This window comes from Cellvibrio sp. UBA7661 (genome assembly GCA_002483365.1).
GTDB lineage: Bacteria > Pseudomonadota > Gammaproteobacteria > Pseudomonadales > Cellvibrionaceae > Cellvibrio.
Genome location: DLHT01000011.1, coordinates 1 through 397,771 on the forward strand (window position 1 = coordinate 1; position 397,771 = coordinate 397,771).

General features: G+C 46.3%; 352 protein-coding genes, 5 tRNA genes and 2 pseudogenes. 240 read left to right on the forward strand and 119 right to left on the reverse strand.

Translation table 11 applies throughout. The features are described from left to right. Window positions 1-84 precede the first annotated feature (84 nt). Window positions 85-1,122, reverse strand: a complete 1,038-nt coding sequence (locus B2739_RS08790; RefSeq protein ID WP_331345493.1) for a TerC family protein — start codon at window positions 1,120-1,122, stop codon at window positions 85-87. A 450-nt stretch (window positions 1,123-1,572) separates the two neighbouring features. Between B2739_RS08790 and B2739_RS08795 the strand changes: the two genes are divergently transcribed. Beyond that, complete coding sequence (locus B2739_RS08795) at window positions 1,573-1,764, forward strand: hypothetical protein (RefSeq protein ID WP_331345494.1); 192 nt, start codon at window positions 1,573-1,575, stop codon at window positions 1,762-1,764. On the opposite strand, the gene B2739_RS08800 is transcribed toward B2739_RS08795, so the two are convergent. Continuing rightward, on the reverse strand, window positions 1,757-3,964 hold the full coding sequence (locus B2739_RS08800; protein ID WP_331345495.1) for an FdhF/YdeP family oxidoreductase: 2,208 nt from the start codon (window positions 3,962-3,964) through the stop codon (window positions 1,757-1,759). The genes B2739_RS08795 and B2739_RS08800 overlap by 8 nt on opposite strands. A gap of 320 nt (window positions 3,965-4,284) precedes the next feature. Between B2739_RS08800 and B2739_RS08805 the strand changes: the two genes are divergently transcribed. Then, window positions 4,285-4,758: a hypothetical protein gene (locus B2739_RS08805; protein WP_331345496.1), complete on the forward strand. Its 474-nt coding sequence runs from the start codon at window positions 4,285-4,287 to the stop codon at window positions 4,756-4,758. Between the two features lie 84 nt (window positions 4,759-4,842). On the opposite strand, the gene mgrA is transcribed toward B2739_RS08805, so the two are convergent. From mgrA to B2739_RS08820, 3 genes are all read right to left on the reverse strand, one after another. Beyond that, window positions 4,843-5,856, reverse strand: a complete 1,014-nt coding sequence (mgrA, locus tag B2739_RS08810) for an L-glyceraldehyde 3-phosphate reductase (protein WP_049629138.1) — start codon at window positions 5,854-5,856, stop codon at window positions 4,843-4,845. A gap of 209 nt (window positions 5,857-6,065) precedes the next feature. Further along, window positions 6,066-6,488, reverse strand: coding sequence for a hypothetical protein (locus B2739_RS08815; protein WP_331345497.1), 423 nt, complete (start codon window positions 6,486-6,488; stop codon window positions 6,066-6,068). Window positions 6,489-6,588: 100 nt separating this feature from the next. After that, window positions 6,589-6,993: an MAPEG family protein gene (locus tag B2739_RS08820; protein WP_331345498.1), complete on the reverse strand. Its 405-nt coding sequence runs from the start codon at window positions 6,991-6,993 to the stop codon at window positions 6,589-6,591. Window positions 6,994-7,172: 179 nt separating this feature from the next. On the opposite strand from B2739_RS08820, the gene fabV reads away from it, so the two are divergent. Together fabV and B2739_RS08830 are read left to right on the forward strand one after the other, a co-directional pair. Beyond that, complete coding sequence (fabV, locus tag B2739_RS08825; protein ID WP_331345499.1) at window positions 7,173-8,348, forward strand: enoyl-ACP reductase FabV; 1,176 nt, start codon at window positions 7,173-7,175, stop codon at window positions 8,346-8,348. 93 nt (window positions 8,349-8,441) lie between these two features. Next, window positions 8,442-8,972 carry a 5' nucleotidase, NT5C type gene (locus B2739_RS08830; RefSeq protein ID WP_331345500.1) on the forward strand — a complete coding sequence of 177 codons (531 nt, stop codon included), beginning with the start codon at window positions 8,442-8,444 and terminating at the stop codon, window positions 8,970-8,972. A gap of 21 nt (window positions 8,973-8,993) precedes the next feature. Here B2739_RS08830 and lepB read toward each other — a convergent pair whose 3' ends face one another. Further along, window positions 8,994-9,623 carry a signal peptidase I gene (gene lepB / locus B2739_RS08835; protein WP_331345501.1) on the reverse strand — a complete coding sequence of 210 codons (630 nt, stop codon included), beginning with the start codon at window positions 9,621-9,623 and terminating at the stop codon, window positions 8,994-8,996. 145 nt (window positions 9,624-9,768) lie between these two features. On the opposite strand from lepB, the gene B2739_RS08840 reads away from it, so the two are divergent. The 4 genes from B2739_RS08840 (at window position 9,769) to lpxL (ending at window position 12,897) form a co-directional block, all read left to right on the forward strand. After that, window positions 9,769-10,677 carry an acyltransferase gene (locus B2739_RS08840; RefSeq protein ID WP_331345502.1) on the forward strand — a complete coding sequence of 303 codons (909 nt, stop codon included), beginning with the start codon at window positions 9,769-9,771 and terminating at the stop codon, window positions 10,675-10,677. 87 nt (window positions 10,678-10,764) lie between these two features. Then, complete coding sequence (locus B2739_RS08845; RefSeq protein WP_331345503.1) at window positions 10,765-10,989, forward strand: DUF2789 domain-containing protein; 225 nt, start codon at window positions 10,765-10,767, stop codon at window positions 10,987-10,989. A 114-nt stretch (window positions 10,990-11,103) separates the two neighbouring features. Next, window positions 11,104-11,871 carry a DUF481 domain-containing protein gene (locus B2739_RS08850; RefSeq protein ID WP_331345504.1) on the forward strand — a complete coding sequence of 256 codons (768 nt, stop codon included), beginning with the start codon at window positions 11,104-11,106 and terminating at the stop codon, window positions 11,869-11,871. 108 nt (window positions 11,872-11,979) lie between these two features. Continuing rightward, a complete protein-coding gene (gene lpxL / locus B2739_RS08855) occupies window positions 11,980-12,897 on the forward strand; it encodes an LpxL/LpxP family Kdo(2)-lipid IV(A) lauroyl/palmitoleoyl acyltransferase (protein WP_331345505.1) in 918 nt (305 codons plus the stop codon). Window position 12,898: 1 nt separating this feature from the next. Here the strand turns inward: lpxL and B2739_RS08860 are convergent, their stop codons facing one another. Beyond that, window positions 12,899-14,080 carry a CvpA family protein gene (locus B2739_RS08860; protein WP_331345506.1) on the reverse strand — a complete coding sequence of 394 codons (1,182 nt, stop codon included), beginning with the start codon at window positions 14,078-14,080 and terminating at the stop codon, window positions 12,899-12,901. Window positions 14,081-14,614: 534 nt separating this feature from the next. On the opposite strand from B2739_RS08860, the gene B2739_RS08865 reads away from it, so the two are divergent. The 9 genes from B2739_RS08865 (at window position 14,615) to B2739_RS08905 (ending at window position 24,257) form a co-directional block, all read left to right on the forward strand. Further along, the gene (locus B2739_RS08865) at window positions 14,615-15,730 is read left to right on the forward strand and encodes a phosphoserine transaminase (RefSeq protein WP_331345507.1); all 1,116 of its coding nucleotides are present in this window, start codon (window positions 14,615-14,617) and stop codon (window positions 15,728-15,730) included. Between the two features lie 71 nt (window positions 15,731-15,801). After that, a complete protein-coding gene (locus B2739_RS08870) occupies window positions 15,802-16,977 on the forward strand; it encodes a phosphoglycerate dehydrogenase (protein ID WP_331345508.1) in 1,176 nt (391 codons plus the stop codon). 31 nt (window positions 16,978-17,008) lie between these two features. Beyond that, window positions 17,009-17,320, forward strand: a complete 312-nt coding sequence (locus tag B2739_RS08875) for a YqfO family protein (protein ID WP_331345509.1) — start codon at window positions 17,009-17,011, stop codon at window positions 17,318-17,320. 53 nt (window positions 17,321-17,373) lie between these two features. Then, entirely contained in the window at window positions 17,374-17,928 is a 555-nt protein-coding gene (locus B2739_RS08880) for a CoA pyrophosphatase (RefSeq protein ID WP_331345510.1), read from the forward strand. Between the two features lie 187 nt (window positions 17,929-18,115). Then, window positions 18,116-19,906 carry an acyl-CoA dehydrogenase C-terminal domain-containing protein gene (locus B2739_RS08885; protein WP_331345511.1) on the forward strand — a complete coding sequence of 597 codons (1,791 nt, stop codon included), beginning with the start codon at window positions 18,116-18,118 and terminating at the stop codon, window positions 19,904-19,906. A 32-nt stretch (window positions 19,907-19,938) separates the two neighbouring features. Then, window positions 19,939-21,567, forward strand: coding sequence for an AMP-binding protein (locus B2739_RS08890; protein ID WP_331345512.1), 1,629 nt, complete (start codon window positions 19,939-19,941; stop codon window positions 21,565-21,567). A gap of 39 nt (window positions 21,568-21,606) precedes the next feature. Beyond that, window positions 21,607-22,593 (forward strand): SPFH domain-containing protein, encoded by a 987-nt coding sequence (locus B2739_RS08895; protein ID WP_331345513.1) that lies wholly within the window; start codon window positions 21,607-21,609, stop codon window positions 22,591-22,593. Between the two features lie 16 nt (window positions 22,594-22,609). Then, window positions 22,610-23,077, forward strand: coding sequence for an NfeD family protein (locus tag B2739_RS08900; protein ID WP_331345514.1), 468 nt, complete (start codon window positions 22,610-22,612; stop codon window positions 23,075-23,077). Between the two features lie 34 nt (window positions 23,078-23,111). Next, on the forward strand, window positions 23,112-24,257 hold the full coding sequence (locus B2739_RS08905) for a patatin-like phospholipase family protein (protein ID WP_331345515.1): 1,146 nt from the start codon (window positions 23,112-23,114) through the stop codon (window positions 24,255-24,257). 80 nt (window positions 24,258-24,337) lie between these two features. Here the strand turns inward: B2739_RS08905 and B2739_RS08910 are convergent, their stop codons facing one another. Both B2739_RS08910 and B2739_RS08915 read right to left on the reverse strand, forming a co-directional pair. Further along, on the reverse strand, window positions 24,338-24,841 hold the full coding sequence (locus B2739_RS08910; protein ID WP_331345516.1) for a DUF934 domain-containing protein: 504 nt from the start codon (window positions 24,839-24,841) through the stop codon (window positions 24,338-24,340). Further along, window positions 24,825-26,489 carry a nitrite/sulfite reductase gene (locus B2739_RS08915; protein WP_331345517.1) on the reverse strand — a complete coding sequence of 555 codons (1,665 nt, stop codon included), beginning with the start codon at window positions 26,487-26,489 and terminating at the stop codon, window positions 24,825-24,827. The genes B2739_RS08910 and B2739_RS08915 overlap by 17 nt, the downstream gene beginning before the upstream one ends. Before the next feature lie 278 nt (window positions 26,490-26,767). Between B2739_RS08915 and B2739_RS08920 the strand changes: the two genes are divergently transcribed. After that, entirely contained in the window at window positions 26,768-27,433 is a 666-nt protein-coding gene (locus B2739_RS08920; RefSeq protein ID WP_331345518.1) for a pseudouridine synthase, read from the forward strand. A 441-nt stretch (window positions 27,434-27,874) separates the two neighbouring features. Further along, on the forward strand, window positions 27,875-28,948 hold the full coding sequence (locus tag B2739_RS08925; RefSeq protein WP_331345519.1) for a GGDEF domain-containing protein: 1,074 nt from the start codon (window positions 27,875-27,877) through the stop codon (window positions 28,946-28,948). Window positions 28,949-28,989: 41 nt separating this feature from the next. Here the strand turns inward: B2739_RS08925 and B2739_RS08930 are convergent, their stop codons facing one another. The 10 genes from B2739_RS08930 to B2739_RS08975 all read right to left on the reverse strand — a co-directional run bounded on the left by B2739_RS08930 (window position 28,990) and on the right by B2739_RS08975 (window position 36,021). Continuing rightward, a complete protein-coding gene (locus B2739_RS08930; protein WP_331345520.1) occupies window positions 28,990-30,630 on the reverse strand; it encodes a cation acetate symporter in 1,641 nt (546 codons plus the stop codon). Next, the gene (locus B2739_RS08935) at window positions 30,627-30,935 is read right to left on the reverse strand and encodes a DUF485 domain-containing protein (protein ID WP_331345521.1); all 309 of its coding nucleotides are present in this window, start codon (window positions 30,933-30,935) and stop codon (window positions 30,627-30,629) included. Before B2739_RS08935 ends, B2739_RS08930 begins: the two co-directional genes overlap by 4 nt. 162 nt (window positions 30,936-31,097) lie before the next feature. Further along, on the reverse strand, window positions 31,098-31,694 hold the full coding sequence (locus tag B2739_RS08940) for a response regulator transcription factor (protein WP_331345522.1): 597 nt from the start codon (window positions 31,692-31,694) through the stop codon (window positions 31,098-31,100). A gap of 4 nt (window positions 31,695-31,698) precedes the next feature. Next, a complete protein-coding gene (locus B2739_RS08945; protein ID WP_331345523.1) occupies window positions 31,699-32,799 on the reverse strand; it encodes a sensor histidine kinase in 1,101 nt (366 codons plus the stop codon). A 165-nt stretch (window positions 32,800-32,964) separates the two neighbouring features. After that, the gene (locus B2739_RS08950; RefSeq protein WP_331345524.1) at window positions 32,965-33,585 is read right to left on the reverse strand and encodes a DUF2238 domain-containing protein; all 621 of its coding nucleotides are present in this window, start codon (window positions 33,583-33,585) and stop codon (window positions 32,965-32,967) included. 46 nt (window positions 33,586-33,631) lie between these two features. Continuing rightward, complete coding sequence (locus tag B2739_RS08955; RefSeq protein WP_331345525.1) at window positions 33,632-34,306, reverse strand: hypothetical protein; 675 nt, start codon at window positions 34,304-34,306, stop codon at window positions 33,632-33,634. A 48-nt stretch (window positions 34,307-34,354) separates the two neighbouring features. Beyond that, window positions 34,355-34,885, reverse strand: a complete 531-nt coding sequence (locus B2739_RS08960; RefSeq protein ID WP_331345526.1) for a DUF6942 family protein — start codon at window positions 34,883-34,885, stop codon at window positions 34,355-34,357. Continuing rightward, entirely contained in the window at window positions 34,882-35,355 is a 474-nt protein-coding gene (locus B2739_RS08965; RefSeq protein ID WP_331345527.1) for a heme-degrading domain-containing protein, read from the reverse strand. Before B2739_RS08965 ends, B2739_RS08960 begins: the two co-directional genes overlap by 4 nt. A gap of 92 nt (window positions 35,356-35,447) precedes the next feature. Continuing rightward, entirely contained in the window at window positions 35,448-35,669 is a 222-nt protein-coding gene (locus tag B2739_RS08970; protein ID WP_331345528.1) for a penicillin-binding protein, read from the reverse strand. Between the two features lie 70 nt (window positions 35,670-35,739). Next, the gene (locus B2739_RS08975) at window positions 35,740-36,021 is read right to left on the reverse strand and encodes a hypothetical protein (protein ID WP_331345529.1); all 282 of its coding nucleotides are present in this window, start codon (window positions 36,019-36,021) and stop codon (window positions 35,740-35,742) included. A 332-nt stretch (window positions 36,022-36,353) separates the two neighbouring features. Between B2739_RS08975 and B2739_RS08980 the strand changes: the two genes are divergently transcribed. Then, a complete protein-coding gene (locus B2739_RS08980; protein WP_331345530.1) occupies window positions 36,354-37,187 on the forward strand; it encodes a hypothetical protein in 834 nt (277 codons plus the stop codon). Window positions 37,188-37,311: 124 nt separating this feature from the next. On the opposite strand, the gene metH is transcribed toward B2739_RS08980, so the two are convergent. Further along, window positions 37,312-41,034, reverse strand: a complete 3,723-nt coding sequence (gene metH / locus B2739_RS08985; RefSeq protein ID WP_331345531.1) for a methionine synthase — start codon at window positions 41,032-41,034, stop codon at window positions 37,312-37,314. Between the two features lie 188 nt (window positions 41,035-41,222). After that, window positions 41,223-41,663 carry a DUF4399 domain-containing protein gene (locus tag B2739_RS08990; protein ID WP_331345532.1) on the reverse strand — a complete coding sequence of 147 codons (441 nt, stop codon included), beginning with the start codon at window positions 41,661-41,663 and terminating at the stop codon, window positions 41,223-41,225. Window positions 41,664-41,849: 186 nt separating this feature from the next. Here B2739_RS08990 and nfuA point away from each other — a divergent pair, with 186 nt between their 5' ends. After that, window positions 41,850-42,437 (forward strand): Fe-S biogenesis protein NfuA, encoded by a 588-nt coding sequence (nfuA, locus tag B2739_RS08995; RefSeq protein ID WP_331345533.1) that lies wholly within the window; start codon window positions 41,850-41,852, stop codon window positions 42,435-42,437. 80 nt (window positions 42,438-42,517) lie between these two features. Here the strand turns inward: nfuA and B2739_RS09000 are convergent, their stop codons facing one another. Both B2739_RS09000 and B2739_RS09005 read right to left on the reverse strand, forming a co-directional pair. Beyond that, on the reverse strand, window positions 42,518-43,918 hold the full coding sequence (locus B2739_RS09000; RefSeq protein WP_331345534.1) for a TonB family protein: 1,401 nt from the start codon (window positions 43,916-43,918) through the stop codon (window positions 42,518-42,520). Between the two features lie 13 nt (window positions 43,919-43,931). Next, the gene (locus tag B2739_RS09005; protein ID WP_331345535.1) at window positions 43,932-44,654 is read right to left on the reverse strand and encodes a hypothetical protein; all 723 of its coding nucleotides are present in this window, start codon (window positions 44,652-44,654) and stop codon (window positions 43,932-43,934) included. On the opposite strand from B2739_RS09005, the gene B2739_RS09010 reads away from it, so the two are divergent. From B2739_RS09010 to B2739_RS09110, 21 genes and pseudogenes are all read left to right on the forward strand, one after another. Then, window positions 44,647-46,989 (forward strand): catecholate siderophore receptor Fiu, encoded by a 2,343-nt coding sequence (locus tag B2739_RS09010; RefSeq protein WP_331345536.1) that lies wholly within the window; start codon window positions 44,647-44,649, stop codon window positions 46,987-46,989. The genes B2739_RS09005 and B2739_RS09010 overlap by 8 nt on opposite strands. 118 nt (window positions 46,990-47,107) lie before the next feature. After that, window positions 47,108-47,788 carry a Fe2+-dependent dioxygenase gene (locus B2739_RS09015; protein ID WP_331345537.1) on the forward strand — a complete coding sequence of 227 codons (681 nt, stop codon included), beginning with the start codon at window positions 47,108-47,110 and terminating at the stop codon, window positions 47,786-47,788. A gap of 231 nt (window positions 47,789-48,019) precedes the next feature. After that, on the forward strand, window positions 48,020-49,156 hold the full coding sequence (locus tag B2739_RS09020; RefSeq protein WP_331345538.1) for an efflux RND transporter periplasmic adaptor subunit: 1,137 nt from the start codon (window positions 48,020-48,022) through the stop codon (window positions 49,154-49,156). Then, window positions 49,156-51,099 (forward strand): MacB family efflux pump subunit, encoded by a 1,944-nt coding sequence (locus B2739_RS09025; RefSeq protein WP_331345539.1) that lies wholly within the window; start codon window positions 49,156-49,158, stop codon window positions 51,097-51,099. Before B2739_RS09020 ends, B2739_RS09025 begins: the two co-directional genes overlap by 1 nt. Window positions 51,100-51,101: 2 nt before the next feature. Continuing rightward, entirely contained in the window at window positions 51,102-52,517 is a 1,416-nt protein-coding gene (locus tag B2739_RS09030; protein ID WP_331345540.1) for an efflux transporter outer membrane subunit, read from the forward strand. An 85-nt stretch (window positions 52,518-52,602) separates the two neighbouring features. Then, window positions 52,603-55,044, forward strand: coding sequence for a sulfite reductase flavoprotein subunit alpha (locus tag B2739_RS09035; RefSeq protein ID WP_331345541.1), 2,442 nt, complete (start codon window positions 52,603-52,605; stop codon window positions 55,042-55,044). Window positions 55,045-55,212: 168 nt separating this feature from the next. Further along, window positions 55,213-57,162, forward strand: a complete 1,950-nt coding sequence (thrS, locus tag B2739_RS09040) for a threonine--tRNA ligase (RefSeq protein ID WP_331345542.1) — start codon at window positions 55,213-55,215, stop codon at window positions 57,160-57,162. 68 nt (window positions 57,163-57,230) lie between these two features. Beyond that, complete coding sequence (gene infC / locus B2739_RS09045) at window positions 57,231-57,779, forward strand: translation initiation factor IF-3 (RefSeq protein WP_331345826.1); 549 nt, start codon at window positions 57,231-57,233, stop codon at window positions 57,777-57,779. Between the two features lie 61 nt (window positions 57,780-57,840). Next, window positions 57,841-58,038 carry a 50S ribosomal protein L35 gene (gene rpmI, locus B2739_RS09050; protein ID WP_331345543.1) on the forward strand — a complete coding sequence of 66 codons (198 nt, stop codon included), beginning with the start codon at window positions 57,841-57,843 and terminating at the stop codon, window positions 58,036-58,038. A gap of 35 nt (window positions 58,039-58,073) precedes the next feature. Continuing rightward, a complete protein-coding gene (rplT, locus tag B2739_RS09055; protein ID WP_012488123.1) occupies window positions 58,074-58,433 on the forward strand; it encodes a 50S ribosomal protein L20 in 360 nt (119 codons plus the stop codon). Between the two features lie 145 nt (window positions 58,434-58,578). Next, the gene (pheS, locus tag B2739_RS09060) at window positions 58,579-59,592 is read left to right on the forward strand and encodes a phenylalanine--tRNA ligase subunit alpha (protein WP_331345544.1); all 1,014 of its coding nucleotides are present in this window, start codon (window positions 58,579-58,581) and stop codon (window positions 59,590-59,592) included. Between the two features lie 116 nt (window positions 59,593-59,708). Further along, window positions 59,709-62,078 (forward strand): phenylalanine--tRNA ligase subunit beta, encoded by a 2,370-nt coding sequence (gene pheT, locus B2739_RS09065; protein ID WP_331345545.1) that lies wholly within the window; start codon window positions 59,709-59,711, stop codon window positions 62,076-62,078. Window positions 62,079-62,090: 12 nt separating this feature from the next. Beyond that, window positions 62,091-62,399 (forward strand): integration host factor subunit alpha, encoded by a 309-nt coding sequence (gene ihfA, locus B2739_RS09070; protein ID WP_049629182.1) that lies wholly within the window; start codon window positions 62,091-62,093, stop codon window positions 62,397-62,399. After that, window positions 62,380-62,739 (forward strand): MerR family transcriptional regulator, encoded by a 360-nt coding sequence (locus tag B2739_RS09075; protein WP_331345546.1) that lies wholly within the window; start codon window positions 62,380-62,382, stop codon window positions 62,737-62,739. Before ihfA ends, B2739_RS09075 begins: the two co-directional genes overlap by 20 nt. Before the next feature lie 150 nt (window positions 62,740-62,889). Further along, a tRNA-Pro gene (locus B2739_RS09080) sits at window positions 62,890-62,966 on the forward strand. Window positions 62,967-63,601: 635 nt separating this feature from the next. Next, window positions 63,602-66,424: a TonB-dependent receptor gene (locus B2739_RS09085; RefSeq protein ID WP_331345547.1), complete on the forward strand. Its 2,823-nt coding sequence runs from the start codon at window positions 63,602-63,604 to the stop codon at window positions 66,422-66,424. A gap of 162 nt (window positions 66,425-66,586) precedes the next feature. Continuing rightward, window positions 66,587-67,051, forward strand: coding sequence for a discoidin domain-containing protein (locus tag B2739_RS09090; protein WP_331345548.1), 465 nt, complete (start codon window positions 66,587-66,589; stop codon window positions 67,049-67,051). Between the two features lie 12 nt (window positions 67,052-67,063). Next, window positions 67,064-67,285: pseudogene (locus B2739_RS09095) on the forward strand (discoidin domain-containing protein); the annotation flags it as partial. 79 nt (window positions 67,286-67,364) lie between these two features. Next, the gene (locus tag B2739_RS09100) at window positions 67,365-69,947 is read left to right on the forward strand and encodes a family 20 glycosylhydrolase (RefSeq protein WP_331345549.1); all 2,583 of its coding nucleotides are present in this window, start codon (window positions 67,365-67,367) and stop codon (window positions 69,945-69,947) included. A gap of 35 nt (window positions 69,948-69,982) precedes the next feature. After that, window positions 69,983-70,978, forward strand: a complete 996-nt coding sequence (locus B2739_RS09105; protein WP_331345550.1) for a hypothetical protein — start codon at window positions 69,983-69,985, stop codon at window positions 70,976-70,978. Window positions 70,979-71,072: 94 nt separating this feature from the next. Next, window positions 71,073-72,668, forward strand: coding sequence for a tetratricopeptide repeat-containing sulfotransferase family protein (locus B2739_RS09110; RefSeq protein WP_331345551.1), 1,596 nt, complete (start codon window positions 71,073-71,075; stop codon window positions 72,666-72,668). A gap of 57 nt (window positions 72,669-72,725) precedes the next feature. On the opposite strand, the gene B2739_RS09115 is transcribed toward B2739_RS09110, so the two are convergent. The 7 genes from B2739_RS09115 to B2739_RS09145 all read right to left on the reverse strand — a co-directional run bounded on the left by B2739_RS09115 (window position 72,726) and on the right by B2739_RS09145 (window position 81,252). Continuing rightward, window positions 72,726-73,910: an AraC family transcriptional regulator gene (locus tag B2739_RS09115; RefSeq protein WP_331345552.1), complete on the reverse strand. Its 1,185-nt coding sequence runs from the start codon at window positions 73,908-73,910 to the stop codon at window positions 72,726-72,728. A gap of 148 nt (window positions 73,911-74,058) precedes the next feature. Beyond that, window positions 74,059-75,015: a galactofuranose ABC transporter, permease protein YjfF gene (gene yjfF, locus B2739_RS09120; protein ID WP_049629189.1), complete on the reverse strand. Its 957-nt coding sequence runs from the start codon at window positions 75,013-75,015 to the stop codon at window positions 74,059-74,061. After that, complete coding sequence (locus B2739_RS09125) at window positions 75,008-76,045, reverse strand: ABC transporter permease (RefSeq protein WP_331345553.1); 1,038 nt, start codon at window positions 76,043-76,045, stop codon at window positions 75,008-75,010. Before B2739_RS09125 ends, yjfF begins: the two co-directional genes overlap by 8 nt. A 13-nt stretch (window positions 76,046-76,058) precedes the next feature. Continuing rightward, complete coding sequence (locus tag B2739_RS09130; protein ID WP_331345554.1) at window positions 76,059-77,582, reverse strand: sugar ABC transporter ATP-binding protein; 1,524 nt, start codon at window positions 77,580-77,582, stop codon at window positions 76,059-76,061. A gap of 111 nt (window positions 77,583-77,693) precedes the next feature. Next, complete coding sequence (locus tag B2739_RS09135) at window positions 77,694-78,638, reverse strand: ABC transporter substrate-binding protein (RefSeq protein WP_331345555.1); 945 nt, start codon at window positions 78,636-78,638, stop codon at window positions 77,694-77,696. 77 nt (window positions 78,639-78,715) lie between these two features. Next, a complete protein-coding gene (locus tag B2739_RS09140) occupies window positions 78,716-79,486 on the reverse strand; it encodes an SDR family oxidoreductase (protein ID WP_331345556.1) in 771 nt (256 codons plus the stop codon). An 11-nt stretch (window positions 79,487-79,497) separates the two neighbouring features. Beyond that, the gene (locus B2739_RS09145; protein WP_331345557.1) at window positions 79,498-81,252 is read right to left on the reverse strand and encodes an IlvD/Edd family dehydratase; all 1,755 of its coding nucleotides are present in this window, start codon (window positions 81,250-81,252) and stop codon (window positions 79,498-79,500) included. Window positions 81,253-81,529: 277 nt separating this feature from the next. Here B2739_RS09145 and B2739_RS09150 point away from each other — a divergent pair, with 277 nt between their 5' ends. The 10 genes from B2739_RS09150 (at window position 81,530) to B2739_RS09195 (ending at window position 94,295) form a co-directional block, all read left to right on the forward strand. Beyond that, window positions 81,530-82,486, forward strand: coding sequence for a glycoside hydrolase family 43 protein (locus B2739_RS09150; protein ID WP_331345558.1), 957 nt, complete (start codon window positions 81,530-81,532; stop codon window positions 82,484-82,486). Window positions 82,487-82,640: 154 nt separating this feature from the next. Continuing rightward, on the forward strand, window positions 82,641-84,332 hold the full coding sequence (locus B2739_RS09155; protein ID WP_331345559.1) for a ribulokinase: 1,692 nt from the start codon (window positions 82,641-82,643) through the stop codon (window positions 84,330-84,332). 4 nt (window positions 84,333-84,336) lie between these two features. Next, window positions 84,337-85,029, forward strand: coding sequence for an L-ribulose-5-phosphate 4-epimerase (locus B2739_RS09160; protein WP_331345560.1), 693 nt, complete (start codon window positions 84,337-84,339; stop codon window positions 85,027-85,029). A 51-nt stretch (window positions 85,030-85,080) separates the two neighbouring features. Further along, window positions 85,081-86,598 carry an L-arabinose isomerase gene (araA, locus tag B2739_RS09165; protein ID WP_331345561.1) on the forward strand — a complete coding sequence of 506 codons (1,518 nt, stop codon included), beginning with the start codon at window positions 85,081-85,083 and terminating at the stop codon, window positions 86,596-86,598. A gap of 164 nt (window positions 86,599-86,762) precedes the next feature. Next, the gene (locus B2739_RS09170; protein ID WP_331345562.1) at window positions 86,763-88,340 is read left to right on the forward strand and encodes a DUF6351 family protein; all 1,578 of its coding nucleotides are present in this window, start codon (window positions 86,763-86,765) and stop codon (window positions 88,338-88,340) included. Window positions 88,341-88,444: 104 nt separating this feature from the next. Continuing rightward, complete coding sequence (locus tag B2739_RS09175) at window positions 88,445-89,044, forward strand: beta-phosphoglucomutase family hydrolase (protein ID WP_331345563.1); 600 nt, start codon at window positions 88,445-88,447, stop codon at window positions 89,042-89,044. 183 nt (window positions 89,045-89,227) lie between these two features. Next, a complete protein-coding gene (locus B2739_RS09180) occupies window positions 89,228-90,619 on the forward strand; it encodes an MFS transporter (RefSeq protein ID WP_331345564.1) in 1,392 nt (463 codons plus the stop codon). Between the two features lie 102 nt (window positions 90,620-90,721). After that, a complete protein-coding gene (locus tag B2739_RS09185; protein ID WP_331345565.1) occupies window positions 90,722-91,690 on the forward strand; it encodes a glycoside hydrolase family 43 protein in 969 nt (322 codons plus the stop codon). A gap of 731 nt (window positions 91,691-92,421) precedes the next feature. Then, a complete protein-coding gene (locus B2739_RS09190; protein WP_331345566.1) occupies window positions 92,422-93,960 on the forward strand; it encodes a methyl-accepting chemotaxis protein in 1,539 nt (512 codons plus the stop codon). 38 nt (window positions 93,961-93,998) lie between these two features. Next, the gene (locus tag B2739_RS09195; protein WP_331345567.1) at window positions 93,999-94,295 is read left to right on the forward strand and encodes a hypothetical protein; all 297 of its coding nucleotides are present in this window, start codon (window positions 93,999-94,001) and stop codon (window positions 94,293-94,295) included. A 124-nt stretch (window positions 94,296-94,419) separates the two neighbouring features. On the opposite strand, the gene B2739_RS09200 is transcribed toward B2739_RS09195, so the two are convergent. Next, on the reverse strand, window positions 94,420-95,313 hold the full coding sequence (locus tag B2739_RS09200) for a TIM barrel protein (RefSeq protein ID WP_331345568.1): 894 nt from the start codon (window positions 95,311-95,313) through the stop codon (window positions 94,420-94,422). 388 nt (window positions 95,314-95,701) lie between these two features. Between B2739_RS09200 and B2739_RS09205 the strand changes: the two genes are divergently transcribed. Both B2739_RS09205 and B2739_RS09210 read left to right on the forward strand, forming a co-directional pair. Next, on the forward strand, window positions 95,702-99,097 hold the full coding sequence (locus B2739_RS09205) for a LamG-like jellyroll fold domain-containing protein (RefSeq protein WP_331345569.1): 3,396 nt from the start codon (window positions 95,702-95,704) through the stop codon (window positions 99,095-99,097). A gap of 104 nt (window positions 99,098-99,201) precedes the next feature. Continuing rightward, window positions 99,202-102,024 (forward strand): TonB-dependent receptor, encoded by a 2,823-nt coding sequence (locus tag B2739_RS09210; protein WP_331345570.1) that lies wholly within the window; start codon window positions 99,202-99,204, stop codon window positions 102,022-102,024. A 407-nt stretch (window positions 102,025-102,431) separates the two neighbouring features. Here the strand turns inward: B2739_RS09210 and B2739_RS09215 are convergent, their stop codons facing one another. Further along, on the reverse strand, window positions 102,432-104,063 hold the full coding sequence (locus tag B2739_RS09215) for a sodium:solute symporter (RefSeq protein ID WP_331345571.1): 1,632 nt from the start codon (window positions 104,061-104,063) through the stop codon (window positions 102,432-102,434). A 477-nt stretch (window positions 104,064-104,540) separates the two neighbouring features. Between B2739_RS09215 and B2739_RS09220 the strand changes: the two genes are divergently transcribed. The 4 genes from B2739_RS09220 (at window position 104,541) to B2739_RS09235 (ending at window position 113,598) form a co-directional block, all read left to right on the forward strand. Beyond that, window positions 104,541-107,333, forward strand: a complete 2,793-nt coding sequence (locus B2739_RS09220) for a TonB-dependent receptor (protein WP_331345572.1) — start codon at window positions 104,541-104,543, stop codon at window positions 107,331-107,333. Window positions 107,334-107,427: 94 nt separating this feature from the next. Then, window positions 107,428-109,848, forward strand: a complete 2,421-nt coding sequence (locus B2739_RS09225; protein ID WP_331345573.1) for a glycoside hydrolase family 127 protein — start codon at window positions 107,428-107,430, stop codon at window positions 109,846-109,848. 678 nt (window positions 109,849-110,526) lie between these two features. Beyond that, window positions 110,527-112,884 (forward strand): LamG-like jellyroll fold domain-containing protein, encoded by a 2,358-nt coding sequence (locus tag B2739_RS09230; RefSeq protein WP_331345574.1) that lies wholly within the window; start codon window positions 110,527-110,529, stop codon window positions 112,882-112,884. A 114-nt stretch (window positions 112,885-112,998) separates the two neighbouring features. Continuing rightward, window positions 112,999-113,598, forward strand: a complete 600-nt coding sequence (locus B2739_RS09235; protein ID WP_331345575.1) for a PEP-CTERM sorting domain-containing protein — start codon at window positions 112,999-113,001, stop codon at window positions 113,596-113,598. Window positions 113,599-113,738: 140 nt separating this feature from the next. Here B2739_RS09235 and B2739_RS09240 read toward each other — a convergent pair whose 3' ends face one another. Both B2739_RS09240 and B2739_RS09245 read right to left on the reverse strand, forming a co-directional pair. Continuing rightward, the gene (locus B2739_RS09240; RefSeq protein ID WP_331345576.1) at window positions 113,739-114,005 is read right to left on the reverse strand and encodes a hypothetical protein; all 267 of its coding nucleotides are present in this window, start codon (window positions 114,003-114,005) and stop codon (window positions 113,739-113,741) included. Between the two features lie 206 nt (window positions 114,006-114,211). Further along, window positions 114,212-115,261 (reverse strand): arabinan endo-1,5-alpha-L-arabinosidase, encoded by a 1,050-nt coding sequence (locus B2739_RS09245; RefSeq protein WP_331345577.1) that lies wholly within the window; start codon window positions 115,259-115,261, stop codon window positions 114,212-114,214. Between the two features lie 125 nt (window positions 115,262-115,386). Here B2739_RS09245 and B2739_RS09250 point away from each other — a divergent pair, with 125 nt between their 5' ends. Continuing rightward, complete coding sequence (locus B2739_RS09250; RefSeq protein WP_331345578.1) at window positions 115,387-116,448, forward strand: glycoside hydrolase family 43 protein; 1,062 nt, start codon at window positions 115,387-115,389, stop codon at window positions 116,446-116,448. Window positions 116,449-116,491: 43 nt separating this feature from the next. Further along, window positions 116,492-117,556, forward strand: coding sequence for an aldose epimerase family protein (locus B2739_RS09255; RefSeq protein ID WP_331345579.1), 1,065 nt, complete (start codon window positions 116,492-116,494; stop codon window positions 117,554-117,556). 108 nt (window positions 117,557-117,664) lie between these two features. On the opposite strand, the gene B2739_RS09260 is transcribed toward B2739_RS09255, so the two are convergent. Together B2739_RS09260 and B2739_RS09265 are read right to left on the reverse strand one after the other, a co-directional pair. Beyond that, entirely contained in the window at window positions 117,665-117,958 is a 294-nt protein-coding gene (locus tag B2739_RS09260) for a type II toxin-antitoxin system RelE/ParE family toxin (protein ID WP_331345580.1), read from the reverse strand. Continuing rightward, window positions 117,959-118,198: a type II toxin-antitoxin system ParD family antitoxin gene (locus B2739_RS09265; RefSeq protein ID WP_331345581.1), complete on the reverse strand. Its 240-nt coding sequence runs from the start codon at window positions 118,196-118,198 to the stop codon at window positions 117,959-117,961. Window positions 118,199-118,421: 223 nt separating this feature from the next. On the opposite strand from B2739_RS09265, the gene B2739_RS09270 reads away from it, so the two are divergent. The 3 genes from B2739_RS09270 to B2739_RS09280 all read left to right on the forward strand — a co-directional run bounded on the left by B2739_RS09270 (window position 118,422) and on the right by B2739_RS09280 (window position 123,907). Beyond that, window positions 118,422-119,786, forward strand: a complete 1,365-nt coding sequence (locus B2739_RS09270) for a family 43 glycosylhydrolase (protein WP_331345582.1) — start codon at window positions 118,422-118,424, stop codon at window positions 119,784-119,786. Window positions 119,787-119,906: 120 nt separating this feature from the next. After that, the gene (locus B2739_RS09275) at window positions 119,907-121,853 is read left to right on the forward strand and encodes a glycoside hydrolase family 97 protein (protein ID WP_331345583.1); all 1,947 of its coding nucleotides are present in this window, start codon (window positions 119,907-119,909) and stop codon (window positions 121,851-121,853) included. Between the two features lie 143 nt (window positions 121,854-121,996). Further along, a complete protein-coding gene (locus tag B2739_RS09280) occupies window positions 121,997-123,907 on the forward strand; it encodes a family 43 glycosylhydrolase (protein WP_331345584.1) in 1,911 nt (636 codons plus the stop codon). Window positions 123,908-124,038: 131 nt separating this feature from the next. On the opposite strand, the gene B2739_RS09285 is transcribed toward B2739_RS09280, so the two are convergent. Next, entirely contained in the window at window positions 124,039-124,749 is a 711-nt protein-coding gene (locus tag B2739_RS09285) for a FadR/GntR family transcriptional regulator (protein WP_049629219.1), read from the reverse strand. A gap of 306 nt (window positions 124,750-125,055) precedes the next feature. Between B2739_RS09285 and B2739_RS09290 the strand changes: the two genes are divergently transcribed. Next, window positions 125,056-125,805, forward strand: coding sequence for a SapC family protein (locus tag B2739_RS09290; protein ID WP_331345585.1), 750 nt, complete (start codon window positions 125,056-125,058; stop codon window positions 125,803-125,805). A 126-nt stretch (window positions 125,806-125,931) separates the two neighbouring features. Here the strand turns inward: B2739_RS09290 and B2739_RS09295 are convergent, their stop codons facing one another. Further along, complete coding sequence (locus B2739_RS09295; RefSeq protein WP_414633223.1) at window positions 125,932-126,249, reverse strand: HPF/RaiA family ribosome-associated protein; 318 nt, start codon at window positions 126,247-126,249, stop codon at window positions 125,932-125,934. 310 nt (window positions 126,250-126,559) lie between these two features. Here B2739_RS09295 and B2739_RS09300 point away from each other — a divergent pair, with 310 nt between their 5' ends. Both B2739_RS09300 and B2739_RS09305 read left to right on the forward strand, forming a co-directional pair. Next, on the forward strand, window positions 126,560-127,471 hold the full coding sequence (locus tag B2739_RS09300; RefSeq protein WP_331345586.1) for a TIGR01777 family oxidoreductase: 912 nt from the start codon (window positions 126,560-126,562) through the stop codon (window positions 127,469-127,471). Window positions 127,472-127,623: 152 nt separating this feature from the next. Continuing rightward, window positions 127,624-128,106 carry an Hsp20 family protein gene (locus tag B2739_RS09305; protein ID WP_331345587.1) on the forward strand — a complete coding sequence of 161 codons (483 nt, stop codon included), beginning with the start codon at window positions 127,624-127,626 and terminating at the stop codon, window positions 128,104-128,106. A gap of 66 nt (window positions 128,107-128,172) precedes the next feature. On the opposite strand, the gene B2739_RS09310 is transcribed toward B2739_RS09305, so the two are convergent. Continuing rightward, entirely contained in the window at window positions 128,173-129,177 is a 1,005-nt protein-coding gene (locus tag B2739_RS09310; protein WP_331345588.1) for a GlxA family transcriptional regulator, read from the reverse strand. 131 nt (window positions 129,178-129,308) lie between these two features. Between B2739_RS09310 and B2739_RS09315 the strand changes: the two genes are divergently transcribed. The 10 genes from B2739_RS09315 (at window position 129,309) to recJ (ending at window position 140,171) form a co-directional block, all read left to right on the forward strand. After that, window positions 129,309-131,216 (forward strand): beta-ketoacyl synthase, encoded by a 1,908-nt coding sequence (locus tag B2739_RS09315; RefSeq protein WP_331345589.1) that lies wholly within the window; start codon window positions 129,309-129,311, stop codon window positions 131,214-131,216. A 223-nt stretch (window positions 131,217-131,439) separates the two neighbouring features. Next, window positions 131,440-131,688 (forward strand): 30S ribosomal protein S16, encoded by a 249-nt coding sequence (rpsP, locus tag B2739_RS09320; RefSeq protein WP_133685243.1) that lies wholly within the window; start codon window positions 131,440-131,442, stop codon window positions 131,686-131,688. A 28-nt stretch (window positions 131,689-131,716) separates the two neighbouring features. Further along, the gene (gene rimM / locus B2739_RS09325) at window positions 131,717-132,256 is read left to right on the forward strand and encodes a ribosome maturation factor RimM (protein WP_331345590.1); all 540 of its coding nucleotides are present in this window, start codon (window positions 131,717-131,719) and stop codon (window positions 132,254-132,256) included. A gap of 72 nt (window positions 132,257-132,328) precedes the next feature. Then, the gene (gene trmD, locus B2739_RS09330; protein ID WP_331345591.1) at window positions 132,329-133,102 is read left to right on the forward strand and encodes a tRNA (guanosine(37)-N1)-methyltransferase TrmD; all 774 of its coding nucleotides are present in this window, start codon (window positions 132,329-132,331) and stop codon (window positions 133,100-133,102) included. Between the two features lie 9 nt (window positions 133,103-133,111). Beyond that, window positions 133,112-133,462 (forward strand): 50S ribosomal protein L19, encoded by a 351-nt coding sequence (rplS, locus tag B2739_RS09335; RefSeq protein ID WP_331345592.1) that lies wholly within the window; start codon window positions 133,112-133,114, stop codon window positions 133,460-133,462. Between the two features lie 171 nt (window positions 133,463-133,633). Then, window positions 133,634-134,566: a site-specific tyrosine recombinase XerD gene (gene xerD / locus B2739_RS09340; protein WP_331345593.1), complete on the forward strand. Its 933-nt coding sequence runs from the start codon at window positions 133,634-133,636 to the stop codon at window positions 134,564-134,566. Window positions 134,567-134,607: 41 nt separating this feature from the next. Further along, window positions 134,608-135,408 carry a DsbC family protein gene (locus B2739_RS09345; RefSeq protein WP_331345594.1) on the forward strand — a complete coding sequence of 267 codons (801 nt, stop codon included), beginning with the start codon at window positions 134,608-134,610 and terminating at the stop codon, window positions 135,406-135,408. Between the two features lie 143 nt (window positions 135,409-135,551). Further along, window positions 135,552-136,856, forward strand: a complete 1,305-nt coding sequence (locus tag B2739_RS09350) for a homoserine dehydrogenase (RefSeq protein ID WP_331345595.1) — start codon at window positions 135,552-135,554, stop codon at window positions 136,854-136,856. Window positions 136,857-136,906: 50 nt separating this feature from the next. Next, window positions 136,907-138,304 carry a threonine synthase gene (gene thrC, locus B2739_RS09355; protein WP_331345596.1) on the forward strand — a complete coding sequence of 466 codons (1,398 nt, stop codon included), beginning with the start codon at window positions 136,907-136,909 and terminating at the stop codon, window positions 138,302-138,304. Between the two features lie 133 nt (window positions 138,305-138,437). Further along, the gene (recJ, locus tag B2739_RS09360) at window positions 138,438-140,171 is read left to right on the forward strand and encodes a single-stranded-DNA-specific exonuclease RecJ (RefSeq protein ID WP_331345597.1); all 1,734 of its coding nucleotides are present in this window, start codon (window positions 138,438-138,440) and stop codon (window positions 140,169-140,171) included. 22 nt (window positions 140,172-140,193) lie between these two features. Here recJ and B2739_RS09365 read toward each other — a convergent pair whose 3' ends face one another. Beyond that, window positions 140,194-140,814 carry an arylesterase gene (locus B2739_RS09365; RefSeq protein ID WP_331345598.1) on the reverse strand — a complete coding sequence of 207 codons (621 nt, stop codon included), beginning with the start codon at window positions 140,812-140,814 and terminating at the stop codon, window positions 140,194-140,196. Window positions 140,815-140,950: 136 nt separating this feature from the next. Between B2739_RS09365 and B2739_RS09370 the strand changes: the two genes are divergently transcribed. The 3 genes from B2739_RS09370 to B2739_RS09380 all read left to right on the forward strand — a co-directional run bounded on the left by B2739_RS09370 (window position 140,951) and on the right by B2739_RS09380 (window position 145,587). Then, window positions 140,951-141,619: an ABC transporter ATP-binding protein gene (locus B2739_RS09370; RefSeq protein ID WP_331345827.1), complete on the forward strand. Its 669-nt coding sequence runs from the start codon at window positions 140,951-140,953 to the stop codon at window positions 141,617-141,619. Window positions 141,620-141,622: 3 nt separating this feature from the next. Further along, a complete protein-coding gene (locus tag B2739_RS09375) occupies window positions 141,623-144,118 on the forward strand; it encodes an ABC transporter permease (RefSeq protein ID WP_331345599.1) in 2,496 nt (831 codons plus the stop codon). Between the two features lie 80 nt (window positions 144,119-144,198). Continuing rightward, the gene (locus B2739_RS09380; protein WP_331345600.1) at window positions 144,199-145,587 is read left to right on the forward strand and encodes an MATE family efflux transporter; all 1,389 of its coding nucleotides are present in this window, start codon (window positions 144,199-144,201) and stop codon (window positions 145,585-145,587) included. A 23-nt stretch (window positions 145,588-145,610) separates the two neighbouring features. On the opposite strand, the gene B2739_RS09385 is transcribed toward B2739_RS09380, so the two are convergent. The 7 genes from B2739_RS09385 to B2739_RS09415 all read right to left on the reverse strand — a co-directional run bounded on the left by B2739_RS09385 (window position 145,611) and on the right by B2739_RS09415 (window position 152,489). Beyond that, window positions 145,611-147,419, reverse strand: coding sequence for a hypothetical protein (locus tag B2739_RS09385; protein WP_331345601.1), 1,809 nt, complete (start codon window positions 147,417-147,419; stop codon window positions 145,611-145,613). Between the two features lie 166 nt (window positions 147,420-147,585). Next, the gene (locus B2739_RS09390; protein WP_331345602.1) at window positions 147,586-147,978 is read right to left on the reverse strand and encodes a DUF2304 domain-containing protein; all 393 of its coding nucleotides are present in this window, start codon (window positions 147,976-147,978) and stop codon (window positions 147,586-147,588) included. Beyond that, window positions 147,975-148,697 (reverse strand): glycosyltransferase family 2 protein, encoded by a 723-nt coding sequence (locus B2739_RS09395; RefSeq protein ID WP_331345603.1) that lies wholly within the window; start codon window positions 148,695-148,697, stop codon window positions 147,975-147,977. Before B2739_RS09395 ends, B2739_RS09390 begins: the two co-directional genes overlap by 4 nt. A gap of 12 nt (window positions 148,698-148,709) precedes the next feature. Further along, the gene (locus B2739_RS09400; RefSeq protein WP_331345604.1) at window positions 148,710-150,647 is read right to left on the reverse strand and encodes an NPCBM/NEW2 domain-containing protein; all 1,938 of its coding nucleotides are present in this window, start codon (window positions 150,645-150,647) and stop codon (window positions 148,710-148,712) included. A gap of 39 nt (window positions 150,648-150,686) precedes the next feature. After that, window positions 150,687-151,649 carry a glycosyltransferase family 2 protein gene (locus B2739_RS09405; protein WP_331345605.1) on the reverse strand — a complete coding sequence of 321 codons (963 nt, stop codon included), beginning with the start codon at window positions 151,647-151,649 and terminating at the stop codon, window positions 150,687-150,689. Between the two features lies 1 nt (window position 151,650). After that, window positions 151,651-152,046 (reverse strand): GtrA family protein, encoded by a 396-nt coding sequence (locus tag B2739_RS09410; protein WP_331345606.1) that lies wholly within the window; start codon window positions 152,044-152,046, stop codon window positions 151,651-151,653. Window positions 152,047-152,261: 215 nt separating this feature from the next. Further along, window positions 152,262-152,489, reverse strand: coding sequence for a 4-diphosphocytidyl-2C-methyl-D-erythritol kinase (locus B2739_RS09415; RefSeq protein ID WP_331345607.1), 228 nt, complete (start codon window positions 152,487-152,489; stop codon window positions 152,262-152,264). Window positions 152,490-152,781: 292 nt separating this feature from the next. On the opposite strand from B2739_RS09415, the gene B2739_RS09420 reads away from it, so the two are divergent. The 3 genes from B2739_RS09420 to B2739_RS09430 all read left to right on the forward strand — a co-directional run bounded on the left by B2739_RS09420 (window position 152,782) and on the right by B2739_RS09430 (window position 154,070). Beyond that, complete coding sequence (locus B2739_RS09420) at window positions 152,782-153,231, forward strand: MerR family transcriptional regulator (protein ID WP_331345608.1); 450 nt, start codon at window positions 152,782-152,784, stop codon at window positions 153,229-153,231. 77 nt (window positions 153,232-153,308) lie between these two features. Next, window positions 153,309-153,878: a dCTP deaminase gene (gene dcd, locus B2739_RS09425; protein ID WP_049629242.1), complete on the forward strand. Its 570-nt coding sequence runs from the start codon at window positions 153,309-153,311 to the stop codon at window positions 153,876-153,878. Window positions 153,879-153,884: 6 nt separating this feature from the next. Continuing rightward, the gene (locus B2739_RS09430) at window positions 153,885-154,070 is read left to right on the forward strand and encodes a hypothetical protein (RefSeq protein WP_331345609.1); all 186 of its coding nucleotides are present in this window, start codon (window positions 153,885-153,887) and stop codon (window positions 154,068-154,070) included. Between the two features lie 91 nt (window positions 154,071-154,161). Here the strand turns inward: B2739_RS09430 and slyD are convergent, their stop codons facing one another. The 4 genes from slyD to purM are packed head-to-tail and all read right to left on the reverse strand — an operon-like array spanning window position 154,162 to window position 157,165. Continuing rightward, window positions 154,162-154,644: a peptidylprolyl isomerase gene (gene slyD / locus B2739_RS09435; RefSeq protein WP_331345610.1), complete on the reverse strand. Its 483-nt coding sequence runs from the start codon at window positions 154,642-154,644 to the stop codon at window positions 154,162-154,164. 56 nt (window positions 154,645-154,700) lie between these two features. Beyond that, window positions 154,701-155,417 carry a DUF3108 domain-containing protein gene (locus tag B2739_RS09440; RefSeq protein ID WP_331345611.1) on the reverse strand — a complete coding sequence of 239 codons (717 nt, stop codon included), beginning with the start codon at window positions 155,415-155,417 and terminating at the stop codon, window positions 154,701-154,703. Between the two features lie 13 nt (window positions 155,418-155,430). After that, entirely contained in the window at window positions 155,431-156,102 is a 672-nt protein-coding gene (gene purN / locus B2739_RS09445; protein ID WP_331345612.1) for a phosphoribosylglycinamide formyltransferase, read from the reverse strand. Between the two features lie 7 nt (window positions 156,103-156,109). Next, window positions 156,110-157,165: a phosphoribosylformylglycinamidine cyclo-ligase gene (gene purM / locus B2739_RS09450; protein ID WP_331345613.1), complete on the reverse strand. Its 1,056-nt coding sequence runs from the start codon at window positions 157,163-157,165 to the stop codon at window positions 156,110-156,112. 250 nt (window positions 157,166-157,415) lie between these two features. Between purM and B2739_RS09455 the strand changes: the two genes are divergently transcribed. The 9 genes from B2739_RS09455 (at window position 157,416) to B2739_RS09495 (ending at window position 168,891) form a co-directional block, all read left to right on the forward strand. After that, window positions 157,416-158,864: a DUF2066 domain-containing protein gene (locus tag B2739_RS09455; RefSeq protein WP_331345614.1), complete on the forward strand. Its 1,449-nt coding sequence runs from the start codon at window positions 157,416-157,418 to the stop codon at window positions 158,862-158,864. 3 nt (window positions 158,865-158,867) lie between these two features. After that, complete coding sequence (gene hda / locus B2739_RS09460) at window positions 158,868-159,581, forward strand: DnaA regulatory inactivator Hda (protein WP_331345615.1); 714 nt, start codon at window positions 158,868-158,870, stop codon at window positions 159,579-159,581. Window positions 159,582-159,641: 60 nt separating this feature from the next. Continuing rightward, the gene (locus B2739_RS09465) at window positions 159,642-161,447 is read left to right on the forward strand and encodes a glycoside hydrolase family 9 protein (RefSeq protein WP_331345616.1); all 1,806 of its coding nucleotides are present in this window, start codon (window positions 159,642-159,644) and stop codon (window positions 161,445-161,447) included. 319 nt (window positions 161,448-161,766) lie between these two features. Next, a complete protein-coding gene (locus tag B2739_RS09470) occupies window positions 161,767-162,459 on the forward strand; it encodes a PDC sensor domain-containing protein (RefSeq protein WP_331345617.1) in 693 nt (230 codons plus the stop codon). Window positions 162,460-162,705: 246 nt separating this feature from the next. Beyond that, complete coding sequence (locus B2739_RS09475; protein WP_331345618.1) at window positions 162,706-162,948, forward strand: hypothetical protein; 243 nt, start codon at window positions 162,706-162,708, stop codon at window positions 162,946-162,948. A gap of 226 nt (window positions 162,949-163,174) precedes the next feature. Continuing rightward, window positions 163,175-164,131: a hydroxypyruvate isomerase family protein gene (locus tag B2739_RS09480; RefSeq protein ID WP_331345619.1), complete on the forward strand. Its 957-nt coding sequence runs from the start codon at window positions 163,175-163,177 to the stop codon at window positions 164,129-164,131. A gap of 37 nt (window positions 164,132-164,168) precedes the next feature. Further along, complete coding sequence (locus B2739_RS09485; protein WP_331345620.1) at window positions 164,169-165,860, forward strand: GMC family oxidoreductase; 1,692 nt, start codon at window positions 164,169-164,171, stop codon at window positions 165,858-165,860. Next, window positions 165,857-166,417 (forward strand): gluconate 2-dehydrogenase subunit 3 family protein, encoded by a 561-nt coding sequence (locus B2739_RS09490; protein ID WP_331345621.1) that lies wholly within the window; start codon window positions 165,857-165,859, stop codon window positions 166,415-166,417. The genes B2739_RS09485 and B2739_RS09490 overlap by 4 nt, the downstream gene beginning before the upstream one ends. A gap of 212 nt (window positions 166,418-166,629) precedes the next feature. Continuing rightward, window positions 166,630-168,891, forward strand: coding sequence for a PQQ-dependent sugar dehydrogenase (locus tag B2739_RS09495; protein ID WP_331345622.1), 2,262 nt, complete (start codon window positions 166,630-166,632; stop codon window positions 168,889-168,891). 7 nt (window positions 168,892-168,898) lie between these two features. On the opposite strand, the gene B2739_RS09500 is transcribed toward B2739_RS09495, so the two are convergent. The 6 genes from B2739_RS09500 to arsC all read right to left on the reverse strand — a co-directional run bounded on the left by B2739_RS09500 (window position 168,899) and on the right by arsC (window position 175,160). Then, window positions 168,899-170,341, reverse strand: coding sequence for an amidohydrolase family protein (locus B2739_RS09500; protein WP_331345623.1), 1,443 nt, complete (start codon window positions 170,339-170,341; stop codon window positions 168,899-168,901). A 57-nt stretch (window positions 170,342-170,398) separates the two neighbouring features. After that, entirely contained in the window at window positions 170,399-171,442 is a 1,044-nt protein-coding gene (locus tag B2739_RS09505) for a helix-turn-helix transcriptional regulator (protein WP_331345624.1), read from the reverse strand. A 96-nt stretch (window positions 171,443-171,538) separates the two neighbouring features. Next, window positions 171,539-173,476: a signal peptide peptidase SppA gene (gene sppA, locus B2739_RS09510; protein WP_331345625.1), complete on the reverse strand. Its 1,938-nt coding sequence runs from the start codon at window positions 173,474-173,476 to the stop codon at window positions 171,539-171,541. 125 nt (window positions 173,477-173,601) lie between these two features. Then, the gene (locus B2739_RS09515; protein WP_331345626.1) at window positions 173,602-174,048 is read right to left on the reverse strand and encodes a DUF2069 domain-containing protein; all 447 of its coding nucleotides are present in this window, start codon (window positions 174,046-174,048) and stop codon (window positions 173,602-173,604) included. A 20-nt stretch (window positions 174,049-174,068) separates the two neighbouring features. After that, a complete protein-coding gene (gene wrbA / locus B2739_RS09520; RefSeq protein ID WP_331345627.1) occupies window positions 174,069-174,665 on the reverse strand; it encodes an NAD(P)H:quinone oxidoreductase in 597 nt (198 codons plus the stop codon). 138 nt (window positions 174,666-174,803) lie between these two features. Continuing rightward, entirely contained in the window at window positions 174,804-175,160 is a 357-nt protein-coding gene (gene arsC / locus B2739_RS09525; RefSeq protein ID WP_331345628.1) for an arsenate reductase (glutaredoxin), read from the reverse strand. A 79-nt stretch (window positions 175,161-175,239) separates the two neighbouring features. On the opposite strand from arsC, the gene B2739_RS09530 reads away from it, so the two are divergent. The 5 genes from B2739_RS09530 (at window position 175,240) to B2739_RS09550 (ending at window position 179,907) form a co-directional block, all read left to right on the forward strand. Next, entirely contained in the window at window positions 175,240-176,532 is a 1,293-nt protein-coding gene (locus tag B2739_RS09530) for a YihY family inner membrane protein (protein WP_331345629.1), read from the forward strand. A gap of 148 nt (window positions 176,533-176,680) precedes the next feature. Then, window positions 176,681-177,046 carry a response regulator gene (locus B2739_RS09535; RefSeq protein WP_331345630.1) on the forward strand — a complete coding sequence of 122 codons (366 nt, stop codon included), beginning with the start codon at window positions 176,681-176,683 and terminating at the stop codon, window positions 177,044-177,046. Between the two features lie 77 nt (window positions 177,047-177,123). Beyond that, entirely contained in the window at window positions 177,124-178,419 is a 1,296-nt protein-coding gene (locus tag B2739_RS09540) for a valine--pyruvate transaminase (protein WP_331345631.1), read from the forward strand. A 96-nt stretch (window positions 178,420-178,515) separates the two neighbouring features. Further along, window positions 178,516-178,761, forward strand: coding sequence for a TIGR02647 family protein (locus tag B2739_RS09545; protein ID WP_331345632.1), 246 nt, complete (start codon window positions 178,516-178,518; stop codon window positions 178,759-178,761). An 81-nt stretch (window positions 178,762-178,842) separates the two neighbouring features. After that, entirely contained in the window at window positions 178,843-179,907 is a 1,065-nt protein-coding gene (locus B2739_RS09550; protein WP_331345633.1) for a DUF4380 domain-containing protein, read from the forward strand. Window positions 179,908-179,925: 18 nt separating this feature from the next. Here B2739_RS09550 and B2739_RS09555 read toward each other — a convergent pair whose 3' ends face one another. Together B2739_RS09555 and B2739_RS09560 are read right to left on the reverse strand one after the other, a co-directional pair. After that, complete coding sequence (locus B2739_RS09555; protein WP_331345634.1) at window positions 179,926-181,317, reverse strand: GAF domain-containing protein; 1,392 nt, start codon at window positions 181,315-181,317, stop codon at window positions 179,926-179,928. Then, the gene (locus B2739_RS09560; RefSeq protein ID WP_331345635.1) at window positions 181,314-181,745 is read right to left on the reverse strand and encodes a hypothetical protein; all 432 of its coding nucleotides are present in this window, start codon (window positions 181,743-181,745) and stop codon (window positions 181,314-181,316) included. The genes B2739_RS09555 and B2739_RS09560 overlap by 4 nt, the downstream gene beginning before the upstream one ends. Before the next feature lie 461 nt (window positions 181,746-182,206). Here B2739_RS09560 and B2739_RS09565 point away from each other — a divergent pair, with 461 nt between their 5' ends. Together B2739_RS09565 and B2739_RS09570 are read left to right on the forward strand one after the other, a co-directional pair. Continuing rightward, window positions 182,207-182,896, forward strand: a complete 690-nt coding sequence (locus B2739_RS09565) for a hypothetical protein (RefSeq protein ID WP_331345636.1) — start codon at window positions 182,207-182,209, stop codon at window positions 182,894-182,896. A 29-nt stretch (window positions 182,897-182,925) separates the two neighbouring features. Then, a complete protein-coding gene (locus tag B2739_RS09570) occupies window positions 182,926-183,306 on the forward strand; it encodes a TonB-dependent receptor (protein ID WP_331345637.1) in 381 nt (126 codons plus the stop codon). Window positions 183,307-183,433: 127 nt separating this feature from the next. On the opposite strand, the gene B2739_RS09575 is transcribed toward B2739_RS09570, so the two are convergent. Both B2739_RS09575 and B2739_RS09580 read right to left on the reverse strand, forming a co-directional pair. After that, on the reverse strand, window positions 183,434-184,270 hold the full coding sequence (locus B2739_RS09575) for an HDOD domain-containing protein (RefSeq protein ID WP_331345638.1): 837 nt from the start codon (window positions 184,268-184,270) through the stop codon (window positions 183,434-183,436). A gap of 18 nt (window positions 184,271-184,288) precedes the next feature. Continuing rightward, window positions 184,289-185,245 carry a hypothetical protein gene (locus B2739_RS09580; RefSeq protein ID WP_331345639.1) on the reverse strand — a complete coding sequence of 319 codons (957 nt, stop codon included), beginning with the start codon at window positions 185,243-185,245 and terminating at the stop codon, window positions 184,289-184,291. Window positions 185,246-185,445: 200 nt separating this feature from the next. Here B2739_RS09580 and B2739_RS09585 point away from each other — a divergent pair, with 200 nt between their 5' ends. Then, window positions 185,446-185,700: a succinate dehydrogenase assembly factor 2 gene (locus tag B2739_RS09585; RefSeq protein WP_331345640.1), complete on the forward strand. Its 255-nt coding sequence runs from the start codon at window positions 185,446-185,448 to the stop codon at window positions 185,698-185,700. Beyond that, window positions 185,666-186,193, forward strand: a complete 528-nt coding sequence (locus B2739_RS09590) for a protein YgfX (protein WP_331345641.1) — start codon at window positions 185,666-185,668, stop codon at window positions 186,191-186,193. The genes B2739_RS09585 and B2739_RS09590 overlap by 35 nt, the downstream gene beginning before the upstream one ends. Before the next feature lie 8 nt (window positions 186,194-186,201). On the opposite strand, the gene nadB is transcribed toward B2739_RS09590, so the two are convergent. Further along, complete coding sequence (gene nadB, locus B2739_RS09595) at window positions 186,202-187,827, reverse strand: L-aspartate oxidase (RefSeq protein ID WP_331345642.1); 1,626 nt, start codon at window positions 187,825-187,827, stop codon at window positions 186,202-186,204. A 365-nt stretch (window positions 187,828-188,192) separates the two neighbouring features. On the opposite strand from nadB, the gene rpoE reads away from it, so the two are divergent. The 5 genes from rpoE to arfB all read left to right on the forward strand — a co-directional run bounded on the left by rpoE (window position 188,193) and on the right by arfB (window position 191,830). Continuing rightward, entirely contained in the window at window positions 188,193-188,783 is a 591-nt protein-coding gene (rpoE, locus tag B2739_RS09600; RefSeq protein ID WP_331345643.1) for an RNA polymerase sigma factor RpoE, read from the forward strand. A gap of 213 nt (window positions 188,784-188,996) precedes the next feature. After that, window positions 188,997-189,728 (forward strand): sigma-E factor negative regulatory protein, encoded by a 732-nt coding sequence (locus tag B2739_RS09605; RefSeq protein ID WP_331345644.1) that lies wholly within the window; start codon window positions 188,997-188,999, stop codon window positions 189,726-189,728. 76 nt (window positions 189,729-189,804) lie between these two features. After that, complete coding sequence (locus B2739_RS09610) at window positions 189,805-190,854, forward strand: MucB/RseB C-terminal domain-containing protein (RefSeq protein WP_331345645.1); 1,050 nt, start codon at window positions 189,805-189,807, stop codon at window positions 190,852-190,854. Window positions 190,855-190,938: 84 nt separating this feature from the next. Then, window positions 190,939-191,412, forward strand: coding sequence for a SoxR reducing system RseC family protein (locus tag B2739_RS09615; RefSeq protein ID WP_331345646.1), 474 nt, complete (start codon window positions 190,939-190,941; stop codon window positions 191,410-191,412). A gap of 1 nt (window position 191,413) precedes the next feature. Continuing rightward, window positions 191,414-191,830, forward strand: a complete 417-nt coding sequence (gene arfB, locus B2739_RS09620) for an alternative ribosome rescue aminoacyl-tRNA hydrolase ArfB (protein ID WP_331345647.1) — start codon at window positions 191,414-191,416, stop codon at window positions 191,828-191,830. Window positions 191,831-191,832: 2 nt separating this feature from the next. On the opposite strand, the gene B2739_RS09625 is transcribed toward arfB, so the two are convergent. After that, on the reverse strand, window positions 191,833-192,897 hold the full coding sequence (locus B2739_RS09625; protein ID WP_331345648.1) for an MJ1255/VC2487 family glycosyltransferase: 1,065 nt from the start codon (window positions 192,895-192,897) through the stop codon (window positions 191,833-191,835). 63 nt (window positions 192,898-192,960) lie between these two features. Then, window positions 192,961-193,503, reverse strand: coding sequence for a phosphatase PAP2 family protein (locus tag B2739_RS09630; RefSeq protein ID WP_331345649.1), 543 nt, complete (start codon window positions 193,501-193,503; stop codon window positions 192,961-192,963). Between the two features lie 142 nt (window positions 193,504-193,645). Between B2739_RS09630 and B2739_RS09635 the strand changes: the two genes are divergently transcribed. The 3 genes from B2739_RS09635 to galK all read left to right on the forward strand — a co-directional run bounded on the left by B2739_RS09635 (window position 193,646) and on the right by galK (window position 196,406). Then, window positions 193,646-194,017: a diacylglycerol kinase gene (locus tag B2739_RS09635; protein WP_331345650.1), complete on the forward strand. Its 372-nt coding sequence runs from the start codon at window positions 193,646-193,648 to the stop codon at window positions 194,015-194,017. Window positions 194,018-194,188: 171 nt separating this feature from the next. Next, window positions 194,189-195,247, forward strand: coding sequence for a UDP-glucose--hexose-1-phosphate uridylyltransferase (locus B2739_RS09640; protein ID WP_331345651.1), 1,059 nt, complete (start codon window positions 194,189-194,191; stop codon window positions 195,245-195,247). Between the two features lie 7 nt (window positions 195,248-195,254). Continuing rightward, on the forward strand, window positions 195,255-196,406 hold the full coding sequence (gene galK / locus B2739_RS09645) for a galactokinase (RefSeq protein WP_331345652.1): 1,152 nt from the start codon (window positions 195,255-195,257) through the stop codon (window positions 196,404-196,406). Between the two features lie 25 nt (window positions 196,407-196,431). Here galK and B2739_RS09650 read toward each other — a convergent pair whose 3' ends face one another. Beyond that, a complete protein-coding gene (locus B2739_RS09650; protein ID WP_331345653.1) occupies window positions 196,432-196,629 on the reverse strand; it encodes a hypothetical protein in 198 nt (65 codons plus the stop codon). 214 nt (window positions 196,630-196,843) lie between these two features. On the opposite strand from B2739_RS09650, the gene B2739_RS09655 reads away from it, so the two are divergent. From B2739_RS09655 to B2739_RS09665, 3 genes are all read left to right on the forward strand, one after another. Continuing rightward, the gene (locus tag B2739_RS09655) at window positions 196,844-197,164 is read left to right on the forward strand and encodes a BolA family protein (RefSeq protein WP_331345654.1); all 321 of its coding nucleotides are present in this window, start codon (window positions 196,844-196,846) and stop codon (window positions 197,162-197,164) included. 139 nt (window positions 197,165-197,303) lie between these two features. Further along, entirely contained in the window at window positions 197,304-198,317 is a 1,014-nt protein-coding gene (locus B2739_RS09660; RefSeq protein ID WP_331345655.1) for a rhodanese-related sulfurtransferase, read from the forward strand. 65 nt (window positions 198,318-198,382) lie between these two features. After that, the gene (locus B2739_RS09665; protein WP_331345656.1) at window positions 198,383-198,721 is read left to right on the forward strand and encodes a hypothetical protein; all 339 of its coding nucleotides are present in this window, start codon (window positions 198,383-198,385) and stop codon (window positions 198,719-198,721) included. A gap of 111 nt (window positions 198,722-198,832) precedes the next feature. Here the strand turns inward: B2739_RS09665 and B2739_RS09670 are convergent, their stop codons facing one another. The 4 genes from B2739_RS09670 to fnr all read right to left on the reverse strand — a co-directional run bounded on the left by B2739_RS09670 (window position 198,833) and on the right by fnr (window position 201,490). Further along, window positions 198,833-199,351 carry a hypothetical protein gene (locus tag B2739_RS09670; RefSeq protein WP_331345657.1) on the reverse strand — a complete coding sequence of 173 codons (519 nt, stop codon included), beginning with the start codon at window positions 199,349-199,351 and terminating at the stop codon, window positions 198,833-198,835. 324 nt (window positions 199,352-199,675) lie between these two features. After that, window positions 199,676-200,053: a SirB2 family protein gene (locus tag B2739_RS09675; protein WP_331345658.1), complete on the reverse strand. Its 378-nt coding sequence runs from the start codon at window positions 200,051-200,053 to the stop codon at window positions 199,676-199,678. Window positions 200,054-200,111: 58 nt separating this feature from the next. Continuing rightward, window positions 200,112-200,702 (reverse strand): DUF4202 domain-containing protein, encoded by a 591-nt coding sequence (locus B2739_RS09680; protein WP_331345659.1) that lies wholly within the window; start codon window positions 200,700-200,702, stop codon window positions 200,112-200,114. A 29-nt stretch (window positions 200,703-200,731) separates the two neighbouring features. After that, window positions 200,732-201,490 (reverse strand): fumarate/nitrate reduction transcriptional regulator Fnr, encoded by a 759-nt coding sequence (gene fnr, locus B2739_RS09685; protein WP_331345660.1) that lies wholly within the window; start codon window positions 201,488-201,490, stop codon window positions 200,732-200,734. A 379-nt stretch (window positions 201,491-201,869) separates the two neighbouring features. On the opposite strand from fnr, the gene B2739_RS09690 reads away from it, so the two are divergent. From B2739_RS09690 to B2739_RS09720, 7 genes are all read left to right on the forward strand, one after another. Further along, on the forward strand, window positions 201,870-202,076 hold the full coding sequence (locus tag B2739_RS09690) for a cold-shock protein (protein ID WP_049630189.1): 207 nt from the start codon (window positions 201,870-201,872) through the stop codon (window positions 202,074-202,076). A 254-nt stretch (window positions 202,077-202,330) separates the two neighbouring features. Continuing rightward, entirely contained in the window at window positions 202,331-202,558 is a 228-nt protein-coding gene (locus tag B2739_RS09695) for a hypothetical protein (RefSeq protein WP_331345661.1), read from the forward strand. After that, window positions 202,558-203,079: a DUF1349 domain-containing protein gene (locus B2739_RS09700; protein WP_331345662.1), complete on the forward strand. Its 522-nt coding sequence runs from the start codon at window positions 202,558-202,560 to the stop codon at window positions 203,077-203,079. The genes B2739_RS09695 and B2739_RS09700 overlap by 1 nt, the downstream gene beginning before the upstream one ends. A 13-nt stretch (window positions 203,080-203,092) precedes the next feature. Next, window positions 203,093-203,653 carry a peroxiredoxin gene (locus tag B2739_RS09705; RefSeq protein ID WP_331345663.1) on the forward strand — a complete coding sequence of 187 codons (561 nt, stop codon included), beginning with the start codon at window positions 203,093-203,095 and terminating at the stop codon, window positions 203,651-203,653. Window positions 203,654-203,720: 67 nt separating this feature from the next. Beyond that, window positions 203,721-204,554 carry a hypothetical protein gene (locus B2739_RS09710; protein WP_331345664.1) on the forward strand — a complete coding sequence of 278 codons (834 nt, stop codon included), beginning with the start codon at window positions 203,721-203,723 and terminating at the stop codon, window positions 204,552-204,554. A gap of 115 nt (window positions 204,555-204,669) precedes the next feature. After that, window positions 204,670-205,017 carry a hypothetical protein gene (locus B2739_RS09715; protein ID WP_331345665.1) on the forward strand — a complete coding sequence of 116 codons (348 nt, stop codon included), beginning with the start codon at window positions 204,670-204,672 and terminating at the stop codon, window positions 205,015-205,017. A 99-nt stretch (window positions 205,018-205,116) separates the two neighbouring features. Next, the gene (locus B2739_RS09720; RefSeq protein WP_331345666.1) at window positions 205,117-206,184 is read left to right on the forward strand and encodes an NAD(P)/FAD-dependent oxidoreductase; all 1,068 of its coding nucleotides are present in this window, start codon (window positions 205,117-205,119) and stop codon (window positions 206,182-206,184) included. Here the strand turns inward: B2739_RS09720 and B2739_RS09725 are convergent. Together B2739_RS09725 and B2739_RS09730 are read right to left on the reverse strand one after the other, a co-directional pair. Next, window positions 206,132-209,779 (reverse strand): UvrD-helicase domain-containing protein, encoded by a 3,648-nt coding sequence (locus tag B2739_RS09725; protein WP_331345667.1) that lies wholly within the window; start codon window positions 209,777-209,779, stop codon window positions 206,132-206,134. The genes B2739_RS09720 and B2739_RS09725 overlap by 53 nt on opposite strands. Then, window positions 209,779-212,508: a PD-(D/E)XK nuclease family protein gene (locus B2739_RS09730; protein ID WP_331345668.1), complete on the reverse strand. Its 2,730-nt coding sequence runs from the start codon at window positions 212,506-212,508 to the stop codon at window positions 209,779-209,781. The genes B2739_RS09725 and B2739_RS09730 overlap by 1 nt, the downstream gene beginning before the upstream one ends. 339 nt (window positions 212,509-212,847) lie before the next feature. Here B2739_RS09730 and B2739_RS09735 point away from each other — a divergent pair, with 339 nt between their 5' ends. The 5 genes from B2739_RS09735 (at window position 212,848) to B2739_RS09755 (ending at window position 216,836) form a co-directional block, all read left to right on the forward strand. Then, entirely contained in the window at window positions 212,848-214,263 is a 1,416-nt protein-coding gene (locus tag B2739_RS09735; protein ID WP_331345669.1) for an MFS transporter, read from the forward strand. A 232-nt stretch (window positions 214,264-214,495) separates the two neighbouring features. Further along, window positions 214,496-215,008, forward strand: coding sequence for an HPP family protein (locus B2739_RS09740; protein WP_331345670.1), 513 nt, complete (start codon window positions 214,496-214,498; stop codon window positions 215,006-215,008). Between the two features lie 302 nt (window positions 215,009-215,310). Continuing rightward, window positions 215,311-215,712, forward strand: coding sequence for a DUF4398 domain-containing protein (locus B2739_RS09745; RefSeq protein WP_331345671.1), 402 nt, complete (start codon window positions 215,311-215,313; stop codon window positions 215,710-215,712). Then, window positions 215,709-216,467: an OmpA family protein gene (locus tag B2739_RS09750; protein ID WP_331345672.1), complete on the forward strand. Its 759-nt coding sequence runs from the start codon at window positions 215,709-215,711 to the stop codon at window positions 216,465-216,467. The genes B2739_RS09745 and B2739_RS09750 overlap by 4 nt, the downstream gene beginning before the upstream one ends. 57 nt (window positions 216,468-216,524) lie before the next feature. Next, complete coding sequence (locus B2739_RS09755; RefSeq protein WP_331345673.1) at window positions 216,525-216,836, forward strand: BON domain-containing protein; 312 nt, start codon at window positions 216,525-216,527, stop codon at window positions 216,834-216,836. 175 nt (window positions 216,837-217,011) lie between these two features. Here the strand turns inward: B2739_RS09755 and murI are convergent, their stop codons facing one another. Further along, window positions 217,012-217,839 carry a glutamate racemase gene (gene murI / locus B2739_RS09760; protein ID WP_331345674.1) on the reverse strand — a complete coding sequence of 276 codons (828 nt, stop codon included), beginning with the start codon at window positions 217,837-217,839 and terminating at the stop codon, window positions 217,012-217,014. Window positions 217,840-217,969: 130 nt separating this feature from the next. Here murI and rmuC point away from each other — a divergent pair, with 130 nt between their 5' ends. The 3 genes from rmuC to B2739_RS09775 are packed head-to-tail and all read left to right on the forward strand — an operon-like array spanning window position 217,970 to window position 220,531. Then, window positions 217,970-219,502 carry a DNA recombination protein RmuC gene (gene rmuC / locus B2739_RS09765; RefSeq protein WP_331345675.1) on the forward strand — a complete coding sequence of 511 codons (1,533 nt, stop codon included), beginning with the start codon at window positions 217,970-217,972 and terminating at the stop codon, window positions 219,500-219,502. A 36-nt stretch (window positions 219,503-219,538) separates the two neighbouring features. Beyond that, complete coding sequence (locus B2739_RS09770; RefSeq protein ID WP_331345676.1) at window positions 219,539-220,012, forward strand: DUF2489 domain-containing protein; 474 nt, start codon at window positions 219,539-219,541, stop codon at window positions 220,010-220,012. Further along, on the forward strand, window positions 220,013-220,531 hold the full coding sequence (locus B2739_RS09775) for a GNAT family N-acetyltransferase (RefSeq protein ID WP_331345677.1): 519 nt from the start codon (window positions 220,013-220,015) through the stop codon (window positions 220,529-220,531). Window positions 220,532-220,567: 36 nt separating this feature from the next. Here B2739_RS09775 and trmA read toward each other — a convergent pair whose 3' ends face one another. The 3 genes from trmA to B2739_RS09790 form a co-directional block, all read right to left on the reverse strand. Continuing rightward, the gene (trmA, locus tag B2739_RS09780; protein WP_331345678.1) at window positions 220,568-221,653 is read right to left on the reverse strand and encodes a tRNA (uridine(54)-C5)-methyltransferase TrmA; all 1,086 of its coding nucleotides are present in this window, start codon (window positions 221,651-221,653) and stop codon (window positions 220,568-220,570) included. A gap of 67 nt (window positions 221,654-221,720) precedes the next feature. Next, on the reverse strand, window positions 221,721-222,452 hold the full coding sequence (locus tag B2739_RS09785) for a hypothetical protein (protein ID WP_331345679.1): 732 nt from the start codon (window positions 222,450-222,452) through the stop codon (window positions 221,721-221,723). Window positions 222,453-222,474: 22 nt separating this feature from the next. Further along, complete coding sequence (locus B2739_RS09790) at window positions 222,475-223,914, reverse strand: two-component system sensor histidine kinase NtrB (protein ID WP_331345680.1); 1,440 nt, start codon at window positions 223,912-223,914, stop codon at window positions 222,475-222,477. Window positions 223,915-224,091: 177 nt separating this feature from the next. Between B2739_RS09790 and B2739_RS09795 the strand changes: the two genes are divergently transcribed. The 5 genes from B2739_RS09795 (at window position 224,092) to B2739_RS09815 (ending at window position 228,642) form a co-directional block, all read left to right on the forward strand. Then, window positions 224,092-224,167, forward strand: a tRNA-Val gene (locus B2739_RS09795). Window positions 224,168-224,230: 63 nt separating this feature from the next. Beyond that, a tRNA-Asp gene (locus B2739_RS09800) sits at window positions 224,231-224,307 on the forward strand. 670 nt (window positions 224,308-224,977) lie between these two features. Continuing rightward, entirely contained in the window at window positions 224,978-226,345 is a 1,368-nt protein-coding gene (locus B2739_RS09805; protein WP_331345681.1) for a hypothetical protein, read from the forward strand. Between the two features lie 92 nt (window positions 226,346-226,437). Next, window positions 226,438-227,406, forward strand: coding sequence for a 1-aminocyclopropane-1-carboxylate deaminase/D-cysteine desulfhydrase (locus tag B2739_RS09810; RefSeq protein WP_331345682.1), 969 nt, complete (start codon window positions 226,438-226,440; stop codon window positions 227,404-227,406). Window positions 227,407-227,490: 84 nt separating this feature from the next. Further along, entirely contained in the window at window positions 227,491-228,642 is a 1,152-nt protein-coding gene (locus B2739_RS09815; RefSeq protein WP_331345683.1) for a cyclic nucleotide-binding domain-containing protein, read from the forward strand. Here B2739_RS09815 and B2739_RS09820 read toward each other — a convergent pair. Beyond that, entirely contained in the window at window positions 228,639-229,631 is a 993-nt protein-coding gene (locus tag B2739_RS09820) for a DUF1853 family protein (protein WP_331345684.1), read from the reverse strand. The two genes, B2739_RS09815 and B2739_RS09820, sit on opposite strands and share 4 nt — an antisense overlap. Window positions 229,632-229,723: 92 nt before the next feature. Between B2739_RS09820 and B2739_RS09825 the strand changes: the two genes are divergently transcribed. The 6 genes from B2739_RS09825 (at window position 229,724) to B2739_RS09850 (ending at window position 236,722) form a co-directional block, all read left to right on the forward strand. Continuing rightward, window positions 229,724-230,623: an NAD(+) kinase gene (locus B2739_RS09825; RefSeq protein ID WP_331345685.1), complete on the forward strand. Its 900-nt coding sequence runs from the start codon at window positions 229,724-229,726 to the stop codon at window positions 230,621-230,623. 18 nt (window positions 230,624-230,641) lie between these two features. Further along, entirely contained in the window at window positions 230,642-231,646 is a 1,005-nt protein-coding gene (locus B2739_RS09830) for a metallophosphoesterase (RefSeq protein ID WP_331345686.1), read from the forward strand. A 36-nt stretch (window positions 231,647-231,682) separates the two neighbouring features. Beyond that, window positions 231,683-232,531: a rhomboid family intramembrane serine protease gene (locus B2739_RS09835; RefSeq protein ID WP_331345687.1), complete on the forward strand. Its 849-nt coding sequence runs from the start codon at window positions 231,683-231,685 to the stop codon at window positions 232,529-232,531. Between the two features lie 22 nt (window positions 232,532-232,553). Beyond that, window positions 232,554-232,826 carry a YeaC family protein gene (locus B2739_RS09840; protein WP_331345688.1) on the forward strand — a complete coding sequence of 91 codons (273 nt, stop codon included), beginning with the start codon at window positions 232,554-232,556 and terminating at the stop codon, window positions 232,824-232,826. A 31-nt stretch (window positions 232,827-232,857) separates the two neighbouring features. Then, window positions 232,858-235,554: an aminopeptidase N gene (pepN, locus tag B2739_RS09845; protein WP_331345689.1), complete on the forward strand. Its 2,697-nt coding sequence runs from the start codon at window positions 232,858-232,860 to the stop codon at window positions 235,552-235,554. Between the two features lie 364 nt (window positions 235,555-235,918). Next, window positions 235,919-236,722 carry a nitrate- and nitrite sensing domain-containing protein gene (locus tag B2739_RS09850; protein ID WP_331345690.1) on the forward strand — a complete coding sequence of 268 codons (804 nt, stop codon included), beginning with the start codon at window positions 235,919-235,921 and terminating at the stop codon, window positions 236,720-236,722. 3 nt (window positions 236,723-236,725) lie between these two features. Here the strand turns inward: B2739_RS09850 and B2739_RS09855 are convergent, their stop codons facing one another. From B2739_RS09855 to B2739_RS09880, 6 genes are read right to left on the reverse strand one after another with little or no spacing between them, the layout of a single operon-like run. Further along, a complete protein-coding gene (locus B2739_RS09855) occupies window positions 236,726-238,486 on the reverse strand; it encodes a BatD family protein (RefSeq protein WP_331345691.1) in 1,761 nt (586 codons plus the stop codon). A 60-nt stretch (window positions 238,487-238,546) separates the two neighbouring features. Next, window positions 238,547-240,550, reverse strand: a complete 2,004-nt coding sequence (locus B2739_RS09860) for a vWA domain-containing protein (RefSeq protein ID WP_331345692.1) — start codon at window positions 240,548-240,550, stop codon at window positions 238,547-238,549. 1 nt (window position 240,551) lies between these two features. Next, window positions 240,552-241,571 carry a VWA domain-containing protein gene (locus B2739_RS09865; RefSeq protein ID WP_331345693.1) on the reverse strand — a complete coding sequence of 340 codons (1,020 nt, stop codon included), beginning with the start codon at window positions 241,569-241,571 and terminating at the stop codon, window positions 240,552-240,554. After that, window positions 241,564-242,118: a DUF4381 domain-containing protein gene (locus B2739_RS09870; protein ID WP_331345694.1), complete on the reverse strand. Its 555-nt coding sequence runs from the start codon at window positions 242,116-242,118 to the stop codon at window positions 241,564-241,566. The genes B2739_RS09865 and B2739_RS09870 overlap by 8 nt, the downstream gene beginning before the upstream one ends. 45 nt (window positions 242,119-242,163) lie before the next feature. Then, window positions 242,164-243,135, reverse strand: a complete 972-nt coding sequence (locus B2739_RS09875; protein ID WP_331345695.1) for a DUF58 domain-containing protein — start codon at window positions 243,133-243,135, stop codon at window positions 242,164-242,166. A gap of 30 nt (window positions 243,136-243,165) precedes the next feature. Next, a complete protein-coding gene (locus tag B2739_RS09880; RefSeq protein WP_331345696.1) occupies window positions 243,166-244,125 on the reverse strand; it encodes a MoxR family ATPase in 960 nt (319 codons plus the stop codon). 194 nt (window positions 244,126-244,319) lie between these two features. Between B2739_RS09880 and B2739_RS09885 the strand changes: the two genes are divergently transcribed. From B2739_RS09885 to B2739_RS09895, 3 genes are all read left to right on the forward strand, one after another. Continuing rightward, on the forward strand, window positions 244,320-249,260 hold the full coding sequence (locus tag B2739_RS09885; RefSeq protein ID WP_331345697.1) for an NAD-glutamate dehydrogenase: 4,941 nt from the start codon (window positions 244,320-244,322) through the stop codon (window positions 249,258-249,260). Between the two features lie 56 nt (window positions 249,261-249,316). Beyond that, window positions 249,317-249,538, forward strand: coding sequence for a DUF2835 domain-containing protein (locus B2739_RS09890; RefSeq protein WP_331345698.1), 222 nt, complete (start codon window positions 249,317-249,319; stop codon window positions 249,536-249,538). A gap of 92 nt (window positions 249,539-249,630) precedes the next feature. Next, complete coding sequence (locus tag B2739_RS09895; RefSeq protein WP_331345699.1) at window positions 249,631-250,659, forward strand: quinone-dependent dihydroorotate dehydrogenase; 1,029 nt, start codon at window positions 249,631-249,633, stop codon at window positions 250,657-250,659. A gap of 122 nt (window positions 250,660-250,781) precedes the next feature. Here the strand turns inward: B2739_RS09895 and rmf are convergent, their stop codons facing one another. Beyond that, the gene (gene rmf, locus B2739_RS09900) at window positions 250,782-251,006 is read right to left on the reverse strand and encodes a ribosome modulation factor (protein ID WP_331345700.1); all 225 of its coding nucleotides are present in this window, start codon (window positions 251,004-251,006) and stop codon (window positions 250,782-250,784) included. Window positions 251,007-251,319: 313 nt separating this feature from the next. Here rmf and rlmKL point away from each other — a divergent pair, with 313 nt between their 5' ends. Genes rlmKL through B2739_RS09920 form a run of 4 tightly spaced genes read left to right on the forward strand, consistent with a single transcriptional unit; the run spans window position 251,320 to window position 256,089 of the window. Beyond that, window positions 251,320-253,575 (forward strand): bifunctional 23S rRNA (guanine(2069)-N(7))-methyltransferase RlmK/23S rRNA (guanine(2445)-N(2))-methyltransferase RlmL, encoded by a 2,256-nt coding sequence (gene rlmKL / locus B2739_RS09905; RefSeq protein WP_331345701.1) that lies wholly within the window; start codon window positions 251,320-251,322, stop codon window positions 253,573-253,575. Between the two features lie 19 nt (window positions 253,576-253,594). Continuing rightward, the gene (locus B2739_RS09910; protein WP_331345702.1) at window positions 253,595-254,428 is read left to right on the forward strand and encodes a hypothetical protein; all 834 of its coding nucleotides are present in this window, start codon (window positions 253,595-253,597) and stop codon (window positions 254,426-254,428) included. Window positions 254,429-254,482: 54 nt separating this feature from the next. Then, window positions 254,483-255,487 carry a protein-methionine-sulfoxide reductase catalytic subunit MsrP gene (gene msrP, locus B2739_RS09915; protein WP_331345703.1) on the forward strand — a complete coding sequence of 335 codons (1,005 nt, stop codon included), beginning with the start codon at window positions 254,483-254,485 and terminating at the stop codon, window positions 255,485-255,487. A gap of 11 nt (window positions 255,488-255,498) precedes the next feature. After that, entirely contained in the window at window positions 255,499-256,089 is a 591-nt protein-coding gene (locus B2739_RS09920; protein WP_331345704.1) for a protein-methionine-sulfoxide reductase heme-binding subunit MsrQ, read from the forward strand. Between the two features lie 85 nt (window positions 256,090-256,174). On the opposite strand, the gene efp is transcribed toward B2739_RS09920, so the two are convergent. Both efp and earP read right to left on the reverse strand, forming a co-directional pair. Further along, the gene (gene efp, locus B2739_RS09925; protein WP_331345705.1) at window positions 256,175-256,735 is read right to left on the reverse strand and encodes an elongation factor P; all 561 of its coding nucleotides are present in this window, start codon (window positions 256,733-256,735) and stop codon (window positions 256,175-256,177) included. A gap of 110 nt (window positions 256,736-256,845) precedes the next feature. Then, window positions 256,846-258,039, reverse strand: coding sequence for an elongation factor P maturation arginine rhamnosyltransferase EarP (earP, locus tag B2739_RS09930; protein ID WP_331345706.1), 1,194 nt, complete (start codon window positions 258,037-258,039; stop codon window positions 256,846-256,848). A gap of 112 nt (window positions 258,040-258,151) precedes the next feature. Here earP and B2739_RS09935 point away from each other — a divergent pair, with 112 nt between their 5' ends. The 4 genes from B2739_RS09935 to B2739_RS09950 are packed head-to-tail and all read left to right on the forward strand — an operon-like array spanning window position 258,152 to window position 260,675. Then, window positions 258,152-258,301 (forward strand): DUF2256 domain-containing protein, encoded by a 150-nt coding sequence (locus B2739_RS09935; protein WP_331345707.1) that lies wholly within the window; start codon window positions 258,152-258,154, stop codon window positions 258,299-258,301. Next, window positions 258,298-259,848: a cryptochrome/photolyase family protein gene (locus tag B2739_RS09940; RefSeq protein ID WP_331345708.1), complete on the forward strand. Its 1,551-nt coding sequence runs from the start codon at window positions 258,298-258,300 to the stop codon at window positions 259,846-259,848. The genes B2739_RS09935 and B2739_RS09940 overlap by 4 nt, the downstream gene beginning before the upstream one ends. A 30-nt stretch (window positions 259,849-259,878) precedes the next feature. Then, window positions 259,879-260,424: a DUF2058 domain-containing protein gene (locus B2739_RS09945; RefSeq protein ID WP_331345709.1), complete on the forward strand. Its 546-nt coding sequence runs from the start codon at window positions 259,879-259,881 to the stop codon at window positions 260,422-260,424. Window positions 260,425-260,429: 5 nt separating this feature from the next. Further along, window positions 260,430-260,675 carry a hypothetical protein gene (locus B2739_RS09950; RefSeq protein ID WP_331345710.1) on the forward strand — a complete coding sequence of 82 codons (246 nt, stop codon included), beginning with the start codon at window positions 260,430-260,432 and terminating at the stop codon, window positions 260,673-260,675. An 86-nt stretch (window positions 260,676-260,761) separates the two neighbouring features. Here B2739_RS09950 and B2739_RS09955 read toward each other — a convergent pair whose 3' ends face one another. Then, window positions 260,762-262,591: an ABC transporter ATP-binding protein gene (locus B2739_RS09955; protein ID WP_331345711.1), complete on the reverse strand. Its 1,830-nt coding sequence runs from the start codon at window positions 262,589-262,591 to the stop codon at window positions 260,762-260,764. 175 nt (window positions 262,592-262,766) lie between these two features. Between B2739_RS09955 and B2739_RS09960 the strand changes: the two genes are divergently transcribed. The 4 genes and pseudogenes from B2739_RS09960 (at window position 262,767) to B2739_RS09975 (ending at window position 265,241) form a co-directional block, all read left to right on the forward strand. Further along, window positions 262,767-263,156, forward strand: a complete 390-nt coding sequence (locus tag B2739_RS09960; RefSeq protein ID WP_331345712.1) for a hypothetical protein — start codon at window positions 262,767-262,769, stop codon at window positions 263,154-263,156. A gap of 19 nt (window positions 263,157-263,175) precedes the next feature. After that, window positions 263,176-263,697, forward strand: coding sequence for a hypothetical protein (locus B2739_RS09965; protein WP_331345713.1), 522 nt, complete (start codon window positions 263,176-263,178; stop codon window positions 263,695-263,697). 747 nt (window positions 263,698-264,444) lie between these two features. Continuing rightward, window positions 264,445-264,852 (forward strand): hypothetical protein, encoded by a 408-nt coding sequence (locus B2739_RS09970; protein WP_331345714.1) that lies wholly within the window; start codon window positions 264,445-264,447, stop codon window positions 264,850-264,852. Then, a pseudogene (locus B2739_RS09975) lies at window positions 264,816-265,241 on the forward strand (hypothetical protein). Before B2739_RS09970 ends, B2739_RS09975 begins: the two are co-directional and overlap by 37 nt. A 132-nt stretch (window positions 265,242-265,373) precedes the next feature. On the opposite strand, the gene B2739_RS09980 reads toward B2739_RS09975, so the two are convergent. Continuing rightward, a tRNA-Leu gene (locus B2739_RS09980) sits at window positions 265,374-265,460 on the reverse strand. 247 nt (window positions 265,461-265,707) lie between these two features. Here B2739_RS09980 and queA point away from each other — a divergent pair. The 8 genes from queA to B2739_RS10020 all read left to right on the forward strand — a co-directional run bounded on the left by queA (window position 265,708) and on the right by B2739_RS10020 (window position 278,439). After that, entirely contained in the window at window positions 265,708-266,790 is a 1,083-nt protein-coding gene (gene queA / locus B2739_RS09985) for a tRNA preQ1(34) S-adenosylmethionine ribosyltransferase-isomerase QueA (RefSeq protein ID WP_331345715.1), read from the forward strand. 48 nt (window positions 266,791-266,838) lie between these two features. Then, a complete protein-coding gene (gene tgt / locus B2739_RS09990; RefSeq protein ID WP_331345828.1) occupies window positions 266,839-267,975 on the forward strand; it encodes a tRNA guanosine(34) transglycosylase Tgt in 1,137 nt (378 codons plus the stop codon). A 164-nt stretch (window positions 267,976-268,139) separates the two neighbouring features. Further along, window positions 268,140-270,020, forward strand: a complete 1,881-nt coding sequence (gene secD / locus B2739_RS09995; protein ID WP_331345716.1) for a protein translocase subunit SecD — start codon at window positions 268,140-268,142, stop codon at window positions 270,018-270,020. A gap of 12 nt (window positions 270,021-270,032) precedes the next feature. Then, window positions 270,033-271,193: a protein translocase subunit SecF gene (secF, locus tag B2739_RS10000; protein ID WP_331345717.1), complete on the forward strand. Its 1,161-nt coding sequence runs from the start codon at window positions 270,033-270,035 to the stop codon at window positions 271,191-271,193. Window positions 271,194-271,349: 156 nt separating this feature from the next. Further along, window positions 271,350-273,356 carry a PAS domain-containing hybrid sensor histidine kinase/response regulator gene (locus tag B2739_RS10005; RefSeq protein ID WP_331345718.1) on the forward strand — a complete coding sequence of 669 codons (2,007 nt, stop codon included), beginning with the start codon at window positions 271,350-271,352 and terminating at the stop codon, window positions 273,354-273,356. A 222-nt stretch (window positions 273,357-273,578) separates the two neighbouring features. Beyond that, the gene (locus tag B2739_RS10010) at window positions 273,579-274,727 is read left to right on the forward strand and encodes an efflux RND transporter periplasmic adaptor subunit (protein WP_331345719.1); all 1,149 of its coding nucleotides are present in this window, start codon (window positions 273,579-273,581) and stop codon (window positions 274,725-274,727) included. Between the two features lie 5 nt (window positions 274,728-274,732). Then, the gene (locus B2739_RS10015) at window positions 274,733-277,867 is read left to right on the forward strand and encodes an efflux RND transporter permease subunit (RefSeq protein WP_331345720.1); all 3,135 of its coding nucleotides are present in this window, start codon (window positions 274,733-274,735) and stop codon (window positions 277,865-277,867) included. After that, window positions 277,864-278,439, forward strand: coding sequence for a helix-turn-helix domain-containing protein (locus B2739_RS10020; protein WP_331345721.1), 576 nt, complete (start codon window positions 277,864-277,866; stop codon window positions 278,437-278,439). The genes B2739_RS10015 and B2739_RS10020 overlap by 4 nt, the downstream gene beginning before the upstream one ends. Window positions 278,440-278,510: 71 nt before the next feature. On the opposite strand, the gene B2739_RS10025 is transcribed toward B2739_RS10020, so the two are convergent. Next, window positions 278,511-279,314, reverse strand: coding sequence for an inositol monophosphatase family protein (locus B2739_RS10025; protein ID WP_331345722.1), 804 nt, complete (start codon window positions 279,312-279,314; stop codon window positions 278,511-278,513). Window positions 279,315-279,580: 266 nt separating this feature from the next. Between B2739_RS10025 and trmJ the strand changes: the two genes are divergently transcribed. From trmJ to B2739_RS10130, 21 genes are all read left to right on the forward strand, one after another. Beyond that, window positions 279,581-280,435: a tRNA (cytosine(32)/uridine(32)-2'-O)-methyltransferase TrmJ gene (gene trmJ / locus B2739_RS10030; protein ID WP_331345723.1), complete on the forward strand. Its 855-nt coding sequence runs from the start codon at window positions 279,581-279,583 to the stop codon at window positions 280,433-280,435. Between the two features lie 163 nt (window positions 280,436-280,598). Further along, entirely contained in the window at window positions 280,599-281,087 is a 489-nt protein-coding gene (iscR, locus tag B2739_RS10035) for a Fe-S cluster assembly transcriptional regulator IscR (RefSeq protein ID WP_331345724.1), read from the forward strand. Window positions 281,088-281,126: 39 nt separating this feature from the next. Continuing rightward, window positions 281,127-282,287: an aminotransferase class V-fold PLP-dependent enzyme gene (locus B2739_RS10040; RefSeq protein WP_331345725.1), complete on the forward strand. Its 1,161-nt coding sequence runs from the start codon at window positions 281,127-281,129 to the stop codon at window positions 282,285-282,287. Window positions 282,288-282,327: 40 nt separating this feature from the next. After that, window positions 282,328-283,764 carry a Fe-S cluster assembly protein SufB gene (gene sufB, locus B2739_RS10045; RefSeq protein WP_331345726.1) on the forward strand — a complete coding sequence of 479 codons (1,437 nt, stop codon included), beginning with the start codon at window positions 282,328-282,330 and terminating at the stop codon, window positions 283,762-283,764. A 73-nt stretch (window positions 283,765-283,837) separates the two neighbouring features. Further along, window positions 283,838-284,578, forward strand: a complete 741-nt coding sequence (gene sufC, locus B2739_RS10050; RefSeq protein ID WP_414633224.1) for a Fe-S cluster assembly ATPase SufC — start codon at window positions 283,838-283,840, stop codon at window positions 284,576-284,578. A 2-nt stretch (window positions 284,579-284,580) separates the two neighbouring features. Continuing rightward, the gene (gene sufD / locus B2739_RS10055; protein WP_331345728.1) at window positions 284,581-285,903 is read left to right on the forward strand and encodes a Fe-S cluster assembly protein SufD; all 1,323 of its coding nucleotides are present in this window, start codon (window positions 284,581-284,583) and stop codon (window positions 285,901-285,903) included. Next, on the forward strand, window positions 285,896-287,170 hold the full coding sequence (locus B2739_RS10060) for a cysteine desulfurase (protein ID WP_331345729.1): 1,275 nt from the start codon (window positions 285,896-285,898) through the stop codon (window positions 287,168-287,170). The genes sufD and B2739_RS10060 overlap by 8 nt, the downstream gene beginning before the upstream one ends. Before the next feature lie 33 nt (window positions 287,171-287,203). Continuing rightward, window positions 287,204-287,563 (forward strand): iron-sulfur cluster assembly accessory protein, encoded by a 360-nt coding sequence (locus B2739_RS10065; RefSeq protein WP_331345730.1) that lies wholly within the window; start codon window positions 287,204-287,206, stop codon window positions 287,561-287,563. Window positions 287,564-287,619: 56 nt separating this feature from the next. Continuing rightward, window positions 287,620-288,156: a putative Fe-S cluster assembly protein SufT gene (gene sufT, locus B2739_RS10070; protein ID WP_331345731.1), complete on the forward strand. Its 537-nt coding sequence runs from the start codon at window positions 287,620-287,622 to the stop codon at window positions 288,154-288,156. Between the two features lie 36 nt (window positions 288,157-288,192). Continuing rightward, window positions 288,193-288,615 carry a SufE family protein gene (locus B2739_RS10075; protein WP_049630118.1) on the forward strand — a complete coding sequence of 141 codons (423 nt, stop codon included), beginning with the start codon at window positions 288,193-288,195 and terminating at the stop codon, window positions 288,613-288,615. Window positions 288,616-288,779: 164 nt separating this feature from the next. After that, the gene (gene ndk, locus B2739_RS10080; RefSeq protein ID WP_331345732.1) at window positions 288,780-289,205 is read left to right on the forward strand and encodes a nucleoside-diphosphate kinase; all 426 of its coding nucleotides are present in this window, start codon (window positions 288,780-288,782) and stop codon (window positions 289,203-289,205) included. A 57-nt stretch (window positions 289,206-289,262) separates the two neighbouring features. Further along, entirely contained in the window at window positions 289,263-290,441 is a 1,179-nt protein-coding gene (gene rlmN / locus B2739_RS10085; RefSeq protein WP_331345733.1) for a 23S rRNA (adenine(2503)-C(2))-methyltransferase RlmN, read from the forward strand. A gap of 23 nt (window positions 290,442-290,464) precedes the next feature. Beyond that, window positions 290,465-291,256 carry a type IV pilus biogenesis/stability protein PilW gene (pilW, locus tag B2739_RS10090; protein WP_331345734.1) on the forward strand — a complete coding sequence of 264 codons (792 nt, stop codon included), beginning with the start codon at window positions 290,465-290,467 and terminating at the stop codon, window positions 291,254-291,256. Between the two features lie 28 nt (window positions 291,257-291,284). After that, window positions 291,285-292,232: a RodZ domain-containing protein gene (locus tag B2739_RS10095; protein ID WP_331345735.1), complete on the forward strand. Its 948-nt coding sequence runs from the start codon at window positions 291,285-291,287 to the stop codon at window positions 292,230-292,232. Between the two features lie 23 nt (window positions 292,233-292,255). Next, the gene (gene ispG / locus B2739_RS10100; RefSeq protein WP_331345736.1) at window positions 292,256-293,380 is read left to right on the forward strand and encodes a flavodoxin-dependent (E)-4-hydroxy-3-methylbut-2-enyl-diphosphate synthase; all 1,125 of its coding nucleotides are present in this window, start codon (window positions 292,256-292,258) and stop codon (window positions 293,378-293,380) included. A gap of 32 nt (window positions 293,381-293,412) precedes the next feature. Continuing rightward, window positions 293,413-294,684: a histidine--tRNA ligase gene (hisS, locus tag B2739_RS10105; protein ID WP_331345737.1), complete on the forward strand. Its 1,272-nt coding sequence runs from the start codon at window positions 293,413-293,415 to the stop codon at window positions 294,682-294,684. Window positions 294,685-294,764: 80 nt separating this feature from the next. Continuing rightward, entirely contained in the window at window positions 294,765-295,469 is a 705-nt protein-coding gene (locus B2739_RS10110) for a tetratricopeptide repeat protein (RefSeq protein WP_331345738.1), read from the forward strand. Next, complete coding sequence (gene bamB, locus B2739_RS10115; protein ID WP_331345829.1) at window positions 295,469-296,692, forward strand: outer membrane protein assembly factor BamB; 1,224 nt, start codon at window positions 295,469-295,471, stop codon at window positions 296,690-296,692. The genes B2739_RS10110 and bamB overlap by 1 nt, the downstream gene beginning before the upstream one ends. 158 nt (window positions 296,693-296,850) lie before the next feature. Beyond that, window positions 296,851-298,254, forward strand: coding sequence for a ribosome biogenesis GTPase Der (der, locus tag B2739_RS10120; RefSeq protein ID WP_331345830.1), 1,404 nt, complete (start codon window positions 296,851-296,853; stop codon window positions 298,252-298,254). Window positions 298,255-298,357: 103 nt separating this feature from the next. After that, on the forward strand, window positions 298,358-299,554 hold the full coding sequence (locus tag B2739_RS10125) for a PP2C family protein-serine/threonine phosphatase (RefSeq protein ID WP_331345739.1): 1,197 nt from the start codon (window positions 298,358-298,360) through the stop codon (window positions 299,552-299,554). After that, on the forward strand, window positions 299,554-300,036 hold the full coding sequence (locus tag B2739_RS10130) for an STAS domain-containing protein (RefSeq protein ID WP_331345740.1): 483 nt from the start codon (window positions 299,554-299,556) through the stop codon (window positions 300,034-300,036). The genes B2739_RS10125 and B2739_RS10130 overlap by 1 nt, the downstream gene beginning before the upstream one ends. A 37-nt stretch (window positions 300,037-300,073) precedes the next feature. Here the strand turns inward: B2739_RS10130 and B2739_RS10135 are convergent, their stop codons facing one another. The 3 genes from B2739_RS10135 to dusA form a co-directional block, all read right to left on the reverse strand. Further along, the gene (locus tag B2739_RS10135) at window positions 300,074-300,538 is read right to left on the reverse strand and encodes a TerB family tellurite resistance protein (RefSeq protein ID WP_331345741.1); all 465 of its coding nucleotides are present in this window, start codon (window positions 300,536-300,538) and stop codon (window positions 300,074-300,076) included. Beyond that, entirely contained in the window at window positions 300,531-301,484 is a 954-nt protein-coding gene (gene tal / locus B2739_RS10140; RefSeq protein ID WP_331345742.1) for a transaldolase, read from the reverse strand. Before tal ends, B2739_RS10135 begins: the two co-directional genes overlap by 8 nt. Window positions 301,485-301,624: 140 nt before the next feature. Next, window positions 301,625-302,635, reverse strand: coding sequence for a tRNA dihydrouridine(20/20a) synthase DusA (gene dusA / locus B2739_RS10145; protein WP_331345743.1), 1,011 nt, complete (start codon window positions 302,633-302,635; stop codon window positions 301,625-301,627). Window positions 302,636-302,764: 129 nt separating this feature from the next. Between dusA and moaC the strand changes: the two genes are divergently transcribed. From moaC to moaE, 3 genes are read left to right on the forward strand one after another with little or no spacing between them, the layout of a single operon-like run. Next, complete coding sequence (gene moaC, locus B2739_RS10150; RefSeq protein ID WP_331345744.1) at window positions 302,765-303,250, forward strand: cyclic pyranopterin monophosphate synthase MoaC; 486 nt, start codon at window positions 302,765-302,767, stop codon at window positions 303,248-303,250. Continuing rightward, complete coding sequence (gene moaD / locus B2739_RS10155) at window positions 303,247-303,495, forward strand: molybdopterin converting factor subunit 1 (RefSeq protein WP_331345745.1); 249 nt, start codon at window positions 303,247-303,249, stop codon at window positions 303,493-303,495. The genes moaC and moaD overlap by 4 nt, the downstream gene beginning before the upstream one ends. A gap of 1 nt (window position 303,496) precedes the next feature. Further along, window positions 303,497-303,958 carry a molybdopterin synthase catalytic subunit MoaE gene (moaE, locus tag B2739_RS10160; RefSeq protein ID WP_331345746.1) on the forward strand — a complete coding sequence of 154 codons (462 nt, stop codon included), beginning with the start codon at window positions 303,497-303,499 and terminating at the stop codon, window positions 303,956-303,958. Between the two features lie 59 nt (window positions 303,959-304,017). Here the strand turns inward: moaE and fucP are convergent, their stop codons facing one another. Then, window positions 304,018-305,340: an L-fucose:H+ symporter permease gene (fucP, locus tag B2739_RS10165; protein ID WP_331345747.1), complete on the reverse strand. Its 1,323-nt coding sequence runs from the start codon at window positions 305,338-305,340 to the stop codon at window positions 304,018-304,020. Between the two features lie 263 nt (window positions 305,341-305,603). On the opposite strand from fucP, the gene B2739_RS10170 reads away from it, so the two are divergent. Next, window positions 305,604-306,632, forward strand: coding sequence for a LacI family DNA-binding transcriptional regulator (locus B2739_RS10170; protein ID WP_331345748.1), 1,029 nt, complete (start codon window positions 305,604-305,606; stop codon window positions 306,630-306,632). 84 nt (window positions 306,633-306,716) lie between these two features. On the opposite strand, the gene glk is transcribed toward B2739_RS10170, so the two are convergent. Further along, window positions 306,717-307,721 carry a glucokinase gene (gene glk, locus B2739_RS10175; RefSeq protein ID WP_331345749.1) on the reverse strand — a complete coding sequence of 335 codons (1,005 nt, stop codon included), beginning with the start codon at window positions 307,719-307,721 and terminating at the stop codon, window positions 306,717-306,719. 341 nt (window positions 307,722-308,062) lie between these two features. On the opposite strand from glk, the gene B2739_RS10180 reads away from it, so the two are divergent. Together B2739_RS10180 and B2739_RS10185 are read left to right on the forward strand one after the other, a co-directional pair. Further along, the gene (locus tag B2739_RS10180; RefSeq protein WP_331345750.1) at window positions 308,063-310,495 is read left to right on the forward strand and encodes a glycoside hydrolase family 3 protein; all 2,433 of its coding nucleotides are present in this window, start codon (window positions 308,063-308,065) and stop codon (window positions 310,493-310,495) included. A 492-nt stretch (window positions 310,496-310,987) separates the two neighbouring features. Further along, a complete protein-coding gene (locus B2739_RS10185; protein WP_331345751.1) occupies window positions 310,988-312,199 on the forward strand; it encodes an alginate export family protein in 1,212 nt (403 codons plus the stop codon). A gap of 80 nt (window positions 312,200-312,279) precedes the next feature. Here B2739_RS10185 and B2739_RS10190 read toward each other — a convergent pair whose 3' ends face one another. Further along, window positions 312,280-313,560, reverse strand: a complete 1,281-nt coding sequence (locus B2739_RS10190) for a citrate synthase (RefSeq protein WP_331345752.1) — start codon at window positions 313,558-313,560, stop codon at window positions 312,280-312,282. Window positions 313,561-314,204: 644 nt separating this feature from the next. Between B2739_RS10190 and sdhC the strand changes: the two genes are divergently transcribed. The 16 genes from sdhC to B2739_RS10270 all read left to right on the forward strand — a co-directional run bounded on the left by sdhC (window position 314,205) and on the right by B2739_RS10270 (window position 334,869). Beyond that, complete coding sequence (sdhC, locus tag B2739_RS10195; RefSeq protein ID WP_331345753.1) at window positions 314,205-314,579, forward strand: succinate dehydrogenase, cytochrome b556 subunit; 375 nt, start codon at window positions 314,205-314,207, stop codon at window positions 314,577-314,579. Further along, window positions 314,573-314,944 (forward strand): succinate dehydrogenase, hydrophobic membrane anchor protein, encoded by a 372-nt coding sequence (gene sdhD, locus B2739_RS10200; RefSeq protein WP_331345754.1) that lies wholly within the window; start codon window positions 314,573-314,575, stop codon window positions 314,942-314,944. The genes sdhC and sdhD overlap by 7 nt, the downstream gene beginning before the upstream one ends. Then, the gene (sdhA, locus tag B2739_RS10205) at window positions 314,944-316,716 is read left to right on the forward strand and encodes a succinate dehydrogenase flavoprotein subunit (RefSeq protein WP_331345755.1); all 1,773 of its coding nucleotides are present in this window, start codon (window positions 314,944-314,946) and stop codon (window positions 316,714-316,716) included. Before sdhD ends, sdhA begins: the two co-directional genes overlap by 1 nt. Window positions 316,717-316,746: 30 nt before the next feature. After that, the gene (locus tag B2739_RS10210; protein ID WP_331345756.1) at window positions 316,747-317,451 is read left to right on the forward strand and encodes a succinate dehydrogenase iron-sulfur subunit; all 705 of its coding nucleotides are present in this window, start codon (window positions 316,747-316,749) and stop codon (window positions 317,449-317,451) included. Window positions 317,452-317,651: 200 nt separating this feature from the next. Continuing rightward, window positions 317,652-320,480 (forward strand): 2-oxoglutarate dehydrogenase E1 component, encoded by a 2,829-nt coding sequence (locus tag B2739_RS10215; protein WP_331345757.1) that lies wholly within the window; start codon window positions 317,652-317,654, stop codon window positions 320,478-320,480. 59 nt (window positions 320,481-320,539) lie between these two features. Beyond that, window positions 320,540-321,763 carry a 2-oxoglutarate dehydrogenase complex dihydrolipoyllysine-residue succinyltransferase gene (gene odhB / locus B2739_RS10220; RefSeq protein WP_331345758.1) on the forward strand — a complete coding sequence of 408 codons (1,224 nt, stop codon included), beginning with the start codon at window positions 320,540-320,542 and terminating at the stop codon, window positions 321,761-321,763. Window positions 321,764-321,866: 103 nt separating this feature from the next. After that, complete coding sequence (gene lpdA / locus B2739_RS10225; protein ID WP_331345759.1) at window positions 321,867-323,306, forward strand: dihydrolipoyl dehydrogenase; 1,440 nt, start codon at window positions 321,867-321,869, stop codon at window positions 323,304-323,306. Between the two features lie 122 nt (window positions 323,307-323,428). Beyond that, window positions 323,429-324,595: an ADP-forming succinate--CoA ligase subunit beta gene (gene sucC, locus B2739_RS10230; protein ID WP_331345760.1), complete on the forward strand. Its 1,167-nt coding sequence runs from the start codon at window positions 323,429-323,431 to the stop codon at window positions 324,593-324,595. 11 nt (window positions 324,596-324,606) lie between these two features. Then, window positions 324,607-325,479 (forward strand): succinate--CoA ligase subunit alpha, encoded by an 873-nt coding sequence (sucD, locus tag B2739_RS10235; RefSeq protein ID WP_331345761.1) that lies wholly within the window; start codon window positions 324,607-324,609, stop codon window positions 325,477-325,479. A 130-nt stretch (window positions 325,480-325,609) separates the two neighbouring features. Next, window positions 325,610-327,172, forward strand: a complete 1,563-nt coding sequence (locus tag B2739_RS10240) for an FAD-binding domain-containing protein (protein ID WP_331345762.1) — start codon at window positions 325,610-325,612, stop codon at window positions 327,170-327,172. 81 nt (window positions 327,173-327,253) lie between these two features. Next, complete coding sequence (locus B2739_RS10245; protein WP_331345763.1) at window positions 327,254-327,877, forward strand: MarC family protein; 624 nt, start codon at window positions 327,254-327,256, stop codon at window positions 327,875-327,877. A gap of 169 nt (window positions 327,878-328,046) precedes the next feature. Continuing rightward, window positions 328,047-329,666 carry a pectate lyase gene (locus B2739_RS10250; RefSeq protein ID WP_331345764.1) on the forward strand — a complete coding sequence of 540 codons (1,620 nt, stop codon included), beginning with the start codon at window positions 328,047-328,049 and terminating at the stop codon, window positions 329,664-329,666. Window positions 329,667-329,878: 212 nt separating this feature from the next. Beyond that, the gene (speA, locus tag B2739_RS10255; protein ID WP_331345765.1) at window positions 329,879-331,798 is read left to right on the forward strand and encodes a biosynthetic arginine decarboxylase; all 1,920 of its coding nucleotides are present in this window, start codon (window positions 329,879-329,881) and stop codon (window positions 331,796-331,798) included. A 26-nt stretch (window positions 331,799-331,824) separates the two neighbouring features. Next, window positions 331,825-333,024 (forward strand): saccharopine dehydrogenase family protein, encoded by a 1,200-nt coding sequence (locus tag B2739_RS10260; RefSeq protein ID WP_331345766.1) that lies wholly within the window; start codon window positions 331,825-331,827, stop codon window positions 333,022-333,024. A gap of 105 nt (window positions 333,025-333,129) precedes the next feature. Next, complete coding sequence (nspC, locus tag B2739_RS10265) at window positions 333,130-334,317, forward strand: carboxynorspermidine decarboxylase (protein ID WP_331345767.1); 1,188 nt, start codon at window positions 333,130-333,132, stop codon at window positions 334,315-334,317. A gap of 18 nt (window positions 334,318-334,335) precedes the next feature. After that, on the forward strand, window positions 334,336-334,869 hold the full coding sequence (locus tag B2739_RS10270; protein ID WP_331345768.1) for an RNA methyltransferase: 534 nt from the start codon (window positions 334,336-334,338) through the stop codon (window positions 334,867-334,869). 76 nt (window positions 334,870-334,945) lie between these two features. Here the strand turns inward: B2739_RS10270 and B2739_RS10275 are convergent, their stop codons facing one another. Further along, window positions 334,946-335,704 (reverse strand): TSUP family transporter, encoded by a 759-nt coding sequence (locus B2739_RS10275; RefSeq protein WP_331345769.1) that lies wholly within the window; start codon window positions 335,702-335,704, stop codon window positions 334,946-334,948. Window positions 335,705-335,739: 35 nt separating this feature from the next. Then, the gene (locus tag B2739_RS10280) at window positions 335,740-337,116 is read right to left on the reverse strand and encodes a class II fumarate hydratase (protein ID WP_331345770.1); all 1,377 of its coding nucleotides are present in this window, start codon (window positions 337,114-337,116) and stop codon (window positions 335,740-335,742) included. Window positions 337,117-337,243: 127 nt separating this feature from the next. Here B2739_RS10280 and uvrB point away from each other — a divergent pair, with 127 nt between their 5' ends. Next, complete coding sequence (gene uvrB, locus B2739_RS10285; RefSeq protein ID WP_331345771.1) at window positions 337,244-339,256, forward strand: excinuclease ABC subunit UvrB; 2,013 nt, start codon at window positions 337,244-337,246, stop codon at window positions 339,254-339,256. Window positions 339,257-339,353: 97 nt separating this feature from the next. On the opposite strand, the gene B2739_RS10290 is transcribed toward uvrB, so the two are convergent. Continuing rightward, complete coding sequence (locus B2739_RS10290) at window positions 339,354-340,601, reverse strand: acyltransferase family protein (protein WP_331345772.1); 1,248 nt, start codon at window positions 340,599-340,601, stop codon at window positions 339,354-339,356. Between the two features lie 196 nt (window positions 340,602-340,797). On the opposite strand from B2739_RS10290, the gene B2739_RS10295 reads away from it, so the two are divergent. Next, entirely contained in the window at window positions 340,798-341,667 is an 870-nt protein-coding gene (locus B2739_RS10295) for a LytTR family DNA-binding domain-containing protein (protein WP_331345773.1), read from the forward strand. Window positions 341,668-341,715: 48 nt separating this feature from the next. On the opposite strand, the gene B2739_RS10300 is transcribed toward B2739_RS10295, so the two are convergent. Continuing rightward, the gene (locus B2739_RS10300; protein WP_331345774.1) at window positions 341,716-342,996 is read right to left on the reverse strand and encodes a DUF4124 domain-containing protein; all 1,281 of its coding nucleotides are present in this window, start codon (window positions 342,994-342,996) and stop codon (window positions 341,716-341,718) included. Window positions 342,997-343,206: 210 nt separating this feature from the next. Here B2739_RS10300 and B2739_RS10305 point away from each other — a divergent pair, with 210 nt between their 5' ends. Continuing rightward, entirely contained in the window at window positions 343,207-343,605 is a 399-nt protein-coding gene (locus B2739_RS10305; RefSeq protein WP_331345775.1) for a hypothetical protein, read from the forward strand. Beyond that, window positions 343,602-344,291, forward strand: coding sequence for an HTTM domain-containing protein (locus B2739_RS10310; RefSeq protein ID WP_331345776.1), 690 nt, complete (start codon window positions 343,602-343,604; stop codon window positions 344,289-344,291). Before B2739_RS10305 ends, B2739_RS10310 begins: the two co-directional genes overlap by 4 nt. Here B2739_RS10310 and B2739_RS10315 read toward each other — a convergent pair. Beyond that, the gene (locus B2739_RS10315) at window positions 344,286-345,383 is read right to left on the reverse strand and encodes a Gfo/Idh/MocA family oxidoreductase (protein WP_331345777.1); all 1,098 of its coding nucleotides are present in this window, start codon (window positions 345,381-345,383) and stop codon (window positions 344,286-344,288) included. The two genes, B2739_RS10310 and B2739_RS10315, sit on opposite strands and share 6 nt — an antisense overlap. A gap of 299 nt (window positions 345,384-345,682) precedes the next feature. Here B2739_RS10315 and B2739_RS10320 point away from each other — a divergent pair, with 299 nt between their 5' ends. Beyond that, a complete protein-coding gene (locus B2739_RS10320) occupies window positions 345,683-347,062 on the forward strand; it encodes an RsmB/NOP family class I SAM-dependent RNA methyltransferase (RefSeq protein WP_331345778.1) in 1,380 nt (459 codons plus the stop codon). Between the two features lie 31 nt (window positions 347,063-347,093). Here the strand turns inward: B2739_RS10320 and B2739_RS10325 are convergent, their stop codons facing one another. The 5 genes from B2739_RS10325 to B2739_RS10345 form a co-directional block, all read right to left on the reverse strand. Beyond that, complete coding sequence (locus B2739_RS10325) at window positions 347,094-349,502, reverse strand: bifunctional serine/threonine-protein kinase/formylglycine-generating enzyme family protein (protein WP_331345779.1); 2,409 nt, start codon at window positions 349,500-349,502, stop codon at window positions 347,094-347,096. A gap of 91 nt (window positions 349,503-349,593) precedes the next feature. Next, entirely contained in the window at window positions 349,594-350,460 is an 867-nt protein-coding gene (locus B2739_RS10330) for a PP2C family protein-serine/threonine phosphatase (RefSeq protein WP_331345780.1), read from the reverse strand. Between the two features lie 168 nt (window positions 350,461-350,628). Further along, entirely contained in the window at window positions 350,629-353,547 is a 2,919-nt protein-coding gene (locus B2739_RS10335; protein WP_331345781.1) for an insulinase family protein, read from the reverse strand. Window positions 353,548-353,572: 25 nt separating this feature from the next. Then, window positions 353,573-354,172 (reverse strand): tRNA-uridine aminocarboxypropyltransferase, encoded by a 600-nt coding sequence (locus B2739_RS10340; protein WP_331345831.1) that lies wholly within the window; start codon window positions 354,170-354,172, stop codon window positions 353,573-353,575. A 41-nt stretch (window positions 354,173-354,213) separates the two neighbouring features. Then, entirely contained in the window at window positions 354,214-354,528 is a 315-nt protein-coding gene (locus B2739_RS10345) for a GIY-YIG nuclease family protein (RefSeq protein WP_331345782.1), read from the reverse strand. A gap of 33 nt (window positions 354,529-354,561) precedes the next feature. On the opposite strand from B2739_RS10345, the gene B2739_RS10350 reads away from it, so the two are divergent. Further along, window positions 354,562-355,371, forward strand: coding sequence for a methyltransferase domain-containing protein (locus tag B2739_RS10350; protein WP_331345783.1), 810 nt, complete (start codon window positions 354,562-354,564; stop codon window positions 355,369-355,371). On the opposite strand, the gene B2739_RS10355 is transcribed toward B2739_RS10350, so the two are convergent. Beyond that, window positions 355,368-355,886, reverse strand: a complete 519-nt coding sequence (locus B2739_RS10355) for a molecular chaperone DnaJ (RefSeq protein ID WP_331345784.1) — start codon at window positions 355,884-355,886, stop codon at window positions 355,368-355,370. The two genes, B2739_RS10350 and B2739_RS10355, sit on opposite strands and share 4 nt — an antisense overlap. Before the next feature lie 192 nt (window positions 355,887-356,078). Between B2739_RS10355 and B2739_RS10360 the strand changes: the two genes are divergently transcribed. The 9 genes from B2739_RS10360 to B2739_RS10400 all read left to right on the forward strand — a co-directional run bounded on the left by B2739_RS10360 (window position 356,079) and on the right by B2739_RS10400 (window position 364,295). Further along, on the forward strand, window positions 356,079-357,827 hold the full coding sequence (locus B2739_RS10360) for a hypothetical protein (RefSeq protein ID WP_331345785.1): 1,749 nt from the start codon (window positions 356,079-356,081) through the stop codon (window positions 357,825-357,827). A gap of 13 nt (window positions 357,828-357,840) precedes the next feature. Beyond that, window positions 357,841-358,392, forward strand: coding sequence for a hypothetical protein (locus B2739_RS10365; RefSeq protein ID WP_331345786.1), 552 nt, complete (start codon window positions 357,841-357,843; stop codon window positions 358,390-358,392). Window positions 358,393-358,464: 72 nt separating this feature from the next. Then, on the forward strand, window positions 358,465-359,532 hold the full coding sequence (locus tag B2739_RS10370; RefSeq protein ID WP_331345787.1) for an agmatine deiminase family protein: 1,068 nt from the start codon (window positions 358,465-358,467) through the stop codon (window positions 359,530-359,532). Continuing rightward, window positions 359,532-360,443 (forward strand): carbon-nitrogen hydrolase, encoded by a 912-nt coding sequence (locus B2739_RS10375; RefSeq protein WP_331345788.1) that lies wholly within the window; start codon window positions 359,532-359,534, stop codon window positions 360,441-360,443. Before B2739_RS10370 ends, B2739_RS10375 begins: the two co-directional genes overlap by 1 nt. Before the next feature lie 141 nt (window positions 360,444-360,584). Beyond that, entirely contained in the window at window positions 360,585-361,286 is a 702-nt protein-coding gene (locus B2739_RS10380) for a GGDEF domain-containing protein (RefSeq protein WP_331345789.1), read from the forward strand. Window positions 361,287-361,302: 16 nt separating this feature from the next. Beyond that, entirely contained in the window at window positions 361,303-361,776 is a 474-nt protein-coding gene (bcp, locus tag B2739_RS10385; protein ID WP_331345790.1) for a thioredoxin-dependent thiol peroxidase, read from the forward strand. Window positions 361,777-361,999: 223 nt separating this feature from the next. After that, the gene (locus tag B2739_RS10390) at window positions 362,000-362,443 is read left to right on the forward strand and encodes an AraC family transcriptional regulator (protein WP_331345791.1); all 444 of its coding nucleotides are present in this window, start codon (window positions 362,000-362,002) and stop codon (window positions 362,441-362,443) included. 90 nt (window positions 362,444-362,533) lie between these two features. Beyond that, window positions 362,534-362,878, forward strand: coding sequence for a preprotein translocase subunit YajC (gene yajC / locus B2739_RS10395; RefSeq protein WP_331345792.1), 345 nt, complete (start codon window positions 362,534-362,536; stop codon window positions 362,876-362,878). A gap of 73 nt (window positions 362,879-362,951) precedes the next feature. After that, window positions 362,952-364,295: a sodium:alanine symporter family protein gene (locus B2739_RS10400; protein ID WP_331345793.1), complete on the forward strand. Its 1,344-nt coding sequence runs from the start codon at window positions 362,952-362,954 to the stop codon at window positions 364,293-364,295. A gap of 33 nt (window positions 364,296-364,328) precedes the next feature. On the opposite strand, the gene B2739_RS10405 is transcribed toward B2739_RS10400, so the two are convergent. The 7 genes from B2739_RS10405 to rne form a co-directional block, all read right to left on the reverse strand. Then, window positions 364,329-364,655, reverse strand: a complete 327-nt coding sequence (locus tag B2739_RS10405; RefSeq protein WP_331345794.1) for a TusE/DsrC/DsvC family sulfur relay protein — start codon at window positions 364,653-364,655, stop codon at window positions 364,329-364,331. Window position 364,656: 1 nt separating this feature from the next. Next, window positions 364,657-364,965, reverse strand: a complete 309-nt coding sequence (tusB, locus tag B2739_RS10410) for a sulfurtransferase complex subunit TusB (RefSeq protein ID WP_331345795.1) — start codon at window positions 364,963-364,965, stop codon at window positions 364,657-364,659. A 2-nt stretch (window positions 364,966-364,967) separates the two neighbouring features. Further along, entirely contained in the window at window positions 364,968-365,330 is a 363-nt protein-coding gene (gene tusC / locus B2739_RS10415) for a sulfurtransferase complex subunit TusC (RefSeq protein ID WP_331345796.1), read from the reverse strand. Between the two features lie 4 nt (window positions 365,331-365,334). Beyond that, the gene (gene tusD / locus B2739_RS10420) at window positions 365,335-365,724 is read right to left on the reverse strand and encodes a sulfurtransferase complex subunit TusD (RefSeq protein ID WP_331345797.1); all 390 of its coding nucleotides are present in this window, start codon (window positions 365,722-365,724) and stop codon (window positions 365,335-365,337) included. Between the two features lie 63 nt (window positions 365,725-365,787). Then, window positions 365,788-366,468 (reverse strand): Bax inhibitor-1/YccA family protein, encoded by a 681-nt coding sequence (locus B2739_RS10425; RefSeq protein WP_331345798.1) that lies wholly within the window; start codon window positions 366,466-366,468, stop codon window positions 365,788-365,790. Between the two features lie 198 nt (window positions 366,469-366,666). Next, window positions 366,667-366,756, reverse strand: a tRNA-Ser gene (locus B2739_RS10430). A 169-nt stretch (window positions 366,757-366,925) separates the two neighbouring features. After that, a complete protein-coding gene (rne, locus tag B2739_RS10435; protein ID WP_331345799.1) occupies window positions 366,926-369,730 on the reverse strand; it encodes a ribonuclease E in 2,805 nt (934 codons plus the stop codon). An 809-nt stretch (window positions 369,731-370,539) separates the two neighbouring features. On the opposite strand from rne, the gene rluC reads away from it, so the two are divergent. Both rluC and B2739_RS10445 read left to right on the forward strand, forming a co-directional pair. Next, a complete protein-coding gene (rluC, locus tag B2739_RS10440) occupies window positions 370,540-371,559 on the forward strand; it encodes a 23S rRNA pseudouridine(955/2504/2580) synthase RluC (RefSeq protein ID WP_331345800.1) in 1,020 nt (339 codons plus the stop codon). 19 nt (window positions 371,560-371,578) lie between these two features. After that, complete coding sequence (locus B2739_RS10445; RefSeq protein WP_331345801.1) at window positions 371,579-372,223, forward strand: HAD-IA family hydrolase; 645 nt, start codon at window positions 371,579-371,581, stop codon at window positions 372,221-372,223. On the opposite strand, the gene B2739_RS10450 is transcribed toward B2739_RS10445, so the two are convergent. Next, window positions 372,220-372,810, reverse strand: a complete 591-nt coding sequence (locus B2739_RS10450) for a Maf family protein (RefSeq protein WP_331345802.1) — start codon at window positions 372,808-372,810, stop codon at window positions 372,220-372,222. The genes B2739_RS10445 and B2739_RS10450 overlap by 4 nt on opposite strands. A gap of 127 nt (window positions 372,811-372,937) precedes the next feature. Here B2739_RS10450 and B2739_RS10455 point away from each other — a divergent pair, with 127 nt between their 5' ends. From B2739_RS10455 to B2739_RS10510, 12 genes are all read left to right on the forward strand, one after another. Continuing rightward, on the forward strand, window positions 372,938-373,471 hold the full coding sequence (locus tag B2739_RS10455) for a YceD family protein (RefSeq protein ID WP_331345803.1): 534 nt from the start codon (window positions 372,938-372,940) through the stop codon (window positions 373,469-373,471). Window positions 373,472-373,511: 40 nt separating this feature from the next. After that, entirely contained in the window at window positions 373,512-373,694 is a 183-nt protein-coding gene (rpmF, locus tag B2739_RS10460; RefSeq protein ID WP_331345804.1) for a 50S ribosomal protein L32, read from the forward strand. A gap of 24 nt (window positions 373,695-373,718) precedes the next feature. Then, on the forward strand, window positions 373,719-374,726 hold the full coding sequence (gene plsX, locus B2739_RS10465) for a phosphate acyltransferase PlsX (RefSeq protein WP_331345805.1): 1,008 nt from the start codon (window positions 373,719-373,721) through the stop codon (window positions 374,724-374,726). 30 nt (window positions 374,727-374,756) lie between these two features. Further along, window positions 374,757-375,698, forward strand: a complete 942-nt coding sequence (gene fabD, locus B2739_RS10470) for an ACP S-malonyltransferase (protein ID WP_331345806.1) — start codon at window positions 374,757-374,759, stop codon at window positions 375,696-375,698. A gap of 29 nt (window positions 375,699-375,727) precedes the next feature. After that, window positions 375,728-376,471 carry a 3-oxoacyl-ACP reductase FabG gene (gene fabG / locus B2739_RS10475; RefSeq protein ID WP_331345807.1) on the forward strand — a complete coding sequence of 248 codons (744 nt, stop codon included), beginning with the start codon at window positions 375,728-375,730 and terminating at the stop codon, window positions 376,469-376,471. 193 nt (window positions 376,472-376,664) lie between these two features. After that, window positions 376,665-376,901 (forward strand): acyl carrier protein, encoded by a 237-nt coding sequence (gene acpP, locus B2739_RS10480; RefSeq protein WP_012487300.1) that lies wholly within the window; start codon window positions 376,665-376,667, stop codon window positions 376,899-376,901. A 110-nt stretch (window positions 376,902-377,011) separates the two neighbouring features. After that, window positions 377,012-378,250 carry a beta-ketoacyl-ACP synthase II gene (gene fabF, locus B2739_RS10485; RefSeq protein WP_331345808.1) on the forward strand — a complete coding sequence of 413 codons (1,239 nt, stop codon included), beginning with the start codon at window positions 377,012-377,014 and terminating at the stop codon, window positions 378,248-378,250. 69 nt (window positions 378,251-378,319) lie between these two features. Further along, complete coding sequence (gene pabC, locus B2739_RS10490; protein WP_331345809.1) at window positions 378,320-379,189, forward strand: aminodeoxychorismate lyase; 870 nt, start codon at window positions 378,320-378,322, stop codon at window positions 379,187-379,189. Window positions 379,190-379,208: 19 nt separating this feature from the next. Next, entirely contained in the window at window positions 379,209-380,273 is a 1,065-nt protein-coding gene (gene mltG, locus B2739_RS10495; RefSeq protein WP_331345810.1) for an endolytic transglycosylase MltG, read from the forward strand. Between the two features lie 162 nt (window positions 380,274-380,435). Next, window positions 380,436-382,148, forward strand: a complete 1,713-nt coding sequence (locus tag B2739_RS10500) for a glutamine--tRNA ligase/YqeY domain fusion protein (RefSeq protein ID WP_331345811.1) — start codon at window positions 380,436-380,438, stop codon at window positions 382,146-382,148. Between the two features lies 1 nt (window position 382,149). After that, window positions 382,150-383,544 (forward strand): cysteine--tRNA ligase, encoded by a 1,395-nt coding sequence (gene cysS, locus B2739_RS10505; protein ID WP_331345812.1) that lies wholly within the window; start codon window positions 382,150-382,152, stop codon window positions 383,542-383,544. Window positions 383,545-383,813: 269 nt separating this feature from the next. Then, the gene (locus B2739_RS10510) at window positions 383,814-384,098 is read left to right on the forward strand and encodes a hypothetical protein (protein WP_331345813.1); all 285 of its coding nucleotides are present in this window, start codon (window positions 383,814-383,816) and stop codon (window positions 384,096-384,098) included. Between the two features lie 19 nt (window positions 384,099-384,117). On the opposite strand, the gene B2739_RS10515 is transcribed toward B2739_RS10510, so the two are convergent. Next, window positions 384,118-384,918 (reverse strand): cytochrome C assembly family protein, encoded by an 801-nt coding sequence (locus B2739_RS10515; protein ID WP_331345814.1) that lies wholly within the window; start codon window positions 384,916-384,918, stop codon window positions 384,118-384,120. Window positions 384,919-385,176: 258 nt separating this feature from the next. Here B2739_RS10515 and ffh point away from each other — a divergent pair, with 258 nt between their 5' ends. Then, a complete protein-coding gene (gene ffh, locus B2739_RS10520; RefSeq protein ID WP_331345815.1) occupies window positions 385,177-386,565 on the forward strand; it encodes a signal recognition particle protein in 1,389 nt (462 codons plus the stop codon). Between the two features lie 58 nt (window positions 386,566-386,623). Here ffh and B2739_RS10525 read toward each other — a convergent pair whose 3' ends face one another. Both B2739_RS10525 and B2739_RS10530 read right to left on the reverse strand, forming a co-directional pair. Then, window positions 386,624-387,049, reverse strand: coding sequence for a secondary thiamine-phosphate synthase enzyme YjbQ (locus B2739_RS10525; protein ID WP_331345816.1), 426 nt, complete (start codon window positions 387,047-387,049; stop codon window positions 386,624-386,626). A gap of 9 nt (window positions 387,050-387,058) precedes the next feature. Continuing rightward, on the reverse strand, window positions 387,059-387,415 hold the full coding sequence (locus B2739_RS10530; RefSeq protein ID WP_331345817.1) for a HopJ type III effector protein: 357 nt from the start codon (window positions 387,413-387,415) through the stop codon (window positions 387,059-387,061). Between the two features lie 136 nt (window positions 387,416-387,551). Between B2739_RS10530 and B2739_RS10535 the strand changes: the two genes are divergently transcribed. From B2739_RS10535 to B2739_RS10565, 7 genes are all read left to right on the forward strand, one after another. Beyond that, window positions 387,552-389,243 (forward strand): NAD-dependent malic enzyme, encoded by a 1,692-nt coding sequence (locus B2739_RS10535; RefSeq protein ID WP_331345818.1) that lies wholly within the window; start codon window positions 387,552-387,554, stop codon window positions 389,241-389,243. 457 nt (window positions 389,244-389,700) lie between these two features. Then, on the forward strand, window positions 389,701-390,063 hold the full coding sequence (locus B2739_RS10540) for an MmcQ/YjbR family DNA-binding protein (RefSeq protein ID WP_049630032.1): 363 nt from the start codon (window positions 389,701-389,703) through the stop codon (window positions 390,061-390,063). Between the two features lie 91 nt (window positions 390,064-390,154). Beyond that, window positions 390,155-390,700, forward strand: coding sequence for a helix-turn-helix domain-containing protein (locus B2739_RS10545; protein ID WP_331345819.1), 546 nt, complete (start codon window positions 390,155-390,157; stop codon window positions 390,698-390,700). A 119-nt stretch (window positions 390,701-390,819) separates the two neighbouring features. Further along, window positions 390,820-392,970, forward strand: a complete 2,151-nt coding sequence (fadB, locus tag B2739_RS10550) for a fatty acid oxidation complex subunit alpha FadB (RefSeq protein ID WP_331345832.1) — start codon at window positions 390,820-390,822, stop codon at window positions 392,968-392,970. A gap of 12 nt (window positions 392,971-392,982) precedes the next feature. Continuing rightward, window positions 392,983-394,161, forward strand: coding sequence for an acetyl-CoA C-acyltransferase FadA (gene fadA, locus B2739_RS10555; protein ID WP_331345820.1), 1,179 nt, complete (start codon window positions 392,983-392,985; stop codon window positions 394,159-394,161). Between the two features lie 162 nt (window positions 394,162-394,323). Continuing rightward, complete coding sequence (locus B2739_RS10560) at window positions 394,324-395,742, forward strand: hypothetical protein (protein ID WP_331345821.1); 1,419 nt, start codon at window positions 394,324-394,326, stop codon at window positions 395,740-395,742. A gap of 75 nt (window positions 395,743-395,817) precedes the next feature. Next, entirely contained in the window at window positions 395,818-396,084 is a 267-nt protein-coding gene (locus B2739_RS10565; protein ID WP_331345822.1) for a hypothetical protein, read from the forward strand. 104 nt (window positions 396,085-396,188) lie between these two features. Here B2739_RS10565 and B2739_RS10570 read toward each other — a convergent pair whose 3' ends face one another. The 3 genes from B2739_RS10570 to B2739_RS10580 form a co-directional block, all read right to left on the reverse strand. After that, window positions 396,189-396,617: a cell division inhibitor SulA gene (locus B2739_RS10570; RefSeq protein WP_331345823.1), complete on the reverse strand. Its 429-nt coding sequence runs from the start codon at window positions 396,615-396,617 to the stop codon at window positions 396,189-396,191. Beyond that, entirely contained in the window at window positions 396,610-397,212 is a 603-nt protein-coding gene (gene lexA / locus B2739_RS10575) for a transcriptional repressor LexA (protein WP_331345824.1), read from the reverse strand. Before lexA ends, B2739_RS10570 begins: the two co-directional genes overlap by 8 nt. Window positions 397,213-397,298: 86 nt before the next feature. Beyond that, window positions 397,299-397,586 carry a DUF2845 domain-containing protein gene (locus B2739_RS10580; RefSeq protein WP_331345825.1) on the reverse strand — a complete coding sequence of 96 codons (288 nt, stop codon included), beginning with the start codon at window positions 397,584-397,586 and terminating at the stop codon, window positions 397,299-397,301. Between the last annotated feature and the right edge of the window lie 185 nt (window positions 397,587-397,771).

Here is a 397,771-nt window from a genome sequence, read left to right on the forward strand (position 1 = left end):
TGCACTTATTATCCGAAACCGCCAAACATTAAACATTAAACATTAAACATTAAACATTAAACATTAAACATTAAACATTAAAAATTAAGCGTTCGATTTCTCTTTGGTTTTTGCCAATGAGATGAGTACCGAACTACCTATTAATGTAGCCACTACCGCCAATGAAATTCCAACAGGAATTTTATAAATATCAATCATCATCATTTTAATACCGATAAATACCAGCACCAGCGCTAAACCATATTTCAGGTAGCTGAATCTATCCGCCATATCCGCTAATAAAAAGTACATGGCACGCAGCCCCAAAATAGCGAATATATTTGACGTTAAAATAATAAACGGGTCAGAAGTAATCGCAAAAATAGCCGGGATTGAGTCTACGGCAAAAATCAAATCCGATATTTCTACCATCACCAAGGCTAGAAACAGTGGGGTCATCATGCGTATGCCATTTTCCGTAACAAAGAAACGCTCGCCCCTGAGTTCGGTAGTGACGGGGTAGTGGTTTTTAATCCATTTGATGAGCGGATTATTTTCCAAGTGAACTTCTTTGTCGGCCATCCACCACATTTTGATACCGGTGAATAACAAAAAAGCACCGAACAAATACAGCATCCAATGGAATTGTTCAATCAGCCAGACGCCGGCAAAAATCATGATGGTACGCATCACAATCGCACCTAATACACCGTAGGTGAGTACACGTTTTTGCAGCTCAAATGGGATGGCAAAAAAGTTAAACAGCATCAGCCAGACAAAAACGTTATCCACGGCGAGTGATTTTTCTACCAAATAGCCCGTCAGGTATTCCAGTACTTTGGTGTTAGCCAATTCGCGGGTGTAGTGATGATCTAGGTACCACCAAAGTCCGGCACCAAATAACATGGCCAGCGTTATCCAAATCAACGACCAGGTGCCGGCTTCTTTGAGTGAAACCCGGTGTTGTTTGCCGCCGCCCACAAACACCAGATCAATTAACAAAACGACAATCACCAGCCCGAAAAAAATCGCCCAGAGCAATGGAGTTCCAACGCTGATGTTTTGGCTGACAGGGGTGATGGTTTCTGCAGAGGCAATTGCCGGAAGTAGCAAAAGCAAGAGAGGGGTGACTAGTTTACGCATGATAGCTCCGTCATTAATGGATTGAAAACGCAATGACGGAAGGAAAACGAACATAAAAGGAAGTCTTTGTCATTGCGACAAAGGTCTCGTTCACAAGGTGTTACTGCTTACCTTGCCCGCGCGGCCGGAGCTAAACGACTCGTATTGACGACATGCGCGGCGGGAACTACTCCCCTTCGTTCGGCCAGTATAAAAGTTGTTATCTTAGGGTCAAGTGCGCAATGATTTTTTAGGCAGGGTAGGGAGAAAACTATCGATACGGGCTGTCTAAAATGTGATCAAGATGCCAATTTACCGATGCTATATGAATTAGGCTTCAAGTAAATTTACATAAAGCCGATAAATTGACTGTAACGTGCTAATTCAGGTGCAACTATGGTTTATCTAGGCCCAATAAATCCCAGACCGCAGCCAGTCAAGACGCCCTTGAGGCCGTCCAGTGTTACCGCTGTGCGCGCTTATGCAAGTGATGCTCATGGTGCCGGGGTGGATGCAGCTCCTGTAGTCGGAGTTGGGCCTCCTGGTGGCATTGAACGGCGCAAGCAGGATCGACGTAGCAAATCGGGCGAGCATTTGGTGGAAACCCGTGCAGGCAAAGATCGTCGTAAAGCCTCACAGGCAAGCGTGAATATCTCTATCTAGTTTTTTCTATCTGCACTGGCACAGATTTAAATGCAGGTGTTTTGCTGCGTGGATCATGTGTGGTGCCAATCAAGACATTGGCTTCGGGGTAATAGGCCATCACATTACCGCGCGGTACATCAAACGCAAACACTTTTACCGCGTGCATTTCACCTTGTGGCGATCTGATATTCACGGCGTCGCCAATGTGTATATCCAGATCTTCAATATCCTCTTTGTTCATCAGTATCGACCAGCGCGTATCAGTTCCCCGATATGAATCATTTTCTTCGTAGATAATCGAATTGAATTGCCCTTCGCTTCGAATACTGGCCAACAGAAACGGATACTCATTGTTAATTAGTGCGGCAGGTAAAGTGTTGATTTGAAACTGTGCCTTGCCGTTGTGGGTGTTGAACGCCGGTTGATCGAGTAGTCGGTTGGCGATGGTAAATTCTTGTTTGGTATGCGCAATGTCTTTTAATTCAGATAGCCCGGGAATTGTTGCAGCAATCGCGGCGCGGATCGAATCATGCTGTTTGAATTTTTGGAAATCCAGGGCGCTATTGGGCAATAAGTGTTTGCCAAATTCACAAAGTATTTCTACCTCGGGTTTGACATTGTGTAAGCGGTCAATGCCGCCATCGCTTAGTCGCACATAATTAAACATGGATTCTTGCGTGGTGGGTTGCCATTCTTCATCGCGCGCGGTGACAGGTAAAATTAATGCTTCGCTTGTCTCCATGCCTGTGACATGTCCCTGGTTTAAGGTCGTTGTTAAATAGACTTTAAACGGAATTTTATCCAATGCGGCTTGTGCCCATTGGCTATTTGGCGTTGCAGAAAATAAATTGCCGCCCATGATTAACGCGGCATCGATTTTTCCTTCATATGCTGCGCTTAAGCAGGCAAGTGTATCCATGCCCGGTGTGCGCGGCAGTTGTGCCCCGGTGTGTTGTTCCAGTTGCAATAAAACATCGTCCGCCAATACCGGTTTTACACCCATGGTTCCTATTCCTTGCACATTGCTGTGGCCGCGCAAGGGTAATAAACCTGCCGCTGGTTTGCCCAGCATGCCGCGTAATAGCGCAAGATTGGCAATCGCTTCTACATTTTCTACACCGTGATGGTGATGGGTAATACCCATTCCCCATGCAAAAATAGCGCGTTCAGACTTTGCGTAGGCATCGGCAAGCGAAAGTATTTTTTCTTTGCTGATATCACACAATGTAGTGATGATTTTCCATTCTGTTGTTTCTATATCTTGTTTGAATTGCTGGAAATTCTCTGTGTGCTGTGAAATAAAATACGTATCAATTTGCTGTGTTTCCAGCAGTGCTTTGGCAATTCCTTTGAACAGCGCAAGATCGCTGCCGATTTTCGGTTGCACATATTCCGATGCAATCCAGGTTCCGCCGCTCAGCATAGACTTGGCACTTTTAGGTACAGCAAAGCGCACCAAGCCGGGTTCTTTGGCAGGGTTGATGATAATCACCTGCCCGCCGCGTTCACGACAATTTTTTAACTGATGTACAAACCGCGGATGATTGGAAGATGGGTTGGCTCCAATCACAAAAATGCAATCGCAATTGCCGACGTCTTCCAATGATACTGTTGCAGTGCCAGTGCCGATCACATTGTATAAACCAACACCGGTTGCTTGATGACAATAGTAAGAACAATTGTTGACGTTGTTGGTGCCGTATAAGCGAGCCAATAATTGCAAAACAAAACCCGCTTCATTGGATGAGCGGCCAGACGAATAAAAAAAACTGCGCGATGGATCGGTTGCTGCGAACGCGCGGGTCATTTTATCCAGTGCAAATTCCCAGCTGACGGGAGCATATTTATTGCCGTCAGCTGATTTGAACAAAGGTGTATTTAATCTGCCTAAATGCTCAATCTCATAGGCACTAAGCTGTTTAAAATCATCCAGTGTGTGAGTAAACAAATCCTCCGGAATCGGCAATTGGATATCGGTTGATTGTGCCTGGATACTTTTATTGCAGACAGAGGGAAATTCATCTTTCTCGTTGGTCATGCCGCCGCGCTGGCCGCCCATCCCCAAGCCACAAGCTTTACAAGTATTTTTACTGTTGAGCGCTTTGGCTGAATTCAGTAAACCAATACGCGCTACGGTTTTTAAGGTGTAGAGAACCTTTTTTGGGCCGCCACCAACAATGTTGATGGGCTCTGCAGGAGTGGAGATTTTATCGGGCATGGCATGATCAACCATTGAACAGTGAGTGGCAAAAGGTTAGGGGGGAATGTCTGTGAATGCAATACGTTAAATGCCCCTGTTATGGATTGTGGCTACAAATAATTACATCCATAAAAGAAGTAACAAAATAAAATGCGCCGCCAACGGTTATGGCTATCGTTTTTTGATCCTGTTTTTGTTGAGTTTATGTGATGTTTAATTTACTGAAGATGTTGTGCCTTACGGCACTGTTGTCATTGATGGGGTGCAAGGATGTACTGAATAAGCCTTTATCGACTGTGGACAGACCAACTGATCCGGATTCTTTGGGTGGGCGCTGGATGACGGAGTCCAAAGAAGAGCAATTGGATATTATCAAAACCAATCAGGAGGACTGGTATCAATTTAAATGGCAGCAAAAAAATAAAGTAACGGAAGGGCGGTTTGTTGTTTCTTACTTTAAGCTCAAACGTGTACTGAATATTGATCTGGCCAGTATCAAAATCAACGATAAGCCTGTGGTTGAATCATCCCAATCGGCTTTCTTGTTGGCAGCCGCTTTCTTGGATGATGAGGAATTGACCTTGATTCCTGCGGACATGGAAAAATTTGAAAAGCATTTTTCTAAATATTTTTATGCCTCTCCGATTATGGTTGGCAGCTTGTGTGTAGAAAAGCATTCTGAATGCACAAAAACCTTTACAGCAGGCAATGTCTTGATGTCAAAAAGAATGAAAAAGTTTAACGATGAATTTGTCAAAAAATATCGTTCTATATTTCCAGGTAAAAATAAAGTACGTTATTACCGCTCGTAGTGGTTATGTGGCTGAAAAATAAAAAGGGTTAGCGTATAAACGCTAACCCTTTTTATTTTTAGCATGTTTTACTAGTGGATCTTCTTATTTAAGAATAGCTTCAATCTGCGCTAATTCGCTGCTGCTGAAGGCAAGATTATTCAATGCTGCAACAGAATCATCAATTTGCGCTGGGCGGCTTGCACCAATCAGGCAGGTAGTAACGGCATCATTGTGCAATGTCCAGGCGATGGCCATTTGTGCAAGCGATTGTCCGCGCGCTTCTGCCAGCGCATTCAACGCTTTCACTTTTTCCAGTTTTTCGGGTGTGATGTCTTTGTTGTTTAAATAAATCAATTCCGGGCGCGCAGCGCGCGAATCAGCAGGGATTCCATTGAGATATTTGTTAGTGAGCACACCTTGCGCAAGCGGTGAGAACACAATCGAACCTACACCTTCTTCTTTCAATACATCGGTCAAACCATTTTCAATCCAGCGATCAAACATATTGTAGCGCGGTTGATGGATTAACAGTGGTGTGCCCAGTTCACGCAGAATACGCGCCGCTTCTTTGGTTTGTGCGGGTTGGTAATTGGAAATTCCCACGTAAAGCGCGCGGCCGGAACGCACAATAAAATCCAGCGCCTGCATGGTTTCTTCCAGCGGTGTTTCCGGATCCATGCAGTGGTGATAAAAAATATCGAAATAATCAAGGCCGGTACGTTTCAAACTTTGGTCGCAACTGCTCACCAAATATTTGCGTGAACCACCAAGACCGTAAGGGCCTGGCCACATGTCGTAACCTGCTTTGCTAGAGATAATTAACTCATCGCGGTAGGGCGCAAAATCCTGTTTAAAAATCGCGCCGAAGGTGGATTCAGCAGAGCCATAATTGGGGCCGTAATTGTTTGCCAAATCAAAATGCGTGATTCCCAAATCAAATGCACGGTGCAACATGGCGCGCGCGTTGGCTTGTGAATCGACTGCGCCGAAGTTTTGCCATAAACCCAATGACAAGCGCGACAAACGCAGCCCGCTTTTGCCGCAGCGTTGGTATTTCATGGTTTTATAGCGGTCAGGGTGTGCAACGTAAATCGGGTTGGGTTCGTGGGTAATCATTTTTTATCCTGATAGTAAAAATCTGATATTTAAATGGGATGTTAAATCGGGAGTTGCTGAAAAACGCAACATTTTACCTGAAAAGGAGGATTGTCTAACTTGGGGGAATGTAAAGAAAAGTAGCTTCGGGAAAAGGTATCCGGAGGTGATAATTAAACGGATTAACGCATCAAAAAATCCCTGCCCGATACAGGGCAGGGATTGTGAAATTAATGTCTGTCGTGTTTTTTACCGTTTCCTTTCTCTTTACCTTTGTGATTCGATTTTTTGTGTTCGTGATCATGCTGGTGTTCACGGTGGTAGCTCTCTTCATATTCCATGGATTTAATGAAATACACGGGGCGCTCGCATGCATGGTATTTGTGACAGTGCTTCCCCCAGTTTTTGGCATGCCCAGGAGGTACGTGCAAATAAACAGGCTTATAAGTTGCGTAGCGTGAATTTTTGACAACCACAACCGGTTGGGGGTAGTAGATATCCGGATGGGAGTCATTCCCCAGTTCCACTCTTCCGTAAACGCCTGGAGCAACTTCACCTTCCAGCATTACCTTGATGCCCATGTCATCTGCCCAAGATGGCAGGCTGGCCATTGCCGTGACGGATAGAAGTAAACTTGCGATTCGGTTGTTCATATAGACACCTCGTTTGATAAACACCCGGATAGCATAGCCTTCGATATTTTCCTATTCAGTGCGGCAGTGCATATAGTGCGAATTTGGGCGTCAATTACGATTAGCGGGCTGCGTAACCAAGCACTATCAGAATCCACATAAGTACAACGCAAATATTACCCAGCATATAAGCGCGCAGGCGATGGATAACATTATTGCCATGCAAGTGGATCCAGCTATGAATGATCCGCGCAACAACGAAAAGCCATGCAGTGATCATCAAGGCCAAGGTTTGCAAATCCAGGGTAATCGCCAGAAGACCTGCAGCGTAAAACAGCACAGGCACTTCAAACAGATTGGTGTAATTGCGCGATGCCTGCACAATCGCATCAGGTGTTTCGCCTGTGTTCAGCCTGAATTGACTCAGCCGCAGCTCTCCGCTTTTGACTGCTTTTACACGCAAACGGAACAGATGTATGGCAACTGCGAACGTTAGCAAGACCATTGCAAACATTGGATAAAGCATAGGTTCAGTCCTTAAATCAGGGGTTTTGGGGAGTACGGACTATAGCGCATCAAGTCTGCGACCGCAGGGGACATTCCCTGATTCAGGCACTATAATGGCCGCCTTTGCGCGCCGGGAGCCGGTGCGCATCACTTTTAATCAATCATTACAAGCCATCAAGCCACTAACAAGGTAGCCCCATGATTATCAAACCAAAAGTCCGCGGTTTCATTTGTACTAATGCGCACCCACAAGGCTGTGCTGCCAATGTTCAGGAGCAAATCGCTTTTACCAAAGCCAAAGGCCCGGTTGCAGGTGCACCGAAAAAAGTACTGGTTTTGGGGTGCTCTACCGGTTTTGGTTTGTCATCGCGTATTACCGCTGCATTTGGCGGCGGTGCAGATACTTTGGGTGTGTGCTTTGAGAAAGAGCCAAGTGAAGCCAAAACTGCAACGGCCGGTTATTACAATACTTCAGCTTTTCACGATGCAGCCAAAGCGGCAGGCCTCTACGCTGAAACTATCAATGGCGATGCATTTTCTGATGCCTGCAAAGATAAGGTGATCGAAACCCTGAAAAATGGCATCGGCAAAGTGGATCTGGTGATTTACAGCTTGGCATCACCACGCCGCACCGATCCTAAAACCGGTGAAGTCTACAACTCGGTATTGAAGCCAATTGGCAAGTCGTACACCTCAAAAAATCTGAATACCGACACCTTGAAAATCTCTGATGTCACCATCGAGCCAGCATCGGATGAAGAAATTGCCAATACCGTAAAAGTGATGGGCGGCGAAGATTGGGAAATGTGGATCGATGCACTTAAGGGTGCAGATTTACTGTCTGATAATTTCCAAACCGTTGCCTACACCTATCTTGGCGATAAATTGACCTGGCCAATCTACGGCAAAGCGACCATCGGTAAAGCAAAAGAAGATTTGGACCGCGCCGCCAAAACCCTGAGCGCCAAACACGGCGGCAATGCGCGTGTTGCGGTGTTGAAAGCGGTGGTGACCCAGGCAAGTTCTGCAATTCCGGTAATGCCATTGTATTTGGCGATTTTGTTTAAAGTGATGAAAGCACAGGGTACCCATGAAGGTTGTATTGAACAGATCCAACGTTTGTTCAAAGAATGTTTGTATTCCGATAATCCACGTCTGGATGATGCCAACCGCTACCGTGTAGACGAGCTGGAACTTGACCCATCTGTGCAGCGCAACGTGGAAGAAATCTGGGATAAAGTCACCGAGGAAAACCTATTTGAATTGACCGATTTTGAAGGCTACAAAACCGAATTTTTGCGTTTGTTCGGTTTCGGTTTAAAGTCTGTTGATTACGATGCAGAAACAACACCTCTGGTGCAAACGAATTTTTAATGCGTCACTGAATCCCCGCCCTGAGCGGGGATTTTTTTAGCATGGGTTTCTGCTGTTTTTGATCTGTGTAGTTAAATTGATTAAGGGGGAGTAATGCGTAAACGAATTGCGATTGATATGGACGAGACTATCTGCGATACCATGGCTCGTCATCTTGACTGGTACAACACCGAGTTTCAGCAAAATCTCACCAAAGCTGATTTGCGTGGAAAAAAGATTTATCACATTGTGCCCGAAGAGCATCAGGCTCGTGTGCGCGCTTACCCTGACATTCCTGCATTTTTTGAAGAAATACCGCCTTATCCCCATGCTATCGAGGTCATCGCTGAATTACATGAGCGTTATGATATTTTGATTGCCACGGCCGCGATGGAGCATCCAACTTCGTTTACGCCCAAGTACGAATGGCTGCGCAAGTACTTACCTTTTTTATCGCCGATGAATTTTATTTTTTGTGGCAAGAAAAATGTGGTGCAAGCGGATTTTCTGATCGATGACAGCTCACGTCACTTTGATGGATTTGTAGGGCAGGGAGTTTTGTTTTCGGCTCCGCACAATCTGCTCGAACCAGCTGATGTGCGCGTAAACAATTGGCAGGAAGTGCGCGATTATTTCAGGGAATAATCGCGCCGGGTACAAGGTACGTTATTTTAAGTCTTTTAAAAAACGGTCACTGCGGGGTAAAAAGTAATTGTCGTAGTCCAATGACAATACTACCCCGCGCGAACGGCCTACGAATTCACTGCGCGGTACAAAACCGATAACGCGCGAATCCGCACTGTGGTCGCGATTATCGCCAAGCATTAAATAGTGATCAGCAGGGACGGTAACCGCATCAAAACTGGCGAAAGATGATGCCGGTGATTCAATCCGCAGTAAATGAGTTTTGCCCGGCAGTTGCTCCAACTGGTCGCCCAGCATTAGCGGTTGATAGTTGACGGCCTCGCCGTTGATAAAAAGACGGTTGTTTTTCATGGCGATGGTATCGCCGGGTACACCAATCACACGTTTTACCAACCGCTTGCCTGCTGCTTTGGATTCAAAAACAGCAATATCGCCGCGCGCAGGATCGGCAATTTTATACAATGAAACGGTAGTGAATGGGATGCGCAGGTCATAAGCCATCTTGTTGACACTGATCCTGTCGCCCTCAATCAAGGTGGGTTTCATAGAGCCGCTGGGCACATCATTCCAATCGGCAATCGCACTACGAAAGCAAAACATCAATAATAAAAAAACGAAAAATGTACGATTTTCTTTCCAGAAATATTTCATCGCGCTGTTCCTTGAAATGGGACCTGAAGTTGCGGCCTTGAGTTGTAGTTGGGTTGAACTAGGCTTGGGAATACACAAAAATGCGCAATTGTTATGGCGCATCTTTATGACATTGGGGTCATGTGCGAGTTCACAGGTTAAGTCGATGGGTTTACTGAATAATTTGCGTGGCATTTTGCTCACTGCCATTTTTTCGATCACTATCAGCATGGTTGCCGTGCCGGCAGTGTTTTTTGCACTGGTCAAGCTATTACTTCCTGTGCCAGCGCTGAGGCGTGCTATTGACCGGCTGTTGGATGCCATCTCCAACCTTTGGATTATCTTCAATACCTGGCAACAGACCTATACCTTACCGACGCAGGTAGACGTGGACGGGCTAGGCGATTTGAGCCGGGATGAGTGGTATATGCTGGTTGCTAACCATCAATCCTGGACGGATATATTGGTGCTGGTGCGCGCGTTTAATGCCCGTATTCCGGGGGTGAAGTTTTTCTTCAAGCAGAGTTTGCTCTGGGTACCGGTCTTGGGTTTGGCGCTCTGGGGGCTGGATTTTCCTTATATGCGCCGTTACTCCAAAGCCAAACTGGCGCGGCATCCGGAACTGAAAGGGAAGGATGTTGAACAGACCCGTAAGGCCTGTGAACGTTTTCGCCATCATCCGGTAACGATTATTAACTTCATGGAAGGCACGCGGTTTACGCCTGGAAAACATCAACAGCAGCAATCCCCCTATCGCCATTTATTGATGCCCAGAGCGGGTGGTTTGGCGTTTACCCTGGCGGCGATGGATGGACAATTGCATCGCTTACTGGATGTCACCATCCTCTATCCGGAAGGTATTCCCACCTACTGGGATTATGCCTGCGGGCGGGTCAAGCAGATCAAGGTGCATATCCACCAACGTTCTATCCCTGCGGAGTTAATCGGTGATTACACTGAAGATGCGCAATTCCGCGCACAATTCCAGCAATGGGTAAATGAGCTGTGGCGGCAAAAAGATGAGCAGATTGAACTGATGAAACAGGAGTACATGAAAAAAGCGCCTAAAAATTAAACTAGGAAAGACCTCGCTGTTGACGTTATTCTAAGTGTTGGGCCATGTGTAATCGCATTTGGTTACCTAACATCATAGGAGGGCTGCATGTTTTACACACTGAGTGATCTCTTTGCCAAGCTAGGCCTGCCTAATTCTCCTGCTGCGATAGAGGCTTTTATTGAAAAGCATCGCCCGTTACTTCAAGCCGAGCCTTTGGCCGGTGCCTCTTTTTGGACTGCCGAACAAGCGGCATTCCTGCGTGAAGCCCGTCAGGAATACTCTGACTGGGCAGAAGTTGTGGATGAGTTGAACTGCTTGTTGCGCGACTAGGATCTTCCTGTCTTGATACTGAAGACCGGCCTGTGCGCCGGTCGTTTTCATTTGGTCGTCAGCTTTTCTATGTTATGGTTCGGCTCTCCAAATGAAGACGTAACAGGAAATATTATGCATAAATTGACACTACTACTAACGATGACTGCTCTGGCGACTGCCAGCTATGCCGATGAAAAAAAGCGGCCCTGGGATGTTGAAGTGGATGTGGGGGCAATCGCAACCTCGGGCAACACGGAAACGACCAGTCTGCAATTTAAAGTAGATGCCAAACAAAATCTGGAAAAGTGGGAAAATCAATACGTATTCAACTCGCTGTTCAAAGAGGATGAAGTCTCCCAGGATGATGGCACAAGCAGTACAGAAAAAACGGCTGAAAAATATTTTGGTTCAGCAAAATTTGCTTATTTATTGGGCGTAGAAAAATCCTATCTCTTTGGTTTTGGCTCTTACACCGATGACAAGTTTGGTGCCTATCGCACCTATACAACCCTGGCGCTGGGTTATGGTGATTGGTTGTATTCAAGCCCTACATTTAATTGGTTTGTGGAAGCGGGTCCCGGTTATTTTGAAGGCGAAAAAGTGATCGAAAGTGCGGATGAAAACCTGCCCGATACGATTAGCAACGAGAGCGGCGCAATCCTGCGTGCGGCAACTGCACTGGAATGGAAAATTACCGACAATGCAGAGTTTAAACAAACGGTCAGTGTTGAATCCGGTGCGGACAATACCCGTACCGTCAGTGAGACTTCACTGGCGACATCTATTAACGGCAGCATGAAAATGAAAGTCGGCTTTACGGTTGCTAACGATACTGACGTAGCGCCAGGCAAAGAAAAAACAGATACAACGACCTTTATCAATCTGGTTTATTCGTTTTAACGTTTGTCCACTCTCATTGCTCGTGTTTGCGCCTGATGGTCTTTCCGTTAGGCGCGCATTGTCCGGATCGTTATAATCACATCTACATTCAAATTTTTTGTAATTACTATGTCATCAGCTCATTTTCCCACAGCACTGCTTTCACCGCGCCATTGGCTGACATGGATCGGGATAGGTATTTGGTTTTTCATTGCGCAATTGCCTTATTCCTGGCAGATGTCTATGGCGCGCAGCTTGGCACCTTTGTTAAATCTGAATAAAAAGCGTGTGAATATGGCACGCATTAATTTGCAGTTATGTTTTCCGGAAAAATCTACAGAAGAAATTGAAATCCTGTTGAAAAAAAATATCGAATCAACCGCAATCGCTATGTTTGAAACCGGTATAGGGTTTTTCTGGGCCAAGTCCCGGTTGCGCAAATTATTTACCATCACCGGTGTTGAACATGTAGAGAAAGCAAATGCGGAAGGGCAGGGAGCCATGTTGCTCAGTTTACATTTCACGACGCTGGATATTGGCAGTGCAATGTTGGGGATTTATGTAAATTACGATGGTATGTATACCCCGCACAAAAATCCCGTCTTTGACTATGTACAAAAGGTGCGACGCGAAGCTTATGCGCCAGGTGGGATTGCGTTTGCACGTGACAATGTGCGCGCGATGATCTCGCAGTTGCGCAAAGGGCGCATGATTTGGTATGCACCCGATCGTGATCTGGGGGCAAAGGTGTCTGTTTTTGTTCCTTTTTTTGGTGTGCCTGCAGCCACTGTCACGGCGACGGCCCAATTTGCGCGCATGGGGCGCGCAAAAATTATTCCTTTCTCACAGTATCGCCTGGACGATAACAAAGGTTATCAAGTGGTGATCCATCCCCCGTTTGAAAATTATCCAACCGGTGATGAACTGGCAGATACTCGTCGCATTAATGAATATTTTGAGCAGGAAATTTTAAAGCACCCGGAGCAATATCTTTGGGCGCAGCCGCGTTTTAAAACGCGGCCAGAAGGTGAACCTAAAGTGTATTGAGTTATTTGGGCTTGTCTGAATAGTGGACTTGCCCTTTATCGTCAGTCCATCGATAGATTGTTGTTGCCGGTTTTTTCTCTTCTTCTACGCGGGGTGTTAGCGGATTATTTTCGTTTGCATCCTGTACTTCATAGTTGCCCATACCGTTTGCGGCAGGGGTATTGTTATCGAAAATAATAGCCGCTAATTGATTGAGTTTCGGATTCGCCAATAAAGGCAATTTGTTGGTTGAATTCAGTTGTTGTTGAAACTCAGGGTCGTTGATGATTGCGATAACACGCGGGTCATGTTTAATTGTCTGCGCACGCCTCCATGCCGTCACCATTTTTTCTGCAGCCACTTGTGAGCCTTCGTCACTGGTTACATCAGATTGTGATAAGAGCGCTTGTACACTGGGATTGTTCATCATTTCCTTGAAGGCCGGATCGCGCATAAGTGCGTGAGTATCGCCAGTGGTAAGAATGGATTGGATTTTCTCATCGGCAATGAGATTTTTCATTTGTCCATTATTGGCCACTTGTTGGACGTGCGAGAGCATGGACTGTGGGTCTTGTACAAAGGCTTTGGTAATTTGTGTAGCGGTTTGGTCATGTAGAGCCAAATCTACGGCTGTTGCTGCTGCGGAGCCTATTAATTTCTTGGCACTGGCTTCAATGAATGAATCATTATGTTGGGCAAGATCCTGAATGCGCGGGACATTTGTAGCCGTTTGACTATTCACTTGCGCCGTTGAATCCACAGCAGATAAATAATCACCGCCACCACTTGAGTGCTGATCGGGAAGTATTGGTGTTTTGGGCGTGAATATCAGGCCAAGGATATACACCGCTAACAATCCGACCAATGCGCCCATCAACACACCGACACCGGCACCGCCGATTTTAGAACCGACGTTGATGGCGTCGCTTTCGGGAATCAAACGGGCAATACCACTCAACAATAAGCTCACCAACAGACTGACCAGTAAAAAGATACCTGTCCCAGCGATGAAATACACAATCAGTCCGTCCAACGCAGTGTGCTGCATCAATAATCCCGCAACAGGCTTGGTAAAAATAATTGCCGCCGGGTAGGCCACTATCCAGCCCAAAATGCGGGTGATGGAGCTAATAAATCCTTTCTGATAGCCGCGCCAGGTAAAAAAGGCGAGCAGCCCAAAGAAGACGATAGTGGTAATAGACATGTCCGGTTCCTTATCGAGGGCGCGAAGATCAAAAATGAGTTGCGCAGATTATTGTGCATTCTCGCACTGACACGATAGCGGAGACTGACGAATTCGTTAACCACGTTTGTGGATCGCGCTTTCACTATGTTTAGCTGCAGATCATTAAATAGACATAATGTTTATGAAAATTATTTGACAGCGCTGTCATCAAGGATTACATTATTAACCATTGATCAAGTGTCCTTACTCGGAGTGCAGTCCGGGGGAGCGCAAATGGTTAATGGTCTCTCACCGTCGATGTCTGGTTGATGCATCGACGTCTCCCTGCGCCTTCTGGATTCCAGAAGGCTTTTTTTTGTCTGCTAATTCCGTGCGATGCGCTTTTTACGGGCGATTAACTTGTTGCTGGCTAGGTTATTTGATGCGTAGCTGGCATAATCGGCACCCCCGATTTTTCCGGGTTTGCCTTTGTGAGCATTCAAGGCGAGCCCTGTGTGGCGGGCACTGTCAGTCAACTGGCGGCCCGCTTTTCCTGTCAGCTAGAGGATTACCATGAAGCCAGCAGTAAAACCCCGCAATCCCAATTTCTCGTCTGGTCCTTGCAGCAAGCGTCCGGGTTACAGTTTGGATCAATTAGATGTCTCTACCTTGGGGCGCTCGCACCGTTCCACTATCGGTAAAGCGGCATTGCAGCGCGCATGTGAGGATACGGCTGAATTGCTTGGTTTACCGGAAGGCTACCGCGTCGGTGTGGTTCCCGGCTCGGATACCGGTGCAGTGGAGATGGCCATGTGGTCGCTGCTCGGCCAACGCGGAGTAGATATTCTGCAATGGGAATCCTTCGGTAAAGGCTGGCTGAGCGATGCCACCAAAGAATTGAAGTTAACAGTAAATGCGCATGAAGCGGATTACGGTCTGCTGCCTGATTTGTCCAAAGTGAATTTCGATAACGACGTTATCTTCACCTGGAACGGTACTACCTCGGGTGTGAAAGTGCCTAATGGCGACTGGATTCCTGCCGATCGCAAAGGTTTAACCATTTGTGATGCAACATCTGCTGTGTTTGCGATGGAAATGCCATGGGATAAGCTCGACGTTATTACCTACAGCTGGCAGAAAGTGTTAGGCGGTGAAGGTGCGCACGGCATGTTGATTTTGAGCCCGCGTGCCGTTGAGCGTTTGGAAACCTACAAGCCAAGCTGGCCAATGCCAAAATTATTCCGTATGACCAGCGGTGGTAAGTTGCAAGAAGGCATTTTCAAAGGCGATACCATTAATACACCTTCTATGCTGGCAGTGGCCGATTATTTGGATGCACTGGATTGGGTCCGTGCAATCGGCGGCGTTAAAGAAACTATCGCCCGTTCCAACGCTAACCTTGAGGTATTGAAAAAGTTTGTTGCAGCGAATGATTGGATTGATTTTCTGGCACAAACGCCGGAAACCCTGTCAAACACCTCTGTATGTTTCACCTTGAAAGCAACACCGGATCAGGTAAAAGCTATGATCAAGCTGCTCGATAAAGAAGGTGTTGCTTACGACATCGGCGCTTACCGCGATGCGCCACCAGGGTTGCGTATCTGGTGTGGTGCTACTGTAGATGCTGCCGATCTTGAAGCGGTACTGCCTTGGCTGACATGGGCTTATAACGAAGCCACCGCTGCTTGATGAATTGATATTGATCGAATCAGGCCGTGTTTTTACACGGCCTTTTTGTTCGCCGACTTGAGGAAGAGACCATGTTTAAAATAAAAACCTACAACGCTATTTCAGTAAAAGGCTTAAACCGTTTTCCGCGCGACAAATATGAAGTTGCCAGCGATATTGGCGCACCGGATGCCTACATCCTGCGCAGCCACAAATTACACGGCGAGCCGCTGCCTGAATCCGTAAAAGCCGTTGCACGTGCAGGTGCGGGTACCAACAATGTGCCTGTCGAGGAATACACCAAAAAAGGCGTAGTGGTATTCAATTCTCCTGGTGCCAATGCGAACGCGGTAAAAGAATTGGTGCTTGCAGGTATGTTGCTCGGTTCGCGTGGAATTGTGTCGGGCATGCAGTATGTGAATGGTTTAACACACATGACTGATGCGGACGAAATGTCAAAATTGCTGGAAAAAGAAAAATCCAATTTTGCCGGTATGGAAATTCAAGGTAAAACGCTGGGTATTGTCGGATTGGGAGCAATCGGCTCCTTGATTGCCGATGCTGCACTTGCGTTAGGCATGAATGTCGTTGGTTTTGATCCTGCATTATCCGTTGAAGCTGCATGGCGTTTGCCAAATCAGGTTGGCCGTATGGAAAACCTGCAATCGTTACTGGCTCGTTCTGATTTCATCACTTTACACGTCCCGGCCATTCCACAAACCAAACACCTTATTAATGCTGATACGTTAAAAGTGTGCAAGAAGGGCGCAGTGTTGTTGAATTTCGCACGTGAAGCCATTGTGGATGCGCACGCAGTTGTCGAAAGTCTGAATGCAGGTCACTTGGGCAAATATATTTGCGATTTCCCTGAGCCGATTTTATTGAATCGCCCCGATGTATTGGCGATGCCGCACATCGGCGCGAGCACGGAAGAAGCGGAAGAAAACTGCGCGATCATGGCAGCAGACCAGTTGGTGGATTATCTTGAAAATGGCAACATCAAAAATTCAGTAAATTTCCCGGCAGTGGCTATGGATCGCAACCAAGGCATTGGCTCGCGCATTACTTTCTCGAATGAGAATGTGTCAGGTGTACTGGGGCACGTGCTGTCTGTGTTGGCCGACCATAAAGTCAACGTGGTCGACATGGTTAACAAAAGCCGCGGTGATGTTGCCTACAACATTATCGATGTAGAGCAAGTAGCATCAGCAGCCGTTGTTGATGCGCTGAGCAAAGTCGAACATGTGATCGCGGTGCGGGTCATTTAATCTTTATTATCAACATGGCGGGGCAAAGTAGATGTACAAATTGGTCTTCTTTGTCCCCGAAGCTTATCTTGAACCAGTAAAAGCGGCGGTGTTTGCCGCTGGTGCTGGCCGTATCGGCAATTACGACCAGTGTTGCTGGCAAATGTGTGGGCAAGGGCAATTTCGCCCCTTGGTTGGTTCATCTCCACACATAGGGCAACCTGACAGGTTGGAAGCCTTACCTGAATATCGGGTTGAAATGGTTTGTGCTGACGACTACATTCAACAAGTAATACTTGCATTGCGCGCGGCGCATCCTTATGAAGAACCTGCATTTGATGCGTGGCGTTTAGCTGATTTTTAATCCAGTGGTGCAACGATAACTCCAGCGCTACAACGATAAGCCCGGTAGGTGCAATGATGTTTGATGTTCTTGCACAGAAGTTACATCCCACTCCCCAAACTGCCATAAGTACTCCCCAAGCGGCAGTGTTGATTCTGATTAGCCAGGGCGAAAGTCCATCTATCCTGTACACCAAAAGAGCCATGCATTTGCGTAATCACCCGGGAGAAGTCTGCTTTCCCGGTGGTATGTGGGAGCCTGGTGACCGGGATTTATCCGTAACAGCCTTGCGTGAGACATGTGAGGAGATTGGCTTGCCGGCATCTGAAGCTCGTTTGTTGGGCAGTCTTCCGCAATTTCATACTCGCGCCGGTACACCGGTAACCCCTTTTATCGCCAGTTTTGATCACTCATTTCCGCTGCGCCCATCTGATGCAGAATTAGACAGTATTTTCATGGTTCCGCTGGCAGATTTCCGTCGTGGTATCCAGGTCAGGGTGGATAGGTTTGAGCGGCATGGCCGGGTGTTCGAAGCACCGGCTTATCATTATCAAGGGTATGAAATTTGGGGCTTTACTGCCGTGGTCACTGCGCAATTGCTGCATTTGCTGGCAAGTATTGATAGTTAAGCACGATGGGAATTCTTGTCGCACCAAACTTTCTGTTCTTGAATTGCTGAAAAATGCAACTATTTGACATAACGGTTTTATCTGCCAAGATGGCAAACATAACAAGATAACCAGCTAAGGCGACAAACTGCACGATTTGTTGCTTTTTATTATTCACATCTCAATGGCTGTTGCCGGGTGATTAAGGATGAATACTTACAAAACCCCGTTGCGCGATATTGACTTCACCCTGTTTGAATTATTCGATTACTCCCATCATTGCCGGGCTATAGGTCAGGGTTCTCTTGATCAGGGGTTGGTCAATGCCCTGTTTGATGAGGCGGCCAGGTTCGCTGAAGAAGTTATCGCCCCCTTGGGCGCTGTCGGCGATCAGGTAGGCTGCGAATTAAAAGAAGGAAGTGTGATTACTCCGCCGGGATTCAAAAAAGCCTACACGGATTATTGCTCAGCAGGCTGGCCAAGTTTATCGCGGGCATTGGCCTATGGTGGTCAGGGTTTACCGCAATCATTGGGAGTGATCCTGAGCGAGATTATGGGCACGCCTAACTGGGCGTGGGGAATGTATGCCGGTCTTTCCCAAGGTGCCATGCATACCATCGAAACCCATGGTACTGACGAACAAAAACAGCGCTACTTGCCTTCATTAATTTCCGGTCGCTGGACGGGAACTATGTGTTTGACAGAGGCTCATGCGGGCAGTGATTTAGGCTTGTTGCGCACGCGCGCAGTACTTCAGCAGGATGGGAGCTACCGGATTACAGGTACCAAGATTTTTATTTCATCCGGCGATCATGATCTTACCGATAATATTATCCATATTGTTCTCGCACGGCTTCCCGATGCTCCGGCAGGCACCAAAGGTATTTCATTATTTATTGTGCCCAAAATGCTGACAGCAGCGGATGGTTCGATTATTCAGGCGAACTCGGTCAGTTGTGGTGCACTCGAAACCAAAATGGGCATACATGGCAATGCAACCTGTATGTTGAATTTTGATGGTGCGCAAGGCTGGTTGTTGGGAGAGGTAAATAAAGGCCTCAACCATATGTTCACTTTTATGAATTTGGCGCGGATTGGCTCAGGTTTACAGGGGCTTGCCCATGCAGAGCTTGGCTATCAAGTCGCTCGCCGCTATGCCCATGAACGCTTGCAAATGCGCTCCCTGAGTGGCGTCAAGAAGCCTGATGCGGAGGCAGATCCAATCATTGTTCATCCTGATGTACGCCGTATGCTGCTCACTCAAAAAGCCTTGTCGGAAGGGCTGCGTATGCTGGGATATTTCGCCAGCATCACCATGGATCTCAGCCAGCATGCTGCAAGTGGAGATGAACAGCAAAAAGCAGCGGATTTATTAGGGCTGTTAACTCCCATCGTTAAAGCATTCAGCACCGAAGCCGGTTTCGAATCAGCTAACCTTGCCCTGCAATGTTTGGGTGGGCATGGCTATATCCGTGAGTGGGGGCTGGAGCAAAACCTGCGTGACTGCCGTATTGCAACAATTTATGAGGGGACAACAGGTATTCAGGCGTTGGATTTATTGGGGCGCAAGATTTTGGCAGGAGGCGGGCACTGTCTTGAGCCTTTGGTCGGTGAGATTAACCAGCTTTGTCTCTTGTGTAAGGGCGATGTGCAATTAGCTGCACATGCGGAACAATTGGCTACACTCAGTTCAGAGTGGCAAGCATTGACTCGGATGATTGGCGAACGGGCACAGATGAATCCGGATGAGATAGGCGCTGCTGCGGTAGATTATCTACTGTATTCGGGCTATCTTGTGTTGGCATTTTTGTGGCTTAAGGCGCAGCGTTTAGCTGTAGAGCAATTAACCGGGTCTACCGTCAACCCCGGGTTTTATCACGCAAAAATAGCAACGGCCAACTTTTATTTTGCACGCATTTTGCCGCGCACATTTGGCTTGAAGAAAGCGATAGAGTCGGGCGCGGATAATTTGATGACCCTTGCTGGCGATCATTTTTAATATTGCACAATAACGATAGTGGAGACTTTTCAATGTCACTGGATTACAACAGAACTCTCACAGATGTTTTTTCGGAATCCTGTAAAAAATTCGCTGACAAAAATGCATTTACTTGCATGGATCACACGTTGACTTACGCCGAGTTAGATCGTTTATCTGCGCGTTTTGCGGCGTATCTGCAGCAGTTCACCCAATTGAAGCCTGGCGATCGGATCGCAGTTCAATTGCCGAATATTTTGCAATATCCCGTTGTTGTTTTTGGTGCGTTGCGTGCAGGTATGGTTGTAGTAAATACCAACCCACTTTATACCCCTCACGAAATCAAACATCAGCTCAATGATTCGGGTGCGAAAGCGTTAGTGGTATTGGCAAATATTGCCAAAAATGCGGCGGCCATTATCGCTGAAACGGGGGTTGAGCAGGTCATAGTGACAGAGCTTGCAGATTTACATAAACCGTTCAAACGCATGCTGATTAATTTTGTCGTCAAGCACGTTAAAAAAATGGTTCCACCTTTTTATTTTCCGCAACAAATTACGCTCAACAAAGCGCTGGCATTAGCCTCTGCCCCTGCACAAACGGTTAGTCAATCACCCGATGATGTTGCTGTTTTGCAGTACACAGGCGGTACTACCGGCGTCGCGAAAGGTGCAATGCTTACCCATCGCAATCTTGTTGCAAATATGACTCAATTAAATGAGCGGATGAAAGACGTATTTCGTCCAGCGCAAGAATTTTATGTGGCTCCATTACCTCTCTATCACATTTATTCATTCACGATTCACTGCACATCAGCTGTCGCACTGGGCAATCACAATTTATTGATCCCCAATCCGCGCGATATTCCCGCTTTTGTCAAAGCGTTGAAAGGAAAGCCGTTCACATTTTTTGTGGGCTTAAATACATTGTTTAACGCGCTGTTGCGCAATGGTGACTTTCGACAATTGGATTTCAGTCATTTGCGACTCACCTGTTCCGGAGGTATGGCGTTAACTGCAGAAACAACCAAAAACTGGACTGAGTTGACCAAAGCGCCTATCAGTGAAGGATATGGTCTGACGGAAACATCGCCTGTGGTTTCCAATAATCCACTTGAGAACGTGCAATACGGAACGGTGGGTTTACCGCTGATCGATACTGAATGCAAAGTGATTGATGATGCAGGCAATAGTTTGCCAACAGGTGAATCGGGTGAGCTGTGTGTACGTGGCCCGCAAGTGATGAAAGGCTATTGGCAGCGCCCTGATGCAACTGCAGAAGTAATGGATGCAGAAGGCTGGTTTAAAACCGGTGATATCGCACAGTTACAACCTGACGGTTACATAAAAATTGTTGATCGCAAAAAAGACATGATTAATGTCAGTGGGTTTAAAGTGTTTCCTAATGAAGTTGAAGATGAATTAAGTACTCATCCGGATATTATAGAGGTTGCTGTTGTTGGCGTTCCTGATGGTGAAGGCAGTGAAATAGTTAAAGCCTTTATCGTTACAGCGAATGAAAACTTGACTGTCGATGATGTGCGTAAATTTGCCAAGGAAACATTGACGGCCTACAAAGTCCCTCACCTCATCGAATTCCGCAAGGAGCTACCCAAAACAAACGTCGGTAAAATTTTGCGTCGAGAGTTGCGCGATCACGAAATAGAAAAAGCAAAAAAATAATCGCCCACAAAATCTGCTGTAAAAAAATAGGAAAAACGTATGGAAATTCTTTTGGGAATTATTACCAGCCCGGCTTTCTGGGTTGCAGTGGTACTGCTTTATACTTTAAAAAAAGGGATTCATTTTGTTCCTCAAAATAGAGGCTATGTTATTTATCGTTTTGGGAAGTACACAAAAACCTTAAGTTCAGGGTTGAATTTTATTGTGCCGTTTGTTGAGTCGGTCGAGGCGGATCGCAACTTAAAAGAGCAGACATTATTAATTCCCCAGCAATCAGCCATTACCAAAGATAACATCGCCATTATGATTGATGGTGTATTGTTTATTAAGGTTATCGATGCCGCTGCTGCGACGAACAATATTACCGATTACAAACTCGCTTGCACACAATTAGCAATGACCTCTATGCGTAATGCTATTGGTTCTATGGAGCTTGATGACTGTTTCCAAAATCGTTCAGCGATCAATGCAAAAATTCAGGATGCAATGCAATCAGCAACCCAGCCGTGGGGATTGATCGTGTTGCGTTTTGAATTGTTGGAAATTGCTATCCCTCCTTCAATTAAAGAAGACATGGAAAAACAAATGACTGCAGAACGTCAAAAACGCTCTGCAATTCTAACGGCAGAAGGCGAAAAAATTGCAGCCATTACCACTGCAGAAGGTCAAAAGCAGGCTCGTGTCTTGGATGCGGAAGCTGCAAAGGCAGAGCAGGTTCTTGCTGCAGAGGCGAGCAAAGAAGCACAAATTCTTGAAGCTGCAGGTAAAGCAGAAGCTATTCGCTTGGTGGCTATTGCTGAAGCAGAAGCCTTAACCACAATTGGTAAATCTGCATCGACAGAAGAGGGGCAAAAAGCGGTCATATTAAATTTGGCGCAAGGTGCTATTGCAGCGCACAAAGCGATTGCGCATGAAAGCACTGTGGTGCTATCCGATGGAAAAACCAGCGACAACATTGTAAATACTGTGGCACAGGCGATGGCGGTTTCTTCTGCGGTTAATCTCACACACGCACCGCGCGCGTGAAGGTGAGGGGATTAACATGAGTGGGTTGGTTGATTACTTTATTCAAAATCAGGATTTTCTTCTTTATTCGATTGCCGGTGTCTGTCTTGTGCTGGAGTTAGGTGTGCTCGGTATGAGTGGACCTTTATTGTTTCTCGCACTTGGTTGCTTTTTAACGGGTGTGTTGGTTTCGCTGGGGGCTATCACCGGTTGGGAGTTGCAAGTGCTCAGCGTGGGGCTGCTCTCTGCAATAGTGGCTGCGCTTCTGTGGAGACCATTAAAAAAATTTCAGAATGCAGGTTCCGGTCGTGATACAAGCAGTGACATGATTGGAAAAGTTCTACCTGTAACCCAATCTATTACGCGTGATCAAGGAAGCGTCAGTTATTCAGGGATTGATTGGGCTGCGCGGCTGGATACTGGATGCACTCAAATCATCGATCCCGGTCAACGCGCGCGTGTTGTTGCTGTTGACGGCTCGTTATTATTGGTCAAACCAGAATAATGTTTATTCGCTGTTTGGAACGCTCGTCGCATTTATGAAAACAGCTCTTATTTTATCCGGTGGCGGTGCGCGTGCTGCTTATCAGGTAGGTGTACTCCAGGCGCTTGCAGAAATATTACCTGACGATTGTGAAAATCCATTTCCAATTATTTGTGGCACCTCTGCTGGTGCAATTAATGCGCTGGCGATTGCTGCACACAAGGGTAATTTCAAATCAGCTGCGAATGCGCTGGCACACATGTGGAAAAATCTCGACATAGGTCAGGTGTATCAATACGGATGGGGCGATATTCTTAAAGGCGTAGGTTATGTCGGATTATCGTTGTTCAACCACGGTATTGGCCATAGCCGCCCTTTGTCCCTTTTGGATAATGGTCCACTATGGAATTTATTAGGGTCAAAAATTCACTTCGAAAATCTGGGAGCTGCAATTAACAGCGGGAAGCTGCACGCGGTTAGTATCTCAGCAATGGGATACACATCAGGACATTCGGTTAGTTTTTTTCAAGGGCATCCAGATTTACAAGGTTGGTCCCGTTATAGGCGCAGTGGTGTTGCTACCCAGTTGCGTCTTGAACACTTGCTTGCTTCATCCGCAATACCCACAATTTTTCCTGCTGTGCGCATTAATCGTGAATATTTTGGTGATGGCGCATTACGTCAATTAGCACCCTTGAGTTCTGCTTTGCATCTGGGAGCCGAGGCTTTGTTTGTCGTTGGGGTGAGTGGTAACCTCAGCTCAGCAAAAGCGAATCGCCGTGTGCCTTTGCGTCATTCGCCTTCGATGGGCCAAATAATAGGGCATCTTTTCAATAGCGCGTTTGTGGATGCATTGGAAGGTGATTTGGAGCATTTGCAGCGAATGAATGAGTTGCTGAAATTAATTCCAAATGAAACGTTGAAAGCAAACAATATTTATTTGCGCCCTGTCGATAATATGGTCATTTCGCCTAGTTTACCGATTGATGGTATTGCAGGGCGCAATGTGCGCTATTTACCGAAAAGCTTGCGTTTCTTTTTACGTACGATTGGTGCGACCGCAAAAGGTGGCGGTGCAACCGCAGCAAGTTATTTGTTATTTTCTAATGAATTTATTACTGAAATGATTGAATTAGGGCGAGAAGATACCTTGGCGGAAGCAGAAAATATCCGCACCTTCTTTGCAAAAGACCCAGCATAACGTGCAATAAAAAAACGCCGCTGTTGTTATTGCAGCGGCGTTCGTTTTTAAGTGACAATGATTTTTCTGCGCACTAATTGTTAAGCTCTACGGCGGAACAACGGTAGTGGTTGATCAACAGAGGCCTGATAATACTCCTGAAAATCAGTAAGCGATTTCACTGCTTCTTCCAGATTCGCATCCGGATTCGCAAACGCAAATGCGTTCACCCCACAGCGGCGCAAATAGCATAATTGGTCGCGAATAAAATTACCCACTGCACGCAATTCGCCGCTAAAGCCATAACGCTCACGCAACAAGCGTGCTGTAGAAAACGCGCGTCCATCCATAAACAGCGGAAAGTTAACCCCGATTACCGCAAAACGGTTGGCATCACTACCAATTAATTCTGCGCCTTCATCACTATCGAGCCACACGCCAATATCAGTGCGATTTTGCAGCTGTTCTTTTTGTGCGATCCAGACAGACGCTGGAACAATCACTTGCCCGGCAGGTACTTCTACCGCGGCGGCATCACCTTCTGCTTTGGTAAGCAGTGCCCAGGTGTTTTCGACGATAGCGCCGTCTTTAATTAGCTTTGGCATAAACTTTCTCCTTGAAGGGAGCTGCGCCTATACGGCGATAGGTATCAATAAATAATTCTTCATCGGTGCGGTTGGCAACGTACACATCGACAATTTTCTGGATCACAGTGGGCATGTCATCTGCACCAAATGATGGGCCGAGTACATCACCGAGCGAGGCATCGTTGCTCGCATTACCGCCTAATTGCACTTGATAGAATTCTTTACCGGATTTATCCACGCCTAAAATACCGATGTGGCCTACATGGTGATGGCCGCAGGCGTTCATACAACCGGAAATATTCAGATCGATATCGCCCAGATCATAGACATAATCCAGATCGTCAAATTGACGTTGGATGGCTTCTGCAATCGGGATGGATTTTGCGTTTGCCAGCGAACAGAAATCGCCACCGGGGCAGCAAATGATATCGGTAATGGTGCCGATATTGGGTGTGGCAAAACCTGCAGCCTTACACGCCTGCCAGAGTGCAAACAGCTCGGTTTTTTTCACGTCAGCCAATACAATATTTTGTTCGTGTGTGGTGCGTGCTTCACCAAAACTGAATCGGTCTGCAAGGTCGGCAATGACTTCCAATTGGCTATCGGTGATGTCACCTGGCGCAACGCCGGTTGGCTTGAGCGATAAGGTTACTGCGGCGTAGCCAGGAATTTTGTGCTCACGCACATTGCGTTGTAGCCATTTGCTAAAGGCAATGCTATCGGCTGCCTGGGCATCCACAGTCGCTTGCGCAGCGGCGTTATCGATGGTTTCGTAAGCGGGGGCAGTGAAGAAACTTTTTGCGCGCTCAATTTCTGCTTGCGTTAGTTTGTTATTGCCGTCTTTCACATGTTGCCATTCGTTTTCGACTTTTTGAGCGAACACTTCAGGGGTCAGGGCGCGGACTAAAATTTTGATACGCGCTTTGTATTTGTTATCGCGACGACCGTACAGGTTGTACACGCGCAAAATCGCTTCCAGATAAGAAAGCAAATCGGCTTCCGGCAAATAATCACGGATCGCAACACCGATTACAGGTGTCCGGCCCAAACCGCCACCCACGTACACCTTAAAGCCGACTTCGCCCTTGTCGTTCAATACCAGTTGTAAACCAATATCGTGTACCTGTACGGCAGCGCGATCTTGTTTGGAGCCGCTTACTGCAATTTTGAATTTGCGTGGCAGGAAAGCGAATTCGGGGTGGAAGCTTGACCATTGGCGAATAATTTCGCAGTAGGGGCGCGGGTCGATGATTTCATCGGGTGCGACACCGGCAAACTGGTCTGAGGTGGTATTGCGGATGCAGTTACCACTGGACTGGGTGCCGTGCATACCGACATCTGCCAGCTCTGACAAAATATCGGGTACTTCGGTTAAGTCTGGCCAGTTGTATTGGATATTCTGACGGGTACTGACATGGCAGTAGCCTTTGTCGTAATGACGGGCGATGTGGGCCAACTTACGCAGTTGCTTTGAGTTAACCATGCCGTAAGGCACGTTGATCCGCAGCATCGGCGCCAAGCGTTGGATATAAAGACCATTCTGCAAACGCAAAGGGAGGAATTGTTCCGGCGGCAGCTCTCCTGCAAGAAAGCGCTCCGTTTGACCACGGAATTGGGCGATGCGCTGGCGCAATATGCTGTTGTCGTACTCGTCGTAGATATACATTAAGTCAGATACCTATCATTTAAGAAAAACATGTAATAAAAACATTTAGTAAAAGCCACCACGGAATGGCGCTGTAGGCTAAAAATAAGGCGCGCAGGATACAGGAAAAGCCCCGTTCCGGCGAGTTTTGCGGCGGCAAAATAGCAGTAGGTGGTGCTGATGTGAACAATCCTTTCAGACTAAGATTGTTCCTTTAGGTTATGACGCGCAAGGATATTGTCGTTCTACTGGTATCATGCTGCTATTCATTTTTTGTCTATCCATTATCGATTTCATTTATGCAAGCAGACATTGACCAGCTATTTATCCTTCCTCCCTGCGAAGGGCAGATTGCAGTATTGCAAGAAGAGCAGGATTTTCTGCTGATTAATAAACCCACGCGCTTGCTCAGCGTACCGGGGCGGCACCCGCAAAATCGCGATTCAGTCATCAGCCGGTTGGAGGTTGATTACCCGGGGGTGAGCATTGTCCATCGTCTGGATTTTGATACCTCGGGCGTGATGGTGATTCCGCGCAACAAGCGAGCGTTGTCTGATATCAGCAAGCAATTCCAGGCGCGCAGTGTCAGCAAGCATTACACCGCGGTAGTGGCAGGGTTTATAGCGCAAGATGAAGGCGTGATCGATCTGCCAATCGCCGCAGGTGAGGGGCCAAAATATAAAATTTGCCAGCAAACCGGCAAGCCATCGCTCACCGAATACCAAGTGCTTGCGCGCGATGAAAAAGCCCATACGACACGCGTACTCCTGCACCCCATCACTGGTCGCTCACACCAATTGCGCTTGCACTTGCAAGCGATAGGGCACCCGATTCTCGGCTGTGAGTTTTATGCTGGGGAATTTGCTCAGGCGGCGAGTCGTTTATTGCTGCACGCGACAGATTTATCGTTCACTCATCCTGTTACTGGTGAGCCAGTATTTATATCCAGCCAGCCGGAATTTTAATCCACCATTGAGTGCTTTCAGCGTTACGGCACTGGCGAAAAAACCCGTCACACGCAATTCTGTCATGCGCGTAAATATCGCGAAGGCACCTATGCGGCGCGGGTATTTTTCCGCGATGAGCCAAGCTATGGCCCCGATGGTGATGAAGTTATCCAAACTTTCTACACCATCAGTCCGTTAAAGGCACCAATGGATAAACATTACAGCGAAGCTGATTTTGAATACTTACCCAACGGCGGCTGGGGTGAAAATGTGAATTTTGCCTTCACCCTGCGGGCTCTAATAACTGCTGTGGAATCGGACAGGGACTTGTCCGATTAGCGGTAGACAAGCGCTTGTCATTTTGCCTTGAAGCTTTAAGATACGGCACTTCACTCAACATGTGCCCGGTACTTTGCAATCATGCATCTGCCGCAGGGTAACGGCTTACACAGGGAATAAATGCAACAGCTACCGATTGATGAGCGCGCGTTTTATCGTGGAGTGCTCACGCTGCTTTTGCTGACTGCGTTTATCGCGTCAGCGACAAGTGTTTTACATTATCTCGAGCCAGAACCGGAACTGATGGATCTAGTGGTGCCGCCTATAGCGGCACTTATCAATATAGGGCTTGTAATTTGGTTGCGCTATCGCCCCAAAAGTATTTTGTCTGTCATATATTCAGCTATAAGCGTCGGGATTGTCGCGCTTTCATTGCCTGCATGGTATTACAGCTTACGGGCGTTCTATTCGCCTGATGTTTTGCTTGTCGATATATTCCCTCCTATCTCTTCCTTGATCATTGTTTTGATTGTGCTGGTAATGATCATGCTGCCGCCGCGTAGGGCATTTCTACTTATGCTGCTAGCGTGGGGATTAAATGCCGTTCCGATATTAAGTTACTTAATTGTTCATCAAGACGAACTCTGGACGCCGCGCGGTCAGGAAATGTTTATGAGCTACGGTCTGGTGATTTTGTTGCTATTGGTTTTATTGCCATTTCAGCAGCGGGCTCGTTTGCAAATAGAACGGTTACAAAACGATAACTCGCACATGCATAGTTTGGCTGAGCGCGATGCATTGACACAGCAATACAATCGCTGGGGCGGGCAGCAACTGCTCGATGATTTTATGCGCAGCGAAAGCCGCGGTAGCATCATTATGTTAGATATAGACCACTTCAAGTTGATCAACGACACGCATGGACATTTGATTGGTGATAGCGTGTTGAAACAATTTGCTGCGCGCGTCAATGGCGCATTGCGTAGCGATGGTCATTTGATTCGATGGGGAGGGGAGGAATTTCTGGTGTTGATTCGCGGTATTGATGACAGGGATGCCTGCATAGTTGCCGAGCGTGTGCGTTCAGCCATCAATGGCGATGCTTTTCCGCCTGTAGGCAAAATCACCGCATCCGCAGGTGTGGCCTCGCGCAGAGACAAAGACAATGACACATTAGAGAAGTTACTTGCGCGTGCTGATAAAGCACTGTACGAAGCAAAATTAAATGGCCGCGATCAGGTGGCCTATCAATAAATAGATGAATGCATCCTGTTGGATGCATTCATAAGTTGACATCAATGTTGCGAAGCTTCAGCAGCCCCAATGCCGGTTTGCGAGCGAACAAATTGCGCATCAAATGCGGCTTGTTCACTTGCAGCAGTTGCTGATTTATCGGTGATAGAGAAAAACCAAATACCGATAAACGCAATGCTCACCGAAAAAATTGCGGGATATTTGTAAGGGAATATCGCCTCGGTAAATCCGAATGCATCCACCCAGACGGTTGGGCCGAGTACCACCAACACGACGGCGGTGAACAATCCCAAACCACCGCCGATCACGGCACCGCGTGTGGTGAGTTTGCGCCAATACATGCTGAGCAACAAAATAGGAAAGTTGGCACTGGCGGCAACGCAGAACGCAAGGCCAACCATGAAGGCGACATTTTGTTTTTCAAACACAATGCCGAGTAATACCGCAATCACACCCAAACAAATGGTCGCGATACGCGATGCACGGATTTCTTTTTTCTCATCGCGCTCGCCTTTTAATACCAGCGTTGCATAAAGGTCATGGGAGATTGCGCTTGAACCTGCCAGCGTTAAACCCGATACCACCGCAAGAATAGTCGCAAACGCCACGGCGGAAATGAAGCCGAGCAATACATCGCCCCCCAGTGCTTGCGATAAATGGATAGCGGCCATGTTGGCACCACCGATCAAAGCGCCGTCAGTAAAATAGGCGGGGTTTTTGAGCAGCAAAATAATCGCACCGAAACCGATAATAAACGTGAGAATGTAGAAGTAGCCGATAAATCCGGTTGCGTAGAACACCGAGCGACGCGCTTGCACTGCATCTTTCACGGTGAAGAAACGCATCAAAATGTGCGGCAAACCAGCGGTGCCGAACATCAGGGCGATGCCGAGAGAAATAGCAGAAATAGGATCACTGACCAGTGTGCCGGGAGCCATGATGGCGTTGGCCTTTGAGTGAACTTTTACGGCCTCGGCAAATAAATTTTCAAAACTGAAACCGAATTGATACATCACCAAAAACGCCATGAGTGATGCACCTGACAATAATAAAACTGCTTTGATCAATTGTACCCAAGTGGTTGCGAGCATGCCGCCGAAGGTAACGTACAGTGTCATCAGTACACCGACGATAATAACGGCAACCTCGTAAGGCAAACCAAATAATAATTCAATGAGTTTTCCTGCACCCACCATTTGCGCGATCAAATAAAAAATCACGGTGACGAGCGAGCCACTTGCCGCGAGTATGCGAATGGGTTTTTGTTGCAAACGAAAAGAGGCAACATCGGCAAAGGTATATTTGCCTAAATTGCGCAAGGGTTCGGCGATCAATACCAACACAATCGGCCAACCGACTAAAAATCCGATCGCGTAAATCAAACCATCAAAACCGGATGTATACACCAAACCGGCAATCCCGAGAAAAGACGCCGCAGACATATAATCGCCTGCAATCGCCAACCCATTTTGAAAGCCGGTAATCCCGCCGCCAGCGGCATAAAAATCACTGGCGGTTTTTGTGCGGCGTGCAGCCCAGTAAGTAATGCCGAGTGTCACGGCGACAAACGCCAAAAACATCAGAATTGCTGTGACATTCATGCTGCTTGAGCCAGTTGCTTGTGCCCATGCGCAAGTTGCCATGGCGGAAAGGATAAGTGCGACAGGGGCATTGTATTTCACGATGCATCTCCTGCTTTTTTCACGATTGATTGCGTAAGGGGTTCAAGCACACGGTTTGCGTAGTACACATAAATCCCTGTGATCACCATACAAAATACAATCACGCCCAAGCCAAGCGCCATGCCGATTGAGGTCACGCCATCGCCAATGGGTTCACCAAGGGTGGATGGGTGAAATGCAATAGTGAGGATTAGTGCGAAATAAACAGCAATGGTTGCCAGTGATAATGGCCACATGATTTTTTTGCGGGCACGGGTCAGGGCAGCGTATTCCGGCAATTGCCGGATCGAGTCAGGATTGCTCATGGGTTTCCCTTTTTGTCGGTTATTGTTGCTATTGTCAGTAAGATAATTGGAGCGGATAGATCGATCAGGTGCTATCTGTGCCCGATTCTAGCAGTCAATCCAAGGTTTCAGGAATAGCAAAAAAGGAAACTTAACATTTCTGGTATACAAGTGTTGCCGGTGTTAAATCCAACCCTTTTGGCGGGCGATACGCGCGGCATCTACACGGTTCACCGCATGGAGTTTTGCAATCGCTTCAGAGAGGTAGTTGCGCACGGTGCCTTCTGACAAGCACAAGACAGTGGCAATTTCAGCAGTGGTTTTTCCTTCGGCTGCCAAACGCAGGGCGCGCCGTTCTTTATCGTTGAGTGGATCGCTTTCACCTAATGCCATCATGGCCAGTTCACCATCGATCACACGCTTGCCGTCCATCACTTTATAAATCGCCTGGATCAATTGTTCGGATGGAGCATCCTTCAATAAAAAACCTGCCACACCCATATCGATAGCGCGGCGGATATAACCTGCACGGCCAAAAGTAGTAATGATGATGGTTTTCGTCTGCAACTTTTGTTGCAACACCCATTGCGCCAATTCAAGGCCGGAGCGGCCGGGCATTTCAATGTCGGTGAGCAAAATATCGTAGCTGTTTTGTTTCATCAGCAGCCAGGCGCGGTCACCATCTTCTGCCTGGGTAATTTCAAAACCATTTTCCATGCTGAGCAATGCGGCCAATGCACCGCGCACCATGGATTGATCTTCGGCTAATAATATTTTCATGGTGTTATGACCCTTGCTGGTGCAGCTCATTGCGCGGTAACGAAATGATAAATTCACAACCTTTGTTAACAGATGATTGCAAGTCACCCATTAGCGCATTCAAACGCTCTTGTATGCCTTGTAATCCATTGCCGGGAACCAGTGATTTCACATCGCCGTTGTCGCGCATGCAGACCAAAATTTTATCGTCGTTTTGACGAAATTCGATCTGGCAATGGTTGCCTTTGCTATGGCGCAGTACATTCGTTGTTAATTCTGTAAGCGCTAAAATAATGGCGGTTTCTGCACGCGGGGTCAGATGGGGAATATCGCCCTGTAGCTCCACTAAAAACCCTTTTTGCCGCAGTTTGTCACACAGCTCCATGACTTCACCGGAAAGCCCGCGATGTTTGTAACCCGATACGGTTTGACGCACCAGGCTTAAGCTGTTGCGCGCAATTTGGTGCAATTCCGACAAATGTTGTTTCGCTTGCTCTTGTTTGTCCTGGGTTAATAATTTCTCAGCCAATTCTGCTTTCAGTGCGATGCTGGATAAGGTGTGGCCAAGAATATCGTGCAGGTCTCGTGCAATACGTTCGCGTTCGGCAATCACCGCAAGCTGTTCAATTTCCTGATAGCTTTTTTGTTGGCTGATGCGTGCTTCCAAACGTAATTTTTCAACATATCCGATAATGCCGATAGTGATGAGGCCTGACAGCGCCGGAAATGCGAAATAGGGCAGCGGGTATTTAAAATAAAAGTGCATTCCGATAATCATGAATGTGAGAAACGCAGTAACTGCTAACCAAATTTTGGTGCGATAAGAAAACCCGACCAGAAATCCGACATAAGAAAAAAATGTGCCTGAACCCGGGGTGTAAGGTGTGATCGCCAGAGCGAGCAATGAAATGCCCAGAATGGGTTTCCATACCTGTTGGGGGCTAAGTGTAATTGCCCATAAATACAATGAAACAAATAAAAAATACGCACCGACCAATAGCGTTTTGCCGAATGGTGTCAGTGGCATGTAATACACGGGGAAAAAATACCAAAGACTAAAGACCAGCCAAACCCAAGATTTGGCTGAATAAATTGAGCCTGCGCAATGTTCAGGATGGTTGTTCATAGAGGAACCGTACAGATTATGCGTAACAGAAAACGGAATATTACCAGTTTGGTTTGCGAATGGAGCTTCTGCCAGCAGGAAAGTCACCAGTGTGCGGTGACAATTGTCAGCGCAATGCCGTCACGCCGGCAGTGCGCTGTTTGGTATGCAGTTAGCGATGCGATATCAAGCGAGCTTGCGCAATTGGGCGTCGTGCAAGCGGGTAAAAAAGGCGAGGGCACACAGGCTGCCGATCAATGCCATAAACATATCCGATTGGGTATCCCATTGGTCGCCCTGGGTGCCCAGGAACTCATCCGCTCCTTGCCCCATTGCTACCGCCGCCGCCCATTCAATCAACTCATAGGTCGCGCTAATTGCCAATACGATACACACAATAATAAACGCGAGCATTTTGGCACCTTTAACAATCTGGTGGCGGATTAAAATTTCCCGCGCAATAAGTGCAGGTGCAAAGCCTTGAAAAAAATGCCCGAGCTTGTCATAGGGATTGCGTGCTAAATCAAACCACTCCTGAACTGCAAAACCTAATGGCACGCGCGCATAGGTATAAGTGCCACCCATAATTAGAATTAGTCCGTGTAAAAAAATACACCAGTAGATCAAGGTGGTTAGTGGAAATTTTTTATAGGTTAACCAAAGAATGGGAACCGCAATCAACACTGGCAAGACCTCCATTAACCAGGTGAGACGGTCATAAGGTTGCCATCCGGATAACGCTAGCGCAGTCGCGGTTGCTGCCAACATAAAAACAAGTAATGGTGTTTGGCTGTGTGTCAGTGTCATTGCGTGTTCCCAGTGTCAAAAATGCAATATAAGTGTTTGATGAATATTAATCGGTAAAACTTTTCAGGTTATTGATTTGCACGGATAGGATATTCCCCTGCGGGTCTATTGTATAAGTCGTCGTCTCATCAATAATGTTAGCTTCCGGATCGAGTGTTTGGGTGCGCACAATAAAATTCAGGTTGCCTTTGTCGGCTTTTTCCGTTCGCCAACTTCCTGCAGAAAATGCAATATTGTTATCGCAACTAAAGCCAGGCATGGAATCTTTATCGCCTAACTTTACCTGGTTGGGTAAATGATAGGGTGACAGCGACGTACATATAATTCGCGGCCCCATACCGCTGCGCGTGACCGATAACTGGAATGAAATTACATTTTTAGTTGCGGTGTCAAAATAGCTGGTGGATTCCCATGTCGGTGCAGCCATAGTGCTGCTACCAAAACGCGATTCTTTTACGACAAAGTGACGGTACTGAGGAGTTACCAGAACGCCATTAACGACGGTCTCTTGCTGGTTTTTGATGTAAAGATCCGCAAATCCGGTCTTGTCGGATTCCATGAGCTCTGTTGCGTATACTTTGCCAGCCGTCAGGCTGGTCACGTTCTCCAGACTAAAAGAGGTATTGGTGTAACCATCATCTTTTGGAGGATCATTTTTCTTGTCTCCCCCGTCACCGCAACCTATTAATAAGAGTGGGATTAAAAAAACACTTTTATTCATTTCCTTTCTCCATGTGATGGATAAACCGATTGCCAATATAGGCTTTGGTTAGGTGCTTTGCAATTCGCTCCAGCCCGATTCTGAATGCATAATGGCTATGAGTTTTTCTATTCGTTCATTAGAGAGTTGGCGGTAATCCGGATAGGGCGCAACAATGAGACGCAGCTCTTTGTTGATAGCAAAATAGTTATCAAGCCACACCAAGGGCGGTAAATTTAAGTAAGCGGCGTAGGTTTTTCCGGCGATGATGTGAATGGTTTTTGTGTTGCGATTTAAATCAGGCGCACTAAATAAAAGCGCCTCCTGTGAATGTGACTGAAATAATTCAAGATCACGATAAGCTTGCCATGTGTTAGGCAAATCTTTGCGGCCTTGCCTTTTATGCCAATCAAACAATAACTTTGCATACACATTAAATGCTTTGCGCCAGTGATTGCTGGTGTGTTTCACAATATGCGCCAGCTCGCCTGCAGCTAAACCACGCAGCTCGTTCATCACCGGATAATCGTCTAGCGGCGGGCGGTTGGCGATGTAGAAATTGATGTTGCTGCTGGTTGAGTCGAGCCCGATTGGTTTCATTTTGTTTGTTGGCGAACAATGTCGCGCATGGCATCAACCGCTAATTGATGATCGGTTTCCTGTGGTAAACCGGATACTGTCACTGCGCCAATAATTCCACCGTTTTTAATACGGATGGGAAACGAACCGCCGTGCGCACAATATTCTTTGGGGTCTACATAAGGGATGGTTTCAAATTCGCGGTTTTTGGATGCGTTGTATTGCCCCAGATAATAAGAGCTGTTGCCAAAACGTATGACTGCTTGCCGTTTGCGGCGTATCCAATCTTGCTGATCTTTCGATGTTCCCGGCATGGCATAACTAAAAACCACTTGTTCAAATGCGTAGACTTCAATCGATACCGATGCAGAAATCTTTTCCGCACCCAGCCTGATTAAATTACCCAACTCCCACGCCGTGGCATTATTAAAGTGGTGAAGTTGCAGTTCGTCTTCCTGGGCTAAAAGTTCTTTTAGAATTTCATTGTTCATAATCTGTTTGTTCCGGATCGTTTTACAGGCTGTGCCGTGCTGGCCATTATTCCCAATGCCTGCATTTAATAATCAATTAGAAGAGACTGGCATTAATAAGAAGAGTTCGGTGTGATGTCGGGATTAATTTCACCATACACTTCTTCCGGATCTATCCCGCTCATCAGCAATGTTTCGCGCACGGTTTGAATATGGTCAAGCACGGTTTGGTATCTATCACCGTATTCGTATTTGTTTACCTCAATCGCTTTAGGCATATAACAAAACGCAATTTTTAAGGCTTCAATCAGCTCGTCATGTGTTGCTTCACTCATAGCGTGCTCCAAGTAGGTTGGTGGTGAGGAACGAACCCCAACAGAGGTTTTTCAGGGTGGTAATAATTAATTATTGATCCCAATTTTTAAAAGCAGCATACATGACTCCAATCCCGAATAGGGATATGGCTAGCGCAATAAAAAAAGCTGCTGCCCCATTTGCTTCCCAGCCAACTCGCCAATCACTACCATGGGCAATAACTTCACCGATTAATAGGCTTTTTAAGCCATATATGAAAATCATCAAGCCCAATAGACCAACAAAAATAGTTTCCAACTTTTTATTCTTCGTTGATTTTATTTTGTTTTGATTGGTCTTGTTGGACGGTTTTTTGGATTTCGGTGTTCTCATTCATTTCCCTATGTGTTTTGTTAAGGATAATTTTATTGTTTCTTTCATCGCGGAGTGATTGAAAGCCTTCGCTTAACTCGTCGAACAGGTTGCGTTTCATTGGGCACCTCTGGCGCATCTTGAATATTTTAAAATATACGCGCGGTGCGTATACATGGCAAGAGTAGGTTGCGGCGGGCTGCGCAGGCTGAGGAGCAAACCCCAACAGCGATTTGTCGGGTTTGATAAATAATGATTTGTTTCTCGTTGGAGGGTTTGATGGTATGGTCATTGTTTTAACGCGTCAACAGTTATGAGTCATTTCAAATCCATAATTAAAGAAGGAAATTAGAATGGGTGAATATGCATCTATGCTAAATAAGCGGGTTAATACATGGGGGGCAACAACAGGATACTGTGCAATTTGCAGATCGTTTGGTCAATTGACACAGGACCATGTTCCTCCAAAAGGATGTGGAAATGTAAAGGATGTGACTTTGCAAACTCTGCTTCAGCATATGGTGCGTTCAAAAATAAAGCGGCACTCGCAGCATGGCGTGCAATTCAGAACCTTATGTTCAAACTGTAACAATAATTTGCTTGGTGCTCGTTATGATCCTGAGCTTATACGTTTATATAATTCTGTATCTGAGCTGGGGGATAAGGTAAGGCAAAACAAAACTTATTTACCTCGGAATTTCTTCTGTGAAATAAAACCTCAACGGTTAGTGAGAGCTGTTGTTGGTCACCTTTTGGCGGCACATTCCATTAACTTTCTGTCAAATGGCGATAAGTTACCCCCATTTTATGATTCTTTGTCTAAGTATTTTCTTGGTGAGTCAGAACATTTTCCCGAGAATATAGAAATTTATTATTGGTTTTATCCATATAGGTCATATAAGGTTGCTAAGTCTACTGCAGTGGCATCCTTGTCATGGAGTGGTTATCTATTTGGAGATGTTATTAAATTTTTTCCTGTTGCGTTTTGGCTGGTTATGGATAAGCCAGCGCATATTAATATCCCTCATAATCTACTTTTAGTGGATAAAACTATGGATATCGATTCAAAGGTCGAGTTTCAACTAAATCTCAAAAATACACCTAATGTAAATTATCCTGAGATGCCTGATAAAGACGGAATTATTTTGATGTCGGAGGATGCTTCTAGCGTTGGTTTTCAAAAGTAATTCTATTTTATGGAAAATAGATCACATCGCTTAAAGCAATTAGCCCGCATGGAGCCTAGCGAAATGCGGGGATTAATCTCTCGGAAATATCCCCGCAATCCGTTTCACTCCTTGCGGGCTACATTTACTCCGTAGCGCCGGGTTCGTAGGCTAGTACCGGACTCAACCATCTCTCAATTTCCTGCACACTCACCCCCTTACGCTGCGCCAAACTCTCCACCTGATCTTTCTCAATTTTATCCGTGTTGAAATATTTTGCTTCAGGGTGCGCAAAATACCAGCCGGACACTGCCGCTGTCGGCAACATCGCGAAGTGTTCGGTTAGGGTGATGCCGGTATTTTTCTCTGCATCCAGCAATTTAAACAGCGCTGCTTTTTCGGTGTGATCCGGACAGGCAGGGTAGCCGGGGGCGGGGCGGATGCCTTTGTATTGTTCTTTGATTAAATCTTCGTTCGTCAGATTTTCATCGCGGTCGTAGCCCCAGAATTCTTTGCGCACACGTTGATGCAAGTGTTCAGCAAAGGCTTCGGCCAAACGGTCAGCGAGGGCTTTGACCATAATGCTGTTGTAGTCGTCGCCCGCGTTTTGATATTCCTTGGCGAGTTCTTCTGCACCTATACCGGTGGTCACCGCAAAGCCGCCGATGTAATCCTGTTTGCCGCTTGCTTTGGGGGCGACAAAATCTGCGAGTGACATGTGCGGTTTGCTTTCCATGCCTTGTTTTAAATGTTGCTGGCGAATGTGATGCAGCGTAGAAATTTGTTTGCCGTTTGCATCAAACACGGCGATGTCATCGCTATCCACGGAATTGGCTGGCCAGAAGCCGATGACGCCGTTGGCGCGGATCAGTTTTTCGTCGATGAGTTTACGCAGCATTTGTTGTGCGTCTGCCCACAAGGCGCGCGCGGCTTCGCCGACAATTTCATCTTCCAGAATACGCGGGAATTTTCCGGCCAAGTCCCAGCTGATAAAAAACGGTGTCCAGTCGATAAAATCTACCAGCGTATTTAAATCGTAATCTTCAAATACTTTGATGCCGGTGAAGGCGGGCGCTGGCGGTGTGTAGTTGTCCCAATCCAGTTTCAAACCCTTGGCGATAGCTTCGGGGTAGGAGCGCACGGTGCCGCGTGGTTTGCGGTTGGCGTTGCGCTCGCGCACTTCTACATATTCCTGCTGTAAATCTGCTACAAATTTGGGGCGCAGTTCATCTGACAAGAGCGTGCTTGCAACACCTACGGCGCGTGAGGCGTCTGCCACGTACACCACTTGGTTGAGTTTAAATGCTGGATCAATTTTTACTGCGGTGTGCGCTTTGGATGTTGTAGCACCGCCAATCATTAATGGCTTGTTAATGCCACGGCGTTCCATTTCGCGCGCGACAAAGACCATTTCATCCAGCGAGGGGGTAATCAAACCGGACAGGCCGATAATGTCGCAGTTTTGTTCGATGGCGGTATCCAGGATTTTATCGCAGGGCACCATTACGCCCAGATCAACTACTTCAAAGTTGTTGCACTGCAACACCACGCCGACAATGTTTTTACCAATGTCGTGTACGTCGCCTTTTACCGTGGCCATTAAAATTTTGCCGTTGGGTTTGGAGGCTTCGGTTTTTTCCGCTTCAATAAACGGTTGCAAATAAGCCACGGATTGCTTCATAACGCGCGCGGATTTCACCACCTGTGGCAAAAACATTTTACCGGCGCCGAACAAATCACCCACCACGTTCATGCCGTCCATGAGCGGGCCTTCAATCACATCGAGCGGGCGAGGGTAGTGTTGGCGTGCTTCTTCGGTGTCTTCCACAATGTGGGTGGAAATACCTTTTACCAGCGCATGTTCAATACGTTTTGCGATGGGCAGTGAGCGCCACTCTGCATCTTCTTTTGCTTCACCGCCACCACCTTCACCGCGATATTTTTCGGCGATATCCAGCAATGCTTCGGTGCCGCCTGCGTGACGGTTGAGGATGACATCTTCCACTTTGTCTTTTAATTCTTGCGGCAGATCGTCATACACCGCCAACTGGCTGGCGTTCACGATACCCATGTTCATACCGGCTTTAATGGCGTGATACAAAAATACCGAGTGAATGGCTTCACGCACCGGATTGTTGCCACGGAATGAGAAGGACACGTTAGACACACCACCGCTTACGCCTGCATGCAGCAGGTTTTGGCGAATCCAGCGGGTGGCTTCAATAAAATCCACCGCGTAATTGTTGTGTTCTTCAATACCGGTGGCGACCGCAAAAATATTCGGGTCGAAAATAATATCTTGCGGTGGGAAATTAATTTTATCGACCAGTGTGCGGTAAGAGCGCTCGCAAATTTCTTTTTTGCGCGCCATGGTGTCGGCTTGGCCTTTTTCGTCAAAGGCCATAATCACCACTGCCGCGCCGTAGCGCATGCAGAGTTTAGCTTTTTGTAAAAATTCTTCTTCGCCTTCTTTAAGCGAAATAGAGTTCACAATCGGCTTGCCTTGAATACATTTCAGACCGGCTTCAATCACCTCCCATTTGGAGGAGTCCACCATAATCGGCACGCGCGCAATTTCCGGTTCGCCGGCGATCAGGTTTAAAAATTTCACCATGGCTTTTTCGGCATCGAGCATGCCTTCGTCCATGTTGAGGTCGATAATCTGCGCGCCGTTTTCCACCTGCTCCAGCGCTACTTCCAGCGCCGTGGTGTAGTCCTCTTCCACAATTAGTTTTTTAAAGCGCGCCGAGCCGGTTACGTTGCAGCGCTCGCCTACGTTTACGAATAACGAATCTTTGGTGATGTTAAATGGCTCAAGGCCAGACAAGCGGCAAGCGGGTTCGATGACGGGAATTTGGCGCGGTGGGTATTTTGCCATTACATCGGCCAGCGCTTTGATGTGTGCCGGTGTAGTACCGCAGCAGCCGCCGATAATATTTAAAAATCCACTCGCGGCAAATTCTTCAACAATCGCTACCATTTCTTGCGCGGTTTGGTCGTACTCGCCAAATTCATTGGGCAAACCGGCGTTGGGGTGCGCGCTCACAAAACAATTGGCTACGCGCGACATTTCCTGAACGTACTGACGCAATTCTTTTGCGCCCAGTGCGCAGTTCAAACCCATGCTCAGTGGGCGCGCGTGGGCGAGGGAATTGTAAAACGCCTCGGTGGTTTGGCCGGAGAGGGTGCGGCCAGAGGCATCGGTAATGGTGCCGGAAATCATAATCGGCAATTCAAAACCAACCTGATCAAAATACTGTTGCACCGCAAACACGGCGGCTTTGGCGTTGAGCGTATCGAAAATGGTTTCGATCAAAATAATATCGGCGCCGCCTTTGACCAGCGCGTCGGTGGCTTCAACGTAATTTTCAACCAACTGATCAAAGGTCACATTGCGCGCACTGGGGTCGTTTACATCCGGCGAAATAGAACAGGTGCGGCTGGTTGGCCCGAGTACACCGGCAACAAAGCGCGGTTTGGTGGGGTTGGCGGCGGTGAGCTCATCGCACAGCTCGCGCGCGAGTTTGGCAGCGGCGAAATTTAATTCCGGCACCAGATCTTCCATGTCGTAATCGGCCATGGAAATTCGCGTGGAGTTAAAGGTATTGGTTTCGAGTATGTCTGCACCGGCTTCCAGATATGCGCGCTGAATTTCGCGGATCACTTCCGGTTTGGTGATACACAGCAGGTCATTATTGCCCGCGATATCCATGTGGTAGCTGGCAAAACGCGCGCCGCGATAGTCGGCCTCTTGCAGCTTATAGCTTTGGATCATGGTGCCCATGCCGCCATCCAGAATCAGGATGCGCTCTTTAATGGCGTGGTGGAGTGAGTCAATACGGGCTTGCAGGGCGGCGGGTGCAGTCATGGAAAACCTATCAGTGGGTATCTTGGAAAGAAAAAATACGCTAGCGGGTTAAAAAATGGCATGAATTCTAGCAGAAAAGCCTTTCCTGAGGGCGTGTTATCGCCCCATCAGGAAGATGCACCTGAGCTGCGGGCAATAAAAAAGGGGATCTGCTGATCCCCTTTTCTGGTTGGCATTTGAACAGTAGCTTACTGCTTATCGGCTTCTTTGACGGTGATGGTAATCACCTCTGAATACACTGGAGTGCTATGTGGGCGGTGCAGGTGATCGCCCACTAACAGCTGCAATGTATGCTTGCCGGGTGCCAGTTCCAGCGAGGTCTCGGTCTGGCCTTTACCGAAATGCACATGTTGCGCGTCAGCCGGAATGGGCAGGCTCAGGTTGGTTGGCAGAGGGGTGTCAATCAGCAGGTGGTGATGGCCGCCGTTAGGGTGTTCTGTGCCAGCAGGGCTTACTTCCATATTCTCCAACCCGAATTTGACGGTCACCGGGCTGGTGACAACGGCATTGTTGGCTGGCTCGATAATAAAGGCACGCGGTGCCGCCTTGTTGTGATCATCGGCAAACGCCAATGGGCTGGTGAAGGCGCTAGTCAAGGTAAGCGCTGCCACTAATAATGATGCTCTCATATGTTACTTCTCCTGTTCTAATGTGGTGTAGTGGTTATAGCTGTGGGTCTTGCAGGGCGCGCAACAGGCCGCACTGGAATAATATGCTATCAAATTGATTGTAAATTACTGGTGTCTTGGAACCCAGCTCTACAGTAGAATACCCGAGTGTTTTAATCAGGTATTGGGATCAATAGAAAGGTCATTATGGTCAACGTCGATATTACTGAGTCCGCCCAGACATATTTGAAAGAGCTGCTCGACAAGCAAAAAGACAATGAGGGGATCGGCATTCGCATGTTTGTTGCCAACCCCGGCACCCCAAACGCGGAGACCTGCATTGCTTACTGTCGCCCGGGTGAAGAGAAAGAGGGCGATGTGATTGTGCCGCTTAATGGGTTCAAGGCTTATTTTGAAGAGCGCAGCCTGCCGTTTTTGGAAGATGCCAAAGTAGATTACTCGCCCGACCGCATGGGTGGCCAGCTCACCATTCGCGCGCCCAACTCCAAAATGCCGCGCGTTACCGACGATAGCCCGCTGGAAGACCGCATCAATTACGTGCTCTATAACGATGTGAATCCAAGCCTGGCATCTCACGGTGGCAACGTGAGTTTGGTGGAAGTGACTGAGGATATGATCGCTGTGCTCAAGTTTGGCGGCGGTTGTCAGGGTTGCGGTTCAGTCGCCATCACCCTCAAGCAGGGCATTGAAGTCCAGTTGCTGGATAAACTGCCGGAGCTGAAGGGTATCCGCGATGTGACTGACCATACGGATCGCTCTAACGCTTATATGTAATTGAACGTTCCTGATACATAAAAAATCCCGCTGCGGTTAACCGGAGCGGGATTTTTTTATGAGTCGATTTCCACTGCGTATTAAATTTCTTCGCGCCAGGGTTGTTTATTCGTGTAGCGGGTGAGTTGTTGCTCCAGTAAGGTTAACGGCAATTCCAATTCTGCTGCGTCTTGCAGTGCCTTTTTTTGCCATAGAATCGCTTTTTTGAAATCGCCATTTTCGGCGGCGACCGCAGCTTGGGTTTTGAGATAAGACTGTTGATCAAGATAATGTTCATCAATATCTGCAAGTTGTTTGCTGGCCAATTCTGCGTTTCTGCGCGATGCATCGGGGTGGGTGGCGAGAATCCAGGCATATCGTAATTGTGCAATCTGACTACTGTTTGCCGCACGGGCTAACCAGTAAAAACCTTTGTCCTGATTTTTTTCAAACCGAACACCACTGAAAGATTCAATGGCTAACATATATTGCGCGTCTGCGATTCCCGCTCTGGCTGCTTTGAGTAACCAGCCCATGCTTTGGTTGTTGTCTTGTGCACACATATTTCCATACAAAATATTGCGACCAAGAAAATAACTTGCTGCACCACTACCTTGAGTAGCTGCCTTTTCATACCACTCATTCGGGTTATCTTTCAGTTCATAGTCTTTAACAAACGAGGGAATTGATTCCAAAAAATAAGCAAAGCCGAGCTTATCGCTACCTGTACCTTGCTCTGCTGTCATTCGTCTTTTTTCTACAATCTTTTCCAGTTTTTTGGTGTTGTATGTTGATGTGCTCATTTCAAAAGTAAACCGACGTTTAAAGCCGTTCACATCAACAGCAACCTGATTGACGGTGGTGGGCTCAAACTGAAACCGGCGCAGCACTTTCATGGTTTCTTGCGTAAATTCCGGAGACGATGAATGGGTAACTACGTGATCGCGGGTAAGGCCATATTTGTCGATGGTATAAATAACATCGACAAAACCAATTTTGCCCTGACGTAACATTGATGAAGGATATTTGGGTGGAGTCATTTTAAGCGGACGTTGGTGCTGTGTGCCCATATTCGTTCCGGTATAAATGGGCGTGAGTTTTTGATTTATAGCGGCATCGCTGTATTGCGAGAGCAATTCTTTATAGGCGGCATCGGCGAGTTTTTTATCGGCATCGCTCATGCGTGAATACACTTTTTGATAAGGCGCAGGAGTGCTGTCAGATTCCGTCGTGTTGGCAGTGGCCTGTGCAGCAAGTGCCATCCATGCATAAGCAGTTGGAATATTTTGGGTTACATGTTCACCGCGATAATACATAACCCCCACATTATTTTGAGCATCGTGATCACCATATTGCGCAGCCTCATAAAACGCCTTGAAGGCTTTTTCAAAATCCTTTTTTTCGTAGTAGTTCATGCCCAAGCCAAAGTCTGCCAGCGCAGGTAGGGACAGTAATCCGGTAATGATGGTTGCTACGAGTGATGATGTAAAAAAATTACGCATAACAGCTCCCTGTTTATTGTTGTGGTGTGTATTCAAAATGTTCGATAGTCATCGCGTCAAAGAAACTGACGATCTTTAAGTGGCGAAGTGTTGTAGGGGTATCAATGTGGATGGTTTCACCATTGAGGGTGATTGTCATTTTTCGATCCGTGGTCCAGTTAATCGTCAATTTATTACTGTGATTCCACCGCGCCTCTTGTGAAAAATACTTAAACAGACGATCTGATCCCTGCAGATGGTTTACTGATACCAAATGCCCGAACGTGCAATTTTCGTTATTCAGTGCGATACGAACGGGAGCCCCATACTTTATCCGTATGGGTTGGTCAGACAACAACAGTTCTGCAGCGGCCTGCTGCGGTAAGTTGAACGTGATATTCAACGTGCCTGAGTTGCCGGAAAGACGTGTTTCCCACTCAGATACTTGTGTCGTTGGGGGCGTGCTTTTGGGCGAGGCACAGCCAAGTTGTAACAGGCAAATGCAGCTGAGAAGGAAGAGGGTGGGCAGGCTGGTGTTCATCGTATGTCCTTGTTTGAGTGATGAATGAATATCCAAAGGTGGCGCATCATACCCCCGGCTTTTCTTACCAATCAATCCGCCCGTAAAAACAGCGATAAAAAAGTGTTTCATATAGCTATGAGAATTATTCTCATTGCAAATGATAATAATTCTCTTTAGTATGCCCTTCGCATTTTGAACCACAGCATCATCATTACAAGGGCTAGTTATGACCATACTGAAATCTTCCAAACACATTGTTTCCAAAAAGCGCGCAAGCACACTTGCGCTGACGGCCACCGCGTTATCGTCAGCGGTTTTGCTGGCGTCAACCGGCGTTATGGCGGCAGATGAGCCCCAGAGCACCAGAAAACTGAATACCGTTAAAGTCGAAGCTGATGCACTACCAGATTACAAAGCGGAAACAGTCAGCTCGCCCAAATTTACCCAGCCACTGCGTGATACTCCGCAGACTATTCAAGTTATCACTACCCAAGTGTTCACCCAGCAAGGCGCAACTACCCTGACTGAAGCGCTGCGTAACAGTGCCGGTGTCGGTACTTTCTATGCGGGCGAAAACGGCAACACTGCAACTGGCGATGCCATTTATATGCGGGGTTTTGATACGTCCAGCAGCTTGTTTGTGGACGGCATTCGCGATCTGGGTTCTATCTCGCGCGATCTATTCAATATCGAACAAGTAGAAGTTGTTAAAGGCCCGGCGGGCACGGATAACGGCCGCAGCGCGCCTACCGGTGCGATCAATCTTTCGAGCAAACAAGCGTATTTGGAGGATTCGATTTCAGGAACCGCAACGACCGGTACCGACAACCAAAATCGTGTAACGGCTGATGTGAATCAAACCATCGGTGAAGGCAGTGCTGTGCGCGTTAACCTCCTGTGGCAAGACAGTGATGTCGCTGGCCGCGATCACGTCAACAACAAGCGTATTGGTATAGCGCCTTCACTGGCGTTTGGTTTGGATGGCAATACTCGCTCATTCATCAACTTGTTGTATGTGAAGCAAGACAATGTGCCTGATGGTTTTGTACCGACTGTTGGTATCGCGCATTGGGAACCGCAACCCGGTTTGGAGCAATTGATTGGCAATCCGGTCGATTCGGAAAATTTCTACGGCCTGCGCGGTGATCACGATGATGTGACTGCAAAAATGGCGACCTATCGTATAGAACATGATTTTGCCGATAACGTGACTCTGACCAACAGCTTGCGCTGGGGCAAAACCGAGCAAGATTATTTACTCAGTGCATTTATGAGCACAGGTGGTGTGAATGGAAGTGGCGCGCCAACGGGAAATATCAAATGGACCAATGCTGACGATTTGTCTTCCTATACCTTGGCGCGCGGCACCAACACATTCAAAGATATTGAAAATGAAATTGTGACCGACCAACTCAACTTGCGCGTTGATTTTGTCACCGGCGGCATCGAACACAATTTGAGTACTGGTGTGGAATTTACTCGTGAAGAGCAGACCAGCTACGGTATTACCAGCAGTGGCAGCCGCGCGGCGGCGAATCTGTATAACCCTGACTGGAATGATTCAGACACTTTAACGTCAGAGCGCAACGGCGCTAATGCCGATGGCCAAACTGATACCGTGTCTTACTATATTTTTGACACCTTGAAATTTAGCGAGAAATTCCTGGTGACGGGTGGCCTGCGTGCAGATCGCTACGAGACAGATTATTCCAGCAACTCAATTTGTAACGATGGTACTGGCCGCGGCGCTGTTCCTTGTAATGGTGCTCCGGTGGGAACGATTGTCTCGACAGTAGACACCTCAGCGAAAGACACGCTGGTTAACGGCAAGCTGGGTGCCGTGTTCAAGCCCGTCGAGGCCGCAAGCATTTACGCGAACTTTGCCATTTCACAACAACCACCGGGTGGTTCCAACTTCCAGTTAAGCACGGCAGCCAATAGTGCTGCTAACCCGAATATGGACCCGCAAAAAGCAGAGACTGCAGAGCTGGGTACCAAGTGGGATGTTCTCGCGGAAAAACTGTCGGTAAATGCAGCAGTGTTCCAAACCAAAGTGACCAATGAAATCAATACGCTGGATCTGGATGATCAAGGTAATCCAACTCAATCCGGTGAGAAAAGTGTTGAGGGTATTGAATTGTCGGCTGTCGGTAACATCACCGAAAACTGGGCGGTCACTGTTGGTTATACCGATATGAGCACCGATGTAGACAACGGTCCACTTATCACCGCCGATGGGACTTCTAACCTGACTTACAGCCCGGAAGAAGCATTTACCAGCTGGACGACTTACCGTTTTGAATCTGGATTAATGATTGGTGGTGGTGTGCGTTACACCGCAGGTATGCACAGAGGAACTGATGGTGCTGTAGGTACACCGGCGTATACGGATTCCTACACGGTGGTTGATGCGGTTGTATCATACGATCTTTCTGCAAATGTAAGCTTACGTTTAAATGCCTACAATCTGGCAGACGAAGAATACGTAGCTTCTATTAACAAGAGTGGTTATCGCTACACCCCGGGTACTCCGCGTACCTTTATGCTGAGTGCAGATGTTCGTTTCTAATCAAATGCGCAAACAGCAAGTTGGTTAATACAATGCGATAAATCCGCGCCTGCACTTTTGTGCGGGCGCATTTTTTTGCAGTTATTTTTTAGATAATTGTTTTTATTGGGTGGCGGTAATGTTGATTCATATTTCCGAGGTACTGAGTAAAACCGAAGTGGCCGAGTTTCGCGCGCACTTGGCGGCGGCCGACTGGGTGGATGGTCGCGCAACAGTGGGTTACCAGGGCGCGCAGGTGAAAAAAAATCGCCAGTTGCCGGTCGATGGCATTGTTGCGCGTGAGTTGGGTGAAATTATTTTGCAGCGCCTGTACAGCAATCCGGTATTTATGTCGGCCGCCTTGCCTTTGCGAATTGTTCCGCCGCTGTTCAATGCTTACGCCGGGGGCGAGCATTACGGCTTTCATATCGATGGTGCGATCCGTTTGATTCCCGGTAGCAATTTGAGTTTGCGCACCGATGTGTCATCCACCTTATTTTTATCGGAACCGGAAGAATACGACGGTGGTGAATTAATCGTGCAAGACACCTACGGCAGCCACGAAGTGAAATTGCCCGCAGGTGATTTGATTTTATATCCCTCTACCAGTTTGCATCAGGTTCAACCCGTTACACGTGGCGAACGCGCGTGCAGTTTTTTCTGGACGCAAAGCATGGTGCGTGACGATTGGCAGCGAAACCTGTTGTATGAATTGGATTGCAATATTCAATCACTGCGCCAAAAAGTAGGCGATACCGAAGAGCTTGTTGGGCTTACTGGTCACTACCACAATTTATTGCGGCAGTGGGCGCAGGTATAACCGTAAAAATAAAATGCCAGAATAAAAAGTCTGGTGAGTAACTGTGTTGGCGGTGTGTATTTAAAAAAGAGCAGAGCGGTGAATTGTGAAAACATTATGTATTCACCATTGCTTAACTCATCCAAAAAATACGCTGGGATATACTTGCGCCCATAAAATCGTGGGCGAGAAAATATTATGCAATCAGGAAAAATCCGTTTCTTTTCATTAGCAAGACCACAGCGTCTTTTAATGAGTGTTTTTATATTTTTGGGCATTGCTGTACTCACTTGGTTGTTTGTATTTCGCGAGGATGATGATCGCGTAACCTACACAACAGAAACCGTCACTCGCGGTGATATTGAAAATCTGGTGACGGCAATGGGTACCTTGCAACCGCAAGATTATGTCGATGTGGGTGCGCAGGTATCGGGGCAGTTAAAAAAATTACACGTAGATGTTGGCAGTGAAGTGAAAGCAGGTGACCTGCTCGCTGAAATTGATGCAACCGTGTATGCCGCACGTGTGGATGCAACGCGTGCATCCCTGCGCACCCAGCAGGCGCAATTGTTGGATCGCGAAGCACAGCTTACATTGGCAAATATCCAATACGAACGGGAAAAAAATCTGTTTAAAGAGGAAGCAACCACGCGGGAATCTTTGCAAACTGCCGAGGCCAGTTTGAAATCGGCACAGGCGCAGCTTAAAGCCTTGCAAGCACAGATCGAACAAACGGAATCTACGCTGCGTGTGGAATCTGCCAATTTGAATTACGCAAAAATTTATGCACCTATTGATGGCACTGTGGTGTCCATTACCTCGCGTCAAGGACAAACGCTTAATACAAACCAGATGGCACCGACCATCATGCGCATTGCCGATTTGTCTACCATGACGGTGCAAACGCAAGTATCGGAAGCGGATATTGGAAAATTGCGCACGGGAATGGATGTGTATTTCACCACATTAGGCAGTCAAGGTCGTCGCTGGTACAGCAAATTGAATCGCATCCAACCCACACCGGAAATTCTCAATAATGTGGTGTTGTATAACGCCTTGTTTGATGTGCCCAATGAAAATCGTTTGCTCATGACGCAAATGAGTACGCAGGTATTTTTTATCGAATCCCAAGCAAAAGATGTGTTGCTAGTGCCAATGTCTGCGCTCACGTTTGCTGCCCGCACACGCTCTGCGGTAGTAAAAGTCATGAATGGTGATGGCGATATTGAAGAGCGAAAAGTACTGATAGGTGTTACCAATCGCGTACAAGCGCAAATTGTAGAAGGCTTGACTGAAGGTGAAAAAGTAGTAAGCGGAAGTTCGCGCCCAGGCCAGCAAAAACCGGTAGCCGGAATGGGCGGCCCCGGTATGGGCATGGGTAGACGTTAATGAGCGCTGTTAATGCTATTCAGCCGCTGATCAAACTGGCGGGCGTTACCAAAACCTTCCGCAATGGTGAAATTGCCACACAAGTGTTGCACGGAATTGATCTTGAAATTTACCCCGGTGAATTTGTAGCGATCATGGGGCAGTCAGGATCGGGCAAATCCACGTTAATGAATATCCTCGGTTGTCTTGATCGTGCCACAACGGGTGATTATTTTTTTAATGGAAAAAATGTAGCGCATTTGGATGCCGATGGCCTTGCGCAATTGCGCCGTGAAGCATTTGGTTTTGTGTTTCAAAGTTATAACTTGTTGGTGGGTGCGACTGCCTGCGAAAACGTAGAAATGCCCGCAACCTATTCAGGCATGACATCAGAGGCGCGCCGCGAGCGCTCTATTGAATTGTTGAGTTCGTTAGGCTTGCAGGAGCGATTGCATCATCGCCCTAATCAATTATCGGGCGGGCAACAGCAGCGCGTTTCTATTGCACGGGCGTTGATGAATGGCGGTCACATTATTTTGGCAGATGAGCCAACTGGTGCGCTGGATAGTCACAGCGGCAAAGAAGTGATGCGCTTGCTCAAACAATTATCGGAGCAAGGCCATACCATTATTCTGATTACCCATGATGTAGAAGTCGCGCAGCATACCCATCGCTTAATTGAAATTCGCGATGGCAATATCATCGCTGACCCCGGTGCCATTATTGCGGAAAAACGTTCACCGGAAAAACACGTATTACAGGGTGAATCCCCGTTTAAAACGGAAATAGTTGAGGCGACCAAAACGGCATTTCGCTCGCTGCGCAGCAATGTGTTCCGCACTATTTTAACCTTGCTCGGCATTGTGATTGGTGTTGCATCGGTAATTGCGTTGATGGCAATTGGTGATGGTGCAAAAAAATCCGTTGTCGATAGCATCAGTGCGATGGGCAGTAATTTATTGGTGGTGCGGCCGGGCGGCCCCAACCAGCGTTGGCGTTGGGATTCGGTCACGCTAGTGCCTGAAGATGTCGATGCGATTGCAAGCTTGCCACATGTTGCCGCTGCGCTGCCTGAACTCAACGGCAGTTTTACGCTGCGCTACGGGAATGTGGATCACACGACTGAAATCAATGCCACCGCCGCACAATTTCCTATGGCTCGCAAATGGGATGTCGCACAAGGCACATTTTTTACCAGCGATGACAACAAAAATTATGCAACGGTAGTCGTGCTTGGAAAAACGGTCGCCACTAAATTATTTGCCGATAAAAATCCAGTAGGTGAATTTATCATTATCAACAATGTGCTTTTTCAGGTGATTGGGGTGATGAGTGAGCGCGGTGCCGATCCGGGTGGGCAAGATCAGGACGATAAAGTGTTTGTGCCTTTTAATACCGGCAGTTTGCGCGTCATCGGCCAGCGCTTTTTGCGCAATATCACTATCTCTGTTGACGATGAAAAAAATATGGAGGAGGTGCAAACCCGCGTGCACGCCTTGTTGATGGAGCGTCACGGCACTGAAGATTTTCAAATCAGAAGCATGTCATCGTTAATCGATATGGTGTCTGAAACACAAAACACCATGACATTCTTGCTGGCTTCTATCGCTGCGATTTCATTATTGGTGGGCGGTATAGGGGTAATGAATATTATGTTGGTGAGTGTGACCGAACGAACTCGTGAAATTGGTGTGCGTATGGCGACGGGCGCACGCACGCGAAACATCATGCAACAATTTTTAATTGAGGCGTTGGTAGTGTCGGCGTTTGGTGGTGTTATCGGCGTGGTTATGGGTCTTGGTACCGCGATGTTAATTGCGAATATTGGTACGCCCATCGCCTATTCATTTAGTCCGGTGCTAATGGCATTTAGCTGTGCATTTATGACGGGTTTGTTGTTTGGTTATTTGCCAGCGCGCAAAGCGGCTCAGCTTGATCCCGTTACCGCTTTGGCGACGGAGTAGCGATGATGAAAATACAAACATGTGTGTCAGCAATGGGATTGGTTTTCGTGATTACCGCCTGCTCATCAGTGCCCGTGCAACAACCGGATATCCATTATGCAGAACATTATTCGGTTGGGATTGTGCAGTCTGGTAGTGATAAAAATGTCGATGTAAAAAGTGTTGATGTAAATTGGTGGCAAGCATTTCAGTCGCCCGTATTAAATGAGTTGATGCTCGCTGCCCAGACGCAAAGCCCCGATTTATTAATGTCGGCCGAACGCGTCAAACAGGCTGAGTTACAAATGCAGATCGCGAATGCGAGTTTGTTTCCTTCACTAAGCGCCAATGCATCCATCGGAGAGTCCCGCTCAAAACCGGATGGTGCCAATACTACGCGCAGTGAATCAACACGCGTGGGTGCGAGTATCAATTATGAGGTGGATTTTTGGGGCGGTATTGCGGCAGGGCGTGCAGCTGCAAGAGCAGGTTACGACGCTACCCAATTTAATCAGGATGCTGCGCGCTTAAGCATCAAAGCGGCTATTGCCAATGGTTGGTTCCAATGGCTGGCGCTGCAAGAGCGTATTGCCACCGCGCAAAAAAATATCGCTATTGCCGAGCGTGTGCAGAATATTGTCGATGCCCGTTATCAAAACGGCGTTGCAACAGCGGCCGATGTTGCACAGCAAAAAACCAATTTACTGAATCAACAAGCATCCCTTTTTCCTCTGCAATTGCAAGCGCGCCAAACACAATCAGCATTGGCAATTTTAGTGGGCAAAACACCACAGGAATTTTCGCTGGTGGTTGAGCAATTGCTTGCACTACAAGTTCCGCAAGTTTCGGCGGGTGTACCGGCTGATGTGATCACGCGTAGGCCAGATCTGGCAGCGAGTGAGGCTGATTTACGTGCAGCCAGCGCGAACATTCAGGCTGCGCGCGCAGCGCTATTGCCGGGTATTAGTCTGGGTGCTAACGCAGGAAAATCAGCGAGCGAATTATTGAGTATGAACCCGGTTACCCAGACCTCCGGTTGGACATTATCACTTGCGCAATCGCTGTTTAATGGTGGGCGTTTAATCAATCAAAAAAAATTGAGCGAGGCGCGCCGCAGCGAGTTGTTATTGCAGTATCACAAATCGATATTAATGGCGCTGCAAGAAGTGGATAACGCATTGGTTGCAGCCGATGTAAGCCAGCGCCAGGAAGTAAGCCAACAAAATATCGTTGCTAATGCCGAGCGCAGTTTGCGTCTGACGGAGGCGCGCTATCGTGCAGGCAGTGAAGATTTGCTGTCGCTGCTGGATGCCCAACGCAGTTTTTTTCAAGCGCAGGATACGTTGGTGCAACAGCGCCTCTCGCGTTTGAATGCTGCAGTGGATTTATATAAATCCCTGGGCGGCGGCTGGCAATTTGCGCAGCAAAGTAACCAATAAATTTTTTATAACAATAAAACGGCCGTGTTGGATGTAAACACCTATTCAATATTCACTTATTTTTTAACAGGCTTGGGGATATAAAGTGCGAAACGTGTTATTCCAGATTCACTGGTTTTTAGGTATTACTGCCGGTGTGGTATTGGCAGTTGTTGGTTTGACAGGCGCATTGATGAGTTTTGAGCGGCCAATAATGGATGCTATTAGCCCGGATATTGTTTCAGTACAGGTGGTAGGTGAACGGCTGACACCCGATGCCATTGCCGAACGTTTTCGCGCGCAGCGCGCAAATGCCCGCGTCGAACAAATCACACTGTGGCCAGAAGCAGGGCGCAGTGCATTGGTTCGTATTGCACCGCCACCGGGCGAGCGCCGTGGCGATGTGGTGTACATCAATCCTTACACCGGCGAGCTGCTGGGGAAAATCCGCGGCGAACAATTTTTTCGCACTGTGCGCTCGCTGCATCGCTGGTTATTAATTCCATCTGAACCCGATGGAATTAATATTGGTCGCCAAATTACCGGCTTCAGTGCACTCGCATTGGTTTTTTTTGCGTTGTCTGGATTGTATTTACGCTGGCCGCGCCGCGCGTTGAATTGGCGCAATTGGTTTCGCATCGATTTTAGTTTAAAAGGGCGCAATTTTTATTGGGCATTGCACTCTGTAATTGGCACCTGGGTGTTAGCCGTTTATTTGTTGTTGGCATTGACGGGTCTGACATGGTCGTACAGTTGGTTTAAAAATGGTGCATCGGTTTTATTAACCGGTGAGCCCGTGCAAGAACGCCGTGGCTTTGGTGGGCCCGGTGGCGGTATGGCGGGGCGAGAAGGGCGCGGTGGCATGGGTGATTTGCATCAAGAGCATTCAACTTCGGTTGCTGTTGATACTGTGTGGAAAAATTTTACAAGTAGAACCAGCAGTAATTTTAAATTTGCGAGTATCAGTTTCCCCCGTTCGGAAAAAGAGCCAGTCACCATTAACTATGTCACGCCCGATGCAACTAATGACCGGCAGCGCAGTGTAATGAGTTTCAACGCGCTAACAGGCGAGTTGGTGAGCGATCAACCCTATACACCTCTTGAACCGCTCGGCAAGCGTATCATGCAGGGTATCTATGAGCTGCATACAGGAGAATGGTTTGGTACTACCGGAATAATCATTAATATGATTGCATCGTTGTTGATGCCACTGTTCACCATCACCGGATTCTTGTTGTATTTAGATCGTCGCAAAAAAAAGCGAAACAGTAAAAATGCCGCTGCAGGTGTTGGTGTTGTGCATACAGATGCTGACTACTGGATTGTGTATGCAAGCCAAACTGGCACTGCGGAACAGCTTGCATGGAATACGGCAACGATTTTGCAATCGGGTGGTATCAAAGCCAGTGTAAAAAATATTGCTGCGCTGGATAAAGCCACGCTTGAATCAGCGAAGAAAATATTGTTTCTGGTTTCCACTTTTGGTGAGGGCGAAGCGCCGGATGCTGCGCGTGCCTTTGTGCGAAAATTTTTGAAATCATCGTCACGATCGTCATTGGCGTTATCGCAATTACAATTCGCAATTTTGGGGCTGGGAGACAAACGCTACAGGGATTATTGCGCGTTCGCTGCACAAATCGAATCCTGGTTGTTATCAAATGGTGCAAGCCCGATTTTTGCGCGTATTGATGTTGATAACGGTAATGAACAGAGCATCCACCAATGGCAACAACAGGTTGCTGAGTTGAGCGGAGCGAAAAACGTTACTGCTTGGGCAGCGCCTGAATATGAATGCTGGCGATTGCAGTCGCGCGAATTATTAAATGCAGGCAGTGTGGGCGCGAGCGTTTATCGCGTGAGTTTACAGCCATCCAACCCGGGTAATACTCACTGGCAAGCGGGCGATATTTTGGAAATCAAACCGTACAACAATTGTGAATTGCCGCACCGCGAGTATTCCATTGCATCGCTTCCAACGGATGGTGTTGTTGATTTGGTTGTGCGTCAGGCGTTTAACGAGAAGGGTGAATTGGGTTTGGGTTCCGGCTGGTTAACAGCGCAGGCAGAAGAGGGCAGTGAGATTCTGGCGCGCATCCGTGTGAATCCATCGTTCCATGCCCCACAATCCGATAGCCCTGTGAGTGATATCCCTATGATTTGTATCGGTGCGGGCACGGGTATCGCTGGATTGCGTGCACATCTGCATGAGCGCTACTTAAAAGACCAGCAGCACAATTGGCTTATCTTTGGTGAGCGCCAACGCAACAACGACCGCCTTTTTGCGAATGAGTTGGATGTCTGGAAGGCATCAGGTTTCCTCACCGAATTTGACGAGGTTTATTCGCGTGATGGTGAAGGTTATGTCCAGGATGTGCTGCGCACCAAGCAACAACAATTGAGCGAATGGTTGGATCGCGGTGCTGTTATTTATGTCTGCGGGAGCATGGCGATGGGTGCAGGTGTGCAGCAAGTATTGCTCGACATATTAGGTGAAACCGGATTGCAACAATTGATCGATAGCCGGCGTTACTGTCGTGATATTTATTAATTGCTTTGGGTGATCGCGCGCGCAAGGTTGCCTCGGCTTCCCCAAGTCCCCTATACTCGCCAGCCGTTACAAGCCCCGCACACTCGTAAGTGCGGGCTTTTTTTGTTTGCGACTCCCGCTTTTTATCACGTGACCTTTGGTAGGGGTCACCACTGACTGAGGTTTATCATGCCTGTAATTACGCTTCCCGACGGTTCCAAACGTCCTTTCGAAAACCCCGTTAGTGTCTATGAAGTTGCTGCTTCTATCGGCGCTGGTTTGGCCAAGGCTACTTTAGGTGGTCGCGTCTATTTAAGTGGTGATACCACAGGCCAACGTGTCGATGCGCATGACTTGATCGCTGAAGATGCGAGCCTGGTTATTTTCACCCCGAAAGACGAAGATGGTTTGGAAATCATCCGCCACTCCTGTGCACACTTGCTAGGTCATGCAATTAAACAGCTGTTCCCCGATGTGAAAATGGCTATCGGTCCAACCATCGATAACGGCTTTTATTACGACATCGACCTTGAGCATAAGCTGACCGACGAGGATATTGCCCGTTTGGAAGCGCGCATGTTGGAATTGGCAAAAACCGAATACGACGTCGTGAAAAAGAAAGTCAGCTGGCAAGAAGCCTATGACGTTTTCACCGCGCGCGGAGAGACGTACAAGCTGGAGATCCTGGATCGCGACGTGCCGAAAGACGCAACGCCGGGTCTTTATCACCACGAAGAATATGTGGATATGTGCCGTGGCCCACACGTGCCCAATATGCGTTTCTGCCTGAACTTTAAATTGATGCGTACCTCCGGTGCCTACTGGCGCGGTGACTCCAATAATAAAATGTTACAGCGCATCTACGGCACTGCATTTGCCGATGCCAAGCAACTAAAAGCCTATTTGAATTTGCTCGAAGAAGCGGCCAAGCGCGACCATCGCAAACTGGCGAAGAAATTTGATCTATTCCATCTGCAAGATGAAGCACCGGGCATGGTGTTCTGGCACCCGAAAGGCTGGACTTTATGGCAGCAAATCGAGCAGTACATGCGTACCAAACAAAATGAGTGGGGTTACCAAGAGGTAAAAACCCCATTAATTATGGATCGCACCTTGTGGGAGAAATCGGGCCACTGGGAAAACTATCGCGACAACATGTTTACCACTGAGTCGGAAAAACGCGATTTTGCGGTCAAGCCGATGAACTGCCCCGGCCATATCCAGATTTTTAATCATGGTTTGCGCTCGCACAAAGATTTGCCACTGCGTTTGGCAGAGTTTGGTTCTTGCCATCGCAATGAGGCATCTGGTGCGCTGCACGGCATTATGCGCGTGCGCGGTTTTGTGCAGGACGACGCTCACATTTTCTGTACTGACGATATGGTGGTTGAAGAGGTTTCTTCCTTTAATCAGATGTTGAAATCGGTATATGACGATTTTGGTTTTACCGATATCGCCGTAAAGCTCTCCCTGCGCCCCGAAAAATATGCTGGAACCTTGGAAACCTGGAATAAAGCGGAAGAGGGATTGCGTGCTGCGTTGCGTGCAGCGGGACTGGAATGGGAAGAGTTGCCGGGTGAAGGTGCTTTCTATGGTCCGAAAATTGAATATCAAATCAAAGACGCTTTAGGTCGTTCCTGGCAGTGCGGCACTATCCAGCTTGATTACGTATTGCCTGAGCGCCTGGATGCTGAATATGTTGCTGAAGACAACGTACGTAAGCGCCCGGTTATGCTGCATCGCGCGATCCTTGGTTCCTTCGAGCGCTTCCTGGGAATCCTGATTGAACACTATGAGGGTTCCTTCCCGGTATGGCTTGCGCCTGCGCAAGTGGCGATCATGAATATTACGGATAGTCAGGCCGATTACGTCAAATTAGTCGAAAAAACCTTGCGCGATAAGGGCATTCGCGTCATTCCGGACTTGAGAAACGAGAAGATCGGCTTTAAAATCCGCGAGCACACAATTCAGCGGGTACCCTACCTGCTCGTCGTTGGCGACAAAGAGGTTGAAAATCAATCACTTGCAGTTCGCACAAGGGATGGACAAGATTTGGGTGTAATGACTCTGGAAGCTTTCATCGAGCACTTGACCGCCGATATAGCGCGTCGAGGCAGAAATATTTCTGCTGAAAAGTGAGTATTTTTACTCAGATGTAGAGAAAAGTGAGAAAGATTCGTTCCTATTAATTATTTGGAGATACAACTATCAAACGAGATAACGCTCCCGCGGCCAAAGGTAATTCTAAAAAAGCGCGGATCAACGATCAGATCGAAGCCAAACAAGTTCGCTTGATCAATGCAGAAGGTGAACAGGTCGGTATTGTTAACCTGAGTGATGCACTTGCCCAAGCGCAGGCAGCAACGCTGGATTTGGTGGAGATCGTTGCTGATAGCGATCCAATAGTCTGTAAGATTATGGATTACGGCAAGCATCTGTTTGAGATCAAAAAGACCAAAGCGGCTGCCAAGAAGAAGCAAAAGCAGCAGCAAATCAAAGAAATGAAATTTCGCCCAGGGACGGAGGAAGCAGATTATCAGGTGAAATTGAAAGCCGTAATCCGCTTCCTTGAGCATGGGGACAAGGCCAAGATAACGTTAAAGTTTCGTGGCCGCGAGCTTGCCCATCAAGAGTTGGGGATGGAAATGATGCAACGCATCGAGACCGACCTTGCTGAGATGGGCACCGTAGAGCAAGCTGCCAAAATGGAAGGTAAGCAGCTCACCATGGTACTCGCTCCCAAAAAGAGAAAATAGTCGGGCTTTTAGCTGCCTTGATTATTTATATTATTTACCTAAATGTGTGGAGTTTTATCACATGGCAACCAAAGCTAAAGTACACAGTGGCGCTTCAAAGCGCTTCAAAAAGACTGGCGCGGGCTTCAAGTTCAAGCACGCTAACAAAAGCCACATCCTGACCAAAATGACCACCAAGCGTAAGCGTCAATTGCGCGGCACTAGCATCGTTGATGCAGCCGATGTACCTCGCATTAAACGTTTGTTCCGTGCTAACTAATAGCGCTTTTTGAGAATTTTGTAGAGGATTGAATTATGGCCCGTGTTAAGCGTGGTGTAGAGGCGCGTCGTCGTCACAAGAAAGTTTTAAAAGCTGCTAAAGGTTACTACGGTGCACGTTCACGTGTATTCCGTGTTGCTAAACAAGCGGTTATCAAAGCCGGTCAATATGCTTATCGTGACCGTCGCGTTAAAAAGCGTAATTTCCGCGCTCTGTGGATCACTCGTATCAATGCCCAATCTCGTGCTGAAGGTTTGACTTACAGCCAATTGATTGCTGGCTTGAAAAAAGCGAGCATCGTTCTCGATCGTCGTGTACTGGCCGATCTGGCTGTATATGACAAGGCAGCATTTGCTGCTGTTGTTGCGAAGGCTAAATCAGCTCTGGCTGCTTAATCGTCCAACAACCGGAAACCCGAAAGGGTTTTTTGTGAACGCGATGAAAGGGGAAGAGCTTTGTTCTTCCCCTTTTTTCATGGGCACAATTTTATATTTACACATCAATTTTTTTAATTCATACCAAATTTAATTGGAAAAGCAGATGGAAAATCTCGCTGCGCTTACACAAGAAGCGCTCAAATTGGTTAACGATGCTCAAGATCTCGCGGTACTTGATTCCGTGCGGGTGGATTATCTTGGTAAAAATGGCAGCATTACCGCCTTGATGAAAACGCTGGGTAAATTGTCACCCGAAGAAAGACCGGCAGCGGGTGCAGAAATTAATAAAGCAAAAGATGCTGTGCAAGATGCACTGAATCTACGCAAACAATCGCTCGAGCAAGCGGCGATTGACGCAAAACTTGCAAATGAAGTGATTGATGTCACTTTACCGGGGCGTGGTCAGCACTCAGGCGGTTTGCATCCCGTTACGCGTACTTTGCAACGAATTGAAGAAATTTTTGCCGCTGTTGGTTACAGCGTTGAAGTTGGCCCGGAGATTGAGGACGACTATCATAATTTTGAAGCGCTCAATATTCCTTCACATCATCCTGCACGTGCGATGCACGATACCTTTTACGTGGACGATACCCATGTGCTGCGGACTCATACATCGCCAGTGCAAGTACGTACCATGGAAAATAAACAGCCACCGATCCGAGTGATTTGTCCCGGTCGTGTGTATCGCTGTGATTCTGACGTAACTCATTCACCGATGTTTCATCAGGTTGAAGGTTTGGTAGTTGATAAAAATATTAGCTTTGCCGATTTAAAAGGCACTATGGATCAGTTTCTCAAAGCATTTTTCGAGGCTGATGTTCCTGTGCGTTTTCGCCCATCTTATTTTCCATTCACAGAACCTTCTGCTGAGATGGACATTCAATGTACCCAGTGTCGAGGTAAAGGCTGCCGCATGTGTAAAAACACCGGCTGGCTTGAAGTGGGTGGTTGTGGCATGGTGCATCCTGAAGTCTTTAAATCAAGCGGCGTTGATCCGGAAACTTACACTGGTTTCGCATTTGGTATGGGCGTAGAGCGTCTTGCAATGTTGCGTTATGGTGTTAACGATTTGCGCTTGTTTTTTGAAAACGACTTGCGTTTTTTAAAACAATTTTAAATTCAGATTTAATCGTAGCCCGACATTTAGCGAAGCGAGAAATGCGGGAATAAAAGTTTAAAGTAGATCCAGTCCCGTATTGCGTTGCACTCCATGCGGGCTACAGAGACAAGAATATGAAAATCAGTGAATCCTGGTTACGTGAATGGGTAAATCCGGAGATTGGTACCGACGAATTGGTTGCCCAGTTAACAATGGCTGGTTTAGAAGTGGATGCTGTCGAATCTGTCGCTGGCGATTTTAGCGGTGTCATCGTAGGCGAGATTGTTGGCTGTGAACAGCATCCCGATGCTGACAAATTGCGTGTATGTCAGGTTGCTGGCCTTGAGGGATTATCACAAGTCGTTTGCGGTGCCCCTAATGCGCGCGTAGGTATAAAAATTCCATTCGCAACAATCGGTGCAAAACTGCCTGAATTTGATATTAAAAAAGCAAAATTACGTGGCGTTGAATCATTCGGCATGTTGTGTGGGCAAACTGAGCTGAAAGCTGGTGATGATGACTCCGGTGTATGGGAATTGCCTGCTGATGCACCTGTAGGTTCAAATTTACGCGAGTACCTTAATCTAGATGACAAGCTTATCGAAGTTGATTTAACGCCTAACCGCAGCGACTGTTTGAGTGTGAAAGGGATTGCACGAGAAGTCGGAGTTTTGAATCGTGCGGTTGTGACTTCCCCATCAATCTCTGCTGTGCCCGCATCAATTGGTGATGTTTTTCCAGTTTATTTAGACGCAGGTTCCGCATGTAGCCGTTACGTTGGCCGTGTGATTCGCAACATCGATATTACTCGTCCAAGTCCTGCATGGTTGCAGGATAAATTGGTTCGTTCGGGTTTACGCAGTATCGATGCTGTTGTTGATGTGACCAATTATGTATTGATCGAATTGGGTCAGCCAATGCACGCATTCGATTTGTCCACTTTAAATGGCGCGATTCATGTGCGACTGGCTCGTCAGGGCGAATCTTTGGTGTTGCTCGATGAACAGGAAGTTAAGCTTAACGCCGATACCATGGTTATCGCAGATGAGAAAGAAGCGCTTGCCATCGCCGGTGTTATGGGCGGTAAAGCAAGTGCAGTTTCTGCAAACACACGCGATATTTTCCTCGAAAGTGCCTTTTTTAACCCGCTGGCAATCGCTGGGCGCGCACGCTCTTATGGCTTGCACACGGATTCTTCACACCGTTTTGAGCGCGGTGTTGACTACAACCTGCAAGTAGAGGCTATTGAGCGCGCAACACAATTGTTGGTAGAAATTGTCGGTGGTGAAGTTGGTCCTCTTGTTCATGTCAATAATGAGCATTTACCGCAAGAGCGCGAAGTGACTTTGCGCAAGGCGCGTATTGTGAGTGGCTTGAGTTTGGAAATGGCTGATGACGAGGTTGTTGATATTCTGTCTCGTCTCGGGCTGAAGCTGGTGTCCCAATCTGTCGCCGGTTGGACATTCGCTGTGCCCAGCTACCGTTTCGATATTTCGATCGAAGCAGATTTATTGGAAGAGCTTGCGCGCGTTTATGGTTACAACCGTTTACCTACGCGCAGCCTTGCAGCGCCTTTAGATATTGAGCCTCATCCAGAAGCAAAAATGGGATTGCCTGCATTACGCAAACACCTTATTGCGCGCGGCTATCAAGAGGCGATTACTTATAGTTTTATCGAGCCAAAGCTCTCGGCGTTATTTGATCCAAAGGTTGAGCCTGTCATCTTACGCAATCCAATCAGTGCAGATATGGCCGCTATGCGCACTAGTCTTATCCCTGGACTAGTCAGTGTGTTGCGTCATAACCTTAATCGCCAGCAGAACCGTGTCCGCTTGTTTGAATCTGGCCTGCGTTTTGTACCCCAAGTAGAGGGATTGAAGCAGGAGCCTATGCTGGCTGGTCTAATTTACGGCAGCCGTGCACCTGAATCCTGGGCTAACGTTGCTGATGTTGTGGATTTCTTCGATCTGAAAGGTGATTTGGAGTCTTTGTTGGCGCTGTCGGGCGACGAAGCTGCTTTCAGCTTTGCTGCTGATGCCAATTCTGCGCTCCATCCGGGGCAAACGGCGGGAATTTATCGCAATGGCGAATGGCAGGGTGTAATAGGGGCGTTGCACCCCAGTTTACAACAGCAGTTGGATATTCCCCAGTCGGTATATGTATTTGAAGTACGCTTGTCTGCGCTTCTGGAGGCGGAAGTTCCAGCGTTTAGCCCACTCTCCAAATTCCCTGAAGTCCGCCGTGATCTGGCGTTGTTGGTTGACCGTAATCTAGCATCTGACAAGCTTTTGGCTGCGGTTAAAGAGCAGGCAGGAGAACACCTGCAAAACTTAAAGATCTTTGACGTTTATATGGGCAAAGGTATTGATCCACATAGAAAAAGTGTTGCTATGGGGTTGACCTTTCAGCATCCTTCACGCACTCTTAATGAAGATGAGATCAACGCCTCCATAGACTTGATTGTTCAGTATCTGGGGGCTAATTTTTCAGCCACCCTCAGATAGGGAATAATAATTATGTCGGACGGTGCTCTGACCAAAGCAGACTTGGCCGAGAAACTCTATGAAGATCTAGGCCTCAATAAACGTGAAGCCAAAGAGTTGGTGGAGCTCTTTTTTGAAGAGATCCGCCATGCTTTGGAAAACAACGAACAAGTTAAATTGTCTGGCTTCGGTAACTTTGAGTTGCGCGACAAAAGCCAGCGGCCAGGCCGGAACCCCAAGACAGGTGAGGAAATTCCTATTAGCGCCCGTCGCGTGGTGACTTTCCGTCCAGGACAAAAACTTAAGGCACGAGTAGAAACTTATGTTGGAACCGAGTCATAACGACGAACTTCCCGTAATACCCGGAAAACGTTATTTCACTATTGGTGAAGTGAGTGAGCTTTGTGCTGTCAAACCGCACGTGTTGCGTTATTGGGAGCAGGAGTTTCCACAGCTCAATCCTGTGAAACGTCGTGGAAACCGCCGTTATTATCAACGTCAGGATGTGCTGACCATCCGTCAGATACGCAGCTTGTTGTACGATCAGGGTTTTACGATTGGTGGCGCTCGTTTGCAGATGTCTAATGAGGCAAACACTTCGGGTTCCGGTCAACTTAATCAGCTGGTTGTTAGAATGATTGATGACTTGGAACATCTACTCGATTTATTAAAAATCAAATAAATCATCTGGCGCGGTTAACCCGAATTTATCGGCATTAACCCTGGCTTCCCAAGTTCATTAGATCTTAATTCTTTGATTGCATTAGAAATAAATTAAGGTATTATGCCGAGCCTTCGCGATGCAGGGCTCCTGCATCAGTAAAGCAAATATCGGAGCGTAGCGCAGCCAGGTAGCGCACCATACTGGGGGTGTGGGGGTCGTGGGTTCAAATCCCGCCGTTCCGACCAAAACGAATACAAAAAAGCCCGCATAAATGCGGGCTTTTTTGTTTGCATTGTCTAATTCTTAAATCAACCTTTCGTTTGCAAATCGTTGTCCATCTTCAATAAAACCGATGCTTGCTGATAAATGGCTTGGTTATCCTTGTGGCATGTTCGTTCGTGTCGTTAATCTTGCTTCTTCTTTTAGATTTCAGCCCCTTCTCTTTTGCTGCTCAGTCACTTTTTCTCTCCTCTTGGTTTCGCTTTGAGGTCATCTCGTTGAATATTTTCTGGTTAAATTTTTTTACATACAGTAAAAAATTACTGATAAATCAGAGCGTTAAGAAGCGACTCACTTTTCTGTTGAAACTGATCCGGCGCATTTTATGTTTGGCGTCAAAGTGAAGCGACGGTTATTTGAGCGCAGGTAACTATTACGTCACTGGCATCAAATACAGATGCTGCCGTAGCAACCTTATTAAGGCGCGCGGTTGAGAGCGGTAAACAAGGAGTGTTTACAGAGCTGGATATTCGTAACGCCTACACTTGTCAGGTGACTGTCGAGCTGGCTCGAAGACTCCAAATACAAGACCACACAGCCAAAGAAAATATAACCAATTAAAAAAGCTACCCATTAGAAAAGGTCCGAGGAGGACGGAGTTATGTTTATTAAATCAAGAATGTCGTTGGCTGTGGTCGCAGCCATGGCCTCAACATTAACACTCGGTAGTGTGCATGCAGCAGAGTCGGATGATGCAAATTTGGAAGAGGTAGTTGTTACCGGTATTGCCGCCAGCTTGAGCCGTAGTATCGATAAAAAGCGTAATTCGGATCTGGTTGCCGACAGTATCACTGCGGAAGATTTGGGAAAGTTCCCCGATAACAATATTGCTGATTCATTACAGCGCATTCCTGGTGTTGCGATTGATCGCGCTGGTGGGGAAGGGCGTTTTGTGAGTATTCGTGGCCTCGGCCCCGATTTCAGTGCGGTACTAATTAATGGCCGCTCACCTGCAAGTGAAAATGAAGAGCGTGCGTTCAGTTTTGATACGCTTGCATCTGAGCTTGTACGTACGGTGGATGTATTCAAAACATCTAATCCCGGTTTGAAAGAGGGCGGTTTGGGTGGGACTATTAATATCGTCACTGCCCGCCCATTTGATTTTGATGGTTTCCATGCTGCTGGCAGCATCAAAGGCATGTATGAAGAGAACAGCGAAGACACCAGCCCACAAGCTTCTTTTGTAGTCAGCAATACTTTTAACGACGATAAATTCGGTGTGCTTGCTTCGGTCACATATCAGGAGCGTTCGAGCGCAAAATACACCGTCGAAAATGAGCATATTTCCAAAACGACAGAAGAGCCCTTTTTAACGTTCACCAATCCTTCACAAGGATGGGGCGGTGGTTATGCCTACTCAGGTGATGGATTGGAGGAAGATACCTATCGCATCCAAAGTTTGTACGCCGGTGTTACCAATGAAACGCGCGAGCGCATTGGTGGCAATCTTGTTCTGCAATTACAAGCGACGGATGATCTTGTATTAACAGCGGATATCATTCACTCAAAATACGACTCATCAACATCAAAATATTCCACCGGTTCCTACATGTGGGCACCGACTTTATCACCGCTGAACCAGGTTGATAAAAATGGTTTCTATAACGTAATCAATCACGGTTACGACGCGGGCTACAACATCACAGGTTACGCACATTTATTGACGACGACTGAGCGTCCGACAGAATCCAATGTGGGCGGTTTAAATGCAGCCTGGGATATTTCTGACGAATGGAAAATGGTTGCTGATTTTTCCGTGTCAGATGCGATTTTGGATAACCGTGGTTTGGATCGGTTATACATTGTCGAATTTTTGGATCGCCCTGGTTACCTCATGACCTCCAACGGCGGTATTCCTACCTTGGAATACGCAGATCCTGCAGCCATCAAACCAGAGATGGGCAGCGCCAACATGAAAGACTTACGTGCGCGCATTAACTCTAATGATGGTATCTATAACAAAGCCAGCAATCATGAATTTAAATTGGATTTTGAATGGGCACCAGTTGATTCATTTATCTCGCAAGTTAAATTTGGTGCAAACAATACCGTTGCAGAAAAATCCACAGAATATTGGGCTACGCCTGATTTAATCCGCCGTCTGTATCACGGGCTTGCAACACAACAAGTCATGGATACTGATTCAATTATTAAAGGGGTTTTAAAACAGGGCGATGTATTTGGCGGATTAAACGGCGATGTGTACATGATCAACCCGGTTGCCTATCGCAATTGGATGGCAGAAAACATTGATGGTCGCACGCGCGCCAATACACCAGCAGGCATTGCTTCGAAAGAGGCTTTTATTGCTAATGGGAATAGTTGGAATGCGGTGAAATCCAACGACTCCTACACGATTGAAGAAGATGTTATCTCGTTCTATTTTGAAGCAGCAGGTGAAACTGAAATATTCACTATGCCGTTACATTTATCCGGTGGTGTACGTTACACCGAAACTGAACTGACCTCTTCAGGAACATCACAAGTGTTGATTGGATTGGAACGTGAGGCTGCCGAACCGGGCAGACCGCCATCACCTTGGTTAGTGCAACAATTCGCGGATGAAGCAGGCACGGCAATTGCGTTGAATAACGATTACGACAATTGGTTGCCATCGTTAAATGCACGCCTTGAAGTGACCGATGATTTTTATGTGCGTGCAGCGGTGAGTGAAACATTAACGCGCCCAACGTTGACTGCGCTTGCACCATACACATCCTATGGAACTACTACTACGTCAACGCGTATGGCACGTGGAAACAATCCGAATTTAAAACCATTTGTTTCACAAAATTTTGATTTGTCATTTGAGTATTACTATGGCGATGCCAATTTGGTTGCTGTGGCACTTTATAAAAAGGAAATCGACGATTTCATTGTCACCATGAGTCTGCCTGAAACCTTTGAAGATATTGCTGTTGAAGATCCTGATTGGCGAACCTTTATGGTGACGCGCCCGCACAATGGCGAGTCAGCAACGATTGAAGGGGTTGAAATCAACTGGACACATATTTTTGAAAACGGTTTTGGTTTCGCTACTAACTATACCTTTGTAAATAGCAGCGCATCACTCAGCGCCGCGAATGCTACAGAAACCTTTGCATTACCAGGTATTAGTGATACTGGAAACGCAACGGTCTTTTACGACAAAGATGGTGTCGAAGTGCGTGTTGCCTATAACTATCGCACACCATTCCTTGGTCGTGTCTTTAATGGCCCCAGCAATGAACCTGTTCATTACGATGCTTACGGCGCATTTGACGTTAGTGCCAGTTACGACGTAACGGATCGTATTACAGTGTTTGTGGAAGGTAGCAATATTACCGGTGAAACGGTTAACAAATACGGCCGTTACAAAAACCAGTTTATTGGTTTTGAAGACACTGGTGCTCTCTATACTTTTGGCCTGCGCGCCAAACTGTAATTCTTTCGTTTGACTGTACTCCCGCTTGCCCGGCTTAGGCCGGGTCTTTTTTCTTTTTTTCAAAAATGGTTATTCCTGGAATTTGTTAAGTAATGGATCACATCTTTGCTGTAGATAACGGTAACTCTCACAATAATGTTGTTTATCCGATAAAGGTGTCTTATGAAAAATGTATTTTTTCGTCGGCTTTTTAAAATTTCAATTTTATTTTTATCGTCGTTAGTCTCAACAGTTTCTGTTAACGCACAATCAACATGTAATGCATTCGTCGGAAACCTATGCACTGAAATCAATGCGATGTATGTGAAGTTGGGTGCTACAACTCGCATCGCCGGTGTGTTGGGCAATACCACTGCTGAAAATGCAATGCTGAAATATGCTGTCCGTGTCATCAGTTACGATACCAATAATCCCACAAGTTTTACCTCAACAGCTGCGAGCTTGACTATTGGTAGTAACTGCGGTGGTTCTGCTGCCAATCGCGCGCTGAACAAACCGGTGACTGCATCCTCATTTATTGCCGCGGGTTATGAACCTTTCAGAATTGTTGATGGCAATACAACCAGCTCGCGCTGGGCGAGTGCTTATTCTGGTGCGCAATGGATTCAGGTAGATCTTGGAACATAAACAAACGTAAACCGGGTGAAATTAACCTGGGACCCCGCTTATGCCATCGATTATCAGATCTTGATTTCCAACAATGGCAATAGCTGGACAACACTGCGCTCCATTACCGGCAATACCAGTTTGATTAATGACAATACGGGATTGAATGGAACTGGGCGCTATATCCGCATCAACGGCACTACCAAGGCACTGCCTGCTTGGGGATTTTCACTGTACGAAATGGAAGTTTATTAACATCTTGTCGAAACAGGCAAGGTGATCATGAGTATTCACATCCCCCTGTATTTGTAGGGGGATGTAGTAGAGGTAAAAAATGCAAAAGAAAAATATCGTAATAAAAACGGCTTTATGCTTTTTGTTGGTTGCAGTAGCAGGGCATGCGTTTGCTAACTTGTCCGCAAATGATTTAAAAAACTTTGGTGATAAAGCGGAATTGCGTTTTGCAACCGTAAGTAATTTCGGTCAAGAGGGAACCTTTGATGCCTTGGTAACAGTGAACAATCATTCATTTGTTTCACTGCCAAAAGGAAAAACCAATTGGAAAATTTATATCCATTCGGTAAAGCGAATTCTCTCAACAAGCTCTGCCGAATTTACATTTAAACGTTTGCAAGGCGATCTTTATGAATTAGCCCCAACCGATAAGTTCCAAGGTTTGGCACCGGGAAAATCGCTACGTTTTCCCTATAAGGCCCGCGGGCATATTGTGAGTTACAGTGATTTTATGCCGCGCGCGTTTATTGCTAATGCAGCGGGAGAGTCTGCGGTGTTTGCCAATACCAATACCGAAAATTTAACGCAATTTGTGGATCCCTTTACAAGGCCGGAACAGTTTTTACGTTTTGATACTCCGCGCGATCTCTATCCGACAGTAACCACGACTAGCCGCTATCAATCCAATCTGGCATTGGTGGAGTCAGTGGCTACTGCAGAGGCCATTACCGGAACAGCAGCAATAATTCCCACGCCCAAGGCTGTTACCTACAGCAAAGGCAATGCAAATATTGATGATAAATGGAAAATAGTTGAAGTCGGCGGTCTCTCATTTGAATCAGATTATTTGCAGCAGCGTTTGCATGATGTCGGTCTTTCGTTGGATAAAGGTATGGCGAATGCTGCCTATAAAAGTCATGTGATTGAACTTTTAATCAATAAAAAAATCGCTAAACCTGAAGCCTATGAGTTAAATATAACCAGTGAAAAAGTGATGGTTTCAGCCGCAAGTCCTGCGGGAATTTTTTATGGGGTGCAAAGTTTTTTGAGCCTGTTTTCTGCTGAAAAGTCCGCCAGCAAAACTATTCCTGCACTGCGTGTATTTGATGAACCGCGCGCCCAATGGCGAGGAATGCATTATGACATCGCACGCAATTTTCATGGTAAAGAAGCGGTACTCGAACTGATTGAACAAATGGGCCGCTACAAACTGAATAAACTGCATTTGCATTTAACCGAGGATGAAGGTTGGCGCATTGAAATTCCCGGGCTTCCGGAATTAACAGAGGTTGGTGCATTTCGCTGTTTTGATTTAAGCGAAACACAGTGTTTGATGCCTCAGTTAGGCAGTGGCCCCAGTAAAACAGCAGCGGGTAATGGTTATTTAACCGCAGCGGATTTGACTGAAATTGTTAAGTACGCTGCCCAACGCTATATAGAGGTTATCCCTGAAATTGATATGCCGGGGCATTCGCGCGCCGCGATTAAATCGATGGAAGCTCGCTATAAAAAATTGCTTGCTGCTGGCAAAAAAGCAGAGGCCGAGCGGTATCTTCTGAGCGATCCTCAAGACAAATCCCAATACCTGACGGTGCAAAGTTATTCCGATAACTCGGTCAATGTGTGCTTGCCATCCACCTATGCGTTTATTGAAAAAGTGACCTATGAATTGCAGCAGATGTACCGTAAGGCAGGACAAAAGCTCAATATATTTCATATGGGCGGCGATGAAGTTGGCGTAGGTTCATGGACTGCATCCCCTGCGTGTAATCAACTGTTTACCGACAACAAGGACGTATCCGGCGTCGCTGATTTGAAACCCTATTTTGTGCAACGCGTTTCTGAAATAACTCACAAGCGAGGTTTGGATTTAATGGGTTGGGAAGACGGTTTGATGTATGACCCAAACAACACTTTCAATCGCGAGCAACTTGTGAATAAACGTGTGATTGCCAATGCGTGGGACAATATATGGGAAGCAGGCGTTGCTGATCGCGCACATCGACTTGCCAATAATGGCTATGACGTTGTGATTTCCGGTGCGACGCATTTGTATTTTGACCATCCGCATGAACCAAGTGCGGGTGAGCGTGGTTATCACTGGGCAACACGCTACACCGATCTTGCAAAAGTATTTGGCTTTATGCCGGACAATCTTTATGCCAATGCAGACAGGACATTTACCGGAGCAGAAATCACTAATTTAAATGCACTGGTCGGCCGTATTCTTCCACCGCTTGAAAAACCCAAGCACGTGTTAGGTATACAAGGGCAAGTCTGGACAGAAACAATTCGCACCAAAGAACAATTGCAAACCATGATTTTTCCGCGGGTTATTGCGCTTGCTGAGCGCGCCTGGTTTAAAGCGAATTGGGAAGGCGATGTTGCCGATGTGCAAGCACGCACTGCGCAATGGAAAGCATTTGCTACAACTTTGGTGAAAAAAGAATTGCCAAAACTTGAACAGGCAGGTGTGAATTTCTATTTACCGCCTCCGGGTGCTGTACGTGTTAACAATGTATTAAAAGCCAATACGTCACTGCCAGGCTTACTTATCGAATTCAGCCGGGATGGTGGAAAGCAGTGGCTTCCTTATCAGGAAGAAATTCGTCTTGAGAGTGGCGCAATACAGCTGCGCAGCCGCTTAAATTCGGTTGTTAGCGCAACAGCAATTCTGGATTGATATTTGAAATTTCTTAGCCTGTGAGGTTATGCGTTGTGATACGACTATTCATTATTTTTAGTATATTGTTTTGCTTATCGGCCTGCGGTGGATCTGGTGCTGTAAAAAATAACAGCGGGCAATATGTTTCGGCCAGTGCATCATCTAATGCCGTATCTGTCAGCAGTGTTGCATCGTCGCATGGGGCCAGCTCGCTGTCGGCAAGTTCTGTCGCAAGTGTTGGTGGTTTATATGGCCTTTATGTCTCCCTGCATATGGGGAGAGCCGATCAGCTTTTGGGTAATGCACAGCGTGAAGAAACGTTTTTGACATTTGTGCGCGATAATGGCTTCAACTATTTAATTTTTTATGAATTGGAAGGTATGGCTCCAACCTCTACCAAGGCTCACCAGTTTGCTTCATTGGTCAGCCGTGCAAAATTATCTGCCGGTGTTACGCAGGTTGCAGCCGCATTGGGTGATGCAAGCGAAGCAGATATGGTAGTGGCTTATAACGATGGCCGAACCGCATCGGAGCGTATTGATGTATTGAATGTAGAATATGAATTCTGGAATAAAAAAGATCGTAAAACAGAATTTGCTACTACGCTTTCAATGTTGGAGCGGTTTAATGCTGTTGCCAGTGAGCATCAATTAATGACAGAAATTTATATTGGTTGGGTAGATGCAACCGAAGCTATCAGTCTGGCGAATGTCACTGACCGTATACTGGTGCATTATTATCGGCAGAACGATATTGATCTGATTAACTTTGGCATAGAGCGGCTTGAATGGATGGCCGCTGCAAGCCGCAAAGTAAAAGTAGCTCCAATATTTTCTGCTGAAGGCCCTAACAATACTTATGACGCTCCGTTTATGGGATGTTGGTTAGAAAAAAATGCAAACCAAAAAGCTTTCACGTCGTGGAAGGCGCAATATGATGCATTGACGCACCCATGGAAAGAGAATATTGAAATCGTTGGTGCAACATGGTTTGTTTACGATAAATTTCTGGACGTAGGCATAGGGCCGGAAAACGGTTGTACTCAATAACCCAGCCGTTACATGCAGCAGTTAACACCAGTAGTTAACATCTGTGATCAAAGCCAGTAGTTAATTATTGCGATATGATTTTCAGAGATAAAGTATGAGTGAAGCAGGGCATTATTCAGAGCAAGCAAAAATAGAAGATTCGGCAAGGCTTGCTTTATTGCAAGGCAAGCACCAGCAGGCGTATCAACTATTAATGGATGCGTTGAAAATATACCCGCGATTTGCGCGCGGGTATTTCCTGCTCAGCCGTATTGCCTATGATTTTAAAAACCATCTTAAAGAAGTTGAAATGCTGTCGGCGGCGCTCCATGTGGAGCCGGACAATGTTGAATTTATTGTGTACCTGGCCCGCGCGCAGGTGTTGGTTGGCAATAGCAGTGATGCGCATGAATTACTGATGCGGGCTGAAAAACACCAAGGTCATACAGCAGAAATTTATGACCTGATGGGGGTTGCCTATAACCGTTTATCCATGTATCAAGAAGCCGCAGTGTGTTTTCAACGCTCTATTGAATGCAATAGTGATAATGCAGGCGTATTTTTTAATTTGGCATCCACATTAAAATTTTGTGGCGATTTTCCTGCTGCACGTATGGCTTATGAACAAGCAATTGCATTAAAGCCGGATTATTTTAAAGCACATGCTGCATTAACCAGTTTGGGCGGGATTAGCCATGAGCATAACCATGTTGCCCGCTTGCGTGAGTTGCTTGAAAAAACGGTTAACGCAGATGATAGCTTATGCATTGCCCATGCGTTGTCTAAAGAGTTGGAAGCGCTAAAAGATTGGAGCGGATCTATAACAGCATTACAGTGCGCCAAGCAAAAGAAACTGGCGCAGTTGCATTATGACTTTTCACGAGACAAGGCCATTTTTGAAAAACTGCAAAATGCTTATTCTGTAGGGATAAATAGGCAACAATCCGGTTTTAATAATAACCGTCCGTTATTTGTAACGGGCATGCCGCGTACAGGAACAACCTTGGTTGAACGGATTCTTTCCAGCCATAGCCGCGTTGCATCTGGCGGAGAGTTGTATAATTTTTCAATCGAATTTAAACGATTGATTGGCAGTATCAGTGGTGAGTTTATTGATAATGAATTTATTGAACATGTTAAGCGCGTGGACATTGAGACATTAGGGCGTGCTTATATCGATAGCACTGATTATTTGCTAGGTAATAAACAGTTTCTGATAGATAAATTGCCATTAAATATCCTTTATGCGGGGTTAATTATTGATGCCTTGCCCGCTGCAAAAGTAGTGTGCCTTGACCGCAATCCGCTCGATACCATTGTCAGTAATTATCGCCAATTATTCAGCTTTCAAGATTCAACGTTTGCCTACTCATTAAGCCTTGAGCATACCGCGCATTATTATGTTGCGTTTAAAAAATGGACGGATCATTTACTGGCAATCTATCCGGATAATGTTTATCGGCTAAATTATGAAGCGTTGGTATCCAACCCTGAACGGGAAATAAAAACGCTATTGGATTTTTGCGGGTTGCCGTGGGAAGAGGATTGCTTGCATATTGAACGCAACACAAAACCCGTAGCGACGGCAAGTGCAGTTCAGGTAAGGCAGCCCATTACAGCTGCAGGTATTGGCCAATGGAAGCATTATGCTGCGCATCTGGAGTCTGCAGTAAATATTCTGGAAAATGCAGGCTTGGCGTTTGATTTATAAAATCCCAACACATCTAGCATACATTCATGGCAGCGCTTGCTGCCGTGAATGTTGTATTTATTCTTTTGGCATATTTGTGGTTTTGTCATTCGTGAAATAGGCTGTGCGTAACGCCTCTCTGCGAAATTCGGTAGGAGAGGTTCCTGTAAGGCGTTTAAAAAAGCGTTGGAATGCCGATTTACTGTTGAAGCCAGATTCCAACAAGATATCCATTATGGTCATGTCTTTGTATTTTTCATCTGCAAGATAACGCTTGGACTCTTCAATTCGATAAGAGTTAATAAATTCAAAAAAATTGGTGCCGAAGGTTTTGTTGATCGCATAAGAAACATCGCGATAAGGCACACCGATTTTGGCAGAGAATTGTTCAACATTCAGGCTTTGGTTCAGGTAAAGCTTTTGGTTAACAATACCATCCATAATTTTGTCGATGGTGGAATCCAACGGTTTTGTGCCTGCCTCGGGTGTCACCTCTTTCGGCAGTTCAAATTCTTCGTCTTCTTTGGTGGTTGTCAGGTTCTGCGCGTGAGAAATACTGTAATAAAAAAGCGCAATCAACAGCACGAAATTCAGGTAGTTATCGGTAACGCCTAACGGCAGGCGATAAAAGTAAGCCAGCAGGCTCAGGGTTAATGTCCAAACACCTGCAAGCACAAATCCCAGTGTCAGGTAATAAAGCCACCAGAGCGCGGTTTCGTTTACGTTTGAATGTTGTTGGCGCAAGACTTTGTGATAACGCCACACGGTGACAGTCGCTGCGATGAAATAGGCAAGCGGAATAATTTTTAATGAGTACCACAGGCAATCAATCACGGTATAGAGCGCTGCATCTATACCAAAGGTATCCAGTTTTAACCGGTTAATATCGATATCAAAAATAGCGATTATGGCAACAGCCACCAACGTGGGAAGTAAATGCAGTAGATGAATTCGTTTAAAACGGAAGTTTTCTTCGGTAATACTGCGCACATAAAAAATCAGTAGTGGAGCTTTCAGCAGCAACGAACCGCTGTAAAAATAAGGTACTAGCTTTGCCGTTAATGAGGTTTGGGGAATGTACTCATTCCATATCAACATGATCCCAACGTCTGATAATGCAATACTGAGAAAAAAAGTGGTTAGCAAAATCCGGCTAACTTTTTTACGCGCGGGCAGTAACAGCTGAAAAAGTGCCAGGACCAGGCTTAAACCAATAGCAAGAATAAGAATAATGTCATTGAGGTTGAAAATGGGCGTTGTCATTCGCGGGATGCCGCCTTTTTTGGAATGAGAGCGGATATTACAGCATCGTCACCCCGAATATGGCAATGCAGGTTTTGTATATATTTGCAGGTAATAAAAAAGCCCAAGGTTTGCACCCTGGGCTTTTTGGTGTTGAGCTTGCGTAATATTAACGCGGTTTTACCCGCACCAACACTTGTTGCAGCGCGATAAAACAAAACAGTAATCCACCGATGACTATTTTGGTCCACCAGCTGCTTAAAGTACCATCAAATGAAATGTAGGTTTGCACTACACCCATAATCAGTACGCCCATCAGAGTGCCGAACATATAACCGTAGCCGCCGGTCAACAAGGTTCCGCCGATGACAACGGCGGCAATCGCATCCAGCTCTACGCCAACTGCAGCGAGCGAATAACCGGAGAAGGTGTAGAAGGAATAGACAATACCGGCAAGCGTTGCGAGAAAAGAACTGATCGCATAGATATGGATTGTCGTTGCTGCCAGTGGAATACCCATAAGTGCAGATGAATTGGCATCGCCACCGATTGCATAAACACGGCCGCCAAAGCGGGTGTAATGCGCGGCGATAATCGCAACGACCAACACCATCAAACAAATAATCGTTGAGCTACCGATCCAGGCATCGCCCAGTATTTCAAAACCAAATGCGGATACATCGTTATAAAATTCGTGTTCGATTGGAATTGACTCTTCGCTGATCACACTCGCCAAACCGCGCGCGAAAAACATACCTGCCAGAGTGACAATAAACGGCTGCATTTTATAGTAGTGAATAATTGCACCCATGATTGCACCAAATAGCGTGCCGCCAATTAATACTACCGGAAACACCAACAGCGGGTGCCATTGGTATTTACTGATCAATACGCTGCATACCACGCCGGTCAGTGCGATAACGGCTCCGACGGATAAATCAATACCGCCGGATAAAATCACGAAGGTCATGCCAACAGCTGCAATAATCAAAAAAGCATTGTCACTGAGCAAGTTGAAAAATACGCGCGGAGTACCAAAGCCTTCAAATTGGATTGAGCCAATGCCGAACAATAAAAAGAATAAACAGCAGGTGACAGCGAGTGGAATAAATTTGCGATTAAGCATTGTTAGCCTCCTTCTTGCTGCTGGTTGAGGCAGTGGCTTTGCGGAAATTTAATTTTGATAACTGTTGTTGGAAGCGCGGCGATTGCAGCAGCAGAACCACAATAATGGCACTGGCTTTGATCAATAGATTAAATTTCGGTGGAATACCGCTGAGAATAATGGTGACGGTTAAGGTTTGGATAATGAGTGCACCGATAATGGCGAGCAGGATAGAAAAACGTCCACCCATTAACGATGCTCCACCAATTACTACTGCGAGAATCGCATCCAGCTCCAACCACAAACCTGCATTATTGGCATCGGAACCGCGAATATCAGCAGCCGCAATCATACCCGCCAGCGCAGCACAAAGTCCTGCTACGCAATACACACTCATTTTAATCGCTTTTGCATTCAAACCCATGTAATGGCTGGCCGATGGATTTGCACCAACGGCTTCAATATACAAACCCAATGCGGTGCGGCGTGTTAGCAGCTGCACTATGGCAAAGGTAATAATCACCAACACAATCGGGAAGGGCAGGCCAAGGAAACTACCCGTGCCTAAAAAAGCAAATCCGCTGTGATCAAAGGTGACAATCTGCCCCTCATTAATTAATTGCGCAATACCGCGACCTGCGACCATTAAAATTAACGTCGCAACAATGGGCTGGATGCTCATATAACCCACGAGAAAACCATTGATAATTCCTGCGATTAATCCGGCAATTAACCCGGCACCGATGATCAGCGCGAGATTATCCACACCTTTGGTAATGTAATACGCACTCACTGCACCGGCGATGGCCATAATGGAACCAACGGATAAATCCACACCGGCAGTGGCAATGACCAGCGACATACCTATCGCCAACAATGCAACCGGTGCAGCGCGATTGAGTACATCAATTAACGATCCGTAAAAACGGCCATCTTTAAATTCAATATGAAAAAATTCTGGTGCGATTATCGCGTTGATAGCCAGCAGCACCAGTAAGCCTACACAGGGCCATAAATAGCGGCGCAGGTTTTGGTTTTTAGTATTACTCATGATATGTACTCTTTTACTCGTTCGCGGCAATCGCTTGCATAATGCGTTGCGGATTAATATCACTGCCTTCCAGCTCGGCAACTTTCTGGCGGTCACGCAACACCAATACACGGCTACTGAATGCAACCAACTCTTCCAATTCCGATGAGGCAACAACCAGGGCCAGCCCCTGGTCGCAGAGTTTGCGGATTAACCGGATGATCTCAGCGTGAGCGCCAATATCAATACCGCGGGTGGGTTCATCCAGAATCAACAGCGATGGATTTGCTGCAAGCCAGCGCGCAAGGATGACTTTTTGTTGGTTGCCACCACTTAATTGTTCAATGGGTTTTTCAATATCCGATGTGGCGATACTGAGTTCTTTTACATAATGGTTAGCGATATCTTCCTGCTCTTTACGCGAAATAAATTTCCACCAGCCTTGTTTGATCTGGCGTGCAAGAATCATGTTTTCGCGGATCGATAACTGGCCGAGAATACCATCGTGTTTGCGATCTTCGGGGCACAAACCCATGCCGGCGGTAATCGCATCGCGCGGTGAATTAAAATCGACTGTTTTGCCATTAAACGTAATGCTACCGGTATGTTTTTTATCGACTCCAAAAATCAGACGGCATAATTCAGTGCGGCCAGAACCGAGTAACCCTGCAAGACCGACGACTTCACCTTTGCGCACCTGAATATCGGTTGGTGAGAGTGTAATCTTGTGGCCTATGCCCTGTGCATTAAGCAGCGCTTCACCAGAGGCAGAATGGGTTTGTGGTTTGTGTTCACCTAAGGCTGCCAATTCTTTGCCAAGCATATGGCCAATCAATTCACTGCGTGACAAGTGTGCTGTTTCAAATTCGCCCACCAATTGCGCACTGCGCAATACTGTGATGCGGTCACACACGGCGTACACTTGATCAAGAAAATGGGTCACAAACACAATGCCGATACCACGCGCTTTTAGCTCGCGCATAATGCGAAAAAGCGATTGCACTTCGTCGGCATCAAGGCTTGCGGTGGGTTCATCCAGAATTAATACTTTTGCTGACATATCCACGCCGCGTGCAATTGCAATCAATTGTTGTACGGCGATGGAATAACTGGAGAGTGGTTGTGTTACATCGATATCCAGATCGTAGCCTTTTAATAAGGCTTGGGCATCGCGATTCACTTTGCCCCAGTTGATCAAACCAAAACGGCGCGGTTCGCGGCCGAGATAAATATTTTGCGCAACAGTTAAGTTGGGGAGCAGGTTCACTTCCTGATACACGGTGCTGATGCCAAGCGCTTGTGCATCGCCGGTATTGTTTGGGTGTATTGGTTGGCCTTCCAATAAAATATCACCACCATCGCGTTGGTAAACACCGGTCATGACTTTAATCAGTGTGGATTTCCCTGCACCATTTTCACCGAGCAGTGCATGGATTTCACCAGTACGCAGCGTAAAGTCCACGCCTTTTAATGCGTGAACACTGGGGAATATTTTATGAATTCCCTTGAGTTGTAATATTGGAGTTGATAGTGCAGATTGTGTGGATTTACTTTGCATTATGACATTCTCATTTAATGTATCTGTCGTCATTCCCGCTTGCGGGAATCCAGTTTTACGTTAGGTTGTAAATGGATCCCCGCTGCGCGAGGATGACGACTCCCTACTAAATTACTTGGCACCACGCTTCGCCAATTCATCCGCTGCATTCTCTTGTGTGAACACAGCGCCACCCATCTTGATCCACTTATCAAACTCTTTTTTACCACCACGATATTCGTTGATAACATCAAACGCAGGGCCACCAAGGTGCGGACTTAATTCCACTGACACGTTAATCTCGCCCGCCACAATCGCTTTCAATGCGTCATCAACCGCATCTACCGACACAATTAAAATATCTTTGCCTGGTTGCAAACCTGCTTCTTTAACCGCCTGGATTGCACCCAATGCCATTTCATCGTTATGTGCCCAAATTGCACAAATGCTTTTGCCACCACCTTCTGCTTTCAGCATGGTCTCCATGACTTCCTTGCCTTTAGCGCGAGTAAATTCAGCGGTTTGGCTGCGCACAATTTTGGTTTCTGAAAATTTTGCAATGGTTTCATTAAAACCTTTCATGCGCCCCAAGGCCGCGCTTGAACCTACCGTACCTTGCAGCTCCAAAATGTTGCATTTGCCTTGGGTTTTTTCAGTGAGCCAATTCGCTGCGCGTTGGCCTTCCACTTCAAAGTCGGGCGCAATGCGGGTGAGGTATAAAGAGTGATCGCTCACCGATACATTGCGGTCCAGGATGACCACCGGAATACGCGCGCGTTTGGCTTCCATCAATACCGGCTGCCAACCGGTTTCTACCACCGGTGCAATTAAAATGGCATCCACGCGCTGTGCAATAAAACTGCGCACGGCTTTAATTTGGTTCTCTTGTTTTTGTTGTGCATCGGAAAACTTCAGTGTGATACCGCGTTTTTCTGCTTCGGCTTTAACCGATTCAGAAAAACTGGTGCGCCAGCCAGACTCCGAACCAACTTGTGCAAAGCCCACGGTGATTGCGTTAGCAGTAGCGCTGATGCCGATAGCGGCCGTGAGCGTGAGTGTTTTGAATAACTTTTTCATGGTAAACCTCGCGTAGTAAATAGTTTTATATAGGTTATTAAATCTGTTTTATCGTAAATCGATTTATCAGCTCGCGTTTAGATCCAACCGCCATCCACAATAAAATGTTGGGCAGTACACAAACGGCTATCGTCAGAGGCCAGAAACAACGCCATTGCGCTGATGTCTTCCGGCATGACGGATTTTTTCAAACACTGGTTTTCTAAAATATTTTTTGCAGATTTCTCTTTGGTCAGCATTGCCAATTGTCGATCCGTCATCACCCATCCCGGAACAAGCGTATTCACACGGATATTATCGCCGCCCATATCGCGAGCGAGCCCGCGTGTCATACCTTCAATTGCTGCTTTTGAACTGGTATAGCCGGGCATGCCGCCCTGGGTTGCGTACCAACTCATGGAACCTAAATTAATAATTGAACCGCCGCCCAGCTCAAGCATATGGGAGTAGACCGCCTGCGCTGCAAAAAAATGATGGCGTAAATTAACAGCGAGTCGTTCGTTCCAGTAATCGACAGTGACTTCACGGAAATCGTGGCGTGTGTCGTTGGCGGCGTTATTGACCAGCACATTCACTGGCCCGACATCGTTATAAATCTGTTTGATAGTCGCCTGCAGTTTGGGAATATTTAATAAGTTGCAGCGGTAATAGCGCGGTGGAATGTTATCGGCGCGATGACTCAATGTTTCTACCAATTTATGGGCGTCGTCATCGCGTATATCGATAAAACAAACTTGCGCGCCTTGATGGCAAAAGGCTTCTACCAAATTGGCACCTATGCCCGACGCACCACCGGTGATTAATACGATTTTGTATTTCAAGCTTGGGTATTGGTTAGAGAGTGTCATTGTCATCACCACTAATGCGAGTGGCCGGGCACTGCAGCACCGCGACAGCCAACCAGAAAATCAAAATCGCAACCTTCGTCGGCTTGCATGACGTGTTCGATATAAAGCTGTAAATAGCCACCGGTTTTTTTCTGGATTTTTTGTGCACGCAATTGATCGATACGCACAGCGATTTCGTCAGCGCTCACTTCTAATTCAAGTGAGCCTTTGTCGCTATCCAATGCAATCCAGTCGCCATCTTGCACCGCGGCGAGCGGGCCAAATTCCTGTGCTTCCGGTGCAACATGCAGCACCACTGTGCCAAAGGCGGTGCCACTCATACGCGCATCGGATATGCGCAACATATCGGTAACACCTTGCTTTAATAATTTGGGCGGCAAACCCATATTGCCCACTTCCGGCATACCCGGATAACCCTTGGGGCCACAATTTTTTAATACCAGAACACTATTGGCATCCACTTCAAGTGCATCATCCATAATGCGTTCTTTGTAATGATCAAAACTCTCAAATACCACAGCGCGGCCGCGATGTTTCATTAAGTGAGGCGATGCCGCACTGGGTTTTAATACCGCACCGCGCGGTGCGAGGTTGCCGCGTAAAATACAAATGCCGCCGCTGGCGCAGAGTGGGTTGTCCAGCGTGCGGATCACCTCATCGTTGTAGCAGGGCGCTTGTGCATTGTTTTCCCACAGTGTTTTTCCGTTAGCGGTTAAGCAATCTTTATTAATTAAATTTGCATCGCCCAAACGCTTTAATACAGCCGGTAAACCGCCAGCGTAATAAAAATCTTCCATCAAAAATTCACCGGCGGGTTGCAGGTTCACCAGTGTTGGAATTTGTTGGCCATAGGTTTGCCAATCATCCAGTGTGAGTGGGATCTCCAAACGCGCGGCAATCGCTTTTAAATGGATGACTGCATTGGTGGAGCCGCCTATCGCCGCGGTAGTGCGGATAGCATTAATAATGCTGTCGCGCGTCAACAGCTGCGAAATGCGTAAATCTTCATTCACCATATCGACAATACGCATTCCCGACACATACGCGAGTGTTTTGCGGCGCGCATCTACGGCGGGAATCGCGGCATTTTGCGGGAGCGATAATCCGAGCGTTTCCACTATGCACGCCATGGTGCTGGCGGTGCCCATGGTGTTACAGGTGCCGGTGGAGCGCGACATATCGGCCTCTGCATCCATAAATTCCTGCAGCGATATTTTTCCGGCTTTGTAATCTTCGCTCATGTGCCAGACGAGTGTGCCCGAGCCGACATCTTTACCTTTGTGCTTGCCATTGAGCATGGGGCCGCCGGTGACAACGATGGTTGGCAGATCGCAACTGGCTGCACCCATGACCAGAGCCGGGGTGGTTTTGTCGCAGCCGACCAACAGCACTACGCCATCAATCGGGTTGCCGCGGATCGATTCTTCTACATCCATGGCTGCTAGATTGCGCGTGAGCATGGCGCTGGGGCGCAAATTGGATTCGCCATTGGAGAATACCGGGAACTCCACCGGTACACCGCCTGCTTCAATGATGCCGCGGCGCACACTTTCTGCCAGTTCACGAAAATGGCTATTACAGGGCGTTAATTCTGACCAGGTATTGCAGATGCCGATAATGGGTTTGCCCTGAAAGTGATGCTCCGGAATTCCCTGGTTTTTCATCCAACTGCGGTACATAAAGCCGTTTTTGTCTTGTGTACCGAACCACTGGGCGCTGCGCAGAGGCTTCAGAGTGTGCTTATTAGTCTTATTGTCGTGGCTCATAAATGACTACATCTGGATTGGCCATTATTATTAAAGTCATACAATATCGGTTTGTAGCTTGAACGAGCAATCGTAAACATGGGTGTTTACGTATATTTGCCTGATAGCTGCACGCCGCGGGTAAAACTTTTCACGGTATTGCTTGATTTAATTGTATTATAATATCAATATAAATCAACCCCGTTACAACTCGGGTACAACTACAACGCGAGTACTGGCACGCAACGGGTGCACAGTGAAATAGAATATAGTAAAAAAGACAATAAGAGAGGTAGTAATGCAGCGTTTAATTAAATCACTGATGGTGGCTTCTATTGCGGCGGCGGGTATCGCCCAGGCTGCTAACCCTATTTTTACCGATGTGTTTACTGCCGACCCTGCCGCACTGGTGCATGACGGCAAGGTTTATCTGTATACCGGGCACGACGAAGCCAAAGACAACACCAAATTCTTTGAGATGCACGACTGGCTGGTATGGTCATCCGATGACATGGTTAACTGGCAGGCTCACGGGCCCTTGTTGAAAGTGAAAGAATTCAAATGGGCCAAGGGCGATGCCTGGGCGAGCCAGGTAATTGAGCGCGATGGCAAGTTCTACTGGTACATCACCGCACGCCACAATGACACCAAGCCGGGTTTTGCCATAGGTGTTGCAGTGGGCGATAGCCCGCTCGGCCCATTTAAGGATGCGCTGGGTAAAGCATTAATCACCAATGACATGACTACCGATACTAAAAATGACTGGGACGATATCGACCCTTCGGTATTCATTGATGATGATGGCCAGGCCTACTTGTTTTGGGGAAATACCAAAGCTTATTACGCCAAGCTCAAGCCCAATATGATCGAGCTGGATGGCCCGATTATGCCCATCAAAACCCTGCCGGAATTTACCGAGGCAATCTGGGTGCACAAATATAAAGGCAACTACTACTTGTCTTACGCGATGGGTTTCCCCGAGAAAATCGGCTACGCCATGAGCAAAAGTATTACCGGCCCTTGGGAATACAAGGGGATACTGAATGAAGTGGCGGGCAATACGCCGACTAACCATCAGGCGATTATTGAGTTCAACAACAAGCATTACTTCATTTATCACACCGGTGCCGGCAGGCCGGATGGTGGCCAATATCGCCGTTCGGTGAGTATTGATGAGCTGTTCTACAACGCGGATGGCACCATCAAGCGCATTATCATGACCAGTGAAGGCGTGAGTGCCAACAAGGCCAAATAAAGCCTTGTGAAATAGCGGAAAACTGTCCCCCGATAGCGGTAAACCGATTGACAGGGGGATAGGCTTATTGAGAATATATTGTCATACAATATTAATATCCTCTAGTGAGGCAATATTAATAAAATAAACAGATCGACGTTACAGGTGGAAAAACATGACCTCTTATGCCTTGGGGTTGGATTACGGTTCTGATTCGGTCAGAGCACTTTTAGTAGATGCCCTTACCGGCAAAGAAGTCGCGAGCAACGTGGTGTATTACCCGCGTTGGAAAAAAGGGTTGTTCTGCGTGCCCGCTAAAGACCAATTCCGCCAGCACCCGCTGGATTATCTGGAAAGTCTTGAGCAAGTCGTGCAGGGGTTATGGAAATTGGCACCTGCGGGCGCAGCCCAGGCGGTTGTCGGTATCAGTTTTGATACCACCGGTTCTACTCCTATCGCTGTCGATAGCGAAGGTGTTGCGCTTGCACTGAAACCGGAATTTGCCGAAAACCTTAATGCGATGTTCGTGCTCTGGAAAGACCACACGGCTATCAAAGAAGCGCAGGAAATTACTGCCGCGGCCAATAAATCAGCAACTAATTATTTGAAATACGAAGGGGGAATTTATTCCTCCGAGTGGTTCTGGGCAAAGGCGCTACACGTATTGCGTGAAGATGCTACGGTCGCCAAGGCGGCCTATTTATGGGTAGAGCATTGCGATTGGATGTCGGCTGTTTTGACCGATACCACCCACCCAAGCAAATTGCGCATGGGGCGCTGCGCCACCGGCCATAAATTAATGTGGCACGAGAGCTGGGGCGGTTATCCACCGAATGATTTTTTTGTTGGGATCGATCCACTACTGAATGGCCTGCGCGATCGCCTGCCAGCAGAAACCTTTACCTCTGATCAAGTGTGCGGTGGCCTCACGGCTCAATGGGCAGACAAGCTCGGCATTCCTGCAAATACCCCCGTAGGTTTCAGTGCATTTGATTGCCACATGGGCGCTGTTGCTGCGCAAGTAAAACCGGGTGTACTCACCAAAATTATGGGCACTTCCACGTGCGATATTACTGTCGCGAGCTACGAAGCTGTTGGCAATAAATCGATTCGCGGTATTTGCGGCCAGGTAGATGGTTCGGTGTTGCCGGGTTTTGTGGGTTTGGAAGCAGGGCAGTCTGCATTTGGCGATTTGTATGCATGGTTCCGCAATCTGGTGAACTGGCCAGTGCAAAACCTGCTGGCGAATTCAGCGCTGCTCGATGAAGCAACCAAACAAAAACTCGCTGAAGAAATTGAAAGCAATACGCTGGTTGCATTGGGCAATGCCGCAAGTGCATTACCCCTTGCCGATGCGAATATCACTGCGCTCGATTGGGTTAACGGCCGTCGCACACCCGATGCAGACCAAACCGTTTCCATGGCGATTGCCGGATTAAAAATGGGCAGCGAAGCGCCGCATATTTTCCGTGCATTAGTTGAAGCAACCGCGTTTGGTGCGCGCGCTATTATCGAACGCTTTAAAGACGAAGGTATTGCAGTCAATTCTGTTGTAGCGATTGGCGGTATTTCTAAAAAATCTGATTTTGTGATGCAAACCTGCGCCGATGTTTGGAATTGTCCCATCGAAGTATTGGAGAGCGAACAGAGTTGTGCATTGGGTGCGGCGATTTTCGCTGCGGTTTGCGGCGGTGTTTATCCTACCGTTGCCGATGCACAAAAAGTAATGGCATCGCGCACCTGCAAAACCTATACGCCGAATGCACAAGCCGCCGCAATTTACGATGCGCGTTATCAGCAGTATCAAGCGCTGGGGCAGTTCGTCTCTTCATCAACACTCTCCTCAGCAGCATCAGGGGAGGCGTAACGCAATGAGTTACACCGAATTAAAACGCGAAGTCTACGAAGCCAACATGGAATTACAACGCCGCAATCTGGTGGTGTATACCTGGGGCAATGTTTCGCAGATTGATCGCGCTAAAGGCGTCATTGCCATCAAACCAAGTGGTGTCGCGTATGAAGTGATGACACCGGACGATATTGTGATTGTGGATTTGGAAAATAATATCGTGGAAGGGCGTATGCGTCCTTCATCCGATACCAAAACTCACACGCATTTGTATCGCCATTTTGAAACCATTGGTGGCGTTACTCACACCCATTCCACTTATGCAACGGCATGGGCGCAAACCCAGCAAGCGATTCCTTGCTACGGAACGACGCACGCCGATTATGCCTATGGCGAAATTCCTTGCACGGCGGTGATGACTGACGAGCAAATCGAGCGCGATTACGAAGAAGAAACCGGTGTGCAAATTACCGATTGTTTTAAAGATCGCAGCCCGAAAGAAGTACCGATGGTGATTGTTGCCGGGCACGCGCCTTTTACCTGGGGTAAAAACGGTGCGGATGCGGTTTACCACGCAGTGATTTTGGAAGAAATTGCACGCATGGCTTATCTGACAAAAACCTTGCAGCCAAATACGGCAGCGTTAAAGCAGGGCATTGTGGATAAACACTATTTGCGCAAGCACGGTAAAAATGCTTATTACGGGCAGAAGTAAATAACCCAACAAAAAAATTGAAAAGTGAAAAATTTTCCTGAGGAAAAAAACATGAAAATCTACGGCGATAAAGAAGTCTGGTTAGTTACCGGTTCACAACATTTATATGGCCCAGGCGTATTGAAACAAGTCGCCGAGAACAGCCAAAAAATTGCAGCAGGCTTAACTGAGTCGGCCAACATTTCTATCAAGATTGTTGCGCAAGAGACCGTTAAATCACCAGCAGAAATTCTTGCGGTTGCGCAAGCAGCTAACAGCAATCCGAATTGTGTGGGTTTGATTTTGTGGATGCACACTTTCTCCCCTGCAAAAATGTGGATTGCCGGTTTAACCGCATTAAACAAGCCTTACATGCACTTGCACACTCAGTTCAATGCTGAGCTGCCGTTTGCCGACATCAACATGCACTTTATGAACCTCAACCAATCTGCGCACGGCGACCGCGAATTTGGTCACGTGAGCACTCGCTTGCGTCAGGAGCGCAAAGTGGTGGTAGGTCATTGGGCAACAGAATCCGTGCAAAAACAAATCGACAGCTGGTGCCGCGTGGCAATGGGCTGGCATGCAAGCCAAACATTAAAAGTAGCACGTTTTGGCGACAACATGCGTCAAGTGGCGGTAACCGATGGCGACAAAGTTGCTGCACAAATTAAATTTGGTTACGAAGTTCACGCCTACGGTTTGGGCGATCTGCAAAAAGTAGTTGATGCAGTGACCGACGAACAAGTAGCGGCGCAAATCGAAGTCTACAAAAAAGAATACGATGTAAACCCGGCGATTTTTGATGACGAACATCAATTCCAAATGCTGAAAAACGAAGCGCGTTTGGAGCTGGGTATGCTGAAGTTTTTAACCGACGGCGGCTTCGGTGCATTCACCAACTGCTTTGAAAATCTGACCGGTTTGACCAACCTGCCTGGCCTTGCAACCCAACGTTTAATGGCGGCTGGTTTTGGTTACGGCGGCGAGGGCGATTGGAAAACGGCAGCCATGGTGCACATTTGTAAAGTGATGTCCAAAGGCCGTGCTGGTGGTTCATCCTTTATGGAAGATTACACCTATCACTTTGGCGGTGTTCATGCCGGTGGTGTCGATCAAGTACTGGGTGCGCACATGCTGGAAGTTTGTCCTTCTATCGCTGCGGCAAAACCAAAATTGGAAGTTCACTTGCACACCATCGGTTGCCGCAATGACATCGCGCGTTTGATTTTTACCGGTAAAGCGGGCCCTGCGTTGTGTATTTCGCTGATTGATATTGGCACTCGCTTCCGCGTGATCATCAACGAAGTGGATACCGTTAATCCACCGCAAGAATTGCCGAATTTGCCTGTTGCAAAAGCGCTGTGGGAACCGCGCCCCAACTTGGAAATTTCTGCCGCTGCCTGGATTCAAGCCGGTGGCGCACACCACAGTGCTTACACCCAAGGTGTGACTGCTGATGAAATTGTGGATTACGCAGAAATGGCTGGTGTTGAAGCGGTTGTGATCGGTGAAGACACCACTGTGCGTGCATTCAAAACCGAATTGCGCCACAACGCCGCTTACTTTCATCTGAAAGATGGTGTGTAAGCCATTTGAGAGATGGTGTGTAAGCGTTTGAAATCCGCAGCAGCGCGGATCTAAAAAAGAGTGTGTCGCCGATAGCGCTAAAGCTGTCGGTGATTTCACTCGCGATTTTCTTAATTACAACAATAACTATTGCCGTTTTTGAGCGAGGAAATTCTGTGCGAACGATGAAAAATGTACTGGGATTGTTGGTTAGCGTTGCGTTCTTGTCCTCTTGCTCATCCAGCACGCAAACCGCTGCTGTAGAAAATGGTAATAGCTGTAGTCAGTTGACTGGCTATCAATCACACGATAATTCGGTGGTCATTAAAAGTGCGAGCATGGTGCCAGAAGGGCCGGTACCTGCAGTGCCTTATCAACGCCCCTATGCAGGTACTCTGTCGAGCTATTGCCGTGTGGATGGTGTAATTGATGAGCGCATTGGTGAAGGCGGTAAGCCTTATGCGATTGGTTTTGCGATTGCCATGCCAGAAAAATGGAATGGCCGTTTTATGATGCAAGGTGGTGGCGGTTTGAATGGTTCTGTCGCAACTCCTTTAGGCAGCAACGCAGCCGGTGATATGACGGCACTGCAACGCGGTTTTGCGGTAGTCACTACCGACACCGGTCATCAAGGCACGCACGGATTTGATGCGAGTTTTTTTAGCGATCAGGAAGCAACACTGAATTTTTTGTATCAAGCAATTGGCAAAGTAGCGATCGCATCCAAACATATTGTTGCGCAGTATTACGCAAAACCGATCGAACATTCCTACTACATGGGATGTTCAACCGGTGGCCGTGAAGCCATGATTATGTCGCAGCGTTACCCGCGTTTGTTTGATGGCATAGTGGCCGGCGCTCCTGCCATGCGCACCAGCTTTTCCAATCTCGCCGACAAGTGGGTGATGACTTCACTCGCCAAGGTTGCACCCAAAGATGCACAGGGTCATCCGGATGTGTCGCAAGCGTTAACCGCGCAAGATAAAACGATTGTGATGCAAGGTTTATTAAAACAGTGCGATGCAATAGATGGTGTTGCGGACAACATGATTTCCAATGTTGTCGGTTGCAAGTTTGATCCTATGTCAGTTGCTTGCAGTGCAAACAATACGCAAGCCTGCATCAGCCCCGAAAAAGCCAGAGCGATAAAAGCAGGATTTGCCGGACCAAAAAATTCACTCGGCGTGCAGGTGTATCCCGGTTTTTGGTTTGATACCGGCATCACCGAAACCCAGGGTATTCCCGGATTATTGAACCCGGGCTTTCATCCGATTGTGGGCAAAATTACCAGCACCGACATGAACGTCGATCAAGAAGCGATGGCTGCTTCTACACCGGCCGCGTTTGTGGGTGATTCAGCCTATTGGACACTGCTCAATACGTTTTCCAATAACGGCGGCAAATTACTGTTTTATCACGGCGTTAGCGACCCATGGTTTTCTGCACAGGAAACTGCGCGTTACTACGATCAATTAGTTGCGGATAACGGTGGCAAAGAAAAAGTTTCCCAATGGAGCCGTCTGTTTTTGGTTCCCGGTATGGGGCATTGCGGTGGCGGCGCAGCGGCGCTTGATCATTTGGATATGATTGACCCTATTGTTGAGTGGGTTGAGCAAAATAAGGCTCCCGCGCAAATACAGGTTACCGGGCAGGCATTCCCTGACCGCAGCCGTCCATTGTGCCCTTATCCCAGTTATGCCCATTACACAGGCTCAGGCGATTCTGAAAAAGCAGAAAACTTTGTGTGTCGATATCCTAAGTGATAATTGATCCAAACTAATGATTAATCAACTGCGATGATTGCATTCGAACTTACTGTCGGTTTGTGCTCTAATTTCTGCCTCGCCAGTAAACAAGAGAACACACGATGTACGACCATTACGATGCACTGATTTTTGATATGGACGGCACGCTGGTTGATAGCGGCCAACTTCATGAGTTTGCATGGAGTGAAACACTGAACAAATACGGTATTCCAATCGACCGCCCGTTTATGCGTTCGCTTGCCGGAGTGCCAACCAAAGGGACGATTGAAATCCTGTTGGAAAAATTCAGCATTGAGGTGAGCGCCAGCCTCGATGAAATGAATGATTTTAAAGAGCAGGTTGTGCACGACAATATGCACAAATACGTAAAACCTACTGCCTTGTTGGAAGTGGCACAGCGTTATCACGGTGTGAAGCCCATGGCAATAGGAACCGGCGCTTACACGCAAGAAGCGCAAACCATTTTGAAAATTTGCGGGCTGGATAAATATGTCAGCGCCGTTGTTGGTGCAGACCAGGTGAAAAATCCAAAGCCTGCACCGGATACATTTTTGCGCTGCGCTGAATTATTAGATGTAGATCCAACCCGGTGTGTGGTGTTTGAAGATTCAAAACTGGGTTTACAAGCTGCAGCAAGCGCGGGTATGGCTGGTATTGATGTGTTGTTGGTGCATGCCATCGAAAATGATTATTATTTATAAGCGGAGTAGTAGGTAATAGAAAGTTCCTGCACTAGATGATCGATAAAGGAAGCGGCACTTACGGAGAACGTAATGCCGCTTTTTTTCACCGTAAGATAAATAGAAATATTAGACATAAATAGAAATAGAAGCAGAAATAAAAACAGCAACACAAATAATAGAAACACGAGGTCAACCAAAACAATGCAAACACAACCATCATCCACTGCAAATGCAAAAACATTGCCGATGACAGAAAAACTATCGGTTGCAGAAAAAATTGGATTTGGCGCTGGCGATATGGCGCTAAACGTCGTGATCTCATCAATGATGCTGATCATCACCTTTTATTACACTGATATTTTCGGCCTAAGCCCAATTGACATGGGCATTTTGTTTTTCACCGTCAAAGTGGTGGGCGCAATTTCTGATCTGGTCATGGGGCAGCTCACTGACCGCTACACCTTTTTACAAGGGCGCTATCGCCCCTGGCTGTTATGGCTGGCAATTCCCTACGCGGTCAGTGTGTTTTTTGTATTCACCACACCAGACTGGGGATACGACGCTAAATTAATTTGGGCTTACTCCACCTACATTATGATGACGCTGATCACCTCCGGCGTTGGTATTCCTTATATCTCCCTGCCCAGTGCACTCACCAGTGATCCAAAAGAGAAACTGTCTGCAAATGGCTACCGTTTATTCCTCGCCAAAATTGGTGCCTTTATGGTGGCGATTGTGGTTCCTGTTGTGGCGGGCATGTGGGAAGACAAGGCATTGGGGTATCAGGTTGCCATGGCGATTATGTCGGGTGTTGGTGCGGTAATGTTTTTATTTTGTTATTTCAAAACAACCGAACGCGTCACCCACGTTGTTGAGCATCAACCCTTGTGGACGCAATTTCTACAACTGCTGAAAAATGACCAGTGGTTAATTCTGTTCGCTGTGTGTATCACAGGCACGATTGGCTATGTGATTCGCGGTTCGGTTGCGATTTATTACGCTAAATATTATTTGGGCGGTGATGATGCCTTGGTATCGGCATTTTTATCGACGGGCGTTGCAGCCGCTATTCTTGCCATGGTGGCATCCACCTGGATTACCAAGGTCTACTGCAAAATCAATTTATTCCGCTACACACAATTAGTAGTGGCGGCATTAAGTGTGGCGATCTATTTGTTTGTTGGCCGCGACGATGTGGTGCTGGCGTTTGTGTTGTATTTTCTTTTGTCGTTTGTGGTTGATCTTCATGCTCCTGTATTTTGGTCCATCATTTCCGAAACAATTGATTACGGCCAGGTGAAAAACGGTAAACGCGTATCCGGTTTTGCGTACGGTGGAATTTCTGTAGGGCAAAAAGCCGGTATGGGCATTGCGGGTTTAATGGTTGGTTGGCTGTTGACTTATTTCCAGTATGTTCCCAATCAGGCGCAATCGGATTTTTCATTAATGGGAATTGCATTAATGCTATCGATTATCCCCGGATTTTTCCATGCCTTGATGGGCCTATTGATGTTTTGGTATCGCATTAACGATGGTTATTACGCTGGTCTCAAAAATGAAATGCGCGCAAAAGGTTACATTGCAGAGCATTAATATTTGTGTAGGTTGGCGGTGAGGAACGAACCCCAACATGTCAATCCAAGAATTAAATAGAAAGTTTTATTAAGAATTAAATAGAAAGTTTGGAGAAAAATTGTGAGCGAATTATTAAAGCCGTTAATTCCACAACGTGCAGACCCCTTCGTGTATAAACACACCGATGGTTATTATTACTTCACTGCGTCTGTACCCAAGTATGACCGCATTGAATTGCGTCGTGCAAAAACCATCGCCGAATTGGCTACTGCACCAACCGTCGATGCGTGGCACAAGCCAGATACCGGACCTTACAGTGAGCTGGTTTGGGCACCGGAAATCCATTTCAATAAAGATCCATCATCCGGCGAATATGCGTGGTACGTGTATTTTGCTGCAGCGCCCAGTCGTGAAATTAAATTCAATTTATTTCAGCACCGCATGTATGCCATCCGCAATAAAAATGCGAATCCCTTGGAAGGCGAATGGGAGTTTATGGGGCAGGTAGATTCAGGTATTGATACATTTTGTCTGGATGCGACCACATTCACCCATAACGATGTGCTCTATTACGTGTGGGCACAAAAAGATGTGGACATTCAAGGTAACTCCAACATTTATATCGCCCCTATGAAGACTCCGTGGGAATTGGCGAGTGCACCCGTCATGCTCACCAAGCCGGAATTTGAATGGGAAATTCGCGGTTTCTGGGTAAATGAAGGCCCATCGATTGTGAAGCGCAATGGCAAAATCTTTTTGAGTTACTCCGCTAGCGCCACCGATGAAAACTACGCAATGGGTTTGCTGTGGGTAGATGAGAATGCGGATTTATTGAATCCACAAAACTGGACTAAATCCAAAGAACCGGTGTTATGTTCCGATATTCCCAATAAAATTTTTGGTCCCGGCCACAACAGTTTCACCTACGCAGAAGATGGCGATACCGTGATGCTGGTTTACCATGCGCGCACCTACACTGAAATTGAAGGCGACCCCTTATGGAATCCTGACCGCCATACGTTTGTTAAACCACTGCGCTGGGATGACAAAGGCATGCCGGTATTTGGTAAGCCTTCAATGATTGATTAATGGTTATCCGTCAAAAATTAACCAACACAAATATCGGCCAGCATAAAAACCCGCTATGAAAATGGCGGGTTTTTATTTTCTGCTGATCGAATAAGTTGTTGCGTCCAGTGCAGTTAAAATCTATTTGTGTAAATAACTGTAATTATTTATTGGGATAGATTATTTAAACACTTATCGGATAAATATTTTTAGAAATATCGACAGCATCTGCTAAACCTATATTGTTATACCTGAACTATTACAGGTGCTGTAAGCACAATAAAAAAATTAAAAATCACTACTGCAAGAGACTAACAAATGACTACAGTTCTATTTTCCGCCTGTCCTCATTCCGGTTATTCCGGTAATGCCCAGCCTTCTCTGTCTAGCATCTGTCTGTCTGCCATCTGTATTGGGACCGAAATAAGTTGACCATGTGTTTTTATTGAATGGTTTTTGATCGATCACCCATGAAGTCACAGCACATTTATCTATTGTTTGTAATTGTGCGATGACATTTTGACGTTTGGCTGCTGCCGATTTCTGGATTTTATTTTTCGTCAAATTATTTGTGATTTCGGCTGTTTATATAACGCAAATACATGGAAAGCTAAAAAATAGGCCTTAAAGTTCTATTGATTGGTATAAAAACTGATGCAATAAAAAAAATGTCTGCTAGCCTTACGCGCAAAATGTGATCAACCTCACAAATGCGTTTTTGTTAAATCTTTGTTCAAGAATTTGAGGTGCGAGTGAAAAACTTATCGCTGAAATGGAAGATTTTGCTAAGCGTTACCCTGACCTGTATTGCAGCTGTTGTTGTTACTACTTTGGTTACTGTACGCGAAGGCATTAACAGGACTGAATCTGCCATTATTGAAGATGTACGCACTCTGGCGCAGGTGTTGGGTGAAGCCAGTGTAGGGGCAATGACCTTTGATGATGCTGCAACCGTCACTGCTTCTTTGAATGGCCTGCGTGTTAGCCCGCGGGTATTGGCTGCTGTGATTTACAGTAACCAAAAGCCATTTGCCTGGTATGAAAAAAGTGTCACTGCCAAAGAGGTTCCTGCAGCATTTGCAGGTAGCCCGCGCGCATTGGGTACTGAAACCAAAGGGCATTTGCTGACGATTACGGAAGAGATCAAATCAGAAGGCGCCCGTATTGGCACTATCAGCTTGCACATTGATATGAGTGAGATTGATGACATTGTCAGTGCGGCTGTACTCAGTGCATTAATGCTCATTGTCATTATTAGTCTTGTGGCTGCATCGCTCGCTTATGCCGTGCAATTAAGTATTGTTCGCCCAGTCAATGAAGTTGTTATTGCATTGCGCGATATTGCACAAGGCGAGGGTGATTTGACCCGTCGTTTACCTGAAGCCGGTAATGATGAAGTGACAGAATTGTCGCGCCGCTTCAATCAATTTGTAGAGCACTTGCAATCGATTATTGCCAACGTTGCGCACACCGCGCGTGAAGTAAGCGGAAGTGCATCAACCTTATCGCAATTATCGCGCGATAACGAAAGTGAAATCCGCACACAGCAAAATGAAATCCAGCACATCGTCGGCGCAGTAAAAGAAATGGCAAGTGTGGTGCAGGATGTCACTGTGAGTGTGTCTGACACCGCCGATAAATCTTTGCAGGCCGATGGCGCTGCCTCTGCAGGTAAAACCCTGGTGGTTAACACCATGGGACAAATTACCGAGCTTTCAACCGATATTAAAACCGCTGCGGAAGTGATTGACCGTTTGCGCAATGAAACTGTGAGTATTGGTTCGGTGTTGGATGTCATCCGCGGAATTGCAGACCAAACCAATTTACTGGCACTGAACGCGGCGATTGAAGCGGCGCGTGCCGGTGAGCAAGGGCGCGGTTTTGCAGTGGTAGCAGATGAGGTGCGTACGCTTGCTTCCAAAACCCAAAGTTCTACCACTGAAATTCGCGAAATGATTGAGCGTTTGCAATCAGGCGCGCAGCAAGCGGTAGAAATGATGACGGCGGGCACAAGCCAGGCGAGCAATGCGGTTGTGCAAGCGAGTGATGCCAGCAGTGCGTTGGAGCACATTACGGAAATCGTAAGTGTAATTCGCGACAGGACTAACCAGATTGCCGCTGCGTCGGAGCAGCAAAGTGCGGCAACTCGCCAGATCGAAACCAATATTGACCGTATTTCTTTAGTAGCTACCCATACTGCTGAGAGTTCCAGCCGCATTACGTCCAGCACCGATAACCTGGCAGATGTGGCAGCGCGTATGGCGGAGTTGGTTGGCCGCTTCCGCGTATAAATTGTTTAGTTCTTGTTTTTTATTGGAGAGGAAAATTTATGAAGCCGTTTGTTCTTGCGTTGACTTTTTGTGCATCTTCATTGGCATCTACTATGGTATTTGCTTGCTCAAAACCGGCTGCCAAGCCTGAAATTCCGGATGCAGCAACCGTAGTAACCGCGCAAATGGTCAAGGCAAATAATGATGTAAAAGCCTACGTAAAAGCCGTGCAGGATTATGTAGGTTGCGCCGGTTTATCGCGCGCTGAAGAAAAGAAAGAAATGGAAGAGCTGCAAAAATTTGCAGAAGATTTCAACCAGGTCGTCCGCGCGTATAAAGCTCGCTCAGCGGGTTAATCCCTGACACCTTGTTTGCTAAAAACCCGCTCAGGCGGGTTTTTTTTCGGCTGTTGTTAATGAGTAAATGTATTGCTCACTAACACAGGTTAAGAAACACAGGTTAAGGCATGCAGAACCTGCATCAAAATAAATGTTGCAGGTTCTGTTTAAAATAGCGGGCGCTATCGGCTGCACTTTGTAGCGCGCTGTGCGTAAAGTTTCCGCCTTGTTCTAGATAATAAAATTCCATTCCGGCGGCAACAGGGTCGGGGAGGATACTGGGGTAATCAATTGAGCCGTTGCCAAGCTCGGTGTAGTCCCGCGTTTTTTTGTCCATATCTTTGATGTGCCACATCACGTAGCGCCCTGGCTGCGCTTTCACTAGCTCTTTAGGGGAGTGCTTGGATGAGTGCATAACCCAGAAAAGATCCATTTGTAGTTTTACCAGAGCGGGATCAGTTTCCTTCAAAATAATATCGTAACCATTCTGGCCACCCTGATCTTCAAATTCAAAACCGTGGTTGTGGTAAGCAAAACCAAGCCCTGCTGAATTGACTCGCTCACCCATACGGTTCAATTTTTCACAGAGCGCTTTGTAATTCTCAATCGATCGCTGCTCCGGTGCCAACCAAGGCCAGGTGATGTATTTCATATTCAAGGTGCGAGCACCCTCTATACACTGATCCACAAAACGCATCAGTGCAGCGTCAGACTTTTCTAACAGCGGCGCAAATTCAAAATGCCCACTGGAAACAGTGACATTGTGATCATCCAGCAGGGTTTTAAATGCAGCGGCTTTTTGTCCGTAAAAAGTACCTTGGTCACCGTTAAAACCAAATATCTCAAAATCTTCATAGCCCATAGCTGCCACTGCTTTTAGTGTGCTTATGGGATCGCGGTTCATATCCTGGTTAACGGAGAAAAGTTGAAAACCAAATTTGTAGTTGTGTTTTTTAGTGCTCGCAAACGCCGGTATAGGCAATGCTGCCGCCGCGCCTAATACGCCCATCGCTGTAATGAATTGTCTGCGGTCCATGTTTAAGCCTCAGTAATCGGTTTCTACTAGTTAATTATTTTTCTCGCAAACCCATCGGGTTCGCGGATGAGGTTTACTGTATAAAAAGGATTTTCTAAAAGCGCTCCCCGCAACCGATCTTTACACTGCCCGACAACAATTAACGGGCGGGTGCAAATTTACCTTTCTCTTTCTGTAGTTTTTCTTTGCCAAAGCGGTGGCCATATAAAGCCTCTTAACGGTTAAAAAGACATATTGTATTACAATATTATTTGGATGTAGTATTGTATGACATATATAAAAACCCTGAGCCCATGCCGCATAGCTGGAGCAGAACAGGGAGTTTGACCGGAATCCACAGAAGACTCTGGCGCTATTAATAATCAATAACTATACGAGAGGTATATTCATGAAGCTATCAAGCCTGGCGCTTGTCATTGGCGGTTTGCTGTTATTGGGCGGCTGCGGTGGCGGCGGTGACGGTAAGTCCTACAACACAGTTCCTGCATCTCCGGAGCCTACCTACAGTAAGCCTGCGCTTTCCAGTGGTATTCCATTGGCTAGCGACGGTTCAGTCGCCTTTGAAGATATTGGCGTGCACGACCCATCCATCGTTAAAGCGGGCAGTGATTATTATATTTTTGGCTCCCATCTGGCCGCTGCCAAATCCAATGATTTGGTCAATTGGGAATACATTTCGGTGCTTTCCAACAACGCGGCGGTAGATGAAAGCCCGCTGTTTAATACCTATTCCACCCAGATTGCTGAAGGTATTGCCTGGACAGATGGCTTTAAAGGCAACTGGGCGGCCGATGTGATCAAAGCGCCTAATGGCAAATATTGGTTCTACTACAACCACTGTGCACAGACTGAGGCTGACAATGGCGGCTGTTGGAACCGTTCGTATCTCGGCTTGGCTGAAGCTGATTCAGTGGGAGGCCCTTACGTCAACAAAGGCGTATTCCTGCGCAGCGGTTATCGCAACGCCAGTGAATTTTCTGCGTATCCATTAGATAACGGCCAGACAAGCTGGAATGGCGCGGTGGATCCTAATGCAATTGATCCCGCGGCTTTCTTCGATAAATCCGGCGGCTTGTGGATGGTGTACGGTTCCTATTCCGGCGGTATTTTTATTCTGGAAATGGATACCACTACCGGCAAACCCAAAGCAGGGCAGGGCTACGGTACACATTTGTTAGGTGGCGACTTCCGCGCAATTGAAGGCGCGTTCGTCATGTACAGCCCGGTAGCTGATTACTATTACTTGTTCTACTCGGTGGCCGGTTTCGCAGCGAACGATGGTTATAACATTCGTATCGCACGTTCAAAAACCCCGAAGGGACCTTATCTTGATCCGGCAGGTAATGACATCGCCAATGGCGCTGGCCTTGAGGTTGGCGGCAAATTATTGGGTGGTTTTGAATTTACCCAAGCCTTGGGTGAAGCTGCTCCATCCTGGGGTTATCAATCGCCTGGTCACAACTCGGCTTATTACGATGAAGCGAGCAAACGCCACTTGTTAGTGACTCATACTCGCTTCCCTGCATCGGCAACGGCTTATCCAAACAATATTGAAGCGCATGCTGTTCGCACGCACGAAATGTTTGTGAATAAAGAAGGTTGGCTGGTGGTTTCTCCACAGCGTTACGTTCCGTTAAATGGCGATAATGTGGTGGATGTTGCACAAGTGCCAGGCCATTACAAATTTGTAAATCAGGGCAAGGCGGTTAATAAAACCGCGATCAAATCCGGCTATATCACGCTGCATGAAAACCGCAGTGTCAGTGGTAGCGATAAAGGCTCGTGGATGATCATGGGCGACGACTCCATCAAACTGGTGTTGGATTCCGGCACTTATTTTGGTGTGCTCAAGTGGCAGTGGGATAACGGCAAAAAAGAATTGGTTCCAGTGTTCAGTGCAATGGCGCGCGATGGTGCCTCTGTATTCGGAACTCGCACCGATGGCATTGCCGCGACATCAACAGCGTTGAGCACAGTGGCAGATGCGCTGAATATCAAAACGGAATTAACGCTGGCCGATGAAGGTTATTTATTGCCGACGGTGGGTAAAAGTGGAACCACCATCAATTGGGTAAGCAGCAACGAATATTTTATCGATTCACAAGGCAATGTATTTATTCCTACGCCTGATTTGGGTGACCAAACCGTTACGCTCACCGCGAATTTATCGCTAGGCGGGCAAACTATTAGCAAAACTTTCAATGTAACCCTAAGAGCACGCCCTGCATTCAAAAATGCAGTAGCGCATTATCGTTTTGAAAATGCATTGACAGACTCAATGGGTAAATTCGCCGTTGCAAAAACCACTGACAATAATTTGTTTAATGTGGATGCCACTGCGCCAACATTTGCAGCAGGTTACGCCGGTGGACAGGCTTACGATTTCAATGGCGCTAACGGTGTTCGTTTGCCGGATGACATTATTAAATCCAGCGAATACACAGTGTCGTTCTGGATGAAAGCAGAAAACCTGAACACGCATACGCCAGCATTTTTTATGGCGACAGATGTTGATCACTGGTCAAGTTATATTCCGGGTAATGCGTGGTTCACTACGGGTTCATTGATTTGGAGTAACTACATGGGCAACTGGAATCAAGTTGTTCATTCAGCAACAGCGCCGTTAAACCAATGGCAACATGTGGCAATCACTTATTCAAACGGCATGATGAATTTATATATCGACGGTGCCTTTGCCGGTGCAATGCCACGCGATGATATTTTCAAAAATGGCGGCTTGTATGCATTGGGCGTTAACTTCGGTTGGGATTTACCATTTGTTGGGCAAATCGATGACTTGATTGTGTACGACTACGCATTGAGTAGTTTGGATATCAACGGTGCTGCAATTAATAACCTGACCGATCCTTCACAATTTGCCGGCTTCGTAAAAGATGCATTGGAATTGGGTGATATGTCAGCCGTGCGCGAAAATTTTGATTTGTTGCGCGTTGGTCCATTTGTATCCGGAATTCGTTGGACTTCAAGTGATGAAAAATATTTGAAACCAACCAACGGTGTTGCTGTGGTAATGCAACCGACTGCCGATGAAGGTGATAAAACCGTTACCTTGACTGCGCATATCAATTATCAAGGTTTTACCGATACCAAAGAATTCCAGGTAACTATTAAATCGCTTGCACCGGCTGAATACAGCTTCGAAAACAGCTTGGCATCACTGAACGATGTTGCACCAGCGGGCACGGTAACTGGCGATCGTATCGGCAACACCGGTGGTGCGGTTAGCTACGTGGAAGGTGTAAAAGGCCAAGCGGTCAATCTGAATGGCGCATCCGGTATTCGCTTACCCGATAATTTAATTACGACTAACAGCTACACCATTTCCCTGTGGTTAAAACCCACCACATTTACGGATTACACCACCGCGTTTTTTGGTGGCGCTAATGCCAACTATTGGTTGAGCCTGGTTCCGTCTATGGCGGGCACTAGTAAAACCCGTGTGTGGGCAAACGGTCCGTCTTTCTACGACAACGCTGAATTGGCTAACCGTATTCCTGCGGGGCAATGGACGCATATTGTCATTATGGTGGATGGTGAAAATAACAACACCATCAAACTGTTTGTGAATGGCTCCTTGCAAGTGACATCAACGGATTTCCGCCGTGTGATGACGGTTGCGGGTGACACCAATGAATTTGCGCTGGGCGTGAATTATTGGGATACGCCATACAACGGTGCCATCGATGAGTTGAAAGTGTTCACTGGCACCATCAGCGCAGAAAAAATTAACTCACTTTATCAAGAAGGTTCAACTGCCCAGTAATGCGCAGCCGCGAGGGGTTTGTTCCCCTCGCACCTGAATGCTTTTTGATTGAGTTAATGCACTCACATTAACTCAAATTTATTAAAAAAATTTGGAGTTGAAAAATGTATAAGAAGACAGCTTTAGCCTCAGCGGTATTGGCCGCAATGATGGCGCAAATCAGTGTTGCCCAATCACAACAACAATCACAACAACAATCACAACAACAATCACAACAAGAAGAACAAATTGAAGAAGTGACAGTACAAGGTATTCGCAGCAGTTTGACCAAAGCATTGGATATCAAACGTGACAATACCCAAATTATTGATGCAATCGTTGCAGAAGATATTGGTAAATTTCCTGATAACAACGTCGTAGAAGCATTGCAACGCGTCACCGGTGTGCAAACGACCGGCCGCGGCGGCGGTGAAGTGACCGGTATTTCGATCCGCGGTTTGACTGACGTTCATACCACCGTGAATGGCCGCGATGTATTTACCGGTGCTGGTCGCGATGTTGCAATTTGGGATATTCCCGCAAGCTTGCTGAGCAGTGTGAATGTGTATAAAACGCGTTCTGCTGATCGCACCGAACGCGGTATCGCCGGTTCTATTGATGTAAAAACCAATCGCCCGTTTATGTTTGACGGTGAAAAAGTGGTGTTGGCCGCACGCGGTATTTATGCCGATCAGCCCGATAAAATTGATCCTAACGTAAGTGCGCTCTACAGCAATCGCTGGGAGTTGGAAAACGCTGGCGAAATCGGCGCGTTGATCAATATTGGTTACGCCGAAACACATTATCGCGATGACAGCATGACCGCCGGTGCGGTATTCCCATTCTTTTCGGCAACGCCTGCATCTAACTACACGCCTTATCAGATGATCCCTAATAATTCGAGTGGCAAGCCGGTGTGGCAAGCGGGGTTGGAAAACGGTATTCCGTACAGTGCAGGTTCGACTTTGAATGTGGATGGTGAAACTGTCGATTACTTGATGATGCGCGATGCCGTTTTCGGCAGCGTTTTCTCAGGGTTCCGCAAGCGCCCGGCTGCCAGTTTTTCTTTGCAGTGGGCACCGAATGATGACTGGGAATTTTTAGCGGAAGGCTTTTACACGGGCTATCGCAATACCCAACAAAATGCCATGTGGTTTACCAACACGCTTGAGCATCAAAACGGCAACATTGCTATTCCGCTCGTATACGAAGGCACCAATGTTGTCAAAGAGCATCAAGGGCGCGGCAACGGCGGTTTCCAAAGTGGTGACTATGCCGATGGCAAAACCGATAGCTACCTATGGGCTCTGGGGGCGAAGTGGACTCCTACGGACAAGCTGACGCTGAATTCAGAGCTGGTGTTGCAAGACAGTGAATACACCAACAACTTCTTTGCGATGCGTTTTGATCGCACTGCCTATGGGTTGGATGTGGACTACAACGATCGCGATGGTGTGCCTTCGGTGGAGTTCTGGGACAACCCGGCGACCGCGGTGGATGAGTCAGATATTTCTGCCGTTGCCAACTGGAACGCCGGTACTGTCTACGACAACGGCGGTAGCAGCACGGGTGATTCTGCAGCCTACAGCCTGGATGCCGATTGGCAGCTCGATGGCAGTTTCATCGACAGTATTAAAGTCGGTGGCCGCTATCAGATCCGCGGTGCGGAAACCATGTCGCGCGATCAAAGCGCAGGAATCGGCGGCACCAGCGTCAATGAATTAATGGATTTGTTGGTTGCAGCAGGTGCCTCTGGTGATGGCTCGGGAATCGTCTATACCGCGACTAATTATTTTGATGGTCGCGCCAATATTTTCGATCGTTTCATCACCGCCAATGGCTACTACATGCTGCAAAACAAAGCGGCAGTACGCACGGTTTATGATTTGGAAATTGATCCGGTGCTGGAGAAAAGCTTCAGTGTTGATGAAGACGCGGCTGCGTTTTATGTCACCACACAATTTCACCTGGGTGACAACCTGAGCGGTGAATTTGGCGTGCGCGCAGTGGACTATCAACAAGATCTGGAATTCTGGCAGGACGGTGTTCTGGTTCCCGGCACTTCTTCTGCGCAAGAGGTTTTACCCAGCCTGGTGTTGAACTGGGATATTACCGATGACGTTGTAGGCCGTGTTGCCTACACCGAAACCCTGCGTATGCCCGAGTATGGTTCTTTGAATCCCCATCAGGATTTCCAGGATCCGCTGACCAGCACGCCTTACGGCACCGGGGGCGGTGGCAACCCACAGCTCAAGCCGACCTACTCTAAAAACTATGATATGTCGCTAGAGTGGTATTTCGCTGAAGGCAGCTCGCTGTATGGTGCCTTGTTCAAGCGTGAAATCGATGGTTTGGTGATTAACGGTAAAAAGACGGTTGTGCGCGAAGGCGACGATGGTGTTACGCGCCCTTATGTGTTGAACGCGCCCGTGAATGCGGCAGACGGCGAGCTGTCGGGTATGGAAGTGGGTTTGGTGTACTTCCCGGATAATTTACCCGCTGTGCTGGATGGTCTGGGCGTGCAGGCGAGCTACACCATGCTGGACTCCGAACAGTTGAACCCTGAGTTTGCTGAAGATGGCAGCATCAGTGGTTACAACAAATCCAAAATGAGTGGCGTGTCTGACTCATCCTACAGTCTGGTGTTGGCCTACGAGAAAGAAGGCTTTGGTGCGCGCTTGTCTTATGTATGGCGCGAGAAGTTCTACCAGGGCAACGAAGCGTCGATCTTCGCTAACCCCATCCAATTCTGGAGCCGACCTGAGCAGGATCTGTCATTCCAATTGAGTTACGACATCACCGACGAGTTGGCAATCACCTTTGATGGCACCAACCTGTTGGATGACGTTTACCAAAACTACTACGGTGAGGGGAACCAAAACCTGTTTAACTTTGGTAACGGTATCTATTCCAAAACCTATGCAGTGGGTGTGCGTTACTCGTTTTAATTCAACTGTATAGAGTTGCCAATATACAGTTGCGAAAAGCCCTGCCATGCAGGGCTTTTTTATTGCTGTTTTTTATTGTTGTTGCGCAGGAAGAAAATAATCGCAAATACACTGGACTTTAAGAATTATTAATATATTATATTACAAATAGAGTGTTTGATCGCCCGCATGACTGCACTCCTGTTGTACTCTGCTGTAAGAGTTATGTGTTCACTGGACTTAATCCTTTGTCGTTGGATGGTGTAACGCTTTTGTTAACACCACTTTTTCAACCGCTACAGTTTTCTGTAGCGGTTTTTTTATTCAGGATTCAGCCCCGCAAGCAACAAATCGTCAGGCCATAAATTAAAAGACAATAAAAAAGCGGTGCCGATATCATCGGCACCGCTTTTTTAAACCGGCAGGCCTTACCAAAAACGCCAATAAATAAACGCGGTAATACCGACAATAATGCATGTGTGGATAATATCCCACTTGTCGATGCCCGCTTTGATTTCTGTTTTTTGCTCGGCACTGATAGAGCCGTACGTCAGCCCTGCAAGCTGCGCTTCCGGTGCGGGCTTGGTGAAGAAACTGACGGCGATAACCAATACGCAAATCACGATAAATAACAGTGAGCAGTAGTACAGCCAATTCATATCGACCAGTGCGTAGAGCACGCCATCCGTTGCCAGCTGTTCTTTAAAAATAGTGAGCACCAAACGCAACATGCCCAACACAAAACCGCTGACTAATCCAATCAGCCCGGCTGCAGGTGTAATGCGCTTGGAGAAAACGCCCAATAAAAATACCACGGCAATTCCCGGTGCAATTAACGCTTGTACCAGTTGCAAATATTCATAAAGTACATCGGACACCATTTGCATAACCGGTATCCACACCACACCTAATATCACCACCGCAATGGTGGCTTGGCGGCCAACACTGAGCAGTTTGGTTTCACTGGCATCAGGCTTGAATTTTTTATAAAAATCGATGGTGAACAGCGTTGCCGATGAATTAAATAAAGAGGCGAGGGAGCTCATGAGTGCGGCAAGTAAACCGGCAATCACAATACCTTTAATACCGGACGGCAATAATTCTGATACCAACACGGCAAACGCCTGGTCGGCACTTTCTATATGGATTTTTCCCTGTGCGTGTAGCGCAAAAGCAATCATGCCGGGGAACAGGAAAATAAATACCGGCAGCAATTTTAAATAACCGGCAAAAATAGTGCCGCGCCGTGCGGCTTGGATTCCTTTGGCGGAGAGCACACGCTGGACAATATATTGATCGGTACACCAATACCAAAAACCGATAATAAATGAGCCAAAAATAACGCCTGGCCAAGGAAAGTTTTCGTCGTCCATCGGGCGCATCAATCGCATATTTTCACCATTGATTCGCTCAAGTTCAGCAAAGCCGCCGACTTTATCCAAACCCACTACCAGAATGACCAATGAGCCAATAATAAGTACCGGTGTTTGTAAAACCGATGTCCACATGATGGCTTTCATTCCGCCCAGCACCGTGTAGATCCCGGTAATCACAACCAGCCCCAGTGCAGCAATCCAGAAAAAATCAATGCCCCACAGCGAATCAATTCCCAGCACGGTTTTTAATACAACCCCGCCGGCATACACCGTTACCGAGACTTTGGTGAGCACATAGCTGACGAGCGAAATAAATGATAAAAAAGTGCGTGAGCTGGACGAATAACGGCGCTCCATATACTCGGGCATGGTGTATACCTTGCTGCTCCAATAAAAGGGCGCAAACACCCAGCCGAGCAACAAAATAATCCAGGATTGCAATTCCCAATGCGCCATTGCCATACCCGATTGCATGCCCGCACCGGATAATCCAACCAAATGTTCCGAACCAATATTGGATGCAAAAATGGATGAGCCAATCACCAGCCAACCCGCGTTGCGCCCCGCAAGAAAATAATCCGATGTGTTTTTTTCTTTTTCGAACAGTGACCAGAGCACAACGGCAACCAGCAGCAACATAAAGCCAGCCAGCACCATCCAATCCAGGGAGGAGAAATGAATCATCAGCGTTACCTTTTTATTATGTTTCAACGAGTCATTGGCGTTTAAGCCACGGCGGATCATACGTAAAACCAGATATTATTGTAAGATAATAATCGGGCGAAAATGCTTCAAAACCCCTTAATAACAGCGAAGTTACGCGTGTTTTTGTCATCTTTGATGGCGGAATAACGTTATTTTTTGGTTGGTGTGTAATAGTAAAAATGACTTTTAGTGCGGAAAATTCCATCTAAAAAAGTATTTTTATCTGTTGACGTAAATTGCTGGCGGGGATAGTATTTTATTTGTCTTACAATATGCATAATAAGTGGCGTATGCAGGCTTGGTTGTCGCTCTGTATTACCTGCTTCCGGTAATGGCGGAAAAACTTCCCCGCTTGTTTTAAGACAGTTCATAAGACAAATAAAACACCGATTTAATAATAATGATTGTTGCAGCAAGAGAACTCATCCATGCAGCAATCACATACGGGAGATCCTCATGTTCCAGAAAAAAACACTCAGTATGGCGGTAGCCATGGTTGCAGCTTTTGGTGCTGGCCTGCCTGCATTTGCCCAACAAGACGAGCAAATTGAAGAAGTCGTTGTTACTGGTATCCGCGGAAGCTTGACGCAAGCGTTGGATGTTAAGCGCAATAACACCCAAATCGTGGATGCGATTGTGGCGGAAGATATTGGTAAATTTCCTGACAACAACGTTATCGAAGCAATGCAACGTATCACCGGCGTGCAAGTCACTAACCGCGGTTCAGGTGAAGTTGCCGGTATTTCTATCCGTGGTTTGACCGACATTAATACCACCGTAAATGGACGCAATATTTTTACTGCATCTGGTTTAGCGGTTGCTCTGCAAGATATTCCTGCCAGCTTGATCAAGCAGGTGGATGTATACAAAACCCGTTCTGCATCGCAAATTGAAAATGGTATTGCCGGTTCTGTTGATATTAAAACCCAGCGCCCATTCGATTTTGACGGCAGTAAAATTGTTGTCGCTGCACGTGCAATCAATCAAGAACAAGCAGATAAAACCGACCCTAATATCAGCGTCTTGGCCAGCGACCGTTGGGAGACCAGTTCAGGTGACTTCGGTGCATTGGTAAACCTTTCATTCGCTGAAACAAATTATCGCGACCAAAGTATTACCGCTGGTGCAATGGTGCCATTTGCAACAGATAACCCACTCGCGCCTTTTGGTAATTACGAGCGTATTTTTCTGGATAAACCCGGTGTAGCTGAGAATCCCATCTGGACTCCAGGCCTGTTAAATGGTTTGCCTTCTGCACCAGGCTCTACGTTGGATATCAATGGCCAGCCGATGGAATATATCCTCGGCCGCGATGCGGTATTCGCGAGCGATTTCACCGGTAAGCGTGAGCGCTCTGCAGCGAACGTCTCGTTACAATTTGCACCTAACGACACGTCTGAATATACCTTTGAAGCGTTTTACAACGGCTACCGCAACGATTCTTTCAACTCGCTGTTATTTACTTTTGCTGACTGGTGGGGTTCTTATGCCAACAGCCCAACAGCGGCTGCCGATGCAAACGTAGTATTGTTTGAAGGCACTAATATTGTTAAATCGCGTAGCGTAAAAGATAACTGGTCGTTCACCAGTGGTGACTTAACAACCGGTAAGACCGATAGTTTTGTGTATGCATTGGGCGGCGATTGGCAGCTGACTGATGATCTGAATGTGAAGTCAGAAGTGGTTTATCAGGAAAGTACATTTGAAACTGATTTTATTGCCGCGCGTTATGAAAATGCACGCTACGGTTTGAATGTAGACTTTAATGCAGGTGGTGGAATTCCTGCGTTCAGTTTTATCGATAACCCTGCCACTGCCAATTTGAATGAAGCTGATGTTGCTGATGTTGCCAACTGGAAAACTGCCCAGCTGTACGACAACGCCAACAAAAACGAAGGCGATGCAGTCACCTTTACCACCGATGCTACTTACGATGCAGCGCTGGGTATTTTCACGCAAATTAATGCGGGTATCCGTATTGATCAACGCACTGCGGCAGAATCGTTTAGCCGTCAGGAAGGTTTTAACAACGCTGTCGCCATCACTGACGAACTGACCTACATCAACAGTGGTTTCTTTGATGGACAAGCCGATGTGCCAACAACCTGGGCTGTTGCCAATGGTTACTATCTGCGCTCCAATGCCGATCAAATGCGCAGCGTGTACGGTTTGCAAAAGAAGCGTATGGATGAAAGCTTTAACATTGATGAGTTGACTGCATCTGCCTATGTTACTGGCCAATATGAGTTTGAAGTTGCTGGCAGAAAATTGGATGGTGAAATTGGTGTTCGCTATACCGGTTCTGAAACGGATATGGAATTTACTGATACCGCTTCAGCTGGCAGAGATGTTTATGCCGATTCAACAGACACCTCCAAGTTCTTGCCAAGCCTCTCATTGCGCTATGAATTAGCAGATGATCTTTATGCACGTTTGGCTTACACCGAAACTTTGCGTCGTCCTAACTTTGCTGCACTCAACTCGCAAATTATTTATAACGAGGATGTGACCGGCATTGGTTATGGTACTGCAAGTGGCGGTAATGCAGACCTTAAACCAACTGAATCCAAAAACTACGATTTCTCATTGGAATGGTATTTTGCAGAATCAAGTTCCCTTTACGGCACCCTGTTCAAGCGTGAAGTAGAAGGTTTTGTTATTGATTTCCGTCGTCAGGTACAGCACACCAATGAAGATGGCGAAACCGGCACTTATGTGTTGAGCCAACCGTTCAATGCGTCTAATGGCGAATTGTCTGGCCTTGAATTGGGTGCAGTGTGGTTCCCGCAAAACTTGCCTTGGTATCTTGATGGCTTTGGTATCCAAGCAAGCTACACCGCGTTGGATTCATCGCAAACTACACCTATGACCAACTCAGCCGGTGAAATTACCGGAAGCAAAGAAACTGATTTGTTTGGTGTGTCAGATGAGTCTTACAGTGTTGTGTTGGCGTATGACAAAGACAATCTGGGCATGCGTTTATCTTATGCATGGCGCAGTGAGTTCCTGAACAACTACGAAGCTGCACTGTTTGCAAACCCACTGGAAATTTGGAGAAAACCAGAAGCCAGCATGGATTTACAAATCAGTTACCAAGTGACCGATAACCTGTCATTGACATTTGATGGTACCAACTTGACCGAAGAAATTTACCAAAGTTACTACGGTGAAAATGGTTCAACCACAAATAACTTCGGTTCCTCGTTATACAGCCGTACGTTTGCAGTGGGCGCACGTATAACGTTCTAAGTATGCAATACTGGTAACAGGTAAATTGCACAAAAGGCAGCTCGCAAGAGTTGCCTTTTGCATTTCATAAGCCGATAAAAATAGAAAGGTAAACATGATGAAACAATGGGTTGTTTTGCTGATCTTGTTGGGCGGTGTGACTAAAAGCTACGCCCTTGAATTTGTTCCCCTGCGCGATGTGCAATTGTTGGATGGCCCCTTCCTGCAAGCGCAAAACACCAATAAAGAGTACGTCATGGCATTGGATGCCGAGAAGCTGCTTGCGCCGTTTCGGCGTGAGGCCGGGTTGCCGTATAAAGAAACTTATGGCAATTGGGAATCCACCGGGTTGGATGGCCATATGGGCGGCCATTATGTCTCTGCGCTGGCATTGTTATATGCATCCACTAAAGACCCTGCAGTGAAAAAGCGTTTGGATTATGTGATTGCTGAATTAAAAAAATGCCAGGATAAATTGGGCACTGGTTATATTGGTGGTATTCCTGACAGCAAAAAAATGTGGGAGGAGATCGCCAAAGGTGATATCCGCGCCGATAATTTTTCCACCAATGAGCGCTGGGTGCCTTGGTATAACATTCACAAAATGTATGCTGGCCTGCGCGATGCTTATTGGTATGCAGGGAGTAAAGATGCAAAAAACATGTTGGTGAAACTCTCCGATTGGACAATTGCACTGACTAACAATTTATCGCCTGAGCAAATGCAAACTATGCTGCGTACCGAGCACGGCGGCATGAATGAAATTTTTGTAGATGTAGCAGACATCACCGGCGATAAAAAATACCTGAAACTGGCGGAAGCCTTTTCCCATCAGGCAATTTTACAGCCTTTGGAAAAACAACAAGACCAGTTGACTGGCTTGCATGCTAATACCCAGATTCCCAAGGTAATTGGTTTTAAACGCTACGCAGATGCAACAAACAATGCGGACTGGAATCGTGCTGCAGAATTTTTTTGGCAAACAGTAATTGATAAACGTACAGTAGCGATTGGTGGTAACAGTGTGAAAGAGCACTTCCACAACACTGCCGATTTCGCGCCTATGGTGCATGAAGTAGAAGGGCCGGAAACCTGCAATACCTACAACATGCTTAAACTGACAGAGTTGTTGTACTTGTCTTCTGGTGATGCTTCGGGAAAAAAATCGTCTGCTGGACAATCTGCGCTGCAATTGACTGTGCCTCAAACCAAATATGTGGATTACTACGAGCGCGCACTCTATAACCATATTTTGGGTTCGCAAAATCCGCGCACCGGTGGTTTTGTCTATTTCACGCCTATGCGCCCCAATCATTACCGTGTTTATTCGCAGGTGCACGACGGCATGTGGTGTTGTGTAGGCTCAGGTTTGGAAAGTCACTCCAAATACGCGGAATTTATTTATGCGCGCGATAAAAAATCCAAACAAACGCCCGAAATATTTATCAACTTATTTATTGCATCGCGCATGGAATGGAAAGAGCAAGGTATCAAGCTAACACAAAATACCTTATTTCCCGATGCAGAAACTACATCGATAGTCATTGATAAAGCGGCGCGTTTCCGTTTGCAATTACGTTACCCTGGGTGGGTAAAAGCAGGCGCGCTTGGTTTGCGTGTCAATGGTAAAAAGATTGATGTAACCCAACAGCCGGGCGACTTTATTGCGCTTGAACGCCGTTGGAAAAAAGGCGATAAAGTGGAGCTGACCCTGCCCATGCATACCGCGCTGGAAAAAATGCCCGATGGCTCAAATTACTATGCAATCTTGCATGGCCCAATAGTGCTGGCTGCAAAAACCCAGCCTTTTGCAAATGAAACGCTCAATTATTTTAGCGATGACTCGCGCATGGGGCATATCGCACACGGGCAAATGTGCCCACTTGAAGCTGCACCATTTTTATTGGGTAATTCACAGGATTTTATCCAGAAATTAAAACCTGTCGCGGGCAAGCCATTAACCTTTGATGCCACAGGGCTAATTAATGGCAAGCAAATGTCACATATTGAATTGATCCCGTTTTTCCGCTTGCATGAATCCCGCTACAGTATTTATTGGCCTTACACAAACGCGAATGATCTGGAACTGGCTCGCGCAAAAGCGGCGGCCGATGAACAGGCGCGGTTACTATTGCAGGCAAAAACAATTGACCAGGTTGCACCGGGTGAGCAACAACCGGAATCAGATCATTTCTATAAAGGCGAGCAAAGTGAGGCTGGGCTACATAATGGCCGCCATTGGCGTCACAGCCGTGCCTGGTTTAGTTATGAGTTGAATGATAAAAAGCAGGAGGCAAAAACGCTTCAGATCACCTACGCAGGCATTGATTCCGGCCGCCGTTTTGACATTTATTTAAATGATGTAGTGATTGCCAACGTAGAATCTACAGGCAATGCACAAGCATTTTTCATGGTGGATTATGCCATTCCGGGTGATTTGGTAAAAAAATCCAAGGGCAAATACACACTCAAATTTGTTGCCTCGCCCGGCTCTATTGCGGGTGGTATTTATGGTGTCAGATTGCTGCGTGAATAATCATTAATAAAGATGGCAGCATGCGCTGCCATCACTTTACTGTTCAAGGCGTATTAAGCTCGTGCTGTTGAAGTAAGGTTTCATATGCAGTTTGTTTTTTAATTGCTGTGAGTGCTTCTTCGTAACGTTTTATGTATATGTCGCCGGTTTTTTTTGAAAACACGGTGTAAACCTCAATAGGTTCGTCTGCAATGGGAAAGATGGTAATTTTTTTGCCAGCATCAACACCGCATCAATTCTGTTGGTTTCCGGCATGGGCAATACGTGAGCTAGTGGGTAGAAGCGTGTAAAGCTGCTTACAGGTAAGAGATAGGTGGATCCGGCGTCAAATACCACATTATGTTTTTTTTAACCCTAGTGCCAAAAATGGCATCCGTCAAAACTACCGCTGCCGGGCTGGCACTGCCTGGCTGAAGTAGGCTTCTAACAGCGCCTTCGTCTAATTATTATAAATTATAAGATAATAATAAATTATGATTGAGTGTTGAATTGAGTCGTGACACACTAACCCGGCTATAAAAATAATGTTTTTATGCCGCTACAACCTGTTTCACCTCAATTTTTGTCCGCAAATTGTTTTTGCCTGTCGATGATCCATTCACTGGGTGAGTGATTTATTGCCTGCGTATATTTAATTGTCAGACATAACTCAATAATCATAAGTAGGAGTAGAGAGAGATGAGTATCAAACGATCTGCATTGCGGTGGTTGGCTGCCCCCTTGGCTGCGTTGGCACTGGGCGTACAAGCTTTGAATACCCAAGCCCAAATATTGGCACCAACCGTACCCGGTTTTATCAATGCATCTGTACATGACCCTTCGGTGATCAAGGTAGGCAGCGAATACTATGTATTTGGTTCGCATTTAGCCGCAGCCAAGTCACCGGATTTGCTCAAGTGGTATTCGATTGCCGACGGCGTGAGCGAGACGAATCCGCTGTTCAATAACGTACTTACTGAATTAGCGGAAACCTTTTCCTGGGCGCAAAGCAATACGCTCTGGGCGGCCGATGTAATCCAACTAGCCGATGGCAAATTCTATATGTATTACAACGCCTGCAAAGGCGATTCACCTCGCTCTGCGCTTGGTGTTGCGGTGGCCGATAAAGTAGATGGACCTTACGTTAATAAAGGCATCATTTTGAAATCGGGCATGTGGGGATTAGCGAGTGAAGACGGTACGGTTTACGACGCGCGTAAACATCCGAACGCGGTTGATCCGGATACTTTTTATGATGCAACCGGAAAGTTGTGGATGATGTACGGCTCCTATTCCGGCGGCATTTTTATTCTGCAATTGAATCCGGAAACCGGTATGCCATTACCAGGGCAGGGCTACGGCAAACATTTGCTCGGTGGCAATCACAGCCGTATTGAAGGCGCGTATGTTTTGTATAGTCCGCAAACATCCTATTACTACATGTTCACGTCTTTTGGTGGTTTGGATGCAGTCGGTGGATACAACATCCGCGTGGCGCGCTCATTGAACCCCGATGGCCCTTATCTGGATGCGCAAGGCAATGACATGGCCAACGTAAAATCCAATGCTGCCTTGCCTATTTTTGATGATGCTTCCATCTCACCCTACGGTGTGAAATTAATGGGCAATTTTTTGTTTGAACGCAAGTTGGGTGAAACTGGTACCGGAATCGGGATGGGTTATGTATCGCCAGGCCACAATTCTGCGTATTACGATGCGGCAAGCGGAAAGCATTTTATTATTTTCCATTCACGTTTCCCCGAGCGTGGTGAAGCGCATGAAATCCGCGTGCACCAATTGCTGATGAATGCCGATGGCTGGCTGTTGGTTGCGCCTTATCGCTACGCAAATGAAACGCTGGCCAGTGTGCGCCGCGATTTTATTCCCGGTGATTTTCTGTTGGTCAATCATGGTAAAGATATTTCATCTGCAATTAAAAAATCGCAACTGGTTAGCTTGAATTCATCAGGCGCTATTACCGGTGCCGCAACCGGCAGTTGGGCATTGGTTGGCGATAATCATATTGAAATTAATCTGGATGGCGCGCCCACCTATAAAGGGGTATTGCTTAATCAATGGGACGAAACCGCCAAAACCTATACGCTGACATTTACAGCGCTTTCCAATCAAGGCGTTGCTATTTTTGGCAGCAAGCTAGCTAAAAAAACCGATGCACAAATAGTGGCGGCGATCAAAACAGAATTAAGTTTGGGCGATACGTCTGCGGTGACTTCCAACTTAACTTTGCCCGTGGAAGCTGCCCGCAATGCAACTATCAGTTGGAGTTCATCCAACACTGCCGTTGTCAGTGCTACAGGCATAGTGAAACGCCCCGCGAATGGCTCGGGTGATGCGCTGGTAACCTTGGTTGCCACTATCAAAAAAGGCACTGCGACCACTACGAAAAGTTTTACCGTTGTTGTGCGTGAAGAAAGTGCCAGTGGTTTGATTGCCCACTATGCATTTGATAATAATTTGAATGATTCCACCGGTGTGTTGACGGCGGGAACTGTCAGCGGCAATTTGATTGACGCTGCAGGCGGAAGTATTAGTTACACCAGTGGTGTTGCAGGTGACGCAGCTGTATTTAATGGCAGCAGTGGTATTCGCTTACCGAACGGAATTATCACTAAAAATACATATACCGTATCGCTTTGGTTAAACCCGGATCAACTCACCGCATTCTCCACCACATTTTTTGGAGCCCGCGATGGCAATTCCTGGGTGAGTTTATTGCCCATGGGGCACGATTGGGTCAATGGGCATTCTATGTTGTGGTCAGGTACCGCTTGGTATGACGCAGGGTTAGGAATGAACATTCCGGTAGGCCAATGGAGCCATGTGGCATTTGCCGTAAATAATGGCGCAGTGAATGTCTACGTCAATGGCGTAAAAAAATTCAGCGGTGTGAATTTCCCTAATGTATTTACCACAAATACTGGTGTGTTCTCGCTGGGCGTTAATTGGTGGGATGTTCCCTACAAAGGGTTGATGGATGAGTTGCGCATTTATGAAACCGCGTTGACCGATACTCAGGTACAAGCGTTGGCTCAGTAATCGCAAAATTAAATATCACCTTAATGGACACTTCCTAATGGAAGTGTCCTGAGTAATGTATCTGGTTTAATTTATTTTGGTTTAACTTATCGTGGCTAATTAATGGAGTCAGTAATGAAAAAAATAATTGCAGGTTTTTGTCTATCTTTATTTGCCAGTTTTTCTTCGGCAACAGTGATTAATTTTGATGACTTATCGGGCGATCCTTATGAATCGCTAAGCGATGGATATCAGGGATTTAATTGGTTGACCTTGGCAAGTATTAATAAAAATGATTATCCCGATACCGGTTATGCTGCAGGAACGGTATCGGGAAATAATGCCGCGTTTAATCAATACGCGGCTGATGTCAGCATTAGCCTGTCTTCTGCTGGAACATTTGATTTTATTGGTGCGTTTTTTACCGCAGCCTGGATTGGCGATTATTTCCATGAAATCAGTTTTGAAGGCTTTTTAGATGGCGTATCTATTTATTCGCTGGATTCAGCTATCGCATTGGCCAATGATTCTCCGCTGTGGATTCAGTTGGATTGGGCAGGTATAGACCAGCTGAATATTTACAGCAATCTCGCCGGTTGGGATCAGTGGGTGATGGATGACTTTACCGTCGCTATCAACAGTACAAGCGTGCCAGAGCCATCCGCTTTGGTGCTCGTGTTAATGGGCGTGTTAGGTATAAGTGCATTGCGTTATCACCGCGCTACAAAAAAGTAACATTAATCATCCGCTGTGAATAATGTAAATCGCTAAAAAAAATCTAAAACCAAGACAAGAAAAATAAAAATTTTAATAAAAAAGCCGATATCGGAGTTATTCGATATCGGCTTTTTTGATAATAGATTGGTTTTATGTCTTCAACCGCGCTGCTGTTGTTGCCGCGCAATAAGATCCGCAATAGGGTCAACGGAATTTAATTTTGCATCAATTACATCCGCTTGCGCGCGGGTTTGGTGGAGCAATGAAATAAGCAAGCGCACTTCATCGTACATTTCGCCGTGTGTTTCGTTGCCTAAGCGCCTGCCCATTTCTTGCGCCAGTCGCATTAATTCAGCCAGTTCGTGCGCGGTTTCACCTTGCTCTTCACGTAATACATTGTCACGTAACACATCATTTCTGGACATTACATACCTCCGTTAAAAACCACATTCCCTTCAAGGGGATTACTATGCCTTGTTACAGCCTAGCGTCATTGTGTGTTTAAAACAAAGAGTTAATGCTCATAAAATTAACTGCTTATGATCAAAAAGTTATGAAAAATAAAGACGCATTTTTTTGTGATGTACTGCACTTATTCCTTTAAATGCATTTTTTAACATCGATTAGCGGATTATTTTAGTCGTTTACTTTTGTAACTCTCTAATTCGCTTTCATTGACTAGCGGCCAGTCTTCTTTATCCCAGTGGATATTCAGGATTTTTAATTTCTGCAAATAGTTATCAGCGGTTTCATAGGCGTGCAGTACCAAATAGTCTTTTCCATCCCATTGGTAGGCGCTGTTATGACCAAGGCCAACCCATTTTTTATTGCCTTTGATCAACAGGCTGCCACCGCCATCATTCATATCTTTTCCAGCGCGATCCAAATAGGGGCCGGTTACGTTTTTAGAGCGGCCAACCACCACGTGATAGGTTGAGCCTGCGCCCTTGCAGCACAATCCCCATGAGGCGAATAAATAAAAGTACTCACCTTTTTTCATAATAAAGGGCGCTTCAATTTCGCCTGGCCCTGCGTTGCTGTTGATGTCGGCGGGTACTTGATCGCGCCGTGCAATACTGTGCCATTCTTGTGGTTCTGCCGGACGGGTCAAATCATTATTGAGTTTGAAAATTTTCAAGCCGCTCCAGAACGAGCCAAAACTCATCCATGCAGTACCTTGTTCATCCACAATCACAGCGGCATCAATTGCATTCCACATGTCGCGGTTAGGCACAGATTGGATCACTATGCCTTTATCTTCCCAGCGATAATCCGGTGATGCCGGATTCAAGGTTTTATTCACCGTCACGCCTATTGCCGAGGTGTTTTTGCCAAAAGCAGAAACCGAGTAATACAAATAAAACTGGTTGTTGTGGTGGATGATATCCGGTGCCCATAAATGGCCGTTAAAACCCGGCGCGACCGATTTTGCCCAGGTGGGCTCAGTGGCAAATGCGCGATCCGAGAAGGTCCAGTTAACCCGGTCTTTGGAGCTGTAGATGGTGATACCGGGGCCAGTACTAAACAGGTACCAGTTATCGCCCTCCCGTGCCATCACAGGGTCATGCACATCGACTTGTTTGGCGCTGGTAATAGAAGCCGTCAGTAGTAAAGCAGTTGCACAGAGGAATCTGGCCAGATGTCGGGTTAAGTTGAAACGGGTAGAGTGGGTTGGTCGCATAAATCTCTCTCTATTGGTTTAATTTTTTGAATATGTAATATAATATTAATCTTTAAAGAATAATAGTTAACGAGCGTTAAGTCTGCTGGCAGATATTCTGTGCGGCTTACCTGTGAGGGGGTTTTATGAAGTATGCGTTGAGTTTTGCCGTCCTGCTAATAGCTGGAGTTCTGGCATCTTGTACTGATTCAAGCAAAAAAGAGGAAGATGGGCTGCAGGGTACAAAAGTATCGGGCGAATCTGCAGTATCGGATGTTCCGGTAGCACTTATCCCGCAGCGAGCGGATCCTTTTATCCATCGCACACCGCAAGGCCATTACTACTTTATTGCTACTGCGCCTGAATTTGACCGCATCGACATGCGCAGCGCTGATTCACTCGCGGGGCTCAGCAGCGCAGAGGCAAAAACGGTGTGGCGTAAACATGCCAGTGGTGCAATGGGAGCCAACATTTGGGCACCGGAATTACATTATTTTGATAACACCTGGTACATCTATTTTGCTGCGGGCGATGCTGAGCAGCCTTGGTTAATCCGCATGTATGTGCTTGCCAATCACAATGCTGATCCAATGCAAGGTGAATGGGAGGAGTTAGGGCGGGTCAATACCGCGCGCGATTCTTTTGCGCTGGATGCAACCAGTTTTGAACACAACGGCCAACGTTATTTGGTGTGGGCACAAAAAGATCCGGAGGAAAAATTAAACTCGGCTTTGTATATCGCGACGTTACTATCGCCTACACAAGTCGGAGAGATAGAAACCGAAATTTCCCGTCCGGAATTGGATTGGGAAATTCAGGGTTACAAAGTTAATGAAGGCGCTGCGGTGATTGTCCGCAACGGCAAAATTTTTATCAGCTATTCCGCGAGTGCAACTGATCACCGCTATGCAATGGGTTTGCTTTGGGCCGATGCCGATGCTGATCTGCTCAATCCCAATTCATGGCACAAGCTGCCGCAGCCGGTATTTAGTACCAATGCGCATCTGAATCGTTACGGCCCCGGGCACAACAGTTTTACTGTGGCTGATGATGGTCAAACTGACATTATGGTATATCATGCGCGCGACTATCTGGAGCTACAGGGCACTCCGCTCACTGATCCTAACCGCCATACCTATATTCGTCGCCTTAACTGGACAAGCGAAGGTCTTCCGGATTTTGGGCAAGATAAAGCGGATTCGGAGTAATTCCATTAACGATCAAAATGAAAAAACCGAGAGTCTATTTCTAATGACAAGCACTACGGCAATTAGCCAAAAAATTTTTGGCACTACACCTGCAGGCGAAACAGTCACTGAATTTACCCTGACCAATAAACAAGGCAGCAGCGTAAAAATAATCACCTTGGGCGGCATCATCACCGAGTGGCATATGCGCGATAAAAGCGGCGCACTTGCGGATGTCGTGTTGGGTTTTGATACCCTCGAACCCTATTTGGATGTTGGCCCTTATTTTGGTGCGCTTATTGGCCGTGTTGGTAACCGTATCGCCAATGCACAATTCACACTGGATGGCACAACCTATCTACTGGGCGCAAATAATGGCAGCAATAATTTGCACGGCGGCCCAATCGGTTTCGATAAAAAAGTATGGAGCGCAACGGCAACAGATTATGAAAATGGCCCCGTTTTGACATTGCGTTTACTGAGTGAAGACGGCGACCAAGGCTTTCCTGGTAACCTCAATGTGACTGTGACTTATCAGTTCACGCATAATGATGAAATCATCGTGGATTATTTCGCCACTACCGATAAAGCGACTCCGGTGAATTTAACCCAACATACCTACTTCAACCTGGCGGGCAAGGGCGATATTTTAAATCACCAGATGCAAATTTTTGCCGACCACATTAATGCCGTAAACGACATTCAAATTCCCGTTGGCGAACCTATGCCGGTTGCCGATTCACCATTTGATTTTCGCAGCCCACGTGCCATTGGTGAATGTATTAATGCCGATCATGAACAAATCAAAAATGGCTTTGGTTACGACCACAATTTTTTGATTAATCAAAAAACCTACAAAGAATTAACACTCGCTGCGCGCGTTGAAGAAGCAACGTCTGGTCGCGTACTGGAAGTGTTCACTGAAGAACCCGGTGTTCAATTTTATTCCGGCAATTTTTTGGATGGTTCATTAACTGGCAAAGGTATTACCTATCAAAAACGCACCGGTTTTTGTTTGGAGCCACAACATGCGCCAGACTCTATTAACCAACCGCAATTTCCGTCGATAGTGTTGCGCCCCGGTGAGCAATATAAAACGCGGACGATTTTTAAATTGTCGGTTAAATAATTGTTTGTGTAGGTTGTAGTAAAAAAACGCCCTGTGCTTGAAAGTGCAGGGCGTTTTTTATTGGTGGGGTTTTAATCGTTACTGCCTTGGTTGACGTCATCCAGTCCACTAAAGCTGCTGCCCAACATCCATACCTTTGTGCAAAATCCTTACGATAAAAATGCTGCCTGCAAGACTGTATTTGTAAAAAACAACATGACTACCCACCGGGAATTTTTTATAGCCAATACGGATATATTCACACTCAGTGCCAATGTGGGCATTTTCAGCGAGCAACCTGAATGCATCGTCGAGTTGTTTCAGATATAAATTTCGTTGCGTTATGCCCCAGCGTTTTTCTGTGAATTGTGCGATTGAACGTAAATCGGATTTGGCTTCCTTACTCAGTTGAAATAATTCCATTTAGTTTTTTTGCTCATCCAGTTCGTTTAGGAAATCGCTGTAGTTGTATTCAGCTACGCCGCTTTCTTCACCTTGGATAAGCATTTGTCGCAATGCCTGGAGTTTATTTTCAGAGTCCTCTAGTAAACGAAGACCTGCTCGAACTACTTCACTGGCTGAGCCATAGCGGCCAGACTCTAACTGTGAGCTTATAAAACTATCGAAATGTTCACCTAGCGTAATACTGGTATTTTTTGCCATACGAACCTCTGAAATACTGAATTATGGTATTTGTTGGTATCGTATGAGCTATTTTGAGTAAAAATCAAGCTGTTTGATATTGCACAAGCCTCTATCCCCCCCTATGTAAAGACATCCATTACCACCTTGGCTTCCCTGGTTTTTCTCGGTAAACTCAATTTGTCTTATAATATTAAGACAATAATAATCAACCCCTGCTAACAATAACGAACAGGTGACTACTATGTACAAGCGTTTTCTGGCCGGGCTCGGCCTTTTGCTCTGCAGTTTTACCGCCTCGGCGATTACCCTTTCCGGCCTTATCAATTCCCATGATCCGGGCACCATTACTAAAGATGGCAATACCTATTTTCATTTCACCACCGGAACTGGCATTTGGTATTCCACATCGACCAATCTGACTAGCTGGACGGGCGGACCAAGCCCGGTGTTTAGCACTTACCCTGCGTGGATTTCTAACAAAATCCCGGGTTTTAGCGGTTCGTTTTGGGCACCGGATGTGATCCACATGAATGGCTATTACTACCTCTATTACTCGGTATCTACGTTTGGAACTTCAGTGTCGGCAATCGGTGTTGCGCGCTCCGCATCGCTTACGTCACCTGGCTGGCAAGATTTGGGCATAGTGGTGGAGTCGTTTGGCGGTAGTTCTGAAATTAATGCCATTGACCCTGCGCTTTACCGCGATCACAACGGCAAGGTGTATATGAGCTACGGTTCATTTTTTGGCGGAATTGGTATCGCTGAAATTAATCAATCCACCGGAAAATTAAATGGCAGTGTGACCAAAATTTACGGCGGCAATCACGCTGATATCGAAGCGCCTTACATTTCACGCAATGGCGATTACTACTATTTGTTTATCAATCGAGGCGCTTGCTGCAAGGGTGCAAGCAGTACTTATTACGTGCAGGTTGCGCGCTCCACATCTATTTATGGTCCTTATACCGATGTGCGCACACTGCTGCCCAATACCGATGGCAAATATAAAGGCCCGGGACATATTGGCGTGCTGAAGCAAGACGGTTGTAATTATGTATCCACTCACTATTACGATTTGAATGACAGCGGCAATGCAAAACTCGATATTTTAAAAATGACTTACAGCAACGGTTGGCCAACATTGACGCGCAGTTTTTCGGTGGCGAGTTGTGGTGGTGTGAGTGATGGTTTGTATCGCCTTACTGCGCGTCATAGCAATAAGGATTTAATGCCCGCAGCAAAATCCAATTCAAATGGTGCAATGATCCAACAAGAAACCTGGAATTCATATCGCGCACAACAGTGGTATGTGATTAACCAAGGCACTGGTTATTACAGTTTGATCAACGCCGCGAGTTTGAAAAGTCTGGATGTGTACAACAACTCTACTGCAGCCGGCACAAATATCGCGCAGTGGGATTATTGGGGTGGGGCAGGGCAAAAATGGAGCCTGACAAGCAGTAGTGGTTATTACACCATTAAATCACAGCTGAGTAATTTGCCGTTGGATGTGTTGAATTTGAGCACCGCAAACGGAGCACAAATTATTCAATGGAATGCAACCGGTGCAACCAACCAACAATTCAGTTTAACGCGCTTGAAATAAATCTGCATTGAAAACATAACGCGGCTTCTGATGTTAAACCCTGTTTCTTTACAGGGTTCTATCTCGGAAGTTGCTTTGCTCTTTTAATCCGCGACAAAAAAATACAGAAGGAGAAAATTTATGAAAAAAATAGGCAGTTATTTTGTTATGTTGGGCTTGTGTGCGCTAGCCGGGTGCAGCAAGCCCGTGCCTGAATTGCTGACCAGCCCTGATCAACAATTGCAGGTTAACGTATTTGTCACTGAACAAAATACGCTTGCCTATTCCGTTGAGCGTGCAGCACAGCCGGTTGTTCTTGAATCGGATCTGGGTTTGCAATTGACGACTGCCGATTTTACCCAAGGAGTGATAATAGAATCACGCTCACCGATTACATCGGTTGCAGATGATTACCGGTTGCGCGTTGGTAAAAAAAGCAGCATTACTTATCGTGCTAACGAACAACATTTTGTTGTTAAAAATCAACAGCAGCAAACATTGACCGTCAGTTTTCGCGTATCTAATGACGGTGTTGCGTTCCGTTATACGGTGACTGATCCGGCGGCTGCACAATTACAATTGGTAAAAGAAATAACTAGCTTTCAATTTGCACCCACAACAAAAGCCTGGTTGCAGCCTATGTCAGTGGCGCAGACCGGATGGAGCAATACTAATCCCTCCTATGAAGAAACCTATCAAAATGATCTTGCTGTAGGCACTGCGGCAAGCCTTGGGCAAGGCTGGGTGTTTCCAGCGTTATTGAATATCGGCGAGCATTGGTTGGCGATTTCAGAAAGTGGTATGGATGGCAGTTGGCACGGTTCCCATTTGCAATTGGGTGCAGCAACCGGTGAATACCAGATTGCGCCGCCGCAACCAGCAGAAGTATTTATTTCAGCATCCGGAGAAAAAGGCGCGCTGCTTGCGAATGCAACGACTAGCCTGCAATCACCTTGGCGCATTATTGCGATAGGTTCGCTCGCACAGTTAATGGAGTCAACACTGGGTACTGATCTTGCCCATCCTGCAATTGCGATGGATGAACAATTTATCAAGCCTGGCCACTCTTCCTGGAGTTGGGCAATTTTAAAAGATGATTTCACCACCTTTGATGTGCAGAAAAAATTTATTGATTACGCTGCGGATATGCAGTGGGATTACACTTTGATTGATGCCGATTGGGATAAAAAAATCGGCTATGAACAATTAAAAGAATTGGTTGACTACGCTGCGCAAAAAAACATTGGCATCTTGGTTTGGTACAACTCATCGGGCGATTGGAATCAAACACCTTATAGCCCAAAAAGCCACTTAATCACACACGAGCAACGCATTGCAGAATTTTCTCGCTTACAAAAAATGGGTGTAAAGGGTGTGAAAATTGATTTTTTTGGTGGCGATGGGCAATCATTCATTCAGTATTACATTGATATTTTACAAGACGCTGCTTCACACCAGTTGCTGGTAAATTTTCATGGTGCGACTTTACCTCGCGGTTGGCAGCGCACTTATCCCAACTTAATGACGATGGAGTCCATCAAGGGTTTTGAATTCACCACGTTTACGCAAGAGAATCAGGATACTGCGCCTCCGCATATCGTAACGTCACTATTTGCACGCAACCTGTTTGATCCTATGGATTACACGCCCATGGCATTTGGCGATATTCCGAATATCAAACGCGTGACCGAAAATTCATTTGAATTGGCCGAAGCAGTATTAATGATTTCAGGTATACAACACTTTGCGGAAATTCCCGAAGGTATGGCGACAGCTCCGGATTACGTAAAAGACTTCCTGCGTGAATTGCCACGCGAGTGGGACGATGTAAAGTTTGTGGATGGCTACCCCGGGAAATATGCAGTGATCGCACGTAAAGCGGGTGATACCTGGTATATCGCCGGTATTAATGCCGAGGCAGAAAGTAAAACGCTGACATTGGATTTGGGTTTTGTTGGTGACAAAAAGGGGCTTTTAATTGGTAGTGGTGAAACAGAACGCAGTTTTGAACAACAAGAAATCCATAGCAAAGCACCATCCACAATTACCCTGCGGTCTAAGGCCGGTTTTGTGATGGTATTGAAGTAAATTTTGCCGCTCGCTCCCAAGCTCCGCTTGGGAGTACATCTCCCAAAGTAAAATTGATATTGGTCAGGCATATACGCTGCCAAGTAGAGCGTGGGAATAAGACAGAATTAAAAATAGATGTAACCTGTGAGAGAGATATTACAATGAAAAAATTATTAACCGGCGTGTTGCTATCCATTATCGTATTTGGTTGCACAAGCAAAGAACCCGGCATGTCGCCTGATAAAACTGCAGCAGATCCCAATACGTTTACCAATCCTATTTATCCCAATGGTGCTGATCCCTGGCTTGAGTATTTTCAAGGCAATTATTATCTAACCACTACCACCTGGACATCGCAATTAGTGATGCGAAAGTCGCCAACCTTGGCTGGTTTGGCAAGTGCAACCCCCATTCATATTTGGTCAGAAAGTGAATTGGAGCGCTGCTGTAATTTCTGGGCGTTTGAATTCCATCGGTTAAAAACGGAAAAGGGTTATCGTTGGTATGTGATGTACACATCAGGTATCGCAGAAAATTTAGATCGCCAACATTTGAGTGTGATTGAAAGCGAAGGCGATGATCCGCTTGGGCCTTATACTTATAAAGGTTCGCCCATGCCTGATAGCTGGAATATCGATGGCAATTATTTAGAACACAACGGACAACTTTATTTATTGTGGTCTGAGTGGGTAAAAGACGAACAATCTATTTTCATTGCGAAGATGCTAAACCCATGGACAATTACGGGTGATAGAGTCCTGATTTCCAGACCGGAACACGAATGGGAAAAGTCCGGCATGAAAGTGAATGAAGGGCCAGAAATTCTCAAGCGCAATGGCCGTACATTTATGGTGTATTCGGCAAGTTTTTGTAATACACCAGATTACAAACTGGGTTTAATTGAACTGGCTGGCGATCCATTAAAACCCGAGTCATGGAAAAAATCACCCGAACCGGTATTCAGTAAAGCCAATGGTGTTTATGGGCCAGGGCACAATGGTTTCTTTAAATCGCCCGACGGTACTGAAGACTGGTTGATTTACCACGGCAATGCGAGCGAAAAAGAAGGTTGCAGTTCAACCCGCTCACTGCGCGCACAAAAATTTACCTGGAATGAGGATGGTACCCCACATTTTGGTGAGCCAGTTGCCGCAGGAAAACCGGTCGTTTCCCCGGCTGGTGAAAATGGCCCATTGGTAACACAAGTTCAGGGCACGCAGGTGCAGTTAGTTAGCAAAGCGAATCATCAATGTGTGGCAGTTGATGCAGATGGAAAAGTGGCACCAGCCGATTGTAATAATGAATCCTCCAGCAGCTGGGTGCTGGATTACACCACTAATGGCCATTATCGTCTGGTCAACAAAGATGGAAAATTTTTGGGGCAGGAGAGTGCACATTGCTCTGCAGGCAACGCTGCCAACAAAACGGCGGATTTAACTATTGCGCCATGGCATAACCAATTGTGCCAGCAATGGAAGTTGGTGCCGCATGATCAAGGTTGGCTTGGGTTGGTGAATGCCCAAACCCAACAGCCATTGCAATTTTCCGACTGCACTGAGCCTGCGCCTGTGAGTGAGAAAAAATCTGTTGACGATGTGCCGCAATTTATTGAGCAAAAACCGGCATGCGCTTTATGGCGTATACAGCCATTACAAGAAGTTGCCATCACCAGTGTGCAAAGCGGTAAAGCAATCAGTTTCACTGGCGAGACAAAAGCAGGCGTTAATATTGAGCAGGATGAATGGAAAAACCGTGCAAGCCAGCGTTGGGTATTTGTGCATACTGAAAATGGTTTTTATCACATACGCTCTACCGCTAGCGATAACATGTGTTTAAGCGTGGCTCATAAATCGATTGTACCGGGTGCGAATATAGAACTGGCTGCTTGTGGCGATAATCATACCCAATGGCAAGTGGACTTTTTAATGGATGGAACAGTTAAGTTTGCAAATCGTAAGAGTAATCTGGTTATCGATTTAGCGCATTGTGGTGTTGCGAATCACACCAATTTTGCACAAGGGCAATGGTTGAATTCCAACTGCCAGCGTTTCCAGATTAAACCTGTCCAATAGTTATGCTTAGCTGCCGGTTTTGACTGGCAGCTAAGAATATTGTTTATTTTCTGTAGTAGATAAAATTTTTTCTGGATAAAAAACGGCAGCCAAGTGGCTGCCGTTTTGTTTTTGCTGGTGACAGGAAAAGCTTATTTTTCCGCAGCGATTGCCTCTTCAATAAAATTCAATGCTTCATCGATCAGGGCCAGCATTGCTTGGCGTGCCCGCTCGGGATTGCGGTTTTTGATTGCATTAAATACTTTGGAGTGGTCTTCAACTACGCCTTCATGGTTCCCTTTAATCGGGTTGGTATGACTGATGCTCACTCGCAACGCGGTGGAAATGAAATCGCGCAAACGGATATAAAAACGGTTGTTGCTGGCATACAGAATACTAACGTGGAAAGCGATGTCTGCTTCCAGATCTTCTTTGCTATTGCCTTCGGCTTTACGCATGCCCTCAAGCGCGCTTTCAATGGCAGCGAGTTTTGCGTCATCAGCATAGCGAGCAGCGAGAGCCGCTGCTTCAGGTTCGATCGCAATACGCACCTGCAAGAATTCTTTCAGTACATGTAATGATGGCTTACTTTCCAATACCCAGCGTAACAAGTCAGGGTCAAAAATATTCCACTGGTCTTCAGGTTGGATGCGAATGCCTTGGCGCGGTTTACTGGTAATTAATCCTTTGGCGGATAACATCTTTACTGCTTCGCGCACCGCGCTGCGGCTAACACCGAACTTATCGCACAGTTCTGCTTCTGTTGGCAGGCTGTCATCAATAAATTCACCACAGATAATTGTGCGTCCCAGCTCTTGTACCATGCGCTGTGAAAGATTGAAGTTGCGATCGAGGATTGCCATTGGTGTGATTGCTCTATTGACCGAAAATATGACATCAGATTAACGATTTATTGTTAATAATACAATCTGATGGTTGTACAAAAATTACTCATTAAGGGCTGTGGCAATCAGGTCTGGTTGGTTGAATGCTGATCTTGTTTTTCCTTATTGGTCGCTATATCGCACCTTATTCTGATGAGCTTTCCCGCTGCTAATTCTTATGGCAGGTGCCCTTGAAAGTGCTACCATGCGCCCCTATTTTTAGCGTTCTTAATCGTTTCTATTGTGTTCAACCTTGGTCCGACAAAATAAATAGAGGTATAGCCTGTGGCAAAACAACTCATGATTTATGACAACATTCAACCTTTGTCATCAGATACCCATCGTAACTGGTCGGTACAAGTTGAAGATTACTCATTTGTTTCCCATTTGATCTCCGCGCCGGTATTAGCGACAGAGATACCATTCGCGTCTGGCGAGTTTCCAATCGTCTTCTCTGCAACTTCAAATGAAGGTGAATACATTCCTTTGGCCATTATGGGGCTTAAGGATGGCGAGAACTTGATGCTGAATGAAAAATCCCAATTCGTTACCCGTTATATTCCTGCATTTATCCGCCGTTACCCTTTTGTGTTGGGTGGTGATAAAGCAAATGACACTATGGCGCTTTGCATCGACGCCGACAGCAAGGCCATTGTGAAGGATGGCAGCAAAGGTCGTCGTTTATTTGAAGAGAATGGTGATCAATCGTCACACCTCAAAGAGGTTGTTGAATTTTTGAAGGACTACCAATACCGCGCTGAAATGACCAAGGTCTTTTGCAAGCGTCTGCATGAACTGGATTTGCTTGAGCCAATGCAGGCCAACATTACTTTCAAAGGCCGCGAAGATGCAAACATGAACCTGACCGGCTTTTTTGTGGTCAAGCGTGAAAAGCTGAAAGCGCTCAGCGATGCAGATGCGCTGGATCTGTTCAAGAAAGATGGCTTGGAATTGATTTACAGCCACATACAATCCCTGTCAAATTTGAATCATTTGATTGGCAAAAAATCAGAAAAATTGGGCATTACCCAATAATATGTTTTGAATAGTTGTGATTATTGATTACAGAAAACCGGAGTCAGAAATGACTCCGGTTTTTTCTTTTCAGGACAATGAAAATAGTTGGTTAATCCAACAATTTAAAATTCAGCGATGTATTTGCTAGCGGGTGCTACGTTGACGAGCAGCGAGTTGTTTGACTTTACGCTCCGCACTTGAGAAAGCATCACGTACGGCCACGTGTATGGATTCATCGTTTTGGGTGATCGCAACGGGGTGTCCCACAATGTCCAATTCAATAGAAGCCCGATATTGTTTGCCTTTGTGTTTGTGGTGATGCGGGGTGTCCAGAACAACGCGGCTATGGACTATCTGGTCGGTGTAGCGGCTGAGCTTTTCAAGCTTTTTGGTAATGATGTCGTTCAGTGCAGCAGAAGAATCCAAATCACGATATACAACGTCGACAGCAGGTTTCATCATAAAGCTCCTTAACGTTTATGTTAGCGGGCCGGGATGTCTTGCCGGGCTTTGCAAAACCCCTCGCCCTATTAACTATATTGATTATCCCTTGGTAAATATCAAGTTTTTGACGGGGGTTATTAATAATATTTTGATCTCTGGATATATCTTTATGGCATTACTGGGCATAACGATGTGAATCCGGGAAATAATGTTTCATTCTTGATCGGTTTTTGTAAGCAAACAGTAAATATGCACAAGAAAGAACCATTTAGCATATGAAAGATTTTTCGGATTATTGACGGCGAATGACTACTGTTGGGGTGTGAAGATGAATGTGGCGGAAAATGTATTAATCACAGGCGGCTCAGGATTTATAGGTCGTCATCTCAGTTCATTTTTGTCCGAGCATGGCTACTGCGTTTGGGTGTTGACGCGGAACCCAGAAAAGACCCGAAAGGTATTAGGCAAAACAGTGCATATCCTGGGTTCATTGGATGAGGCGCTGGACGTCCGTTTTTCAGCGGTTATCAATTTTGCCGGCGAGTCGCTTGCTTCCAGACGTTGGAGTGAGTCGTCCAAAAGAGCTTTTCGAGAAAGTCGAATTACCTTTACCGAGCGGTTGTACCAGTTTTTTGAGCGTACCGGGAGCTTTCCTGATGTGTTGCTAAATGCAAGTGCAGTTGGTTTTTATGGTAATTGTTACGATCAATTGATTGATGAAACTGCAAGAGAGGGTGGTGATTTCGCCGCACAATTGTGTGCTGATTGGGAATTGGCCGCAAAGCAATTTGAAAGGCATAGTGTAAGAGTGTGTTACGTGCGTTTGGGTGTGGTACTGGAGAGCGATGGCGGTGCGCTCAAACAAATGTTGCCCGCATTCCGTTTGGGGGTTGGTGGGCGTTTAGGGGCGGGGCAGCATTACATGCCTTGGATTCATCGGCAGGATGTGTTGCGCTTATTTCTTTTTTTGCTCCGCAACGACCGCGCTTTTGGTGCAGTTAATGCAGTAGCACCAGAGGCAGTAAATAATATTCAGTTCACCAAGGCACTGGCTGACTGTCTGCGCCGCCCAGCGTTGTTACCTATGCCAGAATTTGTGCTGCGCTTATTGTTCGGTGAAATGGCGGATGCTTTGTTGTTGTCGAGCCAGCGAGCTACGCCAGCTGCCGCGCTGTCATTCGGTTTTGAGTTTGATTTTCCACAGCTTCATCAAGCATTTTCTGCGATTTTAAAAAAATAATGCGGATGTCCTCTTGCAATATTGTTTAGTGACCCTACTTAGTTATTGTGATTGCTCGAATGAGGATCACAACTCTTTTCAGAAATTTAATTAATGGCTTGATCGAATAGATAAGTCGCTTACTTTGTATTGCTCACTTTGAGGATATTGATATGCGTAATTTTGATTTCACTCCCCTTTATCGTTCTGCAATCGGTTTTGACCGCATGGCAAATTTGTTAGATAACTTGTCCCGTGCGGAACAAAATCAACCCAGCTATCCCCCTTACAATATTGAATTGACTGGCGAGGATAAATATCGAATTACTATGGCTGTAGCAGGCTTTGATCAATCGGAATTAACGATAGAAGTTAATCAAAACCATTTGACTGTTTCTGCCAACAAAGCTTCTGATGAGCAACAACGTACTTATCTGCATCAGGGAATTGCTGCACGTAGTTTTGAACGGCGTTTCCAGCTGGCTGACCATGTTCAGGTGAAGTCGGCTAATTATGAAAATGGATTGTTGCATATTGATCTGCAGCGAGTTATTCCTGAATCTATGAAGCCGCGCACCATTCCAATTGGAGTGCAAGCAACCGAGAAATTGACCGTTGTGCCTTCAAGTGTGCCTTCAAGTGTTGATGCAGCGTAATATTAATGCCTTATTGATATGTAGGTAGATGATTAAAAAAGCCCTGGTATTTATGCCGGGGCTTTTTTATGTCCGGAATAATTTTGCCCTGACAGTTTCCCGGTAGGCATTGGGTGTAATCGCTAGTTTTCTTTTGAATAAAGTTGAGAAATAAGCGGTATCTTGGTATCCGATTTTATCAGCAATTTCATTGATTGAGAGGTTGCTGGTTTTTAATAAATCTTTTGCGATGTTGATACGAATTTCCTGTAAATAATCCAGCGGTGTTTTTCCTAATGCATTTTTAAATCGCCGGTTGAATGTTCGCACGCTCATGCCGAACCGTTCGGCAATCGGCGGAAATACAATGTCACGAAAATAATTATCCTGCAGCCAGATTTGTATTTGCGTAATCTCCTCGTCAGGATGGGCATTTTCTCCCGCCTCAAAAAAGCCACTGCTTTCATACGCTTTTCGAATTTCGTGCGAGAAGTGTCGTTCAACATGGCTGGCAATTGTTTTGCCAAAAAAGCGCTGAATGAAATGAACAGTTAAATCTGCAAGTGAATTGACACTAGCTGCGCAGTAAAGGTTGCCGGCCTGGGTGATAAAATATTGTCGTTTTAATTGTACCTGCGGGTAATCTTTTTGGAATTGATCAAAGTAATGCCAGTGTGTAGTCGCTGCTTTGTTGTCCAGCAATCCTGCCTCTGCCAGGAAGCAACAGCCTGTCCCTACCGCGCTGATAATTGCGCCGTTTTGGTACTGTTCCTGTAGCCATCGCAGGGTTTCGTTATGTTGTTGAACGATGGGGCGGGGGTTGCGCCAGAGCCCTGGTATGTAAATAAGGTCGCTGGCGGGACGCTCGCCAATAGATTGATCCGGTTGCCAACGAATGCCTGTGCGGGTGCTAATCGGGTCACCAGTCAAGGTTATGGTCTTGATGTTCAGATGCCGTCTTTGGTCAATCGGTAGCATTGTATAAACAGCGCTTTCTGCTGCGAGCAACATTTCCATGGGGAGCGTGCTGCTGGTGGCGAGCATTCGCTCGCACAGCAAAAAATGAATGCGAATCTCGGGGTTGGTGTTCATGGGTTCATGCTCTTGGGGGAATCCTGATTTGGCTAATTTACCATGTAAAATGACCATTTTGACCGAGACACGGTAAAGGTTTGCACATACACTTTCCGTCACATTGTGTTGTTGTCACTTCGGAGCTAGTTATGTCTCTTGCGCGCCTGCCAATTATTGTGGGATTCGGTGGATTTAATGCGGCTGGCCGCAGTTCGGGTCACCATGCTTATCGCCGTATGGTGATTGAAAGTTTGCCCGAACTTGATCGTCAGGAAACCTTGGCGGGTTTGGCGGTCATGATGGGTTTGGTGGTATTTGTTGATGATACTTATCGTGACTTGGAAGGAAATGTTCTCAGTCTTGGTGAAATCGAGGTTCGTTTCGGTGCCCAGGTTCTCGATGGCACTCTCATCCGCCGAATTGATAAAAGCTTTTTTGACGTGGATGCTGCCCATTGGCAAAAATCGGCTACCTTAGGGGCGGGCGACTCTCCCCTCGTGTTTGAAATGCGTAAACGCGACCTGCCAGAGCCGGTGCCTTCTGATTGGCAGCTGGAGGAAATCGAAGGGGATCGTGTGCGTGTGATTGCTCCCTCTGGTTTGGAGGTCAAGTTTGATAGTTATCGCGATCTGCCGGTGAAGTCGGCAGGGCAGCTGCCGCACGGGTTTAATCCCGGTTCACTCTATAATTCTCATTACCATCCACGTGCGTTGCAATTGGCTGTTATTGGTGCGTCCGATGCAATCCAATCGACAGGTTTGGATTGGCAGCAAGTGATGGATTCGGTTAGGCCTGATCAGGTTGGGGTCTATGCGAGTAACGTGATGAGCCAGATGGATGACAATGGATTTGGTGGATTGCTTCAATCCCGATTGAAAGGCTCCCGCGTGAGTGCAAAGCAGTGTCCGCTAGGGCTCAATACTATGCCTGCTGACTTCGTAAATGCCTATATTCTTGGCAGTGTAGGGCAAACAGGTGCAATCACCGGTGCTTGTGCATCCTTTTTATACAACTTGCAAGCGGCGGCTGATGATATTGCATCGGGCAAGTGTCGCGTGGCTGTGGTCGGATGTGCGGAAGCGCCTATTGTTGCAGAAATTATTGATGGCTACGCCACAATGGGGGCTCTGGCGAGCGAAGAGAAATTGCGTAAGCTGGATGGGGTTGAGGAGGCTGATCCTCGTCGCACTAGTCGTCCGTTTGGTGAAAATGCCGGTTTTACGATGGCTGAGGCTAGCCAATACGTTGTATTGATGGATGATGCTTTGGTTATCGAGCTAGGTGCTGATGCTCATGGTGCAGTAGGTGATGTTTTTATCAATGCTGATGGTTTCAAAAAGTCCATTTCGGCACCAGGACCTGGTAACTACATCACTATGGCCAAGGCTGTTGCATCGGCTCGGGCAATCTTGGGCGAAGAGTCGGTTCGTTTTCGCTCGATGATTCAGGCTCATGGCTCCAGCACACCTCAGAATCGGGTAACCGAGTCACAAATATTTGATCGGATTGCGCGGGTTTTCAATATCACTGATTGGCCTGTTGCTGCGGTCAAAGCATATGTTGGGCACTCGCTTTCGGCAGCCAGTGGCGAACAGTTGATCGTGAGCTTAGGGATCTTCAAGTACGGAATAATTCCAGGTATTAAAACAATCGATAAAGTGGCGAATGATGTTTTTGCTGAGCGGCTACAAATATCTATCCGCGACCAATCCTGCAAACAGCCGTTAGATGTTGCATTCCTTAACTCCAAAGGGTTTGGTGGAAATAATGCAACTGCAAGTGTGTTTGCGCCGCATGTGGTTGAGTCGATGTTGAAGCGTCGTTACGGGGCTGTTGCTTATACCAATTATGATGAGAAGCGGAAAGATGTTCGAGCTCGGGCGATGGCTTATGATCGGGCTGCGTTGCAAGGTAATTTTTCTACCATCTATCATTTTGGCGAAAGATTAATAGATGAGAGTCTGATTAAGGTAGATTGCGAAAGTGTCGATTTGCCTGGGTTTGCACAGGGGGTGGATCTTGTGTTTGTCAACCGTTATTCAGACATGTGCAATTAACTGCGTAGATTAGTGTGGCAATAACAGCCCCACCTTCTTTTCAGTAGTTGGGGCTATAGTTGGGTTTAAGAGTTTTCTAACTATACAAAGTGTTATCTTTCCCTTAGAATACCGCGCCTTTCGCATAGCTAATTATGCGACTCATAATTTTTTAACCTGAAAGTCGATTTTCTAACTGGAAATGATGGCTTTCCCCATAAGTAAATACAGGAAGAAGACCTCAATGGTAACTATTCGTCTGTCACGTGGTGGCTCTAAAAAGCGCCCGTTCTATCATCTGACCGTAACCAACAGCCGCAGCGCCCGTAATGGCCGTTTCATCGAGCGTATCGGTTTCTTCAATCCAGTTGCTCGTGGTCAAGAAGAGCGTCTGCGTGTTGATGCTGACCGTCTGCAACACTGGGTTGGTCAAGGTGCACAGTTGTCTGAGCGCGTTGAGCAACTGGTTAAAGAAAGCAAAAAAGCAGCTTAATTGCCTGCTTAAACAGTGAAGGCGCCTGATGTCTGCGGAATCCAATTTAGTTAATGTCGGGCGAATTACCGCTGTTTATGGTGTGAAAGGGTGGGTGAAAGTTCACTCTTACACCGAGCCACAAGAAAATTTGTTTGAGTATCATCCCTGGTTTTTAAAGACCAAGCATGGGGTCAAGCAGATTGAGATAGATGAGGTGCGTCCTCATGGCGATGCATTCGTCGCGCACATTGTCGGTATTGATGATCGCGATTTGGCAATGCAATACACCGCAGCTGATATCGCCGTTGATAGCGAACTCTTGCCTGAGCTGGATGAAGGTGAATATTACTGGAGTCAGCTTGAAGGCTTGGTTGTATTTACGCAGTTCGATGGCGGTGAGCGTCAACGCCTTGGTGTGATTTCCAAATTGATGGAAACGGGTGCAAACGACGTACTTGTCGTTGTTGCGGATGCAGAAAGTATCGACAAGCGCGAGCGCTTGATACCTTATGTCCCGGAACAGTTTGTACTGTCAGTTGATCTCGATGCTGGTGAAATGCTGGTGGATTGGGATCCCGAGTTTTAAGCTTTAAAAATAAAAAGTTTAAAGCTAACTTATTTGGCGTAAGCGCTGTGAGGCGAGAGGAGTGATCGTCAATTGCTTAAAATTGCGGTTGTTTCCATTTTCCCTGACATGTTTAACGCGATTGCCGGTTTTGGGATAACCAGTCGTGCAATCAAACAAGGTTTGGTGGAGTTAAAAACTATAACTCCACGGGATTTTGCCCATGATCGTCATTCAACAGTAGATGACCGCCCCTTCGGTGGCGGCCCTGGAATGGTGATGATGGTGCAGCCATTGCGCGATGCCATAGCTGAAGCCAAAGCATGGGCTGGTGATGATGCAAAAGTCATCTACCTTTCACCCCAAGGGCGAACACTGAATCAATCCGGTGTTGTTGAGCTAGCGGCTAGCGGCAATCTAGTCTTGGTGGCAGGTCGTTACGAAGGTATCGACGAGCGATTGATACAAACAGTCATCGATGAAGAATGGTCTATCGGTGATTACGTGTTAAGCGGCGGTGAGTTGCCAGCAATGGTGCTGATCGATGCGGTAACGCGGCTGATTCCGGGTGCTCTCGGGCATGCGTTGTCGGCAGAACAGGATTCATTTACGGATGGTTTATTGGATTGTCCCCACTATACCCGTCCAGAAGATTTTGAAGGAATGCGTGTGCCGGAAGTATTGGTGTCCGGTAATCATGAACTGATTCGGCGTTGGCGCTTAAAACAAGCGTTAGGGCGGACTTGGCTTAAAAGGCCAGATTTATTGCGAGCAATAAATTTAACCGAGGAGCAGCAGAAGCTGTTGACGGAATATCGTCGTGACCTTGATACGACAAACTCTAGCTGTGAAGCTATAGACTCTTAGGAGATATCAATGACTAATCCAATTATTCAGGCGTTGGAAAACGAACAACTGAAAGCAAGTGTGACCGAATTTTCACCAGGCGACACTGTTGTTGTAAATGTGAAAGTAAAAGAAGGCGATCGCGAGCGTGTGCAGGCTTATGAAGGTGTTGTAATTGCCATTCGTAACCGTGGTTTGAACTCTGCTTTCACTGTGCGCAAGATTTCTCACGGTGTTGGTGTTGAGCGTACTTTCCAAACTCACAGCCCAATGATCGACAGCGTTGTGCTGAAGCGTCGTGGTGATGTGCGTCAAGCTAAACTTTACTATCTGCGTGACCTTACTGGTAAGGCAGCTCGTATTAAAGAGAAGCTGGTATAAGTCAAAGCGGATAGCTTTGTCGATCTCTAAAAAGCCGAAGTGGTTGTCCGCTTCGGCTTTTTGTATTTAACGTCTTTGCGTTTTAGCTGATATCAATAGTGTTAAAGGCTAGAGATCAATATCCAATTTTGTGTTATTAATCTGTCTTTGCTTTATTTTTTGGTTCCTCATATGTTGAACTCAAATCCGTCCTGTTTAGAGTTAGAGCCGCTTGGCGAGGATGTTCTTTTAATAAATGAATATCTAGACAATATTTGGATGGAAAAGGGCTTGAGCGCCAACACACAAGAATCTTACCGCCGCGATTTGGAGCAGTTTGCTGGATGGGTTGCGGTTCAGAAACAAAAACTAATTTCCGTAGATGCAGCATTGCTGCAAATGTATCTTGAATTTCGTCTGCAGCAGAAATTGTCCAGTCGCACTTCTGCTCGCTTCCTTTCATGTGTGCGTGGTTTTTATCGATATTTAGTGCGCGAAAACCGTATTTCTGAAAATCCTGTAACACTTGTTGAAAATCCAAAATTATCGCGCTCCTTGCCGAAATCTTTAAGTGAGCTTGATGTCGAAACTTTACTGGCCGCACCGGATGTGTCGGACGCGTTAGGGTTGCGTGATCGCACTATGTTGGAAGTCCTTTATGCTTGTGGTTTGCGCGTTTCAGAATTGGTCGAGTTAAACATGTCTCAAATTAATTTGCGACAAAATGTCATTCGCGTAATGGGTAAGGGCAGCAAGGAAAGGTTAATTCCAATGGGGGAGGAGGCGTCAATTTGGCTTGCACGCTATCTACGTGAAGCGCGACCAGTATTGCTGAATAATCTGCCGGATGAGGTGGTATTTCCTAGTAAGCGAGGTCAGCCTATGACGCGCCAGACATTTTGGTATCGTATTAAGCATTGGGCTGTGGTGGCAGGTATAAAAAAGGAATTGTCTCCTCATACGCTACGCCATGCCTTTGCGACACATTTGTTAAATCATGGTGCAGACTTGCGTGTGGTACAGTTACTGCTCGGTCATAGTGATTTATCGACAACCCAAATTTACACCCATGTAGCCAATCTGCGTATGAAGCAGCAGCATCAACTGCATCATCCCCGTGGCTAGTTTGTCAGCGACTTTCTTATCAACCTGCAAGAGATTAGATCATGATAAAAAAACTAAAGACACCCGGTTTTGCCGCCTTTACAGGACTTTTATTGGCAGCTTCTTTACTTGCGCCTCATGCATTTTCACAATCGGGTGACTTGCTCAAGCGTAAATCAGTTGAAGACACTATCCTGGAAAGCTTGCGCAAAGCCCGCCCTGATATCAATTTTGGTCAGCCACGTCCTTCGGTGATTAAAGGCTTATATCAGGTTCAGGTTCCTGGCGGTCCTGTTCTGTTTGTCACTCCCGAGGGAGACAAATTTATTGCGGGTGAGGTTTTTGGTATTGATGCTACCGGGTTTTCTAAAATTGAAGATCCGTATGTGGTTGAGGAGCGTAAAAAAGCGCTCGCCTCTCTGGATGGAAAAAGCAGTATTAATTTTAAGCCAAAAGGTAAAACCAAAGCGGTTGTCTACGTTTTTACTGATATAGATTGCGGCTACTGCCGTAAGTTACACAGCCAAATGCATGCCTATGAAGAAGGTGGGCAAACCAAGCCGGGCTATAACGACTTGGGTATTGAAATCCGTTATCTCGCTTATCCACGTGCGGGTATCCCCAGTCCATCGGCCGATAAACTGATTTCGACTTGGTGTGCAAAGGACAAGCAGGATGCAATGACCAAACTTAAATCTGATCAGTCTGTTCCAAGCGCTACCTGTGAAAATCCAGTAGCAGCTCAGTTCCAGTTGGGTGGCCAATTGGGGGTGAGCGGAACTCCGGCATTGTTCTTACCGGACGGTAAATTGGTACCTGGTTATATGCCTCCAGAGGATCTGGCAAAAAACCTGGGTATTTGATTTACAAGACTATTTTCAGTGGTGCTTTTTGATATCGGATAGCATCCCTAAAGCGCAATTGACACTGACGGCCACCATGAGTATGGTGGCCGTCTTTTTTAGTATTGGCGTAAATTTCACTAGCATTTGACGAGGAATCCACCTTGAATCCGGTAAGAATTGGTATCTGCGGTCTGGGCACCGTGGGCAGCGGTACAGTTAATATTCTCACGCGCAATAAGGCGCTGATTGATGCCCGTGCCGGATGCGATATTACTATCGTGCAAATTGGTGCTCGCCGCGATAATCTCAACTGCGATACCTCAATATACAAGGTTACTCGCAATGTATTTGATGTTGCCAACAATCCTGAAGTAGATGTGTTGGTTGAAGTGATGGGTGGCACTACAGTTGCCAAGGATTTGATTCTCAAAGCCATCGAAAACGGCAAGCACATTATCACGGCCAATAAGGCGCTCATTGCTCATCACGGTAATGAAATTTTTGCAGCAGCAAAAGCGAAGGGTGTGACAGTTGCATTTGAAGCTGCGGTTGCTGGTGGTATCCCCATCATTAAAGCGATTCGCGAGGGTTTGGCGGCCAATAAAATTGAGTGGCTGGCAGGTATTATCAATGGTACCGGTAACTTCATCCTCACAGAAATGCGCGATAAAGGGCGTTCATTTGAAGATGTTCTGGCAGAAGCCCAAGCATTGGGGTACGCCGAAGCTGACCCAACATTTGATGTTGAAGGTATCGATGCTGCACACAAGCTGGTAATTCTTGCGTCATTGGCGTTTGGTATCCCGCTTGAGATCAACAAAGTTTTTACTGAGGGGATTACCAAAATTGCCACAGAAGATGTGACCTACGCAGAAGAGCTGGGTTATCGCATCAAGAATTTGGGGATTGCGCGTCGTACCGAAAAAGGCATCGAGTTGCGTGTTCATCCAACACTCATCCCCGAGAAACGTTTAATAGCCAATGTTGACGGTGTGATGAATGCGGTTTTGGTAAAAGGTGATGCCGTAGGTGCGACTATGTACTACGGTGCAGGTGCAGGCGCTGAACCGACCGGCTCGTCAATCATAAGTGATATTGTTGATGTGGCACGTACGTTAACTGCAGCGCCCGAGCATCGTGTTCCTTACTTAGGGTTTGGTGCTGATTTTGTTTCTGCGCAATCCATTCTACCTATTGAAGAGGTGGAGACTGCGAATTATCTGCGTATGTCAGCGCAAGACAAGCCTGGTGTTCTTTCCAAAATTGCCACCATCTTGAGTGATTCGGGGATCAGTATCGAAGCAATGATCCAGAAAGAGGCAAAAGAAGGTGAAGCGACTGTTCCGTTGATTTTGTTGACTAATAAAGTCCAGGACAAAAAACTGATTGCCGCAATCCGTAGTATTGAAGCTTTGGATTCAGTAACCGGTTCTGTGCAACGCATTCGTGTTGAAATGCTGAAATAAGTGCACGAGCAGTAAGTGTGCAACGATCATTTTTTTAAAGGTTAATTACTGTGAAATACATAAGTACTCGTGGCCAAGCGCCTGCACTGAGTTTTGAAGAGGTCGTACTCACGGGGCTTGCTCCCGATGGTGGTTTATACGTGCCTGAAACCCTGCCGAGCTTCTCTAAAGAAGAAATCGCATCTTGGGCAGGATTGTCATATCAAGAGCTTGCATTCAATGTGATGAAACCCTTTGTTGCGGGTGCAATCAGCGACGACGATTTCAAAAAAATTATTACAGATGCTTATTCAACATTCCGCCATGATGCAATTGCGCCGCTGGTGCAAACTGCGCATAACGAATGGATACTTGAGTTATTTCAGGGGCCAACGCTCGCGTTCAAAGATTTTGCGCTGCAATTTCTTGGGCACTTGCTTGATCATTTATTGAAAAAGCGCAATCAAAAAGTGGTAGTAATGGGGGCAACCTCTGGTGATACAGGCTCTGCAGCGATTGAAGGTTGCCGCCGCTGCGATAACATCGATATTTTTATCATGCACCCGAACAATCGCGTATCGAATGTTCAGCGTCGTCAAATGACAACGGTGCTCGCGCCGAATGTATTTAATATCGCACTCGAAGGTAATTTTGATGATTGCCAAAATATGGTGAAGGCCAGCTTTGGTGATCAATCTTTCTTGCCTGAGGGCCGTCAATTGGTCGCTGTAAACTCGATCAACTGGGCGCGTATCATGGCGCAGATTGTTTATTATTTTTACGCTGGTTTGGCACTGGGTGCACCGCATCGTCCAATCGCATTTTCTGTTCCTACGGGCAATTTTGGTGATATTTTTGCGGGCTATCTTGCTAAGAAAATGGGCTTGCCTGTTGACCAATTAGTAATTGCAACAAATAGCAATGATATTTTGCACCGCTGCATTAGCAGTAATGACCATAGCAAGCACCAATTGCAGCATACCTTGTCGCCGAGTATGGATATTATGGTATCGAGCAACTTTGAGCGTATGTTGTTCGATTTATATGATCGCGATGGTTCTGCTATTCGTCAGCTGATGGAGGATTTCAAGTCAGGTAGTATGATCCTGAAAGAGTCAGCTTTGGCGCGCGCACGTGAGTTATTTACCAGTCATGGCGTTAGCGATGAAGTCACTATCGATGTGATCCGTGAAGTATTTGATCGCACGGAATATTTGCTTGACCCACACACTGCCATCGGTGTTGATGCGGCGCGCAAAACCCGCCGTCGCCAGGATATTCCAATGGTTGTCTTGGCTACAGCCCATCCGGCAAAGTTTCCGGAAGCGGTGCGCAAAGCCGGGCAAGGTGCTGACCCTGTATTGCCACACCATATGAAGGATTTGTTTGAGCGCGAAGAGCGTTATACCGTGTTGCCGCAGGACTTGGCTAAAGTGCAGCAATTCGTTGCAGCTAATGTGCGTAAGTAATTTTAGGTGACTTAAAAAGCCGCCTGGGTAATTCCAGTGCGGCTTTTTTTATTCTTTCACCTTAGAAAAATATATCTACCGGAGAATAAATTAACTCCGGTGTCTTTTGTAAATTTTACTGTTACATACCATTATGCAAAAAACTATTCTTCGTCGTGAGTTACCTGCGCTCGTACAATTTGATCGGCCGCTTCATCCATTATTGCAGCGGATTTACTCGGCGCGTGGTGTACAGCACGGTCGTGAATTAGAATATCAATTGGCGCACTTGGCAAAACCACACTTTAAAGGTCTGCCGGAAGCGGTGAGCTTGTTGGCTGATGCTGTTGTCGCGCAAGCAAAAATAATGATTGTCGGTGACTTCGATGCAGATGGTGCGACCAGTAGTGCATTGGCAGTGTTGGCACTGCGTGCGATGGGACTATCGAGTGTAGATTTTTTAGTGCCTAACCGGTTTGAGTATGGTTACGGATTAACACCCGAGATTGTTGCCGTTGCCGCTGCACAACAGCCTGACATTATTGTTACGGTCGATAATGGTATATCGAGTATTGAGGGAGTTAATGCCGCTCGCGAATTAGGAATTGCTGTTGTTGTTACCGACCACCATTTACCCGGAGCTGAGTTGCCCGATGCCGATGCCATTGTAAATCCCAATCAGCCGGGGTGCGAATTTCCCAGTAAAAATCTTGCTGGTGTTGGTGTGATTTTTTATGTGATGAATGCCCTGCGTGCCGAATTGCGTCAGATCGGTTGGTTCGAAGAAAACGGAATTCCCGAGCCTAATATGGCGAGCTTTCTCGACTTGGTTGCATTAGGTACAGTTGCTGATGTGGTGCCGTTGGATCACAACAACCGCATTTTGGTCGCACAAGGTTTGGAGCGTATTCGTGCCGGGCGCTGTCGTCCTGGTATCAAAGCGATGTTAGAGGTTGCAGGTAAGCAAACACATAAATTAGTGGCAAGTGATTTTGGTTTTGCTCTCGGGCCGCGTTTAAATGCAGCAGGGCGCTTGGATGATATGTCGCTTGGAATTCAGTGCTTGCTGTGTGAGAGTGAAAACCTTGCGCGCGAAATGGCTGCACAGCTTGATGAATTAAATCGTGATCGCAAAGCAATTGAAACTGGTATGCAGCAAGAAGCGATGACGATGCTGCAAAAGATTTTAGAGGCAGATGAGGAAAGCCTGCCCTGGGGTGTTTGTCTTTTTGATGAAACCTGGCATCAGGGAGTCATTGGTATTCTTGCATCGCGTATCAAAGATAAATATCACCGTCCCACCATTGTATTTGCTGATGTGGGTGACGGCGAGATCAAAGGTTCAGCTCGCTCTGTCACTGGTTTTCATATCCGTGATGCGCTGGATGCAATAGCGGCGCGACACCCCCGTTTGCTGCAAAAATTTGGCGGCCACGCCATGGCTGCTGGTATGAGTTTAAGGCGTGACAATTTTGCTGCATTTGCGCAAGCGTTTGATGAAGAAGTGCGCCGCCAGTTAACCGCAACTGATTTACAAGCGGTGGTTGTTAGCGATGGCGAATTGGCAACACAAGAATTGTCATTGCAGTTGGCGGCACACTTACGTGACGCCGGTCCTTGGGGGCAACATTTTCCAGAACCATTATTCGATGGTGAGTTTTTTCTGTTGCAGCAGCGTAAAGTTGGCGAAAAGCATTTGAAGATGACGCTTGCGATGGATGCAAAAGGGCAGCAGCTTGTCGATGCCATTGCCTTCAATATAGATACTGGTATTTGGCCGAATCCCAATATCCAGCGTGTGCGTGTAGCGTACAAGTTGGATATTAATGAGTTTCGCGGCAACACCAATTTGCAGTTGTTAGTAGAGTATCTTGAGCCGCTTAACTGAGCGGCTTGTGCATAAACCGGATTTAGGGTTGTAAGACCTTTTTAATTTCAGGTAACACATTGTTCACAATAAGAGGCTGTGCTTCCGCGGTAGGGTGGATTCCATCGCGTTGCATCAGTTCAGTTCTTCCTCCAATACCCTCCAGTAAAAAAGGAATCAATCCAGTCTGATTTTTTTCTGCCAAGCTTACGTATAAAGTTTTAAATTGGTTGCTATAGCGTGAGCCATAATTGGGCGGGATCTGCATTCCAGCGAGTATCACAATTGCTCCAGAGGCTTTACTGGTGTCGATCATCGATTGCAAATTATTTTCCAGCAGTTTTAGCGGCTGCCCCCTTAAGCCATCATTGCCGCCCAATTCCAGAACAACGATGTCCGGTTTGTGCTCTTCAAGTAACGCGGGTAAGCGTGCTTTACCACCCGAACTGGTTTCACCGCTGACGCTGGCATTAATCATTTTGATGTCGTGACTTTTTTCCAATTCTGCTGCGAGCAAATTAACCCAGCCTTGTTGGATATCGATGCCGTAACCTGCACTTAAGCTGTCCCCCATAATCAAAATTTTACTGGGGGCTGTTTGCGCCAACACAACATTGGTGACAAAGGTCAGGAGTAAAAACACGTAAATGTGCAATTTTTGCATGGTTAACAAAATCCTCTGCCAATAGAATGGTCTTAATCAATTTGCTACAGGTTAATCAAATATGTCTGTGCTTTCCAGTCAGGTCGCTTCAGCAACCAGTCAAGTCTCTCCATCAGGCGGCCCCTCATCAATTCTGATGGTGGAAGCGAATGCCGTCACTAAACAGGTTCCCACACAGGAAGGGGAATTACTTATCCTTCATCCTATTTCCCTGTCCGTTAATGCGGGTGAATCTTTGGCGATTACCGGTGCATCAGGCTCTGGTAAATCTACGTTACTTGGAATACTTGCCGGGCTGGATGTTCCTTCAAGTGGCGATGTTATTTTAAATGGTATTAATTTGTCGCAGCTGGATGAAGAGGGACGGGCGGCGGTACGTGCGCAGAATGTGGGCTTTATTTTTCAATCGTTTCAACTGTTGCCTGGTTTGACTGCGTTGGAGAATGTCATGTTGCCATTGGAGCTGCGCGGCGATAAGGCTGCGCAGCAGAAAGCAAAAGAGTTTTTACAGCGCGTCGGGCTGGAGGCGCGCTTGCAGCATTATCCCCAGCAATTATCGGGCGGTGAGCAACAGCGCGTAGCAATTGCGCGCGCCTTCGCCAGCGAGCCACGAATTTTGTTTGCAGATGAACCCACTGGAAATCTGGATTCAACAACCGGTGCACGTATTATCGAATTATTATTTGAGTTAAATCGCGCGCAAGGTACGACGTTGATTTTGATTACGCATGAAGAGCGTCTTGCACAGTTATGTCAACGACGTATTGAAATTGCAGCGGGCGCGATTGTATCGCGCAGGGAGTAATGCATGCTGGCAATTCAATTATTAAAACGCAATTGGCGCAGTGGTGAGTTACGGCTGCTCGGGTTGTCACTTATTTTAGCGGTATCAGTGTTGAGCGGGATCGCCATTTTTACCGGCAGGTTGGAATCTACCTTAATCAGTGAAAGCAATAGTGTATTGGGTGCGGATTATATTGTGCGTGGATCCCAACCGCATAATAACGACTGGGCAATGGCTGCTGAGCAAGAAGGTATACGCCAAACCCAGTCAGTACTTTTTTCTTCCATGGTGTTTGCTGATGATGAGATGCATCTTGCATCCGTCAAAGCCGTTGATAACGGTTATCCCCTGCGCGGACAATTCGAAATTAGCCGTGTGCCATTTGCGATCAATAGCAGCGATATTGAAGTTGCCAACACCATTCCCTCGCCGGGAGAAGCATGGGTTGATTCGCGGATTTTACCGCTTTTGAAGATCAAGTTAGGCGATAAAGTCGCAGTGGGTGAATACGAATTAACAGTTACCCATGTATTAATTCGTGAGCCAGACAGTGCGAGCCCATTTAGTATGACCGGTGCTCGCCTGATCATGAATATGGTGGATTTACCAAAAACCCAAGTCGTGCAACCTGGTAGCCGCGTCGATTATCAATGGTTGGTTGCCAGCGATGATGCCCAGCAGTTAAAACAATTTATCGAGCAATTGAAGCCACAATTAAATAAACATCAGCGATTAGTGGATATCAATTCTGCACAAGAGCGTGTTGGCCGCACACTAAAAACCAGTAAGCAATTTCTATTGTTATCAGCAGTGATAGCTGTTTTGTTGTCGGGTGTTGCGATTGCAATTGCCGCGCGGCAATTTTCTAGTCGTCATACAGATCAAGTTGCGCTAATGAAAAGTTTGGGGGCAAGCGCTACCCGCATTCGCAGTTTGTATTTTTCGCAGCTCTTTCTTCTGGGGGCGATTGCATCATTCTTGGGTTTGGTTCTAGGCTATTTTTTGCAGCAGATTATCGCTATCAGTTTGCAAGAGGCCTATCAAATTCGACTGGGTGCTGTGGGTATTTATCCTTACGCGTTAAGTTTTTTTAGCGGTTTAATGTGTCTGGTGTTTTTTGCATTACCAGCACTCTGGTATTTGCCGGCTGTCCCGCCTCTGAAAATTTTACGCCGTGAATTGGCTGTCAATACAACACAGGTATGGACGCAAGCCTCACTTGCCTTATTCGCTGTATTAACCCTGGTTATTTTATTTGGTCGCGATCTTGAACTCGCTCTCAGTATTAGCGGTGCGTTGCTAGCGGTTATTGCGGCAACCTTTATCGTTGCATATGGGTTGTTAATGTTAAGCCGACGTTGGGCCGTAAGCCTCGGTGGATTCTGGCGTTTGGCATTCGCTAATTTGCAGCGCAATCGCGGTCAAAGTCTTATCCAGATTTTAGTATTTTCGATAGCCATCATGTTGTTATTCACACTTACCATTGTGCGCACATCACTGATCGAAGAATGGAGAGTGCAGGTGCCTGATGACGCACCAAATCATTTTTTGGTAAATATTCCTCCTGATGAATTACCACAAGTAAAAACACTGTTGCAGGATGCCAACATTCGTCCTGAGCCCATTTATCCAATGATGCGCGCACGCTTGACCCATATCAATGGTGTAGAGACAACAGAGGAGCAGCGCGCGGCAAGTAATGCATTACGTCGTGAGTTAAACGTAACCTGGGCAGACAATTTAGTGGCGGATAACAAAATTCTCGAAGGTGTATGGTGGGATCAGTGGCAACGCGGCGAGGTTGATCTTCCTGGCGTATCGGTAGAAATGGAAACTGCGAAAGAAATCGGTTTGAAGTTGGGTGATAAATTACAATTTTCATTTGGTGGCTTGGAAATGCAGGCCCAGGTTGCCAGTTTTCGTAGTTTGGACTGGCGCAGCATGAGACCTAATTTCTTTTTTATTTTCGAGCCGGGCTCTTTGGACTCGTACTCGCCCACCTACATTACCAGCATCTATTTACCTGCTTCGCAAAAATCATTTATCAACACGTTGCTGCATGACCATCCAACAATTTTGCTGATGGAATTGGATCGCATTATTGAGCAAATACGATCAATTGTGAATCAAGTGAGTGATGGTGTTTTACTGGTGTTGTGGCTTACATTAATTGGCGGCTGTTTGGTGTTGTTTGCGGCGGTAATGGGAAGTATTGCGGCTCGTAAACAACAAGCAGGATTGTTGCGTGCGTTGGGAAGCTCTCGCCAGTTAATTGTAGGGAGTATCTGTGTAGAATTTGCGATCCTCGGTTTTCTAGCCGGGCTAATCGCGATTATAGGAACCGAAATTCTGTTAATCAGCCTACAGACTTTTGTGCTCGAAACGCCTATCCAGCCACACTACTTATTTTGGATACTTTCTCCTGTGAGCGGCGCTATTTTTGTTTCTGCGCTAGGCTATATGGGGTGTCGACATGTGGTAACTACTCCTCCTGCAGTAGTGCTACGCGAGGCAGCCTGATCTTGTCAATTCATCGGGTGTGAATTCAGGTTTGGATTTGCACCCGATGGTTATCCTTTCTCTTTTCGCATTGCATATTTATGAACCCAGTACGTAAGCCGGTACCGCAAAGTCGTGTGCTTGATAAAGGGCTATGGGGCATGAGTCGCCCTATGTTCCTTGATCAGGCAGTGACCTATACGATTCCATTGGTCGATATGTATTTCCTCAGCCGCATTTCCGATAGTGCAGCTGCAGCGGTTGGCGCGATTACGCCATTGGTATTTGTTGCCAATGCTTTTTTGATTGTCAGTGCATTTGCGGGTGCCAGTATCGCGAGCCAGAGAATTGGTGCTAATGATTATGAACGTGGAAACGCGACGATTGCGGCATACACGATTTTTGTTGTGATGCTTGCGCTTATTGCGGCATTTGCCGTGAATTACGGCGGGCCGGCTGTTGCGTCTGCTATGTCACTCAGTAGTGAAGTAGAGCAGCATGCGCGTACCTATTTATCTGTAATTGGTTGGATGGTGGCGCTGTGGGGTTGCCGTGTTATTTATCAAACTATTTTGAATATTTATGGTGAGCCGCAATGGAACACCTATAGCAATATTATTTTGTTTGTCACTAATGTGATTGGCAATTCTATTGCGGTTTACGGCTTTATGGGTATTCCCCCAACGGGCGTTGTCGGTGTTGCCGTTGCCAGTATTATTTCAGCTGCAGCCAGCTTATTGTTTGTGATGACGGTGGTGCACTTTAAGTTGCGTATTCATATTCCTTTGCGCGATGGGTGGAAAAATTTTTCCCTGCTGATGACACCTATCATCATGATAGCGGCCCCTTCTATTCTGGAGCCAATGTCTTTTCAGGCTTACATGATTGCATTGAATTGGATTGCTGCCGAAGTAGGCGATCTTGCATTGAAGGTTAAAGTTTATGCATACAATACATTTTTGTTTTGCTTGATGATTTCGATTGCCATTGGGATGGCCACAGAAGCAATCATTGCCCAGCGTGTGGGGCGCAAAGAATTTGATCTGGTAAATTTGCAACTTAAGCAAAGTTTAAAAGTTTCTCTAATAGGAACAACAGCTCTGGCATTGATGTGGCTGTTGTTTAATCAGCAAATATTGACATTATTCAGCAGTGATCCCGAGGTTATTGCGATCGGGCTATGGGCATTTTTATTGAGCTTTTTGGCTGAACCTTGGCGCACCGTTAATATTATTGTCGGAAGTGCTTTACGCTGCACAGGCGATGCGGCGTTTACATCAATATCCAGCATCGGTGTAATTTGGCTTTTCTCTGTTCCTGTTGCCTATGTGCTGGCTATTCCTTTTGGCCTTGGCCTCTATGGGTTATTAATTGCAGCGGTAATGGATGAATTTATTCGTGCGCTAATAAAACGCTGGCGGTGGAAACAAGGTAAATGGCAGTACACAGGAGTGGCCGCGCGCGAGGCGCGGGCTCATGTTAATAAGTGACTGTTGTTAATAAACGAGTGCTGTTAATAAGCGACTACTCCAGCAATAAATAAAATGCCAGAGAAGGTAAACAATGCAGACATAGCCAGCCCTATGTTTGCCATGCGCGTTGCGCCAGATTGTTGGAATTTAATAATGCTGATCGCATAGAGGGCACAAAAAGTTATCAGTATTGGCACTATGTAACGGAAATCGATATTTGCCGGGAATGTCATCCGCATATAAGTGACGCCCGCCCATAAAAAGAAACCCGAAAGTAAAACGGGAGCCATTCGTTTGAAATCTTCTTTTAACATATAATAAATGCCGGCAAGCATATAAATAAACATCAGGACTGCGAGAAAACTACTTGCAACGGCAGTGTTGATTGATAATGGTGCTGGATATTTGAATTCACCAAACAACCCTGTTTTGCCAAGATAATTCCAAAAAAATTGACGCCCCATACGATCATCATAGGGATCAGTAAAAGGCTCAGTGATAAAAATTTTGGCATCAAACCAAAAATAATTAGCGGCAGTGTTGCCCACCAGATTGGCGTGTGAGAGCCCGTCGATATTATCGATATATAACTTGTCGCGTTTGCCTTCCAGTTTGAGTATCAACGCAGGCCCAACGGTAATTCCGACAGCAGTAAACATGATGATGCAAGGAAGTATCGCCATCTTGGCATACATTGCCCATTGCTGGCTTTTGATCATTTTATAGAGACCAATAACACCCAATACAGCAATCAGGATTTCTCCGTTTGCTTTAGTGACAATAGCGGCCGCTCCGACAATACTGGCGATCATCAAATCGCGCTTCTTATCGTGTCTGTACCATCGAATGATGTAGTAGAGACTCGCTGCATAGAGGCAGTAAAGCAATGGATCGTTTCCAATCCGTACAGAATGAATAATTGCGACAGGCCAAAATGCGAAGAGTGCACCGATAACCCACAGGAGTTTGTCGTTAATAAACGATTGATACACACGCGATAAAAAGCCAGCTTTTTCTTGTACTTCTTGTACTTCTTGTACTTCTTGTACTTCTTGTACTTCTTGTACTTCTTGTACTTCTTGTACTTCTTGTACTTCTTGTACGTGCGTGTCTAATGAATCTTGTGGTTTGCGATAGAGATTTAATAATTCGCTAAGAATTAACAAGCCAAATAATACAAATCCCATCGAGTAAATCAGCACCAACACCTGTTGGATTCGATAAATAGTCACTTTATTGTTAGGCTCAAACAACTGCGTTGCCTTATAAACGATCGCACCCGTGTAGTAATAAAGTGGGGGATGAAAAAATGCGCCACCCACAGCGTAATCCACAGGTGGTGGAGCCCAGTGTTGTGTAAGGTATTCTGTAAATCCAATGTGATCTCCCAAATCATGCTCCCGTACATCTGCAGGTGTTACGGAAAAATACGCTAAACGAATCAATAATGCGCCGATGAAAAGTACTTTAATAGGGGTTGTAAGTTTGCAAACAGTGGCAATTTTTATTGCCAATATTAGTGCGATAGCAGCAAATAATGCATAAGCAATCAGGGTTATTTTTGCACTTGTTTCGGCGCTGATGACTATTCCCATCAGGCCACCCTGATCCATGTAATGGATTTCTATTTGGTTGTCGCCCGGTTGTAGGAAATCTTTCAGCTCATAAGTAAAACCTTTGCTGTAATCGCGTCGCTCATGAAGTGGGATCATGCTGATGTCTACTGGTCGCTGGTTAATCATCAGCGAATAAATTTCATCATCAGGAATAATGCGCAATAATGTACTGGTGTAAGCACCTAGAGTAAGCGTTCCAGTCAAGCGATAAATCCCGCTTTCGTTGGACTGCATAAATTCAGGTCCCGCAATGGGTTGTACCAGCCCTGATGGGGTGGTTAGCGAAAAATTAGAAAAAGAGGGCTGTATATTTTGTAAAAGGAATACTAAAAGACCTACGCTTACTACAAGTAAATACAATGTTTTTGATTTTATTAATCCTACGAGCAGGTGTTTCATTTTATTCTTTTTCCTTGGCTGATATTTGTAATTTTTTAAGCTCTGCCTTGAGAATACCTACTTCCTGAATTAAATTTTTATTGCTTTCAGCGAGCTTTGAAATAACAATTGAAAACTGGATCAGTATAAAAAACACGGAAATAACCAATAACAATAAAAGTGCAGCCGGTGCGTACAATATTCCGAGAATGTCGGCGACTATTTCAAGTAACGGTTTAAAGATAGATAACAAAATAAAAATAAAACCGAAACCAATCCATAATAATGAATATTCTTCTTTTAGCTTTTTGCGTTTTACTAGCCGGAGTATAAATAGAAATAACACCAAGCTACCGGTGATAGAAAAAAGTTGAATACGGTTTTCAAGCAGACTCGCCCACAAAGTATTAATCATGAAGAGCTCCTGCGAATTTTTTGTCGTTGGGATGTCATGATCATCGCCAATATCACTTTGATCATATAGTGCACTGATTTAAGCCCCGATATCGAAGACTCTCCTCCTTGGCGTTCTACCATCTCAACGGACACTTCCTCAATGCGGAAATCATTTTTGCCTAACAAAATGATAGTTTCCGGTTCAGGATAATCAGTGGGATAGTTGGCTGCCAGAAATGCTATGGCTTGCTTGTTATAGGCACGAAAACCAGATGTGCTATCAGTAATTCTTTTTCGAATTAAAACTCTATTCATCAACTCAAAAATACGAATGCCAACGCGGCGCATAAACGTGGATTGAAACCCATGTGTTTTTTCAACAAAACGGGAGCCTATGCAGGCATCACTTTGGTTTTGTTGCAATGGAGCTAAAATTTTAGGAATTTCACTAGCAAGGTGTTGGCCATCGCCATCGAATTGAATGGCGTAATCAAAATCCTCATAAAATGCGTACTTAAATCCCGTTTGCACCGCGCCACCAATACCGAGATTGGCTGGCAATTGAATAACAGTTGCCAATCCATTTGCCTCTGCTTCGCGTTGGGTGTCATCCTTGGAACCATCGTTGACGACCAAACACTCGTACTCTGGATTCGCATTTTTCAGCGACTGAATGACCTTGCGAATATTTTTTTCTTCGTTGTAAGCAGGGATAATTATTAAAATTCGCTCACGCATAAAATCTCACTTTTATTCGCTAACTGGTGTGACTTGGCCTGGATTAGTTGTCTTCGGGGTAATTGTGATTACAGTGTTTACCCAGTTGGCATGATCCCATTTGTCATCTTTAAGGGGCGCTACTTTTAGTGTTAATTTTTGTACTCCCCTGACATCGAGTGTGGTCACGGGAATAGTTCGTTCGTAGCCAAAAATGGGGGCCGACTCCCACAGCAGTTTGTCATCACCCCATACAGAAAATTGAACGTCAGATGTTCCCACTTCATCATCCAGTGCTGCGATAAAACTGAATTCGACTGCATCTGGTGGTAATTGATATTGAATATCGGAACTGGCATGTGTGCCTATACCCTGTGCGTAGCGGCGATTAGCAATAGAAAGATAGTTTCCATCGAAGCTGCGGTTCAGCGCCATGGTGCCGTGATCTTGCTTGGCGTAGATCAGCGGTAGTGCAGTCAAAAAAGTTTGGTTTTCCGCTAGCTCACATTCATGAATATGGAGCCGATCAAAAAAGAACTTGGTCATTAATACTGTGGTTAATATAAAAAACCATAAAGAAACAACAGGAATGTTCAGGGTAAAAAGCGCTGCTTTTTTAAGCCACTGTAATGCTTTTCCATTTATTAGCAGATCGGTGACCGCTAACAATAATAACGCCATCGTACCCCATGCAAGTCCGAACCATATATCAGATCCATTGATCTCAAGAATAATTAACATATTCAAGCTGCAGAGCAGGCTGATGACGATGGGATACAGTAGTTTGCGTTGCGTTACTGTACTGTACGCAAGTGCCATTACAACCGCTGGGAAGAGATAACGTTCATGCATTGCTGGTAAAAGCGCAAAGAATGCTAATGCACAAATCGTGGCCGAAAAAAATGCTTGCGATAATAGCTGGCGGTCACTGATTCGTGATCCATTTTTAATGAGAAAATGTATACCCTGAAAAAACACTGCCAAGGCAGTTAATGAAAATAATAACATACCAAAATATTTGGCAGTAAATATTGTGGCAAGTGCGGAATCGGCCGTTACGCCAAATAAAATGATGCTGTCAGGTGCAACATTTCCCGTTAGTAATATCCAAATGTTTGCTGCATTAAAGGTTGTCATTGGATACTGGCCAAGCGTATCAATATAAGCTTGACTGAAAGATTGCCAGAAATGACCTGCTAAAATTGATGGCATAAAAACAACAGCGCCAACTAACACAGCAATAAAAATACCTAGAATATTTTTTTCAATGTTGCGGAAAAAAAGAAAACCAAATACCGGTGCAAAAGCAATCATTTGAAATTTTGTTAATAGAGATAATGCAAATACAGGAATAGCAAGATATACATAACGCTGATAAGTGGTTAGCAAGAGAGCGCCGAATGCCAGAGTGGCTGGTATTAAATCGACCTGACCCCAGACGGGGCCATTCACCAGAATGGCGGGGTTAATCGCTGTAAATAATAAAATAATATGGACGAAATGGCGTGATGAATGAAAACGCTGTAATTGGCTGTGCACTAAAATGATCAGCAAGCAATGAAAAGCGGCAACAGGTAATTGGGTGAGAAATTTTAAATAATTATTATGTTCAAGAGGGATTTCTACGGCATTGTAGAATTGTCCAACAATATACAGCCAGTGAATGTAAAACGGGGGATAGTTACCATTAAACCCATCGTAACCAGTAGTAGACAATTGCCGCACCCAATCTTGCCAATAACCTAGATCCTGACTGTATCCTTTTAGAAATACCAGTAAAAAGTTAGCGGTAATTGTCAGAATGATATAGCTGTGCAGTACTCGATTATTTTTTTCTTCACTTAACCCCAATGGATGTATCTCAGGAAATGTAAGAGCAGCTTGCGAAGGCTGCGCTATAGGTACTTGATCCTGAGCAGGGCTTTGCGGGTGCGTTTGGATTTCGTCAGCAGCATCAGTTGTATTATTCATTTTATTTTATGCAACCTGTAAATGGGCAGATGTAACCGTCTATTGATCTCTTCGGTTAACAATGTCACTGATATGAAATTTGGGGCGGCGTTTAACTTCTTCATAAATTTTTGAAAGGTATTCGCCAATGATGCCTAAACAAATCAATTGCACACTGCCAATAAATAACAATGGAAGTAGGACAGAGGCCCAGCCGGGTGTTGCGTTATCGGTCAGTAGGCGCACTGCCAGAACCCAGGCGATCAATGCAAAAGAGGCAAATCCGGATAGCAAGCCTAACCAGGTGATCATTCGGAGCGGAGCGGTAGAGAACGCGGTAATTCCTTTCCATGCAAAGGAGAGCATTTTTTTCAATGGATATTTGCTTTCACCCGCTTCGCGCGCTTGGCGTTCGTATTCCACTATGCTTGATGGGTAGCCAACTTCGCGCACAATTCCGCGTAAAAATAGATTGGACTCACTGTATTCTTTTAAAGACTCTAGTGCACGACGTGACAATAAACGGAAGTCGGCGTGGTTGAATACCAGATCGACCCCCATTTTTTTCATCACATGGTAGTAACCTTCCGCGGTGAAGCGTTTGAAAAATGTATCTGTATGACGCGCTGACCTGACTCCGTAGACAACATCATTGCCTTTAAGATATTCATCGACCATTGCTTCAATATTCTGCGGGTCATCTTGCAGGTCTGCATCGATGCTCACGGTAATATCTTCGGTAGTCGTGCAAAGACCCGCATAAAGCGCATTCTGGTGGCCTTTATTTCGCGACAGTTTAATTGCGACGAGTGCGCTATTTTCTGTTGCAGCTTGGGCAAGTATTTTCCAGGTTTTATCTTTACTGCCATCATCGACCAAATAAATTTTGGAGGCCTCGCTGATTTTTCCTTTGGCTATCATGGATTCACGCAGTGATAGCATGGTTGCCAACGTTTTTGGCAGCATCTCTTCTTCGTTGTAACAAGGAATAACGACGGCAAGTGAAGGGATTGTTGATGTCATTTTAATGACTCCTGTAAATCCAGAATTTATGCACCACAAAATTCAAAACCACGGTAATTCCGGTAGCGAGAAATTGGGCAACCAAATAGTGCTCGACCCAGGGAAGGGCAAGATAGTTATCGAATAACCATAAAAAAGAGGCAAACAACAATGTGTTTGTTGATAAGCCTATGCCAACCGCAAGCACATATTTGGGAATAGTGTGCGCGTGGTTGCTAGTGCTCTGGAATGTATAGTGGTAGTTCGCCCAGTAGTTAAAAATTGAAGAGAGCACATAGCCTGCGGCTGAGGCAAACACCTCCGGGAGCAGGCTGCTTTCTACAAATAAGACCAGTAGTAAAAACTGAATCAGGGTGGAAATTCCACCAATACCTACAAATAAGGCGAAGCGTTTCATTGTTATTCTATTAAATAATGTTGCGACGATTAGCCCAGCAACACAACTGGTGTTGATGGCTTTTACGGTTGATATCCCTGCTCAAATTCTGCTGCACATTACCACATTTTTGTGGCAATAGTGGTGTGAATTACAGGATTAGCGACGTCTCAAAAGGGAGGTTGTGATTCAGGTTGGAATACCGATTTTCAGGGATAGGTTTTAGCCTGATGAGATCAGGCCCAGCGCAATGCCGCTCCTGCGCGCTCGATATACATGTACTCGGTTTTATTGGTGATTGGATGGCACGCATGGCGTAAGTGATGGTGATCACTTGTTGAGCCCATATATTCCCAGCAGTTACCTTCATGTACGCACAGCGGGTCGCCATTATTGAGGCGATAACCGGCAAGTTCGTCCCACATTCTCTGCCATTCAGGATGGTTGATATCAAGGTATTCCATATACTGTCCTTCAGGTGAAAAACCATATTGTCAGGATAAAATCTATTCAGCTATTCTGGGTTATTAATTAAGTTTGTCAAATTTAATTAATAACATCATGATTTTATTATGATTATTGGTTTATCATCTAAGCTAACTGGAAGCTATTATACAGTTTTTTCATAAATAATTGGCGCATAAAATTTCATTTTTGTAATTAAGTGAAGTAAAAATGTAGGAAATAAAGATGATTTTCCTGCAAACCTTACACTTACAGAAATGTTTTGTGTGTAATGCTCGGACAGGTGGTGATATGAATATCAGTCAGGCTTCAGAAGTGTGCGGTTTGTCAGGTAAAACCATCCGCTACTATGAAGAAATTGGTTTGGTGGTACCTAAGCGGCAGGAAGGCAATGATTACCGCGTTTACTCTGGGTATGAAATAGGGCAATTACGTCTTTTACAGCAAGCACGAATCGCTGGTTTTAGCTTGGCCGAGTGTCGGGAGCTTTTGGCGCTTTATAGTGATCCAACGGCGTATAGTGTTGATTACACCGATCAGCTGGTTAATCAGAAGGTTGCACATATTGACCAGCAACTCGCTGCATTGCATATCTTGCGCGAAACTCTGTTGTCTATCAGGCCAAGCAGTGAGAGCAGAGACGCAATTTCTAAACAACAGACGAGCAATACCCAGGAGTCAGCCTCGTCAAGTTTAGGGATGGCTTTCAGGTTGGTGGGTGAGTTCAAAGAGCGCGGTTAGCCCTAAGGCGCTGGTATTTTTCTATGTCGAAAAACGCTATGATGCGCGCCATTTAATTATTTACTGCTGGAGTGACTATGAGCATCAAATCTGACAAGTGGATGCGCCGTATGGCTGAAGAGCATGGCATGATCGAGCCTTTTGAACCAGGGCAAATCCGTTATGATGCTGCGGGTCAACGGATAGTTTCTTACGGTACGTCCAGCTATGGTTATGATGTTCGTTGTGCGGATGAATTTAAAATTTTCACGAATGTCCACTCAACAGTAGTCGACCCTAAAAACTTTGATGAAAAAAGTTTTGTTGATATAAAAAGTGATGTCTGCATCATTCCTCCAAATTCTTTTGCGCTAGCACGTACGGTTGAATATTTCAGGATTCCTCGCAATATCCTGACGGTATGTTTGGGTAAATCGACGTATGCGCGTTGTGGAATTATTGTTAATGTGACGCCGCTTGAGCCTGAATGGGAGGGTCATGTAACGCTTGAGTTCTCCAATACAACACCTCTCCCCGCAAAAATTTATGCCAACGAAGGTGTTGCGCAAATGTTGTTTTTTGAATCAGATGAAATTTGCGAAACATCGTATAAGGATCGCGGTGGAAAATACCAGGGTCAGCGTGGCGTGACCTTGCCACGCACGTGATTTGCGATGGGCGATGTCGTTCAATTTAAAAAACCGAGTCCCTTTGACAAGCACAAGGGTAAAACTTTATGCCGTAGCGGCTTTCATAAATGGGTTGTGGTTAAAGATAATCAATTTGATGTAAAGCAGGGAAAGTTAGTGACGCTTTTTAAGTGCAGCCGCTGTGGTGAGCAAAAAATGGAATTGAAGTAATCAAGCGGTGATTAGTTATTTGATGCAAGATTTCAAGTGCGCACCTCAAAATAAAAAAGGCTCCAATGGAGCCTTTTTTATTTTTTGTCGATTAGTGATGGTGGCCGCCTTCACCGTGTGCGTGGCCATGATTCAACTCTTCTTCAGTTGCTGAGCGAACTTCGGTAATTTCTACGTCAAATGTCAGGTCAACACCAGCCAATGGGTGATTGCCATCGATAGTGACTTGGTCGCCTTCGACTTTGGTCACAGTCACGACTTGCAAGCCTTGTTCAGTTTCAGCGTGAAATTCCATGCCGACTTCAATGTTGTCGATGCCGCTGAACATGTTGGATGGCAATTCTTGTACAAGATTGTCATCGCGCAAACCGTAAGCTTCTGCTGCATTCACAGATACATTCAATTTATCGCCTACTTTTTTGCCTTCCAGTGCGCTTTCCAAGCCTGGAATAATATTGCCTGCACCGTGCAAATACGATAAAGGCTCATGACCTTCGGAAGAGTCCAGCACTTTGCCAGTGCCGTCAGTCAGTGTGTAATGGAAGCTGGCAACGCAGTTTTCAGAGATATTCATAATGAAGCCTTTTGGTTTGGTAAATAGGGTAGAGTGACACTGAAAAAAATAAATGGTTAAAATTTTTCGATGGATTTGCCATCCAACGTCGCTTTGTGGATGTAGATGGTATACACATCCCCTTTTTCTTCTTGTTGCAAGCGAACTAATAAATAATTCCAATCTTTGGCAAGCCATGCATAAGTTACGCGCTCATCATTTTCGCGGCTGCGCTTAACTTTGATGGTATTTACCTTGCCGAGCGGGGTATCCAGAATTTCCTCGCATTCAACAATAAATTTATATTCTTTGAGGCGTCCACCATCGGCGATTTGATAGCTAAAACTCTTGCTGCCATTGAGCAAGTCTTGCTGCATCTGGATTTGGTAGCTCAATTTATCTTGTACTTTTTGCGCAATATCCATCTGCCAACTAATTTTCTGTACGTTATTAGTTACACTCTTTTTGTTCCAATCAAATGACAGCTCAGCTGTGCGGTCTTTTCCTACCCCGCGCCGAGCATAGCTGTAGTGAAGCGGGCTGACAGTGTGCTGTGCCGGATTCCATTGCATTTTGCTTTGTTCGGTAATACTGCCAATCATCGATTCTGCTTTGAACAGCAAGTGGTACTGGTTATCTGCTGTTTGGGTCAGACGATTGGTTACGGTGATGTTGAAACCGTAGAGTTTTGCTTTGTACTGGTTGTCAAAAGTTTTCGGTGCAGTGGTTGCACTTGCGAAGTACGGTATTGATACGCCAAGACAAAATAATACGATAGCTCGGAGGCTGGACATGAGGATTCCTTTTTTAGGGCTCGTTTGCCTCAATTCGATAGCCGCAAGCTGGCAAAAGTTCACCATTTAACTCAGCTTTGCTATCCACCATTTTTAATTTGCCTTGTGCAAACCATTTCACTGCCAGCGGATAAATGACGTGTTCCTGACGCTGTACCCGTTTGGCAAGTATGTTTGCGTCATCGGTAGACAGTACGGGAACTGCGGCTTGAATTGCAGTAGGGCCTCCATCCAGCTCTGCGGTAACGAAGTGGACGGTAACACCGTGATACTTCTCGCCTGCATCCAGTGCGCGCTGGTGGGTGTTGAGGCCTTGAAACTTAGGCAATAGCGATGGATGTATGTTGAGCATACGGCCGAGGTAGTGTTGGGTAAACTCCGGCGTGAGAATCCTCATAAAACCGGCTAATACCACAAGCCCGGGATTGTAGGTATCGATCTGGCGCATGAGTTCTGCATCAAAAGCTTCGCGGCTGGCGAAGCTTTTGTGATCGAGTACCACGGTGGGGATGCCAGCCTGGGTGGCTCGGGTCAACCCAAATACATCAGGGCGATTGCTGATGACTGCGGCAATTGATATGGGGAGTTCCCCACTTGCTGCGCCGTCTATCAGGGCTTGCAAATTGCTGCCGCTACCGGAGATAAGGACAACAACCTGCATTTTTTTTACATCGACAGTGCTCATTATTCAATCAGAGACCTTGCAGTTCCACTTGGTGCTCATCGCCATTGGCTTTGGCAATATGGCCAATCACAAATGCATTTTCTCCGGCCGCACGTAAGATGCTCAGCGCGTTATCTGTTTCGCTCGCAGGAATGGCGATAACCATACCTACACCGCAGTTAAAGGTGCGGTACATTTCGCGCATATCGACATTGCCGCCTTTTTGCAGCCATTGGAAAACCGGTGGAAATACCCAGCTTTTGGTATCGATAACGGCTTTACAGCCATCAGGTAGTACACGAGGAATATTTTCAGTCAAGCCGCCGCCGGTGATGTGCGCCATAGCGTTGACCTTGGATTCCTTGATCAATTTGAGTACAGATTTGACATAAATACGGGTTGGCTCCATCAAGGCATCTGCCAGAGGTCTGCCACCGCAATCCTGGGTAAGGTCAGCGTTGGTAACCTCAATGATTTTGCGGATCAATGAGTAGCCGTTGGAATGCGGGCCGCTGGAAGTGAGGGCGATCAAGGTGTCGCCTTGTTGTACTTTACTGCCGTCGATAATTTCAGATTTTTCAACTACGCCAGTGCAGAAGCCAGCCAGATCGTAATCTTCGCCTTCATACATGCCGGGCATTTCGGCTGTTTCACCGCCAACCAATGAGCATCCTGCCTGTTCACAGCCATCACCAATACCGGCAACTACTGCTGCGGCAACATCTACATTGAGCTTGCCGGTGGCGTAGTAATCGAGGAAAAACAAAGGCTCGGCACCTGTTACCACCAGGTCATTAACACACATGGCAACCAGATCGATTCCAATGGTGTCGTGCTTTTGCAAATTCATTGCCAGGCGCAATTTGGTGCCAACGCCATCAGTGCCCGATACCAATACGGGTTGACGGTAGCCTTCCGGGATTTCACACAGGGCTGCAAAGCCACCCAAGCCAGCCATTACCTCGGGGCGACGGGTACGTTTGGCAACGCTTTTGATGCGTTCGACCAACGCGTCGCCAGCTTCGATATCAACACCAGCGTCTTTGTAGCTAAGGGATGGGGTAGGAGTTTGGTTTTGGCTCATAAGAAAGGGCTCACGGCTCTGACAAGTGGGGTGGTTTAAAAAAAGGTCGCCATTCTATCAGCTTATATGTCGGCTTGCAGGCCAAAGCGTGCTTGCGGTGCAAGTTCTTTAACGTTCAGTTGGTAGCAGGTAAGGCGGGCAGATTCCTGAAAAATTGTTGAATGCTTCCTTATTTTACCTTGATGCGCCTTTATCCAAGCCTGTTACAATGCCAACCCACTGCATTGTTCGCTGCATTCAGAGGTAATCCTTGTTGCATTCCCTACCTGTTCGCCTGTTGTTGTCTGGCCTGCTTTTTGGGTTGTCCGGTATTTATGCTGGCACTGCAATAGCCGGCCAAAAAGTTGATATTTACCGCGCCAATACACTGGTTAAATCCCAGTCTGAAAGTGAACGCAATGCCGCTGCCCGTGCGACATTTGGTGAGGTTGTCGTCAGAGTTTCCGGCCAGCGTAGTGCGTTGAACCATCCGGCGATTAAAGCGGCGTTACCGGGGGCGCAAAATTATCTGTTTGGTTTTAGTTACCACAGTGTTGCAGAAAAAATCATACAAGATGGCAAAACAGTGCCGGCTATTGGCCTTCAATTAAATTACGAGCCCAAAGCGATTGAACAACTGTTGCGCCAATCGCAGTTGCCGCTATGGCCTGCAACCCGTCCGAAAGTATTGGTATGGCTGGTTGCCAAAGATCCTACCGGTTTGCGTTTGGTGCCTGATGTAGCGGATTTACAGGCGATGCAAGCACAAGCACAGTACCGTGGTCTTCCGCTCGGCTTTCCTAAAATGGACCTTGAGGATAGCCTGTCACTGAGTGCGGATGACTTATGGGCTTTGGACATTGAGAAAATCAAAGCGGCATCCCTGCGCTACAAAGCCGATGCTATTTTGGTTGGGCGTTATACCCCATATAGCATGGGACCCATCCCGCCTGCAGTAATACAGCAACCACAGGCTGATGTGCCGGAAGTGGGCGAGTTGGTTGCATCGAGTGCTGCGGTCTCGTCTGTTGCCAGCTCCGCTCCATCCAGTTTCCCTGATGATGGCGCGATGCCTGAGCCGATTGCTGGCCCTTGGCTGGGTGATTGGCAGTTGGTGCATGCCAGCAGTAACCAAACATTTGCCGATGAAACGCCCGATGTGAAAAGCCTGTTCAGTTTGGCGATTGATCGCGCCGCAGACTACTTCGCCAACCAGTACGCGATCATGCCGACGGACCAAGGGCCGCAAGTGATTATGTTGCGTATTGGCAATATCACCAGCTTTGCAGCATTCAAGCAGGTGCAGGCGTATCTGGATGAATTGGCGATAGTGCAGCGCATGGAAGTCATGCAGGTAGATACAGAAGGTTTATTGGTGCGCTTGACGACAGAAGGCGATGTAAAACTATTGATGAGCACTCTGGCGCTGGGGCGTCGGTTGGCGCCTTTGCAAACAGAAACTATCACTGATCCACTGGCAAACGCAGAAGTTGCAGCGACTACAGCAACTACAGCAACTACAGCTGATGATACCGGGATCGATGCCGCGGCGATGGCAGAGTTGGATCAAGCGCTGGCGAATGAACAGTTTTCCGGTACAGGTGATGCACAATCCGCAATAAATCCGAACCCTGATACGGGTGCGGTGCCCACAGCGAATCCGGTACCTGTCTATGGCGGTACGGTTGAAAACCCACTGATCTATGTTTGGCAGAAGTAATCTATGGTGAGTTTGCCCCAGCAATTATCGCTTGGCGTCAATTTGAATGATGACGCCACCTTCGACAATTTCTATGCGCCTGCCCACACCCACAATGCAATGGTAGTGCAGGGCTTGCGTGATCAGCTCACGGGTTCTGGCGAAGCATTTGTTTATTTGTGGGGGGCACCCGGATGCGGGCTTACCCATCTACTGCAGGCCGCTTGTCATGAAGCACAATCCCGGGGTTTATCGGTTCAGTATTTGCCATTGAGGGATATGGTGGGTTATGCGCCGGATGAACTGTTCAGTGGGTTGGATACGTTGGATTTAGTGTGTCTGGATTGCTTGCCCTCTATCGCGGGTCGCCCTGATTGGGAGCGCGCGATTTTTAACTTATACAACCAACTGCGCGAACAGGGTAGGCGATTATTAGTCGCCGCAGAGCATAGCCCGCGTGAATTGGCATTGAGTTTGGAAGATTTACGTTCGCGCTTGCAATGGGGGCTGACCTATCAGGTGCACAGCTTGGGCGACGATGATAAACAGCAAGCACTGCAAATGCGTGCCCGTGCCCGCGGTCTTGAATTGGGCGATGAGGTAGCGCAGTACATTATCCAGCGCTTGCCGCGCGATACCAATGAACTGTTTTGGCAATTGGCAAGGCTTGATCATGCCTCGCTTGCTGAACAACGTAAACTTACTATTCCTTTTGTAAAGAAAGTATTAGCGATTTGATCTCGCGCTACTTCATCTCCAGACTCTCCAGATTAATAACAACTACACTGGAGAGCTTCAATGCCTGTTTTCATCATGCCTGGTTTTATTTCCCATCGCCTGACTTCTGCACTTGCGCTCGTTTGTGCATCAGGTTTTTTGTTTGGCTGCGCTACGCCGAAAGATCCTGCTGCAACAACAAATAGTGCTGCATCTTCTGCAGTAAGCTCAGTAGCAGCTATCAAGATTAATCAATTGGGTTTTCTGCCGGAGTCAGCCAAGTGGGCAGTGATTCCCGATGTGAGCGCCACGCAATTTCACATCATCAATGTTGCAACAGATGCGGAAATTTATACGGGTACATTGAGTGCGGCAACTTATTGGGATGCATCCGATGAGCGCGTAAAACGGGCTGATTTTTCCAGTGTGAAAATGCCGGGCGAATATGTTGTGCGTGTGGATGGTCTTGCGGATTCGTTTTCGTTCCGGATTGCAGACGATGTTTATCGCGCATTAAATACCGCAAGCATCAAAGCGTTTTATTTTAACCGCAATAGCGCCGCATTATTGCCCGAACATGCTGGTGTTTATGCGCGTCCGCTGGGGCATCCGGATACTCACGTACTGGTTCATCCATCGGCTGCAAGTAGTACGCGCCCTGCGGGAACGGTTATATCCAGCCCCAAAGGTTGGTATGACGCAGGCGATTACAACAAATACATTGTTAACTCCGGCATTGCGACTTATTCCTTGCTGGCAGCATACGAACACTTTCCGGAAATATTTAATCAGCAACATTTAAATATTCCCGAGAGTGGCGATGCGATTCCCGATGTGCTTAACGAAACCCTGTGGAATCTGGAGTGGATGTTGAGCATGCAAGATCCTCATGACGGGGGTGTTTATCACAAGCTCACCAATAAACGTTTTGATGGTGTGGTGATGCCGCATGAAGCAACCAGCGAGCGCTTTGTTGTGCAAAAAACCACGGCAGCGGCACTGGATTTTGCAGCGGTAATGGCTGCTGCCAGCCGTGTGTTGGCACCCTATGAAAAACAATTGCCGGGCATGTCAGCAAAAATGTTGGCTGCGGCGGAATCTGCCTGGGCGTGGGCGGTTGCTAATCCATCCGTAATCTATAAACAACCAGACGATATCAAGACTGGCGAATATGGCGACCGTGAACTTGTCGATGAATTTTTCTGGGCTGCCGCCGAGTTGTATATCACCAGCAAGAAAGAGACGTATTACACCGCGATGAAACCTGCAGACATTTCCAGCACTGTGCCTTCCTGGGGTGATGTGCGCAGCCTGGGTTGGATTTCATTAGCACACCATCGTGCGAATTTATCGGCAGTTGCCGATCAACAATTAATTGCGGCACGCATTAATGCGCTTGCAACAGATTTGCAGTCGGTGTGGGTGGGCTCAGCTTACGGCGTCACGCTCCAGCAAAAAGATTTTAAATGGGGTAGCAATTCAGTTGCTTTGGGTCAAGCAATGGTGCTCGTGCAAGCCTATCGGTTAAATGGCAAACGCGAGTATTTGAATTCGGCACAAGCGATGCTGGATTACGTGCTTGGTCGCAACGCGATGGATATGTCTTTCGTTACCGGTTTTGGCCATAAGTCCACTTTGCACCCACATCATCGTCCATCTGAAGCCGATGGTATTGCGGAACCGATTCCCGGTTTTCTGGCGGGCGGTCCACAACCCGGGCAGCAAGACCAAAGCGATTGCGGCTCCGTTCTCTATCCATCCAAACATGCGGCGACTTCTTATTTAGATCATTGGTGCAGCTATGCGAGTAATGAAATTGCCATTAACTGGAATGCGCCTTTGGTTTATGTATCGGCCGCTATTCAAGCGTTAACGCCGAAACCTTAAGCAATTTTCAATCGTTGTTTCAATCGCTGTTTCAAAAGCCAGCCTTGTGCTGGCTTTTTTATATCTGGGTAAAAACACTCAGGCATTTATTACATCATCGTCTTGGCGTTTTTAAGAACAGGGCTATTCTTAAATGCACTTGCTCAATAAGGTTTTTGTATTGTTTTTTTCAGCGCACACCAAGGGCGTACATCAAGGAGTTATCGTGAACTTTAATAGCCTGAATACCAAAATGATGTCGATCATTTTGTTGGTCGTAGTGAGTTATGTGATTACCCTGTGGGTCATCAATTCCCAAGCCAGCAATATGCAGCGCTAGTTGGCGACAGAATATGCTGAAGAGCTGGCCCAACACGAAGCTTACAAAGTGAAAGGGCGGTTAGATATTGCAATGGATGCATCGCGCACCCTGGCGCAAGCTTTGGCAGGTCAGCGAAACGTCAATCCCGACCGCAAAGTGGCCGATGCATTGTTGCGTGAAGTGCTGGCTAATAATCCGGATTTTCTGGCGGTGTGGACCAGTTGGGAGCCCAATGCGTTCGATGGTAAAGATGCAAATTATGTGAATGCTACAGCGCATGATGCGACGGGCCGTTATGTCCCTTATTGGAATCGCGGTACGGGTAGTTTGGCGGTAGAGGCACTGGTGGATTATGACAAGCCAGGCGCGGGGGATTATTACCTGCTTTCAAAGCACAGCCGTGCCGAGACCTTGATTGAACCTTATCTTTACATGGTAGGTGGAAAGGAAACGCTCATTACCACCGTGGTTGCCCCGGTCATTGTGGATGGCCAATTTCTGGGTGTTGTCGGTGTGGATATTGCGTTATCCGATTATCAAAAAGAGGTCAGCTCGATTCATCCTTATGAAATAGGTTATGCAACCTTGCTTTCTAACACTGGCATTTATGTAGGAGACGCCAAGGCCGATAACGTAGGCCAAATGATGGACGATCCGTCACTACTCGCTGCCATTCAGGCAGGGAAAATGTTGGGGGTGCGATGTATTTGATGAGTACTTGGACGCAGATGCGTATCAAATTTCAGTGCCTGTGGTGGTTGGCCAAACCACAACGCCCTGGTCGTTTCGTGTGAGCGTGCCGACAGAACGTATGATGACTGCGGTAATTGAAATGCGCACCATTGCGATCATCATCGGCGTTGTCAGTATTCTGGTTGTGGGAGGCATATTGACGTTCTGTATCCGCACCTGGGTGTTGAATCCAGTCAATAGCGTGCGGGCAGCTTGCTCGATGAAATGTTGCCCTCTATTCGCAAAACTGCTGATCTGGTTCAAGAAATCAGTGCGGCTTCCTCTGAGCAAACCCAAGGTCTGGAGCAGATTAATTCTGCCGTGAGCCAACTTGCGCAAACTACCCAAGTCAACGCATCAGCAGCAGAAGAATTAAATGCAACAGCAGAAGAAATGAGTAATCAGGCAGTCCAACTGCAAGAGCTGATGGAGTTTTTTGTGGTAGATGATCAGGCAAAACGTTATTGACCGTGACTGGTGTGACGCAATTTTAATAAAAGCCAGCGTATGCTGGCTTTTTACTTATAAAAAAGCACTGTTGTCGAGCGTGAATATCAATCAGCCATTTGTGTTTTTTACAGCGCTTTTACGGCTTTTTGCAGGTTATTGTCATAAAGGGTAAAGATCCGTTGACCATCTGGCTCACCAGACAAGTGCGGGCTAATCTTCATTATCGGCTTGGAGAGCGCCGTGCATGGCCAGTGCCCTGCTATTAAAAACCACTACTAAAAACAACATAGAAATAGAGTTAGCCGCCATGAATGATTCCCTTAACCGCCGTGCGCTTATGCGCGGCGCAGTCGCAAGTGCATTGGGGCTTTCCAGCCTTTCTGCGCTTGGAGCAGAAATCACCTCATCCGCTGCACCCGATACTGCCTTGAAAGGCAATATCCATCACTCGGTAGCGCGTTGGACATTTCATTTTTTATCCTTGCCAGAACTCTGTCTGGTCGTAAAACGGTTGGGCTTTTCCGCAATTGATTTAGTCGGGCCAAGTGAGTGGCATATCCTCAAACAACTCGGCGTAGATTCTTCCATGTGCAACGGCGCGGAGTTGAATTTGGAAGACGGTTGGGGCGATGCAACATTTCACAAACCCTTGATTGAAAATTATCGCAAGCATATCGATCTGGTCAGCGATGCGGGTTATAAAAATCTGATTTGTTTTAGCGGTAACGCGCGCGGTCGCGATCCGGAAGACGGATTAAAGCACGCCACAAAAGGCTTGAAAAAAATTCTTGCCCAAGCGGAAAAGCGCGGTGTGGTGTTGCAGATGGAGCTATTCAATAGCAAAGTCGATCACCCGGATTATTTTGCTGATAATTCTGCATGGGGTATTGAACTTTGTAAGCGGTTGGATTCACCCAACTTTAAATTGCTGTACGACATTTACCACATGCAAATCAGCGAAGGCGACATTATTCGCACCATTCAAAATAATCATCAATACTTCGGCCATTACCATACAGCAGGTGTTCCCGGCCGCAATGAAATTGATGACTCACAAGAACTGTATTACCCCGCGATTGTTCGCGCTATTCATGCAACGGGCTTCAAAGGATATATCGCGCAAGAGTTTATGCCCAGGCGCGCAACGGACAACGAAAAAATTGAATCGCTGAAAGCGGCGATCCGCATTTGCGATATTTAATTCCCAATAAAAAGTACGTTTATCCAGAGGTACATGTATGTCTGCTACACAACACTTTGATGCAATTGTGGTTGGCTCCGGCATTAGCGGCGGTTGGGCTGCCAAAGAACTCACCGAAAAAGGCCTGAAAGTTTTGCTGCTCGAACGCGGGCGCAATATCGAACACATTAAAGATTATGTGAACGCCCAGAAAGAACCTTGGGACTATCCGCACCGCGGCCGTCCAACTCAGGAAATGAAACGCAATCATCCCGTGTTGCAGCGGGATTTTGTATTGAATGAAGAAACCAATGGCATGTGGGCGAACGAACAAGAAAGTCCCTACATTGAGAAAAAACGTTTTGACTGGTATCGCGGTTATCACGTTGGCGGCCGCTCGCTGTTGTGGGGCCGCCAAAGTTACCGTTTTAGTCAACGCGATTTTGAAGCGAACGTAAAAGAAGGTATCGCGGTTGATTGGCCAATCCGTTATCAGGATCTTGCGCCCTGGTACGATTACGTTGAAAGTTTTGCCGGTATTTCCGGGTCGCTCGAAGGTTTGGATCATCTGCCGGATGGAAAATTCTTACCGCCTATCGAACTTAATATCGTAGAAAAAGATGTCGCAGCGCGCATTAAAAAAGCTTACAGCGGCAAGCGATTAATGATCAACAGCCGCACCGCGAATATCACCCAGCCAAAGCCGGAGCAGGGCAGGGTGAATTGCCAGTACCGCAATAAGTGCTGGTTGGGTTGCCCGTTTGGTGCGTATTTCAGTACGCAATCGTCTACGCTGCCTGCGGCGATGAAAACCGGCAATCTCACGTTGCGCCCATTCTCTATTGTCAGTCAGGTTCTGTACGACAAAGATAAAAAACGTGCGCGCGGTGTTGAAGTGATTGATGCAGAAACCAACCAAACTTATGAATTTACTGCGAATGTTGTTTTCCTGAATGCATCCAGTTTTAACTCGACCTGGATTTTAATGAATTCAGCTACCGATATATGGGATGGCGGTTTGGGTAGCAGCAGTGGCGAGTTGGGCCATAACGTTATGGATCACCACTTCCGTGTTGGTGCGGGTGGTGTGGTTGAAGGTTACGAAGATAAATATTATTTCGGCCGTCGCCCCGCCGGTTTTTATATTCCACGTTTCCGCAATCTTGATGATGAAAAACGCAATTATGTGCGTGGCTTTGGTTATCAAGGTGCAGCGAGCCGTCAGGATTGGAATCGCGATGTTGCTGAAATGGGGGTGGGTGCCGATTTTAAAAATGCCCTTGCCGAGCCAGGTGCATGGACAATTGGTATGACCGCGTTTGGCGAAATGTTGCCGCACCACGATAACCGTATTTATCTTGACCGCAATACCAAAGACAAGTGGGGTTTACCGGTATTGGCGATGGACGTTGAAATTCGTGAAAACGAATTGGCGATGCGTAAAGATATGATGCAAGACGCGGTGGATATGCTTGAAGCCGCCGGGGTTAAAAATGTGCGCGGTGGTGATTGGGGTTATTCACCAGGTATGGGCATTCATGAAATGGGTACAGCGCGTATGGGGCGCGATCCAAAAACATCAGTGCTCAATCAATACAATCAGGTGTGGGATGCGCCTAACGTATTTGTCACCGACGGTGCCTGTATGACATCGGCATCCTGTGTAAACCCATCGCTGACCTATATGGCGCTCACTGCACGCGCGGTAGATCATGCGGTAAAAGAATTGAAAAAGGGGAATCTGAAATGAATCGCCGCGAATTATTAAAACTGATTGCCGCCAGCACTGGTACTGCCATGATTGGTGGAGCTGCAGTATCCATGTTAAGTGGTTGTGCATCACAGCCGAAATCATCACTGGTTTTTTCTCCCAACAATATCGCGTTGCTCGATGAAATTGCTGAAACCATTTTGCCGCGCACTGAAACACCCGGCGCAAAAGATGCAAAAGTTGGCGAGTTTATGAGTGTGTATGTTAGCGATTGTTACACGCTGGATGAGCAGGCCGTTTTTCATAAAGGCTTGGTCACATTTGAAGAAGCCTGCAGTGCCACCTACAAGCGTAACTTTGCTGCACTTGAGCAGTCAGAACGCGAGGCATTTATCAACACACTTGATCGCGAAGCGCGCGCAAGTGTTGCATCGGGCGGCGTTCATTACTTCACCATGATCAAACAATTAACTTTGTTTGGATTCTTTACCTCGGAAGTGGGGGGCACGCAGGTATTGCGTTACGTACCCATACCGGGGCGTTTCGATGGTGAACTGGCGTACAAGCCCGGTGATCGCGCTTGGGCAACACGATAATCACGATGCTAGTGTGATAATTATGAAAAGAAAGAGGCGGCCAATTGGCCGCCTTTTTTATGAGAGGTTTACCACAGAAAGAAAACGATTGAGGTTATAGGCTATTTCCGCTTGGCTTTTATTTCGCGCGTAATGATCCAAAAAAGTAAACCATCACGCAGGATCATGCAGCGGAATGTTGTTCATTGGTGTTGCTTCATGAGGTGATTGCCATGGAAAATTGCGTAAAAGCGTTATTGGTTATTTCCAATTTACTATTGCTGATTTCCTGTGGCGGTGGTGGCAGTTCAGGCGGTAAAACATCTCCATCATCGGCGAATCCCTCTGCCAGTTTGGCTGCTTCATCTGCTGTAGCATCCACAATAAATTCATCTTCAGCCAGTGTTGTATCGGGTTTGTTACAGCGCCCATCGAATACAACCTGCATCGCTCCTGCGCCAGTCCATACCGGTACAGCGGGCGATCTTCAATGGCAGGCCGCATTCCCTTCGTTACCGAATATCCAGAGCGCTACCAATATTATTCAAATTCCCGGTGATGACAATTATTGGTATGCGACACGTCAGTCGGGAAGGGTGGTGCGTTTTGCCAATAATCCAGCGGCGAATGCATTAACAGAAGTGTTAAATATTGAAGACCGTGTGGATTTTTCCGGCGGTGAAACCGGTTTGCTGGGAATTGCATTTCATCCGCAATTCGCCAGCAAGCCTTATGTGTATTTCAATTACATCGGCCGCAATAACAACAATAATCAAGAGACGCGCATTTCACGTTTTACTGTATTGCAAAATGGCATGATCGAGCGCGGATCAGAAATTATTTTGCTGCGTTTTAACCAACCTTACGCCAACCATAATGGTGGCCACATTGCGTTTGGTCATGATGGTTATTTGTATATTGCTTCCGGTGATGGAGGAAGTGGTGGCGATCCACAACAAAATGGCCAGAACTTGAATAATTTGCTCGGCAAAATATTGCGCATTGATGTGAATAATTCCAGCGATGGGCGCAACTATGCTATTCCTCCGGATAACCCTTTTGCCGAGGGTAGTGCTCCGGAAATTTGGGCTTATGGTTTGCGCAATCCTTGGCGTTTTGGTTTTGATAGCCTGACAAATGAATTATGGGTTGGCGATGTGGGTCAGGGAGACTGGGAAGAAATCAATCTTGTGACACGGGCAGGAAATTATGGCTGGGGTGATATGGAGGGCGATCACTGCTACGCCGGCCGGCCTAATTGTTCAACGGCAAATAAAATCAAACCCGTATTATCGATCAGCCACAACACCGGTGTTTGTTCGGTCATTGGTGGTTATGTGTATCGCGGTACACAGTATCCTGCCGCCTACGGCAACTATTTCTTCACGGATTATTGTCGTAATACAACCCAATCCATCGCGCGCAATAATGATGGCAGTCTGAGTGTGAATGAGCATGATAATGCACCTGCGGGTGTAGTGTCGTTCGCGCAGGATAATGCAGGAGAATTGTATGCGCTGGGTCAATCAGGTGCAGGAACCCAAATCGTAAAAATGCAGATGACCGGTGGTGTTATGCAGCCGGGAAGTATGGCTAGAAATTTATCGCAAACCGGTTGTGTTAACGCCAACAATCCGCGATTGCCTGCAGCGGGAATGATTCCTTACACAGTGCAAGTGCCTTTTTGGTCAGACTCCGCTGAAAAAGAACGCTATTTATCCTTGCCCAACAATACCCGCATTAATGTGAACAATGACGGTGATTTTTTATTTCCGGTTGGCAGTGTGTTAATGAAGCATTTCAAATTGGGCAACAAATTAATTGAAACCCGTTTGTTTGCGCAGGGAGAATTAGGGTGGCAAGGATTTAGTTATGAATGGCGCGATGACCAAACCGATGCGGTTTTATTAAGTGACGCCAAAGAAAAAAATATTGAGGGTATTGTCTGGCAATATCCCAGTGCAGGCCAATGCCTGACCTGCCATACCCAAGCCGCCAATTTTGTATTGGGGTTGGAAACGTTACAGTTGAATAATTCAATGGTGTATTCAGCAACCGGTGTTAATGCCAACCAATTGGATACGCTTTCGCATATTCAATTATTTACCAATGTCATCACCTCACAACAAAAAGCACAAGCCTTAATCTCACCAACAGACACCACAGCAAGCATTGCACAGCGTGCACGAAGTTATTTGCACAGCAACTGCAGCAATTGCCACCGCCCATCAGGCCCAACTCCGGTAAATATCGATTTACGTTTTATGACTGCATTGTCCGCGACACAAACTTGTCATGTGCCACCCGCTGCAGGAGATATGGGGATTAGTAATGCACAGCTCATCATGCCGGGTGAACCTGCACGTTCTGTGTTACTGGCACGCATTAAAGTGCGTGACCAAAACCAAATGCCTCCGCTGGGATCGCATTTGGTTGACGAAGAGGGTGTGGCAATCATTGAAGCCTGGATTGCCAGCATGGAGGGCTGCCAGTAACGGACAATTATTTATCGGCACTTATACAGGTGCATGTACCTGTGTTTGTACCTGTGCTTACACCTGTACTTATGCCTGCATTTAATAGTATGCGCATTTCTTGCCACAGGCTGCGTTCGTTAATCGCGTGTTGCCGTAACGTTTCTAATTCGGTTTTGGAAAAAATACGGCCCTGTTTGACAACCCACACCGGGTTTTTAAGTGTTGCCAATGTGTCCAGTGGGTTGTGTTCTGACAAAATTAAATCAGCGTTATAGCCCACGGCGATTTTTCCCAATTGTGATTCTTTTTCCAGTGCTTTGGCAGGATTGATCGTTGCTGCGCGCAACACTTCAAGAATAGGTAGGCCTGCCTGATGCATTAATTCCATTTCTTTATGGGTGGCAAGTCCGTGTGGCGATAACAACACACCAGAATCCGAACCGACCAGAAGCGTGATATTTGCTTTATATAATTGCAGGGTAATTTCCTGCAAAAACGCCAGTGTTTTTTTATTGTGCAAGGCCATCTCTAGCGGGCTATTGATCCAGCGTTTTAGTTGATTGTGTTTTTCCTGCAACTCAATCAAAGGGGAAATATAACCTTCTGGCAAAGTATCAATAAAAGTCTGTTTTTGATCGCTGATTTGGGTTAGTTGCCAGTAGATATTCAGCGTAGGAGTAACCGGTGTGTTGAGTGTTTTTAGTGTAGCGATTGTTTCATCCAATGCTTTTTGATCATTTTGGTAATTCAGCGGCCCTTGGTAAATATCTTCAACGTGCTCCAGTGATTGCAATCCTTTCAATTCATTCCAGTTCATATCCACCACAGGGTGAGGACCATGTTTGGCAACTGGAATGTTCTGCTTTTTTGCTTCAAGCAATAATGCCCTCAGCACCTCAGCCGTTAAATTGCCGTAGGCTTTTATAAGATCGTAACCCAGTTGTTTGGCTGTTGTGACGGCAGTTATGGCATCTGCTGGTGTTTGAGCGGAGTAATGCATGTGCGCATCTGTAAAGCCGGAAATAATCGGGCTGCTGACGGTAATAGTGCTGCCAACCCTGCTGCCATTTTCCAATTCTTTACGCCAGAGTAAATGTTCCTGCACGCCATTCATAAGCCGTAAATGGGTGACTCCGTGGGAGAGGGCAATAACAAATGCGGCAGAGTCATAAGCATGGGCATGCATATCAATTAACCCTGGCATGGCGTAGTGCCCTTTACCATCCAGATATTCATGGCTTCCGTCCGTAATAGGCGTTTGAGCTGCGTTAATAGCGATGATCTTGCCTTTGCGGATTTTCAGTTGGCGGTTCTTTAAAACTTTTCCGGTAGTGACATCAACAATATTAATATTGTCGATGTACAGCGGCGTATTGGTATTTTTTTCTGTGCTAGTCGCATGTGCAGGTAAGGAGTAACTGGCGATTGCAGAAAGGCAAAGCGTGATAAAGAGAATGGATATTTTCATGAGTGCTTCCTCGTTGTTAGGTGGAAGCACTTTTTCAGAAATGTCAGTTGAACTCGTCTATTTCCTTGATATTAAACGGTCAGAATCCTGATTCTGGACGTGTTGGGTTTGTTGCACACCGCGATATTCGCTGGGTGTCATGCCTGTGGCTTTTTTGAACGCCTGATTAAACGTGGCTTTTGAGCTGAACCCGGCAGCAAGGGCAAGATCGGTAAGGTTGATTTTATAATCCTTGGCATGCCCGGCTAAGCTGCGTTTAATGTGTTCAACACGATGTTGATTGATGTAATCATTGAATGACATCTGCGCGACTAAATTAATACTTCTGGAAATATCCCGCGTAGACAAACCCGATAAATCGGAAAGCTGGTTCAAGGTTATGCGGGGGTGGGTATACCAATTTTGTGTACGGACTTCATTATCAAGAATGGCAAAAAGCGGTTGGTAATCTGCAGCTGATTCTGCGCGTTCTTTTGCTTCATCCCCGGATGAGGCGGAGGTAATGATTGTTGAGGGAAGGGCAATGGAACTGGCGATAGTCTCCAATCCTACACGGCGGTGGTTCAGGATAAGTATCAACGAGAATAAAACCATTAAAAAAATAAACAGGCTCGTTGCATAGCCGATCATATTCAGGTGTGCGCCTAACTCAGGTTGGAAATTAAGCCTGAACAGATCCAGTGCACTAAACAGCGTTGATACCCCAACTAACCAGCCGAGCCAGGTCAATGATACTTCGTTCGCGTCCGAGCGCTGCATGGACAGCTGCCGGTTAAATCCAATAATCAGTTGCAATGTGAGAAGCGCATAAACCATACGCCAGAGTGTGCCCAGCGCGATAATCGTTTGCGGATGATCGGTGAAGGGGAGTGCCAATAACATCGGCAAGAAATGCAGGGCTGACCGGTAATCTACAGGCCCGATAATCAAGCGCTTGGCCGCAAGATAAAAAGCCGGACCATAACCCAGCATGAAAACGGGTGAAATTAAGTGCAGCTCACGTGAGATGTGTAAATCTTCAAGTATGTTCGTGAGTGTTGCCAGGATTACCAACCCCAGCAGTATGCACACACCGCGATACGCGGGTGTGATGATAAACATCAAGCACCCCAGTATCGCGACTGACAGTACACTGGCATTTAATAAGCTGACTAACGTAACCAAATCCATTGAATCGATAATCTCTTGAAAACAAAATCAAGGCGCTACGCAATCCAAACACTGCACATAAATACCTTGCGGATCATTCATTTTTTGCAGGTCACTGAGTGGCTTTAATGCTGGAGTCAGTGTGTTCAATAATTGCAGAGATGAAAAACTTTCCAGAAAAGATTGTGGCATCAGGCTGCCAGCTTGGCTTTCCGTCAGCGAGCGCAAAAATTCTTCTTTGGGGGAAAGTGGGCGATGCACAAACTCTACCGAGTAGCTGCTGAGGTTCGCTGCTTGCGCAATGGCGGTAATGACATCATTGAGCGTACCCAATTCGTCCACCAAACCAATTTCTTTGGCTTTGTTTCCCGTCCAGACATGGCCTTGTGCAATTGCATCTATCGCATCAACTTCCTGATTGCGTGCATCAGCGACGAGTGTAATAAAACGTTGATAAATATTATCGACGCCCAGTTGTACCACTTTGCTGGCTTTTTCCGTCAGTGGGCGATCCAGCCTTAGCGTACCCGCCAATTCAGTGGTGCCGACTCCATCGGTATAAACGCCGATTTTTTCCAGCGATTTTTCCAATGTCGGGAATGCACCGAATACACCGATTGAACCGGTGATAGTGGTCGGTTGCGCCCAAATTTTATCGCCTGCTGTTGCAATCCAATAACCGCCGGATGCAGCCACCGCTCCCATGGAAATATAAATAGGAATATTTTTTTCACGTAAGGCAATAATTTCCGAGCGGATAATTTCAGACGCAAATGCGCTACCGCCACCGGAATCAATACGAATAACCAATGCTTTTACGGCTTTGTCATCCTTCACCTGACGCAGCAGCTCCAACATGCTTTCACTGCCGATACTGCCATCGGGTTGATGACCATCCACAATCGCGCCGGATGCAACAACAACGGCAATTTTATTCGGTTCCAGTGAGGGCATTTTGCGGATGTTGGCTAAATAACTTTTGACGCCTACACCGTTATACCAATTGCCTTCGCTGCTTTTGCCTGCGGTATCTATCAGGGCTTGTTCCATTTCCTGACGCGATGCCACTTTATCCACCAATGCTTTTTCTAATGCGAGTTTGGCGCTGTCGCCTGCAGTGAGTGCCAAATGGGCATCGGCGTTATTCACATAATCGTTAATGCTGCCCGGCGGCAAGCGGCGCAGGCTCTCAATTTTTTGGGCATAGCCAGACCACAATTCATTGATCCATTGCGCATTGTGCTCGCGCGATTCGGCAGACATATCGTCGCGCAAGTAAGGTTCCAGATAGTCTTTATATTTACCCGAACGGAACGCGTGAATAGTTACCCCCAATTTATCCAGCGCGGTTTTGTAGTAATTCATGTAACGGCTGTAACCGGTAATTTCAACCATTCCCATATTGTGTAAATAAATTTCGTCCGCGAAGCTGGCCAGATAATATTGGTCTTGTGAATAATGATCGCTAACGGCAATAATTTTTTTTCCGGCGTGTTTAAAATTTTCCAGGGCTTGGCCAATTTCATTCATCTTGCTGATGCCGCCACCGAGCAGGCGGCCAGGTTCCAACACGATCATGGTGACGCGCTTGTCAGTCGATGCTTTGTTGATTGCCTCGACAAGATCACTTACTCGGGTTTCGGCTTCTTCCGGATCGTCATCAGATAACAAAATACTGGCAGGGTCGATATAACTGCGTTGGTCAACCAGCAGGCCTGTTGGTGCAACACGCAATGCAAAACTGTCCGGTAGCGGTGGTGGAGCACTTGAGCTGATAGCGGCAATGAAAATAATCAGCACGATAATAAATAGAGTATTCAACAGCGTGTTGCGCAACCAGGTGATGCCCGCGCCCATGCCGCTGAAAAAACGCCGGAATGCTCCCGGCTTTTTACCGGAAGCCTGGACGTTGGGGCGCATATGTGGGGTGCCACTGGACGTGGTTGGTGAAGATGCTGTGGGCGGTTCGTAGTGATTTACAGACACACTATTTTCCTTTTAAAGAATGACGGCTCAATAACCTATGGATGCTATATTCGTTAAACATAATGTCTAACGTTTACACTAAAAATCACACTAAAAATTCATGCTAAAAAGTCACACCAAAAAAATTACGCTTGTTTGATTGATAGATAATAATTCCAATATTGCAGCCAGCGGCTTGTCATCATTGCGCCGATGAATAAGCTACACACTAATAAGGTAATCAACCAATAGGAAAGGCTCCAGCTGCCCATTAGTAACGGAATAATTCCGACGAAATACATGAGCGACACAAAACACAGCCAGCTATAAGTGCGATGGGTTGGTTTGCGCAGCAGCGGGATAAAAATCAGCAGCGGAAACATTTGAAACAACCAGAAAACAAAATTGCTTTTTTCGCTGGTAAGGTTGAGCAGTGTAAAAATAATTAACAGACCTGCGAAGCTAAACAGTGTGACTGCTTTTCCTGTGCGCAATTTCTTTTTCAGTACCACTGCATCTTCATCGGTAATGACAATCACTTTTTTGGGTTTTTCGTTGAGTTGTTGATCATCATGTTCAGGTGTGTGAGTCATAAAGAAACCTTGTGAATAAATTAAGAATGCAGTTGCAGGGCAAGGGTTGCGACACGTTTACCCAATGCCTGGCAAAGTGCAATTTCGTCGTTGCTCAGTTTGTTTGGGGTATCACCGCTGGCTAGATGGGATGCGCCATACGGCGTGCCTCCTGTGCGAGTACTGCTGACAGCGGGCTCGCTATAGGGAATTCCGGCGATCACCATACCCTGATGCAATAACGGCAACATCATGGAAAGCAGTGTGGATTCTTGTCCTCCGTGCAGTGTTGAAGTAGATGTGAATACCGCTGCAGGTTTATTGATTAAATTGCCGTTTAACCAAATGCCGCTGGTGCCATCGAGAAAATATTTCATCGGTGCAGCCATATTGCCAAAGCGCGTAGGGCTGCCAAGAATCAAACCTGCGCAATGTTTTAGATCGTCTTCGGTGCAATAGAGTGCGCCGCTGGTAGGGATTGCAGGCTCAGTCGCTTCGGTAACCGGGGACACCGCTGGAACTGTGCGCAAACGCGCTTCAATACCAGTGACTTGCTCCACACCGCGGGCAATCTGTTTGGCCATTTCAAAGGTGGAACCATTGCGGCTGTAATACAAAATTAAAATATAAGGTGTCATAGAAATATCGTTCATTCAATTTGATAAGCATCAATCATCACTCTGATCGGTATGCGAGACACGCCGTGAATACATCCATGTAGGCTCGACTGCGGCATCCATGCCGCAGACGGTCTCGCATACCGATCAGAGTGACAATTAATGCTTACTATTAATAATGTGTAAAACGTTTTCGGGCGGACGTCCGATCACTGCTTTATCGCCATTGACCGCAATTGGCCGCTCAATCAATTTCGGATTTTCTACCATTGCCTTGATTAACGCGGCTTCACTGAGTGACTCATCTGCAAGGTTCAATGTTTTGTAAACCTCTTCCCCTTTGCGCAATAAATCGCGCGCACTGATTCCCAGTGTGGCCAGCAACGCTTTTAATGTTTTGCTGGTGGGTGGTGTTTCCAAATACAGGACAATATCGGGCTCGTGCCCATGCTCGCGCAACAAGGCCAATGCCTCGCGTGATTTTGAGCAGCGGGGGTTGTGATAAAGTGTAATCATAGGTGTCTCTATTTGTATCTTTAATGTTTGCGGCCGATTATAACGGTTGCGCCCCGACTTGGTTTAAGGATTTAACGTTATGCCCCTGTCGCGTATTCGCCTCTCGTCCATCCATGATTACGTGCGCCGATATTACCGTTGGTTGCGCGGATTTTTTTGTCTGATGGTACGGCAATATCAAGCCAAGTCTTGCCAAAAAAGTGCAGCATCGCTCACGTATGTCACGCTCTTTGCGACTGTCCCTATGATGACCGTGACTTATTCCATGTTCTCGATCATCCCGGCTTTCCAAAATCTGGGCGGCGAACTCCAATCACTTTTGTTCCAGCACTTTTTGCCCAATAGTGAACAGGAGTTGGGCCGCTATCTGACCGAATTTTCGGCGCAGGCACGTCAGCTTACCCTGTTCGGACTCTTGTTTTTGCTAGTGTCGGCTTATTTGATGCTCAAAAATATTGAGCAAAACTTTAACTCTATCTGGGGGGTGGCACGCGGGCGAAGAGGGGTCGCCAACTTTTTACTCTATTGGGCGATCTTAAGCCTGGGACCTCTGTTACTGGGGGCGGCATTGGCAATGAGCACCTATCTGACGTCTTTCAGGTTGTTGGTAGGGACATATGACAGCCTTGGCGTTTTTGAATGGGTTTTCCAGCTAGCCCCCTGGCTCCTGACCTGTGCTGCGTTTACGTTGTTATTTGCCGCTGTACCCAACTGCAAAGTGCCAATCCGTCATGCGTTGTTGGGGGGCTTAGTGACAACGGTGGGGTTTCAGGGGCTGAAAGCGGCATTTAGCTGGATTGTGGGGCATTCATCTTTCACGCTGGTGTATGGCGCTTTTGCTGCACTGCCTCTGTTTATGCTGTGGGTCAATCTGATCTGGACTGTGGTGTTGGGCGGAGCGGTGTTTGTCCATACCATCAGTGCCCATCAAATAGACTTGAGGGATCGCAATTATCCCGACTTGCTCGCGAGCCTTCTGGTGTTGTGGCGCTGTTACAGTGCATCACTCAGCGGTACTGCGGTTCCTGAACGCGAGCTATTACATCAGGGGTTGGCGGCAGAACAATGGTTGCGCATCCGCGATGCCTTGGTACAACACCGGATCATCAGCGCCAACTATCAAGGTCACTATCTGCTCAGTAAGAACCTTGACCACCTGACCATCCAGCAACTTGCTGACACCCTTGGTTTGCCGCATCAATTACCGCAAGAGCGCACCCATATGGCCAAGTTACCCTGGGGTAAAGAGGCGGCTGATTTGCTGGGTCAGGTTGACAGCTCCCAGGCAGCGATACTGGATCGCAAGGTAAGTGATCTATTCGAGTCTGTTGAACGCCGTGAAACAGCAGAATCCTCCGGGGTTAAAATTTGATCTGTTGTAGTAGTGCCATCGAATAAATGAATAAATCAGCGCAAAGGAGGGTAAAAAAACTTCTTGGCACAAAAACCCTGACTATACTCATCGATAACTATGATTAACGGATGCGGTTTGCGTCCATTACTGAGAATAATGTGTTTTCATGGCGACACCACTGCTCATTTGTGATGATTCTATGATGGCGCGCAAACAAGTCGCGCGCTCCTTGCCAGAAGGTTGGGATGTCGACATCACCTTCGCTACCAACGGTGCCGAGGGGTTGCAGGCTATCCGTGAAGGCAAGGGTGAAATGGTATTTCTCGATCTGACGATGCCCGAGATGGATGGTTACCAGGTACTTGAAGCGGTCAAGGCAGAAGGTCTTGATGCGATGATTATTGTTATTTCCGGTGATATCCAACCAACCGCCCATACCCGTGTTACCCAATTGGGCGCGATAGATTTTATCCAGAAGCCGGTCAACCCTGAGAAGTTATCCGAAACCCTGAAAAAGTTTGGCCTGATTTAATCGCGCTAGTGTTTTGTTGTTGTACCCGCTAGATTGCGCGCCCTTGGCTACTCGCCTCCACAATCTGGTTTTCTTCCATGCAATCGTCTTCTGTTCCGCAATCGCCCTCGTTTCAGTTATCCCGCTTTGGTAAAAAACTCTGTTCAGATGCGGGGATTGTCTCGCTGATGGACGATTTAGGCGAAGCCCTGCGGGTGAATCCCGATATGATTTTTATGGGCGGCGGCAATCCGGCACGCATCCCGGCGATGGAGCAGGTATTTGAAGATGCCTTGCGTGCAACGCTTGCGAGCCCGCAGGAAACCCATCAATTGCTAGGGCTTTATCAGCCCCCTCAGGGCGATGCGCAATTATTGGATTCACTGGCAGGGTTATTGGCCAATGAATATGGTTGGCCAATTGCGCGCGCGAATATTGCGTTGGCCAACGGCAGCCAATCGGCTTTTTTTGTGCTGTTTAATTTGTTTGCGGGGGAATATCCCGACGGCAGTATCAAACGCATCCAACTGCCGCTCACGCCGGAATACTTGGGCTATAGCGATCAGGGGATCCATCCCGATTTTTTTACCGCCACCCGCCCCAGTATTGAAATGTTGCCTAATGGTTTTTTCAAATACCATGTGGATTTTTCGCAACTAACAATCACCTCGGAAACTGGTGCGCTGTGTGTATCCCGCCCCACTAACCCCACGGGCAATGTCATCAGTGATGATGAATTACTTAAACTGGACACCTTGGCACGTGAGCACAAGATTCCATTTATTGTTGATGGTGCTTACGGCACACCTTTCCCCAATATCCTGTTTACTGATGCGCAGCCCCACTGGAATGACAATACGATTTTGGTATTGAGCTTGTCCAAGCTGGGGTTGCCCGGTGCGCGCACAGGTATTGTGATTGCAGCCCCGGAGATTATTGATGCCTTTGCCAAGGCCAATACGATTTTAAGTTTGGCGACCGGAAATTTCGGACCTGCGATCGCGCGGCATTTGTTGGAAGATGGAAAAATTTTGCAGCTAGGGCGCACAATCGTCGCGCCGTTTTATCGCGCACGCATGGAACATGCTGTGGCCACCTTTAAGCAGCACTCGGGTGATTTGCCGTGTTATATCCACAAACCCGAAGGGGCGATTTTTTTATGGTTGTGGTTTAAGGGGCTACCGATTAGCAGCGAAGAGCTATATCAACGCTTAAAAGCGCGCGGTGTATTAGTGGTGTCTGGTCATCATTTCTTTCCCGGGCTTGCAGATGATTGGCAGCACAAGCATGAGTGTATCCGCGTGACCTATTGTCAGGATGCAACTACAGTAGAGCAGGGAGCTGCTATTATTGCTGATGAAGTGCGAAACGTTTTCCTTAGCCAATCATGTTGATCGTCATTAATAGTTGATTACAAATAGCCTGCTACTCATTAATCACTTTTTATTTACCAATAACTTTTTATCAATCAATAATAATGGAGCAACAAAATGCCACTCTCACCTGAAATCGTTGCCGAGATGCAAGTCCTGCGTATGTTTGATACCAGCACCAACCAGTCTGGTTTAAAAGTTCACTCCGATGCCTCACCCGATACCATTAATGCCACACGCCGTTTGTATGAAAAACAATTGATCAGCCAGATTGACGGCGGTTACTTGACTCCTTTGGGGTATGAATGTTCTGTGCATTTACAACAGATGTTACAGATTTTAAATTCAAAACCGTTGCTTTAATTCATAGGTTTTTTGCTGTGAATAGCCTGACAACAATTCCGACAAATACAACAATCCTGAAAAATCCAGAAGAGATCAAACATGACTAAAGCCAACACTTTTTTGCAAAGGATGATTTTATTTATGTCGTTCTCTTTACCTGTATGTGATGTTGCAATTGCAGCGCAAGATGCTGAAGTAACCCGCATTACGCTGGGTAATAATACGATTGCGGCAGAAATAACACCGGACATTGGTGGCCGTGTGTTGTCTGTTAACCTGCAAGGGCAACCCAATTTTTTGCTTGTGGGTGATGCTGTGAAAACAATGCCCAATCCACCTGTATCGCCCAAGTCTTATAACATTGGTTATATGGGGCACGAAGTATGGGTTGGGCCGCAGAGCCAGTGGTGGCAGCATCAATTACTGAATGATGAACGGCGCACAGCAAAAGCAATATGGCCGCCCGATCCTTATTTGGTGTTGGCTAAAAATCAATTATTGGAACAGACAGCACAACAAGTCACCATGCTGGGTTCCAATAGTCCGGTTTCGGGGGTGTCCTTTCAAAAACAATTTGCGTTAGTCGATGGAAAACCTAATCAGCTGCAATTAAATGTGAGCGCCAAAAATATCCGCAATACTCAAGTGGCGTGGGATATCTGGTTCAACACACGCGTTCCCCATAGCACTTTTGTCTATGTTCCGGTTGCCAGTCTTGAGGATGTGCGGGTTGAACATTTTACCGATGAAACCTATGGCCGCTTGGCGCACGATTACCGCGATGGATTTTTTTCATTAAAAAATGACGCGTCTGAACAGCAAGGCCGTAAAGGGAAAGTGTTTATCCAACCTTCACAAGGCTGGTTGGCTGCATTCCGTGACCAACAGGTGTTGTTGATTACTTTTGCATTACAACCTAAAAGCGCAATTCATCCAGAGCAAGGGCAGGTGGAGTTGTATCAGGAGTTTTTAAACGAGCGGCCTGAGCAGGGTTTATTGGAGCTGGAAGTGCATGCCCCTTATAAAACACTCAAACCACAAGAAACCATGTCGGCAAGTGAAACCTGGATTCTGTTGCCTTATTCGGGCGAGCATAACCAACAGGCTCATCACACGTTTTTACAAACATTGCTGAAAGAGAAAACATTACCTACATCACTGTGATGTTTGGGTGCGGGAAATTTAAAGACTATCTATTTCAATCAGGGTAAGCGGTGTGTTCAGGTTCAGCGTGAAAGCACCGCGCCCGGATTTTTCTAAACGCATAAAACTGCAGCGCTCTTCCAAACGGCGGCGCAATAAAATTAATCGCGCTTCAAGATTGTCATCAATGTCAGGTAATTTTAAATGTGGGTCAAGACGCAACTCACGATTACTAAAATGACAGCGCCCTTCATTGGTATGCAACTGTAATAAACGCCATAAAATGGCACCTGCAATCCCTTTTATTAAATAATCCTGATCAAGAAAAATGCTGTGGTTTTGTCGGTAGTAACGGATCAATACCGGTGCTTGCGGGCGTATGTGCATCTGATTGGATTCTTTTGTAGATGCGGCATCAATTTTTTTGTCGGGAATAGATTTTTCAAAATCCCCACGATAAATATTCAAGCATTCAGATGCTTGTAGCTTTACGATCATCTGGCCTAAAAACAAGGCGAGACAGGCGAGCATATCTTCATGTTCGTAGTGAAAAAATTCGTCTTTAGGGCTCTCCGCGTAGATAATCCCCAGCAACTTGTCTTTATCCAAAATCGGCATGGCAAGCTGGCTGCGCGGTAATGTTAATCCGGGAAAAGGAATGTGTGTTTCCAGCCCCGTTGTGTCTTGCTCGTGTTGTAAGTAATCACGCATTGCTTGTACATAGGTGTATTCCATCGCAACATGTGTAATCCGGATGGGTGTGCGATATTGCGCCGCTGTACCTATGATTCCATAACCTATTGGCACTTCTGCGCCTATTCCTGATTGTGAGTAACCGCGCGTGTCCAACGTGTACAGTTTTTTTCCTGTTTCATCGGACAACAAGAGCATGGCGTATTCGATTTGCAATTGTTGCGAAAGTGAATTCATGCAGCATTCAAATAATTCGGCCATGTCCTGTGCGCGGCTCATCGCGCAAAATGCTTCGCGTAAATAAAGTTGTGATTGGCGAGCCTGGGGTACCACCGGTTTTTGCATCCCGGCAACGGCTTCTATATCCATTACTTGATAGACATCCGCGCCTTGCAGATGGAATACATTTTCCATTCCTGAACTGCTGGCGATCCCAGCAAGGCGGGCTTTCATACTTTCAAACAACGGGCCGGATGTTTCTGTGTGGCGATAGAGCAGGGCGAGGCGATACATTGCGGCGGTTTGTAAATCAATCACCAACAGGGTTGCCTGTGGGTTGGCTAAAATATTTTGCCGCGTCTTATTAAAAAATTGAAATGTCAGTGCGACATGATTCGGATTAACGTAGTGTACTTGCGATACATAGGTAATATTTGGAGTGCCATCCGCACCGCAAGTAGCGAGCATGGAAGGTAATAGCCCCTCCAGACATATCCGGATTTGATCGAGCCTTATCATGAGCCAAACGCCAGGGCTTTGCCCGCATCAGGGCCTGGGCTTTGTTCAAATAATGCGGCGGGCGTAAAACTGATAGCAGCCAAATCATCGGGCGAGTAGTGATGAAAGGCATGGGCGAATTCGCGTGGGTAACCAATGGATGCCAGATTATCGGCAAACCCCCGAATAGATTGATTAATCAAGTTGATATCCCCATCCTGAAGTTCACTTTGATGCGTATTTTTTCCTTTTATTTGCAGTGTCCTGTGACTCGATGGTTGGCTAAAAACGACAGCAATTTCAGCGCTGGCTTTAATGTCGAGCAATAACTGCAAGGCTTGGGATTTCACCACAATAATACGCAACTGATTGCGCGATTCATTAACCGCACAGGCTAACACCCGGCTGATTGAGGGAATAAAACGGCCGTCACGTGAGCTTGCAGTCATAGATAATCCAGAGCAAATAAATATGGCTTGCTCTTCGGATAGGCAGTGGAGGATGTTGTTGTTGAAGTCAGCTCTATCCATTTCTGGTTATCCAATTATGACTATCCTGGTGCAATGATGAATAGGTATGTTGAGTGAATAGTAAGGTTGGGTGAAGACGATTGTTGCCAAGTGACATGGGTTTGCAGCAAGCGTTTTTGCCAGCGCAAAGATCATATTCCTGTTGGTCAGCATGCTCAATCGATCCCTCCGTAAAAACACAAATTATTACAGATTCTCTTGCGCTATATAGGCACTCTGGCGGCCCAATTTAGGGAAATTTTAGGAAACTGTTATGAATGATTTAGGAAATTGGTGGCAGTTGGTTTGCTAAGGTAGCTTCATTGCCTGATAGCAATAAACATCCACATTTCTTAAACCACTATCCACAGTGAATAGTGACTCAATGGAACCTGAGGTTAATGATGAAAAATCCCCGTTATAATATTTATACGCTGATCCATAAAGGGCTGCGTGCCAGTCTCTGCCAGCATTTAGTGGAATTAGGGCGACTTGATGACACTGATACCGATGCGGTTACCCAACAGCTGAATGCCTGTGAACATCTATTGCAGTTTTGTCTTGATCACTTAGCGCATGAAAATCAATTTATTCATGCGGCGATAAATGTTTTGCATAAAACTCCTTTGCAAACTGAAAGCGATCATGTGCAACATGAGCGTGAAATCGCCACGCTGCGTGAAGATATCGCACTGATTAAAAAACTGCCTGCGCTGCGTAGAAGACATGCGTTATTAAAATTCTATGCCGATTTTTCGCTGTTTGTTGCGGATAATTTTATGTATATGAATCAAGAGGAAACCTACAACGCTGAATTGTTGTGGGAGCATTTTAGTGATGCACAAATTCATGATATTCATCAACGATTGGTTACATCATTAACCCCGGAAGAGAATCTGCAATCAATGATGATAATGTTGCCAAACATTACTCATAGTGAACGGGTAGAAGTTTTGTCCTCGGTTGCTGAAGCGGCACCTGAAGGCGTAGTCACTATGTTGGTAACTATGCTAAGGCCGCTTATGAATGAGCGTGAATGGAAAAAACTGAATCAAGCGTTGGTAGAAACAGAGCTTCTTGCGGAAGCTTGATATTGTTGTCGTTAATGTGGAGATCAAAAATGGATAGGAAATTTGCAATTACAGGATTAATTTATGCGGTGCTGGGAATTGTGTTGGGGATTGTAATGGCGGCTACCCACAACCATAGCCAGTTGGTTACCCATGCACACATTATGTTGTTGGGATTTGTAGTGACATTTATTTATGCGCTTTGCCATAAGTTATGGCTGACGAATGGGCATGGTGTGTTGGCGCGTATTCAATTTTATCTGCATCAAATTGGTGTGTTTGCGATGCTCACCGGGTTATTTCTTCTTTACGGTAAATTTGCCTCCGGCGAACAACTGGAGCCTTTGCTGAGTGGAGGATCACTGTTGGTTTTGGTGGCATTAATCGCGATGGTGTATTTGTTTCTCCGTTCGGATGCAGCGCGCGCTTGAGCGATATTGCAACACAAAAAAGAGAATGACGGGCAAGTGGTTTAGGCCGCCTGCCCGTATTTTTATTACATTTCGGTTGGGTTGTTTTTCTGCTGTGTGATTACTATTGCCGAGTTCGCTATTTTGTTTACAGCAACAATGACAGCGCTGCTTCCATCTCGCCACTCAGATCTTCAGATTCACTAATGTGCATGTTGGGGTCAAGTTTGAGTCGGTCAAAGGCTTTTACTTTGGTGTAATCCACTCTGCCCATCGGAGAATCTGTGCCCAAATAACTTTGCAGCATCGCCACAGTGACTATATCGCCATAATCAGCTTTGGGGATGTCGCGGGTGAAGTTAATGTGCTGTGTTGGAATGTGGGCAATCTCTTCGGGAAAACCCCAGGTTTTCAAAATCAAATCGCCAACCGGTGCATGCAAGTGGTCAATCACTGCATCGAGCGTCAGGCTGTCTTTGAGCAAGGCCGGATGATCTTCAGCGTAAGTCAGTATTGGTAACACTCCGATCTTGTGCACCAGGCCTGCAAGGGTTGCCTGATCCGGGCGCAAACGCGTGTAATGTTTGCACAACACATGGCTAATCCCCGCGACTTCACTGGAGCGGCTCCAGACATCGCGCATGCGCATATCAACCAAATCTGACGTTGCCTGAAACATTTGTTCCATCGCCAAGCCTGTCGCGATATTGCAGGTATATTGGATTCCCAGACGCATAAGTGCTGTGCGTAAATCTTCAATCGCACGGCTGGCACGTAGCAGTGGGCTATTGGCAACGCGGATAATCCGCGCGCTCAAGGCGGCATCATTGCCAATCACATTGGTTAATTTTTCAATATCGGCATCGGGATCATCGGCGACCTCCCTGACCTTGAGGGCGACCTCGGGCAAGGTTGGCAACACAAGTTGATCGTTTTTAATCGCCGTGATGATTTCCTGGCGGACTTTCTCAACAATAGGGTTCATTCTTGATCCTGCATAAGCCTATTCGGTTTTTTCTTCTGCTGTAGGTATAGCATAGGGAAGCGGCATCAAGCTTAATTTTTCCTGATGGCCTTCCAGTTGCACCTCATTCAATTGTTCATCCAGAAGCGATGCCAATATCTCAAATGAATTATTTTCTTTTGCAGCAGCCGCAACGAGATGGCCGCATGTCTGCTGGGTTTGCGAATTAATCAATGCACTGCCGGGTGCAGGCAAAGTATTTCCGAGGCTACTAAAACGGTACATATGGCGTTTTAGTTTCCCGCGATAATGCAGGCGCGCCACAATTTCCTGGCCGGTGTAACAGCCCTTGCGAAAATTCACTCCGCCGATCAACTGGTAATTAATTTCTTGCGGCGTAAAAAGCTCGACGGTTTCGGGAATGATGTCGGCAACACCCGCTTGTATATCGAGCAATTGCCAATCGTTGATATCACGTTCGGTGGTTTGCCGCGCAAACTGCCGGTTCATGTTTTCAAAATCTTTTGCTAACACCCAACATTCATAGCGGTCTGCTGCCAATTGAATAAGGTAGCTGTCATCTTTCTCAACCCAGCCGTTGATATCCGTGGGCAGTTTGCCAAACCATTGCGCTGCAACTTCTCCTGCGGTTTCACCATACAACCCCAGCAGATGATAATGGTCGCGCGCATCTACCAGTTTGGCTTTTGAAAACACAATGTATTTGCCGAGCGATGCTTTCGCTTTGTCCAGCATCGATGTGGGAATTCGCAAGGCGATATTTTCAGCATCCATCTGCAAGGCGCGAAAACTTAACAGAATACGGCCTTTAGGGTTGCATTGTGTGCCCAGCAGGGTGATGGGATTTGCTAGCTCACGTACATCACATGTGACTTGGCCTTGCAGGAATTTTCCTGCATCCGGTCCGGAGACGAGTAGAAGTTGGTTGTTTTCCAGTTTTACCCGGATATTTTGGTGAGCAACGGGGGATGTCATAACAAATAATTACCAGCAGTATGAATCATGAATAACGGACACAAATGAATAACAGTAAATAAGGGAAGATTATCGCAACGCAGTATAGTTTTTAATAGCCGTTGTACTTAAGTCCGGCATCTTGGCGACAAGAGTGGCGCGGTGAGCCTCTTGCTCGTTTATAATGCCTGCCCTTACTAAAGCAAAATACAGGTACTGGTGTGGATATCAATCGTTTGTTTTGGGGTAGCCGGCGCGGCATGTTGGAGTTGGATTTGGTGTTGATGCCATTTCTGGAAAATGTGTACCCGACATTGGAACAAAGCGATAAGGAGCGTTATTGGTTGTTGCTGGAGGAGCAAGATCAGGATTTGTTTGCCTGGTTCCTGCGCCGTGAAAATCCTGCCAACCCTGAATTACAACGGATTGTGGATATCATTCGTGCAAATACCGGGCTTCAGAAAAAAGACAACTGATTCATCAGTCACAGATGTTGTTCCCGTTTCCAAACCGCTGCCGCTACTGGTAGCGGTCAGGTTTAACCGCTCCCGCTCTTTAGTGGTCTTTTATCGCTTTGCTTACAGCGTTTTTGCGCTAGCACTGCTGTTAGTCTTTTCCCCCTTTATTATCGAACAGCCTGCGTGGTTACTCTTATTCGCATGCTTATGCTGGGGATTGTGGCGGGCCTATGGCCACTCACTTGCGCAAGAGCCCACAGGTTCTTTGGCGTTTACAGGAGGCAACTGGGAAGATGGGCGCTGGTTGTATGATTCTGCCAGTGAGCATGCGCCGGTATCCCTACAGCTGGCGGGCCCGGTTTTATGTTGGCCCTGGATTATCATCCTGCCGCTGCGCAATCCGCAAACCGCAAAAGTAATCACACTTCCTATCTTTAGCGATGCGTTAACGGTATCAGACAATGCGTGCTTGCGCCGATGGCTGCAGGCATGCCTGATACCGAAAGGTTAAGACTCCTGTTAATAGTCCTTGCTGACAATCACATCCTGCCCGGCAAAATTGGTGGGCACCAGAATAGTGTCGCGTGCAATAGGTGATTTATCGGGGTAGTCCAGCGAGAAGTGCAAGCCACGACTTTCTTTGCGCTCGTTGGCCGAGCGGATAATCAACTCTGCAACCGTTGCAAGGTTGCGCAGTTCGATCAAATCGCTGCTGACATTGTAATTGCTGTAATACTCGGCAATTTCTTTTTGCAACAGCTTGATGCGATGGGTCGCGCGCTCCAGCCGCTTATGGGTGCGCACAATCCCCACGTAGTCCCACATAAAGCGACGTAACTCGTCCCAGTTGTGGGAGATCACAACATCTTCATCAGAGTCCCTTACCCGAGACGTATCCCATTGGGGTGATAACTCCGGTGATTGGATCTTGTCCAATTTGGCAAGGATGTGTTGCGCTGCCGACTGCGCGTACACAATACATTCCAGTAGGGAATTACTGGCCATACGATTGGCGCCATGCAATCCGGTGAACGAAGTTTCGCCTATCGCATACAAATGCTTCAAATCAGTTTGGCCATTGTTATCCACCATAATCCCGCCGCAGGTGTAATGCGCGGCCGGAACCACGGGAATGGCTTCTTTGGTGATATCAATCCCGAACTCAAGACAGCGGGCTTTCACTGTAGGGAAGTGCTCGCTGATAAATTCCTCGGATTTATGGCTGATATCCAGGTAAACACAATCGCATCCCAGACGTTTGATCTCATGGTCAATTGCGCGTGCAACTATATCGCGCGGAGCCAGCTCTTCACGTTCATCAAAGCGCGGCATAAAGCGTTCACCGCTGGGCAAGCGCAAATAAGCACCTTCACCGCGCAAGGCTTCGGTAATCAAAAAGTTTTTCGCGCGCGGGTGATACAGACAGGTCGGGTGGAATTGGTTGAACTCCATGTTGGCGACACGGCAACCTGCACGCCACGCCATAGCGATACCATCACCGCTGGCGCTGTCGGGGTTGCTGCTGTAGAGGTAGACCTTGCTTGCGCCGCCTGTTGCCAACACCACCACTTTGGCTTGAAACACATGGACTGCGTCATTTTTGTTGTCGAGCACATACGCGCCGCTGCAGCGCAGTTTGCGCGAGTTGGCATCGGCCTGGGAGATCAGGTTGATCGCCACATGATGCTCAAAAATATCGATATTGGCTTGATTTTGGACGCGCTCAATCAAAGTGGAATGCACGGCTTGGCCGGTTGCATCGGCGCTATGGATGATGCGCCTATGGCTGTGGCCACCTTCTTTAGTTAGATGGTAATCGCCGTTATTGTGCTCTTTGGTGAAGTTGACGCCCTGGTTAATCAGCCATTGGATTGCATCTTTGCTGCGTTCGACAGTAAAACGTACGGCATCTTCATGGCATAGGCCTGCGCCGGCAACCAGTGTGTCGGCGACATGGGCATCGATAGAGTCCTGATCATCGAGGACCGCGGCAATTCCCCCTTGGGCAAACCAGGTTGACCCCAGATTGATTTCATTTTTACTCAAGACAGCAACTTTTGCTTGCTGTGCCAGACTGAGTGCCAGGGTAAGACCTGCGGCACCTGAGCCGATGACCAAAACATCGTATTGATAGTGTTTTTTCATTCAAGAAATCCGATCAGAGGAATCACAACCACAGTGAGGGAAAATGGAGTATTGGTTTGCTCGCAGTATACCAAGCCTCCGGTTTAATAACCCCGTATAATCGCATGATGAACTTTTTATGGCAGGTTTGGTCTATGAGCGAGCAACTGCTGATAGGTTTACCCGATGGCCTGACAGTTACATATACGCGTAACCATGCTTTTTTGGTTCAGTGCTTATATTAATTACACCAGGCAATCGTGCGGGATAACTACTGGATAGACCAGTAGGTGAGTTTGATGAAGCCAGTACAGCAGCCAATAAGTGTCGGCGTGCTGGTATAGTTGGCCTGTAACCAATTTGGTTAGGCACTTGGGGGTTAGAGAATGACAGCGCAATTGGCGCCTGATGTTGATCAGCAACTGGTCGAGCGAGTTCAAAAAGGCGATAAACGCGCGTTTGATTTGCTAGTGATTAAGTACCAGCACAAGGTATTGGCAGTAATTAGTCGTTTTATCCGTGATCATGCCGAGGCTCAGGATGTAGCCCAAGAGGCCTTCATTAAGGCATATCGTGCCTTGCCCAATTTTCGCGGCGACAGTGCGTTTTATACCTGGATTTATCGCATTGCGATCAACACAGCCAAGAATCACATAGTGGCGCGTAACCGTCGTCCGCCGACCAGTGATGTCGAGATCGAAGATGCCGAGTTTTTTGATGGCAACGATGGTATGCATGAGCTAAATACTCCGGAGCATAACCTTCTTTGTAACGAGCTGCAGGATACTATCGCCCAAGCGTTCCAGGATTTGCCGGATGATTTGCGTACAGCGGTCACCCTGCGCGAAATGGATGGCTTGAGCTATGAAGAAATTGCAGAAGTGATGGAGTGTCCGGTGGGGACTGTGCGTTCGCGTATTTTCCGGGCGAGAGAAGCAATTGATAAGCGTATCAAACCCTTAGTCGAAGATTTTTAATCATGTTTCGAGCATAGGGCGCAGGGGTAATGCAAGTCCCCTGAAAAATTTGCACAATTTTTTGTAATTCTTTGAACTAATCGGCTATCGTCCAGTCATAAAAAGCAACTGAGCTGCACCTTGTTGGAGCAGCTTTCTGGCTAAATATGAATGCAATGTATTAATAATAGTTTGTACAGGCTAGCTAGTATCTTTTAAGAGGCATCAGCGAGAATGACAGAGCAAACCCAATCCCCAATGCTTGCAGAATCCTTATCAGCACTGATGGATAACCAAGCGTCCGAGCTGGAAATTCAACGGTTGTTGAAGGCATTGGAAACCGATCCGGAGATTAAATCTACCTGGTCGCGCTTCCAGATTGCCAGTGCAGGCCTGAAAGGGGATTTGCCCGTGATGGCATCCGCTGATTTTGCTGCGCGGATCAGTGCGGCAATTGATGAAGAGCCGGTCTATTCTGCAACTGCCAAAACGACTCCTGCTACTGCTACAAACCCTGGCGTTACCGAAAGCGGAAATGTTGTCGCTTTGCCTTTGCGCTGGTGGCAGCAAGCTGGTCGTGTTGCAGTGGCTGCCTCGGTTGCCGGGGTGCTGATTGTAGGTGTCCAGCAGTATCAATCAGTCGATCCACAATCAGTACAAATGGCCGCCAATACTCCGGCAGTAACACCCGCACCAAGTGTTGAAACCAAAGGCGTGAATCTGCCATCAGGCATTAATGCACCGGCGTTGTCTGCACGCACTGTTGCGGTTCAAAGCGGCTACGAGTCGCGCCCGCAAGAAAACCGTCGGGTAATGTATGTTCCTCGTCAGGAAGCTGCGCCGGTTTATAATGAAGATATTAGTACTTACGTCAATCAGCTTATTCAGGAGCATACCGATAACGCCTCTCACAACAGTGGCCAAGGTATGTTGCCGTATACCCGTGTCATCCTGATAGAAGAATAGTTTTACGCCCGGTTCGTTGCATTAACAGGTGGAGCGGTTATGCTGCTCCCTTGATCCACTCTCCATCGAGCCCAGAATGTTTACCATCACTTGTTTTCCTTTGTCTTTTTGTGCCGGTTTGCGTACTTCTCTCCGTATTTCCCTGTTACTTCCTGCGTTATTGGCCTCTGGTGTCTGGGCGCAAACAGATGTTGTAACTCCTTCTGATACCCATTCTTCTACGCAGCATGAACAGCAACAATCGGAAAGTTCGCAATCGTCTGCGGTTGCCCGGCTTTTGCAAAAAATGGCCAGTGTTCCCCATACGCTGAACTACAAAGGCTCATTTACTTATCAACATAAAGACAATCCTGCTTTGCAGAGTTATCGGATTCTCCACTGGGTTGAAGATGGGGTAGAGCACGAACGCTTGCAGCAGTTGAATGGCACTGAGCGCGAGTTTTTACGCTCCGGCAAAGCCATAGGATGCGAGACCTTGGGCGACCAATTACTGCAAGGAAAAGTCAGCCAGTTAGGGGCGAACATTGCGCGCCTCGATCAGCTGTACCGTTTTGAAATCCGCGGCCCTGAACGTGTTGCCGGACGCGATGCCACTGCCTTGTTGGCATTACCAATAGATGGTTTTCGTCATAGTCTGTTGTTGACTATTGATAACGAGACAGGGTTGGTGTTGAAGTCATGGTTGGTCGATGAGTCGGCTCGCGCGCTTGAGCGCTATCAATTTATTGATTTGGAATTGAATCCCGATATCACTGCTTTTCAGCAGCAACCGGTTGCGCAAACCCAGCGCTCTACTATTTCCCAGTTATCAGAATGCAATCCTGCCGGGCTGAAGCAACCTGAACATTGGCTCATTGATTGGGTTCCGCCGGGTTTTGCTTTTGTTGGACAGCGCAAGGTGCGCAGCCAAATTGAGATGTTGATGTATACCGACGGGTTGACGACTTTTTCAATCTTCATCGAACCAACAGAGGCGGCTATTCCCGAAGGCGTGGCGCAACGTGGTGCAACTTTGGCGGTAATGGATTCGTTGAGTATTAAAGGGAAAAATTATCGCATTACAGTAGTAGGGGAAATACCCGTCGTCACCGCCCAAAAAATTGCGCAAAATATAAAGGGGAGTTAATCCTTTCTGTTTGCGATTACTTCGCGATGTATGTTTCTGGTAGTTAACGTTGTCGTTGTTAACTTCATGTGTGGGGTGGGGAATATGATCCTCGAAACTGGCCGTATTATGGCTATTGAATCGCACGGTGTTTGGGTGGAAACCATCCAAAAATCCGCTTGTGGTTCATGTAAGGCAGAAAAAGGTTGCGGCCAATCACTGATTAACAAGTGGGATGGCCATACGGCTTATCTTTGGGTGTTGCTGGAAGGGCGCAATCCAGCGGATTACCAGCTGGGCGATGAAATCCAGATCGGTATTCCGGAAGAGGTTGTCGCTAAAGGGGCAATGCTTGCTTATATGGTGCCGTTGCTGACATTGGTCATTGCAACGACGCTTGCCCATTATCAATTTGCCCACGAAGGTATCACCACCCTCAGTGGTTTGGTTGGGCTGGTGATTGGTGGGCTGATTGTGCGTTGGTATTCACAGCGTACGCGTCTGGATAATGAACTCCAACCAGTGTTGGTTGATGACCGTAAGCCCCTGCATATTTATCAGGCCGTTGAGCAGCATTGATATGTTGCGCGTGAACGCCTCTATTGTTATTCCCCTGAACGAAATTGAATGCACGGCCATGCGCGCACAAGGCGCGGGCGGGCAAAATGTCAACAAGGTGTCGAGTGCGATACATTTGCGGTTCGATATTCCTCATTCATCGCTCAGTGAATTTTGTAAAGCGCGCTTGTTGGCGTTAGGCGATAAGCGTATCACCAATGATGGTGTGCTCGTTATTAAAGCGCAGCGTTTCCGGACCCAGGAACAAAACCGTGAAGATGCGTTGGCGCGCTTACAGGAAATTATTCTTGAGGCAGTAAAAGTTGAAAAACTGCGCCGTGCGACCAAGCCGACATTTTCATCAAAGCAGCGTCGGATGGATGCAAAAACCCAGCGCAGCACCATCAAATCCAATCGGCAAAAAATTTCATTCGATTAAAACTAAACACTTTCAAGCAAACGCGAATCTGCTGTCGGTTGCGCGAGTATTTCCTGCCATAATTGTTGCTGCAATCCGCTGATATCTTCACTGCCACCTTGCATCAACCAATTCACTAATGCCTTGGCAACATCTGGATAGTTGCGCGGCTGTGCCGGTGGCTTTTGCGGCAGCCACTCACGCAGTGTTGCAACATCAAAACGTTTTGTTGCTTTGCCATAACCTAATTGTTCAAGTGCGATGGCATTGGACTTTTGTTCAACTTGCCCAGCCACAGGTTGCACTAGTAATTTTTTTCCCAAATGAATCGCTTCACTGGGCAACTCGAATCCCGCACTGCAAATAACACCTTCGCAGCGATGCAGATCTTGTTGGAAACCTTCGCGTGAAAATGGACGTACATGAATATGTCCATCATCGTAAGCGGCATCAACAGGTTGATAAACAAAAAAATCATACTCTGGAAATTCACGCAATTGCGGGACTATGTCATCAAGCCCTGCAAATGGGAGATAGACCAGATAATGTTTGGGGGTGGAAGTATTCGGGTAGTGCGATGCTTCTACCAGAGGTGGCAATATCGGTTGGTTGAAATGATGCCAATGCAAACCGACTGGTAGTGTCACAGGCGCAAAGTTATGCATAAACCAATCAACAAAAAAATTGTTACCTACCTTGGGAATGTCATAAAAAAATGCATTTTGGTGAGATATGCCGATGACTTTTTTTCCTGCGCGTTTGGCTGCCCAGGCAGATACAGGTTCAAAATCATTGATAATGAAGTCATAGCCTTCGACATTCACTTTTTTAACATCCTGATAAAGCTGGGCAATATTGGATGTCATCATAGTTTTGAAAAATTGTATTTTGCCGTTTTGTGTGGCAAAGGTCATACCACGATAAGACTGAAAATCACCAAAGACTTCCATATCAAAAAATTTATCACGTTCCCGCCCGGAAAAAACCCAGTCAACTTGTGCACCAACGGCTGCAAATGCTTTCGCCATAATGCGGGCACGAGTCGTGTGGCCGTTACCCGTCCCCTGAACTCCATACAATATTTTCATGTGTTCTCACTAAATAAAATTTTTGGAGTTAATGAAGTTGATTACACATGCAATTAAATGAAATTAGTGCAGTGCAACCAGCAATGAGTGCAAGTAAATTCCCCAGAAGGCGCAGGCGCTACCCAGCAATGCGCCGGCAACCAAATCAGTCGGGTAGTGCACGCCTAATAGCACACGGCTAATGCCAATTGCGCTGGCCCAAATGAAACACGGTATGGCAAAAACTGGATAAAAATTCATGACCAGACAAGCAAACAAAAATGCTGCAGCGGTATGCCCGGAAGGAAAACTAAATTGGTCGGATGGTGTAATCCACGCTTGATAGCTGGAAATTTTTACTGCAGGGCGATCGCGTTTGATGAGATTTTTCAAGAGTAAATACAAGCTCACATCAAACGTGTACGCAATAATTCCCGCCCAAAAAAATGTTGCACCCGTGTGAGGTTCGAACATCAGTAATGCGAGTGCAATAATGAAATAAACGGGGCCATCACCTGTGTGTGAAATGAGTCTGATAGAGCGACGATATTGAAATCCTTTAGTCACATGTAGCCACAAGAATGCCAATGTATCCAAATGGTGGACGCGCTGTAAAAAAGTATTCATGATTCACCGCCTGTAAATGAGTTGCAGATGAAATCGTGCCAGTGGATTACTGGCGTCCATTTATTAGTAACATTCTTGTGTGACTATTTTGTGAACTTGAAAACCATTCACTATCTACATATTGCTATCGGGAGATGAATTAATGGGTAAGCCAGGCAAAACCGGTGTGGCGCGTATCGTCGATGCTTTTGGTTATTCGATGAAAGGCTTCGCCGCCGTATGGAAATATGAGGCTGCTTTTCGTCAGGAGGCGGTACTGGCAATTATTTTGATCCCTGCTGCCTTTTGGTTGGCGCAGACCCATATTGAACTCATACTGCTAATCAGCAGTGTGTTTTGGGTATTAATGGCTGAGTTGGCTAACTCGTCTGTAGAGGCGGTAGTGGATCGCACGGGATCAGAGCGACACGAATTATCCGGGCGCGCCAAAGACATAGGTTCAGCGTTGGTATTTATCAGTTTGATGTTGTTGGTCGTGGTTTGGGGCATCATCGCCTATAACCGTTTTGCTTGATCCTGCTTTAATTGCAACAAGCCCCGGCAGTGTGGTTATTGTCGGGGTTTTTTTATGTGCAAAATAAATTTATGGATGAATCTCTTTTGATGGATTGCAGGTAATAAAGCTTTACTGTAAATTACGCGTATTGTTAATTATCATATTTATATGTGCAGATAAGAATCCAACATGAAAGAGACATTTTCGGTCAATGAGCATCCTCATCGCCGCTATAACCCGCTTACGGGTGAGTGGTTGTTGATCTCTCCCCACAGAACCAAGCGCCCCTGGCAGGGGCAACAGGAGTTGAACCAATGGCCCGAATCGGCTGCGCATGATCCTGCCTGCTATCTGTGTGCGGGGAATGCGCGCGCAGGCGGGGAGCTGAACCCTCATTACAAAACCACATTCGTATTTACCAATGACTTTGCGGCGCTGATGCCATCGGTGCCCGATGCGCCAGACACATCTGATCCTTTATTCCGGATTCAGGCTGAGCACGGCACCAGCCGCGTTATTTGTTTCTCGCCCGATCACAGCAAAACCTTGCCGCTGTTGAGCGATGAGGAAATGCAGGCAGTGATTCAAACCTGGATAAATGAAGCGGCAGACTTGGGAAAAACCTATCCCAGTGTGCAAATTTTTGAGAATAAAGGTGCGGTGATGGGATGTTCCAATCCGCATCCTCATGGGCAGATTTGGGCGCAGTCACAGCTGCCCAGCCTTGTCGCCAAAGAAGATCAGCAGCAACAGGAATATCTACAAAAACAAGGTGTTTCGTTGTTGTTGGATTATGCACACAAAGAGTCAGCCGCCGGTGAGCGGGTAGTCGTGGAAAATGATGATTGGTTGGTCGTTGTGCCTTTTTGGGCGGCCTGGCCATTTGAAACCCTGTTACTTCCCAAGTGGCCTTGTGCACGTATTACCGAGTTGGGCGAGGCAGCCCGGTTCAGTTTGGGCAAGATCCTGCGCGATTTGACGGCACGCTATGACAACTTGTTTGAGTGCTCATTTCCCTATTCGATGGGCTGGCACGGTGCGCCTTTTAATACTGACTCTGCTGATACCGAATCTGTCGCACATTGGCAATTGCATGCGCATTTTTATCCGCCACTGCTACGCAGCGCGAGCGTGCGCAAATTTATGGTGGGTTACGAGATGTTAGCCGAGCCACAGCGCGATCTGTCTCCTGAACAAGCGGCCGCACGTTTACGTGAGCAAAGCCCTATCCATTTTCGATTGAGGTAAGACGAGCATGACGACTCTCTCCAATGCTCGTGTGAGCGAATTATTTGAACAGTATTTTGATATCGCACCCAATGGGTGTGTAAAGGCTCCCGGCCGTGTAAACCTGATTGGAGAACACACCGACTACAACGGGGGTTTTGTACTGCCAGCAGCGATTAATTATCACACCTACATTGCATTTGCACCGCGCACTGACCGCAGGCTGCGTTTAGTGGCGCACAATATTGATAAGCAGGTTGCCTTTGTCGATTTGGATGCACAGCAAGAGCATGACCAAAGTGCTCCCTGGAACAATTACATTCGTGGTGTAGTGCAGGAGCTGCGCAAAGCGGGTTTCCAACTTGCTGGTGGAGATCTTTATATTGCCGGTGATCTGCAATCCGGTGCAGGTCTGAGTAGCTCAGCGTCACTGGAAATGGCTCTGATCCGCGCGCTGACCAGCCTGAGCGGTGAATCTGTAGAGCCTACGCAAGCAGCGCTGATCGGGCAGGCAGCCGAGAATCATTTTGTCGGTTGTAACTGCGGCATTATGGATCAACTGATTTCGGCGCGAGGTCAGGCAAATGCGGCGCTGCTAATTGACTGTCAGGATCTGGGGGTTCGCACAGTTCCAGTACCTGCTGATTGGGAAATTCTGATTGTTCACAGCGGTGTCAAACGGGGTCTTGTGGATAGTGAATACAATCAGCGCCGTCAGCAGTGTGAACAGGTTGCGCGCTTTTTTAATCAAGCGTCTTTGCGCGGTGTGAGTCTGGATCAACTCTTGTCTGCCGAGCAGCAATTGGATGAGTCCAGCTTTCGTCGTGCGCGCCATGTACTGACTGAAAACCAGCGCACATTGGCTGCTGCAGATGCGTTGGCATCGGGCAATTTGGCGGGCTTGGTAAAGGTGATGGCAGAGTCCCATGCATCTATGCGCGATGACTTCAACATCACTACGCCGGCGATTGATACTTTGGTAGATATCCTGCAAAAAGCCGGCGACGGGAAAGCGGGTGCGCGTATGACGGGTGGTGGTTTTGGGGGGTGTGTTGTTGCTGTTGCGCCTGCGACAGTCATTCCGCAGCTGATGAAAGCGGTAGAAGCTGATTACCAGCAGCAGACCGGCTGCATACCGACATTAATCCACGCCATCGCAAGTCCGGGTGCGTTCAGTTAGCCCCGCTTCTTCATGCTTAGCCCGATCAGTGTTTGGTTGGGTTAGTTTCGGTACTGTTTAAAAACGCCTGATAATCCTCGGCGATGCTGCGTTCACTGCGGCGTTCCGTGGATTTGCGGCGTTTACGATGGTACAAATCCAATGGCATGTTCTTGCAGGGATCGCTATCCAGCCTGCGGTCATTGCCTTTGCGCCTGTCGATAAAAAATTTATGGTCGCTCATAGTCGGTGGGTCTGCTATCAGTCAGGAGGGAGCATGATCGCCGGAATTTAAATAGCGGTGATTTGTTCCAAGTCAACACAGTGTAGATCTTTGCCGTTAGAATGCGGCATATTTTTTTGCATAGGCAGCTTTGGTTGGATAGCAAAATGCTATCCCTGACAATGAGCTGTTATGTGGCTGATCTGGTTATTGGTTCTGTGTGATGGTGTCTGCTATGAATCCTGTTGAAGCGCGTATTCTCGATAAACTCCATGCGGGCTTTAAGCCTGTGCATCTCGAAGTCATCAATGAGAGCTATATGCATTCGGTGCCTCCCGGCTCTGAAACCCATTTTAAGGTTATTGTGGTGTCAGCGGATTTTGTGGGTAAGCGTCAGGTACAGCGCCATCAATCTATTTATGCCTGTCTTTCTGATGAGCTAAAAACCGGCGTTCATGCACTGGCATTACATACCTTTAGCCCGGAGGAATGGCAATCAAGCGGCCAGTTCCCCGCATCACCCCAATGCCTTGGCGGCAGTAAGCACGACCGGTAAAATTACTCTGGTTGTGCAAAAAATAAACGCCTATAATGCGCGTCCTGCGAAAAACCGGCCATCGTCAGCCTTTAATTGTCTGTAATTTTGTGTCCGTAAATTTAGTGTCTGTAAATAGAAACCCGTATAAGTGATCCCTATGAGTCAAGTTGTTGTTGCTGCCCTGTATAAGTTTGTCCGATTACCAGATTACGAAGCCCTCGCTTCTCGTTTGAAAACATTGTGCGATGAATTGGGAATCAAGGGGACTTTATTGCTTGCCGAAGAAGGCATTAATGGGACTGTCTCCGGAACCCGTGCAGGGATCGATGGTTTGGCTGCTTTTTTAAAAGCAGACGGTCGTTTTGATAATCTCAGTTATAAAGAATCTTTCTACGATGAGCCGCCGTTCTATCGTATGAAGGTAAAACTGAAAAAAGAAATCGTCACTATGGGAGTGGAAGGTATAGATCCACAGGCGATTGTTGGAACCTATGTAAAACCAAAAGACTGGAATGCGCTGATCAGTGATCCGGATGTGGTGGTTATCGATACCCGTAATGCATACGAATATGAAATCGGTACTTTTGAGCGCGCGATAGATCCTAAAACCGAAACCTTTCGTGAGTTCCCTGCTTACGTTGCTGAAAATCTTGATCCCGCCAAACACAAAAAAGTTGCCATGTTCTGTACTGGCGGTATTCGTTGTGAAAAATCCACTGCCTATTTAAAGGGCCAGGGATTTGAAGAGGTTTACCATCTTGAAGGCGGTATCCTGAAATATCTGGAAGAGGTGCCGCAAGAAGAAAGTTTGTGGCGCGGCGAATGTTTTGTGTTTGATAACCGCGTGGCGGTCAATCATCAATTGGAAAAAGGTATTTACGATCAATGCCACGGCTGCCGTTTTCCAATCACTGAAGAAGATAAGCTTTCAGAACATTATATGCTGGGTGTTTGCTGCCCGCGTTGCTACGACAAACTGACTCCGGAGCAGATGACCCGTTTTAGTGAACGACAAAAACAAATTGAATTAGCCAAGCAGCGCAATCAAGGTCACATAGGTGTGTTGCCGCCGGAGCGTCAATTACGTCGCGCACAAAAATTGGAGCACCGTGAGGAGCAGCGCCGCCGTTCGGTGGGGGCTGTAAAAGTTTCATCAACAAATGACAATTAGCTATTTTGTCACACAATTGGATTATGCTTTAATGCTGAACCTTTTAATAAAACTCAGTGGTATCTATGAATTTTGATGATTGGACAGCGGATGTAGCGAACGGCACCGCAACACATGCCAGTGGATTTAGTATCCGGATTGAAGGTAACCCAAAAGATCCTTCAGAAGTTTATCCTGGCAAATTCCCGGAAGGGATTAGTTTTGTAGATCAAGCTCGTCTATTGCGCTCGGGTTTGGAGTTTCTCGCAAAAGCCGGTGGTAATGCGCCCAAGTCATGGCAATCAAGTCCGCAACAAGATGCAAAGTCGGAAGCAATCAAAGCGCGTGAGGAGTTGGCCAAGCGTTTTGCCGAGCGCCCTGACAAACCGCAGCGTTCGGTATTGTCCTTGAAAAAGGGTTCATGATTGTTCCTGAAAAAGAGTTCACGATAGCACTGCGATAATGTTCAAAATCACCCATAAAAAAACCGGCTTTTGCCGGTTTTTTTATGGTGCTTTCGTATAGATCCAATCAGATTAAAGCAAACCGCGTCTTTGCAGCTCCAGATAGTGTGCATCGACTGCTTTGAACAGCTCATCAAACTTCAATGCTGCAGGGGCTGTAACCAACTCCAAACTTTCTACATCGGATTTAGGGCGCATCATAATTTTTTGTAGTTCATCTGCCGTGCCGGTCATTGCAGAAATGATTTTATCGGTACTTTCTTTATCGCGGAAAATGCGGCCTTGCTCTGTCAAGGTTAAATAGTTATCGCACTCTTGCAACCAATCCTTACGTTGCAAAATAAAATTGCGGATATTCTTGGCTCCGCCGCGATGTGCGGTTGCGAGTTGTTTATCACGGTAGTTCTGCAAGCTTTTACGGCCTTGCATTAAAAAATCCAATCCTGTTGATTTGCAGTATTTTGCATTCAGGTAGCTGGCAAACTTCACGTTGTTGGCGGTTTCGGCCTTTGCGCGTTTGCATGTTTCATCGCAGGCAAAGCTTAGCGAGGATAATGCTAATAGGAGAATGGTCAAAGTTATTTTTTTCATTAGGGCTCACCGATTATTAAAGTTATATAAGGCTTGTTCACTAGACTGTGATATAGATCACTTTTAAAGATGCGTCAAGTATTGTAAATAAAATTGTCTTTGCATAGAGCCTTTCCTAATAAGGCTTACGTAAATTACCGACGAGCACTATAGAAATATCAGAGGAAGTGTTAAGGAAAAAATAGCAGGGAAAGATACGGCGAGGGAAGATAGGGTAAACGACGAGGTGGTGGTAAAGAGTCGCGCACCAGAATCTATCTCCTGATGCGCGACTGACTACAAAGTCAGGGGGTAAACAGTAAAGAACGAGGTGGGGCGGCGGTATTAGCCAAAAAATCCCAAAGGTGTTTTGGTTACAGCAACGCTGACGATATAGGCAAACACCAATAACGCAGCCACCCAGCAGATTTTGCGTGTAACCGGGTTAGCTGCCTTAAATGCGACCACACCTAAAGCGATATAAACAACCAAGCCAATGATTTTAGCCATCAGCCATGGCTGACTGCCGGGCGACATTCCCAAATGCACCGCAACAGCGATACCACTTACCAATAAAACCAAACTGATAATGTGCGGCAGAATTTTCACCCACTTTTTTGTGAGCATACTTGAGCCTATAAACAGCCAGATACCGCGAATAAAAAATGCGAGTAACGACAAAACAGCGAAGGTTAAGTGAAGGTGTTTAAGGGCTAGATACACGGTAGTTTTCCTTTTATTGATGGCTTTGTATTAGTAAGAGTCAATTTATAAAACGATATCACGCCGTCAGTGCTTTACCGACTAGCTCTGACAGAGATTCTTGAAGTGGTAATTGCAATGCGGCGGCATGACCTTTTTCAGACATTTTGTTCCATGTTTTGCGGATGATATCAATCAGCTTTTCTTCATCGTGTTTGCTGGCAAAATCTTCCAAATAAAACTTGATAAATACCAGGCAAATAACGTCTTCAAGTGTTTGTACTTCATCGTCACGTTTTAAGCTGCGCTTGAGTAACAGGTCTTTAACCCTGCCGATCATTGTTTCATCGTAACCTTGGCTGGCCATAATCTCGCCTGCAATATCGCCATGCATTTGTGCAAGGTCGAGCCGCCACTTTTTATAGCCACTGCGGTCCATCGGATAATCGCTGCGTGGAATTTTCCAGCGGCAAATATGTTGGCTGCGTGCAGCAAGCTGTAAAGCTTCAGATGGAGACTCACAAAAAAGCGCAAGCTGGGTACTCATACGCTGCGCATAAATCCATTCTTTAGCAACGGTTTTTCCATCCACCATTTCAGTGTTCGGATCCTGGAGATTGGCAGCATCAAATGCGGCAAGCGTTTTTTCCAGACGGAGGTGGTCGATCATAGAGGTACTCAGGAATGGTTACAGGGAGATCAGCAGCTAGTACTGCCATTTGCAATATTGCGCAATTGTTCCATGTTAGTAATTTGGATTTCTTTTTTATCCACTGCGATCACTTCTTGTTTTTGCAAACGGGTCAGGATACGGCTGACAGTTTCTATCGTTAAACCCAAATAGTTGCCAATATCGGTACGTGACATAGGCAAACGAAATGCATTTGCTGATAGTTGGCGACGGCTATTACGGCTTGAAATGCTCAGCAGTAGTGCCGCGATCCGCTCTTCAGCACTACTTTTACTTAATAATGTAATGACTTGTTGGTCTTGGGTGATTTCACGGCTCATGAGCTGGAAAAAATGACGTTGCAAGTTGGGGATCTGCAAACTTAATTCTTCCATGCGCTCAAAAGGAATTTCGCATACCGAAGATGTTTCCAGTGCAATCACAGAATTGGTGTAGCGGTTATCGGCAATACCGTCCATACCCACAACTTCGCCGGGTAAATAAAAACCGGTGACTTGTTCTTCCCCGTTGTCGCTCAGGGTAATAGCCTTAACACAACCGGAGCGTATGGCGTATACCGATCCAAAAGCATCATTCGCACGGTATAAATAGTCGCCTTTTTGTAGGGGTTTACCGCGCTGGATAATGCCATCAAGACGGTCAATATCGTCAATATGCAAACTGATCGGAAGGCAGATAGTATTTAGTCGGCAATTGCCGCAGCTCACGCGTTTGTCATGCGGGCAGCTAGCATCTTGGGGTTTGAGAATCAGTTGTTTGACTGTCATGGGGGCCTCGTGAATGTATATCCCCGCAAAGCGTGAGGAAAACGATACAGCGATTGTTGCAGCTTTGGCATAGAGGGTAAATAGGTGGATGCGCCAACCCTATGCAGATAGCCATAATGAACGCATAGCAATGGCTTTGCGGTCTTATAACCAAATTGCCAATATTGCTGATAACAATAAGCGCTTTACATGAATAAAAGGTGGGAATATATTTAGTTGGCTGGCCATTTCGCAGCATTATTTATAGTAAATCACCTCGTTGTTCTAGCAGTAAATCTATTAGTACCTCGGTTTGTTCTACATAAGTAACATCTGAATCCGCCAGCAAAGCTCCACTTGGGGTATTCATTTTTATTTAATAAAGAGCATCGAGGTTTATATGGCTAGAAGTACAGGCACCGTTAAATGGTTCAACGAATCAAAAGGTTTCGGTTTTATTGCAAGTGAAGCGGGTCAAGATGTATTCGTACACTACAGTGCTATCACTGGCTCAGGTTTCAAAACCCTGGCGGAAGGCCAAAAAGTAGAGTTCGACGTGAAGCCAGGCCAAAAAGGCCCACAAGCTGAAAACGTAATCGCGCTCTAATCTGTCAGCACAAAAGCAGATTGCATAAAAAACCGCCCAGGTAACTGAGGCGGTTTTTTTTCGCGTTTTGGGTAGGTAACTTGCTGCCTGATGCAGGTGTTGGGGCCGCACAACTACACAGCTAAACACGAATTATAATGAGATGTGTGGTGTTCTTGTTGTTGAAACTAGCGATGGACGTTTCTATAGTCTTAAGTTGATGGAATGAGTAGGGCGCTTGTTGAACTTTCACTAAATACTTATTGAGGCTAAAAATGCGTGAACACAGGTTAACCCAGGAAAAAAATGCCATCACTTTTTTCGCATCAACAAAGAAAAAAATGGCTTTTTATAGGCTAATTCAAGGTGTTGTTGCGCTATCGATAATTGCCCCCTGTGCCATTGCTGGTGCGGGAGATACATGTTCTATCACACTATCCGGAATTGCTTTCACCAAGTGTTTGAATAATGCAGAAAAAATACAGTTGTTAATGATGGTGTGATGACATTAACAAGCGATGCCAAAACAGATTTTTTTAACGATCCCGGCAATGGCGAGGCTGTTGGTAATGCGCCTGTGCTGCTTACAAAGATAAATAATTCGAAGCCCTTCACGCTAACCGCAAAAGTAAGTCCGGAGTTCAAGCAGACTTATGATGCCGGTGCTTTGTATGTGTATGTATCGCCGACCTTGTGGCAGAAATTTGCATTTGAACGTGATGAAAGGGCGGTTAGCCGGATTGTCAGTGTTCGGACAATTGAAACCTCTGATGACAATAATCATCAAAGGATTGGCCAGCCGTCGGTGTATTTGAAAATTTCCTCTGATTCAAAAACCATTGCATTTTATTTTTCGCAAGACAACAAGAACTGGAATTTGGCGAAGCTATATAAAAACGAATATTCCAAGGTTATTTGGGTGGGTGTCAGTTCACAATCACCGATAGGTGACGGCAACAAAACCCTGTTTGAAAAGGTCTCCCTGACCAACGAAAGCGTTAAAGACTTCAGAATGGGAATTTAATGGACATAATAGGATGAAAGACTTATCAGTTTTACCCGAGGGATTGCCCATTCCAATCGATGATGGTGCTTGCAACCATCTGGTTGGTTTTCAGCTGCCGTCGATGCAACTATCAAGTTCGTCAGGACGGCTTATTAATTTAGCGACAGAAGTCGGCGTTACTGTTGTATATTTTTATCCCTTGATCGGGCACCCGGATGCACCGCCAATGATTGGTTGGAATGACATTCCGGGTGCGCGTGGGTGTACGCCGCAATCCTGCGCATTCAGGGATCTGAATAGCGAATTTAGTAATATGGGCGTTCAAGTTTTTGGTGCGAGCTCGCAACCTCTGGATGCACAACAAGAAGCCGTTTCCCGTTTGCATTTACCCTTTGAGCTATTGAACGATTCTTCGCTTGGGTTTGCGGCAGCACTGGCATTACCCACGTTTGAATATAACGGGCTTGAACTGATAAAACGATTGACCCTGATTGTAGAAAACGGTGTAGTTATCAAAGTGTTTTACCCGGTCTTTCCGCCCAACCAAAATGCATCCCATGTGATGGATTGGCTAAAGTCCCGCTTTAAATAACGCAAATCGCGTTTTACAGCATGCTCATCGCAGAATATACATCGCAGAGTATACAAAGAGACAGTTCATGAAATTTTTTCAAATCACTATCGCGTTCACGCTTACCCTTTTATTATTGGGTTGCACGAATCTCAAAGAGGTTCAAGATTTCGCTGGCCAGTCGGCTGCATTGTCGGGATACACGGAACTAACCACACGTTTTCGCGATACTTATTATCGCGAGCAGCCTTATGTGTCGGGTGAGGCTGCGCAATTGGCGCAGCAAAATGATGCCCGTCGCAAAGCTGCCTATGAAGACCTGCTAAAAATCCATCAAACTGCCGCACTGTATATGCAGACCTTGGCCAAATTGGCCGGTGATAAATCGTTTGACGTTTCACCGAATATTGATTCCCTTTCATCAGGGATAAAATCCTATCCCGAATTAGGCATTGATAAAACCCAAGCCGATGCTACTTCCGGCCTTGCCAAAATCCTCGCAAAATGGGCGACATCGTCTTACCTGCAATATGCAGTGAGGGATTTTATCAAGGAGGGCAATGAGCCGTTGCAAACCACATTGGATGGGATGAAAAAATTAGTCGATTATTATCAAAAAACAAATGATAACGAATGGAAGACTATTAACGGATTGTTGGAGGTGGAGCTGTCATTTGTGGATGAATCAGACTCTAAGCTTCTTGCAACACTTGCCCGAGCACACCAGCAAACCAAAGCATTTGAGTATGAGCAGGCCGATAAAAAATATCAGGAAGCGAAAAAAGGAATTCAAACAATTGCGAAAGGGCACCAATTGTTATTTGATAATCTGGATAAACTCTCCAAACAAGAAATTAAGGATTCGCTAAAACAGTTTTCACGCGATATCAAAGACATCAACAAACATATTGAATCGATGTAATAACCGCAATTAAAAGGACATACAGGAGGCCGTTATGGCGTTAGCTACCTCAATGCAAGTCGAAGCAGTTGCTGCTGAACTCACTGGTTGCGCAGATGTTATTCACGAACGTTTAATGAAAGCGATAAAACGCAAAGAAATTGAGCGCGCCGATGCCCAGCTTATATTTCAGGATGAGATTGTCCTTCGCCAAAAAGCAAACGGGTTGTATATCGATGCAGCTAATTGTGTGGTATCAGAATTGGTTGAATCGCAAAAAAGTATGATGAATACAATCGGAACTGCCAGACAGCGACTTAAAAATATCAAAAATATTGCTATGTTTATTGATTTAACCGCCGACTTAATTGTACTTGCAGCAGCAATCAGCGCTGCAAAGCCACCGGCTATTCTGGCGGCGTTAAAAGAAATCAAAAAAGACTGCGAAGAAATGAGCCAGTCAACAAAACGGCAGCAGCAATAAACCCCCTCCTGAAAATCAGTTATGCATCGCGCTGGTGTGATCCCAATTCTTTTTTCAATCGAATAAAGCATTGAAATAGTCTTTCTCCAGGTGCTTGCTGTGAAACCCATTAATACATTTGATGTTGTTGTGATTGGTGCTGGTATGGCGGGCATCACCGCTGCTGCGCGTTTGCGCTCGGCTGGGTGGAGCGTGTGTGTATTGGAAAAATCCCATAATCCGGGTGGGCGCATGGCAACGCGCGATAAACCGGAAGGCTGTTGGGATCACGGCGCGCAATACTTTACCGCCAAGTCCGTTGAATTTCGTGCGCAGGTTCAGCAGTGGCTCGCTGAGGGTTCGGTCGCACAATGGAAATCACCCATAGCGGTGTGGGATGGTGAACAATTGAGTGCGAGCCGTTCACGCGAGCGGTTCATCGGAATGCCGCGCATGAAATCGCCGCTGCTGGATATGGCTGAAGGTTTGCACATTGTTTACAACGCATTGGTCACGCAGATTACTCATCGCACTGATGATTGGATTATTGAAGCGGCCAATTCTATATGGTGTGCGCATTGTGTCATTATTGCTTTGCCTGCACCTCAAACTCGCGCACTACTGCCCACCGGATCAGAAGCGCATTCGGTGGCAAACAGTGTGGAAATGGAACCGTGTCTTGCGTTGATGATGCAAGCCAGCAAACCGCTCGGCTTGCCGTTCGCGGCTGCATTTGTGAATGAGGGAATACTCGGGTGGATTGCACACAACAATCGAAAACCCGGCCGTGCAGCGGGAGAACATTATTTGTTGCATGCGACGGGAGAGTGGTCGCGCCAGCATCTTGATGCCTCACCCGAATGGGTGCAAAGCGCGATGCTCGCTGAATTTAATCGTTTGCTCGCACATTGGCTGCCGGGCAACAAAATTCCTGGCGTGTATCCGCGTTATTTCCATCGCTGGCGATTTGCAAAAGCGTCTTCAAGCGCGGCGCATCTCAAATCAGTATGGCCCGAACTGGGTTTGGCGCTCGCCGGTGATTGGTTGGGGGATGGGCGCATTGAAGCTGCTTATTGCTCCGGTCTGGCAGCGGCGAATGCGCTATTGAATGAGTCGGTGTCGGTTTCTGCATCGGTTACGGATACTCGACCAAATATCCGTACGACAGAAGATAAAGCGCCGTTTTAACAGGCAGATTTTCGGTGGCGGATAACAATTTTTTATATCCCTGCAGCTGGCTTTGGTAAGTTTTTTTCTGCTGTTCGATGAACTCATCCAGAGTGCAGCTGCTTTCTGCTTCACTGCTTTTGTAGTCCACAATCCAACGAACCCCGTTATCGACAAACGTTCGGTCAATAACGGATTCTTTTATATCCTGTTGTTTTTTTTGCATCAGCGATAACTCACACGCGCTCTGTTCATGGTCACTGTTCAACAACCAGCGGCCGGTGTCACTGGCTAAAATCCGGTAGATCGCCGCTGCTGTTTTCTGTAGGGCATTGTTGAGATTATCGCCATTCCAACCCAGTTGTTGTAACTGGATTTTCCAAAAAGGTTTTTGCTGGGCAATAAAAATATCAGCATCGATAGTGGTTTGGCTGGTCACCCATTTGTTTTCCACTATCGCCTGTAGCGCCGCATGGATAACAGTACCGGTGTGGCGCGCAAGGCGCGCGGCAGTGGTTTCAAATTCTGGCAGGTTGAGTGGATTGTCGGTCTCTACATCGTTAAGTAGTGTTGCATCGTTCAATAGTGTTGCATCAGAATGTTGCGTTTCACCCGGTGTTTGGCTGCTGGATGCTGCATATTCATGACCGCGATAATCACTTAATAAATCAACTGTTTGTAATTCCGGTAAGCGCCAGTCAGGTTGCAAACGCAATAAATGTTGTAAGCCAGGTTGCTCGGTGTGGACACGAGTGGTGTTAGCCGAATTAATGTTGCTGTTAATTAATTCCGCCTGCTCGCGCACGAATGGCCAGATACTATGCAGCAGTGAATTTTTAGCGGGCGCTTGTAGCACGTCTTCTTTGGTGTTGATACACGCGATTAAATGCAATTGTTTAATCGCGCGCGTGCAGCCTACGTACAGCAACCGTGTGGATTCAAACGCTTGTTGCTTTTCCTGCTCGCGGCGCATGAAAGTGTACAGCGCATCTTCTTCTTTTCCTGTTGGGGCGAGTGACCCTAGCAGTAATTGTTTTTCACCCTGATGATTAATGCGTTCTTGCCAGAGCAAAAGTTGCTTTTCATCTCTGCGTGCACTGCGATCTAACCCCGGAATAATCACCGTATCAAATTCAAGGCCTTTTGATTTATGGATGGTCATCACTTGCAAGCGCGCATCTGCATCCGCTTGCGGTGCTGCATATAAACGGTCGATTGCATTATTAAATGTTTGCCAGTCACCAATGCTTCCACCTTGCTCATGTTTATCCAGCAACGCAAAAAAACTTTGGATGTTGTCGCGGTCATTTTCATCCAATACCGTAGCGGGACCACCTAATGCCAGCCAACAACCTTCTACCCATTGTCGTAATGGTTTGCGATAACGATGGGCGAGCGTTTGCTGAAGCACAGGCACAACTCGCGCAAGAATACGCTGTGCATCGCTACTCATATTGTCAATGTGTTGGTAATGCTGCAATTGCGGCCACACCAGTGAGAACGCTCTTTCATTCAGGCGTGGATTGCGTTCACCTAAATCTGTGGTCACGAGGGTATGAAGGTCGTAATTATCCAAACCACACCAAGGTGCACGCAATAGCGATAGCCACGCGATGCGATCTGCAGGGTTGAGCAATGCACGTGTCAGTGATAACAAATCCATAATCACCATGCGGCTGGCGAGCCGGTCAATTTCAGTGGATTGATAACGCAAGCCCGCGGCGCTCAGTGCAGGTAAAATTTTCTGTAAGTGGGTGCGTGTGCGCACGAGTATCGCAATACTGCCGTCTGGGTTCTCGTGACGCGCCTGTTGAACCAGCTCAACTACTTTTGCGGCTTCTTGTTGTTGTGCATTAATGCGCGAGGGTACATCGTCATCGCTGCTTTCTTTGTTGTTGTCTCTATCGCTGTCTTTACCGCTGTCTTTATCAGTTGAATAAGTGCACGCGTAAAAATTGACGGCATTGCCAGCAATCGCTGGTTTAAATGCAACCGAAGGCGAATAGCTCACTGCACCGCGACTGATATCGTCTTGTGCGGGAAATGCGTGTTGGAAAATATCGTTTACCCAATTAACCACACCGGCTTGCGAGCGAAAGTTAACGCGCAAATCCAGAGCGGTTAAGGCAACTGAACCAATTCCTTGTTGGCGTGCATCCAAAAACAAACCGACGTTCGCATTGCGAAATCCGTAACAACTTTGCATGCCGTCGCCCACAATAAATAAGGTGCGGCCATCGCTGGTTTGCCAGCCATTGGTCAACTTACGTAAGAGTTCCAATTGCGGGCTTGCCGTATCCTGAAATTCATCCACCAAAATATGGCGGATGCGGTAATCCAATTGCAGCGCAAGATCACTGGGGGAATCGTCATCGCCCAGTGCAACCAATGCAGCTTGGCTGATGGCGGTATAGTCAGTTGCGCTGAGTTGTTTGAAGACCAGGGTGAGTTGCGCGGCAAGCACGGGCAAAATACTGGTAAGGCTGTCCAGTAATTGCCATTGGTCGGCAGCGTACTCCGGCGCGGGTAGCGAGCGTACTTCATGCAGTAATTGGTCTGCGCCGGGCGAGGTATCGCTAATTGCTGCGACTAATTCGCTAAAACGATTTTTTAAATCAGCATGTTCTTTTCCGGCAGGAAACCCTTCGGCTTTTGTTAAGCGCGCGCGATAAGTTCCACTGTTGGTCAACAATAAATCGGCAATTGCCAACCACTCCTGGACTGCTTCTGGTTCGGTAGCGGGTAAGCCATTGATGCCGAGTAATTCATGGATACGGTTTTTGCGTTCGCTTTCTTGTTGTAAGTGCGCTGCGGCGGCATCGGCAATGCTGCAAATTTCGCTGCTGTGCAATTGCAACAAAGTAGCAACCGATTCCAGATGTTCGCTGATCACCAGTTGCAACACATTTTCCAAATAAATGCGTGCATCTTCATGGCGAGCTTGCAACAGCACGCCAAGCCATTGCTCGCGTTTGGCGAGTAAGCTGATTAACAGATTTTCTACTGCGCCAAGGTTGTTATCCAAATGCCGCAGCAGGAGCATTAAATCATCACGCAAGGACGATTCTTGTTCGAGCAATGTAAATAATTCGCGCACCGCCAATCGATAGGCTTGGTTTGCATCTTCCAGTGTATCGGGTTGTGCGCCTATACCACTGGCGAGTGGTAATTGTTTGGTAATGGAGCGGCACAGGCTGTCAATGGTTTGCACCCGCAAACGCTGCGGGCTTTGCAATAAATTCCACTGCAATTCGCGGTCGCGCTGCAATACATCTTGTGCAAGTTGCCAGGTGCGGACTGCATGGGGATCTTGCGGCTGGGGTTGCTCTGCTGCTTGCCAAAGCGCGTGCATAATCCGGTCTTGCATTTCACCCGCTGCTTTGCGGGTAAAGGTGATAGCCAAAATTTCTTCCGGCTGCTCACAAGTGGCAAGCAGGGTGAGCACGCGCTGGGTAAGCAAACCGGTTTTACCGGAGCCTGCCGGTGCTGCGACTGCAAAAGACTGCTGTGGATTTAATGCATCAATCCGGACCTGCTGGTCAATTGGTTTATTTATTGGTTGATCTATTGGTTGTTTTGTCGATTGATTTATTACGTCAGTGGATGGGATGGACATTAATTCACTCCTCCATTTTTCAGGATAAACGCTTCCAATGCATCCCGTTCCTGCAAGCGATTCAGTGGTAATAGATCTTCCGCATATTGCGCAACCGTAGGGTTTTTCATATCAACGCGTGCATCACCGTGAATAAAATTATCGGCAAGTTGTTGCAGATCCTGTGTCCAGATTTCAATTTGTTCGTTCCAGCTGATTTTGCCGGGTTCTATTCCGTCATGTGCTATGTGCAACTCACCCGTGCCGGTCCACTTCATCGCCTTGGCATTAATTTGTGCAAATGAAATGGCTGCAATTTTATCGCTGGCAGTGACGGCATAGAGTGGAAGTTGTGGTTCGTCCATGCGTTCGCCTTGCCAGCTTTTAATACTGGGTTGTCCGGTTTTATAATCAATCAGCAGGTATTCACCGTTATGATCCAACTGATCGATACGATCAATGCGCAAGGTCAAAGGTAGGCTCGCAAAAGTGGTTTTCACTTCTTGTTCGATAGCAATTACGGTAAAGGCTGGGCGACATTTTTCTTGTTCAAGCCACTCGATTAACAAATGCGTCAGTCGTTCCTGTTCCAGTTGAGCGTAGGTTGTACCTATATTGGTTCCGCGTTTTTGTTTGATTTTGTCAATCGCAGTTTGGGTGTGCTGGTTGACCAAACTGTGCAGTGCAACATCATCCAGCCGTAATAAAGTGGACTGATTTTTTAATTCGCGCCAAATATCGGCAAGCGCCAGGTGTAATAAATCACCGCGTTCAATCGGTGAGAAACCAGCAACGGCATCATCAATACGTGCCGCGCCCAAACGCAAACGTGCAAACGCATGAAAAGGGCAGGCGGCTTGTTCTTTAAATACGCTGGCACCACCGCGAACCGGTTCTTGTACAGGATCAAAACGTGGAGCATTGGCCGTGTTGATTAATTGCAGCGATTGCTGCGCTGCAATGGTTTGGTGGTTGTGGCTGCTAATACTTTGCTCATTGTCGATTAATTGTGTAATTGGCGTGAGTGGCCATTGGCGGATTAACGCGCTGGGGCTTAGCTCGCTTTCATCATCGCTGTGTGCCGAGCTGAAAATGACTTGCGGTGCACATTGACGGTAATGCGCAGTGAGTGCGCGCGCAAATTCCAATTCGCGTTCAGCGCTGGCATGCGGCATTTTATGGGCGCGTTGTAAGTGGGTTGGCAGCAGTGGATTAGGCGCTGGCACAGGTGGCCATTGACGATGGTGTAAGCCCATGACCCAGCAGTGACTGAATTGCAAACCTGCGCCTTCCAGTGCGCCGAGAATTTGAATCGGCGAGTGCGGTGTTTGCGCCTGGAATGGCGTTTTGCTAGCAATGTTGCGCAATTGTTTTACCGCACCCATGTATGAAAATTGAATGCCAAGCGAATCCAATTGCAAAAAATTTTCCAGCACACTGCTCCATTGGCTTAGCTGTTGATGTTCCTGGCTGTCCAACCGGCGCGTGCCCGGCCAACCGAGCAATTGCAAATGCTGTTCAAAAAAATCAATCCAATATTGCGCTGTGTGAGTGCCGAACGTTTGGCGGCGATAATTTTCCAGTTGAATCAAACGTGCGCTCAAACTGTTGCTTGTTTCATCAATTACAAGGCGCGCTGATAATGTGGTGCACCAATAGCGCAGATCGCGCAGGCTGATGGTGAAATTGCCCTGTTTGCGTAATTCAGTCATCAAGTGGGCGCGCAATACCAGCTCTTGTTCGTAATCACCAAAAAAAGGCGAGAGTAATAGATTGCAGATGGCTTCCAGATCCCAATTGGGTTTATGCAGCTCAAGTAAATTCAACGTGGCGGCGATAACCGGTGTGGTTCCCAACGGCGTACCGGCCGAAAAGTTAAAGGGCAGTGTGTAGCGTGGTTGTTCGGGAAGCGCTGCCAAAGGTTCAAATACTTCTACAAAAATCCGTTCTACTTGTGCACGGCACTGCCCCAGATTGGGCACGATAATGCCAATCATCGCTTCCGGGTTTTGTGCTAACTGGTTTTTGCTCCACAGTGCTGCGCTGCGAATTTCCTGTTCTGTGTTATTCACTTCTGTGCGTTGCAAAACGTGATTGCCACTGCTGTGGGTGTGTTCGTTTGTTACATTGTTGAGGTGATGGCAAGCATGATTGATTAAATCCTGATGTAGTGGCGGAATATCATCAAATCCAATTAGATGGATAATCGGTTCAGGTGAAAGATGTTGTTGTGTAAATGCATCTACCAACAGAGCTATTGCATGTTCCTGTGTGATGAAGCCTTGCGCAGTGAGGCGTGCACGAAACTCTCCCAACCACGTCAGCCAGCATTGGCTATTGCTCAGGGTATTTAACAACGGCTCTGCGTTGCGCACATCGTCTTCGGTTAATTGCCATAACTCCAGATTGCGCAAGGCGCTATCGGCTGCTTGCGCCAAAGGCTCAGCTTGCAGTAACGCAGCAGCGAGGGATGATTCACCAATAATTCTTTCCCACAGGCTTTGGCGTTGCAGATTATTAATGATCGGTTTTGCGCAAGGCTCATAAGCGCGCCGCTGCAACAGACTCCAATTCAAATCAATCCACTGGCTGAGCGAATAAATACGCGGGTTGCTCCAAACGCTGTCATGTAGTTGTTGTCCGTACGCGCGCAACATGTGGTTGCGTAAACGGTTGTTGGCGGTGATGAGCAACTCACCGTTTTGGATAGCAGACAGGTAGGGAGTAATATTGAAATAGGTATCAACCATAATGTTTTTCTGCGTTTTAAGGTGAGGGGCGATTATGGCACTGGTATCCGTTATGCAACAGGTTTTTGGTTATAAGCGTGCATAAGTGGTCGGTTATAAGTGGTTGTTGGATAAAGACTTTACACTTCTTGCGGCTTGTTTGGGTGTTGGAAACATGCTACTTTTTCAACCCATAAAAAGCGATATATTAGAATTTCATCTGTACGGAAGCAGATAATCCCCCCGGCACATCAGGTCAATACAAACAGGTGAGTGTTTCTGGCACACATGATTTCTTAGCGTTATTGTCATGTACAGCTATGATTCCCTTTGTATCCATAACTATAAGCAAGTGACCTTATGAACCAGCAAATCCCCAGCCAGCAATCTGTTGGCAACTATCGTTGGACTATTTGTGGCCTGTTATTTTTTGCCACCACTGTCAACTACCTTGACCGCCAAGTATTAAGTCTGTTGTCCCCTGAGCTGATGGAGCTCTATAAATGGAACAACAATGACTACGGCAATATCACTGCGCTCTTCACCTTCGTCTATGCGATCTCGATGATTTTCGCTGGGCGCTTTATCGATAAATTCGGTACCAAGAACGGCTATATCATCGCTATCGCCATCTGGTCGTTCGGTGCTGCAATCCACGCATTTGCCTATGAAATGGGTGCCGGTTTTTACACCATGTTGAGCTGGGTTGGCTTTGCGGATATTGATCAAACCAATGGAACGGTTAATGGCACCGCCATGATTACGGTTTATTCCGTCGCTGGCTTTATGATCGCCCGTGCTGTGCTTGCGTTTGGTGAGGCGGGCAACTTCCCGGCAGCAATTAAGGCAACTGCCGAGTACTTCCCTAAAAAAGAACGTTCGTTTGCCACCGGCATTTTTAATTCCGGCGCTAATGTCGGCGCAATTCTGGCTCCACTGACAGTACCTGTTATTGGTGTGATGTGGGGTTGGCAATGGGCATTTATCGCGGTGGGGATTATCGGTTTTGCGTGGATTGGGTTTTGGTGGGTGTGGTACGACAAACCCAGCGAACAAAAGCGCCTGAGCGAGGCCGAGCGCGCCTATATCAATTCCGATGTTGAAGCCGTTGAAGCCGTTGAGGAAGAAGTAAAAACCTCCTGGTTTACCTTGCTCAGTTACAAACAAACCTGGGCATTTGCATTTGGCAAGTTCATGACCGATGGTGTGTGGTGGTTCTTCCTCTTCTGGTTGCCTATTTACCTGAGTGCGCAACACGGTATGGAAAAAACGGAAATTGCTCTGCCAATCGCATTGATTTATACCCTGACGATGTTTGGCAGCATTGGTGGTGGTGCCTTCCCCGGTTATTTCATCAAGAAAGGGATGGATGCATTTAATGCACGCCGCACGGCAATGTTTGTGATTGCATTATTCCCATTGGTCGTACTACTGGCGCAGCCGTTAGGGCATATTTCAGTGTGGATTCCCATCCTGCTGATTGCGATAGGCGCATCGGCGCATCAAGCTTGGTCGGCTAATATTTTCACCACTGTGTCGGATATGTTCCCCAAGAAAGCAGTGGGTTCAGTAGTCGGGATTGGTGGCTTTGCCGGTGGTATGGGTGGAGTATTGCTCAATAAACTCGGTGGCGGTTTGTTTGACCACTTTGAAAAGGTAGGCAATATTACGATGGGTTACACCATTATGTTTGCCATTTGCGCAACTGCGTACCTCATCGCCTGGTTTGTTATGCGCATGTTGGTGCCCAAGTACAAGCCAATTACTGACTTGTAATTTCATCACTCCACCTGTTTGTTGCTTGAAAACCGCCGTCAGTTAACTGACGGCGGTTTTTTATTGCTGCTTGTATCAGTGTGGATGTTGTTATCGCTTGTTCCTTAATATCAAAAAAGTATAAAAAACAGTCAAAATTTAACGCACTTATTGCCCCGGGAAACCATGCAACGTTAATAATGAAAACGCATTTCCTGTTTGAATGAAGATAAGCCTGCATGAGGAGTCTGCTATGTCTGCAACTAATAACAATAGTGCTACGGCCAAGACGATTATGAGCAAAACGCTGTTGAGTGCTTATGAAGGCTGGACAATCCAGCGTCTCGCCGAGTTTTTTATCAAGCATGCTATTTCAGGTGCGCCTGTTATTGCATCGGACCATGAGTTGGTGGGTGTGGTGACTGTTTCTGACATTTTTAAATTCAGCAATATGGAAGAGAGTCGCCGCCGTGAAGCATTGCGCAACTACTATCGCGAAAGTTGTGAAATAGATCTGGATGAAACAAGTTTGCGTGAGTGGAGTGGCCGTGCGGAACAAAATTGCACTGTGCATCAAATCATGCAAAAAGAAATCATCACAGTGGAGCAAGCGGCTAGCGTCAGTGAAGTTGCTGCGGTGATGGTGCGAAACAATATCCATCGCGTAGTAGTAACTGAGTACAAAATCGCTGTAGGCGTAATTACCAGTATGGATATCTTGCGCCATTTGCAGCAAGACGGGCCTGGGCTTCGCTTGGCTGGCTAATGATTAAATCGATTGGTTATTTGTACGTCTATTTGATAAGTGCATCACAAAAAAATTAAATCCCCGGAATGTTTATTTCGGGGATTTTTTTTGGCCATGCACTTTTATTGTAAGAGTTACATTATTGAAAATGCCTCATCCAATGAACTTTATTCCAGTATTTGAAAAATTTTTATTTTTCTTTGTTTAATTTGCATTTTTTTCATGCATGTAAATCACATTGCCTCGCTCAAAGCCCTCTGAACTCCTGAAAATACCGGTGGTCAATTTTATGAGCACGTTAACTTTCGAGGAGAAAAACCATGAATAAATTATCTGCTCAGTGGAATAAAAAAATTATTCCATCGTTAATCGTATGTATGGTTTGTGGGATATTTGCGGGTTGTGCCTCCACCCCGAAAGCACCAACAGGGGCATTGCAGGCCGCTGAATTGGCAATAGCTAAAGCGGAGCAAGATCGCGTGGCGGATTATGCATCGCCAGAGTTGAGTGAGGCGCGTGAAAAATTGACAGCGGCACGTGTTGCTGTTGCAGAAAAGGAAATGGTGCGCGCAGCGCGTTTGGCTGAACAAGCTCGCGCCGATGCAGAACTGGCTTCAGCGAAAACACAGTCTGCGAAAGCGCAAGAAGTAAATGCAGAGTTGGATAAAAATGCCGATATTCTGCAGCGCGAACTGCAGCGCAATTCAGGAGGTGCATTATGAAACCTGTAATGAAATTCACATCGCTGGCAACATTGATTTTTTCTGTTTCTTTATTAGTTGCGTGTGCTAGCCCCAAGGCACCAGATGCAGCTGCGCAGGTACGTGCGAATTTGACGCAATTGCAGACTGATCCCCAACTGGCAACACTTGCACCAGTGGAAATTAAAATTGCAGAAGATGCGGTGCGTTTGGCTGAGGAACCGCGCGATGATAAAGCACTGGCAGCACATTTTGTGTATTTGGCTGAGCGTAAAGTAGAAACCGCAAGCTCTTTGGCTGAGGCACGTTTTTATGAAGAGCAGCGGCAAGGTCTGAGCGAACAAATAACGGCTGCGCAATTGGAGGCTCGCACCAAAGAAACCGAGGCGTTACGCCGTCAAATCGCGGAGCTAAACGCAAAGCAAACTGATCGCGGTTTGGTTGTTACATTAGGAGATGTATTGTTTGAAATTGGTAGATCGGATCTGAAGCCCAGTGCACATGCCAATTTAAACAAGCTGACCAAGTTTCTTGAACAGCAACCTGATCGTTCGGTAGTAATAGAAGGTCACACCGATAACATGGGGAGCGATAGTTACAATCAAACACTTTCACAAAATCGCGCTGATTCAGTGAAAGCCTTTTTGATTGAACAAGGTGTAGCGGCTAACCGGATTACTGCAATAGGAAAAGGTGAAAGCGCACCGGTCGCGAGTAATGATTCATCCTCTGGTCGTCAATTAAATCGGCGTGTCGAAATAGTGATTGCGAATTAATACAGTGTTGTGCAAGACGTTTAACGTAATACTAAATCGGTAAATAAGGAGCTTTTTATGAAATCTATTCATTATTATGTGTCTGCTATTATCATGACGTTTGTTTTGGCTATCACTGGATGCGCGTCTACATCCAAAGAAAAAAGCACGGGTGAGTATCTTGATGATGCTGTGATCACAACCAAAGTGAAAGCGGCATTTGTTGAAGATGATCAACTTAAAGCAACCGAAATTCAGGTTGAAACCTACAAAGGGGTTGTTCAGTTGAGTGGGTTTGTTGAAGATCGCTCCCATATTGGAAAAGCAGAGCGGGTGACACGTGAGGTAAAAGGGGTGAAGTCAGTGAAAAATGATATTCGTGTGAAATGACAAATGGTTGATTTCGCCTGCGGTGACTTATAAGGATTTTGGATAAGGATTAAATAAGGACATTTGATGAGAGGGATTTCTTTAATGGAGTGATTATGTAAGTACTTGGAGTAAAAATAAAAAAGCTGTCATGCAAGTGACAGCTTTTTTATTTTTTAATCTGAGGAAGCTGGTTTTATTCAATATTAATGAATTCAGCTGTGTGTATACCAAAAGTGTGTAGCGCGGGAATCAGGCGTTCAGCTTCCGCTGTTTTTTTTGTGAAAACAGCGGTGTGTCCCGTCTTGTTGCGTACATCTCCCATTCTTCCTTCCAATAAATATTCCACTCGGCGTGCGATTGCTTCCCCTGAATCGATCAGTTGTATCGCTGCAGGTAAACAGGCCGCCAGTTCTGCTTTGAGTAAAGGGAAGTGCGTACAAGCCAACACCAACACATCCATTTGTGCCGCTTGTTCATGTTGCATCAATTGGGCGGTGATGTGAGCAATCGATTGATCATCAATTGTTTCACCGCGTAACTTTTGCTCTGCAATTTGCACCAACTCGCTGGTGCCGAGTGAAATAACATCGCATTGCGGAGCGTACTCGCGGATAAGTTCATAGGTGTAGGGGCGTGCGACGGTAGCAGGTGTTGCCAGAAGGCCTATCACCCCGGTCTTGCTTAATTTTGCTGCCGGTTTAATGGCGGGTACTACACCGACAATGGGCAGGCTCAAGCGGCTACGTAAATGCGGCAGGGTGAGGGTGCTGGCGGTATTGCAGGCAATGATCAGAATATCCACGGGATATTCCTGCAATAACCGGTTCATTACCATATCGACCCTGGCAATAAGTTCTGCTTCACCTTTGGTGCCGTAGGGAAAAAAGCCGTTATCTGAGGCGTATACCAGTGAAAGCGAGGGTAAGCGCTGCAGGATTTCCCGAGCCACGCTCAGGCCGCCAACACCAGAGTCGAACACCAAAATACGCGGGCTGTTATTTGTTTGAGTGGCGTTACTCATCGGGCGGCTCATAGTAGATAACGATAGGGCAATTCAATCGCCTGCAAGTGGGCAACTATTGCTAAAATGGCCGCGATTTTAACGGCCATTGCCGATAAAGCCTAGCGGCGTTTTGCATCTGGAGTTTTCTGTGAGTCCATCCTTGGTTGTGTTTTTGGCTGGTTTATCTGGCCTGATAATAGGTGCATTGTTTGTGTACTGGTTGTTTGGCCGCCGTCTGGATCAAGCGGTCATTGCTAGAACCTACGAATTGGAATCGGCGCAGCAACAATTACTGCACACTAATGCCCTGCGGGAGGCCAGCTTGCAGCAAGAGCTCGACCTTTCAAAACAGCAGCTAGTAGAGCTTAAGGCCCAGCTGCATCAGCAGCAACATTTACAGCAGGAGTTACAGCAATCGCTGGGTGATGCCCGTCAAGAAGCAGCGGGATTACGTGAGAAGACTCGCTATTTTGAGCAAGTGCAACAACAGTCATTGCATAAAGATGAGCAGCTGACGCTACTTGAGAAAACGGCTACAGAATTGCAAACCCGTTTGGATCAGGAGCGCAAACACTTTGCAGAACAATTGGCATTGCTGCAAAACGCCAAGGCTGATTTGGTGAAGGAGTTTGAAAACCTTGCTAACAAAATTTTTGAAAGCAAACAGCAGCAGTTTAGTGCTAATAGTAAAACCTTATTAGATTCCACCCTGGATCCACTTAAGCTGCAGTTAGTCGAGTTCCGCAAAAAAGTAGAAGATGTTTATGAAAAGGAAAATGCCGAACGCAACCGTTTGGCCGGACAAGTGCTGGAGTTACAAAAACAAGCGCAGAAAATTGGCCAAGATGCCGTCAATCTTGCGCAAGCTTTAAAGGGCAATACCAAGGCACAAGGCAATTGGGGTGAAGTGGTGCTTGAGCGATTGCTGGAAGAATCCGGATTACAAAAAGGTCGCGAATACGACACTCAAGTGAACTTTACCAATGCTGACGGTAGCCGTTTGATGCCGGATGTGATCGTACATCTGCCTGAAAATAAAGACATTGTTATCGATGCCAAATGTTCACTGCTCGATTATGAAAAATATTGCAGCAGCGATGATGAAACAGAGCGTAAACAACATTTGTCTGCACATATCAATTCACTACGAAATCACATTAAAAATTTAAGTATTAAAGATTACGAAAAAATTGACGGCATTAAAGCCCTGGATTTTGTATTTGTTTTTATTCCGATAGAGGCGGCATTTATGACTGCACTCCAGCATGAACCAGCATTGTATCGGGAGGCGTATGATCGCCATATCATTCTTGTCAGTCCTACCACATTGTTGGCAACCTTGCGTACGGTAGAAAATATATGGCGCTATGAAAAGCAAAATAAAAATGCCGAGCGGATTGCTAAAGAAGCTGGCGCATTACATGACCAATTTGTATTGCTATTGGAGTCGTTGGATGATGTCGGGAATGCTATCAATAAAAGCCAGGCCGCTTATACAAAAGCGCGTGAGCGGTTGCAATCCGGACGCGGGAATTTGGTTAAAAGGGTTGATGATATTCGTCGGTTAGGTGCGAAAACCAAAAAAACAATTGCAGGTCACTTGTTGGAAGATGCCGGCGTTTCTAGCGATGAACTGTTGTTAGATGAATTTTCTGAACAAAAAAATGATGATGCTAGCTAAACGCATAAATTTCACATTTACATTATGAGATAGACTATGAATTGGTTGTTATTTTTTATCGTAATAGGGGCTTTGGTTATCATCGTATTGGCTGCTATAGCGTCACGTTTGGTATATAAGGTTTATCTGCAGAAAAAAGTGCGCGACGAAAAATTAAAAGTACTGGAGCTGGCCAATCAGCAAGCACAACGTGAGCAACGCGAGTGGCTCAACAAAAGCATACAGATTCTTGCGCAAGCATTGCACAACGACGAGTTGACCTTGACGGAAGCCAGTATTCGTATATCCGGTTTATTGGATGCGCTGGATGTCCATGTCTCTACAAAAGAAGAGTTTTCCGCGTTTTATCAATTGCGTGAAAAAACCAGTCACATACCTTATTTGGAAGCATGGCAGAATCTGTCTAAAACTGAACAAAATAAATTTGATGTGGAACGTTTGCATCATGAAGAGGCTTTTCATGATTTTGTGAAAGATGCAGCGAGGCGCATACAAGGTAGAGGTTTTTAAATGGCTGATGGCTTTTTATGTCGCGCTATGCGCGCTTGCGATATTGAAGATGTCATTCGCATCCAAGCAGAAGCTTACCGTGATGAAATAATTGAAAGTGTCGAAGTAATACAAACACGCTTTGCGCAAACACCAGATACATCCTGGGTTGTGGAAAGCACAGAGGGAAATGTGCGTGGCTATTTAGTGGGCTATTATTCGCACTTGGGAGAAGTAACCCCATGGGGACAAAATTTTTCCCATAAGCCTTCTGCCGATACGCTTTATTTGCACGATTTGGCGATTAGTAAGTCTGCTGCAGGATATGGACTGGGGCAACTATTAGTTACCCATGCGCTACAAGAGGCAAGTGCTCGCGCCTTGGTGAGCGCGGCGCTCGTTTCTGTACAGAACTCAAAAGTGTTTTGGGAAAAACTGGGTTTTAATGAGTATACGGATTTACCAACAATCCAGCAGCAACGTCTGGCTTCTTATTCTGGCCCTGCTTTTTACATGTCCCGCCGTCTTGCAGAAATATAAAAATACCGGGGCGGGTGCAGCGCCCGGCATTTTATGTTATCCCTTTTTTTTCAGGATAACCCCGCATTCAGCATGATGTGTATAGGGAAACTGATCAAACAACGCAAATGCTGTGATTTGATGTGTTTGGGTGATTGTTTGTAAATTTTCACGCAGTGTTTCGGGGTTGCATGAAATATAAATAATGTTGTCGAAACGCTGCGTAATGCTGGTGGTATGTGGATCAAGGCCTGCGCGTGGTGGATCAACAAAAATGGTCGAAAAGTGATAGTCGGCCAATTTGACGTGTCGCAGGCGATTAAACTCACGAACACCATCCATTGCTTGTGAAAACTCTTCACTGGACATGCGCGCGATCTGAATATTGTTAATCTTGTTTGCTTGGATATTGAATTGGGCAGAATCCACAGATGATTTCGCAACTTCAGTTGCAAGTACTTTGGAAAAGTTTTGTGATAGCGGTAAAGTGAAATTACCATTACCGCAGTAAAGCTCTAATAAATCGCCACCAAAATCTTTACTGTTCTCTACCGCCCATGCCAACATTTTTTCACAAACACCGGCGTTGGGCTGAGTGAAGCTGGCTTCTACTTGTTGATAGATAAATTCGCGCCCTAATACCTGCATACGCTCAATCACATAATCGCGTTCAATCAGTAATTTTTGTTTGCGGCTGCGACCAATAATATCGGCTCCTACTTGTTGTTTAAGTTGGAGTGCGCGTTGACTCCATTCCGGAGTTAATTCTTTGTGGTAAATCAATGTAATTAACGACTCTCCACTTTGCGCGGTCAAGAATTCAACCTGATAAAGTTTGTGACGCAACAATTCATCGTTATTGATTTCATGGAGCAATTGGCTCATCAATTGATTAATTAACAGGGAGCCAACAGGGAATTCGGTTATGGCATAAGGCTGCTTGTCTGCATCGAACATAACAAACTCCGAGCGGTCTTGTTTGTGCCATACGCGAAACTCGGCGCGCATACGATAGTACTTTTCAGAAGAACTAAAAACCTCAACAGGCGGGTGTGCAAACCCGGCAAAGTCTCGTTGAATTTGAGCAAGTTTTTCGTTGAGTTGATGCTGGTAGCTGGCAGGGGAGAAATCGTTTGGGGTCATAATGGCTCATTAAAAGCTTGCTTGTTAAACAAGGCGGGCTGTAGCTGGTACAGCCCTTGAGCGGACATTATAACTTCTTCGTCTCGCATTTGCCCCATTCACACGTAAGAACGGAGGTTGCATTTTCTCCACAGAACGTCGCATAGACTTCATGTGGCCATTGGTTGGTGATACTCAGTGTATACGCAGCCGGACAAGTCTTTTCATGAGCATTTGCAATACTATAAAAGGTTGCACCTTGGGATGAACCCTGAAATCCAGCTGCCAATGTAGGAACATCGGCGATTTTGTAATCTGCAGGTAAATGTTTTAGCAGCTCAGCTTTATATGGTGCAATTTCAGGTTTATTAGCCAAGGGCAATGCTTTTCCGCTAATTTGTGCAAGTCTGAATTGACAAATTTTTTGTTTATTGATTGGGCTGCGTTGTGGAAGTGCTAACTCATTGGTCGCACGGGTACGGGCGTCTAGTACTAAACGAATTGCTGCTGGTGCAACGGTTGTATTATTGTATTTAAACGATTCTTTGTTATGCAGTTGACTATAAAATGCATCTGCTGCTGCCACGAGTTTTGCATTTTCATTCAGCCAATTCTGCTGGGTATCTATTGCATCAACTTCTATATCCCCACCAAGTGTTCCACAAGTTGTAAATAAATTAGAAAAATAAACGGCTTCGCTAAGGGTATTGGTGGCGGCTCGCGCTAAAGAGTCTTCATCCAGCATGGGTGGTTGTGCGGCACAACCTGTTAATAAAACAATGCCAAATATTAACTGTAGTAGGTATTTCTTGTGTGTCATTGTGGCTCCTGCTGGACAAAAGTTATGCCTGTTGCAACGGCAGTCTAATAATAAAGTTACAGCCTTTTCCTGGCGCTGTTTTTACATCGATCGTCCCATTATGGCGTTCGGTAATAATGAAATAAGAAACAGATAACCCCAAGCCTGTTCCTGAGCCTACTTCTTTCGTTGTAAAAAATGGCTCGAAGATATGCTTGCGCACAGTATCGGTCATGCCGGGCCCATTATCTTGAACCTCGATCACAAGATGTTGTTCTTGTGCGTATGTTTTAATCCAAACACTGGGGTTTTCCTCGCCACTACCGGAAAGGGCTTGTTTAGCATTTCGCAGTAAATTTAGCAGGACCTGCTGTAGTTCTGGAGCAGATGCATGTACCAGAGGAAGTGGCGAAGAAAACTCTGTAAAAATGTTTACTTTATAACCGCTGCCAGAATAATTACTTTGGCTCAAATTAATAGTTTGCTCGATGAGATGTTGTATTTCTACCAAGCTGGTTTTTCGTTGGGAATTATGCGAAAACTCTAGCATGTTTCGCACAATAGTTGCTGATCGTTCCCCGGCTTCGCGTATAGAGTCGAGCATTTTTGGTATTTCACGAGTTTGTAAGTAGGTATGTACTTGCTGGAAATCCAGATTCAATTGATTGGCGTGTGTATGATTAGTGGAAAAATTAATATTTGTCCGTCGGGAAATATTTTGTACGTTTTGTAAAATAACACTGAGTGGATTATTAATTTCGTGAGCAATTCCTGCTGCTACTTCACCAAGCGAATACATTTTTTCATTTTGGATCATTAAATTTTCAATAGTCACTTTCATGGTGACATCGTCTACACGAATAACAGCGCCTTGCTGTGTGCTGGAAATTAATGGATAAATAGTGATTTCAAAATAGCATTTTTTTTCGTCATCACTTTGTGTGTGTTGAGCAGAGTGGGGCTCGCCATTGCGGATTGAGTGTTTAATTGCATCAATTGTAATGGGGAATAAGGGTAGCAAATCAGTGATTTTTTTTCCGAGCGCCTCGTTAGAGAAAATTTCAAATGTATTTTCGGCTGCTGCATTCCAGTGCGTGACCTCGCCTTGAGCGGTAACGCCAATAATAATTGACGGCATAGAGTTGATCATGCTCTGTAAATACAGCTTGGTTTCTCGTAACTGTCGCCCTGTTTGCTCATGACGGGCAACTTCGTCCACCAGCAAATTATTGGTCGTGTGCAAACTTTCTGTGCGTTCAAGAATTTTGTCTTCCAATACTTTTTGTGACTCTTTTAGGGCTTTGCGCGCGCGCTTATTGCTCAACCGGCTGCGTTGCAAGCCGATAATCAAGAGCGTTTGTAAGATCAACAGAAAAACCACCAGGGCTCCCATCCAGGGAATGGAATCATTATTCTGTAGGTGGGTGATTAGGTTTGGGGGCGTCATAAAAAATAATTGGATCCATAGGAGTCGCTTTGCCAAAGTATATAGCCCTAAACAGGGGTTCGAACGGCCTGTGAAAGTTAATTTGCGTGTGGATGCTGTATTTTTGCTCGTGGCTGCCTAATTCTTGGTCTGACTCTTAAAAGTTTTGAGTGAAATGCCAAAAAACGTTTGACAGAAAAGTCAGATTCGATAGAATGCGCACCTCTCAACGAGGGGCGGTTAGCTCAGTTGGTAGAGCAATGCCCTTACAAGGCATGGGTCACAAGTTCGAGTCTTGTACCGCCCACCACATTTTGTGCTCCCTGAACAAGAGCCTAAGCAGAATAGTTGGTGTATCGTTAGTGAGTTTTGCGGACCGGTAGTTCAGTCGGTTAGAATGCCGGCCTGTCACGCCGGAGGTCGCGGGTTCGAGTCCCGTCCGGTCCGCCACTATTCTAAAAGCCCGCCATGTGCGGGCTTTTTTATTGCCTCAGTACTTCTCGATGCCTCTTTATTCGAGGCTAATTCCCCTTACCGAATCCCCTCATTTGTCACAATTATCCTGCCGCCTGCCTTTCTTTTCTTTTTACCCTATAAAAAAAGATCTACATGAAATTGTCATCTTTGATAGGTAAATTGAAGTTAAGGGCGTAAAGTCCGGGAACTGGTCAGGTGATATACCTGTCTGTGGAATGGGATTTCTCTAAAAGTAAATATCCAATTTAAGGAGTAATGACAATGCAAGATTATATTGAAGAGCTGCTGGACGTTCAGTTTGATGATGTTGACGATGACTTCCCTGAGGATTATTCGGACATCTAGCCCGAGCTAATGCAGCATTTTGCTGCAGGCTCGTGGTGTTCCCCTGCTTTACCTCTCTTTATTTCCCCTTTTGTTTATCCCTGCTCACGCATTTTGATAACCTGAATCGCGGTTCTTCACCTGTTCTATAACCAGTAGTTTTTGACGACGGAGCGGGGGCTATGCAGTTTCGTCGAATAGACCGCAAATCTGCGCAAAAGTCGCCCTTCATGGCAGTTGTTCACGTTTTCACCTGAACGTGTTTCTTATACTCCTTATAACTTTATACACAAATCATCTGGTTTGAGACGACTCTCCTATGTCCAATTACCCCGCAGAGCAACTTGAAGCTGTCTTTCTTTTTCAAGAGGGACAAATAGCGCGCGAGTTACTTTATCCTGAGTTTGAGGCAATTCTGGATGGGTTTATCCCTGTTCCCGATTTTTCTGGTACATCGGCCAAAGCCGCTTATGTACAAATTAACCCCTCGCTAAATGTCACCGGTATAGTTTTTTTTCTGTTGGGATTTGATGCAAAAGGCATGGTCGATCGGCGGTGGAATGTACCGCTGCGCCAGTTGCTGGAATCGGCGGGTTCCGGGCCTGATATGGGAGCAGGTGCAATTCGTCTGGTGTGCTACAGCCAGTGTCCTGTTGCCTGGCATCAAAAGAACTTGTGGGACCCGCTTATGCAGCCGGGCAATAATAGTTTTGTGGCGATGCGTAAAGCAGTGAAGTCCAATCGTTTAGGGTTTGCGATAAAAGCGCCGGAGATACAGGCTGTTACTCCAGCGCCGGTTCAAACAGGACGTACTGCTGCTGATATTGAACGCGAGCAATCAGTGCTGGAACAAAAATTACATGAACACTATGCGCAAGAGTTGCGCGATAAAATGGCTCTTTTGATCAAAGAGCAGCGTTTGCGTATTGCCACGTTGATGAATCAACATCAGGCAAAATTTCATTCACTTCAGCATGAGCACCAACAGCGTTTGTTGGCTTATCAACAGCAATATCAACGGTTGGATCAGCAAAATAAAGAGCTTGAAGAACGCAATCGCTCTTTAAAAGAAAGTCTTGAAATTCAGGCCACTAAAGTGGAGGGGATGCGTGAGTATTTTGCGCACAAACTCAAGGCTGCACAGCAGGATGAATCCAGTCAATTGCAGTTGCTGCAAGAAAATTTCGCGTTGGAGCTCGATACAAAAATTCGTGCTGCTACTGCAGAGTTGCGTGAAATGTTAGACATGCGGGAGGTTGAGCTCTTTTACCGTCATCAAAATGAAAGTGCGTTAAAAGAAGAGATTGTAAATCTTAAGCATGAAAATCAGCAGCTTTTGAAAAATAGTGGCGATCAGTTGCTAGGGCGTTTGACCAAGGCCGGTGTTAATTTGGTTACCTTTCTGCCCGGCGTGGGAGAAATTGCGATTGCGCTCGATGATATTGGTCGTTATCTGGAAGATCCAGATGCGTATGCTGCGGAGAAAGCGGGTGTAAGCCAAGCGGTTTATTTTTCATGGCTAGAACACCATAAGTCGCCCTGTTGCAGTGCAATTGATTCACGCGGCAATATGTGTGGCCGAAGTATTCCGATGATTGAAACTCCATTAGAATTTCACTCAGGGGAAAGTGATCGTTGTACTCAACATCAATCGGTCACTTTTTCATTGGTGGCGGAACGGCGTTGAGTATCAAAAAGTAGATAAATACAAGATAAATACAAATAGTTACATGCAAATAAGAAAATGCTAAATAGATGTGTATTGCAGGTATAAAAACGGTGTTAATTGATTCTGGCGATGATTTCTTTGCCGCTGCCTGCGCGGTGCCGTTACAAAATGTGACCACCAAGGTATTGGCTGCTGCAGGTGTTGAACTACTGGTACGTCGCGATGACTTATTGGATAAGCAGTTATCAGGCAATAAATTTTACAAGTTGTTTTTTAACTTGCATGAGGCAAGCAAGAAACGGATAAGTACATTGTTAAGCTTCGGCGGTGCTTATTCGAATCATTTACATGCATTGGCTGCTGCAGGGCAGCGATATGGCTTTAGAACAATAGGTGTGGTGCGCGGTGAGCGTCCTGCACAGTTAAATCCGACCTTGGCTGATGCCGAAAAATGGGGAATGCAGTTGGTGTTTATCAGCCGTAAGGAGTACGGAGATAAACATGAGTCACCGATAATAGACGCGCTGCACAATCAGTTTGGCGAGTTTTACAGTATTCCTGAAGGTGGTGCTAATCTCGCTGGTGCGCAAGGTATGCAGCTGCTTGGTCGAGCGCTCGAGCAGCAAGTAAAAGCTGACTATACTGCGGTGTGCCTTCCCTGTGGAACCGGTACTAGTTTGGCGGGGCTGGCTGCAGGTATTAGTCAGGAAAAACAGGCATTGGGATTCTCCTGCCTGAAAGGTGATGGGAATTTGGGTGGCAACATCGCGCATTACTATCGCCAACTTTTTAGTGATCGCCTGTGGGTTGATGCTCCTGGAAATTGGCGACTGATCAGTGGGTTTCATGCGGGTGGATATGCCAAAAGGCCCCCGGACTATTTATTTCGCTTTTGGCATGCGTTTGAGCAGGAAACGGGATTGCTACTTGATCCTGTGTATACATTGAAAATGTTTTGGGCAATTCATTGTCTTGCGCAACAAGGATATTGGGCGCGTGGTTCTCGTGTGATAGCAATACACACGGGAGGATTACAGGGGCGGAGAGGATTTACATGTCCTGAGCCAACAGTAATCTGAGTTGCGATAAACCAGCGATAACATGTCGTAAAACTAGTTTTTGTAGCCTTATAAAAGATTGCTTCCCTGTTAAAGGATGTTGTTATGCAAGCTCAAAAAAATGCCCAGGTTCCTGTTGCTGTATCCGCCCCAGTCGGGTTTGACCTGAACTTGACGCGCACATTGGTACCACTAAAAGACATGAGCGAAAGCCATTTGCTTGCTTTATTGGATGATGCAGTTGTGGATACTGTATGCGCAGGACAAACGCTTTTTTCGGTGGGCAGTTACGACGAGCAACATGTCTACCTTCTACATGGTGATGTCGTCTTGGTGGCTGTTGATGGTGCCCGCACCCTGATTAAAGGGCGATCATCCCTTCTTCCTATTGCCCACCAGCAGCCTCGTCAATTTACCGCTGTTGCTGAAACAGATTGCAGTGTGCTGCGCATCAATAGTGAGCGTCTGGATAAAATGCTGACCTGGAGTCAGGTTGCTGATTACCTGCAGCTGATCATTTCGCGCGAGCGGGATCTGGATGAAGATATCGATTGGATGATGATTATTTTGAAATCCAATTTGTTTTTCAAAGTTCCTCCTTTAAATGTCGAGCAAATTTTTTCGCGCTTGACTCCCCAGGTAGTATATGCGGGCGATGTGATTATTCGTCAGGGTGAGTTGGGCGATCAATGCTACTTCATCAAAGAAGGGGAGGCTGATGTGACCCGCCACACTGATAATAAACGCCAGCATTTGGCGACTATCGGTGTTGGTCGTTGTTTTGGTGAGGATGCATTGGTAAATGAAACTGTGCGTAACGCAACGGTTATGATGCGCACGGATGGTGTATTGATGCGTTTGGAAAAACAGGATTTTTATCGCTTATTGAAAGAGCCCAGTGTGGCGACATTGGCATTGGCAGAATTAGCGGAGACTATGGCAAAAGGTGTTGTAGCGGTTGATGTGCGCAGTGAAGAAGAATATAGCGAGGTGCACTTACCTCAAGCCGTGAATATCCCGCTGAACATACTTTCAATTAAATCCCGTTTGCTTGCTAAAGATAAATTGTATGTATTTTATTGTGATACTGGTCGTCGCAGTCGTGCGGCAGCGCATTTGTTGGCGCAGCATGGTTATCGCACATTGGCATTAGATAATTGCGCACAACTATTTAGCCCTGCTGGGGCGCAGCAATATTTAACTGACAAGCAAAATTATGTGTTGCGCAATGGCGATGTGATTCTCGGGCAGGGCTAATTATCTGGCCAATGATCAGGTACGACAAACCCGCGCATAGTTTCCCTCCATATCGTTTTTGTAATGGTATTCATTTCTTCCAAAGCCGCTACCAAAAGCGGCTTTTTTGTTTGTTCCAGTTGTGATTGGATATGTTTGGCAAGTTCGCTAGCAGTTGCTAATCCATCAGGGTTATCAATGTGTGCAGGGGATAGCCAGTGTTGATGCTCAAGAATGATCCACATTGTTTTTGCTTGTGTGGCTTGCTGTAAAAAGTACTGAAAATCTTGTAGATGCCACCAACATCCATAGCCGTGATGCGGGTTGCTGTGCTCAGGGCTAAAGCACATAGATGCGGGTGAAAAGAAATAACCTTGTAAGCACAAAGCGCTGTGCCAGTTTTGAATGTGCGGGTATTTCTCGTGTAATACTTTTTGTGTTTCCGCGAATTGGTGCAGTGGTAACTGATGATTAATGAGATGGGTTAATTTGATATCCAAACGGTCATTGTTGTTTGGTCCAATCCAGTTTTTCCAGTCTGCAGCCTCTTTCTTGTTGTCTGTATTGCATAGATAAAATTTTACAGCAGTCTCAATATGAAAATGCTGCCCATTGCGGCCGCATAGAAAATCCAAAGCGCCTAATGTAATTCCCTTGTGGTTAATTTGCAGGTTGTAATCCAGCAATTGCCATTGTGGGTAATGACTAAAATAAAATTGCCATAAGGCTTCGTAATAAATTCCCAGCCGCGTACTTTTTTGTTGTGCGAGGTGTTTATTCAGTGCACACGGATTGGCGTCCAGCGTGCGCAACCAATCCCGCAATACCGGGTCTGATTGTGTGGTGCCTGTGTTTGAGCGCTGTTCCTGAAAAGGTAAAATCTGTGTTGTTGAACCAGATAATTCCTGCATCATGGGAGCGCTGATGCAACACCAAGCCAAATCACGCACGCATTGCTGCTTGAGTTGATGAATAAGCAATAGTGATGGATCATCAGGTAAATTCGGCATAAATATCAGCCATGGGGAATCTGGAGGCTATAATAGCTTACAAAATCCAGTGATATCTCCTCATTTTACTAACCGCACACTCAGTGACTTTTATGACCCATTTTTCAACTATAGGCCTGATTGGCCATCTTAATAATGAGCGCGCGGTATATTCCATCAAGCGGTTGATCCGTTTTTTACAGCTTCGCAATAAACGTTTTGTCCTTGAGGCGGAAACGGCTGCGCGCATTGTTGATACTGATTTGTTATCGGCTGCGCACCAGATTGTGGATATGGATACCCTTGGACAGGTATGTGATCTGGTCATTGTGGTAGGGGGCGATGGTAGCTTGCTGCGCGGTGCGCGGGCTCTTGCCAAATATGCTGTGCCGCTGTTGGGTGTAAATCGTGGCCGCTTGGGTTTTTTGACTGACATCACCCCGGAAGATATTGAAAAGAAGGTCGATGAAGTTTTGTCGGGCCAATTCAAATCGGAAAAACGGTTTCTGTTGGATATGGAGGTGAGGCGCGATGGAAAGGTTATCGCCACTGCCGATGCGCTGAATGACGTTGTTTTACACCCCGGTCAGTTCATCCACATGCTGCAGTTTGAGATCTCAGTGGATGATGTGTTTGTAACCAGTCAACGTTCCGATGGTGTCATAGTGTCCACGCCCACGGGTTCTACAGCCTATTCACTGAGTGGCGGTGGCCCAATACTGCATCCAGCGCTGGATGCGATAGTCGTTGTGCCCATGAACCCCCATACGTTGAGCAGCCGCCCGATTGTAGTGGCCGGGCACAGTGCTATCAGTATTGTGGTGGGGGAGCACAATCGCGCTGAACCAATGGTGACCTGCGATGGGCATTCGCATGTCGATGTACAGACTGGCGATTTAATTCTGATCCGCAAAAAGCCCCATATGCTGGAGCTGTTACATCCACTGGATTACAACTTTTACGAGCGTTGCCGTTCCAAGTTGGGATGGGGCGGTCATCTGTTGAAGGAGTAACATGGAAAGGCTAACGGCATGATAAAGCAGTCGCCAAATGTATCGATCAGTCGGACTCAGCTGGGTGAAGCCAAGGGCTATGATTTAATTGGTGATGTGCATGGATGTGCCAACACCCTGGAGCGGTTACTGCAAGCCCTGGGGTATCAAAAAATCGGCGGTGTATATCGCCATCGACAGCGGCAAGTCATATTTTTAGGGGATATTGTGGATCGCGGCCCGCGTATCCGTGAGGCCCTGCATTTAGTGCGCGACATGGTTGAACAGGGCAGTGCCCTGATGATTCTCGGCAACCATGAGTTTAATGCCATCACCTATTGCACCAGCACTGGTAGTGGGAGCTACTTGCGCCCCCACACTGCCGCGAACGCGAAACAAATTGCCGAAACCCTTGAACAATTTGCTAATTATTCCCAGGAATGGCAGTCCTTCATTCGCTGGTTTGTGGAATTGCCTTTGTTTTTGGAAATTGAACATCCGCTCACCCGGCAGCTATTTCGTGCGGTGCATGCCTGTTGGGATCAAACCCTGATCGACTTGCATTGCGCTCGTTACGGTGATGGGCACATTGATTGGGAGTTTGTTTTGGAGTCGGCTGAGCTGGGCTCCCTGGCTGCCTTGACCAAACAGCGCCTGACCGGTGGGGTGGATTTACCTTTGCCTGATGGACTGACCGTAACATCGCCGGACGGTTATACCCGTCGCGCATTCCGCACTAAATTCTGGGGTGATGAGGCGAGCACTTATGGTCAATTGTTGTTCCAGCCAGATCCCATTCCGGAGCATATTGCGAGAGCAAAAATTTCTGAAGAGCATCGTTCCCAAATGGTGCATTACGATCATTCGCAGCCCCCGTTGTTTGTTGGTCATTATTGGCTGAAAGGCCGGCCGCGGCCACTTGCCCCTAACCTGGCTTGTCTGGACTACAGTGCGGTTAAATTCGGGCGATTGGTGGCATATCGCATGGATGGTGAGGCACAATTGCAAGCCAATAAATTTGTTTGGGTGTATGTAGATCCCTGACATTTGCAGTTTTTCCCTTCCGCCGGATACAGAGCATTGAACTGGATTACCGTAAAATATTTTCCCATCGAACAGGATTTAAGGGCACTCAGCCATTACTTGCGGGAGCGAGGCTTACAGCATCGCATCACCGAGGAAGACGGCAGGCAATGTCTTGCGGTTTTGGATCCCGCCGTGATCCCCGCCTTGCAAGAATTTCTTACTCATTATGAGCAAGGTAATGCCGAGTTATCGTCTACTAAGGCTCCAGAAGTTTCCGGATCGCCTTCTACAATTCAGGCGAATTTATTTCAGCAGGCACTGCAAGTACCCGTCGTGACCTGCCTTATTTTATTAAGTGGGCTTGGCGCGCTTGTGGTGGGCACCCAATGGATGGCGTATTTTACGTTTCTGGGTGTTGTTGATAATCGCTTTATTTCTTTAGCAGACACATTCGCCAGTGGGGAAGTCTGGCGTTTGGTAACACCAGCCTTTTTACACTCAGGCATTTTTCATGTGTTGTTTAACTGTTTGTGGATGTGGGAATTAGGTCGGCGTTTGGAGTTTTTAACAGGGCGTTGGCACTTCCTGTTATTTTTTATTATCACCGCCATCGCAGCGAATGCGTCAGAATTTATATGGAGTGGGCACGCCAATTTTGGTGGAATGTCTGGTGTTGTTTACGCATTGGTTGGATTTATCGCGGTGCGCCAACGCATTGCGCCTCATCCATTAGTTGCTGTTCCTTCGGCGTTGATCGGCTTTATGCTGTTTTGGTTGGTGTTATGTATGACCGGCGTAGTTGATTACTTTATCGCTGGCTCTGTGGCCAATGCTGCGCATGTGGGCGGATTAATGGCAGGCGTTGTTTACGCATTACTCACAAAACACCTGTATTTACGTTAATTATTTTTTAATTGGAAAAGCTATGGATTTACAGCAATTACTCTCCAGCCTTACGCCAGAAATTTACCAAAATTTAAAGCGTGCAGTAGAACTGGGCAAATGGCCAGATGGTAACCGCGTGTCATCAGAACAACGTCAGTTATGTATGCAAGCGATGATTGCTTACGAACACAAGAATTTACCGCCAGACCAACACACGGGTTACATTCCCCCGGAACCGCATACTTATTGTGGCGATGATGATCACGAGCACGATCATGCGCACACCGACAAGCCCATTAAATGGGTTGAATAATTTTTCTACTTGAGTGAATCAGGAATTTGTTATGACTGCAGCAGAGCAAGGTTTTCCCGCCAAAGAACAAGCCCCCAAAACGATTTATCTCAAAGACTACCAGGTGCCGCCTTATTTGATCAAAACGACCGATTTACGTTTTGAGATTTATGATGGCGAAACACTTGTCAGTGCTATGTTGCATCTCTACCGCAATCCTGCTGCTGCCCCTGCATCGCAACTCACCTTACACGGTGCAGATCTTGAGCTTGTTTCTATTGCGCTTGATGGGAAAATTCTCGGTGCAGATGATTATGAATTCGGTGAAGAACATCTGACGATTTTTAATACCCCTGCTGAATTCAAACTGCTGACCATTACAAAAATAAAACCGGAATCGAATACCTCGCTTGAAGGGCTTTATCGCTCACGGACAATGTACTGCACCCAATGTGAGGCAGAAGGCTTCCGCAAAATAACCTATTACCTTGATCGTCCGGATGTGATGAGTGAGTTCACCACGACAGTGGTGGCTGATAAAAAATTTCCAGTGTTGTTATCAAATGGAAATTTGATTGACCAGGGAGATGCTGAAAACAATCGTCATTATGCGACCTGGCATGACCCGTTTAAAAAGCCCGCTTATTTATTTGCCTTGGTGGCGGGTGATCTTGCCCATATATCGGATAAGTTTACAACCTGTTCCGGCCGCGACGTGACCTTGAAAATATTCGTTGAACCCAAGGATCTGGATAAATGTGATCATGCAATGACTTCACTGAAAAACTCCATGCGTTGGGATGAGGAAGTCTATGGCCGCGAATACGATTTAAATATTTTTATGATTGTCGCGGTTGATGATTTCAACATGGGTGCAATGGAAAATAAAGGCCTCAATATATTCAATACATCCTGTGTATTGGCAAAACCTGAGACCACCACCGATGTTGGCTTTCAGCGCGTAGAAGGTGTTGTTGCCCACGAATATTTCCATAATTGGAGCGGTAACCGTGTGACTTGTCGCGATTGGTTCCAGTTGAGTTTAAAAGAAGGTTTTACGGTTTATCGCGATTCAGAATTTTCAGCTGATATGGGGTCGCGCACAGTAAAGCGCGTAGAAGATGTCACCTTGCTTCGGACACTTCAATTTGCAGAAGACGCAGGGCCAATGGCGCATCCGATCCGCCCGCAATCCTATATCGAAATATCCAATTTCTACACCATGACAGTATATGAGAAAGGTGCAGAAATTATTCGCATGTTGGCCACTTTGTTGGGTAAAGAACATTTCCGCAAAGGAACAGATTTGTATTTTGATCGTCACGATGGTCAAGCGGTTACCACAGAAGATTTTGTTGCAGCATTGGCAGACGCATCGGGGCGTGATCTCACCTTGTTCAAGCGGTGGTACTCCCAAGCGGGTACACCGCGTTTGCACATTACAGATTATTACGATGAAGATGCACAAGAATACTCACTCACGATCAAACAGTCTTGCCCCCCTACACCTGAATGTCAGGAAAAACTGCCGTTCCATATTCCGATTGCGATGGGATTATTAGGCAGTGCAGGGGATTTGCCGCTCTATTTAAAAAATGCCGAACCTGATTTTGAAACGAGTGATAACACGCACAAGGTTCTTGAGTTAACCAGTGCCGAACAAACGTTTGTGTTTGAGCGTGTACAAGAAAAACCGGTACCGAGTTTACTGCGCGGTTTTTCGGCACCGGTAAAAATGCATTATGACTACAGCATTGCCGATTTGATTGTATTGATGAGCCGCGATAGCGATGGTTTTAATCGTTGGGAGGCCAGCCAGCAATTGGGGCTACATGCTATTCATCAGGCTATGAAGGTGTACCAGCAGGGCGGCGATTTGAAAAATTGGACGCTAGAACCAGATTTAATAGCGGCCTATCGCAGCATCTTGCAAGATGACAGCCTGGATAAGGCAATGGTGGCTTACATGCTTAGTTTGCCATCAGAAGCGTATTTGAGTGAATTGGCTGATGTGGTGGATGTTGAAGCAATCCACTACAGCCGCACTGCAGTGCGTGTTGCACTTGCGCGTGCATTGCGCGATGAGTTAATGCGTGTGTATCAGGATTATGATCATCAACAGGCATACAGTGCTACCGCAGATGCCATCGCTGCGCGCAGTCTGAAAAATGTTGCACTCGGATATTTAATGCTGCTTAACGACGATGCGCTAGTGCAAGCATGTGAGCAGCAATATCGCACCAGTAACAATATGACGGATGTGATGGCAGCCTTGACACAGTTGGTCAATAGCAGTTCACCGCTCGCGCAGCAATTGGCTGTTAAGGCACTGGATGATTTTTATCAGCGCTGGCAGCATGAATCACTGGTGGTAAATCAGTGGTTAACCGTGCAGGCGAGTTGTGTATTGCCTGGTACGCTGGCCAACGTAAAACGTTTGCAGCAACACCCGGCATACGATGGTAAAAACCCAAACAAAATCCGCGCCTTGATCTCCAGCTTCTGCAATAGTAATGCGATTAACTTCCATGCAGATGCAGGCGCTGGTTATGCATTTCTTGCGGACCAAATCATCGTGCTTAACAGCCAAAACCCGCAAATTGCATCGCGCTTATTAACGCCTTTGACCAAATGGAAAAAATATAACGTACAGCGACAATCATTGATGAAGGCGCAGCTGGAGCGAATTATGGCAGTGCCGGATCTTTCCAAAGATGTGTACGAAGTGGTCAGTAAAAGTTTAGCGTAACAATTACAAGTTTATCGAACGCAAAGCGGGCATCGCGTAAGAGATGCCCGCTTTTTTTTGCTTGCCAATGGCATGAATGTTGAAGATAGAGTTATAGCGATAGTATTGAATGAGCAATATCGCACTGTTATGCACTGAATTGTTGCCTTGTAGTGGCAATGAATATTTTTTTGCACTGATATATTGCACATGGGCAAAAAAGCATGCGGCAAGTATTGGCTAGCATGGCGAACGTCGTAACGGGAAATATCAAAACATATAGAAACAGTTGCTGACCTTGCGCCCGAGAACAGTTATCGCGCTGGCCAAGCCGCTGAAATTGCAGGCCACTTGCATAGATTGACTCATTATTCGGAGTAGTATTATGGAAGCTCCTGTTTCATTGCTGGTTGTTTTTTTGGTATTTCCTGTAGGTTTTTTGCTGTTTTTAATCATTTCACTTAGCCTTAAAAAGCGTCAGGCAAGCGCATTATTTTTTAAAGGTATTACCTACATAAAACTGCTGCGCAGCTTGTTAACGCGCATTCAGCAGCATCGCGGTTTGACAACGGGTTTTATCAATGGGAACCATGCTGCGCAGCAGAATATTGCAACCTTATCGGTTCAGATCAATCAAATTATTGCTGAACTTGATGCGGCAGGTGACTGGATGAAGGATAACGTCAAATGGTCCAGTTTGGTGGATCATTGGAGCCGTTTGTCATCCATTTACATACAGGGTGATGCCGACAAGAACTTTAAACAGCACAATATGTTGATCGCCAATTTATTATATTTAATTGATGATATAGCGGATGCACACCATCTTTCAAAATTGACGGGTGAGGCAAGCGATACCGATTGGCGCTATTTATTATCGATTGCTGAATATATTGGGCAGGCGCGCGCTTTGGGTACTGGCGTTGCGGCAAAGGGGGAGTGTTCCAGCGTGTTGCGGATCCAGCTCAACCATCTCCGCAATAAAATTGCATCCAGTGTTGATGCATCCTGGCCAGATGCATCGCGTGTGGAAATCCAAAAATTATTGCGTTGTATAGAAACGCAATTGATTGTTGATCATCCCTGTATTCAAGTGGAGGATTATTTTCAACTGGCGACCCGATGTATTGAGCATGTGTTTGATCAATTCGATCGCCAGATTGAGCGTTTGCAATATTACCGTAATTAAACCTTAGCTTTTATACAGCGGCTGTAATGGGCTGCTGTTTTTATTGTTGTAGGATTTATTCCTACGGAAGTTTGCCAAGGTCTGCAAGAGTATTTCACTGTCTGGTGTAATGTTATTCCCACCAAAAATTGCCTCATCCAGTTTGCGTAGTTCTTCGGTGAGTTCCACGCTATTGATATGTGTTGCAATGGTTTGTAAGTTGGTCAGCGATGGATTTTTCCAATAAATCTGGGCCCAATCGATCAAGGCTTTGCGTAACTCTTTCCAATTGTTTTCGGCCAGCTCTCGCTTAACCTGATTCCATGCCGCATTTTCCGCTTGCAGACGCTGGTTTTTTTCCTGCTCTTTCGCAGTATGAAGGCCTGCAAGCTTGCGTTTGACGATAAAAAATTCCAATGCAAAATAGGCAGCGGCCAATAAGCTAACCAAATTGGTGATGTAGAGCCATATCGGTGTTTGCTGAACAATACGCGTTGATTGTTCTTTAAGGCCTGTTAGGTCAGTGTCAATATCCACAGTTGCGGGAGCAGTTTCTTCATTTTCGGTTGTTGCCTGTTGGTTTTGTTCGGCGAGTTGTTGTGCAGACATATCACCCAGACCGACACGCAATGTCACGGCAGGCAATGTTGCTGTGCGCAGGCTATTACTGTTGGTATCCCACCAGTTAACCTTCACCTCAGGCAAAGTGAAATCGCCGGCTTTGGTGGGCACTATGGCGATAGTTTCAATGCGTGATCCTGTTATGCCCTGGCTATTTTTTTGGTCATCGTTTTGAGCTTGATCGTTATAAAATGTGAGCCCATTAACCGGCAGGATTTGCAATGGATTAATTTGGCCTGCGGTCAAACCATCTGCTTTGATTGTAATGCTGCGGGTGACTGGTTCACCAATTTTTAATGCGTCTATGCTTGTGCTCCAATGCTCACTCAGGCTGACATTGGTGGCTGGCATCCAGTTGTTACCATTTGCAGCGGCAGGTGCTGGCAATATGGTCAGACGTTGCTCTTCGGTACGTAAACGCAAAATATTATTTTGGTTGTTGCCATAAAATCTGTCCCATAAATCGCGATGGCCTGTATCAATAGCAACTTGGTACAACATGCTGGGAATAATCAACTCGCCACTTTGTTGCGGGAAGAGCGCATAGCGGGTTTCAATAACTGCACCGGGTCGGCCATTTATTTTGGTTTGATATTGCTTTTCATCCAGTTGCACCGCTAGAGCATCTTTCACTTGCAGTGGTGACAGTTCCATTCCACTGAGGCTGATAGTGGTAAACAAGCGCAGCGTTACAATGATTTGTTCCTGCACATAGCTGGTATCTTTGCTGGTTTCTATTTCAACGCTGACATTGTCATCGGTATTTTGTGGCGATTTACTTTTCCCTTCGATAGTTATTTCAATCGCATCGCTGATTGCGCCATCGATTGAAAATGAAGGAATCAACAGTTTGCCGATACGCTTGGGTGCAAGTGCAATTTTCCATTCGGTAGATGCTTCCATACTGCCGTTGATGATGCTCATTTGGGTGCCGCTACGGGTATTTAAAATATCAAAATCTTTTTGCAGCAATTCATAATCAGGCGTTGCGTTGATTTGTTCGTCGTAGCGCAGCGTCAAGGTAAAGGTTTCGGTCAGGGCGAGTGTATCGCGGTCTACGCTGGCAGTAAGGTTGCCAGCATAAACATTCAGCCCCGTCACCATTAATAAAAAGCCTATGCAATGGCTGAGCAATTTCTGCAAAGTAAAAAATGCGTTTTTCATTGTGTATTTCCGTTGCAAATAAATGCGTCTCGATAATTGATCCCATACCGGGCAGGTTACCTACCAGCGATTTTCTGCCCCATTAGCAGGAGGTTCCCAATCACCATTGAGAATTTCGTAGTTGCGTTTGTCATGTTCGTAATTAAATTTGTTGCGTAATAAGCCACCCGGATCATCTGGCACGCGCCGCAGCCATTGCTCCATCGCCTGACGTTCTTCATCTGTTAAGCCATCATCTTTGGGCTCGCCTGCTTGACGTTGCTCTTCAGCGGCTTGCTCTTCTTTTCGCTGTTCATCCTGTTCACGCTGTGCAGCGTCAGCAGCTTCTTTCTCTTGCTCGGATTTTTGTTCCTCTGATTGATTCATTGCAGACGAATTTTGCTGGGTATCGTCTTTTTGTTCGTCAGAGCTGTCCTTTTGTTCGTCAGGACTATCCTTGGGTTCTGCATCGGGCTGATTTTGATTGTCCGATGATTGTTGGTTTTGGTTGTCCTGGTTTTTATTTTGGTCGTCGCTCTGCTGATCTTGATTTTGTTTATCCTGGTTTTGTTCATTTTGGTTTTGTTGGTCGTTGTTCTTTTGATCATTGCTCTTTTGGTTATTGTTTTGTTGATCCTGACTCTCCTGATCCTTGTTTTGCTGATCGTCATTTTGCTGGCTGTCGGAATCCTGGTTTTGCTGTTGCTGCTTAAGCGCATCTTCCACTAACTGGCGATTCTTTTTTGCATCTTCCAGAGCAGGATTTAACTTCAAAGCCTCGTCATACGCTTTGATAGCGTCCTGTAGCTGATTGGCTTTGGCTAGGGCATTGCCACGGTTGTAATGGCTTTCAGCGGTGTTGGATTGGGCATAGCCTTTTGCGGCATCGCCGTAATTACCTGCGCGATATTGAGCGCTGGCTTTCCAATCGGGATGATCAAATTGCTGTGCTGCTTCAGCGGCTTGTTGTTGCTGGAGCTTTTCATAAGCTTGCTGATTTTTATTTTTCCATAAATCATCCCAGCCGAATGCGTAGCTTTTACTGGGTGTCAATGCGGCCATGGGGATGATGAATAAACACAGCAATACGCCCTTGCGGAAGCAGTACAAAATAATTGGCAGCAATAAAATGACCAGCCAGTGGCCGCGGTCATACCAACTGTCAAATTCGCGATCGACTCGTTGGGTTTCTTCTTTTTGTGGTGCAGGTAAATCCATCAAGTAATCAATATCGCTGCTGGTGTTACTCATGGTGCGGTAACGGCCACGGGTTTTCTGCGCAAGCGATTGTAGATCGCTGGCGTTTAATGCAGTGGTGACAATATTGCGTTTATTGTCGCGTACGAAACCACCGTTTTCACTTGGGATAGGCGTAGGTGAAGTGCCGCCAATACCGAGAATAGAAAGCCGATATTGGCTTTCACGATCCATCATTTCTTGCAGGTTGTATTGCGCATCTGCATCGACGCCATCGGTAATCAACAGCAAATCACCTTGGGTGATATTGGAATCCTTTAGCAGTTTGATAGCACGGCTCACCGCCGCTTCGGTATTGCTGCCGGGCGCGGGCATTACATTGGGATGTAACGCAGGAATTATATTGTTGATAGTTTCTGTGTCATCCGTAAGTGGCGTTACGACATGTGCATCGCCAGCATAAACGACGAGTGCGGTTTGGCCATCTTTACGCAAACGCAATAGGTCAACCAGTTTTAAACGAGCGCGCACAAGGCGTGAGGGTTTTACATCTTCGCTCATCATAGATGGTGAAAGGTCTAACATAATTACCAGCGCTTGTTGGTTTTGTTCAACAGCGACCGGGCGCTTTTCCCAGCTGGGGCCGGCGAGGGCGATACAGCTGATGACCCAGGCAATTAATAATGCAATCAGTCGCCAAGGCTTGATGCGAGTTGTCTGACCATCGAGTAAATATTGCAATAATTCGGGCGCAACCATTTGCTGCCATTGGCGAGCGTTGTGTTTTTGATACCACAACAGCAGCGCAATAATGACGACGGGCACTAATGCGGCTAACCACCAAGGGCGCAAAAAATGGAAGTGAGTCAGTAATAAATCGAATGACATTTTATTTCACCTCCGCTTTAAGAGTGGCTGATGAAATTGCGCGGCCTTGCCACACATGGCTGACTGCCAATAGCAGGCTCAGTAAAAACGCGAATGCGAGCGGCCAATAAAATAATGTCTGCACCGGACGAAAAGTTTCCGTTTGTATTTCAATCGGCTCAAGGCGATCCAATTCACGGTGAATGCTATCCAGTTCTTCCAGATTGCGCGCACGGAAATATTTTCCACCGGTTTTTTCTGCAATCGCCATCATGGTGCCTTCATCCAAATCGCGCGAGGGGTTAATGGTGCGCGAGCCAAATAAACCCGGCACTTCCATTTCTTCTGCACCAAAGGCGATGGTGTAAATCGTAATGCCTGCTTTTTGGGCAAGCTCTGTTGCCCTGTCTGGTGAAAGGACACCTGCAGTATTGGCTCCGTCAGTTAGCACGACCAGAACGCGGCTGGCATTTGGCCTGTCGCGCAGGCGTTTGACCGCGAGACCAATTGCATCGCCAATGGCAGTTTCCCGTCCCGCAAAACCGATTTGTGCTTCTTGTAATAATTGATTAACGGTTTGGCGATCATAGGTTAAGGGTGCCTGCAAATAGGCTTGCGCGCCGAATAAAATCAAACCCAGGCGATCGCTGGTGCGACGCTGAACAAAATCACCAATCACGTGTTTTACCGCCATCAGGCGATTAATACGGCGGCCACTCAGCACCATGTCGGTTTGTTCCATGCTGCCGGAAATATCCACGGCCATTAACAAATCGCGTCCGCTGGACGGCATGCTGGTGGGCTCACCGACCCATTGCGGATTGGTAGCCGCTAATAAGCAACTTAACCACACAGCCCATAACACTATTAATAGTGCAGGGCGCTTGCCTGAACTAAAACGATTTTGCTGTTCCAGTTGGCTGGCGTCTTGATAAAAAGGAACACGCAGTGCTGCTTCAATTCTTTTCTTCGGTGCGATAAAACCCATCAGTAACGGAAGCGGGGCAAGTAATAATAACCACGGCCATTGCATTTCAAACATGAGTGGCCTCCTGCGTGATCATTTTTTTCAGCGGAAGTTTTTGTCGATGATTGCGGTGTAATGCAATCCACTTTGCACTCAATTGTTGCAAGTCATCGACCGCGATCTGCGGATTTTTTTGATAAGGGCCGATTAATAATGCCTGGCCAATCTCGCCAGAAAAAGCGTTGTTGGTTTCAGGGCATACCGAGTCCAACCAATGCAGCCAATCGACTCCTTTAATACTGGCGTTAAAACTCTGTGGATAGGATGTCAGTGCAGTACGGCGCAGCAGCAAGCTCAGCGCTTGTAAATACGCAGCGGTATTGTGCGTTTGTTGGTAATCAGCATAAATGCCTGCGAGTTGATGTTGTGCAACCGCGCGATACACATTCTGCGCTTTACGTTTGCGCCACATAAAAAAGAGGGCGGCAACCAGTAATAGAAGAACGATCAAAATCCACCAGCCAGGTGCCAGTGGCCACCAGCTTACGCCATCGGGTAAATGGATATCGGCTAATTGATCCAGTGGGGATGCTGTCGGTTGTTGTGGCATTGACGGTTGCATAATCTACTTAATATTCGTGAATAGAATTAACTGTTGCGACCAGCGCTATTTTTTTCGCCCAAAAGCTTTGCGTAAACCATCCTGGATATCGTCTTGCGTGGCGTAACTCAGCAGTGGAATACGCAGTCGTTTACACATTTGTGTGAGCATATGCAGGCGTTGGTCGAACTGGTTTTTATAAGCTTGTTGAAACGCTTTGTCATGAGTTGCCAATTGCAAACGTTCACGCCCATCGCTGATGGTGAGCGGAGCATTACTGATAAGCTCGCGTTCCAGTTGGTCATAAAGATGAATCAGCGTAACGTCGGTGTGACGCGCTAGTTCAAAGAGCTGTTGTTCGGCTTTGCTATCAAGATCGTGAAAGTCGCTGATGATAAACAGCGCGCATCCTGGCTTGGCGATGCGTCGTGCATCGGCCAACATATCATTGAGCGTATTGGCGCGTTGTAATTGCCCGTTGGCGAGTGATTGGGGTGCAGGTGTTATTGGCGATGTTAAGCGGTGATTGTAATCCTGTAATTGATGCAGCAATTCCAATACCGCGTGTTTGCTGCGGCGCGGGCGTACATCGCGCTGGTCGTAATCGCCAAACACCAATGCGCCCAAACGGTCGCCATTGGCAAGTGCTGCCCAACCCAATAGTGCGGCGATATGTGCAGCAAGTACTGATTTAAAACAGCGTGTGCTGCCAAAAAATAACGGCGAACGTTGGTCTACCAACATAAACACCGGGCGCTCGCGTTCCTCGCGAAAAATTTTGGTGTGCGCAACTTGCGTGCGTGCAGTGACTCGCCAATCAATCGAGCGGATGTCATCGCCGGGTTGATACAAACGCACTTCTTCAAAGTCCATTCCACGCCCGCGAAAACGGGTGCGTTCACTACCGGATAACAAACTGCGCGCAGGTTGATGTGCAAACAGTTTTAAATCTTGCGCTGAAAATCGGCAGCGCAATAACGCCGCGAGCTCGGTGTAAGCGCCGCGCGGATTGAGATCTTGTTGCGATGTGTTGCTCATGGCCGCTTCCTGTGTAGCTGAATGGGCTGCTTAGCTTAGGGGCACGGCGGCGAGCAATTTATCAATGGCACTGTTGGTGGTGGTACCAGTGGCCTCTGCTTCAAAACTTAAAATCAAACGGTGGCGCAATACATCGTGCGCAACAGCTTGCACATCATCGGGGCTGACAAAATCGCGGCCATTTAACCAGGCATGCGCGCGGGCACAGCGGTCAAGTGCGATAGTCGCACGCGGGCTTGCGCCGTATTCAATCAACTCAGCTAACTCTTCTGAATATTCTGCCGGGCGACGTGTGGCATTAATCAAATGAACGATGTAGTCCTCAACACTGTCGGCCATATGAATGGATAAAATTTCGTTACGTGCAGCCTCGATGGTGGCCTGGCTGATGATGTCTGGCTGTGCGGCTGTAACAGCGGCTGCTTCATTGCGCGCTAATTGCAAAATGCGGCGCTCGGCTTCAATGCTTGGGTAATCCACCACCACGTGCAACAAAAAGCGGTCGAGCTGTGCTTCCGGTAATGGATAAGTTCCTTCCTGCTCAATCGGGTTTTGCGTCGCCATCACCATAAACAAACCGGGTAGGGGGTAAGTTTTACTGCCCACGCTCACTTGCCGCTCGGCCATGGCTTCCAACAAGGCAGACTGCACTTTGGCCGGGGCGCGGTTGATTTCATCGGCCAATACCAGATTGTGGAAAATTGGCCCGGGCTGGAATTCAAAACGGTTTTGCTCAGGGCGATAAATATCGGTGCCGGTGACATCCGAAGGCAATAAATCAGGTGTGAACTGGATGCGGTGAAAATTGCCTTCAATTGCTTGCGACAGAGTTTTGATTGCTTTGGTTTTGGCAAGACCGGGCGCACCTTCTACCAGCAAATGGCCATCGGCAAGCAACGCAATCAGGAGTCGTTGGGTCAGATGCTCCTGACCGATGATTTGGTCGTTGAGCCAGGTGTTGAGGGATTGGATTTGTTGGTAAGCCTGCATTGGAATTGAATACCTTTGTCTTTGTGATTAATGGTGAATTCATCGCTGTAGGCCCTTGCGAGTAGGTTACAGCGCCACAGAAGTGCTCGATAGACCCTGCAAGGTGGTGGCAGTTCCTTGTCATTTCAACTGTTTACAGGAATTTTTCGACTAGTCTTAAAGAACACCTTGTCTTGCATTAAGGAGCGTATCCAGTGAATAGTCCCTTGGTTAGCCAGCACAAACTTGCCGGGTTCCTCGCCGAATTTACCGATTACAGCGCATCCCGGCGGGCGCCTGCCGAGCATCAGGTGTTACTGCAATTGGCCAACCGTTTTTTTAACCATTATCCACTGGAGGAGTTGGTTGGACGGCGGCTGAGCGATGTGTTTGGCAGCCTCTATCAATGGTGGCAATTCATTCAGGTGTACGATGGGCTTCAGCCCAAAATCCAATTATTCAATCCAAGTCTCGCGGTGGACGGCTGGGTGTGCCCTCATACCGCGCTGGTGGTTTTGCAGCGGGATATGCCGTTCCTGGTGGATTCCATCCGCATAGAGCTAAACCGGCGCAATATTGCTATTTACACCATTAAAAGTACCGTGCTGAATCTGGTGCGCGACCGCGACCATCATCTGCTCGCGCTGGGTGATAACGGCCATACACCTGAACAATCAGCAGCGCCCGCTACTACAACATCCGGCACCACAACAAAAGAAGCATTGATCGTGATGGAAATCAGTGCCCACAGCGACCAGCAGGAATTGGATGAAATTACCCGCAGTTTGTACAGCATCCTGTGCGAGGTCACAAAAGTCGTTGCGGATTACCAACCCATGCGTGCTGCTGCATTAGCAGTAGAGCAAAACCTTAATTTTGCCGATGCCACACTGGCGGCGGCAGACATCCAGCAAACCAAAGCATTTATGCACTGGTTGACGGAAGATAAATTTACTTTTCTGGGCTATTCAGAATACGAATTCAAAGACATCGATGGCAAAAAAACATTGTGTGAAATTCCTGTGCAACGATTGGGCGTTTTTGCCTTGCGTGAAGCAACTGCGAATCCCGTTTTAGCGGTTGATGCGTTTAATGAGGGGATGGCGCGTTTTCATTTGGTGCCGCAGGTGATTACGTTTTCCAAATCGTCGGCACGCGCACGCGTCCATCGTTCGGCGTACTCGGATTACATCATCGTTAAACGCTTTAACACCAAAGGCGAGGTCACTGGTGAGGTGCGTTTTCTTGGCCTTTATACGTCGGTTGTGTACTTGATGAGTCCGTTTGAGATTCCATTGATCGCAACCAAGGTTGCCAAAGTATTTGCGCGGACAGGGCTGGATGAATCCAGTCACGATGGCAAAAATTTCCGCCAATTATTGGAAACCTTTCCGCGCAACGAATTGTTTTTAAGTAGCAGCGCAGAGTTGTATGAAACCTTGATGGGTGTTGCACGCATTAATGAGCGTTCCATGGTGCGGTTATTTATGCGGCGCGATCCATTTGGAAAATTTATCAATTTCCTGGTGTATGTGCCGCGCGATTATTTTTCTACCAAAGTGCGCTTGGCAATTCAGGAACTGATTGGCAACGCAATCGGCTCCCATGAATCACAATTCACTACCTATTTTTCGGAATCTATTCTTGCCCGCGTGTATTTGGTATTTAAAGTTGATAGTGCTGTACCTGCGCATATCGATGTGGAGACCTTACAGGCGGGTATTGTGAATATTACCCGTTCATGGGAAGACTATTTGCACAGTGCGCTCATGGAAGCCCATGGTGAAGAAACGAGTGCGCATTTGTTACGCGAATACCGCGATGCATTTTCTTCCGCGTATCAGGAAAAATACGATGCGCGCACTGCCGTTGCCGATATTCATTCGATTGCCCAGTTATTTTCCGATGCGGCTGATGGCGCAGCTGAAAAAACTATTGCACTCAGTGTTTATCACTCACTGACTGGCGATGGCAATTTTATCCAATTCAAAGTCTTTCATAGGGCAACTACATTAGCGTTGTCCGATGTCATCCCGGTACTGGAAAACCTGGGCTTTCGTGTGGTCAGTGAAAGTGCATACGATATTTGTACGTTATCGGGCCGGACAATTTGGTTGCATGATTTTAAGTTGGCCCATCAATTTTCAGCTGCACTTGATGTGTCTTCCATCAAAGAAAAGTTCATGCAGGCATTTGCGGCCATTTGGCAGGGGCTTGCCGATAACGACAGTTTTAATGTCTTGATTACCACTGCCAATCTGGAGTGGCGGCAAGTGGTGATGCTGCGTGCCTACGCAGGTTATATGCACCAGACATTATTCCCCTTTAGTGCCAATTACATGGCGCTGGCATTGGTGAATCAAGCAGAGCTTGCGCGCAAACTGGTTGAACTTTTCAGTTTAAAATTTGATCCTGATCGGGTAGATGAGCAAACACCGCAGCGCCTTGATGCATTGCATCAGGATATTCTCGCGCGTTTGGATTCAGTGCAAAACCTGAATGATGACCGGATTATCCGTCGCTTTCTGGCGTTGATTGATAATACGTTGCGCACCAATTTTTATCAGTTGGATGAGCAGGGCGCGGCCAAACCCTATCTCTCACTAAAATTTTCACCACGCAAGTTGCCGGATATTCCGGCACCGCGCCCATTGTTTGAAGTTTTTGTCTATTCACCGCGCATGGAAGGCGTGCATTTGCGTACCAGTAAAGTAGCGCGCGGTGGTTTGCGTTGGTCAGATCGCTTGCAAGATTACCGCACCGAGGTGTTGGGCTTGGTAAAAGCCCAACAAGTGAAAAATGCCGTGATTGTTCCCAGTGGTGCAAAAGGCGGTTTTGTGTGTAAAAAAATGCCGGTCAATGTCACACGCGAACAACAGCAAGCGGAGGGTATTGCGTGTTATCAATTGTTTATCCGTGGTTTGCTGGATTTAACCGATAACCTTGTTGAGGGTAGTATTCGTGCGCCGCGTCAGGTTATCCGCTACGACGACGATCCTTATTTGGTGGTGGCCGCTGACAAAGGCACCGCCAGTTTTTCTGATATCGCCAATGCAATTTCAGCAGAATACGGGCATTGGTTGGGCGATGCGTTTGCCTCAGGCGGTAGTCAGGGATACGACCACAAAGGCATGGGCATTACTGCACGCGGTGCATGGATTTCGGTGCAGCGCCATTTCCGTGAAAAAAATATTGATGTGCAATCACAATCGATTAGCGTCGTCGGTATTGGCGATATGGCGGGCGATGTGTTTGGCAACGGTATGTTGTTATCGCAAGCGGTGATGTTGGTTGCGGCATTTAATCACCAACATATTTTTATTGATCCCAACCCTGATCCAGCTCGCAGCTTTAGTGAGCGGCAGCGTTTATTTACCACACCGAAAACCACTTGGGCTGATTACAATGCATCGCTCATCAGCGAAGGCGGTGGTGTATTTAACCGCAGCGCCAAATCGATTCCTATTTCAGCGCAAATGCGCACACGGTTCGCGTTGGATGCAGCAAGCCTCACACCATCGGAATTAATCAATGCGTTATTAAAAGCACCGGTGGATTTAATTTGGAACGGTGGTATTGGCACTTATGTCAAAGCGAGCAATGAATCTCATGCGGATGTAGGCGATAAAGCTAACGATAGCCTGCGTGTAAGCGGTGATGAATTGCGCTGCAAAGTATTTGGAGAGGGCGGCAATTTGGGGATGACCCAGCGAGGTCGCATTGAATATTGTTTGCATGGTGGTGCTTGCAATACAGATTTTATTGATAACGCCGGTGGTGTGGATTGCTCTGACCATGAAGTTAATATCAAAATTTTATTAAACGAAATTGTTGCCAATGGCGATTTAACACAAAAACAACGCAACCAGTTGCTAATCGATATGACTGAAAATGTTGCGCAATTGGTGTTGCATAACAATAGCCGCCAAACACAGGCAATTACCATTGCACAATCGGAAGCATTAAAGCGCAGCGCTGAATACCGCCGTTTTATGAATGAATTGCAGCGGCAGGGGCGGCTCGACCGTAAACTGGAATTTCTGCCAACCGATGAGGTATTGCTGGAGCGCCAGACCCATGGTAAATCCTTAACGCGTCCTGAGCTTGCTATTCTAATTTCCTACGCAAAAGCGGTGCTGAAAGAAGATTTAACGCAAGCGAATATTGTGGATGATGAATATCTCGCAAAATTTATTGAAACCGCATTTCCACATAAAATCGCACAATTATTTCCTCTTGCGCTGCGCAATCATCGGTTGCGCTGTGAAATTGTCGCCACCCAAATTGCCAATGATATGGTCAACACCATGGGAATCAGTTTTGCGCAGCGGCTGATGGAATCAACCGGCGCGAGTGCAGGGGATGTTGCCAAAGCTTATATCATCGCACGCGATATTTATGCGATGCCTGAATTTCTAACCGCATTGGATTATGCGGGTACCAGCATTCCAGCAGAGCTGCATTTGCAATTAACCAACGATATGATGCGCAAAATTCGTCGCGCTGCGCGCTGGTTTTTGCGTAACCGTCGCAGTTATCTGAATCCCGCCAGTGAAGTGGAGTTGTTTGCTCCGGGCATGTTGCATATCAACCAACATTTGCCTGAATTATTAGTGGGAGATGCGCTACAGGAATGGGAAACGTCGGTGCAAAAATTGCGTGCGTTGTCGCTACCGGAAAGCCTGATAAGGCGTGTTGCCCATCCGGCCGATTTATATTCCGGCCTGAGTGTGGTGGAAGCAGCGCGCATTGCCAATACCGATTTACAGTTATTGGCACGTGTGTATTTTGCGCTGGGCAACTATTTAAGTTTGCCCTGGTTTTCCAACCAAATTTCCAATTTGTCGGTAGATAATTTTTGGCAAGCGATGGCTCGCGAAACCTATCTGGGCGATTTGGAATCCCAATTACGCAGCCTGAGTATTTCGCTCATCCGCTTTATCGATGACACGGTTGCCTCAGATGAGGTGACGGTTGTATTAGAGAATGTGATAGACCGCTGGAGCCAGCAGCATCAACTATTGATTGCGCGGTGGAAATCCATGGTCAATGAATTGCAGGCAGTGAATGGTACTGATTTTGCGATGATTGCAGTTGCACTACGTGATTTATTGGATTTGGCTCAAGCGAGCCAGCATTGTAATAGCCTGGATTAAATACCCAGGCGATCATCGGCCCGAGCTGTAAGCGCGAGCCATCAGAGGAGGAATATTTGAAAAGTATTGTTGTCAATCTGGCAATTTCGGCTGAAGAATTCCAGCGGCTATATGAAGGCAGTGCCAAAACGGTGTTTGCACACAGCATCGATGGGCGAAGTATTCGTTTTCCGGCGGGTATTTTGCGCCCGTTTGTGTTGCACAGCGGGATTCGCGGACAGTTCCAGATTGATTTTGATGATGACAACCGCTTCCAATCCATCCAGCGTTTAGCTTGATGAAGGAAGCTTTGAGGTGATTTGGCGGCGTTAATCCAGTATCCTTGCCGCCTTCTTTAACGTCGTTTTGACTGACTGCCCAAGAGCCTGCCATGTACCACATTATTCGCGATCTTTTATTCCGTCTTGATGCTGAAACTTCCCATGAATTAAGCCTTGATGTGCTAGGTGCAGCCGAGCGCCTGCGCTTGCTGGGTTTGTTTACCGCCAGTATTCCCAGCAATCCTGTGCAAGTGATGGGATTGACCTTTGATAATCCGGTTGGATTAGCGGCGGGTCTGGATAAAAACGGCGATTATTTCAACGCATTGGGCGCTTTGGGGTTCGGGTTTGTTGAGATAGGGACAATTACGCCGCGCCCGCAACCGGGGAATCCACAGCCGCGTTTATTTCGTATCCCGGAAGCCCAAGGCATCATCAATCGCATGGGATTCAACAACAAAGGCGTAGATCATCTGATCGCCCAGGTGAAAAACCGCCGTTACAAAGGCGTGTTGGGAATCAATATCGGCAAGAATGCCACTACACCAGTTGAGAATGCGGTTGATGACTATCTGACATGTCTGCGCAAAGTGTATGACCATGCCGACTACATTACGGTAAATATTTCGTCGCCCAACACCCCCGGCCTGCGCAATTTGCAGTTTGGTGATTCATTGTCGCAGTTGTTGGCACCGATCAAGAAAGAGCAGGGCGAACTGCACAAGGCAACCGGCCGTTATGTGCCTATTGCCGTGAAAATTGCGCCGGATATGGATGAGGGTGAAATCGCCCAGGTGGCGGGTATCTTGTTGCAAGAGGGTATGGACGGCGTTATTGCCACCAATACCACCATTACCCGCGTTGGTGTAGAAGAGTACGAAAATGGTAATGAAGCCGGTGGTTTGAGTGGTTTGCCGGTGCGTGATAAAAGCACCTGGGTTATCCGTACCTTAAATACCTGCCTGGGAGGCAAATTGCCCATTATTGGTGTTGGGGGCATTTTTGATGCTGCCAGCGCGGCCGATAAAATTCGCGCCGGAGCCAGTCTGGTGCAGGTATACAGCGGCTTTATTTACGAAGGTCCGGGATTGATTGGCCAGGCGGCTGCGGGTATCGCCAGTTATCAGAAAGGGCTTTGATAACGAATCCCGATACCAGAAATAGCGAAGCCCGCAAGAGCGGGCTTTATTTCATCAATACAATGATTCTATAGGGAAATGTGTTGGTCTTGGCCTGAGATGGCTTATCCGTTTAGGGATATTTAGCTGCTCATGGCTGTAGGATGAATGTTGCTAACTTTTTGAACCTGAGCCAAACGGCTATAGCCATCCCATTGGTCAGTGCGCGATTCGCGCCAGCCGTTCAGCCATTGCTGACGTGCCTCACCGGACTCATGGGGACAAAGGCTTTTGGAACGCCCATCAATACCTGCTTGATACCCTTTAACGAATGCGCGTTCTGTTTGGTCACGTTTTTGACGTTTCATCAGTTATTGCACCTCTATATTGTGGTTTATCGATAGGAAATGCCCCATCGACTGAAGCGGTCTTGCGGTCTTTCATAGTGTTGTTTGACTGGCTTTTACATTCTCCTTTTGGTTGTTTAGGGTTTCTGAAGAGGTTTAGGGAGTACACCAGATTTAACCGGTGTCGTGAACGATTAAATTTTTATACATAAGCCGTTCTATATGGCATATCGGCCTAGCAGGTTTATTTGACAATAGTATGAATACCACCTTTGTTTAGTCAGGTTTCATTCAGAAAAGTTCATCACCCAAGACGTTTTGTTCCGGAATACACATGATGCATCAATATTTCGCCACCTGCCCCAAGGGTTTGGAAGGCTTGCTTTACACCGAACTGCAAACCCTTGGCGCAGAAGATCTGCGTGAAACGGTGGCAGGGATTTACTTCTCTGGCGACATCGCCATGGCTTACCGCGCCTGTTTGTGGTCGCGCCTTGCCAACAAAATCCTCCTGCCACTTGCCAGCTTTGAGGCCGATAGCCAGGAAGCGCTCTACGATGGTGTGCGCGAAATCCGCTGGGAAGAACACCTAAGTCCAAGTGGTAGTCTGTTGGTGGATTTTATTGGCACCAGCGATGCCATCCGCAACACCCAATTCGGCGCGCTCAAGGTAAAAGATGCGATTGTGGATTGCCTGCGTGATTTCAGTGGTGAGCGCCCCTCGGTCGCCAAGCGCGATCCGGATTTACGCGTGAATGTGCGTCTGGCGAAAAACAAAGCCATCGTCAGTATCGATTTATCGGGCGACAGCCTGCATCGCCGTGGCTACCGTGTGAAGCAGGGCAGTGCACCCATGAAAGAAAACCTGGCCGCTGGAATTTTGATCCGCGCGGGCTGGCCGGAAATCGCCGCGCAAGGCGGCGCACTACTCGACCCTATGTGTGGATCGGGCACTATTTTGATCGAGGCTGCGCTGATTGCAGCTGATATCGCCCCCGGTTTATTGCGCGGTAGTTTTGGTTTTGAACGCTGGTTAAATCATCGCAACGATATTTGGCTGGAACTGCGCGAAGAAGCCTTTGCACGTAAAAAGGCAGGGCTTGCCAAAGAGAACTTACCGGAAATTCGCGGTTACGATGCTGATGTAAAAGTGATCCGTGCTGCCGAAGAAAATATCGTCAGTGCCGAGCTGGATCATTGGTTACGCGTCAGCCGTAAAGAGTTAAAAGACTTTGTAAAACCCACCCACAAAGCGATGGATTTTGGTTTGGTCATCAGCAACCCGCCCTACGGCGAGCGCTTGGGTGAAATTGAATCGCTGAAATTATTGTATGCCCACATGGGTGAACGTTTGCGCAATGAATTTCAGGGCTGGCGCGCCGGTGTGTTTACCGGTAATCCAGAGTTGGGCAAGCAAATGGGTTTGCGTGCGGATAAAAAATACAAATTTTTTAACGGCACTATTGCCAGTGAATTACTGATGTTTACCATCAGCAGTGAAGCCTTTGTACAAAGCCGCGTTGAGCAGGATGCGCGTTTTAGCAAAGACGACACCGTTCGCAAAGACGCAGAAGCCAAAGTCAAAATCGAAAACAAAAAAGAGCAGGCAGCGGCACTTTCTAACGGTGCGCAAATGCTGGTGAACCGCCTGCAAAAAAATCTCAAGCAATTGGAAAAGTGGGCGAAGAAAAACGACATCAGTTGTTACCGTCTATACGATGCCGATATGCCAGAGTATTCAGCAGCAATTGATATTTATCGCGGTCAAACCCAGCCCAATCGTGCGCCACAACTCTATGCCCATGTGCAGGAATACGCCGCGCCAAAATCAGTGGATGAAGATAAAGCCGCTGCACGTTTTGTGGAAATCGAACAAGCCGTGCCGTTTGTGTTGGATATTCCTGATTCCCATATCAGCTACAAACAGCGCCGCCGCAATCGCGGTACCAGCCAGTACGAAAAATTAAACGAGCGCCCGACGGGTGACCTGTTCAGTGTGCAGGAAGGTGCGGCGAAGCTGCATATTAATATGTGGCAATATCTGGACACCGGTTTGTTTTTGGATCACCGTCCGGTGCGCTTGATGATTGCCGGCCTCGCCAAAGATAAGCGTTTTTTAAATTTGTTTTGTTACACCGCGACCGCAAGCGTTCATGCCGCTATGGCGCGCGCGCGTTATACAGTGAGTGTGGATATGTCCAACACTTACCTGAATTGGGCGCGTAAAAATTTTGCGTTAAATGGTTTAAGCGAATCGCGCAATCGTTTGGAACAAGCGGATTGTCTGAAATGGCTTGAAGATAATGACCAGCAATTTGATTTGATCCTGCTCGATCCGCCGAGCTTCTCCAACTCCAAACGCATGGAAGATGTATTGGATGTGCAGCGCGATCACGTGGGCATGATCAACAATGCCATGCGCGCGCTGGCAGAAGGCGGTACGTTGATATTTTCCAATAACCTGCGCACCTTTAAATTGGATACAGATGCCTTAAGTGCTTACACCATCAAGGACATTAGTGCGCAAACGATTGATGAAGATTTTAAACGCAACCCTAAAATCCATCAGTGCTGGTTGATTACCCACTAGTCCAATAAAGGTTAATCTTATGCGCTACGCTTGGCTCAGTATTTCCATTCTGTGTGTACTGACCGCTAGCGCAAAGGCCGACCAATTTTGTTTTGCCCTCGCCGAAACCTATTACGAACAAGTCTATTGCCAGTTACAAGCGAAAGCGCAAACCAAAGGCTTACCTTCGTTCAATCAGTTTAAAAAAAATAATGAAACTGTGCAGGCGTCATTGTTAAAAAGACCGGCAGAAAGAAACGGTATTAGATTGCCGCTGCCTGTGCGAACAACCAAACCTGCAATCATGTCAATCACGTCACCAGAAAGAATCAGCAAACCGCAGGTGGTTCAGCCCAAGGCCGTTATCAATGAGCTAAATTCAGGTGCTGTGCGTAATATCCATTCAGTATCAGCACCTATTGAGGGTTGTGAGTTAACTGCCAAGCAAATCCGCTGTGGCGATCGTGTATTCAAGCTGGTCGGCAATAAAGCAAACCATCGCTTGGCGGCTGACGCGTTAACAGGCGATAACAAAATGGCATTGCCTGCTTACCAAGGCGGCGAATTACAGCAATATCTTGCGCGGGCATATACGCAGTACATTACTAAAATGTGCGATATAGGGCTGTGTGGTGTCACCATGACCTACGGAAAATTTGCGTATCTTTATCAGGATTTACAATCCAAGGGTTTGGATTTTCCTCTGCGCTTTGAAATCATGTATGGGTTTTTGAAAAAAGATAAAACGACTATGGGCGTTAGCGAGTCATTCTCTGTTCCTGCAAGCTTGTCGTTGCAGGCCTGCGCCGAGCTTGGTGACACTCGTTTTGTCTGTGATCATCAAGGTAGAAATTATATTTTTGATTTGCAGTAACAAATGTAATTGCTACGAGTCTATAAGCCACGCATCGTATGTTACGAGGTTCGTATGCTAATCAAAAAAACAAATGATATTCCCTCATCAGAAATTACCCCAGAATCTGTTTATCTGGCGCGACGTGCATTTATGCGTGGCGCAATGAGTGCTGCTGCGTTAGGGGTTGGAGCAAGTGCGCTCCCGGTATCAGCAGCGCCCACTCAGGTTGCCAATAAAGATTTGCCTGGGCCTGATTGGTTAAAACAACAGATTGCCGGAGCCAAAGCCAATCAGGAAAAAATCACTGAAGCTCTCACGCCGTATGAGCATGTGGCTGGTTATAACAATTTTTACGAATATGGCTACGACAAAACCGATCCGGCTGCCCATTCACATATTTTAAAACCTCACCCTTGGTCAGTTGAGATTGCGGGTGAAGTAGCCAAGCCTGCAACTTACACCTTGGAAGATTTATTAAAAGGCGTTGCGTTGGAAGAGCGTATTTATCGCTTGCGCTGCGTTGAGGCCTGGTCGATGGTGGTGCCTTGGGTGGGGTTTTCGTTAGCAGATTTAATTAAGCGAGTAGAGCCAACCAGTAAAGCAAAATATGTTGCATTTACTACGCTTGAACGTCCATCAGAAATGCCGGAGCAAAAAAGCCGTTTCAGTACGATTGATTGGCCTTACCGCGAAGGTTTGCGAATGGATGAGGCAATGCATCCACTAACCACACTAGCAGTTGGTTTATATGGCAAAGTTTTACCGAATCAAAACGGTGCGCCTTTGCGTTTGGTGGTGCCTTGGAAGTACGGATTTAAATATATTAAATCGATAGTGAAAATCGAATTCACCGAAAAGCAGCCAAAAACAACCTGGAGCATGATTGCACCTGATGAATACGGTTTTTATGCGAATGTGAATCCGCAGGTGAGTCATCCGCGCTGGAGTCAGGCAGAAGAGCGTCGTTTGCCGAGTGGTTTGCTAAAACCCAATATTATTCCCACGCAATTGTTTAATGGTTATGCGGAGCAGGTTGCGCATCTTTATAAAGACATGGATTTGCGTAAATTTTATTAAGGGCGGTTGCAATGCCTGTATTCTGGCGACGAATTCTGGTTTTTATTCTTTCACTCATTCCGTTGGTGTTTTTTATTTATAAAACACTGACCGGTGACTTGGGTGCTGATCCGGCTAAAACGATTGTGTTATTTACTGGTGAATGGGCGATTTATTTTTTATTTATCACCTTGGCTGTAACACCATTGCGCCGGTTGATTGCATTTTCCCACTTACATTTTCGCTGGTTGCAAGCACATCGCCGTATGCTGGGGTTGTTCGCACTTTTTTATGCGCTCCTGCATGTGGCGGCATTTCTGGTATTTATTTTGGGGTTGGACTTATCTCGCTTCGGCAAAGAATTGGTTGAGCGGCCCTATATTCTGGTGACGATTCCTGCGGTGATTTTGCTGATTGCGCTTGGCGTGACATCCACACAAGCGATGATGCGACGGTTGGGCAAAAATTGGATTCGTCTGCACAAAAGCATTTATGTGATTGCGATACTCGCGTGGGTGCATGTGTTTATGCAAGTGAGGTCAAGTTATTTTGAAGCGGTATTGTTTGGTGTGATTTTACTGGTGCTGTTATTGCCGAGAATTTATTGGGTATTGCGAAAGTAAAAAATCCAAGTTTATCAAACAAAAATGGCGCCACGAGGGCGCCATTTTTTTGCGATGCAAATCTACAATTAAGCGCGCCTGTTTATTAAGCGCGAGATTTGTACTCGCCAGTGCGTGCGTCGATGATGATCTTTTGGCCGATCTCAACGAAAGCAGCAACTTGCAATTCAGTACCGTTTTTGAGTTTAGCGGTTTTCATCACTTTACCAGAGGTGTCGCCACGTACTGCTGGTTCGGTGTAAGCCACTTCGCGGGTGATTGCGTTTGGAGGTGTAACAGAGATCACTTTACCTTCGTAGAACACTGCATCACATACGTCTTCCATGCCGTCTTCCATCCACGGCAACAGGTCGCCCAATTCTTCTGCAGTTACTTCGTATTGGTTGAACTCAGGGTCCATAAATACGTACATTGGGTCAGCGTAGTAAGAGTAGGTTACTTCTTTACGATCCAATTGGATGTCTTCGAATTTATCGTCAGCACGGTATACGGTTTCAGTGTTGATTCCGCTCAGCAGATTTTTCAGCTTCATTTTCACAACAGCGGCGTTACGGCCAGATTTGTTGTATTCCGCTTTTTGAACAACCCATGGTGAACCATCGATCATCAGAACGTTGCCAGCGCGGCATTCTTGAGCATTTTTCATGGTAAATCCCAGTATTTGCAAAGGTTAACGAATAAGAGGGAGGCCGTACTGCGCATGGCGCGCGGGCGTATAAAACCCTCAGGCGTCCCGGGTTTGAAATCGGCGCGCTACTATACAGTTGTTTGCGGCTTTTCTGTAGTGCTTTTTTGGCCGCCTCCGCCACTGCTCAAGACGATTAATTGGCTTGCCAGATCGGCTTGGGAGCGCAAGTGTTTTTTCCAATCATGACTCAACGCTTGCCACTGTGGCAGTTGTTCCATCAATTGCGACCATGCCCCCGCAACATCGTGTTGCTGGTTCCAGTTGTGCCAGAGATCGCTGACGTTAGCCGTTAGCTGTTGATCTTGCTGCGATAAAAAGCGATCGAGAAAAGCATCCAGCTTGGTTATGTGTGCATTTTCCTCTTGCGGGTATATATGCCACACGAATGGTTTTCCCGCCCATTGCGCACGCACAAAAGAGTCTTCGCCGCGGACAAAGTTGATATCACATGCCCACAAAAGTTCATCGTATTGGGTTTGGGTAAGAAAGGGGATGGCGTCCAGGCGCAGGTTTCCCCGTGTGTAGCCTTGCCCTGATGCAAGTGGTTCGGGCAGATATTGATTGATGCTTGTCAGGACTTTGCCTTGGGGAATGAGGCAGTGAATTGGCCGATTAGATGAAGCCCAGACATCAAATAAAGATGCGACCGCCGTGTTTTCGTAGGCAAACAGGGATATCAGTAGCGCGCCATGTTCTGCAGTAATGCCGAGCGAGTTCAGGAAAAAAGTGCGATCAAACTCATGTTGTCGTTCAGCGATATCTTGCTCACGGAGTAATCCGCCTGTGCGCGGCGTAAACCCCGGGAAGAAGAAGGTTTTGCGAAGGCCGGTGCCTGGGTGTACCGAGACCATGCTATGGCAATCTTCCACCCATGGTTCTGCGCTCAAATATTCCAGGTTGATCCAGAGCGGTGCTTGCCCGTTTTTCTTTTGCTCGGCCATCTGCTGCAAATAAATGTCGGGGATATCGCATGCAAATGCTTCTATCACGACCTGTGCGATGCCAATATCGGTTGGGAAAGCATCCGGCCAATGCCTCACATCAACCCCCGCGAGTTCTTGCTGATCTGCCAATTGCGCATCTGGCCAGATACGCACCAGCGCATTCAGGTCATCCACCCAAAGCCGTACCTGTTGGTTATGCTCGCTGGCGAGTTGTCTGGCCAAGCGCCAGCAGACGCCAATATCGCCATAGTTGTCGATCACACGGCAGAAAATATCCCAGGATTTTGGGGTGCTGACGGCAGAAGATGTTGGATGCATAAAATTGGCAGGTGTTTATTTCGATGGCGCAAATGATACCAGCCGCCGGATTTTTCGTATCAGTTACTTATGCCAGTAAACCGGCATTGCGTACTGACTGGATTGAGCCGCTATGAAAAAACAACATCTTCCGCAGAAGACCTGCCAGCACTGCCAGCGCCCATTTGCTTGGCGCAAAAAATGGGAAAAAGTCTGGGATGACGTAAAGTATTGCTCCAAAGCCTGCGGAGGCGATGCGCGCAAAAGGAAACAACCTGAATGACAAAAAAGATCCGCAACTTATGTTTGGTATTAGGCGATCAACTTAACCGCGATAGTCTGTTGTTTGAGGGGTTTGATCCACAGCAGGATCTGCTGTGGATGGCAGAGGTGCTGCAAGAAAGTACCCATGTCCCTTCGAATAAGCAGCGCTCTTTGTTGTTTATTTCCGCTATGCGCCACTTTGCGCAGGATCTGCGCGATACCAACTTACCGCTTATTTATTACGTGTTAGAGCAGCAACTGCAGAACTTTAGCGCTGCGCTTGATGAATGCCTTAAACACTACTCACCCGAGCGTTTGCGTGTTGTGCTGCCGGGGGATTACCGCGTGTTGCAGGAGCTGAAAACCTGTAGCGCGCAGTGCAATCTGCCTTTGGAGGTTTTGCCGGACAATCACTTCATCGCCAAACCCAGAGAATTTAGCGCATGGCAGAAAGGCAAGAAGCAATTGCGCATGGAATATTGGTATCGCCAGCTACGCAAACGCACGGGTATTTTGATGCAAGGGGGGGCGCCGGAAGGTGGTGATTGGAATTACGATCACGACAACCGCGGGACTTTTGGTCGCGCGGGTCCGGGGTTGCGTGAACCTGAGTTAATGTTTGCTATGGATGACATCACCCAAGCCGCAAAACAGAGTATCGGACAATTTTTCCCGGGTAACCCCGGCGAGCTTATTACCTTTGGTTGGCCAGTCACGCGCGCGCAAGCGCTGGAGCTGTTGGCGTTTTTCATCCATGCCCAGTTAGCGCAGTTTGGTGAATATCAGGATGCGATGTGGACTCACGAGCCCTGGTTGTACCACTCGCGCTTATCGGCGGCGCTGAATCTTAAATTGCTGTCGCCGATGGAAGTCATTCTTGCAGCAGAGCAAGCGTATCAACGCGGTGATGCGCCACTGAATTCAGTGGAAGGATTTATTCGCCAGATATTAGGCTGGCGCGAGTACGTGCGCGGCCTCTATTGGAGCTTTATGCCCGATTGGCTGGAGATGAATGCGCTGGATGCCCAACACAATTTGCCTGATTTTTATTGGACGGGCGATGTGGATATGCAATGCCTTGCGCAGAGTATTGGTCAGGTCTTGCAGCATGGGTACGGGCATCACATACAGCGGTTAATGGTCACAGGCTTGTTCGCACTCTTGTGGCAAACCCGGCCAGACCAGATTCATTCCTGGTATTTGGCGATGTACGTGGACGCTGTGGAATGGGTGGAATTGCCGAATGTATTGGGGATGAGCCAGTATGCGGATGCTGGCATAATGGCATCCAAGCCTTATATTGCGACCGGGCGCTATATTGCCAAAATGAGTAATTATTGCGACCAGTGCTGTTATAAGCCGGACGACGCCGAATCGGATCGGGCCTGCCCATTCACTACGCTCTACTGGGAGTTTTTGGCCAAGCATCGCGATCGCTTTGTTAACCACCCGCGCCTTGCACTGCAAGTGAAGCATCTGGATGCGCAGGCAGCAGAAAAACGGGAGGCAATTGCCAAACGTGCTGCGTGGGTGAGAGCACATTATCCGGCTAATCTATATCAATGAATACGCACCACTATTTGACCGAGACATCTTATGGCATCACTACAAGACCAATTATTAAAAGCCGGTTTAATCGACGCAAAAAAGGCCAAGCAGGCTAATAAAGACAAACGCAAAGAAACGAATGTTGCGCGTCGCTCCAACGAAGAAAAAGTCGATGAAATAAAACAATCGGCCGAACAAGCCCGTTTGGAAAAAGCCGAGCGCGACCGTGAGCTGAATCGCCAGCGCGATTTGGAGCTGCAACAAAAAGCGATTGCAGCGCAGATCAAACAACTGATTGAAAACCATCGCCAATCCAAAGGCGCTGGTAATGGCGATGTGGAATACAACTTTACCCACGGCAAGCTGATCAAAAAAATCCGCGTATCCAAAACGGTACAGGAGCAAATCATCCGGGGGGTGTTAGCGGTTGTGAAGTTGGGCGAAGGTTATGAACTGGTGCCGCGTATTGTGGCCGATAAAATCGCCCAACGCGATGAAAATGCCGTAGTCGTTGCCAATACCAAATCAACGCAGCAAACGGATGAAGATGATCCTTACAAAGATTATGTCATCCCCGACGATTTGATGTGGTAAGCAACATGTGGAATCCAATTCGCGCGGTTATGCGCAGCAATTCCCCGCGCGGGATCAAAATTATTGCACTGAGCTTAATGATCGTTCTTGCAAGCGCATTGCCGTACATGCTTGCCAGTTCCTTTGGTGATGAAAATAGTAATCTGATCATCACAAGTTGGATATTTGCGATAGGTGCCATGCTTGGCCATATCGGCTTTTTTATTGGCGTGGTGTTACTGATTTGGAATATGTACTTCGCTAAAAAATAATGCAGCTTCGTTGTTGTGATTGTTGTTGTTATTGTTGTGGCGATAAATAAAGAACGGCGAGCTTTTTTGCTCGCCGTTTTTTATGATCAAAACTCTCCCAAAAATCCTCCAGACTGATGCGCCCATAAATGCGCATACACCCCGCCCAATGCGATCAATTCAGTGTGCGTTCCCTGTTCAATGATCTGACCTTTATCCAACACGATCAAACGATCCAGAGCCGCAATAGTGGATAGACGGTGTGCAATTGCAATAACGGTTTTGCCTTGCATCAACTTATTCAAGTTGGTTTGGATTGCGGCTTCCACTTCTGAATCCAACGCTGATGTCGCTTCGTCCATAATTAAAATCGGGGCGTTTTTAATCAGCACGCGCGCAATCGCAATACGCTGGCGTTGGCCGCCGGATAATTTTACGCCGCGCTCACCAACGTGCGCGTCGTAGCCTGTGCGGCCCTCGTTGTCCACCAGACTCATAATAAAATCATGTGCCTCTGCCTGTTGCGCTGCACGGATCATTTCGTCTTCCGTGGCATCGGGTTTTCCGTATAACAGGTTATCGCGAATGGAGCGGTGCAATAGCGATGTGTCCTGTGTGACCATACCAATCTGTGCGCGCAGGCTTTCCTGTTTTACGCTGGCAATATTTTGCCCATCGATCAGAATCGAACCGGAATCAACATCATAAAAACGTAATAGCAAATTCACCAGGGTTGATTTACCGGCGCCTGAACGCCCAACCAAACCAATTTTTTCACCGGCTTTAATGTTCAAATTAAAATCTTGCAACAGCCCCGAATTTTTTCCGTAATTAAAGTTGACGGATTTAAAATCGATCTCACTGTTTATAATCGTAATGGGTTTGGCATCGGGTTTGTCTTGTACATCGCGTGGAATGGAAAGCGTATTTAAACCATCACGCGCGGTGCCCATATTTTCAAACAGAGCTGATACTTCCCACATAATCCATTGCGCCATACCATTCAGGCGCAACACCAAACCCACTGCTGCGGCGATAGCGCCTGTGGTAATAGCAGCACTGGACCACAGCCACAATGAAGTTGCGGCGATGGCAAATATCAGCACAACATTAATCATCCACACCGCGGAACCTAACATTGTGGCAAGGCGCATTTGCGGGTGTACTGTTGTTAAAAAATATTCCATGCCGGTTCGGGCATATTCTGCTTCACGGTTGGAGTGTGAAAATAATTTCACTGTCGAAATATTGGTGTAGGTATCAACTAAACGGCCTGTCATATCCGAGCGCGCGTGGGCTTGTTTGGTCGATATTTTTGATAGGCGTGGCAGAAAATAATAGAGTAATCCGCTGTACGCAAAAAACCATGCGATCAATGGCAGGGCGAGGCGCCAGTCAAGTGATACCGCTAATGCCACAATACCGCCGAAGTACACCATCACATACAAGAGTACATCCAGCAGTTTCATAATAGTTTCACGTACCGCGAGTGCAGTCTGCATAACCTTGGTTGCAATGCGGCCGGCAAATTCATTTTGATAAAACTGGTAACTTTGCCCCAGTAAAAAACGGTGTGCTTGCCAGCGAATGCGCATAGGAAAATTCCCTAGCAGCGTTTGGTGCATCAGTAACGAATGCATTAATACCGATACGGGCAATCCGATGAGCAGTATGCACGCCATCCACATAAGCTCACCGCGCGATTCTGTCCAAAAACTTTCAGGCGTGTGTTTATTGAGCGAGTCAACCAACTGGCCTAGAAACCCGAACAGGGATACTTCCAGAATGGCAATGATTCCGGTAAATATCGCCATGCCGATTAAATACACCTCTGCACCGCGGCTGTAATGGCGGCAGAACGCATAAAGCGTTTTGGGTGGGCTAGTGGGTTCTTCGGGTGGAAAAGGTTTAATCAGGCTTTCAAAAAAACGGAACATGTTAGGCTTCGCTGTATAAAAACTGAGCCGCTATTGTAGCAGCCCCCAAGGCATTTTCAGTGTAACCAAGTGTTAAGTCCGGGTGATACACTGGCGCTTATTATCCCGGAGTCGCTGTCAGAGAATGGCAGTAATCTCCGTCATTATAAAACTCTCATGGTGCGAGCAACGATCTATGAAAAATGCATTAACGGTATTTGGAGCCGGTTGTCTGGGTGGATTGGTTATGTGTGTGGTGATGTGGTTGTTCAGTCGCTACGGTATTACACAATCGCTGAATGTTCAGTTGGCGGGTTCAATATCACCCCATTGGATGTACCCGCGGATTATTTGGGGCGGCTTATGGGGGCTGTTGTTTTTGTTATCGGTATTTTCCAGCAACATCTTTGCGCGTAGTTTTGTAATTGCATTAATTCCCACTTTAATTCAGCTGTTTGTGTTTTATCCATTTTACGAAGGGAAAGGTGTGGCAGGTTTATCATTGGGTTTACTTACACCGTTCCTGGTGTTTTTCTTTTATTGGGTGTGGTCGCTGACAACGGCGATTACATTGCGATTGTCATAAGTAAATGAAGGGCTTGAACGTGATACGTATTGTTATTGCGCTTATATGCAGTGTTGTGTGGGTAAGCGTACCAGTCAACGCACAATTATTGCCGAACAACACTAACTTGAATGCACAGTCTGTACAGCGCTGGATGCAAACTAATCGTGATATTGCGCCTATTGTGCAAGTTGTCGATAGTGTGAACACCACCGAGGAAGAGATAAAAGCATTCGAGGCATTGCCCGCGTTAGCACAAGATCAAAAAATTACAGCGATATTAAAAGCCAATAACCTTGAGGATGCAGCCAACAAGGTTATCCACAAACATGGCTGGAAATCAGTGGGTGAATATATGCGCTTGAGCAGTAAGCTCGGTAATGCTATCGCGGCTTATTTCTTGTTTGGCGATTTGGGTAAGTTAACAGAAGAGCAAGCAAAGCAACTGAAGGAAAAAGCTGATCCTGCCATTCTTGCCGTACCGCGCAGTGATATTGAATTTATCAAGCGAAATGAAAAATCATTACAACAATACATAAAAGCTTATGGTGCTGGCCGATAGCGAATGATTAAAGATCGTCATAAATATTAATTAATCTGAATTGATTTATTTTTTTCATCAATGGCTACATCCTGTATTGACCAAGGCTCGGTTATCCCTAACATCGCCTCAAAATAATATTTAGGTTGTTTAACCACGTAATGCTCCTTTGGTTTTTAACGATCAAAAATTATTTTTCACTTCGACAAAGCCTCAGATCAAAGTACCTTCATCCTAATTTTAAAAATCAGCGTTCGTGCCACTATTGCTGTGGGCGCGCGATTATGACTATCTGAATCTGTATTGAATAGGTTTTTTTGATGGCATCGATGAAAATGTGGCGCACAACTCTTCATTATTTTTATTAAATCTTATGGTTAAAGTTGAAATAAGCTGCTGTTTTAATGTTGCTTTTGTTTTTCATTATTCTATTTGAAATATGAATTATGGCGATCCGGTTCTCGAAACCAATCCCTTAATATTTAAAAGCAGAAATGAATGTGAAATCTTTGCGGGGCAAATTGGGCAATTTAGTAAAAAAACAATTAATGAGATAATTTTCAAGGATTAAATTATGCAGTTCATTAAAGCGTTATTGAATGGGGAGCTTCTGCAAAAAGATCAAGGGAACAATCTGTATGATAATGGTCGATTACGTGTTGGTATTATCGGTACCGGGAAAATAGGTGTTGATCTGCTAGTAAAGGTGTGGCGTTCTCCCTGGTTGGATTGTGTCATTTTTGTTGGGCGTATTTGCAATCTGAAGGAATGCGTTACGCAGCTGAGTTGGGTGTGCGTGTGTCTGATCAAGGCATTAATGCTTTTTTTGAAACAGAAAATCGCTGTGATATTGTTTTTGATGCAACATCGGCTGCTTGTCATATAGAGCATGCACAAATATTTGATGCGTTGGGTTTGCTTGCTATTGATATGACTCCGTCCCAAATTGGCGAGTGCTGCGTTCCCGCTTTGGGTTTGGATGAAGTGTTGGAGAATAAAAATATCAGCATGATCTCTTGCGGGGGGCAGGCATCTATACCTGTTGCGCAAGTGCTTGCGAAAGCTATTCCCGGTTTAACCAGAGTTGCAGTGAAATCAACCGTCTCTTCACATCCATTGGTCCGGGTACTTTGGCTAATTTGGACGAGTATTATCACAACACTAAAACAGGATTGAAAAAATATACCGGTATTCACGAGTTCGAGATTGAGTTGTTGGTTGATGAGACTAATCCGAATACGAGGATGCTCACCACGGTAACTGCCTACTGCGATTCCATGGATATAGACTCACTGCAGTTGCCATTGGCAAATATGTTAAAAAAAATTTAGGCATACGTACCCGGTTATAAATTGGAGTCTGAGCCTGTATTGGTGAATGGTGGAGTTAGGGTCGATTTAAGTGTAGAGGGTTTAGGTGATTACCTGCCGAAATATGCAGGTAATCTCGATATCATTAATTGTGCTGCGATTGCTGTTGCTGAGCACTATGCGCAAAGAGCTTTGTTGTCACATGTCTCTAAAAAATCACTGATTCACCATCGAGCCATGCAGTTAGAGTATTAGCGCTCTACTTGTTTCACTCTCTCCATACCCCTCACAAGGATGTGTTTTTTTACCGCACTGATTGCTGTTTCATGCAGATACAAATCACAGGCAATAAAAAAGAGCTTACATTGCTGTAAGCTCTTTTGGATTTGGTGCCAGTGGTCGGACTCGAACCGACACGCTTTTAAGGGCGCCGGATTTTGAATCCGGTGCGTCTACCAATTCCGCCACACTGGCGAGTGGTGCGCATTTTAATGATTTGGAGCTTGCTGTCAAACATTTATTACGAAAACTTCACCCTGCCCACATTTACTAAACAACTTGATCAAAAAGCGATTCATTTAAGTGGTTTGGGCCAGTTTCAGATACAGACCTCCCTGGTTTTGAAATAAGGCTTTTCCATTTCCGTATTTTGAAATGATCGCAAATTGGAGTAACCTGCCGACTTTTTTCAAGTCAATCCCTATCAAGTTGTCCGATTGTTATGCGTCGCCAGGATTTTTTCTACGAATTACCTGATTCTCTTATTGCCCGTGCTCCTGCTGCAGAGCGGCGCGGTAGCCGATTGTTGCAGTTGGACGGTGTATCCGGCCAGCTGACTCACGGACATTTTCCTGATTTGCTTGATCTCGTTGAGCCTGGTGATCTAATGGTGTTCAACAACACGCGAGTTATTCCGGCACGTCTGTTTGGGCAGAAGGAGTCGGGTGGGCAGGTTGAGGTATTGGTGGAGCGCGTGCTCGACAACCGCAGAGTGCTTTCCCACACCCGTGCCAGTAAATCGCCAAAAGTGGGTGCACAGGTCATTTTGCAAGATGGCACGCGTATCCGGCTTGTTGCCCGGCACGATGCTTTATTCGAATGGGAGTTTTTAGGGGGTGATCCTGTGCTGGTTGTATTGGATCGCATTGGTCATATGCCTTTGCCTCCTTATATAGACAGGGATGATGTAGCAGCTGATCGTGAGCGTTACCAAACCGTTTATGGCAAGAAACAGGGTGCCGTGGCAGCACCAACTGCGGGCTTGCACTTTGACGAGTTGATGCTCGAACAGTTGCGGGAAAAAGGCGTGAATATTGCCTTTGTGACTCTGCACGTGGGAGCAGGTACTTTCCAGAATATGCGAGTTGATAACATTGCCGAGCACCAAATGCATTCGGAGATCATGGATGTATCGGAAGAGGTATGTGAGTTAGTGCGTTCGACCAAGGCTGCAGGCAAGCGTGTAATCGCCGTCGGCACAACCAGCGTCCGTAGCTTGGAATCGGCTGCGCAGGGTTATGCTGACATTGCGCAAAAAGGCGAGATCCACCCATATCAAGGCGAGACCAGTATCTTCATATATCCCGGCTATCAGTTTCAGGTGGTTGATGCTTTGGTGACTAATTTCCATTTGCCTGAATCGACACTCATCATGTTGGTGTCGGCTTTTGCTGGCTATCACTTTACGATGGCTGCTTACAAAGAAGCTGTTATTCAGCAATATCGTTTTTTCAGTTATGGCGATGCCATGTTTATCACCCGTAATCCCGCAGCCACACAACAATCTGTTGGGATGGCCAATTAATTTTTATCTGAAAAACTCAGAGAGAAAAACGTGACTAATCAATGTTTTATGGAATTTGAATTAGATAGCCAGACGGGCAGGGCGCGCCGTGGTCGCTTGAAATTTCCGCGTGGCACAGTTGAGACACCTGCATTTATGCCAGTAGGTACCTATGGAACAGTGAAGGGGCTTACCCCGCGCGATGTGGAGGATATAGGTGCCCAAATTATTCTCGGTAATACCTTCCATTTGATGCTGCGCCCGGGAACAGAAGTGGTGAAGGCTCACGGCCCCTCCAACAAGGGGACATTGCACGACTTTATGCAATGGAAGGGGCCAATCCTGACTGACTCAGGCGGTTTTCAGGTCTTCAGCTTGGGGAAATTGCGCAAAATCACCGAAGAAGGTGTGACCTTCAAATCCCCCATTAACGGAAGCAAAGTGTTTATGGGGCCTGAAGAGTCGATGCAGGTACAGCGCGACTTGGGCTCCGATATAGTCATGATCTTTGATGAATGTACCCCTTATCCAGCGACTATTCATGAGGCGCGAGACTCTATGGAGCTGTCGTTGCGATGGGCAAAGCGCTCCAAAATCGCACATGGTGATAATCCTTCTGCATTGTTCGGGATAGTTCAGGGCGGCATGTATGAAAACCTGCGCACAGAATCGCTAACAGGACTGGTTGAGATCGGTTTTGATGGTTATGCGATCGGTGGTCTTTCTGTTGGTGAACCAAAAGAAGATATGTTGCGGATACTTGAAAGCCTTACGCCCCAAATGCCCAAGCACAAGCCGCGTTATTTAATGGGTGTTGGGAAGCCGGGTGATATCGTAGAAGCGGTGCGCCGCGGTGTGGATATGTTTGATTGTGTGATGCCTACCCGTAATGCGCGTAACGGTCACCTGTTCACCAGTGAGGGCGTTATCAAACTGCGTAACGCCAAGTATCGTGAAGATACTTCTCCCTTGGATCCTTTATGTGATTGTTACACCTGTAAAAACTTCTCTCGTTCCTACCTGCATCATTTGGATAAATGCAATGAAATGCTGGGGGCACAACTCAATACTATCCATAATCTGCGTTACTACCAGCGGATTATGGCGGATATGCGCAAGGCTCTGAGTGAAAACACATTTGATTCCTTTTTGGCCGATTTTTATGGTCGTCAAGGATTGGCGGTTCCGCCGGCACCACCGATGTAGGTGTGTTGGCGTTGTTGTATGCCAATTAAAGGGTATAATCCGGCGCCCTTGACCATACCGCAGTCATAAATTGGCTGTGTGCTCGTAAAAATAAGGCGGAGTGATTGGCGTAGCCTGAATCATCAGTGCTCTGAAGTCTGCCGCAGACCAGTTGGGAAATTTTTATGCTAAACCGTTATCCCCTGTGGAAATACCTGTTACTGCTGTTCTTTACGGTGGTTGGTGTTGTGTATTCGATCCCCAATTTATACGCACCTGATGCGGCTATCCAGGTTTCCGGTGACTCCAGTGCGAAAGTGATTGATGCACCTGTACTGACCAAAATGGAAGCGGCGTTGAAAGAGGCCAATATAGAAGCTTTTGGCGGTGAGGTGACAGACAAAACTGCCATGGTTCGCATCAAAAATGTCGAGCAGCAAATGGCAGCGCGCAAAATTGTGCAGCAGGCGTTGGGCGATGGTTATGTGGTGGCATTGAATACTGCATCTACAACGCCAGAGTGGTTGAAAGCTATAGGTGCATCACCCCTGAAATTGGGGCTTGACCTTGCAGGTGGCGTGCATTTTTTGCTGGAAGTTGATACTGCCTCGGCCGTTGCAAAGCGGCAGGAAATCAATGCTGATGATATGAAAGAGAAAATGCGCAAAGCCAAGGTACGTTATACCTCTGTAATTGCGCAAAAGGATAATCAGATTGTGGCGCGCTTTCGCAATGCAGAGGCACGTGATGAGGCGATCAGCTTACTGCGGAGTGACTTCCCAACGCTGCTCTTCACTACACCTGATAAACAAGAAGATGGTGATTTTGTCTTTAATGCTAATTTCAGTGAGGCAGGTGTACGGGAAATTGAAGATTACGCTGTCAGCCAGAACCTGATCACTTTGCGCAACCGTGTTAACGAATTAGGTGTGTCTGAACCAATGGTACAGCGCCAGGGGCGCAATCGCATTATCGTACAGTTGGCTGGTATTCAGGATCCTGCAGAAGCTAAACGTGTTATTGGTAAAACCGCTAATCTGGAGTTTCGTTTGGGAGCATCTCCAGACACGTTGGTATCTAATAAAGAGTCTTTCCCTTACAAAGACGAGCTGATGCAAATGCAGCGCGGCAATGCTGAGCTGGAAAAACAATTGATTGTGACTGGAGATCGTGTTGCTAACGCAACCAGTAGTTTTGATCCGGAAACTAACCAGCCACAGGTCAATATTACCCTCGATAGTCTTGGTGGTACACATATGCACCGCGTAACCCGCAATAACGTGGGTCGCCAAATGGGTATCCTGTTTATCGAATATAAAACCCGTACGCAAATTGTGAAAAATGCGGCGGGTGAAAGCGTTGAAAAGATGACGCAGTACGTTGAGCGCAAGGTGATTAGTCTTGCGACCATCCAAAGTGCGCTTGGTGTGCAGTTCCGTATTACAGGTTTGGATAGCCCGGCGGAAGCATCGGAGTTGGCGTTGCTATTGCGTGCAGGAGCCTTGGCTGCACCTATGCATTTTGTGGAAGAGCGTACTATCGGCCCATCATTGGGTGCTGAAAATATTGCAAGTGGTGTTGATGCAACCTTGTGGGGATTTGGGCTGGTAGTGCTGTTTATGTTATTTGCATATCGCGTTTTTGGGCTTTTTGCGAATATCGCGTTAGGTGTGAACTTGTTACTGATGCTCACCATGCTTTCTATGTTTGGTGCAACTTTAACATTGCCGGGTATTGCCGGGATTGTGTTGAGTATTGGTATGGCGGTCGATGCCAACGTTCTTATCCACTCGCGGATCCGTGAAGAATTGAAAAATGGCGCATCGCCACAACAAGCTATTTACGCAGGCTATGACCGGGCGTTCGTTACCATTGTTGATGCCAACCTGACGACTTTGATTGTCGGCATTATTTTGTTTGCGATTGGTACAGGACCTATTAAAGGCTTTGCTGTGACCCTTATTGTGGGGATCATTACAACGATGTATGCCGCAGTCAGCTGCAGTCGCGCACTTGCCAATCTTGTATATGGCACTCGCAAAAACCTACAGAAAATTTCGATTTAAGAGATCACTGCTATGACTAAGGAATTACGTGTTATTGATTTTATGGGGGTGAGACATTACACCTCTGCCTTGTCCATCTTGATCGTCGTTATTTCTATCGCATCGTTGGCAATCAATGGCTTGAAATTGGGTTTGGACTTTACCGGCGGTACTCAATTAGAACTGTTGTTGGATAAGCCTGCTGATCTAGACAAAATTCGTGAAGTGTTGGAAGCGGAAGAGTTGAAAAGCCCGGTAGCCGTGCTGTTTGGTTCTGAGCAGGAAGTAATGATCCGCACTCAAGATCAAATGAAAGAAAAAGCGCAACAGAAATTGAGCAGCGTGATTTCAGGTTTGGGATCTGGAGCAGCACTTGAAGCAATAGAACGCCCAAGACGCGAATTGGAAGGTTTTGCTGATACCTTGGTATTGACTAATGTCAGTAGCGAAATCGTGTCGCAAAAAAACCTGTTTCCCGCGGCTGATTATGGCCGTGTGGATTACCAACAGCGAGATGGTAAAACCCTGGTCACTATAGAAAACCCTATTGAGTCGGTTTATTTGCGTCGTATTATTTCCGATATAGAAAAAGCTACTGACAGTCAAATTCAATTGCGTAGCAGTGAATTTGTTGGGCCACAAATTGGTGATGAACTGCGCGATCAGGGTGGTTTAGGATTGTTGGTTGCGTTTGCATTGGTCTTTTTGTACGTTGCTGTGCAGTTCCAATGGAAGTTTTCGATTGGTGCAATTATTGGGTTGATTCATGATGTCATTGTTACCTTGGGCTTTTTTGCGTTTTTTCATTGGGACTTTGATCTGACTGTGCTTGCAGCGATACTTGCACTCATAGGTTACTCTATCAATGACACTATCGTTATATATGACCGCATTCGTGAGAATTTCCGTATCCTGCGCAAAATGCATCCGCATGAGGTGATCAACATTTCAATCTCCCAGACTTTAGGTCGGACTATCATGACCTCAGTATCAGTATTTATTGTATTGTTCTGTCTGTATTTTATTGCAGGAGAGACGCTGCAAGGTTTTGCATTGGCATTGATCATTGGTATTGTTGCTGGTACTTACTCATCGGTTTATATCTGTGCCAATATCACTGCGGCACTCGGGATCACCAAAGAGGATTTGATGCCGAAAGTGCGCGACGAAAATGAAGCGCAAGAAACTCCTTGATGAGTGTACTTTTCTAAACAACAACAGCGCCTCAAGGCGCTGTTGTTGTTTGTGGTGTTTGGATTTTTTCGACATTGTGTAATCAGTTGATCTCAGCTATCGTCAACTCACCTTTTTATTCTCCTGTCTCCATTTTTCCATCATTAATGGGATTTTATGATCGAGCACATTAGCTTTAACCCTTCGCTACAACAGAGTGATGACATTGAGCTGTTGCGTGAAACTGTTGGCCGCTTCCAGCGTATTTTCAATGGTAGCGGTTATGGTTTTTGGGAGTGGAACCTGCAAACCCAGCATATTGAATGGTCGGGTGGTTTTTGGGAGCGATTGGGGTATGGCACCGAGGATGCAGAAAATATCAGTGATGCGGCCAAAGTGCTGACGTTCATGCACCCGGATGACCGTGAGTTCGCGATCGAAGCGGCGCGCCAGCACTTGCGGACGGGAAAACCTTTGGATGTGTCTTATCGTATCCAGACTAAAAATGGCAGTTACATCTGGACGCAAGTGCGAGCCGATTCCTTACGTGACGCGCAAGGGCGCGCCACGATTATGTCCGGAGTCAATTTTGATATCACCGAGATTAAAAAAGTGGAGGCAGCACTGCGCGAAAGTGAGGCGCGTCAGGTGCGCATTATCCAGGCATCAAGTGACGGGATTTGGGAGTGGTATGCGGATCGTGGAGGCTTTCATTTTTCACATCGCTGCTGGGAGCTGCTGGGTTACGATGATCTTGATGATGTACTGACAGAGGGTGAAGATCGCCTCAAAATTTGGCGCAAGCATATTTACCCGCAAGATTTGGCCAAATTTGATAATGCCTTGGTTGAGCATATGGCAGGGCGTGCTCCTTTTGATGTGGAGTACCGGCTTATTAGCACACATGGGGAGATTCGTTGGATCCGCGGCCGTGGTCGCGCAGTATTCAATGAGAAAGGGCAACCGATCATGATGTCGGGTAGCAATATGGATATCACGGAAGTTAAACGCGCAGAAGAGCGGGTTATTCAGGCAAAAGAACAGGCCGAACAGGCGAATCGAGCCAAGTCAGAGTTTTTATCGAGCATGAGCCATGAATTGCGCACACCGCTCAATGCAATTCTCGGTTACACCCAGCTGTTTGAATATGACGGCAATTTAAAATCGCAACAAATTGATAACGTGCGTGAAATCCGCAAGGCGGGCGAACATCTTTTACAGCTGATTAATGATGTGCTGGATCTGGCGAAAATCGAATCGGGCAGCATGACCGTCTCCTTGGAGCCAGTGTTGGTATCGCGCTTGATTGTGGAATGTTTTACGTTGGTTCAGCCGCAAGCAGATGCCAAAGGAATTCGCCTTGTGTCATCGCTTGCCGAGTTCGCCAATACTTATGTCATTGCCGACCATGTGCGTTTCAAACAAGCACTGCTGAATTTGCTGAGCAATGCAGTGAAATACAATCATGTTGGTGGTGAGGTAGAAGTGAAGCTGGTAAGTCAGCCCGGGCAGCAATTGCGTATCAGTGTGCGCGATACCGGGCGAGGTATTCCGTTGCAACGCCAACATGAGGTGTTCCAGCCATTTAATCGCCTGAGTGCTGAAAACACTACGATTGAAGGTTCTGGAGTTGGCTTGGTGATTACCAAACAACTGGTTGAAATGATGCAGGGAAAGCTCGATTTCACCAGTGCCGAAGGAATCGGTACTACCTTCTGGATTGATTTCCCTATGGCATCGGAATGGAATGCTGATACCGTGATTCGCAGTCCATCCAGTAAGGATTACAGTCCCGCAGTGCTTCAGGTAAAGCGCCGTTGTAAAGTCCTGTATGTGGAAGACAATCCCACCAATATTCGATTATTACAGCAAGTATTTGCCCGTTACCCGCAACTGGATTTGGACATTGCTGAAGAGGCTTTTCTGGGTATTTACAAAGCGCGCAGTCAACAGCCTGACTTGATTATTCTCGATATCAACTTGCCTGGTATGGATGGTTATGAAGTGCTTGCGGTGCTGAAAAATGATCCGACCACCAGTCAAATTCCCGTGTTGGGCCTGTCCGCGAATGCCATGCCTTACGATGTCGAGCGTGGACGTAATTCAGGCTTTTATGATTACCTTACCAAACCAGTTGATATTCATCATCTGATCGATGCATTTAATAAATTACTGCACGATTAATTCCCCCTTTGATATTTGTTCTTCATCTTCAGACTCTCTTTTGTTTTTTCTGACAGAAGAGGGAATCGCCTGACTGTTTAATGGTTTGTTCACAATCGTTAACTAGTGCAAATGTAAGTGGTTTTGCTCTCGCGGCAGCTTATTATTTCAAAATGAACATTTGTTCATTTTGAGCAAGAGGCGCTAGCCTGTGTCGATCATTTTGTTGTGAGGAGTAGAACAATGCGTTCATTAGTGGGATTTGGGGCAATATTTACCATAGGTGTTATGGGGTTGGCGCTGTCAGCATGTGACACTAAAACTGCGGCACCTGCCGTGCAGCCAACACCAGAAGTAGGTGTGATTACCCTGGCTACATCGGATGTTCCGCTGATGGCAGATTTACCCGGACGAACCTCTGCTTACCGCAAAGCAGAGGTGCGCCCGCAGGTCAGTGGAATAATCCAAAAGCGATTATTTGTTGAAGGCGCTGAGATCAAAGCTGGTGAGCCTTTATATCAAATCGACCCGGCAACCTATGAGGCAGCCCACAATAGTGCTAAAGCTGAATTAGCCCGCGCCGAGGCCAATTTGGCAGCAGCTGCTGCTAGAGAATCGCGCTATAAAAATCTGGTGGCGATCAAAGCGATTAGTCAACAGGATTACGATGATGCGCTAGCTAATTTAGGTCAATCCAAGGCGAATGTCGCAGCAGCCAAAGCAGCGGTTGACGCGGCACGTATCAATCTGAAATATACCCAGGTATTGGCTCCGATTGGTGGTGTGATAAGTAAATCCTCCGTTACCGAAGGCGCGTTAGTGAATGCAGGCCAGGCTGAGGTGTTGGCAAGTATCCTTCAGCTAGATCCTATTTATGTTGATGTTTCCCAATCTGCCGAAGAGTTGTTGCAGCTGCGCCGCGATGTGCTCAAAGGGGATGTTGCTATTGCAAAATCAGCCAAGGTGCGGTTGGTGCTGGATGATGGTTCCATTTATGAACACGAAGGCAGTCTGCAGTTTGCTGAAGTGGGCGTAAACGAATCAACAGGTTCCGTCACATTGCGCGCCCAATTTCCCAATCCTGATCGTCTGTTGTTACCCGGTATGTTTGTTCGCACCCATCTCGAAGAGGGCGTGCGCACCAATGCGCTTTTGGCTCCGCAACAGGGAATTACTCGCGACCGTTCTGGCAACGCCAGTGCAATGGTCGTTAACGCTGAAGGCATAGTTGAAGTTCGTCAGCTCAAAACTGCTCGCTCGGTAGGTGACCAATGGATCGTATTGGAAGGTTTGGCGGTGGGCGATCAAGTCATCGTTGAAGGTTTGCAAAAAGTAAAACCAGGTGCGCCTGTAAAAGCGGTGCCTGCGTCAAATAGCAAGGCCGGGGAGTAAAGATTATGGCGAGGTTTTTTATTGATCGCCCGGTTTTTGCCTGGGTTATTTCCATCATTATTATGCTGGCAGGTGCACTGTCTATTTTTAAATTGCCCATCGCCCAGTATCCGGAAGTTGCACCGCCCTCGGTTAGCATTAGTGCTAACTACCCAGGAGCTTCTGCACAAACGGTGCAGGATACGGTTATCCAGATTATCGAGCAGGGACTCACCGGGATTGATAATGTCCAATACATGTCATCGACCAGCGAGTCGAGTGGCCGCGGTGAAGTAACACTGACATTCCTCGCGGGAACTGATCCGGATATTGCCCAAGTACAGGTGCAAAACAAATTGCAAACCTCAATGCCATTGTTGCCGCAAGAAGTTCAGCAACAAGGCATTCGTGTGACGAAATCATCTGCCGGGTTCTTGATGGTTATCGGATTTGTATCTTCCGATGGGAAGATGGATAAATACGATATCGCTGACTATGTCGCTGCTAACGTGCAGGATCAATTAAGCCGTGTAAATGGTGTGGGGCAAATCCAATTATTTGGTTCGCAGTATGCGATGCGTATTTGGTTGGATGCCAACAAACTTGCAACCTATAACCTCACAACGGCTGATGTAGCGACGCAAATTCGTGCGCAAAATGCGCAAATTGCTGCAGGCGAATTGGGCGGTACGCCAGCATTGCCGGGTCAGCAAATTAACGCCAGCATCGTGGTACAAACCCGGTTGTCTACACCGGAAGAGTTCCGCAATATTTTATTGCGCGTAAATCAGGATGGATCACAAGTTCGTTTGGGCGATGTCGCGCGTGTTGAACTCGGCGGTGAAAATTATCAATTTGAAACCGAATACAACAATCGCCCTGCTGCGGGGGTTGCAGTCACCTTGGCGGCGGGTGCGAATGCGCTGGATACGGCTGATGCCGTGCGCAAACGTATTGGCGAACTTTCAAGTTTCTTTCCACAAGGTCTGGAAATTGTTTATCCCTATGACACAACACCATTCGTAAAACTATCTATTGAAGCAGTAGTGAAAACACTCATCGAGGCCATCATTCTGGTGTTCCTGGTGATGTATTTATTCCTGCAAAATTTCCGCGCGACATTAATTCCAACGATTGCCGTTCCGGTAGTACTGCTGGGAACTTTTGCCATCCTGCAAGCTTTCGGTTTCTCAATTAATACCTTAACCATGTTTGCGATGGTGCTTGCGATTGGTTTGTTGGTAGATGATGCGATTGTGGTGGTGGAAAACGTTGAGCGGGTGATGGCGGAAGAGGGGCTTTCACCACTTGAAGCGACGCGTAAATCCATGCAGCAAATTACCGGTGCATTGATTGGTATTGCGTTGGTACTGTCAGCGGTATTTGTGCCTATGGCATTTTTTGGTGGTTCAACGGGCGTTATTTATCGTCAGTTCTCGATCACTATTGTGTCGGCAATGGTGTTATCGGTCGTCGTTGCACTGACATTAACACCTGCGCTCTGCGCAACGTTACTGAAACCGGTAAAGCATGATCACTATGAAAAAGGGGGCTTCTTCGGTTGGTTTAATCGCAACTTCAATCGTGCAACCGATAAATACCAAAGTGGCGTTAGCTCTATGCTGGGAAAAACCAAGCGCTACATGGTGATTTACGCTGCCATTATTGTTGTACTGGGTTTTTTGTTCACGCGTTTACCAAGTTCTTTTTTGCCGGATGAAGATCAAGGCATTATGTTTACGCTGATGACATTGCCGGTGGGTGCAACCAAAGAGCGTTCTATTGGTGTAATGGATCAGATTGAAAAACATTATCTTGAAAATGAAAAAGACAATGTTCGCTCTGTGTTTTCTGTTATTGGATTCAGCTTCAGTGGTCGCGGCCAAAACAACGGAATGGCGTTTGTGGGTTTGAAAGATTGGAGTGAGCGTACCGATGAATCACAACATGTGCAAAGTATTGCCGGGCGCGCAATGGGTGCATTTTCAAAAATCAAAGATGCGATGGTATTTCCCGCTGTTCCGCCAGCCATTACCCAATTAGGTACTTCATCCGGATTTAATTTGCAATTGCAGGACTTGGGTGGCTTGGGGCATGAAGCATTGATGAATGCGCGCAATCAGTTTTTAGGAATGGCTGCACAAGACCGGCGCTTGGTCGGTGTTCGTCCCAACGGGCAGGAAGATAATCCGCAATTTAAATTGGATGTCGATCAGGAGAAGGTCGCAGCCTTGGGTATTTCTTTATCCGATGTAAATAATATTTTCTCTACAGCCTGGGCTGCATCTTACGTCAATGATTTCATCGATAACGGCCGTGTGAAAAAAGTGTATATCCAGGGGGATGCGCAATATCGCATGTTGCCGGAGGATGTAAAAAATTGGTATGTGCGTAACAACCAAAATGAAATGGTTCCGTTTTCTGCATTTACCTCTGGCCGTTGGATTTACGGCTCACCACGGCTTGAGCGTTACAACGGTGTTCCTTCCATCAATATTATTGGCCAAGGTGCACCGGGCATCAGCTCGGGTGATGCGATGCTGGCAGTAGAAGAAATGATCGCAAAACTCCCGCAGGGTATTGGATATCAATGGACGGGAATGTCGTTTCAGGAGCGTGAGTCTGGTGATCAGGCACCACTACTGTATGCGTTGTCGATTTTGATTGTGTTCCTCTGTCTTGCTGCACTTTATGAGAGTTGGTCGGTGCCGTTTGCGGTGATTTTGGTAGTGCCGCTGGGTATTATCGGCGCAGTGCTATTTGCGATGGGGCGCGGTTTATCCAACGACGTTTATTTCCAGGTTGGCCTGTTAACCACAATTGGCTTGGCGGCAAAAAATGCGATCTTGATTGTTGAATTTGCTAAATCCCTTTACGAAGACGGTATGGGGTTGGTTGAGGCAACAATGGAGGCTGTGCGTATGCGCTTGCGTCCAATCATTATGACCTCGCTCGCATTTATGCTCGGTGTAACGCCTCTAGTGTTAAGCTCCGGCGCTGGTTCTGGTAGCCAAAATGCAATTGGTACCGGTGTCTTTGGTGGAATGTTCTCGGCAACGGTATTGGCTATTTTCTTTGTGCCAGTCTTTTTTGTTGTCGTGTTCCGTTTGGCGAAACGATGGTTTCCCTCCGCTCCGGTTGTCAGTGAGTCAGAAAAATGATGAGCAAATGCGAACAGATTCTTGATGCTACTTTGCATTTGTTGGCGCATCGCGGGTTTCATGGATTTTCCATCCGCGATGTTGCCAAAGAATCCGGTGTGGCAACGGGAACAATTTATTTATATTTTGAAGACCGCGAGGATTTGATCAAACAATTACATGGTCAAATTATTGAGCGTGTTGCGCATCAAGTATTTGCAGAGAGTACAGTGGAGGCGGATCTGTTCCAACAATTCCGGCGTATGTGTTCGAGCTTTTGGGCGCTTTTTTTGCAAAAGCCGGCCATTGTATTGAGCAAGGGGCAGTTTGATCACTTGCCTCCGGATGTGCTGCGCAGCCGACATGAGGAGTCGCAGTTAGTGCTGGAGCCGCTATTCACCTTTTTTTCACGCGGGCGAGAACAAAAAATTCTCAAGGACTTGCCCGATGAAATTTTATTTTCGCTTGGCTTTGAACCTTACTTTGAGATTGCGCGCAAAACTATGCAGGGAATCATCAGTATTGATGAAGCTATGCTGGAGAACATTATTCTCGCCAGCTGGGATTCTATCTCGGTAAAAAAGATGGTTTAGTTTTACCTGTCAGTTGAAATAAAAACGGCGAGCATTGCTCGCCGTTTTTATTGTTGCCCCTGTGCTGCTGATTATTTCAGGTGGCCAAGATTTTTTTGCACGACTTGCAGGATCGGTTTAAACACCTTGGGTGATCCGCACACAATATGGCCTGTCTGCAAATAATCTGCACCACCATTAAAATCGCTTACCAATCCACCTGCTTCTTTGACCAGCAAAATTCCGCCTGCGATGTCCCACTCGTTCAAATTCATTTCCCAAAATGCATCAAAGCGGCCTGCAGCCACATACGCCAGATCCAGAGCCGCTGAACCACAACGACGAATACCGGAGGTCTGTCCGGCAATTTCCTGTACACATGCCAAATAGGGGCCGATGTGTTCCAGTGCATAACCGCTGAAAGGAATGCCAGTACCGATTAGCGCACCTTCAAGGCCGCGACGGTTTGATACGCGTAAGCGACGGCCATTGAGCGCCGCGCCGCGGCCACGGCTCGCGGTAAATTCTTCGCGTTTGACGGGATCAATCACAACGGCGTGTTCAATCTGGCCTTTGTATTTGCACGCAATGGAAATAGAGAAGTGCGGAACACCGTGAATAAAATTGGTGGTGCCATCGAGCGGATCAATGATCCATTCGTAATCAGAGTTTTTGCCGGGTTGGGAGCCACCTTCTTCGCCGTGGAAACTGTGGTCAGGATAGGCTTTGCGGAGGTGATAGATGATTTCTTTTTCAGCCGCTTTGTCCACTTCGGTGACGAAGTCATTGCGACTTTTGGTCTCGATGGTGAGCAGGTCAACGCGTTCAAACGCACGTTCAATTAATTCTGCAGCTTTGCGACCAGCGCGCAAAGCGATGTTAATCATGGGTTCCATAAAGCACCGGAATTGAGGGTTTACTGAATAACCAGAATGCGATGAGTTGACCTTGCGGCACTCAGTCGAGAATCAGGGGTTGTAAAAGAACGGGGTCGCAGGCGGCATAAGCGCCTCACACCAAGGGCGCGCAGTATAGCGGCAAGCGCTTTCGGCGGCTAGCCATAACTGGAGGCAAATCCTGTGTGTCTGTATACTGCGCGCCTTTTTAAATGAACTGCCATCTGAATGCACGTTTCGGGCGGCACTAACATCAGGGTTTCCCCATGTCTGTACCATCTTCAGAGTCCTCATCCGCCCAGCCTTTTGCCAATATCCGTATCGTTTTGGTGAATACCAGTCATCCTGGCAACATCGGCGGCACTGCGCGGGCGATGAAAAATATGGGGTTGTCACGATTGTATCTGGTGTCACCGCAGGATTTTCCATCTGACAAAGCGGTATGGCGCTCGGCTGGTGCAACAGATGTGCTCGACAATGCGGTGGTTGTGGAAACGCTGGATGAAGCTATCGCCGGTTGTGGTTTGGTTGTCGGTACCAGTGCTCGCGAGCGCCGTATTCCCTGGCCATTGCTCGATCCACGCAAGTGCGGTGAAAGTGTATGGGCGGAAGCGGCCAATCATGAGGTGGCGGTGGTGTTTGGGCGTGAAGATCGCGGCCTTACCAATGAAGAGCTTTATAAGTGCAATTATCACGTGCATATCCCTGCTAATCCTGATTACAGCTCGCTTAATCTGGCGACAGCGGTGCAGGTGATTTGTTACGAAATCCGTATGGCGTATTTACTTGCCGCAGAGGGGAATACCTTGCCCCAATTCCAGTGGGATATGCCTCCGGCGGAGCCTAATGCCATGGAAATGTATTACGGACATTTGGAGCAAACGCTTGTAGAACTGGATTTTCTGGATCGCGATAACCCCAAACAGACCATGACCCGACTGCGTCGCCTATACAATCGTATACGTATGGACCAGATGGAGCTGAATATCCTGCGTGGTGTTCTGACGGCGATGCAGAACTATATACATTACAGCGGTAAAGTAATGCGCAAGATCGGCAAGGCGCCGGGCTTGGAATCCATGCGCGAACTGACTAAAGACGATAAGCCAGCAGACCAATAGGATTGATGGTTATTGTGACGTGTCGGGCGCTGGAAAATTGACCGTTGGAAAAGCTGTAATACTTGAGTAAAATACTCGGAATTAGCATCGCTGCTGCATTTGCGGGTTATTTCCCGTTGGGAGTGGTGCGCTACACCGGGATTTTGCAGCGAGGCACACCCGCATGAGACTTACCACCAAAGGCCGTTATGCCGTTACCGCGATGCTGGATTTGGCGCTTCATAGCGACCAAGGCCCGGTCAGTCTGGCGGACATTTCCCAGCGCCAAGGTATCTCTTTGTCTTACCTTGAACAATTGTTTGCGCGTTTACGCCATTTCAAGTTGGTAAAGAGCGTGCGCGGCCCCGGCGGCGGATATCGTTTGATGTCCAGTGCTGCCGAGGTTTCAGTTGCGCAGGTGGTAGATGCGGTGAGTGAATCGCTCGATGCAACCCGCTGTGAAGGTAAAGGTAACTGCCATGAAGGTGAGGTCTGTTTGACGCATCATTTATGGGAGGATCTCAGTGCGCAGATCCACCGGTTTTTAAGTGAAATTACGCTGGCTGATCTGGTGGCGCGCAACGATATACAAACAGTCAGCAGACGTCAGGATATGCGTCTTGTTAATACTCACTGCGATGAAACCCATATCGCGGTGAGTGAAATTCTCTAAACAATTGTTTATCTACAACATCCCAAGGTAATGACTGTTTTGCGCAAACCCGTTTATTTGGATTACGCAGCCACTACACCTGTGGCTCCTGATGTGGCTGCGCGTATGGCACAGTGCCTGACAATGGATGGTGTCTTTGCCAATCCTGCATCCCGTTCGCATATTTATGGTTGGCAGGCGGAAGAAGTCGTTGAAGAAGCGCGTGCGCAGGTTGCCAGCCTTATCAATGCCGATACGCGCGAAATCGTGTGGACTAGCGGTGCAACCGAGGCCAACAATCTGGCGCTAAAAGGAATAGCAGAAACCTATCGCGCTACTCATGCCCAAGGCGGCCACATTATCGTCTCGGCAATTGAACACAAGGCTGTGCTCGATCCTGCCATATGGCTTGAGTCACAGGGCTTTCGTGTCACTCGTTTGCAACCGGGTAGCGATGGGATTATCACTGCAGCTGGGTTAGAAGCCGCATTCCAGGATGATACTTTTCTCGTCAGTATTATGCTCGTCAACAATGAGTTGGGCTGTATCAATGATGTGAAAAATTTAGTCGACGTATGTAAAGCGCGCGGCATTTTATTTCACTGCGACGCCGCACAAGCGGTAGGAAAAATCGACGTTGATGTAAAAAAGCTGGGTGTGGATTTGTTGTCGCTGTCTGCGCACAAATTTTATGGTCCCAAAGGTGTGGGGGCGCTTTATGTCCGCCGCGCAGGTGAAGTGAGGGTGGCTGCACAAATTCATGGCGGTGGGCATGAGCGCGCTATGCGTTCCGGCACCTTGGCAACGCATCAATTAATGGGTATCGGCACAGCTGCCCAGCTAACTGCTGAACAACTTGCACAGGATTCTGCCCGTATTACGCAATTGCGTGATCGCTTATGGCAAGGTATTGCGGATCTTCCGGGGGTTGTCCGCAATGGTTCCAGTACCCAGTGTGTAAGCGGCATTTTAAATGTTGCCTTTGGAAAAATAGATGGCGAAATGTTGCTGCTGTCGTTACGGGATTTAGCGGTTTCCAGTGGTTCTGCATGTAATTCAGCCACTATGTCTCCGAGTTATGTGCTGAAGGCAATCGGATTGAGTGATGAACATGCCCAGGCATCGTTACGTTTCAGCATAGGCCGTTACACCACTGCCGATGAAATTGAATTTGCGATTGAACACTTACGAAGTGTTATCGCCAAGCTGAACAAGGCTTGATGCTGTGCATCGAGATTGTTGTAAAACAAGGTAAATACCCATGTCTGAACAAGTCGAACAGCTCATTAAAAAAGAATACGCGGCTGGTTTTCACACCGCGATTGATTCTGAAACCCTGCCGCCCGGGTTGAATGAAGATGTGATCCGTTTTATTTCGGCAAAAAAGAATGAGCCGGAATGGCTGTTGGAATGGCGTCTTAAGGCGTACCAAGCTTGGCTGGAAATGACCGAGCCGGAATGGGCGCACGTTAAGTACGACGATATCGACTTTCAAGCGGTTTCCTATTATTCCGCGCCCAAATCGATGGATGAAAAACCAAAAAGTCTGGATGAAGTTGATCCGGAACTATTGCGCACCTACGAAAAGCTCGGCATCCCCTTGCATGAACAGGCGGCGCTGGCAGGCGTTGCAATGGATGTGGTATTTGATTCTGTTTCTGTTGTCACCACATTCCGCGAAAAGCTAATGGAAGCCGGTGTGATTTTTTGCTCTATCAGCGAAGCGGTACAGAAATATCCTGAGTTGGTAAAAAAATATATTGGCTCAGTCGTGCCACAAAAAGACAACTATTACGCAGCGCTCAATTCTGCGGTATTTTCCGATGGCTCTTTTGTGTACATCCCGAAAGGTGTGCGCTGCCCAATGGAATTGTCTACATATTTCCGGATCAACGAACAAAATACCGGTCAGTTCGAGCGCACGCTGATTGTGGCCGATGAAGGTTCGCACGTCAGCTATTTAGAAGGGTGCACCGCGCCCATGCGTGATGAAAATCAATTGCATGCTGCGGTAGTTGAGTTGATTGCGCTTGATAACGCTGAAATTAAATACTCCACCGTACAAAACTGGTATCCGGGCAACGAAGAAGGCAAGGGCGGTATTTACAACTTTGTAACCAAGCGCGGTGTGTGTCATACCAACGCCAAAATTTCCTGGACGCAAGTGGAGACCGGTTCTGCAGTCACTTGGAAATATCCGAGTTGTATATTGCGTGGTGATAACAGTGTTGGCGAGTTTTACTCTGTCGCACTCACTAATAATTACCAGCAAGCCGATACCGGAACCAAGATGATCCACATCGGTAAAAACACCAAATCCACAATTATCTCCAAAGGAATTTCCGCAGGAAAAAGTTCCAATGCATACCGTGGTCTTGTGCGCATTAATCCCGGTGCAGAAGGTGCACGTAATTACACGCAATGCGATTCGCTGTTAATTGGTGATAAATGCGGAGCACACACTTTTCCTTACATTGAGAGCAAAAATCCAACGGCTGTCATTGAGCATGAAGCAACAACCTCCAAGGTGAGCGAAGACCAAATGTTCTTGTGCCAGCAGCGTGGGCTCGATGCTGAAAAAGCGGTGTCCATGATTGTGAATGGGTTTTGTCGAGAAGTCTTCAAAGAATTGCCGATGGAATTCGCAGTAGAGGCAGGCAAGTTGCTGGAAGTCAGCCTTGAAGGTTCTGTGGGTTAAGAACCCAAACGATGCATTAAAAATTTAAAATTGCCGTGTTAAAAAAATTATCGGATTAAAATTTATGTTACGCATTACTGATTTGTTCGCCCGTGTTGAAGAAAAAGAAATTCTGAAAGGACTAAACTTGACTGTTAATCCAGGCGAGGTTCACGCCATTATGGGTCCAAACGGTGCTGGCAAAAGTACATTGGGTAATGTGTTGTCCGGCCGTGACGGTTATGAAGTGACTGGCGGTAGTGTCGAATTTAATGGAAAACCATTGTTTGATTTAGAAATAGAAGAGCGCGCACGTGAAGGTTTGTTTTTAGCGTTTCAATATCCGGTTGAAATCCCGGGCGTGAGCAATATGGAATTTTTAAAAGCTGCTGTGGATGCCAAGCGTAAACACAGAGGTGAAGCTGAGCTTTCGGCCGTAGAATTTATGAAAATGGCACGCGAAGCCAGTAAACGGGTAAGCCTTGATCAAGCGTTTTTAAAGCGCGGTGTAAACGAAGGCTTCTCTGGTGGAGAGAAAAAACGCAACGAAATTATGCAAATGATGTTGCTGGAGCCGAGCTTGTGCATATTGGACGAGACCGATTCCGGTTTGGATATTGACGCATTACAAGTTGTAGCCAATGGGGTGAACGCCATGCGTTCACCCGAGCGTAGTTTTATTGTTGTTACTCACTACCAGCGTTTGCTCGATTACATTGTGCCGGATTATGTTCATGTGCTGGCAAAAGGCCGTATCGTCAAAACCGGTGGTAAAGAATTGGCATTGGAACTTGAAGAAAAAGGTTACGGTTGGCTTGAGCAAGAGGCTGTATAAGCATGAGCGATTTTCAACAGCAGGCAATTAAACTCGCTGCGCAGCAAACACCGTTAAGTTGGTTGGAGCACCTACGTTCCAATGCGGCCAGTAGTTGGTTGGCACAAGCGTGGCCGACCCGTAAAACTGAACATTGGAAATATACGCCCATGCAGTTGCTGCAAAAAACGCAGTTGCAAACTTGGGGGGGCGCGCTCAACCAGGTTGACGACCGCGCATGGCAACATGAGCTTATGCCTCTGGACGCGTATCGTCTGGTGTTCGTAGATGGTGTATTTATTGAATCACTTTCAAGCGAACTGCCGGCAGCTATAGTACGTTTTTCGCAAGCGAATACAGATCAACAGGCGTTAATTAAAAAATACCTCGGCAATATCGTTGAAGGCGAGCGCCACCTGTTTGCGACACTCAATAATGCCTGGTTGGATGATGCAGTATTGATGCATGTGCCACGCAATCAGCAGCTCGATAAACCGGTGTATGTTGTTAACGTTGCGACCATGTCTGCCGCTGCCAGCAACCAACGACTATTGGTGGTGTTGGATGATAACGCGCGTGCAGAAGTGATCGAACATTACTTTTCGGTTGGAGAAGTGCAAGATAATTTTGTTAATGCGCTTACTGAAATTCATATCGGTGACAATGCATCACTGCATCATTATCGTTTGAATCTGGAAGAAGAACATTCGCAGCATATTGGTGCTGTACATGTGGACTTGCAACGCAATGCCCGTTTACGCGGATTTGCTATCGCTTTAGGTTCACGTTTGATGCGTATTGATTATCAGATGAATCATCGCGGTCAAGGTGCAGAGCTTGATTTGCAAGGTATTTATGTTCCGCGTAACCAACAAGTTGTTGATTATCACACTAATATTTGCCATTGGGTTCCGCACTGCACCTCGAATGAGGTGTTTCGCGGTATTGTGAGTGATTCTGCCCAAGCCATTTTTAATGGCCGGATTTATATCCATCAAGATGCGCAAAAAACCCTTGCTGAATTGAGCAATAAAAATTTGCTTACATCAAATAAAGCTGAAGTTAATACCAAGCCTGAATTGGAAATTTATGCTGATGATGTGAAGTGCGCTCATGGTGCTACTATCAGCCAGTTAAATGAAAATGCACGCTATTATTTGCGGAGCCGTGGCTTGTCCCGTGCAGAGGCCGATGTGATGCTCAGTTTTGGTTTTATCAATGAGTTGCTTGAGCAGATTGCCCAGCCAGTAGTGCACGATTATCTGCAGCCGCGTCTTGCAAGTTTGTTTGGTCGTGATAATAGTTTGAATGCTATTGCAAATGTTATGGAGTCATCCAATGACTGATGCAGGTTCTGATGTGAAACGTTTTGATGTGGAGTCTTTTGACGTAGAGTCTTTTGACGTAGAAAAAATCCGCGCTGACTTTCCAATCTTGCATCAACACGTAAACGGTCAGCCATTGGTCTATCTCGATAGCGCTGCTACTACACAAAAACCGAATGTAGTCATTGATGCAATCAGTGATTATTACCGCAACGATAATAGCAACGTGCATCGTGGGGCACACGCACTGGCGGATCGCGCTACAGTGAAGTTCGAGGCTGCCCGCAACAAAGTTGCTGCATTTTTAAATGCGCCGGATGCAAAGCAAATTATCTGGACTCGCGGTACTACGGAGAGTATTAATCTGGTAGCCAGTTGTTGGGGGCGAAGTAACTTAACCGCAGGCGATCGGATATTGGTTTCTGCTATGGAACACCACTCTAACATAGTACCTTGGCAATTAATTGCCGGTGCAATGGGCGCGAGTGTTGAGCCTGTTCCGGTTGATGCGACAGGTACTATCGATTTAGCCGCGTTCGAAGCCATGTTGGATGAACGCGTGAAAATGGTTTCCGTCGGACATGTGTCCAATGCGCTAGGCAGCATCAATCCGGTTGAAAAAATTATCGCACTGGCGCATGCGGCGGGCGCAAAAGTAATGGTAGATGGCGCTCAAGCAGTGAGCCATTGGGCTGTGGATGTGCAAGCACTGGATTGTGATTTTTATGCTTTTTCTGCACATAAATTATTTGGCCCGACGGGCTTGGGTGTGCTCTACGGCAAGCGTGAATTGCTTGAAGCAATGCCGCCTTATCAGGGTGGTGGAGAGATGATTGAAACGGTTAGTTTTGCCGGGACAACATTTAATCAGTTGCCATATAAATTTGAAGCGGGTACACCCGATATTGCTGGTGCAATTGGTTTTGGCGCGGCGATTGATTATCTCAACAGTATTGATCGCAAGGCAGCGGCGGCACACGAACAAGCACTGCTGGCCTATGCGGAAGAAAAAGCCCGCAATACATCAGGTATCAAACTTATTGGCACGTCTGCCAATAAAACGAGTGTGATGAGTTTTATCCTGGAAGGGGCGCATCCAGCAGATCTGGGTGTCTTATTGGATAAACAGGGTATTGCTGTGCGCACTGGCAATCACTGTGCCCAGCCTATTATGGATCAGTATGGAATTCCCGGCACAGTGCGTGCGAGTTTTAGTTTTTACAATACCTTTGCTGAGGTGGATCGCCTGTTTGCGGCGATTGAAAAAGCAAAAACATTTTTATTGTGATCGTTAATGAATTGATGTTTATCGGAGTAGGTCATGAGTATCGCTTCATTTGATCCGCAATTGGAAACCGTTTCGGTGACAGCGGCAGCTGCCGCTCATTTCAAACGTCAGTTGGATGCGAGTGAATCATCTTCCGCAGTGCGATTGAGCGTTAAGCAAAGCGGTTGTACAGGTTGGATGTATGTTGTTGATTTGGTGTCAGAAGCCAAAGCAGATGATTTACATGTGCCTTTGGATGACGGTATCGAATTGCTGGTCGATGCAAAAAGTTTATCGGTGGTCAGTGGTACGGAGATCGATTACGTCACTGAGGGGTTGAATCACCAACTTAAATTCAATAATCCACGTGTAAAAGATTATTGTGGTTGTGGCGAGAGCTTCAGTGTCAGTTGAGTTGCTTTCTTTACGCGCAATTTCGTTTGTAAAAGCGTTTTTAAAAGAGAATAGGTATGTCTGAAAGACGCATGGTGGTTGCACAGGCTGATTGTCCTGCGCGCCGTGTTCCCGACGGAACGCCACTGGTAATCCCGGAGGGCACATTTGTTACCATCACCCAGGCGCTGGGGGGTAATTACACTCTGACGTACCATGGCCAAATGGTCCGCGTAGATGGCACTGATGCTCATCTGCTGGGACTGGAGTCGACCAGCATTGAATTTCCTGCCCCTGAAGATGATCGCATTATTGAGGAGCAGGTGTGGCAGGCCTTGGGTAGTGTGTATGACCCTGAAATTCCTGTTGATTTGGTCAATCTGGGTTTAATTTACAAAGTGGGCATAGATCAATCGTCAGGGAGAGTAGATATCCAAATGACTCTGACTGCGCCCGCTTGCGGCATGGGGCCAGTTTTGGTTGGCGATGTAGAATATCGGGTGCGCTTGGTGCCCAACGTCAAGTCGGTCAAGGTAGAGCTGGTCTTTGACCCTCCATGGCAGCGCCATATGATGAGTGAAGAGGCACAGCTCCAGACGGGCATGTTTTATTGATTCAGGGCTTATCCAAGCTCCAGCCAGAGAATTCCAATGACCCAATTTGGTATAGACGTTACCGCAGATGACATTATCGAAAGTCTGGGCTTTTTCGATAATTGGGAAGAGCGTTACAAATACATTATTGACCTTGGCAAAGAATTGCCGCCGATGGATGAGCGTTTACGTACTGATGAGTATATTGTGCGGGGTTGTCAGAGCCAGGTGTGGCTGGTCGATGAATGGCGTGATGGAAAGTTGTTTTTCCTTGCCGACAGTGATGCTTTCATCGTCAAGGGGTTGCTTGGTGTTGTTTTGGCAGCATTTAATGGCAAAACCCCTGGGGAGATTCTCGTGTTTGATGTCGATGGCTATTTCAAGCAGCTGGACTTGCTTCAGCATTTGAGTTCGACCAGAGGTAATGGGCTCAAGGCGATGGTGAAGCGTATCCAGGATCGAGCAAGAAGCGTCCAATAATGGTGGATGCCCTTTAGCTGATTTTGTTTATTAATCAAATAGCTAGCATATAAAAATCACGTAAACCCGCGTATAATTCGCGGGTTTTGTATTTTGTAGGCTGTAAATCCCTTATTTGGGCCAAAAACGCCCGCAGTAACCCGCAATTGAGTATGGAGTCTCTCATGGCTGTTGAACAAACCTTATCGATCATCAAACCAGATGCCGTAAGTAAAAACCACATTGGTGAAATTGTTGCTCGTTTTGAAAAAGCAGGGCTCAAAATAGTTGCCCAGCGCATGATGTTATTGAGCCGTGCGCAAGCGGAAGGCTTTTATGCTGAACATAAAGGTCGCCCATTTTTTGAGGGCTTGGTCGATTTTATGACGTCTGGTCCTGTTGTCGTTCAAGTGCTTTCAGGTGAGAACGCGATTTTAGCCAACCGTGAATTGATGGGAGCAACTGATCCTGCCAAAGCTGCACCAGGCACTATCCGCGCTGATTTTGCCCAAGCAATTGATGCGAACGCTGTGCATGGTTCGGATTCCCCTGCGTCTGCTGCGCGGGAAATTGCGTATTTCTTTGCCAGCAACGAAATCGTTCTTCGTTAATATTTTATTGCTGTTTCTCTGTGTTGTTACACATTATGTTTGTACAGGTATTGAGCCATGACTGATGTATCCAGTTCCACTATTTCCGCGAGCGCGGTTACCGCAGAGGGCTCTGCCAAAACAAACCTGCTCGGTTTGCCTGAAGCAAAACTGGTCACTTTTTTTGAATCGATAGGTGAGAAAAAATTTCGTGCCATTCAGGTGATGAAATGGATTCATCAGCTCGGTGCAGATAACTTCGACGATATGACTAATGTAAGTAAAGCTTTGCGTGCGAAGTTAAAAGACATTGCTGAAATTCGTCTTCCAGAGGTAGTTCAACAATTCGATTCTGCTGATGGAACGCGCAAGTTTTTAATCCGGGTCAGTGGCAATAATGTGATAGAAACAGTATTTATTCCTGATGGTGATCGTGGAACGCTTTGTGTTTCATCACAAGTCGGTTGTTCGTTGGATTGTAGTTTCTGTGCAACAGGTAAGCAGGGGTTTAACCGTGACTTGACCGCTGCTGAAATCATCGGTCAAGTTTGGATTGCTGCAAAATCATTTGGGCAATTGCAACCTAATGGCCCGCGTAGCGTCACTAATGTGGTGATGATGGGCATGGGAGAGCCTTTACTCAATTTTGATAATGTTGTCGATGCGATGAATTTGATGATGCACGATAATGCGTATGGAATTTCCAAGCGCCGCGTTACATTGAGTACTTCAGGTGTGGTTCCACAATTGGATCGGCTCAGTCAATTCACTGATGCGTGCCTTGCGATTTCATTGCACGCACCTAATGACGAGCTGCGTAATGAACTGGTACCAATCAATCGCAAGTATCCTATTGCGATGCTATTGGATTCTGCCAAACGTTATATCGAAGCGATGCCCGACACCCATCGCAAGATTACGATCGAATATACATTGATTGATCAGGTAAATGATCGACCTCATCATGCACGCGAATTAGCGGAACTACTGCGTGACGTGCCGGTCAAGATAAATCTTATCCCCTTTAATCCCTTCAATCTGTCTAACTACAAACGAGTGAGTAATAACGCATTACGTAAGTTCCAGGACATTTTGATGGAAGAAGGGTATATCACCACTGTGCGGACTACGCGTGGTGACGATATTGATGCCGCTTGTGGTCAATTAGCGGGGCAGGTTAATGATGTTACCCGCCGTAGTGAACGCTACCGTGCCCAATTTGATGATGTGCAAACGGTAAAGATTGTCAGCCAATAATGTCAATTTAAATGGTGTGGGTGATGCAAATGAATAAATTTATAAAATTGCTGAAATTAACCCTTATATCTTGTGCTGCTGTCGTTGCCCTTGCGGGTTGCGTGTCTGAAACTAAAAGCAAAACTGGTAAAGCGGTTAAACAGATCAATACTGTCAAAGCACTTGAATTACATGTACAGCTAGCAAATGGATACATTGATAAAGGTAACCGGGAATCTGCCAGACATCATTTGCGCAAAGCATCTGATATAAAGAAAAACTCCCCTGAAGCTACTGAAGCTTTGGCGCGTCTTTATCAGCTGGAAGGTGAGCCCGTTTTAGCAGAAAAAACGTTTAAGCAGGCACTCAAGCTTAAGAAAAATTTTACTCTGGCAAATAACAACTACGGTGTGTTTTTATTTGGTGCAAAACGTTACGAAGAAGCGTTAGCTCAATTTGAAGTGGCCGCGAGCGACCTTGACTATGATGGGCGAGCGTTAGCGCTAGTAAATGTTGGGCGGACAGCTATTCTGTTGGGTAAAAACGAACGTGCAAAAGCCGCATTTGAACATGCATCTGTGTTGGATAGAGGAATTTCAGAGCCACTGATTGAGTTGGCGGATATAAACTTTCAACAACAAGATTATGCAGAAGCAAAAAAATATTTGGATAGATACCAATCGTTAGGTCAACAATCCGCACGCGCATTGCTGTTAGGGATACGTTTAGAGCGCATATTTGGTAACAAGGACAAAGAAGCTAGTTATTTATTGGTGTTGAAAAACCGTTTTCCTTATTCCAGAGAATATTTGGAATACAAGCAAACAATGATGTGAGTAACAGGTAAATTGATAGGCGTTTTTAATGGCATCTGATGACGATAAAAAAACAACAGACGATAGTCGGTTTCGTGAATTGTCACCTGGCAAGCTACTTGTTTGGGCGCGTGAGCGAGCGGGCCTAACTCAGGAACAGGTCGCTAAAGAGCTTTATATGACGATGACAAAAGTGCGTGCGCTAGAGTCAGATGATTATCGTCATATGGCATCGGATACCTTTACCCGCGGGTATATTCGTGCTTATGCCAACTTCGTTAAGCTAGATGTGGAGCAGGTGTTATCTGCTTATGATCGTCATGCTCAAAAACATGGACTGGTAGAGCAAGTCATCCCTCGTCGCGTTGAATCACCTAACAAACCGATATGGCAATTTATTGCATTGCTTCTAATGGTGCTCTTGGTTTTATGGCTCATTTCGATTTGGTTTTTTGATAATCGACAAAAAGAGACCTATAACAAACCAGCTACGCTTGTTCCTCCTGTTGAAACCGCCATGAGTGCACCCTTGGTTCAATCGTTCAGTTCAAATTCTGCAGCTTTCAGTAGTGTTGCAAGTTCCTTTAATTCAATAAATTCGGCGATGCCTTTATTTACGCTTGAGGGTGCGTCTGCGTCTGAGGATAAAAACTCTTCATCCTCTAGTAGTGTAGTTACAACTTCAGTTACTGTTTCCTCGCAGATGCTTAAACTTGAATCCGCAAGTCAGGCAATTTCCGGTTCGCTGGATGTTATTGCATTTAGCTTTACTGAAGAGTGCTGGCTTGAAGTCAGTGATGCCAACGGTGATGTTTTAATTGCCGATTTACAGTCATCTGGCAGCCAGGTGAAGTTACAAGGTGTGGCTCCTTTTGATGTGAAATTGGGAAATTCCCCCGCGGTAAAAATAGAATTGAATGGCGATGCGATAAAGGTAGTACCCGCACTGGGTACTAATGTGTTATCGCTAAAAGTAGGTAAGCCGAAGAGCGAATAATTTTGCACTGACTAGGATTAATTATGCACTGCGAATCTCCAATTAAACGCCGTAAGTCTCGTCAGATTATGGTTGGCAATGTTCCTGTGGGTGGCGATGCTCCTATTTCTGTACAGAGTATGACCAATACAGAAACTACAGACGTGATTGCCACTGTAGAGCAAATTCGCCGAATCCAGCTAGCGGGAGCAGATATTGTCCGTGTTTCTGTCCCAACAATGGAGGCCGCTGAAGCATTCGGTGAAATTCGTAAACAGGTATCCATACCCTTAGTGGCTGATATCCACTTTGATTATCGCATCGCTTTGCGGGTAGCAGACTTGGGTGTGGATTGTTTACGTATCAATCCAGGCAATATTGGAAGAGAAAAACGCATCAAAGCAGTTGTCGATAAAGCGCGCGATTTGAATATACCAATTCGTATTGGCGTTAACGCAGGATCTCTGGAAAAAGATCTACAAAAAAAATACGGTGAACCTACACCAGATGCTTTAGTTGAATCTGCTTTGCGTCATGTAGAGATTTTGGATTCATTGAATTTTCAAAATTTTAAGGTCAGCGTAAAAGCATCGGATATATTTATGGCAGTTGCTGCGTATCGCAAGTTAGCCACACTAATTGAACAGCCACTACACTTGGGTATCACTGAAGCGGGCGGTTTACGCTCCGGTACTGTCAAGTCGTCTATCGGCTTGGGTGCGCTTTTGATGGATGGTATTGGCGATACTATTCGTGTATCTCTTGCTGCTGATCCTGTAGAAGAGATCAAAGTGGGCTGGGATATGCTGCGCAGCCTGCGCTTGCGCAGCAAGGGTGTTAATTTCATCGCCTGTCCAAGTTGTTCGCGTCAAAATTTCGATGTAATCAAAACAATGAATGATTTGGAACAGCGAGTTGAAGATATTACCGTGCCTCTTGATGTGGCAGTAATCGGCTGTGTGGTTAATGGGCCAGGTGAAGCAAAAGAGGCGGATTTAGGTTTAGCTGGCGGTACGCCAAGTAATTTAATTTACATTGATGGCGAGCCTAATCAAAAGTTAACCAATGAAAATCTGGTGGATAATCTGGAGCGGTTGATTCGTGCAAAAGCAGCACAAAAACAAGCGCAAATAGACGCAGATGCAAAAAATATTATCGCTAAAGCCTAATCGGTTTTCGCTCGTACTTTAAAGGTTAGAAATTGAAAAAAATCCAAGCAATTCGTGGGATGAATGATCTGCTGCCCGAGCAATCTTCCTTATGGCAGTATGTAGAAAGTGTTGTTACTGATATTTTGGTTCGTTATGGTTATCAGGAAATACGCTTTCCGATTGTTGAATCAACAGAGCTATTTAAACGCTCTATCGGTGAAGTGACTGATATCGTTGAAAAAGAAATGTATATCTTTGAGGATCGCAATGGCGATAGTCTCACATTGCGCCCTGAAGGAACTGCATGTTGTGTGCGTGCATGCGAAGAAAATGGATTGCTTTATAATCAAATGCAGCGTTTGTGGTACATGGGACCTATGTTTCGTCACGAACGGCCACAGAAAGGCCGCTATCGGCAATTTCATCAAATAGGCGTCGAAACTTTTGGTATCCAGGGGCCTGATATAGATGCTGAAGTACTTATATTGAGTGCGCGTATTTTGAGAGAACTTGGAGTTGCTAGCCATGTTGTTCTACAGATCAACTCGCTCGGCAGTACAGAAGCTCGCGCGGCTTATAAAACAGCATTGGTTGCGTATTTGTCCGGGTTACAAGATCAGTTAGATGAAGATAGTAAGCGCAGGCTAGAGACTAACCCGATGCGTATTCTTGATTCAAAAGATGCCAATACTCAAAAGCTGCTCGATGCAGCTCCGGTATTACTTGATTATCTGGATGAAGAATCTCGCCTCCATTTTGATGGGCTGAGGGCATTATTAGATACAGCAGGCATACGCTATCAGGTAAATCCACGTTTAGTGCGTGGTCTTGATTATTATGGTAAAACGGCTTTTGAATGGGTGACTGACAAGCTTGGAGCTCAAAGCACGGTCTGTGCTGGTGGCCGCTATGATGGTTTAGTGGAGCAATTGGGAGGTAAATCAACACCTGCAGTTGGTTTTGGTATTGGTCTCGAGCGGCTGGTTTTACTATTGCAAGCAGTTGATGCTGTTCCTGTTGGACTTGATCAACAAGCCGATGTATTTTTGGTTGCGGTAGGCAATGTGCAATCAATTGCTATGCAATTGGCAGAGCGCATTCGTGATGAATTGCCTTTTGTTCGTTTACTGACCAATTGCGGTGGTGGTAATTTTAAGAGCCAATTAAAAAGGGCTGATAAAAGTGGTGCAGATATCGCTTTGATTCTAGGTGAAGATGAAGCTAACGCAGGTACTGTAAGCGTCAAATTTTTACGTGAAGAGATAGAACAAAAAACATTGCCTTTTGATGAGGCAATTGCTTATCTTCGCTCGCTTGAGTAGCCCCACTTTTTGAGCAAAAAAATAACGTTTTAATCATTTATTTATGTCTGGCGCGTTACGCCTTTCTATAGGAGTTAATTGTGAGTGTACATCTTTCAGAAGAAGAACAATTAGAAGTATTAAAGCGTTGGTGGAAGGACTACGGTAAAACTGTCGTAATTGCCGTTGTTGTTGCTGTGGTTGGTTATTTTGGTTACACCGCATGGCAGGATCAAAAACGCCAAAAGGCTGAGCAGTCGTCTGAGATCTACGAGCAATTGCTTAAATTAACTGTTACTGAGCCTGGTAAATCATTGAGTGTTTCAGACAAAGCAACAATAAGCCATCTAGCTGGTGAGCTCAAAGATTCCAATAGTAAAAGTATGTATGCGCACAGTGCAGCTTTTTTCCTTGCTAAATTGGCGGTTGAAGATAATAAATTGGATGAGGCTGTTACTGAACTTAAATGGGTTTTATCTGCCAAACCGGATGCCGCCACTGAGCAGCTAGCCAGATTGCGTTTGGCCCGTGTATTAACTGCGCAAAAAGCTTATGCCGATGCATTGGCTCAACTGTCACCTGAACCAGCTGCTGCATTTACATCTGAATATGCTGAAGCTCGCGGTGATATTTTAAAATTACAAGGTGATTTGGATGCTGCACGTACTGCTTATGAGAAAGCTTTGTCCGCAACAGATCCGCAACAACAAGAGCGTTACATGCTATTGCAGATGAAAGTGAATGATTTAAAAATAGGCGTAACAACGGTGCCTGCAGCTGCGGCTGCAGAGGAGAAAGCACAATGATGCAAGTCCCCGTGAGGCACTGGAGCTGCGTAGTATTGCTTTGTGCATTCGCTATGTCTGGATGTTCCTTGTTTAGCAAGAAAACCGGGAACGAACCTATGGAGTTGGTCGATTTTGAGCAAACTATCGACCTCGATAAGGTATGGAAGCGAGGCATAGGTGAGGGTCAAAACAAAGGCTTTAGTAGTCTTACTCCTGCATTGGATGATGATAAAATTTATGCGGTTGACTACGAAGGCTTGGTTGTTGCTGTCAATAATAAGACAGGTAAAAAACTATGGTCCCGTAAAGTCAACAAAGAACAGCTTGGTCTATGGGGCTGGATAAAGAGCTTTTTTGTTGCGGGCGATCCTAACCGTCAAATAGTCGGTGGTATAGCTGCTGAAAATGGTCTGCTGTTGGTGGCGACCTATGCTGGTGAAGTAATGGCGTTATCGAAAGATAATGGTGATGAACTGTGGCGTAAACAATTACCCGGAGAGATTGTGTCCGCTCCCCGGACAAACGGTAGTGTCGTTGCTACGCAAACAGTTAATGGGAAGTTATTCGCACTAGATGCAAAGACAGGGGAACAGTTGTGGTTTTATGACAACCCTCCACCAGTGCTTACTTTGCGTGGTACGCCATCGCCGATTGTTACTGATACTGCAATTTATGCTGGTTTCTCCAATGGTAGGATGATGGCTTTTAATCCCACAAATGGTTTGATTTTATGGGAGCAACGCATCGCTTCACCCAAAGGGCGTTCAGAGTTGGAGCGTATGGTCGATATCCATGCGAGTCCTCTGATTCGCGACGGTGTAATTTATGTAGGTACATATCAAGGACGAATAAGTGCATTAGCACGAGGTACCGGTAGTCCTATGTGGGGACAAGATGGGTCGACTAGTGAAAATCTGGCGCTATCAACAGATAAGCTGTTTGTTTCTCAAACAGACGGGAAACTGGTTGCTTACAGTGCAACTACAGGTGAAAAATTATGGAGCAACGAGAAAATGTTGCGTCGTAGTTTGAATGGCCCTCAAGTTTTTGGTGACTACGTCGCTGTTGTTGATTTCAAGGGTTATATGCACGTAGTCAATCAAAGTGATGGAGAATTTGTAGCTCGTGTTCGTGTTGATCGGAAGGGGGCTCGTGCTCCAATGCTAACTGATGGTGAGACTCTTTACGTGTTCACGAATCGCGGTAAGTTGATTGCTTATCGCGCAAAAGCAGGAAAATAGCTTCTCCTCAAAATACTCAGTCTAACCAGCCGCTTGAGTTTACCTTGCTTTAATGAGGTACACTTTACAGCGGCTGGTTTTGTTTTTTGGTGTAGCTAATTCTGTAGTCCGTTGTTTTCATTGCTTTCTTTGAATCTTATCCCATAGATACTTTTATGATTATCCCTGTTATTGCCCTTGTTGGCCGCCCGAATGTGGGTAAATCGACGTTGTTCAACCGTTTGACGCAATCACGTGATGCGTTAGTTGCAGACTATCCGGGGTTGACCCGAGACCGCAAGTACGGTGAAGGTATGCTGGAAAATCGCCGTTTTATTGTAATAGATACAGGTGGTATCAGTGGTGAGGAGGAGGGAATTGACAGCATGATGGCTGGACAGTCTCTATTGGCTGTTCAGGAGGCTGATATCGTACTGTTTATTGTTGATAGCCGAGCGGGATTAAATCCTGCGGATGAGTTGATTGCCAAGCATTTGCGGGTAAATAACAAGAAGACCTATCTGGTTGCTAATAAAATTGATGGCATGGATCCCGATATCGCATTAGCCCCCTTTTATGAGTTAGGGATGGGCGAGGTTTATCCTACCACAGCTAGTCATGGTCGAGGCGTTCGCTCTTTGATGGAAGAGGTTCTTGCAAAGATCCCAGAGTTTCCCGAGGATTATCAAGCTGAAGAAGCTACCGGGATCAAGATCGCTGTCGTTGGCCGCCCAAATGTCGGTAAGTCAACTTTGGTCAATCGTTTGCTCGGTGAGGATCGAGTGGTGGTATATGATCAGCCAGGTACCACGCGCGATAGCATTTACATCAATTACACTCGTTTTGATAAGCCCTATACTCTGATTGATACCGCGGGCGTAAGAAGAAGAAAAAATATTGATTTGATGGTTGAGAAGTTTTCTATTGTCAAAACCATGCAGGCTATTGCCGACGCCAATGTGGTAGTGCTGGTGATGGATGCCAGTGAAGGCGTTGTTGAGCAGGATTTGCATCTTATGGGAACGACTATTGAGGCGGGAAGGGCATTGGTTATCGCACTGAACAAGTGGGATGGTCTGGATGATTCGCACAAACAATATGTTAAGAGTGAGATTGAGCGGCGCTTACGATTTGTTGATTTTGCCACTATCCATTTTATTTCTGCTTTACATGGCACGGGTGTAGGCAACCTCTACAAATCGATTGAATTGGCTTACCAATCAGCTACAGACAAGTTTAGTACTAATTTCCTGACTCGTATCCTGCAAGATGCAGTACGTGAGCATCAGCCTCCAATGATCCAAGGACGTCGTATTAAGCTGCGTTATGCACACCCTGGAGGACATAACCCTCCGATTATTGTTATTCATGGCAATCAAACTAATGACGTACCTAGCCACTACACTAAGTATCTGGAAAAAACATTCAGACGTGTGTTGGATTTACACGGCACACCCGTGAAAATCGAATTCCGTAATAACGATAACCCATACAGTGAGCGTAAAAGCAAAATGACGCAGCGCCAACTGGTGGAGCTGCGTAGAAAAGCAGAGCGTGATAAAAAACGTAATCCGACGAAATAAGCATTTACGGCTGCTAATAGCTTGCGCTCAATGAGGTGAAGGAGTAGTGTTACGCGCCTTATTGAGAACCGTTTACTTCTGTCCTTACACTCCTGAGTAGAAGATGACATCCGCAAGCCGCAAGCTGCTTATCATCGATGACGACGCTTTGGTTCGCCAAAGTATTGTGACCTATCTTACAGACAGTGGTTTTACTGTCTGCGCCGCAGCTGATGCGACCTCTGCCCTTGATTTACTGGCTGATACTAGCTCCCTCCCTGATTTAATCATCACTGACTTGAGAATGCCTAATGGCGATGGACTGCAGCTATTGCAAACCTTGAATGAGCGCTACGGCGTAATTCCCGTGATAGTGATTTCTGGTGCAGGAGTCATGAATGATGTAGTGAGCGCATTGCGTTTGGGGGCAAGGGATTACCTTATAAAGCCTGTCGTGGATTTGGAAGTTCTTGTTCACTCGATCAATAAAGTACTGGACCGTGAAGATCTGGAGGATGAAAACCGGCGTTATCGTGTGCAGTTGGAAGAAGCAAATCGTGAGTTAAAAGAAAACCTCCGTGTTTTAGAGAGGGATCAAATTGCAGGTCGGCGGGTTCAGCGCCGTTTGATGCCATCAGGTTTTACAACAGAAGAGGGCTATACAGCAGCGCACACAATTGTCCCCTCCTTATTTCTTAGCGGTGATTTTGTTGATTATGCCCATATCAAAAAACGTTACCTTGCTTTTTATCTTGCCGATGTTTCGGGTCATGGTGCTTCCTCTGCGTTTGTGACTATTTGGCTCAAGCATCTGGTAAGCCGAATGGTGCGTGAAGAAGGTTTATTTGGTGATGAGCTTTCTTTCGCTGAAGGTGCAGATCTGATGTTGCGGCAGATTAACCGTGAGCTTCATGAGACCCGCCTGAGCCACCATCTGACCTTGTTCGTTGGTGTTATCGATACCCAGACGCACAAAATGCATTATGTGGTTGCAGGGCACTTACCAATGCCAATTTTGCTTACGACAAGTGGCGCTGAATATTTGATGGGGCGTGGCAAGCCCGTCGGTATTTTTAAAGAAATTAATTGGCAAGTATATGAATACCAATTGCCTGAACAATTTGCGCTTGTTTGTTTTTCTGATGGTGTATTGGAAATATTACCTCCAACGGAACTTCAAGATAAGGAAGCGCACCTGTTAAAACTAATTGCTTCCAGCAGTGGCAGTTTGGAGTCTGTCTGTAATACTTTAGTTATAAAAGAGATTCGCGATAACCCGGATGACATCGCAGTCCTGTCTATCACCCGAGGTATTAGTTGATGAAAGCCGGTCAGATTTTAGTTGCCGATCACGATGGTGTTTATGTCATCAAGATGGTGGGTGATGTTCGCCTGACTCTGTGTATTTCGTTCGATCAGTTCATTGATTCAATGTTCAAGAATGCACATTTCACATCTGTGCTTTTTGATCTATCGGAAGCAGAAGCAATTGATAGTACGACGCTAGGTCTGATGGCAAAAATTTCTATTTTGGGGCAGGAGCAGCATGGTGTCATACCGGTAATTCTTGCCAGCAACCCCAGTATCCAGCGAATTCTCCAGACAATGGGGTTTAGTGACATTTTTGTTATCGTGGATAAATTGGATGAGCCAGTTTTTGCTGAGCAACCGCTGAATTGCATTAATTGCGATGAACAACAAGTAAAAGAAAAGGTAATTGAAGCACATAAACTGCTGATGGGATTAAATGCCAGTAATGCTGATACATTCCGTAATTTGGTCAACATGTTAGAAAACTGCTAAGTCCTTTCTGCAATAAGATTCTTTCTGTTTTTCCTATTTACTGCGACAAACCACTCTTTACTACGCTTTTTGCCCGAATAAATTCGTTATGGGGCACATAGATTAAATCTGCAATTTTACGTATCACGTAATCTTCATACTTATTCAAAGTACCATCGGCATAAGCAACTTCCCACATGGCTTTTATTAGATTGAATTTTTCTTGGGCATCGCAGTATTGATTGATGAGTTGAGTGAATTGGTGAAGAGAGGTGGAATGTTCTGATTCACTTTTGGCCAGATCAATTAACTCTGAGATCTCACTGGGCGATAAACTGAGCTTGCGTATGAGCAACTGCCCCAAACGCTCCATCTCTGTACCAGAAAATTCGTGATCTGCCATAGCTACTTCAACCAATAGCGCTGCAATAGCTATGTGTTTTTGATGTAGAGACAGTGTTGGTGAAGCGCCACCCGCGGGTTGCAGGTGGCGCTCGATAAAGCGAGAAAGCTTACTAAGCACGAGCTTTTAACAGATTTTCAAGGTTAATTTGGTCTTTTACAAAACCACGAATACCTTCAGCTAATTTCTCGGTTGCCATTGCATCTTGATTCAAGCCGAAGCGGAAGCTTTGCTCGGTTTCGATGCGCTTGGCAATGCTTTCGCCAGTACTGTCAGGTGAGAGTACACGCTTAAGCTCATTTTTGTCCTGATCCAGCTCTTGAAGCAGTTGTGGGCTGATGGTTAATCGATCACAGCCTGCTAAAGCTTCAATCTCTCCTGGGTTGCGGAAGCTTGCGCCCATAACAACAGTTTTGTATCCATGTTGTTTGTAGTAGTTGTAAATATGACGAACAGAAATTACACCGGGATCTTCTTCAGCGGTGTAGTCTTTTTTGTCGGTATTGGCTTTGTACCAGTCCAAAATACGGCCGACGAATGGTGAAATCAAAAATACGCCCGCATCGGCACAAGCTGCAGCTTGGTTAAAGCCAAATAGCAAAGTGAGGTTGCAGTTAATGCCTTCTTTTTCCAATACTTCTGCAGCACGTATACCTTCCCACGTGGATGCAAGTTTGATCAGAACACGAGATTTATCGACACCGCCTTTCTCGTAAAGCTTAATCAGTTCGTGAGCTTTCGCGATAGATGCTTTTGTATCAAACGAGAGACGAGCATCGACTTCAGTAGAAATACGGCCTGGAACGATCTTCAAAATCTCCAGACCAATACCTACCGCCAAATGATCACAGGCGGCACTCAGTTGTTGTGCGCTATTGGTGATACTCTTGCTTGCATTAATCGATGCAGCCAAGAGGTCTTGATATTGCGGCATTTGCGCAGCTTTATAGACCAGTGATGGGTTGGTAGTTGCATCCAGTGGTTTATAGAGGCGGATAGCTTCGATGTCGCCGGTGTCAGCAACTACGTCGGTAAATTGTTTCAGTTGTTCAAGTTTACTAGTCACAGTGGTAATCCTATCTCTGAAAGTACAAGTGGTTGATCTTCATTTATTGCCGTCAGATATATTGTAGTCTTAATGACTTTATGCTGGAAGCTGTCATTTTTTATAAGTAGTGAAATCAATAGTCACAACGGATGTTACGCTTATACCCCTTGGTAATCCTCCGCTAATGGTAACTCATTTAGTGCTTTAAGGGCGCGCTCCAACACTTCAATTCCTGCACCAGGCTTATGCGCCTGTTCGCTGATAATCCGCCTGAATTGTCTTGCGCCCGGCAAGCCTTGGTAGAGTCCAAGAATGTGGCGCGTGAGATGATTAAGGCGAGCACCCTTTGCCAGTTGTGTCGCACAATAGTCCATGAAGCCTTGCATCACTTCATCCCTGCTGACTATGTGACAATCATCGCCATAAATCGTTTGATCCACCTTGGCTAGCAGATAAGGGTTGCTATAGGCTTCTCGGCCAACCATTACGCCATCAACATGTTTCAGCAAGCTTTGGCTTTGCTCTAATGTGGTTATACCGCCATTAATAATGATTTCCAGGTGAGGGAAGTCCTGCTTTAACTGGTAAACCTTGTCATATTGCAATGGCGGTATCTCGCGGTTTTCCTTTGGACTCAAACCTTTTAGCCAGGCTTTGCGCGCGTGGACAATAAATGTGGTGCAACCAGTAGCGGCGATAGTGCCAACAAACTTCACCAAACCGGCGTAATCTTCCATATCGTCAATGCCAATACGGTGCTTAACCGTAACAGGAATTTTTACCGACTGTTGCATATTGGCAATACAATCGGCTACCAGTTCTGGCTCTGCCATCAAGCAGGCACCAATCATTCCGTTTTGAACTCGATCGCTGGGGCAGCCACAGTTGAGGTTTACTTCGTCATAGCCCCAATCCTCAGCGATTCGGGCACATTCAGCCAAGGCAGTTGGATCGCTCCCGCCAAGTTGTAATGCAAGTGGGTGCTCGCAGGCGTTGTAGTCCAAAAAGCGGGCTCTATCACCGTGCAACAGTGCACCTGTGGTCACCATCTCAGTGTATAAAACGGCTTTTTTGGTGAGCAAACGCCAAAAGGTGCGGCAATCAGAGGTTGACCACTCCATCATTGGGGCGATAGTAAAGCGTCGATCAAGAGCTTGAGGTAGTGTCATCAGGTCGGGGAGTTCATGTGCGAGAAAACGAAAAAAGTCGCGGCTGCAGGCCGCAGGTGTTTTATGATAACCCTATTTCCCACTGGCTGCACGGCAAACCCAAACAGAAAATAGACGGATGAAGCACTTATGTCTTTAACTCATATCGATTCCCACGGTCATGCGAGTATGGTCGATGTTTCGGAAAAAATACTTAGCATGCGTGAGGCTCGTGCATTTGCGCGAGTGGTCATGAAACCGGAGACGCTTGCGCAAATAAAAGCAAACAGTTTGAAAAAGGGGGATGTATTAGCGGTTGCGCGAATTGCGGGAATTCAAGCTGCAAAAAAATGCGCTGATTTAATTCCTTTATGTCATCCATTAGCCCTCAGTAAGGTTGCTGTGGAGTTTGAGTTAGATGATGTCCGTTCAGCTGTTAACATCACCAGTTATTGCAAGCTCACTGGACAAACAGGGGTAGAAATGGAAGCACTAACTGCAGCCAGTATTGCTGCGTTAACGATTTATGATATGTGTAAAGCGGTTGATATGGAAATGGTTGTCGAGCAAATATGTTTATTGGAAAAAGCTGGCGGCCGCCGTGGCCATTATGTTCGGGCAGGAAACCAGCGATGATTCATGTTGTATTTTTAGCGCAATTGCGTGAGCAATTAGGCATAGCTGCGATGGATGTTCCTATTGCTGACGTTGAAACAGTGGAGCAATTGAAAAATCATCTCGTATCGCAAAATCCTTCGTGGGAAATACCATTGCTAAATGCCAGAATTTTAGTTGCAGTCAATCATACTTATGCAAAAAGTGATCAGGTATTAGTTGATGGCGATGAAGTAGCATTTTTTCCTCCAGTGACAGGCGGCTAACATGGTTTTTTCAATTAGCGTGCAAAAACATGATTTTGATGTGGGGCAGGAATATGCTGCCTTAGTTGCAAATGATACTACTGCAGGTGCAATCGTATTTTTTGTGGGGCGTGTTCGGGATTTTAATGATGGGCATTCTGTAGAGAAACTTTCTCTGGAGCATTATCCAGGAATGACTGAGAAAGTGTTGGAGCAAATACTGGAGGTGGCGACCCAGCGTTGGTCATTGGTGTCGGCGCGTATTGTTCATCGTGTGGGTGATTTGCTGCTAGGTGATCAAATTGTTTTTGTCGGAGTGAGTAGCGCGCATCGTGAACACGCATTTCAAGCAGCGGAGTTTTTGATGGATTTTTTAAAAACCCAAGCACCATTCTGGAAAAAAGAATCCACTGCGCAAGGGATTGTATGGGTCGAAGCCAAGGACAAAGATGAAGAGGCAAGTAAGCGCTGGAAAGAAGAATGATTATTAAAAGGAACGGTAAATCCATAAAAAACGGGCACTCGAAGGTGCCCGTTTTTTTATTATAAATGCGCTGGTTCAGAAGAGGGCGCTGTTTTATACATGCCGGCATATTTAATACCAAAATACATGATATAGAGATAACAAGCTGCAGGTAGTAAGAAAGATATTTGCAGGCCAAAGGTGTCCGCTAATGTTCCTTGAATCAATGGAACAATTGCACCACCTACAATTGCCATACACAAAAAGCCCGAACCTTGACCAGTAAACTTTCCAAGATTATTCAAAGCCATACTGAAAATGGTTGGAAACATAATAGAGTTGAATAAACCAACAGCAATAATTGCCCACATCGCTAATTTACCGTCGGTAAATGTTGCTGTTAACACCAGCAAAACTGCACAAGCACAATTAAATGCAAGCGTTTTACCTGGGCTTACATAGCGCATTACTGCAAAGCCAATAAAGCGGCCAATCATAGCGCCACCCCAATAGTAACTTACCAGGTGAGCAGCATCTGCTTCTTTTAGGCCTGCGATATTTTCTTCGCCAAAGAAATTTATTAATAAGCTGCCGATTGCTACTTCTGCACCAACATATAAAAAGATACCAATAGCACCTAACACCAAGTGTGTATGCGACAAGGCTGATTCTTTATTTGAAGCCATATCACCTGAAATACTCGGCTCATCATCGTGTTGAATTTTAGGTAATTTCGCGAAAGCAAAAAATAATGCAAGACCAAGTAATGCGGCAGCCAAAGCAAGATAAGGCCCTTGTACGGTTGCGGCTTCTTTTGCTTTATATGCAGCTACCTCTGCGGCAGGCAACAGGGCAAGCTGGTCTGCAGTCAACACTGCGCCGCCCAGAATTAAAATACCGCCTAGCCAAGGAGCGATGGTGGTTCCTAATGAATTGAATGCTTGGGTTAGTGTGAGACGGCTAGACGCAGTTCTTGCTGGGCCAAGCACAGTGACGTAAGGGTTGGCAGCTACTTGTAAAATGGTAATACCGGATGCCAGCACAAACAGTGCAAATAAAAACAACGCATAACCGCTAGTGGCGGCGGGATAAAATAATGCACAACCGGATGCTGCGATAATCAGCCCCGCAACAGCACCATTTTGATAGCCCAGTTTTTTTATCAATGCACCTGCTGGGAGGGAAATCACGAAATAGGCACCAAAGAAACAAAACTGTACCAGCATTGCCTGAGTGTAGCTCAGGGTATACACGCTTTTCAGGTGAGGAATCAAAACATCGTTCATCGATGTGAGTAAGCCCCACATAAAAAATAAAATAGTAATGATGATGAGGGGAATTGTGTTATTGCCGGTACTGATCGCGCTGGGTTGCGCGGAGGAGCCTTGCGGTATGCTGGCCATGGTTCTACCTCGTTGTTATATAAATGGTCTGTCGTTGTTGTGGTCTTCAATGATGCACGCTTTTCAAAGGCCTGCATCAAGCGCGCAGTACTATAATCCAAGGCTATAAAGCTGTCACATTGTTTGTTCCCGGTTTACAATTTGATCCAATATAAATGCCTTGTGGTCATTTTGACTTATTTTGTGTGGTGCGAGTGTCTATTGCTTCGGGAATTGGCGATTGTTGCAGTTAGACAAAGATAACAACAATGAGGGGTTATTCTGTGGCAAAAGCAACAATAGATGATGTGGCTGCTCTTGCGGGCGTATCAATGAAGACTGTGTCTCGTGTCGTTAATAATGAGCCTAATGTCCGCCCTGCAACACGCGAAAAAGTTGAGGCCGCTATTCATGCTTTGGAGTATCGCCCCAACCAATCTGCGCGTAGTTTGGCAGGAAATAAATCTTACTTGTTAGGGCTTATTTATGGGCATCCCAGTGCACACTACGTGTTGGATATTCAGGAGGGGGTGTTGGAAATATGTCGCCCCCAGCGTTATGAATTGTTAGTGCATCCCGCCATACACCGCGATCCAAATTTGATTAGTGAAGTTACCGATTTGATTTTGGAGAAGCGGGTTGATGGTGTAATGCTGACGCCGCCTTTATCAGACAATATGCATGTTCTCAATTTACTTAAAAAAATGAACATTCCATTTGTGCGTGTTGCTCCGACAGAAAATAAATCCATGTCGCCCTACGTAGAAACAAATGATCAGGAGGCCTCTTATGATATGACTTGCCAGCTGATTACGTTAGGGCACACGCGTATTGGATTTATCTGTGGTCATCCCGACCACCGGGCAATGTCATTGCGCTATGAGGGATATAAGGCTGCGCTCATTGAAAATGATCTTCCGTTACTGGACGAACTGGTAGAGCAGGGCGATAACTCGTTTGAATCCGGTGAAATGTGTGGAAAAAAATTACTACAAAATGCCCAGCGGCCAACGGCTATTTTTGCTGCAAACGATGATATGGCCGCGGGCGTAATGATGGTGGCTCATCAGCTTGATATTAAAATTCCTGCGCAATTATCTGTGGCAGGATTTGATGATACACCTGTCGCCCATCAGCTATGGCCATCGTTAACTACCATTCGTCAGCCCATTCGCCAAATGGCAAAAAAGGCAACAGATCTGCTACTTAAACTATTGAAAGGCCGCGAGATCCAATTGCCTGCAAGTATGTTGAGTTCAAGCATTATCATACGAGCTTCAACAGGCACCTTGATTAAATCAAAAGAAAAGTAGTTCCAGGTTTACAAATTTTTCTCCAATAAAAAATGCACCAAAAGGTGCATTTTTTATTGGGGTTTTTACCAGTTTGGGCATCGATTATTGTGGCTTTAATTCATCAGTATTATTGATTAACCAAGCTGCAGAACCAACTAATGCCGCTTTGTCATTAATGATGAGCCGGATGGAAATGTCGCTCACATAGCCCGCCATTGGGCCTTTGTTTTTGTAACGCTCCAAAAAGTGCGATTCAGGTAAGAGATCAATCAACTTGGGTGTAATCCCGCCACCTATTACTACCCCTCCGCGTGCACCGAGAGAAAGTGCTTTGTCGCCAGCAACTTCGCCGAGCACATCGCAGAATGTCAACACTGCTTCGCGGCAAAGTGAATCTTCGTTGGTAATACCTTTGGTGCTGACATCTGCTGGTGTATAAGCTTGGGCGTTTACTCCCGCATTGTGTGCGATAGCGCGGTACAAAGTAACCAGTCCTCCGCCGGATAAAATATTTTCAACAGATACATGGTTTTGTTCTTTTAACAAAAATGATTTGATCGCTAATTCTTTTTCGTTTGTTGGTGCAAAGCTAGCGTGACCACCTTCGGTGGGGATGATTTTCCAATTGTTTTGGTTGGGTACTAATGCAGCCATACCAAATCCAGTGCCGGGGCCCATTACAACAATAGGTGCATCGGTATTCACTTTGTGTGAATCGTAAAGCGTTACCAGTTCATCATCTTGTAAAAACGGAACCGCGTAAGCAAGAGAGGCAAAATCATTAATAACATGCAGGGTTTTCATGCCAAGCTGGTCGCGCAAACCATCAATGGAAAATTTCCAATTCAAATTGGTCATCGCCGCTTGTCCATTTTCAATGGGGCCAGCGATAGCAAGACAACCATAGGCGGGGACATCTATGCCGAATTCTACGCAACAAGCCTTAATCATGGTTGCCATATCGGCATAGTTGGCGCATTTAAGGGTAATTTGGCGCTCAGCTGCGTAATTAATCTTGCCATTTGCGCGATTCTTTTCGGTATCGAACTCAACCAGACCGAAGCGGCCGTTAGTGCCTCCAATATCAGCTACCAGTAACAGGCTCATGCGACTCCTCAACTTCTTTTAGATAGAAGATTAAATAGTTATGGGTGATGTGTTTGTGTAGTGGTTAAGTGCGGGAGGATACCATAATCCGGAAGAGCGGAAATTCACTTTTTCTTGCATCCTATGAAAAATAGCTAACCAATTTGTTGTTATGCAACATTAATGCTTTTTCGAGAAAAAGACTGAGGGATAGTGGGAATAAGTCGGATAAATCGAGTCTTTCCAGTGGTATTTTATTGTTAAATTGACAGCGCTGTCATTTTGGTGATACTGTATAGTCAGTGTAATTATTTATCCCCTTTGGAGGTTGCAGCGTGCAATGGCCTGGCGTCACTAGCAGAGTGAAAAAAGATCCTATCCTTGAAGCGAAAATAAGTGATTTTCTCAAACGGATGAGTCTCGAAGAAAAGATAGGGCAGATGATTCAGCCGGAAATACGTCATCTGACGCCTCAGGATGTGAGGGACTACCATATAGGTTCTGTTTTGAATGGTGGTGGTTCAGTACCGAATGGCAATCGTTACTCGAAAGCAGCCGATTGGCTCGCTATTGCGGATGCGTATTACGAAGCCTCAATGGATACAAGTGATGGAAAACTGGCAATCCCTATTATGTGGGGTACTGATGCCGTGCATGGCGTCGGTAATATTGTGGGCGCAACCCTGTTTCCCCACAATATCGCCTTGGGCGCTGCGCGCAATCCGGAATTGATAAGGGAGATAGGTCGTATTACTGCAACCGAGATTGCTGTCACCGGATTGGATTGGGATTTTTCTCCAACAGTTGCTGTTGCTCGTGATGATCGTTGGGGGCGCACCTATGAATCTTATTCGGAAAATCCTGATCTGGTTCGAGAGTATGCCGGCAAGATGGTAGAGGGGCTTCAGGGTGATGCTCGGGATGTAGATTTTTTATCGAATGTTCGAGTACTTTCTACGGCTAAACACTTTATTGCAGACGGCGGCACCCACAATGGTATTGATCGTGGCAACTGCATTGATGATGAAGAAACGTTGTATCGTGTCCACGCGGCCGGATATTACAGTGCAATCGAAGCTGGTGTTCAAAGTGTAATGGCATCGTTTAATAGTTGGCATGGCGATCACATGCATGGCCATCGCTATCTATTGACTGATGTTTTGAAGGAGCAAATGGGCTTTGATGGTTTGGTGGTCGGTGATTGGAATGGGCACGGTTTTGTTGCCGGTGCAACAGTGCTGAATTGTCCGCAAGCTATTAATGCTGGATTGGATGTTTTTATGGTTCCCGATCCGCAATGGAAAGAGCTATATCACAATACTCTTGAGCAAGCTCGCACTGGCGTCATTCCAATGAGCCGTATCGACGATGCGGTGAGTCGTATTTTGCGTGTGAAATTGCGTGCAAATCTATGGGAAAAAGGCATGCCATCAAGTCGCTCCCTTGCAGGAAAGGATGAGCTATTGGGTGCGAAAGAGCATAGGGCAGTAGCGCGTCAGGCCGTACGTGAATCTATCGTTCTGTTAAAAAACAAAAAGAACACATTGCCGCTTTCCCCCTGTGCGCATGTGTTAGTGGCCGGTGATGGGGCAGATAACATCAGCAAGCAAACAGGTGGCTGGTCTGTTAACTGGCAGGGTACCGGAAATACGATAGATGATTTCCCCGGAGCGACTACTTTATGGTCTGGTATCCACCAAGCTGTGACCTCGGCAGGTGGTAAAGCAACGCTTAGTGTTGATGGCACGTTTAGTGAAAAGCCTGATGTGGCGATTGTGATATTTGGTGAAGATCCTTACGCGGAAATGCAGGGAGATATCCAATATCAGTTGTTAAAGGCAGGTGATACCAGTGATTTGTTATTGCTAAAGAAATTAAAAGCTCAGGGGATACCTGTTGTTGCATTGTTTATAACGGGGCGGCCCATGTGGATTAACCGTGAGTTGAATGCTGTAGATGCTTTGGCGGTTATTTGGCAGCCGGGCACCGAAGGTGCTGGTGTTGCTGATGTGATTTTTAAAACAATAGAAGGACAAATTAATTACCCAATGACTGGGCGCTTGGCTTTTTCCTGGCCTAAATCTCCTGATCAAGGCCCATTAAATATTGGTGATGAGAATTATGACCCTCTTTTTGCCTATGGGTTTGGTTTGCGCTATGGCGAGGTTGATACGCTGCCAGATGATCTATCGGAAGAGGGGCTTTCTCTAGAGTCAGGCTCCGTGGTGTTGGAGTTATTCAATCGTCGTCCTTTGGGTGCTTACAGCATAATCCTGGAAGGCAAAAATAATGATCGCGCTACGCTCAATGGCAATATTGCCCGCGTATCGACTCTTGAGGTCACTTGTGTTGATCGCGATGTGCAGGAGGATGCGCGTCGTGCAGTATGGAATGGTGAAGGTGAGGGATTGGTCGCCTTATCAACTCCAAATCGACAGGTGCTAAGTGATTATTATGAGTCCAGATCTTCTCTGGTTTTTGATATCAAAGTTGATGCGGCACCCGCCAATAATGCATGGGTACGTATTGGTTGTGGCCCTTCGTGTTATTCCCAGGTTGAGATTTCAAAAGAGCTATCTACCATCGAGGGCACGGGCTGGCGAACATTAATAGTTGATTTGCAATGTTATCCGGATGCAGGTACTGATTTTGGTTTGAAGCGTACACCCCGTGAGTTATTTGCATTGATTTTGGAGCCATTTGCATTGGTATCTAACGACAAAATGGATATCTCATTCGCCCAAGTACGTATTGAAAAAGAGCTGGCACAAGGCGCGAGTGTTCGTATTCAATAGTGTTGGATTGTTCGTGTTAACTCTATCAACCGCACAATTCTTGTGCGGTTTTTTTATACCTTGTAATTGGTGATGAGCTATTGTTTTTAATAGCTGTGTTACGTTTTTGTGCAAAGGCAAAACACACGGTGCAAATTCATGATCCAAAATAAAGCGATGTTGAATTTATTTTTGATTACAAATGGCGCGCGAAAGTCATGCGCATCCCTGTAAGTGGGCGCCCCCAAAAAATCATATATTTCTGCTTAAAATTTTTTAACCTTCCTATCTAATTGATTAACAATGAATTATTCCATTGGAAGAGATTCAAAAAATCAATTGGCATAAGCGTTGCTCTACTGGATTTCAGTCATCTACATATCGTGAGCGCAAACAGAAAAAATTCTTTTTTAGTGCACGGTAATGAGCAAATTTAAGAAGCCTTAAACTTGTTTTCAAAATGTTGATGATCGACCAAGTACACATCAATGAAAATTTATTGGGGAAGTTTCTATGAAAAAAAATATAATCCATTTTCTTGTCGCTGCGACCTCGTTGGTATACCTGGTCCCTGTGGTATCAGCAAAAACATTTACAGAATCAATACAGCAAGGAAGTGTGGTAAAGGTAAATTTTCGCACTCGTTACGAAGATGTCAGTGAGGATGGGTTAAAAGATTCTGATGCGTTGACTGCTCGTTCGCGTTTGTCATATCAGTCTGGTGCATGGAATGGATTTGGATTTTCAGCAGAATTTGATGATGTAACTGAATTAACGAATAAAGTTGATTATCGTACAGCTCCGGCAGGCGATCCCAATAATCCAGGTACTGCTGTGATTGCTGATCCGGAAGGCACTGAGGTTAATCAGGCATTTATTTCTTACACTACATTTAATAATCAAGTTAAGTATGGCCGTCAACGTTTGATTTTTGATAATGCCCGTTTTGTTGGAAATGTGGGGTGGAGGCAAAACGAGCAAACCTATGATGGAGTATCCTTCACCAATAAAACAATTCGCTACACAAATGTTGCTTACGCATATATTAAAAATGTAAATCGTATTTTTGGTGAAAATAATCTGAGTCAGGGAGATCACAATCATAATAGTCATGTATTGAACCTGAGTTACACGGGTTTTGAAGCAGGAAAGTTAATTGGTTACGCTTATTTGCTCGATGTGGAAAATCCTGCAGCAAAAGGGTTAAGCAGCGATACGTTTGGTGTGCGCTGGCAGAGTGCGACCGATGGCAGGTTTGCTTACAATTTGGAGTATGCAAAACAGTTGGATGCTGGTGTGGCGGCTGCATTCGAGACGGATTATCTTCTTGCGGAAGGTGTACTCAATATCTCTCGATTTGTCTTCACACTGGGGTATGAGGTGTTGGGGTCTGATGAAGGAAAATACGGTTTTGCAACTCCCTTGGCTACTCTTCATGCTTTTCAGGGGTGGACTGACAAGTTTTTGAATACCCCTGCAGCAGGTATTGAGGATAAATATCTAAATGTGGGCATGAATGTACTCGGGGCGCAGTTTCTGGCGAGTTATCATCAGTTTGATTCTGATGAGGGGAATTTTGATTATGGTAATGAAATTGATTTCAGTGTTAGCAAAAAAATTGGTTCTGTGGTGTTGACAGCAAAATATGCTGATTTCTCAATGGGAGATGTTACGTCATATAAAGACACTAGTAAGTTCTGGTTTATGGCAGATTGGAATTTCTAAATTTTATGACAATTTTCTGCATTATTTGTAATAAAAAAGGCCGCAAATTTGCGACCTTTTTTATTACTCAAAAAATATAACTATTTTTTAGGGTAGTCGCGCTTTGGGCTGCCAGTGTATTGTTGGCGAGGGCGACCAATTTTATAAGTGCCACTAACCATCTCGTTCCAGTGAGAATACCAACCAACAGCGCGTCCCAACGCAAAAATCACTGTGAACATTTCTGTTGGGATACCAATGGCTTTCATGATAATGCCAGAGTAGAAGTCAACGTTCGGGTAGAGTTTCTTGGAAATAAAATAAGGGTCCTCCAATGCAATTTGCTCAAGGCGTTTTGCAATTGCAAGCAGCGGTTCATTTTCCAGGCCTAACTCTGACAAAACTTCATCGCATGTTTGTTTCATAACTTTCGCGCGTGGGTCGAAGTTTTTGTAAACACGATGACCAAACCCCATCAAACGGAAACCAGAGGTTTTATCTTTGGCGCGCGCAACGCAGGCTTCAATGTTTTCAACGGTGCCAATCTCTTCCAGCATTTCCAATACGGCTTCATTAGCACCGCCGTGAGCAGGACCCCACAAGGTAGAAATACCTGCTGCAATCGCAGCAAAAGGATTGGTTCCAGATGAGCCTGACAGGCGCACGGTGGAGGTTGATGCATTCTGTTCGTGGTCAGCGTGAAGGATAAAAATTCTATCCATCGCTTTGGCAATAGTTTTGCTCACACTGGATGGTTTTCCAGCTGTGCCAAATGTCATATTCAGGAAGTTTTCAGCGTAATCAAGGCTGCTATCTGATGCAACGAATTCCTCGCCTTTGCGATGCTTGTATACCATTGCTGACAAGGTGGCGATTTGGCCAATCAGACGATAAGCAGTTAATTTGCGACTTTCTGCATTGGTAATGTCGATTTCATCATTATAAACAGCCGCTAAAGCAGCAACTGCGCTACACAAAATCGCCATTGGATGGGATTCGCGTTTGAAGCTTTTGATGATATTTGCAACAGAAGGGTCTACAACGGAGTGTTTTTTAACTTCGGCAGTGAATTCTTCTTTTTGCGCCGGGGTTGGCAGTTCGCCATTCAGGAGGAGGTAGCAGGTTTCGATGTAATCAGAGGAGACAGCAAGTTGTTCAATCGGATAACCGCGGTGGAGTAACACACCTTCGTCGCCATCAATAAACGTAATTTTGGATTCGCATGAGGCGGTGGACATAAAGCCCGGGTCAAACGTGAAAAAGCCATTCTTGGTAATACTGGTAACGTCGATAACATCAGGGCCGATAGTGCTCGAATAAATAGGCAATTCAATCGTCGTATCAATGCCATCAATCTTGAGATGTGCTTTCTTGTCAGTCATTACTGACTCCTGTGCTTACTGATTGGACTTAAGGCTTGAGAGAAGCATGTTTCGCTCTGCTCATCGAATAAAACTGTAGGTGGTTTGTTTTGGCCGGCCTCTCTGGGGGAGGGGACATCACAAGCCTGCTTTCTACATGTGTGGCGTTATGGGCCGGCTACTTTTTATGGACTAGTCAGCTGTATGTGGTTTGCTGACGCTGCCGTTAGCGAGCCGCATTATAGATGAGTTGTTTGTTAAGACGAAAGTTTTTGGCGCATCTCTGTGGCAAATTCTTTTGTCTTTTTTTGAGATTTTCAATATCGTGCGAAAGAGGTTGCCAGAAACGCTTGGGTGACACATTTAATCTCTTGCATCTCGCTGGGGCGTACCGACAAAAATGCACGTATTAAGTGCGTTTTCATGAAAATATTTTATTAAAATCAGGATGTTGCGTAAAAGTTCCGTTAAAAATTCAAAAACATTTTCATGCTCATATATATAAAGATTTGGGCGCGGGTTTTTGTTTGTGTTTCAAGAGGTCAGTCTCTATAATGCTGCGCGACTTGCAGGGCGTGTTTCATTTGGAGTCACTTGTTAGTGATAAAAAAATGAAGCGCTTATTCTTAAACCTGCCCGCGATGGGCAACAAGGTGAGATAGACCGTGAACAAGAAAAGACCTGTCAACCTCGATATATCCACGATTAAACTTCCCATCACTGCTTACGTTTCGATTCTTCATCGTATTTCTGGCATTTTTCTCTTCGCAGGCGTTGCGTTTCTTTTATGGATGCTTGATGCCAGTTTGGATTCACAAGAAGGTTTTAATAGCATTCGCGACCTCGGCGCTAATCCAATTTGTCAGGCTATTTTATGGGTGGTTTTAGCGGCTCTGGCTTATCACACAGCCATGGGAATCCGTCATTTGATTATGGATTTCGGTGTCGGTGAATCACTGAAGGGTGGCCAAGTGGGTGCTAAGCTTGCGCTGGTGGCGGCTATTGTATTGATCGTTTTGGCGGGGGTTTGGGTATGGTAACTTCAGTAACCAGTTTCGGACGTAGCGGCCTTTATGATTGGTTGATTCAGCGCGTCGGTGGAGCTGTGATGGCGGCTTACACTATTTTTATAGTGGCTTATCTTCTATTAAACCCTGAATTGACTTACGAGCAGTGGCAATCACTGTATGGTCAATTGTGGATGCGTGTATTTTCCCTTGTAACACTGCTTTCTTTTATTTCCCACGCATGGATTGGCTTGTGGGCAGTGCTTACAGACTATTTAACTACCCGTCTATTAGGCTCCAAAGCGACTTTTCTACGTATATTTGCCCAGATAGTGTTGGGTGCAGTAGCAGTCACCTATCTTGTTTGGGGTGTTCAGGTAATTTGGGGAATTAACTAATGTCTAATATGCGTACTATTTCTTTTGACGGTATTGTTATTGGTGGTGGTGGTGCTGGAATGCGTGCCGCATTGCAGCTTGCTCAATCCGGGTACAAAACTGCGGTAATTACCAAAGTATTTCCAACGCGTTCGCATACCGTATCTGCTCAGGGCGGAATTACTTGTGCGATTGCGAGTGCTGACCCAAATGATGATTGGCGTTGGCATATGTATGATACCGTAAAAGGATCAGACTACATTGGTGACCAAGACGCAATTGAGTATATGTGTTCAGTTGGTCCAGAGGCGGTATTTGAGCTTGAGCACATGGGCTTACCTTTCTCCCGCACCGAAAATGGCCGTATTTATCAACGTCCATTTGGTGGTCAATCAAAGAATTTCGGTGAAGGTGGTCAAGCAGCGCGTACTTGTGCCGCCGCAGACCGTACTGGACATGCTCTGCTTCACACTCTGTATCAAGGTAACCTGAAAAATAAAACGGTATTTCTGAATGAGTGGTTTGCCGTTGATCTGGTAAAAAATGCCGATGGTGCAGTGGTTGGTGTTATTGCTATCAACATTGAAGATGGCGAAACCGTTTATGTGAAAGCGAAAGCAACTGTGTTGGCAACAGGTGGTGCAGGTCGCATCTATGCCTCTACCACAAATGCGCACATCAATACTGGTGATGGTGTTGGTATGGCACTGCGTGCAGGCTTCCCTGTACAAGATATTGAAATGTGGCAGTTCCACCCGACTGGTATCGCTGGCGCTGGGGTATTAGTAACAGAAGGTTGTCGCGGTGAAGGCGGTTATCTGATCAACTCTGAAGGCGATCGTTTTATGGAGCGTTATGCTCCGAATGCTAAAGACCTTGCTGGCCGTGATGTGGTTGCGCGCTCCATGATTCAGGAAATTATTGCTGGTCGTGGTGTTGGTCCGAATAAAGATCATGTGTTGTTGAAGCTGGATCACCTCGGCGAAGAGGTTCTTGAAAGCAAACTGCCTGGCATCTGTGAATTGTCCCGCACCTTTGCACACGTTGATCCGGTTTACGCCCCAATCCCAGTGGTTCCAACTTGTCATTACATGATGGGTGGTATTCCCACCAACGTAAATGGTCAGGCATTGACAGTCGATTCCAATGGTAATGACGTTGTGATTGAGGGGCTCTTTGCGTGCGGTGAAGTGGCGTGCGTATCAGTACATGGAGCAAACCGTTTGGGCGGTAACTCATTGCTCGATCTGGTTGTTTTTGGTCGCGCGGCTGGTTTGTACATCGAAAAATCCTTGCGCGAGGGCATTGAGCATCGCGATGCAACCCAGGGTGATATCGACAAAGCCATGGCGCGTCTGAATAAAATCAACAGCTCTACTAGCGGTGAAAGTGCAGCTGTGCTGCGTAAAGAACTGCAAACCATCATGCAAAACTACTTCGGTGTTTTCCGCAAAGGCGAATTTATGCAGAAGGGTATTCAGCAGTTAGCTGAATTGCGTAAGCGGATCGAAAACGTGGCAATCACCGACAAGAGCAATGCGTTTAACACAGCCCGCATTGAAGCATTGGAATTGCAAAACCTGCTTGAAGTGGCTGAAGCAACGGCGATTGCTGCAGAAGAGCGCAAAGAATCTCGTGGCGCTCACGCCCGAGAAGATTTTGAAGATCGTGACGATACTAATTGGTTGTGTCACTCCATGTATTTCCCCGGCGAAAAGCGCGTTGGCAAGCGTGCGGTGAATTTTAAACCGCGCACTATGGAAGCTTTCCAACCCAAAAAACGCACCTATTAATAACCGCATAGGGTAATCGGGAGAAAAATTATGTTGAAAGTACAAGTTTATCGCTACAACCCAGAAACTGATAATGCGCCTTATATGAAGGAATATGAAATTGATACTCAGGGTAAAGACCTGATGGTGCTTGATGTTCTTGAGTTGCTAAAAGCACAGGATGAGTCATTGGCTTACCGTCGTTCATGTCGTGAGGGTGTGTGTGGCTCTGATGGTATGAATATCAATGGTAAAAATGGATTGGCTTGCATCAAGCCAATTTCCGAGTGTGTGAAAAATAACACGCTGATTTTGCGTCCACTGCCTGGTTTGCCGGTGATCCGCGATCTGGTAGTTGATATGACCCAGTTTTACGATCAATACAAAAAGATTGAACCATACTTGCAGAACGATACTCCCGCGCCGGCAATTGAGCGTTTGCAATCTCCTGAGGATCGCGAGAAGCTTGATGGTCTTTATGAGTGTATACTCTGTGCCTGCTGCTCAACCAGTTGCCCTTCCTTCTGGTGGAATCCCGATAAATTTATCGGTCCTGCTGGTTTGTTGCAGGCTTATCGTTTCCTGGCTGATAGCCGCGATCTGGCGACTCAGAAACGATTGGCCAATCTGGATGATCCCTTCAGTGTGTTCCGTTGTCATGGTATCCAAAACTGTGTGGCGGTTTGCCCCAAAGGGTTGAACCCGACGCGAGCCATCGGTCATATACGTAATATGTTGTTGCAGAGCGCTACCTAAGGTGGCGCTTTTGTGTATCTGAAGCAGACAAAAATTTGATGATTTGATGAGCGATTTGCGCTTGTTTAATCAAAACTGTCCGTTGTTACCTTGGGTGATAGCGACTTAAAAGCGGCGCTTTTAATCACAAGTTGAAAGCGTTTGGTAGCTAACCGCTAGTTGATAGCAGGGGATAATCCCCAAAAATTAAGGTGGGTGGAATGCAAGACAGCATTATGGAGCAATTTTGGAGTACGTCTCATATTTCTGGTGGGAACGCTGCTTATGTCGAAGAGCTCTACGACACGTATTTACACAATCCTAATGCCGTTCCTGAAGAATGGCGTAACTACTTCGATCAGTTACCACGTGTAAACGGCGTACTGACTCAGGACACTCCCCATTCAGTTATTCGTGCCCAATTTGAGCAATTGGGTAAGTCCCGTGTTCGTACAGTGACGGTTACTGGTGGCTCTGTAAGTGCAGAACACGAACAAAAACAAATCAAAGTTCTGCAATTAATCAGTTCTTACCGTTTCCGGGGACACCAAAAAGCACAGCTCGATCCACTAGGATTGATGGTACGTGAGCCGGTTGCTGACTTGGATTTGCAATTTCACGGTTTAACTAATGCTGATCTGGATACGGTATTTAATACCGGCACTTTGTTTGTAGGTAAAGAGCAGGCAACTCTGCGTGAAATTATTGAAGCACTGGAAAAGACCTACTGCGGTCATATCGGTGCTGAAATCATGCATATTACTCCGTTGGCTGAAAAACAGTGGTTGCAGCAACGCCTTGAAAGTGTTCGATCAAACCCCGAGTTCACCAAAGAACAACGTTTGGCTCTGTTGGAGCGTTTAACGGCTGCTGAAGGTCTTGAGCGTCATCTTGATAGTAAATATCCAGGCACCAAACGCTTTGGTCTGGAAGGTGGTGAAAGTTTCATCCCCTTAGTTGATGCGTTAGTGAAGCGCGCCGGTACCTATGGTGCAAAGGAAATCGTATTGGGTATGGCGCACCGTGGACGCTTGAATACATTGATTAATGTGTTCGGCAAAAACCCCGCGGAATTATTTGCCGAATTCGACGGCAAACGTTCACTGAATACTTCTGGCGATGTTAAATATCACTCAGGTTTTTCGTCCAACGTGATGACCCCCGGCGGTGAGTTGCACATGGCGATGGCTTTTAACCCATCTCATTTGGAAATTGTTTCTCCGGTAGTTGAGGGGTCTGTGCGTGCGCGTCAAGATCGTCGTAATGACAAAACCGGTGCAAAAGTAGTTCCTATAGTTGTTCACGGTGACGCTGCTTTTGCAGGTCAAGGTGTAGTCATGGAAACATTCCAGATGTCCCAGACTCGCGCTTACGGCACCGGTGGTACTTTGCATATCGTGATCAACAATCAGGTTGGTTTTACTACCAACAAGCGTGAAGATGCGCGCTCTACAGAATACTGCACTGATGTTGCAAAGATGATCGAATGTCCAATTTTCCACGTGAATGGCGACGACCCTGAAGCAGTGTTATTTGTTGCTCAGCTGGCGGTTGATTACCGTTATGAGTTCAAGAAGGACGTAGTTATTGATTTGGTTTGTTACCGTCGTCGTGGGCACAATGAAACTGATGAGCCTTCAGCAACCCAGCCTTTGATGTACCAAATCATTCGTGCACTCAAAACTACTCGCACACTTTATGCAGAAAAACTGGTTGCAGAAAATCTGTTAACCCAAGCAGCAGCAGATGAGTTAACCACGAATTATCGTGCAGCACTGGATCGTGGTGAGCATGTTGCCAGTGGTTTGGTAAGCGAGCCGGATCGCAGTTTGTTCGTTGATTGGACACCTTACATTGGCCATGATTGGCTGACACCTGCTGAAACAGGCATCGATTTAAAAACCTTGCAAACTGTTGCCAGTAAAATGTTGGCTATTCCTGAAGGCATAGTGGTACAGAAACAAGTTGAAAAAGTGTACGAAGATCGTCGCAAAATGGCTGCTGGTGCATTACCACTTAATTGGGGGATGGCTGAAACCTTGGCTTACGCTACTTTGCTTGAGCAAGGATATTCTGTTCGTATGACCGGCCAAGATGTTGGTCGCGGTACTTTCTCACATCGTCATGCTGTTGTGCACAGCCAAAAAGATGGTAGTTCTGCTACACCTTTAAAGAAGGTTAATACTGCCGTAGAGTTTGATCTTTATGATTCCTACTTGTCAGAAGAAGCGGTTCTTGCATTTGAATACGGCTACGCCACTACCGCTCCAAAAGGTTTGGTAATCTGGGAGGCGCAATTTGGCGATTTTGCCAACGGTGCACAAGTGGTTATTGATCAGTTCATCACTTCCGGCGAGCATAAATGGGGCCGTCTCTGCGGTTTGACCATGTTGTTGCCACACGGTTATGAGGGGCAGGGACCTGAACACTCATCGGCACGTTTAGAGCGTTTTATGCAGTTGTGTGCTGAACACAATATTCAGGTTTGTGTGCCTTCAACTCCGGCACAAGTTTTTCATATGTTGCGTCGTCAAGCGATTCGTCCGATGCGTCGTCCGTTGATTGTGATGAGTCCGAAATCTTTATTGCGTCATGAATTGGCAACATCAACTTTGGAAGAGTTGGCGAATGGTAGCTTCCATAATGTGATCACCGATGTGAGTGTTGATCCAGCAAAAGTACAGCGCGTTATTTTATGCAGTGGCAAGGTTTACTACACCTTGCTGAAAGAGCGTACTGTTCGCAATCTGGATCATATTGCGTTGATTCGTCTGGAGCAATTGTATCCCTTCCCTGAGGCAGAATTGAAAGCCGCACTCGCACCATTCGAAAATATCAAGGATATTTTCTGGTGTCAGGAAGAGCCGATGAACCAAGGAGCTTGGTACAGTAGCCAGCATCACATGCGTCATGTTGTTGCGGATGTCTACGGCAAGACTATGTATCTAGATTATGTAGGGCGTGATGCATCTGCTGCACCAGCAGGTGGTTATATGTCTGCGCATATCGAAGAAGAAAAACGTTTTGTAAACAAAGCTCTCACAATTTGAGAGCTTTTCATTGATTGAGTTGATCAAATAATCCTAGCGCTACAGAGAGATGGAATAGCATGAGTATCGAAATCAAAGCCCCTACATTCCCTGAATCCGTTGCAGATGGCACGGTAGCAACTTGGCACAAAAAACCAGGCGAAGCTGTCAAGCGCGATGAACTGATTGTTGATATCGAAACCGATAAAGTTGTATTAGAAGTGGTTGCGCCAGCAGATGGCAGTATTGCTGAAATTCTGAAAGGTGAAGGTGAAACTATTCTGAGTAACGAAGTTATTGCGCGATTCGTTGAAGGTGCTTCTGGCAATGCTCCTACTGCTTCCGCGCCTGCAGCTGCTTCCGCGCCTGCAGCTGCTTCCGCGCCTGCAGCCAGTGCACCAGCGGTTACGGCAGATAAACCTGTGAATCCTGCTGCACGTAAACTGGCTGAAGAAAACAATGTAAACACTGCTGCTGTTGCCGGTTCAGGTAAAGATGGTCGTGTATTGAAAGAAGATGTTGCCAATCATCTGAAAGCTGCTCCAGCCAGTGCCCCGGCGGCATCTGCTGCCCCAGTTGCTGTCATCGAAGCTGTGGGAGATCGTGTTGAAAAACGTGTACCCATGACTCGCTTGCGTAAACGTATTGCCGAGCGTCTACTTGAAGCCTCCAACACTACTGCAATGCTCACTACTTTTAACGAAGTGAATATGGCTCCAGTGATGGCACTGCGCGCAAAATACAAAGACCAATTTGAGAAAGCCCATAATGGTTCACGTTTGGGTTTTATGAGCTTTTTCGTAAAAGCGGCAGCTGAAGCGTTGCGTCGTTTCCCGGCAGTTAATGCTTCTATCGACAACAACGATATCGTATACCACGGTTATCAGGATATCGGTGTTGCTGTATCTACTGATAAGGGGCTGGTGGTTCCGGTATTGCGCAACGCAGAAAACATGAGCTTGGCAACAATCGAAAACACAATTCGCGATTTTGGTTTGCGTGCCCGTGATGGCAAGCTCGGTATTGAAGAAATGTCTGGCGGTACCTTCACTATCACTAACGGTGGTGTGTTCGGCTCACTTTTGTCTACACCGATCTTGAATTTACCGCAGTCAGCCATTTTAGGTATGCACAAAATTCAAGAGCGCCCAATGGCGGTGAATGGAAAAGTAGAAATTCTGCCAATGATGTATTTGGCATTATCTTATGATCACCGTCTGCTGGATGGTAAAGAGGCGGTTCAATTTTTGGTAACCATCAAAGACCTGCTTGAAGATCCTGCTCGCATTTTGCTTGAAATCTAATTGTTGTATTGAAACGCTCCTGGCAACCCAGGGGCGTTTTTTCATGTAAAGGGTTACTGCTCACAAGGTTGTAATCGACGGTTAATAATTTAGGAACATTGTTATGTCTGAAAAATTTGATGTGGTCGTTATAGGTTCCGGCCCAGCAGGATATGTTGCTGCAATTCGTGCTGCGCAGCTTGGTCTGAAGACCGCGTGTATTGAAAAGTGGCGCAATGAAGAAGGCAAGGGTGTTAATGGTGGAACTTGCTTAAACGTGGGCTGCATTCCTTCCAAGGCTCTGCTCGATAGCTCTTACAAATATCATGAAGCAAAAGATGATTTTGCTGTTCACGGTATTACCACATCAGGCGTTGAAATCAATGTTCCCTCGATGATTGCGCGTAAAAACCAAATCATCAAAAATCTGACAGGTGGTATTGCTGGTTTATTTAAAGCTAACGGTGTAACCAGTGTATTTGGTACCGGTAAATTGTTGGCGGGTAAAAAAGTTGAAGTGACTGATCACGAAGGTAAAGTGACTATTCTTGAAGCGAATCACGTGATTCTTGCTTCTGGTTCTTACCCGATTAATATCCCGGTTGCTCCTGTTGATAATGATGTAATTGTTAACTCAACTGGTGCCTTGGAATTCCAATCAGTACCTGCACGTTTGGGTGTAATTGGCGGTGGTGTGATTGGTTTGGAATTGGGCTCTGTATGGAATCGTCTCGGCTCCAAAGTGGTTGTACTCGAAGCCATGGATTCATTTCTGGGTCTGATGGATCAGCAAATTGCCAAAGAAACACAAAAAATCCTCACTAAACAAGGTTTGGATATCCGCACCAGCTCGCGTGTGACTGGTTCAAAAGTAAATGGCAAAGAAGTCGTTGTTACATATCAGGATAACGATGGTAAAGAGCAGCAGGAAACTTTCGATAAACTGATCGTGTGCGTGGGTCGTCGCCCTTATACCGAAGGTTTATTGGCTGCTGATTCTGGTGTTAATTTGGACGAGCGCGGTTTCATCTTTGTTAATGAGCAATGTGAAACCAATGCACCGGGCGTATGGGCAATTGGTGACGTAGTGCGCGGTCCAATGCTCGCACACAAAGGTTCCGAAGAAGGTGTGATGGTTGCCGAGCGTATCGCGGGTCAAAAATCACAAATCAACTACGACATTATTCCAAACGTGATATACACCCACCCTGAAGTTGCCTCTGTCGGTAAAACAGAAGAGCAAGTGAAAGCGTCTGGTGAGCCTTATAATGTTGGTACTTTCCCATTTGCGGCCAGCGGTCGTGCAATGGCAGCTAACGAAAGCCACGGTCTAGTAAAAATTATTGCTCATGCAGAAACTGATCGCATCCTGGGGGCTCATATTGTTGGCCCAAGCGCGGCAGATCTGGTTCAGCAGGTGGCAATTGCAATGGAATTCGGTTCGAGTGCAGAAGATCTGGGTATGATGGTGTTTGGTCACCCAACCCTGTCTGAAGCAATCCACGAAGCAGCCCTGGCGGTGCATGGCCATGCCATCCACATTGCCAACAAGAAGAAGCGTTAAGAGAACCATAGAGTCCTCGTTTTTTAGGCGGAGGTAAACTCATAAGGTTTACCTCCATCGATAACCCAAGTTGGTAAGTGTTCTAAGTCGCTTGACCAACCATCGTCAAATGGAACTACACCATGAATTTGCACGAGTATCAGGGTAAGCAACTGTTTGCCCAATATGGTTTGCCTGTATCTAAAGGCATTGCTGCCGCAACTGTTGAAGAAGCTGTTGCTGCTGCTGATCAATTAGGCGCTTCAGAGTTTGTTGTGAAGGCGCAAGTTCACGCCGGTGGCCGCGGTAAAGCGGGCGGTGTGAAATTGGTAAAAACCAAAGAAGAAATCAAAGCCTTTGCTGAAAAGTGGTTGGGCAAGAATTTGGTGACCTACCAGACTGATGAAAAAGGCCAACCGGTAAGCCGTATTTTGGTTGAAACCTGCACTGATATTGCTAAAGAGCTTTATCTGGGTGCAGTGGTAGATCGTTCCTCACGTCGTATCGTGTTTATGGCATCTACTGAAGGTGGCGTTGAGATTGAAAAAGTTGCCCACGAAACGCCAGAAAAAATTCTGAAAGCGACTATTGACCCGTTGGTTGGAGCACAACCTTACCAAGGTCGTGAGTTGGCCTTCAAACTGGGTCTGGAAGGCAAGCAAATCAATCAATTCGTAAACATCTTTGTAAACCTGGCAAAACTGTTTAAAGAGAAAGATCTGGCACTGGTTGAAGTTAACCCACTGGTAATTACTCCAGAAGGCAATCTGCACTGCCTGGATGCCAAACTGGTTGTAGATGGTAACGCCCTGTACCGTCACCCAGAGTTGAAAGCATTGCAAGATCCATCACAAGAAGATCCACGTGAAGCTCATGCTGCTTCATGGGAGCTGAACTACGTTGCTCTGGGTGGCGATATCGGTTGTATGGTTAATGGCGCTGGTTTGGCAATGGGCACTATGGACATCGTTAAGCTGCACGGTGGCCAACCCGCTAACTTCCTCGACGTAGGTGGTGGCGCGACTAAAGAGCGCGTTGTTGAAGCATTCAAAATCATCCTGTCTGACACTGCAGTAAAAGCAGTATTCATCAACATTTTCGGTGGTATCGTTCGCTGCGACATGATTGCAGAAGGCGTAATCGGTGCTGTGAAGGAAGTTGGTGTAAAAGTACCTGTTGTTGTTCGTTTGCAAGGTAACAATGCTGAGCTGGGCGCTAAAGTGCTGGGCGAAAGCGGCCTGAATATCATTGCCGATACCGACTTGACTGGCGCAGCCAAGAAAGTGGTTGCAGCGGCGGCGAACCAATAAGGGGAAAAAGAATGAGCGTTTTAATTAACAAAAACACCAAAGTAATCTGTCAGGGCTTCACTGGTTCGCAAGGTACTTTCCACTCCGAACAAGCGATTGCTTACGGCACCAAAATGGTTGGTGGTGTGACTCCTGGTAAAGGCGGTCAAACTCATCTTGGTTTGCCAGTTTTTAATACTGTTAAAGAAGCTGTTGAAGCTACTGGTGCAGAAGCATCAGTAATCTACGTTCCGGCTCCTTTCTGTAAAGACTCTATCCTTGAAGCAGCTAATGGCGGCATCAAGTTGATCGTTTGTATTACAGAAGGCATTCCTACCCTTGATATGCTTGACGCTAAAGTGAAGTGTGACGAGTTGGGCGTGCGTTTGATTGGCCCTAACTGCCCAGGTGTTATCACTCCGGGCGAGTGCAAGATCGGTATCATGCCAGGCCACATCCACAAGCCAGGTAAAGTAGGTATTGTTTCGCGTTCAGGCACTTTGACTTACGAAGCAGTGAAACAAACCACTGACTACGGTTTTGGTCAATCTACTTGTGTTGGTATTGGTGGTGACCCAATTCCAGGTTCTAACTTCATTGACATCCTGAAGCTGTTCCAAGCTGACCCACAAACTGAAGCCATCGTTATGATTGGTGAGATCGGTGGTTCTGCGGAAGAAGAAGCTGCCGCTTTCATCAAAGCTAACGTGACCAAGCCTGTTGTATCTTACATTGCTGGTGTAACTGCACCTGCTGGTAAGCGTATGGGTCACGCTGGTGCGATTATTTCTGGCGGTAAGGGTACTGCTGACGAGAAATTTGCTGCACTGGAAGATGCTGGCGTGAAAACTGTTAAGAGCTTGGCTGACATCGGTAAAGCACTGAAAGAAATCACTGGCTGGTAAGAAATTATTGATCGGTAATGCCTGATCAAGTTTCTGTAAAAAGGCGATCTTCGGATCGCCTTTTTTATTTTTACGTAATCGAAAGTTGCGTTTTATACGTAAAGGCCTGATCTAGTATTGGTTGCTCTTTATGATTGCTCTCTGGTGGATTAAGCGCGATTTTAGATTGGATGATAACTCTGCTTTGGGTGCAGCACTTACCCAGTGCGCTTTCGTTATCCCAGTGTATTTTTTGGAGCCGCGTGTTTATCGCGCATATGACGCATCGGCATTTCATTTGCACGCACAACTCTGTGCTTTAGTAGAGTTGCAGCACAACCTGCGCTTACGCGGGGCGGAATTGTTGGTTATTCACCAGGATCTTCCCGAGGGGCTGGAGTGGTTGCGAAAGCAATTTGCGTTTACACATATTTTTTCTCATGAAGAAACCGGTGCTGATATCACCTTTCAGCGCGACAAAAAAGTCGCTAGCTGGTGTATTGAAAGCAACGTGATCTGGCGGGAATTACCCCAGTCCAGTGTGGTTCGTCGTTTAAGCTCGCGCGACAAACGCCAACATTTTATTGCACAACGATTGTTGGAATCACAACCTCTAGCCGCTCCTTCGCATATCCCGCAACCTGACATGCAACATTTTTCTCCGCATTTTTATATCCCGTTACTTTCGCAACTAGCGCCCGACTTAATAGATTCACAGGTTCAGTGGAGCAGTGTTCAGCAAGTCAATGAACGGCGTGCACAACGTGCGTTGGATAGCTTTCTGCACGAACGGGGGCTGGGGTATCGCGGTGGAATTTCTTCGCCCAACAAAGCGTTTTTTTATGGCTCACGATTTTCTCCACATATTGCATGGGGAACTGTCAGTTTGCGGCGAATTTTTTCGCGCTTGCAACAGCGTTTGCATGAACTTGAGGAACAACTTGAAATCACTCCTGATGATCAATTGTTGCAGCGATGGCAAAAAAGTCTGGAGAGTTTTAGTTCCCGTTTGTTTTGGCGGGATCATTTCGTGCAGCGTCTCGAATCTGCCAGTCAAATGGAGTTTCGTGCATTAAACCCTGCTTACGACAGCATAAATTACACGGATGATAAATCGCGCTTGCAAGCCTGGGTGAACGGTGCAACCGGTTTTCCGTTGATTGATGCCTGTATGCGCTGCCTGCAAGCAACCGGTTTTCTCAATTTCCGGATGCGGGCTATGCTGGTTAATTTTGCTTGTTTTGGTTTGCATATTCATTGGCGTGACTTGCAGTACCCGCTGGCAAAATTATTTGTAGACTATGAGCCTGGAATTCATTTTTCCCAAGTGCAAATGCAAGCTGCGATTGTGGGCATTAATAGTTTGCGTGTGTATAACCCGCTAAAACAATTGATGGATCAAGATCCTGAATGCCAATTTGTGTATCGCTGGGTGCCGGAGCTGCGGCGATTTTCGGCGAGGCAAATTGCACTGCACACGGATATGCCCCTTCCCGGGTATACACCTGCTGTGGTGAATTCCGAACATAATGTGAGGCAAATGAAAGCGGAAATTGCGGCAATCCGAGCCAGTGAAGGAGGGCGTGAACAATCACGGTTGGTATTGGAAAAGCACGGTTCACGCTTGCGTAATAAAAAATCCAAACGTATCGCCCACAAGAGTGTTACAGAGGCATCTGCGCAATACACTTTGTTTACCGATGAGCATGAATAAGTCTGCAAATGAGCATAACTTGCTACGCAAGTCTGCAAATTAACACCTAAACTTTGGATAGGTTTATGGTAGGTGATGCTCATGCTGGAAATTACTGAATACAGCAAATTTCTTATCAGTCTTTTGGCGATTGTCGATCCACTCGGCGCTATTCCGGTATTTATCGCGCTAACAGTCCATCAAAGCGATGAACAACAGGGTAAAACAGCTCGCCTTACGATTATTTCTGTTTTTGCAGCGTTGATGGTTGCGTTATTACTTGGTGAATGGATCCTTTGGGCATTTGGAATCAGCATTGATGCATTTCGCTGCGCAGGTGGCATTATTCTGCTGTTAATGGGCTTGACGATGTTACAGTCCAGAGGGCATTCGCCCGAGGACATTGAAGCGGCGCAAGATGAAACCATTGCATTGGTTCCCTTGACGATGCCGTTACTTGCCGGGCCGGGTGCTATGAGTGCAGTCATTGTTTACGCGCACCAATCCAATTCTATTCTGCATTATGTAGCGATCACCGGTTGTATTTTGCTTGTCAGCGGTTCGCTGTGGTTATGCTTTAAATTTTTACCCTGGTTTCGTCAGCACTTAAGTAAGCGCAGTATTGTGATGTCTACGCGAGTAATGGGTCTGTTGTTAGCGGCAATTGCAGTAGAGTTTATTGCGGGAGGCATTAAAGGGCTTTTTCCGCAGTTGTTTATTGGTTAATGCATTCGCTAAAAAAAGTTAAACCTGTGCCAATGCTGTCTCATTCAGTCTATGATCCATTTATAAATATAATTTCGGCAAGTGCTGTTTGGTCGTCCTTCGTTATAAAAATTTCTAATCGCACATGATAAAACATTATGTTTTTATCGAAAGAAAGAAGAGACTGGCTATGTTCAAAATCCGCTGGATAATTACATCGATTGCTATCATTTTATCAAGTCACCATATTCACGCTGAATCGGTAGAGCGTGAGCAAGTGCTTTACGCGATGAAAACGGCTAGTCAGTTTATGCTGGAAAAAGCCAGTTATCGCGGCGGTTTTGTGTGGTCTTATTTGCCCGATTTTTCACGGCAGTGGGGAGAACTTGAAGCGCGGCGCACAATGATTTGGATGCAACCGCCCGGCACAGCAAGTGTGGGGCATCTTATGTTAGATGCCTATCACGCTACACGCGATGAATTTTATTATCAAGCTGCACAAAAAATTGCGACGGCAATTATATTTGCACAACACCCGAGTGGTGGATGGAATTATGTGGCGGATTACGCAGGAGAAGCATCGTTAAAAGAGTGGTACGCAACAATTGGTAAAAATGCCTGGCGATTGGAAGAGTTTCAACATTACTACGGTAATGCAACGTTTGATGATTCAGGTACTGCAGAAGCAGCAAAGTTTTTATTGCGATTGTATCTGGAGAAGCGTGATGCAATTTATCGAGAGCCGTTCTATAAGGCAATTGATTTTGTATTAAACAGCCAATATCCCATCGGCGGTTGGCCGCAGCGTTTTCCGTTAATTAAAAAATCTTCTCGAATTGAGGGTCAGGATTATTCATCGTTTATTACCTTTAACGATGATGTCGCCGCAGAGAATATTGATTTTTTATTAATGTGCTACCAAACATTAGGTGAGACTCGTGTGCGGGAGCCTATCATTCGTGCGATGAATGCATTTATCGTTACACAACAGGGGCAACCACATCCTGGTTGGGCACTGCAATATACAACAGAGCTACAGCCAGCCTCCGCACGCTCATATGAGCCGCGCAGTTTGCATACACCGACAACTGCAGAAAATATCAAGCAACTGATTAAGTTTTATCGATTGACTGGTGAAACAAAATTTCTCGCACGTATTCCAGAGGCATTAGACTGGCTTGATTCCTTAACCACTAAAGATACCGCACTACTGGAAGGCCGCACACATCCGGCATTCATTGAGCTTGAAACTGGAAAAGCGATTTATACGCACAGACGTGGTACTAATGTCACAACGGGCGAATATTATTTGGATCACACGCAAGGCAACATGCTGGCGCATTACAAATCAGCGGCCACTATACCTCTTAGTGAGCTACGCGAGGCGTATCGCAGCGTATTGGCCATTCCTGTCAATGAAGTAAATCGTCATTCACCCTTGCGTGAGTTGTCGCAGATTGAATTGCCAAAATATTTCACACTCGACAAAGTCAGTTTTTCAGATTTGAACTTACGTATGCAGGTTGAAAAAGCAGGCGCATCTACAGTAAGTCTGCAAAGAGAGGTTAAAACACTGCTCGATAGCCTTAATTCCCATGGTTATTGGCCAGCGCCTTTGTATTACACCACCAATCCTTATCGCGGCACGCCAAAGGGGAATAAAAATAATAGCAATCGTTACGCCAATACCATGGTGGGGGATGAATGGGATACATCGCCTTTTCCTGTTAAAAAGCCGGTTATGGGAATTTCTACCGGTACTTATATCCGCAACATGGGTACGTTAATACGTTATTTGGAGCAAAAATAACCTGCATCAGCGCTATCAGTGTGGCAGTGTGCTGATAGTAGAGTAAAATTTTTCGTACAAAAAATAGCCCATCCTGCAGTAAGCCTTTATTTTTCATCAAAAATGTGGACAATTGCGCGCCATTTTTGCGGTTTTAGGCGCGTATTGATCCCGCTTTCTATTCACCGGACCTTCTACTCAGGGGGGGTTCGCACACAGTAAGAGTGAATATATTGAATACTTCCGAATCAGCAGGCCAATGGTCCGCACGTAAATCAGCCGAGCTTTATGGGGTTGATGAATGGAGTAATGGTTACTTTGGCGTTTCTGACAAGGGGGAGGTTCTCGTACGTGCACCCGGTGCAGAAGGTGATGCCAGTGTCTCTTTAATGGAGATTGTCGATGGGCTGCAGCAGCGTGGACTGCAAATGCCGGTATTGTTGCGCCTTGAAAACATTCTCGATTCCCGTATTGGCATCCTCAACGATTCTTTCTCCCAAGCGATAGAAGCGAGCGGCTACCGTGGCCAATATCGCGGTGCATTCCCCATCAAAGTAAACCAACAGAGTCATGTTATTGCCGAGATCGCACGTTTCGGTGAACGTTTCAACCATGGCTTGGAAGCGGGTAGTAAAGCGGAACTGATGATTGCATTGGCTACGTTAACCAACCGAAATAGTTTAATTATTTGTAACGGCTACAAAGATGCAGAATTTATTTCTTTGGGGTTGCAAGCACGCAAATTAGGTTTCAAAGTCTTTTTTGTATTGGAAACTCTCAGTGAGTTGCAATCGGTTATCGAGCGCAGCCGTGCGATGGATGTTGAACCATTGATTGGTGTGCGGTTGAAATTATCAACCAAAGTAGAGGGGCATTGGAGTGAGGACAGTGGCGACCGCAGTTTATTCGGGTTAAATACCAATGAGCTGGTAACGGTTATTGATACGTTGCGTGAGGCCAATTTATTAAATTGCTTTCAGTTGCTGCATTTTCATTTAGGATCGCAGATTCCCAATATTCGCAGCATACGTGCGGGTGTGTTGGAAGCCTGCCGTTATTACATTGAGTTGGTGGGTGAGGGTGCGCCCCTGGGTTATCTTGACTTGGGCGGCGGCCTTGCGATTGATTATGATGGTACCTGCAGCACCAACGGGCACAGTCGAAATTATTCAGTAAAAGAATATTGTATTGATGTGGTTGAAGCTATCCAGGAAAGTTTGGATGAACACCAAATTCCACATCCAACTATTGTTACCGAGTCAGGCCGGGCGACGGTTGCCCACACATCGGTGTTGTTATTTAACATCCTTGATGTCACTCATTTTGAGCCAACGGCAATGCCTGAGACTTTGCCGGCTGGCTGCCATGAAATGATAGAAAATCTCTGGCATACACTTTCCATTATTCGTTTGGACAATTTGCAAGAGTCGTATAACGACGTGATGTACTATCGCGACAAAATTCGCGATCTTTTTCACTCCGGCGATGTCAGTTTGCGGCATCGGGTGTTGGGTGAAAATATTTATCTTGCAGCATTACAAAAAATTGCAGCGCAATTGCCCAATATGAAACGCATCCCCGCTGAGTTGGAAAGCTTGCCGAAGTTATTGGCCGATATTTATTACGGCAATTTCAGTGTATTTCAATCTTTGCCTGATTCATGGGCAATAGGTCAAATTTTTCCAGTGATGCCTATTCATCGCTTGGATGAAGAGCCTACCCGCCAAGCCATCATTGCTGATCTAACTTGTGATTGCGATGGAAAGTTGCAGCGGTTTGCGACGGCAGAAGGTGAATCAACTACATTGCCCTTACATCCAATCAAGGCGGGAGAAGAATATTATCTCGGTGTTTTTCTGGTGGGTGCATATCAGGAAACACTGGGCGATTTACATAATTTATTTGGCGATACCAATGTTGCCAGTGTGCGTATCAATGCAGACAACAGCATTGATTTTGTCCACGAGTTGCATGGTGACAGTATTGCGGATGTGTTGAGCTACGTTGAATACAAACCAAATTCGCTTTATGAGCAATTTCGTAAAACTGCAGAGCAGGCAGTGCGCGATGGTGTTATCAGTGTTGCTGATCGCCAGGACATGCTTGCGGCCTATTCAGAAGGCCTACGTGGCTATACCTATTTTGAGAAATAAATTTTTACCTTAGTGGGAGACTAAACATGGCAAAAGTGCTGATCATTGGTGCAGGTGGTGTAAGTGGTGTTGTAGTGCATAAATGCGCACAGCTACCTGAGGTTTTTTCAGAGATTGTTCTGGCAAGCCGCACTGAATCAAAATGCAAAGCAATTGCCGCGCAATTAAATCGCCCCATTAAAACGGCACGGGTAGATGCCGATAATGTGCCTGAGCTGGTTGCATTGATTAATGCTGAAAAACCCGATCTGGTCATTAACGTTGCCTTGCCGTATCAGGATCTCACCATTATGGATGCCTGTTTGGAAACCGGAGTGGACTATCTGGATACGGCTAACTATGAACCGCTGGATACCGCGAAATTTGAATACTCATGGCAGTGGGCATATCAGGATAAATTTAAAAATGCAGGGTTAACGGCTCTGTTGGGTTCCGGTTTTGATCCCGGTGTAACTAATGTGTATACCGCCTATTTGAAAAAACATTATTTCGATGAAATTCATTATCTGGATATTATCGATTGTAATGCGGGTGATCATGGTTTGCCGTTTGCAACCAATTTCAATCCTGAAATTAATATCCGTGAAGTAACAGCGAACGGCCGCTATTGGGAAAGTGGTCAGTGGGTAGAAACACCGCCGTTGTCGGTTAATCAGGTGTTTGATTTCCCGGCAGAAATTGGCCCCAAAAAAATCTACATGATGTACCACGAAGAGCTTGAATCTCTGGTAAAACATTTTCCGGAAATTAAACGTGCGCGTTTTTGGATGACGTTCTCTGACAATTATTTAAAGCATTTGGAAGTGTTGGGCAATGTGGGCATGACCGGCATTGAACCCATTATGTTTGAAGGTCGCGAAATAGTACCGCTGCAATTTTTGAAAGCATTGTTACCTGATCCTGCGAGCCTTGGCCCTTTAACCAAAGGTAAAACCTGCATTGGATGTTTCGCACAAGGCCTCAAAGATGGCAAACCCGTCGCTATGTTTGTTTATAACGTATGTGATCATCAGGAATGCTACCGCGAAGTAAAATCCCAAGCGATTTCTTACACCACCGGTGTGCCGGCCATGATCGGGGCAAAAATGATTCTGGAAGGTAAATGGAAAAAGCCTGGCGTATGGAACATGGAGCAATACGATCCTGATCCTTTTATGGAAGACTTGAATAAATACGGTTTGCCTTGGCAGGTTGTTGAAGTGGATCCCAGCGCAATCAATAAATAATCGTTACCGTCAATAAACATATGCGTAGGTTGGGGTGAGGGACGAACCCCAACAGGCCTATACCGAACCTCAGCTGTCTATAGCGAATTCCAACTGGCGTGATCCATGAATAAACGCGAATACTTTACCCACTTTAATCCTGCACGTGTGCCGTCACCTTGTTTTGTGATCGACAAAGCGGCAGTGGAAGATAATTTAAAAATTTTGCACCGTGTTCAGCGTGAAAGTGGAGCAAAAGTGTTGGCTGCGCTCAAGGCATTTTCTTGTTGGAGTCTTGCGCCTTTATTTCGTGAGTATCTTTCCGGAACCTGCGCCAGCGGTTTGCATGAGGCGCTGTTGGGCCGTGAAGAATTCGGTGGTGAGGTGCATTGTTATTCTGCAGCGTACAAAGAGAGTGACCTCAAGCAAATTTTGGAAGTGGCTGACCATGTGGTATTTAATTCTGTATCGCAATGGGTGCAATTTAAAACGATGGCGTTAGCAGCACAGCAGCGTCGGCCGGAGCTGCAATTTGGTTTGCGTATTAATCCTGAGCACTCGGAAGGTACAACGCCATTGTACGATCCCTGTGCGCCTTGTTCGCGTATGGGCGTTCCTATTGCAGCGCTGGATGCCGCTATAGAAGTTGATTCGTCTTTCTTGCAGGGGATATCCGGCTTTCATTTTCATACGCTGTGTCAGCAAGATCTGCCACCGCTTGATCGCACATTGAGTGCAGTCGTTAGAAAATTTGGCAAATATTTCAGGCACATTAGCTGGATAAATTTTGGCGGTGGTCACCATATATCGCGTGAAGATTATCAGGTTGATGATTTAATCGATATGCTCAAAAATTTTCAGGCGAATTACGATCTGCAAGTGTACCTGGAACCAGGTGAAGCGGTTGCGATCCGCAGTGGTGTGTTGGTGACAGCAGTATTGGACATCACCTGGAACAGCATGGCGCAAGCGATATTGGATACCTCGGCAACCTGTCATATGCCCGATGTACTGGAGATGCCGTATCGTGCAGATATTTTAGGTGCAGGTTTACCAAATGAATTTGCCCACACATATCGTTTAGGCGGTATGACTTGTTTGGCCGGTGATGTGATTGGCGACTATTCATTTACGCAGCCTTTGCAAATTGGCCAGCGTTTGATGTTTGATGATATGGCGCACTACACCATGGTAAAAACCACTACGTTTAATGGCATTAATTTGCCTTCAATTGCTGTTTGGGATTCTCGCACAAATGAGCTGGATATTATCCGCGAATTTGGTTACAGCGATTTCAAACAGCGTCTTTCGTAATACTGGCTGGAATTTTTAATGCAAAAAACCTCTGCGTATATTGGCTTGGTTAATCCTAAAAGCCCAACTAATGTCGGCATGGTCATGCGCGCGGCAGGTTGTTTTGAAGTAGATGCCGTTTTTTATTCTGGTACCCGTTTTGAACGTGCCCGGAAATTTGCGACGGATACCAAAAATGCGCAAAGTAAAATTCCTTTAACGCATGTTGATAATTTACCGGAAGCACCTATCCATCGTGTATCTACTGATAATGAACCTGCCAATGGTATAAAACGGGTCGCAATTGAGTTGATTGAAGGTGCAACACCCCTGATGGATTTTGTTCACCCGGAGCAGGCGTACTATATTTTTGGCCCGGAAGATGGTTCATTAAAAAAAGAAATTCTGGACGCGTGCGATCACGTGGTGTACATCCCCACCATTGGTTGCATGAATTTGGCGGCGACGGTTCATGTGGTGCTGTATGACCGGATGAGTAAAGCGGGTAGGGATGTGATCGACCAAAGGCCTATTTCTGAAAATCGTGATGTGAACAATAAAATACGGATTTGAGTGCTCGTATTTAATTTTCGTTATTTTTTATTCCGGTTTTTTTAATTAAAAGTGTGCTTGGTTTTCATGCCGGGCTTTACGGCAGGGTTTTATAAAAATAATTGCCGAGCATAATAAAACATATTGTCACTATGAGTAGGCGTAATACTTTCGGATTCACTCTAAAGAGATAGTGCGATCCCATCCAGGCTCCAAGTATTTGCCCAACAATCATGGCAAAACCGGCCATCCACATAACCTGGTCCGCTAAAATAAAAACAATCAGCGATGCAATGTTGGTGGCGAAATTAAGTGGTTTCGCCATGGCGGTTGCCTTGATTAATTCCAGTCCACGTAAACTAACGCCCGCTAGTGCCAGAAAAGAGCCAGTGCCAGGACCAAACATACCATCGTAAACCCCAATGGCAGGAATGACCGTTTTTTGATAAAGCGCGTTAGATATTCTGGGCTGCCCTGAATCCAGTTTTAAATAGGGTGCGGCAATAAAATACACGGCGATAATGATCAGCACGAGTGGAATTACAAATCCCAATACAGCTGCGTCGATAAACTGTACCACCAGTGTGCCAACCGCTGAACCGATAAATGCAGTGATCATCATGGGGCGCATTTCCGCCCAGTGAATTTTTTTACGTTTAAATAATAAAAAACTCGATGTGCCAGAACCAAAACTGCTTTGGAATTTATTGGTGCCCAGCGCTGCCAAAGGCGGAACGCCAGAAACAACCAGTGCAGGAATGGTAATCAAACCGCCGCCGCCTGCAAGCGTGTCCATAAAGCCGGCCACTGCGGCTGCAAAGAATAGAAATACCAATACATCTAACGCAAAATCCATTATGGATTATTCCTCAATAGTCCAGTTATTAAAAATTATAATCCGCCGCGCGTTAATTTTTCCGGATTCAATAGCGCTTCCAATTCCTCACGGGTTAAATCAGTTTCTTCTTGTGCGATATCAATAATTGCCCGGCCTTCTTTGTAGGCTTTTTTGGCGATGACCGCTGCTTTTTCGTAACCAATGATGGGATTGAGCGCAGTGACTAAAATCGGATTTTGCGCGAGGCTTCTTTGCACATTCGGCGTGTTGACACTAAATGTGGCGATTGTTTTATCGGCAAGTTCGTTGCTGGCGTTGCTCAGCAATTCAATCGACTGTAAGAGGTTATAGGCGATTAATGGCAACATCACATTCAATTGGAAGTTGCCGGATTGCCCTGCAATGCCAATGCTGACATCGTTCCCCATCACTTGCGCGCAGGCCATGCACACTGCCTCTGGAATTACCGGATTCACTTTTCCCGGCATAATCGATGATCCAGGTTGTAATGGCTGTAAGCTGATTTCTGCTAAGCCTGCGAGTGGGCCTGAATTCATCCAACGCAAATCGTTGGCGATTTTCATTAAGCTGGTGGCGAGTGTTTTTAGTTGACCAGAGATAGCGACCGCTGTGTCTTGCGAACTCATGTGCGCAAAAAAATTATCGGCGGTAGTAAATGCCAATCCGGTTGCCTCACCTAAATGGTTTGCAAAGGTTTCTGCAAACTCCGGATGTGCATTGATCCCTGTTCCCACTGCTGTACCGCCTTGCGCCAAACGTAATAGTTGCGGCAACAACATTTGCAAACGCACATAGTTGCTTTCGATCTGGCTGGCCCAGCCGTTAATTTCTTGTCCAAAGGTGAGCGGCATGGCATCCATTAAATGAGTGCGGCCGGTTTTTACAACATCAGCCAAGGCCTCGGCTTTGCCGAGCATACTGGTGTGAAGTTCCTCCAGCGCGGGAAAGAGTTGTTGTTTGAGTGCCAGGGCAGCGCTGACATGGATGGCGCTGGGTATAGTGTCGTTGGAGCTCTGGCTCATGTTGACCAGATCATTGGCATGTACTGGTTGCCCCGCAAGGTCGCTGGCGATATGGGCGATCACCTCATTCACATTCATATTGGTGCTGGTGCCTGAGCCCGTTTGGAATACATCGACGGGGAACTGATTGGTGTAGTGGCCAGCCAAAATAGAGTCACATGCACTGACGATCGCCCACGCCAGATCACTGTCGAGTAAGCCCAATTGTTGATTCGTGATCGCAGCGGCTTTTTTAATTTGCACAACCGCTTGGATAAAGCGCGGGGGCAGGGTAAGGCTGCTAATAGCGAAGTTGTTGAGTGCGCGCTGGGTTTGGGCACCATAGAGGGCGTTTTTGGGTACTTGAACCTCGCCCATACTGTCGTGTTCGATGCGAAACTCGTTCATAGGGATCTCCTTTGGCTACTGACAGGCATTGTCAGTGTTGGGGATTAGGCTGCAAACCTCTACTTGGTTTTCTAGTCTAACCAGTATTTCGCTACAATCACGTTTTTCAGCACAGTATTGAGTCTTTATGTCCAAACAATTTGTTGTTAACAGTGAATTTGCGCCTGCGGGCGACCAACCTGCTGCTATTGCGGGGCTTGTGCAGGGTATAGAAGCTGGCCTTGCGCATCAGACTTTGTTGGGGGTTACCGGTTCGGGCAAAACATTCACTATCGCCAATGTGATCGCACAAGTGCAGCGCCCCACACTGATCATGGCGCATAACAAAACGCTTGCTGCTCAGCTCTACGGGGAATTCAAAGAGTTTTTTCCGAACAACGCCGTGGAATATTTTGTTTCCTACTATGACTACTACCAGCCGGAAGCCTATGTGCCTTCATCGGATACATTTATTGAAAAAGATTCCGCGGTAAACGAGCACATCGAGCAAATGCGCTTATCCGCCACCAAAGCCTTATTGGAGCGTAAAGACGCGATTATTATTGCCTCGGTATCGGCGATTTACGGTTTGGGCGATCCCGATGCCTACATGAAAATGTTGCTGCATATTGTGCGCGGCGAAAAAATTGACCAGCGCCAAATTTTGCGCCGCCTTGCCGAGTTGCAATACACGCGCAACGATATGGATTTTGCGCGTGCGACTTACCGCGTGCGTGGAGAGGTGATTGATGTGTATCCGGCCGATTCTGATATTGAAGCGGTGCGCATTGAATTGTTTGATGATGAAGTTGAACAAATTTCAATTTTTGATCCGCTTACCGGCGAAGTGCTTTATAAGGTTCCTCGATTTACCATTTATCCAAAATCCCACTACGTAACGCCGCGCGAGCAAATTCTGGATGCGATTGAAAACATCAAAGAAGAATTGCGCGAGCGTTTGGAATATTTGCGCGAAAACAACAAACTGGTTGAAGCGCAGCGTTTGGAACAGCGCACGCGTTTTGATTTGGAAATGATGCAAGAGCTGGGTTATTGCAACGGCATTGAAAACTATTCGCGCTATTTGTCGGGCCGCAACCCTGGCGAGCCGCCACCGACATTATTTGATTACCTCCCACCTGAAGCTTTATTGGTCATCGATGAAAGTCACGTAACCATTCCACAAATCGGTGCGATGTACAAAGGCGACCGCTCGCGCAAAGAAACGCTGGTTGAATATGGCTTCCGCTTGCCTTCCGCGTTGGATAACCGCCCGATGCGTTTTGATGAATGGGAACGCATCGCCCCGCAAATGATTATGGTCTCGGCCACGCCCGGAAAATACGAAGCAGAAAATCAGGGGCAAGTGGTTGAGCAGGTTGTACGCCCAACGGGTTTGATCGATCCTGAAATTGAAATTCGCCCGGCAACAACACAAGTAGATGATGTGCTCTCGGAAATTCGTTTGCGCGTAGAGCAGGGCGATCGCGTGTTGATTACGGTGCTCACCAAACGCATGGCAGAAGATTTAACCGAATATCTGGGCGAACACGGTGTGCGTGTGCGTTATTTGCACTCGGATATCGATACAGTTGAACGCGTTGAAATTATCCGCGATTTACGTTTGGGGCAGTTCGATGTGTTGGTCGGCATTAACTTGCTGCGTGAAGGTTTGGATATGCCGGAGGTGTCGCTCGTCGCCATTTTGGATGCGGACAAAGAGGGCTTTTTACGTTCAGACCGTTCACTCATCCAAACCATCGGCCGCGCGGCGCGCAATGTTAACGGCAAAGCTATTTTGTATGCCGATAGGGTTACCGGCTCCATGCAGCGCGCTATTGATGAAACCGACCGTCGCCGCCAGAAACAAATTGATCACAACACCCAGCACGGTATTGTTCCCAAAGGCATCAACAAAAACATTACTGACATCATGGAGAGTTCGGTTGTTCCCGGCGCCGGCGGCCGCAGCGCGCGCAACAAAGCGCTGGCGATTGCAGAACGCAGTGGCAAGTACAAAGTTGAGATCAATCCAAAAGATATTTGGAAAACCATCGAGCTTATGGAAAAACAAATGTTCCAAGCCGCAAAAGATCTGGAATTTGAAGTGGCTGCCAAATTGCGCGATGAAATTGAAAAATTAAAGAAGCAGGCGATGTAGTAAAACATCGCCGATGAGTTTGCGGTCATGGTTGACCGCACAGAGATTTTGTAAGTTGTTGATGTGGGTACACTTGATAGCGATGGAAAAATAGAATCTATCCGGGCTTATGTGGGGCGTGGGGATTAATGCCGAACACTATCCGTAGCCCGGGTATTTTTTTGAGGATTTCAAACAAAATCCAACATCCCGCTATAACCAGTGTTATTACCGCGATCGGCTCAAAAAGACCGCCTAATGTGAGTGGTGCCAGCCAATAAGCAAATACGATGATTAACGTCTGGTGCAGAATATAAAAACAAAATATGCCTGAGTTCAGATAGCGAATTAACGGACTGCGTTTGTTAAACCAGTGTTGCCCCCAAGCGGTGACACACAATATCCAAAGCCAGCTGTTGGCGCTCCACAATAGACCGTTCACTTCCTGTGCGATGAATCCTTCGCCTAACATTCCACTGACTAACTTGCCACCATGAAAAGCAAAGAGCGTGTAGCTGTAGTTTAATAATCCAATGATCAATAAATGCCAGCGGATTGTTTTTATACTTTGCCAAAGGGCGGGAATTTGCACTAAAGCAAAACCCAAGACAAAACTCAAAAATGAACGGCCATGGTTAAACCAATCTTCTACCAAATTGTGGGTAACCGGGTTATTGGTATAGAGCAGTGCACCGTTGAGATAAAAACCAGCGATAGGGAGCAACACAATCGTTGTTAAGGTTATCCGTGCAGAAAACCAGCGCCATACCGGTTGCATAGCCTTGCTAATTAGTAGTGGATAGAGCATTGCCATTATCAAGGTATAAACAATCAGATAGGGTAAATACCACAGGTGATTCCATGTGAGGTGCATGCTGCCCAAGGTTTTGTGCTGCTCAAATTTGGCGCTTTGTTGATCCAGATAGGCGTACCAGAATTGCCAATAATTCAATTCTTCCATGATGTGTTGGGACTTTGCCTCTATATAGACTTGCGGTACGACGACCACCAGCATGCCAAAGAATAACGGTAACAATAAGTAACCAAGACGTTTACCCAGCGCTCTACTAATACCCGGCGCTCTACTAAAAGAGTTGTCACGATTGCGTGGTAAAAATAATGCCAGTGCAGCTCCGCTTATAAAAAATAATAATGACATTCGCCATTGGTTTGACCAGAGCATCACATTGGCTAAGGCTTCACTTTGATATTGGCTTTTATAATGCCAACCCCAATCGGCAACGTAGAGCATGCCCGTGTGATACAGGATCAATAGACCAAATACGGTCACACGCAGGCCATCCAATTCATGCAAACGATGAGTTACATCAGGCGTTAATCGGGTTGTCGGTAATTTTTCAGGCATCAATTTTTACTTCCTGCAATACACGTTGAACCGCTATGCTAATCGGCAGCAGCGCGATGTGATCGCTCAAGTGATTGATCTACATGAATTTGTGACAAGCGGCAGCAGGCTGTGACGGCAATGTTTAATCATTCAAACTATCGGTCAATCAGTTAATCTATCCATCAGTAAAAATAAGTACCGCAAAGAGAGAACAATGAGCAACACATTATCTGCACGCTACCAACAACACTTTTTGGCGCATCCTGTGTTATGGGGTTGGATCTTATTAAGCGGTTGGTTTGGTAGTAATGCGTTGGTATTGGCAACCACTAAATTAATGGAAATGACGCGAGAGGGGCATCAGGTTCCTTTTTGGAAACCTCTTTCTTGGGAGTTTTCCAGTGCCGTTATGATTTTACTGTTAGTACCTGTGGGGGTTTATATTCACGACCGTTGGTTAGCAAATCTGTCGCTGAAGTGGTGTATCGGGTTGCATGTATTACTGACGCTACCATTTTCGTTATCCCATATAGCGGGCATGGTGGGTATTCGCCACTTCTGTTACTGGCTGATGGGTGAACAATACCATTTCGGCAATATTGCATCTGAGTTGTTATACGAGTATCGAAAAGATGCGCAAACGTATTTGACCCTGTTGCTGGTGATTTTTGGTTTCCGTTTGATTTATCGCCGCTTACAAGGTGAAGCAAGTTATTTGATGGCAGAAGCAAGCACGGAGCAAGCTGAGTCAGAGAAAAGCCCGGAGATGCTGTTAATTAAAAAGTTGGGACGTGAGTTTTTAATCAAAACAGCGGATATTGAATGGGTTGAAGCCTCGGGCAATTATGCCAATTTGCATGTTCGGGGCAGCATTTATCCTATGCGGATTACCATGGATAAATTGGAAACTTTATTGCCTGCTGATTTTGTTCGAATCCATCGTTCGAGTATTGTCAACCTGCATCAAATCCAACAGGTACAACCTTTGGATTCGGGGGATCATGAAATCACCCTGAAGGCAGGAAACACGTTGATATTGTCGCGACGTTATCGCGATAGTTTTAAACGTGTGTTGAGTTTATAGAAAGTAAATCGGGCGCAATTCATTGCGCCCATTGATTTATTATATCGATCAAAGCCCCTGACAATCCCCAACCCAGTGTGCTTTGTCCAATGATGTGCGGCATTCCCAATCGATGGATTGGCCATTCATGATGGGTTTTGGAACGAGTTGCAATACTTCATTTTCACCAAACGTGGATCTGTCCAAGCGCAAATGCAATACCCCACCTAAACGCAGTTCTGCTTGTTCTATTAAATCTTTTTGTATCAAGTCACCAGAACTTAAATCGATATCGGAAAAACTGCTTGGCCATTTTCCAGTTTCAGCATAGTACTGCACTATGCTGATGCGTACGGGGCTTACCAATGACATGGCTTCTGCTAATTTTGCTTTGTTTACCGCATTAAATTGAAGTTTGTCGGCGAGGCGGCTAAGCATTCCACCGCTATCGCTTGGGGACGGTGTTTCTTGTTGAGCGATAGTCACGGTTTTGATTTTGGATTTCGGCGTAAGCAGCTCAACAAACGTTGGATTGGCAATAAGATTGGTAATGGCTTGTTCATACGCGGCTGTTGTCAGCCTTGATATGTTGCCGGGGTAACCATCGATCTCATTTGCAGAACCTTCGGCTATAGTGTTGAGCAGCACCACATCATCTCTTGAGTGGGTGATGGTAATTCGTAACTGCAGCCAGACATTGGCTTTGTCAAAATGATACCCGCTGATTTTATCCAGATTGCCTGAAATACTGGCTTTCTCAAGTCGCTGGGTACAGGCATTAATACGCATATCTGTGATGTCCACATTCAGCTTGAGTGGTGGATTTCCCTCTTCATCCATAACGCGTTGCGGGTTATCGAGTGCATAAGTGGCGCGCTGTGAACGAAATTTATAAGTATCGAACACGCGGCCTTCATCGCGATAAAGATCATCTGACTCGGGCAAGCTGTTCTTATAACGTTTAATGTATTCCCCATAATTCACCGCTGTAGGTGAAACGCAATCGCCACCAAAATAAAAATAAGCAAAATTGGCAGGGCTGCGCAGTGCAGCTAATTGATCCAATGCTAATTCACTTCGCAGTAAATACAGGGAAGGGCGTGTGTTTTGGTAACGCTTGGCGGGGAGGGACTCTACCGCTTTTGCCTGTGGCATAGTGCCGAGATTCAGATTTTGTGCTTGTGCAGAGTCAGCGATTTTCTTATCGGAGTAATGCACTTTACCTTGTGCATCGGTGTATTTATAGATTTCTGCATGTGCAGTACTCGCCAAGTAAAAGCTGAAAGGTATACAGAGTGAGGTCATGAATTTAATGGGATTAATCAGGTTCTTGGCCGATAACAGATTCATGGTATTCCTTTGGTGTTTAGTAAAATTATCTCTATTATTGGATGCATCGGGTTTGATTCAATGCTCTGGCTTGCGCATACAAAAATTCAACGTAATGCAATTTAGGTGGAAAACTACGGGAAGGCAACATTCGCTGTGAAAATCACCAACATGATAAAACTATTATTGCCGATACTTTTCCCGTCGTGGCGGTTCTTCAGTAGTGTGGGCATGTCGCCACGTTTTGATCTGGGGTTTGCGGTAGACGAGGCAAACCTGCCAGCGGAGTGGATTCCTTTTCGCCCTTTACATGAACGGCTATCACTTTGGAGCGCGCTTAAACATTTGGCACATAACCCGCGCTGGAATGAGCTTTTGTTTATGAATTCTTGTGCAGAGCGATTATTTGAAGGTGGCGATATTTTTTATCGCGAGGAAATTGCGCAGCACCTGCTCATGGCAATTGAGTCAGGTGAGATTGCGGTAAAAAATCCGGCGCATTTTATGTGTTTCAGAATTCGCGCTATTTATTCGGACGATGCGCCAGCCCATTGTATAGGGCCGATAAAAGAAGAGGTTGTGTTGTATTCCGGTTTTTATGCTTTGCCCAATAAGGGGCAACGATTGTGACATTGGATCTGGCTGTCCGGCTAACGGAAATAATGTTGGGCTTTGCATTTTTGCAGCAAAGTTTGGAATTTTTGCGTGCACGCGGTGTTGAACAAAAGCTGGCTTTTTTGCGCGTGGCGCTTGCGGTACTGTTAATTGCGGGTGTTTTTCCGCTATTGATCGCTGGCACTTTACTCTTGACTAGTGTGTTATTGATCTGGCGTTTCCGGGGGCCCTATAACGGTGGCAGTGATGCCATGAGTGTGTTGGTATTGTTGTGTATAGGGTTATCGCATCTTGCACCTTCTACTTTGTGGCAGGAAATTGCAGTGGGTTATGCAGTACTGCAATTAATTCTGTCGTATTTTCAAGCGGGTTGGGTCAAGTTGGTAAATCCTGAGTGGCGATCCGGCAAAGCCTTGCGCGAAGTATTTGGGTGGTCTGCGTATCCGGTTGCGCATTCGCTCAGACACTTGTCCGAGCGGAAAACGTTATTATGGTTTGCATCCTGGTGTGTGATTGTTGCAGAGCTGTTATTTCCACTTGCGCTTTTTTACCAGAGTGCACTGATTGCAGCATTGATCTGCGCTGGTTGTTTTCACTTGGCCAACGCAGTGCTGTTTGGTTTGAACCGTTTTGTATTGGCTTGGATCTCGGCATACCCTCTGGCGTTGTGGTTTCAGGAACGGCTGGTGACTCTGTTATAACACTACTCGCTTGCCAGTTTTAGCGGCTTTAAAAATCGATTCAAGTATCACAATATCTTTCATGCCTTCTTCGCCGGGAACCAGCACCGGCGATTTGTTGAGAATAGCGAGAGCATCATTATCCATTTGTCGCGCCTGTTGATTGTGGGGCGAAGGCGGTAGGATTATTCCATCACTGGTGCGGCCTTGTACTCCGCTATAAGATTGGAAAGGCTTTAATTCGTACCAGCCTTTTTCGCAATCTGCACGCAAGTGATTCATTGAGCGCGCATAACTTGTTGCGCATTTCGCATGTGCACCGCTTGCAAATTCCAATTCAAATTCGGTGGTTTCATCCACATCTTTGTACACGGGAGTGGTTGAATTCATTCTCGCGGTCACGGCGACAGGTTCCTCGCCGGCGGTGTAGCGTGCAGCATTTAATGGATAAACGCCCATATCGTACATTGCACCGCCGCCCAGTTTTGGATCGGCGCGCCAGGAATAACTCGCTCCGGTGCCGTTGTATCCCGCTTCTGCAATAATCGTTTGGATATTACCGTAGGGTTTTTGTTTGGCGAATTGCATAATGCGCTGTGTATTTTGTTCGTGCTGCATGCGATAGCCAATGGTCAGCTGCACTTTGTTTTTCTTGCAGACATCAATCATGGCTTGGCATTCTTTTGCGTCCATTGCCATGGGCTTTTCACACCACACGTGTTTACCGGCATTGGCAGCAATTTCGGTGAATTTTTTGTGTGTTCCTGTAGGTGTTACCACATACACAACATCAATGTCCGGATTGTTCGCCAGCTCATGCATGTTGTCGTAATTATAAATATTGTAATCAAGCAGCCCATATTGCTTTTGCCAAAGCGGGATTTTTTCCGGGGAGCCGGTAACAATCCCGGCAAGATAACAGTGTTGCGTAAGTTGTAATGCAGGTGCAAGCAAATCGCGACTGTAATAACCCAAGCCTAGCAACGCGACTCCAATTCGTTTTTTAGGGGAGTTGCTGGCAAATAGCGATGGAGCACTGGCTGCAAGCCCGACAGCTGCAAAGGCTTTCAAGAGGTCGCGACGATTAATGTCCCTCTGGTTAAATGTTGCCATGATCTTTCTCCGCGAATGTTATTGTTTTAGTTGTAATCGCCTAAGGCGAGCTGTGCAAACCACTAAACAAAACATTACCAAACGTTAAAAAATCTAAAAATATCAAAGGGCTGGTTTGCATAACTGCAGTGAAGGCGTGCATTTAGCGTCCAGTATGGAATGTATGGGGTGGGGGTATAGAGCAGTGAAAGGGACCTAACCATGAAAGCGTGTGGTGTAAGCACTGCGCATCACTGATAAACTGCGCTGCTCATGGGATCTTATGGTCCTGTATTTGATTCCCCATAGCGGCGCTTTTTATGCATTCTTCCTCTGATACATCCCCTGATATGACTCAACAATCGACCCCTGTGTACTATGAGGATTCCCGCCTGGTGCCATTGTGGCGTAATTGGCTGGATGTGGCGGGTAGTATGCCGCTGGATAAATGGCTCAAAAATACTTTGCGGCCTGCAGCGAAATCAGGCGCTCGCCCACAACCGGACTATAGCCCGGCAGATCGCGCATCATTAAGCCTTGCACTATTTTCTGCGTTGCGTTTCCAGCAATTGGCAGCGGCGTTGGAGTTTGCTTATCACAAACAAGATGCCAGCATAAATTGGGATGAGTGGGATCTGGCCTGGCATCAGCGGGATCTTCAGAGCATTACGCCGGTTGCATTTTGGTATTGGGTGCAGTTGCGTGTTGGTGGCGATCAAGCAAAAAAAAATCAGGCACAGCTGCGTGATGCAGAGGAGCGCCGTGCATTTTTCAATCGTATTGCCTTGCAAATAAATCCGGATAGCGCATTTTATTTTCTGTGGTATGGATTGCGTCCACAGTGGAAAGCATTGCTACATGAGCGCCAACAAGTGTCCGGGTGGGATGATAAAACCTTGCAGGAATTTATCCAGCAACAAGTAACCACGCCACCATTGTGGTTGCGGGTACAAAAAAAGGGCGATGTAAAAACGATTTGCGCCCGGTTACAGAATCAAGGTGTGAATGTCATTCTGGATGAGCAGCAGCATTTGCTGGCACAGGGTGGCGCAGGTATTCAGGGCACAATGGAATATAAAGAGGGTTTGGTGGAAGTCCAGGATCTTGCCAGCCAATATATTGCACAAAGTGTTGCTGCAGTACCGGGGCAAAAAGTGTGGGATGCCTGTGCCGGTGCAGGTGGCAAAACCCTGGCTATAGGCGCACGGATGAATAACAAGGGCGCATTGGTTGCAACCGATCTACATGCTTACAAGTTGGAGGAACTAAAGCGCAGGGTAAAGCGCGCGGATATTTTTAATGTGCGTGTATTTACGTGGGATGGCACAGAGCCGTTGCGGTTACCCAAAGAAGTTGCGCAACAAAAAGGCTTTGATTGGGTATTGTTGGATGCGCCCTGTAGCTCAGCGGGAACCTGGCGGCGCAACCCGGATGCACGTTGGCGCTTTGATGAAGATGACACAAAAGAATTGATTCAACTGCAGCGGCAATTATTAACTAACATCGTGCCAGCCGTGCGGGAAAATGGCCATTTGGTTTATGCAACCTGCAGTTGGCAGGTGAGTGAAAATGAGCAGCAGGTTGAATGGTTGTTACAACAGTTTCCGCAGTTTTCACTTCAATCCCAGCGCTTGGTTGGCGTACCTGAATTAGATTCAGATACGATGTTTGTGGCGGTACTGCAGCGGAATAGTCGATAAAACGATCAGTGATTATTTGTCGGTGATGGAATTACTGTAATTCCATCACCACGCGAAAGCCCAAGTGGGCATCAAAGATTTCAGTGCGATGGTAATCGCGCACATGGTTGGCAAGTCTATCGGCATTGTCTTTTGCCGAGCCACCGCGCACTACGTGAGCATCACAATTTTTTACCACCATTGCTTGTCCATTTTTAGGATGCAATGTGTAGTTATCTGCAAAGCAATCCTCTACCCATTCCGCAACATTACCCGCGGTATCAAACACACCAAATGCATTGGCGGGATAACTACCCACGGGTGCGGTTTTAGCGCCAAACAATCCCGAAAATTTACTGTTGCAACCCCGGCGGCAATTTGCACGGCCTGCTGCATCTTTTACATCATCACCCCACCAGAATAATGAGCGCGTGTCGGCACGGGCGACATATTCCCATTCGGATTCGGTAGGGAGCCGGTATTTTTTCCCCGTCGTTTCGCTGAGCCATTTGGCGTAGGCGCGCGCATCATCAAAGTTCACATTAATCACCGGGCGATTGCCGCGCCCCCAACGATTGTCATTAGGTATTGGGCGATTCGTGGTTTGCGCAAATATTTCGTAATCATCAAACGTAATTTCATATTTGCTGATCGCGAAAGGTTTGCTGATGGTGACTTTGTGTACCGGCATAGTGAGCGGATCATCTTTGTATCCCATAAAAAAACTGCCCGTAGGGATGCTGATCATTTCCGGCCCTTTGCTTTTGATAGAGGCTACAACCGGGCTACTGATTTCATCGCCGGGAGCAATACTTTCATTGAGCGTAAATTCAGGCGTGAGATGTTGGTCAGTCATTTCAACCCAGGTGCGTTGTGTGTCATAGCCGGGGTGACTGACTTCAATATGGTAACGGCCAGCGGGTAGCAGTATGCCAGGCTGATAACGCTCAGGAATATTCAATATGCGTACACGCGCTTGTCGTGGCGTTGTGCTAACCGTAAGTGAATAGCTGGGGGCTGCGCTGCTGGTGGTTGATTCGTGTTGCGCTGCATCAAGACTATGTAAACCGGGCGCGGCGAGCGAACTGTCGGTATTGGTAACTTCTGTCCCTGTGTTTGTTAGATTGATATTTGTCAGATTGATGTTTGTGGCATCACTTTGAGCATCGCTCGAGTCTACCGTGCCGGTTGATGATGCAGAGTTGCTGGATATTGTGGTAACGGTAAGTTGTGTATCACTGGCAGGCTGGGGCAGGTCAATAAAAATACCTGCAGTTGCCAACGCCAAATTGCCAACGAATGAAGGATTTTTATGAGCTGAACTCTGTGCATACCAAAAACTAAAACCACACCAGAGTGAAACAAGCAGTAGTGCGCCAAGACCCAAACGAGTGAATGCAGTTTGCTTGGGCGTGACTGTTTTATGGATTTTAGTTTCAATTTCGGCGCGTACAGTGAGCACGGGTGTGTGTTGTTCATTGAAAAAAATTTCAGTAATTTTTGTGGCCGGGCGTTGGTAAAAGCCACGGCTGGGGCTCCAGCGAAGCGAGCGAATTTTATTCCAGCGCCACCGCACTGCATTATAGGTCGCTGAGGCCAATGCTTTAGCTAAGGTGATCACCGTCAAATCGGCCGGATGCGTGGCCGTTGTGCTGAGCACACGGTGATTGGTTTCCAACTCTTCGATTGCAGTAATCAAGTCACGTCCACGCTGGAAACGTTGCTCTGGATCTTTGGCTAATAGTTTCTCCAATACTTTTTGATAAGCCAGATATTGCAAAGGCAATTTGGGAATAGGTGCGCTGATGTGCTTGAGTGCGATAGTGACCGCTTCATCACCTTGGTAGGGCAGGGTACCGGTGAGCATTTCGTAGAAGACAACCCCAAGGCTGTACAAATCCGAACGGCCATCTACGTTGTTGCCTTTGGTTTGCTCAGGGCTCATGTAGTGAGGAGTACCTACTACAGTGCCTACATGCGTCATGCGTGAATTAGTGGATGCGCCACGTGCAACACCAAAATCAGATAATACGGCTGAGTTATCGGAGCGGAATAAAATATTTTCCGGTTTTATATCGCGATGGATGTAACCTTTTTCGTGCGCGTGATCAAGTGCGCTGGCAATTTCGCGCATGATCCGCAAAACTTCTTCACCACTTAAACCTGTACTCATTTTGTCGTGTACAGAGCCATTGGGAAGATAATCCATAGCGATATAATTTAAATCTTCATGTCTGCCTATATCGTAAATTGCCACAATATTCGGGTGGGATAATTGGCCGACTATCGTTGCCTCACGTTGGAAGCGTTCACTGAATGCAGGATCGTTGTTGAGTTGCGGATTCATTACTTTTAATGCAACAACTCGCCCCACGCTAATTTGTATCGCGAGGTAAACGGTGGACATACCACCTTGATTAATTTTTCGTATCACCCGATAACCGGGAATCTGTATTGCCATATCAAGTTCGTTTCTATTTTAAATTCCGGTCTGCAATACCGGTCTCTTTATCTGTTTTACGTTATCTGCTTCAAGTAATTGCCAGCAGTCGTTAAAAATAAGTGATGTAAACCAACAGACCCAGTAGCGATGCCAAAGCGCCGCCAAAAATCCAGGAGTCTGTTTTAATATTGCCTGTCAAATAGGGAACCCACTGCAATAACCCTTTGCGCAGCGGATTGTCATGCAATGGAGATTCAATAATTTGCAACGTGATATTGTCGCGCCCGCCGCTGGTGAGTGCGGCGTGTAGCAGTTGGTCTACTGCGGCAAGACAATCATTCGACTCACTTAGAATTTGTGCGATAGTTTGGTCACTGACTTCATCAGTCAGCCCGTCACTGCATAACAAGATCCATTGGTTTTCTTGCCAGTTGTGTTCGACATGATCCACTTTGACCTTGTCCAGCTCCTGCATTCCCAAACATTGGGTAATAATATTTTTCTCAGGATGGGTATCTGCATCTTCGGGGCGTATAACCCCGGTATCTACCAGCATCTGTACATAAGAGTGGTCGGTACTTAATTGTTCCAAACGGCCACCTTCGCGTGAAGACGTCCATAAATAGGCGCGGCTATCACCCACCCAGGCGATTTGGTATTTATCTGAATGGCTTTTGAGGGCCACAACGGTGGAGCCCATACCCAGTGCGCCTATCCCGACCGAAGCGGAATGCAGGATGCTGGCATGAGCGTTCTGGATGGAGTCGATTAAGGAAATATCGGGATCGTTTTGGATTTCCCGTGCGATGGTGTCGCGCACTATAGCGCTGGCGACTTCGCCGGCTTCATGCCCGCCCATACCGTCAGCAACCAGCCAGAGCCCCTGTTCCGGGCGGCTGAGAAAACAGTCCTCGTTATTGTCGCGCATGAGCCCCGGATGGGAGGCAGCGCTATATTCCAATTGGCTGATGGTCATAGATTTGTGCAGGCAACCGCTGTATATGCAAATTGTTATCTGCCAATACTAGATGAGTTTATCGGGGAAAACTATGCGGCTTTTGTGAAAACCCGGAAGGAAAAGCATGGGCTAGACGGAAATAACCTATGCCGGGGAGCGCTGTTCCCGACATAGGTTTTTGTTGTGTTAGCAAACCTTGATGGCCAGCCCCATTTTTTCCGCCAGCTCTTTATGGCCTGAGTGAGTTACCAGCGCGATACTGGCTTTGTCTGGATCCAGATACGTTTTGGCTACACGTTTGAGGTCATCGAGTGTCACAGCGACAACACGGTTGCGGAACAGCTCGCGTTTTTCGCGGGTGCGCCCAAACAACTCTGCCTGATATGTCGATTTCGCTTCGCCAGCAGGTGAGCCGGGTTTATCGATGCTGCCAATCACGCCGAGAATTGCTTCTTCCAATGCTTGTGGCTGGTGTGTGGTTTCTTCAAGCCATTTGAGTGATGCATCAAAATCGTCGAGTGTTTCTACCAAACGTGGATCGCGATAAGAATAAAAACGGAATGACGCGCTGTTGCTGTCCTGACTTGCGCCACCGCCGTAGGCTCCGCCTTGCTCGCGGATAGCGCGATGTAAAAAACCATTACGTAAAAATCCGCCGAGCACGGTGAGTGGTGCGGCATCCGGATGCTCGCTAGGTACAGTGGCATACGCTTTTGCACAAAAGTTGACTTGGGTATTAGTGATCCAGGCTTCGCGCACACTGTGGCTTACTGGTGCCAATTGGAATGGTGCAAAAGATGCCGCTGCAGATTCTTCTGGCCAGTAATCTTGCAAATCCTTGCGATACGAATCCAGATGTTCCTCTTCGCCAACAATTAAAAATTGTTTGGGTGCTTGCAATACCAATTGATGGATTTGGTGAAGTTGTGCTGCAAAAGCGGCGAGATTTTTTTCATCGGCCAATGTGTTATCCAATGCTTTTACCGCGCTGATTCCCTCAAGGCCGCCCAATTGCTGGGCGATTTTTGCAGCAGGACTCATGCCTGCACAGGCAGCGGTCATTGCAAGGCTGTGCCCTTGGCCGGTAATGCTTTGTTCGCGACGTGCGCGGTTTTGTGAAATTAATTCGCGAATGCGGGCAAGCTCATCAAAGCGCACGTTCAATAAGGTGTTGCGCATTAACTCATTCATGGCGGCGTTGTTACGGCTCAGTGCTTTTGCGGAGAGAGTGAGGTACGCATCAATATTTTGCACATCATCACCCGCACCGCGAATGCTACTGAATGCATGGATGGAGCCAACCACTTCGGCTTGCCAGCGCTGGTTGGCAAGATAATCTTTATCGCCTGTGCCTAATTCCGTTAGGCAAATACTGTAATAGGGAAGCAATTTAATTTGCTCATCGGTTAAAGCAGGTAATTTGACAGTAATTTGTTGATAGACCAATCCATTAGTGCCCGCGCTGTAACAACGCAATGGAAATTGGTTGCTGCTTTCATGGGTGCCCGGTGTGTAGTGCAGTTGTGCCGGAATATCTTCCAAGCCGACTTTAGGCAAAATGCTTTCATCGTCGTGCTGTAATTGCCGTGCTTGCAGAGCATGGGAGCGCGCGATAATGGCTTTTTTATCGTCTTCACTCAGGCTTGCTTTTAGTTTTCCCAAACGTGCGACTTCTGCAGCTTGTATCCGCGCATTCATGTGTAAATCGGGCCGCATGGTCAAACGCACACGGTGCGGATTTTCCAGAAGCCATTTGCGCACGGCTTGTTGGATAAATTGTGGATCTTGTGTTTTGCGACGCAAGTTTTCCAGTGCTGCATCAATATCCAGCAGTGCGATGGCATCACCGCGATGGGTTGCCGATGTGAGTCCCGTTAAAATCAACTGTAAGCCATAAGGATAGCCATCGCCACCCACTTCGCGCTGCGATAATTCCAGTTGGTGCAGTGATGCTTCGATTTGTTCTTGCGGTATTCCGTCGGCGGCAACTTTTTCCATAACGCCGAGGATCATTGCTTCCACTTTATTGGCATCTTCCAGTTTGCAACCTTCCAAGCCGCATACAAACGCCATTTCACGCGATGAATCATCCAGTCCGCATAAAGGCGAAGGCGCTTGGCCCAGCTCGCTGGTTTCCAGTGCTTGTTGCAGCGGCGATGCACTGTTATCCAATAAAATATTGGAAATTAACTGTGCCTCCAAGGATTCATCCAGATTGGTGGTTTTACCCAGCAGCCACGCGACTACAACATGATTTTTATGCTCGATATCATCGGCATCATTCTCATCGAGCGGATAGGCTTCTTCGACGGCAATCGGTGCGTGATAGCGTTTTTCATCGTCCACGCTGATCAGCTCATTCAATTTTTCAAATTGGTTTAATGCCTGCGTTTCAAATTTTTCCTGATGTACTGCCGCGGGAATATCGCCATAGGTCATGAAGATCGCATTGCTGGGGTGGTAGTGGGTACGATAAAAATCCTGCAATTGCTGATAGGTTAAATTGGGAATATCTTCTGGCTCGCCACCGGAGTTGTAATGGTAGGTGGATGTTGGGTAAAGATATTTGCAGAGCGTATGCCACACTTGCGATGAAACAGAACTCATCGCGCCTTTCATTTCATTAAATACAACGCCTTTGAATACTAAATCGGAATTGGGGTTGTCGGTTTCCGCAAATTCAACCCGATGTCCTTCTTGCGCAAAATCCAATTCATCAAGGCGCGAAAAAAAGACAGCATCCAGATAAACATCCAATAAATTATTAAAATCTTTTTGGTTCTGGCTGGCGAACGGGTAAGCCGTCCAATCGGAACTGGTGAATGCATTCATAAAGGTGTTGAGCGAGCGGCGTACCATCATAAAAAAGGGATCGCGCACGGGGTATTTTTTACTGCCGCACAATGCGGTGTGTTCCAGTATATGGGCAACACCTGTTGAGTCATGGGGAACGGTGCGTAACGCGACCAAAAACACATTTTCATTATTGTCAGCTGCCAGATGAATATGTTGGGCGCCTGTGGTTTTGTGGCGATATTCTTCAACGCGGATTTTTAAGGCATCAATCGTTTGGCTGCGGATTAATTCAAATGTGTGATAACTCATAAGTAATATTGACTCTCGTAGGTATTCAATTTTCGGTAGGAATGAAAGCACGTTGCTGTGCGACAAATTGCTGCATCGCCTGCAGCAGCGGTGCATAGTCAATTTGTTGCTGTTCTAATTGCTGCAGAGCGTAACAACTTGCCTCCAGCGTGGAAAGCTGATTTTCGCTATGTGCCTTACGGATGGTGTAAAGGGATGCGGGCGTGGTGTCCAGCGCAAGGCGGGGCAGCGACTGCAAGCTGCGGTTGAGATAAAGCATTTTGCGGCTTTTTCGCCAAGTGCCATCCAATATGACCAAACGTAATTGCTCCGGGGAAGATTGTTTATACATGGCGGTGGGTTGCGGCATACAGAACCCACGCGCTTCGCTATCCGGTGTATCAGGGTAGAGCAGTACAGGGGTTCTATTTCCGGCAAAGAGCCAATTGTGCAGATCATCAGGGTTGAACATCTCACCTATATAACATTGGCTGTTTTTTAAGCTTAATAGTAATAATCCAGCAGTATTTTTTGCATTTTTTGTTTCATCGGGGTGCTGCAATACCAACACCTCCACCCGATTGTCGATAGGGCTTGCCAATCGACAAATACAATTGCGCTGGGGTCTTGTGCATTCGGCGCACACTAGTCTTTTAGGTGGTGTGCCAGCACGTTGAATAGCGTTGGTCAATGTGGCAGCTCTCCCAATCTATGACCAACAATGGCGGCCAGTGTTTGCTCGGTACAACTTAGGATCAGATCCCGTTTGGCAGACGCGCTCAGGGATTTGATGGCATATTCGCGCCGGCTGGCACTGGCACGGTCATGACCGGTTTCGAGGTAGCACAATTGCACTGGTTTACGTCCACGGAAATAGCGTGCGCCCGCCTTACCGGATTCGTGCTCACGCCAGCGCCGCGCCATATCGGTCGTGATTCCAGTGTACACTTGCGCATCGCTGGTGCGGATCATGTATACAAACCAGTTGGTTGATGAATTCATGTGCATCACAGTAAGAAAATTGTTGGAAATTATATGGCAAAAGAACCGGTAGGTCAGGATCGCAACTTTGATGATTTGGCCAAACGTTTTAAAAAAAATATTTATGGTGGCTTAAAAGGCGATATCCGTCTTGCGGTGTTGGAGCGTGATTGCAAAGCGCATTTGCCGATAAAGCCATTCAATGCTGCGCAAGATCGTTGGACAATTCTGGATGCTGGCGGTGGGCAGGGGCAATTTTCCCTGCAATTGGCGCATGCGGGTCATAATGTCGTGATCTGCGATATTTCTGCCGAAATGCTCAAGTTAGCCCAGGAGCAAGTTGAATCCTTGGGGCTAGCTGAGCGGGTACAATTAATCCATTGTGCGATACAGGATTTACCACAACATTTTCCTGCAGGCTTGCCGGCATTTGATCTGGTTATTTGTCACGCGGTGATGGAATGGATGCAAGAGCCCCGTAGTTTGCTGCCATATTTGTTGCGATATTTAAAGCCACAGGGATACTTATCGCTAACGTTTTATAATCGCCATTCATTAATTTACAAAAATTTACTGCGCACCAACTTTAAAAAAATTATCAATAAAGATTACGGTGGTTCGCGCGGCAGTCTTACGCCTATTAATCCACTGGAACCCGAGCAAGTTATTAATTGGGTTACTGATGCGCAACTGTGCGTGCTGGCACATAGCGGTATCCGCGTGTTCCATGATTATATTTTCAATGAAGAGCATCGGGAGCGCGAGCCTGACACGCTGGTGGAGTTAGAGCTCCAGTTTTCCCAGCAAGAGCCTTATCGTTCGCTTGGTCGCTACATTCATTTGTTACTAAAAGCAGGGAATTAACTCGCCTTGATTTTCTCCAATAATAAATCGCGAGCCTGATTGATTTTTGCAGCGAGATAATCGTTCCCGCCACGATCAGGATGTAATTTTTGGATGAGTCGGCGATGCGCATCCTGAATCATGGTTTCCGTAATCTCGCCATTCTCAATATCGCCCGATAATCCCAAAACATCTAACGCTTCCTGAATAGGCATGATGACTGTAGGTGATGTGTGCGGCTGTTCAGTGCTTGCTCCCTGTGCGCCCTGCTGATTTTTCTTGTGCTTCAGCCAAAAGGGCAGTAATTGACTGGCTAGACCATAGAGGGTGCGGATGAAAGGAATTAATGCGCCCAGTGCAGCGCCAAGCCAGTGCATTTTTCCGGTGACGACCATAACCAGTAATATGCCAAGAAACACGCCCGCCGCAACACGCCAAAGCGTTTTACGTTGTTGTGCAGGATCCATTTTTTTATAGCGGGCGCTGAGTATGATAATCAGGGTTACGATGACTGCAAATAACAGAATTTTAAACATGTAGCCTCCACTGGACAGATGCGCATTATAAGCAGCTCTTTTTATTTGCTGATAGTGCTTTTACTGACATTGTCTTTGTCGTTCATGGGCTGTGTTTTTTGGTGTCTGGGCGAATGTTAGCTATGCTGTATCTTAATCTGAGAGTAATGTGAAAGTAATAATAGTTAGCTTCATTTTTATAGGTATTAACGGATGTTACCAATTGCGAAAAGTCAGTCGGCTTACAGTGAGCTGATCCGATGGCAGCGCTTTACATTATGTGTAATGTGTTTATGTCTAATGGCCTGCGGCGGGGGAGGTGACGGGTCATCCAATCCGATTTCAGGTAACAGTAAAACCTCGTCCTCTGCGCAATCTTCTCTATTGGCCAGTAGCAGTCAGCCCAGCGTGTCTTCATTGGCTGGCTCATCTCTATCACGCTCTTCATTATCTTCCGTTGTGACAATTAATGGTCTAATTACTTACGACTGGGTGCCGCACAACAGCAATCATATTGGGTTAAATTATTCTGCTGCTGAAATAAAGCCCGGCAGAGGATTGCTCGTTGAATTGCTAGATGAGAATAATCAGATTTTGTTTTTTTCTACCACGAATAGCGAAGGCTTTTATTCATTTAGTGTTGAGCGCGATAAGCTGGTAAAAGTGCGCGTGAAAGCCCAGTTGCGTAACAATCAATCTCCTTCATGGAATTTTAAAGTTACTGATAACACCAATAATAATGCGCTATATGCAATGGACGGTAATTTAATTGCTGCAACAGACAATACTGCTGTGCGGCATTTACATGCACCTTCCGGCTGGACAGGAGCGGCTTATACCCAGCCGCGCGTCGCAGCTCCTTTTGCTATTGCAGATTCCGTATACATTGCGATTGAGCGAGTGATGGTGGCGGGCAATACTCGCAATTTTCCCACCTTGGAGTTGCGTTGGAGCACCAATAATAAAGCAGCTGAAGGAGATGTATTATTGGGGGAAATTGGTACCAGTTATTTTGATGGTGATGCGATTTATATCTTAGGGGATGAAAATAACGATACAGATGAATACGACAGTCATGTGATTTTGCATGAGTGGGGACATTATTTTGAAGCGGCATTTTCACGTACGGATAGTATCGGCGGCGATCATACTTACGGTGATAAAATGGATATGCGCGTGGCGATGTCAGAGGGCTTTTCAAATGCGTTTTCTGCCATGATGCTGGATGATCCTGATTATCGCGACGCAAGCGGCTCACTGCAATCCAGTGGTTTTTCAAGCGATGTCAGCCGTAAAGTTCACAGTGTGCGCGGTTGGTATTCAGAGGCTTCGGTACAATCCATTCTTTATAATTTTTATACATCCGGTGTTGGAAAAACAATGCGTGATTTTTCCGATATTTTTAGCATCATGACGTCTTCCGGGTACGCGCAGAGTACTGCACTTACATCAATTTATGTGTTTTCTGATGGATTGCGTAACCTGCTGCCAAGTCAAACTACCAATATCAACAATTTATTGAGTGAGCAAAATATCGCGCTTACCGATGCTTTTGGGGTGGGGGAGAGTAACTCTGGTGGTTACGCAGGAAGTTTGCCAGTTTATAAAATCATACAGCCAGATAATGCGCCCATTAATGTGTGCAGTACCAATCGATTTGGTGCTTATAATAAATTAGCAACAGCACAATTTTTTGTCGTGAATATTACCTCTGCGGGCACCTATGAGTTCAGTGTTCAGGAGGCTGAAGAATCTGGTGACTCAGACCCTGATTTGTATCTTTATTCCAACGGTTTTTTGAGGGCAATTGCGGAGGGAGCAGAAATTGATCAGGAGCGCCTTTCCCAATTTTTATCTGCGGGTACTTATGTAATTGAGTTAGTAGATGCGCGTGTAATGACAGATGAGAATCTGGAAGATGTTACCGCTTGTTTTAATGTGCAGCTGCAGTTATCAAATTAAAGGAGTCTGTGCTGTGTGGAATAAAATCGTGTTTTATCCTGTTGTGTGTTTATTAAGTGTGATTGTATTGATCGCTTGTAAGCAAGAGTCCATATCAAAAGAGATGCAGCCATCGGCTGGACAAACAGAACACCGGCATTCGCCAGGAAAACCAGGCGCTTCAGTAAGCTTGAAAAATTCGCAGCCGTTGTTTCTTTCTAAAACGGGTGTTTATGAGTATGGTATTGATTTACTTTCCGGGTTTTCGACGGGGTTGATGACAGTGACAGTATCCTCAAACGGTACAATTGAATTGATATCAACACAATCACAATTTGAGTTTTCACCAGATGCATCGGGTGAGTATCACATTCCTTTGAAAATCCATGTGCGTGAGCCGGGTCGGCACTATATCCAGTTACATGTATCATTGAATGAAACTGACAGGGTCTCTACACGAGCTCTTACCGCCATAGTACAGGTAGGTGAATCTTCTCCCAAATTACAGAAGGCTGCGCAGGCAAGTTCAAAACCAGCAGATGGCGTTATTTCGTTGCCGGCACAAGAGACTATTTCTTCGCAATAATTCAATGCGAGTCCCGCTTTGTTATAATGGCCAGTTAAACACTGGCCATTTTCATTTTAATGAGGAATTTTTATGTCAAATCAAAGACTGCCCGCTGAATGGGAGCCACAAGATGCTGTGCTCTTGACTTGGCCACATAAAAACTCGCCATGGGATTGGATTTTGGATGATGTGGTTGAGCTCTATGAAGCATTGGTGACCGTTATCTGTGATTATGCCGATGTCATTATTGCAGTCCCTGAAGAGCAGCTTGAAGAGGTGCGTAAACGTCTTGAAGATATGGGAGCTCCGCTGGAATATATCCATCTGTATCCCTGCATGAGCAATGACAGTTGGGCGCGAGATCACGGACCATTAACCGTCATCACTCCTGAAGGATTTAAATTGCTTGATTTCAAATTTAATGGATGGGGAAATAAATTTCCTCATGATCTGGATGATCAAATATCACGGCAACTATTTTCACAAAATGCGTTCCCTTGTGCGCAAATTGAAAGTCATGATTGGGTTCTCGAAGGCGGTTCAATTGAAACCGATGGTGAAGGTACTTTATTGACCACATCGTCATGCTTGTTAAATAAAAACCGTAATCCCGAATTGACAAAACAGGATATCGAGGCGCGGTTAAAGTCCGTGTTTGGCGTACAAAAAATTAATTGGTTGGATCATGGTTATCTCGCAGGTGATGATACCGATAGCCACATTGATACACTGGCGCGTTTGTGCCCTAACAATACTATTGTTTACACCGCCTGTGATGATGAAAGTGATGAGCATTACGCCGAACTGAAAAAAATGGAGGCGCAGTTAAAAACATTTACAAATGCGGCAGGGCAACCTTATCGATTATTACCGTTGCCTTGGGCAGGTGTGGTACTTGGTGAAGAAAGCGGTGAGCGACTGCCATCGACGTATGCCAACTTTTTAATCATCAATGAAGCCGTGTTAGTTCCGATTTATAATTTACCTATGGATGAGGATGCGCTGGAGGTGATTGCACAGGCTTTTCCCGGGTATGAGATATTTGGTATTCCCTGTTCAGCATTGATTGAGCAGGGCGGGAGTTTGCATTGTATTACTATGCAAATTCCAGAGGGCGTGTTGTGGCAAATTCCCGATGGAACCTTGGAGTTGGTGTAATGCAAAATAATTTCTCTCAGAATAAAGCCAAAAAAACATTGAAGATTGGCGTAGTGCAACAATCCTGTACAGCAGATATGGATGCTAACTTTTCAAAAACGTTACAGCAGATCAGGGTGCTTGCCGGGCAAGGAGCAGAATTGATTGTGTTGCAAGAGTTGCATCGCGGGTTATATTTTTGCCAGCAAGAAATTGCACAAAATTTTGATCTTGCAGAAAATATTCCTGGGTCAAGTACCGGGATATTGGGTGAGTTGGCAAAAGAGTTAAATCTGGTTATTGTTGCTTCGCTTTTTGAAAAGCGTGCGGCCGGGTTGCATCACAATACTGCAGTAGTTATCGAGCGCGATGGCAGTATCGCAGGCAAATATCGCAAAATGCATATTCCTGACGACCCAGGGTATTACGAAAAATTTTATTTTACTCCCGGGGATCTAGGGTTTCATCCAATCCAGACTTCAGTTGGAAAATTGGGCGTATTGGTGTGTTGGGATCAGTGGTTTCCAGAAGCTGCACGTTTGATGGCAATGGCTGGAGCTGATTTGCTTGTGTATCCCACTGCAATAGGCTGGTCACTGAGTGAGGATAAAGCAGAGCAAGCCCGTCAGCGTGATGCGTGGATTACAGTGCAGCGAGCTCATGCGATCGCAAACGGGTTACCTGTCGTTAGTGTGAATCGTGTTGGGTATGAGTCAGATCCCGCAGGTGGTGAAGGATTATTATTTTGGGGCAGCAGTTTTGTTGCCGGGCCTCAAGGTGAGTTTTTGTTTACGGCAGGGGTTGAGCAAGAACAAAGTGCAGTTGTTGAGGTTGATCTTGAGCGTAGTGAGGAGGTTCGTAGGATGTGGCCGTATCTCCGTGACAGGCGTATAGATCACTATGGCGATCTATTAAAAATATATCGTGATTGACCACTAGAAAAGCCGTTCTTACGGCTTTTCTAGTTTGATACACTAAAAAAAGAAAGTTTAAATTATTTCTGGTTATCGTATCCATTTGAACTAAACTGAAACCAATTTATTAACGTTGTGATATTCAAAAAACCAACACTTATGGATTCATCCCCTTCGTTTATTGATTCGGTTTCCCTGTCTTGCCCGCAAGGGGATATGCCATGCAAATTCCAGCAAGAACTGGAGCTGTTACGTAAAGAAATAGATTCTTTAAAAGAGCAGGTCAGAACGGATGCGCTGACTGGTCTCTATAATTTTCGTTTTTTTTCTGATGCCTTGCCCCTTGAAATGGAGCGCGCGCGCCGCTCCTTTCAACCACTATCCTTGATTATTCTGGATATTGATCATTTCAAAATGTTTAATGATCGATGGGGGCATGAGCTTGGTAATCAGGCATTGGTACATATCGCTAAATTAATTGGATTAACATTTCGCAAACTTGATTTGGCGTGTCGTTTTGGTGGTGAAGAATTTGTCATTTTATTGCCGAATACCGATCTGCGTCAGGCATCGCAGGTTGCTGAACGTTTGCGTGAAGCTATCGCCTCTACACCACTAAAGTATGGACAAGAATCCATATCTATAACGGCCAGTATTGGTGTCGACGAATTTCGCGGAAATCATAGTGATTCACCAGAGGGCTTTGTCGAAAGAGTTGATGCTTGGCTTTATCAAGCAAAACATGCTGGCCGTAATTGTGTGAAAGGGCCACAGATTGAATCTACGGAAACTATCTCTACAGTTACTCTTGAAGAAAAAGACGCGCTCTTTGGCGTTTTTGGTGATACCACTGATCAGTGATTAAAAAGGTGTTTTTATGTCTTTTCCCAAAATTGGTAATCTAGCTCCATCATTTAAATTGAAAAATCAGGCAGGTGTTGATGTTTGTCTAAAGGACTTCAAGGGTAAAAAAAATGTTGTTGTCTATTTTTATCCCAAAGCCTCTACTCCGGGATGTACTGTTCAGGCTTGTGGTGTGAGAGATTCGCGAGCGGAGTTTGATTCTTTGGATTCTGTAATATTGGGAATAAGCCCTGATGCTCCCGCAAAACTGCAGAAGTTTATTGATAAGTATGATCTTAATTTCAATCTGTTAGCGGATGAAGATCATGCGGTTGCTGAGCAGTATGGTGTTTGGGGGCTTAAAAAATTTATGGGGCGTGAATTTATGGGGATTTTACGTACGAGCTTTATAATCAATAAAGATGGCCGGCTCACACATATACTGGATAAGGTTAATACTAAAACTCATGATCAAGATGTGCTCAATATTCTACGTAATGGCATTTAAACCTTCTTTAATATAATTTTGTGAAATAAAAAGCTATAGCTTTGACTGGAAATCATACACATTTCTCTTTGTTTCAAAAAAAGTTCGTCTATAATTCTTTTTAGTTGGGTGTAGAGATAGACTCACCGATGATTGTTGATAATTTGGTGGACTTCGTTTCCATTAAGGAAAACACTCCTGATCGATTTCATAAATGCCCTTGATTGGCAAAGGAGACGCCTGGATGATTCAATTACAGCGAATTTACCGTAACAGTGAGAACTTTTCCGAAAACTCTTTTGAAGGATCTGAAGTCAGATCTTATGCAGAATATCTTGCTATGGCGGAAATCCCCAAGTTTGAAGGTGTTTCTGCGCGAGTAGTGGATGCCTTAAAGCAAAGAGTTGGCCGTGATGACCTTTCGATTGACCGCATAGCCGAAGATCTCAAGCTCTCCAAACGAACTTTACAGCGCCGATTGCAACAGCAAAATGCGAATTTTGCGCAATTACGCGATGTGTTGCGCTTTCACTATGCCATCAAATACCTTATTGACGATCATATGAGCGTGGATACTGTTTCCAAGGCCTTGGACTTTTCCGACCGGACTAGCTTTACAAACGCTTTTAAGCGCTGGACAAGCTTATCGCCGAGTGTGTTTCGAAAGTTGTTCCGGGATTATGCATAGGTTTCCTAATACCTCGTGTATTCAGCGCTAATTGCCTGCTTCTTTTAAAACGGGTAGAGTTAGTGCTTTTTATTCTACGAGGTTAGTTTCATGAGTTTCTTTATAGCATCCGCAATGGCTCAAGCTCAAACAGCTCCAGCTCCGCAAGGCAATCCAATGATTACTTTGCTGATGTTTGGCGGTATGTTCCTGTTCATGTACCTTTTGATCATTCGCCCGCAGCGTAAGCGTCAAAAAGAACACCAAAATTTGGTTGCAGCTCTGGCTAAAGGTGATGAGGTCATAATGACCAGCGGTATGCTTGGTAAAATTCTTAGAGTGGATGACAATTATGTTGTGCTTGAAACTGGCAACAATGTTGAATTGAAGTTCCAGAAAGTGGCTGTACATGCGGTCTTGCCGAAAGGTACTATTAAATCTATTGAATCAGCCTAAATAAACGGCTGTTGAAAAGGGGCTTCGGCCCCTTTTTTTATTTGTTAATTTTTTGCGCTCACATGAGGCTCTTATGGATCTTATCCAACAGTATGTAGGCTGGCTTAATGGATTGGTGTGGGGTGTCCCTATGCTGATTTTGATTCTGGGTACTGGATTATTTCTAATGATTGCCTTGAAAGGTATGCCCTTGTTGCGCTTGTTGCTTGGATTTCGTCTTATGTGGGGAGGGCGGGTCAAAGGTGACGCTTCCACGGGGGATGTAAGCCCATTCCAAGCATTGATGACCTGCTTATCGGCAACTGTAGGGACCGGAAATATCGCTGGTGTTGCAACTGCGATTTTCCTAGGCGGTCCTGGTGCCTTGTTTTGGATGTGGTGCACAGCTTTAGTTGGCATGGCAACTAAATATTCTGAGATTGTATTAGCAGTACATTATCGAGAGAAAGATGAGAAAGGGGAATATTGTGGTGGCCCGATGTATGCCATAAAAAATGGACTTGGGAAATCATGGGCTTGGCTGGGGTTTCTATTTGCCACTTTTGGTGGGCTTGCCGGGTTCGGTATTGGCAATATGGTTCAATCAAACAGTATGGCAGAGGTTATTGAGTCGTCATTTCATATTGAACGTTGGATAACAGGATTGGTTGCAGCCGTTATTGTGGCTTTGGTTGTTCTTGGTGGAATCAAGCGCATTGCAAAAGTATCTGCATCTTTAGTTCCCGTTATGTGTATCGGATATGTAGTTATCTCAATGGCAGTTTTAATCGTCTACAGTGACCGAATTCCCGATGCGTTCCTACTGATATTAACGCATGCATTTACGCCAGCTGCAGCCACCGGTGGATTTGCTGGTGCTGCTGTCTTAATGGCGATGCAATACGGCGTTGCTCGTGGAATTTTTTCTAACGAAGCTGGTTTGGGGACTGCGGGTATTGCACAGGCTGCCGGTACAACCAATAACTCTGTGCGTTCGGGGTTGATTGGAATGATAGGTACATTTATTGATACGATCATTATTTGCACCATGACGGGGCTTGTCATCATATGTTCTGGTGTTTGGACGAGCGGGGCAAAAGGTGCAAGCTTGTCAACTGTTGCATTTGAGTCTGCAATGCCTGGTATTGGTGGTTACTTGGTTTCCGTTGCGTTAATTATTTTTACATTTACTACAATTTTGGGCTGGGGGTATTACAGTGAAAGGTGCTGGATATATTTGGCTGGACGAAAAACGGTGCTGCCTTTTCGTATGTTTTGGGTTGCTGCAGTTTTTGGCGGTGCTGTATTCCAATTAGACTTTGTATGGTTGCTTGCAGATACATTAAATGCTCTGATGGCACTGCCAAATTTAATCTCGTTATTATTGCTTAGTCCCGTGGTCATAAAATTAACTAAAGACTATTTTGATAATAAATAACGGGAATCGTTATAACTTCTATCTGGTGTTAATTTATAAACAATTTGTGGGGCGAGGGAGGCCAGCAACTTTGCTGGCTATTCTAGCCGGACTGGGGGGGAATAGTTGTAGCAGATAGACACTCTTACCTTTTTCTTGGCCGAGTTTTTTTTCTGTGTACTTGACCAGCGCTCTCATTGCGGGTGAGATTTGATATTCGCGATAAAATTCTTGAATCAAATTGACAATTTCCCAGTGTTCATGCGTTAGAACAATGTTCTCTTGTGCTGCTAATGCTTGGGCAACTTGAGGATTCCATTGTGTCAAATTAATGAGATGCCCATCTTTGTCCAGTGGCACATTTTGTCCGGCTACTATCATATTAATACCAGCTTTGCACACAAGAATAATGTAGTGTTAGCTGAACAAATTTGTCGTAGTCAGTTACTTGGATACCCTCTGTTAATTTTTCTTGTAGTCCTCTGGCGTTTACGTCCGATTCTAATGCAAATACTGGGGTGCCGTTATTGATTGCTGATTGTAATTCTTTGGCGCAGGGTGCAGATTGAATTGCTCCCAATACACCATCTTCAAGCAATAAAATTCCATCGTTATTTGTGCACACCTGTAAGCACGAATTAAAGGTGTTGTATGCAAATGGCGATTTATTGATTGTATGAAGGATACCCATTATTAAAAGCTCATAAGTTGATCTTGTTCAGTTAGTAAAGCTGCTACATTTTTGCTATTGAGCAGCCGTAAACTATCAAGGATAAGTTCATCAGTAATAATACCTCTTTCTTTTAATGATTCTTCGTGCACGTAAATGTTTTCTATTCCATAAATTGAGAGTGCCTTTAGTGTAGCACTTATGTCTTTTTGATCGATTTTCTGACTTCGTTGATTTTTAAGTAATTGAAAAACGCCATCATCCATAAATAAATAGCTTATGTTTTGATCATAAACTGTGCCAGCTAAAGCAACATCAATTGCTTCTCTTGCGATACTGCTTCCGTAAGGTGCGTGGCGGCTGATAATAAGTATTTTTTTTTGCATTGTATTAACCAAAGTTAATTAATCTATCTGATATTGCTGCAGCTTCTATTAATTGCCCTAATCCACTTATTGAAAATCCATTAACGAGATTATGTGATGCTTTGTTATAGCGTTGAGCTTCACGCTCATCAATGATGCCACGCTTTAGTGCCGCAGCAATGCATACAACAATATCTAAATTATGATTTTTTGCGAGTTCTTGCCATGCTCGTTGCAAATCAAACTCGTCTTGTGGCTGTATTGTTAGGTTAGATGCATTGTGTACACCATCTTGGTAAAAAAATACACGGTGTAAGTGGTGGCCTTGATTTAATAGGGCAGTAGCAAACTGATAGGCGGTATAACTTGCTTGCGAAGAATAGGGTGCTGAATAAACTGCTAATGAAAAAACCATATTAAATTTAATCCAAAAAAATAAGGCTCCCAGAGGGAGCCTTAGATAGATATTACGGTAAGATTACTCATCACTGCTTATGCCGAGTAAGTGCAACAAACTAGTAAACAGATTCACTATGGACAAAAACAGACTGGTGGTCGCCATAATGTAATTGGTCTCTCCGCCGTGAATGATTTCGCTAGTTTGATATAAAATGAGTGCAGACATTAACAATACAATACCTGCAGAGAAGGCTAGTTGTAAGCCGGAAAATTGATAGCCAAAAAATGCAGCACCCAGTAAAAATACCATTACTGCTAGCATTACCATCATACCTACAGCAACAAATCCGCCAAGAAAGTTAAAGTTTTTACGTGTTGTCAATACATAAGCTGATAAGCCGATAAACACCAATGCAGTACCCCCGAGTGCTTGCATGATAATGGCTGAACCATTCGCCATACTCAGGTATTTATTAAGAATTGGGCCAAGACCAGCACCAATCAAACCGGTAAATGCGAAAACAACCAATAATCCTGCGGAAGAGTTTGCTGTGCGCGGCAATACAAACCAAATAAGCGCCATTGCTACCAAGCTCATAATAAGACCGGCGCCGTGACCTAGCCCTAGGCTCATGGCAATGCCTGCGGAGATCGAGCTAAAGGCCAGAGTTAATCCGAGCAGCATGTATGTGTTACGCAACACTTTACTGGTTTCGGTCTGGCTGAGTTGCGTGGTTTGGACATTATAAACTTCTTGCATAAAACCCTCCGTAATCATTAAAAGCTTAATTTTGAATGATAATACAAAGATGCAATCATAAAGCCAAGTTTTATCACAGCTTTGGATTCGCTTACTAAGACAATAAAAATGAATGGGTGTTGCATTTTAGAAGGGCTAAAAAATAAAAAAGCATCAGTTTCCTGATGCTTTTTTACGATTTATTGTTCAATCAAAATATGGCGGAAGGGCAGGGATTTGAACCCTGGGTAGGCTCGCACCTACGCCGGTTTTCAAGACCGGTGCATTAAACCACTCTGCCACCCTTCCGAGTGCGACAAATTATACAGAGCTTTTTTTATTGGGCAAGTGAAATACAAAATTTTTTATAGCTAAATCCAACAATGCAAAAACTTCTGGGTGGGTTCTGAATATAAAAAGACCGAATTGTTTTCAATTCGGTCTTTTGGTTTTTTGATGGCGCCTGACTTAAATCTTTTTATTCTTTATTGTTACGTTTGGCCAAACGAGGATCATTAAGTGGTCGACTTAAGGGGCGAGGATTGTGATCAACACTTGGCGGTAAACTGGTATCGAGCGCACGTGAGGCTGGGTTGTCTATAGTTTCAGTGATGATGCTCACTTGGCTTATAGGTTTGGGTGCTTTGCGGGGGTCATTATTTGCTCTAGCAGGTATCCCTACAGGAAGAGTAATTTCGGTAATAGTAGAGTGTTGCGGAGTTTCAATTTCCACATTAATACCGTTATTCGCGTCTGTTTCAGTTGTTGTTAATGGCGTAACTGAATCTGTATTCTCTGCATGAGGCGTTGGTTCGGTTGCAGGGGCTTCAGTGAGGACAGTTTTTTCTGTTGTCATTGTTGTCACTGCAGGCTCAGGTATTGATCCAGAATCGTGATTCAATAGCTGTTCAATTGGGTTTTGTTTTTCCTCTTGAAGATTTGATGCCAGGGCTTGCTCTGGAGCTGCCTTAACTGATTGACTTTGAGAAGCGTGTTCGGCGATAGCTGCAGAGATCTGTTGAGCGAGCTGCGCAGATTCGCTTAAAGTTTTAGGTTCTTCAGATGATGTAGTAACCGAGACAGGGGCTTGTACTGACTCTTGGTTGGAGCTGTTATCCTGTTCAGTTATTTCCGTGTCATTGTGACGGCTGCGGCGGCGCTGTTGTGAGCGTGTACGGCGGCCAGCTGGACGTTTGGAAGGTCGTTGATCATCGTTATCGTCGGACAGATTAACTGCTTCGTTGGTTGCAGTCGAATCAAGCAGAGGTTGCTCTTCCTTATTGGCATGGCGTTTATTATCGCGATCATGACGTTGATTGCGATTGCGTTGTTGACGAGAATCATCTTCGCCTGCAGCTATTATCTGTTGATCTCGTTGTTGTTCACGATTATGGCGTGGTTTGCGTTGCTCGGGATTATCTCGTTTATCTTGATCACGAGTAACTTTGTTGTCGCTTACATGCCGATGTTCCAGGTTATCGATAATATCTCTATCTTCTTTGCGGTCTTTATCGCGACGGTTGCGATTATCGCGACGGTTGTTGCGAGAGTTGCGGCGACTGTCGCGTTTGGTGTCGCGCTTGTTTTTGCCTTCTTCTTTTTCTCCGCTAAATACTCCAATAATAGAGCTAACCAAGCGAGAGAACAGGCTCGATTTTTTGATTGGCTCTGGGGCCGGCTGGCTTGGGCTGCTTGGTTGAACAAGTGGTTTTGGTGCAATTAAGGGCTTCGCTTGGAGATCTTCTTCGTCATCTCTTGCTTCATCGGCATGACCAACAATTTTATAGCTGGTTTCTAATGTGCCTTCATCGTCGTCGCGCAATCGCTGAACTTCAAAGTGAGGGGTCATCAAGTCTGCATTGGGAACAATTACAACGCGTGTATTATTGCGAGATTCAATGCTGGATATAGTTTTTCGTTTTTCGTTGAGCAAATATGTGGCGACAGAAACAGGGCAAATTGCACGAATTTCTGCGCTACGCTCTTTCTGGGCTTCATCTTCAACCAGGCGGAGGATGGAAAGTGCCAGTGAGCGGGTGCCACGAATGGTGCCTACGCCATCGCATCGTGGGCAGATCTTTGAATGAGTTTCACCCAAGGATGGGCGTAAGCGTTGCCGCGACATCTCCATTAAACCAAAGCGGGAGATGCGGCCAATTTGTACGCGAGCTCTGTCCATCATGAGTGCATCACGCACGCGATTTTCAACTTCGCGTTGATTCCGTACAGGCTGCATATCAATAAAGTCAATTACTATAAGTCCACCCATATCTCGCAGGCGCAATTGGCGGGCGATTTCATCTGCAGCTTCAAGATTGGTCTGCAATGCAGTCTCTTCAATGTCTCCACCTTTCGTGGCACGCGATGAGTTGATATCGATTGCAACTAGCGCTTCTGTTACATCAATAACAATAGAGCCACCTGAAGGTAATTTAACTTCGCGTTGGAAGGCGGTTTCGATTTGCGACTCTATCTGATAGCGATTAAATAATGGGATGTCATCCTGATAGAGCTTCACTTTGCTGCGGTAGTTCGGCATTACCTGTTGAATAAAGCCAGCAGCAAGATCGAAGGCTTCTTTGTTATCAACGATAACCTCGCCTACATCTTGACGCAGATAGTCGCGAATCGCGCGAATAATGACGTTGCTTTCCTGAAAGAGGAATGCGGGGGCAGCTGAGTTTTTGGCTGCGGTGGCAATGGAGTCCCACAGTTGAAGAAGGTAGTTCAAGTCCCACTGAAGTTCTTCTGCGCTACGGCCCACCCCTGCGGTACGAATAATGACGCCCATTCCATTTGGAACTTCTACCTCACCTAGGGCATCTTTCAATTCGGCGCGATCTTCTCCTTCGATGCGACGGGAAATGCCGCCTGCGCGAGGGTTATTGGGCATAAGCACAAGATAACGGCCGGCTAGGCTGATAAAGGTGGTTAGAGCTGCGCCTTTGTTGCCGCGTTCTTCTTTGTCAATTTGAACTATGACTTCTGTACCTTCCTTGAGTACATCCTTGATCTTGATGCGACCATCGGAATCGCCAGAATTTTTAGTGAAGTATTCGCGAGAAATTTCTTTTAGGGGGAGGAATCCATGACGCTCTGCGCCATAGTCAACAAAAGCAGCTTCCAGGCTGGGTTCTACCCGAGTGATGCGACCTTTATAAATGTTGGATTTTTTTTGTTCGCGGTTGCGATTTTCGATGTCGAGATCGTAAAGCCATTGACCATCGACTAGGGCTACGCGCAACTCTTCGGGTTGAGTTGCATTAATAAGCATTCTTTTCATGTGTTACCTAATTGTCTGAAGCATCAGGTTCGACGTGACAATCAGTGTTAGCACAGTAGTGTTTTGCGCAACCTTATGGACTAATGCGCTACCCGAATTGGGCTCGCATCAGCGGTTGGTGGGTTTGGTCCAACTTCACAGTACTATCGCTTTGCAGCGGCTGTGCTAGTGGTTTGAATACCCATTCGGCTCATTTTTACCAGCTTGAATTGGCTGGCTTTCCTATTTGTAGTATCGGTCAAGGTGACGTGCCATCCTGCGGCGACCGGGTTGTTAATTTTTTTATCTCTGATTGAGTGGGAAGCAGTAGTGAAAACGTGAAATTTTCAAATTGGTTCCCAGTCAGGCAGTTGGACTCAAGGCTTCAACTGCAAGATTAAATATGCAACCTGCAAAATTGGCTTCGGACAGGGTTTCAAGTAAGGCGAATTGTCCAGAATTTACAAATAGAACGCTATTTAGAGTTCAGCAAAACAAAAAACAGTATTAACAATGAGAGCAACGTTGGTTGATGCAATTGTTAGGGCATCCGGCAAGTCAGGCTTGCAGTCTGCCGTTGTCAGTGTCAACTAAGAGCGCGGGTGCATATTCAATGTTGGTTATGCATGCCGGCAGCTCTTGCTGTCAGCGGTATTTCCTAATGATGCGCCTGTTTACTATGCGCTATCCGGAAACCAGCCTGTATCAGCCGCTTGAATATAGCAGCTATGCCTTTAGGCGGCAATTAAATCAGTGATTTACCTGTTTTTTCCATCGTTAGATGATTGTCTTGATGTGGTGTTGGCAGGGGATCGGGTATCATTGTCGCCATGAAAACACTGACTAAAACAGCGGGGGAACCCGCAAAAAACCAACCTTTTGCTCAAGTGTCGCTCATTACCATTGATGAAGAGCATGCGGGGCAGCGTCTGGATAATTTTTTGATTGCCCGCCTCAAGGGGGTGCCCAGATCAAAAATTTATAACGTGATTCGCAAGGGGGAGGTGCGCGTTAACAAAAGCCGCATAAAGCCTGAATATAAATTAATGGCTGGGGACTTGGTTCGGGTTCCTCCTGTTCGAACCGCAGAAGCGGGGACTGAAGCTAAGGCGAGTCATCAAATGATGGCGTTGCTGGCCAAATCTATAGTATTTGAAGATAAGGGGCTGCTAGTTGTTAATAAACCACCAGGCTTGGCTGTTCATGGTGGTAGTGGTGTCACCTTGGGGTTGATTGAAACACTCCGCCAGATGCGCCCGGAGGAGCATCATCTTGAGCTGGTGCATCGCTTGGATCGTGACACATCAGGTTGCATTATGATTGCCAAAAAGCGTAGCTACTTGCGTCATCTGCAAGCCGCATTGCGGGAAAAGTCAGCTGGCGAAGAGGGGGGGGTTGTCAAAATTTACAAGGCCTTGGTTATTGGAGACTGGTCAAAGGTTGCGCCTAAGGTTAACGCGCCCTTGCTCAAAACAGTTGTTGCAGGTGGAGAGCGGATTGTAAAAGTGCACCCTGATGGCAAGCCAAGTCTTACGGAGTTCAGGCTGTTGCAGCGTTTTGATGGGTTTAGTTTGATAGAGGCGCGCCCCATAACAGGGCGAACGCATCAGATAAGGGTGCATGCGCAGTATTCAGGGCACGCTCTCGTTGGAGATGAAAAATACGGTGATGACGAGGTCAACGCCCTGATGCGAGAGCGAGGGGTTAAAAGATTATTTCTTCATGCTTCTTCCTTATCTTTTTACTTGCCTGGCTCGGAAGAGTTGGTTCATGTCGAGGCGCCTCTTCCTCCGGATTTGGCGGTGCCTCTTTCTTGTATGGCTCAATTAAACGATAGCCGGACGAAATAGTCCTTATTTGGAGTAGTAATTGTTATTGATTTTTGACTGGGATGGTACTTTGAGTGATTCGAAGGCCAAGATTACGACATCTATGCAGTTGGCGGCGATCGATATGGGGTGGGATCCGTTGGATGACCATCATATCCACAACATCATTGGCTTGGGGCTTCCCGAAGCGATAGCGCAATTGTATCCCGATGTGGATGCGTTTGGACGCTCATGTCTGCGTGATGCGTACGCCCGGCACTTTTTGGCCCTGGATGAGGCGCGTCCTTCTGATTTTTTCCCGGGTGTTATCGATGTTCTGGATAAATTAAAAGAAGATGGACATATTTTAACGGTTGCCACAGGTAAAAGTCGCAAAGGTCTTGATCGTATATTGGGTGTGTTAGGGCTTTCTAGCTTCTTTCATGCGACTCGCTGTGCGGATGAGACTGCATCCAAGCCAAATCCCCTGATGCTTCAGCAATTGCTGCGCGAATTTGGCATGGATGTAAATGACGCAGTAATGATTGGTGATACGGAATACGACATGGAGATGGCGCGTCGGATAATGATGCCTCGTATCGCGGTCAGTTATGGGGCTCATGATGTAAGCCGTCTGCACAGTTATGATCCGGTTGTGTGTCTGGACCAATTTGATCAATTGCTGTCATGGGGACGCTTGGGTTAGTGGGCCAAAGGTGCTGCCCCTTCATTTTCCAGCATTTTGGTTAGAGCGATCAGCGGCAAGCCGATTAGTGTATTTGGGTCATCACCGCTAAGTTTTTCGAAAAGGCATATACCTAAACCTTCAGCTTTAAAGCTTCCGGCGCAGTCATAGGGTTGCTCTTTGTTGAGATAATTGGTGAGTTGCGCTCTGGTTAATGAGCGGAACTTGACGCTGTAACGTTCAACAGTTGTTTGAGTTCTGCCTGTTGCGCTGTTGAGTAGACACAGACCCGTCAAAAACCAAACTTGTTTTCCGCTGAAGCTCTCTAGCTGAGCCAAGGCGTCTTCATGATTAAGTGGTTTTCCAATAATTGTGTCAGCTATGGTGGCAACTTGATCTGAACCAATAATCAAGTGGTCAGGGTAGCTGTTTGAAAGTGCACGAGCTTTTTCTTGGGCAAGCCTGTATACTAGGTCGGTTGGTTTTTCTTCCTGCATTGGTGTCTCGTCAATATCAGGCGATATTGAGTCGAATTCGAGTCCCAATTTGCCTAATAATTGCTTTCTGTAGGGTGAGCTGGATGCCAGAATAATACGATTTTTGTGCATTTGTGATGTCGTCTTAAGAGTTTAAACGCTATATGCGGGGTCAATCTTACTGCAAAGCTACTAAATACCGCTATTTGACCAGTTTTTCTTTGACACTAGTAGCTGATACCCCTATTATGCCGCGCTTATGTTTAAGCCCCCTTCTTACAAGATTTTGCCTCGGCAGGGTGACCCCCGAAAATTCGCACAACATGGCGTGACTTTGGAGGGTTATATTCCTGTTTCGGAACTCAATCGCATAGTTGATGCGACCGAAAGTTCAGAAGGTGAAGTGACTGTGAATCTTGAGTTTACAGTCAGTGAAGAAAGGAAAAAGGTCATTACTGGCACTGCAGGCGCTGAATTATCTCTAGTTTGCCAACGCTGTCTTGAGCCAGTTATTGTCCCAATTGAAAGTACTATTTCGCTTGCGGTTGTATGGGATGAAGAAGAGGCAAGTAACTTGCCAAAGCATCTTGATCCATGGATAACAGGCGAAGGTGTGGCAGATCTTTACGAGATGATCGAAGAAGAGCTGCTACTGAGTTTACCTGCTGTTGCCTATCATCAGGAGTCATGCCTCGACGGCGATTTGTACTCCAGTGGTAGGCCAGTTGAGGTGAAAAAAGAGAAAAACCCATTTCAAGTGTTGGAGCAACTTAAGAGCTCGCCGAAATCCTGAGGCGCCTCGGTTCCAACGAGTCAGTAAATAGGAGCTAACCATGGCAGTTCAACAAAACAAAAAATCCCGTTCCAGACGTGACATGCGTCGTTCACACGATGCATTGACTGGCCCAACATTGTCAGTCGACGCTACCAGCGGCGAGAAACACCTGCGTCACCATGTGACTGCCGATGGCTTCTATCGTGGCCGTAAGGTAATCGACAAGGGTAACGACGAGTAATTTATTACTCTCGACAGCAGCATCTTGTCGGCAAGAATTCGAATAGCGGTTGACGCTATGAGCGGGGACTTAGGTCCCCGCGTTGCTATTGCTGCTGCACAAACATTTATTGTTCAGTTTCCTGATGTTGATTTGGTTTTGGTCGGCGATCAAATCCAAATCCGCTCTCTGCTTCCGCAATCCTCTGAATTACTCAATCGCATAACCATTGTGCACGCTGATGATGTTGTACGCATGGATGACGACCCTTTAATGGCGTTGCGTCAGAAAAGAACATCATCTATGTGGGTTGCCTTGGAGATGTTGCGCAGCAATCATGCTGACGCATGTCTGAGTGCTGGTAATACCGGTGCGTTGTTGGCAATGTCTAAGTTCTTGATAAAAACATTCTCGGGTATTGAGCGCCCGGCAATTTGCAAATCCATGCCGGTAGAGAATGGGAGTACCTATTTGCTGGATCTAGGCGCTAATTTAAATTGCTCTCCTATGCAATTACATCAGTTTGCATTGATGGGGGCGGTATTGGCTGCAAATATTGCGCCTTCAGATCGTGCACGTGTGGCATTGTTAAACGTTGGTACAGAGGATCAAAAAGGCACTGATGTTTTACAGGCCGCTCATGCTTTGTTGAAGACAGAGACTAAAATTAATTATGTCGGTTTTATAGAAGCTGACGGTATTTTTAGCGGCGCAGTCGATGTAATTGTGTGCGATGGCTTTAGTGGCAATATTGCTTTGAAGGCAAGCGAAGGTGTTGCTCGATTTATTTCAAAAAGAATTAAGTCTATTATCCAAAAAAGTTTTTTAACAAAAATTTTGGCAGTTCTAGCTTCGTCGTTGTTGAAGCTCCTGCGCAATGAGTTGGATCCTGCTTTGTATAATGGGGCTACATTTCTGGGGCTTCAAAAAACAGTAATAAAAAGCCATGGAAGTGCAAACGAAAAGGCATTTTTGCATGCTTTGATTGTGGCCCGTGAACAAGTAATTCAGCAGGTTCCCTCAAGGATACAACAAGTATTCATTGAACATTAATTTCCAGCAAAATAGAGAAGCATCAATATTATGACGAGTCAACATCTTGCATTTGTATTTCCAGGTCAAGGTTCTCAGAAAATTGGTATGTTGGCGGAATTGGCCGCTGAGTTCCCGATAGTGCAACAGACGTTTGCTGAAGCTTCAGCTGTTCTAGGGTACGATTTGTGGGTATTGGTGCAAACCGGAACACAAGAAGAAATCAATCTGACGGAGTGTACGCAGCCCTTGTTGCTCGCTGCCAGCGTTGCTATTTGGCGCGTATGGCAAGAAAAAAACGGTGCGCAGCCGGTCCTATTGGCAGGCCACAGTTTGGGTGAATGGTCAGCGTTGGTTTGTGCGGGCGTAGTTGACTTTAAAGATGCGGTAAAGCTTGTGCAGCAGCGCGGTAAATTTATGCAAGAAGCTGTGCCTGCTGGGCAGGGTGCGATGGCTGCAATTATTGGGCTTGATGATGGATTGATTCTGGATGCATGTAAAAAAGCAGAGCAGGGTGAGGTGGTGTCTGCGGTTAATTTTAACTCTCCCGGTCAGGTTGTGATTGCTGGTTCTGTTGCTGCTGTAGAGCGCGCGATTGCTCTGTGTAAAGAAGCAGGTGCAAAGCGCGCCTTGCCTTTGCCGGTGAGTGCGCCGTTTCATACTGATTTAATGCGTCCAGCAGCGGAGAGGCTGGCTGAACAAATTAACAGAACACAATTTTCAGTGCCTTCTATTGCTGTTGTGCACAACGTTACTGCTGCGACAGAGTCTGATCCCGAAAAAATAAAGGCGTTAATGATCGAGCAAATTTATAGTCCGGTGCGCTGGGTTGAATGCGTGAATAATATGGTTGCTCAAGGCATCACTACCACATTGGAATGCGGTCCTGGAAAAGTATTGTCTGGTTTAAATAAAAGAATATGCGCGGACTTATCTACCGTTTCTGTGGAGAAGCCTGAAGAGCTGCAATCAACGCTGACTAACCTGGCGTAAAAATTAATTTGATTTGAAAGGAACGTATAATGAACCTGAACGATAAAGTTGCTTTGGTTACTGGCGCTAGCCGCGGTATAGGTGCTGCAATTGCTGAGCAATTAGGCAAAGCTGGTGCTGTAGTGATTGGTACTGCCACAAGTGTTGCTGGAGCAGAAAAAATTTCTGCAAATTTTGCTGATTTGGGTATTCGTGGTGCAGGTAAAGTATTGAATGTAACTGATGCTGATTCCGTTGCTAATTTATTAAAAGAAGTTGGTGACGAATTTGGTGCGCCAGCAATTTTGGTAAACAATGCTGGTATTACGAAAGATAATTTATTGATGCGTATGAGCGATGATGAGTGGTTCGATGTTATTAATACTAATTTGAGCGCAATATATCGTTTGAGCAAGGGTGTTTTGCGCGGAATGATGAAAGCTCGCTGGGGGCGGATTATCAATATCAGTTCTGTTGTAGGAGCGATGGGGAACCCTGGGCAGTCTAATTACGCTGCAACCAAAGCAGGCGTAGCAGGTTTTGCTCGCTCATTGGCGGCAGAAGTAGGCTCCCGCAATATTACTGTAAATACAGTGGCGCCAGGTTTCATCGATACAGACATGACTAAAGTGTTGCCGGATGAGCAAAAACAACAGTTGCTTGCGCGTATTCCTCTGGGGCGTTTGGGCTCACCAGAAGAGATTGCCGGAGTGGTTGTATTCCTTGCTAGCGATGCAGGTGCTTACATTAGTGGTGAGACAATTCATGTCAATGGCGGCATGTACATGTCGTAATTTTTGATGATAACTTATTGTTTTTAATAGAATATTATCTAAAAGTTAAAGTTTTTTGCCTATTGGCATTACAACAACCCGAAAATCGATGTAAAATGCGCGTCGATTTTGACCGGAATACTTAGCTTGGTGCGATTTATACCTGAGCATTTTAGTGTTTCGAACATATAACCACTAGGAGTTACATAACATCATGAGTAGCATTGAAGAACGCGTAAAAAAGATCGTTGCTGAGCAACTGGGTGTGAAAGAAGAAGAAGTGAAAAACGAAGCTTCTTTCGTCGAAGATCTGGGCGCTGATTCTTTGGATACCGTAGAGTTAGTAATGGCTCTCGAAGAAGAATTCGAAACTGAGATTCCGGATGAAGAAGCCGAGAAAATTACCACTGTTCAATTGGCGATCGATTACATCAATGCCAACTTGGCATAATTTGCCAGTTTGGTGTAATTTGACTGTTAGCTGATTTCAGTTTCCAAAAGGCCGTATTATTGCAAAATAGTACGGCTTTTTCTTTTGTGCCTCGCAGGAGAACCTAAAACGTGTCACGTAAAAGAGTTGTTGTTACTGGTCTGGGTATGATCAGTTCACTGGGCAATACTGTCGCTGATACTTGGCATGGCATTGTAAATGGTAAAAGTGGGGTAGCGACTATTTCGCACTTTGATGCTTCCGCGTTTACCACGCAATTTAGTGCCTCTGTCAAAAATCTGGTGGTGGATGATTATTTCCCCGGCAAAGAAGCACGCAAGATGGATTTGTTCATCCAGTATGGCATGGTGGCGGGAATTCAGGCGATCCGTGATGCAGGTTTAGAGATCACTGAAGAAAATGCAGGTCGAATCGGTGTTTCAATCGGCTCTGGTATTGGCGGGATTGGTACCATTGAAGAAGGGTCGTCAACCTTGGAACACAAAGGGCCTAGACGCATCTCTCCCTTTTTTGTGCCTAGTGCGATTATCAACATGATTTCAGGTAATCTGTCGATTATGTATGGTTTGCGCGGCCCTAATGTGGCGATAACAACAGCTTGTACTACAGGGACACACAGTATTGGTTTTGCGGCGCGCATGATCCAATACGGTGATGCTGACGTTATGGTTGCAGGTGGCGCAGAGATGGCAACAACACCTCTTGGTTTGGGTGGGTTTGCTGCTGCCAGAGCCTTATCGACCCGTAATGACAATCCTCAAGCGGCAAGTCGCCCATGGGACAAAGACCGCGATGGGTTTGTATTGGGCGATGGTGCAGGCGTTTTGGTGCTTGAGGAATATGAACACGCCAAAAAGCGTGGAGCCAAAATATACGCCGAGTTGGTTGGTTTTGGTATGAGTGGTGATGCATATCATATGACTTCACCTCCTGAGGATGGCTCGGGTGCTGCTGCATCGATGCGCAATGCGATTTTAGATGCAAATATCCCGCTTGAATTGATCAATTATATCAATGCTCATGGCACTTCCACGCCTGCGGGTGATAAAGCTGAATGTCAAGCAGTGAAATCGGTCATGGGCACAGCAGTTGGTCAGGTGGCGGTAAGTTCGACCAAGTCGATGATTGGGCATTTGCTGGGTGCAGCAGGTGCTGTTGAGGCGATTTTCAGTGTTTTGGCGATTCGCGATCAGGTTGCTCCGCCGACAATCAACCTTGATAATCCAGAAGATGGCTGTGACATCAACCTTGTGCCTCACACCGCGCAAGAGCGCAAAATCGAAGCGGTACTGTCCAATTCGTTTGGTTTCGGCGGCACTAATGGCTCGCTGATTTTTCGTAAACTGTAATGGCTGCAGTATTATCAGGTAATGGCGCCGGGCTGGAGACAGCCCGGCGTTTTTATATAGACTCCAGTTATGTCAAATAATCTACCTTTGATCAGTGTAAATGGCGTTCTCGATGCAGCAATATCGCCGCTTGATCGAGGCTTTGCTTATGGCGATGGCGTTTTCGAGACCTGCCGTATGCATCAAGGAAAGGTTCCTCTTTGGGATTACCATTGGGAGCGCTTGGAGCAGAGCGCCAGTTGTTTAAAAATCCCGTTGGATAAACAGCGACTCATTCATTATCGCGATGAGCTGATAAAGAAAATCGATTCTAAAGCTGCCACAGATGCGGTTATAAAAATAATACTGACTCGTGGTGTTGGTGGTCGGGGCTATCGTTTGCCCGCACTGCCGGAACCAACTTATTGCATAGGTGTTTTTCCTGGGGCTGAGCTGCAATCAACATCATTTACTGATGGTGTAAATGTGCGTATCTGTGACCTACACCTGTCTTGTAATCCAGCGTTAGCAGGAATGAAGCATCTCAACCGACTTGAACATATTTTGGCTCGATCGGAATGGATTGATGAATGTGCTGAGGGAATCCTGTTAGATGAAGATGGACGAGTAATTGAGGCGACGGTGAGCAACATCTTTGTTGTAAAAAATGGTCAACTGTATACCCCTGATCTCTCTAGGGCTGGGGTTGCTGGCATTATGCGTCGTTTTATTCTTGAAAGAGTTGCCCCTGTTACGGGGTTGGCTGTAAACATTGTTGAAATGAGGCTGGAGTTTCTGGCGGATGCAGATGAGGTTTTTCTTTGTAACAGTGTCTTTGGTATTTGGCCTATAAACTATGTATTTTATGGTTCTTATAAGCTGCCGACATTGACAGAATCCTATTATCGTCAGCATCAAATCACACAAAAACTACAAAAAAATCTTCTTGCTCTTTTGTGAGGATGATTAACATTACCTTATGAAAAAAAAATTATCGCTGACTACAAAACTATTAAGTTTATTGTGTGCTTTGGTATTGATTGCCATTTTAGGTGTTGTAGCTGCATGGCTTTATTTTCAGAATTGGTTGGTGTCGCCTTTGCCAATTCCCGATGATGGATATACGTATGAGCTAAAGTCTGGTCAATCACTCGGCCATCTTGCTCATGATATGGGAATGAAAGGTGCTTTAGACCACCCTCGTTTATTGCGATTGTATGCGCGATTTAGCGAAACAAATAAGATACATGCGGGAGAGTATTTTTTCCCTTTTGGAACAACTCCGAAAGCCCTCTTGGAAAAGCTGGTAAAAGGGGATGTGATTTTATACCAAGTTACGATAGTGGAAGGTTGGACGATTAAACAAGCTTTCGCCGCCCTCGCAAATGAGCAGCATATTCAGCACACGCTGGAAGGCAAAACACCCGAGCAACAATTGGTACTATTAGATTTGCCAATCGATAATCTGGAAGGCTGGATTTTTCCAGATACCTATCGTTTCAGCCGCAACACTCCCGACGTGGATATTATTCGCAATGCTTATCAGAAAATGAAATTATTGCTTGATGATGAGTGGGGCAAAAGGGTTCCTAACCTACCTTATCAAACTCCTTATGATGCGCTGATTATGGCTTCTATTATTGAACGTGAGACCGGGCATCACAGTGAGCGAGATAAGATAGCAGGTGTGTTTGTGCGGCGGTTGCAGCAAGGAATGAAGTTGCAAACAGATCCGACTGTGATTTACGGAATGGGTGCAAACTATCTTGGCCGTATTACACGTAAGAATCTTGAGGAACCAACACCATACAACACCTATGTCATTGGCGGCCTGCCTCCTACACCTATCTCGTTGCCAAGTGCAGCTTCTATCCGTGCCGCATTAAATCCAGCACCAGGCAAGGCGCTTTACTTTGTTGCCAAGGGGGATGGAACGAGTGAGTTTTCAGACACTTTGGAGGCGCATAATCAGGCTGTCAGGCGGTACCAGCTGAATCGTCGTAGTGATTATCGCGCGGCTCCGCCTCTGCCCACAAAGAACTGAGTGTTTTTTAGTCTTTTTCATGCATGGCAGCCGTTTTCAAAGTGAATAGCGAGGTATGAAAAAAACGGTCAAATCAGTAGAATAACCCCAATTTTTGCGATTTCGTTCGATAGTGGCGAGGTCGTGTTCAAATCACGAATCATCCTATGGATTTGTTATCTCATGAGCGACAATCATTCTCCGATTGCAAACAACGATACAGCCGATGTAAAAGCCAAGCCTTTACATTTTATCCAACAAATTATCCGTAAAGATTTGGAGCAGGGGATTCACAATAAAATTGTGACGCGCTTTCCTCCGGAGCCAAATGGTTATTTACATATTGGACATGCTAAATCTATCTGCTTGAACTTCGGTATGGCCGAGGAATTCGGCGGCGCATGCAATTTGCGTTTTGATGACACCAATCCTGAAAAAGAAAATGAAGAGTTCGTCAACTCCATTATGGAAGACGTAAAGTGGCTTGGTTTCACATGGAATGGGGAGGTGAAGTACACGTCGGATTATTTCGATCAGTTATATGAATGGGCAATTCACTTGATCAAAAATGGTTTGGCGTTTGTGTGTGATTTAAGTGCCGAGCAAATGCGTGAATATCGTGGCACATTGGTAGAAGCTGGAAAAAATAGTCCTTATCGCGATCGCTCTGTTGAAGAAAATCTCGCATTATTTGAAAAAATGCGAGCAGGTGAATTCGAAGAAGGTGCTTGTTCGTTACGCGCAAAAATCGATATGTCATCGCCTAATATTAATTTGCGTGATCCAATTATTTACCGCATCAAAAAAGCACACCATCATCAAACGGGCGACAAATGGTGTATTTATCCTTCGTATGATTTTGCTCATGGACAAAGTGATGCAATTGAAGGAATTACGCATTCGATTTGTACCTTGGAATTTGAAGATCATAAACCACTTTATGACTGGTTCATTCAACATTTACCGGTACCTGCGGTGCCTCGCCAGTATGAATTTGCGCGTTTGAATATAAATTACGCAGTGACCAGCAAGCGCAAATTGAAGCAGCTGGTTGATGAGCGGCATGTGGACGGCTGGAATGATCCACGTATGCCTACGATCTCGGGTATGCGTCGTCGTGGCTTTACCCCTGCATCGCTACGCAACTTCTGCGAGCGTATTGGTGTGACTCGTTCGGACGGTGTGGTTGATGTGGGGATGTTGGAGTTTTGTGTTCGCGATGACTTGGATAAAAACGCACCGCGGGCAATGTGCGTCTTACGTCCATTAAAAGTCACTTTGACGAATTATCCAGCAGATAAGGTAGAAACTCTTAATGTACACAATCATCCAAACCGTGATGATTTAGGCGTTCGCACAATTCCGTTTACATCAACTGTTTTTATTGAGCAGGAAGATTTTCGTGAAGAAGCCAATAAGAAATACAAGCGTTTGGTGTTAGGTAAGCGTGTGCGTTTGCGTGGTGCGTATGTCATTGAGGCTGATGAAGCCATTAAGGATGAGGCAGGAAACATTATTGAAATTCGCGCACGAATCATTGACGGTACATTAGGAAAAGATCCAGAAGATGGTGTGAAACCAAAAGGTGTTATTCATTGGGTGTCTGCAACTCAATATCTGAATTGCGAAGTGCGTTTGTATGATCGTTTATTTTGTGACGAGTCACCTGATGCTGGTGGGAAAAACTTTTTGGATGCATTGAATCCAAAAAATCTGGAAATTTTGCAGGGCTGTAAAGCTGAGTTGAGCTTGGCTAAGGCGGTTGTGGGTAATAGCTTCCAATTTGAACGTCAAGGCTATTTTTGTTTGGACAGTAAATATACCACTGCAGACAAACCCGTATTCAATCGTACGATTAGCTTAAAAGACAGCTTCGGCAAAGAAGAGCAGGAATAATATGCTACAGATATACAACACCCTTACACGTCAAAAAGAAATTTTTAAACCGATTCATCCCGGTAAAATTTCTATGTATGTCTGCGGTATTACGGTTTATGACTACTGCCATATTGGTCATGCTCGTACATCAATTGCATTTGATGTTATTGCTCGCTTTTTACGTAGCCAAGGATGGGATTTAAATTTCGTCCATAACATTACTGATATCGATGACAAAATCATCCGTCGCGCCAATGAGCTTGGTGAAAAATTTGACGCTCTAACCAAGCGTTTTATCGATGCTATGCATGAAGATGAAAGAGCGCTTGGAATACTGCCACCTAGCATAGAGCCGCGCGCTACCGAGTTTATTGGTCCTATTATCGAAATTGTCGAAACCCTGATCCAAAAAGGCCATGCTTACGCTGCAAAAAATGGTGATGTTTACTATCGCGTCACCAGCTTTGATGGTTATGGAAATTTGTCCAACAAAAATATCGATGAGCTCCTGGCGGGCGCGCGTATCGAAGTTGACGAAATCAAAGAGGATGCTCGTGATTTCGTGTTGTGGAAGGCAGCTAAACCTGGTGAGCCTTCATGGCCATCGCCTTGGGGTGAAGGCCGCCCTGGATGGCATATTGAGTGCTCTGCCATGGCGAAAAAATGTTGTGGAGATCAGCTGGATATTCATGGAGGTGGCGCTGATTTACAATTCCCTCACCATGAAAATGAAATTGCACAAAGTGAAGCGGCTAACGGGCATTCTTATGTGAATTACTGGATGCATGTGGCTCCATTACGTGTAGATGGCGAAAAGATGTCCAAGTCGTTAGGGAATTTTTTTACCATCCGTGATGTGTTGGAAAAATATCATCCAGAAGTGGTCAGATTTTTTCTGATTACCAGCCACTATCGTAGCCCTATTAATTATTCGGAAGATAGTTTGGTTGAAGCGCGAGCGGGTCTGGAGCGTTTCTATGCCGCACTTCGTGAGTATGTAGCTGTGCCAGCTGCGGAATTATCGGCAATTTCAGGTAGTCAGTATTATGCTGCGTTCGTAGATGCAATGAACGATGACTTTAATACTCGTGTTGCGTTAGCAACGATGTATGATCTTGTGCGCGAGCTAAACAGTTGCGAAGCTGGATCAGAAAAAGCGACTCAGCTGGCGAGTGAATTAAAAGCACTGGGTTCAATTCTTGGTATTTTCCGTTTCGATCCTACAGAGTTTTTACAATCAGGTGCTGGAGATCAGATTTCTGCTGATGAAGTTAATGCCTTGGTCGCAGAACGTATTCAGGCTAAAAAAGACAAAAATTATGCTCGCGCCGATGAAATCCGCAAACAGTTAACCGCAAATAAAATTGTGATTGAAGATGCTAAAGATGGCACTACCCAATGGCGACGTGAATAAGGGCCGATTTTGATGAATGAGCAATTATTTAACGGCTATGCATTACACTGGGCGGGCGGTTTTTTGCTCATTTATGTGTTGACCCAACTATTGGTTTCCAAGCATTCCCGATTCCAACTTTTATCACCAATTCAGAAGAGTATAGCGGTTAAAATCATAGCAATATGTGGTTTTGTTTTGGCGTATATCATAGTGAAAGCTTTGGTTGTTTGAGTGACGTTCGTTTTTGAGGGAGCGCAGCTCTTTTCTTTGTTATTGGTTTTGATTCCATGAAACTACACAGGTTATTTCGGCATAGAGGGCTAGGCATTAATCTGCTAGCAAGTTTTTGTTTTTTAATGCTGGCTGTTTATGGCTGGGGCATGAGCTGGAAAGAGCTAGGTAGTTATTTGATTGTACTACTAAGCTTGCTTGCAGGCTTGATTGTTGTCGCTGCAATATTTGCCTGGCTGCTAGGCAAAATAAGACAAAATAGAGGTAATCAGTCGGATATAAGCACTCGTTCAGATTCGGCACAAGAGTCTGAGGATGTTATTGATGATGAAACAAAATAATAAAAAGAACGGCTCAGGTTCAAATTCTATTAAGAATAATTTCCAGCACCATCTTGCTGCCAAAGTAAGCGAGCATAAGGCAGATGAAACCCGCTAAAGCCCAGCGGGTTGCTTTAGTTCCCCTCCAGCCCATTTGGTAGCGCCCCCACAGTAGTGAGGCATAAATAAACCAGGCAATTAATGCAAATACTGTTTTGTGTACCAAATGTTGCGCGAACATGTCTTCAAGAAAATAAAATCCTGACAGTATTGCTAAGGTTAATAGGATCTCCCCAACCCATAAAAGCTCGAAGAGAAGCGACTCCATGGTTTGTAGTGGCGGGAGTAGACGTGCATTTGCGATGCGATTTTTATGCTTTAGCGCGTGGTTTTGATAGGCCAATATAAGCGCTTGCAGGCTGGCGATAGTAAGCAGGCTGTAAGCAAGTATCGATAAAATCACATGTGCGGCTATTGTATAGCTGAGCGAGTGTTGCCATTCAGGGTTGGTTGCTGTGATCGATGCCAGTACGGATAGGGCCGATAGGGGGAATAGCAATAAAAATAAATTGTGTAGTGCTTTTTTCATGCTACTAAAAAGCACAATCGCATTTACCACCCAGAATATAAGAGAGGAAATAGAGAATAAGCTGAAAGCAATTCCGTCATGGCTAACACTGATGCCGTATACGCCTAGGCCATGAATGATAAGCCCAAGTGCTGCGGTTCCCAATAGTTGCACGGAATGAATAGGTTTTTGGCGAATGAACAGGCTGCCAAAATAGATGGCAGCAGAGATATAAATGAAAATAGCAATCAGGTTGGCGCTCAGGGTTATCATGCTTTAAGGCTAATCCGTAAGGGGCTGGCATTGGCAAAACCGGGGTGCCAAGTGTGTCATAAGGTACCTCTAAAGAGAAGTGTAGATGAGAAACATACTTATTAAGCCATGGCTGATCTAAACCCGTATGGGTAAAGCAGCAATTGCCTATCTTTGAAGGTATAATCGTCGCAACTTGTCGAGGCTAGTGTTGTAAGAGGATTTTTTACAATATGGCCAGTTATTGATACCGATTTTTCCGTTTTTTTGAGAGACGCTATGTTTGAGAATTTAACTGATCGTTTATCCCATACGCTGCGCAGTATTACAGGCAAGGCTCGTCTGAGTGAAGACAATATCAAAGATGCTTTGCGTGACGTACGCAAAGCGCTGCTGGAAGCGGATGTGGCCTTACCTGTTGTTAAAGCTTTTATTGATCAGGTGCGTAGCCGTGCTTTGGGGCAGCAGATTAGCAAAGCGCTCAATCCCGGCCAGCAATTTATCAAGATTGTTGAGGCCGAGTTGGTTGCGACTATGGGGCAGGCGAATGAGTCCCTCAATTTAGCACAGCAGCCCCCTGCTGTTGTGTTGATGGCTGGCTTGCAGGGTGCGGGTAAAACAACATCGGTTGCTAAATTGGCCCGCTTCCTGAAAGAGCGCGAAAAGAAAAAAGTGTTAGTGGTCAGTGCAGACGTTTATCGTCCGGCCGCGATCCAGCAGTTGCAAACTTTGGCTAGTGAAGTCGGGGTGGAGTTTTTTCCATCAACTTCTGAACAAAAGCCATTGGATATTGCTCGCAGTGCAATTGATCATGCAAAGAAACAATTCTTCGATGTACTGATTGTCGATACTGCAGGTCGCTTGCACGTTGATGAAGAGCTGATGGGTGAAATTAAAGAGCTTCACGCGGCAATTAATCCTATCGAAACCTTGTTTGTTATTGATGCGATGATTGGTCAGGATGCGGTAAATACGGCTAAAGCATTTAACGATGCATTACCGTTGACGGGCGTTATTTTGACCAAAGCTGATGGTGATGCCCGTGGTGGTGCGGCCTTGTCTGTACGTCACATTACGGGTAAACCCATCAAGTTCTTGGGGATGGGCGAGAAAGTTGATGCGCTTGAACCTTTTCACCCGGATCGTATTGCGTCGCGCATTCTCGGTATGGGTGATGTGCTCTCATTGATTGAACAAGTTGAGCGGAATGTTGATAAAGAAAAAGCAGAAAAATTAATCAAAAAAGTAACCAAAGGTCAAAAATTTGATCTTGAAGATTTGCGCGACCAACTACAACAAATGCAAAACATGGGTGGTTTGACCTCCATGCTCGATAAGTTGCCTGGTTTGGGTAATGTTGCGCAGATGGCGCAATCGGCAAATATGAATAAGCAGTTCAAAACGATGGAAGCTATTATCAGCTCCATGACTCCAGAAGAGCGCCGTAATCCCGATGACTTAAGTGGTTCACGCAAACGTCGGATTACAGCAGGGTCTGGAACGCAAATTCAGGATCTGAATCGTTTGTTGAAACAGTACAAACAAATGGCAAAAATGATGGGCAAAATGAAAGGCGGCGGAATGCAAAAAATGATGCGCGGCCTCGGGGGTATGATGCCTGGTGGTGCTCCTTCTGGCGGTATGTTACCTCCGGGTTTCCGTAAGTAATTTTATTGAGAACATTAAAACCGTCGTTGATTTAATCAGCGACGGTTTTTTTATGATTTTAAAAAACTTCACCCTGCAGTGTTAACACTATGCTGCGGCTACCACCTTGATTTCGGTGCTCACACAAATATATTCCCTGCCAGATACCGATATCCAAACGCCCTTGATAGACAGGAATAGTTAAATTGCAGCCCAAAATACTAGCCTTCAAGTGCGCAGGAAGGTCATCGCTTCCTTCGTCATTGTGTAAATAATAGTGCTGGTTTTCAGGAACATGCTGGTTGAAAAAACTTTCGAAGTCTTTCCGAACGGTTGGATCTGCATTTTCGTTGATTGTCAGCGATGCCGATGTATGTTTGATAAAGACATTCAACAAGCCAACCTGATAGGTTGTTAATTCCGGAATGTTGGCGAGGATTTCATCTGTTATCAAATGAAATCCTCGCGCACGTGCTTTCAAACGAAACTCTTTTCGTAGCCACATGTTTTCAGCTTAATTGTTAGTGTTTTTTAAGTGAAGCGCCGGAGCGTCAAATGCAATTCCTTCCCATCCATATTGAATAAAATTGCGGATATTTTGATGATCTTCTGCTTCAGGGTGTTGAAGCACATCGATACGATAATAATCCCCAAAACAAGCCAATGTTTGTGCAACTGATAGGCCTTGTAATTGCGCAAATGAAAATAGTTTGCATGAGCCTGAGTTTTGGCCTGCTTGATTCATTAGTTTGCCATTTTTAAACGCTGTTGGTGTGAACTCATAAAGGCTTTCAATGATAGCCATAGTGTCAGAAAATTGAATCAATTCAGGTGTTGTATTAAGTTTTTCAATAAAGGTATGAATGCTCATTTTGATGACTCGACATGGATAACAGTAAGGTGAAATCTTATTTTACCTTTTGTTAGACAAAAAGAATAATTGGCTGGTTGTTCGTGTTTAATTGCGCTATGGTTATTTCATATAGGTTATTCTTTTTGTGATGATCATGTCTAAAAAACGTCCCATTTATATTCCCTTTGCTGGTCCTGCATTACTGGAAGCTCCTTTGTTGAATAAGGGGAGTGCATTCACGCTACGTGAGCGGCAACAATTTAATCTTGAAGGCTTGTTGCCTTATAAAATTGAAGCTATTGAGGAGCAGGAAGCCCGTGTTTATCAGCAGCTCCGTTCGTTTGAATCTGCGATAGATAAACATATTTATTTACGCAATATTCAGGATACAAACGAAACTGTGTATTTTCGTTTGGTGACTGAGCATCTCACAGAAATCATGCCGTTAATTTACACTCCGACTGTGGGTTTGGCTTGTCAGCAGTTTTCAAAAATTTATCGACGCAAACGTGGCTTATTTATTTCTTACCCTGATCGTGATCGTATTGATGACATGCTACAGAATGCTACCAAGCAAAATGTGAAAGTGATTGTTGTGACAGATGGCGAGCGCATTCTGGGGTTGGGGGATCAGGGAATTGGTGGAATGGGGATTCCCATTGGTAAGCTTGCACTCTACACCGCTTGCGGTGGAATAAGCCCAGCCTATACGTTGCCTATAACCCTGGATGTAGGGACTAATAATCAAGCATTGCTTGATGATCCAATGTATATGGGGTGGCGGAATCCGCGTATTAGTGGTGATGATTACTATCAGTTTATTGATGAGTTTATCCAAGCAATAAAGATGCGCTGGCCGAATGTTTTGTTGCAATTTGAGGATTTTGCACAAGAGCATGCAACGCCATTATTAAATCGCTATCGCGATCAATTGTGCTGTTTTAATGATGATATTCAAGGAACTGCGGCGGTTGCTGTTGGAACCTTAATGGCTGCATGCAGAGCCAAAGGTGAACGCCTTACTGATCAGCGCATTGTATTTGCTGGCGCGGGTTCTGCCGGTTGCGGTATAGCAGATCAAATTGTTAAGCAAATGGTGAGTGAAGGTATCAGTGCACAAGAAGCGCTATCCAAAATATTTTTAATCAGCAAAGATGGTTTGTTGCGTCCTGGCTCATCGGGGCTGTATGACTTTCAGATTCCGTTTTGTACGCCTGATGAGATTACCAAGAATTGGACTTTAAAAACCAATGACAAGGTAATTGGTTTATATGATGTAGTTGCGAATGTTAAGCCCAGTATCTTGATCGGTGTTTCTGGCCAAGCCGGCTTGTTTACCAAAGCCGTTGTAGAACAAATGAGTATGTATTGTGAGCGGCCGTTAATATTGCCGCTTTCCAATCCTACATCCCAGGCGGAAGCCCAGCCTGTCGATTTATTGCGCTGGACAGCGGGTAAAGCGATGGTAGCAACAGGAAGTCCATTTCCTGCGGTCGATATGGGTGATCAGGTGTACGAGATTGCCCAATGCAACAACAGCTATATTTTTCCCGGCATTGGCTTGGGCGTCATCGCTGCTAAAGCAACTCGCATTACAGATAAGATGATGATGGCCGCCAGTAAAGCACTGGCGGATGCTTCGCCATTAGCTCAAATGGGGAAGGGGGCGCTTTTGCCATCGCTGGAGGCTATCCGCGATGTTAGCAAAGTGATCGCCAAGGCAGTTGTTCTACAGGCATTCGATGATGGCGTAGCATTACCCATTCCTTTGGATATGATCGATGGAAAGATTGAGCAGCATTTTTGGCAGCCCGAGTACCGGGAGTATCGCCGTACTTCTTTCTAACTGAAGCTGTGAGCTTAATCCAACATGCTTTAAGAGCGTGCAATTTTTACCTCATGGTTAATGTGTTAGGCTTTGGTGATGTTTTGGCTTGAATATCTCCCAAAACTGATCCATAAAGAATATCAATAGAGCCTATAACTTTTTTTGCCTGAGTAATTCTACGTATAAGGGAGTGACAACTGGTCTCATCGACCATAAAATCACCTGCCATTACATATATGATGAATTAAGTGCCATTCTTGCTATCGTTTCTGTGTGAGCTGATGCAAAATAGGCACTAGCGGAAGGAACGGGCTCTGTAAAGACAATATCAGGGCAGTTTGTACGTGGGGAGACGGCAAAAATGCTGCGGCCATTTAAATAGGGCAGCAGCATAGTGATGTATCAATTTATGCTTAACCTTAACCTAATTTATAGCTTTTTAATCGACCTGAGTTGTTCGATAAAGGACTAAAACATGGATTTCCTTTCTGCACAAAAGTATTTATTAACCAAGCATCAAGCTAAAGAGATGTTCCCCTCTGGCCCTGATATGGCGGTGTATAAAGTCTGTCATAAAATGTTTGCCACCCTGACTGCTGAGGGCGGTGTTCCGCGAGTAAGCCTGAAATGCGATCCTGATTTGGCACTTCAATTGCGTGAGCAGTATCCTGCAGTTCGCCCTGGTTTTCAGATGAATAAAAAACATTGGAACACCATCATTCTTGATGGATCTGTTCCTACAGAACAAATTCAGCGCATGATTGATCATTCATATCAGTTGATCGTTGATAATTTGCCCACGCTTGAGCGCGAGCAGTTACTGGCATCCAAAAAATAAGCTTTAGTGTGCACCGGGCGTAGCTCGGTGCAGCGATTGTCTCTGCTTTCATTATTATCATCATGATCTCCTTCGCTCAGTGGAGCCTTGCATGACAGTTCACTCAGATACGCGTGAGTTGGTGTCTACAGGTGCGTTCGATGTTGCATTGGGCGAGGTCGGTATTCGTTTGAAGCTACTAAGAGAAGCCTGCGGATATTCCCAGCGTGAGATTGCCAAGCGTGCGGGGCTGACCAATAGTAGCATTTCGATTATTGAGCAAGGGCAGGTGAGCCCCAGTGTTCAATCTCTTGGTCGTATACTTGCGGCACTTCCAATTACCCTGACCGATTTTTTTGCTTTTACTCTTCCCTCGATGGACTCCGTCCAGCATAAACCCTCTGTGCTCGCGCATCAGTTGGATGTACGTATTCAGGAGTTGCCTGCTGAACAGGCCACTCCTTTCCGTGTCATGCCGGTAGATTTGTCCGGTGTCCTCACTCAAGGCGAGATGCTGCTAATTACATTAGAGGCAGAATCTCGTCTAAAAGTGGGGGATAACTTCTACATTCCTGCACACCAGTGTTATCGTTTGGTAAATTCCTCTATTCATCCTGCACGACTATTTCTTTGCTCGCTTTTTGCGCATAAGTCCTGATTTTTAGGCGTTTTTGTACGTTATTCACCAGCTGCTTGCACTCCCATAAGGCAAGTCTGCATCAGCCTGCTACACTCAAAACCAGATTTCCCTCCTCGTTCCATCAGAAAGAGAGATTAATTATGTTCCAAGGACAAGCCCTAAAGGTTTCACTGTTGCCTGATGGCATCGCTGAACTTACCTTCGATTTACAAGGCGAATCAGTCAACAAATTCAGTTTGCTTGTGGTGTCTGAACTGCAACAAGTGCTTGATTTACTGGAGAGTGCGAAAAACATAAAGGGGTTGCTGATCAGTAGCGCCAAAGACGTTTTTATTGTGGGTGCCGATATTATGGAGTTCGGTGCGGTGTTTGCTGCCGGCCCCGATCAGATTACTGGCCATCTGGCGACTAACAACCGTAACTTTTGCCGTTTGGAAGATTTGCCCTTTCCAACTGTCGTTGCAATTAATGGTTTTGCGCTGGGCGGCGGATTGGAGTTTTGTTTGTCGTGCGATTATCGCATCGCCAGTACTGCTGCCAAAGTTGGTTTGCCCGAAACCAAATTGGGGATTATTCCCGGTTGGGGCGGCACTGTACGTTTGCCGCGCGTAGCAGGATTGGACACAGCTGTTGAGTGGATTGCTGCAGGTAAAGAAAACGATGCTGAAACTGCGCTGATTGCTCGTGTGGTTGATGCGGTTGTGGAGCCAGCCAAACTGCGGGATGCTGCACTGAATTGTTTGCAGCAATGTATTGACGGTAAATTTGATTATCAGTCTCGTCGTGCACAGAAAAAAGCGCCACTTAAATTAAATTTCATTGAATCCATGATGGCTTTTGAAACCTCGAAAGCCTTTGTAGGTGCTCAAGCTGGGCGTAATTATCCTGCACCGGTGACTGCAATAAAATCCATGCAAAAAGCAGCAGATAAAGGCCGTGATGAAGCGCTGCAAATTGAAGCTGACGGGTTTGCCAAAATGGCGCAAACACCCGTAGCCCAATCGTTAGTGGGGATTTTTATTAACGAGCAAATGCTGGGTAAAAAAGCTAAGGGTTGGGAGAAAAAAGCAGATAAAAAAATCGCGCGTGCTGCAGTATTGGGTGCTGGAATCATGGGTGGGGGTATCGCTTATCAATCTGCACTCAAAGGCGTGCCAATTAAAATGAAAGATATTGCTCAAGCTGGAATCGATTTGGGCTTGTCTGAAGCAAACAAACTATTAAGTAAACGTGTTGAACGCAAAAAGCTGACACCAGTAGAAATGGGTAATGTACTTAATCGCATTGAGCCTGCGTTGACATATGATGGTTTTGATCATGTCGATATTGTTGTCGAAGCGGTTGTTGAAAATCCAAAAGTGAAAAAATCTGTCCTTGCTGAAGTAGAAACCAAGGTCAGCAATGACACAGTTATCGCGTCAAATACCTCGACTATTTCAATCAGTTACTTGGCTGAAGATTTAGCGCGTCCTGAAAACTTCTGTGGCATGCACTTTTTTAATCCTGTGCACATGATGCCGTTGGTCGAAGTTATTCGCGGTAAAAAAACATCTGATAACGCGGTTGCCCGTACAGTAGCTTATGCAAATGCTATGGGTAAAAAACCGATCGTCGTAAAAGATTGCCCCGGGTTTTTGGTAAACCGCGTACTGTTTCCTTATTTGGCTGGTTTTGCGATGCTGCTTCGCGATGGCGTTGATTATCATCGCATCGATAAAATCATGGAAACATGGGGTTGGCCGATGGGGCCTGCATACTTGCTTGACGTTGTAGGGATAGATACTGCTGTGCACGCTGAAAAAGTAATGGCGAATGGTTTTCCTGACCGCATGCAACGTGATTTTACCTCTTGTACTGATGCGCTGTTTGCTGCAGGCCGTTTAGGCCAGAAAAACGAAAAAGGTTTTTATAACTACGAGTTAGACAAAAAAGGCAAACCCGCCAAAGTTCCGGCAACAGAAGTGGCTGAGATTCTCAAGCCTACCATTCAGGGTGCAATAGAAATTACCGATGAAGATATTATTGCGCGCATGATGATTCCGATGGCAACTGAATTAACACGTTGCCTTGATGAGGGGATTGTTGAGACAGCTGCTGAAGCAGATATGGCATTGGTCTATGGAACGGGCTTCCCTCCATTCCGTGGCGGTGTTTTCCGTTGGATTGATTCTATTGGAGCACAAACGTTTTGTGATATGGCTGCAAAATTTACTGCGCTGGGTGCGCTCTACCAAGCTCCTGATAGCTTGAAAGCAAAAGCCGCCAACAACCAAAAATTTTACGGCTAAGGAGATACGATAATGAGCTTACAACCACGCGATGCCGTCATCGTTGATTATGCACGTAGCGCCATGGGGCGCTCAAAAAACGGCTGCTTTCGTCATATGCGGGCCGATGATATTTCTGCGGCGATTATTAAAGGTTTATTGGCGCGCAACCCCAGCCTTGACCCCAATACAATTGATGATTTGCTTTGGGGTTGTGTCATGCAGCGAGAAGAGCAGGCTTTTAATATTGCACGCAATATTTTGTTGCTTGCCGGTTTGCCGCACACCATTCCCGCACAAACCATCAATCGTTTGTGTGGATCTTCTATGTCGGCATTACACACAGCTACCGTTAACATCCGTGCGGGGCAGGGCGATGTTTATCTGATTGGCGGCGTTGAGCACATGGGGCATTTGCCCATGTATGAATCTGTTAGCATCAATCCGCTGTTAGGCCTATCCGTTGCCAAAGCGGCGGGTAATATGGGTATGACTGCCGAGTATCTGGCACTTTTGCACGGAATCAATCGTCAACAGATGGATGAGTTCGGGGCGCGCTCTCACCAACTTGCTGCTAAAGCTCGCGAACTGGGTAAATTCAGTCGTGAAATTATTGCTGTTGATGGCCATAACGCGGATGGCTTCTTGATGTCAGTTGATCAGGATGAAACTATTCGTCCCGAAACTACGGCAGAAGCACTATCAAAATTACCTCCGGTATTTGATCCTAAGAATGGGCAGGTAACAGCGGGAACGTCTTCCCAACTCAGTGATGGTGCGTCGGTGATGTTGGTGATGTCGGCTGAGCGCGCAAAATCACTGGGTTTGAAGCCTATTGCAAAAGTAGTGTCTTTGGGGCTGGCAGGCGTGGATCCTTCAATTATGGGTTATGGCCCTGTACCTTCTACAGAAAAAGCGCTTAAAGCGGCTAACCTCACCATAGACGATATCGACGCGGTAGAGTTAAACGAGGCATTTGCCGCGCAAGCCTTACCCGTGCTGAAAGACTTGAAGTTGCTCGATGTGATGAATGATAAAGTGAATCTTCATGGCGGTGCGATTGCGCTGGGTCATCCATTTGGATGTTCAGGGACGCGTATTACTGGATCTCTATTAACGGTAATGCAAGACAGGGATTTGAATCTGGGTGTATCGACCATGTGTATTGGATTGGGCCAGGGAATCACTACGGTATTGGAGCGTCTCAATTAATTTACTCGTTGCACTTGGTATTAAAGGCCGGCAATTGCCGGCCTTTTTGTTTTTATCGTCTTGTTGTTGCCCCGATTTTTAGAAATACAACCAACTCATTGCTCCCAAATCATTTAGTCGTGTCTGGTAAACTATTTATTTCTTCATAGCTGGATAATCTGTTTGATTCTGTTAACCGATAAGACAATCTTGCCTTCGTTATTCATACAAGAGCGTGTTGCAATATTAAAGCAGCGTGCCTGCGAGGCTTTGTCTGAGCACTCATTTGTTGTTGATAGCTTCGCATTGGAGTTTTTACATCATCAACATTATTTACCTGATAATCCGCAGATCACATTAATCGCCATTCTTTTTATTCACATCAATCAAACAGGCTCTGTACGCATTGAAGGAAGCATTGTTTCATCTGCTCTGGTTGTGCAGCAGGAGCTGCAGGCGCTTGCTGATGATCATGAAAGCCTGCGCCAATTTTGCCGGGAGAGGGCTTGGACTTGGGTGGAGTTTACTGCGCCTTGGCTATTGGCACCCCTCCATATCCCAAAACCATGGGGACGGGAGGTGTGGTTTACTGGTATAGAAGCCAGAGGACAATCTGAGGTGTGCGGTGATGGAGGTAATTTGCCATTGCCTTGGATGTTGTCACTGTTTCCTCAATCAAGTGATCCTCATAAAAGCGACGAAGTCATTCTGTTAAAGGTACTTGACCCACTACCTGATGAAGTTTACGGCGATTTGTATCTTGAGCTTCATGAGCAAAAACAAGAAGTCTATGTGGTGACGCATCTTGATCCTAAGGCTTGGCCTGATGGAATTGGTAAGATGCAGTTAGGATTCGACCAAGCCGTACGTCACTCCTTTGGTGATGATGCAATATTCAAGCGTGCTTACCTCACTGCTGTAAAAAGCTATCAACAGATACGTATGGCATTGGATGCTTTATTAGTACAAAAGAAACTCTTGGCTGGCATGGAAGCAAATCAACCGGTATCTCCCGAGCTATTAAGACAATGGATGAGCGAGCTATCACAAGATGTTGAAATAGAAGCTCTTATTAAGCAGGAGGGAATACTGCGTGCAGGTATGAATTCATTCATTGAATCGTATCCATTACGCGTTGGCGATTGGATAAAGGTTCCTCGATATATGCCGCATTCACTACAGCATGGTGTCAGGGTCGTTGAGTTTCAAACTCCAGTGTATGAACGAAAAATTTTAAGCTTTGCGCAGCAAGTCTTGACCCAGTCTCACTGGGACTCCGAGATGGCTGTGCAATTAGCAAGACTGGATCGCTATCAAGAAGAGCCATCTCAAGTATTGGAAGCGAGTAGTTTGAATTGCATTGAATGTATTGCCAGTTTTGATGATTTTAACGTGCAGCGAATTGCTTTGAGAGAAAATCTACGGTTGGATGCAAGCTGCTATTCCTTGCTGATGGTGCTGGAGGGGCAGGTATCTGTAAGCACAGGTGAAACCTCAATGCAGATAGCGGCCGGGCAGGCAGTCTTATTGCCTGTTGTAGGTGATAATTGGTGGATAAACACTAGCATCCCATCATTGTTGTTGCGAGCACTACCCTTGTAGGGAAATCCAAAATAGGTTTTGGATAGATAGGGTGTTAGAATGCGCGCCTGCTATCAAGGGGTCTCTGAGGTATAAATGTCGTCTTTTTATGAAATTATTGAGCTAACTAATGGCGATGTTGCATTAGCGCGGGCAGATGATGAAAACAATGAGCCTTTGGTAACCATTCGCTTTTCAGCAGAATCACTGGCCTTTCTTGGTGAGGAGAAATTCATGGTAGCCAAGGCAATGATTGAGGCTGGTATGGAGGCTGCAGGAGAAATTGCGGATCAACAAGCTGAGGCAATGTTGGATGAATTATCAGAAGGCGTTGATGAAGCTGAAAAGCTGATGCTGCATTAAATGTTTTGTAATTAGTTTTTAAGTGCCAAGCGGTTGATTGTATCCCCTCCCTGGATTTACTTATTCCTCATCGCTTTTTGTTTGTGAATTGTTCCTCCTGCGTATTAACGTACGCGTAAAAGCAATCCACGACAGTTTCCTTTTGTTGCAGCAACCTCCAATTGTGCAAGTTCTTTGTCACTCAGCTTGCCTGGACTGGAGATAACGGTATGGCTATTGCCAGCCGAAAGCGCTTCCCATGTAATCCACAGTAATGTCTGCGGGTCCTGACTGTGAATAACGCGAATATAGCGAGTATTAACACCGTACGACTCTAAGAGTTCACGACTGATGTTATGCGGAGCTACCCAAGTAATCCAACGGTCTTTGCACGCGTTACCTAAAAAAGCAATCATCGGTAGCAGTAGCGCCAACTGTTCTGGGGAGTCACTTGCCAACACCAGTTCAGTAACACCGCTGGCTGATTGTTGTTGGCTACTAAATTGCGGCATCGCGGTTGTTGGGGCTGCAATAGCGTGTGCGATATTAGTCACGGCGAATTACTCCTACACTTAAACCTTCAATACTGAATTCTTGTTCACGCATATCAACATGGATGACATCAAAGTCAGGATTTTCAGGCCATAGTTCAACCAGTGCTTTGTTACTCGTGCGTTTAAGTCTTTTGACCGTCACCTCTTCACCAATACGTGCAACGACAATCTGGCCATTACGGCCTTGATCCGTCTTATGCACCGCAAGTAAATCACCATCAAGAATCCCTGCGTCTTTCATGCTCATGCCGTGGACGCGAAGAAAATAATCTGCACTGGGTGAAAAGAAACTGTGCGGGATGTTGCAATAGTCTTCGATATGTTCTTGTGCAAGGATTGGATTTCCTGCTGCAACACGCCCAATGATGGGAATGCCTGAGTGTATTTCGGGTAAACGTATACCGCGTGAGGCACCAGGAATAATTTCAATCGCACCTTTACGCGCGAGAGCTTTGATGTGTTCTTCTGCCGCATTGGCAGATTTAAATCCAAGAATTCGTGCAATTTCAGCGCGTGTGGGTGGATAGCCGGTGTCATCTGCGTACTGGCGGATTAACTGAAGTACCTGTTCCTGGCGCGGTGTTAGATCTGACATGATGCACTCCTGAATCTGTTTATTTGTACAGTTATTGTGATTATATACAGTAATTCGGGTTGTGCAATAGTTTTTCAGTTTGGTGATTAATCCACCCGATCACCATAGCGAATCGCTTTCAATTGCCCTTGGGAGAAATAGAGGTGGGTCGTAAACTTGCCTTTACGGGGCTCATAGGTCCAGATATCAATATTCTCGCATGCCTGTATGGCAATATTGTTTTGCACATTGTTATCGCCGTACTGCCCGCCTTGGGGCTGGTTACTTGTAGCAATTGGCTGGCAGAAATTGTCAGTCATTAGTGGTGCACCACACTTATCTATCACATCTGCTTTGTTATCACCGAGTTGGACTAATTTATTTTTACAGCGCAATGACTCTCCAAGCGCTACGTCACCAATGCCTAGTAAAAAAAGCTAATGAAATAAATAAAAAGTGTTCGCATGATGAACTCCTGACATAGTGCATTTAACTCTAATCTTCGTATCTGAATGCGATGTGAATAGTTTTACAGGAAAATTTGAAAAAATTAGTCTTTGGCGGTTTCGGATAATAAGTG

Bases quoted from the DNA above. Each gene is read 5' to 3' on its own strand.
- B2739_RS08790 (WP_331345493.1), bottom strand. From the start codon at position 1,122: ATGCGTAAACTAGTCACCCCTCTCTTGCTTTTGCTACTTCCGGCAATT.
- B2739_RS08800 (WP_331345495.1), bottom strand. From the start codon at position 3,964: ATGCCCGATAAAATCTCCACTCCTGCAGAGCCCATCAACATTGTTGGT.
- B2739_RS08805 (WP_331345496.1), top strand. From the start codon at position 4,285: ATGACGGAGTCCAAAGAAGAGCAATTGGATATTATCAAAACCAATCAG.
- mgrA (WP_049629138.1), bottom strand. From the start codon at position 5,856: ATGATTACCCACGAACCCAACCCGATTTACGTTGCACACCCTGACCGC.
- B2739_RS08815 (WP_331345497.1), bottom strand. From the start codon at position 6,488: ATGAACAACCGAATCGCAAGTTTACTTCTATCCGTCACGGCAATGGCC.
- B2739_RS08820 (WP_331345498.1), bottom strand. From the start codon at position 6,993: ATGCTTTATCCAATGTTTGCAATGGTCTTGCTAACGTTCGCAGTTGCC.
- fabV (WP_331345499.1), top strand. From the start codon at position 7,173: ATGATTATCAAACCAAAAGTCCGCGGTTTCATTTGTACTAATGCGCAC.
- B2739_RS08830 (WP_331345500.1), top strand. From the start codon at position 8,442: ATGCGTAAACGAATTGCGATTGATATGGACGAGACTATCTGCGATACC.
- lepB (WP_331345501.1), bottom strand. From the start codon at position 9,623: ATGAAATATTTCTGGAAAGAAAATCGTACATTTTTCGTTTTTTTATTA.
- B2739_RS08840 (WP_331345502.1), top strand. From the start codon at position 9,769: ATGGGTTTACTGAATAATTTGCGTGGCATTTTGCTCACTGCCATTTTT.
- B2739_RS08845 (WP_331345503.1), top strand. From the start codon at position 10,765: ATGTTTTACACACTGAGTGATCTCTTTGCCAAGCTAGGCCTGCCTAAT.
- B2739_RS08850 (WP_331345504.1), top strand. From the start codon at position 11,104: ATGCATAAATTGACACTACTACTAACGATGACTGCTCTGGCGACTGCC.
- lpxL (WP_331345505.1), top strand. From the start codon at position 11,980: ATGTCATCAGCTCATTTTCCCACAGCACTGCTTTCACCGCGCCATTGG.
- B2739_RS08860 (WP_331345506.1), bottom strand. From the start codon at position 14,080: ATGTCTATTACCACTATCGTCTTCTTTGGGCTGCTCGCCTTTTTTACC.
- B2739_RS08865 (WP_331345507.1), top strand. From the start codon at position 14,615: ATGAAGCCAGCAGTAAAACCCCGCAATCCCAATTTCTCGTCTGGTCCT.
- B2739_RS08870 (WP_331345508.1), top strand. From the start codon at position 15,802: ATGTTTAAAATAAAAACCTACAACGCTATTTCAGTAAAAGGCTTAAAC.
- B2739_RS08875 (WP_331345509.1), top strand. From the start codon at position 17,009: ATGTACAAATTGGTCTTCTTTGTCCCCGAAGCTTATCTTGAACCAGTA.
- B2739_RS08880 (WP_331345510.1), top strand. From the start codon at position 17,374: ATGATGTTTGATGTTCTTGCACAGAAGTTACATCCCACTCCCCAAACT.
- B2739_RS08885 (WP_331345511.1), top strand. From the start codon at position 18,116: ATGAATACTTACAAAACCCCGTTGCGCGATATTGACTTCACCCTGTTT.
- B2739_RS08890 (WP_331345512.1), top strand. From the start codon at position 19,939: ATGTCACTGGATTACAACAGAACTCTCACAGATGTTTTTTCGGAATCC.
- B2739_RS08895 (WP_331345513.1), top strand. From the start codon at position 21,607: ATGGAAATTCTTTTGGGAATTATTACCAGCCCGGCTTTCTGGGTTGCA.
- B2739_RS08900 (WP_331345514.1), top strand. From the start codon at position 22,610: ATGAGTGGGTTGGTTGATTACTTTATTCAAAATCAGGATTTTCTTCTT.
- B2739_RS08905 (WP_331345515.1), top strand. From the start codon at position 23,112: ATGAAAACAGCTCTTATTTTATCCGGTGGCGGTGCGCGTGCTGCTTAT.
- B2739_RS08910 (WP_331345516.1), bottom strand. From the start codon at position 24,841: ATGCCAAAGCTAATTAAAGACGGCGCTATCGTCGAAAACACCTGGGCA.
- B2739_RS08915 (WP_331345517.1), bottom strand. From the start codon at position 26,489: ATGTATATCTACGACGAGTACGACAACAGCATATTGCGCCAGCGCATC.
- B2739_RS08920 (WP_331345518.1), top strand. From the start codon at position 26,768: ATGCAAGCAGACATTGACCAGCTATTTATCCTTCCTCCCTGCGAAGGG.
- B2739_RS08925 (WP_331345519.1), top strand. From the start codon at position 27,875: ATGCAACAGCTACCGATTGATGAGCGCGCGTTTTATCGTGGAGTGCTC.
- B2739_RS08935 (WP_331345521.1), bottom strand. From the start codon at position 30,935: ATGAGCAATCCTGACTCGATCCGGCAATTGCCGGAATACGCTGCCCTG.
- B2739_RS08940 (WP_331345522.1), bottom strand. From the start codon at position 31,694: ATGAAAATATTATTAGCCGAAGATCAATCCATGGTGCGCGGTGCATTG.
- B2739_RS08945 (WP_331345523.1), bottom strand. From the start codon at position 32,799: ATGAACAACCATCCTGAACATTGCGCAGGCTCAATTTATTCAGCCAAA.
- B2739_RS08950 (WP_331345524.1), bottom strand. From the start codon at position 33,585: ATGACACTGACACACAGCCAAACACCATTACTTGTTTTTATGTTGGCA.
- B2739_RS08955 (WP_331345525.1), bottom strand. From the start codon at position 34,306: ATGAATAAAAGTGTTTTTTTAATCCCACTCTTATTAATAGGTTGCGGT.
- B2739_RS08960 (WP_331345526.1), bottom strand. From the start codon at position 34,885: ATGAAACCAATCGGGCTCGACTCAACCAGCAGCAACATCAATTTCTAC.
- B2739_RS08965 (WP_331345527.1), bottom strand. From the start codon at position 35,355: ATGAACAATGAAATTCTAAAAGAACTTTTAGCCCAGGAAGACGAACTG.
- B2739_RS08970 (WP_331345528.1), bottom strand. From the start codon at position 35,669: ATGAGTGAAGCAACACATGACGAGCTGATTGAAGCCTTAAAAATTGCG.
- B2739_RS08975 (WP_331345529.1), bottom strand. From the start codon at position 36,021: ATGAGAACACCGAAATCCAAAAAACCGTCCAACAAGACCAATCAAAAC.
- B2739_RS08980 (WP_331345530.1), top strand. From the start codon at position 36,354: ATGGGTGAATATGCATCTATGCTAAATAAGCGGGTTAATACATGGGGG.
- metH (WP_331345531.1), bottom strand. From the start codon at position 41,034: ATGACTGCACCCGCCGCCCTGCAAGCCCGTATTGACTCACTCCACCAC.
- B2739_RS08990 (WP_331345532.1), bottom strand. From the start codon at position 41,663: ATGAGAGCATCATTATTAGTGGCAGCGCTTACCTTGACTAGCGCCTTC.
- nfuA (WP_331345533.1), top strand. From the start codon at position 41,850: ATGGTCAACGTCGATATTACTGAGTCCGCCCAGACATATTTGAAAGAG.
- B2739_RS09000 (WP_331345534.1), bottom strand. From the start codon at position 43,918: ATGCGTAATTTTTTTACATCATCACTCGTAGCAACCATCATTACCGGA.
- B2739_RS09010 (WP_331345536.1), top strand. From the start codon at position 44,647: ATGACCATACTGAAATCTTCCAAACACATTGTTTCCAAAAAGCGCGCA.
- B2739_RS09005 (WP_331345535.1), bottom strand. From the start codon at position 44,654: ATGGTCATAACTAGCCCTTGTAATGATGATGCTGTGGTTCAAAATGCG.
- B2739_RS09015 (WP_331345537.1), top strand. From the start codon at position 47,108: ATGTTGATTCATATTTCCGAGGTACTGAGTAAAACCGAAGTGGCCGAG.
- B2739_RS09020 (WP_331345538.1), top strand. From the start codon at position 48,020: ATGAGTGTTTTTATATTTTTGGGCATTGCTGTACTCACTTGGTTGTTT.
- B2739_RS09025 (WP_331345539.1), top strand. From the start codon at position 49,156: ATGAGCGCTGTTAATGCTATTCAGCCGCTGATCAAACTGGCGGGCGTT.
- B2739_RS09030 (WP_331345540.1), top strand. From the start codon at position 51,102: ATGATGAAAATACAAACATGTGTGTCAGCAATGGGATTGGTTTTCGTG.
- thrS (WP_331345542.1), top strand. From the start codon at position 55,213: ATGCCTGTAATTACGCTTCCCGACGGTTCCAAACGTCCTTTCGAAAAC.
- rpmI (WP_331345543.1), top strand. From the start codon at position 57,841: ATGGCAACCAAAGCTAAAGTACACAGTGGCGCTTCAAAGCGCTTCAAA.
- rplT (WP_012488123.1), top strand. From the start codon at position 58,074: ATGGCCCGTGTTAAGCGTGGTGTAGAGGCGCGTCGTCGTCACAAGAAA.
- pheS (WP_331345544.1), top strand. From the start codon at position 58,579: ATGGAAAATCTCGCTGCGCTTACACAAGAAGCGCTCAAATTGGTTAAC.
- pheT (WP_331345545.1), top strand. From the start codon at position 59,709: ATGAAAATCAGTGAATCCTGGTTACGTGAATGGGTAAATCCGGAGATT.
- ihfA (WP_049629182.1), top strand. From the start codon at position 62,091: ATGTCGGACGGTGCTCTGACCAAAGCAGACTTGGCCGAGAAACTCTAT.
- B2739_RS09075 (WP_331345546.1), top strand. From the start codon at position 62,380: ATGTTGGAACCGAGTCATAACGACGAACTTCCCGTAATACCCGGAAAA.
- B2739_RS09085 (WP_331345547.1), top strand. From the start codon at position 63,602: ATGTTTATTAAATCAAGAATGTCGTTGGCTGTGGTCGCAGCCATGGCC.
- B2739_RS09090 (WP_331345548.1), top strand. From the start codon at position 66,587: ATGAAAAATGTATTTTTTCGTCGGCTTTTTAAAATTTCAATTTTATTT.
- B2739_RS09100 (WP_331345549.1), top strand. From the start codon at position 67,365: ATGCAAAAGAAAAATATCGTAATAAAAACGGCTTTATGCTTTTTGTTG.
- B2739_RS09110 (WP_331345551.1), top strand. From the start codon at position 71,073: ATGAGTGAAGCAGGGCATTATTCAGAGCAAGCAAAAATAGAAGATTCG.
- B2739_RS09115 (WP_331345552.1), bottom strand. From the start codon at position 73,910: ATGACAACGCCCATTTTCAACCTCAATGACATTATTCTTATTCTTGCT.
- yjfF (WP_049629189.1), bottom strand. From the start codon at position 75,015: ATGCTTAATCGCAAATTTATTCCACTCGCTGTCACCTGCTGTTTATTC.
- B2739_RS09125 (WP_331345553.1), bottom strand. From the start codon at position 76,045: ATGAGTAATACTAAAAACCAAAACCTGCGCCGCTATTTATGGCCCTGT.
- B2739_RS09130 (WP_331345554.1), bottom strand. From the start codon at position 77,582: ATGCAAAGTAAATCCACACAATCTGCACTATCAACTCCAATATTACAA.
- B2739_RS09135 (WP_331345555.1), bottom strand. From the start codon at position 78,638: ATGAAAAAGTTATTCAAAACACTCACGCTCACGGCCGCTATCGGCATC.
- B2739_RS09140 (WP_331345556.1), bottom strand. From the start codon at position 79,486: ATGACACTCTCTAACCAATACCCAAGCTTGAAATACAAAATCGTATTA.
- B2739_RS09145 (WP_331345557.1), bottom strand. From the start codon at position 81,252: ATGAGCCACGACAATAAGACTAATAAGCACACTCTGAAGCCTCTGCGC.
- B2739_RS09150 (WP_331345558.1), top strand. From the start codon at position 81,530: ATGCAGCGTTTAATTAAATCACTGATGGTGGCTTCTATTGCGGCGGCG.
- B2739_RS09155 (WP_331345559.1), top strand. From the start codon at position 82,641: ATGACCTCTTATGCCTTGGGGTTGGATTACGGTTCTGATTCGGTCAGA.
- B2739_RS09160 (WP_331345560.1), top strand. From the start codon at position 84,337: ATGAGTTACACCGAATTAAAACGCGAAGTCTACGAAGCCAACATGGAA.
- araA (WP_331345561.1), top strand. From the start codon at position 85,081: ATGAAAATCTACGGCGATAAAGAAGTCTGGTTAGTTACCGGTTCACAA.
- B2739_RS09170 (WP_331345562.1), top strand. From the start codon at position 86,763: ATGAAAAATGTACTGGGATTGTTGGTTAGCGTTGCGTTCTTGTCCTCT.
- B2739_RS09175 (WP_331345563.1), top strand. From the start codon at position 88,445: ATGTACGACCATTACGATGCACTGATTTTTGATATGGACGGCACGCTG.
- B2739_RS09180 (WP_331345564.1), top strand. From the start codon at position 89,228: ATGCAAACACAACCATCATCCACTGCAAATGCAAAAACATTGCCGATG.
- B2739_RS09195 (WP_331345567.1), top strand. From the start codon at position 93,999: ATGAAGCCGTTTGTTCTTGCGTTGACTTTTTGTGCATCTTCATTGGCA.
- B2739_RS09200 (WP_331345568.1), bottom strand. From the start codon at position 95,313: ATGGACCGCAGACAATTCATTACAGCGATGGGCGTATTAGGCGCGGCG.
- B2739_RS09205 (WP_331345569.1), top strand. From the start codon at position 95,702: ATGAAGCTATCAAGCCTGGCGCTTGTCATTGGCGGTTTGCTGTTATTG.
- B2739_RS09210 (WP_331345570.1), top strand. From the start codon at position 99,202: ATGTATAAGAAGACAGCTTTAGCCTCAGCGGTATTGGCCGCAATGATG.
- B2739_RS09215 (WP_331345571.1), bottom strand. From the start codon at position 104,063: ATGATTCATTTCTCCTCCCTGGATTGGATGGTGCTGGCTGGCTTTATG.
- B2739_RS09220 (WP_331345572.1), top strand. From the start codon at position 104,541: ATGTTCCAGAAAAAAACACTCAGTATGGCGGTAGCCATGGTTGCAGCT.
- B2739_RS09225 (WP_331345573.1), top strand. From the start codon at position 107,428: ATGATGAAACAATGGGTTGTTTTGCTGATCTTGTTGGGCGGTGTGACT.
- B2739_RS09230 (WP_331345574.1), top strand. From the start codon at position 110,527: ATGAGTATCAAACGATCTGCATTGCGGTGGTTGGCTGCCCCCTTGGCT.
- B2739_RS09235 (WP_331345575.1), top strand. From the start codon at position 112,999: ATGAAAAAAATAATTGCAGGTTTTTGTCTATCTTTATTTGCCAGTTTT.
- B2739_RS09240 (WP_331345576.1), bottom strand. From the start codon at position 114,005: ATGTCCAGAAATGATGTGTTACGTGACAATGTATTACGTGAAGAGCAA.
- B2739_RS09245 (WP_331345577.1), bottom strand. From the start codon at position 115,261: ATGCGACCAACCCACTCTACCCGTTTCAACTTAACCCGACATCTGGCC.
- B2739_RS09250 (WP_331345578.1), top strand. From the start codon at position 115,387: ATGAAGTATGCGTTGAGTTTTGCCGTCCTGCTAATAGCTGGAGTTCTG.
- B2739_RS09255 (WP_331345579.1), top strand. From the start codon at position 116,492: ATGACAAGCACTACGGCAATTAGCCAAAAAATTTTTGGCACTACACCT.
- B2739_RS09260 (WP_331345580.1), bottom strand. From the start codon at position 117,958: ATGGAATTATTTCAACTGAGTAAGGAAGCCAAATCCGATTTACGTTCA.
- B2739_RS09265 (WP_331345581.1), bottom strand. From the start codon at position 118,198: ATGGCAAAAAATACCAGTATTACGCTAGGTGAACATTTCGATAGTTTT.
- B2739_RS09270 (WP_331345582.1), top strand. From the start codon at position 118,422: ATGTACAAGCGTTTTCTGGCCGGGCTCGGCCTTTTGCTCTGCAGTTTT.
- B2739_RS09275 (WP_331345583.1), top strand. From the start codon at position 119,907: ATGAAAAAAATAGGCAGTTATTTTGTTATGTTGGGCTTGTGTGCGCTA.
- B2739_RS09280 (WP_331345584.1), top strand. From the start codon at position 121,997: ATGAAAAAATTATTAACCGGCGTGTTGCTATCCATTATCGTATTTGGT.
- B2739_RS09285 (WP_049629219.1), bottom strand. From the start codon at position 124,749: ATGGCAATCCTCGATCGCAACTTCAATCTTTCACAGCGCATGGTACAA.
- B2739_RS09295 (WP_414633223.1), bottom strand. From the start codon at position 126,249: ATGATGAAACCTGCTGTCGACGTTGTATATCGTGATTTGGATTCTTCT.
- B2739_RS09300 (WP_331345586.1), top strand. From the start codon at position 126,560: ATGAATGTGGCGGAAAATGTATTAATCACAGGCGGCTCAGGATTTATA.
- B2739_RS09305 (WP_331345587.1), top strand. From the start codon at position 127,624: ATGCGTAATTTTGATTTCACTCCCCTTTATCGTTCTGCAATCGGTTTT.
- B2739_RS09310 (WP_331345588.1), bottom strand. From the start codon at position 129,177: ATGAACACCAACCCCGAGATTCGCATTCATTTTTTGCTGTGCGAGCGA.
- B2739_RS09315 (WP_331345589.1), top strand. From the start codon at position 129,309: ATGTCTCTTGCGCGCCTGCCAATTATTGTGGGATTCGGTGGATTTAAT.
- rpsP (WP_133685243.1), top strand. From the start codon at position 131,440: ATGGTAACTATTCGTCTGTCACGTGGTGGCTCTAAAAAGCGCCCGTTC.
- rimM (WP_331345590.1), top strand. From the start codon at position 131,717: ATGTCTGCGGAATCCAATTTAGTTAATGTCGGGCGAATTACCGCTGTT.
- rplS (WP_331345592.1), top strand. From the start codon at position 133,112: ATGACTAATCCAATTATTCAGGCGTTGGAAAACGAACAACTGAAAGCA.
- xerD (WP_331345593.1), top strand. From the start codon at position 133,634: ATGTTGAACTCAAATCCGTCCTGTTTAGAGTTAGAGCCGCTTGGCGAG.
- B2739_RS09345 (WP_331345594.1), top strand. From the start codon at position 134,608: ATGATAAAAAAACTAAAGACACCCGGTTTTGCCGCCTTTACAGGACTT.
- recJ (WP_331345597.1), top strand. From the start codon at position 138,438: ATGCAAAAAACTATTCTTCGTCGTGAGTTACCTGCGCTCGTACAATTT.
- B2739_RS09365 (WP_331345598.1), bottom strand. From the start codon at position 140,814: ATGCAAAAATTGCACATTTACGTGTTTTTACTCCTGACCTTTGTCACC.
- B2739_RS09370 (WP_331345827.1), top strand. From the start codon at position 140,951: ATGGTGGAAGCGAATGCCGTCACTAAACAGGTTCCCACACAGGAAGGG.
- B2739_RS09375 (WP_331345599.1), top strand. From the start codon at position 141,623: ATGCTGGCAATTCAATTATTAAAACGCAATTGGCGCAGTGGTGAGTTA.
- B2739_RS09380 (WP_331345600.1), top strand. From the start codon at position 144,199: ATGAACCCAGTACGTAAGCCGGTACCGCAAAGTCGTGTGCTTGATAAA.
- B2739_RS09385 (WP_331345601.1), bottom strand. From the start codon at position 147,419: ATGCAGTCCAACGAAAGCGGGATTTATCGCTTGACTGGAACGCTTACT.
- B2739_RS09390 (WP_331345602.1), bottom strand. From the start codon at position 147,978: ATGATTAATACTTTGTGGGCGAGTCTGCTTGAAAACCGTATTCAACTT.
- B2739_RS09395 (WP_331345603.1), bottom strand. From the start codon at position 148,697: ATGCGTGAGCGAATTTTAATAATTATCCCTGCTTACAACGAAGAAAAA.
- B2739_RS09400 (WP_331345604.1), bottom strand. From the start codon at position 150,647: ATGAATAATACAACTGATGCTGCTGACGAAATCCAAACGCACCCGCAA.
- B2739_RS09405 (WP_331345605.1), bottom strand. From the start codon at position 151,649: ATGACATCAACAATCCCTTCACTTGCCGTCGTTATTCCTTGTTACAAC.
- B2739_RS09410 (WP_331345606.1), bottom strand. From the start codon at position 152,046: ATGAAACGCTTCGCCTTATTTGTAGGTATTGGTGGAATTTCCACCCTG.
- B2739_RS09415 (WP_331345607.1), bottom strand. From the start codon at position 152,489: ATGGAATACCTTGATATCAACCATCCTGAATGGCAGAGAATGTGGGAC.
- B2739_RS09420 (WP_331345608.1), top strand. From the start codon at position 152,782: ATGAATATCAGTCAGGCTTCAGAAGTGTGCGGTTTGTCAGGTAAAACC.
- dcd (WP_049629242.1), top strand. From the start codon at position 153,309: ATGAGCATCAAATCTGACAAGTGGATGCGCCGTATGGCTGAAGAGCAT.
- B2739_RS09430 (WP_331345609.1), top strand. From the start codon at position 153,885: ATGGGCGATGTCGTTCAATTTAAAAAACCGAGTCCCTTTGACAAGCAC.
- slyD (WP_331345610.1), bottom strand. From the start codon at position 154,644: ATGAATATCTCTGAAAACTGCGTTGCCAGCTTCCATTACACACTGACT.
- B2739_RS09440 (WP_331345611.1), bottom strand. From the start codon at position 155,417: ATGTCCAGCCTCCGAGCTATCGTATTATTTTGTCTTGGCGTATCAATA.
- purN (WP_331345612.1), bottom strand. From the start codon at position 156,102: ATGAGCACTGTCGATGTAAAAAAAATGCAGGTTGTTGTCCTTATCTCC.
- purM (WP_331345613.1), bottom strand. From the start codon at position 157,165: ATGAGCCAAAACCAAACTCCTACCCCATCCCTTAGCTACAAAGACGCT.
- hda (WP_331345615.1), top strand. From the start codon at position 158,868: ATGGTGAGTTTGCCCCAGCAATTATCGCTTGGCGTCAATTTGAATGAT.
- B2739_RS09465 (WP_331345616.1), top strand. From the start codon at position 159,642: ATGCCTGTTTTCATCATGCCTGGTTTTATTTCCCATCGCCTGACTTCT.
- B2739_RS09475 (WP_331345618.1), top strand. From the start codon at position 162,706: ATGTTGCCCTCTATTCGCAAAACTGCTGATCTGGTTCAAGAAATCAGT.
- B2739_RS09480 (WP_331345619.1), top strand. From the start codon at position 163,175: ATGGCCAGTGCCCTGCTATTAAAAACCACTACTAAAAACAACATAGAA.
- B2739_RS09485 (WP_331345620.1), top strand. From the start codon at position 164,169: ATGTCTGCTACACAACACTTTGATGCAATTGTGGTTGGCTCCGGCATT.
- B2739_RS09490 (WP_331345621.1), top strand. From the start codon at position 165,857: ATGAATCGCCGCGAATTATTAAAACTGATTGCCGCCAGCACTGGTACT.
- B2739_RS09495 (WP_331345622.1), top strand. From the start codon at position 166,630: ATGGAAAATTGCGTAAAAGCGTTATTGGTTATTTCCAATTTACTATTG.
- B2739_RS09500 (WP_331345623.1), bottom strand. From the start codon at position 170,341: ATGAAAATATCCATTCTCTTTATCACGCTTTGCCTTTCTGCAATCGCC.
- B2739_RS09505 (WP_331345624.1), bottom strand. From the start codon at position 171,442: ATGTTTATCATCACACCCGCGTATCGCGGTGTGTGCATACTGCTGGGG.
- B2739_RS09515 (WP_331345626.1), bottom strand. From the start codon at position 174,048: ATGACTCACACACCTGAACATGATGATCAACAACTCAACGAAAAACCC.
- wrbA (WP_331345627.1), bottom strand. From the start codon at position 174,665: ATGACACCTTATATTTTAATTTTGTATTACAGCCGCAATGGTTCCACC.
- arsC (WP_331345628.1), bottom strand. From the start codon at position 175,160: ATGATTACACTTTATCACAACCCCCGCTGCTCAAAATCACGCGAGGCA.
- B2739_RS09530 (WP_331345629.1), top strand. From the start codon at position 175,240: ATGCCCCTGTCGCGTATTCGCCTCTCGTCCATCCATGATTACGTGCGC.
- B2739_RS09535 (WP_331345630.1), top strand. From the start codon at position 176,681: ATGGCGACACCACTGCTCATTTGTGATGATTCTATGATGGCGCGCAAA.
- B2739_RS09540 (WP_331345631.1), top strand. From the start codon at position 177,124: ATGCAATCGTCTTCTGTTCCGCAATCGCCCTCGTTTCAGTTATCCCGC.
- B2739_RS09545 (WP_331345632.1), top strand. From the start codon at position 178,516: ATGCCACTCTCACCTGAAATCGTTGCCGAGATGCAAGTCCTGCGTATG.
- B2739_RS09550 (WP_331345633.1), top strand. From the start codon at position 178,843: ATGACTAAAGCCAACACTTTTTTGCAAAGGATGATTTTATTTATGTCG.
- B2739_RS09555 (WP_331345634.1), bottom strand. From the start codon at position 181,317: ATGATAAGGCTCGATCAAATCCGGATATGTCTGGAGGGGCTATTACCT.
- B2739_RS09560 (WP_331345635.1), bottom strand. From the start codon at position 181,745: ATGACTGCAAGCTCACGTGACGGCCGTTTTATTCCCTCAATCAGCCGG.
- B2739_RS09565 (WP_331345636.1), top strand. From the start codon at position 182,207: ATGATGAAAAATCCCCGTTATAATATTTATACGCTGATCCATAAAGGG.
- B2739_RS09570 (WP_331345637.1), top strand. From the start codon at position 182,926: ATGGATAGGAAATTTGCAATTACAGGATTAATTTATGCGGTGCTGGGA.
- B2739_RS09575 (WP_331345638.1), bottom strand. From the start codon at position 184,270: ATGAACCCTATTGTTGAGAAAGTCCGCCAGGAAATCATCACGGCGATT.
- B2739_RS09580 (WP_331345639.1), bottom strand. From the start codon at position 185,245: ATGACATCCCCCGTTGCTCACCAAAATATCCGGGTAAAACTGGAAAAC.
- nadB (WP_331345642.1), bottom strand. From the start codon at position 187,827: ATGAAAAAACACTATCAATACGATGTTTTGGTCATCGGCTCAGGTGCC.
- rpoE (WP_331345643.1), top strand. From the start codon at position 188,193: ATGACAGCGCAATTGGCGCCTGATGTTGATCAGCAACTGGTCGAGCGA.
- B2739_RS09605 (WP_331345644.1), top strand. From the start codon at position 188,997: ATGACAGAGCAAACCCAATCCCCAATGCTTGCAGAATCCTTATCAGCA.
- B2739_RS09610 (WP_331345645.1), top strand. From the start codon at position 189,805: ATGTTTACCATCACTTGTTTTCCTTTGTCTTTTTGTGCCGGTTTGCGT.
- B2739_RS09615 (WP_331345646.1), top strand. From the start codon at position 190,939: ATGATCCTCGAAACTGGCCGTATTATGGCTATTGAATCGCACGGTGTT.
- arfB (WP_331345647.1), top strand. From the start codon at position 191,414: ATGTTGCGCGTGAACGCCTCTATTGTTATTCCCCTGAACGAAATTGAA.
- B2739_RS09625 (WP_331345648.1), bottom strand. From the start codon at position 192,897: ATGAAAATATTGTATGGAGTTCAGGGGACGGGTAACGGCCACACGACT.
- B2739_RS09630 (WP_331345649.1), bottom strand. From the start codon at position 193,503: ATGAATACTTTTTTACAGCGCGTCCACCATTTGGATACATTGGCATTC.
- B2739_RS09635 (WP_331345650.1), top strand. From the start codon at position 193,646: ATGGGTAAGCCAGGCAAAACCGGTGTGGCGCGTATCGTCGATGCTTTT.
- B2739_RS09640 (WP_331345651.1), top strand. From the start codon at position 194,189: ATGAAAGAGACATTTTCGGTCAATGAGCATCCTCATCGCCGCTATAAC.
- galK (WP_331345652.1), top strand. From the start codon at position 195,255: ATGACGACTCTCTCCAATGCTCGTGTGAGCGAATTATTTGAACAGTAT.
- B2739_RS09650 (WP_331345653.1), bottom strand. From the start codon at position 196,629: ATGAGCGACCATAAATTTTTTATCGACAGGCGCAAAGGCAATGACCGC.
- B2739_RS09655 (WP_331345654.1), top strand. From the start codon at position 196,844: ATGAATCCTGTTGAAGCGCGTATTCTCGATAAACTCCATGCGGGCTTT.
- B2739_RS09660 (WP_331345655.1), top strand. From the start codon at position 197,304: ATGAGTCAAGTTGTTGTTGCTGCCCTGTATAAGTTTGTCCGATTACCA.
- B2739_RS09665 (WP_331345656.1), top strand. From the start codon at position 198,383: ATGAATTTTGATGATTGGACAGCGGATGTAGCGAACGGCACCGCAACA.
- B2739_RS09670 (WP_331345657.1), bottom strand. From the start codon at position 199,351: ATGAAAAAAATAACTTTGACCATTCTCCTATTAGCATTATCCTCGCTA.
- B2739_RS09680 (WP_331345659.1), bottom strand. From the start codon at position 200,702: ATGATCGACCACCTCCGTCTGGAAAAAACGCTTGCCGCATTTGATGCT.
- fnr (WP_331345660.1), bottom strand. From the start codon at position 201,490: ATGACAGTCAAACAACTGATTCTCAAACCCCAAGATGCTAGCTGCCCG.
- B2739_RS09690 (WP_049630189.1), top strand. From the start codon at position 201,870: ATGGCTAGAAGTACAGGCACCGTTAAATGGTTCAACGAATCAAAAGGT.
- B2739_RS09695 (WP_331345661.1), top strand. From the start codon at position 202,331: ATGCGTGAACACAGGTTAACCCAGGAAAAAAATGCCATCACTTTTTTC.
- B2739_RS09700 (WP_331345662.1), top strand. From the start codon at position 202,558: ATGACATTAACAAGCGATGCCAAAACAGATTTTTTTAACGATCCCGGC.
- B2739_RS09705 (WP_331345663.1), top strand. From the start codon at position 203,093: ATGAAAGACTTATCAGTTTTACCCGAGGGATTGCCCATTCCAATCGAT.
- B2739_RS09710 (WP_331345664.1), top strand. From the start codon at position 203,721: ATGAAATTTTTTCAAATCACTATCGCGTTCACGCTTACCCTTTTATTA.
- B2739_RS09715 (WP_331345665.1), top strand. From the start codon at position 204,670: ATGAAAGCGATAAAACGCAAAGAAATTGAGCGCGCCGATGCCCAGCTT.
- B2739_RS09725 (WP_331345667.1), bottom strand. From the start codon at position 209,779: ATGTCCATCCCATCCACTGACGTAATAAATCAATCGACAAAACAACCA.
- B2739_RS09730 (WP_331345668.1), bottom strand. From the start codon at position 212,508: ATGGTTGATACCTATTTCAATATTACTCCCTACCTGTCTGCTATCCAA.
- B2739_RS09735 (WP_331345669.1), top strand. From the start codon at position 212,848: ATGAACCAGCAAATCCCCAGCCAGCAATCTGTTGGCAACTATCGTTGG.
- B2739_RS09740 (WP_331345670.1), top strand. From the start codon at position 214,496: ATGTCTGCAACTAATAACAATAGTGCTACGGCCAAGACGATTATGAGC.
- B2739_RS09745 (WP_331345671.1), top strand. From the start codon at position 215,311: ATGAATAAATTATCTGCTCAGTGGAATAAAAAAATTATTCCATCGTTA.
- B2739_RS09750 (WP_331345672.1), top strand. From the start codon at position 215,709: ATGAAACCTGTAATGAAATTCACATCGCTGGCAACATTGATTTTTTCT.
- B2739_RS09755 (WP_331345673.1), top strand. From the start codon at position 216,525: ATGAAATCTATTCATTATTATGTGTCTGCTATTATCATGACGTTTGTT.
- murI (WP_331345674.1), bottom strand. From the start codon at position 217,839: ATGAGTAACGCCACTCAAACAAATAACAGCCCGCGTATTTTGGTGTTC.
- B2739_RS09770 (WP_331345676.1), top strand. From the start codon at position 219,539: ATGAATTGGTTGTTATTTTTTATCGTAATAGGGGCTTTGGTTATCATC.
- B2739_RS09775 (WP_331345677.1), top strand. From the start codon at position 220,013: ATGGCTGATGGCTTTTTATGTCGCGCTATGCGCGCTTGCGATATTGAA.
- trmA (WP_331345678.1), bottom strand. From the start codon at position 221,653: ATGACCCCAAACGATTTCTCCCCTGCCAGCTACCAGCATCAACTCAAC.
- B2739_RS09785 (WP_331345679.1), bottom strand. From the start codon at position 222,452: ATGACACACAAGAAATACCTACTACAGTTAATATTTGGCATTGTTTTA.
- B2739_RS09805 (WP_331345681.1), top strand. From the start codon at position 224,978: ATGTCCAATTACCCCGCAGAGCAACTTGAAGCTGTCTTTCTTTTTCAA.
- B2739_RS09815 (WP_331345683.1), top strand. From the start codon at position 227,491: ATGCAAGCTCAAAAAAATGCCCAGGTTCCTGTTGCTGTATCCGCCCCA.
- B2739_RS09820 (WP_331345684.1), bottom strand. From the start codon at position 229,631: ATGCCGAATTTACCTGATGATCCATCACTATTGCTTATTCATCAACTC.
- B2739_RS09825 (WP_331345685.1), top strand. From the start codon at position 229,724: ATGACCCATTTTTCAACTATAGGCCTGATTGGCCATCTTAATAATGAG.
- B2739_RS09830 (WP_331345686.1), top strand. From the start codon at position 230,642: ATGATAAAGCAGTCGCCAAATGTATCGATCAGTCGGACTCAGCTGGGT.
- B2739_RS09840 (WP_331345688.1), top strand. From the start codon at position 232,554: ATGGATTTACAGCAATTACTCTCCAGCCTTACGCCAGAAATTTACCAA.
- pepN (WP_331345689.1), top strand. From the start codon at position 232,858: ATGACTGCAGCAGAGCAAGGTTTTCCCGCCAAAGAACAAGCCCCCAAA.
- B2739_RS09850 (WP_331345690.1), top strand. From the start codon at position 235,919: ATGGAAGCTCCTGTTTCATTGCTGGTTGTTTTTTTGGTATTTCCTGTA.
- B2739_RS09855 (WP_331345691.1), bottom strand. From the start codon at position 238,486: ATGAAAAACGCATTTTTTACTTTGCAGAAATTGCTCAGCCATTGCATA.
- B2739_RS09860 (WP_331345692.1), bottom strand. From the start codon at position 240,550: ATGTCATTCGATTTATTACTGACTCACTTCCATTTTTTGCGCCCTTGG.
- B2739_RS09865 (WP_331345693.1), bottom strand. From the start codon at position 241,571: ATGTTTGAAATGCAATGGCCGTGGTTATTATTACTTGCCCCGCTTCCG.
- B2739_RS09870 (WP_331345694.1), bottom strand. From the start codon at position 242,118: ATGCAACCGTCAATGCCACAACAACCGACAGCATCCCCACTGGATCAA.
- B2739_RS09875 (WP_331345695.1), bottom strand. From the start codon at position 243,135: ATGAGCAACACATCGCAACAAGATCTCAATCCGCGCGGCGCTTACACC.
- B2739_RS09880 (WP_331345696.1), bottom strand. From the start codon at position 244,125: ATGCAGGCTTACCAACAAATCCAATCCCTCAACACCTGGCTCAACGAC.
- B2739_RS09895 (WP_331345699.1), top strand. From the start codon at position 249,631: ATGTACCACATTATTCGCGATCTTTTATTCCGTCTTGATGCTGAAACT.
- rmf (WP_331345700.1), bottom strand. From the start codon at position 251,006: ATGAAACGTCAAAAACGTGACCAAACAGAACGCGCATTCGTTAAAGGG.
- rlmKL (WP_331345701.1), top strand. From the start codon at position 251,320: ATGATGCATCAATATTTCGCCACCTGCCCCAAGGGTTTGGAAGGCTTG.
- B2739_RS09910 (WP_331345702.1), top strand. From the start codon at position 253,595: ATGCGCTACGCTTGGCTCAGTATTTCCATTCTGTGTGTACTGACCGCT.
- msrP (WP_331345703.1), top strand. From the start codon at position 254,483: ATGCTAATCAAAAAAACAAATGATATTCCCTCATCAGAAATTACCCCA.
- B2739_RS09920 (WP_331345704.1), top strand. From the start codon at position 255,499: ATGCCTGTATTCTGGCGACGAATTCTGGTTTTTATTCTTTCACTCATT.
- efp (WP_331345705.1), bottom strand. From the start codon at position 256,735: ATGAAAAATGCTCAAGAATGCCGCGCTGGCAACGTTCTGATGATCGAT.
- earP (WP_331345706.1), bottom strand. From the start codon at position 258,039: ATGCATCCAACATCTTCTGCCGTCAGCACCCCAAAATCCTGGGATATT.
- B2739_RS09935 (WP_331345707.1), top strand. From the start codon at position 258,152: ATGAAAAAACAACATCTTCCGCAGAAGACCTGCCAGCACTGCCAGCGC.
- B2739_RS09940 (WP_331345708.1), top strand. From the start codon at position 258,298: ATGACAAAAAAGATCCGCAACTTATGTTTGGTATTAGGCGATCAACTT.
- B2739_RS09945 (WP_331345709.1), top strand. From the start codon at position 259,879: ATGGCATCACTACAAGACCAATTATTAAAAGCCGGTTTAATCGACGCA.
- B2739_RS09950 (WP_331345710.1), top strand. From the start codon at position 260,430: ATGTGGAATCCAATTCGCGCGGTTATGCGCAGCAATTCCCCGCGCGGG.
- B2739_RS09955 (WP_331345711.1), bottom strand. From the start codon at position 262,591: ATGTTCCGTTTTTTTGAAAGCCTGATTAAACCTTTTCCACCCGAAGAA.
- B2739_RS09960 (WP_331345712.1), top strand. From the start codon at position 262,767: ATGAAAAATGCATTAACGGTATTTGGAGCCGGTTGTCTGGGTGGATTG.
- B2739_RS09970 (WP_331345714.1), top strand. From the start codon at position 264,445: ATGCGTTACGCAGCTGAGTTGGGTGTGCGTGTGTCTGATCAAGGCATT.
- queA (WP_331345715.1), top strand. From the start codon at position 265,708: ATGCGTCGCCAGGATTTTTTCTACGAATTACCTGATTCTCTTATTGCC.
- tgt (WP_331345828.1), top strand. From the start codon at position 266,839: ATGGAATTTGAATTAGATAGCCAGACGGGCAGGGCGCGCCGTGGTCGC.
- secD (WP_331345716.1), top strand. From the start codon at position 268,140: ATGCTAAACCGTTATCCCCTGTGGAAATACCTGTTACTGCTGTTCTTT.
- secF (WP_331345717.1), top strand. From the start codon at position 270,033: ATGACTAAGGAATTACGTGTTATTGATTTTATGGGGGTGAGACATTAC.
- B2739_RS10005 (WP_331345718.1), top strand. From the start codon at position 271,350: ATGATCGAGCACATTAGCTTTAACCCTTCGCTACAACAGAGTGATGAC.
- B2739_RS10010 (WP_331345719.1), top strand. From the start codon at position 273,579: ATGCGTTCATTAGTGGGATTTGGGGCAATATTTACCATAGGTGTTATG.
- B2739_RS10015 (WP_331345720.1), top strand. From the start codon at position 274,733: ATGGCGAGGTTTTTTATTGATCGCCCGGTTTTTGCCTGGGTTATTTCC.
- B2739_RS10020 (WP_331345721.1), top strand. From the start codon at position 277,864: ATGATGAGCAAATGCGAACAGATTCTTGATGCTACTTTGCATTTGTTG.
- B2739_RS10025 (WP_331345722.1), bottom strand. From the start codon at position 279,314: ATGGAACCCATGATTAACATCGCTTTGCGCGCTGGTCGCAAAGCTGCA.
- trmJ (WP_331345723.1), top strand. From the start codon at position 279,581: ATGTCTGTACCATCTTCAGAGTCCTCATCCGCCCAGCCTTTTGCCAAT.
- iscR (WP_331345724.1), top strand. From the start codon at position 280,599: ATGAGACTTACCACCAAAGGCCGTTATGCCGTTACCGCGATGCTGGAT.
- sufB (WP_331345726.1), top strand. From the start codon at position 282,328: ATGTCTGAACAAGTCGAACAGCTCATTAAAAAAGAATACGCGGCTGGT.
- sufD (WP_331345728.1), top strand. From the start codon at position 284,581: ATGAGCGATTTTCAACAGCAGGCAATTAAACTCGCTGCGCAGCAAACA.
- B2739_RS10060 (WP_331345729.1), top strand. From the start codon at position 285,896: ATGACTGATGCAGGTTCTGATGTGAAACGTTTTGATGTGGAGTCTTTT.
- B2739_RS10065 (WP_331345730.1), top strand. From the start codon at position 287,204: ATGAGTATCGCTTCATTTGATCCGCAATTGGAAACCGTTTCGGTGACA.
- sufT (WP_331345731.1), top strand. From the start codon at position 287,620: ATGTCTGAAAGACGCATGGTGGTTGCACAGGCTGATTGTCCTGCGCGC.
- B2739_RS10075 (WP_049630118.1), top strand. From the start codon at position 288,193: ATGACCCAATTTGGTATAGACGTTACCGCAGATGACATTATCGAAAGT.
- ndk (WP_331345732.1), top strand. From the start codon at position 288,780: ATGGCTGTTGAACAAACCTTATCGATCATCAAACCAGATGCCGTAAGT.
- rlmN (WP_331345733.1), top strand. From the start codon at position 289,263: ATGACTGATGTATCCAGTTCCACTATTTCCGCGAGCGCGGTTACCGCA.
- pilW (WP_331345734.1), top strand. From the start codon at position 290,465: ATGCAAATGAATAAATTTATAAAATTGCTGAAATTAACCCTTATATCT.
- B2739_RS10095 (WP_331345735.1), top strand. From the start codon at position 291,285: ATGGCATCTGATGACGATAAAAAAACAACAGACGATAGTCGGTTTCGT.
- ispG (WP_331345736.1), top strand. From the start codon at position 292,256: ATGCACTGCGAATCTCCAATTAAACGCCGTAAGTCTCGTCAGATTATG.
- bamB (WP_331345829.1), top strand. From the start codon at position 295,469: ATGCAAGTCCCCGTGAGGCACTGGAGCTGCGTAGTATTGCTTTGTGCA.
- B2739_RS10125 (WP_331345739.1), top strand. From the start codon at position 298,358: ATGACATCCGCAAGCCGCAAGCTGCTTATCATCGATGACGACGCTTTG.
- B2739_RS10130 (WP_331345740.1), top strand. From the start codon at position 299,554: ATGAAAGCCGGTCAGATTTTAGTTGCCGATCACGATGGTGTTTATGTC.
- dusA (WP_331345743.1), bottom strand. From the start codon at position 302,635: ATGACACTACCTCAAGCTCTTGATCGACGCTTTACTATCGCCCCAATG.
- moaC (WP_331345744.1), top strand. From the start codon at position 302,765: ATGTCTTTAACTCATATCGATTCCCACGGTCATGCGAGTATGGTCGAT.
- moaD (WP_331345745.1), top strand. From the start codon at position 303,247: ATGATTCATGTTGTATTTTTAGCGCAATTGCGTGAGCAATTAGGCATA.
- moaE (WP_331345746.1), top strand. From the start codon at position 303,497: ATGGTTTTTTCAATTAGCGTGCAAAAACATGATTTTGATGTGGGGCAG.
- fucP (WP_331345747.1), bottom strand. From the start codon at position 305,340: ATGGCCAGCATACCGCAAGGCTCCTCCGCGCAACCCAGCGCGATCAGT.
- glk (WP_331345749.1), bottom strand. From the start codon at position 307,721: ATGAGCCTGTTACTGGTAGCTGATATTGGAGGCACTAACGGCCGCTTC.
- B2739_RS10185 (WP_331345751.1), top strand. From the start codon at position 310,988: ATGAAAAAAAATATAATCCATTTTCTTGTCGCTGCGACCTCGTTGGTA.
- B2739_RS10190 (WP_331345752.1), bottom strand. From the start codon at position 313,560: ATGACTGACAAGAAAGCACATCTCAAGATTGATGGCATTGATACGACG.
- sdhD (WP_331345754.1), top strand. From the start codon at position 314,573: ATGGTAACTTCAGTAACCAGTTTCGGACGTAGCGGCCTTTATGATTGG.
- sdhA (WP_331345755.1), top strand. From the start codon at position 314,944: ATGTCTAATATGCGTACTATTTCTTTTGACGGTATTGTTATTGGTGGT.
- B2739_RS10210 (WP_331345756.1), top strand. From the start codon at position 316,747: ATGTTGAAAGTACAAGTTTATCGCTACAACCCAGAAACTGATAATGCG.
- B2739_RS10215 (WP_331345757.1), top strand. From the start codon at position 317,652: ATGCAAGACAGCATTATGGAGCAATTTTGGAGTACGTCTCATATTTCT.
- odhB (WP_331345758.1), top strand. From the start codon at position 320,540: ATGAGTATCGAAATCAAAGCCCCTACATTCCCTGAATCCGTTGCAGAT.
- lpdA (WP_331345759.1), top strand. From the start codon at position 321,867: ATGTCTGAAAAATTTGATGTGGTCGTTATAGGTTCCGGCCCAGCAGGA.
- sucC (WP_331345760.1), top strand. From the start codon at position 323,429: ATGAATTTGCACGAGTATCAGGGTAAGCAACTGTTTGCCCAATATGGT.
- sucD (WP_331345761.1), top strand. From the start codon at position 324,607: ATGAGCGTTTTAATTAACAAAAACACCAAAGTAATCTGTCAGGGCTTC.
- B2739_RS10240 (WP_331345762.1), top strand. From the start codon at position 325,610: ATGATTGCTCTCTGGTGGATTAAGCGCGATTTTAGATTGGATGATAAC.
- B2739_RS10245 (WP_331345763.1), top strand. From the start codon at position 327,254: ATGCTGGAAATTACTGAATACAGCAAATTTCTTATCAGTCTTTTGGCG.
- B2739_RS10250 (WP_331345764.1), top strand. From the start codon at position 328,047: ATGTTCAAAATCCGCTGGATAATTACATCGATTGCTATCATTTTATCA.
- B2739_RS10260 (WP_331345766.1), top strand. From the start codon at position 331,825: ATGGCAAAAGTGCTGATCATTGGTGCAGGTGGTGTAAGTGGTGTTGTA.
- nspC (WP_331345767.1), top strand. From the start codon at position 333,130: ATGAATAAACGCGAATACTTTACCCACTTTAATCCTGCACGTGTGCCG.
- B2739_RS10270 (WP_331345768.1), top strand. From the start codon at position 334,336: ATGCAAAAAACCTCTGCGTATATTGGCTTGGTTAATCCTAAAAGCCCA.
- B2739_RS10275 (WP_331345769.1), bottom strand. From the start codon at position 335,704: ATGGATTTTGCGTTAGATGTATTGGTATTTCTATTCTTTGCAGCCGCA.
- B2739_RS10280 (WP_331345770.1), bottom strand. From the start codon at position 337,116: ATGAACGAGTTTCGCATCGAACACGACAGTATGGGCGAGGTTCAAGTA.
- uvrB (WP_331345771.1), top strand. From the start codon at position 337,244: ATGTCCAAACAATTTGTTGTTAACAGTGAATTTGCGCCTGCGGGCGAC.
- B2739_RS10290 (WP_331345772.1), bottom strand. From the start codon at position 340,601: ATGCCTGAAAAATTACCGACAACCCGATTAACGCCTGATGTAACTCAT.
- B2739_RS10295 (WP_331345773.1), top strand. From the start codon at position 340,798: ATGAGCAACACATTATCTGCACGCTACCAACAACACTTTTTGGCGCAT.
- B2739_RS10300 (WP_331345774.1), bottom strand. From the start codon at position 342,996: ATGAATCTGTTATCGGCCAAGAACCTGATTAATCCCATTAAATTCATG.
- B2739_RS10305 (WP_331345775.1), top strand. From the start codon at position 343,207: ATGTCGCCACGTTTTGATCTGGGGTTTGCGGTAGACGAGGCAAACCTG.
- B2739_RS10315 (WP_331345777.1), bottom strand. From the start codon at position 345,383: ATGGCAACATTTAACCAGAGGGACATTAATCGTCGCGACCTCTTGAAA.
- B2739_RS10320 (WP_331345778.1), top strand. From the start codon at position 345,683: ATGCATTCTTCCTCTGATACATCCCCTGATATGACTCAACAATCGACC.
- B2739_RS10325 (WP_331345779.1), bottom strand. From the start codon at position 349,502: ATGGCAATACAGATTCCCGGTTATCGGGTGATACGAAAAATTAATCAA.
- B2739_RS10330 (WP_331345780.1), bottom strand. From the start codon at position 350,460: ATGACCATCAGCCAATTGGAATATAGCGCTGCCTCCCATCCGGGGCTC.
- B2739_RS10335 (WP_331345781.1), bottom strand. From the start codon at position 353,547: ATGAGTTATCACACATTTGAATTAATCCGCAGCCAAACGATTGATGCC.
- B2739_RS10345 (WP_331345782.1), bottom strand. From the start codon at position 354,528: ATGAATTCATCAACCAACTGGTTTGTATACATGATCCGCACCAGCGAT.
- B2739_RS10350 (WP_331345783.1), top strand. From the start codon at position 354,562: ATGGCAAAAGAACCGGTAGGTCAGGATCGCAACTTTGATGATTTGGCC.
- B2739_RS10355 (WP_331345784.1), bottom strand. From the start codon at position 355,886: ATGTTTAAAATTCTGTTATTTGCAGTCATCGTAACCCTGATTATCATA.
- B2739_RS10360 (WP_331345785.1), top strand. From the start codon at position 356,079: ATGTTACCAATTGCGAAAAGTCAGTCGGCTTACAGTGAGCTGATCCGA.
- B2739_RS10370 (WP_331345787.1), top strand. From the start codon at position 358,465: ATGTCAAATCAAAGACTGCCCGCTGAATGGGAGCCACAAGATGCTGTG.
- B2739_RS10375 (WP_331345788.1), top strand. From the start codon at position 359,532: ATGCAAAATAATTTCTCTCAGAATAAAGCCAAAAAAACATTGAAGATT.
- B2739_RS10380 (WP_331345789.1), top strand. From the start codon at position 360,585: ATGGATTCATCCCCTTCGTTTATTGATTCGGTTTCCCTGTCTTGCCCG.
- bcp (WP_331345790.1), top strand. From the start codon at position 361,303: ATGTCTTTTCCCAAAATTGGTAATCTAGCTCCATCATTTAAATTGAAA.
- B2739_RS10390 (WP_331345791.1), top strand. From the start codon at position 362,000: ATGATTCAATTACAGCGAATTTACCGTAACAGTGAGAACTTTTCCGAA.
- yajC (WP_331345792.1), top strand. From the start codon at position 362,534: ATGAGTTTCTTTATAGCATCCGCAATGGCTCAAGCTCAAACAGCTCCA.
- B2739_RS10400 (WP_331345793.1), top strand. From the start codon at position 362,952: ATGGATCTTATCCAACAGTATGTAGGCTGGCTTAATGGATTGGTGTGG.
- B2739_RS10405 (WP_331345794.1), bottom strand. From the start codon at position 364,655: ATGATAGTAGCCGGACAAAATGTGCCACTGGACAAAGATGGGCATCTC.
- tusB (WP_331345795.1), bottom strand. From the start codon at position 364,965: ATGGGTATCCTTCATACAATCAATAAATCGCCATTTGCATACAACACC.
- tusC (WP_331345796.1), bottom strand. From the start codon at position 365,330: ATGCAAAAAAAAATACTTATTATCAGCCGCCACGCACCTTACGGAAGC.
- tusD (WP_331345797.1), bottom strand. From the start codon at position 365,724: ATGGTTTTTTCATTAGCAGTTTATTCAGCACCCTATTCTTCGCAAGCA.
- B2739_RS10425 (WP_331345798.1), bottom strand. From the start codon at position 366,468: ATGCAAGAAGTTTATAATGTCCAAACCACGCAACTCAGCCAGACCGAA.
- rne (WP_331345799.1), bottom strand. From the start codon at position 369,730: ATGAAAAGAATGCTTATTAATGCAACTCAACCCGAAGAGTTGCGCGTA.
- rluC (WP_331345800.1), top strand. From the start codon at position 370,540: ATGAAAACACTGACTAAAACAGCGGGGGAACCCGCAAAAAACCAACCT.
- B2739_RS10450 (WP_331345802.1), bottom strand. From the start codon at position 372,810: ATGCACAAAAATCGTATTATTCTGGCATCCAGCTCACCCTACAGAAAG.
- B2739_RS10455 (WP_331345803.1), top strand. From the start codon at position 372,938: ATGTTTAAGCCCCCTTCTTACAAGATTTTGCCTCGGCAGGGTGACCCC.
- rpmF (WP_331345804.1), top strand. From the start codon at position 373,512: ATGGCAGTTCAACAAAACAAAAAATCCCGTTCCAGACGTGACATGCGT.
- fabD (WP_331345806.1), top strand. From the start codon at position 374,757: ATGACGAGTCAACATCTTGCATTTGTATTTCCAGGTCAAGGTTCTCAG.
- fabG (WP_331345807.1), top strand. From the start codon at position 375,728: ATGAACCTGAACGATAAAGTTGCTTTGGTTACTGGCGCTAGCCGCGGT.
- acpP (WP_012487300.1), top strand. From the start codon at position 376,665: ATGAGTAGCATTGAAGAACGCGTAAAAAAGATCGTTGCTGAGCAACTG.
- pabC (WP_331345809.1), top strand. From the start codon at position 378,320: ATGTCAAATAATCTACCTTTGATCAGTGTAAATGGCGTTCTCGATGCA.
- mltG (WP_331345810.1), top strand. From the start codon at position 379,209: ATGAAAAAAAAATTATCGCTGACTACAAAACTATTAAGTTTATTGTGT.
- B2739_RS10500 (WP_331345811.1), top strand. From the start codon at position 380,436: ATGAGCGACAATCATTCTCCGATTGCAAACAACGATACAGCCGATGTA.
- cysS (WP_331345812.1), top strand. From the start codon at position 382,150: ATGCTACAGATATACAACACCCTTACACGTCAAAAAGAAATTTTTAAA.
- B2739_RS10510 (WP_331345813.1), top strand. From the start codon at position 383,814: ATGAAACTACACAGGTTATTTCGGCATAGAGGGCTAGGCATTAATCTG.
- B2739_RS10515 (WP_331345814.1), bottom strand. From the start codon at position 384,918: ATGATAACCCTGAGCGCCAACCTGATTGCTATTTTCATTTATATCTCT.
- ffh (WP_331345815.1), top strand. From the start codon at position 385,177: ATGTTTGAGAATTTAACTGATCGTTTATCCCATACGCTGCGCAGTATT.
- B2739_RS10525 (WP_331345816.1), bottom strand. From the start codon at position 387,049: ATGTGGCTACGAAAAGAGTTTCGTTTGAAAGCACGTGCGCGAGGATTT.
- B2739_RS10530 (WP_331345817.1), bottom strand. From the start codon at position 387,415: ATGAGCATTCATACCTTTATTGAAAAACTTAATACAACACCTGAATTG.
- B2739_RS10535 (WP_331345818.1), top strand. From the start codon at position 387,552: ATGTCTAAAAAACGTCCCATTTATATTCCCTTTGCTGGTCCTGCATTA.
- B2739_RS10540 (WP_049630032.1), top strand. From the start codon at position 389,701: ATGGATTTCCTTTCTGCACAAAAGTATTTATTAACCAAGCATCAAGCT.
- B2739_RS10545 (WP_331345819.1), top strand. From the start codon at position 390,155: ATGACAGTTCACTCAGATACGCGTGAGTTGGTGTCTACAGGTGCGTTC.
- fadA (WP_331345820.1), top strand. From the start codon at position 392,983: ATGAGCTTACAACCACGCGATGCCGTCATCGTTGATTATGCACGTAGC.
- B2739_RS10565 (WP_331345822.1), top strand. From the start codon at position 395,818: ATGTCGTCTTTTTATGAAATTATTGAGCTAACTAATGGCGATGTTGCA.
- lexA (WP_331345824.1), bottom strand. From the start codon at position 397,212: ATGTCAGATCTAACACCGCGCCAGGAACAGGTACTTCAGTTAATCCGC.